This is a genomic window from Pseudomonas veronii, from assembly GCF_002028325.1.
GTDB lineage: Bacteria > Pseudomonadota > Gammaproteobacteria > Pseudomonadales > Pseudomonadaceae > Aquipseudomonas > Aquipseudomonas veronii.
Genome location: NZ_CP018420.1, coordinates 1,491,934 through 1,937,854 on the forward strand (window position 1 = coordinate 1,491,934; position 445,921 = coordinate 1,937,854).

At 60.4% G+C, this 445,921-nt stretch carries 448 protein-coding genes, 2 tRNA genes, 6 pseudogenes and 1 riboswitch (2 of these 457 running past the window's edge); of the genes and pseudogenes, 231 read left to right on the forward strand and 225 right to left on the reverse strand.

The annotated features are described in order from the left end of the window. From PverR02_RS06760 to ispD, 5 genes are all read left to right on the forward strand, one after another. Positions 1-1,156, forward strand: the 3' portion of a protein-coding gene (locus PverR02_RS06760) for a CTP synthase (RefSeq protein ID WP_026139768.1). It extends 476 nt beyond the left edge of the window; 1,156 of the gene's 1,632 nt are visible here — the last part of the coding sequence; its start codon lies off the left edge, out of view; its stop codon occupies positions 1,154-1,156. 5 nt (positions 1,157-1,161) lie between these two features. After that, positions 1,162-2,007 (forward strand): 3-deoxy-8-phosphooctulonate synthase, encoded by an 846-nt coding sequence (kdsA, locus tag PverR02_RS06765; RefSeq protein WP_010563535.1) that lies wholly within the window; start codon positions 1,162-1,164, stop codon positions 2,005-2,007. 152 nt (positions 2,008-2,159) lie between these two features. Then, on the forward strand, positions 2,160-3,449 hold the full coding sequence (eno, locus tag PverR02_RS06770; RefSeq protein ID WP_017844757.1) for a phosphopyruvate hydratase: 1,290 nt from the start codon (positions 2,160-2,162) through the stop codon (positions 3,447-3,449). A gap of 171 nt (positions 3,450-3,620) precedes the next feature. Further along, entirely contained in the window at positions 3,621-3,899 is a 279-nt protein-coding gene (ftsB, locus tag PverR02_RS06775; protein ID WP_003172294.1) for a cell division protein FtsB, read from the forward strand. Then, positions 3,896-4,603, forward strand: coding sequence for a 2-C-methyl-D-erythritol 4-phosphate cytidylyltransferase (gene ispD / locus PverR02_RS06780; protein ID WP_017844759.1), 708 nt, complete (start codon positions 3,896-3,898; stop codon positions 4,601-4,603). Before ftsB ends, ispD begins: the two co-directional genes overlap by 4 nt. A 111-nt stretch (positions 4,604-4,714) precedes the next feature. Here ispD and PverR02_RS06785 read toward each other — a convergent pair whose 3' ends face one another. Further along, complete coding sequence (locus PverR02_RS06785; protein ID WP_079442990.1) at positions 4,715-5,617, reverse strand: LysR substrate-binding domain-containing protein; 903 nt, start codon at positions 5,615-5,617, stop codon at positions 4,715-4,717. A gap of 109 nt (positions 5,618-5,726) precedes the next feature. On the opposite strand from PverR02_RS06785, the gene PverR02_RS06790 reads away from it, so the two are divergent. The 8 genes from PverR02_RS06790 to rpoS all read left to right on the forward strand — a co-directional run bounded on the left by PverR02_RS06790 (position 5,727) and on the right by rpoS (position 12,846). Beyond that, positions 5,727-6,839, forward strand: a complete 1,113-nt coding sequence (locus tag PverR02_RS06790; RefSeq protein WP_017844761.1) for an S-(hydroxymethyl)glutathione dehydrogenase/class III alcohol dehydrogenase — start codon at positions 5,727-5,729, stop codon at positions 6,837-6,839. Positions 6,840-6,847: 8 nt separating this feature from the next. Then, positions 6,848-7,693, forward strand: coding sequence for an S-formylglutathione hydrolase (gene fghA / locus PverR02_RS06795; protein ID WP_017844762.1), 846 nt, complete (start codon positions 6,848-6,850; stop codon positions 7,691-7,693). A 54-nt stretch (positions 7,694-7,747) separates the two neighbouring features. Beyond that, positions 7,748-8,221: a 2-C-methyl-D-erythritol 2,4-cyclodiphosphate synthase gene (gene ispF, locus PverR02_RS06800; protein WP_017844763.1), complete on the forward strand. Its 474-nt coding sequence runs from the start codon at positions 7,748-7,750 to the stop codon at positions 8,219-8,221. Beyond that, positions 8,218-9,276: a tRNA pseudouridine(13) synthase TruD gene (gene truD / locus PverR02_RS06805; RefSeq protein WP_017844764.1), complete on the forward strand. Its 1,059-nt coding sequence runs from the start codon at positions 8,218-8,220 to the stop codon at positions 9,274-9,276. The genes ispF and truD overlap by 4 nt, the downstream gene beginning before the upstream one ends. Continuing rightward, the gene (gene surE / locus PverR02_RS06810; RefSeq protein ID WP_017844765.1) at positions 9,264-10,013 is read left to right on the forward strand and encodes a 5'/3'-nucleotidase SurE; all 750 of its coding nucleotides are present in this window, start codon (positions 9,264-9,266) and stop codon (positions 10,011-10,013) included. Before truD ends, surE begins: the two co-directional genes overlap by 13 nt. Positions 10,014-10,054: 41 nt before the next feature. Beyond that, positions 10,055-10,690: a protein-L-isoaspartate(D-aspartate) O-methyltransferase gene (locus PverR02_RS06815; RefSeq protein WP_169850588.1), complete on the forward strand. Its 636-nt coding sequence runs from the start codon at positions 10,055-10,057 to the stop codon at positions 10,688-10,690. 209 nt (positions 10,691-10,899) lie between these two features. After that, on the forward strand, positions 10,900-11,736 hold the full coding sequence (locus PverR02_RS06820) for a peptidoglycan DD-metalloendopeptidase family protein (RefSeq protein WP_079442991.1): 837 nt from the start codon (positions 10,900-10,902) through the stop codon (positions 11,734-11,736). Positions 11,737-11,841: 105 nt separating this feature from the next. Then, positions 11,842-12,846, forward strand: coding sequence for an RNA polymerase sigma factor RpoS (gene rpoS / locus PverR02_RS06825; protein WP_017844767.1), 1,005 nt, complete (start codon positions 11,842-11,844; stop codon positions 12,844-12,846). Positions 12,847-13,036: 190 nt separating this feature from the next. On the opposite strand, the gene PverR02_RS06830 is transcribed toward rpoS, so the two are convergent. Continuing rightward, on the reverse strand, positions 13,037-13,246 hold the full coding sequence (locus PverR02_RS06830) for a cold-shock protein (protein WP_002554837.1): 210 nt from the start codon (positions 13,244-13,246) through the stop codon (positions 13,037-13,039). Between the two features lie 399 nt (positions 13,247-13,645). On the opposite strand from PverR02_RS06830, the gene dcd reads away from it, so the two are divergent. Then, positions 13,646-14,212 (forward strand): dCTP deaminase, encoded by a 567-nt coding sequence (gene dcd / locus PverR02_RS06835; protein ID WP_017844768.1) that lies wholly within the window; start codon positions 13,646-13,648, stop codon positions 14,210-14,212. 107 nt (positions 14,213-14,319) lie between these two features. After that, complete coding sequence (locus PverR02_RS06840; protein WP_017844769.1) at positions 14,320-14,526, forward strand: hypothetical protein; 207 nt, start codon at positions 14,320-14,322, stop codon at positions 14,524-14,526. A gap of 233 nt (positions 14,527-14,759) precedes the next feature. Here the strand turns inward: PverR02_RS06840 and PverR02_RS06845 are convergent, their stop codons facing one another. The 10 genes from PverR02_RS06845 to PverR02_RS06890 form a co-directional block, all read right to left on the reverse strand. Then, positions 14,760-15,524 carry an ABC transporter ATP-binding protein gene (locus PverR02_RS06845; RefSeq protein WP_079442992.1) on the reverse strand — a complete coding sequence of 255 codons (765 nt, stop codon included), beginning with the start codon at positions 15,522-15,524 and terminating at the stop codon, positions 14,760-14,762. A gap of 13 nt (positions 15,525-15,537) precedes the next feature. Beyond that, positions 15,538-16,656, reverse strand: a complete 1,119-nt coding sequence (locus PverR02_RS06850; protein WP_079442993.1) for a succinylglutamate desuccinylase/aspartoacylase family protein — start codon at positions 16,654-16,656, stop codon at positions 15,538-15,540. 9 nt (positions 16,657-16,665) lie between these two features. Continuing rightward, on the reverse strand, positions 16,666-17,376 hold the full coding sequence (locus PverR02_RS06855) for an ABC transporter permease (protein ID WP_017844772.1): 711 nt from the start codon (positions 17,374-17,376) through the stop codon (positions 16,666-16,668). Beyond that, complete coding sequence (locus PverR02_RS06860) at positions 17,373-18,101, reverse strand: ABC transporter permease (protein WP_079442994.1); 729 nt, start codon at positions 18,099-18,101, stop codon at positions 17,373-17,375. Before PverR02_RS06860 ends, PverR02_RS06855 begins: the two co-directional genes overlap by 4 nt. 57 nt (positions 18,102-18,158) lie before the next feature. Beyond that, positions 18,159-18,938, reverse strand: coding sequence for a transporter substrate-binding domain-containing protein (locus tag PverR02_RS06865; RefSeq protein WP_046384451.1), 780 nt, complete (start codon positions 18,936-18,938; stop codon positions 18,159-18,161). Positions 18,939-19,201: 263 nt separating this feature from the next. Beyond that, entirely contained in the window at positions 19,202-21,643 is a 2,442-nt protein-coding gene (locus PverR02_RS06870) for a penicillin acylase family protein (protein WP_079442995.1), read from the reverse strand. A gap of 102 nt (positions 21,644-21,745) precedes the next feature. Next, positions 21,746-21,940 (reverse strand): SEC-C metal-binding domain-containing protein, encoded by a 195-nt coding sequence (locus PverR02_RS06875; protein ID WP_079442996.1) that lies wholly within the window; start codon positions 21,938-21,940, stop codon positions 21,746-21,748. Beyond that, complete coding sequence (locus PverR02_RS06880) at positions 21,937-22,419, reverse strand: LEA type 2 family protein (protein WP_046384449.1); 483 nt, start codon at positions 22,417-22,419, stop codon at positions 21,937-21,939. The genes PverR02_RS06875 and PverR02_RS06880 overlap by 4 nt, the downstream gene beginning before the upstream one ends. Positions 22,420-22,440: 21 nt before the next feature. Beyond that, positions 22,441-22,911, reverse strand: coding sequence for a YchJ family protein (locus PverR02_RS06885; protein WP_017844777.1), 471 nt, complete (start codon positions 22,909-22,911; stop codon positions 22,441-22,443). 4 nt (positions 22,912-22,915) lie between these two features. Further along, positions 22,916-23,413: a DUF6231 family protein gene (locus PverR02_RS06890; RefSeq protein ID WP_017844778.1), complete on the reverse strand. Its 498-nt coding sequence runs from the start codon at positions 23,411-23,413 to the stop codon at positions 22,916-22,918. Between the two features lie 190 nt (positions 23,414-23,603). Here PverR02_RS06890 and PverR02_RS06895 point away from each other — a divergent pair, with 190 nt between their 5' ends. Together PverR02_RS06895 and PverR02_RS06900 are read left to right on the forward strand one after the other, a co-directional pair. Beyond that, entirely contained in the window at positions 23,604-24,299 is a 696-nt protein-coding gene (locus PverR02_RS06895) for an OmpA family protein (RefSeq protein ID WP_026139770.1), read from the forward strand. A 171-nt stretch (positions 24,300-24,470) separates the two neighbouring features. Beyond that, complete coding sequence (locus PverR02_RS06900) at positions 24,471-25,229, forward strand: hypothetical protein (RefSeq protein ID WP_046384447.1); 759 nt, start codon at positions 24,471-24,473, stop codon at positions 25,227-25,229. A gap of 102 nt (positions 25,230-25,331) precedes the next feature. Here the strand turns inward: PverR02_RS06900 and PverR02_RS06905 are convergent, their stop codons facing one another. Beyond that, positions 25,332-25,796: a CopD family protein gene (locus tag PverR02_RS06905; RefSeq protein WP_079442997.1), complete on the reverse strand. Its 465-nt coding sequence runs from the start codon at positions 25,794-25,796 to the stop codon at positions 25,332-25,334. 99 nt (positions 25,797-25,895) lie between these two features. On the opposite strand from PverR02_RS06905, the gene dinG reads away from it, so the two are divergent. The 5 genes from dinG (at position 25,896) to pdxH (ending at position 33,726) form a co-directional block, all read left to right on the forward strand. Further along, positions 25,896-28,040, forward strand: coding sequence for an ATP-dependent DNA helicase DinG (gene dinG / locus PverR02_RS06910; protein ID WP_079442998.1), 2,145 nt, complete (start codon positions 25,896-25,898; stop codon positions 28,038-28,040). A 98-nt stretch (positions 28,041-28,138) separates the two neighbouring features. Beyond that, positions 28,139-30,436, forward strand: a complete 2,298-nt coding sequence (locus PverR02_RS06915; protein WP_079442999.1) for a beta-galactosidase — start codon at positions 28,139-28,141, stop codon at positions 30,434-30,436. An 82-nt stretch (positions 30,437-30,518) separates the two neighbouring features. Continuing rightward, a complete protein-coding gene (locus PverR02_RS06920; protein ID WP_079443000.1) occupies positions 30,519-31,664 on the forward strand; it encodes a serine hydrolase domain-containing protein in 1,146 nt (381 codons plus the stop codon). Between the two features lie 142 nt (positions 31,665-31,806). Then, a complete protein-coding gene (locus PverR02_RS06925; protein WP_079443001.1) occupies positions 31,807-33,051 on the forward strand; it encodes an OmpA family protein in 1,245 nt (414 codons plus the stop codon). A 27-nt stretch (positions 33,052-33,078) separates the two neighbouring features. Further along, positions 33,079-33,726, forward strand: a complete 648-nt coding sequence (gene pdxH, locus PverR02_RS06930) for a pyridoxamine 5'-phosphate oxidase (protein WP_046384443.1) — start codon at positions 33,079-33,081, stop codon at positions 33,724-33,726. Between the two features lie 54 nt (positions 33,727-33,780). On the opposite strand, the gene PverR02_RS06935 is transcribed toward pdxH, so the two are convergent. Continuing rightward, positions 33,781-34,023 carry a hypothetical protein gene (locus tag PverR02_RS06935; RefSeq protein ID WP_017844787.1) on the reverse strand — a complete coding sequence of 81 codons (243 nt, stop codon included), beginning with the start codon at positions 34,021-34,023 and terminating at the stop codon, positions 33,781-33,783. A gap of 157 nt (positions 34,024-34,180) precedes the next feature. Here PverR02_RS06935 and PverR02_RS06940 point away from each other — a divergent pair, with 157 nt between their 5' ends. Beyond that, positions 34,181-34,645 carry an outer membrane lipoprotein gene (locus PverR02_RS06940; RefSeq protein WP_003189251.1) on the forward strand — a complete coding sequence of 155 codons (465 nt, stop codon included), beginning with the start codon at positions 34,181-34,183 and terminating at the stop codon, positions 34,643-34,645. A 76-nt stretch (positions 34,646-34,721) separates the two neighbouring features. Here the strand turns inward: PverR02_RS06940 and nhaA are convergent, their stop codons facing one another. After that, positions 34,722-35,897, reverse strand: coding sequence for a Na+/H+ antiporter NhaA (gene nhaA / locus PverR02_RS06945; protein ID WP_057004729.1), 1,176 nt, complete (start codon positions 35,895-35,897; stop codon positions 34,722-34,724). Between the two features lie 215 nt (positions 35,898-36,112). On the opposite strand from nhaA, the gene PverR02_RS06950 reads away from it, so the two are divergent. Continuing rightward, on the forward strand, positions 36,113-37,207 hold the full coding sequence (locus tag PverR02_RS06950; protein WP_079443002.1) for a PLP-dependent cysteine synthase family protein: 1,095 nt from the start codon (positions 36,113-36,115) through the stop codon (positions 37,205-37,207). A gap of 58 nt (positions 37,208-37,265) precedes the next feature. On the opposite strand, the gene PverR02_RS06955 is transcribed toward PverR02_RS06950, so the two are convergent. The 3 genes from PverR02_RS06955 to PverR02_RS06965 form a co-directional block, all read right to left on the reverse strand. Continuing rightward, entirely contained in the window at positions 37,266-38,879 is a 1,614-nt protein-coding gene (locus tag PverR02_RS06955) for an NAD(P)/FAD-dependent oxidoreductase (RefSeq protein ID WP_046384441.1), read from the reverse strand. Positions 38,880-38,985: 106 nt separating this feature from the next. Continuing rightward, a complete protein-coding gene (locus PverR02_RS06960) occupies positions 38,986-39,657 on the reverse strand; it encodes a COG3650 family protein (protein WP_017844791.1) in 672 nt (223 codons plus the stop codon). A 96-nt stretch (positions 39,658-39,753) separates the two neighbouring features. Next, positions 39,754-40,353 (reverse strand): short chain dehydrogenase, encoded by a 600-nt coding sequence (locus PverR02_RS06965; RefSeq protein ID WP_017844792.1) that lies wholly within the window; start codon positions 40,351-40,353, stop codon positions 39,754-39,756. A 104-nt stretch (positions 40,354-40,457) separates the two neighbouring features. Between PverR02_RS06965 and PverR02_RS06970 the strand changes: the two genes are divergently transcribed. Further along, positions 40,458-41,366 carry a LysR family transcriptional regulator gene (locus PverR02_RS06970; protein ID WP_079443003.1) on the forward strand — a complete coding sequence of 303 codons (909 nt, stop codon included), beginning with the start codon at positions 40,458-40,460 and terminating at the stop codon, positions 41,364-41,366. Here PverR02_RS06970 and PverR02_RS06975 read toward each other — a convergent pair. The 9 genes from PverR02_RS06975 to PverR02_RS07015 form a co-directional block, all read right to left on the reverse strand. Next, the gene (locus PverR02_RS06975) at positions 41,363-41,848 is read right to left on the reverse strand and encodes a DoxX family protein (protein ID WP_017844794.1); all 486 of its coding nucleotides are present in this window, start codon (positions 41,846-41,848) and stop codon (positions 41,363-41,365) included. The genes PverR02_RS06970 and PverR02_RS06975 overlap by 4 nt on opposite strands. Next, positions 41,845-42,621, reverse strand: a complete 777-nt coding sequence (locus PverR02_RS06980) for an HvfC/BufC N-terminal domain-containing protein (protein WP_079443004.1) — start codon at positions 42,619-42,621, stop codon at positions 41,845-41,847. The genes PverR02_RS06975 and PverR02_RS06980 overlap by 4 nt, the downstream gene beginning before the upstream one ends. Further along, the gene (bufB, locus tag PverR02_RS06985) at positions 42,618-43,496 is read right to left on the reverse strand and encodes an MNIO family bufferin maturase (RefSeq protein ID WP_046384437.1); all 879 of its coding nucleotides are present in this window, start codon (positions 43,494-43,496) and stop codon (positions 42,618-42,620) included. Before bufB ends, PverR02_RS06980 begins: the two co-directional genes overlap by 4 nt. 23 nt (positions 43,497-43,519) lie before the next feature. After that, a complete protein-coding gene (gene bufA1, locus PverR02_RS06990; protein WP_017844797.1) occupies positions 43,520-43,825 on the reverse strand; it encodes a BufA1 family periplasmic bufferin-type metallophore in 306 nt (101 codons plus the stop codon). Positions 43,826-44,051: 226 nt separating this feature from the next. Next, the gene (locus tag PverR02_RS06995; protein ID WP_017844798.1) at positions 44,052-44,753 is read right to left on the reverse strand and encodes an ABC transporter ATP-binding protein; all 702 of its coding nucleotides are present in this window, start codon (positions 44,751-44,753) and stop codon (positions 44,052-44,054) included. Position 44,754: 1 nt separating this feature from the next. Then, positions 44,755-45,522, reverse strand: a complete 768-nt coding sequence (livG, locus tag PverR02_RS07000) for a high-affinity branched-chain amino acid ABC transporter ATP-binding protein LivG (RefSeq protein ID WP_012722652.1) — start codon at positions 45,520-45,522, stop codon at positions 44,755-44,757. Beyond that, a complete protein-coding gene (locus tag PverR02_RS07005; protein ID WP_017844800.1) occupies positions 45,519-46,772 on the reverse strand; it encodes a high-affinity branched-chain amino acid ABC transporter permease LivM in 1,254 nt (417 codons plus the stop codon). Before PverR02_RS07005 ends, livG begins: the two co-directional genes overlap by 4 nt. Beyond that, a complete protein-coding gene (livH, locus tag PverR02_RS07010) occupies positions 46,769-47,692 on the reverse strand; it encodes a high-affinity branched-chain amino acid ABC transporter permease LivH (protein WP_003231100.1) in 924 nt (307 codons plus the stop codon). The genes PverR02_RS07005 and livH overlap by 4 nt, the downstream gene beginning before the upstream one ends. Positions 47,693-47,920: 228 nt before the next feature. Continuing rightward, a complete protein-coding gene (locus PverR02_RS07015; protein ID WP_017844801.1) occupies positions 47,921-49,048 on the reverse strand; it encodes a branched-chain amino acid ABC transporter substrate-binding protein in 1,128 nt (375 codons plus the stop codon). Positions 49,049-49,389: 341 nt separating this feature from the next. Between PverR02_RS07015 and PverR02_RS07020 the strand changes: the two genes are divergently transcribed. Beyond that, positions 49,390-49,692 (forward strand): DUF2288 domain-containing protein, encoded by a 303-nt coding sequence (locus PverR02_RS07020; protein ID WP_017844802.1) that lies wholly within the window; start codon positions 49,390-49,392, stop codon positions 49,690-49,692. Positions 49,693-49,913: 221 nt separating this feature from the next. Here PverR02_RS07020 and PverR02_RS07025 read toward each other — a convergent pair whose 3' ends face one another. The 3 genes from PverR02_RS07025 to PverR02_RS07035 all read right to left on the reverse strand — a co-directional run bounded on the left by PverR02_RS07025 (position 49,914) and on the right by PverR02_RS07035 (position 55,063). After that, positions 49,914-52,091, reverse strand: a complete 2,178-nt coding sequence (locus PverR02_RS07025) for a hypothetical protein (RefSeq protein WP_026139772.1) — start codon at positions 52,089-52,091, stop codon at positions 49,914-49,916. A gap of 205 nt (positions 52,092-52,296) precedes the next feature. Next, on the reverse strand, positions 52,297-54,561 hold the full coding sequence (locus PverR02_RS07030; protein WP_079443005.1) for a putative bifunctional diguanylate cyclase/phosphodiesterase: 2,265 nt from the start codon (positions 54,559-54,561) through the stop codon (positions 52,297-52,299). Between the two features lie 133 nt (positions 54,562-54,694). Further along, a complete protein-coding gene (locus tag PverR02_RS07035; protein ID WP_079443006.1) occupies positions 54,695-55,063 on the reverse strand; it encodes a YkgJ family cysteine cluster protein in 369 nt (122 codons plus the stop codon). 253 nt (positions 55,064-55,316) lie between these two features. On the opposite strand from PverR02_RS07035, the gene PverR02_RS07045 reads away from it, so the two are divergent. Beyond that, positions 55,317-56,669, forward strand: a complete 1,353-nt coding sequence (locus tag PverR02_RS07045; protein ID WP_017844805.1) for a spinster family MFS transporter — start codon at positions 55,317-55,319, stop codon at positions 56,667-56,669. A 167-nt stretch (positions 56,670-56,836) separates the two neighbouring features. On the opposite strand, the gene rapA is transcribed toward PverR02_RS07045, so the two are convergent. Continuing rightward, positions 56,837-59,683 carry an RNA polymerase-associated protein RapA gene (rapA, locus tag PverR02_RS07050; protein ID WP_057004737.1) on the reverse strand — a complete coding sequence of 949 codons (2,847 nt, stop codon included), beginning with the start codon at positions 59,681-59,683 and terminating at the stop codon, positions 56,837-56,839. Positions 59,684-59,901: 218 nt separating this feature from the next. Between rapA and PverR02_RS07055 the strand changes: the two genes are divergently transcribed. Then, positions 59,902-60,243 (forward strand): hypothetical protein, encoded by a 342-nt coding sequence (locus tag PverR02_RS07055; RefSeq protein ID WP_046384432.1) that lies wholly within the window; start codon positions 59,902-59,904, stop codon positions 60,241-60,243. Here PverR02_RS07055 and PverR02_RS07060 read toward each other — a convergent pair. From PverR02_RS07060 to PverR02_RS07070, 3 genes are all read right to left on the reverse strand, one after another. Then, positions 60,240-61,421 carry an aminotransferase class V-fold PLP-dependent enzyme gene (locus PverR02_RS07060; RefSeq protein ID WP_079443007.1) on the reverse strand — a complete coding sequence of 394 codons (1,182 nt, stop codon included), beginning with the start codon at positions 61,419-61,421 and terminating at the stop codon, positions 60,240-60,242. The genes PverR02_RS07055 and PverR02_RS07060 overlap by 4 nt on opposite strands. Beyond that, a complete protein-coding gene (locus PverR02_RS07065) occupies positions 61,418-61,693 on the reverse strand; it encodes a RidA family protein (RefSeq protein WP_079443008.1) in 276 nt (91 codons plus the stop codon). Before PverR02_RS07065 ends, PverR02_RS07060 begins: the two co-directional genes overlap by 4 nt. A gap of 89 nt (positions 61,694-61,782) precedes the next feature. Continuing rightward, the gene (locus tag PverR02_RS07070) at positions 61,783-62,655 is read right to left on the reverse strand and encodes a LysR substrate-binding domain-containing protein (RefSeq protein WP_046384429.1); all 873 of its coding nucleotides are present in this window, start codon (positions 62,653-62,655) and stop codon (positions 61,783-61,785) included. A 132-nt stretch (positions 62,656-62,787) separates the two neighbouring features. On the opposite strand from PverR02_RS07070, the gene PverR02_RS32255 reads away from it, so the two are divergent. Together PverR02_RS32255 and ccoM are read left to right on the forward strand one after the other, a co-directional pair. Then, complete coding sequence (locus PverR02_RS32255; protein WP_017844811.1) at positions 62,788-62,949, forward strand: hypothetical protein; 162 nt, start codon at positions 62,788-62,790, stop codon at positions 62,947-62,949. Between the two features lie 143 nt (positions 62,950-63,092). Further along, positions 63,093-63,209, forward strand: coding sequence for a cytochrome c oxidase subunit CcoM (gene ccoM, locus PverR02_RS32940; protein ID WP_017844812.1), 117 nt, complete (start codon positions 63,093-63,095; stop codon positions 63,207-63,209). A 176-nt stretch (positions 63,210-63,385) separates the two neighbouring features. Here ccoM and PverR02_RS07075 read toward each other — a convergent pair whose 3' ends face one another. Both PverR02_RS07075 and PverR02_RS07080 read right to left on the reverse strand, forming a co-directional pair. Next, on the reverse strand, positions 63,386-64,861 hold the full coding sequence (locus PverR02_RS07075; protein ID WP_017844813.1) for an inorganic phosphate transporter: 1,476 nt from the start codon (positions 64,859-64,861) through the stop codon (positions 63,386-63,388). A 333-nt stretch (positions 64,862-65,194) separates the two neighbouring features. Beyond that, the gene (locus tag PverR02_RS07080; RefSeq protein ID WP_003172389.1) at positions 65,195-65,395 is read right to left on the reverse strand and encodes a hypothetical protein; all 201 of its coding nucleotides are present in this window, start codon (positions 65,393-65,395) and stop codon (positions 65,195-65,197) included. A gap of 541 nt (positions 65,396-65,936) precedes the next feature. On the opposite strand from PverR02_RS07080, the gene pcaR reads away from it, so the two are divergent. The 11 genes from pcaR (at position 65,937) to pcaC (ending at position 76,626) form a co-directional block, all read left to right on the forward strand. After that, the gene (gene pcaR / locus PverR02_RS07085) at positions 65,937-66,779 is read left to right on the forward strand and encodes a pca regulon transcriptional regulator PcaR (protein WP_017844814.1); all 843 of its coding nucleotides are present in this window, start codon (positions 65,937-65,939) and stop codon (positions 66,777-66,779) included. A 144-nt stretch (positions 66,780-66,923) separates the two neighbouring features. Then, a complete protein-coding gene (locus tag PverR02_RS07090; RefSeq protein WP_079443009.1) occupies positions 66,924-68,264 on the forward strand; it encodes an MFS transporter in 1,341 nt (446 codons plus the stop codon). Positions 68,265-68,435: 171 nt separating this feature from the next. Then, positions 68,436-69,293 (forward strand): CoA transferase subunit A, encoded by an 858-nt coding sequence (locus PverR02_RS07095; protein ID WP_079443010.1) that lies wholly within the window; start codon positions 68,436-68,438, stop codon positions 69,291-69,293. Then, complete coding sequence (locus PverR02_RS07100) at positions 69,293-70,072, forward strand: CoA-transferase subunit beta (RefSeq protein WP_017844817.1); 780 nt, start codon at positions 69,293-69,295, stop codon at positions 70,070-70,072. Before PverR02_RS07095 ends, PverR02_RS07100 begins: the two co-directional genes overlap by 1 nt. After that, complete coding sequence (pcaF, locus tag PverR02_RS07105) at positions 70,069-71,274, forward strand: 3-oxoadipyl-CoA thiolase (protein WP_174630499.1); 1,206 nt, start codon at positions 70,069-70,071, stop codon at positions 71,272-71,274. The genes PverR02_RS07100 and pcaF overlap by 4 nt, the downstream gene beginning before the upstream one ends. Positions 71,275-71,291: 17 nt before the next feature. Continuing rightward, positions 71,292-71,996 (forward strand): protocatechuate 3,4-dioxygenase subunit beta, encoded by a 705-nt coding sequence (gene pcaH / locus PverR02_RS07110; protein WP_017844819.1) that lies wholly within the window; start codon positions 71,292-71,294, stop codon positions 71,994-71,996. A gap of 1 nt (position 71,997) precedes the next feature. Continuing rightward, a complete protein-coding gene (pcaG, locus tag PverR02_RS07115) occupies positions 71,998-72,564 on the forward strand; it encodes a protocatechuate 3,4-dioxygenase subunit alpha (protein ID WP_046384425.1) in 567 nt (188 codons plus the stop codon). A gap of 186 nt (positions 72,565-72,750) precedes the next feature. After that, entirely contained in the window at positions 72,751-74,046 is a 1,296-nt protein-coding gene (locus tag PverR02_RS07120; RefSeq protein WP_017844821.1) for an MFS family transporter, read from the forward strand. Positions 74,047-74,056: 10 nt separating this feature from the next. After that, positions 74,057-75,421, forward strand: coding sequence for a 3-carboxy-cis,cis-muconate cycloisomerase (locus PverR02_RS07125; protein WP_046384424.1), 1,365 nt, complete (start codon positions 74,057-74,059; stop codon positions 75,419-75,421). 10 nt (positions 75,422-75,431) lie between these two features. After that, positions 75,432-76,223 (forward strand): 3-oxoadipate enol-lactonase, encoded by a 792-nt coding sequence (pcaD, locus tag PverR02_RS07130; protein WP_046384423.1) that lies wholly within the window; start codon positions 75,432-75,434, stop codon positions 76,221-76,223. 10 nt (positions 76,224-76,233) lie between these two features. Continuing rightward, on the forward strand, positions 76,234-76,626 hold the full coding sequence (pcaC, locus tag PverR02_RS07135) for a 4-carboxymuconolactone decarboxylase (RefSeq protein ID WP_017844824.1): 393 nt from the start codon (positions 76,234-76,236) through the stop codon (positions 76,624-76,626). A gap of 88 nt (positions 76,627-76,714) precedes the next feature. Here the strand turns inward: pcaC and PverR02_RS07140 are convergent, their stop codons facing one another. The 7 genes from PverR02_RS07140 to PverR02_RS07170 all read right to left on the reverse strand — a co-directional run bounded on the left by PverR02_RS07140 (position 76,715) and on the right by PverR02_RS07170 (position 88,173). Continuing rightward, complete coding sequence (locus PverR02_RS07140) at positions 76,715-78,181, reverse strand: M91 family zinc metallopeptidase (RefSeq protein ID WP_079443012.1); 1,467 nt, start codon at positions 78,179-78,181, stop codon at positions 76,715-76,717. A 137-nt stretch (positions 78,182-78,318) separates the two neighbouring features. Beyond that, entirely contained in the window at positions 78,319-79,218 is a 900-nt protein-coding gene (locus PverR02_RS07145) for a polysaccharide deacetylase family protein (protein WP_079443013.1), read from the reverse strand. Positions 79,219-79,329: 111 nt separating this feature from the next. Continuing rightward, positions 79,330-80,802 (reverse strand): M91 family zinc metallopeptidase, encoded by a 1,473-nt coding sequence (locus PverR02_RS07150; protein ID WP_227778796.1) that lies wholly within the window; start codon positions 80,800-80,802, stop codon positions 79,330-79,332. Positions 80,803-80,962: 160 nt separating this feature from the next. Next, complete coding sequence (locus tag PverR02_RS07155; protein ID WP_079443014.1) at positions 80,963-82,213, reverse strand: OprD family porin; 1,251 nt, start codon at positions 82,211-82,213, stop codon at positions 80,963-80,965. Positions 82,214-82,405: 192 nt separating this feature from the next. Next, positions 82,406-83,863: an AdeC/AdeK/OprM family multidrug efflux complex outer membrane factor gene (adeC, locus tag PverR02_RS07160; RefSeq protein WP_057004745.1), complete on the reverse strand. Its 1,458-nt coding sequence runs from the start codon at positions 83,861-83,863 to the stop codon at positions 82,406-82,408. Next, complete coding sequence (locus PverR02_RS07165; RefSeq protein WP_079443015.1) at positions 83,860-87,021, reverse strand: efflux RND transporter permease subunit; 3,162 nt, start codon at positions 87,019-87,021, stop codon at positions 83,860-83,862. Before PverR02_RS07165 ends, adeC begins: the two co-directional genes overlap by 4 nt. A 3-nt stretch (positions 87,022-87,024) precedes the next feature. Continuing rightward, complete coding sequence (locus PverR02_RS07170) at positions 87,025-88,173, reverse strand: efflux RND transporter periplasmic adaptor subunit (RefSeq protein WP_017844834.1); 1,149 nt, start codon at positions 88,171-88,173, stop codon at positions 87,025-87,027. Between the two features lie 286 nt (positions 88,174-88,459). Between PverR02_RS07170 and PverR02_RS07175 the strand changes: the two genes are divergently transcribed. Further along, positions 88,460-89,092 carry a TetR family transcriptional regulator gene (locus PverR02_RS07175; protein WP_046384415.1) on the forward strand — a complete coding sequence of 211 codons (633 nt, stop codon included), beginning with the start codon at positions 88,460-88,462 and terminating at the stop codon, positions 89,090-89,092. A 296-nt stretch (positions 89,093-89,388) separates the two neighbouring features. On the opposite strand, the gene PverR02_RS07180 is transcribed toward PverR02_RS07175, so the two are convergent. The 3 genes from PverR02_RS07180 to PverR02_RS07190 are packed head-to-tail and all read right to left on the reverse strand — an operon-like array spanning position 89,389 to position 91,978. Beyond that, positions 89,389-90,444 carry an alkene reductase gene (locus PverR02_RS07180; protein WP_079443016.1) on the reverse strand — a complete coding sequence of 352 codons (1,056 nt, stop codon included), beginning with the start codon at positions 90,442-90,444 and terminating at the stop codon, positions 89,389-89,391. A 27-nt stretch (positions 90,445-90,471) separates the two neighbouring features. Next, the gene (locus PverR02_RS07185; protein ID WP_017844837.1) at positions 90,472-91,638 is read right to left on the reverse strand and encodes an MFS transporter; all 1,167 of its coding nucleotides are present in this window, start codon (positions 91,636-91,638) and stop codon (positions 90,472-90,474) included. A 13-nt stretch (positions 91,639-91,651) separates the two neighbouring features. Next, complete coding sequence (locus PverR02_RS07190) at positions 91,652-91,978, reverse strand: ArsR/SmtB family transcription factor (protein ID WP_017844838.1); 327 nt, start codon at positions 91,976-91,978, stop codon at positions 91,652-91,654. Between the two features lie 154 nt (positions 91,979-92,132). Here PverR02_RS07190 and PverR02_RS07195 point away from each other — a divergent pair, with 154 nt between their 5' ends. Next, complete coding sequence (locus PverR02_RS07195) at positions 92,133-92,717, forward strand: acyl carrier protein phosphodiesterase (protein ID WP_046384414.1); 585 nt, start codon at positions 92,133-92,135, stop codon at positions 92,715-92,717. A gap of 109 nt (positions 92,718-92,826) precedes the next feature. Here PverR02_RS07195 and PverR02_RS07200 read toward each other — a convergent pair whose 3' ends face one another. Then, positions 92,827-93,618, reverse strand: coding sequence for a lysophospholipid acyltransferase family protein (locus PverR02_RS07200; protein ID WP_057004749.1), 792 nt, complete (start codon positions 93,616-93,618; stop codon positions 92,827-92,829). Next, entirely contained in the window at positions 93,618-94,373 is a 756-nt protein-coding gene (olsB, locus tag PverR02_RS07205; protein ID WP_017844841.1) for an L-ornithine N(alpha)-acyltransferase, read from the reverse strand. The genes PverR02_RS07200 and olsB overlap by 1 nt, the downstream gene beginning before the upstream one ends. Positions 94,374-94,558: 185 nt before the next feature. Between olsB and PverR02_RS07210 the strand changes: the two genes are divergently transcribed. The 4 genes from PverR02_RS07210 to PverR02_RS07225 all read left to right on the forward strand — a co-directional run bounded on the left by PverR02_RS07210 (position 94,559) and on the right by PverR02_RS07225 (position 97,801). Beyond that, positions 94,559-95,641, forward strand: a complete 1,083-nt coding sequence (locus PverR02_RS07210) for a serine hydrolase domain-containing protein (RefSeq protein ID WP_046384412.1) — start codon at positions 94,559-94,561, stop codon at positions 95,639-95,641. Then, on the forward strand, positions 95,638-95,952 hold the full coding sequence (locus PverR02_RS07215) for a hypothetical protein (RefSeq protein ID WP_046384411.1): 315 nt from the start codon (positions 95,638-95,640) through the stop codon (positions 95,950-95,952). The genes PverR02_RS07210 and PverR02_RS07215 overlap by 4 nt, the downstream gene beginning before the upstream one ends. Before the next feature lie 99 nt (positions 95,953-96,051). Continuing rightward, the gene (locus tag PverR02_RS07220; RefSeq protein ID WP_017844844.1) at positions 96,052-96,642 is read left to right on the forward strand and encodes a YceI family protein; all 591 of its coding nucleotides are present in this window, start codon (positions 96,052-96,054) and stop codon (positions 96,640-96,642) included. 1 nt (position 96,643) lies between these two features. Beyond that, positions 96,644-97,801, forward strand: a complete 1,158-nt coding sequence (locus tag PverR02_RS07225; RefSeq protein ID WP_079443017.1) for a phospholipase D-like domain-containing protein — start codon at positions 96,644-96,646, stop codon at positions 97,799-97,801. Between the two features lie 208 nt (positions 97,802-98,009). Here the strand turns inward: PverR02_RS07225 and bglX are convergent, their stop codons facing one another. Next, positions 98,010-100,301 carry a beta-glucosidase BglX gene (gene bglX, locus PverR02_RS07230; RefSeq protein WP_046384409.1) on the reverse strand — a complete coding sequence of 764 codons (2,292 nt, stop codon included), beginning with the start codon at positions 100,299-100,301 and terminating at the stop codon, positions 98,010-98,012. A gap of 241 nt (positions 100,302-100,542) precedes the next feature. Here bglX and PverR02_RS07235 point away from each other — a divergent pair, with 241 nt between their 5' ends. The 4 genes from PverR02_RS07235 (at position 100,543) to PverR02_RS07250 (ending at position 103,975) form a co-directional block, all read left to right on the forward strand. Continuing rightward, positions 100,543-101,154: a LemA family protein gene (locus PverR02_RS07235; RefSeq protein ID WP_046384408.1), complete on the forward strand. Its 612-nt coding sequence runs from the start codon at positions 100,543-100,545 to the stop codon at positions 101,152-101,154. Positions 101,155-101,172: 18 nt separating this feature from the next. Continuing rightward, positions 101,173-101,904 (forward strand): TPM domain-containing protein, encoded by a 732-nt coding sequence (locus PverR02_RS07240; protein ID WP_079443018.1) that lies wholly within the window; start codon positions 101,173-101,175, stop codon positions 101,902-101,904. Positions 101,905-101,935: 31 nt separating this feature from the next. Continuing rightward, the gene (locus PverR02_RS07245) at positions 101,936-102,553 is read left to right on the forward strand and encodes a TPM domain-containing protein (RefSeq protein WP_079443019.1); all 618 of its coding nucleotides are present in this window, start codon (positions 101,936-101,938) and stop codon (positions 102,551-102,553) included. Positions 102,554-102,757: 204 nt separating this feature from the next. After that, positions 102,758-103,975, forward strand: a complete 1,218-nt coding sequence (locus tag PverR02_RS07250; RefSeq protein WP_046384405.1) for a class I SAM-dependent methyltransferase — start codon at positions 102,758-102,760, stop codon at positions 103,973-103,975. A 41-nt stretch (positions 103,976-104,016) separates the two neighbouring features. Here PverR02_RS07250 and PverR02_RS07255 read toward each other — a convergent pair whose 3' ends face one another. Beyond that, positions 104,017-104,916 carry a DMT family transporter gene (locus PverR02_RS07255; RefSeq protein WP_017844852.1) on the reverse strand — a complete coding sequence of 300 codons (900 nt, stop codon included), beginning with the start codon at positions 104,914-104,916 and terminating at the stop codon, positions 104,017-104,019. A 187-nt stretch (positions 104,917-105,103) separates the two neighbouring features. On the opposite strand from PverR02_RS07255, the gene PverR02_RS07260 reads away from it, so the two are divergent. After that, positions 105,104-105,685: a DJ-1/PfpI family protein gene (locus tag PverR02_RS07260; RefSeq protein ID WP_017844853.1), complete on the forward strand. Its 582-nt coding sequence runs from the start codon at positions 105,104-105,106 to the stop codon at positions 105,683-105,685. An 18-nt stretch (positions 105,686-105,703) separates the two neighbouring features. After that, positions 105,704-106,003 (forward strand): ribbon-helix-helix domain-containing protein, encoded by a 300-nt coding sequence (locus PverR02_RS07265; protein ID WP_017844854.1) that lies wholly within the window; start codon positions 105,704-105,706, stop codon positions 106,001-106,003. 7 nt (positions 106,004-106,010) lie between these two features. On the opposite strand, the gene PverR02_RS07270 is transcribed toward PverR02_RS07265, so the two are convergent. From PverR02_RS07270 to PverR02_RS07285, 4 genes are all read right to left on the reverse strand, one after another. Further along, the gene (locus PverR02_RS07270) at positions 106,011-108,569 is read right to left on the reverse strand and encodes a TonB-dependent receptor (protein ID WP_079443020.1); all 2,559 of its coding nucleotides are present in this window, start codon (positions 108,567-108,569) and stop codon (positions 106,011-106,013) included. A gap of 126 nt (positions 108,570-108,695) precedes the next feature. Continuing rightward, positions 108,696-109,664 carry a FecR family protein gene (locus tag PverR02_RS07275; RefSeq protein ID WP_046384403.1) on the reverse strand — a complete coding sequence of 323 codons (969 nt, stop codon included), beginning with the start codon at positions 109,662-109,664 and terminating at the stop codon, positions 108,696-108,698. Then, a complete protein-coding gene (locus tag PverR02_RS07280) occupies positions 109,661-110,200 on the reverse strand; it encodes an RNA polymerase sigma factor (RefSeq protein WP_017844857.1) in 540 nt (179 codons plus the stop codon). The genes PverR02_RS07275 and PverR02_RS07280 overlap by 4 nt, the downstream gene beginning before the upstream one ends. 110 nt (positions 110,201-110,310) lie before the next feature. Beyond that, positions 110,311-111,327, reverse strand: coding sequence for a DUF4917 family protein (locus PverR02_RS07285; protein ID WP_079443021.1), 1,017 nt, complete (start codon positions 111,325-111,327; stop codon positions 110,311-110,313). A 123-nt stretch (positions 111,328-111,450) separates the two neighbouring features. Between PverR02_RS07285 and yiaY the strand changes: the two genes are divergently transcribed. Beyond that, positions 111,451-112,599, forward strand: coding sequence for an L-threonine dehydrogenase (yiaY, locus tag PverR02_RS07290; protein WP_017844859.1), 1,149 nt, complete (start codon positions 111,451-111,453; stop codon positions 112,597-112,599). Here the strand turns inward: yiaY and PverR02_RS07295 are convergent. After that, entirely contained in the window at positions 112,566-113,753 is a 1,188-nt protein-coding gene (locus PverR02_RS07295) for an MFS transporter (RefSeq protein WP_079443022.1), read from the reverse strand. The two genes, yiaY and PverR02_RS07295, sit on opposite strands and share 34 nt — an antisense overlap. Before the next feature lie 142 nt (positions 113,754-113,895). Next, positions 113,896-115,122 (reverse strand): aminotransferase class I/II-fold pyridoxal phosphate-dependent enzyme, encoded by a 1,227-nt coding sequence (locus tag PverR02_RS07300; RefSeq protein WP_079443023.1) that lies wholly within the window; start codon positions 115,120-115,122, stop codon positions 113,896-113,898. A gap of 340 nt (positions 115,123-115,462) precedes the next feature. Here PverR02_RS07300 and PverR02_RS07305 point away from each other — a divergent pair, with 340 nt between their 5' ends. Next, on the forward strand, positions 115,463-116,140 hold the full coding sequence (locus PverR02_RS07305) for an NAD(P)H-binding protein (RefSeq protein WP_079443024.1): 678 nt from the start codon (positions 115,463-115,465) through the stop codon (positions 116,138-116,140). Here PverR02_RS07305 and PverR02_RS07310 read toward each other — a convergent pair whose 3' ends face one another. Next, the gene (locus PverR02_RS07310; RefSeq protein ID WP_079443025.1) at positions 116,141-116,629 is read right to left on the reverse strand and encodes a DMT family transporter; all 489 of its coding nucleotides are present in this window, start codon (positions 116,627-116,629) and stop codon (positions 116,141-116,143) included. A gap of 77 nt (positions 116,630-116,706) precedes the next feature. On the opposite strand from PverR02_RS07310, the gene PverR02_RS07315 reads away from it, so the two are divergent. From PverR02_RS07315 to PverR02_RS07330, 4 genes are all read left to right on the forward strand, one after another. Beyond that, complete coding sequence (locus tag PverR02_RS07315) at positions 116,707-117,624, forward strand: LysR family transcriptional regulator (protein WP_376740634.1); 918 nt, start codon at positions 116,707-116,709, stop codon at positions 117,622-117,624. A 13-nt stretch (positions 117,625-117,637) separates the two neighbouring features. Beyond that, the gene (fos, locus tag PverR02_RS07320; protein WP_046384397.1) at positions 117,638-118,048 is read left to right on the forward strand and encodes a fosfomycin resistance glutathione transferase; all 411 of its coding nucleotides are present in this window, start codon (positions 117,638-117,640) and stop codon (positions 118,046-118,048) included. Positions 118,049-118,102: 54 nt separating this feature from the next. After that, positions 118,103-118,744, forward strand: a complete 642-nt coding sequence (locus tag PverR02_RS07325) for a LysE family translocator (protein WP_046384396.1) — start codon at positions 118,103-118,105, stop codon at positions 118,742-118,744. A 116-nt stretch (positions 118,745-118,860) separates the two neighbouring features. Further along, positions 118,861-119,388, forward strand: coding sequence for a DUF4142 domain-containing protein (locus PverR02_RS07330; RefSeq protein ID WP_079443026.1), 528 nt, complete (start codon positions 118,861-118,863; stop codon positions 119,386-119,388). A 92-nt stretch (positions 119,389-119,480) separates the two neighbouring features. Here PverR02_RS07330 and PverR02_RS07335 read toward each other — a convergent pair whose 3' ends face one another. The 4 genes from PverR02_RS07335 to PverR02_RS07350 form a co-directional block, all read right to left on the reverse strand. Further along, complete coding sequence (locus PverR02_RS07335; protein ID WP_046490294.1) at positions 119,481-119,981, reverse strand: methylated-DNA--[protein]-cysteine S-methyltransferase; 501 nt, start codon at positions 119,979-119,981, stop codon at positions 119,481-119,483. Between the two features lie 128 nt (positions 119,982-120,109). Continuing rightward, positions 120,110-120,520, reverse strand: coding sequence for a type II toxin-antitoxin system HicB family antitoxin (locus PverR02_RS07340; RefSeq protein WP_079443027.1), 411 nt, complete (start codon positions 120,518-120,520; stop codon positions 120,110-120,112). A 22-nt stretch (positions 120,521-120,542) separates the two neighbouring features. Next, the gene (locus tag PverR02_RS07345) at positions 120,543-120,725 is read right to left on the reverse strand and encodes a type II toxin-antitoxin system HicA family toxin (protein WP_057004762.1); all 183 of its coding nucleotides are present in this window, start codon (positions 120,723-120,725) and stop codon (positions 120,543-120,545) included. A 148-nt stretch (positions 120,726-120,873) separates the two neighbouring features. Next, positions 120,874-121,776, reverse strand: coding sequence for a LysR family transcriptional regulator (locus tag PverR02_RS07350; protein ID WP_079443028.1), 903 nt, complete (start codon positions 121,774-121,776; stop codon positions 120,874-120,876). A gap of 95 nt (positions 121,777-121,871) precedes the next feature. On the opposite strand from PverR02_RS07350, the gene PverR02_RS07355 reads away from it, so the two are divergent. Both PverR02_RS07355 and PverR02_RS07360 read left to right on the forward strand, forming a co-directional pair. After that, positions 121,872-123,035 carry an MFS transporter gene (locus tag PverR02_RS07355; protein ID WP_057004763.1) on the forward strand — a complete coding sequence of 388 codons (1,164 nt, stop codon included), beginning with the start codon at positions 121,872-121,874 and terminating at the stop codon, positions 123,033-123,035. Next, positions 123,032-124,225 carry an MFS transporter gene (locus tag PverR02_RS07360; protein WP_079443029.1) on the forward strand — a complete coding sequence of 398 codons (1,194 nt, stop codon included), beginning with the start codon at positions 123,032-123,034 and terminating at the stop codon, positions 124,223-124,225. The genes PverR02_RS07355 and PverR02_RS07360 overlap by 4 nt, the downstream gene beginning before the upstream one ends. A gap of 81 nt (positions 124,226-124,306) precedes the next feature. On the opposite strand, the gene PverR02_RS07365 is transcribed toward PverR02_RS07360, so the two are convergent. The 23 genes and pseudogenes from PverR02_RS07365 to PverR02_RS07480 all read right to left on the reverse strand — a co-directional run bounded on the left by PverR02_RS07365 (position 124,307) and on the right by PverR02_RS07480 (position 143,667). Next, positions 124,307-124,675 carry a BrnA antitoxin family protein gene (locus tag PverR02_RS07365; protein WP_079443030.1) on the reverse strand — a complete coding sequence of 123 codons (369 nt, stop codon included), beginning with the start codon at positions 124,673-124,675 and terminating at the stop codon, positions 124,307-124,309. A 3-nt stretch (positions 124,676-124,678) separates the two neighbouring features. Continuing rightward, positions 124,679-124,961 (reverse strand): annotated as a pseudogene (locus PverR02_RS07370) (BrnT family toxin). Between the two features lie 222 nt (positions 124,962-125,183). After that, positions 125,184-125,489 carry a DUF6482 family protein gene (locus tag PverR02_RS07375; protein WP_017844869.1) on the reverse strand — a complete coding sequence of 102 codons (306 nt, stop codon included), beginning with the start codon at positions 125,487-125,489 and terminating at the stop codon, positions 125,184-125,186. Positions 125,490-125,512: 23 nt separating this feature from the next. Beyond that, on the reverse strand, positions 125,513-126,037 hold the full coding sequence (locus PverR02_RS07380) for a DUF3833 domain-containing protein (RefSeq protein ID WP_017844870.1): 525 nt from the start codon (positions 126,035-126,037) through the stop codon (positions 125,513-125,515). A gap of 349 nt (positions 126,038-126,386) precedes the next feature. Continuing rightward, positions 126,387-126,623: a thioredoxin family protein gene (locus PverR02_RS07385; RefSeq protein WP_017844871.1), complete on the reverse strand. Its 237-nt coding sequence runs from the start codon at positions 126,621-126,623 to the stop codon at positions 126,387-126,389. Between the two features lie 19 nt (positions 126,624-126,642). Continuing rightward, positions 126,643-127,680: a permease gene (locus tag PverR02_RS07390; RefSeq protein WP_079443032.1), complete on the reverse strand. Its 1,038-nt coding sequence runs from the start codon at positions 127,678-127,680 to the stop codon at positions 126,643-126,645. A 27-nt stretch (positions 127,681-127,707) separates the two neighbouring features. Then, a complete protein-coding gene (locus PverR02_RS07395) occupies positions 127,708-128,787 on the reverse strand; it encodes an ArsO family NAD(P)H-dependent flavin-containing monooxygenase (RefSeq protein ID WP_079443033.1) in 1,080 nt (359 codons plus the stop codon). 225 nt (positions 128,788-129,012) lie between these two features. Continuing rightward, the gene (gene arsC / locus PverR02_RS07400) at positions 129,013-129,435 is read right to left on the reverse strand and encodes an arsenate reductase (glutaredoxin) (protein WP_017844874.1); all 423 of its coding nucleotides are present in this window, start codon (positions 129,433-129,435) and stop codon (positions 129,013-129,015) included. A 20-nt stretch (positions 129,436-129,455) separates the two neighbouring features. After that, positions 129,456-130,169, reverse strand: a complete 714-nt coding sequence (gene arsH / locus PverR02_RS07405) for an arsenical resistance protein ArsH (protein ID WP_017844875.1) — start codon at positions 130,167-130,169, stop codon at positions 129,456-129,458. Positions 130,170-130,216: 47 nt separating this feature from the next. After that, on the reverse strand, positions 130,217-130,687 hold the full coding sequence (locus PverR02_RS07410) for an arsenate reductase ArsC (RefSeq protein WP_007247285.1): 471 nt from the start codon (positions 130,685-130,687) through the stop codon (positions 130,217-130,219). Between the two features lie 16 nt (positions 130,688-130,703). Continuing rightward, positions 130,704-131,987, reverse strand: coding sequence for an arsenic transporter (locus PverR02_RS07415; protein WP_017844876.1), 1,284 nt, complete (start codon positions 131,985-131,987; stop codon positions 130,704-130,706). A gap of 24 nt (positions 131,988-132,011) precedes the next feature. Then, positions 132,012-132,368 carry a metalloregulator ArsR/SmtB family transcription factor gene (locus PverR02_RS07420; RefSeq protein ID WP_017844877.1) on the reverse strand — a complete coding sequence of 119 codons (357 nt, stop codon included), beginning with the start codon at positions 132,366-132,368 and terminating at the stop codon, positions 132,012-132,014. Then, complete coding sequence (locus PverR02_RS07425; protein WP_079443034.1) at positions 132,365-132,787, reverse strand: arsenate reductase ArsC; 423 nt, start codon at positions 132,785-132,787, stop codon at positions 132,365-132,367. The genes PverR02_RS07420 and PverR02_RS07425 overlap by 4 nt, the downstream gene beginning before the upstream one ends. Before the next feature lie 540 nt (positions 132,788-133,327). Continuing rightward, positions 133,328-133,401 (reverse strand) — tRNA-Gly (locus PverR02_RS07435). A 238-nt stretch (positions 133,402-133,639) separates the two neighbouring features. Further along, the gene (locus tag PverR02_RS07440) at positions 133,640-134,524 is read right to left on the reverse strand and encodes an alpha/beta fold hydrolase (RefSeq protein WP_057004957.1); all 885 of its coding nucleotides are present in this window, start codon (positions 134,522-134,524) and stop codon (positions 133,640-133,642) included. 304 nt (positions 134,525-134,828) lie between these two features. Further along, complete coding sequence (locus PverR02_RS07445; RefSeq protein WP_017844881.1) at positions 134,829-135,521, reverse strand: pseudouridine synthase; 693 nt, start codon at positions 135,519-135,521, stop codon at positions 134,829-134,831. Beyond that, positions 135,521-135,733 (reverse strand): cysteine-rich CWC family protein, encoded by a 213-nt coding sequence (locus PverR02_RS07450; protein ID WP_017844882.1) that lies wholly within the window; start codon positions 135,731-135,733, stop codon positions 135,521-135,523. The genes PverR02_RS07445 and PverR02_RS07450 overlap by 1 nt, the downstream gene beginning before the upstream one ends. Before the next feature lie 59 nt (positions 135,734-135,792). Next, entirely contained in the window at positions 135,793-139,416 is a 3,624-nt protein-coding gene (uca, locus tag PverR02_RS07455; RefSeq protein ID WP_079443035.1) for an urea carboxylase, read from the reverse strand. Between the two features lie 233 nt (positions 139,417-139,649). Beyond that, positions 139,650-140,279 carry an urea amidolyase associated protein UAAP2 gene (locus PverR02_RS07460; RefSeq protein WP_046384385.1) on the reverse strand — a complete coding sequence of 210 codons (630 nt, stop codon included), beginning with the start codon at positions 140,277-140,279 and terminating at the stop codon, positions 139,650-139,652. Positions 140,280-140,288: 9 nt separating this feature from the next. Continuing rightward, positions 140,289-141,014 carry an urea amidolyase associated protein UAAP1 gene (locus PverR02_RS07465; protein ID WP_017844885.1) on the reverse strand — a complete coding sequence of 242 codons (726 nt, stop codon included), beginning with the start codon at positions 141,012-141,014 and terminating at the stop codon, positions 140,289-140,291. Continuing rightward, positions 141,011-141,775 (reverse strand): ABC transporter ATP-binding protein, encoded by a 765-nt coding sequence (locus tag PverR02_RS07470; RefSeq protein WP_017844886.1) that lies wholly within the window; start codon positions 141,773-141,775, stop codon positions 141,011-141,013. Before PverR02_RS07470 ends, PverR02_RS07465 begins: the two co-directional genes overlap by 4 nt. Next, complete coding sequence (locus tag PverR02_RS07475) at positions 141,772-142,587, reverse strand: ABC transporter permease (protein WP_079443036.1); 816 nt, start codon at positions 142,585-142,587, stop codon at positions 141,772-141,774. The genes PverR02_RS07470 and PverR02_RS07475 overlap by 4 nt, the downstream gene beginning before the upstream one ends. Before the next feature lie 12 nt (positions 142,588-142,599). After that, a complete protein-coding gene (locus PverR02_RS07480; protein ID WP_046384382.1) occupies positions 142,600-143,667 on the reverse strand; it encodes a putative urea ABC transporter substrate-binding protein in 1,068 nt (355 codons plus the stop codon). Positions 143,668-143,727: 60 nt separating this feature from the next. After that, positions 143,728-143,829, reverse strand: a riboswitch (guanidine-I (ykkC/yxkD leader). 313 nt (positions 143,830-144,142) lie between these two features. Between PverR02_RS07480 and PverR02_RS07485 the strand changes: the two genes are divergently transcribed. Beyond that, positions 144,143-144,490, forward strand: coding sequence for a hypothetical protein (locus PverR02_RS07485; RefSeq protein WP_079443037.1), 348 nt, complete (start codon positions 144,143-144,145; stop codon positions 144,488-144,490). A gap of 154 nt (positions 144,491-144,644) precedes the next feature. Further along, positions 144,645-145,079: a DUF3757 domain-containing protein gene (locus PverR02_RS07490; protein ID WP_079443038.1), complete on the forward strand. Its 435-nt coding sequence runs from the start codon at positions 144,645-144,647 to the stop codon at positions 145,077-145,079. A gap of 3 nt (positions 145,080-145,082) precedes the next feature. Here the strand turns inward: PverR02_RS07490 and PverR02_RS07495 are convergent, their stop codons facing one another. After that, entirely contained in the window at positions 145,083-146,195 is a 1,113-nt protein-coding gene (locus PverR02_RS07495; protein ID WP_017844891.1) for an enoyl-CoA hydratase/isomerase family protein, read from the reverse strand. 136 nt (positions 146,196-146,331) lie between these two features. On the opposite strand from PverR02_RS07495, the gene ung reads away from it, so the two are divergent. After that, positions 146,332-147,024 (forward strand): uracil-DNA glycosylase, encoded by a 693-nt coding sequence (ung, locus tag PverR02_RS07500; RefSeq protein ID WP_046384379.1) that lies wholly within the window; start codon positions 146,332-146,334, stop codon positions 147,022-147,024. Between the two features lie 16 nt (positions 147,025-147,040). On the opposite strand, the gene PverR02_RS07505 is transcribed toward ung, so the two are convergent. The 6 genes from PverR02_RS07505 to PverR02_RS07530 form a co-directional block, all read right to left on the reverse strand. Continuing rightward, positions 147,041-147,964, reverse strand: a complete 924-nt coding sequence (locus tag PverR02_RS07505) for a YncE family protein (protein ID WP_079443039.1) — start codon at positions 147,962-147,964, stop codon at positions 147,041-147,043. Between the two features lie 130 nt (positions 147,965-148,094). After that, positions 148,095-149,123, reverse strand: a complete 1,029-nt coding sequence (locus PverR02_RS07510) for an AbrB family transcriptional regulator (RefSeq protein ID WP_079443040.1) — start codon at positions 149,121-149,123, stop codon at positions 148,095-148,097. Further along, on the reverse strand, positions 149,116-150,630 hold the full coding sequence (locus PverR02_RS07515; RefSeq protein WP_017844900.1) for a tripartite tricarboxylate transporter permease: 1,515 nt from the start codon (positions 150,628-150,630) through the stop codon (positions 149,116-149,118). Before PverR02_RS07515 ends, PverR02_RS07510 begins: the two co-directional genes overlap by 8 nt. Position 150,631: 1 nt before the next feature. Continuing rightward, positions 150,632-151,090, reverse strand: a complete 459-nt coding sequence (locus PverR02_RS07520) for a tripartite tricarboxylate transporter TctB family protein (RefSeq protein WP_046384376.1) — start codon at positions 151,088-151,090, stop codon at positions 150,632-150,634. Between the two features lie 60 nt (positions 151,091-151,150). Beyond that, complete coding sequence (locus tag PverR02_RS07525; RefSeq protein WP_164887021.1) at positions 151,151-152,140, reverse strand: Bug family tripartite tricarboxylate transporter substrate binding protein; 990 nt, start codon at positions 152,138-152,140, stop codon at positions 151,151-151,153. A 41-nt stretch (positions 152,141-152,181) separates the two neighbouring features. Continuing rightward, positions 152,182-153,474 (reverse strand): OprD family porin, encoded by a 1,293-nt coding sequence (locus PverR02_RS07530; RefSeq protein WP_046384374.1) that lies wholly within the window; start codon positions 153,472-153,474, stop codon positions 152,182-152,184. Positions 153,475-153,708: 234 nt separating this feature from the next. Between PverR02_RS07530 and PverR02_RS07535 the strand changes: the two genes are divergently transcribed. Both PverR02_RS07535 and PverR02_RS07540 read left to right on the forward strand, forming a co-directional pair. Then, a complete protein-coding gene (locus tag PverR02_RS07535) occupies positions 153,709-154,380 on the forward strand; it encodes a response regulator (RefSeq protein ID WP_017844905.1) in 672 nt (223 codons plus the stop codon). After that, positions 154,373-155,758, forward strand: a complete 1,386-nt coding sequence (locus PverR02_RS07540) for a sensor histidine kinase (protein ID WP_017844906.1) — start codon at positions 154,373-154,375, stop codon at positions 155,756-155,758. The genes PverR02_RS07535 and PverR02_RS07540 overlap by 8 nt, the downstream gene beginning before the upstream one ends. Here PverR02_RS07540 and PverR02_RS07545 read toward each other — a convergent pair whose 3' ends face one another. Continuing rightward, positions 155,759-156,580 carry an HDOD domain-containing protein gene (locus PverR02_RS07545; protein WP_017844907.1) on the reverse strand — a complete coding sequence of 274 codons (822 nt, stop codon included), beginning with the start codon at positions 156,578-156,580 and terminating at the stop codon, positions 155,759-155,761. A gap of 36 nt (positions 156,581-156,616) precedes the next feature. Then, positions 156,617-157,558 carry a CAF17-like 4Fe-4S cluster assembly/insertion protein YgfZ gene (ygfZ, locus tag PverR02_RS07550; RefSeq protein ID WP_079443041.1) on the reverse strand — a complete coding sequence of 314 codons (942 nt, stop codon included), beginning with the start codon at positions 157,556-157,558 and terminating at the stop codon, positions 156,617-156,619. Between the two features lie 139 nt (positions 157,559-157,697). On the opposite strand from ygfZ, the gene PverR02_RS07555 reads away from it, so the two are divergent. Continuing rightward, positions 157,698-157,952, forward strand: coding sequence for an FAD assembly factor SdhE (locus PverR02_RS07555; RefSeq protein WP_057004969.1), 255 nt, complete (start codon positions 157,698-157,700; stop codon positions 157,950-157,952). Continuing rightward, complete coding sequence (locus tag PverR02_RS07560) at positions 157,936-158,385, forward strand: protein YgfX (protein ID WP_017844909.1); 450 nt, start codon at positions 157,936-157,938, stop codon at positions 158,383-158,385. Before PverR02_RS07555 ends, PverR02_RS07560 begins: the two co-directional genes overlap by 17 nt. Here the strand turns inward: PverR02_RS07560 and nadB are convergent. Further along, the gene (nadB, locus tag PverR02_RS07565; protein WP_017844910.1) at positions 158,354-159,970 is read right to left on the reverse strand and encodes an L-aspartate oxidase; all 1,617 of its coding nucleotides are present in this window, start codon (positions 159,968-159,970) and stop codon (positions 158,354-158,356) included. The two genes, PverR02_RS07560 and nadB, sit on opposite strands and share 32 nt — an antisense overlap. Positions 159,971-160,432: 462 nt before the next feature. On the opposite strand from nadB, the gene rpoE reads away from it, so the two are divergent. The 4 genes from rpoE (at position 160,433) to PverR02_RS07585 (ending at position 164,288) form a co-directional block, all read left to right on the forward strand. Continuing rightward, positions 160,433-161,014: an RNA polymerase sigma factor RpoE gene (gene rpoE / locus PverR02_RS07570; RefSeq protein ID WP_003172477.1), complete on the forward strand. Its 582-nt coding sequence runs from the start codon at positions 160,433-160,435 to the stop codon at positions 161,012-161,014. Between the two features lie 32 nt (positions 161,015-161,046). Further along, complete coding sequence (locus PverR02_RS07575) at positions 161,047-161,634, forward strand: sigma-E factor negative regulatory protein (RefSeq protein WP_046384370.1); 588 nt, start codon at positions 161,047-161,049, stop codon at positions 161,632-161,634. A 16-nt stretch (positions 161,635-161,650) separates the two neighbouring features. Next, a complete protein-coding gene (locus tag PverR02_RS07580; protein ID WP_046384369.1) occupies positions 161,651-162,613 on the forward strand; it encodes a MucB/RseB C-terminal domain-containing protein in 963 nt (320 codons plus the stop codon). A 235-nt stretch (positions 162,614-162,848) separates the two neighbouring features. After that, positions 162,849-164,288, forward strand: a complete 1,440-nt coding sequence (locus PverR02_RS07585) for a DegQ family serine endoprotease (protein ID WP_079443042.1) — start codon at positions 162,849-162,851, stop codon at positions 164,286-164,288. 65 nt (positions 164,289-164,353) lie between these two features. Here PverR02_RS07585 and PverR02_RS07590 read toward each other — a convergent pair whose 3' ends face one another. Next, complete coding sequence (locus PverR02_RS07590) at positions 164,354-165,787, reverse strand: M48 family metalloprotease (RefSeq protein WP_057004971.1); 1,434 nt, start codon at positions 165,785-165,787, stop codon at positions 164,354-164,356. A gap of 95 nt (positions 165,788-165,882) precedes the next feature. On the opposite strand from PverR02_RS07590, the gene PverR02_RS07595 reads away from it, so the two are divergent. Continuing rightward, complete coding sequence (locus PverR02_RS07595; protein ID WP_017844915.1) at positions 165,883-166,122, forward strand: sulfurtransferase TusA family protein; 240 nt, start codon at positions 165,883-165,885, stop codon at positions 166,120-166,122. Positions 166,123-166,154: 32 nt separating this feature from the next. Next, positions 166,155-167,225: an AI-2E family transporter gene (locus PverR02_RS07600; protein ID WP_079443043.1), complete on the forward strand. Its 1,071-nt coding sequence runs from the start codon at positions 166,155-166,157 to the stop codon at positions 167,223-167,225. Between the two features lie 38 nt (positions 167,226-167,263). Here the strand turns inward: PverR02_RS07600 and PverR02_RS07605 are convergent, their stop codons facing one another. Beyond that, on the reverse strand, positions 167,264-167,737 hold the full coding sequence (locus PverR02_RS07605; RefSeq protein ID WP_046384366.1) for a peroxiredoxin: 474 nt from the start codon (positions 167,735-167,737) through the stop codon (positions 167,264-167,266). A gap of 10 nt (positions 167,738-167,747) precedes the next feature. Then, positions 167,748-168,308: a glycine cleavage system protein R gene (locus PverR02_RS07610; protein WP_003172487.1), complete on the reverse strand. Its 561-nt coding sequence runs from the start codon at positions 168,306-168,308 to the stop codon at positions 167,748-167,750. Between the two features lie 273 nt (positions 168,309-168,581). On the opposite strand from PverR02_RS07610, the gene dapA reads away from it, so the two are divergent. The 5 genes from dapA (at position 168,582) to PverR02_RS07635 (ending at position 172,270) form a co-directional block, all read left to right on the forward strand. Next, a complete protein-coding gene (dapA, locus tag PverR02_RS07615) occupies positions 168,582-169,460 on the forward strand; it encodes a 4-hydroxy-tetrahydrodipicolinate synthase (RefSeq protein ID WP_017844918.1) in 879 nt (292 codons plus the stop codon). 17 nt (positions 169,461-169,477) lie between these two features. Next, the gene (gene bamC / locus PverR02_RS07620) at positions 169,478-170,593 is read left to right on the forward strand and encodes an outer membrane protein assembly factor BamC (RefSeq protein ID WP_046384365.1); all 1,116 of its coding nucleotides are present in this window, start codon (positions 169,478-169,480) and stop codon (positions 170,591-170,593) included. 4 nt (positions 170,594-170,597) lie between these two features. Continuing rightward, positions 170,598-171,356, forward strand: a complete 759-nt coding sequence (locus PverR02_RS07625) for an MBL fold metallo-hydrolase (protein ID WP_079443044.1) — start codon at positions 170,598-170,600, stop codon at positions 171,354-171,356. Positions 171,357-171,383: 27 nt separating this feature from the next. After that, positions 171,384-172,097, forward strand: a complete 714-nt coding sequence (gene purC / locus PverR02_RS07630) for a phosphoribosylaminoimidazolesuccinocarboxamide synthase (RefSeq protein WP_017844921.1) — start codon at positions 171,384-171,386, stop codon at positions 172,095-172,097. Between the two features lie 83 nt (positions 172,098-172,180). Next, positions 172,181-172,270 (forward strand) — tRNA-Ser (locus PverR02_RS07635). An 856-nt stretch (positions 172,271-173,126) separates the two neighbouring features. Here PverR02_RS07635 and PverR02_RS07640 read toward each other — a convergent pair. Next, positions 173,127-173,945 carry a DUF6236 family protein gene (locus PverR02_RS07640; RefSeq protein WP_152031989.1) on the reverse strand — a complete coding sequence of 273 codons (819 nt, stop codon included), beginning with the start codon at positions 173,943-173,945 and terminating at the stop codon, positions 173,127-173,129. A gap of 453 nt (positions 173,946-174,398) precedes the next feature. On the opposite strand from PverR02_RS07640, the gene PverR02_RS07645 reads away from it, so the two are divergent. The 3 genes from PverR02_RS07645 to PverR02_RS07655 all read left to right on the forward strand — a co-directional run bounded on the left by PverR02_RS07645 (position 174,399) and on the right by PverR02_RS07655 (position 175,451). Continuing rightward, positions 174,399-174,701: a type II toxin-antitoxin system HigB family toxin gene (locus PverR02_RS07645; protein ID WP_079443046.1), complete on the forward strand. Its 303-nt coding sequence runs from the start codon at positions 174,399-174,401 to the stop codon at positions 174,699-174,701. A 3-nt stretch (positions 174,702-174,704) separates the two neighbouring features. After that, positions 174,705-175,076, forward strand: a complete 372-nt coding sequence (locus PverR02_RS07650) for a helix-turn-helix domain-containing protein (protein WP_079443047.1) — start codon at positions 174,705-174,707, stop codon at positions 175,074-175,076. Between the two features lie 138 nt (positions 175,077-175,214). Beyond that, the gene (locus PverR02_RS07655) at positions 175,215-175,451 is read left to right on the forward strand and encodes a hypothetical protein (RefSeq protein WP_079443048.1); all 237 of its coding nucleotides are present in this window, start codon (positions 175,215-175,217) and stop codon (positions 175,449-175,451) included. A gap of 83 nt (positions 175,452-175,534) precedes the next feature. Here the strand turns inward: PverR02_RS07655 and PverR02_RS07660 are convergent, their stop codons facing one another. Beyond that, positions 175,535-176,395: a DUF6216 family protein gene (locus tag PverR02_RS07660; protein WP_079443049.1), complete on the reverse strand. Its 861-nt coding sequence runs from the start codon at positions 176,393-176,395 to the stop codon at positions 175,535-175,537. A 134-nt stretch (positions 176,396-176,529) separates the two neighbouring features. Between PverR02_RS07660 and PverR02_RS07665 the strand changes: the two genes are divergently transcribed. Beyond that, positions 176,530-176,823, forward strand: a complete 294-nt coding sequence (locus PverR02_RS07665) for a hypothetical protein (RefSeq protein ID WP_079443050.1) — start codon at positions 176,530-176,532, stop codon at positions 176,821-176,823. A 15-nt stretch (positions 176,824-176,838) separates the two neighbouring features. On the opposite strand, the pseudogene PverR02_RS07670 reads toward PverR02_RS07665, so the two are convergent. After that, positions 176,839-177,633, reverse strand: a pseudogene (locus tag PverR02_RS07670) (EAL domain-containing protein); the annotation flags it as partial. 298 nt (positions 177,634-177,931) lie between these two features. Between PverR02_RS07670 and PverR02_RS33030 the strand changes: the two are divergent. Continuing rightward, positions 177,932-178,273 (forward strand): helix-turn-helix domain-containing protein, encoded by a 342-nt coding sequence (locus PverR02_RS33030; protein ID WP_057004978.1) that lies wholly within the window; start codon positions 177,932-177,934, stop codon positions 178,271-178,273. 370 nt (positions 178,274-178,643) lie between these two features. Here PverR02_RS33030 and PverR02_RS07680 read toward each other — a convergent pair whose 3' ends face one another. Next, on the reverse strand, positions 178,644-179,582 hold the full coding sequence (locus tag PverR02_RS07680) for a LysR family transcriptional regulator (protein WP_079443052.1): 939 nt from the start codon (positions 179,580-179,582) through the stop codon (positions 178,644-178,646). A gap of 158 nt (positions 179,583-179,740) precedes the next feature. On the opposite strand from PverR02_RS07680, the gene PverR02_RS07685 reads away from it, so the two are divergent. The 5 genes and pseudogenes from PverR02_RS07685 to PverR02_RS33040 all read left to right on the forward strand — a co-directional run bounded on the left by PverR02_RS07685 (position 179,741) and on the right by PverR02_RS33040 (position 185,556). Then, positions 179,741-181,060: an MFS transporter gene (locus PverR02_RS07685; RefSeq protein WP_079443053.1), complete on the forward strand. Its 1,320-nt coding sequence runs from the start codon at positions 179,741-179,743 to the stop codon at positions 181,058-181,060. Between the two features lie 13 nt (positions 181,061-181,073). Next, entirely contained in the window at positions 181,074-182,303 is a 1,230-nt protein-coding gene (locus PverR02_RS07690; protein ID WP_079443054.1) for a Zn-dependent hydrolase, read from the forward strand. A gap of 87 nt (positions 182,304-182,390) precedes the next feature. Beyond that, on the forward strand, positions 182,391-183,416 hold the full coding sequence (locus PverR02_RS07695) for a histone deacetylase family protein (RefSeq protein WP_079443055.1): 1,026 nt from the start codon (positions 182,391-182,393) through the stop codon (positions 183,414-183,416). A 514-nt stretch (positions 183,417-183,930) separates the two neighbouring features. Continuing rightward, positions 183,931-184,698: pseudogene (locus tag PverR02_RS33035) on the forward strand (MCP four helix bundle domain-containing protein); the annotation flags it as partial. Continuing rightward, entirely contained in the window at positions 184,693-185,556 is an 864-nt protein-coding gene (locus PverR02_RS33040) for a methyl-accepting chemotaxis protein (RefSeq protein WP_370737569.1), read from the forward strand. The pseudogene PverR02_RS33035 and the gene PverR02_RS33040, both read left to right, overlap by 6 nt. 36 nt (positions 185,557-185,592) lie before the next feature. Here the strand turns inward: PverR02_RS33040 and PverR02_RS07705 are convergent, their stop codons facing one another. Beyond that, positions 185,593-185,802: a cold-shock protein gene (locus PverR02_RS07705; RefSeq protein WP_046384355.1), complete on the reverse strand. Its 210-nt coding sequence runs from the start codon at positions 185,800-185,802 to the stop codon at positions 185,593-185,595. 70 nt (positions 185,803-185,872) lie between these two features. Further along, on the reverse strand, positions 185,873-186,085 hold the full coding sequence (locus PverR02_RS07710; RefSeq protein WP_079443057.1) for a cold-shock protein: 213 nt from the start codon (positions 186,083-186,085) through the stop codon (positions 185,873-185,875). Between the two features lie 269 nt (positions 186,086-186,354). Here PverR02_RS07710 and PverR02_RS07715 point away from each other — a divergent pair, with 269 nt between their 5' ends. Continuing rightward, positions 186,355-187,257, forward strand: a complete 903-nt coding sequence (locus PverR02_RS07715) for a LysR family transcriptional regulator (protein WP_017848714.1) — start codon at positions 186,355-186,357, stop codon at positions 187,255-187,257. On the opposite strand, the gene PverR02_RS07720 is transcribed toward PverR02_RS07715, so the two are convergent. Then, entirely contained in the window at positions 187,249-188,007 is a 759-nt protein-coding gene (locus PverR02_RS07720; protein ID WP_079443058.1) for a substrate-binding domain-containing protein, read from the reverse strand. The two genes, PverR02_RS07715 and PverR02_RS07720, sit on opposite strands and share 9 nt — an antisense overlap. Further along, on the reverse strand, positions 188,004-189,311 hold the full coding sequence (gene tcuC / locus PverR02_RS07725) for an MFS transporter (protein WP_057004984.1): 1,308 nt from the start codon (positions 189,309-189,311) through the stop codon (positions 188,004-188,006). Before tcuC ends, PverR02_RS07720 begins: the two co-directional genes overlap by 4 nt. 198 nt (positions 189,312-189,509) lie before the next feature. Here tcuC and PverR02_RS32265 point away from each other — a divergent pair, with 198 nt between their 5' ends. The 7 genes from PverR02_RS32265 to PverR02_RS07755 all read left to right on the forward strand — a co-directional run bounded on the left by PverR02_RS32265 (position 189,510) and on the right by PverR02_RS07755 (position 196,028). Next, the gene (locus PverR02_RS32265) at positions 189,510-189,656 is read left to right on the forward strand and encodes a hypothetical protein (protein WP_017848717.1); all 147 of its coding nucleotides are present in this window, start codon (positions 189,510-189,512) and stop codon (positions 189,654-189,656) included. A 135-nt stretch (positions 189,657-189,791) separates the two neighbouring features. Further along, complete coding sequence (locus tag PverR02_RS07730; RefSeq protein WP_046384352.1) at positions 189,792-190,514, forward strand: GntR family transcriptional regulator; 723 nt, start codon at positions 189,792-189,794, stop codon at positions 190,512-190,514. Then, positions 190,511-191,299, forward strand: coding sequence for an SDR family oxidoreductase (locus PverR02_RS07735; RefSeq protein ID WP_026140238.1), 789 nt, complete (start codon positions 190,511-190,513; stop codon positions 191,297-191,299). Before PverR02_RS07730 ends, PverR02_RS07735 begins: the two co-directional genes overlap by 4 nt. Before the next feature lie 80 nt (positions 191,300-191,379). Further along, the gene (locus tag PverR02_RS07740) at positions 191,380-192,312 is read left to right on the forward strand and encodes a BKACE family enzyme (RefSeq protein ID WP_017848720.1); all 933 of its coding nucleotides are present in this window, start codon (positions 191,380-191,382) and stop codon (positions 192,310-192,312) included. Positions 192,313-192,377: 65 nt separating this feature from the next. Then, positions 192,378-193,256 (forward strand): SMP-30/gluconolactonase/LRE family protein, encoded by an 879-nt coding sequence (locus PverR02_RS07745; protein WP_079443059.1) that lies wholly within the window; start codon positions 192,378-192,380, stop codon positions 193,254-193,256. Between the two features lie 73 nt (positions 193,257-193,329). Beyond that, positions 193,330-194,652 carry an MFS transporter gene (locus tag PverR02_RS07750; protein WP_079443060.1) on the forward strand — a complete coding sequence of 441 codons (1,323 nt, stop codon included), beginning with the start codon at positions 193,330-193,332 and terminating at the stop codon, positions 194,650-194,652. Positions 194,653-194,708: 56 nt separating this feature from the next. Further along, entirely contained in the window at positions 194,709-196,028 is a 1,320-nt protein-coding gene (locus PverR02_RS07755; RefSeq protein ID WP_057004985.1) for an MFS transporter, read from the forward strand. Here the strand turns inward: PverR02_RS07755 and PverR02_RS07760 are convergent. Beyond that, on the reverse strand, positions 196,006-196,185 hold the full coding sequence (locus PverR02_RS07760) for a hypothetical protein (protein ID WP_017848724.1): 180 nt from the start codon (positions 196,183-196,185) through the stop codon (positions 196,006-196,008). The two genes, PverR02_RS07755 and PverR02_RS07760, sit on opposite strands and share 23 nt — an antisense overlap. 129 nt (positions 196,186-196,314) lie before the next feature. Between PverR02_RS07760 and PverR02_RS07765 the strand changes: the two genes are divergently transcribed. Both PverR02_RS07765 and PverR02_RS07770 read left to right on the forward strand, forming a co-directional pair. Beyond that, positions 196,315-197,238 (forward strand): LysR substrate-binding domain-containing protein, encoded by a 924-nt coding sequence (locus PverR02_RS07765; protein ID WP_046384347.1) that lies wholly within the window; start codon positions 196,315-196,317, stop codon positions 197,236-197,238. A gap of 55 nt (positions 197,239-197,293) precedes the next feature. Next, positions 197,294-197,656 carry a 5-carboxymethyl-2-hydroxymuconate Delta-isomerase gene (locus PverR02_RS07770; RefSeq protein WP_017848726.1) on the forward strand — a complete coding sequence of 121 codons (363 nt, stop codon included), beginning with the start codon at positions 197,294-197,296 and terminating at the stop codon, positions 197,654-197,656. A 35-nt stretch (positions 197,657-197,691) separates the two neighbouring features. Here PverR02_RS07770 and PverR02_RS07775 read toward each other — a convergent pair whose 3' ends face one another. From PverR02_RS07775 to PverR02_RS07790, 4 genes are all read right to left on the reverse strand, one after another. Next, complete coding sequence (locus PverR02_RS07775; RefSeq protein ID WP_079444991.1) at positions 197,692-198,627, reverse strand: LysR family transcriptional regulator; 936 nt, start codon at positions 198,625-198,627, stop codon at positions 197,692-197,694. Positions 198,628-198,764: 137 nt separating this feature from the next. Continuing rightward, on the reverse strand, positions 198,765-199,952 hold the full coding sequence (locus tag PverR02_RS07780) for a cyanate transporter (protein ID WP_079443061.1): 1,188 nt from the start codon (positions 199,950-199,952) through the stop codon (positions 198,765-198,767). 141 nt (positions 199,953-200,093) lie between these two features. Next, complete coding sequence (locus PverR02_RS07785; protein WP_079443062.1) at positions 200,094-201,536, reverse strand: aldehyde dehydrogenase family protein; 1,443 nt, start codon at positions 201,534-201,536, stop codon at positions 200,094-200,096. After that, positions 201,533-203,158, reverse strand: coding sequence for a 5-guanidino-2-oxopentanoate decarboxylase (locus tag PverR02_RS07790; protein ID WP_079443063.1), 1,626 nt, complete (start codon positions 203,156-203,158; stop codon positions 201,533-201,535). The genes PverR02_RS07785 and PverR02_RS07790 overlap by 4 nt, the downstream gene beginning before the upstream one ends. A 111-nt stretch (positions 203,159-203,269) precedes the next feature. On the opposite strand from PverR02_RS07790, the gene PverR02_RS07795 reads away from it, so the two are divergent. Further along, on the forward strand, positions 203,270-204,142 hold the full coding sequence (locus PverR02_RS07795) for a LysR substrate-binding domain-containing protein (protein ID WP_079443064.1): 873 nt from the start codon (positions 203,270-203,272) through the stop codon (positions 204,140-204,142). Positions 204,143-204,201: 59 nt separating this feature from the next. Here PverR02_RS07795 and PverR02_RS07800 read toward each other — a convergent pair whose 3' ends face one another. Continuing rightward, positions 204,202-204,816, reverse strand: a complete 615-nt coding sequence (locus PverR02_RS07800; protein ID WP_079443065.1) for an NAD(P)-dependent oxidoreductase — start codon at positions 204,814-204,816, stop codon at positions 204,202-204,204. A gap of 34 nt (positions 204,817-204,850) precedes the next feature. Continuing rightward, positions 204,851-205,717, reverse strand: a complete 867-nt coding sequence (locus tag PverR02_RS07805; protein WP_079443066.1) for an MBL fold metallo-hydrolase — start codon at positions 205,715-205,717, stop codon at positions 204,851-204,853. A gap of 105 nt (positions 205,718-205,822) precedes the next feature. Here PverR02_RS07805 and PverR02_RS07810 point away from each other — a divergent pair, with 105 nt between their 5' ends. Then, positions 205,823-206,728, forward strand: a complete 906-nt coding sequence (locus PverR02_RS07810) for a LysR family transcriptional regulator (protein WP_032804836.1) — start codon at positions 205,823-205,825, stop codon at positions 206,726-206,728. Between the two features lie 99 nt (positions 206,729-206,827). Continuing rightward, on the forward strand, positions 206,828-207,004 hold the full coding sequence (locus tag PverR02_RS32270; RefSeq protein WP_164887019.1) for a hypothetical protein: 177 nt from the start codon (positions 206,828-206,830) through the stop codon (positions 207,002-207,004). A gap of 25 nt (positions 207,005-207,029) precedes the next feature. Here PverR02_RS32270 and PverR02_RS07815 read toward each other — a convergent pair whose 3' ends face one another. After that, positions 207,030-207,917 carry a helix-turn-helix domain-containing protein gene (locus PverR02_RS07815; protein WP_046384341.1) on the reverse strand — a complete coding sequence of 296 codons (888 nt, stop codon included), beginning with the start codon at positions 207,915-207,917 and terminating at the stop codon, positions 207,030-207,032. 189 nt (positions 207,918-208,106) lie between these two features. On the opposite strand from PverR02_RS07815, the gene pobA reads away from it, so the two are divergent. Together pobA and PverR02_RS07825 are read left to right on the forward strand one after the other, a co-directional pair. Further along, positions 208,107-209,291 carry a 4-hydroxybenzoate 3-monooxygenase gene (pobA, locus tag PverR02_RS07820; protein WP_169850587.1) on the forward strand — a complete coding sequence of 395 codons (1,185 nt, stop codon included), beginning with the start codon at positions 208,107-208,109 and terminating at the stop codon, positions 209,289-209,291. A gap of 65 nt (positions 209,292-209,356) precedes the next feature. After that, on the forward strand, positions 209,357-210,874 hold the full coding sequence (locus PverR02_RS07825) for an MDR family MFS transporter (RefSeq protein ID WP_079443067.1): 1,518 nt from the start codon (positions 209,357-209,359) through the stop codon (positions 210,872-210,874). Positions 210,875-210,943: 69 nt separating this feature from the next. Here PverR02_RS07825 and PverR02_RS07830 read toward each other — a convergent pair whose 3' ends face one another. Then, on the reverse strand, positions 210,944-211,783 hold the full coding sequence (locus tag PverR02_RS07830; protein WP_046384339.1) for a cache domain-containing protein: 840 nt from the start codon (positions 211,781-211,783) through the stop codon (positions 210,944-210,946). A gap of 50 nt (positions 211,784-211,833) precedes the next feature. Continuing rightward, complete coding sequence (locus tag PverR02_RS07835) at positions 211,834-212,607, reverse strand: transporter substrate-binding domain-containing protein (RefSeq protein ID WP_079443068.1); 774 nt, start codon at positions 212,605-212,607, stop codon at positions 211,834-211,836. Between the two features lie 410 nt (positions 212,608-213,017). Between PverR02_RS07835 and PverR02_RS07840 the strand changes: the two genes are divergently transcribed. The 5 genes from PverR02_RS07840 (at position 213,018) to PverR02_RS07860 (ending at position 217,677) form a co-directional block, all read left to right on the forward strand. Then, positions 213,018-214,388: a glutamine synthetase family protein gene (locus PverR02_RS07840; RefSeq protein WP_046384337.1), complete on the forward strand. Its 1,371-nt coding sequence runs from the start codon at positions 213,018-213,020 to the stop codon at positions 214,386-214,388. A 101-nt stretch (positions 214,389-214,489) separates the two neighbouring features. Beyond that, positions 214,490-215,089, forward strand: coding sequence for a class I SAM-dependent methyltransferase (locus tag PverR02_RS07845; RefSeq protein ID WP_079443069.1), 600 nt, complete (start codon positions 214,490-214,492; stop codon positions 215,087-215,089). 122 nt (positions 215,090-215,211) lie between these two features. Further along, positions 215,212-216,345 (forward strand): ribonuclease D, encoded by a 1,134-nt coding sequence (gene rnd, locus PverR02_RS07850; RefSeq protein ID WP_046384335.1) that lies wholly within the window; start codon positions 215,212-215,214, stop codon positions 216,343-216,345. Then, on the forward strand, positions 216,342-216,635 hold the full coding sequence (locus PverR02_RS07855; protein WP_017848744.1) for a YcgL domain-containing protein: 294 nt from the start codon (positions 216,342-216,344) through the stop codon (positions 216,633-216,635). Before rnd ends, PverR02_RS07855 begins: the two co-directional genes overlap by 4 nt. A gap of 109 nt (positions 216,636-216,744) precedes the next feature. Continuing rightward, entirely contained in the window at positions 216,745-217,677 is a 933-nt protein-coding gene (locus tag PverR02_RS07860; protein ID WP_017848745.1) for a D-2-hydroxyacid dehydrogenase, read from the forward strand. Positions 217,678-217,728: 51 nt separating this feature from the next. Here PverR02_RS07860 and PverR02_RS07865 read toward each other — a convergent pair whose 3' ends face one another. Beyond that, positions 217,729-218,322: a nitroreductase family protein gene (locus PverR02_RS07865; RefSeq protein ID WP_017848746.1), complete on the reverse strand. Its 594-nt coding sequence runs from the start codon at positions 218,320-218,322 to the stop codon at positions 217,729-217,731. A gap of 153 nt (positions 218,323-218,475) precedes the next feature. On the opposite strand from PverR02_RS07865, the gene PverR02_RS07870 reads away from it, so the two are divergent. After that, positions 218,476-218,925, forward strand: a complete 450-nt coding sequence (locus tag PverR02_RS07870) for a YcgN family cysteine cluster protein (RefSeq protein ID WP_017848747.1) — start codon at positions 218,476-218,478, stop codon at positions 218,923-218,925. Between the two features lie 13 nt (positions 218,926-218,938). Then, positions 218,939-220,159, forward strand: a complete 1,221-nt coding sequence (locus tag PverR02_RS07875; protein WP_046384334.1) for a hypothetical protein — start codon at positions 218,939-218,941, stop codon at positions 220,157-220,159. Positions 220,160-220,224: 65 nt separating this feature from the next. Here the strand turns inward: PverR02_RS07875 and PverR02_RS07880 are convergent, their stop codons facing one another. The 4 genes from PverR02_RS07880 to PverR02_RS07895 all read right to left on the reverse strand — a co-directional run bounded on the left by PverR02_RS07880 (position 220,225) and on the right by PverR02_RS07895 (position 222,432). Beyond that, positions 220,225-220,575 (reverse strand): YgaP family membrane protein, encoded by a 351-nt coding sequence (locus PverR02_RS07880; RefSeq protein ID WP_017848749.1) that lies wholly within the window; start codon positions 220,573-220,575, stop codon positions 220,225-220,227. Between the two features lie 68 nt (positions 220,576-220,643). Beyond that, positions 220,644-221,111, reverse strand: coding sequence for an RNA methyltransferase (locus PverR02_RS07885; protein WP_017848750.1), 468 nt, complete (start codon positions 221,109-221,111; stop codon positions 220,644-220,646). 199 nt (positions 221,112-221,310) lie between these two features. Then, on the reverse strand, positions 221,311-221,685 hold the full coding sequence (locus PverR02_RS07890) for a YajD family HNH nuclease (protein WP_003210675.1): 375 nt from the start codon (positions 221,683-221,685) through the stop codon (positions 221,311-221,313). A gap of 60 nt (positions 221,686-221,745) precedes the next feature. Next, positions 221,746-222,432 (reverse strand): spermidine synthase, encoded by a 687-nt coding sequence (locus PverR02_RS07895; protein WP_017848751.1) that lies wholly within the window; start codon positions 222,430-222,432, stop codon positions 221,746-221,748. A gap of 78 nt (positions 222,433-222,510) precedes the next feature. Here PverR02_RS07895 and PverR02_RS07900 point away from each other — a divergent pair, with 78 nt between their 5' ends. Beyond that, positions 222,511-222,789, forward strand: coding sequence for a hypothetical protein (locus PverR02_RS07900; protein WP_017848752.1), 279 nt, complete (start codon positions 222,511-222,513; stop codon positions 222,787-222,789). 34 nt (positions 222,790-222,823) lie between these two features. Here PverR02_RS07900 and PverR02_RS07905 read toward each other — a convergent pair whose 3' ends face one another. Then, positions 222,824-224,878, reverse strand: a complete 2,055-nt coding sequence (locus PverR02_RS07905) for a S9 family peptidase (RefSeq protein ID WP_079443070.1) — start codon at positions 224,876-224,878, stop codon at positions 222,824-222,826. A gap of 21 nt (positions 224,879-224,899) precedes the next feature. Here PverR02_RS07905 and PverR02_RS07910 point away from each other — a divergent pair, with 21 nt between their 5' ends. The 4 genes from PverR02_RS07910 to PverR02_RS07925 all read left to right on the forward strand — a co-directional run bounded on the left by PverR02_RS07910 (position 224,900) and on the right by PverR02_RS07925 (position 227,752). After that, entirely contained in the window at positions 224,900-225,433 is a 534-nt protein-coding gene (locus PverR02_RS07910; protein ID WP_017848754.1) for a hypothetical protein, read from the forward strand. Positions 225,434-225,463: 30 nt separating this feature from the next. Then, positions 225,464-226,240, forward strand: a complete 777-nt coding sequence (locus PverR02_RS07915) for a class II glutamine amidotransferase (RefSeq protein WP_026140241.1) — start codon at positions 225,464-225,466, stop codon at positions 226,238-226,240. Between the two features lie 11 nt (positions 226,241-226,251). Next, complete coding sequence (locus tag PverR02_RS07920) at positions 226,252-226,794, forward strand: DUF2937 family protein (RefSeq protein WP_017848756.1); 543 nt, start codon at positions 226,252-226,254, stop codon at positions 226,792-226,794. A 217-nt stretch (positions 226,795-227,011) separates the two neighbouring features. After that, entirely contained in the window at positions 227,012-227,752 is a 741-nt protein-coding gene (locus tag PverR02_RS07925) for a 5-oxoprolinase subunit PxpA (RefSeq protein WP_079443071.1), read from the forward strand. Between the two features lie 25 nt (positions 227,753-227,777). Here the strand turns inward: PverR02_RS07925 and PverR02_RS07930 are convergent, their stop codons facing one another. Next, positions 227,778-228,956 carry a vWA domain-containing protein gene (locus PverR02_RS07930; protein WP_046384330.1) on the reverse strand — a complete coding sequence of 393 codons (1,179 nt, stop codon included), beginning with the start codon at positions 228,954-228,956 and terminating at the stop codon, positions 227,778-227,780. Positions 228,957-228,967: 11 nt separating this feature from the next. Next, positions 228,968-229,813: an AAA family ATPase gene (locus tag PverR02_RS07935; RefSeq protein ID WP_017848759.1), complete on the reverse strand. Its 846-nt coding sequence runs from the start codon at positions 229,811-229,813 to the stop codon at positions 228,968-228,970. Between the two features lie 256 nt (positions 229,814-230,069). On the opposite strand from PverR02_RS07935, the gene cysK reads away from it, so the two are divergent. Beyond that, positions 230,070-231,044, forward strand: a complete 975-nt coding sequence (gene cysK, locus PverR02_RS07940; protein ID WP_017848760.1) for a cysteine synthase A — start codon at positions 230,070-230,072, stop codon at positions 231,042-231,044. Positions 231,045-231,230: 186 nt separating this feature from the next. Further along, positions 231,231-232,169 (forward strand): aspartyl/asparaginyl beta-hydroxylase domain-containing protein, encoded by a 939-nt coding sequence (locus PverR02_RS07945; RefSeq protein WP_017848761.1) that lies wholly within the window; start codon positions 231,231-231,233, stop codon positions 232,167-232,169. A gap of 134 nt (positions 232,170-232,303) precedes the next feature. Here the strand turns inward: PverR02_RS07945 and acnA are convergent, their stop codons facing one another. Next, entirely contained in the window at positions 232,304-235,045 is a 2,742-nt protein-coding gene (acnA, locus tag PverR02_RS07950; protein ID WP_057004998.1) for an aconitate hydratase AcnA, read from the reverse strand. A gap of 195 nt (positions 235,046-235,240) precedes the next feature. On the opposite strand from acnA, the gene rlmM reads away from it, so the two are divergent. Further along, a complete protein-coding gene (rlmM, locus tag PverR02_RS07955; protein WP_079443072.1) occupies positions 235,241-236,317 on the forward strand; it encodes a 23S rRNA (cytidine(2498)-2'-O)-methyltransferase RlmM in 1,077 nt (358 codons plus the stop codon). A gap of 27 nt (positions 236,318-236,344) precedes the next feature. Then, entirely contained in the window at positions 236,345-236,596 is a 252-nt protein-coding gene (tusA, locus tag PverR02_RS07960; RefSeq protein WP_017848764.1) for a sulfurtransferase TusA, read from the forward strand. A gap of 116 nt (positions 236,597-236,712) precedes the next feature. On the opposite strand, the gene PverR02_RS07965 is transcribed toward tusA, so the two are convergent. Beyond that, the gene (locus tag PverR02_RS07965; protein WP_079443073.1) at positions 236,713-238,107 is read right to left on the reverse strand and encodes an MATE family efflux transporter; all 1,395 of its coding nucleotides are present in this window, start codon (positions 238,105-238,107) and stop codon (positions 236,713-236,715) included. A 180-nt stretch (positions 238,108-238,287) separates the two neighbouring features. Between PverR02_RS07965 and pdxB the strand changes: the two genes are divergently transcribed. Continuing rightward, on the forward strand, positions 238,288-239,430 hold the full coding sequence (pdxB, locus tag PverR02_RS07970) for a 4-phosphoerythronate dehydrogenase PdxB (protein ID WP_017848766.1): 1,143 nt from the start codon (positions 238,288-238,290) through the stop codon (positions 239,428-239,430). A 275-nt stretch (positions 239,431-239,705) separates the two neighbouring features. Here the strand turns inward: pdxB and PverR02_RS07975 are convergent, their stop codons facing one another. Together PverR02_RS07975 and PverR02_RS32275 are read right to left on the reverse strand one after the other, a co-directional pair. Next, entirely contained in the window at positions 239,706-240,731 is a 1,026-nt protein-coding gene (locus tag PverR02_RS07975; RefSeq protein ID WP_079443074.1) for an IS110 family RNA-guided transposase, read from the reverse strand. A 114-nt stretch (positions 240,732-240,845) separates the two neighbouring features. After that, positions 240,846-241,019, reverse strand: coding sequence for a PA1571 family protein (locus PverR02_RS32275; protein ID WP_017848767.1), 174 nt, complete (start codon positions 241,017-241,019; stop codon positions 240,846-240,848). A 245-nt stretch (positions 241,020-241,264) separates the two neighbouring features. On the opposite strand from PverR02_RS32275, the gene PverR02_RS07980 reads away from it, so the two are divergent. Beyond that, positions 241,265-243,049: an ABC transporter ATP-binding protein/permease gene (locus PverR02_RS07980; RefSeq protein ID WP_164887020.1), complete on the forward strand. Its 1,785-nt coding sequence runs from the start codon at positions 241,265-241,267 to the stop codon at positions 243,047-243,049. Positions 243,050-243,113: 64 nt separating this feature from the next. On the opposite strand, the gene PverR02_RS07985 is transcribed toward PverR02_RS07980, so the two are convergent. Next, complete coding sequence (locus tag PverR02_RS07985; protein ID WP_079443075.1) at positions 243,114-245,042, reverse strand: transglycosylase SLT domain-containing protein; 1,929 nt, start codon at positions 245,040-245,042, stop codon at positions 243,114-243,116. A gap of 213 nt (positions 245,043-245,255) precedes the next feature. Here PverR02_RS07985 and PverR02_RS07990 point away from each other — a divergent pair, with 213 nt between their 5' ends. After that, on the forward strand, positions 245,256-247,175 hold the full coding sequence (locus PverR02_RS07990; RefSeq protein WP_017848770.1) for an ATP-binding cassette domain-containing protein: 1,920 nt from the start codon (positions 245,256-245,258) through the stop codon (positions 247,173-247,175). 122 nt (positions 247,176-247,297) lie between these two features. Here PverR02_RS07990 and PverR02_RS07995 read toward each other — a convergent pair whose 3' ends face one another. Next, positions 247,298-247,735, reverse strand: a complete 438-nt coding sequence (locus tag PverR02_RS07995; protein WP_046384324.1) for a universal stress protein — start codon at positions 247,733-247,735, stop codon at positions 247,298-247,300. A 105-nt stretch (positions 247,736-247,840) separates the two neighbouring features. Between PverR02_RS07995 and PverR02_RS08000 the strand changes: the two genes are divergently transcribed. From PverR02_RS08000 to PverR02_RS08030, 7 genes are all read left to right on the forward strand, one after another. Then, a complete protein-coding gene (locus tag PverR02_RS08000) occupies positions 247,841-248,278 on the forward strand; it encodes a hypothetical protein (protein WP_017848772.1) in 438 nt (145 codons plus the stop codon). Between the two features lie 493 nt (positions 248,279-248,771). Next, the gene (fadB, locus tag PverR02_RS08005; RefSeq protein WP_017848773.1) at positions 248,772-250,919 is read left to right on the forward strand and encodes a fatty acid oxidation complex subunit alpha FadB; all 2,148 of its coding nucleotides are present in this window, start codon (positions 248,772-248,774) and stop codon (positions 250,917-250,919) included. A 29-nt stretch (positions 250,920-250,948) separates the two neighbouring features. Continuing rightward, entirely contained in the window at positions 250,949-252,124 is a 1,176-nt protein-coding gene (fadA, locus tag PverR02_RS08010; protein ID WP_026140242.1) for an acetyl-CoA C-acyltransferase FadA, read from the forward strand. Between the two features lie 97 nt (positions 252,125-252,221). Continuing rightward, positions 252,222-252,458 carry a DUF1653 domain-containing protein gene (locus PverR02_RS08015; RefSeq protein ID WP_010563748.1) on the forward strand — a complete coding sequence of 79 codons (237 nt, stop codon included), beginning with the start codon at positions 252,222-252,224 and terminating at the stop codon, positions 252,456-252,458. A 114-nt stretch (positions 252,459-252,572) separates the two neighbouring features. Further along, the gene (topA, locus tag PverR02_RS08020; RefSeq protein WP_079443076.1) at positions 252,573-255,194 is read left to right on the forward strand and encodes a type I DNA topoisomerase; all 2,622 of its coding nucleotides are present in this window, start codon (positions 252,573-252,575) and stop codon (positions 255,192-255,194) included. Positions 255,195-255,384: 190 nt separating this feature from the next. Next, positions 255,385-255,906: a DUF6586 family protein gene (locus PverR02_RS08025; protein ID WP_017848776.1), complete on the forward strand. Its 522-nt coding sequence runs from the start codon at positions 255,385-255,387 to the stop codon at positions 255,904-255,906. Between the two features lie 198 nt (positions 255,907-256,104). Continuing rightward, a complete protein-coding gene (locus PverR02_RS08030) occupies positions 256,105-256,338 on the forward strand; it encodes a hypothetical protein (RefSeq protein ID WP_017254451.1) in 234 nt (77 codons plus the stop codon). 116 nt (positions 256,339-256,454) lie between these two features. On the opposite strand, the gene sulA is transcribed toward PverR02_RS08030, so the two are convergent. Then, entirely contained in the window at positions 256,455-256,928 is a 474-nt protein-coding gene (sulA, locus tag PverR02_RS08035; protein ID WP_017848777.1) for an SOS-induced cell division inhibitor SulA, read from the reverse strand. Between the two features lie 10 nt (positions 256,929-256,938). Further along, positions 256,939-257,547, reverse strand: a complete 609-nt coding sequence (lexA, locus tag PverR02_RS08040; RefSeq protein WP_003172575.1) for a transcriptional repressor LexA — start codon at positions 257,545-257,547, stop codon at positions 256,939-256,941. A 263-nt stretch (positions 257,548-257,810) separates the two neighbouring features. Here lexA and PverR02_RS08045 point away from each other — a divergent pair, with 263 nt between their 5' ends. Together PverR02_RS08045 and nagZ are read left to right on the forward strand one after the other, a co-directional pair. Next, on the forward strand, positions 257,811-258,518 hold the full coding sequence (locus PverR02_RS08045; RefSeq protein ID WP_046384321.1) for a TetR/AcrR family transcriptional regulator: 708 nt from the start codon (positions 257,811-257,813) through the stop codon (positions 258,516-258,518). A gap of 143 nt (positions 258,519-258,661) precedes the next feature. Then, entirely contained in the window at positions 258,662-259,672 is a 1,011-nt protein-coding gene (gene nagZ / locus PverR02_RS08050; protein WP_046384320.1) for a beta-N-acetylhexosaminidase, read from the forward strand. 111 nt (positions 259,673-259,783) lie between these two features. Here the strand turns inward: nagZ and PverR02_RS08055 are convergent, their stop codons facing one another. The 3 genes from PverR02_RS08055 to mfd are packed head-to-tail and all read right to left on the reverse strand — an operon-like array spanning position 259,784 to position 266,514. Beyond that, entirely contained in the window at positions 259,784-262,477 is a 2,694-nt protein-coding gene (locus PverR02_RS08055; protein ID WP_046384319.1) for a DEAD/DEAH box helicase, read from the reverse strand. Positions 262,478-262,486: 9 nt separating this feature from the next. Next, on the reverse strand, positions 262,487-263,053 hold the full coding sequence (locus PverR02_RS08060; RefSeq protein ID WP_017848781.1) for a CsiV family protein: 567 nt from the start codon (positions 263,051-263,053) through the stop codon (positions 262,487-262,489). Positions 263,054-263,064: 11 nt separating this feature from the next. Further along, positions 263,065-266,514: a transcription-repair coupling factor gene (gene mfd, locus PverR02_RS08065; RefSeq protein WP_026140243.1), complete on the reverse strand. Its 3,450-nt coding sequence runs from the start codon at positions 266,512-266,514 to the stop codon at positions 263,065-263,067. 340 nt (positions 266,515-266,854) lie between these two features. Between mfd and PverR02_RS08070 the strand changes: the two genes are divergently transcribed. The 3 genes from PverR02_RS08070 (at position 266,855) to sthA (ending at position 271,199) form a co-directional block, all read left to right on the forward strand. Further along, on the forward strand, positions 266,855-268,318 hold the full coding sequence (locus PverR02_RS08070; protein ID WP_046384318.1) for a glyceraldehyde-3-phosphate dehydrogenase: 1,464 nt from the start codon (positions 266,855-266,857) through the stop codon (positions 268,316-268,318). A 287-nt stretch (positions 268,319-268,605) separates the two neighbouring features. Next, the gene (locus PverR02_RS08075; RefSeq protein ID WP_126586390.1) at positions 268,606-269,616 is read left to right on the forward strand and encodes an FAD:protein FMN transferase; all 1,011 of its coding nucleotides are present in this window, start codon (positions 268,606-268,608) and stop codon (positions 269,614-269,616) included. Between the two features lie 188 nt (positions 269,617-269,804). Further along, positions 269,805-271,199, forward strand: coding sequence for a Si-specific NAD(P)(+) transhydrogenase (gene sthA / locus PverR02_RS08080; protein ID WP_046384317.1), 1,395 nt, complete (start codon positions 269,805-269,807; stop codon positions 271,197-271,199). A gap of 42 nt (positions 271,200-271,241) precedes the next feature. Here sthA and PverR02_RS08085 read toward each other — a convergent pair whose 3' ends face one another. Both PverR02_RS08085 and PverR02_RS08090 read right to left on the reverse strand, forming a co-directional pair. Further along, positions 271,242-271,964, reverse strand: coding sequence for a glycerophosphodiester phosphodiesterase (locus tag PverR02_RS08085; protein ID WP_017848786.1), 723 nt, complete (start codon positions 271,962-271,964; stop codon positions 271,242-271,244). Between the two features lie 44 nt (positions 271,965-272,008). Next, the gene (locus PverR02_RS08090) at positions 272,009-272,593 is read right to left on the reverse strand and encodes a PilZ domain-containing protein (protein WP_046490432.1); all 585 of its coding nucleotides are present in this window, start codon (positions 272,591-272,593) and stop codon (positions 272,009-272,011) included. Positions 272,594-272,687: 94 nt separating this feature from the next. Between PverR02_RS08090 and PverR02_RS08095 the strand changes: the two genes are divergently transcribed. From PverR02_RS08095 to PverR02_RS08105, 3 genes are read left to right on the forward strand one after another with little or no spacing between them, the layout of a single operon-like run. Then, on the forward strand, positions 272,688-273,938 hold the full coding sequence (locus PverR02_RS08095) for a lipoprotein-releasing ABC transporter permease subunit (RefSeq protein WP_046490435.1): 1,251 nt from the start codon (positions 272,688-272,690) through the stop codon (positions 273,936-273,938). Positions 273,939-273,945: 7 nt separating this feature from the next. Continuing rightward, the gene (lolD, locus tag PverR02_RS08100; RefSeq protein WP_017477213.1) at positions 273,946-274,629 is read left to right on the forward strand and encodes a lipoprotein-releasing ABC transporter ATP-binding protein LolD; all 684 of its coding nucleotides are present in this window, start codon (positions 273,946-273,948) and stop codon (positions 274,627-274,629) included. A 60-nt stretch (positions 274,630-274,689) separates the two neighbouring features. After that, on the forward strand, positions 274,690-275,934 hold the full coding sequence (locus tag PverR02_RS08105) for a lipoprotein-releasing ABC transporter permease subunit (protein ID WP_046384315.1): 1,245 nt from the start codon (positions 274,690-274,692) through the stop codon (positions 275,932-275,934). 56 nt (positions 275,935-275,990) lie between these two features. Here the strand turns inward: PverR02_RS08105 and PverR02_RS08110 are convergent, their stop codons facing one another. Together PverR02_RS08110 and PverR02_RS08115 are read right to left on the reverse strand one after the other, a co-directional pair. Beyond that, positions 275,991-277,394, reverse strand: coding sequence for a heavy metal sensor histidine kinase (locus tag PverR02_RS08110; RefSeq protein ID WP_079444993.1), 1,404 nt, complete (start codon positions 277,392-277,394; stop codon positions 275,991-275,993). Beyond that, entirely contained in the window at positions 277,391-278,071 is a 681-nt protein-coding gene (locus PverR02_RS08115) for a heavy metal response regulator transcription factor (protein ID WP_046384314.1), read from the reverse strand. Before PverR02_RS08115 ends, PverR02_RS08110 begins: the two co-directional genes overlap by 4 nt. Positions 278,072-278,227: 156 nt before the next feature. Between PverR02_RS08115 and copI the strand changes: the two genes are divergently transcribed. From copI to PverR02_RS08130, 3 genes and pseudogenes are all read left to right on the forward strand, one after another. Continuing rightward, positions 278,228-278,767 carry a copper-resistant cuproprotein CopI gene (gene copI, locus PverR02_RS08120; RefSeq protein WP_057005004.1) on the forward strand — a complete coding sequence of 180 codons (540 nt, stop codon included), beginning with the start codon at positions 278,228-278,230 and terminating at the stop codon, positions 278,765-278,767. Between the two features lie 95 nt (positions 278,768-278,862). Continuing rightward, the gene (queF, locus tag PverR02_RS08125; protein WP_079443077.1) at positions 278,863-279,693 is read left to right on the forward strand and encodes an NADPH-dependent 7-cyano-7-deazaguanine reductase QueF; all 831 of its coding nucleotides are present in this window, start codon (positions 278,863-278,865) and stop codon (positions 279,691-279,693) included. Between the two features lie 82 nt (positions 279,694-279,775). Then, positions 279,776-280,030 (forward strand): annotated as a pseudogene (locus PverR02_RS08130) (NADPH-dependent 7-cyano-7-deazaguanine reductase QueF); the annotation flags it as partial. A 75-nt stretch (positions 280,031-280,105) separates the two neighbouring features. Here the strand turns inward: PverR02_RS08130 and PverR02_RS08135 are convergent. Next, complete coding sequence (locus PverR02_RS08135) at positions 280,106-280,372, reverse strand: DUF4404 family protein (protein WP_046384312.1); 267 nt, start codon at positions 280,370-280,372, stop codon at positions 280,106-280,108. Between the two features lie 110 nt (positions 280,373-280,482). Beyond that, positions 280,483-281,091, reverse strand: coding sequence for a phosphatase (locus PverR02_RS08140; RefSeq protein WP_079443078.1), 609 nt, complete (start codon positions 281,089-281,091; stop codon positions 280,483-280,485). A gap of 237 nt (positions 281,092-281,328) precedes the next feature. On the opposite strand from PverR02_RS08140, the gene PverR02_RS08145 reads away from it, so the two are divergent. Continuing rightward, complete coding sequence (locus PverR02_RS08145) at positions 281,329-281,967, forward strand: MlaA family lipoprotein (protein ID WP_370737570.1); 639 nt, start codon at positions 281,329-281,331, stop codon at positions 281,965-281,967. A 60-nt stretch (positions 281,968-282,027) separates the two neighbouring features. On the opposite strand, the gene PverR02_RS08150 is transcribed toward PverR02_RS08145, so the two are convergent. After that, positions 282,028-282,324 carry a PilZ domain-containing protein gene (locus PverR02_RS08150; RefSeq protein WP_046384310.1) on the reverse strand — a complete coding sequence of 99 codons (297 nt, stop codon included), beginning with the start codon at positions 282,322-282,324 and terminating at the stop codon, positions 282,028-282,030. Positions 282,325-282,601: 277 nt separating this feature from the next. Between PverR02_RS08150 and rssB the strand changes: the two genes are divergently transcribed. Beyond that, entirely contained in the window at positions 282,602-283,783 is a 1,182-nt protein-coding gene (gene rssB / locus PverR02_RS08155) for a two-component system response regulator RssB (RefSeq protein WP_017848892.1), read from the forward strand. After that, positions 283,783-284,265 (forward strand): anti-sigma factor antagonist RssC, encoded by a 483-nt coding sequence (gene rssC, locus PverR02_RS08160; RefSeq protein WP_017848891.1) that lies wholly within the window; start codon positions 283,783-283,785, stop codon positions 284,263-284,265. Before rssB ends, rssC begins: the two co-directional genes overlap by 1 nt. A 125-nt stretch (positions 284,266-284,390) precedes the next feature. Here the strand turns inward: rssC and tal are convergent, their stop codons facing one another. Further along, positions 284,391-285,317 carry a transaldolase gene (gene tal, locus PverR02_RS08165; RefSeq protein ID WP_017848890.1) on the reverse strand — a complete coding sequence of 309 codons (927 nt, stop codon included), beginning with the start codon at positions 285,315-285,317 and terminating at the stop codon, positions 284,391-284,393. Positions 285,318-285,525: 208 nt separating this feature from the next. Further along, positions 285,526-286,536: a tRNA dihydrouridine(20/20a) synthase DusA gene (gene dusA, locus PverR02_RS08170; RefSeq protein WP_079443079.1), complete on the reverse strand. Its 1,011-nt coding sequence runs from the start codon at positions 286,534-286,536 to the stop codon at positions 285,526-285,528. A 103-nt stretch (positions 286,537-286,639) separates the two neighbouring features. Between dusA and PverR02_RS08175 the strand changes: the two genes are divergently transcribed. Then, positions 286,640-287,791, forward strand: a complete 1,152-nt coding sequence (locus tag PverR02_RS08175) for a site-specific integrase (RefSeq protein WP_079443080.1) — start codon at positions 286,640-286,642, stop codon at positions 287,789-287,791. On the opposite strand, the gene PverR02_RS08180 is transcribed toward PverR02_RS08175, so the two are convergent. From PverR02_RS08180 to PverR02_RS08235, 12 genes are all read right to left on the reverse strand, one after another. Beyond that, positions 287,766-288,041, reverse strand: a complete 276-nt coding sequence (locus PverR02_RS08180) for a pyocin activator PrtN family protein (RefSeq protein WP_079443081.1) — start codon at positions 288,039-288,041, stop codon at positions 287,766-287,768. The two genes, PverR02_RS08175 and PverR02_RS08180, sit on opposite strands and share 26 nt — an antisense overlap. A gap of 11 nt (positions 288,042-288,052) precedes the next feature. Next, positions 288,053-288,304 carry a hypothetical protein gene (locus PverR02_RS08185; protein WP_079443082.1) on the reverse strand — a complete coding sequence of 84 codons (252 nt, stop codon included), beginning with the start codon at positions 288,302-288,304 and terminating at the stop codon, positions 288,053-288,055. Beyond that, positions 288,301-288,618 carry a hypothetical protein gene (locus PverR02_RS08190; protein WP_079443083.1) on the reverse strand — a complete coding sequence of 106 codons (318 nt, stop codon included), beginning with the start codon at positions 288,616-288,618 and terminating at the stop codon, positions 288,301-288,303. The genes PverR02_RS08185 and PverR02_RS08190 overlap by 4 nt, the downstream gene beginning before the upstream one ends. Positions 288,619-288,680: 62 nt before the next feature. After that, positions 288,681-288,890, reverse strand: coding sequence for a hypothetical protein (locus tag PverR02_RS08195; RefSeq protein ID WP_079443084.1), 210 nt, complete (start codon positions 288,888-288,890; stop codon positions 288,681-288,683). Then, complete coding sequence (locus PverR02_RS08200) at positions 288,890-289,153, reverse strand: hypothetical protein (RefSeq protein ID WP_079443085.1); 264 nt, start codon at positions 289,151-289,153, stop codon at positions 288,890-288,892. The genes PverR02_RS08195 and PverR02_RS08200 overlap by 1 nt, the downstream gene beginning before the upstream one ends. A 58-nt stretch (positions 289,154-289,211) precedes the next feature. Further along, the gene (locus PverR02_RS08205; RefSeq protein ID WP_079443086.1) at positions 289,212-289,523 is read right to left on the reverse strand and encodes a hypothetical protein; all 312 of its coding nucleotides are present in this window, start codon (positions 289,521-289,523) and stop codon (positions 289,212-289,214) included. 62 nt (positions 289,524-289,585) lie between these two features. Further along, positions 289,586-292,384 (reverse strand): toprim domain-containing protein, encoded by a 2,799-nt coding sequence (locus tag PverR02_RS08210; protein WP_174630503.1) that lies wholly within the window; start codon positions 292,382-292,384, stop codon positions 289,586-289,588. A gap of 11 nt (positions 292,385-292,395) precedes the next feature. Beyond that, positions 292,396-292,641, reverse strand: coding sequence for a hypothetical protein (locus tag PverR02_RS08215; protein WP_079443088.1), 246 nt, complete (start codon positions 292,639-292,641; stop codon positions 292,396-292,398). A 71-nt stretch (positions 292,642-292,712) separates the two neighbouring features. Further along, positions 292,713-293,087: a hypothetical protein gene (locus PverR02_RS08220; protein ID WP_079443089.1), complete on the reverse strand. Its 375-nt coding sequence runs from the start codon at positions 293,085-293,087 to the stop codon at positions 292,713-292,715. Then, entirely contained in the window at positions 293,084-293,377 is a 294-nt protein-coding gene (locus PverR02_RS08225; protein WP_079443090.1) for an ogr/Delta-like zinc finger family protein, read from the reverse strand. Before PverR02_RS08225 ends, PverR02_RS08220 begins: the two co-directional genes overlap by 4 nt. Beyond that, the gene (locus PverR02_RS08230) at positions 293,374-293,847 is read right to left on the reverse strand and encodes a YmfL family putative regulatory protein (protein ID WP_079443091.1); all 474 of its coding nucleotides are present in this window, start codon (positions 293,845-293,847) and stop codon (positions 293,374-293,376) included. The genes PverR02_RS08225 and PverR02_RS08230 overlap by 4 nt, the downstream gene beginning before the upstream one ends. A gap of 29 nt (positions 293,848-293,876) precedes the next feature. Next, the gene (locus PverR02_RS08235) at positions 293,877-294,089 is read right to left on the reverse strand and encodes a DNA-binding protein (protein WP_079443092.1); all 213 of its coding nucleotides are present in this window, start codon (positions 294,087-294,089) and stop codon (positions 293,877-293,879) included. 86 nt (positions 294,090-294,175) lie between these two features. Between PverR02_RS08235 and PverR02_RS08240 the strand changes: the two genes are divergently transcribed. From PverR02_RS08240 to PverR02_RS32190, 3 genes are all read left to right on the forward strand, one after another. Then, entirely contained in the window at positions 294,176-294,496 is a 321-nt protein-coding gene (locus PverR02_RS08240) for a helix-turn-helix domain-containing protein (protein WP_079444994.1), read from the forward strand. Positions 294,497-294,506: 10 nt separating this feature from the next. Further along, positions 294,507-294,854: a DUF2511 domain-containing protein gene (locus PverR02_RS08245; RefSeq protein ID WP_079443093.1), complete on the forward strand. Its 348-nt coding sequence runs from the start codon at positions 294,507-294,509 to the stop codon at positions 294,852-294,854. 131 nt (positions 294,855-294,985) lie between these two features. Beyond that, positions 294,986-295,147, forward strand: a complete 162-nt coding sequence (locus PverR02_RS32190; RefSeq protein WP_161493716.1) for a hypothetical protein — start codon at positions 294,986-294,988, stop codon at positions 295,145-295,147. Between the two features lie 49 nt (positions 295,148-295,196). Here PverR02_RS32190 and PverR02_RS08250 read toward each other — a convergent pair whose 3' ends face one another. From PverR02_RS08250 to PverR02_RS08370, 26 genes and pseudogenes are all read right to left on the reverse strand, one after another. Next, entirely contained in the window at positions 295,197-296,465 is a 1,269-nt protein-coding gene (locus PverR02_RS08250) for a phage late control D family protein (protein WP_079443094.1), read from the reverse strand. Beyond that, complete coding sequence (locus tag PverR02_RS08255; RefSeq protein WP_079443095.1) at positions 296,462-296,902, reverse strand: phage tail protein; 441 nt, start codon at positions 296,900-296,902, stop codon at positions 296,462-296,464. The genes PverR02_RS08250 and PverR02_RS08255 overlap by 4 nt, the downstream gene beginning before the upstream one ends. A gap of 5 nt (positions 296,903-296,907) precedes the next feature. After that, positions 296,908-299,889 (reverse strand): phage tail tape measure protein, encoded by a 2,982-nt coding sequence (locus tag PverR02_RS08260; protein ID WP_079443096.1) that lies wholly within the window; start codon positions 299,887-299,889, stop codon positions 296,908-296,910. Beyond that, positions 299,879-299,998 (reverse strand): GpE family phage tail protein, encoded by a 120-nt coding sequence (locus tag PverR02_RS08265; protein ID WP_078049802.1) that lies wholly within the window; start codon positions 299,996-299,998, stop codon positions 299,879-299,881. The genes PverR02_RS08260 and PverR02_RS08265 overlap by 11 nt, the downstream gene beginning before the upstream one ends. Positions 299,999-300,006: 8 nt before the next feature. Continuing rightward, positions 300,007-300,342: a phage tail assembly protein gene (locus tag PverR02_RS08270; protein ID WP_079443097.1), complete on the reverse strand. Its 336-nt coding sequence runs from the start codon at positions 300,340-300,342 to the stop codon at positions 300,007-300,009. A gap of 50 nt (positions 300,343-300,392) precedes the next feature. Continuing rightward, positions 300,393-300,908, reverse strand: a complete 516-nt coding sequence (locus tag PverR02_RS08275) for a phage major tail tube protein (RefSeq protein WP_079443098.1) — start codon at positions 300,906-300,908, stop codon at positions 300,393-300,395. 57 nt (positions 300,909-300,965) lie between these two features. Further along, complete coding sequence (locus PverR02_RS08280) at positions 300,966-302,141, reverse strand: phage tail sheath protein (protein WP_079443099.1); 1,176 nt, start codon at positions 302,139-302,141, stop codon at positions 300,966-300,968. 111 nt (positions 302,142-302,252) lie between these two features. Next, entirely contained in the window at positions 302,253-302,642 is a 390-nt protein-coding gene (locus PverR02_RS08285; protein ID WP_079443100.1) for a hypothetical protein, read from the reverse strand. A gap of 10 nt (positions 302,643-302,652) precedes the next feature. Then, complete coding sequence (locus PverR02_RS32505; protein WP_079443101.1) at positions 302,653-304,092, reverse strand: phage tail protein; 1,440 nt, start codon at positions 304,090-304,092, stop codon at positions 302,653-302,655. Then, complete coding sequence (locus PverR02_RS08295) at positions 304,089-304,706, reverse strand: phage tail protein I (protein ID WP_079443102.1); 618 nt, start codon at positions 304,704-304,706, stop codon at positions 304,089-304,091. Before PverR02_RS08295 ends, PverR02_RS32505 begins: the two co-directional genes overlap by 4 nt. After that, entirely contained in the window at positions 304,706-305,617 is a 912-nt protein-coding gene (locus PverR02_RS08300) for a baseplate J/gp47 family protein (RefSeq protein ID WP_079443103.1), read from the reverse strand. Before PverR02_RS08300 ends, PverR02_RS08295 begins: the two co-directional genes overlap by 1 nt. Then, the gene (locus tag PverR02_RS08305; protein WP_079443104.1) at positions 305,614-305,958 is read right to left on the reverse strand and encodes a GPW/gp25 family protein; all 345 of its coding nucleotides are present in this window, start codon (positions 305,956-305,958) and stop codon (positions 305,614-305,616) included. The genes PverR02_RS08300 and PverR02_RS08305 overlap by 4 nt, the downstream gene beginning before the upstream one ends. Then, positions 305,955-306,533, reverse strand: a complete 579-nt coding sequence (locus tag PverR02_RS08310) for a phage baseplate assembly protein V (RefSeq protein WP_079443105.1) — start codon at positions 306,531-306,533, stop codon at positions 305,955-305,957. Before PverR02_RS08310 ends, PverR02_RS08305 begins: the two co-directional genes overlap by 4 nt. 68 nt (positions 306,534-306,601) lie before the next feature. Next, on the reverse strand, positions 306,602-307,321 hold the full coding sequence (locus PverR02_RS08315; RefSeq protein WP_079443106.1) for a DUF4145 domain-containing protein: 720 nt from the start codon (positions 307,319-307,321) through the stop codon (positions 306,602-306,604). Between the two features lie 89 nt (positions 307,322-307,410). After that, positions 307,411-307,869 (reverse strand): phage virion morphogenesis protein, encoded by a 459-nt coding sequence (locus tag PverR02_RS08320; protein ID WP_079443107.1) that lies wholly within the window; start codon positions 307,867-307,869, stop codon positions 307,411-307,413. Continuing rightward, entirely contained in the window at positions 307,859-308,341 is a 483-nt protein-coding gene (locus tag PverR02_RS08325) for a phage tail protein (protein WP_079443108.1), read from the reverse strand. The genes PverR02_RS08320 and PverR02_RS08325 overlap by 11 nt, the downstream gene beginning before the upstream one ends. Then, positions 308,338-308,523 (reverse strand): annotated as a pseudogene (lysC, locus tag PverR02_RS32510) (Rz1-like lysis system protein LysC); the annotation flags it as partial. The pseudogene lysC and the gene PverR02_RS08325, both read right to left, overlap by 4 nt. Next, positions 308,441-308,881 (reverse strand): annotated as a pseudogene (lysB, locus tag PverR02_RS08330) (Rz-like lysis system protein LysB); the annotation flags it as partial. The pseudogenes lysC and lysB, both read right to left, overlap by 83 nt. Beyond that, a complete protein-coding gene (locus tag PverR02_RS08335; RefSeq protein ID WP_079443110.1) occupies positions 308,878-309,081 on the reverse strand; it encodes a hypothetical protein in 204 nt (67 codons plus the stop codon). The gene PverR02_RS08335 and the pseudogene lysB, both read right to left, overlap by 4 nt. Beyond that, positions 309,078-309,920, reverse strand: coding sequence for an N-acetylmuramidase domain-containing protein (locus PverR02_RS08340; protein WP_079443111.1), 843 nt, complete (start codon positions 309,918-309,920; stop codon positions 309,078-309,080). The genes PverR02_RS08335 and PverR02_RS08340 overlap by 4 nt, the downstream gene beginning before the upstream one ends. Then, positions 309,917-310,240 (reverse strand): phage holin, lambda family, encoded by a 324-nt coding sequence (locus PverR02_RS08345; protein ID WP_174630454.1) that lies wholly within the window; start codon positions 310,238-310,240, stop codon positions 309,917-309,919. The genes PverR02_RS08340 and PverR02_RS08345 overlap by 4 nt, the downstream gene beginning before the upstream one ends. A gap of 45 nt (positions 310,241-310,285) precedes the next feature. Further along, positions 310,286-310,498: a tail protein X gene (locus PverR02_RS08350; RefSeq protein ID WP_079443112.1), complete on the reverse strand. Its 213-nt coding sequence runs from the start codon at positions 310,496-310,498 to the stop codon at positions 310,286-310,288. Continuing rightward, complete coding sequence (locus tag PverR02_RS08355) at positions 310,498-310,959, reverse strand: head completion/stabilization protein (protein WP_079443113.1); 462 nt, start codon at positions 310,957-310,959, stop codon at positions 310,498-310,500. The genes PverR02_RS08350 and PverR02_RS08355 overlap by 1 nt, the downstream gene beginning before the upstream one ends. A 102-nt stretch (positions 310,960-311,061) precedes the next feature. Then, complete coding sequence (locus PverR02_RS08360; RefSeq protein WP_079443114.1) at positions 311,062-311,763, reverse strand: phage terminase small subunit; 702 nt, start codon at positions 311,761-311,763, stop codon at positions 311,062-311,064. A 3-nt stretch (positions 311,764-311,766) separates the two neighbouring features. Continuing rightward, a complete protein-coding gene (locus tag PverR02_RS08365) occupies positions 311,767-312,774 on the reverse strand; it encodes a phage major capsid protein, P2 family (protein WP_079443115.1) in 1,008 nt (335 codons plus the stop codon). 40 nt (positions 312,775-312,814) lie between these two features. Next, positions 312,815-313,645 (reverse strand): GPO family capsid scaffolding protein, encoded by an 831-nt coding sequence (locus PverR02_RS08370; RefSeq protein WP_079443116.1) that lies wholly within the window; start codon positions 313,643-313,645, stop codon positions 312,815-312,817. A 155-nt stretch (positions 313,646-313,800) separates the two neighbouring features. Here PverR02_RS08370 and PverR02_RS08375 point away from each other — a divergent pair, with 155 nt between their 5' ends. Both PverR02_RS08375 and PverR02_RS08380 read left to right on the forward strand, forming a co-directional pair. Beyond that, positions 313,801-315,558 (forward strand): terminase ATPase subunit family protein, encoded by a 1,758-nt coding sequence (locus tag PverR02_RS08375; RefSeq protein WP_079443117.1) that lies wholly within the window; start codon positions 313,801-313,803, stop codon positions 315,556-315,558. Beyond that, positions 315,558-316,601, forward strand: coding sequence for a phage portal protein (locus PverR02_RS08380; protein ID WP_079443118.1), 1,044 nt, complete (start codon positions 315,558-315,560; stop codon positions 316,599-316,601). Before PverR02_RS08375 ends, PverR02_RS08380 begins: the two co-directional genes overlap by 1 nt. Positions 316,602-316,651: 50 nt before the next feature. On the opposite strand, the gene PverR02_RS08385 is transcribed toward PverR02_RS08380, so the two are convergent. From PverR02_RS08385 to PverR02_RS08395, 3 genes are all read right to left on the reverse strand, one after another. Next, the gene (locus PverR02_RS08385) at positions 316,652-318,292 is read right to left on the reverse strand and encodes a hypothetical protein (RefSeq protein ID WP_079443119.1); all 1,641 of its coding nucleotides are present in this window, start codon (positions 318,290-318,292) and stop codon (positions 316,652-316,654) included. A gap of 333 nt (positions 318,293-318,625) precedes the next feature. Continuing rightward, positions 318,626-319,845, reverse strand: a protein-coding gene (locus PverR02_RS08390) for an IS3 family transposase (protein WP_227778763.1) whose coding sequence is annotated in 2 segments (ribosomal slippage) — positions 318,626-319,500 and positions 319,500-319,845 — 1,221 coding nt in all. Because the reading frame shifts where the segments join, the coding sequence is not laid out codon by codon here. A 67-nt stretch (positions 319,846-319,912) separates the two neighbouring features. Then, on the reverse strand, positions 319,913-320,740 hold the full coding sequence (locus tag PverR02_RS08395) for a phage antirepressor N-terminal domain-containing protein (RefSeq protein ID WP_079443120.1): 828 nt from the start codon (positions 320,738-320,740) through the stop codon (positions 319,913-319,915). Positions 320,741-321,925: 1,185 nt separating this feature from the next. Between PverR02_RS08395 and PverR02_RS08400 the strand changes: the two genes are divergently transcribed. After that, the gene (locus tag PverR02_RS08400; RefSeq protein WP_079443121.1) at positions 321,926-323,182 is read left to right on the forward strand and encodes a Shedu immune nuclease family protein; all 1,257 of its coding nucleotides are present in this window, start codon (positions 321,926-321,928) and stop codon (positions 323,180-323,182) included. Between the two features lie 436 nt (positions 323,183-323,618). Here the strand turns inward: PverR02_RS08400 and PverR02_RS08405 are convergent, their stop codons facing one another. The 5 genes from PverR02_RS08405 to PverR02_RS08420 all read right to left on the reverse strand — a co-directional run bounded on the left by PverR02_RS08405 (position 323,619) and on the right by PverR02_RS08420 (position 326,306). Next, a complete protein-coding gene (locus PverR02_RS08405) occupies positions 323,619-323,903 on the reverse strand; it encodes a type II toxin-antitoxin system RelE/ParE family toxin (protein ID WP_017848888.1) in 285 nt (94 codons plus the stop codon). Then, positions 323,893-324,135 (reverse strand): CopG family ribbon-helix-helix protein, encoded by a 243-nt coding sequence (locus PverR02_RS08410; protein WP_017848887.1) that lies wholly within the window; start codon positions 324,133-324,135, stop codon positions 323,893-323,895. Before PverR02_RS08410 ends, PverR02_RS08405 begins: the two co-directional genes overlap by 11 nt. Before the next feature lie 244 nt (positions 324,136-324,379). Next, entirely contained in the window at positions 324,380-325,120 is a 741-nt protein-coding gene (locus PverR02_RS31740) for a hypothetical protein (protein ID WP_152031991.1), read from the reverse strand. A gap of 39 nt (positions 325,121-325,159) precedes the next feature. Next, positions 325,160-325,792, reverse strand: coding sequence for an AbiV family abortive infection protein (locus tag PverR02_RS08415; RefSeq protein WP_079443122.1), 633 nt, complete (start codon positions 325,790-325,792; stop codon positions 325,160-325,162). Positions 325,793-325,967: 175 nt separating this feature from the next. After that, a complete protein-coding gene (locus tag PverR02_RS08420; protein WP_152031992.1) occupies positions 325,968-326,306 on the reverse strand; it encodes a hypothetical protein in 339 nt (112 codons plus the stop codon). Between the two features lie 591 nt (positions 326,307-326,897). Between PverR02_RS08420 and PverR02_RS08425 the strand changes: the two genes are divergently transcribed. The 3 genes from PverR02_RS08425 (at position 326,898) to mqo (ending at position 329,722) form a co-directional block, all read left to right on the forward strand. Continuing rightward, positions 326,898-327,263 (forward strand): DUF6124 family protein, encoded by a 366-nt coding sequence (locus PverR02_RS08425; RefSeq protein WP_079443124.1) that lies wholly within the window; start codon positions 326,898-326,900, stop codon positions 327,261-327,263. Between the two features lie 139 nt (positions 327,264-327,402). Beyond that, a complete protein-coding gene (locus PverR02_RS08430) occupies positions 327,403-327,624 on the forward strand; it encodes a hypothetical protein (protein WP_079443125.1) in 222 nt (73 codons plus the stop codon). Between the two features lie 451 nt (positions 327,625-328,075). Beyond that, entirely contained in the window at positions 328,076-329,722 is a 1,647-nt protein-coding gene (gene mqo, locus PverR02_RS08435) for a malate dehydrogenase (quinone) (protein ID WP_046384303.1), read from the forward strand. 84 nt (positions 329,723-329,806) lie between these two features. Here the strand turns inward: mqo and PverR02_RS08440 are convergent, their stop codons facing one another. Next, positions 329,807-330,478 carry an NADPH-dependent F420 reductase gene (locus tag PverR02_RS08440; protein WP_046384302.1) on the reverse strand — a complete coding sequence of 224 codons (672 nt, stop codon included), beginning with the start codon at positions 330,476-330,478 and terminating at the stop codon, positions 329,807-329,809. Positions 330,479-330,577: 99 nt separating this feature from the next. Here PverR02_RS08440 and PverR02_RS08445 point away from each other — a divergent pair, with 99 nt between their 5' ends. Then, positions 330,578-331,474 (forward strand): LysR family transcriptional regulator, encoded by an 897-nt coding sequence (locus PverR02_RS08445; RefSeq protein WP_079443126.1) that lies wholly within the window; start codon positions 330,578-330,580, stop codon positions 331,472-331,474. A gap of 176 nt (positions 331,475-331,650) precedes the next feature. Continuing rightward, entirely contained in the window at positions 331,651-331,980 is a 330-nt protein-coding gene (locus PverR02_RS08450) for a YXWGXW repeat-containing protein (protein ID WP_046384301.1), read from the forward strand. A 7-nt stretch (positions 331,981-331,987) separates the two neighbouring features. Here PverR02_RS08450 and PverR02_RS08455 read toward each other — a convergent pair whose 3' ends face one another. The 4 genes from PverR02_RS08455 to PverR02_RS08470 form a co-directional block, all read right to left on the reverse strand. After that, positions 331,988-332,383, reverse strand: a complete 396-nt coding sequence (locus PverR02_RS08455) for a PIN domain-containing protein (RefSeq protein WP_079443127.1) — start codon at positions 332,381-332,383, stop codon at positions 331,988-331,990. Continuing rightward, entirely contained in the window at positions 332,380-332,637 is a 258-nt protein-coding gene (locus tag PverR02_RS08460) for an AbrB/MazE/SpoVT family DNA-binding domain-containing protein (protein ID WP_026140263.1), read from the reverse strand. The genes PverR02_RS08455 and PverR02_RS08460 overlap by 4 nt, the downstream gene beginning before the upstream one ends. A 165-nt stretch (positions 332,638-332,802) precedes the next feature. Beyond that, on the reverse strand, positions 332,803-334,176 hold the full coding sequence (gene ppnN, locus PverR02_RS08465) for a nucleotide 5'-monophosphate nucleosidase PpnN (RefSeq protein ID WP_046384299.1): 1,374 nt from the start codon (positions 334,174-334,176) through the stop codon (positions 332,803-332,805). A 149-nt stretch (positions 334,177-334,325) separates the two neighbouring features. After that, positions 334,326-335,150 carry an aspartyl/asparaginyl beta-hydroxylase domain-containing protein gene (locus tag PverR02_RS08470; RefSeq protein ID WP_046384298.1) on the reverse strand — a complete coding sequence of 275 codons (825 nt, stop codon included), beginning with the start codon at positions 335,148-335,150 and terminating at the stop codon, positions 334,326-334,328. Between the two features lie 321 nt (positions 335,151-335,471). On the opposite strand from PverR02_RS08470, the gene fabV reads away from it, so the two are divergent. After that, entirely contained in the window at positions 335,472-336,665 is a 1,194-nt protein-coding gene (gene fabV / locus PverR02_RS08475) for an enoyl-ACP reductase FabV (protein WP_046384297.1), read from the forward strand. 176 nt (positions 336,666-336,841) lie between these two features. Continuing rightward, positions 336,842-337,465: an HAD family hydrolase gene (locus tag PverR02_RS08480; RefSeq protein ID WP_046384296.1), complete on the forward strand. Its 624-nt coding sequence runs from the start codon at positions 336,842-336,844 to the stop codon at positions 337,463-337,465. Here the strand turns inward: PverR02_RS08480 and PverR02_RS08485 are convergent. After that, positions 337,462-338,367, reverse strand: coding sequence for a LysR family transcriptional regulator (locus PverR02_RS08485; RefSeq protein ID WP_017848872.1), 906 nt, complete (start codon positions 338,365-338,367; stop codon positions 337,462-337,464). The two genes, PverR02_RS08480 and PverR02_RS08485, sit on opposite strands and share 4 nt — an antisense overlap. Positions 338,368-338,470: 103 nt before the next feature. Between PverR02_RS08485 and PverR02_RS08490 the strand changes: the two genes are divergently transcribed. Further along, complete coding sequence (locus PverR02_RS08490; RefSeq protein WP_079443128.1) at positions 338,471-339,640, forward strand: aspartate aminotransferase family protein; 1,170 nt, start codon at positions 338,471-338,473, stop codon at positions 339,638-339,640. A gap of 118 nt (positions 339,641-339,758) precedes the next feature. On the opposite strand, the gene punR is transcribed toward PverR02_RS08490, so the two are convergent. Beyond that, positions 339,759-340,673 (reverse strand): DNA-binding transcriptional activator PunR, encoded by a 915-nt coding sequence (gene punR, locus PverR02_RS08495; RefSeq protein WP_079443129.1) that lies wholly within the window; start codon positions 340,671-340,673, stop codon positions 339,759-339,761. Between the two features lie 122 nt (positions 340,674-340,795). Between punR and punC the strand changes: the two genes are divergently transcribed. After that, on the forward strand, positions 340,796-341,980 hold the full coding sequence (punC, locus tag PverR02_RS08500) for a purine nucleoside transporter PunC (RefSeq protein ID WP_079443130.1): 1,185 nt from the start codon (positions 340,796-340,798) through the stop codon (positions 341,978-341,980). A gap of 118 nt (positions 341,981-342,098) precedes the next feature. Here punC and PverR02_RS08505 read toward each other — a convergent pair whose 3' ends face one another. Beyond that, positions 342,099-342,932 (reverse strand): hypothetical protein, encoded by an 834-nt coding sequence (locus PverR02_RS08505; RefSeq protein ID WP_046384292.1) that lies wholly within the window; start codon positions 342,930-342,932, stop codon positions 342,099-342,101. 158 nt (positions 342,933-343,090) lie between these two features. Here PverR02_RS08505 and PverR02_RS08510 point away from each other — a divergent pair, with 158 nt between their 5' ends. Further along, complete coding sequence (locus PverR02_RS08510) at positions 343,091-344,593, forward strand: nucleobase:cation symporter-2 family protein (protein WP_046490485.1); 1,503 nt, start codon at positions 343,091-343,093, stop codon at positions 344,591-344,593. Between the two features lie 87 nt (positions 344,594-344,680). Here the strand turns inward: PverR02_RS08510 and PverR02_RS08515 are convergent, their stop codons facing one another. Then, a complete protein-coding gene (locus PverR02_RS08515) occupies positions 344,681-345,613 on the reverse strand; it encodes a proline iminopeptidase-family hydrolase (protein ID WP_079443131.1) in 933 nt (310 codons plus the stop codon). 94 nt (positions 345,614-345,707) lie between these two features. Next, positions 345,708-346,472, reverse strand: coding sequence for a LuxR family transcriptional regulator (locus PverR02_RS08520; protein WP_046384289.1), 765 nt, complete (start codon positions 346,470-346,472; stop codon positions 345,708-345,710). A 184-nt stretch (positions 346,473-346,656) separates the two neighbouring features. On the opposite strand from PverR02_RS08520, the gene PverR02_RS08525 reads away from it, so the two are divergent. The 6 genes from PverR02_RS08525 to PverR02_RS08550 are packed head-to-tail and all read left to right on the forward strand — an operon-like array spanning position 346,657 to position 352,832. Beyond that, a complete protein-coding gene (locus tag PverR02_RS08525) occupies positions 346,657-347,544 on the forward strand; it encodes a proline iminopeptidase-family hydrolase (RefSeq protein WP_017848864.1) in 888 nt (295 codons plus the stop codon). Between the two features lie 3 nt (positions 347,545-347,547). Continuing rightward, complete coding sequence (locus PverR02_RS08530) at positions 347,548-348,495, forward strand: ABC transporter permease (protein ID WP_057003761.1); 948 nt, start codon at positions 347,548-347,550, stop codon at positions 348,493-348,495. Next, positions 348,492-349,349, forward strand: a complete 858-nt coding sequence (locus PverR02_RS08535) for an ABC transporter permease (RefSeq protein WP_057003760.1) — start codon at positions 348,492-348,494, stop codon at positions 349,347-349,349. The genes PverR02_RS08530 and PverR02_RS08535 overlap by 4 nt, the downstream gene beginning before the upstream one ends. Then, entirely contained in the window at positions 349,346-350,302 is a 957-nt protein-coding gene (locus PverR02_RS08540; RefSeq protein WP_079443132.1) for an ABC transporter ATP-binding protein, read from the forward strand. Before PverR02_RS08535 ends, PverR02_RS08540 begins: the two co-directional genes overlap by 4 nt. Further along, positions 350,299-351,270, forward strand: a complete 972-nt coding sequence (locus PverR02_RS08545; RefSeq protein ID WP_079443133.1) for an ABC transporter ATP-binding protein — start codon at positions 350,299-350,301, stop codon at positions 351,268-351,270. Before PverR02_RS08540 ends, PverR02_RS08545 begins: the two co-directional genes overlap by 4 nt. A 47-nt stretch (positions 351,271-351,317) precedes the next feature. Next, a complete protein-coding gene (locus PverR02_RS08550; protein WP_017848859.1) occupies positions 351,318-352,832 on the forward strand; it encodes an ABC transporter substrate-binding protein in 1,515 nt (504 codons plus the stop codon). Positions 352,833-352,950: 118 nt separating this feature from the next. On the opposite strand, the gene PverR02_RS08555 is transcribed toward PverR02_RS08550, so the two are convergent. The 4 genes from PverR02_RS08555 to PverR02_RS08570 all read right to left on the reverse strand — a co-directional run bounded on the left by PverR02_RS08555 (position 352,951) and on the right by PverR02_RS08570 (position 356,562). Further along, a complete protein-coding gene (locus tag PverR02_RS08555) occupies positions 352,951-353,691 on the reverse strand; it encodes a YciK family oxidoreductase (RefSeq protein ID WP_079443134.1) in 741 nt (246 codons plus the stop codon). A 102-nt stretch (positions 353,692-353,793) separates the two neighbouring features. Further along, entirely contained in the window at positions 353,794-354,465 is a 672-nt protein-coding gene (gene mupP / locus PverR02_RS08560) for an N-acetylmuramic acid 6-phosphate phosphatase MupP (RefSeq protein ID WP_026140262.1), read from the reverse strand. Between the two features lie 4 nt (positions 354,466-354,469). Beyond that, complete coding sequence (ubiG, locus tag PverR02_RS08565; RefSeq protein WP_017848856.1) at positions 354,470-355,168, reverse strand: bifunctional 2-polyprenyl-6-hydroxyphenol methylase/3-demethylubiquinol 3-O-methyltransferase UbiG; 699 nt, start codon at positions 355,166-355,168, stop codon at positions 354,470-354,472. A gap of 62 nt (positions 355,169-355,230) precedes the next feature. After that, positions 355,231-356,562, reverse strand: coding sequence for a TRZ/ATZ family hydrolase (locus PverR02_RS08570; protein WP_046384283.1), 1,332 nt, complete (start codon positions 356,560-356,562; stop codon positions 355,231-355,233). Between the two features lie 109 nt (positions 356,563-356,671). Here PverR02_RS08570 and mtnA point away from each other — a divergent pair, with 109 nt between their 5' ends. The 34 genes from mtnA (at position 356,672) to PverR02_RS08740 (ending at position 395,952) form a co-directional block, all read left to right on the forward strand. Next, a complete protein-coding gene (gene mtnA, locus PverR02_RS08575) occupies positions 356,672-357,748 on the forward strand; it encodes an S-methyl-5-thioribose-1-phosphate isomerase (protein WP_057003757.1) in 1,077 nt (358 codons plus the stop codon). 423 nt (positions 357,749-358,171) lie between these two features. After that, complete coding sequence (gene gyrA / locus PverR02_RS08580) at positions 358,172-360,826, forward strand: DNA gyrase subunit A (RefSeq protein ID WP_017848853.1); 2,655 nt, start codon at positions 358,172-358,174, stop codon at positions 360,824-360,826. 237 nt (positions 360,827-361,063) lie between these two features. Next, the gene (gene serC / locus PverR02_RS08585) at positions 361,064-362,149 is read left to right on the forward strand and encodes a 3-phosphoserine/phosphohydroxythreonine transaminase (protein ID WP_046384280.1); all 1,086 of its coding nucleotides are present in this window, start codon (positions 361,064-361,066) and stop codon (positions 362,147-362,149) included. Next, positions 362,149-363,243 carry a prephenate dehydratase gene (gene pheA, locus PverR02_RS08590; protein WP_017848851.1) on the forward strand — a complete coding sequence of 365 codons (1,095 nt, stop codon included), beginning with the start codon at positions 362,149-362,151 and terminating at the stop codon, positions 363,241-363,243. Before serC ends, pheA begins: the two co-directional genes overlap by 1 nt. Before the next feature lie 9 nt (positions 363,244-363,252). Beyond that, the gene (gene hisC, locus PverR02_RS08595) at positions 363,253-364,365 is read left to right on the forward strand and encodes a histidinol-phosphate transaminase (protein ID WP_017848850.1); all 1,113 of its coding nucleotides are present in this window, start codon (positions 363,253-363,255) and stop codon (positions 364,363-364,365) included. Positions 364,366-364,393: 28 nt separating this feature from the next. Then, on the forward strand, positions 364,394-366,604 hold the full coding sequence (locus PverR02_RS08600) for a bifunctional prephenate dehydrogenase/3-phosphoshikimate 1-carboxyvinyltransferase (protein ID WP_265332178.1): 2,211 nt from the start codon (positions 364,394-364,396) through the stop codon (positions 366,602-366,604). Further along, positions 366,601-367,290, forward strand: coding sequence for a (d)CMP kinase (gene cmk / locus PverR02_RS08605; RefSeq protein ID WP_017848848.1), 690 nt, complete (start codon positions 366,601-366,603; stop codon positions 367,288-367,290). The genes PverR02_RS08600 and cmk overlap by 4 nt, the downstream gene beginning before the upstream one ends. A 119-nt stretch (positions 367,291-367,409) precedes the next feature. Beyond that, positions 367,410-369,104 carry a 30S ribosomal protein S1 gene (rpsA, locus tag PverR02_RS08610; RefSeq protein ID WP_003218806.1) on the forward strand — a complete coding sequence of 565 codons (1,695 nt, stop codon included), beginning with the start codon at positions 367,410-367,412 and terminating at the stop codon, positions 369,102-369,104. Positions 369,105-369,266: 162 nt separating this feature from the next. Next, complete coding sequence (locus PverR02_RS08615; protein WP_046384279.1) at positions 369,267-369,551, forward strand: hypothetical protein; 285 nt, start codon at positions 369,267-369,269, stop codon at positions 369,549-369,551. Between the two features lie 131 nt (positions 369,552-369,682). Next, complete coding sequence (gene ihfB, locus PverR02_RS08620; RefSeq protein ID WP_017848846.1) at positions 369,683-369,979, forward strand: integration host factor subunit beta; 297 nt, start codon at positions 369,683-369,685, stop codon at positions 369,977-369,979. 24 nt (positions 369,980-370,003) lie between these two features. Next, positions 370,004-370,246, forward strand: a complete 243-nt coding sequence (locus tag PverR02_RS08625; protein WP_046384278.1) for a LapA family protein — start codon at positions 370,004-370,006, stop codon at positions 370,244-370,246. 426 nt (positions 370,247-370,672) lie between these two features. Continuing rightward, entirely contained in the window at positions 370,673-372,040 is a 1,368-nt protein-coding gene (locus tag PverR02_RS08630; protein ID WP_079443136.1) for a Wzz/FepE/Etk N-terminal domain-containing protein, read from the forward strand. A gap of 715 nt (positions 372,041-372,755) precedes the next feature. Further along, positions 372,756-374,027, forward strand: a complete 1,272-nt coding sequence (locus PverR02_RS08635; RefSeq protein WP_046384277.1) for a flippase — start codon at positions 372,756-372,758, stop codon at positions 374,025-374,027. Further along, complete coding sequence (locus tag PverR02_RS08640) at positions 374,000-375,169, forward strand: O-antigen polymerase (protein ID WP_079443138.1); 1,170 nt, start codon at positions 374,000-374,002, stop codon at positions 375,167-375,169. Before PverR02_RS08635 ends, PverR02_RS08640 begins: the two co-directional genes overlap by 28 nt. Beyond that, positions 375,166-375,954, forward strand: a complete 789-nt coding sequence (locus tag PverR02_RS08645; protein ID WP_079443139.1) for a glycosyltransferase — start codon at positions 375,166-375,168, stop codon at positions 375,952-375,954. The genes PverR02_RS08640 and PverR02_RS08645 overlap by 4 nt, the downstream gene beginning before the upstream one ends. Beyond that, complete coding sequence (locus PverR02_RS08650; protein ID WP_079443140.1) at positions 375,951-376,853, forward strand: glycosyltransferase; 903 nt, start codon at positions 375,951-375,953, stop codon at positions 376,851-376,853. Before PverR02_RS08645 ends, PverR02_RS08650 begins: the two co-directional genes overlap by 4 nt. Before the next feature lie 122 nt (positions 376,854-376,975). Next, positions 376,976-377,572, forward strand: a complete 597-nt coding sequence (locus PverR02_RS08655; RefSeq protein WP_079443141.1) for a sugar transferase — start codon at positions 376,976-376,978, stop codon at positions 377,570-377,572. Between the two features lie 24 nt (positions 377,573-377,596). Further along, on the forward strand, positions 377,597-377,800 hold the full coding sequence (locus tag PverR02_RS08660) for an acyl carrier protein (RefSeq protein ID WP_046384273.1): 204 nt from the start codon (positions 377,597-377,599) through the stop codon (positions 377,798-377,800). A gap of 276 nt (positions 377,801-378,076) precedes the next feature. Next, positions 378,077-379,162 carry a ketoacyl-ACP synthase III gene (locus PverR02_RS08665; protein WP_079443142.1) on the forward strand — a complete coding sequence of 362 codons (1,086 nt, stop codon included), beginning with the start codon at positions 378,077-378,079 and terminating at the stop codon, positions 379,160-379,162. Further along, complete coding sequence (locus tag PverR02_RS08670; protein ID WP_079443143.1) at positions 379,159-379,920, forward strand: SDR family NAD(P)-dependent oxidoreductase; 762 nt, start codon at positions 379,159-379,161, stop codon at positions 379,918-379,920. Before PverR02_RS08665 ends, PverR02_RS08670 begins: the two co-directional genes overlap by 4 nt. Continuing rightward, on the forward strand, positions 379,917-380,582 hold the full coding sequence (locus tag PverR02_RS08675) for an acetyltransferase (protein ID WP_046384270.1): 666 nt from the start codon (positions 379,917-379,919) through the stop codon (positions 380,580-380,582). Before PverR02_RS08670 ends, PverR02_RS08675 begins: the two co-directional genes overlap by 4 nt. A gap of 5 nt (positions 380,583-380,587) precedes the next feature. Beyond that, a complete protein-coding gene (locus PverR02_RS08680) occupies positions 380,588-381,610 on the forward strand; it encodes a ketoacyl-ACP synthase III (RefSeq protein ID WP_046384269.1) in 1,023 nt (340 codons plus the stop codon). Positions 381,611-381,662: 52 nt separating this feature from the next. Further along, positions 381,663-382,838: a DegT/DnrJ/EryC1/StrS family aminotransferase gene (locus PverR02_RS08685; RefSeq protein ID WP_046384268.1), complete on the forward strand. Its 1,176-nt coding sequence runs from the start codon at positions 381,663-381,665 to the stop codon at positions 382,836-382,838. Between the two features lie 344 nt (positions 382,839-383,182). Further along, the gene (locus tag PverR02_RS08690; RefSeq protein ID WP_231590045.1) at positions 383,183-384,553 is read left to right on the forward strand and encodes a UbiA family prenyltransferase; all 1,371 of its coding nucleotides are present in this window, start codon (positions 383,183-383,185) and stop codon (positions 384,551-384,553) included. Next, positions 384,550-385,860 carry an FAD-binding oxidoreductase gene (locus PverR02_RS08695; RefSeq protein ID WP_046385337.1) on the forward strand — a complete coding sequence of 437 codons (1,311 nt, stop codon included), beginning with the start codon at positions 384,550-384,552 and terminating at the stop codon, positions 385,858-385,860. The genes PverR02_RS08690 and PverR02_RS08695 overlap by 4 nt, the downstream gene beginning before the upstream one ends. Next, positions 385,857-386,597, forward strand: a complete 741-nt coding sequence (locus PverR02_RS08700; protein ID WP_046384266.1) for an SDR family oxidoreductase — start codon at positions 385,857-385,859, stop codon at positions 386,595-386,597. The genes PverR02_RS08695 and PverR02_RS08700 overlap by 4 nt, the downstream gene beginning before the upstream one ends. A gap of 17 nt (positions 386,598-386,614) precedes the next feature. Then, entirely contained in the window at positions 386,615-388,993 is a 2,379-nt protein-coding gene (locus PverR02_RS31745) for a hypothetical protein (protein WP_152031993.1), read from the forward strand. Then, on the forward strand, positions 388,993-389,925 hold the full coding sequence (locus PverR02_RS08710; protein ID WP_046384264.1) for an NAD-dependent epimerase/dehydratase family protein: 933 nt from the start codon (positions 388,993-388,995) through the stop codon (positions 389,923-389,925). The genes PverR02_RS31745 and PverR02_RS08710 overlap by 1 nt, the downstream gene beginning before the upstream one ends. Positions 389,926-389,927: 2 nt before the next feature. Next, on the forward strand, positions 389,928-391,214 hold the full coding sequence (locus tag PverR02_RS08715; RefSeq protein ID WP_046384263.1) for an NAD(P)/FAD-dependent oxidoreductase: 1,287 nt from the start codon (positions 389,928-389,930) through the stop codon (positions 391,212-391,214). An 11-nt stretch (positions 391,215-391,225) separates the two neighbouring features. Next, positions 391,226-391,612 (forward strand): GtrA family protein, encoded by a 387-nt coding sequence (locus PverR02_RS08720; protein ID WP_174630458.1) that lies wholly within the window; start codon positions 391,226-391,228, stop codon positions 391,610-391,612. 211 nt (positions 391,613-391,823) lie between these two features. Beyond that, on the forward strand, positions 391,824-393,818 hold the full coding sequence (locus tag PverR02_RS08725; RefSeq protein ID WP_046384261.1) for a polysaccharide biosynthesis protein: 1,995 nt from the start codon (positions 391,824-391,826) through the stop codon (positions 393,816-393,818). A 114-nt stretch (positions 393,819-393,932) separates the two neighbouring features. After that, positions 393,933-394,265: a ComEA family DNA-binding protein gene (locus tag PverR02_RS08730; protein ID WP_079443144.1), complete on the forward strand. Its 333-nt coding sequence runs from the start codon at positions 393,933-393,935 to the stop codon at positions 394,263-394,265. Between the two features lie 178 nt (positions 394,266-394,443). Further along, complete coding sequence (locus tag PverR02_RS08735; RefSeq protein WP_079443145.1) at positions 394,444-395,088, forward strand: GntR family transcriptional regulator; 645 nt, start codon at positions 394,444-394,446, stop codon at positions 395,086-395,088. Positions 395,089-395,103: 15 nt separating this feature from the next. After that, positions 395,104-395,952, forward strand: coding sequence for an urea carboxylase-associated family protein (locus PverR02_RS08740; RefSeq protein WP_046384258.1), 849 nt, complete (start codon positions 395,104-395,106; stop codon positions 395,950-395,952). A gap of 57 nt (positions 395,953-396,009) precedes the next feature. Here PverR02_RS08740 and PverR02_RS08745 read toward each other — a convergent pair whose 3' ends face one another. After that, the gene (locus tag PverR02_RS08745) at positions 396,010-396,177 is read right to left on the reverse strand and encodes a DUF2897 family protein (RefSeq protein ID WP_079443146.1); all 168 of its coding nucleotides are present in this window, start codon (positions 396,175-396,177) and stop codon (positions 396,010-396,012) included. Positions 396,178-396,286: 109 nt separating this feature from the next. Beyond that, entirely contained in the window at positions 396,287-397,651 is a 1,365-nt protein-coding gene (gene eat, locus PverR02_RS08750; RefSeq protein ID WP_079443147.1) for an ethanolamine permease, read from the reverse strand. Between the two features lie 412 nt (positions 397,652-398,063). Here eat and kdpF point away from each other — a divergent pair, with 412 nt between their 5' ends. From kdpF to PverR02_RS08780, 6 genes are all read left to right on the forward strand, one after another. Continuing rightward, a complete protein-coding gene (kdpF, locus tag PverR02_RS08755) occupies positions 398,064-398,153 on the forward strand; it encodes a K(+)-transporting ATPase subunit F (RefSeq protein WP_003218754.1) in 90 nt (29 codons plus the stop codon). A gap of 9 nt (positions 398,154-398,162) precedes the next feature. Next, positions 398,163-399,863: a potassium-transporting ATPase subunit KdpA gene (gene kdpA / locus PverR02_RS08760; protein WP_079443148.1), complete on the forward strand. Its 1,701-nt coding sequence runs from the start codon at positions 398,163-398,165 to the stop codon at positions 399,861-399,863. A 19-nt stretch (positions 399,864-399,882) separates the two neighbouring features. Further along, the gene (gene kdpB, locus PverR02_RS08765; RefSeq protein WP_026140253.1) at positions 399,883-401,940 is read left to right on the forward strand and encodes a potassium-transporting ATPase subunit KdpB; all 2,058 of its coding nucleotides are present in this window, start codon (positions 399,883-399,885) and stop codon (positions 401,938-401,940) included. 67 nt (positions 401,941-402,007) lie between these two features. Continuing rightward, complete coding sequence (kdpC, locus tag PverR02_RS08770) at positions 402,008-402,553, forward strand: potassium-transporting ATPase subunit KdpC (RefSeq protein WP_026140252.1); 546 nt, start codon at positions 402,008-402,010, stop codon at positions 402,551-402,553. Between the two features lie 106 nt (positions 402,554-402,659). Continuing rightward, positions 402,660-405,311, forward strand: a complete 2,652-nt coding sequence (locus tag PverR02_RS08775) for a sensor histidine kinase (protein WP_079443149.1) — start codon at positions 402,660-402,662, stop codon at positions 405,309-405,311. A gap of 37 nt (positions 405,312-405,348) precedes the next feature. Further along, a complete protein-coding gene (locus PverR02_RS08780) occupies positions 405,349-406,038 on the forward strand; it encodes a response regulator (RefSeq protein WP_026140251.1) in 690 nt (229 codons plus the stop codon). 146 nt (positions 406,039-406,184) lie between these two features. Here PverR02_RS08780 and PverR02_RS08785 read toward each other — a convergent pair whose 3' ends face one another. Then, positions 406,185-407,222, reverse strand: a complete 1,038-nt coding sequence (locus tag PverR02_RS08785) for a patatin-like phospholipase family protein (RefSeq protein WP_017848819.1) — start codon at positions 407,220-407,222, stop codon at positions 406,185-406,187. Between the two features lie 217 nt (positions 407,223-407,439). On the opposite strand from PverR02_RS08785, the gene PverR02_RS08790 reads away from it, so the two are divergent. The 3 genes from PverR02_RS08790 to PverR02_RS08800 all read left to right on the forward strand — a co-directional run bounded on the left by PverR02_RS08790 (position 407,440) and on the right by PverR02_RS08800 (position 409,450). After that, on the forward strand, positions 407,440-407,718 hold the full coding sequence (locus tag PverR02_RS08790) for a hypothetical protein (protein WP_017848818.1): 279 nt from the start codon (positions 407,440-407,442) through the stop codon (positions 407,716-407,718). Positions 407,719-407,800: 82 nt separating this feature from the next. Beyond that, positions 407,801-408,562 (forward strand): CHAD domain-containing protein, encoded by a 762-nt coding sequence (locus tag PverR02_RS08795; protein ID WP_046384253.1) that lies wholly within the window; start codon positions 407,801-407,803, stop codon positions 408,560-408,562. A 90-nt stretch (positions 408,563-408,652) separates the two neighbouring features. After that, on the forward strand, positions 408,653-409,450 hold the full coding sequence (locus PverR02_RS08800) for an acyl-CoA thioesterase (protein ID WP_046384252.1): 798 nt from the start codon (positions 408,653-408,655) through the stop codon (positions 409,448-409,450). A gap of 3 nt (positions 409,451-409,453) precedes the next feature. Here PverR02_RS08800 and PverR02_RS08805 read toward each other — a convergent pair whose 3' ends face one another. From PverR02_RS08805 to PverR02_RS08815, 3 genes are all read right to left on the reverse strand, one after another. Beyond that, entirely contained in the window at positions 409,454-409,816 is a 363-nt protein-coding gene (locus PverR02_RS08805; RefSeq protein WP_017848815.1) for an Mpo1-like protein, read from the reverse strand. 109 nt (positions 409,817-409,925) lie between these two features. Next, positions 409,926-411,407, reverse strand: a complete 1,482-nt coding sequence (locus tag PverR02_RS08810) for a methyl-accepting chemotaxis protein (RefSeq protein ID WP_046483459.1) — start codon at positions 411,405-411,407, stop codon at positions 409,926-409,928. A 98-nt stretch (positions 411,408-411,505) separates the two neighbouring features. Continuing rightward, on the reverse strand, positions 411,506-412,312 hold the full coding sequence (locus PverR02_RS08815) for a TatD family hydrolase (protein WP_046483457.1): 807 nt from the start codon (positions 412,310-412,312) through the stop codon (positions 411,506-411,508). 236 nt (positions 412,313-412,548) lie between these two features. Here PverR02_RS08815 and PverR02_RS08820 point away from each other — a divergent pair, with 236 nt between their 5' ends. The 3 genes from PverR02_RS08820 to PverR02_RS08830 all read left to right on the forward strand — a co-directional run bounded on the left by PverR02_RS08820 (position 412,549) and on the right by PverR02_RS08830 (position 415,083). Next, entirely contained in the window at positions 412,549-413,976 is a 1,428-nt protein-coding gene (locus tag PverR02_RS08820; RefSeq protein ID WP_057003735.1) for an MltF family protein, read from the forward strand. Between the two features lie 103 nt (positions 413,977-414,079). Further along, positions 414,080-414,514 carry a DoxX family protein gene (locus tag PverR02_RS08825; protein ID WP_017848811.1) on the forward strand — a complete coding sequence of 145 codons (435 nt, stop codon included), beginning with the start codon at positions 414,080-414,082 and terminating at the stop codon, positions 414,512-414,514. A gap of 260 nt (positions 414,515-414,774) precedes the next feature. Beyond that, a complete protein-coding gene (locus tag PverR02_RS08830) occupies positions 414,775-415,083 on the forward strand; it encodes a hypothetical protein (RefSeq protein ID WP_017848810.1) in 309 nt (102 codons plus the stop codon). A 4-nt stretch (positions 415,084-415,087) separates the two neighbouring features. Here the strand turns inward: PverR02_RS08830 and PverR02_RS08835 are convergent, their stop codons facing one another. From PverR02_RS08835 to PverR02_RS08845, 3 genes are read right to left on the reverse strand one after another with little or no spacing between them, the layout of a single operon-like run. Then, positions 415,088-416,776, reverse strand: a complete 1,689-nt coding sequence (locus tag PverR02_RS08835) for a Gldg family protein (RefSeq protein WP_079443150.1) — start codon at positions 416,774-416,776, stop codon at positions 415,088-415,090. Between the two features lie 15 nt (positions 416,777-416,791). After that, entirely contained in the window at positions 416,792-417,517 is a 726-nt protein-coding gene (locus tag PverR02_RS08840; RefSeq protein WP_046384248.1) for an ABC-2 transporter permease, read from the reverse strand. Further along, on the reverse strand, positions 417,514-418,440 hold the full coding sequence (locus PverR02_RS08845; protein ID WP_079443151.1) for an ABC transporter ATP-binding protein: 927 nt from the start codon (positions 418,438-418,440) through the stop codon (positions 417,514-417,516). The genes PverR02_RS08840 and PverR02_RS08845 overlap by 4 nt, the downstream gene beginning before the upstream one ends. 257 nt (positions 418,441-418,697) lie before the next feature. Here PverR02_RS08845 and PverR02_RS08850 point away from each other — a divergent pair, with 257 nt between their 5' ends. Together PverR02_RS08850 and greB are read left to right on the forward strand one after the other, a co-directional pair. Then, positions 418,698-419,861 carry a hypothetical protein gene (locus PverR02_RS08850; RefSeq protein WP_057003732.1) on the forward strand — a complete coding sequence of 388 codons (1,164 nt, stop codon included), beginning with the start codon at positions 418,698-418,700 and terminating at the stop codon, positions 419,859-419,861. Between the two features lie 126 nt (positions 419,862-419,987). Further along, a complete protein-coding gene (gene greB / locus PverR02_RS08855) occupies positions 419,988-420,461 on the forward strand; it encodes a transcription elongation factor GreB (protein WP_026140354.1) in 474 nt (157 codons plus the stop codon). A gap of 43 nt (positions 420,462-420,504) precedes the next feature. Here greB and PverR02_RS08860 read toward each other — a convergent pair whose 3' ends face one another. Both PverR02_RS08860 and PverR02_RS08865 read right to left on the reverse strand, forming a co-directional pair. Next, positions 420,505-423,015 (reverse strand): ABC transporter permease, encoded by a 2,511-nt coding sequence (locus PverR02_RS08860; protein ID WP_046384245.1) that lies wholly within the window; start codon positions 423,013-423,015, stop codon positions 420,505-420,507. Beyond that, positions 423,015-423,698: an ABC transporter ATP-binding protein gene (locus tag PverR02_RS08865; protein WP_017849531.1), complete on the reverse strand. Its 684-nt coding sequence runs from the start codon at positions 423,696-423,698 to the stop codon at positions 423,015-423,017. Before PverR02_RS08865 ends, PverR02_RS08860 begins: the two co-directional genes overlap by 1 nt. A gap of 10 nt (positions 423,699-423,708) precedes the next feature. Here PverR02_RS08865 and PverR02_RS08870 point away from each other — a divergent pair, with 10 nt between their 5' ends. From PverR02_RS08870 to PverR02_RS08880, 3 genes are all read left to right on the forward strand, one after another. Then, positions 423,709-424,314, forward strand: coding sequence for an arylesterase (locus PverR02_RS08870; protein WP_026140353.1), 606 nt, complete (start codon positions 423,709-423,711; stop codon positions 424,312-424,314). 58 nt (positions 424,315-424,372) lie between these two features. After that, positions 424,373-424,666 carry a hypothetical protein gene (locus PverR02_RS08875; protein ID WP_017849529.1) on the forward strand — a complete coding sequence of 98 codons (294 nt, stop codon included), beginning with the start codon at positions 424,373-424,375 and terminating at the stop codon, positions 424,664-424,666. 86 nt (positions 424,667-424,752) lie between these two features. Next, the gene (locus PverR02_RS08880; protein ID WP_017849528.1) at positions 424,753-425,721 is read left to right on the forward strand and encodes a L,D-transpeptidase family protein; all 969 of its coding nucleotides are present in this window, start codon (positions 424,753-424,755) and stop codon (positions 425,719-425,721) included. A gap of 134 nt (positions 425,722-425,855) precedes the next feature. Here PverR02_RS08880 and oprI read toward each other — a convergent pair whose 3' ends face one another. Continuing rightward, positions 425,856-426,107 (reverse strand): outer membrane lipoprotei OprI, encoded by a 252-nt coding sequence (gene oprI, locus PverR02_RS08885; RefSeq protein WP_003172710.1) that lies wholly within the window; start codon positions 426,105-426,107, stop codon positions 425,856-425,858. A 612-nt stretch (positions 426,108-426,719) separates the two neighbouring features. On the opposite strand from oprI, the gene PverR02_RS08890 reads away from it, so the two are divergent. Continuing rightward, positions 426,720-427,001 carry a GNAT family N-acetyltransferase gene (locus tag PverR02_RS08890; protein ID WP_003189869.1) on the forward strand — a complete coding sequence of 94 codons (282 nt, stop codon included), beginning with the start codon at positions 426,720-426,722 and terminating at the stop codon, positions 426,999-427,001. Between the two features lie 70 nt (positions 427,002-427,071). Here the strand turns inward: PverR02_RS08890 and PverR02_RS08895 are convergent, their stop codons facing one another. Together PverR02_RS08895 and PverR02_RS08900 are read right to left on the reverse strand one after the other, a co-directional pair. After that, positions 427,072-428,148, reverse strand: a complete 1,077-nt coding sequence (locus tag PverR02_RS08895; protein WP_017849526.1) for a 3-deoxy-7-phosphoheptulonate synthase — start codon at positions 428,146-428,148, stop codon at positions 427,072-427,074. 131 nt (positions 428,149-428,279) lie between these two features. Next, positions 428,280-428,714, reverse strand: a complete 435-nt coding sequence (locus tag PverR02_RS08900; RefSeq protein WP_017849525.1) for a PilZ domain-containing protein — start codon at positions 428,712-428,714, stop codon at positions 428,280-428,282. Between PverR02_RS08900 and PverR02_RS08905 the strand changes: the two genes are divergently transcribed. From PverR02_RS08905 to cysB, 5 genes are all read left to right on the forward strand, one after another. Further along, positions 428,713-429,099 carry a YbbN family protein gene (locus PverR02_RS08905; RefSeq protein ID WP_017849524.1) on the forward strand — a complete coding sequence of 129 codons (387 nt, stop codon included), beginning with the start codon at positions 428,713-428,715 and terminating at the stop codon, positions 429,097-429,099. The two genes, PverR02_RS08900 and PverR02_RS08905, sit on opposite strands and share 2 nt — an antisense overlap. After that, on the forward strand, positions 429,096-430,049 hold the full coding sequence (locus tag PverR02_RS08910) for a putative 2-dehydropantoate 2-reductase (protein WP_046384244.1): 954 nt from the start codon (positions 429,096-429,098) through the stop codon (positions 430,047-430,049). The genes PverR02_RS08905 and PverR02_RS08910 overlap by 4 nt, the downstream gene beginning before the upstream one ends. 15 nt (positions 430,050-430,064) lie before the next feature. Further along, the gene (locus PverR02_RS08915; protein WP_046384243.1) at positions 430,065-430,982 is read left to right on the forward strand and encodes a 5'-nucleotidase; all 918 of its coding nucleotides are present in this window, start codon (positions 430,065-430,067) and stop codon (positions 430,980-430,982) included. Between the two features lie 70 nt (positions 430,983-431,052). After that, positions 431,053-431,553: a universal stress protein gene (locus tag PverR02_RS08920; protein WP_046384242.1), complete on the forward strand. Its 501-nt coding sequence runs from the start codon at positions 431,053-431,055 to the stop codon at positions 431,551-431,553. Positions 431,554-431,657: 104 nt separating this feature from the next. After that, on the forward strand, positions 431,658-432,632 hold the full coding sequence (cysB, locus tag PverR02_RS08925) for an HTH-type transcriptional regulator CysB (RefSeq protein WP_017849520.1): 975 nt from the start codon (positions 431,658-431,660) through the stop codon (positions 432,630-432,632). Between the two features lie 6 nt (positions 432,633-432,638). Here cysB and PverR02_RS08930 read toward each other — a convergent pair whose 3' ends face one another. Then, on the reverse strand, positions 432,639-433,127 hold the full coding sequence (locus PverR02_RS08930; protein ID WP_046384241.1) for a GreA/GreB family elongation factor: 489 nt from the start codon (positions 433,125-433,127) through the stop codon (positions 432,639-432,641). Positions 433,128-433,139: 12 nt separating this feature from the next. Next, positions 433,140-433,508 (reverse strand): alpha-amylase family protein, encoded by a 369-nt coding sequence (locus PverR02_RS08935; protein ID WP_017849518.1) that lies wholly within the window; start codon positions 433,506-433,508, stop codon positions 433,140-433,142. A gap of 132 nt (positions 433,509-433,640) precedes the next feature. Here PverR02_RS08935 and earP point away from each other — a divergent pair, with 132 nt between their 5' ends. Together earP and PverR02_RS08945 are read left to right on the forward strand one after the other, a co-directional pair. After that, positions 433,641-434,774: an elongation factor P maturation arginine rhamnosyltransferase EarP gene (gene earP, locus PverR02_RS08940; protein WP_079443152.1), complete on the forward strand. Its 1,134-nt coding sequence runs from the start codon at positions 433,641-433,643 to the stop codon at positions 434,772-434,774. 49 nt (positions 434,775-434,823) lie between these two features. After that, complete coding sequence (locus tag PverR02_RS08945) at positions 434,824-435,396, forward strand: elongation factor P (protein ID WP_079443153.1); 573 nt, start codon at positions 434,824-434,826, stop codon at positions 435,394-435,396. 151 nt (positions 435,397-435,547) lie between these two features. On the opposite strand, the gene PverR02_RS08950 is transcribed toward PverR02_RS08945, so the two are convergent. From PverR02_RS08950 to PverR02_RS08960, 3 genes are all read right to left on the reverse strand, one after another. Continuing rightward, positions 435,548-435,967 (reverse strand): organic hydroperoxide resistance protein, encoded by a 420-nt coding sequence (locus PverR02_RS08950; RefSeq protein ID WP_010211852.1) that lies wholly within the window; start codon positions 435,965-435,967, stop codon positions 435,548-435,550. A gap of 177 nt (positions 435,968-436,144) precedes the next feature. Continuing rightward, positions 436,145-436,597: a MarR family winged helix-turn-helix transcriptional regulator gene (locus tag PverR02_RS08955; protein WP_026140352.1), complete on the reverse strand. Its 453-nt coding sequence runs from the start codon at positions 436,595-436,597 to the stop codon at positions 436,145-436,147. Between the two features lie 80 nt (positions 436,598-436,677). After that, entirely contained in the window at positions 436,678-437,628 is a 951-nt protein-coding gene (locus PverR02_RS08960; RefSeq protein WP_046384239.1) for a LysR family transcriptional regulator, read from the reverse strand. A 108-nt stretch (positions 437,629-437,736) separates the two neighbouring features. Between PverR02_RS08960 and PverR02_RS08965 the strand changes: the two genes are divergently transcribed. Beyond that, positions 437,737-438,486: a sulfite exporter TauE/SafE family protein gene (locus tag PverR02_RS08965; RefSeq protein WP_046385336.1), complete on the forward strand. Its 750-nt coding sequence runs from the start codon at positions 437,737-437,739 to the stop codon at positions 438,484-438,486. Here the strand turns inward: PverR02_RS08965 and PverR02_RS08970 are convergent. Then, positions 438,476-439,357 (reverse strand): LysR family transcriptional regulator, encoded by an 882-nt coding sequence (locus tag PverR02_RS08970; RefSeq protein ID WP_032805034.1) that lies wholly within the window; start codon positions 439,355-439,357, stop codon positions 438,476-438,478. The two genes, PverR02_RS08965 and PverR02_RS08970, sit on opposite strands and share 11 nt — an antisense overlap. A gap of 70 nt (positions 439,358-439,427) precedes the next feature. On the opposite strand from PverR02_RS08970, the gene PverR02_RS08975 reads away from it, so the two are divergent. Both PverR02_RS08975 and PverR02_RS08980 read left to right on the forward strand, forming a co-directional pair. Then, positions 439,428-439,634, forward strand: coding sequence for a DUF1127 domain-containing protein (locus PverR02_RS08975; RefSeq protein WP_167379481.1), 207 nt, complete (start codon positions 439,428-439,430; stop codon positions 439,632-439,634). Positions 439,635-439,679: 45 nt separating this feature from the next. After that, positions 439,680-440,903 carry a winged helix-turn-helix domain-containing protein gene (locus PverR02_RS08980; protein ID WP_079443155.1) on the forward strand — a complete coding sequence of 408 codons (1,224 nt, stop codon included), beginning with the start codon at positions 439,680-439,682 and terminating at the stop codon, positions 440,901-440,903. 102 nt (positions 440,904-441,005) lie between these two features. Here the strand turns inward: PverR02_RS08980 and PverR02_RS08985 are convergent, their stop codons facing one another. Next, the gene (locus PverR02_RS08985; RefSeq protein WP_017849509.1) at positions 441,006-442,352 is read right to left on the reverse strand and encodes a class II 3-deoxy-7-phosphoheptulonate synthase; all 1,347 of its coding nucleotides are present in this window, start codon (positions 442,350-442,352) and stop codon (positions 441,006-441,008) included. Between the two features lie 125 nt (positions 442,353-442,477). Here PverR02_RS08985 and PverR02_RS08990 point away from each other — a divergent pair, with 125 nt between their 5' ends. Next, complete coding sequence (locus PverR02_RS08990; RefSeq protein ID WP_017849508.1) at positions 442,478-443,233, forward strand: spermidine synthase; 756 nt, start codon at positions 442,478-442,480, stop codon at positions 443,231-443,233. Positions 443,234-443,350: 117 nt separating this feature from the next. Here the strand turns inward: PverR02_RS08990 and PverR02_RS08995 are convergent, their stop codons facing one another. After that, on the reverse strand, positions 443,351-444,142 hold the full coding sequence (locus tag PverR02_RS08995; protein ID WP_017849507.1) for a crotonase/enoyl-CoA hydratase family protein: 792 nt from the start codon (positions 444,140-444,142) through the stop codon (positions 443,351-443,353). 423 nt (positions 444,143-444,565) lie between these two features. On the opposite strand from PverR02_RS08995, the gene PverR02_RS09000 reads away from it, so the two are divergent. Then, positions 444,566-445,921: the 5' portion of a DEAD/DEAH box helicase gene (locus PverR02_RS09000; RefSeq protein ID WP_017849506.1), read on the forward strand. Its footprint extends 318 nt past the window's final position; only the first 1,356 of its 1,674 coding nucleotides appear in the window; it begins with the start codon at positions 444,566-444,568; the stop codon falls past the right edge of the window.

Below are 445,921 nucleotides of genomic sequence, written 5' to 3' on the forward strand. Positions count from 1 at the left end.
GCGTTTCGAAGTCGGCGCCAAGCGCGCGATGCTGATGCACCTGACACTGGTGCCCTACATCGCCACCGCCGGCGAAACCAAAACCAAGCCAACCCAGCACTCGGTCAAGGAACTGCGTTCCATCGGCCTGCAGCCGGACGTGCTGGTGTGCCGTTCCGATCACCCGATCGATATTTCCTCGCGTCGCAAGATCGCGCAGTTCACCAACGTTGAAGAGCGTGCGGTGATTGCCCTGGAAGACGCCGACACCATCTACAAGATCCCGGGCATCCTGCATTCCCAGGGCCTGGACGATTTTGTGGTCGAGCGTTTCGGCCTGCAATGCGGCGGCGCGGATCTGTCCGAGTGGGAAGCCGTGGTCGACGCCAAGCTCAACCCTGAGCACGAAGTCACCATCGCCATGGTCGGCAAGTACATGGAGCTTTTGGACGCGTACAAGTCGCTGATCGAAGCGATGAGCCACGCCGGCATCAGCAACCGTACCAAGGTCAACCTGCGCTATATCGATTCCGAAGACATCGAGAACCAAGGCACCGCGCTGCTCGAAGGCGTCGACGCGATCCTCGTTCCAGGCGGTTTCGGCCTGCGTGGCGTGGAAGGCAAGATCACCGCCGTGCAGTACGCTCGTGAGCACAAGGTGCCGTACCTGGGGATCTGCCTGGGCATGCAAGTGGCCGTTATCGAGTTCGCTCGTAACGTGCTGGGCTGGAAAGACGCCAACTCCACCGAGTTCGATCATTCCAGCGGCCACCCGGTCGTAGGCCTGATCACCGAGTGGGAAGACGCCACCGGCGCCGTTGAAACCCGTACCGAATCGTCCGACCTGGGCGGCACCATGCGCCTCGGCGCGCAAGACTGTCTGCTGGAGCCGGGTTCGCTGGTCCACGACTGCTACGGCAAGGACGTGATCGTCGAGCGTCACCGTCACCGCTACGAAGTGAACAACAACCTGCTGCCGCAGATCAAAGCAGCCGGCCTGAAAGTCTCCGGTCGCTCCGGTGACGGCAAGCTGGTCGAAGTGGTCGAGGCGCCGGATCATCCATGGTTCGTGGCCTGCCAGTTCCACCCTGAGTTCACCTCGACGCCGCGCGACGGTCACCCGTTGTTCAGCGGTTTCGTTAAAGCAGCACTGACGCAACATCAGAAGAAGGCGTGAAGCTGATGGCCCAGAAGATCATTCGCGTAGGCGACATCGAGATTGCCAACGACAAGCCCATGGTGCTGTTCGGCGGCATGAACGTGCTGGAAAGCCGCGACATGGCGATGCAGGTCTGTGAAGAGTACGTCAAGGTTACCCAGAAACTGGGTATCCCTTATGTGTTCAAGGCCAGCTTCGACAAGGCCAACCGTTCGTCCGTGACCTCCTATCGCGGCCCGGGCCTTGAAGAAGGCATGCGGATCTTCCAGGACATCAAGCAAGCCTTCGGCGTGCCGATCATCACCGACGTCCACGAGCCTGAACAGGCTGCCGTGGTCGCCGAGGTGTGCGACATCATCCAGTTGCCGGCCTTCCTGTCGCGCCAGACCGACCTCGTGGTCGCCATGGCCAAGACCGGTGCGGTGATCAATATCAAGAAAGCCCAGTTCCTCGCGCCCCAGGAAATGAAGCACATCCTGAACAAGTGCGTGGAAGCGGGTAACGACCAGTTGATCCTCTGCGAGCGCGGTTCGAGCTTCGGCTACAACAACCTCGTGGTGGACATGCTCGGTTTCGGCATCATGAAACAGTTCGAATACCCGGTGTTCTTCGACGTGACCCACGCGCTGCAAATGCCGGGTGGCCGCGCCGACTCCGCTGGCGGGCGTCGTGCCCAGGTATTGGACCTGGCCAAGGCCGGCATCAGCCAGTCCCTGGCCGGCCTGTTCCTGGAAGCCCACCCGGACCCGGACAACGCCAAATGCGACGGTCCTTGCGCCCTGCGCCTGGACAAACTGGAGCCATTCCTGGCCCAGCTCAAGCAGTTGGACGAACTGGTCAAGAGTTTTCCGACGGTAGAGACCGCGTAAGCGCCAGTTCTCCGTGTAGGAGCCGAGCTTGCTCGCGATGAGGCCCGAGAGGGCACTATTACTGGCAAGTTTGTTCCAAATATTGCAATGTGCGCGACAAGTTAAATCGAGCGGTATAGAGCATTTTCGTCAACTTTGGAGTGTTTACAACAATGGCAAAAATCGTCGACATCAAAGGTCGTGAAGTTCTCGACTCCCGTGGCAACCCCACCGTCGAAGCCGACGTGCTTCTCGATAACGGCATCATCGGCAGCGCTTGCGCGCCGTCCGGTGCTTCCACAGGTTCCCGCGAAGCGCTGGAACTGCGTGATGGCGACAAGAGCCGTTACCTGGGCAAGGGTGTCCTCAAGGCGGTAGCCAACATCAACGGTCCGATTCGCGACCTGTTGCTGGGCAAAGACCCGCTGGACCAGAAAGCCCTGGACCACGCGATGATCAAACTCGACGGCACTGAAAACAAAGGCAGCCTGGGTGCCAACGCCATCCTCGCCGTGTCCCTGGCCGCCGCCAAGGCCGCCGCGCAGGACCAGGACCTGCCGCTGTACGCCCACATCGCCAACCTCAACGGCACTCCGGGTGTGTACTCGATGCCGGTGCCGATGATGAATATCATCAACGGCGGCGAGCACGCCGATAACAACGTCGACATCCAGGAATTCATGGTGCAGCCGGTTGGCGCCAAGACCTTCTCCGAAGGCCTGCGCATGGGCACCGAGATTTTCCATCACCTCAAGGCTGTGCTGAAGGCCCGTGGCCTGAGCACCGCCGTGGGTGACGAAGGTGGTTTCGCGCCGAACCTGGCGTCCAACGAAGATGCACTGAAAGTCATCTCCGAAGCCGTAGCCAACGCCGGCTACACCCTGGGCACCGACGTGACCCTGGCCCTGGACTGCGCTGCCAGCGAATTCTACGAAGACGGTAAGTACAACCTGTCCGGCGAAGGCCAGGTGTTCAACTCCGAAGGGTTTGCCGAGTACCTCAAGGGCCTGACCCAGCGCTACCCGATCATCTCGATCGAAGACGGCCTGGACGAGTCCGACTGGGACGGCTGGAAAATCCTCACCGACAAGATCGGCGAAAAAATCCAGCTGGTGGGCGACGACCTGTTCGTGACCAACACCAAGATCCTGAAAGAAGGCATCGACAAGAAGATCGCCAACTCGATCCTGATCAAGTTCAACCAGATCGGCACCCTGACCGAAACCCTGGAAGCCATCCAGATGGCCAAGGCCGCGGGCTACACCGCCGTGATCTCGCACCGCTCCGGCGAAACCGAAGACTCGACCATTGCCGACCTGGCCGTGGGCACGTCGGCGGGCCAGATCAAGACCGGCTCGCTGTGCCGTTCCGATCGCGTGTCCAAGTACAACCAATTGCTGCGTATCGAAGAGCAACTGGCGGGTAAAGCCAAGTACAACGGTCGCAGCGAGTTTCGCGGCTGATCAGTAAATGGTAAAAAGTCGGCAGATTGTGTCGGAAAAATCACGAGAGTGTGAAATTCGACGCTAATCTGATGACGATCAAGCACAAGCCTGGGTCTTCCAGGCTTCGTGCTATCCGTTGCTGCAAAAGTTTTGTATGGCGGTCTTTTTTCACTGGATACCCGATATTCGATGCGCAGTCCCAATTGGTTGTTCCTCGTCTTGCTCTTGTTGCTGGCTGGCCTGCAGTACCGCCTATGGGTGGGTAATGGCAGCTTTGCGCAGGTAAAAGACCTGACCCAGCAAATTGCCGACCAGCACGCCGAAAACGAACGCCTGCTGGAGCGCAATCGCGTTCTCGATGCCGAGGTGCTTGAGCTGAAAAAAGGCACGGAGACCGTCGAAGAGCGGGCTCGCCATGAGTTGGGCATGGTCAAGGAGGGCGAAACCCTCTACCAGTTGGCCCAATGAATCACCGTTTGCCGGCCTTCTGGGCCGTGATTCCTGCCGCGGGCATCGGTGCCCGTATGGCTGCGGACCGTCCCAAGCAGTACTTGCAACTGGGCGGGCGCACTATTCTCGAACACAGCCTTGGCTGTTTTCTCGACCACCCCTCGCTCAAGGGCCTGGTGGTCAGTCTTGCTGTTGATGACCCTTACTGGCCTCACCTCGCGTGTGCCGCTGACCCGCGTATCCAGCGGGCGGACGGTGGCTCGGAGCGTTCGGGCTCGGTACTCAATGCGTTGCTGCAGCTCAATGCCCTGGGCGCCAGCGATGATGATTGGGTCTTGGTGCATGATGCGGCGCGGCCTAACCTGAGTCGTGACGATCTCGACAAACTGCTCGCCGAACTCGCGGACGATCCGGTGGGCGGCCTGCTGGCTGTGCCGGCCCGCGATACCCTCAAGCGTGTAGACAAGCATGGTCGCGTCATCGAGACCGTTGACCGCAGCTTGATCTGGCAGGCCTACACGCCGCAGATGTTCCGCCTGGGTGCGCTGCACCGTGCACTGGCCGACAGCCTTGTGGCCGATGCGGTGATTACCGACGAAGCGTCGGCCATGGAATGGTCAGGCCAGGCGCCGCGCCTGATCGAAGGACGCTCGGACAATATCAAGGTGACCCGGCCCGAGGACCTGGAATGGCTGCGACTACGCTGGGCCAATCGGCTGTAGGAGCGAGCTTGCTCGCGAAAAACGTCAACGATAACGCGGACAATCTGGATTGAAGCGGCGCTCTCAAGTTTTTCGCGAGCAAGCTCGCTCCTACATAAACGATAAACGCCATCAATGCTCAGCACCGTACTCGGGCCGTTCGGCCAACCCTGCCTTTAAATAATCCACCAGCTTCCTGACCTTCGGCGACAAATGCCGCTGCTGCGGATACAACGCCCACACCGCCGTATTCGGCGGCTGATGCGCTTCCAGTAACGACACCAGCGCGCCACTGTGCAAATGCTCGAGCACGTAATAGTCCGGCAACTGACACAAACCCACCCCTTGCAACGCCGCGTCCAACACCGCTTGCCCACTGTTGCAGCGCCAGTTGCCCTGCACCCTTTGGGAAAATTCGCGCCCGTCCTGGGCCAGTTGCCAGATGTCCGAGCTGCCGATCAGGCAGTTGTGCCGAGTCAATTCCGACAAACTGTGCGGCCGCCCATACCGCGCCAGGTAGGACGGCGACGCGCACAAGTACATGCGGCGCGGCGCCAGGCGGCTGGCGACCATGCGCGAGTCTTGCAGGCGTCCCAGGCGAATCGCCAGGTCGAGGCCTTCGTGTACCAAGTCCAACTGACGATTGCTCAGTTCGATGTCCACCCGCAGTTGCGGGTAAAGCCCCATGAACCGCGTCACCAGCGGCACGATGAATCGTTCGCCATACGCCACGGCGCAGGTCATGCGCAGCATGCCCTTGGGCTCGCTGGCGAGGTCGCCGACGGCGCGCAGGGCCTCTTCGCGGCCATCCTGCAGGCGCTGGCAGTGTTGCAGAAAGGTCTGGCCGGCTTCGGTCAGGGTCACCTTGCGCGTACTGCGATACAGCAAGCGCGTTTGCAGCCGTTCTTCCAGGCGAGCCACTTGCCGGCTGATGTGCGACGAAGACACCCCAAGGCGTTCCGCCGCCGCGGTGAATTGGCTGCATTCAGCGACGGCGACGAACTCATCGATGCCTTCCCAGCGGTTTTCCAGCATGGCGATTATCCCTGTATAGCAATAAAGTTTTGCTTTTGCCTGGATTATTAATCAGCGGGGCATGTTTTACACTCGCCGTCTTAGTTTTTAACTCCCAGGAGAAACCCGGATGATCAAGTCCCGCGCCGCCGTAGCCTTCGAAGCCAAGAAGCCCCTCGAGATCGTAGAAGTGGATGTCGCCATGCCCAAGGCCGGCGAAGTGCTGTTGCGCGTGGTTGCGTCCGGCGTGTGCCATACCGACGCCTACACGTTGTCGGGTGCCGACCCGGAAGGCATCTTCCCGTCGATTCTCGGCCATGAAGGCGGTGCGGTGGTTGAGGCGATCGGCGAGGGCGTGACCTCGGTTGCAGTCGGCGACCATGTGATCCCGCTCTACACCCCGGAATGCGGCAAGTGCAAATTCTGCCTGTCGGGCAAGACCAACCTGTGCCAGGCGATTCGTGCCACCCAGGGCAAAGGCCTGATGCCCGACGGCACCACGCGGTTTTCCTACAAGGGTCAGCCGATTTTCCACTACATGGGCACCTCGACCTTTTCCGAGTACACCGTGCTGCCGGAAATTTCCGTGGCGAAGATTCCTAAAGACGCGCCGCTGGAAAAAGTCTGCCTGCTCGGCTGTGGCGTCACCACCGGCATCGGTGCGGTGATCAACACTGCCAAGGTCAAGCCCGGCGATACCGTCGCCATCTTCGGCTTGGGCGGTATCGGCCTGTCGGCGGTGATCGGCGCGGTAAAAGCCAAGGCCGGTCGCATCATCGCCATCGACATCAACCCGGCCAAGTTCGAAATCGCCAAGCAACTGGGCGCCACCGACTGCATCAACCCGAAAGACTACGATCGCCCGATCCAGGACGTGATTGTCGATTTGACTGACGGCGGCGTGGACTTTTCCTTCGAGTGCATCGGCAACGTGCAACTGATGCGCGCCGCCCTCGAGTGCTGCCACAAAGGCTGGGGCGAATCGGTGATCATCGGCGTTGCCGGTGCCGGCCAGGAAATTTCCACCCGTCCATTCCAACTGGTGACCGGCCGCGTCTGGCGCGGTTCGGCCTTTGGCGGCGTGCGTGGTCGCAGCGAGCTGCCCAGCTACGTGGAAATGGCCCAGAGCGGCGAGATCCCGTTGGACACCTTCATCACCCACACCATGGGCCTGGAAGACATCAACAAAGCGTTTGATCTGATGCATGAAGGCAAGAGCATTCGTACCGTCATTCACTTCTGAGGTCGGCCATGAGTCTGGAAAACCTGTCGTGCCAGAAGAGCTTCGGCGGCTGGCATAAACGCTACAAGCATCATTCCGAGGTGCTCGGTTGCGACATGACCTTCGCCGTCTACCTGCCGCCGCAAGCGGAGCAGGGCGGCAAGCTGCCGGTGGTGTACTGGCTGTCCGGGTTGACCTGCACCGATGAAAACTTCATGCAGAAAGCCGGCGCCCAGCGCATGGCGGCCGAACTGGGGCTGATCATTGTTGCGCCGGACACCAGCCCGCGTGGTCCTGGGGTGCCGGGCGATCCGGACAACGCCTGGGATTTCGGCCTGGGGGCCGGGTTCTATCTGAATGCCACCCAGGAACCCTGGGCCAAGCACTATCGGATGCATGACTACGTGGTGCAGGAATTGCCGGCGTTGGTTGAGGCGCATTTCCCGGCTTCGCAGAAGCGCGGTATCAGCGGCCACTCCATGGGCGGCCACGGTGCGCTGGTATGTGCATTGCGCAACCCCGGGCGTTACCTATCGGTGTCGGCGTTTTCGCCGATCAACAACCCGATGGATTGCCCATGGGGCCAGAAAGCCTTCTCCCGTTACCTGGGCGAAGAGCGCTCGAAGTGGCGCGAGTGGGACGCTTGCGTGCTGATCAGCGAAGCCGCGGAAAAGCTGCCGTTGCTGGTGGACCAGGGCGACCGCGACGACTTCCTCGCGGTGCAGCTCAAGCCCGAAGCCCTGCAGCAAGCGGCGAAAGCGGCCAACCATCCGCTCGAACTGCGCCTGCAACCGGGCTACGACCACAGCTACTTCTTTATCGCCAGCTTCATCGAAGATCATTTGCGACATCATGGCCGTGCTTTGCTCGGTTAATATGCGACAAAAGTAGGTAGAATCACGCCCTGAATTAAATCGGGGCGTTTTTTTATGCGTATTGGCCACGGCTACGATGTGCACCGTTTCGCTGAAGGCGATTTCATCACCCTGGGCGGCGTGCGGATCGCGCACCACCATGGGTTGCTGGCTCATTCCGACGGCGATGTCCTGCTGCACGCGTTGAGCGACGCCTTGCTCGGCGCCGCGGCGCTCGGCGATATCGGCAAGCACTTTCCGGACACCGACCCGACCTTCAAGGGCGCGGACAGCCGGGTATTGCTGCGCCATGTGGTCGGCCTGATCCACGCCAAAGGCTGGAAGGTCGGCAACGTCGATAACACCATCGTGGCCCAGGCGCCGAAAATGGCCCCCCACATCGAGTCGATGCGCGCGCTGATCGCGGCGGATCTGCACATTGAATTGGATCAAGTGAACGTGAAAGCCACCACCACCGAAAAGCTCGGGTTTACCGGTCGTGAAGAGGGCATTGCGGTACATTCCGTCGCTTTGTTGCTGCGCGCATGAACGACTTGCAACTGCTGGGCCCGCGGGCCTATGGCGAGGCCTTGGGCAGCGCCGTGCTGAAGGCTACCGCGGAAGATTTCCAGGTCGACGAAGTGCTCGATATCCCGCTGAGCGGTGAGGGTGAGCACCTGTGGCTGTGGGTGGAAAAGCGTGGCCTCAACACCGAAGAAGCCGCGCGCCGGATCGCCAAGGCCGCCGGCGTGCCGTTGCGCACCGTCAGCTATGCCGGGCTCAAGGATCGCCAGGCGTTGACCCGCCAGTGGTTCAGTGTGCAACTGCCGGGCAAGGCCGATCCGGACCTGAGCGGCGCGGAAAACGACACCCTCAAGATCCTCAAGACCGGCCGCCACAAGCGCAAGCTGCAACGCGGTGCTCATTCGGCCAACGGTTTTACCTTGCGCCTGACGCAACTGGCGGGGGATCACGCGGCCATCGATGCGCGCTTGCAACTGATCGCCCAGCACGGCATTCCCAATTATTTCGGCACCCAGCGCTTTGGCCACAACGGCGGCAATGTGGTGGATGCGCGTGAGTGGGCGGCCCGCAAGGCCTTGCCGGAGCAGCGCAACGTGCGTTCGCGGTTGCTGTCGACGGCGCGCAGTTACCTCTTCAACAAAGTGTTGGCGGCCCGTGTCGCGGACGGTTCCTGGCAGCGTGCGCAGGTCGGCGATCTGCTGGCCTTCACCGACAGCCGCAGTTTTTTCCCGGCGGGGGAGGCTGAATGCAGCGATCCGCGCCTGGCGATCCTCGATCTGCACCCCACCGGACCGCAGTGGGGCGAAGGCGATTCGCCAGCCAGCGGTGCAACCCATGCGCTGGAGCAGGCGGTTGCCGCCAGTGAGGCCGACCTGCGCGATTGGCTGGTGAATGCCGGCATGAGCCAGGAACGTCGCATTCTGCGACTGCCCATTGGCGGGTTGACGTGGCATTATCCCGGGCCTGACATTCTGCAATTGGAATTCGTCCTGCCGGCCGGATGCTTCGCCACTGTCTTGGTGCGCGAGCTTGTTGATCTGGTGCCGGTGGGGCAGACGGACAGCCCATGCGTATTCTGATATCAAATGACGACGGTGCCACCGCACCCGGCCTCGCCGCGCTTCATGCTGCGCTGGCGGATTACGCCGAGTGCGTGGTGGTTGCCCCCGACCAGGACAAGAGCGGCGCCAGCAGTTCGCTGACGCTCGACCGTCCGCTGCACGTACACGTTCTGGCCAATGGCTATATCAGCGTGAACGGCACCCCCACCGACTGCGTACACCTGGCGATCAACAGTTTGTTGGATCAGGAGCCGGACCTGGTGGTGTCGGGCATCAACCTCGGCGCCAACCTGGGGGATGACGTGCTGTATTCCGGCACGGTGGCTGCGGCCCTGGAAGGGCGTTTCCTGGGGCGGACCTCGTTCGCCTTTTCGTTGACCTCGCGTCAATTGGACAACCTGCCGACGGCCGCGCATTTCGCGCGCAAGCTGGTGGAGGCCCACGGTTCCCTCGATCTGCCGCCCCGGACGGTGCTTAACGTCAATATCCCCAACTTGCCCCTCGAGCATATTCGCGGTATCCAGCTCACGCGCCTGGGCCATCGCGCCCGCGCGGCGGCGCCGTTGAAGGTGGTCGACCCGCGTGGCAAGGAAGGTTATTGGATCGCCGCTGCGGGCGATGCCGAAGACGGTGGGCCGGGCACTGACTTTCATGCGGTGATGCAAGGCTATGTATCGATTACCCCGTTGCAGCTCGATCGCACCTTCAGTGATGCCTTCAGTAGTCTCGATGGCTGGCTGGAGGACTTGCGCTGATGGCTCGTGAACAAGACGACCTGTTGCGTCGCGGCATCGGGATGACCTCCCAGCGCACCCGCGAGCGTCTGATCCAGCGCCTGTACGAAGAAGGCCTGTCCAACGCCCAGGTACTGGAAGTGATCCGGCGCACGCCCCGGCACCTGTTTGTCGATGAGGCCCTGGCCCATCGCGCCTATGAAGACACGGCGTTGCCGATCGGGCATAACCAGACCATTTCCCAGCCGTATATGGTTGCGCGTATGAGCGAGCTGCTGCTGGCGGCGGGCCCGTTGGACAAGGTGCTGGAGATCGGCACCGGTTCCGGCTACCAGACTGCCGTGCTGTCGCAGTTGGTGGAGCGCGTGTTCTCGGTGGAGCGCATCAAGGTGCTGCAGGATCGCGCCAAGGAACGCCTGGTGGAACTGAACCTGCGCAACGTGGTGTTCCGCTGGGGCGATGGCTGGGAAGGCTGGCCGGCGCTGGCGCCGTATAACGGCATCATCGTCACCGCGGTCGCCACCGATGTACCGCAGGCGTTGCTCGATCAACTGGCCCCTGGCGGTCGGCTGGTGATCCCGGTGGGTTCCGGCGAAGTGCAACAATTGATGCTCATTATCCGTGAAGACGAAGGCTTTTCCCGGCATGTGCTCGGCGCCGTGCGTTTCGTGCCGTTGCTCAATGGCCCGCTGGCCTGATCATTTATTCGCGAGCAGTGAATTCTGTTGGCGGCGATGTGTCTTACGGCGGGGTCTATAGAGTCAACATGATCGGTCGTTGGTTTTAAACGCGATGAATCTTTCGTTTCAGTCGTGTGCCAGTAAAAAGCCAATGCCCAGTTATACTTACGACATATTTCAAGCCTGATACAGGCATTCATGTTCAGCCACCACAAAGGGAGCGGCGGGTGAGTCTCACAGGTCTTGCGCAGCGTATGAGTAAAACAAGCTTTCAGCGACTGGTGCTTGGCCTTGTCTTGAGTTCCTTATTGGCGGCTTGTTCGAGCACGCCTTCCGGGGGCGCGAGGGTGGTTGATCGCACGAATGCCGCGCCGCAGAAGCCGACCGTGACCACGGGGCAGTATGTGGTGCGCAAGGGCGATACGTTGTTTTCGATTGCCTTCCGCTATGGCTGGGACTACAAGGCGCTCGCCGCGCGCAACAATATTCCGGTGCCCTACACGATACATCCGGGTCAGACGATTCGCTTCGATGGACGCACCGGTTCAACACCGACATCAGTGGTGACAAACACCACATCTTCGCCCTCGTCCTCGAGCAGAACCACGATCATCACGCGGCCTGCAGGCAGCGCCGCGCCTGCGGTTGCGAGCAAACCGGCAGCCGCGCCGCTGCCGCCTGCGGGGCCTGCGCCGACCGGCTGGGGATGGCCGTCGAACGGCGTATTGATTGGAAAATTCTCTTCAAACGGTAGTTTGAATAAAGGCATTGATATCGCCGGGGATTTGGGACAGCCTGTTTTAGCTGCATCTGATGGGACAGTGGTGTACGCCGGGAGTGGTTTGCGGGGCTACGGCGAGCTGGTCATCATCAAACACAGCGATACCTACGTCAGTGCTTACGGCCACAACCGTAGGCTGTTGGTTCGGGAGGGGCAGCAGGTCAAAGTCGGACAGACAATTGCCGAAATGGGGTCAACTGGTACAGACCGGGTGAAACTGCACTTTGAGATTCGCCGCCAAGGGAAACCTGTAGATCCTCTGCAATTCCTACCCCGTCGTTGATGTGTTGCCAGCCTGTTCCCTCACGTAGAAGGAACAGGCTCCAGCGTTGCCAAGGATAAAGGCGTCGCTTGAGCTTGAGGTCGAACTCACCAAAGGACTATAACAATGGCTCTCAGTAAAGAAGCGCCGGAGTTTGACATCGACGATGAGGTTCTCCTTACGGAGACCGGCATCGCTATGGAATCGATGTCGAATGAGGGAATGGCTGTACCTTCAGTTCGCACCAAATCCAAGAACTCCACTGCGTTAAAGCAACATAAGTACATTGACTACACGCGGGCGCTCGATGCGACCCAGCTGTACCTCAATGAAATCGGCTTTTCCCCTCTGCTGACTCCCGAAGAAGAAGTCCATTTTGCGCGCTTGTCGCAAAAGGGCGATCCGGCTGGGCGCAAGCGCATGATTGAAAGCAACCTGCGTCTGGTGGTGAAAATCGCCCGACGCTACGTCAATCGCGGGCTGTCCCTGTTGGACCTGATCGAGGAGGGCAACCTGGGCTTGATCCGGGCGGTGGAGAAGTTCGACCCCGAACGCGGCTTCCGCTTCTCGACCTATGCCACCTGGTGGATTCGTCAGACCATCGAACGGGCGATCATGAATCAAACCCGCACGATCCGGTTGCCGATCCATGTGGTCAAGGAGCTCAACGTCTACCTGCGGGCGGCGCGTGAGCTGACACAAAAACTCGATCATGAACCCTCTCCCGAAGAAATCGCCAACCTGCTGGAAAAACCGGTGGGCGAGGTCAAGCGCATGCTCGGTCTTAACGAGCGCGTGTCTTCGGTCGACGTCTCACTGGGCCCGGATTCGGACAAAACCCTGCTGGACACCCTGACGGATGATCGCCCGACAGACCCTTGCGAGCTGTTGCAGGACGATGATCTTTCCCAAAGCATTGACCAGTGGTTGTCGGAGCTTACGGACAAGCAGCGCGAGGTGGTGATTCGCCGCTTCGGCCTGCGCGGTCATGAGAGCAGCACCCTGGAGGATGTAGGCCTGGAGATCGGCTTGACCCGTGAGCGGGTGCGGCAGATCCAGGTAGAAGGGCTCAAGCGCTTGCGTGAGATCCTGGAGAAGAACGGCTTGTCGAGCGAGTCGTTGTTTCAGTAACGACGCAGTCTGAATGTGGGAGGGGGCTTGCTCCCGATGGCAGTGGATCAGTCACTGGATGTATTGACTGACCCACTGCCATCGGGAGTAAGTCCCCTCCCATATTTTTTGCGCTCATGCATGCCCAAATCCCAGGCATAAAAAAACCCCGCTTTTAAGGGCGGGGTTCTTTCGACTGAGTCAGTACAAGTTAGATAACTTGAACTTCTTCAGCTTGCATGCCTTTCTGACCGCGGGTAGCGATGAAAGAAACCTGTTGGCCTTCTTTCAGGCTTTTGAAGCCGTCGGATTGGATAGCTTTGAAGTGAACGAACAGGTCGTCACCGGATTGTGGAGTGATGAAGCCGAAGCCTTTTTCATCGTTGAACCACTTAACGGTACCAGTTTGGCGATTAGACATGGTGTATCTCCTTGGACAAAGTTAACTGCGACTCAGGAAAAGCCCTGGCCGAGACTGAGTGCAAAGAGCAGGAAAAATTCTTGGAGATGGTTGGATCGAAATTCAACATATCGTGTAGAGATTCTCAGTGACACAAGCAGCACAGTGGCGCCACCTTAACCCTTTTTCCGGAACGTGCCAATGGTATTTCCGAAGGTTTCTCTAATTTCGTGACTGGCGGTGGTATTTACGTCCGTCGCGCACGCCGATTCGGGTCCCGGCCCCAATGGGCGCGGCTTGTACAAGGCGGGCATTGATCAACACATTCGTCAACAAAAGCCCCACGCCCTTTGAACCCCAACGCCTGCCCCGGTAAGATGCCCAACAGAATTTTTCCACCTCGCTATCAGGACACCCGCCATGAGCATCAAATCGGACAAGTGGATTCGCCGCATGGCGCAAGAGCACGGCATGATCGAACCGTTCGTTGAGCGCCAGATCCGTGGTGACGACGCCGATCGCGTGATTTCGTATGGTGTTTCCAGCTACGGCTACGACGTGCGTTGTGCCGATGAGTTCAAGGTGTTCACCAATATCAACTCGGCGATCGTCGATCCGAAGAACTTCGACGAAAAGAGCTTCGTCGACGTCAAGAGCGACGTGTGCATCATCCCGCCCAACTCCTTCGCCCTGGCGCGCACCGTGGAGTTCTTCCGTATTCCCCGCGACGTGCTGACCATCTGCCTGGGTAAAAGCACTTACGCGCGCTGCGGCATCATCGTCAACGTGACGCCACTTGAGCCTGAGTGGGAAGGTCACGTCACCCTGGAATTCTCCAACACCACCACCCTGCCAGCGAAGATCTACGCCAACGAAGGCGTGGCGCAGATGCTGTTCCTGCAGTCCGATGAGGCCTGTGAAGTGTCCTACAAGGACCGTGCTGGCAAGTACCAGGGCCAGCGCGGCGTCACCTTGCCACGCGCTTGATCGAAAGCTCCTACGCGTAAAGGGAATTAGTCTGCGGAAAGTGACTCTATTGGGTGTACTGCTTCGGTGCGTGCAATGCGCGCCGAGCCACGCTTGAGGAGTACCTTATGAAACTCGACCCGCGAATCAGCGCCGAACTCGCCCGGCTTGAACCCAACCAGATTGGTGTTCTGGCCTGGTCCCTGATGGCCGACCCTGCTTATGCGGGTGGTATCCCCGGTCAACCTGAGCCCGATTCCCCGTACCCTACCGAACCCGACGAACCTGGCGAACCGACCCTTCCGGACGAGCCGCCACCCGCGCCGATGGCCTGATGCCTGCAGATTGGAATGTGGTCAGTCCTTCCGCGGGCTGGCCATTTCTCCTGGCGGCCGATCACAAATATCCGCCGTGTTGCACTCAGTATCCCCAGCAAAGCCCCAAAACGCGGGCAGCGGGCTGCCTGCGCGCTTATCGTGGATTGCCGCGCTCAAGCGCATGGGCCGGCTGGGCGGGCTCTCAGAGCGCTTAGGCGGCGCAGGGGGCGCGTGGGAAGATCGGCGAAGGCTTACTTCAGATTGCCACTCAGGAACTGTTGCAGGCGCTCACTTTTCGGGTTGCCCAGCACATCCTCCGGCGTGCCTTGCTCTTCCACCAGGCCCTTGTGTAGGAACAGCACCTGGTTCGACACCTTGCGCGCAAAGCTCATCTCGTGGGTCACCATGATCATGGTGCGGCCTTCCTCGGCCAGGCCCTGGATCACCTTCAGCACTTCGCCCACCAGCTCCGGGTCGAGGGCCGAGGTGGGTTCGTCGAACAGCATCACTTCCGGTTCCATCGCCAGGGCGCGGGCGATGGCCACGCGTTGCTGCTGGCCGCCGGAGAGAAATGCCGGGTATTGATCGGCCACGCGGGCCGGCAGTCCGACTTTGTCCAGGTAGCGACGGGCACGGTCTTCGGCGTCTTTCTTACTGCAGCCCAGCACCCGGCGCGGGGCCATGGTGATGTTTTCCAGCACGCTCATGTGGCTCCACAGGTTGAAGTGCTGGAACACCATCGCCAGGCGTGTGCGCAGGCGCTGCAGCTCGGCATCGTCGGCCACGCGCATGCCGTGGCGGTCGCTGACCATGCGGATCGGCTTGTCATCCAGGGTCATCGCGCCGTCGTTGGGGGTTTCCAGAAAGTTGATGCAGCGCAGGAAGGTGCTCTTGCCCGAGCCGCTGGCGCCGATCAGGCTGATCACGTCACCGGTCTTGGCCTTGAGCGAGACGCCTTTGAGCACTTCATTGTCGCCATAGCTTTTATGCAGGCCTTCAACGGTCAGTTTGTACATGGGGCGTGCATCCTCAAGGCGAAAGTAGGTAGCCGCTGCGGTAGGCCTCTGAGCCTGCGACATGGCCGATGACCATCCCCGCAGTGGCCATGCGCCGTAGCGAACGGGCGTAAAGCAGGCCGGCGTTTTGACAATGCACAGGCGTTACGCGGTCAGTAATGGGGTCGATGATTTCGGCGATCAGTTGCCCGGCTTCGAGGTACTCGCCGGGCAAGGCACTGAACACCAGCAGGCCGCCGACCGGCGTCGCCACCGGTTCGACTCCCGCCAGCGGGGTGGCCGGGTAGGGCAGGGCGGGCAGCGGTGCCACGTCGCCGGCAATCGCGCCGAAGTGAATCAGGTAGTCGATGATCGCCTGGCAGTCGAGGCCGGCCAGGCCGTGGTTGACGTCACCCTGGCCGCGCAGCTCGACGGTTACCGAAAAGCTGCCCATGGGGATCGGGAAGCGCTCGCCGAAGCGTTGCTGCAATTGCCACCACACCAGGCTGAAGCACTCATCGAAAGATTGCCCGCCGGAATCGGTGGCCAGCAAGTTGGCCTCCGAGCCGATATAGCGCGCCAACGGCTCCACCTGTGGCCAGGCCTCGGGCGTGGTGTACAGGTGCGCCACGGCTTCGAAATCGCAATGCAGGTCGAGCACCATGTCGGCATCGCAAGCCAGGCGTTGCAGCACCAGGCGCTGGGACTGCAACTGCGTCGCGGCGGTTTGTGCGGCCAACGCGGTGGAGAGTGCCGTGCGGATCAATTCGACGTTGCGCTGGGGATCATCCCCGAGCAAATCCTCGACCCGATCGCCCACCTCTTCACTGAGGTCGACAAACAGGCGATTGAAGTTCTGCCCGCTTTCCAGCTCATAGCGGCCCAGCGGGATGTCCATCAACACTTGTTCGAGGCCCGCCGGGTTGGCGATCGGCACCAGCACGATCTCGCTGCGCAAGCGCCCGGCGGCGGCCAGTTGCGCCAGGCGCGCCTTGAGGTGCCAGGCCACCAGCATGCCCGGCAATTCATCGGCATGCAGTGACGACTGGATATAGACCTTGCGTTCGGCCAGCTCCGGGCCGAAGTGGAAACTGTGAATCTGCCGTGCCGTGCCAGGCACGGGCGCGATCAGTTCATGAACCTGATGACGCATGAAGGCTCCTTAGTGGCTCGGCCCGAGGAAGGCCAGCCAGCGGCGCTCCGCCAGACGAAACAGACCGACCAGGGCAAAGGTCACGGTCAGGTAGATCAGCGCAGCGATGCCGAACGATTGAAAGGTGAGGAACGTGGCCGAGTTGGCGTCCCGGGCCACTTTGAGAATGTCCGGGATCGTCGCGGTAAACGCCACTGTCGTCGAGTGCAGCATCAAAATCACTTCGTTGCTGTAGTACGGCAATGAACGGCGCAGGGCCGACGGCATGATGACATAGGCGTACAGCTTCCAGCCGCTGAGGCCGTAGGCTTTGGCCGCTTCGACTTCGCCGTGGGCCATGCTGCGGATCGCCCCGGCGAAAATCTCCGTGGTGTAGGCGCAGGTGTTGAGGGCAAAGGCCAGGACCGTGCAGTTCATCGCATCGCGAAAGAACGCATCCAGCACCGGTTGGGCGCGCACGGCGGCGATGCTGTAGATGCCGGTGTAACAGATCAGCAATTGGATATAGAGCGGCGTGCCGCGAAACAGGTAGGTGTAGAACTGCACCGGCCAGCGCACCAAGGGATTGCGCGACACCCGGGCGATGGACAGCGGAATCGACACCAGGAAGCCGATCACCAGCGAGGCGCTGAGCAACCACATGGTCATGGCCAGGCCGGTGATGTGCTGGCCATCGCTGTAAAGGAATGGGCGCCAGTATTCCTGCAAGAGTTCGATCATCGCACGGCCTCCCGCGAGCCTGCCGAATAGCGACGTTCAAGACGGCGCAGGACAAAGTTGGACGCACTGGTGATCAGCAGGTAGATCAATGCGGCGATCACTAGGAAGTAAAACAGCTGATAGGTGCTCTTGCCGGCGTCCTGCGCGGCCTTGACCAGATCCGCGAGGCCGATGATCGACACCAGTGCGGTGGCCTTGAGCATTACCATCCAGTTGTTGCCGATGCCCGGCAGGGCAAAGCGCATCATTTGCGGGAAGGTCACGTAGCGAAACCGCTGCCCGCGCTTGAGGCCGTAAGCCGTGGCGGCTTCCAGTTGACCACGGGGCACCGCGAGGATCGCGCCGCGAAAGGTTTCGGTGAAGTACGCACCGTAAATAAAGCCCAGGGTGATCACCCCGGCGCTGAATGGGTCGATTTCGATGTATTCCCATTCCATGAAGTCGGTAAGACCGGTCAGCCAGGTTTGCAGGCTGTAGAAAATCAGCAGCATCAGCACCAGGTCGGGCACGCCACGAATCAACGTGGTGTAGAGCTGGGCGGGAATGCGCAGGAACGGCAGGCTGGACAGTTTGGCGCTGGCGCCGAGCAGGCCCAGCAACACGCTGACGGCCAGGGACAGCACCGACAACTTGAGGGTCATCCAGGTGCCTTGCAGCAACAGCGGGCCGAAACCCTTCAAACTGAACGCGCTCAGCCCGAGGGTTTGCAACAGTTCTTCGAACATAAATCAGGACCTATGGCGATAAAACAGCGCCCCTCCCGGGAAGGGGCGCCCCAGGCATTATTTGCCGCTGTACAGGTTCAGATCGCCAAAGTGTTTCTTCTGGATGCTGGCGTAGGTGCCATCATCGTGTAACGCTTTGATACCTTTATCCAAAAGGGCCTTCAGCTCAGTGTTACCTTTTTTGATACCGACCGCGGTTTTCGACGGCAGCAATGGGTCGTCGATGGCCGCGCTGACTTCGTAACCGGCACCGGCCGGCGACTTCAGGAAGCCCAGTTCGGCTTGCAGCATGTCCTGCACGGAGGCGTCGAGACGGCCGGAGGTCAGGTCAGCGTAGACCTGGTCCTGGTTGGCATAAGCCTTGGTCGTCACGCCGGCCTTGTCCAGCACGGCCTTGGCGTAGGCTTCCTGGATGGTGCCTTGCTCGTAGCCCACGGTTTTGCCCTTGAGCGACTCAGGCGTGGAGTAGCCGGCGCCCTTCTTGAATACCAGCGAAGTCGGGCCGGAGAACAGTTCGTTGGAGAAGTCGATGGCCTTCATGCGGGCTTCGGTGACGGTCATGGACGAAATCACACCGTCGAATTTGTTGGCTTTGAGGCCTGGAATCATGCCGTCGAAGTCGCTTTCGACCCACTTGCACTTGACCTTCAGTTCGGCGCAGATCGCATTGCCCAGGTCGATGTCGAAGCCCACCAGGCTGCCGTCAGCGGCTTTGGACTCGAACGGCGCGTAGGAAGGATCGACACCAAAACGCAATTCCTTGTATTCCTTGGCCAAGGCGGAACCAGCGGCCATGCACAGAGCCAGTGCAGAAAGGGTCAGCAATGCTTTTTTCATTATGTAATCCCTGGAAACCAAGATAAGCGCTTGTGGCGCGTTTAGGACTGTTACTGAACGGTGTCAGACGGATCACAAGTAGCAATTTCTGCACCATAGTTCCGAATGCAGCTCCGAATGATCGTTTTAAAAGGTGGGAAGAGGGAGCTATGAGTATAGGAGGTGCCCGAAAATGGGCATGAAAAATAGGCTGCACTATTTTGGATCGAGCGCAGATTAAAAAATGTGGGAGCAGGCAAGCCTGCTCCCACCTGTTGGTACGGTTATTTGCCGGGCGTGAGGGTCAGCCTGGCTTTCCCATACACCTTGTCAAAGTTCTGCGGCTGCATCGGGAAGCTCAGGTATTGCGCCTTGAGCGACGGATCGATGCCATTGGCATAGTTCGGGCTGACCGGGTTGCCGGACTGGCCGATACCGCCCTGGCCCGTCATCGGTTCTGCCTGGCCGAAGTCGACAATCATGCGCAGTGCCGGCACTTGGGTGGTGTCGAAACTCTCCCCCCAGTTGTACGGCGCCGGGTTCAGGGTGTTGTGGTCGCCGCCGCTGGCCAGCGGGCCGCGGATCACCTGGCCATTGCGGTTCTTCCAGGTGGTGCTGTGCAGTTTGCCCCACTGCCAGGCCTTGTGATCGGTACCCAGTTGGCTGTCGCCGGCAGTGATCGCAGCGGCCAGGCTGCGGGCGAGGATCGTCGGCTTGTCTTCTTTCTGCGCGGTGCGGACATCGTCCCAGAACGGGCTGTCTTCACGGCCCAGCAGGTGGTCGGCCTGGGCGGCGTAGGACAGGCTCGCGTTGCTGACAAAGGCTTTCCAGCTGGCGCTGTTTTGCGGGCCGAGTTCGTCGAGGAAGATCTGTTTGCTGCTTTCCTGCAGGAACAGCTCATACATCGCTGCGTCGGCGGACGTCGGCGCCAGGCGGCCGTCAAACGCCATCAGACGATTCAGCGCTTCACGGGCCTTGGCCTGTTCGGCCGCGGGCAGCGCAGCGATCGCCTGTTTCAGCGGCTGCGCCATGCCCGGCGCCTGGAACATGTTCTTGAGCTTGGCGGCGAACGTGGTGGTCTGGTCGTATTGCATGGCGATCATGCTGCGGCTGTCGTGCTTGCCGGCATTGGCCAATTGCGCCAGGCGCTCGCTGCGCTCCGGAGCGTCCCAGGAGTTGGACAGTTGCATGCCATAACCGCGCGGCGCGGTACGTTGGTTGGCGGTGCCGATCCAGCCTTGGGCCGGGTCCTGGTCATAAGGGTGCAGCATCGCGTCGGCGTAACCGTCCCAGTCGAAGCGCGCATCCCAGCCCGGCGAGGGCAGCAGGCCTTCGCCTTCGCGGCGGTTGGGGAAGCGCCCGGTAACCTGCCAGCCGATGTTGCTGGCATCGGCGAACACCATGTTCAAGGCGATGGCGCGGATTTCCCGGGTCGCATCCGAGGCCTTGGCGGCGTTTTGCGCGCGGGACAGGTCGAAGAACGCATCAAGGCTCTTGTCGTCCTTGAAGTCCGCCGTTTGCAGGGCCAGGCCCAGCCCGCTGGTCAGCGCCTGGCTGCTGTTGAGCAGGGCACCGTGGCGGGTTTCGTACACCACCTCACGAATCGAGCGTTGGCCTTTGATGAAAAAGGTTTCGTTGCGCACAGCGGCCGGTAGCCATTTACCGTTGTTCTCGTAGTACAGCGCGCTGCCCTGGCGTTTGACCTTTTCCAGGAACAGGTCCTGGGTGTCGCCCTTGACCGTGCTCATGCTCCACGCCACTTTGCCGTTGAAGCCGGACAACAGGGTCGGCAGGCCGGCGATCGAGGCGCCGACGGCCTGGTATTTCGGTGCGCGGATCTGCACGTAGTTCCATGGCGACGGGGCTTGCGGCTGGGCCGCGAGGTCGTTGGCCAGCAGGCTCTTGCCGCTGCGGCTGCGTTGCGGGCCGATGGCCCAGTTGCTCGAAGTGGTCACCGCCAGTGAGTTGAGGCTGCTCAGTTGCTGGCTGACCGTGTCCAACCCGGCCAGGCCGGTGATCTGGCTCAGGTTCACGCCCTTGAGCTTGTCGGCTTCGGCCAGGGGGATCGGCTCGTCCGGCGCGCTTGGGGTGAGCCAGGCGAGTTTGTCGACACCGATCTTTTGCGCGAGCACCAGCGATGACAATTCTTCCTGCAGGTTGGCCGACTCGCTGAAATTCAACAGGCAGAACAACAGCGCCGAATCTTCCGGCTTCCAGTACTCGGGTTTGTAACCTGTCTGGGCCAGGTCCGGCGGCAGCTTGTCGCGGTAGCGGAACAGGTAGGCGTTGACGCCACGGGCATACACTTCAAAGAAGCGCTTGAGGCGCGGCGACGAGGCGTTGTAGAGCTCGCCGGCGCTTTTTTTCAGGTTGACCGCGCGCATGAAACGGTCGACATCCAGCACCTCGGGGCCGGACATTTCCGCCAGACGGCCCTGGGCCAGCAGGCGCAACGTGACCATCTGCGTGATGCGGTCGCTGGCATGCACATAGCCGAGGCTGAACAGTGCGTCGTGGAAGGTATTGCTTTCAATCAGCGGCATGCCCTGGGCATTGCGGCGTATCGAAACATTCTGCGCGAGGCCCTTGATCGGCTGGACGCCGGTAACGGGGGGCAGGGTGTCCTGGGTGCTCTGGAGCTGGCAACCGGCCAGGCTTAATGCACTGGCCACTGCCGCGGCAACGCCGAACCGGGGAAGAAAATGTGAAAGGGCTGGCGAGGCCATGGCAAAGCTCCTGCGGGGGGTAGCGTCAGTAAAGGCGCTACGTTAGTGAGCGCGGTGAAACGACGCAAGCAGGAGCTAAAGCTTATTTTCAGTAGCCAGGTTTCAAGCGCCGTGGCACTTCTTGAATTTCTTCTCGCTGCCGCACGGGCATGGATCGTTGCGGCCAACGTCTTTCAGGGCGTTGCGCACCGGCTCCTGGTGAGCGTGGCCGCAGTTCGGGCCGTGGACATGGCCGTGGTCGTGATCATGGTGATCGTGGTTGCAGTCAGGACCATGGACATGGGGTTGCTGAGTCATCGATGTCGCTCCGGAATAAAATCGCCGGGGATTATCTCGCCATTGTGGTCCACGCGCACGTCATTACCGATGAATAATCCGGTTTTCAGCTCGCCTTCCAGCCGATAAGGCACGGGCCGGTCGGGGTTTTTCAGCATCTGCACGACGTCACGGATCTGCGGCCAGAGGTTGGTGCGTACCGAGATCTTGAAAAAGGCGTGGCCACGCGGCGGCACGGTGAGCCATTCGTTGGATTCGCCTTCGGTCAGCAGCAAGCGACCCAGGGTGACCTTGTAGATCAGGCCGCGCACCGTGAGGTCGGCGTCGTCGCGGTTATCTACGCGGAAATACAGCTTGAACTTCTGTTCGAGCAACTTGGCCCGCACCACTTCGACCTTCACCAGGGCGACGTGGGGCGGTGGGGCGTCGTCCTCGAACCATGAGGCGCAGCCGCTCAAGCCAAGGGTCAACGCCAGCAACAAGCTGTAAGTGCGGAGCATGGCGCGATCCCTGTGAGGTGGTTAGAGGTAGCTGGAGCAACACTTCTTGAACTTCTGCCCACTCCCGCAGACGCATGCATCATTGCGTCCGGCCTTCACTTCCACGGTGGGGTCGATGAAGTACCAGTGTCCCTCATTCTGTACGAAAGAGGACTGTTCGCGGTGGCTGTGTTCGCCGGTGCTGTCATGCCAGCGCGCGGTAAACGTCACGAACGCATGTTCCGGCTGGCCGCCGAACACCTCGGAGCTTTCCACTTCCAGGCCGAGCCAGGTGCTCTGGGCGCTCCAGGTGGCGATGGCATCACGGTCCAGGCCGGCCTGCTGCGCAGGCAACGTGGTAGCCACCAGGTAGTCCACCAGGCCCAGTACGTAGGCGCTGTAGCGCGAGCGCATCAGCGCGGTGGCGCACGGCGCCGGGTGGCCGGCGTGATAATGGCCGCAGCACGCGTCCAGCAGGTTGCCGCTGCCACAGGGGCAAATGGATGTACTCATCGGGTTACCACCAATACTTTCCGAAGTTTTCCGGGTTGGCCCAGAAGCGGGCGTTGAGCCAGTCCGGCACCTGTTTATAGTCAAGCAGATCATAGGTAAACAGCGTCAGTACCTGCTCATCGCGCTGGAAGCGCTCGCCGGCCTGCAGGGCCAGGGAGAAGAAGTCAGTGTCTTTCCAGTCGCAGGCGCCCAGGTCGACCAGCACCGCAATGCGGCTGGCATTGAGGTTGCGGATGCCGCCCAGCAGGGTCAGGCCTTGTGGTTTTGACAGGTGCTCCAGGCAATCGACCACCAGCGCCAGGTCAAAACGCTGCGCCGCGAGGTCCGCCGGCAGCGCGCCAGGCGTCGCGACGGACACCTGGGTCTCAGGGTGCGCCTTTTGAAAGGCCTCCAGCGCCGGGAACTGGCTGGCACCCAACAGCAACAGGCGTTTGGGCTGGTGCAAATCGAGCAAGGCAGCCAGGGCTTGCTGGGGTGTACGGGAAGAAATACCAGCGGTCATCAGAGATCCTCACATCAGGACCCTAGAGACTAGCGCGGCTGAGCGTGCGGGCCTAGAGCGGGTGGTTGCGAAAAGTCCTTCAAGTACGCCCATCCTCAATGAATCCGGGGGTGTGGCGTACTGGCGCAGTTGAAAGGAGCGGTCTTTACTCCACCCATCGGCCCCTGCCGATCCCCTCAGGAGAAATCAAATGAGCATCATGCGGACAGCTCTACCCTTGGTTCTGCTCACCGGAGTATTGACAGGTTGTGCAGGTTTGCAAAAAACCGATTGGCCCACCTGCGCCGCCGTGGGCGGCGTGACCGGTGCGGCGATCGGTGCGACGGAAAGCTCAGCCTATGCCGGCTACGGCGCGTTGTTGATCGGCGGCATGGCCGGCGCCTATTGCTGGGTACACGGCGATGGTGACGAAGACGGCGACGGCGTGCCGGACAGCCGCGACAAGTGCCCCGGCACGCCGAAAGGCGTACAGGTCGATGCCAATGGTTGCCCACCTGCGCCACCCGCGGCGGTGGTTGAAGAGGTGGTTGTGGTCAAGGAAGAAACCATCGTGATTCGCGATGTCCACTTCCAGTTCGACTCGGCGAAGCTGACGGCGGCGGATAAAACCGCGCTCGACACCATCGCCACCCGCCTGAAACGCGAAGCCCCGAGCGCCCAGTTGCGGGTCAGCGGGCATACCGACAGCGTCGGCAAGGACGCCTACAACCAGACACTCTCGGAAAAACGCGCACATTCGGTGACGGACTACCTGATCGGCGCCGGTGTGCCTCGCAGTAACTTCGTGTCGGTGACCGGTGCGGGCGAAAGTCATCCGGTGGCTGACAACAAAACCGCTGAAGGCCGTGCCCTGAACCGCCGCGTAGAAATCCAGATCAACCGCTGACAGGCCTTGCCCCTGTGGGATTCCACAGGGGCATCGTTGGCGATCCTCGCTGAAACTGCCGCCTTCTCAAGTTTTTTGATCCTTCACTGGCAAATCGCCTGTAGAAGTCGTTACTGTGCGCCCAAAGAAAAATTTGAAATAACAAATTCCCCATCACTCAGGAGCCCCATGATGCGTAAGGTTTTTCTGTTGGCCCTGTTGGTCAGCCCCGTTGCCCTGGCCCAGAGCGTGAGTGTTGAAACCAACTCGTTGATGCGCTTGCCCAGCAGTACCAGCGTATTGCAGCTGGAACGCCTGGACGTCGCGGACTACGGCACGTTGCTCATCCCGGCCACGATCAGCCAGGTCTCGGTGGATGAGTTGCACCTGGGCCGCGAAGCACGCATCGCCATCGCTCCGGGGAGCACCGGGCTGCAATTGCAGGCGCGGCATGCGCAACTGGAACATGGCAGCCAGATCACCTCGCGTGGCGCTCCCGGTACCCACGAAAAACCAGCCAGGGCCGGACGTGACCTGACCTTGCGCATCAATGCCCTGACGGCGCAGGAACTGTCGGTGGATGCCCGTGGTGGCGCTGGCGCCCAAGGTTATGCCGGGCTGGACGGCGCCAACGGCGAAGACCCGGGTTGCACTTGGGGCTCCGCTGGGCGCGGCGCCAACGGTGATAACGGTGGCGACGGGTTGCCTGGCGCGGCGGGTGCGCAGGTGCGGGTCGAACTGCCGCAGGACTTCCCAAGCGACAAGATCAAGGTCTGGGTCGATGGCGGCGCGGGCGGTTTGGCGGGGACGGCGGGCAAGCCTGGGCGTGGTGGGCAATCCAAGGGTTGCCTGGTGTACCGCGCCGATGGTGGCGAGAAAGGCCGGCCAGGGGTGGAAGGGCAGCCGGGGCCGGCCGGGCCTGCGGGAACTGTGACCATTCAGCGACTTTGAGTCGTTCGATCTGACGCCATCGGGAGCACGCCCCCTCCCACATTTGGAATGCATTTCAAATGTGGGAGGGGGCGTGCTCCCGATGGCCGTTTAAGGCACGTCTCAGAACATCGGCCGCGCTGAAGCAATCGCGACCAGCACCAACCCAACGAGCAGGTTAATGCCCACCAGCTTGCGGATCTGCCCCAGCACCGCCGCCCCGGCCGGCCAGTTTTCAGCCGCCACCGCTGCGCGCAATTCGGGGAACTTCAACGCCTGGATGCGGATGAACAGCGCCGTCATCACCACATACAAGCCCATCATCACCTGCACGTAACGCGGTGCGGTTTCAAACCCGCTGAAGCGCAGTTGCAACAGGCCGACACCGCTGATCGGCAAAACCAGCACCGCCACCCAAACCCACACGAAAAAACGTTGAAACACATTCGCCCACAGCTTGAGCCGGGCAGGGCCCTCGAGGGCCGCCACAGCGGCCGGGCGCAGGATCATCCAGGCGAAAAACATGCCGCCGACCCAGATCAGGGCGGCCAATACATGCAGGGTGTAAACGAGGCTGAACACGGTCATTGCGGTACTCCGTTCTGCGCGGGATTAATTAGCGGGGTATGATAGCGGCCGATCCGAACCACTGAAAATTTATCCAGCGTTTTTTGCGCCCGACTATCCATGATCAGCACTGAACTCAAAACCACGATCCAGGGCGCCTATTCGCGTTTTCTCGAAGCCAAGAGCTTGAAACCGCGCTACGGCCAACGCCTGATGATCGCCGAAGTGGCCAAGGTCCTCGGGGATATCGACACCGACGACGAAGGCCGGCGCAGCGGTGACCCCGCGGTCGTGGCCGTCGAGGCCGGCACCGGTACCGGCAAGACCGTGGCCTACAGCCTGGCGGCGATTCCCACCGCCAAGGCCGCCGGCAAGCGCCTGGTGATCGCCACCGCCACCGTCGCCCTGCAGGAGCAGATCGTCTACAAAGACCTGCCCGACCTGATGCGCAACAGCGGCCTGAACTTCACCTTCGCCCTGGCCAAGGGCCGTGGCCGCTATATGTGCCTGTCCAAGCTCGACGTGCTGCTGCAGGAAGGCCACGCGCAAACCGCCACGGCCTCCTTGTTCGAAGAAGAAGGCTTCAAGATCGAAGTCGATGAAGTCAGCCAGAAGCTGTTTACCAGCATGATCGAAAAACTGGCCGGGAATAAATGGGACGGCGACCGCGACAGCTGGCCCACCGCCCTGGAAGACGCCGATTGGGCGCGCCTGACCACCGACCACAGCCAATGCACCAACCGTCATTGCCCCAACTTCGGCCAGTGCGCCTTCTATAAAGCGCGCGAAGGCATGGGTAAGGTCGACGTGATCGTCACCAACCACGACATGGTCCTCGCCGACCTGGCCCTGGGCGGCGGCGCCGTGCTGCCGGACCCGCGCGACACGCTCTACGTATTCGACGAAGGCCACCACCTGCCCGACAAGGCCATCGGCCACTTCGCCCATTACACGCGCCTGCGCTCCACCGCCGACTGGCTGGAGGCCACCGCCAAGAACCTCACCAAACTGCTGGCCCAGCACCCGCTGCCCGGCGACCTGGGCAAGCTGATCGAACAGGTGCCGGAACTGGCGCGGGAGATCAAGACCCAGCAGCAGTTCATGTTCAGCGCCTGCGAGCAGGTCGCCGACTTCAAGCCCGGCGAAGACGTCGAGGGCCGCGAGCGCCCGCGCCATCGCTTTGTCGGCGGGCTGATCCCCGAGCACATGCGTGAAATGGGCATCGAACTGAAGAAGGGTTTTTCGCGCCTGACCGACCTGTTCACCCGCCTGACCGACCTGCTCAAGGAAGGCATGGACGGCGAGGTCAACATCGGTATCGCCAGCAACCAGGCCGAGGAATGGTACCCACTGTTCGGCAGCCTGTTGTCCCGCGCCCAGGGCAACTGGGAGTTGTGGACGGCCTTCACCGTCGAAGACCCGGAAGACAACCCGCCCATGGCCCGTTGGCTGACCCTGTCGGAAAGCGGTGCGCTGTTCGATATCGAGGTCAACGCCAGCCCGATCCTTGCGGCGGAAATGCTGCGGCGCAACCTGTGGAACGTGGCGTATGGCTGTCTGGTCACCTCGGCCACGCTGACCGCCCTAGGCACCTTCGACCGCTTCCGTATGCGCGCCGGCCTGCCGAAAAAAGCCGTCACCGCCGTGGTGCCGAGCCCGTTCCATCACGCTAACGCCGGTGTGCTGCGCGTGCCAGACCTCAAGGCCGACCCTCGGGATGCGCCGGCCCACACCGCCGCGATCATCCGTGACTTGCCGGAGCTGGTCGAAGGTTCACGCGGCACCCTGGTGCTGTTCTCGTCGCGCAAACAGATGCAGGACGTGTTCGACGGCCTCGACCGTGACTGGCGCAAACAGGTGTTTATCCAGGGCAACCTGTCCAAGCAGGAAACCCTGAACAAGCACAAGGCGCGGGTCGATGGCGGCGATTCCAGCGTGCTGTTCGGCCTGGCGAGCTTTGCCGAAGGCGTGGACTTGCCCGGTGCCTACTGCGAACACGTGGTGATCGCCAAGATCCCGTTCTCGGTGCCGGATGACCCGGTCGAGGCCGCGTTGGCCGAGTGGATCGAGGCCCGTGGCGGCAACCCGTTCATGGAAATCTCGGTGCCGGATGCGTCCCTGAAGCTGGTGCAGGCCTGCGGGCGCTTGCTGCGGACCGAAGAAGACCGGGGCACCATCACCTTGCTGGACCGCCGTCTGGTCACGCAGCGCTATGGCAAGGCCATCCTGAATGCCTTGCCGCCGTTCCGGCGCGAAATTTCTTAAGCCACAGTGGGCGAAATCGCCCACTTCGTGGTCTATCTCACTGCCATCGCATTATGTCATCAGGCCATTTATCGGCCGTTTGGGAGAACCTTGCTCGTATGATTCGCACGCTGCCCGCCCTTTTTGCCCTGCTGTTCGCTGCGCCACTGCTGGCCGCGCCCGCCGGGCAACAAACGTTGTTCAACTTCGTCCGACCTGCCGATGTGGTCAAAGTGGCGACCCAGGACGCCAGCCTGCCGCAATACAACGCCGAACAAACCCCTGAAGGCGAGGTGCTGCGCCGCATCACCTTCAACCCGGCCGCCGAACCGAGCCTGGTGCTCAGCCCGCAGACCGGCGCCTGGGACTGGTCGCAATCCAGCGCCATCAGCCTGCGTATCCAGAGTGCCATGGACTGGGCGCTGACCCTGTACGTCAAGGTGCAGAGCAACGACGGCAAGACCCTGGTCAGCCGCATCGACCTGCCGGCCGGTCCGGCCCAGACCCTGCTGATCCCGCTGCAAGCCAACTCGCCATTGAGCCAGGGCATGAAGGCCGGCCCGCCGATGCCGATCAGCGTCGACGGCCAGCGCGTGTTACTGGCCAGCAGCGCCGGAGACATCGACCGCAGCCAGGTGGTGTCGGTGACCCTGTCGATGATCAAACCGAATGTCGCCCAGAGTATTCTGCTGGAGCGCTTTGGCGTGCAGGACAGCGAGCCGGTGCTGAAGGCGGCCTACAGCGAACTGGTGGATGCCTATGGCCAGTCCACCCGTGCGCGCTGGCCGGAAAAGGTCAGCAGCGACGAGCAACTCAAGGCCGCCGCCACCAAGGAGCAGCAACAGCTCAAGGCTTGGCTGGCCGAGCGGGATAAATCCTCCCTGGACCAGTACGGCGGTTGGAACAAAGGCCCGGCGTTCGACGCCAGCGGCTTTTTCCGCACCGAGAAGCGCGATGGTCGTTGGTATCTGGTGACGCCGGAGGGGCATCCGTTCTATTCCCTGGGCGTCAACACCGTGGCTTCGGATAACAACCAGACCTACGTGGCGGGCCGTGAATGGATGTTCGCGGCGCTGCCCAAGGCCGGGGAACCCTTTGACAAGTACTACGGCAGCGGCGACAACCGCACCGGTAACGGCGCCGGCGAAGGGCGTAGCTTTGGCGCCGGGCGTTGGTACGATTTCTACCGCGCCAACCTGCAGCGCACGTATGACACTGACGGTTTCGACCAGAAGCGCTGGGTCAGCCACACCCTCGACCGCCTGCAGGCCTGGGGTTTCAACACCGTCGGCAACTGGAGCGCTGCGCAACTGGCCAGCGCGGACCGCGTGCCGTACACCTTGCCGCTGTCGATCGTCGGCGATTACGCCAGCATCAGCACCGGCACCGACTGGTGGGGCGGCATGCCCGACCCGTTCGACCCGCGTTTCGCCATGGCCACCGAGCGCGCCGTGGCCATCGCTGCCCGCGATCATCGTGACGATCCTTGGCTGATCGGTTTTTTTGCCGATAACGAACTGGCCTGGGCCGGTCCCGGTGACGATGCAAAGTCCCGTTACGCCCTGGCCTACGGCACCCTGCGCATGACCACCGATGTACCGGCCAAGCGCGCGTTTCTCAAGCAACTGCGCGACAAATACCGCAACGAAGAAGGCCTGTCGAAAGCCTGGGGCATCCACCTGGCGGGCTGGGAACTGATGGAAGACCCGGGCTTCGAACCGCCGATGCCCAACCCTGAGCACCCGGAAATCGAAGCCGACTTCAAATACTTCCAGAAGACCTTCGCCGATACGTACTTCAAGACCATCTCTGATGCACTCAAATGGCACGCGCCCAACCAGTTGCTGCTGGGCGGGCGTTACGCGGTGAGTACGCCGGAGGCGGTGGCGTCCTGTGCGCAGTATTGCGACGTGTTGAGCTTCAACATGTACACGCTCAAACCCCAGGACGGCTATGACTTCGCCGCCTTGCGCGCGTTGGACAAGCCGGTGTTGATCACCGAATTCAACTTCGGCTCGGCGGACCGCGGCCCGTTCTGGGGCGGTGTGACCCAGTTGGCCAAGGAAGAAGATCGCGGCGCGGCGTATGCCAACTTCCTCAAGCAGGCCATGGCCGAGCCGTCGATTGTCGGCGTTCACTGGTTCCAGTACCTGGACCAGCCCGTGACCGGGCGTCTGCTGGACGGCGAAAACGGCCACTTCGGTCTGGTCGGCATTACCGATGTGCCGTTCCAGGGCTTTGTCGACAGCGTGCGTCGAAGCAACCTGGCGGCGGTCGACCAACTGGGCAAGGAAGCCGAAAAGGCCAAGGCGGCCCGCGCGGTTCGCGAGCATGAAGGCAGCAAGCCCGGGCATGACGGTAAAGGTGCGGGGCAGGGCGCCGGACACACCGGTGGGCATGCCGGAAATGGTCATTGATTGAGTGTTGACGGGTTCACAAATCCTACAAGGGCTGGAACAATGTCGGCCACTTTTTACAGCGTTTTCCGAGGGGGCTTAGGTGCAGGTTCAGGGGCATTACGAACTCCAGTTCGAAGCGGTACGTGAAGCGTTCGTCGCGTTGTTCGATGACCCGCAGGAACGTGGTGCGGCGCTGTGCATCCAGATCGGCGGGGAAGCCGTGGTCGACCTGTGGGCCGGCACCGCCGACAAGGATGGGGCACAGGCCTGGCACAGCGACACCATCGTCAACCTGTTCTCCTGCACCAAGACCTTCACCGCTGTTGCGGCCCTGCAATTGGTGGCCGAAGGCAAGCTGCAACTGGATGCGCCAGTGGCCAACTACTGGCCGGCATTTGCCGCGGCCGGTAAAGAAGCGATCACCTTGCGCCAGTTGCTCTGCCACCAGGCCGGGTTGCCGGCGATCCGCGAGATGCTGCCCACCGAAGCGCTGTACGACTGGTCGTTGATGGTCGACACCTTGGCCGCCGAAGCGCCGTGGTGGACGCCGGGCCAAGGCCACGGCTACGAAGCGATCACCTATGGCTGGCTGGTCGGGGAATTGCTGCGCCGTGCCGACGGGCGTGGGCCGGGCGAGTCTATCGTGGCGCGGGTTGCACGCCCGTTGGGGCTGGATTTTCATGTGGGCCTGGCGGACGAAGAATTTTATCGCGTGGCCCATGTAGCGCGCGGCAAAGGCAACATGGGCGATGAAGCCGCGCAACGTTTACTGCAAGTAATGATGCGTGAACCCACGGCCATGACGACGCGGGCATTTGCCAATCCGCCGTCTATTCTGACCAGCACTAATAAACCCGAATGGCGGCGTATGCAGCAGCCAGCGGCAAACGGTCACGGTAATGCGCGTAGCCTGGCGGGTTTTTATAGTGGTTTATTGGACGGTAGTTTGCTGGAAAGCGACATGCTCGAACAATTGACCCGTGAACACAGTATCGGGCCCGATAAAACCTTATTGACCCAAACCCGTTTCGGCCTGGGCTGCATGTTGGATCAACCGCAATTGCAGAACGCGACCTTCGGCCTTGGCCCGCGTGCATTTGGACATCCTGGTGCGGGCGGTTCGCTGGGGTTTGCCGACCCCGAACATGATGTAGCGTTCGGTTTTGTGACTAATACGCTGGGGCCCTACGTACTTATGGACCCACGTGCACAGAAGTTGGTCAGAATATTGGCCGGTTGTCTGTAAACCCCTTGCTGTTTCACGTTTTTTTGTTACAAATGCAAGTATAAGAAGACGCTGAGCAAAATATTGTAACTTTAATGTTCTGGACGCGTCTGTTTAACGGGTCATTCAGGCCCTCGGTTTTTTCTCATTTTGTGGATATCTCATGTTATCGAACAAGTCCTTGGCACTGGCGCTGTGCCTATCTATTACTGGCTGCGCACAAACACCACAAAATGATGCCGAAGGCGGGCATTGGTGGTCATTTGGATCTGACAAGGCTGCTACCAAGGACGCAGTGAGCCAAACCGACGCCAAGCCGGACGCCAAACCGGACGCCAAACCCGCCGCGGGCGCCAAACCTGCCGCACCGGTAGCGGCTGCTGCCAGCGCCAAGCCGGCTGTACCGGTAGCTGCCGCAGCTGGCGCCAAGCCTGCCGCACCGGTAGCCGCCGCTCCTGCGCCAGCCCCGGTGGCCAAAGCGGATACCGGCTCCAGCTGGTGGCCGTTCTCCTCCAAGAGCGCCGACGAAAAGGCAGCCGATGCCAAGGCTGACCTGAAGGCCGACCTCAAGGCCGCCACCCCGGCGCCAGCCGCTGCTCCTGCCGCCCCCGCCGTGGCCAAGACCGACTCCGAGACTCACTGGTGGTGGCCGTTCGAAAGCACGTCCAAGCCTAAGCCATTGGCCAAGGTCGACGTGACCAACGTGCCGATGCCCGACCCGAAAATCACCCAGGCCTGGCTGGACGACTATGAGCCGCGCCTGCGCGCCGCGATCAAGGACAGCAACCTGCAACTGGAACGTCGCGACAACGTACTGGTGGTGATTGCCCCGGTAGACGGTTCCTACAACCCGAAACGCCCGGCGATGTTGCTGCCGGTCACCCTGGGCCCGTTCACTCGCGTCGCCAAGGCTGTTGAAGCCGACCCGAAGACCGCCGTACTGGTCCTCGGTCACGTTGATGCCACCGGCGCGGCCCCGGCGAGCCAGGCGCTGACCAAAGAACGCGCGCAATCCATCGCATCGATTTTCAGCCTCAGCGGCCTCAAGCAGGACCGTCTGATGCTGCGTGGCATGGGCGACATGATGCCGCGTGCTGCCAACGACAGCACCCAAGGCCGTGCGCTGAACCGTCGCATGGAAATTATGTTTACTCAGCGTACAACTATGTTGGCCTTGCTGAGCAAGTACAACTCGGGCAAGACCCTGCCTGTGGCTGAAATGGTTGCCGTGCAGGACGTTCCCGCGCCGGCACCGGTCGCAAAAGCCCCGGCGAAAAAGGCTGGCGCGAAGAAATCCGCCGCCAAGCCAGCCGCGAAAAAGGCCCCGGCCAAGGCAGCTGCCAAGAAACCCGCAGCGGCCAAAGCCAAGGCCGCTGCACCGGCTGCGAACGACCAGGCAAAAAACTGATCCGCTGAACCAGAAGGATAAAGTCGCATGACCCAGGCATTGGCTGATATGCGCCGTGACTACACACGGGATGGTTTGAGCGAGGCCCAGGCCCCGAGCGAGCCGTTTGCCTTGTTCCATCAGTGGTTCGGCGATGCGGTGAAAACCGAGCAGCCGCCGGTGGAGGCCAATGCCATGACCCTTGCCACGGTCGACGAGGACGGTCGCCCGCACTGTCGCATCCTGCTGCTCAAGGGCCTGGATGCGCAGGGCTTTACCTTCTTCACCAACTATGAGAGCGCCAAGGGCGATCAGCTTGCGGCGCGGCCCTTCGCGGCCATGACCTTTTTCTGGCCGACCCTGGAGCGTCAGGTACGCATCGAGGGTCGGGTGGTCAAGGTCACGCCGGAAGAGTCGGATGCCTATTTCCAGGTGCGCCCCTTGGGCAGCCGCCTGGGTGCCTGGGCTTCCCCGCAGAGCAAGGTGATCCGTGACCGCGAAGAGTTGCACGACTTGCTCAAGGTCACCGAACAGCGGTTCAGCGACACTCAGCCGCACTGCCCCGAGCACTGGGGCGGTTATCGCTTGTTGCCCGAGCGCATCGAGTTCTGGCAAGGCCGCGCCAGCCGCCTGCATGACCGGCTGAACTACCGCTTGCACGGGGCCGACTGGACCCGTGAGCGCCTGGCGCCCTGATCGTCGTCTTGCGTCACCCTTTCTGACTGTTGCCCGTCACCCCGAAGCCTCTGTTCAAGAGGCCTCGGGCGTGTACTGCTGCGCCGCGTTTTTCAACCAGTCCGGCAGCTCGCGGCGGTTGATCTTCAGGGTTCGGGCTTTTTCCAGTTGTTGCAGCATGAAGGCCCGCTTGTGCAGGTCGTTGCCCGCCAGGGATAGCGCCAGGTCGCGGTCGATCCAGCGGCGGATGCGCAGGTATAACCAGCCATGGAAATACAAGCCGGCTACGGTCGTGACTATAATGATGAAATAATCCATGAGCGTCCTGTTTACGAGATGAGAGCTACCGTTTGTCGTCTGTTTTGGTGCTGGCACTCTGTACTAGGGCTGAATGAAAGCAATTTTCTGCGGAGCTTGCCGTGACAGGCGTCAAGCGGCCGCGTCTAATGAACACCTGTCCTTTGGAGTTGATGCTATGCGTAAGTCCGTTTTACTAGTTGCCTGCTTTACTACCCTGTCATTGTTGTTGGGTGGCTGCGCCTCGAGTCTGACCGGCGACTCATACTCCCGTGACGAAGCGCGTCGCGTGCAGACCGTTCGCATGGGGACCATTGAATCCCTGCGTCCGGTGAAAATCGAAGGCACCAAGACCCCAATCGGCGGTGCGGCCGGTGCCGTCATTGGCGGCGTGGGCGGCAGCGCCATCGGTGGCGGCCGTGGCAGTATCGTGACCGCCGTGATCGGCGCTGTCGCCGGCGGCCTGTTGGGTTCGGCCACCGAAGAAGGCCTGACCCGCACCCAGGGCGTGGAAATCACCGTTCGCGAAGACGACGGCAGCATGCGTGCCTACGTGCAGGCCGTGCAGGAAAATGAAATCTTCCGCATCGGTGATCGCGTTCGCATCATGACCGTTGATGGTACCAGCCGCGTGACTCGCTAAGCGTTAAGCCGCGAGCAAAGAAAAACCCCAGCCGGGTGACCGGCTGGGGTTTTTTGTGCGCGGTGTTTTGTGCGAGTCAGGCTTTCTTGCGACTCGCCATCGCCGTCACCGCATAACCGATACACGCCGCGAGTATCGACCCGGTCAGAATCCCCATTCGATCTTCCCCGGCAAATTCGCTGGCGCCCGGCACGAACGCCAGGGAGCCGACAAACAGACTCATGGTGAAGCCGATCCCACACAGGATCGCCACGCCGAACACCTGGCCCCAGCTGGCGCCGCTGGGCAGCGCGGCGAGGCCGGTCTTGATGGCGAGCCAGGTCAGGCCGAACACGCCGATGGTCTTGCCGATCAGCAGGCCGAGGGCGATGCCCAGCGGTACGTGGTGGGTGAAGCTCTCGAGGCTGACCCCGCTCAGGGACACGCCGGCGTTGGCGAACGCGAACAGCGGCAGGATGCCATAGGCCACCCATGGATGCAGGGCATGTTCGAGCGTCAACAGCGGCGAGGGTTCGGCGTTTTTGGTACGCATCGGGATGCAGAACGCCAGCGTCACGCCGGCCAAGGTGGCATGCACGCCGCTTTTCAGTACGCAGACCCACAGGATCAGGCCGATGATCAGGTACGGCCCGAGCTTGATCACGCCCAGGCGGTTCATGGCAATCAAGGCGATCAAGCAGGCGCCCGCGCCCGCCAGGGCGGCGCCGGACAGGTCGCTGGAATAGAACACGGCGATCACGATGATCGCGCCCAGGTCATCGATGATGGCCAGGGTCATCAGGAACAGTTTCAGCGACACCGGCACGCGCTTGCCGAGCAGCGCCAGGACGCCCAATGCGAAGGCGATATCGGTGGCCATGGGGATCGCCCAGCCGGAAAGCGCCGCCGGGTAATCCTTGTTGATTGCCCAGTAGATCAATGCCGGCACCACCATGCCGCCGATCGCCGCGGCGCCTGGCAGGACGACTTGCGAAGGCTTGGACAGGTGGCCGTCGAGCAGCTCGCGCTTGACCTCCAGGCCGATCAGCAGAAAGAACAGGGCCATCAGGCCATCGTTGATCCACAACAACGCGGGCTTGGCGATCTTCAGCGCGCCAATCTGCGCCACCACGGGCACGTCGAGGAACGCGCTGTAGAGGTGCGACAACGGTGAGTTGTTGACGATCAGCGCCAACGCGGCTGCGGCGATCAACAATAGACCGCTGGCGGCTTCCAGCTGGAAGAAACGGGTGAACGTGCTACGCAGAGCCAAGGGGTGCTCTCCAATCCAGATTCAATAGATGCGTACCCTAACCCGTACCGTTAGTTGTTAAAACAAAAGTTATATTCTTATTTGTTATAAGAAGGGGGCGCGCTCGGAGTTGGGGCGGAGCCTAGCAATTGTGTGTCCGATTGAGTCGTTACTGTATCTGTGTGTGGTGTAGGAAACATCCTAAGATTGAGACTGAAATCCTTAGAGATCCTCTCATGAGCGACCACCGTCCCTGGGCCCGCGAAGCCATTCGTATCATTGAAGCAGACTTCCAGCGCAGCGCCGACACCCACCTGATTCCTTTGGCGCTGCCCGGCTTGCCGGGTATCGAGTTGTACTTCAAGGATGAGTCCAGCCACCCCACCGGCAGCCTCAAACACCGGCTGGCGCGCTCGCTGTTCCTGTATGCGCTGTGCAATGGCTGGCTGAAGCCGGGAGCGCCGGTGATCGAAGCCTCCAGCGGTTCGACGGCGATCTCCGAAGCCTACTTCGCGCGCTTGCTCGGCCTGCCGTTTATCGCCGTGATGCCGGCCACCACCTCCCAGGAAAAGATCGCCCAGATCGGCTTCTATGGCGGCAAGAGCCATCTGGTACAAGATCCGACGCAGATCTACGCCGAATCCGAACGCCTGGCGCAGGAAAGCGGTGGTCACTTCATGGACCAGTTCACCTACGCCGAACGCGCCACCGACTGGCGGGCGAACAATAATATCGCCGAGTCGATCTTTCAGCAGATGCGCTTCGAGCGTCATCCGGAGCCGAGCTGGCTGATTTCCAGCCCCGGCACGGGCGGCACCACCGCGACCCTGGGACGCTATGTGCGTTATCGCCAGCATTGCACCCGCGTGTTGTGTGCCGATGCCGAGCGCTCGGTGTTCTTTGACTACTACCTGAGCGGCGATGCCGGCTTGCGCCTGGAGTGCGGCTCGCGGATTGAAGGCATTGGTCGACCGCGGGTCGAAGCGTCGTTTTTGCCCAAGGTCATCGATGCGATGGTCAAGGTGCCGGACGCGCTGTCGCTGGCGGCCATGCATTACCTGGCCGAGCGGTTGGGTCGGCGGGTCGGCGGCTCCAGCGGGACCAACCTGATCGGTGCCCTGATGGCGGCGCAGCAGATGACAGCGGCGGGGGAGTCGGGGTCGATCGTGGCGATCTTGTGTGACGGGGGCGAGCGGTATGCCACTACCTATTACGATCAGGCGTGGCTGGTGGGGCAGGGGTATGAACTGCAGGGCTTGATAGCCGCGGTGGCGGCCAGCGTCGAGCGCGGTGAGCCACTGCCCGACGACGTCCTGCGCGCGAATATCTGACACGCTACAAAAACCAATGTGGGAGCGGCCGCGCTCCCACCTTTGGACGGCGCTGTTTTCAGGCCTCGATACCCAACATATCCCGCGCCAACGCTTCGGCAATCCGAATGCCGTCGACGCCCGCCGACAGAATCCCACCGGCATAACCCGCGCCTTCGCCGGCCGGGAACAGGCCTTTGACGTTCAGGCTCTGCATCGATTCGTTACGGGTAATCCGCAACGGCGATGAGGTGCGTGTTTCGATCCCGGTCAAGACGGCATCGTGCAACGAGTAGCCCTTGATCTGCTTCTCGAACGCCGGCAAGGCTTCACGGATCGCTTCGATGGCGAAGTCCGGCAGTGCCAGGGCCAGATCGCCCATGGACACCCCAGGTTTGTAGGACGGTTCCACGCTGCCGATGGCCGTGGACGGCTTGCCGGCGATGAAATCGCCGACCAGTTGCGCCGGGGCTTCGTAATTGCTGCCGCCGAGGATGTAGGCGTGGGATTCCAGGCGCTCCTGCAGCTCGATGCCGGCCAGCGGACCGCCTGGGTAATCGACCTCAGGCGTGATGCCGACGACGATGCCGGAGTTGGCGTTGCGCTCGTTGCGCGAGTACTGGCTCATGCCGTTGGTCACCACGCGATGCGGCTCGGACGTCGCGGCCACCACGGTGCCGCCGGGGCACATGCAGAAGCTGTAGACCGAACGGCCATTCTTGGCGTGGTGTACCAGTTTGTAGTCGGCCGCGCCGAGTTTCGGATGCCCGGCGTATTTGCCCAGGCGCGCGGCGTCGATCAGCGACTGTGGGTGTTCGATACGGAAACCCACGGAAAACGGCTTGGCTTCCATGTACACGCCACGGCCGTGGAGCATGCGGAAGGTGTCGCGGGCGCTGTGGCCGAGGGCGAGGATTACGTGCTTGGAGAGGATCTGCTCGCCGCCGTCGATGACCACGCCGTTCAGTTGACCGTCTTCGATCAATACGTCGGTCACCCGTTGCTCGAAGCGCACTTCACCGCCCAGGGCGATGATTTGCTCGCGCATGTTTTCCACCACGCCGGTCAGGCGGAACGTACCGATGTGCGGCTTGCTGACGTAGAGGATTTCTTCCGGCGCGCCGGCCTTGACGAACTCGTGCAGCACTTTGCGCCCGTGGAATTTCGGGTCTTTGATCTGGCTGTAGAGCTTGCCATCGGAAAAGGTCCCGGCGCCGCCCTCACCGAACTGCACGTTGGACTCCGGGTTGAGCACGCTTTTGCGCCACAGGCCCCAGGTGTCCTTGGTGCGCTGGCGCACTTCCTTGCCGCGTTCGAGGATGATCGGCTTGAAGCCCATCTGCGCCAGCAGCAGCCCGGCGAAAATCCCGCACGGGCCAAAACCGACGACGATCGGACGTTCAACCAGATCCGCGGGCGCCTGGCCCACCACCTTGTAGCTGACGTCCGGCGCCGGGTTGATGTTGCGGTCGTCGGCAAACTTGAGCAGCAGGGCGGCTTCACCCTTCACGTTCACGTCGACGGTGTAGATGAAGCACAGCTCCGACGATTTCTTGCGGGCGTCGTAGCTGCGCTTGAACAGGGTGAAATCGAGCAGGTCATCACTGGCGATGCCCAGGCGCTGCACGATGGCGGGCCGCAGGTCTTCTTCGGGATGGTCGATGGGCAGCTTGAGTTCGGTGATTCGTAACATGACAGGATCCGGTGTGCGGCGTTTGGTGGGGCCGGCGGTTTTGCAAACCGGCGATTATAAGCCCCAACGGCAGGTTCCCGTCATGTTAAAACAGCGCGGGCCCGAATCAATCGTCGCGCGAACCGCCGAAAGCCGCGCAGCCACGCTGGACTTGACCGTTGACCCGCAACTCGGCGGTCATGTGTTGCAGGCTACCGCTGGCACTGTCGACACAGCGCTGCGGGGCCACCCACAGTTCGATGTGCTGGTTATTGGCTTCGGTCATCAGGTTGAAACGCCCGTCACCCAGTTGTTCCTCGACATAGGGAACCGGCAGCGGCGGCTGGCCTTCGCGCTCCAGCACCATGCCCTTGGCGGTGACGTTCAGCGCCCAGGCCGGCTTGTGGCCGTTGGCACGCAGGATCATGCGCTTGAAGTCGGGATCATCGCAGGCCGAGGTCGAGCGCTCGACGCGGTACAGCTGTTGCAGCTCCACTTCGCCCTGGGTGCCGGCGGCGACGCCGGAGAACTTGCCGCGCAGGTCGGCAAACAGTGCGCCTTGCTGGCCGGCCAGGGAAGCGGCTTCCTGCAGGATGCTGGTGCCGCCGGTGTCCTTGACCACGTAGTTGCGCTGGTCGTGGCACGGTTGGAACAACAGCTTGCCGGCGACTGCCGTGAGCTCGCCCTGCATGCGGGTCAGCCCGGCGGTGGACGGTTTGGCCGGCTCGCTTTCGAACAACTGGCAGGCGGTGAACAAGGGGAGCAAGGCAAACAGCATGAGGGTACGGGCGGCACGCATTATCGGGTCTCCTGACAAGTGCCGCCACGTTACGCAGGCTGGCGGTGCATCACAAGCCCACGCGCCAGCTTCAGGCATTTCTTACAGCTTTGGCGTTCAACCTACGATAAAGGTTTGGCCGGTCTGCAAGCCCTCGACGCTTTTCGCGTAGGCCAGCGCCACATCGGCGCCCGCAGCCGGTTTGTACCCGCGAAAGTACGGCGCATAGCTGCCCATGGCTTCCAGCAGCACTGTCGGGCTTACGGAATTGACGCGCAGGCCCCGTGGCAATTCGATTGCCGCGGCTTTCACAAATGCATCCAGTGCGCCATTGACCAGTGCCGCCGAGGCGCCGGTGCGAATCGGGTCGCGGTTGAGGATGCCGCTGGTAAAGGTGAACGAGGCGCCGTCGTTGGCGTACTCGCGGCCGATCAGCAGCAGGTTGACCTGGCCCATCAGTTTGTCGCGCAGGCCCAGTTCGAAATCGGTTTCGCTCATCTCACCCAGCGCGACGAAATTCACACTGCCTGCGGCGCAGACCAAGGCATCGAACCGGCCGGTCTGCTCGAACAACCGACGGATCGAGGCGCTGTCGCTGATATCCACCTGGAAGTCGCCGCTGCTGCGACCAATGCTGATCACCTCGTGACGCTGCGCCAGTTCCGCCTTGACCGCCGAGCCCACGGTGCCGCTGGCACCAATCAATAGGATTTTCATCGTGCTGTTTCTCCAGTGGGTAAGTGAGGGTTCAGTCTAGTGTGGCTTTTCAAGTGGATAAACGCGCTAATAGGCAACCTTTGGTTTTCAAATGGAAACAATCCATGAGCGAGATGGATGACCTGGCGGCGTTTGCCGTACTGATCGAGGCCGGCAGTTTCACCGTGGCGGCTGAACAACTGGGTTGCAGCAAAGGGCAACTGTCCAAGCGCATCAGCCAGCTGGAGACGGGGTACTCGGTGGTGTTGCTGCATCGCACCACGCGCAAGCTCAGCCTGACCGCGGCCGGCGCTGCGTTGTTGCCCCAGGCGCAGGCGTTGGTGGCGCAGGTCGAACGGGCACGTCAGGCGCTGGCGCGGCTCAAGGACGACTTGGCCGGGCCGGTGCGTATGACGGTTCCGGTGTCGTTGGGCGAAACCTTCTTCGACGGCTTGTTGCTGGAGTTTTCCGAGCACTACCCGCAGGTGCAGATCGAACTGGAGCTGAACAACAGCTACCGCGACCTGGCGCGGGATGGCTTCGACCTGGGGGTACGCTCGGGCGCCATCGAAAATCAGCGCCTGGTGGCCAAGCCGTTGTTGGCCTGGCACGAGATGACCTGTGCCAGCCCGGCCTACCTGGAGCAGCACGGCGAACCGCTGACCCCGGCCGATCTGGCGTCCCACACCTGCTTGCTGAACAGCCACTACAGCGGCCGCGAAGAGTGGCTGTACCACCAGCAGCACGAGCTGCTGCGCGTGCGGGTGAGCGGGACCTTCGCCTCCAATCACTACAACCTGTTGAAAAAGGCCGCCCTGGTGGGCGCTGGTATTGCGCGGCTGCCTTCCTACGTTTTACCGGCGGAACTGGCTGACGGCCGATTGCGCTGGCTGCTGCGGGATTATCAGACGCGGAGCCTGCCGATGTACCTGGTGCATCCCTATCAGGGCGGCTTGCCGCGACGCACCCAAGTGTTGGCCGACTACCTGGTGGACTGGTTCAAGCGCAGCGGCGAAGCCCTCGACCGACTCTAGCGATAGCGGCGGGCGATCAGGTGGTCGACGGAGAGGCGACCCGGGCCTTTGGCCACTAACAGCAGTAGGACGGCCAGCCAAGTGCCGTGGGTCGGGTAGGCATCGGGGTACACGAACAGTTGAATGGTCAGGGTCATGCCGATCAACGCCAGGGCCGAGAAGCGTGTGGCCAAGCCCAGCAGGATCAGCACCGGGAAAAAGTGTTCGGCAAATGCCGCCATGTGTGCGGCCACTTCCGGTGACAGCCAGGGCAGCTTGTATTCGCTGCGAAACAGCGGCAGCGTCGAGGCGGCGAGGCGCGGCTCGCCCAGTTGGAAGGTGCCGCTGATCAAGTCGATGGCAAAGCCTTCGACTTTGGTTTGCCCGGACTTCCAGAACACCGCCGCGATGGAGAAGCGTGCGAGAAAGGCGATCAAGCTGTAGGGGATTTTTTCGAAAAGCTGGATGGCCCGGTTGATCAGGCGCGTTGATCGAGGGTTCATGGCGATACCTTGTGTTCCAGAGACAGATAAGTGATGGCGGCTTGGTTGATCAGCAGCGCCAGGCATTGGTGCAGATCGAACTCGGCTGAGGCCTCGAGTGCGTGCGCGAGCGCCTTCTCCAGCACCGCGCCCTGGTTCAGGCTGTCGATAAACGCCACCGAGCCGCTGTCGATGGCGAACACCTTGACCTCCAGGCCCCGGCGCAACACGAGGGCGCCCTGGGCATGCCAGGGATTCAACGTGGCAATCGCGCCCTCGGTCTGGTGCGCCGCCCACACCGCGACGACGGCGTAGCGCGAGTCCAGCGTGGCCAGGGATGGGTGCAGTTGCAGGTGCAATGTGCCCAGCTCGGTGTGCGTTTGCAGTTGCTGCAGAACAGCCTGCGGTTCCAGCGCGAGGGCATCCGCCGCGTGATAGGCACGGACCCGCAAGCGTTCCAGGCGTGCTACATCCGCCAGGTAAGGCACGCTCGCGGCCGGTTCAAAGCCCTGGATAAAACCGGAAAATGTCGCGCCGTATTCGCTGATCAATGGGCTGCCGGGCGGGCATGCCTGTACGTAACAGCCGGCCATGGCGCGGAAAAACTCATCGCCCACCAGTTGCAACGTCACCGGGTAAGCAGTCGCCAGCGCGTTGATCAACGAGCCGTGGACATTGTTGCGATACACCGCAAAACGGCTGGCCGGGTCGGCGCCGTTGCTGCTGAACAGGCCGGCCGGGCAGGCTTGGTCCGGCGCCAGCAGGGCGGCGGCAAAGTCTTCGAGAAGGCTCATGGGCGGCCCCGCGACAAGTGCCGTTCGGCCTGCTGTGCCTCGGCCAGCAGCACGCTGAAGGCCGGTACCTGGTTATCCCTTTCGATCAGCGTGGCCACCGGGCCGGTACGCGCGAGCACGTGTTCGTACAACTGCCAGACGGCGTTATCGATGGGCGCGCCGTGATCATCGATCAGCAGGCGCTCGCCCAGGCTGTCGGTGTCTTCGGCAAAGCCTGCCAGATGAATCTCAGCCACGGCGTGCAAGGGCAGCGCGTCGATGTAGGTCAACGGATCGCGCTGATGATTGATGCACGACACATAGACGTTATTCACGTCCAGCAGCAGGCCGCAACCGGTGCGGCGGATGATTTCGCCGATGAAGTCCGTTTCGTCGAGCGTCGAGCGCTGGAACTGCAGGTAGGTCGACGGGTTCTCCAGCAGCATTGGCCGCTTGAGGGTGCTCTGAACCTGATCAACGTGTTCGCACACTCGATTGAGGGCGGCGACATCGTAGGCCAGGGGCAGCAAGTCGTTGAAAAACACCGGGCCGTGGGTCGACCAGGCCAGGTGCTCGGAAAAGGCCTGGGGTTGATAGCGCTCGATCAGTGTTGCCAGCCGTGCCAGGTGCTCACGGTTCAGCGGGTTTTCGCCGCCGATGGACAGGCCCACGCCGTGCAGCGACAGCGGGTACTGCGCGCGAATCAAACCCAGGTAGTGATGAAACGGGCCGCCGGCCACCATGTAGTTTTCGGCATGCACTTCAAAAAAACCGATATCGGGGCAGGTGTCGAGCACTTCGGTGAAGTGCTCGTTTTTCAGCCCCAGCCCGGCCCGCAGGGGGAGGCCGGGCACCTGAGCCGCTGAGGGCGTTTGCAGGAACGAAAGCGTCATCATCAGTACTCAGGCTGCGGGCTGCTTCAGGACTTGGCGGTAAAGGCCGCTTCCTGGCCGAAGCCAGTCGACGAGGTGGTGCTTGGGGTTTGGGTGCAGGTGCCGGCCGGGACCAGTTTCCAGGCGTTGGCCTGATCCTTGGTTTTGGAGGTGCCGGCGCAGGAAGTGCCAGCGCCAGCGGCGCAATCGTTCTTGCCGGCTTCGGCGACGCCGAAGCATTTCTGCATGTCGTCGGCCGCGTGGGCGCTGGTGCTCAAGGCGGACAGGCTCAGGGCGGAACTCAGGGCGAGGACGAGGGAAGCAGCGGACAGTGAACGGTGTTTAACGGTCATGGTGTATCTCCAGCAGTGGAATGAGTCGGCGGGCATGATTGCCTGCTTGTACCACTAGAGGCTGGACGCTGGAATTCGTTACAAGCCGTTTGAAAAAAATTTCAGGGATCACCCGAAACAAATGTGGGAGGGGGCTTGCCCCCGATGACGGTATATCAGTCACATATTCTGTGCCTGACATGGCGCCATCGGGGGCAAGCCCCCTCCCACATTTAGCAACCGGGTGTTAACCGCCGAGGTACGCCTCACGCACCTTCGGATCGGTCAGCAACTGTTCACCCGTGCCCTGCATCACCACCCGGCCGTTTTCCAGCACATAGGCACGGTCGGCGATTTTCAGCGCCTGGTTGGCGTTCTGTTCGACCAGGAACACCGTCACACCGTCCTTGCGCAGCTGTTCGATGATGTCGAAGATCTGCTGGATGATGATCGGCGCCAGGCCCAGGGAAGGTTCGTCGAGCAGCAACAGCTTGGGCTTGCTCATCAGCGCGCGACCGATGGCGAGCATTTGCTGCTCGCCGCCGGACATGGTGCCGCCGCGCTGGCTGAAGCGTTCCTTGAGCCTGGGGAACAGGTGCAGCACCTTGTCCATTTGCTCCTGGTAGTCGCCCTTGTCGGTGAAGAACCCGCCCATGGCCAGGTTCTCTTCGACGGTCAGGCGCGAAAACACCCGTCGGCCTTCCGGCACCACGGCAATGCTTTTACGCATGATGTGCGACGACTGCTGGCCCACCAGCTCTTCACCCATGTAGCGGATGCTGCCGCTGTGGGCCTGCGGCGAACCGCACAAGGTCATCAGCAAGGTCGACTTGCCGGCACCGTTGGCGCCGATCAGCGTGACGATCTCACCCTGGCGCACTTCGACGTTGACGCTGTGCAGGGCCTGGATCTTTCCGTAGAAAGTGGAAACGTTTTCGAATTGCAGCATTTTACGCTTCCCCCAGATAGGCTTTGATCACTTCAGGATTGTCGCGGATCTGCTCCGGCGTACCGTCGGCCAGGGGCGTGCCCTGGTTGATCACCACGATGTGGTCGGAAATGCTCATGACCAGTTTCATGTCGTGTTCGATCAACAGCACGGTGGCGTTGTTTTCCTCACGCAACACGCCGATCAGCGCCTTGAGGTCTTCGGTTTCCTTGGGGTTCAAGCCGGCGGCCGGTTCGTCGAGCATCAGGATCCGCGGGCGGGTCATCATGCAGCGGGCGATTTCCAGGCGACGTTGCTGCCCATAAGCCAGGGTGCCGGCGGGGCGGTTGGCGAACTCGGTGAGGTTGACCTTGTCCAGCCAATACTCCGCGTATTCCATGGCCTCGCGCTCGCTCTTGCGGAACGCCGGGGTCTTGAACAAGCCAGCGAAGAAGTTGGTGTTCAAGTGACGGTGCTGAGCGATCAGCAGGTTCTCGACCGCCGTCATGTCCTTGAACAACCGCACGTTCTGGAAGGTCCGCACCACGCCTTTGCGGGCGATCTCGTGACCGGCCAGGCCCTGGATCGGCTGGCCGTCGAGCAGGATGCTGCCACCGCTGGGCTTGTAGAAACCGGTGAGGCAGTTGAACACCGTGGTCTTGCCGGCGCCGTTGGGGCCGATCAGCGCAACCACTTGTTTTTCCTTCACGGTCAGGGCCACGCCATTGACCGCCAGCAAGCCGCCGAAGCGCATGCTCAAGTTTTCGACTTTCAGGATCTCGCGGCTCATTTGCGCAGCTCCATGTGTGGACGTTGCATGGGCAGCAGGCCTTGAGGACGCCAGATCATCATCAGCACCATCATGGCGCCGAACATCAACATGCGGTATTCGCTGAACTCACGCATCATTTCCGGCAGCAGGATCATCACGATCGCCGCGAGAATCACGCCCAACTGCGAGCCCATGCCACCCAGTACCACGATGGCGAGGATGATCGCCGACTCGATAAAGGTGAACGACTCCGGCGTCACCAGGCCTTGGCGAGCGGCGAAGAAGCTGCCGGCAAAACCGGCGAACGCGGCGCCCAGGGTGAACGCGGACAGCTTGATGATGGTCGGGTTCAGGCCCAAGGCCCGGCAGGCGATTTCATCTTCGCGCAGCGCTTCCCACGCACGGCCGATCGGCATGCGCAGCAGGCGGTTGATCACGAACAGTGCGGCCAGAGCCAGCAACAGCGCCACCAGGTACAGGAACACCACTTTGCTCACCGGGTTGTAGGCAATCCCGAAGTACTCGTGGAAGGTCTGCATGCCTTCGGCCGCGGAGCGCTCGAACGACAGCCCGAAGAACGTCGGCTTGGGAATGCTGCTGATGCCGTTGGGACCACCGGTGATGTCGGTCAGGTTACGCAGGAACAGTCGGATGATTTCCCCGAAGCCCAAGGTCACGATGGCCAGGTAGTCACCGCGCAGACGCAGCACCGGGAAGCCCAGCAGGAAGCCGAACGTCGCCGCCGCCATGCCGGCCAGGGGCAGGCAGATCCAGAAGCTCCAGCCCAGATAGTGCGAGAGCAGCGCATAGGTGTAGGCGCCCACGGCGTAGAAACCCACATAACCCAGGTCGAGCAGGCCGGCCAGACCGACCACGATGTTCAGGCCCAGGCCCAGCAACACGTAGATCAGGATCAGGGTGGCGATGTCGACCGCACCGCGCGAGCCGAAGAACGGCCAGATCAGTGCGGCCACGATCAGGCCGATGATGATGTAGCGCTGGGTGCGCGGCAGGGTCAGGAATTGGCTGACCTTGGGCGATACCAGCGGGCCACGGTTGCCCTTGAACAACGCGCCGACCTGCCGGGTGAACAGCACGCGCAGGAACATCAGCACCGAACACAGGGCAATGATGGTCAGGGTCACGGGACCGGTGCCATGCACTTCCAGGTTGATGCCGACAATGCTCAGCTTGAGGCCGAGTACCGGGAACGCCACGGCCCACACCAACAGGGCGCTGAAAAACGCCGATTTAAGATATCTGCTCATACTTTCTCAACCTCCGGACGGCCCAAAATGCCGGTCGGACGGAACAACAGCACCAGAACCAACAGGCCGAACGCCACGACGTCCTTGTACTGGTCGCCGAAGATATCGGCGCCAAACGCTTCGGCCACCCCCAGCACCAGCCCGCCGAGCATCGCGCCCGGAATGCTGCCGATGCCGCCCAATACCGCTGCGGTAAAGGCCTTGAGGCCGACCAGGAAACCGGCGTTGGGGTTGATCACGCCGTACTGCATGCTCAGCAACACGGCGGCGACGGCCGCCAGCGCGGCACCGATGACGAAGGTCAGGGCGATGATGTTGTTGGTGTTGATGCCCAGCAGGTTGGCCATCTTGATGTCTTCGGCGCAGGCCCGGCAGGCGCGCCCCAGACGGGAGCGGGAAATGAACAGGGTCAGGCCCAGCATGGCCACCAGGGTGACGACGAAGACCAGGATCTGCATGTACGAAATCAGCACTTCTTGTGCGCCGCCTGGGCCGAAGGAGAAGCTCCCCGGGATCAGGTTGGGAATGGACTTGTCCTTGGAGTCCTGGGACAGCAATACGGTGTTCTGCAGGAAAATCGACATGCCGATGGCGGAAATCAGCGGGATCAAACGGTTGCTGCCACGCAAGGGACGATAGGCAACCCGTTCGATACTGTAGCCATAGGCACTGGTTACGACGATCGACGCCAGGAACGCGGCGGTCATCAACAACGGCAGGGAGTGGATCCCCATCATGGCCAGCCCGGCAAGGGCAATGAAGGCCACGTAGGAACCAATCATGTAGACCTCGCCATGGGCGAAGTTGATCATTCCAATGATGCCGTAAACCATTGTGTAGCCAATGGCTATCAAGGCATAGGTGCTGCCAATGGTCAGGCCATTAACCAGCTGTTGGAAAAAATGATAGATCTCAGGCATTACAACGCTCCTAAAAACCCGATACGCATTTCACTGGTGGAGTCATGTTCCGGCCCTGCGCTGTGTTCTGTGAGCACATTTGCGCAAAGCGTTTGCCAGCGAACCGCTGGTGACGGTTTTAAGATTTTCAGGTGAGCCAGCGCCCGGATCGCGGGTGACAGGCCCATAAACCTCGTAAAACAAAGCCCACTGCTCTCACAGTGGGCTTGTTGACCAGTAACGCCTGGCTTACTGAGGGGAAACTTCGGTTTTCGGTTTGCCGAAGTGCCACTCGTAGACCACGAACTTGAAGTCCTTCAGGTCGCCCTTGGCGTCGAAGCTCAGATCGCCGGTAGGGGTCTTGAAGGTGCCCGCGTGGATGGCTTCGGCCACTTTGGCGGTGTCTTCGCTTTTCGCGGCTTTGATACCACCGGCGATGACTTCAATGGCCGAGTAGGCCGGGAACACGAACGGACCGGTTGGGTCCTGCTTGTTCTTGGCGAACTCTTCAACGATGGCTTTGTTGGCCGGGTCGGTGTCGAAGGATTTCGGCAGGGTCACCAGCAGGCCTTCGGAAGCGCCCTGGGCGATTTGCGAGATGGAGTCGTTGCCGACGCCTTCTGGGCCCATGAACTTGGCGTTCAGGCCTTTTTCCTTGGCTTGGCGCAGGATCAGGCCCAGCTCAGGGTGGTAGCCGCCGTAGTAGACGAAGTCGACGTTGGCTTGCTTGAGTTTCTGGATGATCGAGGAGAAGTCCTTGTCACCGGCGTTCAGGCCTTCGAAGACGGCAACCTTGGTGCCTTTCTTCTCGAGGGTCTGTTTAACGGCAGTGGCGATGCCTTCACCGTATTGTTGCTTGTCGTGCAGCACGGCAACGATCTTCGGTTTCACGTGGTCGGCGATGTAGTTGCCGGCCGCCGGGCCTTGGGCGCTGTCCAGGCCGATGGTGCGGAAAATCAGCTTGTAGCCACGGGCGGTGATTTCCGGGCTGGTGGCTGCCGGGGTAATCATGATCACGCCTTCGTCTTCATAAATGTCGGACGCGGGCTGAGTGGAGCTGGAGCACAGGTGACCGACCACGAACTTGACGCCGTCGTTGACCACTTTGTTGGCGACGGCCACGGCTTGCTTGGGATCGCAGGCGTCGTCGTATTCCTTGGCTTCGAGCATTTTGCCATCGACGCCGCCCTTGGCGTTGATGTCGGCGATCGCTTGCTTGGCACCCATGAACTGCATGTCGCCATATTGCGTGACAGGACCGGTTTTAGGCCCGGCGATGCCGATCTTGATGGTGTCGGCTGCGAACGAATGGCTGGCAACCCCGGCCAGGACCATAGCGGCAAACAGTTTGGAAATCTGCTTAGTAGCCTTATTCATAGTGCTCCACTCTTACTGTTGTCTTTTTTATAGTTCTAGCGGCCTTGTGAGCTGCAGAACCGGATCAGATATCTTGAATATCCCCCCGGCAGTGCCCTGGCAACTGTACCGGTACAGTGTAGAGCGCCGGTTGATCGCTTGAAAAGCTGGCTGCTGGGGGCAATACCCGGGCGTGTCGCTTAAATGAAAGAAAAAGACAGAATTGCGCCGGGACGCTGCCGCAGTGGCGGACAATCCGTGGCTTTCCTGACGCTTTCAATCGCTCACTCATTTGCAACTGGGTTTTTCTACGAGAGACACGACGTTATGATTGCGCCGATTTTTTCCCAAGGTGAATCCCCATGACGCAAGAACCTAGCACCCTCTATGCCAAGCTGCTCGGTGAAACCGCCGAAATCTCCTGGAAGGAGCTCGAACCGTTCTTTGCCAAGGGTGCCCTATTGTGGGTCGACGCCGGCCTGGATTTGATCGAGGCGGCCGAAGGCATGGCCGAGGATCAGCGCGATAAAGTCGCTGCCTGGCTGGCCTCGGGGAGCCTGGGCGAAGTGTCTGCGACGCGGGCATTGGACCTGCTGGAGCGTGATCCGAGCCTGTGGGCGGTGGTGGTTTCGCCGTGGATTCTGATCCAGGAAAGGGCAGCGTAAGAAAAGCCTGCACGAAAATGGTGCGCGGTTTGCGCCGCTGCAAGTGTGTAGCGGAGTAACCGCTGATGCGGTGATGGCATCTTGCCGTGGAGAAAGGTCACAGCTGAGGGTGACGTGCGCGTCACGGGAACAGTTTTGCCGACGGCGAAATGCCCGGGGAATTGTTTCTTGGTGTTAGCAGATCGCTGTGGCGAGGGAGCGTGCTCCCTCGCCACAGACAACTAGGCGGTTTTGCCGGTATGGTTGTTCAACGAAATAATCTTAGTCTTGCCGATCCGATGACGGTAAATCTCACGCAAGTACTTGATCGCCTTCTTCACGCAATCCCGTGACAGGCGAATGTCATTGATCGAGACAAACTTATCTTTGTCATTGATCAACTCACGGTACTTCTTCTCATACATCGGCTTGATCGCGTACCAGTTGGTGTCGAGGATCTTCGCCGGGTTTTCAAACTCATTGAGCAGTTCGTCGATACGCTCTTCGTCGAAATCCTCGTGGATGATGAAGTCCAGGATCGAGTTGTCCAGCGTGTCGTCGAAACGGTACGGGTTGCGCGCAAAGCAGCGTTTGATGAACGCCACGATCAGCGTCAGGAAATCATCCGACAGGCACGGGCTCTTGGCGATCAGGGTGGTCAACGACAGGTTGGCCGACGCGCCGATCACCAGGGCGTAGCGCTTGAGCGTGGTGTTGGGGAACAGGCTGTTGAGGTGGGTCTTGAGGCGGTTCAGGTCCATGTAGGACAGTTTGTAGTCCTTGGGCAGCGACACGATCGACACCACCGACGAGCAGTTCTTGAAGAAGTGCAGGTCGTGCAGCGCCGCCGCGTCATAGCCGGAGTTCTTGTACTGTTCCAGGGAGGCCTTGTAGCGCTTGGACTCGATCGGCAGCAGGCTGATGCCTTCGATGGCCTGGGTGACTTTGTTGAAGTGCGGCAGGTCGATGGAGCGGAAGAACAGGTCGTCGATGTTCAGGCGCTGCGGCTCTTTGTCGAACACCTTGAACTTGTCACCCGACGGCGCCGGGGTTTCCGGGACCACCGATTCGGCGTAGGCAATCGCCACCGGGCCGGCCAGGCTCATGAACAGGTCGTTGGCATCCAGGCGGATGGTTTCGCCGATGTCGATACCGGCGCGACGGAAGTAGTTCTGGTCGTAGTCGGTGGTGACCGCCTGGGCGGTAAGAATGTTGAAGATCTGTTGCGAGATATACTGGTTGGCGTGCTTTTCCATGGCATTGACATCAATGTTCTGGATATTGCCGTCATCGCTCTCTTCGGCGTAACGCATGATGTCGTTGGAGATCAGCATCATCGCGTTCCACGGGCGGATACGGCCCTTGACGCTGGCTTCGCTGCTGTCTTCATTGGCGAAGTTGTACGAGAAATCCCATTCTTCCGACAGATACTTGCAGAGCAGCCGCCCGGCGTTGATGTGCAGCGCCTCGGACATTTCGCTGCGGTGGTCGGAGATGTTCGGCAGCACGCAGATGCCGCTGGTGAAGATCGGTTCGAAGACGAAGGCGTGGCCGCTTTTGCTGTCGTGCTCGTCGGCCGGCTTGGTGTCGAACGTCTTGTTCATGTATGAATGCTGCTGGGCCAGGCCGAATTCCGACGCCATGCCCGAGCCGGTGCCGCCGCCGGCGCTGAAGATCGAGAAATACAGGCGCGACTGGTTGGCCTTGATGCCGCAGGAGTCGATCAGGTACGAATGGATCATCTTCCAGTCGGGGCTGGAAAAACGCTGGGTGTCTTTATTGAGGATGATCTTGGCCAGGTACTGGCCGAGGATCGGCGCGTTACCGGCGCCACCGGCATGGACTTCCGAGAGGTCCATGATTTTCATCTTGCTGTAATCGCGCAGGAAGCCGCTTTTTTCGCCCTTGCGCGAGAATCGGATGCGCCCGGCGATGTCTTTGTCCAGGTCGCCCAGCATCACCAGCGGCTCCACCAGGAACACTGGTTTGCTGGCCTTGCCGACGCCCAGGCGCAGGTTGTTGCGAATCCATTGGGCGGGGCTGTAGCCCTTGTCTGTCGACTTGTCTTCGGTACTGAATTCGTTCAGGTAGAACTTGCGTGCGTTATAGACCAGCTCGGCCACGTCCAGCGCAATGTTCGAACCGCAGCGGCCCAGGCCGATCAGGCACACCGAGGGGAATTCCTGTTCGCTGCGCGGCTCGCCATCGACTTCCTGATGGGGCAGGCGCGGGAACACCATGTCGCGCAGGCCGTCGAGGTTGTCGAGGATGCGGTCGGTATTGGTCTCGGTGAAGTACAGGTATTGCTGGGTCGCCAGTGGACGGGGGCTGCTCAATGACTTCGAACCTGAAGGTTTTTCCGCAGGAGCTGTCGGCAACACATCGGAGACCACGGTGGCAGAGTTATTTTTAGAAGTCATTGTGCGCCATGTACCTGGGCGGATGGCTGTGAAATGTTAAAAAGCCATCACTGAGTGGGAGTTCGCGACTTTACAGTGCGTCCGGGTCCGGGGCGATAGGTTTAACCCTAGCGTTTCAAGGGGAAATCCCGGCCCGACTCTGATGAATCGGCCGTTTACCGGCGTTCTTTAGATAATTGATGGCGAAATGCCAAAGATTTAGACGTCAGCGAATTGGCCTGATGATCGAGGCGGGACAGCTTCGGTCTGGTCGAAGCTCGTTTGGCGACAGCGCTTCCTTGGCCGCCGCCACGTTGACCGGCGGCAGGAGGGGGCGCCGATCGATGCCCTGGATCACGCTGATGACCTCGTCGACGGGCACTGCCGGGCTCAACAGGTAGCCCTGAACGAAGTCACAGCCATGTTTAAGCAGCAGCTCGAACTGGGCCTGGGTTTCCACGCCTTCGATTACCGCCTGCAAGTGCAGGGTGTGGGCCATGCCGACAATCGCCTCGACGATCTCGATGTCGGCGCTCGACTGGGAAATGTCCTGGATAAACGAGCGATTGATCTTCAGTGTGTTGAGCGGCAGGCGCTTGAGGTAGGCGAGGGAGGAGTAGCCGGTGCCGAAGTCATCGATCGCCAGCGACACGCCCAGCGCGCGGATCTGCCGCAGCTTCGCCAAAGTGCTGCTGATATTGCCCATCAGCGCGTTTTCGGTGACTTCAAGCTCCAGGCGGTTGGCCCCAATCCCACTGGATCGCAGGGCGTCTTCGATCTCATCGACCAGCTCGTCGCGGCCCAGGTTCAACGTCGAACAGTTCACGGCCATGGTCAATTCGCCGTAGCCCTTGTCGGACAGCAGGCTCAAGTCATGACAGGCCTGGCGCAATACCCAGTGGTCCAGTTCGGCGATCAATCCGTTGCTTTCGGCAATGCCGATAAAACGGTCGGGCGCGAGCAAGCCATGGTGCGGATGCTGCCAGCGCACCATGGCTTCCAGGCGGGTGATCCTGCCTCGCTTCATATCGAAGATCGGCTGATAGAACAACACCAGTTCGTTACGGGCGCGCAGGGCCATGCGCAGTTCCTCTTCCAGTTGCAGCTCCATGAACGCGCGGGTTTTCAGGTTGGAGCTGAAGAAGTTGAGGCTGTTACGCCCCGTATCCTTGGACTGGTACAGCGCCAGGTCGGCGGTCTTCAGCAATTCTTCGCAGGTCAGGCCGTCTTCGGGAAACAGGCTGATGCCGATGCTGGTGGTCATCACCATGCGGCGCCCGGCCAGTTCGATCGGGGTTTTCATTTTTTGCATGATGCGCTGGGCCAAATGCCGCGCTTCATCGCGGTGGTGGATGCTGATCAGGATGCAGAACTCATCGCCGCCAAAACGCGCGACCACGTCTTCATGGCTGCGCACCGAGCCCTTGATATGCCCGGCCAACACGGTGAGCAGCTGGTCGCCGGCGTCATGCCCGAGGCTGTCGTTGATACGCTTGAAATGGTCGATATCGAGGAAAATCGCCGCCATCATGCCGTTGCTTCGGGTTTTTTCTGCGATTTTCTCTGCGAAAATCAGATTGAAACCACGGCGATTGAGCAAGCTGGTCAAGGCGTCGTAATGCGCCACCTGTTGCAGCGAGGCGCGGGCCTGGTCCAGCTCGCCGAGCAGGGCGTTGACCCGGCGAAGGTCGCGCTCCTTGTGTTGTAACTTCTTGTCTGCGAGGGCGGCGCTGATGCTGCTGGCGATCACCAGCAGGGTGATGATCGCCACCGACAGCCCCAGTTGAATGGGGTGGTTGTCCTGCGGCAATAACAGATCAGCGCCTGCGGTCACTACCAGTTGCATGGCGGCCATGCCGGTGAAGTGCATGCTCAGAATCCCTGCACCCAGTACCAGGCTGGCGGCGTATTTGAGCAATTGGTGAAACACGCCCGCGCCTTTGCGCAGGGCGATCGACAGCCACAATGCCGCCAGGCTGGCGCCGATGGCGATGGCAACCGAGGCCATGAACAGTTGCGAGTCGAAGTACGCCTGGGCCTGGGAGCGCATGGCCGACATGCCGACGTAATGCATCAGCGCGATGCCCAGGCCCATCCACACCGCCGCCGCCAGGCACTGGCGCACCCGCGGGTGGGGATGACTGAGGGTTTGCATGGCGAACCACGCGGCGGCCAGAGCGATCAGCAGCGACACGAGCGTCATGATCCATTCGTAGTGAATGACGACCGGTGCTTCGAAAGCCAGCACGCTGATGTAGTGAGTCGACCAGATACCGCCTGCCAGGCAAACGGCACCCAGCCAGCGCCAGTGACGGCGGGCGGTGGGGTCCTCGACATGGCCGACGCGTTCGGCCATGTCCAATGTGCCGAACCCCGCCGCACACGCAACCAGGTAGGCGAGTAGCACCAGAAAGGGGTTATGACTGCAGTTGAGTAACAAGTGCCCATTCTCGGGGAGGTCAGAAAAAAAATGCAGACCCAGCAATTCCATTGCATGCCCCGTCATTACGTCACTGCTTCCGGCGGTGACCTATGAGGTCGAGTATAGAAGCCTCGCGGGTTTCGCCAGGACGAATGGTAGGTTGCTCGCTATGATTTCGGCATCTTGCCTATAGCGATTGATGCTAAGCGCTGATCGGCAGGTCCAGCTCGAAAGGCGGTGGCTCCAGCGGCGTCAGACCAAATGCTGCGCGCGCGGCATCGCAATCGGTGTTTTGCACACCGTGGCTCCAGGAGGCGTCGAACTCGCGGCACACGCTGGAGCGCTGCTCATAGATCGTGCAATGAGTGCCTTTGCCCACTTCGCCCTCAAGGCTGCAGCAGCGCGCGGGTTTCTGGTCGGTCCCGATCATCGCCACGCGTGTGGGGTTGATCTGCACCACCAGGTCATCGGGCACCGTGCCCCCCGACGAGGCGCACTCACCCCAGAAGAAAGACACACGGAAGTGTGAACAGCAGGCACCGCAATTCAGACACGGACTGGCTTCGGACATGGGCGTCTTCGATAAGGAAAGTAAGAGGGGTTGTGACAGGAAGGCTCGCCATTCTAATCGCGCCATGGCCGTTGGGAAGAGGAGGGCACACTTATATTTTTCGTAGGGAAAGTCCCGTAGTTTCGGGTGAAATCATGCTCTATCAGCGTTACGAATCATTACAGACAAGCGTCGCCGGCCTGACTATGTTGCAGATACCTGAGCAGGATGCATCGGGCATCGCAGCTCTCATAACAATAAAAGAGACGGACCCATGCAGAACTCGACCCAAGCGGCGAATGCCTGGCGCATTCTGTTCCTGCTGTTCCTCGCCAACCTGTTCAACTTCTTCGACCGCACCATTCCGGCGATCATCATCGAGCCGATCCGCATGGAATGGCACCTGAGCGACTTTCAGCTGGGCATCATCGGCACCGCCTTCACCATCGTCTATGCCATTGCCGGCCTGCCGCTCGGGCGCCTGGCCGATACCGGTTCGCGCAGCAAACTCATGGGGTGGGGCCTGTTCGCGTGGAGCGGGTTGACGGCGATCAACGGCATGGTCGGCAGTTTCTGGACGTTCCTGTTGGTGCGTATGGGCATCGGCATCGGCGAAGCCAGCTACGCGCCGGCGGCCAACTCGCTGATTGGCGACCTGTTCCCGGCCCACCGTCGTGCGCGGGCCATGGGCATTTTCATGCTGGGCCTGCCATTGGGCCTGTTACTGGCGTTCTTTACCATTGGCGCGATGGTCAAGGCGTTCGACAGCTGGCGCGCGCCGTTCTTTATCGCGGCCGTGCCGGGGCTGATCCTCGCGGTCTTCATGTTCTTTATCAAAGAACCCAAGCGCGGCGCGGCAGAAACCGTGCAAGTCTCCCAGGAACGCGTCGACCGCCCGATCCGCCGCGTGCTGGCGGTGCCGACCTTTCTCTGGTTGGTGCTGGCCGGGCTGTGCTTCAACTTCGCAACCTATGCGTGTAACTCGTTCCTGGTGCCGATGCTGCAGCGCTATTTCCTGATGCCGTTGCAGGACGCGGCGGTTGCCACCGGGGTGATCGTCGGGTTGACCGGGCTGGTCGGCCTGACGTTGGGCGGCTGGGTTGCCGACAAGATCCATCAACGGGTTGCCAATGGCCGCCTGTTGTTTGCCGCGTTCAGCCTGATCATTTCCACCGTCACCACCGCCTGGGCCTTGCACGCCGGGCGTATCGAGATCGGTGTGTTTGTCGCGCTGTTCAGTGTGGGTTGGTTGTTTGCCTACAACTTCTACACCTGTGTGTACACGGCGATCCAGGACGTGGTCGAGCCGCGCCTGCGGGCCACGGCGATGGCGCTGTTCTTTGCTGGCCTGTACTTGCTGGGTGGCGGCATGGGGCCGGTGGTGGTGGGGGGCTTGTCCGATCACTTTGCCCATTCGGCGATGTATGCCGCCGGGGCGGAGCAGATGACCGAGGCCTATAAAGCGGTGGGGTTGCATGACGCCATGTACTTGATTCCGGTGGCGCTGTTCTTGACCATGCTGTTTCTGTTTCAGGCGTCGCGCAGTTTTGTGCGGGATGCCAAGCGGATGAAAGACGGGCTGGTGGCGGTGGAGGTGGCGGTGCCGGCTGCTGCTGCGACGGCTTGAGATCGCGTTGACGCCATCGGGAGCAAGCTCCCTCCCGCACTTGAACTGCATTCCAAGTGTGGGAGGGGGCTTGCTCCCGATGAGGCCATGACTGGCGAAGACCTTCTTCAGTGAATAAAAAAGGCCCGCATTGCGCGGGCCTTCTTTTTAGCTGAGCAACGCAGCAATCAACCCGCCACCAACACCCGGATCGCTTCCAGGCGCAGCGCGGCCTTGTCGAGCATGGCCAGGCCTTGCTCGCGCTGTTGGCGCAGGGCAACCAGTTCGCTGTCGCGCACGGTCGGGTTGACCGCTTGCAACGCGGTCAGGCGCGCCAGTTCTTCGTCGGTGTCGGCTGCCAGGCGACGCTTGGCCTCGGCCACGCGCTCGGCATGGCGCGGGGTGATCTTCTCTTCGCCGGCGTTGATGCGTGGCGTCAGTTGGTCGCGCTGGGCCTGGACGAACTTGTTGGCACTGGCCCGTGGCACGCTTTCCAGCTGGTCGTTCAAGGTTTCGAACGACACGCGGCCGGACAGGTCGTTGCCGTTGGCGTCCAGCAGGCAGCGCAGGGCGGCCGGCGGCAGGTAGCGGCCCAGTTGCAGCGAGCGCGGGGCAACCACTTCGCTGACGTAGAGCAGCTCCAGCAACACGGTGCCGGGCTTGAGCGCCTTGTTCTTGATCAGCGCGACGGCGGTGTTGCCCATGGAACCGGACAGCACCAGGTCCATGCCGCCCTGCACCATCGGGTGTTCCCAGGTGATGAACTGCATGTCTTCACGCGACAGCGCCTGGTTACGGTCGTAGGTGATGGTCACCCCTTCGTCGTCGCCCAGGGGGAAGCTGGCGTCGAGCATTTTTTCGCTGGGCTTGAGGATCAGCGCGTTTTCCGAATGGTCTTCGCTGTCGATACCAAACGCATCGAACAGGGTTTCCATATAGATCGGCAGGGCGAACTGGTCGTCTTGCTCGAGGATGTCTTCCACCAGCGCATCGCCTTCACCCGCGCCGCCGGAGTTGAGCTCCAGCAGACGGTCTCGGCCGGTGTGCAGTTCCTGTTCCAGGCGCTCGCGCTCGGCACGGGCTTCGTCGATCAGGGCTTGCCACTCGCCGTCGTCGGCGTTTTCCAGCAGCGGCAGCAGGCGTGGGCCGAACTGATGCTGCAAGGCGTTGCCGGTCGGGCAGGTGTTGAGGAACGCATTCAGCGCTTCGTGGTACCACTGGAACAGGCGCTCTTGCGGGCTGGTTTCCAGGTACGGGACGTGCAGTTCGATCACATGTTTCTGGCCGATCCGGTCCAGACGGCCGATCCGCTGTTCCAGCAGGTCGGGGTGGGACGGCAGGTCGAACAGCACCAGGTGGTGGGAGAACTGGAAGTTGCGGCCTTCGCTGCCGATTTCCGAACAGATCAGCACCTGGGCGCCGAATTCTTCATCGGCGAAGTAGGCGGCGGCGCGGTCACGTTCGAGGATGTTCATGCCTTCGTGGAACACCGTGGCCGGGATGCCGGAGCGCACGCGCAGGGCGTCTTCGAGGTCCATCGCGGTTTCGGCGTGGGCGCAGATCACCAGGACCTTGGTGCGCTTGAGCATTTTCAGCTGGTCGATCAGCCATTCAACCCGTGGGTCGAAGCGCCACCAGCGATTGTCTTCCTCAATGTCCGGCTGCGACTGGAAGCTGACTTCCGGGTACAGCTCGGCGTGTTCGCCCAGCGGCAATTCGAGGTATTCGTCCGGGTTCGGCAGCGGGTAGGCGTGCAGCTTGCGCTCCGGGAAGCCCTGCACCGCGGCGCGGGTGTTGCGGAACAGTACGCGGCCGGTGCCGTGGCGGTCGAGCAGCTCGCGCACCAGGCGCGCGCTGGCTTCGGTGTCGCCATCGTTGACGGCGGTGAGCAGCGCTTCACCTTCGTTGCCGAGGAAACCCTGGATGGTGGTGTGCGCGGCCGGGGAGAGACGGCCCTTGTCCAGCAGTTCCTGCACCGCTTCGGCCACCGGGCGATAGTTCTCGCTTTCGGCGCGGAACGCTTGCAGGTCGTGGAAACGGTTCGGGTCCAGCAGGCGCAGGCGCGCGAAGTGGCTGTCCTGGCCCAGTTGTTCCGGGGTAGCGGTGAGCAGCAGCACGCCCGGGATGACCTCGGCAAGCTGTTCGACCAGTGAGTACTCGGCGCTGGCATTGTCTTCATGCCAGACCAGGTGATGGGCTTCGTCGACCACCATCAGGTCCCAGCCGGCGGCGAACAGTGCGTCCTGGGCCTTCTCGTCGTCCACCAGCCACTCCAGGGCCACCAGGGCCAGCTGGGTGTCTTCGAACGGGTTGGCGGCATCGCTTTCGATGAAGCGTTCTTCGTCGAACAGCGCCACTTGCAGGTTGAAGCGCCGGCGCATTTCCACCAGCCACTGGTGCTGCAGGTTTTCCGGAACCAGGATCAGCACGCGGTTGGCGCGCCCGGACAGCAGCTGGCGATGGATCACCAGGCCGGCTTCGATGGTCTTGCCCAGGCCCACTTCGTCGGCCAGCAATACCCGTGGCGCGATACGGTCGGCGACTTCACGGGCGATGTGCAACTGGTGGGCAATCGGTTGCGCACGCACGCCGCCCAGGCCCCACAGCGAAGATTGCAACTGGCGGCTGGTGTGTTCCAGGGTGTGATAGCGCAGCGAGAACCAGGCCAGCGGGTCGATCTGCCCGGCGAACAGACGGTCGCTGGCCAGGCGGAACTGGATGAAGTTCGACAGTTGGGTTTCCGGCAGGGTGACCTGCTCGTTCTGCCCATTGAGGCCGTGGTAGACCAGCAGGCCGTCGACGTCGTCGACTTCTTGCACGGTCATTTTCCAGCCTTCGAAATGGGTGATGCTGTCGCCCGGCGAGAACCTCACGCGGGTGAGGGGCGCATTCCGTAGCGCATACTGGCGCGTGTCGCCAGTGGCCGGATAGAGCACGGTCAGCAAGCGGCCGTCCTGTGCCAGAACGGTGCCTAAACCCAGCTCTGCTTCGCTGTCACTAATCCAGCGTTGCCCCGGTTGATACTGCTGCGCCATGCTGCCTGACTCCCGCCGTGAAAAAGCCGACTATCTTAACGGAACAAGGCCCTCATCCAAAGGACTCTGACAAAAACTACGCGGTTTGCGCCGTGCATCGAATGTTGAGTCGACAGATGGCGGGCACTTGTGAGTGTCGACTGGGTCACAGGTTGGCAAGCCTGCGCTCAAGTCCGCCCGCCGCCCGCCGACAGCCTGCTGACAGGAGAACAACTATTATGCTGCCACCTATGCTGCCCGTCAGCGTTGTGCCGGTCACGTCGCAACTCGACCCGGTGCGTCAAAAACCCGATATTCCGCCCGTGGTGCCCGTACAAGCGAGTTCCAACGAGAGCACGATCGACCTGAAAAATGGCGATGCCGAGCAGTCGACGTTTTTGCTGCGCGAGGAGCAACGTCGCCAGCAGGAGCAGCAGAAACGCCGGCGTGAAGCCGATGACGACCCGGAGGCGCACTTGGCGATCCCGGGCGACGAGCTCAACGCCGATAACACCGTGCCCGTGGCGCCGCTGATCGAAGACGCGCCGCGCCAAGGGTTGTGGGTGGACGTCGAGGTTTAATCGCGCAGTTCGCGCAAGGCCGCCATCAGCCGTTCAATGTCCTGATCGGTGTTGAGCGGGCTGACGGAGATTCGCGCAATGCTGGCCAGGCCTCGTGCCTGCATATCCAGTGGGGTATATGCCACATCGTTGGCGCCGATATTGATGCGCTTGAGCTCCAGGCGACGCTTGAGCTCGAAGGCGTCCCAGCCGGCGAGGTTGAAGGCGATCAAGCCTGATTGGCTGGTGCCCAAGTCATGCAGAGAGATTCCCGGAGTCTGACGCAACGTTTCGCGGATTCGCTCGCTGGTCTGCCGGACCCGGTCCCACACCCGTTCAATCCCCAGTTGATTGAGTTCCTGCAACGCATTGCCCAAACCTGCCAATAAGGCGTAGGACGTTTCGCTGGTTTCAAAGCGTCGGGCATCGTTGCGCAGGCCGAACCCCTGGGCGCTCCACGGCGCTGAAAACACATCGCGCTGCGCAGGGTTCAACCGCGCCAGAAAGTCCGGCCGCACGTACAGCAGCGCCGTGCCCCGCGGCCCGCGCAGGTGCTTGCGGCCCGCCGACTTGAGCACGTCGCAGTGCAGCGCCTGCACATCCACCGGCACCTGGCCGACCGCTTGGCCGGCATCGATGAAGTAGGGGATGCCATGCCGCCTGGCCACTTCACCAATCGCCTGGGCGGGGTTGATCAGGCCGCCATTGGCGGGGAGCCAGGTCAGGTCGATCAGTTTCACGCTTGCGTCGATCATCGCTTCCAGGGCTACCGGGCAGACTGCGCCGGTTTCATCGCAGGGGATCACCTCGATTCGCGCACCGGCCTGCACCGCCAGTTCCATGCTCGCCAGGTTGCCGCCCCATTCGTGGCGCCCCACCAGAATCCTGTCGCCCGGCTGCCACCGGCCCAGCGCCTGGAACGCCAGGCTCCAGGCGGTCGAGCCGCTGCCGGCAAAGGCAATCGACGCGGTGGGTGCATTGAGCAACTGGCCGGCGGCGCGGCGGGCTTTTTCCACCAGGATGGCGCCATGCTCGCAGGCCTCCATCGGGCCGTCGCACGCTTCGCGTTGCAGTTGCTCGATGATGGTGTCGAGGGTCGCCTGGCTCGGCAATGCAGCACCGGCCGTGTTGAAGTGTACGAGACCGGACCGGCAACCCGGCGTGGCCTCGCGCAGGCGCTGGACGTCGAGCGGGCTCATGGCTGCAGCTCGAACATGGCGTCGACTTCCACCGCCACGCCCCCCGGCAGGCTGGACACGCCGACAGCGGTGCGTACATGCCGGCCTTTGTCGCCGAGGGATTCGCCCAGGCGGCCGACATAGGCCGGTTTGCCGTCCAGCAATGGGATTTTCCCGGAGATAAACAACTGATTCCGGCTGATCACATGGTTGATGTAATTGGCAATCGGCTGGCTGGGCGTCGGCAGCGTGAGGCCGAGGGCCTGCACGCGTTGGCGGATGGAATCGCGCATGTTGAATCCTCTGGGTTGAGAGGTTTCAGCATGTTGATCAAGGTGATGGACGGCAAACGCATAGATATCATCCGACGTATCGAAATAACTCACGCGTCGGCGCAGGCAGCCTTCAACCACGCGCTGAAACATTCGGCCGCCGCGCTGGCGGGGCCTTGGGGCGCGATCAGCCAGTAGCCGATTTCGCTGCGATACGGCGGCCAGTCGAAGGCTTCTACCAGGCTGCCGTCCTGGAGCCGACGCTCGATCAAGCGGTGACGGCCCATGGCGATACCTTGGCCGGCCACGGCGGCTTCGACCACGATGTTGTAGTCATGCAGCACCACGCGCGGATGCGGGCTGAGGTCGACTTGATAATGGCCGGACCAATCCGTCCATTCGAACGGGCGGTGCGAGGTGGCCATCAGCAGTGCGCCGTTGTGCTGCCGGCTGGCCTTGAACGCCGGGCTGCACACGGGGGAGAGCACTTCCGGCATCAGCCGCGTGGCCTGCACGTCAGGCCAGTCGCCCTTGCCATAGCGGATGGCCAGGTCGACCTCGGCCGCCGCGACGTTCGCCAGTTGAATCGCTGGCACCAGCTCCACCTGGATCTGCGGGTAGCGTTGCAGAAAACCCGCCAGGCGCGGCGCCAGCCATAAGGTGGCAAAGGACGCGAGCAAGCCGATGCGCAACACCGTGACGCTGGACACCACCCGTTGGCTGCGGGTGGCAGCGGCGATCAGGTCGAGGGCAGGGCGGATTTGCTCGTAGTAGTGTTGGCCGTCTGCGGTCAGATCAATCGCGCGGGTGCGTCGGACAAATAGTGGTTTGCCCAGGTACTGTTCGAGCTTGTGTACCTGATGGCTGAGCGCACTCTGGGTCACTGACAACTCATGGGCCGCCTTGATAAAGCTCAAGTGCCGCGCCACGGCCTCGAAGGCGCGCAGGGCCAGCAACGGCGGAAGGTCCTTGTGCAGTGCCACCTGTGTGCGCCTCTTGGGTAAGGGGGAAGTGCCGATTTTGGGCGATGACCTGCATTTTGTCGCCCGCTGATTTGCTGTCGGGCAAGTGAGGCCGCATTATTAAGCGATCCCCGCCACGACGTAAGCCAAGCCATGAGTGATGACGACAAACTGATCGACCTGAACGCCGAACGCGCTAAACGGGTGCATGACCTCAACGATAAACGTCTGAATGAGGTTCGCCAGGCGTTTGAACAGGCGATGCCGCTCGGAAAAGTTAAGAAAAAACCGAAAAACAAACCGAAAAAGCGTTGAAACAGCCTGCATCTATTGATGCAGGTCAGTTATTTCCCTTCTTTACGCCCCGTCGTGGGCGACATTGATCCTCGTCAATTTCCCAACCCGCCTTCTCCTTTAACTTAGCCCTATCGCAACAAGGCAACAGCAGGAGGCCAGTCATGTTTTTCGATAATGTGGTATTTGCCGGAGTGCTGACAGTTGGCCTCATGGTGTTGTTCTTCGTAGGGTTTGGATTTTTTATCTGGAGAGACGCGAACAAGCGTAAAAAACCATAGGTTTTTCCAGGTTACATGAGCACGCAAGGCATTTTGGGCGACTTCGGTCGCCCTTTTTTTTGCCCGCGATTTAATCAACACCGCTCTCACTTCTGAACGGCGTTCGGCTTGAGATCGACCGCATAAAAAAAGGTGCGACCCTCGCGGATCGCACCTTTGTCATGGCCAGCGGGCTATCAGCTGCCCAGCGCCTTGGACGCCATCCAGAACAACCCGGCCGACAGGCCTACGGTCGCCGGCAGGGTCAATACCCAGGCCATCAGGATGGTCTTCACCGTGCCGCCTTGCAGGCCGCTCTTGTTGGCAACCATGGTGCCGGCAACACCGGACGACAACACGTGCGTTGTCGATACCGGCAGGCTGAAGATGTTGGCCAGAGCGATCATGCTGGCGGTGGTGATTTGCGCTGACATGCCTTGGGCATAAGTCATGCCCTGCTTGCCGATCTTCTCGCCGATGGTCAGTACCACGCGCTTCCAGCCGACCATGGTGCCCAGGCCCAGGGCGAGTGCGACCGCGATAATCACCCAGAACGGTGCGTATTCGGTGGTGGCGGTCAGGTCTTTGCGCAGCTTGTCGAGGTCGGATTTCTCACGGGCGTCCAGGCCTGGCAGCTTGCCGACTTTCTTCGCGGTGTCGTCCAGGCACAGCAGGTAGCGGCGTACCTCAATGCGCTGGTCGGACGTCAACGAATGGTAGTCGGAAACACCTTTCAAGGTGTCGAGCAGCGCGTTGATGGTCGGTTCAGTCTGCTGTGGGTTGCAGCGGAACTTGCCCGGCAGGTCGTCCTTCACGCTTTTGCCCAGAGCCAGGAATTCGCCCAGGGTTACTTGATTGCGCTGGTAGAACTGGTTCAGGTGCAGGGTGGCGTCGCGGGTACGCTCGATCTGGTAAGTGGTGCTGCCCAGGTCGAGAACGAACTGCGCCGGCACGATACCGATCAGCACCAGCATGATCAGGCCGATACCTTTTTGCCCATCGTTGGAGCCGTGGACGAAACTCACGGCCATGGCGGAAATCACCAGAACCAAGCGGTTCCAGAACGGCGGGCGCTTCTTCTCGTCGACCTTGCGGCGCTCGTCCGGAGTTTTATGCATCTTGGACAGCGGACGCCACCACTTCAGGCTGATCAGCAACAGGGCTGCGACCAGAAAGCCGGCCATGGGCGAGAACACCAGGGACGCACCGATATCGATCGCCTTCTGCCAGTTCACCCCGTCAGCCAGGGGAATGTCGTTGATCAGCGCATTCGCGAGGCCGACACCCAGGATCGAGCCGATCAGGGTGTGCGAGCTGGAGGCGGGAATACCGAAGTACCAGGTGCCCAGGTTCCAGGTGATCGCCGCGGCCAATAATGAGAAGACCATCGCCAGACCATGGCCGGTGTTCACATTGATCAGCAATTCCACCGGCAGCAAATGCACGATGGCGTAGGCGACACCGACACCGCCGAGCAATACGCCGAGGAAGTTGAACAACCCGGAGAAGAACACGGCCAGATGCGGCGGCATGGCTTTGGTATAGATGACTGTGGCCACCGCGTTAGCGGTGTCATGAAAGCCATTGATGAACTCGAAGGCGAGGACAAAGGCCAGGGCGAGCAGCAGGCTCACGAGAACCCAAGCATCCAGTCCGCTGAATAAATCGATCATGAAGGTTTTCTGACCCGGTCGTAAGGGGGCGCGATTATGCCAGAAAACCTCGGTAATCGATGCACTAGCTGCTCATCGGTAACAATCTTCATTGAAAAAAAGCCGGGCAGCAGCGCGCATCCCAGGGTTTTCGGGGGCTCGGCAAGTCTTTGATTTACAAAGCGCGGCGTCGTAGAGGTGGGGTTTTGTCACCTAAACGTCATCTCTGAAACATTTGTACGAAATTTCGTTGGTCGCAGCAGGACGCTGAATAATTGACCCGCGAGCGAGGTGCCCTCCGCCGGCGGTGAGCCGGCGGAGACAGCAGAACCCGTTGGACTCAAACCTCGATGCTTATGGCTCTTCGGCTTTGAGTTCCTGTTCAATCTTTTGGATCTCCTGGGCAAAGGCCTGATCGAGCAGACTCGCTCGTTTGCGCCATGGCTTGCGCTCTGGTTCAGGCTGAGCGGCGTAGGTGGTGACTTCCCCGCCGTATACGTCCTTGTAACGTTGCTCCTGGCGCTCAAGTTCCGCGCGCAGTTCATCTTTCGTCACAGTGTTACCTAATTTGAGTTGAGTTTAATTAACGTGCAGTGCTACACCCGAATATTGCCCTCGGCATGTTTTAAGTTGAGCAGGTGAACCCTTCAACTTTAGACGAATTGCCAGCGGTGACTTCCTTGAACCGGTATTTATAAACGGCAGCATAATCAACATACGATGCCGGGCGAGCTCCCATCCCGATATGGATATCGGGCTGACCTCTGCACAGGTTGCATTATAGCGGCGCATTTTAATAACACTATCATCATAAAGTTAAAAAGCGTCAACGTTGTGTGAGGCTTTTGTTACATGCACGCGTCAGTCTTGGTTGGGAAGTGGCCGACATAAATGCCGGCGTAAGCCCAATGCTGTCATGCAATCCGGTTTTTATGATCGCGCCAGCAAAATTGCGATAATCGCATGATCGTCCGATAATCGCCCAACGTTGCTGACCCAACCTTGTGCATCCCGGTCGGGGCGGCTTTCAATAGCGAGCAACCTTCGCGGTTGCCGATAAGCGCCAGCGGTTGAAAATAATAAAGAGGACCTTGAAATGAACGATCAATTGCGCAACTCCTTTGCGTCAGCGGCGCCGCCGATCGTGGCTTCACCGGCCAAACGCATCCAGGCATTCACCGGTGATCCGGACTTCATGACCTCCCTGGCCCGTGGCCTGGCCGTGGTGCAGGCGTTCCAGGAACGCAAGCGTCACTTGACCATCGCCCAAATCAGCCACCGTACCGAAATCCCCCGCGCCGCCGTGCGCCGTTGCCTGCACACCTTGATCAAGCTCGGCTACGCCACCACTGACGGGCGCACCTATTCGCTGTTGCCCAAGGTGCTGACCCTCGGGCATGCCTATCTGTCCTCGACGCCGCTGGCGGTCTCCGCTCAACCGTACCTGGACCGCATGAGCGAGCAGCTTCACGAAGCCTGCAACATGGCCACCCTGGAAGGTGACGACATCCTCTATATCGCCCGGTCGGCCACCACGCAGCGCCTGATTTCCGTGGACCTCTCGGTAGGCGGGCGTTTGCCGGCGTACTGCACTTCCATGGGCCGCATCCTGCTGGCGGCGCTGGACGATGCGTCGCTGCAGGACTACCTCGACCACGCCGACCTGCAAACCAAGACCAGCCGCACCCTTACCACGCCCGAAGCCTTGTTCGAGTGTCTGCAACACGTGCGCCAGCAGGGTTGGTGCATCGTCGATCAGGAGTTGGAACAAGGCCTGCGTTCCATTGCGGTGCCGGTGTATGACGCGTCCGGCCAGGTGCTGGCGGCGCTCAACGTGAGTACCCATGCCGGTCGTGTCAGCCGCAGCGAACTGGAGCAGCGCTTCCTGCCGAGCATGCTCAGCGCCAGCCGTGAGTTGAGTGCGCAACTGTTTGCCTAAGCTGTTCGGTGACCGCACAGATCCCGGTTCGATCAATTGACGTTGTTTCCCCTGGGTTATTACTGTGCGGCAGCGCTCTGAGCGCCGCCCAATAATAATGACGACCCCAGGTCGTTGGCCCGCCATCGGTGTGGAATAACAATAATGAATCAACCTTCTGTCGCTACCACCCTGGACGTGCAGTCCTTCATCAACGCCCAGCCACTGTCACGCTATCAGTGGCGTGTGGTGATCCTGTGTTTCCTGATTGTCTTTCTCGATGGCCTCGACACCGCCGCCATGGGCTTCATCGCGCCCGCGCTGTCCCAGGACTGGGGCATTGACCGCGCCAGCCTCGGCCCGGTGATGAGCGCCGCGCTGATCGGCATGGTATTCGGCGCCCTGGGTTCCGGCCCGCTGGCGGACCGTTTCGGGCGCAAAGTGGTATTGGTGAGTGCGGTGCTGGTGTTTGGCGCCTTCAGCCTGGCCTCGGCCTACAGCAGCAACGTCGATCAGTTGCTGGTGTTGCGCTTCCTCACCGGCCTGGGGTTGGGCGCCGGTATGCCGAATGCCACCACGCTGCTGTCCGAATACACCCCCGAACGCCATAAATCGCTGCTGGTGACCAGCATGTTCTGCGGTTTCAACCTGGGCATGGCCGGTGGCGGGTTTATCTCGGCCAAATTGATCCCGGCATTCGGCTGGCACAGCTTGCTGCTCATCGGCGGTATTTTGCCGTTGATCCTCGCGGTGGTGTTGTGGGGATGGCTGCCGGAATCGGCGCGCTACCTGGTGGTGCGCAACCGCGGCACCGACAAGGTGCGCAAAGCCTTGTCACCCATCGAGCCCGGCATCGTCGCCCAAGCCAGCGGTTTCAGCGTGCCCGAGCAAAAAACCGTGAAGGCGCGCAACGTATTCGCGGTGATCTTCTCCGGCACCTACAGCGCCGGCACCTTGTTGCTCTGGCTCACCTACTTCATGGGCCTGGTGATTGTGTACCTGCTGACCAGTTGGCTGCCCACGCTGATGCGCGACAGTGGCGCGACCATGGAACAGGCCGCGTTCATCGGTGCGCTATTCCAGTTTGGTGGCGTGTTGAGTGCGGTCGGGGTGGGCTGGGCGATGGACCGGTTCAACCCGCACAAGGTCATCGGCACGTTCTACCTGCTGGCCGGGGTATTTGCCTACGCGGTAGGGCAGAGCCTGGGCAATATCACCGTGTTGGCGACCTTGGTGCTGATCGCCGGGATGTGCGTCAACGGTGCGCAATCGGCGATGCCGTCCCTGGCCGCACGCTTCTACCCGACCCAGGGCCGCGCCACCGGCGTGTCATGGATGCTCGGTATCGGCCGCTTCGGCGCGATCCTCGGCGCGTGGATGGGCGCCACCTTGCTGGGCCTGGGCTGGAACTTCGAGCAGGTGCTCACCGCGCTGGTGATCCCCGCCGCATTGGCCACGGCCGCCGTGGTGATCAAAGGCATGGTCAGCCATGCCGACGCCACCTGAAGACACGCGCATTTCCTGTGGGTGCAAGAAAGATTAGCTAGACAACAATCGGTTCGATAATCGAACACTGTGTCGATTATCGGATTGTTTGGCTTTTTGCCCCGGCTTAATCTTCAAGCACTTCGGCGCCACCTTCGCGCCTTTTTCGATCCACACCGGGAGCCCGAACCCATGGCTGAAATTCTTGCGCTGCGTGACGCGGTGAAGCGATTTGTGAACGACGGCGATACTGTCGCACTGGAAGGCTTTACCCACCTGATCCCTACGGCAGCGGGTCATGAAATCATTCGTCAGGGCAAGAAAGGCCTGACGCTGGTACGTATGACGCCTGACCTGATCTACGACCAGTTGATCGGCGCCGGCTGCGCCCGCAAGTTGATTTTTTCCTGGGGCGGCAACCCTGGCGTGGGTTCCCTGCATCGCCTGCGTGATGCGGTCGAGAAACACTGGCCGCAACCCCTGGAGATTGAGGAACACAGCCACGCCGACCTGGCCAATGCCTACGTCGCCGGTGCTTCCGGCCTGCCGTTCGCGGTGTTGCGTGCCTACGCTGGTTCCGATCTGCCCAAGGTCAACCCGCTGATCAAGACCGTCACCTGCCCATTCACCGGCGAAGTGCTGGCGGCGGTGCCGTCGGTACGTCCGGACGTCAGCGTGATCCACGCGCAAAAGGCCGACCGCAAGGGCAATGTGCTGCTCTGGGGCATTCTTGGCGTACAGAAGGAAGCGGCGCTGGCCGCCAAGCGTTGCATCGTCACCGTCGAAGAAATCGTCGACGACCTCAACGCGCCAATGAACAGCTGCGTGCTGCCGACCTGGGCGCTGACGGCTGTGTGCCATGTGCCTGGTGGCGCGCATCCGTCCTATGCCCATGGCTATAACCAACGCGATAACCGTTTCTACCAGGCCTGGGACCCGATCGCTCGCGACCGTGGGACGTTTACCGCCTGGATTGACGAATACATCCACGGCACTGCCGATTTCAGTGAATTCCAGGCCAAGCTGGCCGCCGCGCAGGAGGCCAAGTAATGGCTTACTCGACCAATGAAATGATGACCGTCGCCGCTGCACGCCGCCTGAAGAATGATTCGGTGTGTTTTGTCGGCATCGGCCTGCCGTCCAAGGCGGCCAACCTGGCGCGCCTGACGTCCTCGCCGGATGTGGTGCTGATCTACGAGTCCGGCCCGATTGGCGCCAAGCCCAGCGTATTGCCGCTGTCCATTGGTGACGGCGAGTTGGCGGAAACTGCCGACACTGTCGTCCCCACCGGTGAGATCTTTCGCTACTGGCTGCAGGGCGGGCGCATCGACGTCGGTTTTCTCGGCGCGGCCCAGGTCGACCGTTTCGGCAATATCAACACCACCGTGGTCGGCGATTATCACCAGCCCAAAGTGCGCCTGCCGGGTGCCGGTGGCGCGCCGGAGATTGCCGGCTCGGCCAAGAGCGTGCTGATCATTCTCAAGCAGTCGGCGCGTTCGTTTGTCGACAAGCTGGACTTCATCACCTCCGTCGGCCACGGCGAGGGCGGCGATTCACGCAAGCGCCTGGGCCTGCCCGGCGCCGGTCCTGTCGGGATTATTACCGACCTGTGCATCATGGAGCCGGAAGAGGGCAGCCATGAGTTCGTGGTCACCGCGCTGCACCCCGGCGTGACCCGCGAGCAAGTGGTCGCGGCCACCGGCTGGGCGATTCGCTTTGCCGATCAGGTCAGCACCACCGCGGAACCGACGGCAGTCGAGCTGACCGCCCTACGTGATCTCGAAGCCCGCACAGCGGCCGCCCACGGCCAAGCACCCGGAGAAGCCTGATGCGCGACGTATTTATCTGCGATGCAATTCGTACCCCCATCGGCCGTTTCGGCGGTGGCCTGTCCACGGTGCGCGCCGACGACCTGGCGGCACTGCCGATCAAGGCGTTGATCGAACGCAACCCTAGCGTGGATTGGCACGCCGTCGATGAAGTGTTCCTCGGCTGCGCCAACCAGGCCGGTGAAGACAACCGCAACGTCGCGCGTATGGCGCTGTTGCTGGCGGGCCTGCCGTCGAGCATTCCCGGCGTGACCCTCAACCGTTTGTGCGCTTCGGGCATGGACGCGATCGGCACCGCCTTTCGTGCGATTGCCAGCGGTGAAATGGAATTGGCGATTGCCGGCGGCGTCGAGTCGATGTCCCGCGCGCCGTTCGTGATGGGCAAGGCTGACACGGCGTTTTCGCGCAACATGAAGCTCGAAGACACCACCATCGGCTGGCGCTTCATCAACCCGCTGATGAAGGCTCAGTATGGCGTGGATGCGATGCCGCAGACCGCCGATAACGTCGCCGACGACTACGATGTGTCCCGCGCCGACCAGGACGCCTTCGCCCTGCGCAGCCAGCAACGCACCGCCGCCGCCCAGGCCGCCGGGTTCTTCGCCGAAGAAATCGTGCCGGTGCGGGTCGCCCATAAAAAAGGCGAAACCGTGGTGGAACACGATGAGCATCCACGGGCCGACACCACCCTGGAAACCCTGGCCCGGCTCAAACCGGTCAACGGCCCGGACAAGACCGTCACCGCCGGCAATGCGTCGGGTGTGAACGACGGGGCGGCGGCGCTGATTCTTGCGTCTGCCGAGGCCGTGAAAAAACATGGCCTGACCGCCCGTGCCCGAGTGTTGGGCATGGCCAGCGCCGGTGTCGCGCCACGGGTGATGGGCATCGGCCCGGTGCCGGCGGTTCGCAAGCTGGTGGAACGCCTGGGCCTGGCCGTCACCGATTTCGATGTGATCGAACTCAACGAAGCCTTCGCCAGCCAGGGCCTGGCGGTGTTGCGTGAATTGGGCATCGCCGACGACGCACCCCAGGTCAACCCGAACGGCGGCGCCATCGCCCTCGGCCATCCTCTGGGCATGAGCGGTGCGCGACTGGTGCTGACGGCCCTGCATCAACTTGAAAAAACCGGCGGCCGCAAAGGTCTGGCGACCATGTGTGTTGGAGTGGGTCAGGGCCTGGCGCTGGCGATTGAACGCATCTAATAAGAGAGGACCGCTCCATGAGTGACAAGCCCGGTTACCGGCGCCCGCAAGCGGGCACTCAACCTGATTACCTGCACCCGGCCTACCAGTCGACGAACCTGCGTTCGCCGTCTCAGCCGTTGGTGTTCCTGCCCCATTCCCTGTCGGAAATCACCGGCCCGACCATCGGCGCCGAGCGCATCAACGAGAAGGACAACGACCTGACTGCGCAGCACGACGGCGAGCCGCAGGGCGAGCGCATCATCGTTCACGGGCGCGTACTCGATGAAAACGGTCTGCCGGTACCGGGCATCCTCGTGGAGATCTGGCAGGCCAACGCGGCCGGCCGCTACAACCACGCGCGCGATCTGCACGACGCGCCGCTCGACCCGAACTTCACCGGCACCGGGCGTACCGTCACCGACGCCGAGGGCTGGTACCAGTTCCAGACCATCAAGCCCGGCGCCTACCCGTGGGGCAACCACCACAATGCGTGGCGCCCGGCGCATATCCATTTTTCGCTGTTCGGCCCGAGCGTGCTGACGCGCCTGGTCACGCAGATGTATTTCCCCGGCGACCCGCTGCTCGAGTACGACCCGATCTACAACTGCGTACCGGACACCTCGGCCAAGCAACGCCTGATCGCCACGTTCGACCTGGAAAAAACCATTCCTTCCTATGCCCTCGGCTACCGCTGGGACATCGTCCTGCGCGGCCGCGACGCCACGCCGATGGAGAAATGAGATGAGCCTTTACGCGACCACGTCCCACACCGTCGGGCCGTATTACCACATCGGCCTGACCTGGCTGAACCGCGAAGCCCTGGCCAACGCCGCGACCCTTGGCGAACGCGTGGCGATCAGCGGGCAAGTGGTGGATGGCAACGGTGATGTCGTCAACGACGCCATGCTGGAAGTCTGGCAGGCCAATGCCGCCGGCAAGTACGACCACCCGGAGGACGACCAGGACAAAGCGCTGGACCCGAACTTCGAAGGCTTCGGCCGGGTGCCGGTGGATGCTGAAGGGCGCTTCCGCTTTACCACCGTCAAGCCGGGCAGCGTGCCGGGGCTGGCGGGCACGACCCAGGCGCCGCACCTGGTGGTGCTGGTATTTGCCCGTGGCCTGGTGAAACACTTGCTCACGCGGATTTATTTTGACGGTGAGGCGCTGAATGCGGATGACCCGTTGCTCGCGCGCGTGCCCACAGAGCGGCGCAGTACCTTGATTGCCAAGCGGGATGCGGACGGTGTGCATCAGTGGAATGTGGTGTTGCAGGGGACAGATAAGGAAACGGTGTTCTTTGATTACTGAGTTGGCTTGAGAACCTATCGGGGGCAAGCCCCCTCCCACCTTTGATGTGTGAATACATTCAAGTGTGGGAGGGGGCTTGCCCCCGATGAGGCCATTTCAGGCAACACCTATGTAAATGTCTACAAGCGGAACATGGCTGTTGCAAAGTGTGTCTAGGCTATAACCATTCCCACTGAGTGAAAAAAAATGACAACAACAACCAGTCACTACACCGGAGAAGAGCGCAGCAAACGGATTTTTGCGATTGTCGGGGCATCCTCCGGCAACCTCGTCGAATGGTTCGACTTCTACGTCTACGCCTTCTGCGCCATTTACTTCGCCCCGGCGTTTTTCCCCTCGGACGACCCCACGGTGCAACTGCTCAACACCGCCGGGGTGTTCGCCGCCGGGTTCTTGATGCGGCCCATCGGCGGCTGGCTGTTTGGCCGGGTGGCCGATAAGCACGGGCGCAAAAACTCGATGATGATCTCGGTGCTGATGATGTGCGCCGGTTCCCTGGTCATCGCCTTCCTACCCACCTACAAAGACATCGGCGCCTGGGCCCCGGCGTTACTGCTGGTGGCGCGGCTGTTCCAGGGCTTGTCGGTGGGCGGCGAATACGGCACCACCGCGACCTACATGAGTGAAGTCGCGCTCAAGGGCCAGCGTGGGTTCTTCGCCTCCTTCCAGTACGTGACCCTGATCGGCGGGCAACTGCTGGCGGTGTCGGTGGTGGTGGTCCTGCAACAGATCCTCAGCGAAGACGAACTGCGCGCCTGGGGCTGGCGGATTCCGTTCGTGATCGGCGCCATCGCGGCGGTGATCTCCCTGCTGCTGCGTCGCAGCCTGAAAGAAACCACCAGCAAGGAAATGCGCGAAGACAAGGACGCCGGCAGCATCGCCGCGTTGTTCCGTGACCATAAAGCGGCCTTTATCACCGTGCTCGGCTATACCGCCGGTGGCTCGCTGATTTTCTACACGTTCACCACCTACATGCAGAAGTACCTGGTGAACACCGCCGGGATGCACGCCAAGACCGCCAGCTACATCATGACCGGCGCGCTGTTCCTTTATATGTGCATGCAGCCGCTGTTCGGCATGCTGGCCGACAAGATCGGTCGCCGTAATTCGATGCTGTGGTTCGGCGCGCTGGGTACCTTGTTTACGGTGCCGATCCTGCTCAGCCTGAAAACCGTCAGCAGTCCGTTCCTGGCGTTTGTGCTGATCACGCTGGCGTTGGCCATTGTCAGTTTCTACACCTCCATCAGCGGCCTGGTGAAAGCGGAAATGTTCCCGCCCCAGGTGCGCGCCCTGGGTGTGGGCCTGGCTTATGCGGTGGCCAACGCAATCTTCGGCGGCTCGGCGGAATACGTGGCCTTGGGTTTGAAATCCTTGGGCATGGAGAACACCTTTTATTGGTACGTCACCGGCATGATGGCGGTGGCTTTCCTGTTCAGCCTGCGCCTGCCGAAACAGGCGGCGTACCTGCATCACGATTTATAAAGGAGGCGGTATGACGCTGCGCACGAGCAACCAACTGTTCGACGCTTACTTCAGCGCTGAGAGCATGGCCGAGGTGTTCTGCGACCAGGGGCGCCTGCAGGGCATGCTGGATTTCGAAGCCGCACTGGCACGGGCCGAGGCCCAGGTCGGGTTGATCCCGCAGGCGGCCGTCGCGCCGATTGCCCAGGCGTGCCTGGCGTCGCTGTATGACGTCGACGCCCTCGGTGTGGCGATTGCCTCAGCGGGCAATTCGGCGATTCCGCTGGTGAAGGCGCTGGGCAAGTGGGTGGCCGGTGAAGACCCGAGTGCCGAACGCTATGTGCATTTGGGCGCGACCAGCCAGGATGTGATGGACACTGGCCTGGTCCTGCAACTGCGGCGCGCGCTGGCGTTGATCGAAGCCGACCTGGCTCGCCTCGGCGATATTCTGGCAGCCCAGGCCCAGCGGTATGCGGCTGTACCGTTGGCCGGGCGGACGTGGTTGCAGCATGCCACGCCGGTCACCCTGGGCATGAAAATCGCCGGTTGGTTGGGCGCGGTGACCCGCAGCCGCCAGCGCTTGATCGAGCTGAAACCGCGCTTGCTGGTGCTGCAATTCGGCGGCGCCTCCGGCACGTTGGCTGCGCTTGGCGAACAGGCAATGCCCGTTGCCCAAGCGTTGGCGGCGCAGTTGCAACTGACGTTGCCCGAGCAACCCTGGCATACCCAGCGTGATCGCCTGGTGGAGTTCGCCAGCGTGTTGGGTCTGATCGCCGGCAGCCTTGGCAAGCTGGGCCGCGATATCAGCCTGCTGATGCAGACCGAGGCGGCGGAAGTATTCGAGCCGGCGGCGCCCGGCAAAGGCGGCTCGTCGACCATGCCGCACAAACGCAACCCGGTGGGCGCCGCCGTGCTGATCAGCGCTGCGACCCGCGTGCCCGGCCTGGTGGCGACACTGTTCAGCGCCATGCCCCAGGAACACGAACGCAGCCTGGGCCTGTGGCATGCCGAATGGGAAACCCTGCCGGAGATTTGCCGCTTGGTCTCTGGCGCATTGCAACAGGCGCTGCTGGTGAGCGCAGGGCTGGAAGTCGACCCCGAGCGCATGGCGCGCAACCTCGACCTGACCCAGGGCCTGGTGCTGGCCGAAGCCGTCAGCATCGTGCTCGCGCAGCGCCTGGGCCGCGACACCGCGCACCACCTGCTGGAGCAATGCTGCAAACGCGCGGTGGCCGAACAACGCCATCTGCGCGCCGTCCTCGCCGATGAGCCGCTCATTACCGCCGAGTTGTCGGCGACAGACCTGGACCGCCTGCTCGACCCGGCGCACTACCTGGGCCAGGCCCAAACCTGGGTCAGCCGCGCTGTAACCGAACACTTTGCACTGACTGCCTGAGGAGATTGCTGTGGCTTTTGTACAACTCGCCGAGGGCGAACTGCATTACCAACTGGATGGCCCCATCGATGCACCGGTGCTGGTGCTGTCCAATTCGCTGGGCACCGACCTGAATATGTGGGACACCCAGGTCCCGGCCTTTGCCGAGCACTTTCGCGTGCTGCGCTTCGATACCCGTGGCCACGGCCAATCCCTGGTGACCGAAGGCCCCTACAGCATCGAACAACTCGGCCGCGACGTGATTGCGCTGCTGGACGCGCTGGACATCCCGCGCGCGCATTTCTGCGGGCTGTCCATGGGCGGGCTGATCGGCCAATGGCTGGGGATTCACGCGGGGGATCGTTTGCAGCGCCTGGTGGTGTGCAACACTGCGGCCAAGATCGGTACATCAGACGTGTGGAACCCGCGTATCGAGATGGTCCTGCGCGACGGTGCGGCCGCGATGGTGGCGCTGCGCGACGCGTCGATTGCGCGCTGGTTCACCGCCGATTTCGCGGCGGCCAACCCGCAGCAGGCCAAGCGCATTACCGACATGCTCGCGGCCACCTCGCCCCAGGGCTACGCCGCCAATTGCGCAGCGGTGCGCGATGCAGACTTTAGCGAGCAACTGTCGGCGATCCACGTGCCGACCCTGGTGATCGCCGGCACTGAAGACGCTGTCACACCGCCCGCCGGCAGCCACTTTATCCAGCGCCAGGTACAGGGGGCCGAGTACGCCGAGTTCTACGCCGCCCACCTGTCCAACGTGCAAGCCGGTGCCGCGTTCAGCGACCGGGTCATTCAATTTCTGCTGGCCCGCTGAGGAGTCTTTTGTGGACGAGAAACAACGTTACGCCGACGGCCTGCAAGTGCGCCGCGAAGTGCTGGGCGACGCGCATGTCGACCGCAGCCTGAATGCCTTGACCGAGTTCAACAGCGAATTCCAGGACATGATCACCCGCCACGCCTGGGGCGATATCTGGACACGCCCCGGCCTGCCCAGGCACACCCGCAGTTTGATCACCATCGCCATGCTGATCGGCATGAACCGCGGCGAAGAACTCAAACTGCACCTGCGCGCCGCCGCCAGCAATGGCGTGACCCGTGCCGAGATCAAGGAAGTGCTGATGCAAAGCGCGATCTACTGCGGGATTCCGGCGGCGAATGCGACGTTTCATCTGGCCGAATCGGTGTGGGATGAATTGGGGGTCGAGTCGCGCGCTTAGTGCGACTCGGCACTGCACTCCTGGCGAGAGGCAACAGGTTGTCGAGGAGCGGTCGCTGACCGTCACGGGGCTGAGCGGTCAGGTCGACTCACAGGGAGCCGTAGCTTTTTCTCAGGGGCAGGCCCATTTCTTCTCGTAACGCGTTTTCGGTCAGTGGGTAAGGATTTGACGTGGTTGGCGCGGTTGCGGGGTCGTTGTCAAAGTCGAAGGGCGGACTGGCAGTTTCCAGGCCGACGACCTGGCGTTCATCATTGGGCTCCTGGGTGCGTGTGCCGTCCGGGCGGATAATTTCCGTATTGCCGAGAAATGTGCTGCCTGTGGCTGCGTTATAAGCGTGACCCAGTTCGTGGTACAGGGTCGTGGTGGTCGGCAGAAACACACGCGACTCGTCCGAGGCTTCTCTGGGGATGACCGGGTTATAGGTCACAAACGATTCTGTCGTGCCCGCGCCACGGACCCCATCGCGGATGATCGTGGGGTCCTGCCATTCTTCCAGGGGAACGCCCTCCGGCGGCACGACGATGTGAGTATCAGTGATATCTTGCATTATCGTGACTTTGGCTCCGCTGCGCTCTGCGGCGGCGTCCAGTTCATTCAACATGTGCTGGCTGTTGGGAGAGCCTCGGTAAAACTCCAGGTCATCCTCAACCCGTTGCTTGAATGCCGGGGAACCTTCGATATCAATCGCCTTGCGCCCTGCATTTTCGGGCAATGGCACGGTCTCGATAAACTTGAATCCGAATGGCAATCCCAGGTGATCGCTGCGTTTACCGTACACAACGTCGTCGCTTGAGTTGGAATAGACGCTGTCTTGACCTCTACCCGTGTAGATATGGCTTCGGCCATAAGCGTTTATCTGATCATCGCCTTTGCCGCCGTGCATGATGTTGTGGCCGCTTCCGCCGTGCATCAGGTCGTCATCGTTTCCCCCGTCCATGTAGCTGGTTTTGCTGTCAGGACCGTAACCCGCGTACATGCGGTCGTTGCCGTTCCCGCCGTACATGGTGTGATTGCCTGTGCCGCCCATCATGGTGTCATCGCCGTCGTCACCGCCAGCGTAACTGCTTGCGCTGCCCAGTTGGATGATGTCATTACCTGCGCCGCCGTAAACTTGGCTTTTACCACCTCCGGTCTGTATATGATCGTTACCTTCACCTCCATGGATTAGGGTGTAAGCCATCACATCAGGATCAATGCGAACGGTGTCGTCACCTTTGTTCGCCCTGATGGCTATCGCTGTCGCATCGCTGTTAGCAGCGGGCAGTAAATAACTTTTGCCATTTATCATGGCATTGAGTTGGCCGCGTTCGCCTTTGCTGATGTGAATGTCGTCCGCGCCATCGGCAGTATCGATTTTTAGAATCGTCACATTTTTTTTCCCGCTTTCCCCCTGATACGACGTGGTTGTCAGTGTGATATCGACATTTTTGTCACTGACAATCTTGCTGGTCTGGGGGGGAGGGCTGTTTACGAGTGCAGGGGCGCCTGGAGCTGGCGATCCGCCGGGGAGGGCATTAGGTTCGGGCGCTTTAGGCGCAACGGAAGAGGTTTGCATCGTCAATACTCTTTCTTGTGAGCGTCGGTGATTTACCGCCGATCAGTGGTGAAAAAGTTGGAGGGGTTCCCGCATGACGATAACTACTTCATTACAGCATGCATGAAAAAAGACAACGCACTGCCCGATAACGCACATCACTTGGAATCGGCGTCCCACACCCAATTCCACACCCCCGGCAGATGCACTTCTTCACTCGCTTGCTTCACGGTACGCGCCAATGCCGCCCGCTCCAGTGCTGCGTGATCGGTGTAGAACGGCTCGGCGGCGGTCTTCAGGCCGTCGATCCGGGCGCTGTCCATCAGGATCTGCAGGTACTCTTGCAGATGCCGCGCGGTGTAGCGGTTGATGTCGTGGAAGGTCACCACCACCGGTATCACGCCGTCGACTGTCGGCAATTCCCCCAAGGCGATGCGTTCGCGCACCACCGACAGCTGGCGGATCAGGTTCTCGCGGCGGCGCGGGCTGGCGTTGAAGCCCCAGATCTTGCCGTCGTTGGCGCTCAGGTCGGTCAACAACACCTTCATGCCGTGGCGCTGGTAGGCGGCGAAGGTGCGCCGGTCGTAGTTCCAGAAGGGCGGGCGCACCAGCGTCGGCGACACGCCGGTGATCGCGGCGATATCCGCAGCGCCCTGGCTGAGGGTGCGTTCAAGCTCAGTGTCGCTCAACCAGCGATGGTTGGTATGAAAGGCCGTGGCCGTGTGGAACGCCAGCACATGCCCGGCCGCGAACTCACGTTCCATGGTCTTGCGGCCCCGTGAACTGCCGCCGGAGCGCGAGGCTTCGGTCTGCAGAAAGAACACCGCCTTGATGCCCGGCAATACCGGGTTGTTTGCCAGGTCGGCCATCACCGAGCGGGTCGGGTTGTTGTACCCCGAGGCGCTGGGACCGTCATCAAACGTCAGCAGAAAACGGATCGGCGCCTGGGCCTGCAGGCGTTGTTCGGTCTGCGGCGTCAGCGCGATGGGCGCGCTGATGCAGCCGCTGAGGCTCAAGGCCAGGGCAAGCAAGGCGGATGCGATGGCGAAAGATTTCATGGGTGCGCAGGCTCGAATAAAACCCGCTGCTGGATGGGTCAGCAGCGGCAGGCGCGCACGATACCGCAAGATGCTCGACGTGGGGTTAAAGGCTGACAAACGCGATCTGGTTTAACCTACGTATTGCGCTCGCAGTGGCCTACCCATTTCCTCGTTCAAAGCGTTTTCAGTGAAGGGCTTGGGGTTGGTGGTGATGGCTGGCGTGGCAGGATCGTTGTCAAAATCAAAGGCGGCTGCGCTGCTCTCAAGGCCGACGGCCTGGCGTTCACTGTTAGGTACTTCGTGCGCCTGCCCCTCGAATACTTCCTGCGTGGAACCCGTGAAGGCGGTGCCGTTGGCGGCGTTATAGGCGTGAGCCATTTCGTGGTAGAGCCCGATGATGGGCGGGTGAGTCGTGCCCGCCGAGGGGTTCAGTTGGGACCGGTTGTATTCAATGCGCGCGCGGTCAGCCCGAGACCCGGGTACTCCGTCGACCATGAACCCCCACTTGGGATCGTCGCCGACTACCGGCGCACGTTCGTCCTGCAGCAGGGCCTGGAGTTCCTGGCTGCCGTAGATGTACCCGCTGCCGTTCTCCTGCCGATCTTCCACAATCGTTACCGGGGCGCCGTTGCGATCGGCAGCCGCGTCCATCTCTGCGAGCATCTGCTGGCCTTGGGGAGAGTGGCGTAACAGCGCCAAATCGTCTTCGACCCGTTGGATGAACGCGGCAGATCCCTTGATCGCAAACCCCTTGATTGGGCCGGGGTGGGCAGGCACGGCCGTCAATAGCGAGCCATTGAGGTGGTTGATCGAGTCGCCGGGCTGGGCGTAGATCCGGTCGCCCGGTCGATTGGCGATGACGGTGTCATAACCGTCGCCGGTGTAGAAGGTGCTTCGGTCGTGGCCGATCAAGCGATCGTGCCCGGTGCCGCCATGCAACACCGTGTGGCCGGAGCCGGCGTACAGCCGGTCATTGCCGTTGCCGCCATCCAGATAGCTGGCTTTTCGGCGCGATCCCGCGCCCGCATAGAGGCGGTCATTGCCGTTGTTGCCATAGAGCACGCTGTCGCCGCTGCCGCCCATGAGCAGGTCGTCACCGTCATTGCCCTCGGCGTAGCCAAGGCCGCTGCCAAGGCGCACGACGTCGTTACCGTTGCCGCCGACTACGCGGGTGTCGCCACCGCCGGCCTGGATTCGGTCATTGCCGTCCCCCGCTTCAATCACGATGGGCTGCATGACGTTGGCATCAATGTGTACGTGGTCATTGCCGCCGTGGGTCTTCAGGTACAGGGTCAGCGGTTTGCCATCGTTATCGTGGCTGGCAAAACGATACAACCGGCCATTGAGGCGAATGTTCAACTGATCGTCAGAAGCCTGGCTGATGTGGACCTGGTCCGCGTCGTTGCCGGTTTCCAGGAGCAGGCTGTTGTTCAGGCTGAAGGAATAGCCGCGCTCCCATATCGACTGTCCGCTGGCTTTTAGATTGCCGTCATTCAGGAACGGGTGCAGATAGGTCTGGATCGATGTGCCTGGGAGGAACTGCAAATGGGCAGGTTTGGCCAGCCCGTAGTGACCAGTGTCGAACGTTGCTACTGGGCGCACTGCAGGTAAGGGCGGTACGCCATCGAGGAGGCGTGGGAGAAGGCGGGTACTACCGTTGAAAACATCCATGTGTGGTCCTTGTTTAAGCACCAGGTATCAGCCCTGGCGCTTAACAGTGACCACCCGCAGCAAATCGTTCCCGCCAAGGTGTAATAGGGCTTTACAGCAGACTGATCGGGTAGCTGACGATCAAGCGGTTTTCATCGAACTCATTGTTGCTGAAGTCGCGGCGGATGCTGGAATTGCGCCAGCGCAACGTAAGGTTTTTCAGGGCGCCGCTCTGCAGCGTGTAGCCCAATTCGCTTTCGCGGCCCCACTCCTTGCCGTCGGTGATGGTGCCGGTATGCACGTTGCTGCCGCTGATATAGCGGTTCATCAAGGTCAGGCCCGGTACGCCGAGGGCGGCAAAGTTATAGTCGTGCCGCACTTGCCAGGATTTCTCCTGGGCGTTGTCGTAGCTGGAGTTGTAACTGTCGTTGGCCAGGGTGCCGCCGCTGGTGCCGTTGACGCGCATCCAGGCGCTGTTGCCGGTGAGTTTTTGCAGGCCGACGTAGAAGGTGTTGCCGCCGTACTTGGCCGAGAACAGGCCGGACCAGGTTTTGTTGTCCAGCTCGCCTGCGCGGGCGCTGCCGTCGTCCTTGCCGTAGAAGAACCCGAGGTTGGCGCCCAGGGTCCAGTCACCGAAGGGCTGGCTGTGGATCAGGTTGACGAACTGCTGGCTGTAGATGTCCTTGAGCTGGGCGTTCCACACGCCGATCTGCGTACGTTTGTCGTTGAAGGCGTATTCGCCGCCTTGGAAGTTGAAGCGGTCCGAGGTGAACGCGGTTTTGCCGACCATCGACATGTCCGACATGCTGCTGTCGTCCCGCGGGCTGTTGGCGCGGAACTGGCCGCCGTAGAGGGTCAGGCCGTCGATTTCCTTCGAGGTGATCTGCCCGCCGCGCAGGGTTTGCGGCAGGGAACGGCCGTCGTCGGCGCGCAGGATCGGCAGCGTCGGCATCCATTCGCCGACCTTCAGTTCGGTCTTCGAAATCCGCGCCTTGAACGCCACACCCAGGCGCCCGAAATCGTCGGCGGGGCGGCCGTCGTGGTCCAGCGGCAATAACTGTGAACCGCCAGTGCCGCGCCCGCCATCAAGCTTGAGCGAGTACAGCCCCAGTACATCCACGCCAAACCCCACGGTGCCCTGAGTGAAGCCGGACTTGGCGTCGAGGATGAAACTTTGCGTCCACTCCTGCGCGCCGCCCTGGGCTTTGGTCGGGTTGGTGAAGTTACGGTTGATGAAGAAATTGCGCAGGTTGAGGTTGGCGCTGGCGTCCTCCATAAAGCCGTGTTCTTCGGCTACGACGGGAAACGCGAGGCTGGCGACTGCGGTGGCCAGCAATAGCTGGCGAGGGTGAAAAGTGCTCATGGCATTGGACCTGTTGTTATTGGGGTTATGCAGGTGGCGGCCATGGTGCGGGGCAGTGCGGGGGTGGTTCAATCGGGGGAGGGCGGGTTTTGGGCGATGATCGAACGCAACTTGTCCGGGCGCGGTGGGTACCGCTCAGGTATAAAAAAACCGCTTCCGGTGAGGGAAGCGGTTTGGTTTACAGCGCGACTATCAGAACAACTTCATCTTTGGCGCTTCTTCTTTCAGCGGCTGGTTACTCGCCGCCTGTTCATTCCAGCCACCGCCGAGGGCCTTGTACAGGTTGACCTCGCTGGTCAACTGCGCGAGGCGGTCGGTGATCAGCGATTGCTGGGCACTGAACAGCTGGCGCTGGGCGTCGAGGAACGTCAGGTTGCTGTCGACACCAATGCGGTAGCGACGCTCGGCCAGGCGGTAGTAATCCTGGTTGGCGGCGACGAAACCACGCTGGGCCTCCAACTGCTCCTTGTAGGTCTCACGCGCGGCGAGGCCGTCGGAAACTTCCTGGAAGCCGGTCTGGATGGCCTTCTCATAGTTCGCCACGTTGATCTCTTTCTGGATCTTCGAGTAGTCCAGGCTGGCGCGCAGGCTGCCGGCGTTGAAGATCGGGATGTTGATCTGCGGGGCGAACGACCAGGTGCCCGAGCCGCCTTTGAACAGACCGCCCAGGTCCGGGCTCATGGTCCCGGCGTTGGCTGTCAGGCTGATGCTCGGGAAGAACGCCGCACGGGCGGCGCCGATGTTGGCGTTGGCTGCCTTGAGGTTGTACTCGGCCTGCAGGATGTCGGGGCGACGCTGCAACAGGTCCGATGGCAACCCGGTCGGCACTTCGCTGAGCAGGTTATCCGACAGCGGCTTGCTGACGAGATTCGCCGGCAGGCCGGTGCCGAGTAGCAGGGTCAGGCTGTTTTCGTCCTGGGCCACCTGGCGGGTATAGCGTGCCAGGGCCACCCGGGCGTTTTCCACCGAGGTGCGCGCTTGGCTCAGGTCGAGGGCCGAGGACACGCCGACTTCGTTGCTGCGCGAGGTCAGCTTGTAGCTTTGCTCGTATGCGCCCAGGGTTTCCTGGGTCAGCTTGAGCAATTCCTTGTCGGCCTGCCAGGTCAGGTAGGCGGTGGCCACACTGGCCACTAGGCTGATCTGGGTGCTGCGCCGCGCTTCTTCGGTTGCGAAGTATTTCTGCAGCGCTTCCTCGCTCAGGCTGCGGACACGGCCGAACAGGTCCAGCTCATAGGAGCTGATGCCCAGGGTGGCCGAGTACGAACTGCTGATGCCTGCTTTACCGGTTTGCGACGAGCGTGCCGGTACGCGCTGGCGGCTGCCGCTGCCAGTGGCCGATACGGCCGGGAACAGGTCGGCGCGCTGGATGTTGTACTGCGCCGCGTAGGCATCGATGTTCAAGGCCGCGACGCGCAGGTCGCGGTTGTTCACCAGTGCGGTCTGGATCAGCTGTTGCAGGGCAGGGTCATGGAAAAACTGCTTCCAGCCCTGTTCGGCGGCGGCCTGGTTCGGAGCCTGGGCCGACGAATACGCCGGGCCCTGCGGGAACTGCGCGGCCACCGGCGCCTCGGGGCGCTGATAGTCAGGTATCAGCGAGCAGCCACTGAGCACGAATGCCGTGACGGCTAAGGAAAGTAGCGACTTGCTCATTGGCCAGCCTCTTTAGGAGTTTGCTTGGGTTCAGTCTTTTTGCGTTCGCCCATGGCGGACACGGTTGCGAAGAACAGGGGCACCCAGAATATCGCCAGGACCGTGGCGGTGATCATACCGCCGATAACGCCGGTACCGATCGCATGCTGGCTGCCTGAGCCGGCGCCCGAGGAGATCGCCAGCGGCAATACGCCGAGGATGAACGCCATGGAGGTCATGATGATCGGTCGCAGACGCATGCGCGACGCTTCGATCGCCGACTCGACAATGCCTTTGCCTTGTTCGTGAAGCTCTTTGGCGAATTCCACGATCAGGATGGCGTTCTTCGCCGCCAGGCCTACCGTCACCAGCAAGCCCACCTGGAAGAACACGTCGTTGGACAAGCCACGCAGGCTGGTGGCGATCAACGCACCCACCACACCCAGCGGCACGACGAGTACCACCGCGATCGGGATCGACCAGCTTTCGTACAGCGCCGCGAGGCAGAGGAACACCACCAGCAGCGACAGGGCGTACAGCGCAGGCGCCTGGGAGCCGGACAGACGTTCTTCATACGACAGGCCCGTCCAGGCGTAGCCGACACCCGCCGGCAATTGCTTGGCGATGCGTTCGACTTCGGCCATGGCTTCACCGGTACTGTAGCCCGGTGCCGGGGTACCGAGGATTTCCATCGCCGCCACACCGTTATAGCGCGAGAGTTTCGGCGAACCGTAGATCCATTTGCCCGAAGCGATGGCCGACAACGGCACCATCTTCCCGGAGTCGCTGCGCACGAACCATTTGTTCAGGTCTTCAGGGGACATCCGGCTGGCGGCCTCACCCTGCACGTACACTTTCTTCACTCGACCACGGTCGATGAAGTCGTTGACGTAGCTGCCACCCAAGGCAATCGCCAGGGTCTGGTTGATGCTCGACAGCGTAATGCCCTGGGCACTGGCCTTCTCGTCGTCGACGGTGAGCTCGTACTGCGGCTCATCGTTCACGCCGTTGGGGCGCACACCGGCGAGGATCTTGCTCTGGGCGGCCATGCCCAGGAACTGGTTGCGCGCAGCCATCAACTTGTCATGGCCGACGCCGCCCTGGTCCTGCAGGAACACGTCGAAACCGGTCGCGTTACCCAACTCCAGTACAGACGGTGGCACGATGGCAAACACCATGGCGTCCTGGAATGTCTGCATGAAGTAACCTTGGGCGCGCTTGGCGATCTCGAACACCGAGGTGGACGCGTCACGCTCATCCCACGGTTTGAGCATCACGAATGCCAGGCCCGAGCTTTGACCACGCCCCGCGAAGTTGAAGCCGTTCACGGTAAAGACCGATTTCACGCCCTTGCCTTCGCCAGGTTCGCCTTCCTTGTCGTTGAGCAGGAAGATACGCATGTCGTCGATGACTTTCTGCGTGCGCTCGGCCGTTGAGCCGACCGGCGTCTGCACCTGGGCAAAGATCACGCCCTGGTCTTCGTCGGGCAGGAACGCTGCCGGGATCCGCATGAACAACCAGATCATGCCGGCAAAGATCAGCACGTAAACGAGGAACGCCGGAATCTTGTGCCTGATCATGTTCCCCACGCCGCGCTCGTAGCTCAGTACGCTACGGTCGAAGGTGCGGTTGAACCAGCCGAAGAAACCACGCTTGGGTTGGCCGTGCGTCTCGGGGTCGATCGGCTTGAGCATGGTGGCGCACAAGGCCGGGGTGAAGATCAGCGCAACCAGTACCGACAACGCCATGGCCGAAACGATGGTGATGGAGAACTGTTTGTAGATCACACCGGTGGAGCCGCCGAAGAATGCCATCGGCAACAGTACCGCCGACAGCACCAGGGCAATACCCACCAGGGCGCCCTGGATCTGGCCCATGGACTTGACCGTCGCCTCTTTCGGCGACAGGTGCTCCTCGGCCATCACCCGCTCGACGTTTTCCACCACGACGATGGCGTCGTCCACCAGCAAGCCGATGGCCAGGATCATGCCGAACATGGTCAGGGTGTTGATGGTGAAGCCGAACGCGGCCAGGATCCCGAAGGTGCCCAGCAATACCACCGGTACAGTCATGGTGGTGATGATCGTGGCGCGGAAGTTCTGCAGGAACAGGAACATCACCAGGAACACCAGCACGATCGCCTCGACCAGGGTGTGTACCACACCGGAAATCGATTCGGTCACCACTGGAGTGGTGTCATACGGCACCACCGCCTTCATGCCTGGCGGGAAGAACGGTTCCAGGGACGCGACCGTGGCACGGATGGCCTTGGCAGTGTCCAGGGCGTTGGCGCCGGAGGCCAGCTTGATCGCCATACCGGACGCCGGGTTGCCGTTGAACTGCGCGCTGATGCTGTAGGTCTGGCCGCCCAGCTCGATACGCGCGACGTCCTTCAAGCGAACCTGTGAACCGTCGGTGTTGACCTTCATCAGGATATTGCCGAACTGCTCAGTGGTCTGCAGGCGGGTCTTACCGATGATGGTCGCGTTCAATTGGGTGCCGGGCAGGGCAGGCAGGCCGCCCAATTGGCCGGTGGCCACTTGTACGTTCTGTGCCGAGATCGCGGTGCTGACGTCTACCGGGGTCAACTGATAGTTGTTCAGCTTGGCCGGATCGAGCCAGATACGCATGGCGTACTGCGAACCGAATACCTGGAAGTCACCTACACCCGCAGTACGGGAAATCGGGTCCTGGATGTTGGACACGATGTAGTTGGACAGGTCGTCCTTGGTCATGCTGCCGTCTTCCGACACCAGACCGATCACCATCAGGAAGTTCTTCACCGACTTGGTCACGCGGATACCCTGCTGCTGCACTTCTTGCGGCAGCAGCGGGGTCGCCAGGTTCAGTTTGTTCTGCACCTGGACCTGGGCGATGTCCGGGTTGGTACCCTGGTTGAACGTCACGGTGATGGTCATGCTGCCGTCGGAGTTACTGTCCGATGACACATAACGCAGGTTGTCGATACCGTTGAGCTGTTGTTCGATCACCTGCACCACGGTGTCCTGCACGGTTTGTGCGGATGCACCTGGGTAGGTCACCTGGATATCAATGGCGGTCGGCGCAATCGCCGGGTACTGGTTGATGGGCAACTTCAGGATCGACAGAGCCCCGACCAGCATGATCACCAGGGCAATCACCCAGGCGAAAATGGGACGGTCGATAAAAAATTTCGACATGGATTACTCCCCTTTGCCAGCAGCAGCGGCAGCAGGAGCGGCGGTACCGGCAGGCTGGGCGTTGTCGGCGTCCTTGACCTTGACCTGGACGCCCGGCTTGACGTACTGCAAGCCTTCGGTGATCACACGGTCACCGGCGTTCAAGCCTTTTTCCACCAGCCAGTAAGCGCCGGCGGTGCGGTTGGCGACCAGCACGCGCTGCTCAACTTTGTTGTCCGCGTTGACCACCAACGCCGTCGGGATACCCTTGAGGTCTCGGGTCACGCCTTGCTGCGGTGCCAGGATCGCCTTGCTGTTCACACCGGCTTGCAACTGGGCGTGTACGAACATGCCGGGCAGCAGGGTGTGGTCAGGGTTGGGGAACACGGCGCGCAGAGTGACCGAACCGGTGGTCTGGTCAACCGACACTTCGGAGAACTCCAGTTTGCCGTCCAGGCCATAGCTGCTGCCGTCTTCCAGGGTCAGCTTGACCTTGGCGGCATTGGCGCCGGCTTTCTCCAGCTGGCCGCTTTCCAGGTCGCGGCGCAGCTTCAGCATTTCAGCCGAAGACTGCGTGACGTCGACGTAGATCGGGTCCAGTTGTTGGATCACGGCCATGGCATCGGTCTGGCCATTGCTGACCAGCGCGCCTTCGGTGACCGAGGAACGCCCGATACGCCCGGAGATCGGCGCGAACACCTTGGTGTAGCGCACGTTGATTTGGGCGGTTTGAACGTTTGCTTCGGAAGTCATGCGGTTGGCGACGGCGGTGTCGTATTCCTGGCGGCTGACGGCCTGCTCGTCGACCAACTGCTTGTAGCGGTCGGCGATCGACTTGGTCTGGGACAGGCTGGCCTGTGCGCTTTTCAGGGTGGCGTCATAGACCGACGGATCGATCTGATAAAGCTGCTGGCCTTCTTTCACATCCCCGCCTTCCTTGAACAGGCGCTTGAGGATGATGCCATTGACCTGCGGACGGACTTCCGCGATGCGGTAGGCGGTGGTGCGGCCTGGCAGCTCGGACGTCAGGGTAAAGGCTTGCGGTTGAAGGGTGACCACGCCGACCAGAGGAGTTTGCGCGGGCGGAGCCGCCTCTTCCTTTTTGCATCCGCTGAGCAGCGATGCCAGGGCGACGGCAGTGACCAGAGCGGTAACAGCTGGCTTAAGTTGCATGAAGATCCTCGGGTCAGGCGCGCAGACTGCGCACAAGAAGGGTGGAAGGGTAAAAAACAAGCTGTGAGTAGATAAGTAGCTTGCTACGCAATATACTTACGTTCATGGTTGTTTGTAAACTCTTGACAGGCTTCGCGCGGTATTGACACAGCACCGCCCCGAGCCTCGATTTTAGTCCGTTCGGCGCCCATGACGGTGTCGTCCCACAATTATTCAGATGCTCGTTAGCGCCTATTAAAGCAGCGTTACCGATAGTCCCACATGTTTTGATTGAGGTTTTATTGCCATGGTCCGTCGCACCAAAGAGGAAGCTCAGGAAACGCGCAGCCAGATTCTCGACGCTGCTGAGCAGGCCTTTTATGAGCGGGGTGTAGCGCGGACCACACTGGCGGACATCGCCGCGCTGGCCGGGGTAACGCGAGGCGCCATCTATTGGCACTTCAGCAATAAGTCCGACCTGTTGCAGGCATTGCTCGAGACCCTGCACGAACCCCTGGACGAGCTGGCCAGGGCCAGTGAAAGCGAGGATGAAGTCGACCCGCTGGGGTGTATGCGCAAGCTGCTGATTCATCTGTTCCATCAAGTGGTCCTGGACCCGAAAACCCGGCGCATCAACGAAATCCTGATTCATAAGTGCGAGTTCACCGATGAGATGTGCGACATGCGCCGTCAACGCCAGACCCACAGCCTGGAGTGCAACCTGCGTATCAGCCTGACCTTGCGTAACGCGGTCCATCGCGGGCAACTCCCGGAAAACCTCGACACCACGCGCGCAGCGGTGTGCATTCATGCCTACATCAATGGCTTGTTGGGCCAATGGCTGCTGGTGCCGGACAGTTTTGAGCTGCACCAGGAGGCTGAGCGTTGGGTCGATGCAGGGCTGGACATGCTGCGCTTGAGCCCTAGCCTGCGCAATTAAGTCAAAATATGTAATTGCATCCAATTGTTTCAACAGTAAAGCCTAAGGGCGGGCAATCGTCCTGCTGACTTATTGGTGGGATGACTTTATATACGGGCTGGCGGGTGGTTGAAAGATAGCCGCCTAAGTATTTTGTAGCGTTTTTGTTGCAAGGCTGTGAAGGAATGTTTCTCCGGACCGCTGAGATCTAATGTGGGAGGGAGCAAGCCCTCTCCCACATTTGATCCGGGGTGTTTTCCCGATCGGCGAAAAAAAGCCCCGGTTCTTGCGAGCCGGGGCTTTTTCGTTTCAACGCATCATAGCGCCAGGGTCGGGTAGTCGATGTAACCGACCGGGCCCTTGGCATAGAAGGTTTCCGGGTGCGCCTGGTTCAGCGGCGCATCGGCTTTCAAGCGTGCCGGCAGGTCCGGGTTGGCAATGAACGGCACGCCAAAGGCCACCGCATCCGCCTTGCCCGAGGCCAGCCAGGCGTTGGCGCTGTCCTTGGTAAAGCGTTCGTTGGCGATGTACACGCCGCCGAAGGCTTCTTTCAATTGCGGGCCGAGGCTGTCAGCGCCTTCTTTTTCACGCGAGCAGATAAAGGCGATGCCGCGTTTGCCCAGTTCGCGGGCGACGTAGGTGAAGGTTTCGGCCAGGTTGTCGTCACCCATGTCGTGGGAGTCGGCGCGCGGTGCCAGGTGGACGCCCACGCGGCCGGCGCCCCAGACTTCGATGGCGGCGTCGGTCACTTCCAGCAGCAGGCGCGCGCGGTTTTCCAGGGAGCCGCCGTAGCTGTCGGTGCGATGGTTGGTGCTGCTTTGCAGGAACTGGTCGAGCAGGTAGCCGTTGGCGCCGTGGATTTCCACGCCGTCGAAACCGGCGGCCTTGGCGTTCTCGGCACCGGTGCGGTAGGCGTCGACGATGTCGGCGATTTCAGCGGTTTCCAGGGCGCGAGGCGTTGGGTAGTCGGCCAGCGGGCGGACCAGGCTGACGTGGCCTTTAGGCTGGATCGCACTCGGCGCCACCGGGGTTTCACCGTTCAGGTAAGAAGGGTGGGAGATCCGGCCGACGTGCCACAGTTGCAGGAAGATCTTGCCGCCCGCGGCATGTACGGCCTTGGTCACATTGGCCCAGCCACGTACCTGATCGTTGGACCAGATGCCCGGGGTGTCCGGGTAGCCCACGCCCATCGGCGTCACGGACGTGGCTTCGCTGAGGATCAGCCCGGCGGAGGCGCGTTGTACGTAGTACTCGGCCATCAGCGCATTGGGCACGCGACCGGCGTCGGCACGGCAGCGGGTCAGCGGCGCCATGATGATGCGGTTCGACAGTTCCAGGTCGCCCAGTGTGATCGGATCGAAAATAGTCGTCATGGGATAACACCCTTCTCTTTAAGTTGATCAGTTGGTCGCAGGGGCCAGGTCGGCATCGCCGCTCTGACGGAAAGTGATCAGGGTCACCAGCAGCGCGAGGATCGCCAGGGCCGCGGCGGCCAGGGGCACGCTGGTCAGGCCGAAACCGTGGGCAATCACGCTGCCGCCGACCCAGGCGCCGAGGGCATTGCCGATGTTGAAGGCGCCGATGTTCAAGGTGGACACCAGGTTCGGCGCGGCCTTGCCGAAGGTCACCACGTTGATCTGCAGCGCGGGCACGGCGGCAAACGAGGCGGTGGCCCAGAGGAACAAGGTGATTTCGGTCGGGATCACCGCGATGCTGGTCCAGGTCAGCGCGGTGGAGACCACCGCCATGCTGATGAACACGCCGATCAGGGTGGCGGCCAGGCGTTTGTCCGCCAGCTTGCCGCCGATGATGTTGCCCACGGTGAGGCCCAGGCCGATCAGCAGCAGGGTCCAGGTCACGCCCTTGGGCGATACGCCGGTGACGTCGCCGAGCAGCGGCGCGACATACGTGAAGAGGGTGAACATGGACGCGGCGAACAGCGCAGTCATGGTCAGCGACAACCAGATGCCGGCGCCCTTGAGGGCGGCCAGTTCGGCGCGCATGTCGAGTTTTTCTTCATCGCGCTTGGCCGGCAGGAAGCGGATCAGGCCGATCAACGCGATCACGCCGATCACGGTCACCGCCCAGAAGGTTGAGCGCCAGCCGGCTTCCTGGCCCAGCGCCGTACCCAAAGGCACGCCCAGTACGTTGGCCAGGGTCAGGCCGGTGAACATCAAGGCCACGGCGGACGCACGCTTGTTGGCCGGCACCAGGTTGGCGGCGACCACCGAACCGATCCCGAAGAACGCACCGTGGCACAACGCAGTGACCACGCGGGCAAACATCAGCACGTTGTAGTCGCTGGCCAGGGCGCAGAGCAGGTTGCCGATAATGAAAATGCCCATCAACGCGACCAGCGCGGCCTTGCGTGGCAGCCTGGCGGTGGCCAGCGCCATGAACGGCGCGCCGATGGCCACGCCGAGGGCGTAGCCGGTCACCAGCCAGCCGGCGCCGGGAATCGATACGCCCAAGTCCGCCGCCACATCGGGCAGCAAGCCCATGATGACGAACTCGGTGGTGCCGATGGCGAAGGCGCTCAGGGCGAGGATGAGGAGCGAGAGGGGCATGTGCGTGTCCTTGTTACAGTGGTGCGCGGATTTCAGAACTGAGCTCAGTGATGAGCGCAGTGAGGAAGGCTTGGATCGTTTCCTCGTTGCGTTTGAAAAAGTGCCACTGCCCGGCCTTCTGGCTGCTGATCAATCCCGCCCGTTGCAAGGTCGCCAGGTGCGCCGACACGGTCGACTGGGACAAGCCGCAGCGCTGGTCGATCTGCCCGGCGCAGATGCCGTATTCGTGGTTGTGCAGTTGCTCGGGGAATTGCACTTTCGGGTCTTTCAGCCAAGTGAGGATGTCTCGCCGTACTGGGTGCGCCAGGGCTTTTATTATTTCGTCGAGGTCGATGGACATGGCGGTTGCTCGGTGTCGTAAAGCGTTATATCGCGATGAGGCGAACTTTAAATCGGTATATCCCGATATTCAAATATGATTTCGGTCTTAGGCCAGACTGAATCGGTATATCGGGTTATAACGATGCGTTGACGGCAGTGATAGACTGCACACCATGAATTATCTCGCACATCTGCACCTGGGCGGCCAACTTCCTGCGCAACTGCTGGGCAGCCTCTATGGCGACTTCGTCAAAGGTCGCCTGCAAGGCCAGTTCAGCCCGCCGATCGAAGCGGCCATCCAGTTGCATCGCTCAATCGACCGTTTCACCGACAGCCATCCGCAGGTCGGCGAAGCGTTGTCGCGCTTTAGCCTGACGCGCCGGCGTTATGCCGGGATCGTCCTCGATGTGTTTTTCGATCACTGCCTGGCGCGGGATTGGGCGCTGTATGCCGAGCAGCCCCTGGAACACTTCACGTCCCAGGTGTACCGCGTGCTGGCGGCCGAACCGCAGTTGCCGGGGCGGCTGGCGCAGATTGCGCCGTACATGGCGGCGGATGATTGGCTGGGCTCATACCGCGAGTTCGCGGTGATGGAGCCGGTATTGCGGGGGATCTCGCGGCGCCTGACGCAGCCTGAGGAACTGGGCCATGCGATGCAGGAATTGCGCACGTTATACGAACCGTTGAGTGAAGACTTCCGGCTGTTTTATCCAGAGTTGCAAAAATTTGCCCAAGCCCAGCTGACCACTGAGATCTGAATGTGGGAGGGAGCTTGCTCCCGATGGCGGTGGTTCAGTCAGCACATGCATTGACTGACACACCGCCATCGGGGGCAAGCCCCCTCCCACATTGTTGACTGTGCTCGCTTCAGGCTGCGAATGCCGGCCGAACCGCAATCTGCTCTGCTTCCGGCAGCGGCCCGAACAACGCCTTCTGCACCGCCTGCTGCGCCTGGAACGCCAGCGCCGCGCGTTCCTGCCCGGCACAGGCAATCGGCGTGAGCACATGGATTTCCACATCGCCCTGGTCGTTGGCAAACAGGCGCATCAGGTGCGAGAGCAAATCGTCATCGCCAATGAACGGCGCCAGCGGGTCCACTTGCCCATCGCGCAGATACCGGATCGCCACCGGTTGCAGCGACACATCCGCCTCGATCGCACTGGCCAGCAAGCGCCCGTGAAAGGTGCGCAGGCTGCGCCCGTCGGTGGTGGTGCCTTCGGGGAACATCAGCAGCGGGTGTTGCTGCTCCAGGTGACGGGTCATCTGTTTGCGGATCAGTTGGCTGTCGCCTGAACCGCGGCGAATAAACAGGCTACCGGCCTTCGCCGCCAACCAGCCGGCCACCGGCCAGGTGCGGACTTCGGCCTTGGACAAGAACGACATCGGCGTGACCATGCCCAGCAGCGGGATGTCGGTCCAGGACACGTGATTGCTCACCCACAGCATCGGTGTCTGCGGCAATTCACCGTGTACCGTCACGCGAAAGGGCAGGGCGTTGGTCAGCCGCGACATAAAGAACCGCGACCAACGCTGACGGCGCACCATCGAGTTGGCCACCCCCAGGCGCTCGAACACACCGAACACACTGGCCATGCTCAAGCCCAGCGCCACCACCAACAGTACCCGGGCGATCCGCGCGTACACGCGCACGCGGCCCATCACATGGCCGCCTTGAAGTGGCGCGCATAGCGCGGGCACAGCTCATCGCGCTTGAGCAGAATGAACACGTCGGCCACCTGGAAATCTTCATCCCAGCACGGCTCGCCGCAGATCTTCGCGCCCAGGCGCATATACGCCTTGAGCAGCGGCGGCATTTCCGCGATGACGTTGGACGGCAGGTCCAGCGCCGGCAGCGGTTTTTTCGGCTCGGCGCGCAGGTGTTCGTTGCACAGGTAGCGTTCGCGCAGGCGCTGCATGATCGCGTGGGCCTGGATGCCGCCATCGTGCATCGGGATGCTCGCGCAACCCATCAGGTAGCTGTAGCAGCCCTCGTTGAGCACTTCGGCCAACTCGCCCCACAGCACTGCAATGGTGCCGCCGTTGCGGTAGGCCGGGTCGACGCAGGTGCGGCCGATTTCCAGGATCGGGCCCTGCAAGTGCAGCAGGCCATGCAGGCTGAATTCTTCTTCGCTGTAGAACCGGCCCAGGGTGCTGGCGGCCTGGTGATCGAGCAAACGGGTGGTGGCCACCAGTCGACCGCTGTTCAAATCCCGCACGCCGATGTGGCTGCAGTGAACATCATAGTCATCCATGTCCAGGCCCAGTTCCGCGCCTTTCAGCTTGGCGTTGAACTCGCCGCTGAACACGTTGAACCGCAGGGCCTGGGCTTCTTGCAAAGCCTGGGCGCCGATCAGGCGTTCGGCTTGCAGACGGCGTTCATTGCCGGTGTCGCTGATGCGGGCGATCTGAGTCATGGCGAATCTCCGAGTGCCAGCCACGTTCCGGCCGGTCGACTTGTTTGTCCAAACTCAGGCTATGTAGGCTCGGTGTCATCTCCATGAAGTTACGGTGACGCTTAGATGACAGGCACTTATGTCGCCAATCTGTCATCGGCCTCGGCTAGGCTCGCGGGCTTGAATGCCCCCTTGAGTTCGTGTCCATGGTCAGAGGCTTGTTGTGCGTTGCCCTGTTGTTAGCCACCGTCACCACCCGCGCCGAAACCTGGCCTGACAAAGACTGGGCCAAGGGCACGCCGATCGAAGGTCCCGCTGTCGATGCCCTGAATGCCTACGCGTTTCCCCGGCGTGACGACGCCACGCGCCAAGGCATCCGCACCGACGCGCTGCTGGTGATCCGCGATGGTGAAGTCATCTACGAGCGCTACGCCATGCCCACCACCGCGAGCACGCCGCACCTGACCTGGTCGGTCAGCAAAAGCCTGATGGCCACCGTGCTGGGCGTGGCCTACGGCGAAAGCCGCTTCAAACTGAGCGACCCCGCCGCACGTTTCTACCCGCCGATGAAACAGCATCCAAGCGTGACGATGGCCGACTTGCTGCACTGGGCCTCGGGCCTCGATTGGCAGGAAGATTACGAATATGCCCCGCTGAAATCCTCGGTCGTCGCGATGCTCTACACCCGCGGCCGCGCCGACATGGCGGAGTTCGTCGCCGGCATGCACACCGCCCGCGCGCCGGGCGAGGCCTTCCGTTATTCCAGCGGCGACAGCAACCTGCTCTCCGCCGCGCTCAAGGGCATGCTCGGCCATAAGGCCTACATGAGTTACCCGTGGGATGCGCTGTTCAAGCCGCTGGGCATTCATAACGCCACTTGGGAAACCGATGCCGATGAAACCTTCGTCGCCTCGTCCTACGCCTACCTCACTGCCCGCGACCTGGCGCGCGTCGGCCTGCTGATGGCGCGCGACGGTCGCTGGCGGGAGCAACAGTTGGTGCCGAAAGCCTGGGTCGATTTCAATCGGCAACCGTTCGATCACTACAAGGCCGGCCAGGACGAAGCCATGCCCGGCGGCCATTGGTGGCTCAACCGCGCCGTGCAGGGCGCCCCAAGACCCTGGCCCGACGCCCCCGCCGACACCTTTGCCGCCCTCGGCCACTGGGGCCAGGCGCTGTACGTCATGCCCGACGAACACCTGGTGATCGTGCGCTACGGCGATGACCGCGACGACAGCTACCGCCACAACGAACTGCTCAAACGCGTGCTGGCGGCGGTGCAGCCATGATCCGTCGTCGGCCGTTTACCAGTCTTTTCCTGCTGCTGTTGCTCACCGTGCTGGGCTGGGGCTGGCACGAGCGCGTCAACCTGCAAGCCTTCCCCGACATCATCGCGGCGTATACGGCCAAGGAGTACTGCTCGTGCCGGTATGTGCAGAATAATCCCGCCGAGTATTGCCGGGGGTATGTGAAGCAGTACGTGCCGATCAGTGCGTTCACCGATGACCCGGAGCGCAGTGAAGTCAGCGCCAGTGGATTGGGGCGTACCCATACGGCCAGATGGTTGGGCGAACATCAGGGCTGCCGCCTCAACCCCTGACACGTCATCTCCGAGGTGGGGGTGGCTTTGTCAGCTACATTGCGCCCGGCAGGCGGCACAGTTAAGGTTCGTTCAGGTTTTCCGCCCCACGAGTCTTTAATGTTCAACGCGTCTGTCATCAAACCCCTGGCCTTCGCCCTGCTGGCCGCCGCCGCCGTGCCTGCCCACGCGGACTGGTACCTGGACAACGAGTCCTCGCGGCTGTCGTTCGTCACCACCAAAAACACCGAGATTGCCGAGGTGCAGCGCTTCCTGGTGCTGCACGGCAAGGTCGACCGCAACGGTGCGGCGCAGGTGGAAGTGGAGTTGGAGTCGGTCAACAGCGGCATCCCGCTGCGCGATGAGCGCATGCGCAATCAACTGTTCGAGATCAAGACCTTCCCCGAAGCGCTGATCAGCACGCAGATCAACCTGCAACCGATCAACGACCTGGCCCCCGGCGCGCAGTTGGAGTTGCGCCTGCCATTGAGCGTCACGCTGCATGGCAAGACCCACACCTACAACGCCGAGCTGCTGGCCACGCGCCTGGATGATCGGCGTTTCCAGGTGGTGACCCTGGAACCGCTGGTGTTGCGCGCCGAGGATTTTGAGCTGGTGCCGGGTGTGACGGCGTTGCGCAACGCGGCTGGGCTGGCGTCGATCAGTTTGGCGGTGCCGGTGGGTGCGGTACTGATCTTTACGGCGCGCTGACATGAGCGGCGCAGTGTTCCCGTGGCGCAGCGCCAACCGTTTCGAGTTGTTGATCGACGGGCCGAGTTTTTTCCCGCAAATGCTGGTGGACATTGCCCGGGCAGAGCATCAGGTGGATCTGGAGTTATACCTGGTGGAAGCCGGCGCCTGCGCCGAAGTCTTGGTGCAGGCGCTGGCGCAGGCGGCTGAGCGGGGCGTGCGGGTGCGCTGCCTGTTCGATGATTACGGCAGCCTGGCGTTCGCCCTCAGGTTGCGTAAGCGCCTGACCGACGCCGGTGTGGAACTGCGCTTTTACAATCGCCTGGAATGGCGGCGCTGGATGGGCAACCTGTACCGCGACCACCGCAAATTATTGCTGGTCGATCAAGGCATCGCCATGGTCGGCGGTACCGGCGTCACCGATGAGTTCTGGACACCGGGGCAGGACAGCGCCGACTGGCATGAAGTGATGGTGCAGATCGACGGCCCGCTGGTGCTCGACTGGCAAGCGCTGTTCGACCGGCAATGGTTGGCCAACGACGATCGCCGCGCCTGGAAACCGGCCACCCATTTCGGCTTGCCGCACTTGCCCAAAGTACCGCCGACCGGGTCTGGTCTCGGCCGTGTGGCCTATGCCGACGCGCGCCAACACCGCGATATTCTGCACTCGCTGATCCGCGCGCTGAGCAGCGGCCACCGGCGCATCTGGTTGGCGACCCCGTATTTCCTGCCCACCTGGGGCGTGCGTCGGGCCTTGCGCCGGGCGGCGGGGCGCGGCGTGGACGTGCGCTTGCTGCTGACCGGCCCGCGTACCGATCACCCGTCCGTGCGCTACGCCGGGCACCGTTATTACCCGCGTTTGCTGCGCTCGGGCGTGCAGATCTTTGAATACCAGCCGTGCTTCCTGCACCTGAAGATGGTCTTGGTGGACGATTGGGTGAGCATCGGCTCGTGCAACTTCGACCACTGGAATTTGCGCTTCAACCTGGAAGCCAACCTCGAAGCGTTGGACCCTGCGCTGACGCTGGCCGTGGCCGGCAGTTTCGAACGGGATTTTGCCCAGAGCCAGGCGGTGAGCCTGGAGGCATGGAAGTCGCGGCCGTTGTGGCGGCGGGTGAAGCAGCGGGTGTGGGGGTGGATCGATCGGTTGGTGGTGAACCTGCTCAACCGACGCGGCTGACGCGCCCAACTCACCCAACGCGCTCAACTCGCTTAACTCGCTCAACGCGCTCAACGCGCCCAACGCGCTTAATTCGCTCAATTCACTTAACTGTAGGAGCGAGCTTGCTCGCGAAAAACCTGAGAACAACGCGTTCATTCAGCATGAGCGCGTCATCGTTAACGGTCTTCGCGAGCAAGCTCGCTCCTACAGAGGGCGGGGGCGGGCGTTAGAGCAGCTCGAAGGTCTGCTGCTGCACATCCTGGGAGTCCAAGCCGATCTGCACATTGAACTCACCCGGTTCCGCCGCGAACTTGAGCTGGCTGTTGTAGAACTTCAAGTCTTCTTCGGTAATGGTGAAGTGCAACGTGCGCTCTTCGCCGGCCTTGAGCATGACTTTCTGGAAGTTCTTCAGCTCCTTGATCGGGCGGATCATCGAGCCGGCCACGTCCTGGATATACAGCTGCACCACGGTTTCGCCGTCGACCTTACCGGTGTTTTTCACGGTGACGCTGGCGTCGAGCTTACCGCTCTTGTTCAGGGTGGTGGACGACAGCGCCATGTCCGACAGGCTGAACGTGGTGTAGCTCAAGCCATAGCCGAACGGGAACAGCGGCCCGGTGGTGTCATCGAAGTACTGCGAGGTGTAGTTACCCGGCTTGCCTGGGGTAAACGGCCGGCCGATGGTCAGGTGGTTGTAGTAGGTCGGAATCTGCCCCACCGAACGTGGGAACGTGATCGGCAGCTTGCCCGACGGGTTGTAGTCACCGAACAGCACGTCGGCGATGGCGTTGCCGCCTTCGGTGCCGGCGAACCAGGTTTCCAGGATCGCGTCGGCTTGCTGGTTTTCTTCGAGAATCGACAGCGGACGGCCGTTCATCAGCACCAGCACCAGTGGCTTGCCGGTGGCTTTGAGGGCCTTGATCAGGTCGCGCTGGCTTTGTGGGATGTTCAGGTCGGTGCGGCTGGACGATTCGTGGGACATGCCACGGGACTCGCCCACGGCAGCGACCACCACATCGGCATCCTTGGCGGCCTTGACCGCTTCGTCGATCATCACCTGGGCCGGGCGGGTGTCATCCACCACTTCCGGGGCATCGAAGTTGAGGAAGTTGAGGTAGTCGACCACGGCCTTGTCGTTGGTGATGTTGGCGCCACGGGCATAGATGATCTTGCCCTTTTCACCGATCACCGCGTTGAGGCCGTCGAGCAGGGTCACCGATTGTGCCGGCTTACCGGCGGCGGCCCAGCTGCCCATCATGTCGATGGGGGCCTTGGCCAGTGGGCCGACCAGGGCGATGGTCGCGGATTTTTTCAGCGGCAGGGTGTCGTTCTGGTTCTTCAGCAGGACCATGCTGCGGCGTGCTATGTCACGTGCATCGGCGCGGTGCAGACGGCTTTCGGCGTTGGTGTCGGCCGGGTCGTCCTCGGCCTTGCCGATGCGCAGGTACGGGTCTTTGAACAGGCCCATGTCGTACTTGGCGCCGAGCACTTCACGCACGGCGTTGTCGATGTCGCTCTGCTCGATCTCGCCGGACTTGAGCAGCCCCGGCAATTCCTTGCCATACAGCGAGTCGTTCATGCTCATGTCGATGCCGGCCTTGATCGCCAGCTTGGCGGCTTCACGCCCGTCCTTGGCCACGCCGTGCTTGATCAGCTCGAAGATCGCGCCGTGGTCGCTGACGGCCAGGCCCTTGAAGCCCCAGTCCTTGCGCAGCAGGTCGTTCATCAGCCAGGTGTTGGCGGTGGCGGGCACGCCGTTGATCGAGTTGAGCGCGACCATCACACCGCCGGCACCGGCCTTGATCGCCGCGTGGTACGGCGGCAGGTAGTCCTGGTACATCTTGACCGGGCTCATGTCGACCACGTTGTAGTCGCGACCGCCTTCCACCGCACCGTACAGGGCGAAGTGCTTGACGCTGGCCATGATGCTGTCGGCATTCGCCGCGCTGCTGCCCTGGAAGGCCTTGACCATCACTTCGGCGATGCGCGACACCAGGTAGGTGTCTTCACCGAAGCCTTCGGAGGTGCGGCCCCAGCGCGGGTCGCGGGAGATGTCGACCATCGGCGCAAAGGTGATGTCGAGGCTGTCGGCTGCGGCTTCCTGGGCGGCAATGCGCCCGGAGCGGCCGATGGCGTTCATGTCCCAGCTGGACGCCAGGGCCAGGCTGATCGGGAAAATCGTGCGGTGGCCGTGGATCACGTCGTAGGCGAAGAACATCGGGATCTTCAACCGGCTGCGCATGGCCGCGTCCTGCATCGGACGGTTTTCCGGGCGGGTGATGGAGTTGAAGGTGCCACCGATGCGGCCGGCGGCGATTTCCTTGCGGATCAGCTCGCGGGGCATTTCCGGGCCGATGCTGATCAGGCGCAATTGGCCGATCTTTTCATCGAGGGTCATCTGCTTGAGCAGGTCGCTGACGAAGGCGTCCTTGTCTTTAAGCGCAGCAGGCTTTGTTTCTGCCCAGACGGGGTGGGTGGCCAGAGTGGCAACAAGGCCGAGCAAACACAGCTTCTTCATGAATATCCTTTTTCGGCGCACTGCACAGCGGTTAGGCTGATCGGCCAAAATGTGGGGAGCGTCTATTGTTGTTCGGGTGTCGTTCAGAAAAATGCAGCACACTCTGAACTCTTTATCGCGCTGGGCATCTTTTTAGCTGATTGGCTCGATGCATTCCAGTAGTGGGGGCGGATTATGCCCCATGTGCGCGGTTTATAGGGCGAGTCGTCAAATTCCATCAAGGTTGGGCAGGAGAAACACCATGCAAGCAGCACAAGGTTACCGCTGGGGCTTGAAGGCCGCGGCTTTGCTATTGATCAGCACAGTGCTGAGCGGTTGTGGCATCAACACCATTCCGACCCTGGATGAACAGGCCAAGGCGGCCTGGGGCCAGGTGCAGAACCAGTATCAACGGCGTGCCGACCTGATCCCCAACCTGGTGGAAGTGGTCAAGGGTTACGCAACCCATGAACAAGACACCCTCACCGCGGTGATTGAAGCGCGGGCCAAGGCCACGTCGATCCAGGTCGATGCCAGCACCCTCGACAACCCGGAAAAACTCAAGCAGTTCCAGCAAGCCCAGGACGGTTTGAGCAGTGCGCTCAGCCGCTTGATGGTGGTGTCCGAGCGCTACCCGGACCTGAAGGCCAACCAGAACTTCCTGGCCCTGCAGTCGCAACTGGAAGGCACGGAAAACCGTATCGCCGTGGCGCGTCGCGACTTTATCCAGGCGGTGCAGGCGTACAACACCGAGATCCGCACGTTCCCGGGGCGCCTGTGGCACAGCGTGATGTACAGCGATCTGCCGATCCGCGCCACGTTTGAAGCCACCAGTGCCGATGCCGATAAAGCGCCGCAAGTGAAGTTCAAATAAAGCTGCATTGAGGTGTCGATGCGTTTATTACGGATAGGCCTGGCGCTGTGGCTGTTGGCCTGCGCGGGCGTGGCCCAGGCGGCGTTGACCTTCCCGGCGTTGACCGGGCGGGTGGTGGACACTGCGCAGATGATCGACCCGGCGGTGCGCGAGCAGTTGACCCAGCAATTGCAGGCGCTGGAGCAAAGCCGTGGCGACCAGATCGTGGTGGTCACCGTGCCTGACCTGCAGGGCGTGCCGATTGAAGACTACGGTTATCAGTTGGGGCGCCAGTGGGGCATCGGCCAGAAGGGCAAGGACAACGGTGCGTTGTTGATCGTCGCCCGCGATGAGCGCAAATTGCGCATCGAAGTCGGTTATGGCCTGGAAGGCACGCTGACCGATGCGCAGTCGTGGGTGATCATCAATCAGGTGATTGCGCCCAAGTTCAAGGCCGGCAAGTTCAGCCAGGGCATCAGCGACGGCGTCGCCGCGATGATCCAGGTGGTGGGCGGCGAGCCGCTGGCGGTGCCGGCCCATGTGGCGGATGCCAACTTCGCCAAGGATAATCCGGGGTTTTCCATCGGCTTGTTCGTCCTGCTGATCGGCGTGTTGTGGCTGTGCAATCGCCTGGGCCTGCCCGTGTGGGCGATCCTGTTGGCGATTCTCAGCAGCAGTGGCCGTGGCGGTGGGGGAGGCGGCGGCGGTGGCGGTGGTTTTCGCGGCGGCGGTGGCGGTTTCGGCGGTGGCGGGGCTTCGGGCGGCTGGTGATGACAATAACTAAAAACGAGCGTTTACAACCATGGCACTACTGACTGAACACGAACAACGCCAGGTCGCCGAAGCGATCGCCCGGGTCGAGCGACAGACCGACGCCGAGCTGGTGACCGTGCTGGCCGCGCGTGCCGACGATTACGCCTACATCCCGTTGCTGTGGGCCAGCCTGATCGCGTTGGTGGTGCCGGGGGTGGTGCATTACTTCTCGGGCTACCTGAGCATGTACACCTTGTTGTTGGCGCAGTGGGCGACATTCATCGTGCTGTGCCTGGTGTTTCGCCTGCCCAAGGTCACTACCCGCTTGATCCCCCGCTCGGTACGCCACTGGCGCGCGTCGAACCTGGCGCGGCGTCAGTTCCTCGAGCAGAACCTGCACCACACGCTGGGCGGCACCGGGGTGCTGATTTTTGTCAGCGAGGCCGAGCGCTATGTGGAGATCCTGGTGGATCACGGGATTTCCAAACGCCTGGATGACAGCAGTTGGGATGGTATCGTCAAGGCGTTTACCCAGCAGGTAAAACAGGGCCAGACATTGGCCGGGTTCATTGCCTGCATCGAAGCCAGCGGAGAGTTGCTCAAGGTGCATGTGCCGCTGACGCACGCGCGCAATGAATTGCCCAATCGCCTGATCGTGCTCGAATAACCCATGTGGGAGGGGGCTTGCCCCCGATGGCGGTGAGTCAGTCAACATCTTCATGGCTGACCCACTGCTATCGGGGGCAAGCCCCCTCCCACATTTGGATCTGCGGTGGAGCCCCCAATCTTACCGTTGATCAAATAACCCCGTGCCCTCAGCCCCCATCCCCCCTAAAATGCCCGGCATTCCCAGCCCGAGGCGTTTTTGTTCATGTCCGTCACCGCTCAACCTGCCCGCCCTGCGCCGGATCATCACGCCCAGTTCATCGAACTGCTCAGCGCAAGCCTTGCGCACAACGCCTTTATCAAACTGGTGCTGGCCAAGTACGTCGGTGAGGAAGCCGAGCTGCAACGGCTGATCATCAAGGCGGTGACGGTCAAGGAGCAGCCCTGCCTGTCCTTCGTCTACCGCTACAAAACCCGCGACATCACCAAGAACCTCCCGGTGGCCGACGGTGTGGCGGCGATTGCCGAGTTGTTGCCGACCTCGTTCAAGAACGCACACTTGCTCGCGCTGACCGACGAAGCCCAGCTGGAATACAGCAAGAAGAACAAAAGCTCGCTGTTCAAAAGCAAGCCGCAGCAATTGCGTGAGGCGCCGTCGGCCGAGCACAACCGCGAGAAGAACCGCTTCCTCGACCTGAGCCGGCCGTTCCTCGCCGACCTTGGCGTGACCGACGCCAAGCACGCGCTGATCCCGTCGATGTCGCGCAAGTGGAAGCAGATCAACAAGTTCATCGAAGTGTTCAGCCATGCGCTGATCGCGTCCCCGCTGAGGCTGGACCAACCGGTGCGCGTCGCTGATTTCGGCTCGGGCAAGGGCTACCTGACTTTCGCCATCCACGACTACCTGCGCAACACCCTCAATGTCGAGGCCGAGGTCACCGGTGTTGAACTGCGCGAAGACATGGTCAGCTTGTGCAACGCCGCCGCCGCCCGCCTCGAACACCCGGGGCTGGTGTTCACCTGCGGCGACGTGCGCAGCGTCGCGCCCAGCGAGCTGGACGTGATGATCGCCCTGCATGCCTGCGACATCGCCACCGATTATGCGATCCACACCGGTATCCGTTCCGGCGCGTCGATCATCATGTGCTCGCCGTGCTGCCACAAACAGATCCGCCTGCAGATCCAGAGCCCGGTGCTGTTGAAGCCGATGCTGCAATACGGTTTGCACCTGGGCCAGCAGGCGGAAATGGTCACCGACAGCCTGCGCGCCTTGTTCCTGGAGGCTTGCGGTTATGAGACCAAGGTGTTCGAGTTCATCTCCCTGGAACACACCAACAAGAACAAGATGATCCTTGCGGTGAAACGCGCCGAACCGGTGGACAACGCGCAGCTACTGGACAAGATTCAGGCGCTCAAGGAGTTCTATCACATCACCGAGCACTGCCTGGAAACCCTGTTGCGTACCGACGGTTACCTCGGCTGAACACGAAGCCAATGTGGGAGGGAGCAAGCCCCCTCCCACCGTTAAATCGCATTGGCCTTTGTAATTGGCGCGGGCTGCACCGCGGTCTTGCGCCCCAGCATCACCGTCACGATCACCCCGCAGGCGAACAGCCAGGTGATCGGCTCGATGTGTTCACCAAAGAACAACGCCGAAAACGCGATGGTGAAGAAGATCTGCAACAGCTGAATCTGGCTGACCCGCGCAATGCCGCCCATGGCCAACCCGGCGTACCACGCAAAGAACCCCAGGAACTGCGAGAACAGCGACACATAACCGAACGCCCACCAGGTGCCCATGGAAATCGCGCCTTGATGCTGCACCGCCAGGTAAGCCACCGGGCCGATCAACAGCGGCGTCGACAGCACCAGCGCCCAGCAGATCACCTGCCAGCCGCCCATCTCCTTGGCCAAGCGCCCACCTTCGGCATAACCCAGGCCGCCCACGGCAATCGCGCCGAGCATCAACAGGTCCCCCGCTTGAATACTGCCGGCACCGCTGATCAACGCATAACTCAGCACCAGCGCGCTACCCAAGGCGGCGCAGGCCCAGAAGGCTTTCGACGGCCGCTCATGGGACAGCCACGCGGCGTACAGCGCAACGCACAGCGGTTGCAGGCCATTGACCAGCGCGCCATGGGACGCCGGCAGCGTCTGCATGGCCCACGCCGACAACACCGGAAAGCCCAAGATCACCCCGGCAATCACCAGGCACAGGCCGCGCACCTGGCGCCAGCTCGGCCAGCGCTCGCGGCGCCACAGCAACAGCGCCGCCGCCGGGATCGCAGCGAACAACGCACGGCCCAGACCGTTGAGCAGCGGGTGGATTTCCTGCACCACGATACGCGTGAAGGGCAGGGTCAGGCTGAAGATGATGACGCCCAGCAGGCCGAGGGCCATGCCGGTGTTTTCGCGCGAGTTCATGGCGGGAACCGGAATCGAGTGGTCGGAAGTGGACGATCATCTAGCCACAACCTCCGCGAATCGGGGGTCTACAGCTGGGTGCGGATTGATCCGTACAGTTGTAGTAGCGGGGGATTACCCGGCCCGTCGGCACGCGCCTATCTTGACTACTCTTGTCTGCCCAACCGTTGAACTGGAGGAATGCCCCATGGCTGCGAAAAAGATCCTGATGCTGGTCGGCGATTATGTCGAAGACTATGAAGTGATGGTGCCCTTCCAGGCGCTGCTGATGGTCGGTCATATCGTCCACGCGGTGTGCCCCGACAAGTCGGCCGGCGAGACCGTGCGAACCGCGATCCATGACTTTGAAGGCGATCAGACCTATAGCGAAAAGCCCGGTCACCTGTTCGCCCTGAATGCGGATTTCGCCCAGGTCGAAGCCGCCGACTACGATGCGCTGCTGGTGCCCGGTGGTCGTGCGCCGGAATACCTGCGCCTGAATGAAAAAGTCCTGCGACTGGTGCGCGCCTTCGATCAAGCCGGCAAGCCGATTGCTGCGGTGTGCCATGGCGCGCAACTGCTGGCGGCGGCCGGTATCCTCGCCGGTCGCGAGTGCAGTGCCTACCCGGCCTGTGCCCCGGAAGTACGCCTGGCCGGCGGTTCGTTCATCGATATTCCAGTGACCCACAGCCACGTTCAAGGCAATCTGGTCACGGCGCCGGCCTGGCCGGCGCACCCAAGCTGGCTGGCCGGGTTCCTCGGCCTGCTGGGCACGACAATCACCTTGTAAGCAACGGAGGTCATCGCCATGTGCGAGCTGTACGTCAAGGCCGACCCGATTCTCTATGAGTCTCGCTCGCGCTCCCTGCGCATCTGCGGCGTCGTCACCACCGTGCGCCTGGAGAACCAGTTCTGGGACATCCTCAGCGAAATCGCCAGCGTGGATGGCATGACCACCAATCAACTGATCACCAAGCTGTACGAGGAAGTCATGGACTACCGCGGCGAGGTGGTCAACTTTGCCTCGTTTCTGCGCGTCAGCTGTACCCGCTACTTGAGCAAGCAGCGCACACCGACGGCCGAGTTGAGCCTGGTGCGCAACCGCTAGGCCGCTGTCAGAAGAACCGTGTCACGCTGATCTTCGCGTCGCGCCCCTTGGTGTAGGCACGGTCGCCGCTCAGCGCCGGACGGAAGTTGTTGTTGAACAGGTTGTCCACGGTGAAGTTCACCACGGTGCCTTTCAGGTAAGCCTGTTGCGGCGCCCATTTGGCGAACAGGCCCTGGGTGTTGTAGCGCTTGTTGCCGTACTGGTCGTAGAACAAGTCGCCGACGCCGGAGCCGGGGCCGCCGGAGTATTTATCGCTGGGCAGGCGATCGGTCGCGCCGATGAATTGCCCCATCCATCCCACCTGGGCATCCCAGGCCGGGATGTGGGTGCCCATGACCAGCACCCATTTGGTCGGCGGAATGTCGCGGGCCGACACATCCGGGCCCCATGGATTGGTGTAGGCGCCTTCGTGCTTGCCGGTGGCGTAGGCGAACGATACCGAGCCGAACAGGTAGGTGGAGTTATAGAACGATTCCAGCTCGAAACCCTTGATGGTCAGGCCGCCGATGTTGCGGTAGTTGGACCTCGGCCCCGGCGGGCACGCGGTGGCGATGGTGCCGCCGTTGATAGCCTGGTTCTGGCAGCCCACGCCCGTGGCCTTGAAGATTTCGTCTTCGACTTTGTTGTGGAACAGGGTGGTACGCAGTTGCAGGTTATCGTCCTGGGCGATCAGGTTGTCGAAGCGGGTGATGTTGCCCACGGTGATCGAGGTGATGCGCTCGGGGTCGAGGTCGACGCTGGTGGCGGTGCGGCTGCCCAGGCCCTGCACTTCGTACTGTTCGTCGATCACCGGGGCGCGCCAGGTCTGGCTCCAGTTGGCGAACAGGGCGACGTTCGGAGTGACGGTCCAGAACAGCGCGAGGCGCGGCGACCAGCCGGTGTAGGTGCGATCGCTGTAGTCGTGGCCGACGGCCGGGTCGGGGTTGCTGTAGTACGGCGCATCGTTGGCCTCGCCGCGGTTGCGCACATGGTCGTAGCGCAGCGATGGCGTGATGGTCACGTCGCCCAGGGTCAGCGCATCCTGGATGAAGAAGCTGTTGGTATCCACCTTGCCATGGGGCATGAAGCTCGGCTGGAAATGCCCATAGTTATAGCGCGGCGTGTTGTAGGTGGCGCCGGGCATCCACATCTCGGTTTCGCGGGTGTGCTTGCGGATTTGCCCGCCGACTGTCAGCGCGTGTTGCAACGGCCCGGTGTCGAACAGGCTGACGTTGCGGATGTCGAGATGCTTGTCGGTGTAGGCCGTGTCCATCTTGCGCCCGCCGGTGGCCAGCTGGAAAAACGCGGTGGCGTCGCGCTCGTCGGTCTGCTGGGTGTCGGACTGTGAATATTTGACGGTCAGGTCCACCAGCGGGTTGTCCAGGGGCTGGTATTCATACTTGCCCGACCAAGTGGTGTCGAGCGTGTCGCGGTTGGCCAGGAAACGTTTCAACGCGCCTTCGTAGCCGTAGCGGTCGATGTTGGCCTGGGTCGGTGGCGTCGGGTAGCTCGCGGCGGAAAACGGCGTCCACCGGTTGCTGCGGGCGCTCGAGTAAGACAGGCCGACACTGTGCTCATCGGTGAAGTGCGCGTTGACCTTGAACAGCTTGCCGTCCACGTCCTGGGCGGTGTTGGGCAGGCGCTGGGGGTTGATCGGGTACTGGTTGTTCTCGTTGGGCAACTTGGCGGCCACCTTCATGTCGCCGCCGTCGCGCTGGGTCAGGTAGGCCAGGGCGTCGAACCGGCCATCGTCGGTGCGGCCATACACGGCGCTGCTGTAGACCTGTTCGTGGTCGTTGCTGGAATAACCGTACTTGAGCATCGCGCCGCTGTTGCGGCCGTCCTTGAGCAGGTCCGGGGCATCCTTGGTGGTCATGTTCACCGTGCCGCCAAAGCCGCCGTTGCCGCTGAACGGTGAGTTGGGGCCTTTCTCCACTTCGATGCTCTTGATCAGCTCGGGCTCGATGAACACCGTGCCTTGCTGGTAGCGCTCGAAGCCGCTCTTGGTGGCGCCGTCGACGGTCAACGGGACGTCTTCGGCGTCACCGAAACCGCGGATGTTGATGGTCTGGCCGCCGGGTTTGAGCGAACCGCCCTGGCTGATCCCAGGCAACGTCTGCAGCAGGCTGGGGATGTTGTTGGCCTGGTAGCGGTCGATGTCCGCCTGGCTCAGGGTCGAGCGGCCGACGGTGCTGGAGTCGACTTGATTGCCGGTGCCGATCACGCTCAAGGCGTCCAGCTGGATCGCGCCGCTGCTGGTGGTCTTGCCCTCATCGGGGCGCACGACGTAGGTGCTGCCGACCTTGATCAGGGTGAACGCGCCATTGTTCAACAGGGTACGAATCGCCACTTCTGCGGTGAAGTCACCGTCGAGCGCCGGCGCCTGGACGTTCTTGAGCTGCTTTTCATCGAACAGCAGCTGGATTTTCGCCTGTTGCGCGACCTGGCTCAGGGACGTGGCCAACGCCTGGGCGGGCAGTTGCAGTGTGAACGACTGCGCATGGGCGCTGAGGCTGAAGGCCAGGCATGTCGCCATTAGGTTCGGTCGAAAAAGCAGGTGCGAAGCGTGGCAAGGCGCGCGAAACATGAAATCCCCCGGGGTGGCCAAACAGCCAAAAAGGTGTGCGGATCGAACACAATCAGGAGGAAGACGGGGCTGAGGAAAAAAACCACACATGCGAATGAAAAATATTCTCATGTGTCTGCTTCGGGGTTATTTTCGGGGTTCGATCCGGACAATGCCATCGGCCGAGGTCACGGTTTTCACCGGCAACAAGGCGGGCAGGGCGTTGAGCAAGGCATCCGGGTCATGCACATCCAGGTTGCCTGACACCTTCAGGTGCGCCACGGCGTGACTCACCTGCAGCGGGGGTTGGGGACGGTACAAACTCAACTCATCGATCAGGCTGGCCAGCTCGCGATTGCGGAACGACAAATGCCCGCTGCGCCAGTCGGCAACCTCCTCGGCGGTGAGGGTTTGTTGTTGCACGGTGCCCTTGGCGTAGTCGAAGCTGGCGCGTTGCTGGGCGCCGAGCAACGCGACCGGTTTGGTCGCATCCGGCGCGAACGCCACCTGGCCGTGGGCAACACTCACCACCAGTTGCTGCTGGCCGCGTCGCACATCGAAAGCGGTGCCCACCACGCGCACCGTCGCTTCGCCGGCTTGCACGTACAGCGGCCATTCCTTGTCGGCCGCCACTTCGATATACAGCTGGCCCTTGTCCAGGTGAACGATGCGTTGGTGGGCGCTGAAATCTACGCGCAGGCGGGTGTTGGCATTCACGTAGAGGCGGCTGCCATCGGGCAGGTTCAGGGTACGCATGCCCTTGGCGTGGGCTGCGACCTGGGTGTGATACAACTCGCGCGGCGCGCCGAGGGGCGTGGTCAGTACCGCGCAGAGCAGGGCGGCCGCCACGGCCAGGGCCGGGCGCCAGATCACGGCGGTGCGCTTGGGCAGCGCCACGGGCGTGTTCAGTTGCTGCAACTGGGCGAGGTCGGCCCACAGTTGTTCGAATTCGGCATAGGCTTGGGCATGGGCCGGCACCGCCTGCCAGGCGGCGAAGGCCTTGCGGTCGGCGCGTGCGGTGGCGTTGCGGTTGCGTGCAAACCAGCTGGCGGCTTGGGCATCGACGGCGTCGCTCGTTTCGATGTCCGGGGCGTCGATGTCGCTCAGGCGGTTCATGCTGGCTGCTCCGTGCCGGGGTCAGGTTGAAGGCGTCGCTTGCAATGCAGCAGGGCAAAAGCGATGTGCTTTTCCACCATGCTGGTCGAAATACCCATGCGCTCGGCGATCTGCGCCTGGCTCAAGCCTTCGAAGCGATGCAGCATAAGGGCTTCTCGCCTGCGCGGCGAGAGTTCGGCGAGGACTTCTTTCAACTGTTCCAGGCGTTGCAAGCGAAGCGCGGCGGCCATCGGCGGGTTGTGCTCGTCAATGACCGGCTCGGCATCCCTTTCAACCTGATCGGCGTGGACGGCCTGCCGTACCTTCTGTTTGCGCCAGTGATCGCGCAACAGGTTGCGCGCCATCTGGAACAGAAACGCCCGTGGCTGCTCGACCTTGGCCCGGTCGCGGTAGTCCAGCCATTGGGTGAAGACATCCTGGGTCATGTCCGCCGCGTCGCTGGCGTTGTCCGTGCGCTTGCGCAGGAAATACAGAATGTCTGCATAAAACCCGCGAAAGGCATCGTCCGACAGCGGGTCGGATTTGGGACGCGACATGGATATCCTTCTTGGCGAAGCACGACGTAGAAAAGTCGTGAATGATATCGAGAATTATTGTCGTTTGTCTCCAGGCAAATACACTGACCCTGCGCAAGCGGCTCAGGACCTCAGCGTTCGACCGGCACCGACAGCGCCGGATGCCCCAGCGCATGGCTGCGCGCGGCAAAGAATCTCAACGCCACGCCGCTGCCATCGAACAACTGCGAATACCGCCGCTTCTGCTGGCGGATAAACCCATCGCTGCGCCCCGATACCGCGATCGCCAGGGTCGTCACCCGGGCCTGGCGAATCGCATCCACCAAGTGTTTATCCTGCGCTCCCAGGTCGTGGCCGAAGATGCACAGCGCCCCTTCATGGCCGAGTAACTGCTCGTAGCAGAACGACAGATAATCCGAGCTGCGGATGGTCTTGAGCTTCTCTTCCACCTTGCCCTCGCTGACAAACAACGGCACATCGTCCAGGGTCTTGATCGTGTTGTTGATCGCAAAACTGCTGAGCAGGGTGCTGTCGGTGGTCGGCAATTTGCGTGCGGTGCCGTCGAGGTTGCGCACCAGGTGCAGGCCGCCGTGCAGGTAAAGGATGCGCGTGGCGTCGGTGCGGGTGTCGCGCAGGTCGAAGCTGGCGTCGGCGCTGCGGAACAGGTCGTCGATGCCGGGGGCGTGCAGGATCGCCCAGTAGTTGAGCAAGTCGTAGTTGCTGGTGAATACCGTGGAGTAGCTGGCCAGTTCCGCGTTGATCGTCGCCAATGTCGACGGCTGCACCAGGCGCCACGGGATGTGTACGGCGTGGATGGTGTTGATCAATGCTTCCTTGATCGCATAGTAGCGATTGCGCGGCGCCGCCGAACTGACCGCCAGGGCTTTGTTGACCCGGCTGGTGGTCTTCAGCGCGCTCAGGGCCTGCTCGAAACTGCGGGTCTGCAGGGCGTCGAACACGCTCAGCTCGGATTGGCTCAAGGGTTTTTCTTCAACGGTGCGTGCGTTTTCGAACAGCGAGTCGTAGGCAAAGTCTTCCCAAATCGCTCGGCTGGCGCCGTTGCCGATCAGAATTCCACTGAAGTCGATGGCGCTGCGCAGTGCGCTCCAGTCTTCAAGGTGGGCGTCAATATCCTGAAAATCCTTCATCGCGGCGGGTCTACTCGAAATCGGCGGGTCGGTGACTTTATCACGAGCGAGGGTTGATCCTGATCAAGGTGGGCCCTGTGATGAACGTTGATGCTGTCGGCATAACGCCTCTGAGGATTCGCCATGAGCAGTACCTTCTTCATCCCCGCCGTTAACATCATGGGCACTGACTGCCTTGACGACGCGATGGTCGCCATTCGCAACTACGGTTTTCGCAAGGCCCTGATCGTTACCGACGCCGGCCTGGCGAAGGCGGGCGTGGCCAGCATGATCGCCGAGAAACTGGCGATGCAGGACATCGATTCGGTGATCTACGACGGCGCCAAGCCCAACCCCAATGTGGACAACGTCGAGAAAGGCCTCGCGCTGTTGCAGCAGAGCGCCTGTGATTTCGTGGTGTCCCTGGGCGGCGGCTCGCCCCATGACTGCGCCAAGGGCATCGCACTGTGCGCGACCAATGGCGGGCATATCGGCGACTACGAAGGCGTCGATCAATCGAGCAAGCCGCAACTGCCGCTGGTGGCCATCAACACCACCGCCGGCACCGCCAGCGAGATGACCCGTTTCTGCATCATCACCGACGAAACCCGTCACGTGAAAATGGCCATCGTCGACCGCAACGTCACGCCGCTGTTGTCGGTCAACGACCCGTCGCTGATGGTCGGCATGCCCAAGGGCCTCACCGCCGCCACCGGCATGGACGCCCTGACCCACGCCATCGAAGCCTACGTATCCACCGCCGCCACGCCGATCACCGACGCCTGCGCGATCAAGGCCATCGAACTGATCAGCGCCAACCTGCGCCTAGCGGTACGCGACGGCACCGACAAGGCCGCGCGGGAAAACATGGCCTATGCGCAGTTCCTCGCCGGCATGGCGTTCAACAACGCCTCCCTGGGTTTCGTGCATGCCATGGCCCACCAACTGGGCGGCCTGTACGACTTGCCCCACGGCGTGTGCAACGCGGTATTGCTGCCCCATGTGCAGAGTTTCAACGCCAGCGTCAGTGCCAAGCGTTTGAGCGACGTCGGCCGTGCGCTGGGTGCGGACATCAACGGCAATTCGCCGGAAGAGGGCGCCCAAGCCGCCATCGCCGCCATCCGTACCCTGTCCCAGGACGTCGACATCCCCGCCGGCCTGCGCGAACTGGGCGCCAAGTTGCAGGACATTCCGCTGCTGGCCACCAACGCGTTGAAAGACGCCTGCGGCCTGACCAACCCACGCCGAGCTGATCAGCGTCAGATTGAGGAGATTTTCCGCAGCGCGTTCTGATCCGACCGGCAGCAGGCGACACACGCACATGCGCCGCCCGCCAAGGCCACGCACAACAGCGCCAACGGCCATGCCTGCTGACTCACTAGCAGGCTTGCCACACCACCGATCAATGCCGCTATCAACTGATGCATAAAGCCGCTCAACGCCATGGCGTAGGAGCCGCTGATTGGTGACTCATCATTGGCCACGGACAAACTGATGGGGTAACTCATTGATTGCCCCAGCACCGCCAGGCAATACGGTAACCACAGCAGCAATGCGAGCCCGCTGGCAAACACACTGCCAAGCAGCATGATCGCTGTGCCGAGCAACACTAACCCCACGCCCCAGCCCATCATCATCAAACGGCCCGTGTGCGCGACGAAGCGATTGACCATCAACGCTCCCGCCAGATACGCCCCGCTGATCGGCCAGCCCAGCCAGCCGTACTGCGCGGCACTCCAGTCGAAACGCCCCTGCAGAATCATCGGCGCACAGGTGTTGAACGCAATGATCACCGCATAACCCAACCCACCCGCTAATGCTGCATGCAGGAACGCGGGGTGTCGCAGAATCCGGGTGTAAATGCGCCAGGCTGACGCCGACGAATCGGCCTTCACCAATGTCGGAAAAATCACGCGTGGTAACACCAGCATCAATATGACGGCGCCGATCGCTAGGCTATAAAAGATCGCCTTCCAGCCAAATGCTGCCTGCAACAGCGAACCCAGGAATTGGCCGATGCCCAGGGCGATCACAAAGGTCATCCCCAACCACGACAAGCCTTTGGCCAACAGCGTGCCGCTGAAACTGTCCCGCACCAATACTCGCGCCATCACCGATATGCCGCCCGCGCCCAGGCCTTGAATCAGGCGCAGTGCCAGAAAAGACTCAACATTGAACGCCGACGCAATTGCGACACTCGCCGAGGCATACACCGCCAGCGCCACCAGCAACACCGGCTTTCTGCCAAAGCGTTCGCCCAGGCTGCCCCACAGCAACATCGGAAGTGCCATGCCCACCAGATATGCTGCCAAGGCCAGGGCGACCTGATCTTCGGCGGCCGGTAGAGACTGGGCGATGGCCGGGACTGCCGGCAGGTAGCTGCTGATGCCCACTTGGGAAAGGAATGCGGCGCTGCAGGCGAGGGCTAGGGGGGTGGTATTTTTCAATAAGTATTGTCCTTCACTCCAGGTTTCAAGGGGATTGTTATGCGTCTTATCTGATTATCGTGGTGTTCACAGGTGCCTGGTTTTTAGAGGGGTTAATAATCAATGCGAGTAAGTGAATGTTGTTTTTTAGCTGATGTGAGTGTTAATTATTGATTTCGTGCTTGTTCAGTAGAGTGGTGAGGTACGAGCAAAATAATATTATTGTCGCAGGGTCCATGTCTGCTCGAAGAGTGACGCGTATTGCAGCTTTTCCTCTTGGCACCACTGGGAAAAATACGGAGGATGTAAAAAAGCCTTTTTCCGCAAGATGAATGGTGAGGGTGTTTGCTTTTTCCGCTTTGCCACAGGTGATCAGCCGTATTGCAGCATCTGTACCGGATTGGTCGGTATGTATCAGGCTGTCAAATAATTTTATGTTGAGTAGGAGTTTCTCTTGAAGTGAACACAGTTCTTCCGTTTGATGTATTTTTATTGAGGCTAGTCCTGCACCTATAGCTGCCGAATTTAGGCTTTGAGACCAGTTGCTAGGGCCTCCGTATCGGTGCATCAGGCTCTTTTGTCTTTCGCTACCAAACATGATTAATCCCCCACTAGCACCAAAGGATTTACCTAGAGAGGCTACAATTAACGTCTGATCGTCTAGCGTTTGTATGCGCGGCCGGATGAAACCTCTTCCTCTCTCTCCGAATGCCGATAGCGCATGGGAGTCGTCCATGTAAAGAAATAGTCCGTAACGCGATTTCAAATAAAGTAACCCATCGATGTCCGCAATTCCGCCCATGCTATATATTCCATCGCATACATAGGCGACCTTTTTTCGTTTTTTACATAATTCCTCAATGAAGGAAAGATCATTGTGTGGCGCTGTTTTAACTTCGGTCTCATCAGCGCATGAGGCTTTGATATGGTTCATGGAATAGTGAGAATGCTTGTCGAAAACCATTGTTGGCGAACAGTTATTTGTAAGCACTCCGCTGGCGAGCAAGGGGAGTAGCCCCGAGCTGGCTGAACTGCACGATAAAGTACTCAAGCAGATGGAGTCGAAGAGAGTCGAAAGCTCCTGTTCGTACCGTTCCAGGATTTCAAGTTTGCATCGGTTTTTTGAGTTTGCAATTCGGAGGGTTTTAGCCTCCCTTATTCCGCAAATCGCTCCCTCTATTATGTCTTGATGATAATCAAGGCCGAGATATGAGGTTGTGCAGAAGTGATGGAATTCACGTCCGTGCTGGTCGGTCAGGTAGTTGTTGTTTTTGATGGTGACGTTGAGTTCGCATATTCTGCCTGTCTTTGCAAAGTGCCAATCTGTTTCAGCCAGCTCAATTAGTTTTTTGTAGTTTGAAAATTTGTTTGTGAATGATGTGTTTTCCATTTGCCTATTCGTCCTTGGGCGTTGGCGGAAAACAGTAGCGGGGAAACCATTGTGAAATAAGTCAGACATTTCCCGTGCTCGTAACTCAAAATGGAGTTATTTGTGTGAGTAAGGTCCTACTTTTTATGATGGCGAATAGATGTCTCGATAGACGCTTTCTAATCCGTGCCCTTTGCGTCAGAGGAGTATTAGAGTGTGGCGTTTTCGTGGGGGCATGCAATTTATTCAGGTTGTGCGTCACGCGATTAGGTAAGGTGTCAGCGTGCAAACGGATGTGCCGATAGCGTTCAAAAGACTTGTCTGTCGGCTAGGTAAATCTAGCGGGATGAAGGAGGATTTGATGAGAGTTCTGTTATTCGGTGCCACTGGCGTGATCGGTCAAGGCGTTCTGCGCGAGTGCCTGCTGGCCGCCGACGTGCAGGAAGTCGTCGCCGTCGGCCGCACGCCGTTGACCCTGGAGCACGCCAAACTGCATCAGGTGCTGCACGCGGACATGTTGGATTTGCAGGCTCTGGAGAACTTGCTGCAAGGTTTCGGTGCCTGCTTCTTTTGCCTCGGTGTTTCATCGGCAGGGATGAATGAAACCCGCTACACCCATCTTACCTATGATCTGACCCTGGTCGCTGCCAGCACCCTGGCGCGGCTCAATCCGCAAATGACGTTTATCTATGTGTCCGGCGCCGGCACCGACAGTTCCGAAACGAGCCAGTCGATGTGGGCGCGGGTCAAGGGCAAGACCGAAAATGCCTTGCTGCGCCTGCCGTTCAAGGCGGTGTATGTGTTCCGGCCAGGGCTGATTCAGCCGTTGCACGACGTGCGTTCGAAGACGCCTTTGTACGCGTTGTTCTATACGGTACTCGGGCCGTTGCTCTCGTTGGTGCGTCGGATAAAGCCAGGTTGGGTAGTCAGCACCGAGACCGTTGGCCGTGCGATGTTGGCGGCGGTGCGTCACGGCGCACCACAGCCGGTGGTGGAGCAAGCCGAGATCCATCGGCTGGCCTCTCTGAACAACCGCTGATCAGCTCGCCGTCGCGAGTGCGCGGGCGGGGGTGGCGCTGAACTGAATCAACGCGACGCCACCGATCAACAGCAACGCGCCCAGTGCCCGGGGCGTTGTCAGCGGGCGTTCCACCAGGCCGAACAGGCCGAAGTGATCGAGCAGCAGCGAGGCGAGAAGTTGCCCTGCCATGGCCAGCGCGATAAAGCCCGATGCGCCCAGCTTGGGCAGCAGCATCAACGCCAACGAGATAAAGCACACGCCAAATGCACCGCCGGCCCACATCCATAGCGGCGCCTTGCCGATAAACGCCAGGCTCGGCAACGGCAGGCGCAAGGCGATGATCACTGGCAGCAGCACGATGACGCTCACCAGCAACGACGCCAGCGTTGCCCACAACGGGTGACCGAGCCCGCGCCCGAGGTTGGCATTGATCGCGCTTTGAAACGGCACCACCGCCCCGGCGATCACCGCCAAAAGCAATAAACCTGCCCACTGCAACGTCGTCATGTTGAATCTCCCAGAGGTTTTGCTGGACTCTAGGCCATTCGTCGCGCAAATTTAAATTCCAAGTTTTTATGCAGGGCATGCAGCTGATGAATGATCTGCGCCGCATCGATCTCAACCTGTTGGTGATCCTCGACGCCTTGCTCAGCGAGCAGCACGTCACCCGCGCCGCTGCACGTTTGCACCTGAGCCAGCCGGCGGTCAGCCACGCCTTGGCGCGCCTGCGCGACATGCTTGGTGATCCGCTGCTGGTGCGTCACGGCGGCAGGTTGCTGCCGACTGCCCGCGCGCTGGAGTTGGCGATACCGTTGGCGCAGGCCTTGGCCCAGGTGCAGGCGCTGCTGGCACCGAATCGCTTTGATCCGGCCTCGGCCACGCGCAAGTTTCGCGTGGCGATGTCGGACTACAGCGCGGCGATTTTCCTGCCGGGGCTGGTGCGAACCTTGCGCCGTGAAGCGCCCGGCATCGATCTGCAGATCATCCAGGCCAGCCGCGAAGGCATGGTGGACGGCGTGCTCAGCGGCGATATCGACCTGGCTGCCGGGGTCTTCCCTGACATGCCTGCTGAATTGCGTACTACGCCGTTATTCGAAGAGCATTACACCTGCCTGGTCGACCGCGCCAGCCTGCCACCCAGCGGCACGCTCGACCTGCCCACCTACCTGTCGCGGCCCCATGTGCTCTTGGAAATGCGCGGCAGCGGCACCCCGGAAATCGAGCGGGCACTGAGTGTGATCCGTGAGCGGCGGCATGTGGCGATCAGCCTGCCGCATTGGGGCGTGGCGCCGCAGTTGATCGAGGGCACGGACCTGATCCTGACCGTCTCGTCGAGGGGCGTGCTCAACATCGACCGTGAGCAACTGTCGACGGTGCCGCCGCCGTTTCATATTCCGTCGTTCGCCTTTGAGCTGGCGTGGCATGCGCGGCGGGGTGGGGATTCGGGGTTGCAGTGGTTGAAGGCGCAGGTGCAGGGTGTATTGTCCGAAGGTTGCCACTAACAGGAACGACCCCATGCTCACCGGCCTCAACCACTTGACCCTGGCAGTCACCGATCTGCCGCGCAGCGTCAGCTTCTACCATGACCTGCTGCAACTTCGCCTCGACGCCACCTGGGACAACGGCGCCTACCTGTCATTGCCCGGCTTGTGGCTGTGCCTGTGCCTCGACCCACTGCGCCCGTCGGTGCCGGCGGCTGAATACACCCACTTTGCCTTCACGGTAGGCGCGAGCAACTTCGCCGCGCTGGTGCAACGCCTGCGTGCCGCCGGCGTAGCAGAGTGGCGCGACAACCGCAGCGAGGGCGCTTCGTTCTATTTTCTCGACCCCGATGGCCACAAGCTCGAAGCCCATGTCGGTGATCTGGCCTCGCGCCTGCAAGCCTGTCGCGCCAAGCCTTATGCCGGCATGCAGTTTTACCCGTAGCGCGGGAACGTGCAGAATCCTTCCACCTCTCAACCGTCAGTCAGAGTCACGCCCATGACCCCATCCTTGCTGCTCGCCGTCCTCGCTTCGGGTTTTATCTACGGTATTACGCCTGGCCCGGGGGTGTTGGCCGTGTTCGGTATCGGCGCGGCCCGGGGGCGTCGCGCCGGGGCCGGTTTTCTGTGCGGGCATTTGCTCGGCGATGTGCTGTGGTGCAGCACCGCGCTGATTGCGATCGTGGGGGCGCGGGAAGTCGGCAGCACTGCGTTCGATGTGCTGGGCGTGCTCAGTGGCGCGTACTTGTTCTGGCTGGGCTGGCGCGCGATCCGTACCCAGCGCCGCAGCAGTGAGGCACCTCAGGGCGCGGCGCGGCATCCGTTCTGGCACGGCATCCTGTTCGGCCTGACCAACCCCAAGGCCTACCCGGTGGCCGTCGCTACGTTTACCGCCTTGCTGTCCAGCCGTGCCGAGTTGCTGACCTGGGCGATGCTGCCATCGTTGATCTTGCTGAGCTTTATCGGTGGGCTGTTGGCCTACGCGATTCTGATCGGCGTGGTGGGCGCGCAGCGGGTACGCACGGTGTATCAGCGTCACGAAATCCTCATCACCAAGCTCTGTGGGGTGATGTTCATCGGCTTCGCCATCAATGCGCTGGCCCACGCGTTGCCGGGCCTGTTCGGCAGTAAACCGGCGTGAGGCGGCGACCGTTCGTCGCACTGGCAAGTTTTTTCTAAACCTTTGCGGCGGTTAAAATTCGAATTCAGAGCGGGGCGTATGTTCTCGCACCTATTTTTGCCCTGGAGGAACCCATCATGAGCCGCATGGCTATCCGGTTACGCACCGCCAGTTTCGCGATGCTGCTGGGCCTCGGCACCAGCAATGCTTTCGCCCAGTCGCCGGCTGAATTCATCGAGCAGGCTTCGGCCCAAGGCATGGCCGATATCGAAACCAGCCGCATGGCCCACGCCAAGACCTCGTCCCAGGAAATCAAGGACTACACCATCGAGGTGATCAACGAGCGCACCCTGGCCAACCAGCATCTGGCGGCCATCGCCAAGAAGCTCGACCTGCCCGTGGCGCCGCGCGAGAAGATCGTCGACAAAGCCGAAACCCTCATGCCCGAGCTCAAGGACGGTGATTCCTTCGATGCTGCCTACACCGCGCAACAGGTCAAGGAAAACGAAGACGCCATCGCGCTGTTCAAGCAGGAAGGTGCCGCGTCGGATGTCCCGGAAATAAAAGCGCTGGTGGATGAGACGCTGCCCAAGCTGGAAGAGCGTCTGCAAAAGGCCCGCGCCCTGGCATCTACCTACGGTAAAGGCCGTCAAGGCGACGGTTGAGGCTTGCACTCGATATGCAAAACGGCGGTTGGCGCCCATCCAACCGCCGTTTTTTTATGCCGGGTTCAAGTCGGTCCTGGTCGCCGGCGCACTCAGAACCGCAGTTCCGCCTGGCCTGTGCCTTCCAGTGCGAGCAGATACTGCTTGGCCGCAAGCCCGCCGGCAAACCCGGTCAAGCCGCCCGATGCGCCAATGACTCGATGGCACGGCGCAATGATCGAGATCGGATTACGCCCATTGGCCGCGCCCACGGCGCGCACGGCTTTCGGGTTGCCGATCTGCTGGGCGATCTGGCTGTAGCTGCGGGTTTCGCCGAAGGGGATGGTCAGCAGTGCCTGCCAGACTTGTTTCTGAAAGTCGGTGCCGGTGAAGTCCAGCTCCAGCTCGAACCGATGACGGGCACCGGCGAAGTATTCCTGCAACTGGCGCTCGGTTTCCAACAGCACGGGGTTGTCTTTCACTTCGCGCAATTCCCCCAGGCGTACACGGTTCGCGCGCTCTGTTTCCCATAGGATGGCGCTGAGTTTGCCATGGCGGGACACCAGGGTCAGTTCGCCGACGGGGGAGGGCATGAGTGTGTATTCGTAGGCCATCAACGGGCTCCTTGGAGAACGGACGTAAAAGGGTACAGCGCTACGGTAGTTCCATCGACCTGGAGGAAAACTACGTTTCTTGCGGTCAAATTCCGCCGGAACGAGTCTGTCGGCGCATTCAGATGCCGCTATCGATCCTGTTGCAGCACCTTGAGCGCTGCGGACGCGAGGAACCCCGAACGGCTTTTTTCCTCGGGATGGTGCAGTACGTATTCATCGATACGATTGAGCAAATAGCCTGGCAGGGTGATGTTGAGTTTCTGCGCCTTGCCCAGGTATTTGGTGACATCGATGTCCACCACTGCCCACATGCAACCGGCGTACTTGGGGTTGGCTGCATGCAGGGTGACTTTCTGCGCGCTGGGAATCGGCGCACCGTCTTCGGCGAGAATTTCGAAGTGGCCTTCAATCGCTTCACGGGCCATGGCCATGGCGTCGTCCAAGTCGTCACCGGCGGAGTAGCAACCAGGAATGTCCGGGACTTCCACGCCCCAGGCATGGTCTTCGTCACCAGTAGAAATTGCGATGGGGTACAGCACGTTCGTTGTCCTCCAAGGACAGTTAACTCAGCAGTGCCTGTTTCAACATGCTTTTGGCGGTCTTGTCCAACAAGTCCTTCTTCGGATGAGGAATTGTCACCAGCCCCGGTTTCGTCGGGTGCTTGAAGGGGTGATGGCTACCTCTGACGCGCACCAGATACCAGCCGTCGGCGACGATATGGCCTATTAAATATCGGCTATCCACAGCACCTCCTTGTGGTGTGTGTTGGTGGTGGCTATAACCACTGAAGATAAATTATCAACACTCTACCTACCAGCGGTCGGTGAGCGATAGTTCGGTGGGGGGGCGAATCAAGCGTATGAGCGCGCAGGACGGGCGTCGGTCAGAGGTATTACTGGGGTTTTCGCAGGAGTGACGCTTCTCCGATGACGGAGAGAAACGCATCAACCAATGCACTCGGTCTTTCAGTCGGGGTCAGCACCAACAACCGCGCACATGCATCCACCTCCACCAACGGCCTGTACGTCACGCCCTTGTTCATCAAGCTCTGCGTGCAGGCCGGCACCAAGGCCACCCCTTGCCCGGCGGCCACCAGGGCGATGATCGAGGTGATCTGGCGCCCCGTTGGCCCCGCGCGCAGGGGCACGCCATGCTGGCGATAAAGCTGCTCGACGGTCTGGTTCAGCCCTGACCCATAGTCCGCGGGAAACAGTATCACCGGGTACGCGCAGAGCTGCGCCAGGCTGACGGTTGCCTGCTCGGCCAGCGGGCTGTCGCTGGATACCGCCGCCACCAGCCGCTCTTCGCCCAGCGACAGCGCCTGCACGTAGTCGTTTTGCGGTAACAGCCGGCTCAAGCCGATATCCAGCCGCCCATCGGCGACCTGCGCGCCGAGGCTGCCGGAGGCGCATTCCACCAGGGTCAATTGCACATCCGGGAAGCGTTGCGCGAAAGCCTGGATCGCCTGGCTGAACAGATCCGACAGGGCGATTGAACTGACATACCCCAACGCCAATTGCCCGGCCGTTCCGGCCGCGAGTTTGCCGGCGATGACGTGGGCCAATTCGACCTGTTCCAGCACACCCCGGGCATAGGGCAAAAACGCCCGGCCCTGGGCGGTGAGGGCGACCGTGCGGCTGGTGCGATCGAACAGTTTGAAACCCAGCTCTGCCTCCAGCGCGGAAATCTGCCGGGTCAATGGCGGCTGGGCCAGGTGCAGACGCAGGGCGGCGCGGCCGAAATGCAATTCTTCGGCGACCATCAGAAAGTAACGCAGCTTGCGTAGGTCGAGCATCCTGATCCTTGGGTATCAATCGGTGCGAATTCGGTATTGGTTTAAGCCCCGCCCGCCATTCTATAAAGACCTTTCAAAATAAAACGAGAGGTTTCATGAACGCGCGCCTGCATTGTGCCCGCCTTGCCCTGTTCCTGTGTGGCTGCGCGGCGTTTCTCAACCTGTATGCGACCCAGAGCATCCTGCAGACGTTTGCCGCGCACTTTCAGATCAGCGCCAGGACGGCGGGCTGGAGCATCACCGTGACCACGCTGGCGGTGGCGATCAGTGCACCTTTCGTCAGCCGCCTGACCGCACGCCTGGAGCCGCGCAGCGTGATCAGCACGGCCGCGCTGCTGCTGGCGCTGCCGACGTTGATGACTGCCTATGCCGATAGCTTCGCCGAAGTGCTGATGTGGCGCTTTGTCGAAGGCATGTTGATTCCGGTGGTATTCGCCACCAGCGTGGCCTATATCGGCGAGCGCTGGCGTGGTGGGACGGTCACTGAAGTCACCAGCCTGTATGTCGCGGGCACCGTGTTGGGAGGGTTCGCGGGGCGGTTCGTCACCGGTGTGATGACCGAGTACGTGGGCTGGCGCGAAGCCTTTGAGCTGCTGGCCGTGTTGAGCCTGATGGTGGGCGGGTTTATCCAGTTTCTGCTGCCCGCCGGTCGGCCGCGAGCGATGCAGGTTGAAGCGTTTTCGTCGGGGCTGTTTCGCAAACCCTTGGTGGCGGCGTATGCCGTAGGTTTTTGCGTGCTGTTTTCCCAGGTTGCGGCGTTTACCTACGCAGGTTTGTACCTTGGCCTACCGCCTTTTAACTTGGGGCCTGCGGCCTTGGGAACGCTGTACATGGTGTTCTTGCTGGCCCTGGTTGTGATCCCCATCGCCGGGCGCCTGAGCAAAGCACGCCCACCCGCCGAACTGCTGAGTGTCGCGGCGGTGCTTGGCATCAGCGGCTCGGCGCTGACCCTGATGCCGTCGCTGTGGTGCATCGTGATCGGGCTGGCGCTCAGTTCTACCGGTGTGTTTCTGGCCCAGGCTGCCGCCAATGCGTTCATTGCCGGCAGCGCTCGCGACAACAAGGCGGGGGCCGTGGGGGTCTATCTCACCGCGTACTACCTGGGCGGCAGTTGCGGGGCCGTCGTCCCGGCGCTGATCTGGGAGCGCTGGGGCTGGGCCGGGTGTGTGGCGCTGATCATCGTGTTCCAACTGCTGACGTTGCTGATCGCCTTGACTGGCTGGAAGCCCCTTAAACCTCAATTGATCCGCACACCATGAACGACACCGTCGCTTTGCCTGCTGCTGAAACATCCACCCGCCGCCGCGCGCTCATCGCCGGCTGCAGCGCCCATGCCGTACACGATGGCCTCACCGATGTGATCTACGTTCTGCTGCCTATCTGGCAAGCTCAATTCGCCTTGTCCTACGTCCAGATCGGCCTGTTGCGCGGCGCCTATTCCGGGATGATGGCGGTGTTCCAACTGATGGCCAGCCGCGCCGCCACACGCTGGGGGCGTACTCCGATGCTGGTGGGCGGCACCGCGTTGGCGGGTGTCGCTTACCTGTTGGTCGGGCAAGCCAGCGGGTTGACCGTGCTGTTGTTGGCGCTGCTGCTTGGTGGCCTGGGCGCCAGCACCCAGCACCCGCTGGCATCCTCGATGATCACGGACGCGTATGAGGACGGTGGTGGCGTCAAGCAAGCGCTGGCCCACTACAACTTTTCCGGCGACATCGGCAAAACCCTGATTCCCGGCCTGGTTGGCCTGTTGCTCACGCTGATCAGTTGGCGGGCCAGCGCCACACTGTTGGGGCTGCTCGGCCTGGCGGCGGCGGGGTTGCTGTGGTGGCTGATCCCCGGTCAGCCACACGCAGCCGCATCCACAACCAAGCCCCAGCCTTGCACCGCAACCGGCTCCGCCGCCGGCCTGCGCGCATTGATCCTTACCGGCACTATCGACAGCGCCGTGCGAATGGGTTTTCTCACCTTCCTGCCGTTCCTGCTGCAAGCCAAAGGCGCGGGCACGGCCGGTATCGGCCTGGCGTTGACGCTGCTGTTCATCGGCGGTGCATTCGGCAAACTGTTCTGCGGCTATCTCGGCGTGCGTATCGGCATGATGAAAACCGTCTGGCTGACGGAAACCAGCACGGCGCTGCTGATCGTCGCCGCGCTGTATCTGCCGCTGGTTGGGCTGATGCTGATGTTGCCGGTGTTGGGGCTGGTGCTCAATGGCACCTCGTCGGTGCTGTACGGCGCCGTGCCGGACCTGGTCAGCCCCGGCAAACGGGAGCGGGCCTTTGCGCTGTTCTACACCGGCACCATTGGCGGCGGAGCGCTGGCGCCGGTGCTGATGGGGGGCGTAGGCGATGCGCTGGGCGTGTCGGTGGCGGTGATGGTGTTGGCGGGGATGTTGCTGGTGACGTTGCCGTTGGTGTGGGAGGTGCGAAGGAGTTTAAGAAACGAGGTTTAAGCGGGTTTGGCTTACGGCAGTCGGTGCTTGTTCGCCTTGCCTCTCGCTGTCTTTATTTGGAAGGGCGTAGGGCTTTATCTATCACAGCGAGGGTTTGTTTTTCTGTTTGCCGAGCTTAGGCGTACCCAACACGCGATTCAGCTCTCCTGCAACGGCGATCAATTGCTGTTCCAGCGCCTCCACTTCGGATTGACTGATTCCGCTGTTGATGACCTGAAGTGTCTTCAGCGGTTTTTTAGGCGTGGGCGCCAGATCATGAACATCCTGAGAAATAAGCGCTTGCCGAAGAATGTTGTTGATGACGGTCTGGTAACCCGTACCGGCATTTTCAGCCCTTTCGCGAGCCGCCTCGATCACTGAGTCGTCGAGCATGATGGTGATCCGGGTTTTGCCTTTACTGCTGGCGACAGCGCCGCGTTTAGTGTTGCTGAGGTCGTATTCGTCTTTCATGATTCAAGCCTCCAGATACTTCCGGTCGTTCATTTCTGGATGCGAGTCTTGCGCTGATAGGTCTCACAAAATACGGGTCCCGATAGGTATAGGCGACCACCAATATTCTTCCTTTCGCGTCCTTCCCGATGATGCACCAGCGATACTCGTCATGGTCATGGGTTTGCCATACCAGTGCTGATTCGTCATAAAACACCGGTTCCGTATCCGCCCGGCTCAAGCCGTTGTGCTTGCTTTTATTGAGTGTGTTTTTCGCGGCGTCATATTGAATTCTGAAGGTTTTAATTATGCATATTTTATATGTATATAAAAGCGGTTGTCGGGACCGCTGATCTTCAGATCTATGGGCGTTTGAATCTGTCCATCGACGTTGACTTGGAGTGTGGGGAGCAGAGAATTAGCGTGTAGGAGGTGTTACTGACAGAAGCGGCACAGGATCGCGTGCGGTAGGTTTCCCTTTCCAACCCACCCATACCAAGGGAAGGCCAGCCAAAGAATGAAATGCACCCTAGAAGGACTGGGCCAACGTAAACGGAATACGCAACGCACCGATGGGGCCTTCACGTGTACCGCACATTTCATCGTGGACGCAGTGCTGCACCAGCACACAAGGAAACGCCGGAACCCGTTGCAACAGGTCGCGCAAATGCGTGGTCGAGCCGATACGCATCGGTTTCGCATCCTCGTCCAGCAGCGTCATCGCCGTATGCTCGAGCCTGACGCGCGCGATGTAGAAACCGCCCTCCAGCGACAGCAACTCCAGCTCGCGTATCTCACCCTTTACGGCCAGTTCGGTCAGCATTTGCATGTTCATGATTCAGCCTCGCAGTGGGTCGTTCATTGGCGACGAAAGAACAGCGTGACCTGGCCCCATTCGACGCCAAACTTGGACATGCTCGACCGGTTGATCAACGTGTCTTCGTCCATCAAGTACATCCAGTCGTCAAAACTGACTTCGTAGACCGAGCCATCCACCGCCAGGTTGAGGCGGTAGCGCCAACGCAATGCGTTGCCGGCCACCTCGCCAATCGCCTCGCCGACCACATCCCCCGCGCGCCCGCGCCAGCGCCCGGGGCCATCCGGTGTCAACGTCCACACCCGCTGCTGGCGCGTGCCATCGCTGTAGAGAAAACGCTCGTCGAGAATCAACGCATCGCCCTCGCGTCGGCTGGCGATATCTACCTCAAAGCGCTTGGCCACTTCCCCCGAACGCTTCTGGAATATGCCCCAGGCCTTGACGGGTTTGCTGAAGAAACGCTCCAGGTCCAACTGCGGTTGCTGGTCGGCGTAGTGGTCGACCTCTACGTTGCCGCAGCTGCACAGGCTCAATACCAGAAGCAGTGAAACCAGTAGGCGTGCCATGGACCGGCTCCTTGATCGAGTGGGGCGGGGTGCTGAGGTTCAAGGACTGATAGTTGTACAAAAATATTGTTTTGTACATGTTTTGCGGTGTTTATTTTGAAGGCTTCCGAGGCTTTGAAGCGCCCGACTCTATATTTCACCCATAAAAACCGGCCACCAAGGACCGGTTTTTTACATCCCCCGTCAAAACCATCCTGACGCGAGACCAATATCTGAGTGGAGCGGGTGAAGGGAATCGAACCCTTAATGGACAAGGAGGTACGAAGGTTGTGTAGGTGTGTAGGTAGGCGAGCTGCGTTCTCAGCCAGCAGCGGTCACCCCACTGTGGCCTGAGGAGCCTCTAGTCCCTCTAAGCGCTGAGCCACTCTTCAACCTTGTCACGGGTCGGGATGCCCCCTGAGTGAACAACCTTTCCATCAATCACAACACTCGGGGTGGACATGACCCCGTAGCTGACGATCTGTTGCATGTCTTCGATTTTTTCCAGCTTTACGGGGATGCCTTTCGCACTCGCCACTTGTTCGATGATGGCGACTGTCGATTTGCATTTTGCACAACCGGTGCCCAGAACCTTGATGTCTTTCATAAAAACCTCGGTAGGTGGATTACAAAGCGAAGTTGAAGACGTAACCAACGATGAGAATGCCGACGGCGACGACCCCAATGAAGGTGGCTATCAGGCGAACTTTAAGCACCTTGCGCAAAATCACCATCTCCGGAAGAGATAGAGCGATGACACTCATCATGAAGGCCAGCACAGTGCCCAGTGCCGCGCCCTTTGCGAGTAGTGCCTGCACAATGGGGATGATGCCTGCCGCATTGGTATACATGGGGATGCCGATAAGAACCGCGAGCGGAACCGACCACCAGGCTTCCTTGCCCATGAAACTGGCCATGAAATCCTCTGGCACATACCCGTGAATGCCCGCGCCAATGGCAATACCGGCGAGGATGTAAGGCCAGACTTTTCCGACGATTTCACGCACGCTGCCAAACCCGGCACTTATCCGCTCATACAGGGGCATGCGGGTGTCCCCGGCAGTTGCCTGGATCCTCGGCATGTCACGAACCCAATCTTCCAGATAGGCCTCCATTTTCAGGCGGCCAATGACCCAGCCAGCCACAATCGCAATAAACAACCCTAGGCTGAGATACAGCAACGCAACTTTCCAGCCGAACAAGCCAAGCAGCAGTGTCAGCGCGACCTCATTCACCATGGGCGCAGAAATGAGGAAGGAGAACGTTACCCCCAGGGGCACGCCAGCTTGAACAAAACCTATAAAAAGAGGAACGGCTGAGCACGAGCAAAATGGGGTAAACACACCGAGCGAGGCCGCCATGACATTGGCCGTGCCCTCGCTTCGCCCTGCCAATATTGCGCGGGTGCGTTCAGGCGTGAAGTGGGAGTTGAGCATGCCCATCAAGAACACGATGCCAGTCAACAGCATCAACACTTTGGGCGTGTCGTAGAAAAAAAACTGTAAGGCGCCTCCAAGGTGGCTATTTCGATCAACCGGAAGCGCTGCGACCAAAACCTCTGAAACAGGTATCAGGGCTTCATACAATCCGAACCAGACAAGCGCTGCAACCGCTAAAAACAGGCGGGGATTGCGCTCCGGCCAGCGCACGATCATTTCATTCATGTCCTCTACTCCTGGGGTGTAGGCGCACTAGGCCACGGACGGCTCGTCAAGATAGGTCGCGATCTCATTGACTGTGCTGCGTGCTGTGCGTGTTACACCGATCAGTGTGGCGGAAGCCGAACCTGTCCACTCGCCATAGCCCACCAGCCATAGTCTTGGTTCCAGGATCGAGTGAGTGCCGTCGACCTCAACACGACCTTCAGTGTCGATCACCCCCAACGAATCAAGATGCTGAAGTGCGGGCCTGAATCCGGTACACCAGATCACCACGTCCACTGCAGATTCGGAGCCGTCGGCCCACATCACACCGTCGCGAGTGAAGCGTTCAAAAGGGCGTACAGACTTGAGAACTTCACGCTCACGGGCGTCTACAACTGGCGGCACCATGACAATGTCTCCCAACCCGCCGACGGGCTGATCAATGACACGCCCCTCCTGCTGAGCTTTCAAGCGCTGAGTGGCACGTTCGAATAGCACCCGCCCATCCACTTCATCAGGCAAAAACACCGGCTCGGTAGGAGTCACCCAAGTGGTCTCAGCGACCTTGGAGACTTCTGCCAAAATCTGCGCTCCTGAATTGCCACCACCCACCACCAAAACCTTCTTGCCAGCAAACGCTTGTGCATCGACATAGTTCGCGGAATGCAATTGCCGACCGGCGAATAACTCGGCATCAGGGTAGTGAGGGATATACGGATTGCTCCAAGTGCCGGTAGCGCTGATTACAATCTTGGCATCCCAATACTTGGCGTCAGAACGCACTCGTAAGCCAGACTCTATACGCTCTACAGAAACGGCCCGAACCGGGCGCTCAACCGGGAATTGATAGCGCTGCTCATATTGGCTGAGATAGTCGATCACATGATTTCGCGTTGGATACCCTTCCTGCGCAGGAGGCATCATCCAGCCTGGGATCGAACTCCAAGTGGACGGGGAGAATAAACGCAGCGAGTTCCAGCCATGCCGCCATGCACCACCGGGCTCTTCCTCGGCGTCGAGGATGACGAACGAAAGTTGAGTTCGGCGCAGGAAATACGCTACCGCCAAGGCTGACTGCCCCCCACCGATAATGACTACATCTCGTTGGTCGCTGGGCGAAGGAGCCATGGGAAAACCTTGAGTCGATGTTGGGCGGTAGACAGTATAGCGAACCAAGTTTGAACCCAACTGATCTAGCTCATATGTTGAGGATGCTAAAGCTGCCATTGGCCAGCCGGCAATTAGGCCTCATGCAAACGGTGAGCGCGGATTGGCCACCGCCAATGACCACTGCATCAAATTTCGAGTTTTGATTCACCAGCATCCCTCCAGGCCCATCTGCTTCACATTGGTTTAAACCCTGCGGCCATTCTCATCAATGACGACTTGTCCGTCTTCTTTGACGAAGCTGCCGCGCTGCTCTTGCGGCAGAAGGTCGAGGACTGCCTCTGAAGGACGACACAAGCGTGTACCCAAGGTCGTCACGACGATGGGGCGATTGATCAGAATGGGGTGAGCCATCATGGCATCGATGAGCTGGTCATCAGTAAGTGACGTATCACCGAGTCCCAGCTCCTCGTAGGGAGTGCCTTTGATACGAAGCAGGGCCCGCACCTCGATACCCATATCCTTGATCAACCTGACAAGCGTGGTGCGGTCAGGTGGGGTCTGTAGGTACTCGATAACAGTCGGCTCTTCTCCGCTGTTGCGGATCAGCTCCAAGGTGTTGCGAGAGGTGCCACATTGCGGGTTGTGGTAGATCGTTATCTGACTCATACAGTTTCCTCGCGGTGACGTTAAATGGAGCGCTGGTTGACGCGCTTGGACAGCTCTTCAGCGGACTCTTTACGCTCGGAGTAGCGATCAACCAAGTAGTCCTGGCGACCCCGCAACAGCAGCGTGAACTTCATTAGCTCTTCCATCACGTCCACCAGTCGGTCGTAGTACGAGGACGGCTTCATGCGGCCTACCTCGTCGAACTCGGTGAACGCCTTGGCCACCGAAGATTGGTTTGGGATGGTGAACATCCGCATCCATCGACCCAGTACGCGCAACTGATTGACCACGTTGAAAGATTGCGAGCCGCCGCAGACCTGCATCACAGCAAGGGTTTTGCCTTGCGTAGGTCGTACAGCGCCAATCGCCAGCGGAACCCAGTCAATTTGGGCTTTGAATACTGCACTCATCGAGCCGTGACGCTCAGGGGAGCACCACACCTGCCCCTCAGACCATTGCATCAGCTCGCGCAGCTCAGCGACCTTGGGATGTGTATCGGGAGCGTCATCCGGCAGCGGCAGACCCGATGGGTCAAAGATCTTGGTTTCAGCGCCAAACTCATTCAGCAGGCGTGCCGCCTCTTGTGTGACTAACCGGCTGAAAGAGCGCTCTCGCGTCGATCCGTACAAAAGCAGAATTCGAGGCTTATGGAGTGACGGTGTACGCGGCTCCAGTTGCTCCAACGACGGAATGTCGATCAGGTCGGTGTGTACGTTCGGCAATGTATCTTGCATATAAACTCCTACCACGGCGCCGGCTAGGACGCCGCCTCGGTTGATCTTTAAAGCGAACCGATGCGGTTCAGTTCAGCTTTCAGTTGGTCAGGGCTCATGGTCTTGAGCGGCAGTGCAAGAAACGCACTCACGCGTTCGTGAATTTTGGCCAGTGTGGCTTCAAACGCTGCGGTGATCTCGGCTTCCGACCCGCTAGCCTCAGACGGGTCGGCCAGCCCCCAATGCGCCTTCAAAGCTGGCCCAAAGAAGATTGGGCATGCTTCACCCGCTGCCCGGTCGCAGACAGTGATCACGATGTCTGGAGGCGAGCCTTCAAAAGCATCCGAAGCCTTGCTGCTCAAGCCCACCGTGGAAATACCCGCCGCCTCCAGCGTTTGCAATGCCCGTTGATTCACCCGGCCACTGGGAAAGCTTCCTGAGCTGACGGCTTCTACACCCTCGGGTGCCAAGTGGTTGAAAAGCGCCTCGGACAGAATGCTGCGGCAGCTGTTGTGGGTGCACATGAACAAGACTTTCATCAGATGATTCCTTGATTCAGAAACTGAGGCGCAGTGCCAGGGCGGACAATGTGGCGACGAGGATGGGCACGGTCAGCACGATCCCGGTCTTGAAGTAGTAACCCCAACTGATCGTTATGTTTTTCCGGGCCAGCACGTGCAGCCACAACAGAGTGGCCAAGCTCCCAATTGGGGTGATCTTCGGGCCCAGGTCGCAGCCGATGATATTGGCGTAAACCATCGCTTGCTGGACTACACCATCGACTTCGGCGGCATGAATGGATAAGGCGCCTACCAGAACGGTGGGCATGTTGTTCATGATCGATGACAGCAACGCTGTTAGCAGCCCTGTACCCAGGGATGCGCCCCAAACGCCATAACCGGCGAACACGTTCAGGATTTGCGCGATGTGGTCGGTCAGGCCGGCGTTCTTCAGGCCATAAACAACCAGGTACATACCCAAAGAAAAAATCACCACCTGCCATGGCGCCTCTTTGAGCACCTTGCTTGTGTTGATGGCGTGACCACGAGCCGCGATGACATAGAGAATGAATGCACAGACCGCTGCAATGGCGCTGATTGGTACCCCCAATGGCTCAATGACAAAGAAGCCGATCAGGAGTAGTGCCAGCACCCACCAGCCGGCTACAAAAGTGGCCCGGTCGTGGATTGCCTCGTCCGGATTGTCCAGTTGGTTGAGGTCATAGGTCTTTGGTAAATCTTTGCGGAAAAACCACAGCAGCATGGCTAATGTCGCCGCCACGCTGACGATGTTTACCGGCACCATGATCGAAGCATATTCGTTGAAGCCGATATCGAAGTAGTCGGCAGAAACGATGTTGACCAGGTTGGAAACCACCAGCGGTAAGCTCGCCGTATCGGCGATAAAACCGGCGGCCATGACGAATGCCAAAGTAGCCGCAGGAGAAAAACGCAACGCCAGCAACATCGCGATCACAATGGGTGTGAGGATCAATGCTGCTCCGTCATTGGCGAACAGGGCCGACACCGCTGCGCCCAGCAGGACGATAAATGCGAACAGCTTGCGGGTGCTCCCGCCTCCCCATCGGGCCACATGCAGCGCAGCCCATTTGAAAAAGCCTGCCTCATCAAGCAGCAAACTGATGATGATGACCGCAATGAAAGTCCCGGTAGCATTCCAGACGATGCGCCAGACCTCGGGTATGTCTGCAAGAGTAACGACGCCTGCCAGCAACGCCACGATGGCACCCAACGTGGCACTCCAACCAACTCCGAGCCCCTTGGGCTGCCAGATGACGAGTACGATGGTGGCGATAAATATCAATACGGCAATCAGCATTTCGTTAATCCGGTTGGGCGTGAATCAACTGCACACGGCCTGATTGATCGGACGGTCGTTCATAGCGCACAGGCGTTTAGTCTCGGTTTCCAGCCATTGCTGATTGGCGTCTACGACTTCTTTCAAAACCGCAGTTACCCACGCAGGCAAATCGGGATTCAGGCGGTAGTACACCCACTGACCCTGGCGACGATCCATCAGCAAGCCTGCTGAACGAAGCAGCGCCAAGTGACGAGAAATTTTGGGCTGATTCATCTCAAGAGCGGCTGTCAGCTCGCAGACACATAACTCGCCTTCACTCACGACGAGCATCGTAATTTTGGTTCGGGTGTCGTCTGCCAGGCACTTGAATAGCGTGATGGGGTTCATGGGGTCTGTCATAGATCCTCCAAGTGTTTGGTCTTAAGCAAAACGAAGAGCTTGATTCGCTCGTGGATGTCGTGGAGCGTGTGGCGAAATGCGCCGGGATCATCGCTATTTACTGGGTCAGGAAAGTCCCAGGCAATGACTTCACCTGCACTGGGCATTGGTAGGCACTCGCTTGCGGATTTATCACAAAGAGTGATTACGTAATCGAATCGATCAGCTTGAAACTCGCTGATGGACTTGCTGCGCAGGCCCGTTGCATCGACTCCAACTGCCTCCAATGCTTGAGTCGTGCGCGGATCAACCTCAGACGGTTCGGATCCTGCGCTGAAGGCCTCGAAGCGCGGGTCGGTGTGCCGCAGCAAAGCCTCTGCAAGCAGGGAGCGGGCTGAGTTGGCAACGCATACGAAAAGCACTTTGATCGCAGGGCTCATGGTTGAACTCGATGTATATGGAAAATCGAATATACGCTTTAGCGAATATTCGGTAAAGCGAATATGATGAATGCTGCTTCGGCTTGAGCCGTAACAGTCCATGTAAAGCGGCATAAAGGAGATAAAAGCATGGAGAGGAAGATGATGATCCAGTCCACGGAGATAGCCAGAGAGCAATGGCAACGCTTTCGCGCTGCGTTGGAATCTGCTGACCTTCCAGCAGACGATATTGATCTTCCAGGCCGAACCTTTTTTGAGTTCACACGATGGCTTTGGTCTGATGCGCGGCGTAGGTAATCTATGATTTCCTGCCTCATGCAGGTCTCACTGCCTAGCGCGTATTCACCGTGTCCGATAGTTGACCGTTTGGCGTGCGTTTTCAGAGTTTCTTTATTCACAACCTAATGTGATCGCGGATGGTCGTTCATTGGCACGGAGGGGAGGGGCTGTGCGATTGGAAAGTAGGCCGGGATGGAGGGAATGCTGATCAGGGATGAGGGGAGGGGCAATCCATATTTGCTGGGGCGTGGTGCTGTGTTGTGGAGCGGGTAGAGGGAATCGAACCCTCAACTAAAGCTTGGGAAGCTTTCGTTTTGCCACTAAACTATACCCGCATTACACATATTTCTTTGCTCACAAAACGGGGTGTCCTATTAGAACCCTCGTTATCAGCTTGGGAAGCTGGAGTAATGCCATTATACGACACCCGCTCAGAGCGGCTGACTTTGTACCAGATGTGCGCCGCGATTTGAAGTTTTTCTTTGAGAAATGTGCAGGTTGCGTGTGTTTGCGTAGGCAACGAGCCGACCGACTGTAGGAGCGGGCATGCTCGCTCCTACAGTCGGCTGTGTTTCAGAGCGCAAAGGCATGCTGCGCCTGGCCCTGGTGATAGCGCAATCGGCTGGTCTGCCGCGCGGGCTTCAGAAAGCCGACCACGGCGTCGCGGCTGTCGCGGCAGGCTGCTTTGTGCTCCATGTCCAGAAAATGCCCGGTCGCCTGGATCGTGCTGAAGCTGCTGTTTGGCACGTATTGCCCGAACTGCTGGGCATCCTCGGCGCTGGTGTATTCGTCCCATTCACCGTTCATGAACAGCACCGGCACGGTGATCTGGCGCGCGGCCTTGAGGTAGCACAGCCGGTCGCTGTTGAGTACGTGGCTGATGTGGAAGTGCATCTGCCCGTATTCATGCTCGGCCAGGCTGCTGACGTGGCGGTAGTTGAAGCGCTTGAACAGCGACGGCAGGTGTTTGCCGATGGTGCTGTTGACCAGGTGGCCGACGCGGTCGCGGTCGAGCTTGCCGAGGTAGTCGACGCCGCGTTCGAGATAATCGCGCATGGGCGCGTTGATCACCGGCGAGAACGAGCTGATCACCGCCTTTTCCACGCGGCGCGGGCGCTGGGCGAGGGCGACGAGGGTGGCGGCGCCGCCCCAGGAGAAGGACAACACGTGTTCGGCGGCGAAGTGGTCGATGAGTTCCAGGAGGATCTGGCCTTCGACTTCCTTCGTCAGCATCTGCTCGTGGCGGTTATGGATTTTGGAGCGACCGGCGTAGGGCTGGTCGTACAAAACCACATTGAACTGCGGGTACAGGCTTTTCACGGTTTGGGCGAAGGAGGCCGTGGTGGCCATGGAGCCGTTGACCAGGATGATGGTCTTTTCAGCCGCGTCCGCGCGATAGAACTCCGTGTAAACCCGATACTGACCCTGTATATCCAACACAGCGATTTCTGGCCTCATGTCGTAAGACTCCTGGCAAGCGGGTAGGGCGCGCAGATCACTCTGCACGAGCTTTGTGACAGGTAGGCATACGCCTTGAAGATGAGCGCCCATGTCGCGCCGATGACGGCTGGCCGACGGGTGTTACCAGGGCGGGTTGTTTGCCGGGAAGGCCCGTGGATCAAGCGCGGGCGCGGCAAGGTGTTTCTTGGAGGTTATAGGCGACTCGCCAGTCATCTTTTGGCTGACGTTTTGATTCAAGCAGTCGGTTCGGGATGTCGCAAGTCGCAGGGATGGGTTTTAGCCATCACCGGCCGAACGGTCGTCAGACCTGGCGGATTTCATCGGCGCTCAACGCTCGATACTCACCGGGCGCCAGCGCGTCATCCAACGCCAGCGGCCCCATGCGTTCCCGATGCAAGCGCAGCACCTTGTTGTCGAAGTGCCCGAACATGCGCTTCACCTGGTGATAGCGACCTTCGATGATGCTCAAGCGTGCCAGGCGAGGCGCCAACAGCTCCAGCTGGGCCGGTTGAGTCGTCAGGTCTTCAAACGCGAAATACACGCCCGCCGCGAAGGTGGCGGCGTATTCCGCGCCGATCGGTTGTTCGGTCTCCACCAGGTAGACCTTGGGCAGTTTGGTCGTCGGTTGCGTCAGGCGCCGCGACCACTGGCCGTCGTTGGTGATCAGCATCAGCCCGGTGGTGTTGAAGTCCAGGCGGCCGGCGATGTGCAGCTCGTCCTTGTCCGGTTCGTCCAGCCAATCCAGCACGGTCGGGTGCTGGGGATCGCAGGTGGCGCTGACGCAGCCCTGGGGTTTGTGCAGCATGAAATAGCGCGCCGGTTTACCCGCCTGCAGCACCTCATCGTCCACGCACACCCGGCTGAATTCGCGCACCTCGTGGTGAGGATCGCTGACGGGCACGCCATCGACGCTCACCCGCCGTTCCACCAACAGCAGGCGCACTTGCTGGCGATTGAAACGCGGCAGGTTGCTGAGGAATCGATCAACCCGCATTACAACGGCTCAGCCCCGCGCAACTGTGCATCGACCTGGGCACAGCGCGGGCACAGGCAGGCCTGGTTGCGTAATGCATCGGGCAGGGCTTCGAGCACCGCCGGGTCGATGGTGACGCTGTAGCACCAGCAGGCCTGGTCGGCGGTGCGCGGGTCGGCCAGGGTGCAGTCGTTGCGGGCGCCGCAGGCGGGGCAGAGGGTGGCTGTGGTCATCGTTCGGTTCAGGCTGGATCGGGCAGGGCGCCGAAGGTCCCTGCACGATACAGCGCCGCTCAGTCCCGTTCCAGCACCACGACCCGCTGGCCGGCGCCAATCGCGCTGCCGGGCTGCACGGTGATTTCCCGCACCACTGCGGCGAACGGCGCCGGCAGCGCAATCTCCATTTTCATCGACTCCAGCACCACCAGCACATCGCCGGCCGCAACGCGTTCGCCCACCGCCACCCGGACCTGCCACAGATTGCCCGCGATATGGCTGTCGATGCTGTGCTCGTTGGCCTTCAGCGGCGTGTCCTGCGCGAGCGGCGCTGGCGCTTCCTCGCTGTCGAAGTGCGCCTGGCCGCTGGCGATCCAGCGTTCGCGCTCGGCATTGAACGCCTGTTGCTGGTGCTCACGAAACGCATCGATACCGGTGGCTTCACGCGCCAGAAAATCCTGGTAGTCCGCCAGGTTCAACACGCTGTCCTCGATGTGCAACGCAAAGCGCCCCAGCGGAAAGTCCCGACGAATCTTTACCAGTTCTTCGGCACTCACCGGGTAGAAGCGGATCTGGTCGAAAAACCGCAGCAGCCACGGCTTGCCGTCGAAGGCCGCGACTTCGCGATAGCGGTTCCACATCTGCAACGTGCGCCCGACGAACTGATAACCGCCGGGGCCTTCCATGCCGTACACGCACAAATACGCGCCGCCGATGCCCACCGAGTTCTCGGCGGTCCAGGTGCGGGCCGGGTTGTATTTGGTGGTCACCAGGCGATGACGCGGGTCCAGCGGCGTGGCCACCGGGGCGCCGAGGTAGACATCGCCCAGGCCCATCACCAGATAGCTCGCTTCGAACACGGTGTGGCGCACCGCGTCGAGGTCGGCGAGGGCGTTGATGCGACGGATGAACTCCAGGTTGCTCGGGCACCACGGCGCGTCCTTGCGCACGGTGGTCATGTATTTGTCGATGGCCAACTGGCACGCCGGGTCATCCCAGGACAGCGGCAGGTGGACGATGCGCGAAGGCACTTGCAGGTTGGGCGTGGCGCACACGGCCGTCCATTCGCCGCTGATCAGCGCCAGCAGGTCGGCCAGGGGCAATTGTTCCGGCTGGTAGTGGACCTGCAGCGAGCGGATGCCCGGCGTCAGGTCGATCACGCCGTGCCGTGCGTGGGTTTCGAGGGCCTGCATCAGCGCGTGGGCGCGAAAGCGCAGCACCAGGTCGAGCTCGGGCGCGCCGATTTCCAGCAGCAGGTGGGTGTCGCCGGCCAATCGGGCAACCAGACGCGTATCTTCCTGGCCGATATCCAACACCACAGGCGACGCGGGCCAATGTGGGCGCGGGCTTGTTCGCGATGGCATCGCCTCGGTGTTGCTGTGAGCGCGCGTCGCCTGCATCGCGGGCAAGCCTGGCTCCGGCATTTGATCCCATTTCAGCGCGAGATCGCGGGCGGTCTCGAGGCTCACCGCTTCGAAGCGCAGTTTGTCGCCGGCCTTGAGTTGCCCGAGTTGCCACAGGTCGGCTTCGATCACCGTCACCGGGCACACGAACCCACCCAGGCTCGGCCCGTCCGGCCCGAGGATCACCGGCATGTCCCCGGTGAAATCCACCGCGCCGATCGCATAAGGGTTGTCGTGGATATTCGACGGATGCAGCCCGGCCTCGCCGCCATCGGTACGCGCCCACAACGGCTTGGGGCCGATCAACCGCACGCCGGTGCGGCTGGAGTTGAAATGCACTTCCCACTGTGTGGCGAAGAAGGTGTCGATGTACTCGGGCCGGAAGTATTCCGGCGCGCCGTGGGGGCCGTAAATCACCCGTAGCGTGCGGACCTGCGCCAGCGGTTGCGCGACCAGTTGCCGGCCTGCGGTGACGTCGACCAGCGGCAACAGATGCAGCACGTCGCCCGCGCGCAACGCGCGCCCGCCATGCCCGCCGAACTGGCCCAGGGTGAAGGTGCTTTGGCTGCCCAGGTAGTCCGGCACTTGCAGCCCACCGCGCAGGCACAGGTAACTGCGCGCGCCGGCCCCGGCGAGGGTGCCGAGGCTCAACAGCGATCCGGCTTCGATCCGCAGCGCGGTGTTCATCGGCACGGGGTGATCGTCCAGCAGCAGCGGAATCTCCGCCCCCGTCACCGCCACCACGGCGGCGCAGTTGAAGCGCAACAGCGGCCCGCTCATGGTGATCTCCAAGGCTGCCGCGCCTTCGCGATTGCCCAGCAGACGATTGCCCAGGCGCAGCGCGCGGCTGTCCATCGGCCCCGATGGCGGTACGCCCACGGCCCAATAACCGAGGCGTCCGGGATAGTCCTGCACGCTGGTTTGCGTGCCCGCGCTGAGCACTTCGAACGTGTGGGCAACGTAGACCAGATCTTCCAGGCAGCGCGTCCACGGATGGCCACCGGCAAAGGGCGCGGCCAGCAGGATCTGGCGCAGGTAATCGCGGTTGGTTTCCACGCCGTAGAGCTGGCTGTCGCTCAAGGCGCTATGCAAATCCAGGCGCGCCTGTTCGCGGGTGGGTGCCCAGGTGATGAGCTTGGCGATCATCGGGTCGAAGTACGGCGGGATCTCACAACCGGCTTCAACCCAAGTGTCGATGCGCAAGCCTTCGGCCTGCGGAAAATCCACGCAGGTCAACAGCCCCGGGCTCGGCTGGAAATCGCGGCCTGGATCTTCCGCATACAAGCGTGCCTGGATCGCGTGGCCCTGGGGCTTCAACGCCAACTCACTCAATGGCCGCATGTCTCCCGCCGCCAGTTGCACCATCCAGCGCACCAAGTCCACGCCCCACACCTGTTCGGTGACGCCGTGTTCCACCTGCAACCGCGTGTTCACTTCCAGGAAGTAGAAGCGACTGTCTGCGCTATCGAAGATGAATTCCACGGTGCCGGCGCTGCGGTAGTTGACCGCCTTGGCCAGGGTGATGGCGGCCGAGCACAGGGCCTCGGCCATGCCTTCGGGCAGGTTCGGCGCCGGGGTTTCTTCGAGGACTTTCTGGTTGCGCCGCTGCACCGAACAATCGCGCACGCCAAGGGCGATCACCTCGCCCGCGCCGTCGCCGAACACCTGCACCTCCAGGTGGCGAGCGTGCTCGATGTACTTCTCGATAAACACGCCGGCATCGCTGAAGTTGTTCTGGCCCAGGCGCTTGACGGCGTCGAAGCACTCGTTCAACTCCGCGGCGTGGCGGCATACGCGCATGCCGATGCCGCCGCCGCCGGCGGTGCTCTTGAGCATGACCGGGTAGCCCACGCGGTCGGCGGCGAGCATGGCGGCGTCGAGGTTGTCGAGCAGTTCGCTGCCTTCGAGCAAGGGGAGGTGGTGTTGCTTGGCCAGCGCCCGTGCGGTGTGCTTGAGGCCGAATACGCGCAGCTGTTGCGGGGTCGGCCCGATAAAGGCGATGCCAGCGTTTTCGCAGGCTTGCGCGAAGGCGGCGTTTTCCGAGAGAAAGCCGTAGCCGGGATGAATCGCCGTGGCGCCGCTGGCCTTGGCGATGGCGAGGATTTTGTCCACCGCCAGGTAGGTGCCGGCCGCGGCGCCTTCACCGAGGCTGTAGGCTTCGTCGGCGTGTTGGATGTGCAGGCTGGCCGCATCGGCTTCGGCGTACACGGCGACGCCCTTTACATGCAGCTCGCGCAAGGTGCGCAGGATGCGGCAGGCGATGGCGCCACGGTTGGCGATCAAGAGTTTTTCGAACATGGCAAAACCCTGCGGGCCGTCCCGCAAAGTGAAGGAGCACTACGGTCGTCCGCAGTGCATGTCGTGAGTGTGGGAGGGGGGGCTCCCGATGGTGGTGAGCCAGTGGGTGCGTGTTTGGCTGACTTGCCGCCATCGGGGGCAAGCCCCCTCCCACAGGGTTCAGCGGTTTTGAAGACACTGCCCGGCTCGGGCCTGGCAGAGTGCAAATAACCAACTGCGCAAGCGCTTGAGTGTCAGTTCCATACGAGTAACTCCGCAGGCGTCGGGTTGTAGGCGTTGCACGGGTTGTTCAATTGCGGGCAGTTGGAGATCAGCACGATCACGTCCATCTCGGCGCGCAGGTCGACGTACTTGCCGGGGGCGGAAATGCCGTCTTCGAAGGTCAACCCGCCGTCGGCCGTGACCGGCACATTCATGAAGAAATTGATGTTCGGGCCAATGTCGCGTTTGCCCAGGCGACCGTCATGGGCGCAGGCCCGCAGGTAGTTGTCGCGGCAGCTGTGCATGTAGCGTTTTTCCAGGGCGTAGCGCACGGTGTTGCTCTCTTGGGCGCAGGCGCCACCGAGGGTGTCGTGGCGCCCGCAGGTGTCTGCGACGAGGGTCAGCATCGGCTGGCCGAGGTTGGAATAGAGCACGCTGCCGGCGCCCAGGTACACGCTGTTCTGGCGGCGCAAGGTGCGTTGCACGTCGTAGCGCTCGCGCGGGTTTTTCACGCTGTAGAACAGCGTGTCGACCGCCTGGTTGCCCTCCAGGTCAAGGATGCGCAGGGTCTGGCCGGCCTTGACCTCCATCAGCCACGGCTCGCCGGCGGGAATGGTGGCGCGGTACACCGCCGTGTCGGGTTGTTTCAGTGCGATAGACATGGCAGCTCCTCAGGCGAACAGACGGTCGGTGTTGATAAAACCGCGCGCGTTTTCCGGGCGCGAGGTGCGGCAGTGTTCGGCGACGCTTGGGTCGGCGTTCATCCAGCTCAGTTTCAGCGGTTGCGGGGCGTAGTCGGGGTTGGGGTCCATCGGATGCTGCAGCGCGGTGAGCACCACCAGGGTATCCATCGGCGCGTAGAGTTCGATGTAGTCGCCCGCCTTGGAATTGCCCGGCACGAAGTGCAGGCCACCGTTGTCGTCCACGCTGACTTTGCTGAACAGGTTGAGGGTCATCAGCAGGTCTGACAGCCCCAGGCCCCACTTGCCCAATTCCACCAGCAGGTTGTCGGTGCCGTTGCGATAGAAACCGTTGCGCAGTTCCTGATAGCGCCCCTGGCCGTACTTCTCGGCCACCTCGGCCGCGCACAGCACGCCGCCGATGCTGTCACTCCAGCCGCAGGTGTCGGCGGTGATGGCGGCCAGCACGCGGCCCATGTCCGAGTACAGGCAATGGCCGCGGGTGAGCTTGGCGGTGTGTTGGCATTTGAGGCTGTCGGGCAGGTTCAGGCGTTCGGTTTTTTCGTTCGCGTTGAGCAGGGTCAGGCTGACGTTGGCGCCACCGCGCAGGTCGGTGAGGCGCAGCAGTTGACCGCGCTTGAGCACGAAGGAGCGGTGGCCGCCGCCGGGCAGTATTTCTTCGGCGAACGGCGGGAACAGTTGAGTCGAATCGGTCATTTGGAAGTCGCTCCAAGTTCGGCGGCGAGCGCCTTGCGCCGCTCGCCGTTCAAAGGGATGTCGTAGGTGATACGGGCGCCATAGGCGCCGGGGGCGTGGGGATCGACGCGGACCTTGTCGAACACCAGCAGGCGCGTGCCGAGGCTGAAACCTTCGCTGAGGTCGTGGGTGACCATGAACACCGTCAGCCGGGTTTCGCGCCACAGCTCCAGCAGCAACTGGTGCATGTCTTTGCGGATGCCGGGGTCGAGGGCGCCGAAGGGTTCGTCCAGCAGCAAGACGCGCGGTTTCATGATCAGGGCCTGGGCGATGGCCAGGCGTTGTTGCATGCCGCCGGAGAGTTGCGCCGGGTACTTGTCCAACGCGTGGCCGAGGCCGACTTTGTGCAGCAGCGCGGCGGCCTGTTCGCGCGCGGCTTTTTTGGCTTTGCCGAACAGCCGTCCGAGCAACGGCGCGCGCGGCAGCTCGAGGCCGAGGGCGACGTTGTCGAGCACGCTCAGGTGCGGGAACACCGAGTAGCGCTGGAACACCACGCCACGGCTGGCATCCGGTTCGCCGGCCAGCGGTTGGCCGTCGAGCAGGATGTGGCCCTTGCTCGCGGTTTCCTGGCCCAGCAGCAGGCGCAGAAACGTCGATTTGCCGCAGCCGGAGGTGCCGACCAGGGTGCAGAATTCGCCCTCGGCGACCTGCAGATTCAAACCCTCCAGCACCACCTGATCGCCGTAGCGCTGCCACACATTGTTGACGCTGATAAAGCTCATGCCCGCGCTCCTTCGTACCAGGGGAACGCGCGTCGGGTCAGGGCCTTGAGGCCCCAGTCCATCAGCCAGGCGAGCAGGGTGATCCACACCACGTAGGGCAGGATCACGTCCATCGCCAGGTAGCGGCGCACCAGGAAGATCCGGTAGCCCAGGCCGTCGGTGGAGGCGATGGCTTCGGCGGCGATCAGGAACAACCACGCCGAGCCCAGCATCAGCCGCAGCGAGATCAGCAGGCGCGGCAACAGTTGTGGCAACACCACGCGCAGCATCAGGGTCCAGGTCGACGCGCCGAGGGTCTGTGCCTTCACCAGCAGTTCCACAGGAATTTCGCGTGCGCGCTGTTCCAGGTCGCGGGCCAGGCACGGGGTGACGCCGATGACGATGAGCATCACCTTGGACAATTCCCCCAGGCCGAACACGATGAACAGGATCGGCAGGATCGCCAGCGGCGGCACCATCGACAGTACCGTCAGCAACGGCGACAACGGCGCGCCGAACAATGGCAACGTCCCGGCGGCGATGCCCAGGCACAGGCCGGCGAGGGCACTGATGCCCAGGCCGAGCGCGAGGCGGCGCAGGCTCGACGCGCTGTCCTGCCACAGCACGTATTCGCCGGTGCGGCTGTCTGCGCTCAATGCCAGGCGCTTGACCGCCTCGAACATTTGCCCGGCACTGGGCAGCAGTTTGTCGTTGGGGTTATCCGCCAGGCGCTCGGCCGAGCCCACGAAGTAGGCGAACAGCAGCAGGGCGAACGGCAGCAGCACCAACAACAGGCGGCTGGAGCGGTCCGGGTGACGGTTGATCAGGCGCATGGCCGGGTCCTCTTACAACGTGCCGTCGGCGGCCATCTGCACGTAGCGGGGGTCGAACTGCAGCTTGAGGTTGGCCTTGTCGCCGCTGGTCACGCCATTGGCGAAGCTCATGCCCACGGCGCTGGTGTCCTTGGCCCCTTCGCCGAGCAGGCCGTGTTCAAACGAGAACTCGGCGACCTTGCGCATGGTCGCTGGCAGCTGCGCGCTGGTGGCGAAGGCCAGGGCTTCCTTGGGCGTGGCGAACAGCTTGGTGGTGTCCAGTTGCGACTGGAACCCCTTGAGGTCGGTGCCCGAGGCCTTGGCCATGTGTTCCAGGGCTTCGCTGCTGGCGGCGCCTTTGGCGTTCATCAGGGCGACCACTTCGAACCAGGCGCCGGTGAGGGCTTTGCCCAGGGCCGGGTTGTCTTTGAGGGTCTGGGTGTTGACCACCATCATGTCCATGATTTCGCCGGGCACTTTGCTGGAGTCGAACACCTGGGTGACGCCGGGTTTGGCGTTGATCGCAGAGAGCATCGGGTTCCAGGTCGTCACCGCTTGCACCTGGTCGGTGTTGAAGGCAGCGGCGATGTCGGCGTCGGAGGTGTTGACCACTTTCAGGTCTTTTTCGGTGAGGTCGGCCGACTCCAGCGCGCGGGCCAGCAGGTAGTGCGACACCGACAGTTCCACCAGGTTGACGTTCATGCCCTTGAGGTCGGCGACGGTCTTGCCGCTGCCTTTGATCACCACGCCATCGTTGCCGTTGGAGAAGTCGCTGACCACCAGCGCGGTGCTGTCGACGCCACCGGCGGCGGGGATGGTCAGGGCGTCCATGTTGGTCATGGTGCAGCCGTCGAACTGGCCGGCGGTATACTGGTTGATGGACTCGACGTAGTCATTGAGTTGCACCACGTCGATGGTGATGCCGTACTTCTTGGCCCACTTGTCGAGGATGCCTTGGCTGCCGGCATACTCCCACGGCATCCAGCCGGCATAGATTGTCCAGCAAACGCTGAAGTGGTCTTTGACGGCGGCCTGGGTCTGGACGCTCAGCACAGCGGCAAAGGCGGCGGCGAGCAGGGCGGGTAAACGGATTGAGGGCATGGGGCTTCTCCAGTTGATCGAGGGCGAGCAGGAGCAACGCGGCACCGTGAACGGTGGCTTGTCTCCCGGGCTTTTATCCCGCCGTGTAACCTCAACTGGAGGTCGCCGACTCTCGGACCAGCCACTCGCGTTTCGCGAGCCGGAACCCTAGTCAGCCATTGCAAATTGTGGTGCCGCGAACCTGTGATGAATCCTGCACGCAAGAGGCTAAGCGAGAGTCATGCCAAGTAGGGCGCGGGCGTGTAGGTCGCGGGTTTGCGCGCAACGCCCGACGCTTGAGTGCGTGCGGCTGCGTTGCACTGGTGCGCCGTCGCACTGCAATGAGGCATTCGGTTCGTCTGAAACAGATGTTTCAGTCTGTGTCGAAATCGCACCAGTTTCGCTTTTTGATGTCAGATATTTCGTCATTCAGCAAAAGTTGAATGCCGCCCGCCAGCGTCGCTGGCGGTGCTCTTTCGCGGTCCAGGAGGCCGCCATGTATCGACGACTGCTTCTTATCGCTGTGCTCGGTCTGTCCCTTTCTGCGTGCGTGCCCTATTACGATGGAGGCCCAGGTTATTACCGTTCCGAGGTCTATACCGCGCCCGCGCCGGTGTATTACTACGGCGGCGGCCCGGCGTATCAATATCGGCGTGACTATTACCCGGCGCCGCGTTACTACGCGCCAGCGCCGCGTTATTACCAGCCGGTGCCACGTTATTACCAGCCGGCGCCCCGCATGGGTTACCGGGCTTATCCAAACCAGGGTTGGGGGGATCGCTGGGGCAATGGCGGGCACGGTCGCGGTGGCGATCGTGGCGCTGGTCGCGGCGGTCATCGTTGACCGCTCTTGAAGGCAAGCGGCGCAGGCAGCGCCGCTTTTTCGTAGCATTTAGCAGTACTGTCAGATTTAACAGCTATCGTTTGGGTTTCTAGTGCATTCAACTGGGAGCGGCCGTTGCGCCTCTTTGACCGCCCAGTGAGCGAAGGAACCCCCGATGATCAGACAATTGATGTGCGTTTTACTCTTCATGGTCGGCGGCGTTGCACACGTGCAAGCGAACCAAGGCTGCCCTTATCCCTCGGCAATCAAGTATGTCGATGGCTACTTCCAGGCGACGGTAGGAACACTCGTCTGGCAAAGCCCGAAGATCGGCTATCGGGACTTTGTCGACCAATTCATTGGCGCCATTTTTACCCCGGGCAAGGCACAGGATCGGGAAAACGGCTATGTAGACAAGTGCAGCTACCTGACCGGTGACGGTCAGAGAGTGGACTTGCGGTACGGCAAATCGGCAGAGGTGGAGACGATGTCGCTGACCGGTACTTTGCATTGGCACCTTGCCAGCGACCCCTTCGGCCTGCCGGTGTATATCTGCCAGGACAGTCAGCCGGACAATTGCGCATTCACGGTTAAAAAGCCAAAAAACTGACTGTCAAAAGTAGGAAAAATCCGCGAGCGGATGGCGGCCTTCCCAGGCTTTGTTGAAATGCGCCTGCACCACGGCCTGCGGAATGGCATTGATATCCGGCCAATGCCAATGAGGCTGCTGGTCTTTGTCGATCAACCGCGCGCGGACCCCTTCGCTGAATTCCGGGTGACGGCAGCAATTGAGGCTCAGGGTGTATTCCATCTGGAACACCTCGGCCAGCGACAGGTGGCGGGCGCGCTGGAGCTGTTCCCACACCAGGTGCGCGGTCAGCGGGCAGCCTTCGCTGAGGGTCTTGCCGGCGCGGCTGAGCAACGGGTCGGCGTGCTCGCGCAACGGGCTCAAGGCCCGCCAGGCACTGCGCACGTCACTGACATCCAGCCACTCATCGATCTGCGCCCGGCGTGGTAGCCATTGCGCTTCGGGTTGCTGGTCGATGGCTTCCTGGGCCAAGGCCTTGAGCAGGCTGTTGAGCTGCATCGCGGTCTGTTCCTGCCAGTTCAGTTGCAACAGGCCTTCGAGCAGTTCGTCTTGTTGGTCGTCGCGCATGAAGCGGTCGGCCAGGCCCAAATCGAGCGCGTCGCGGCCGTTGATGTGCGCGCCGGTCAGGCCAAGGAACAACCCCAGTTTGCCCGGCATGCGTGACAGGAACCAACTGGCGCCCACATCCGGGTACAGGCCGATACTGATCTCGGGCATGGCCAAGCGGCTGCTGGGGGTGACGATACGCACCGAGGCGCTTTGCAGCAGGCCCATGCCGCCGCCCAGCACATAGCCGTGACCCCAGCAGATCAACGGTTTGGGGTAGGTGTGCAGGCGATAGTCGAGGCGATATTCCGCGGCAAAAAACTGCGCGGCCAGCTCCGGCACGACGCCGGGTTGTTCGCGGCAGGCCATGGCCAGGCTGCGCACTTCGCCGCCGGCGCAAAATGCCTTGGGGCCCTTGCCGCGCAACAGCACGCAGACGATGTTCGGGTCTTTGGCCCAGGCGTCCAGGCGATCGCCCAGGGCCAGGATCATCGGCAGGGAGAGGGCGTTGAGGGCCTTTTCGGCGTCCAGGCTGGCGATGCCGATGCGCGCGCCGCCGCTGCCGGTCAGCTCTTCGAAGTGCAGGTTCATCGTGACCTCAATCGGGAAGGTGAAGGTTGAGTATGATCCCTTCATGGGAAAGTGCCGGTTGTGTGTCAGATCAATTGACAAGCGGGGTCGGCTTTCCTAGGGTTCGCCTCATTCTTTTTTACAAGACCAGTCAATCATGAGCGAAGGCGACCGTATCAAACTCGAACCCAGCTGGAAACACGCCCTGCGCGATGAGTTCGAGCAGCCCTACATGGCCCAGTTGCGTGAGTTCCTGCGCCAGGAACACGCGGCCGGCAAGGAGATCTACCCGCCTGGCCCGCTGATCTTCAACGCGCTCAATTCCACGCCGCTGGACAAGGTCAAGGTGGTGATCCTCGGCCAGGACCCCTACCACGGCCCCGGCCAGGCCCACGGCCTGTGCTTCTCGGTGCAACCGGGCGTGCCGGCGCCGCCGTCGCTGGTCAATATCTATAAAGAGCTCAAGCGCGACCTGAATATCGACATCCCCAACCACGGTTGCCTGCAAAGCTGGGCCGACCAGGGCGTATTGCTGCTCAACACCACCATGACCGTGGAACGCGCCAACGCCAACGCCCATGCGGGCAAGGGTTGGCAGTTTTTTACCGATCGGATCATCGAAGTCGTCAGCGAGCACCAGCCGCACCTGGTGTTCCTGCTGTGGGGCGCGCATGCACAGAGCAAGCAGAAGCTGATCGATGCGACCAAGCATCTGGTGCTGACGTCGGTCCACCCGTCGCCGTTGTCGGCATATCGCGGCTTTCTGGGCTGCGGGCATTTCAGCCGCACCAACAAGTTTCTTGAGCAGAATGGCGAGACGCCGATTGAGTGGCGGTTGCCGGCGCTATAAGCCCGACTGCGTCGTCTCACAACCTGACTTGCGACACCGTGGCGTTGCCAATATTCGCCACGTATGCGGTCCTACCGTTGGGCGCCACGACGATCCCGCGCGGTTTGTTGAAGCCTTGGATCGAGCCGGTTATCGCCTGAGTACGGGTATTGAGGACACTCACCCGGTCGCCGTCGGTTTCCGTGACGTAGGCGAATTCGAGCATCGTGTGAAACGCCACCTGATAGGGGCTCAGCAAACCGCCCAGTACGGTGCTGGCCTGTGTGGTGGAAGTGTCGCCGATATACAGTTCACCACGGTCACGGTAGGTGATGTAGACGCGTGCGTTGAAGCGAGCGTGGGCAATGGTGGTGGGTTCGCCGGCAACGGTAGGGGTTTGGGTAACGATTCTGTTGGTGCCCAGGTTGATGCTGGTCCATCCATCGAAATCCGAGGCAACGTGCGAGCGAGCGTTGCCGGGTGCTATTGCAATTTCCCGGGGCAAGCCCACTGCGGTGGCGGCAATGCGCTGATGGTTGGCGGTATTGATCACCACCACCTCCGAAGCGCGATGGTCAGCCACATACAGGCGCACACCAGTAGAGTTCAGCGCCATGCCATTGACGGTTGTGAACCCCTTGATGTGATCAATGACGGTATCGGTCGATGTGTCGATCACTCTGATCGGCGTATCGCCTGCCTGGCTATTATCGCTGACATAGAGGCGTTGCTCGGCGGGATGCATGGCGAGCCAAATCGGCGAGCCCACATCGATAATCGTGGTCAGAACGCTGAAGCTCGCCGTGTCGATGACCGTAATACCCTGGGGGAGGGTAGCGCTGGCAACATACAGGCGCGTGCCGTCTGTGTTGAGCACAAGCCGATTGGGGGAGCCCTGCACAGCCACCGTGTTGATGATGGCTGCGGGCTCGTCGATGATTAAAGGGGGAGGTGGCACCATGATCACAATCCTCAGGGGCGCTCTTGCGCACCATTGATTGAAGGCTTGGACGTGTGAATGCCGCTAGCTGTAAAGGTTGACAGTTCGGATGAGCGGTAGTGATCTATGAAGGATTCCTTCTTGAAGGTAATCAGGTTTGGCGGTTCCACTGCCTGAACAACGGCTCCGCCAGAAACAACACGAACAACAAGCGCATCACCTGCATTGCCGTCACCAACGGCACCGACAGTTGCAGGGTTTCCGCGGTCAAACTCATCTCGGCAATGCCGCCTGGCATCATGCCCAGGGTCAATGAGCGCAGGTCCAGTTGGGTCATCGCACTCAAGCCCACGGCGGCCAGCGTCGCCAGCACCATGGTCAAGGCGGTGCCGATCAAGGTGCGCGCCATGAACGACGGCGCACTGCGGAAGAACTGACGATTGAAGTGGCAGCCCAACCCGCTGCCGATCAGCCACTGGCCGATCTGGCTGCCGCCGTCGGGCAGGCCGATGTGCAGGTCCCACGCCACACTGGCGGTGGCACTGACCAACAGGGGCCCGAACAACCACGGGTTCGGCTGACGCAAGCGTTGCCAGCCCCAGGCCACCAGCGCACCGGCGGGAAACAGCAGCGCCAGCCAGGCCCAGCTCACCGGGGCGGGATGAAACTGCGGCGCGCCACCGTCCAGCACGTACTTGAAGATCGCCGGTACGCACAGCACCACCACCAACACCCGCAGGCTTTGCCCCGCCGCGACCCGGCTGAGCACCGCGCCATTGCGTGCGCCGAGGTTGACCATCTCGCCGGAACCGCCGGGCATGCTGGAGAAAAACGCGGTGGCGCGGTCTTCGCCGCTGCGGCGCATCAACCACACGCCGACCACGCTCGACAGGCTGGTGACCAGCGCGCCGAAGAAGATCAAACCGAAGTGGCTCATCACCTGTTCGATCACCAGCGGAGTGAAGTGCAGGCCGATGCCGATGCCCACCACCCATTGGCCGCCTTTGCGCCCGCCGGGAATCTCCGCCAACTGCCACGGCGTGAGGCAACGCACGAGGATGATCGCCAGTAGCGAACCGACCATATACGGCAACGGCCAGCCGACCAGGCTGGCCAGGTAACCGCCGGCCAGGCCGACCAGCGGTGTTCCCCACCAGTGTTTAAAGCTGGCCTCAGACATCGGCCACGGCACGACGCTGCAACGCACGTTTGCGGTAGATGCGCGCCAGCGGTAACAGCAGCATCACGGCGGTCAATACCCAGACACCGAAGGTGATCGGGCTGGACCACAGGATCTCCAGCGCACCGTTGGAGATCGACAGCGCGCGGCGCAGGTTCTGCTCCATCAGGCCGCCGAGGATAAAGCCCAGCAACACCGGCGACAGCGGGAAGTCGAGCTTGCGCAGGATGTAGCCGAAGATGCCGATACCGATCATCAGGAACAGATCGAACGTGGTGGCGTGAACCGCGTACACGCCGATCGCGGTGATGATCGCGATCACCGGCACCAGCGCCCAGTTCGGCACGGCGAGGATGCGCGTGAAGATGCGGATCATCGGGATGTTGAGGATCACCAGCATGATGTTGGCGATGAACAACGAGGCGATCAGGCCCCAGACGATATCCGGTTGCTGTTGGAACAACAGCGGGCCCGGCGTGATGTTGTACAGCGACAGGGCGCCGATCATCACCGCGGTGGTGCCCGAACCCGGCACGCCCAGGGTCAGCATCGGCACCAGCGCACCGCAGGCGGAGGCGCCGATGGCGGTTTCCGGTGCCGCCAGACCACGCATGTCACCCTGCCCGAATTTACCGCTGGCCCCGGCCAGGCGTTTCTCGGTCATGTAGGCCACGGCTGACGCCAACGTCGCGCCAGCGCCGGGCAATACGCCCATGATGAAACCGAGCAGGCCGCACCGGATGTTCACCGCAAATACCGACGAGGCTTCCTTCAGGTTAAACATCATCCGCCCGGTGGCTTTCACCGCTTCCTGGCCACGGTGGGTTTTTTCCAGCAGCAACAGGATCTCGCTGATGGAGAACAGGCCCAGCACCAACACCACGAACTGGATGCCGTCGGTCAGGTGGATGTTATCGCCGGTAAAGCGGTACACGCCGCTGTTGGCGTCGATGCCCACCGCCGACAGGAACAGGCCGATCAGCGCCGCGACGAAGGTCTTCAGCGGTTTATCGCCGGCCATGCCGCCGAGGCAGACAATCGCGAACACCATCAGTACGAAATATTCCGCCGGGCCGAAGGCAATCGCCCACTTGGCCAGCAGCGGGGCAAACAGCACCATGCCGCAGGTGGCGATAAACGCGCCGATGAACGAACTCCACGCCGACAATGACAACGCCACACCGGCCAGGCCTTTGCGGGCCATCGGGTAACCGTCGAGGGTGGTCATCACGGTGGAGGCTTCACCCGGGATGTTCAGCAGGATCGAGCTGATACGCCCACCGTATTCACAGCCCAGGTACACGGCCGCCAGCAGGATCAACGCCGACTCCGGCGGCAGGCCCAGGGCGAACGCGATGGGGATCAACAGCGCCACGCCGTTGATCGGGCCCAGGCCCGGCAGCAGGCCGACCACGGTGCCGATCAAGGTGCCGCACAGCGCGGTCACCAGGTTGTAGGGGGACAGTGCCACGCCGAAGCCCTGGCCCAAATAGCCGAAAGTATCCATATCAGTTCTCCAGAACGTCGAGCAGGCCGAGGGGCAGCGGAACATCCATGGCTTTATCGAACAGCAGATAAAGGCCGACGCTCATCAAGGTGATGATCACCGCACCGGGCAACCAGCGGCCGCCATACAGCCGTGCCATCGGAATGCCGATCAACATGCTGCTGAGAATGAAACCGAGGGATTCGAAGGTGGCGGCAAACACGATCAATAGCGCCACGCAGATGCCGATCTTGATCAGGGTGGCGCGGTCCAGCGCGGGTTCTTCCTCAGTGTGTTTGGTCGGCTGCGGGCGAAACAGCATGTAGATCAGCGCCAGGCTCATCAGCCCGAGCATCAGCAGCGGGTAGGCCCGAGGCCCCACGGGTTCGTAGGAAAACGACGCCTGGTAGGGCCAGGCCATCAAGGCCAGGCCCGCGCAGGCCAGCAGCAGCGCGGCGGCGAATATGCGTTGTAAGAGCATGTTGAACTCCTGGGCCACGCCCCTGGTTCAGCAGGGCGTGGCCGCGCGACAGAGGGGCGATTACTGGATCAGGCCGAACTCTTTGGCCAGCACTTTGTAGTCCGCTACCTGCTTCTTCACGTAGGTGTCCAGCTCCGGGCCGGTCATGGCGAACGGGAACAGCTCGCGCTGGTCACGCAGCTTGGCGAAGTCTTCGGAGGCCAGCAGTTTGTCGAAGGCGTCTTTCCACCAGGCGTAGTCGGCATCGCTGACTTTTGGCCCAAGGTAGAAACCGCGCACCACTGGCCAGACGATGTCGTAGCCTTGCTCTCTGGCGGTCGGAATATCCTTCATTTCCGGCTCGTCCAGGCGCGCTTCGGAGAACACCGCGAGCAAGCGCATGTCTCCACTCTGGATATGGGGCATGGAATCGGAGATGTCGGTACTGCCCACCTGGATGTGGTTGCCCATCAGCGCGGTGACAATTTCACCGCCACCTTCCAGCGCCACATAGCGCAGGTCGCGCGGGTTGATCCCGGCGGCCTTGGCGATCAGCGCGGTTTGCATCCAGTCCTGGCTACCCACGGTGCCGCCGGAACCGATGACCACTTTGCTCGGATCTTTCTTCAGCGCCTGCACCAGGTCGTCGAGATTTTTGTAAGGCGAATCGCTTTTCACCGCGATGGCGCCGTAGCTGGTGCCGACCGCTGCCAGCCAACGCACGGCGCTTTCATCGAAGCGCCCGAACTTGCCCTGGGCCAGGTTCAGCAGCGAACCGCTGGACCAGGCCACCAGGGTGCCGCCGTCTGCAGGGCGCTGTGCGACCACGGCGTTGTAGGCCACTGCGCCCACGCCACCAGGCATGTAGGTCACGCGCATCGGCTTGCTCAGCAGCTTCTGGTTGACCAGCGCGCTTTGCGCCAGTTTGCAGGTCAGGTCAAAACCACCGCCAGGGGAGGCCGGGGCGATGCATTCCGGGCGCTTGGGTTCGTCGGCGGCCAGCAGTTGGCCGGCGAACAGCATGCAGCCGGCGGCGAGGGCGAATTTACGCAATGAAAGGGTCATGGTTATCTCCATCGTTGTTGTTATGAGTGGCTATTACCAGGCACTGCTTACCAGAGCGCGACGCTGTAACTGACCAGCAGGCGTACTTCATCCGCATCACGGGCTGAATAGTTGGAACGATACGTCGCATTGCGCAGGCGCACGGCGACATCCTTGAACGTGCCGCTTTGCACCACGTACTTGATCTCGCTGTTGCGTTCCCACTCCTTGCCGGTCTCGCCGTTCTTGAGCTTGATATGGTCACCCGACAGGTAACGGCTCATGAAACTCAGGCCGGGAATCCCCAGCTTGGCGAAGTCATAGTCGTAGCGTGCCTGCCAGGAGCGTTCCTCAGCGCCGGCAAAGTCGTTGATCTGCACGAAGTTGACCAGGTACGGGTCGCTGCCATCCACATACGGAAACGCGCTGTCGCCGGACATGTGCTGGTAGCCGGCGCTGAGCTTATGGCCATTGAGGGCATAGCTGAACAGGCCGTTGAGGGAGGTGTTGTCGATCTTGCCGCCGCGGGCGGCGCCGGTGTCGTCGCTGATCGCCAGGCGCAGATCGGTGGCGAAGGTGCCGGGGCCCATCGGGCGCGCCGCCACCAGGCCGAGGAAGTGCTGGCGGTACACGTCGTCGAGTTGGGCGAAGTGATAGCTGCCGGTGATCTTGTCGGCGAACTTGTAGTCCACGCCGCCGAAATTGAAGTGCTTGCCGGTGGCGCCGCTGAGGAAACGGCTGTTCTTGTTGTTGAGGGCGATGTCCTCGTAGTTGGTGTCGTCGCGGTCCTTGGCCTTGTCGAGACGGCCACCGGTGAACACCAGGTTCTTGAACTCTTTCGAGGTGATCAGGCCGCCGTTGAAGGTTTGCGGCAGGATGCGGCCGTCGTTGGGCTTGAGGATCGGCAGTTCGGGGATCAGCGCGCCGACTTTCAGCTCGGTGGCGGAGATCTTCACTTTGCCGGTCAGGCCCAGCTTGGAATACTCGTTGGCGGCGCGGCCATCGTCGTGGGTGGGCAGCAGGCCGGTGCCGGTGCGGTCGGGGCTGGAGTCGAGCTTGACGCCGAGCATGCCCAGCGCATCCACGCCAAAGCCGACGGTGCCATCGGTGTAGCCCGATTGCAGGTTGAGCATGAAGCCCTGGGCCCATTCGTCGCGCTTGGATTGCTGGGCGCTGGTGCCGTCGCGAAAGTCGCGGTTGAAGTACATGTTGCGGGTTTCCAGGGTCGCGCTGCTGTCTTCGAAGAAGGCGGCTTGGGCAAGCGGCGAAAAGCCGGCAAGGGTGGCGGCGCTGGCAAGGGCGGTTTGGGTCAGGCGGGAAAAACGCACAGGCGTGCAAGCCTGGGGCTGTGTCGACAGCATCGTTGAGTACTCCGTTATTGTTCTTATTTGACGAAAACGCTTCGAGGCGTTTTTCGGGCGCTACGGATCAGGCAGCTCGGCGGGCACGGCCTACCGTGGCTGGATGCTAAAGGGTGAAGCTTTCACTAACCTTTCAGTTGCCTTTCAATGTTTTCGGGCTTCACAGCCCAGGCGGCGCCTGTAAACTGCCTCGCAGAGCGTGGCGCCGACCACCCCCGAATGAGGTAGAAATCCATGCGTGTCCTCCTGGTTGAAGACCATTTGCAACTGGCCGAAAGTGTCGCCCAGGCGCTCAAGAGCACGGGTCTGACCGTCGATGTGCTGCACGACGGAGTGGCCGCGGACCTGGCCTTGGGCAGTGAGGAATACGCCGCGGCGATCCTCGATGTGGGCTTGCCGCGCATGGACGGTTTCGAGGTGTTGGCGCGCTTGCGGGCGCGTGGGAAAAATCTGCCGGTGCTGATGCTGACGGCGCGCAGTGATGTGAAAGACCGTGTGCATGGCCTGAACCTGGGCGCTGACGATTACCTGGCCAAGCCGTTCGAGCTGACGGAACTGGAGGCGCGGGTCAAGGCGCTGTTGCGGCGCAGCGTGCTCGGCGGCGAGCGCCAGCAGGCGTGCGGCGTGCTGGTCTACGACCTCGATACCCGCCGCTTCACGGTCGGCGGCGAGCTGCTGACCCTCACGTCCCGCGAGCAAGCTGTGCTTGAAGCGCTGATCGCGCGCCCGGGCCGGGTGATGAGCAAGGAGCAACTGGCCGCCCAGGTGTTCGGCCTCGACGAAGAGGCCAGCCCGGATGCGATCGAAATCTACATACACCGCCTGCGCAAGAAACTCGACGGCCAGCCCATCGCCATCGTCACCTTCCGTGGCCTCGGCTACCTGCTGGAAGCGCGCGATGCATAAGCCCAGCAGTCTGCGCTGGCGGCTGCTGTGGAACCTCGCGCTGTTGCTGGTGCTGTTGATGGTCGCCAGCGGCATGAGCGCCTACTGGAACGGCCGCGAAGCCGCCGACACCGCCTATGACCGCACCTTGCTGGCCTCGGCACGCACGATTGCCGCCGGCCTGACCGAGGTCGACGGCAGCTTGAGCGCGAATGTGCCGTATGTGGCCCTGGACACCTTTGCCTACGACAGCGCCGGGCGGATTTATTACCAGGTCAATGACATCGACCAGAAGCTGATTTCCGGTTACGAAAACCTCCCCGGCCCGCCGCCTGGCACGCCGCGCACCGATGATTACCCGGCATTGGCACGGTTTTACAACGCTACGTACCAGGGCCAGGCCGTGCGCGTGGTGAGCCTGCTCAAGGCGGTTTCCGAACCGAACATGAACGGCATGGCGGAAATCCGCGTGGCCGAGACCGATGAAGCCCGCGTCAGCATGGCCCGCAGCCTGATGGCCGACACCTTGCTGCGCCTGGGCATGCTCGCCATCGGCGCGCTATTGCTGGTGTGGTTTGCCGTGAGCGCGGCGTTGCGCCCGCTGGAGCGCTTGCGCACGGCGGTGGAAGAGCGCCAGCCCGACGATCTGCGGCCGTTGCCGCTGGTCGAGGTGCAGCTCGAGTTCGGCCCGCTGGTGCGTTCCATCAACCATTTCACCGAACGCCTGCGGGGCCAGTTCGAGCGCCAGGCACAGTTTATCGCCGATGCGGCCCACGAACTGCGCACGCCGCTGGCCGCGCTCAAGGCGCGCCTGGAACTCGGCCTGCGCGCCGAAGACCCGGCCACCTGGCGCAGCACCCTGGAAACCGCCGCGCAAGGCACCGACCGCCTGACCCATCTGGCCAATCAATTGTTGTCCTTGGCGCGCATCGAAAACGGCGCACGGGCGATTGCCGAAGGCGGGGCACAATTGCTCGACCTCAGCCAACTGGCCCGCGAACTGGGCATGGCCATGGCGCCGTTGGCCCATGCGCGTGGGGTCGCGCTGGCGCTGGAGGCCGACGAGCCGGTGTGGCTGCGCGGCGAACCGACGCTGCTCAACGAGCTGTTGAGTAACCTGGTGGATAACGCCCTGGCGCATACGCCGCCTGGCGGCAATGTGATCCTGCGCGTGACGGCACCGGCGGTGCTGGAAGTGGAAGATGATGGCCCGGGCATCCCGCTGGACGAGCGCGACCGCGTGTTCGAACGCTTCTATCGCCGCAGTCAGCAGGGCCTGGGCTCCGGTCTGGGCCTGGCGATTGTCGGCGAAATCTGTCGCGCGCATCTGGCCCAGATCAGTCTGCATGATGGTGAACCGACGGGCTTGAAAGTGCGCGTCAGTTTTGTCGCCGGTTGATCAGTAGAACATCGACCGCGCTTCATCCAGTTCCGCACGCACGCTGTCGCTGTAAAGGTCCAGGCGCAGTTTCTTGACTGCCGGCAGGTTGGTGATCGGTACATCCGCCAGCGGATGCGCGGTGCCGCGATGGCAATACAGCACGGCGACTTGCACCAGGTCGATATAGTCGAGGCTGGCGGAGTCGCGTTCCAGGTCCAGGTATTGGCCCGGCAGCTTCACCAGCATCTCCGGGAAATCCCAGCCACGCAGGAGTTTGTCGCCGAGCATTGGGTGGCTTTTCTCGATCATGTGGTTGAGGCTGACCGGGTCAGAGAGCAACTCGTAATGGTCTTCGGCGTAGGTCAGGATCGGCAGCACACCGATCTGGTGCACCAGGCCTCCGAGCGCTGCCTGGTCCGGCTTGAGCTGGCTGTGGCTGCGGCACAGCGCGTAGCTGACGCCCGCCACTTCCAGGCTGCGGCGCCAGACGTCGCGCATTTTCTGTTCGATCACTTCGGAACGGGCGTGGAAGATCTGCTCCATCACCAGGCCGATCGCCAGGTTGCTGCTGTAGTTGGTGCCCAGCCGGGTGATGGCGGTGTGCAGGTCGGTGACTTCCTGCGTCGCCCGCAACAGCGGGCTGTTGACCACTTTGATCAAGCGCGCCGACAGCGCGGTGTCGCGACCGATCACTTTGCTCAAGTGGCTGATGCCGATTTCCGGGTCTTCGGCGGCCTGACGAATGCTCAGGGCCACTTCCGGTAATGTCGGCAGAACCAGGTCATCGTTGTCGATGGCCGCAATCAAAGCCTGTTGGACTTTTTCCGCCAGCTCGTTCATTCATGCTCTCTAAGGTGTTGCAAAGGGGTGCGACGATCAGTGCTGGATCTCTCGATCACGATCCAATTGGTAGGGCAGGTCAAGTAGTTGCAAACCGGGACCTTCGAGGGTGCCTAAATGCACATCACCACTCTCGGCTGCTTCGGCTTGCAGAACCGCCAGAAGTTCCACCATTTGGTCAGCTTTTGCCGCGATCACCACTTCGCCGATCGCGCTGTTGTGGCTGGGAGAAAACAGCGGCGTGCCGGGCTCGGGCAATTCAGCGGCATTCAGGCTCAGGCGGTACAGGCGACGCTTGAGTTTGCCCAGGTATTGCATGCGCGCGACGATTTCCTGGCCGGTGTAGCAGCCTTTCTTGAAACTGACGCCGCCCACGGCCTGCAGGTTGAGCATCTGCGGGATAAACAGCTCGCGGGTCTGCGGCATGACCTGGCCGATACCGGCGCGCACCTGGCCCAGCAGCCAGTCATTTAAGTCAGCCGTTTGCAACTGCGCGGCCAATTGGCTGCGCACAGCTTCGGCTTGCTCGGCGGGCGCCCAGAGTTCGACGCGACCAGGGGATACGCGGATGGCGATCAATTGTTCGCTGCGGACGACGCTGTCGGTCGCGGCCGGCAGTTCCAGGCCCAGGCTCGCCAGGGCCTGATCCGCGTTCGCCAGGCCGAAACGTGCCCAGGCGGCGCTTTCGTCGGTGAGTTTGGATTTGGAGAACACCGCGTATTTCTTCAGGTCGGCCAGTTGCGGTTCCAGCAGCTCGGTGGCCATGGCCAAGAGCACGCCATCACCTTGCAGCAGGATGCGAAAGCTCGACTGCATGCGCCCTTTTTGCGTGCAGCGCGCGCCGAGGCTGGCCTGGGTGTCGCTCAGGTAGTTGAGGTTGCAGGTGAGTTGGCCCTGCAGGAACTTGGCAGCGTCGGCGCCGCGGACGGCGAGAACGCCTTCGTGGGTCAGTGGGCAGAAGAAAGCAGAGTCGGCCATGGGTCATCGCAGGTCAAAAAGTCTAGGTGCATCATAGAGGGGCGCCCGACAAATGGATAGTTTCTGTAGGGGGCGACCAAAGCCGACTGTTCCGCTGCCTTGGGGCCTGTATACTTGCAATCTATTTGAGGAGCGTTCCATGGTCGAAGATGTAGAACTCAATCGCCTCTACTGGCACAGCCGTCGCGGCATGCTTGAGCTGGACGTGTTGCTGGTGCCATTCGTCAGAGAGGTTTACTCGACCCTTAACGAGGTGGATCGCAAGTGTTACGTGCGCCTGCTGGAATGCGAAGACCAGGACATGTTCGGCTGGTTCATGGAACGCGCTGAATCGGAAGACCCGGAGCTGCAGCGCATGGTTCGGATGATCCTGGATCGTGTCCAGCCCAAGTAATCCCGCCTTCGAATGCCGCTGGCAGGCCTCGCGGCTGTTGCTGGCGGCCTATCTCCTGGCCCAGTCGTCCGCACTGGGTGCGCTGCTGCTTGTCGATTTGCCTTATTCAAGCCTTGGCCTGTTGCTGTGCCTGGCTCACGCCGCCTGGGTTATCCCGCGCCATATCCGGCTGACTCACCGTTCGTCGATTCGCGGCCTGCGCCGTGACGAAAGCGGGTGGCAGTTGTGGAGCGAAGCGCGCGGCTGGCACCGCGTGCAACTGCGTCCCGACAGCCTGGCGTTGCCGTTGATCGTGGTGCTGCGCTATCGGGTGCAGGGCGAATGGGCGGTGCGGTCGATCTGTGTGCCCAAGGATTCGCAGGCCGCCGATGTACACCGGCGCCTGCGGGTTCGCCTGAAGTTCAGTCGGCGTAGGTGGTTGGCACCAGAATAGTATCGCGGGCCTCGGGCAGCATCTGCGGGTAGTCGAGGGTGTAATGCAGGCCCCGGCTTTCCTTGCGCTCCATGGCCGAGCGGATCATCAGCTCCGCCACTTGGGCCAGGTTGCGCAATTCGATCAGGTCGCGGCTGACTTTGTAGTTGCTGTAGAACTCGTCGATCTCATCCAGCAACAGTCGCACGCGGTGTTGTGCGCGTTGCAGGCGTTTGTTGGTCCGCACGATCCCTACGTAGTCCCACATGAAGCGTCGCAGTTCGTCCCAGTTGTGGGCGATGATCACGTCTTCGTCCGAATCGGTCACCTGGCTCGCGTCCCAGCGGGGCAGGGCGGCCGGGACGGGGATCTGCGGCAGTTGTTCAAGGATGTCCGCCGCCGCCGAACGCGCATAGACGAAACATTCGAGCAGCGAGTTGCTGGCCATGCGGTTGGCGCCGTGCAGGCCGGTGAAGCTGGTTTCGCCGATCGCGTACAGGCCGGGCACGTCGGTGCGCCCGTGTTGGTCGACCATCACGCCGCCGCAGGTGTAGTGCGCGGCCGGCACCACCGGGATCGGGCCTTTGGTGATGTCGATATTGAAGGCCAGGCAGCGCTCGTAGACCGTCGGGAAGTGAGTCTTGATAAACGCTTCGGGCTTGTGGCTGATGTCCAGGTAGACGCAGTCGATGCCCAGGCGCTTCATTTCATGGTCGATGGCGCGGGCGACGATATCGCGCGGGGCCAGTTCGGCGCGCGGGTCGAAGCGTTGCATGAAGCGCTCGCCATTCGGCAGTTTCAGGTGCGCGCCTTCGCCGCGCAGGGCTTCGGTGATCAGGAAGCTCTTGGCCAGCGGGTGATACAGGCAGGTGGGGTGGAACTGGTTGAATTCCAGGTTGGCCACCCGGCAGCCCGAGCGCCAGGCCATGGCGATGCCGTCGCCACAGGCACCGTCGGGGTTGCTGGTATAGAGGTAGACCTTGGCCGCGCCGCCCGAGGCGAGAATGGTGAAGCGCGCGCCGTAGGTGTCGACTTCGCCGCTGTTGCGGTTGAGTACATAGGCGCCGAGGCAGCGCTCGCCCGACAGGCCCAGGCGTTTCTCGGTGATCAGGTCGACGGCCACCCGTTGCTCAAGCAGTTCGATGTTCGGGCGTTGGCGGGCTTGTTCGAGCAGGGTCCTGAAGATCGCGGCCCCGGTGGCGTCGGCGGCGTGGATGATGCGGCGATGGCTGTGCCCGCCTTCGCGGGTCAGGTGGAACTCGAAGCCGCCGTCATCGCTGCCGGCGTGATCGTCACGGGTAAACGGCACGCCCTGGTCGATCAGCCATTGAATGGCTTCGCGGCTATGTTCGACGGTAAAGCGCACCGCATCTTCGTGGCACAGGCCGCCGCCGGCGTTGAGGGTGTCTTCGACGTGGGACTGCACCGTGTCGGTGTCGTCCAGCACGGCGGCAACACCGCCCTGGGCCCAGAATGTCGAGCCATTGGCCAGGTCGCCTTTGCTCAGCACCGCAATGCGCAGGTGGCTGGGGAGGGTCAGCGCAAGGCTCAGGCCGGCTGCGCCGCTGCCGATCACCAGGACATCGTGTTGAAACTGTTGGCTCATTTGAAGGATTCCGCAAAAAGCGATCCACAGGGGCTGGCGCAAACAGGACGCCTGGATCGGCGAATCAAAGGGTCACACGGGCTACTAGTATATAGAGGGGGGGAGCGGCACAATAGCCGCGCATTCGTGGCAATGTGAAATTACGGTGCACGGCCAAGGTAAATGGACCGGTTATTGAAGTGGGAACTTTTTGCATAAGCCCCGACTCAATAGCAGGTTGCCCGAAAGCTGGGAAAACGTTGAGTTTATTGGCCCGTCGGGAGCATTGGACGCGTCAGGAAACCGGCGACAAGATTATTCGCGCAGCCGGCATTGCCCGCGCTGCGTTTTTCGTGTGTGCCAAATCAGTGCATGCCGGAAACTTGCTTGGAGGGGAGAACTTTTGCGGAAAGTCCGAGTCTATGTTTGCAAGCCTGATCGTTCAGTTATGCAAGCCTCCTTCAAGTACAACGAGGAGTGTTCATGCTAACCCAGGAAGAGGATCAGCAGCTGGTCGAGCGCGTTCAACGCGGCGACAAGCGAGCTTTTGATCTGCTAGTGCTGAAATACCAGCACAAAATTCTCGGGTTGATCGTGCGGTTTGTGCACGACACCCATGAAGCGCAGGACGTTGCACAGGAAGCCTTTATCAAGGCATACCGTGCGCTGGGCAATTTCCGCGGTGACAGCGCGTTTTACACGTGGCTCTACCGCATCGCCATCAACACGGCGAAGAACTATCTGGTGTCTCGCGGACGCCGCCCACCAGATAGTGATGTCAGTTCGGAAGATGCAGAATTTTACGATGGTGATCACGGCCTCAAAGATCTCGAGTCGCCGGAGCGTGCATTGCTGCGCGACGAGATCGAAGGCACCGTTCATCGCACTATTCAGCAACTGCCAGAAGATTTACGGACGGCGTTAACTTTACGTGAATTCGATGGTCTGAGTTATGAAGACATTGCGAGCGTCATGCAGTGTCCGGTGGGGACTGTAAGGTCACGGATTTTCCGGGCCCGGGAAGCCATCGATAAAGCCTTGCAACCGTTGTTGCAGGAAAACTAAAGACAGCGGCGACAGCCAAGAGAGGAACCGCCATGAGTCGTGATGCCCTGCAGGAATCGCTGTCCGCAGTGATGGATAACGAAGCGGATGAACTGGAACTTCGTCGGGTGCTCAATGCATTCGGTGATGCCGAAACCCGTGATACCTGGTCTCGTTACCAAGTCGCTCGGGCGGTGATGCACAAGGATCTTCTAATCCCTCGTCTGGATATTGCTGCGGCCGTTTCTGCTGCACTGGCTGATGAAGCCGTTCCGGCAAAAGCTGCGCGGGGGCCATGGCGTAGCCTGGGTCGCCTGGCAGTGGCCGCTTCGGTGACTGTTGCCGTTCTGGCTGGTGTTCGCCTGTACAACCAGGACGAAATCGCCGGTGCCGAACTGGCCCAGCAGACTCAGCAACCGATCATGGCTGGCCCGCAAGTCAAGGGCCCCGCCGTACTGGCAGGCTACAAGGAAAGCTCCGACACTACCGGCCCGATGGCGAACGGTGTGCTTCAAGGGCAATCCGGCTGGCAGGATCAGCGTCTTCCAGGCTACCTGCGCCAACACGCACAGGAATCGGCCTTGAAAGGCACTGAAAGCGCTCTGCCTTATGCTCGCGCGGCAAGCCTGGAAAACCGTTGAACCGTTGAGGAGCACTATGCGCGCCATACCGCTCCTTACGCTTTTGCTCAGTGGTTGGTTTGCACTCCCCGCCCACGCCGATGATGCCCAAGACTGGTTGACTCGACTTGGGCGTGCTGAGCAACAGCAAAGCTTCCAAGGTACGTTTGTCTACGAGCGTAACGGCAACTTTTCTACCCACGACATCTGGCATCGTGTCCAGGACGGTCAGGTTCGCGAGCGGCTTTTGCAGCTCGACGGTTCGGCTCAGGAAGTCGTGCGGGTAGACGGTCGGACGCAATGCGTCAGCGGCACTCTTGTCGCCGGCCTCGGCAATTCGCGTGATGCCCCTTCACGTGCGCTTGATCCGCAAAAAATCGCGCAATTCTATGAACTGGCCGTCATCGGCAAATCTCGCGTGGCCGGTCGAAATGCGGTGATTGTGTCGATCACCCCGCGTGACCAATACCGCTATGGTTTTGAGTTGCACCTGGACCGCGAAACCGCGTTGCCCCTTAAATCCCTGCTGGTGAACGATCAGGGGCAGTTGCTGGAGCGTTTCCAGTTCACGCGATTGAACACCTCGGTCACGCCGGATGATCGCGACTTGCAACCCACTGGCGATTGCACGCCTATTGCAGTGGCCACGGCTAAAGCGCCCGAGGTGCAACCTGCCCAGGACTGGCATCTGGAATGGTTGCCGCCGGGTTTCCAGTTGACCAGCAGCAATGCGCGCAAAGACACCCAGACCAAAGCGACGGTCGACAGTCGGATGTATGAAGATGGGCTGGCGCGGTTTTCGGTATTTCTTGAGCCGATCGGCGAATCCGGCGTTACCGAAACCCGTACCCAGTTGGGCCCGACGGTGGCGGTGTCGCGTCGGCTGAATACGGTGGATGGCGAAATGATGGTCACGGTAGTGGGCGAAATCCCCATGGGCACCGCCGAGCGCATCGCGCTGTCGGTGCGCGGTGAAAAAAAACCAGCCGCCAAGCCGTGAATCGTTAATCTTATGTTCATCCTGGCCTTTCACCCTACGTCCATGCGAGGTTGGCTGCCGAGCGTCATGAAATGTCCGGTCCAGCATTTTCACTTGCAAAAATCTCTCATATTTTTTATAGGTCAGGGCTTGTCGGCGCTGACCATGTTTTGTTCGCGGAACGGAGATGTCGGTCACAGTTTCCGGCGTTTCCAGAACCCTGTCGCCCAACCCTGCTCGTCGTAACGGGAGCTGTATGTCGATACCACGCTTGAAGTCCTATTTATCCATAGTCGCCACATTGTTGGTGTTGGGTCAGGCCGTGCCCGCGCAAGCGGTCGAGCTGCCTGATTTCACCCAATTGGTCGAGCAGGCCTCGCCTGCCGTGGTGAACATCAGTACCACGCAAAAACTGCCCGAGCGCAAAGTCTCCGACCAGCAGATGCCGGACCTGGAAGGCCTGCCGCCGATGCTGCGCGAGTTCTTCGAGCGTGGCATGCCGCAACAACGCGCGCCCCGTGGCGGTGGCGGTGGCCAGCGTGAAGCGCAGTCCCTGGGCTCAGGCTTCATCATCTCGCCCGATGGCTACATCCTGACCAACAACCATGTGATTGCCGACGCTGACGAGATCCTCGTCCGTCTGGCTGACCGCAGCGAGTTGAAAGCCAAGCTGGTCGGCACTGACCCACGTTCCGACGTGGCGTTGCTGAAGATCGACGGCAAGGACCTGCCTGTGCTGAAACTGGGCAAGTCCCAGGACCTGAAGGCCGGGCAATGGGTCGTGGCGATCGGTTCGCCGTTTGGCTTTGACCACACCGTGACCCAAGGCATCGTCAGCGCCATCGGCCGCAGCCTGCCCAACGAAAACTACGTGCCGTTCATCCAGACCGACGTACCGATCAACCCGGGTAACTCCGGTGGCCCGCTGTTCAACCTGAACGGCGAGGTGGTCGGCATCAACTCGCAGATCTACACGCGCTCCGGTGGCTTCATGGGCGTGTCGTTCGCCATCCCGATCGACGTGGCCATGGACGTTTCCAACCAACTCAAAAGCGGCGGCAAAGTCAGCCGTGGCTGGTTGGGCGTGGTGATCCAGGAAGTGAACAAGGACCTGGCCGAGTCCTTCGGCCTCGACAAGCCGGCCGGTGCGCTGGTCGCTCAGATCCAGGACGACGGCCCGGCAGCCAAGGGCGGCCTGCAAGTCGGCGACGTGATTCTGAGCATGAACGGCCAGCCGATCGTCATGTCGGCAGACCTGCCGCATTTGGTGGGCGCGCTCAAGGCGGGCAGCAAAGCCAAGCTGGAAGTGATCCGTGAAGGCAAACGCCAGAACGTTGAACTGACCGTCGGCGCCATTCCGGAAGAAGGCGCGACCCTCGATGCCCTCGGTAGCGCCAAGCCGGGCGCCGAGCGCAGCAGCAATCGCCTGGGTATTGCCGTGGCCGAGCTGACGGACGAGCAGAAGACGGCCTTCGACCTGAAAAGCGGCGTGGTGATCAAGGAAGTGCAGGACGGTCCTGCCGCGTTGATCGGCCTGCAGCCAGGCGATGTGATCACTCACCTGAACAATCAGGCCATCGACAGCACCAAGCAGTTCACCGACATCGCCAAGGCGCTGCCGAAGAACCGTTCGGTCTCGATGCGCGTCCTGCGTCAGGGCCGTGCCAGCTTCATTACCTTCAAGCTGGCTGAGTAACACCGGCGCATCAAAAAGCCCCGCCTTCGTTTAACGAGGGCGGGGCTTTTTTGTGGGCGGTGGGTTTAGCCCATCATTCCTTTCACCAAGCGTTCCTGTTCGATCAGTTCACGCTGGCGTGCGTCGATACGTGACGACAGTGGGAAGTTGCTGCCGGCACGGCGCTTGGCGAAGTCCAGTTGTTGAATGGCTTGCTGGAAGTCGCCGACCAGGGCGAAGTACTCGGCGCGCGCCTGGTGCAGGCCGATGATATTGCCGGACAAACCGCGCGTTTCGGCGACCTGGTACCACACGTCCGGATCGTCCGGGCGCGACTTGAGCAAACCGTCCAGGGCCTTTTCCGCATCGGCGGTGCGGTTCTGTTTGAGTAAAAGGTCCACTCGCACCTGGTTCAGCGGATAGTTGCCGGGGTACTGGGTGAGCATCCGGTCAGTGCGTTGCTGGGCATCCGGCAAGCGGTTGTTGGTGATGTCCAGTTCGATCTGTGCCAGGTTGTAGGTAATGTCGTTGGGCGACTTGGCCAACAGCGGGGCCAGGTTTTCCCGGGCTTCCTTGAGCTTGGTTCCCTTGATTTGGGCGATGGCCAGACCATAGCGCGCCACGTCGCTTTTCGGGTTTTCGTCCAGTTGGGCCTGGAAGCGCTTGGCGGCGAGGCCTGGCGTGTCTTCGTATTTCAACTGCACCCGTGCGCGAATCAATTGATAACGCAGGCTGTCTTCGGTGCCGCCGAGCTTGGCCTGTTCGGCGCGGTTGCGGGTGTCGGCGATGCGCGATTCGGTCACCGGGTGAGTCAGCAGGAATTCCGGCGGCTTGGCGTCGAAGCGGTATTGACGCATCAGGCGCTCGAACATGGTCGGCATGGAGCGTGGGTCGTAACCGGCTTTCTCCAGGTTGAGGATGCCGATGCGGTCGGCCTCTTGTTCATTCTGGCGCGAGAAGCGCCGTTGTTCCTGGATCGCCGCGGCCTGGGTGCCGGCAATTGCAGCAATGCCGGCGTCGCCCGCACCGGCTGCGGCGGCAATGATGCCGCCGAGCATCGCGGCCATCATCGGGATCTGCATGCGCTGTTGCGCTTCGACGCCGCGGGCGAAGTGGCGCTGAGACAAGTGAGCCAATTCGTGGGCCAGCACCGAGGCGTATTCACCTTCGGTCTGGGCGTTGAGGAACAGCCCGCCGTTGACCCCGACGATACCGCCAGGCGCGGCAAAGGCGTTGAGCTGCGGGCTGTCGATCAGGATGAACTCCAGGCGGCGGTCATTGACCTGGCTGGTCTCCACCAGTTTGTACACGCTGGTTTCGACGTAATCCTTGAGCTGCGGATCGTTGAGCTGCGCGACCTGGCCGCGTAAGTAGGCAAGCCAGGCGCGGCCCAGTTGGTATTCCTGTTGTGGCGAGACAATGGCTGAGCTGGCGTCGCCAAGTGACGGCAGGTCGTCGGCAAAGGCCGGGGAGGCCAGCAGGCAGGCCAGCGTCAGCAGGGTGGGGCGCAAAAAAGTCATGCACAGAGCCTTTCGACAAAGAGCTTACTGTAGCCGGACACTGAGCGTCGGACCAGATATTCTAAGCAACCTGAACGCTTGCCCGGAGTAAAACCATGACCGACGCTGTAGCCTTTGATGCCGAACTCGATGCCAGCGGCCTCAATTGCCCGTTGCCTTTGCTCAAGGCCAAACTCGAACTCAATCGATTGGCCAGCGGCGCGGTGCTCAAAGTCATCGCCACGGATGCCGGTTCCCAGCGTGATTTCCGCACCTTTGCCAGGCTGGCCGGTCATACCCTGGTGCATGAAGAAGACGCCGCCGGTGTCTACCGTTATTGGTTGCGCAAGGCCTGAAGCGTCCGTTTCCCACCACCCGAGGTTGATTGATGTTCAAAGTGTTACGAGACTGGATTCAGCGCTACTTCTCCGACGAGGAAGCCGTGGTGCTGGCGGTCCTGCTGTTCCTGGCCTTTACCGCCGTCCTCACCCTGGGCGGCATGCTCGCCCCGGTGCTGGCGGGGATGGTGCTGGCCTACCTGATGCAGGGGTTGGTCACCACCCTGGAGCGTCTGCGCTTACCGGGCGCGGCGGCAGTGGGGCTGGTATTTGCTTTGTTCATGGGGCTGTTGCTGGTATTTATCGTGGTGGTCGTGCCACTGCTGTGGCACCAGTTGATCACCCTGTTCAATGAGTTGCCCGGCATGCTCGCCAAATGGCAGTCGCTATTGCTGCTGTTGCCGGAGCGCTACCCGCATCTGGTGTCGGATGAGCAGGTCTTGCAAGCCATCGAAGTGGCGCGCGGCGAGATCGGAAAGTTCGGGCAGTGGGCGGTGACCTTTTCCCTGTCCAGCCTGCCGTTGCTGGTCAACATCATGATCTACCTGGTGCTGGTGCCGATCCTGGTGTTTTTCTTCCTCAAGGACCGCGCGATGATCGGCCGCTGGGTAAGTGGCTATCTGCCGCGTGAGCGTGCGCTGATCACCCGGGTGGCCGAGGAGATGAACCGGCAGATCGCCAACTACATTCGCGGCAAGGTGATCGAGATCATCATCTGTGGCGGCGTGACCTACATCGCCTTTATTGCCCTGGACCTGAACTACGCGGCGCTGCTTGCATTGCTGGTGGGCATTTCAGTGGTGGTGCCGTATGTCGGCGCGGTGGTGGTGACGGTGCCGGTCACGTTGATCGCCTTGTTCCAGTGGGGCTGGAGCGACCAGTTTATCTACCTGATGGCGGTGTACGGCATCATCCAGACCCTGGACGGCAACGTACTGGTGCCGCTGCTGTTCTCGGAGGCGGTCAACCTGCATCCGGTGGCGATCATCTGCGCGGTATTGTTGTTCGGCGGGTTGTGGGGGGTCTGGGGCGTGTTCTTTGCGATCCCTCTGGCGACGCTGTTCAAGGCGGTGCTGGATGCATGGCCGCGGCAGGAACCGGTGGTGGCGCCCTTACTCTGAAGCGAGGGGAGGGCGCGTGCGCCCTCTCCCGATGATGCTCACGCGTTATGCAAAGCCTGGGCGGCCGCCAGCACGGCGTCCACATGCCCTGGCACTTTCACGCCACGCCATTCCTGGCGCAGCACGCCATCCTTGTCGATCAGGAAGGTGCTGCGATCCACGCCCAGGTATTCCTTGCCATACAGCTTCTTCAGCTTGATCACATCAAACAGCTGGCAAACCGCTTCGTCCTTGTCGCTGATCAGCTCGAACGGGAATTCCTGCTTGCCCTTGAAGTTCTCATGGGACTTCACGCTGTCGCGCGACACGCCAAACACTTCGGTGTTGGCTGCCTTGAACGCTGCGTACTGGTCACGGAAACCCTGGCCTTCGGTGGTGCAACCCGGGGTGCTGTCCTTCGGGTAGAAGTAGATCACCACTTGCTTGCCCTTGAGGGCTGCGAGGCTGAAGGTCTGGCCGCTGGTGGCCTGGGCTTCGAAATCGGCTACGGGTTTGTCGATGACTACCGCCATGGGGGCTTCCTTACATTGGGTTCTGTGGGCGCCACGGCTCGATCAAGGCGTCGAGGTTCAGGGCATCGGCGAAGTCGAGGAACTGGTCGCGCAGCCAACTGATCTGCACGCCGGCCGGCAAGGTCACGGTAAACGTGGCGTTGAGCATGGTGCCGCCGGTTTGCGGTGCCTGGTAGGTGTCGCAGGTGAGGTTTTCCAGCTCGACGTTATGGTCGATGAAGAACTGGCACAACTCGTTGACGATGTCCGAGCGGTAGGCCGAGCTGACATACGCCACGTAAGGCAGGGCCTGCGGGCGGTTTTCCAGCGCGGCGCTGCGTACCACATTGACGGTGAAGTCGTGCTTCTTGGCCAGGCCCGGCAGGCCGGTCTCCAGGCGTGCCAGGGCGTCCCAGGTGCCGGAAATCTGCAGCACCAGCGCACTGCACTCGCCATGGCGGGTGAGGCGGGAGGTGACGACGGCGCAGCGGTTTTCATGGCTGGCGCGGCACAGGACGTTGGTCAGCTCCATGGGGTTGGCGCCGAGGGCACTGATAACAAGGAATTGTTCGCGAACTGTGGGGGTGGACATGCAGCCTTCCTAAAACGATGAGCGGTCGATACGGTGAGGGCTGTATCGATCAAAGCATGAAGGGTAGCGAAAAGCGTCGCCAAGGGATAGGAGGTGGCGTTTTCATTGCGTGATCGGCGGGTTTTTACCCCGTCTCGACCCGCACTTTCGCGCAATGATGGCAATGCCCGTCGTTTAGTTGCGCCAGAACGCATCCTCAGGCGGTACTTCGCTTGTACAAGCATCTTGGCGCCAGTACCATTACGGCTCTCTTTTTCCGGCAGGAGCGGTTGCATGATTGCGGGCAGTATGGTGGCACTGGTCACACCCATGGATGCACAAGGTCGTCTCGACTGGGATAGCCTGGGCAAACTGGTGGACTTCCACCTGCAAGAGGGCACCAACGCCATTGTGGCGGTCGGCACCACAGGTGAGTCGGCCACTCTCGACGTGGAAGAACACATCCAGGTCATCGAGTTCGTGGTCAAGCGTGTCGCGGGCCGTATCGCCGTGATCGCCGGTACGGGCGCCAACTCGACGCGTGAAGCGATCGAGCTGACCAGGAACGCCAAGAAAGCCGGCGCCGACGCCTGCCTGCTGGTGACCCCGTACTACAACAAGCCGACCCAGGAAGGCCTGTACCAGCACTTCCGCACCATTGCCGAAGCGGTCGATATCCCGCAGATCCTCTATAACGTGCCAGGTCGCACCGCGTGCGACATGAAGGCCGAGACCGTGATCCGCCTGTCCACCGTGCCGAACATCATCGGCATCAAGGAAGCCACCGGCGACCTGCAGCGCGCCAAGGACATCCTGGCAGGCGTGAGCAGCGACTTCCTGGTGTATTCCGGCGACGATGCCACTGCTGTCGAGCTGATCCTGCTGGGCGGCAAGGGCAACATCTCGGTGACCGCCAACGTGGCCCCGCGTGCCATGAGCGACATGTGCGCCGCCGCCCTCGCCGGCGATGCCGTGACCGCGCGTGCGATTCACGAGAAGCTGATGCCGCTCAACAAGACACTGTTTATCGAATCCAACCCTATTCCCGTGAAATGGGCGCTGTTCGAGATGGGCATGATGCCGGACGGTATCCGTCTGCCGCTCACCCGCCTCAGCGAAGCCTGTCACGAACCGCTGCGACAGGCCCTGCGCCAGTCCGGCGTCCTGGTTTAATTGAGGAAGCACTACGCATGAAGCGATTGGCCGGACTTTCCGCACTTGCCTTGATTATCTCCAGCACCAGCGGCTGCGGTTGGATCTGGGGCCCGGAAGGCTACTTCCGTGACCGCGGCAGCGATTACCTGGAAGCACAAGCAACCAAACCGATGCAACTGCCGCCGGACGTCAACGTCGCCAAGCGCCTTGACCCGTTGCTGCCGATTCCACGCAATGTCGCCGACGACACTGCCAAGGGTGAGTACGTGGTGCCGCGTCCACAGCCGATCTCGGCCGTGGCGAATACCAGCGACTACAGCCTGCAGAAGAGCGGCGATTCGCGTTGGATCGTGGCACAGCGCCCACCTGCCGAAGTCTGGCCGGTGGCGGTGCAGTTCTTCCAGGACAATGGCTTTCGCATCGACGAGCAGCGCCCGCAGACCGGTGAGTTCACCACGGCGTGGCAGCAAGGCAGCGAGCTGTCCGCCAGCATGGCCAAGCGTTTGCAGTCCGGCGGTATCGCCGCTGACAGCGAAGCCCGTGTACGTGTACGCATCGAGCCTGGCGTGCAGCGCAATACCAGTGAAGTCTATGTGGTCAGCGCCGAGCGTCCTGCCGGCAGCACATCCAACGTCGAGTTCACCAACCGCTCGGTCAACACCGGCGTCGACGCCGCACTGGTCGACGAGATGCTGGCCAGCATGAGCCGTATTTCCGAGAAGGGCGGTTCGATCTCCCTGCTCGCCGCACGCGATTACGATACCCCGAGCCGCGTCAGCCTCACCGAAGACGGCAGCGGCAACGTGGTGCTGAACCTGGGTGAAGATCTGGACCGTGCCTGGGCCAGTGTCGGTCGCGCGTTGGAACAAGGCCCTTGGCGTGTTGAAGACATCAACCGCAGCCTGGGCCTGTACTACATCAACGTGGCGGAAAAAGCCGAGAAGAAAGACGCCGAGCCAGGTTTCTTCAGCAAATTGTTCGGCAGCGCGCCGACCAAGGAAGAGATCGAAACCCGCGCCGAGCGTTATCAGATTCGTTTGAGCAAGGTTGGCGACAGCGTGCAAGTCACCGTCGAGAAGAACATCAACACCGTTGCGCCAGCTGAAACAGCGCGCAAAGTGTTGGGCGTGATTCAGGACAACCTGGGCTGATCCGATGCGTTTTGCCGTTCTCGGCAGCGGTAGCCAAGGGAACGGCACGCTGGTCGCTCAAGACGACACGTATGTGCTGGTGGATTGTGGTTTCTCGTTAAGGGAAACCGAGCGGCGCCTGCTGCGCCTGGGGGTTCACCCCTCGCAGCTGAGCGCGATTCTGGTGACCCACGAACATGCCGACCATGTGCATGGCGTGGGTTTGCTGTCTCGGCGCTACAATCTTCCGGTGTACCTGAGTCGCGGCACCTTGCGCGGGATGCGCAAACCCATTGAACCCGCAGGCTTCCTGGCCGGTGGCGAGCAACTGCAGATCGGTGCCTTGTGCATCGATGTGATTGCCGTGGCGCATGACGCCCAGGAGCCGACGCAGTATGTATTCAGTGGCGGCGAGCGACGTTTCGGCGTACTCACCGACCTGGGTTCCTACTGCGCCAAGGTGCTGGACGGTTACCGGGATCTCGATGCATTGATGATCGAGTCCAACCACTGCCGAGACCTGTTGGCTCGCGGTCATTACCCGTACTTTCTCAAGCAACGGGTGGGCGGCGAACTCGGGCATTTGAACAACCACCAGGCGGCGTACCTGGTGTATGAGTTGGGCTGGCAAGACCTGCAACACCTGGTCCTGGCCCACCTGAGCAGCAAGAACAACCTGCCGCAGCTGGCCCGGCAATGTTTTGTCGATACCCTTGGGTGCGACCCGGACTGGCTGCAACTGGCCGATCAAGATTCAGGGCTCGACTGGCGACACATCGCCTAGCCCACCTCACTCAAAGCGGAGCCCATCATGGAAAAACGTGAAGAACTCTACCGCGGCAAAGCCAAGTCGGTGTACAAGACCGACGACGCCAACCGCCTGATCCTGCTGTTTCGCAACGACACTTCGGCGTTCGACGGCAAGCGCATCGAACAACTGGATCGCAAGGGCATGGTGAACAACAAGTTCAACGCCTTCATCATGCAGAAACTCGAAGCGGCCGGCATTCCGACCCAATTCGATAAACTGCTGAGCGACAACGAGTGCCTGGTCAAGAAGCTGGACATGATCCCGGTCGAATGCGTCGTGCGTAACTACGCCGCTGGCAGCCTGGTCAAGCGCCTGGGCGTGGAGGAGGGCCTCAAGCTCAACCCTTACACGTTCGAGCTGTTCCTGAAGGACGACGCCAAGGGCGACCCGTTCATCAACGAATCCCACGTCGTGGCGTTCGGCTGGGGCACCGCCGAGCAACTGGCGCGCATGAAGGAACTGTCCCTCAAGGTCAACGACGTGCTGAGCAAGCTGTTCGACGACGCCGGCCTCTTGCTGGTCGACTTCAAGCTTGAATTCGGCGTGTTCCACGACGGCTCCATCGTCCTGGGCGACGAATTCAGCCCGGACGGCTGCCGCCTGTGGGACAAGGACACCAAGAAGAAGATGGACAAGGACCGCTTCCGCCAAGGCCTCGGTGATGTGATCGAAGCCTACGAAGAAGTCGCCAAGCGCCTCGGCGTACCGCTGTAATCGACGCAAGCATCTGATAGCACGGAAAAAAATCGCTTCGGCGCTTTGCTTTCCAGAGACAGGCTGTTATGATGCGCGCCGTTGGAGAGATGCCAGAGTGGCCGAATGGGACGGATTCGAAATCCGTTGTACCTTCACCGGTACCTAGGGTTCGAATCCCTATCTCTCCGCCATTATTAAATACGACTAAGCCCCTGAAATGGTTGAACATTTCAGGGGCTTTTTCGTTGTTGGGGTTTGGTTTAGGGCAATTCTCAAGGCTCGCCCAGCAGCCTTCCATCACTCATAAGGATTTGGTGATGCGATACCCGCTACCGCACCTTGTTGCGCGGCTCTCCCGCCGCTGCCTACTCAAGCAATGTGGTGGTCTCCGTAGAAGGCGCAGCAGGCGTTATTCAGTACGCCGAAGCGCGCACGTACCTGCAGCTTTTGGATCGGGGTGAAAAAACCATGAACTCCCCCGAAAGCGAATATCACTTCGAGCTGAAAGATGCTTACTTTGTTCGAGTCCGTGTTGATGCTGCCAAACGCGCACCGATTCTCTTTCGAATGTCTTGCCAAAACTGGGGGGGGGGGCCCGTGGTACGCCGGGCTCAAGGGATCTACTCGTGGGAGCCGGTCCCGATCACATGGCACGCGAGGTGGAAGCCGCATTGGCCTGGTTGCAACATCAAGGTGAGTAGGGCCAGCGGTTAGCCAAATTGGCGAGCGGGAGCTATCCGTTGCTGAGCAGATGCGGCAGCTGGGACTGGAGCCATCGGCGGATAGGACTTATCGCAACTGGGCCCAGCGACTGCATGATCGAATGATTGCTGAGTTATCGAGACGCTCTGAGAGACGCGGTACTTGACCAGCTGTCAGCCGATAGTGCGTCAAAGCTTTATCACTGTGTCGTTGTGGAAGCACACTTGAAACGCCTACTTTGTAGGTTTTCTGTTAGAGAGTAAAAAGATCTCAGGTTGGTTGCTTGCATCTCCGTATAGGACGGATCCCCATCGCTATCGAGTTATAAAGGTTGGACGAGTGATGTCATATTTTGTTGAGGTTGACCAAATAAGAGAGCGCCTTTAGATCCTTCGGGATTTCAGTCGCTGTAAATAGTTTTGCAGGTTCAAGGCTAATGAAACCCAATGCTTCTTTGATGACCTGACTTTTGTCTCCTGTTAGTAAAGCACTGGCCAACGAAAAAGTGCTTTCGATGTTAAGGCTGATGTTGAAGCTGGAAGCAACTCTTCGTAGTAGGCCTTTCGTAGCTGAGGCATTGACGTTGGTTATGGATTTTTTGAGGTTTGCTATTGCTGTCACTAAAGCTCTCTCGGTGTCTGGCTGAGAAAGAATCAGTTGGTAGATGTCGTCTAGATGATTTCGAAATTCTAAAAGTTCATCTTCTCTCTTGTCTTTGTAGTTTAATATGTCATCGAAAGATGATTCTGGGCTTGGAATCGGTAGGCATTCATAAATTTTTATTTCGATCCCTGGGTTCTTCGTAAGCTGGTTCTCGCTCGGAGAGAGCTTGTGATTCGCCAGGCTCCACTGCCCAGGTTGGACACTATGGCGTATCTTCAGGGCATTTTCGATTAGGTTTAGTTTTGTGTGCTTTGGCTGAAATGTAGAGCCCTCGTCGTGCAGCGTGTGCTCTAAGATCCCAGCGCTCTCGAGAAATTTATCGTCAGGTGTTGATTTAAAACCTATTCTGGTAGTTTTTGGGATGTCAATTTTGTCAAAGTAAAGTAAGTATTTTTTAAAGGTGTCAGGGTGAATGGTTCCTAAGTAGCTAATATTTTTATGTGTGTCGAGATCTAGTGAGGGTGCTATAACTATCCCTCTCATGTTGTTTTCAATAGTCATGTTGTGTGTGCTTTATAAGTTGGGTCTGATTTTAATTTAAATTATCAGGGGTTGCTGATTGAGTCTAGTGAAGGCGTTTAAAAGTTCTAATTGATAACGTTTCGCACGCATCAAATTTCCCCGGCGATGAGCGAGAGTAAACCCAGGCTCTATAGCTACCACTGGCAAAATACTCGACTCGGCTGGCTCCGGGATCATCCACTTTGTGCTGAATGCTCTCGTCGCGGTCGCACCGGCGCCGCAGTGATCGTGGACCCTTTGATCCCCACCACGGCGACGTACATCTCTTCTGTGACCGCGACGGCTTCTCCAACGACCCGATCATGGCGGGTGTCTGACTGCAAAATTTTTTATGATTTCAGTTTGGCGTTTCTGAGTGTGGGGGAGTATCAGGACACGGCAAACAGATGAAACGCACTTGTGTGAGTCCCACCGTGGGACTAGGATCATTCTATGAGAATCATCGCGATCAGCCAGCTCAAGACTTTTTGGCAGAAGTATCCGGATTCAGAGCAATCCCTCCTTGCCTGGATTGACGAGGTCAAGAAAGCGAGCTGGCAGACGCCCGCAGACATCAAAGGCCAGTTTCGCCATGCGAGCGTTCTCAAGAGCCGCCGGGTCGTGTTCAACATCAAGGGCAATGACTACCGGCTAGTGGTCGCTGTGGCCTACCGCTACAGCGCTCTCTATATCAAATTTGTCGGCACACATAAGCAGTACGACGCCGTTGACGCAGATACTGTTGAAATGGAGTAACCCATGAACATTCGCCCCATTCATACCGAACAGGATTACCAAGAAGCGCTGAAGGCTGTCTCGCCGCTGTTCGATAATGAACCAGAGCCAGGGACTCCTGAAGGGGATTACCTAGAGGTAATGATTACGCTGATCGAAGCTTATGAAGCGAAACACTTCCCGGTTGACCTGCCCAGCCCGGTGGATGCCATACGTTTCAGGATGGAGCAGTCCGGTTTGTCAGCGACAGACCTTGTGCCTGCCATCGGGCGCAAGAATCGGGTTTATGAGGTTCTGAACGGGAAGCGAGCTCTTACGCTGCCGATGATTTGGAAACTGCATGAGATGTTTGGGATTCCGGCGGAGAGTTTGATTAAGCCGGTAAAAGCTCTGTAGTACTGAGCTAGTTTGATTTGCTGAAAAATCCGGGCTTCTGATAAGAGTGCCGGATTTTTTTGCCTGCCGTTCATGGCTGACCGACATCGGTGGCCGCAAGGGCTTCTTCAACAACCCGATCATGGCGGGCGTCTGGCCGTGAAACGCTGGAAACCCGGACGGCTGCGCGCCGCCTTGCAGCAGTGGCTCGGCGTGCCCATTGGCTTGGCTGAAAGGGCCTTCTGGCAAGAGTGGTTCAGCACCTCCAGCAGTGGCAACGCCGTGTCGGTCGATTCCGCCATGCGGCTGGACAGCATCTTCGGCGCTTCGCTGTCAGCGGAAGAGGCCGCAGCGAAGGTCTTCGCCAAACGTCCTATGAGCCTGCTCGTAGTCTAGAAAAGGCTTCGGGGTGTGATCAATCCAGCGAGGCGACTCTAACGGTGTAATGTAAGAGTCGCAAAGCTATTCAGCTGGATGGGTTATTTTTTGAAAATTTGTTTTTTGGGTGGATGAATTTTTTCGTGGAGTTTTTTTGCAACATCTGATCTGGATATTCGCACCAATATACAGAACACGGAGAAAATCGAAATTGCGACGATTGCCAGAAGAAGCCCTCGTTGCCCCTTGAGCCCATTGTTTACATGCTCACGGTATTTGTCCTCGCCAAAGAGCGAGCAGATGATGTTGATATTTTTTTCTGAGAATTCGTGATTGATAAATTTTTTAAGTGATTCCGGTGACTGGCACTCTTTCTCTGTTAGCGTTGGGTTGGATTTGAAAAAGCTGAATTTAGCATCGCCCTCGGATAGGTAAAATGACGGAGCTTCCGGAGCGTCTTTCAATGAAACCATCAGGTATTTTGCGTTCGTAAGTGGTACTGAAATGCTGATAATTACGAAGAAAAAGAAGAGTAGCGCAAAAAACGCACATTGAGCTTTTTTCGAAAACAGGGCCTCTTTAAATTTTAGGCTGTTAAAGTTTTTCCAGTCTATATATTTTCTTGCTCGTGCAACATCTCTATGGCAGAAGCCATTTTTCTTGATCCATTCCTCGGCGAGTTTGGTGTCAACCAAGTTCTGTGCGGGTATGTTGAACTCGAATCGGTAGTATTCAACTTCCCTGAGGTTTTTTCGTACTTGTTCGTAGTCTTCGGTTTCAAATTTTGTGGAGCCGCCGAAAAAGCGCCACATTAAGTCGCGTAGGAATATCAGTGAGCCTGAACGTGAATAAATGTACAAAGCTAACAAACAGATGGCGATACCGCTACCTAAGCTTGCCAGTGTTGCATAGTTTTCAAATGTCCAGTTTACGATGTTGTCGTTGAAGTTTTGCTGTGACACAGAGTCATCCTTGATTTAGTTCTGATGGAAGGTTTAATTGGCTTTTTAGCCATTAAGCAATAGGCATTTTTAACTCGTCCTTAAGTTTTGTGTCTGCGGCGATAGAGGTCTATACCCTACAGGGAGGATAACCCATGTCCGACACCACCCGCGACCAGTTCAAACAGGTTTCCTCCGGGCTGGAGTGTGCCTCCGGCACCTTCAGCAAACAGGCCGAGGAGACCATGAGCGAAGCGCGCAAGGCTGGCGGTTTATCCGAGCAAACCAAGGCCACCGCGCCTGAGGAATCCGTTGCCTGGATCTCTGGGCTGCAGTTGACCAGAAAATGCAAGGACGCTTCCAGGTTTAGCCACTTCGCACCGGGTTGGATATTAGAGAAACCTTGCGAAGGTCTGCACTTCAGTCAGCGCTCGACATTGAATTTTTGACATGCCACGAACCATTCAATTGTCTTTGAGCCAATTATCTATGTGCGAATGATGCATGGGCTGCGAAAAGTAATAACCTTGGACAAAAAAACAACCCAGGCTAATCAAGGATTCCAATTCCTCGCGAGTTTCCACGCCCTCGGCTATACATTCCAGTTGCATGTCACTGCTCAAAGCAACTAGAGACTTTACAATTTTGTAGCGGGTGGGGTTTTCGTCAATGCCAGTAATAAAGGTTCGATCTATTTTTATTTTAGTGAGCGCCAGCGAAAGTAGTTGGCTAAGGCTGGAGTATCCAGTGCCGAAATCGTCAAGGGCCACTCCGCAACCTAGCCGACAGAACCTGTCAATAGTATGTTGCACTTTAACAACATCCTGCATGATCGCTGTTTCGGTTATTTCCAGGTCCAGTCGCCTGGCGTCGAAATGGCTGGCCTTGATGATTTCGATTATTTGTCCGGCGATTTCGTCTGAAGCGCAGTCGTGCGCGGACAAGTTAAAAGAAAGGCAAATGTGGCGGGGCCAGTCAGAGGCAATCAGCAATGCCTTGCCGAGCAGGTGAGTGGTCAGGCGATTTATCAGGCCGATCCGCTCGGCAATCGGAATGAACTGGCCGGGAGGCACGTCACCTAGCTCTGGGCTGTTCCAGCGTGCCAATGCTTCGAACGCTACGGTGCGCCAGCTGCGCAAATCAATCACCGGCTGAAAAACCAGGCTGAATTCGTGCTCGATATCGACCTGGCGTAACGCCTGTTCGATCATGCCTTGTCGTGTCAGTTGTTGAAGGTGGGAAGGTGTGAGCATGAACGTTTACCCCCCAGTTACCCAACCATAGGCAATAGGAGCGGTGTTTTTTGACCTGTAACGACAAATAAATGCTGGGTGCTTCTCAAACGCGGGTACCTGCAGGCACCAAAAATCAATCGCATTTTCCGGCAGGCATAATTTTCGGCGTCCATGGGAAAATTCCTTAGCAATTCAACATCGTTCAGATAGTCAAAAAATGACTATACTGAAATTGGCTAGAAAATAATAGCAATCTAGCCTTTTTATGATCTTCCTGGGGAGGTGAATAGGTGTAAGCATTTGATTTTAAGTGATATTTCAGATGAAGCAAAGTGCCACTATACGTATAGGCAAGCGAATCAAGCACTTACGACTAGACAATAAATGGACACAGGCCGCCCTTGCCGAAGCACTGGGGTGTGAGTCGATGACAGTGAGTCGTTACGAGAGGGGCGAATACGCCCCTAGCATCGAGATGTTGGAGCGAATCGCTGACGTCCTGGGCGTAGGACTGGATGCTTTTTTCACGAGCCGGGATCACGCTGAACCAACCGCCGCGAACCTTCGCCACTGCCTATGCGACATTGCCTATCAAGCAGATGAAACGTCGCTGAAAGAAATTATTGGCGCGGCAAAAAGGATCTTGAAGAATCGAGAGCCATAGCAGTGCTCGGTTCAATTCACCTGATAGGTGGCGCAGGATACTGAGTAGAGTCAGGCGCGGTTCATTATTTTTTGAAGGTGGTTGTTTAAGCTTCATTAAGTATAGGAATGTATAATGTTATTTCTGTTCCTGCTGCTAGATGAGTGCATCAGAGATGTGTTCGTTGGTATTGATGAACTTTTTTAAAGTTCGGCCTGGCCGGTGTGACAGGTGTCATTAATCGGCGAAGCAAAAACGATTTTCTCAACGAGCTGAACTTTAGTTGACGAGGAAAGAGTCTACAAAGTTCGCCGAAGTCCAGGATGAACAAGCCAAGGCCCTATTGAGTTCGCCTGAGAGAACCGTCTGATAAATCGCTAAATACATTCGACTACCGCGCCAGACGAGTCAACAGACTGTCGATAAACACTGTTTCTGCGCGACTCATCTTCTGCTCCCGATGCCACAACACATGGATATCCACATCCGCAATCCCCTCGTCCGGCGGTAATCGCCAGAGCAGTCCGTTCTGCACATCCTCCGCCACCACATGAATCGGCAGGCAGCCCAGGCCAAACCCGGCGATGACCAGGCGGCGCACTTCTTCCAGGCTGGATGACGACGCCACGATCCGCCCGCTGAACCCCTGCTGATCGCGGAATATGGTCAACGGCGAGAGCATCCCGCCGATCTGGTCGCTGGTAAAACTGACGAAGTTTTCCGACTGCAAGTCCCCTTCGGCCAAGCCGCTGCGGCCGAACAGTGGGTGGTGTTTGCCGCAGAAAAAACCATAGCGCTGGTGCAGGAACAGATGTTGTTCCAGGCGCGGCTGTGGCCGGCGGTTGAGGCTCAGGCCCAGGGTGGCGGTTTTTTCCAGCAGGGCGGCGACGATGTCGGAGCTGCGCATTACCTCGACCTCCAGGTCGACCCGCGGGTGTTCGCGGTGAAAGTCGGCCAGGAACTCATCGAAGGTGTTGGAGTTGATGCGGCTGATCATCAGCAGGCGCACTTTGCCGATCACTTCATCGCCGGGTTTTTGCAGGGCGTTGCTCATCTGCGAGACCTGGCCGTACATCTCGCCAGCGATGGCGAAGATCTGTTCGCCGGCCTCGGTCAGTACGAAGCGCGGGCCACGGCGGGCGATGAGTTGGCAGTCGAGTTGTTCTTCCAGGCGTTTGAGGGCCTGGCTGATGGCCGGCTGAGTCAGGTGCAGGCGTGCGGCGGCGCGGCTGATGCTCAGTTCCTGGCCAATGACGCGGAAGGTGCGCAGCAGGTTCCAGTCCAGGCGGTCGTTGAGCAGCGGGTGAATATCGCGACGGGTTTCGGGCATGGCGCGGCTCAATAATAAGCAGGATTTATAATTGGAATAATAAATAGAAAATTGACTAATCATAGCCCCGCGACGATAAATCACCCTCAACAAGCGTCATCAGAGCGCATGCGTTCGACCTTTCTCCTGCCAAAAAAATAACCAAAGGAGCCCGCCCCATGAAGCCTTCCGCTTCGCCCCAGCCTCGCCGTGCTGCGGCCGCCGCTTTCATCGGCACCATGATCGAGTGGTACGATTTTTACATCTACGCCACCGCCGCCGCGTTGGTGTTCGGTCAGCTGTTTTTTCCTTCCGAAGATAAATTGTTCAGCACCATGGCCGCGTTCGGCACCTTTGCCGTGGGCTTTTTCGCGCGGCCGTTGGGCGGCATTGTGTTCGGGCATATCGGCGATCGCATCGGCCGCAAGAAGTCGCTGGTGATCACTCTGCTCATGATGGGCGTGGTCACGGTGTGCATCGGGTTGTTGCCGAGCTACGCGCAGATCGGCGTCGCGGCGCCGGTCCTGCTGGTGCTGTTGCGCATCGTGCAGGGCATCGCCGTCGGTGGCGAGTGGGGCGGGGCGGTGTTGATGGCCGGCGAGCACGCGCCAAAGGGCCGCCGCAATTTCTTTGCCTCCTTTGCCCAGTTGGGCAGCCCGGCGGGCTTGATTCTGTCGCTGCTGGCGTTCAGCGCGGTGACCCGTTTGCCCGAAGAAGACCTGCTCAGTTGGGGCTGGCGTCTGCCGTTCCTGGCCAGCGCCTTGCTGTTGATCGTTGGCCTGGCGATTCGCCTGGGGGTGAACGAGTCGCCTGAGTTCCTCGAAGACAAAGCCTTGGCCGAAAAGGCGCGGGCGCTCAAGCCGGACCAGGCCCCGGTGATCGAGGTGCTGAAGACCGCCTGGCGCCCGCTGCTGCTGTGCATCGGTGCCAACACCCTGGGCATCGCCGGCGTGTATTTCACCAACACTTTTATGATTGCCTACAGCACTCAGCAACTGGGCCTACCGCGCTCGTTGATTTTGGAGTGCCTGTTCGTCGTCGCCATCATCCAGTTCTGCGTACAGCCCCTGGCGGCTTGGGTCGCGGAGAAGGTCGGCGCCACGCGTTTCCTCTGCGCGATGACGGTGCTGGCGATGGCGTCGCCTTACCCGATGTTCGTACTGGTCAGCAGCGGTGAGGCGCCGTTGATCATCCTCGGCATCGCCCTGGCGGTGGTGTGCATGGCCTCGTTTTATGCGGTGATCGCGGGCTTTGTCAGCGGCCTGTTTGAAACCCGCGTGCGCTACACCGCGATTTCCCTGGCCTATCAGGTGTGCGGTGCGCTGGCCGGTGGCCTGACGCCGTTGATCGGCACCTGGCTGGCCCACGAATACCAAGGCCAATGGTGGCCGATGGCAGTGTTTTACAGCCTGATCGCGGCGGTCTCGCTGGTGAGCGTATTGGCCTTGTCGCGCCGCCACGCCACCGCCCACCGCCTGGAAATGGCCCCTGGTGTTTAATGGAGCGGGTGCAATGTTGAAGATTAAGGGTGAGCGTCTATGGGCCAGCCTGATGGCCATGGCCGAAGTCGGCGCGACCGCGCGCGGCGGCAGTTGCCGCCTGGCGTTGAGCGCTGAAGACCACGCCGGTCGCGAGCTGTTCAGCCACTGGTGCAAGGCCGCCGGGCTGAGCCTGAGCATGGACGCCATCGGCAACCTGTTCGCCCGGCGTGCCGGTACGGATAAGGACGCCGCGCCGGTGATGATCGGCAGTCACCTCGACACCCAGCCGGAAGGCGGCCGCTTTGACGGTGTCTACGGCGTGCTGGCCGGCCTGGAGGTGATGCGCAGCCTCGACGACCATGGCATCCAGACCCGCAAGCCGCTGGAAATCGCGGTATGGACGAACGAGGAGGGCGCCCGTTTCACCCCCGCCATGCTCGGCTCCGCCGTGTTCACCGGTACCTTGGCGCTGGACCAAGCCCTGGCCACCACCGATGCCGACGGCATCAGCGTGGCCGACGCCTTGCGCACAATCGGCTGCCACGGCGAGCGTGCCCTGGGCGGGGCGGTGGATGCGTATTTCGAAGCCCATATCGAGCAAGGCCCGATCCTTGAGGACCACGCCAAGAGCATCGGCGTGGTCAGCGGCGGCCAGGCGATTCGCTGGCTCGATGTGCGGGTCGAAGGGCTGGCCGCGCATGCTGGCACCACACCGATGCCGCTGCGCAAGGACGCGCTGTATGGCGCCGCGAAAATGATCCAGGCCCTGGAATGCCTCGCCATGGATTTCGCCCCCCAGGGCCTCACCACCGTCGGCGAGTTGAGCATTGCCAAGTCTTCGCGCAACACCATTCCCGGTTTGCTGACCTTCACCGTCGACCTGCGCCATCACCGCGACGCCGACATTGAGGCGATGGAGCAGCAGGTCAGGGCGCGCTTGCAGGCCATCGCGCAGAAGCGCGGCCTGAGCGTCACCATCAGCCCTCACTGGATCAGCCCAGCGACGCCGTTCGATGCCGAATGCGTGGCCTGCGTGCAAGCGGCGGTGGACGCCTTGGGTTACAGCCAGCAGCCCATCGTCAGCGGCGCCGGCCACGATGCCATCCACCTCGCACGCTATTGCCCGACGGCGATGATCTTCATCCCCTGCGTCGGCGGCCTCAGCCACAACGAAGCCGAAGACGTACTGCCCGAGGACGTGCGCCAGGGCGCCGATGTTTTACTCAACGCCGTGTTGAAACGTGCCGGCCAAGCCAACTGACCGCCTCATTCAGGACGACTGAAGACGACCTGCCGGGCCGCAGGCAAGCCAGCGCCCACCGGCAGCGTGTTCACTCAGGAGATTCCCATGCAAACGTTCTTCCACCCCGAACAACTCCTGCATCATCCGCGCAGCTACTACTCCCGTGGCCAGATGCGAACGCCGCAGGAAGTCCCCGAGCGCGCCCGCAATCTGCTGCGGGCCGCGCAAACCCTGGGGTTTGAGATTGTGTCACCCGAGGACCACGGCCTTGAGCCGCTGCTGGCGGTACACGCTGCGCCCTACCTGACATTCCTTCAGGAGGCTTACCCGCGCTGGAAGGAAATCCCGGAAGAGTGGGGCGACGAAGTCATGTCCAACATCTTCGTGCGTGAACCCAACGCCCTGCGCGGCATCCTCGCCCAAGCCGCACGCTACCTGGCGGATGGCAGTTGCCCGGTCGGCGAACGGACCTGGCGCTCGGCCTATTGGTCGGCCCAAAGCGCCGTTGCTGCCGCCAAGGCCGTCCTCGATGGCGCGCCCGCCGCCTACGCGCTGTGTCGCCCCCCCGGTCATCACGCACGCTTCGATGCGGCGGGCGGCTTCTGCTACATCAACAATGCCGCGGTGGCGGCGCAGGTGTTGCGCGAAGGCTTCCAGCGCGTCGCGGTGCTGGATACCGATATGCATCACGGCCAAGGCATTCAGGAGATTTTCTACGACCGCGACGACGTGCTCTACGTGTCGATCCACGGCGACCCGACCAACTTCTACCCGGCTGTCGCCGGTTTTGCCGACGAGCGCGGCAACGCGGCCGGCGAAGGTTTCAACCTCAACCTGCCGATCCCCCACGGTGCCAGCGAGGCGGTGTTCTTTGAACAGCTCGAACTGGCCCTCAAGGCGCTGAAGGACTTTTCTGCGGATGTGCTGGTGCTCTCCCTGGGCTTCGATATCTACGAACTGGACCCGCAAAGCAAAGTCGCGGTGACGCGGGACGGGTTTGCGCGCTTGGGTGAGCACATCCGCGGCCTGGGGTTGCCCTGTGTGATCGTGCAGGAGGGCGGGTATCACCTGGAGACGTTGGACAGCAATGCGCAGGCGTTCTTCAGCGGCCCGCAGGCTTGGGCGAAGTAACCGAGTATCGGTTTTGTGGAGGTGTGATATCTTTGTGCCATCATATGTCGTGACGATCACGGAGGATGGTATGAAGAAGCTGTTATTGGTCGGGGTTTTGGTGGTGTTGGCGTGTAGCCCGTTTTTTGCCGCGGCGTGTCCGAAGGGGACACATCCGGTCGGGGGCACGGGGTCGCACCACAAAGGTGGGACTTGTCAGTAGTCGATGGCTCGACAAGGCGTGTGAAGTCGCGGTTCGAGCGTCAACCCCGTGCGGGTGCGCTTGAGGGCGGTTAACCGATGCCCGCAGCGAAAAGCCTGCCGAACCGAGCGTTCTGCAGGCTTTTTCGTTTCAGATGGAGAGATCAGGTTCTTTCCCGTGTAGGGATTTTTCCGCATACGCAAATCTCCCTGTAATCCTGCATGACTGATCGCAGGCGCACGCGGGGAAATGGATGACGTCTCTAAAGTCCTGATCCTGGCGGCCGAAATGCTCTTGTATGACATCTGATCACTAATAAAAGAGCCTCGAAAAATGTCCTTACGTAGCCTGTCCATCGCCCGTCGCGCGGGCCTGGGTTTTGCCCTGATTGCTTTGCTGGTGGCCGTACTCGGTTTTTTTGCGCTCTCGAACATGGCCAGCATTCGTGAAAGTGCAGTCCAGGTCGAGCGTGGGCTGGTGCCTAAAATGCGTCTGGTCTCGGATATCCGCGAGATCATGTTGCGCATTCGGACCATCTCTTTGCGCATGGCGCTGGACCCGAACCCGGCAAGCGTCCCGCAATACCGCAGCCAGATGGACACGCGCAGCCAGGACCTGAGCAAAAAGCTGGCCGACCTCGACGCCGTGATCGACAGCCCCGAAGTGCGCGCGTTGTATGAGCAGTTCCAGGTCTCGCTGCGCCAGTACCAGCAAGGGCTGACCCGCTCGTTTGCGCTGGCCGACCAGCAACAGGGGGCTGAGCTCAACAAGTTGCTGTTGGTGGATATGAAAACCGTGGTCGATGGCTCCGGTGCTCAGCTCAACGCATTGGCCGACTACTACAACGCGCAGATCAACCAACAGGGGCAGGCGGCCGAGGCGCAGTATGGCCGTTCGCGCACGATGGTCTTCGGCTTTGTGCTCCTGGCCGCCTTGAGTACCGTGGCGCTGGCCTGGCTGCTGACACGCAGCATCGTCGGCCCGCTGAGCCATGCGGTGCGGGCCGCGGAAAACGTCGCCCGTGGCGACCTGACCGAAACGGTGGCGGTGACCGGCGACGACGAAGTGACCCGCTTGCTCGTGGCGCTGCAGAGTATGCAAGCCAGCCTGCGCGGCACCTTGCAGCTGATTCGCCAGTCGGCCGGGCAGTTGGCGTCGTCGGCTACCGACCTGAACGGCATCACCGATCAAAGCAGCCGCAGCCTGCAAAAGCAGACCGCGGAAATCGAGCTGGCCGCCACTGCCGTCAATGAGATGACTTCCGCAGCTGACGAGGTGGCGCGCAACGCGGTGTCCACCTCCGAGTCCACGCGGGTGTCCAATGAAACGGCGCGCGAAGGCCAGCATCGCGTGGGCGAAACGGTCAGCGCGATTCAAGCCCTGAGCAGCAACATCGGCGAGACCTCGACCCTGGTGCAACACCTCGCCGAGCAATCGCGGGATATCGGCAAGGTACTCGACGTGATTCGCTCCATCGCCGAGCAGACCAACCTGCTGGCCCTCAATGCCGCCATCGAAGCGGCGCGGGCCGGGGAGTCCGGACGCGGTTTTGCGGTCGTGGCCGACGAAGTGCGCGCCCTGGCGCACCGCACCCAGCAATCGACCCTGGAAATCGACCAGATGGTCAGCGCCATGCGCGCGGGTTCCGACCACGCACTGACCTCGATGCAGTCGAGCACCGCACGCGCCACCGACACCCTGGCGTTGGCGGAAGGCGCCGGCGGTGCCTTGAGCCAGATCACCGATTCCATCGACCAGATTCACCAGCGCAACCTGGTCATCGCCAGCGCCGCCGAGGAGCAGGCCCAGGTCGCCAAGGAAGTCGATCGCAACATCGTCAACATTCGCGACTTGTCGGCGCAATCGTCTTCCGGCGCCGGGCAGATCAACGGCGCGAGCCGGGAACTGGCGCAACTGGCGGTCGCACTGAACGAGGCGGTGGCACGCTTTCAGCTGTAGTGAAGTGCGCCGCGAGTGGCGGCGCGCAGGATGGCGCTAATTCAGCGTCGGTTCTTCCACGATCCTGATATTGACCGCTTGCCACTCGCCCCCCGGCCCCCGTTCCAATTCGTAGGTGACGGTTTGCCCTTCGCGCAGCACCTGACCACCCTGGGCGGTGCTGCTGCGAAAGAAAACGTCCTGTGCATCGTGGGCGGCAGTTTCGCTGCTGATGAAGATTGCAGTCTGTGGAGTCTTTCTGGACATGGCCGTTCTCCATTTTCAGTGCAATACATGGCCCAGGGTGGGCGGGGTGACGCGGTGAGTCGCGGGCTTATCAGCTGATCAATTGGACTTTGTCCGCCTGCATGCCTTTTTCCCCTTTTACCGTTTCGAAGCTGACTTTCTGCCCTTCTTTCAATGATTTGAATCCAGTGCCCTCAATCGCCCTGAAGTGTACGAACAGGTCGGGCCCGCTATCCGGAGTGATGAACCCATAGCCTTTTTCATCGTTGAACCACTTCACCGTGCCGTTCTGTCTGTCGCTCATTGTTCGTATCCTCTAAACCCTGATGTCCTACTGCGCACCGACGCAGTGCGACATGCTTAATAAAAGCCCCGCGCCAGCCCGTCGTCAACACTGCGCAAGACCAGCGGTACTGTCATTCCTGACAGGTTCGCAGGCCGTCGAAACGCGCCATACTGCGCAGTTTCATGCTGACAACCTGGCGTATCCGGGCGCCGGTCCTTACGCACATGGCGCCCCGTCACCTGCCATACGATAATGCCCTCCATCCCGATTCCCACTGGCTTCCTACCGTGATCATCAACTTCGACCTCAACGACCTCCAAGCCTTTCGCGCCGTAGTAGACAAGGGTAGTTTTCGCGGCGCCGCCGATGCCATCCGGATCTCGCAGCCGGCGCTCAGCCGACGCATCGAAAAGCTCGAAACCGCCCTCGACGTGAAGCTGTTCGAGCGCACCACGCGCCGCGTCAGCCTGACCATGGTCGGGCGCGCCTTCCTGCCGCAGGTCGAGCGTATCCTCGACGACCTCGACATCGCGCTGATGGGCATCAGCAACGTCGCCTCCACGCGGATGGGCGATGTGACCATCGCGTGTGTGCCGTCCACCGCGTATTACTTCATGCCTCACGTGATCTCGGCATTCCACAAGCTCTACCCCAAGATTCGCCTGCGGGTGCTGGATGCCAGTGCCGGCGAGGTGTGCAATGCGGTGGAAAGCGGCGAGGCGGATTTCGGCGTGAGTTTCAGCGGCAGCCTGGCCGATGAGGTGGAGTTCGAGTTGCTGTTTCAGGAGCGTTATGTGCTGGCCTGCCGCCGCGATCACCCGCTGGCCGAGCGCGCCAGCGTGAGCTGGGCCGAGGCCTACGAGCATGACTACATCACGGTGGACAAAACCTCGGGCAACCGTTTTCTGCTGGACCAGGCCCTGCGCGGCGTGCGGGTGAAAAAGCCGAGTATTTGCGAGACGCACCACGTGACCACCATGATCGGCTTGGTCGAGGCGGGGCTGGGTGTGGCGATGGTGCCGTCGATTGCCATGCCGGGCACTGAACACCCGATCCTGCTGAGTGTGCCGCTGGTGGAACCGCAGGTGATGCGCAATGTGGGCTTGATCAAGCGCCGCGGGCGGACGTTGCCGCCGGCGGCGCTGGAGTTGGAGCGGTTGGTGCGGGAGCTGCCGTTTCGGTCAGCGTGACACCGAGTCCAGGCCGGTGGATTGCACCACTGGTTGCGCCTCGGGCGAGGCCAGGTAGTGCAGCAGCGCCCTGGCCTGCGCCGGGTGTTCGGCGTTGACTGGAATACCCGCGGCGAAGCGCGTCACCGATTGCACGTCTTCAGGGATCTTGCCGACGTAAGTCACCCCCGGCACCGGTAACAGTTCCGCCACCTGCTGCAAGCCCACCTCGTAGTCACCCTTGGCGACCTGTTCGGCCACGGGGATGCGTTCGATCATGGTGCCCTTGGCCGGCATGCCGAGTTTCTTGAACAGTTCCTTCTCGACATACACGCCGCTGGCGCTGTCCGAATACGCCACGGACTTGGCCTTGAGCAACACCGTTTTGAGTTCGGCATCGGTGCCGATGGCCGGTTTGGCCGCGCCGGCTTTCACCACCAGGCCGATTCGCGAATCCGCCAGTTCCACGCGGGACGCTTTGTCGACCTTGCCCTGTTTGATCAGCTCATCCAGGGCGTAGCCGACCATGATCACCACATCCGCGTGTTCGCCACGGGCCAGGCGGTTGGGAATCGCTTCCGGCGCCTTGCCCATGGACGGGCCGAGGACGGTGTCGAGGGTGTCGCCGCTGCGCTGGGCGTATTGCGGGCCCAGCAGCGTGTAGGCAGCGGTGAAGCCACCGGAGGTCATCACCTTGAGTTGTTCGGCCTGGGCCGTCAGTGCCAGGGCACCGAGGGCCAGGGCCGTCAGGGTTTGCGACAGCGCTTTCATTGCGCCGCCTCTTGCATGACCTGCCCGCGGGTATTGGCGCGGTGATACAGCGCGAGGGTCGAGCACAGGGCGCACAGGGCGGCGAACATCAACCAGTAGGCCGGCGAGGCTTTGTCGTCGGTGACGTGAATGAACCAGGTGGAGATCGCCGGAGTGAAACCGCCGAAGACCGCAGTCGCCAGGCTATAGGCCAGGGAGAAGCCCGCCACGCGCACTTCCACCGGCATGATTTCGGTCAGCGCCGGGATCATCGCGCCGTTGTACATGCCGTACAGGAAGGAGAACCACAGCAGGGTTTCCAGCATATGCGCAAAGCTCGCAGCGTTTACCACGTAGGACAGCGCCGGATAAGCCGTGAGCACCGTCAGCGCGGTCATCGCGACCAGCACCGGTTTGCGCCCGAAGCGGTCGCTCAGGCTGCCGCCGATGGGCAGCCAGACAAAGTTCGAGATCGCCACCAACAGGGTCACCAGCAACGCATCGGACGTGGTCAGTTGCAGCACGGTCTTGCCGAAGGTCGGCGCATACACGGTGATCAGGTAGAACGCGGTGGTGGTCATGGCCACCATCAACATGCCGCCGATGACCACGGACCAGTTTTTCGCCAGGGTCGCCAGCACTTCACGCATGCTCGGGCGATGTTTGCGGTTGGCGAACTCTTCGGTTTCCTCAAGGTTGCGCCGCAGCACAAAGATGAACGGAATGATCACGCAACCGACGGCGAACGGAATGCGCCAGCCCCAGTCGGCCACGACCGACGGCTGCATCCACACGTTCAGGCCATAGCCCAGCGCGGCGGCGACCACGATGGAGATCTGTTGGCTGCCCGACTGCCAGCTGGTGTAGAAACCTTTGCGGCCGGGGGTGGCCATTTCAGCGAGGTACACCGACACCCCGCCCAGTTCCGCACCGGCCGAGAAGCCTTGTAGCAGACGGCCGAGCAACACCAGCGCCGGAGCCCACAGACCAATGGTGTGATAACCCGGCACCAGCACGATCAGCAGCGTACCGCTGGCCATGATCGACAGCGTCACGATCAACCCTTTGCGCCGCCCCACATCGTCGATGTAGGCACCCAGGATGACCGCACCCAACGGACGCATCAGGAAGCCCGCGCCGAACACGGCAAAGGTCATCATTAATGACGCAAACTCATTAGCGGCGGGGAAGAACGCGGCAGCGATGTAGGTGGCGTAGAAGCCGAACAGGAAGAAGTCGAACTGTTCGAGGAAGTTGCCCGAAGTAACGCGGAAAACCGCACCAATTTTCGAACGGGCAGAGTCGGGGCGGGTAGGGCTAGTCATGCTTTTGTGTCTCCAGCGTTCTTTTTAAAGTGCTTGTTTCGCTTAAGGCCAAGGATAGTGGCTGACACATTTAGAAATGATAAGTGAATATTTTTGATCTATTGATGCGTTTTGATTATCAGTGGTCAGTGCAGGCCCACGGTGGCGTCCTTGTTCTATGCTTGCAGGCGTAACCAATTCTTACGGTCGGGGGTGCCTATGACTGACGAACAGAAACAGCGGGACGAACGGGAGCAGGAGAGACGCAGGCGGCAATTGGAGGAAGAAAAGCCGCAGACCTGGAAGCATCCCGACGACGGCACGGAGCTTTCGGAGCGGGATCGGGAAATTCCGCTGAAACCCTGATGCGTGATCGGTGGGGGCGGGCATGCCCGCTCCCACATGTGCAACGGGCGTTTCTCGGGAATAGGCAAACTATTTGACATATTTGATTTGTGATCACATATTGGAGGCATAAGAACCACAACACAGGTTTGCCTCATGACAGATGGTCCGCTCCTCCTGCCCACCCTGCGCCAGGTGTCCCGCGATACCTTGCAAGACCAGGTCTACCGCCAGATCCGCGAAGCGTTGATGAGTGGCCGTTTCCAGCCTGGCCAGAAACTCACCATCCGTGGCCTGGCCGAAGCGCTCGGCTCCAGCCCGATGCCGGTGCGCGAAGCCCTGCAACGCCTCAGCGCCGAAAACGCCTTTGAAGTCACCGAAACCTCGCGTCTGCGGGTCCGCATGATGACGGTCGAGCGCCTGCGCGAAATCCGCGATGCGCGGGTTGCTCTGGAAGGCTTGCTGGCCGAGAAGGCGGTATTGCTCCTGAAAAAAACCGACCTCGACGAAATCACCGACCTGTGCCAGCAAATGCAGCACGCCGCCGACGAAGTCGATGTGTCGCGCTACCTGTGGACCAACTTCGCCTTCCACCGCCGGATTTACGCAGTGGCCCAGGCCGAACTGACCATGGCCGCCGTGGAGAATTTCTGGCTGCACATGGGGCCGTGCTTTGCCCTGGTCGCCCCCGATAAAGCTCACCTGCAACGCTCGATGGAGGCGCATACGCGCATCGTCGAAGCCCTGGCCGCCCGCGACGGCGCTGGCGCACGGGCGGCGGTGACCGATGACATCATGCAGGCCGCCGATTCCCTGGCGCGCCTGCTCGTCAAGAACGACCGTTCGCGGTCGTCTGCTTCAGGAGGTAAACGTGCATGAGTGTCCTACAGCGGCTACAGCCCTATCCTGGGTTACGTGTATTGATTTCCGGCGGGGCTGCCGGCATCGGTGAAGTGTTGGCTGCGGCGTACCTTGAAGCCGGTGCCCAGGTGCATGTGTGTGATGTCAGCGAACCGGCCCTGGCGGCGTTTCGCGACAAATACCCAGGCAGCGTCGCCACCCGCGCCGATGTCAGTGATGCCGCGCAGATCGCGGCGGTGTTCGAGGTGCAGCGCGAGCATTTCGGCGGCCTCGACGTGTTGGTCAACAATGCCGGCATCGCCGGCCCCACTGGCGGTATCGACGCGATCAGCGACGCCGAATGGCAAGCCACCATCAACATCAACCTGACCGCGCAATACCGTTTTGCCCACCATGCGGTGCCGATGCTCAAGCAATCGTCCCACGGCCATCTGTTGCATATCGCCTCGGTGGCCGGGCGTCTGGGCTACGCGTGGCGCACGCCGTATGCGGCGACGAAGTGGGCGATTGTCGGCCTGATGAAATCCCTGGCCTCGGAGTTGGGCGAGAGTGACATCCGCGTCAATGCCTTGCTGCCTGGCATCGTCGAAGGCCCGCGCATGGACGCGGTGATTCGCGCCCGTGCCGAGCAGGTCGGAGTACCCGAACCCGAGATGCGCCAGGAATACCTCAACAAAATTTCCCTCAAACGCATGGTCACCGCCGAAGACGTCGCGGCCATGGCGCTGTTCCTCTGTTCGCCCGCCGCCCGCAACGTGACCGGCCAGGCGATCAGTGTCGACGGTAACGTCGAGTACCTGTAGGACGCGGCGCCAGTCGCCAAGGAAGAACCTCGAGTTGTACCCAGGATTTTTTTCATAAGAATAAAAGTCGGAGAATCGTCATGTCCAAAAAACGTCCTGTGATCATTACCTGTGCCGTGACCGGTGCCATCCATACGCCGTCGATGTCGCCGCATTTGCCCATCACTGCCGAGGAAATTGCCGCCGCCGCCATCGGCGCCGCCGAAGCCGGCGCGGCGATTGTTCACCTGCATGCCCGTGACCCCAACGACGGCCGCCCCAGCCAGGACCCCGCGCTGTTCGCCGAATTCCTGCCGCAGATCAAGGCCGCCAGCGACGTGGTGATCAACATCACCACCGGCGGCGCGCCGACCATGGGCGTGGAAGAACGCCTACAGCCGGTGATGCAGTTCAAGCCGGAATTGGCCTCGCTGAACATGGGCTCGATGAACTTCGGCCTGTACGAAATGCTCAACCGCTTTACCGAGTTCAAGCACGACTGGGAGCGTCCATACCTGGAAGAGAGTGACGACCGGATCTTTCGCAACACCTTCCGCGACATTGCCCACATCCTCAATTCCTGCGCCGAGAACCGCACCCGTTTTGAGATCGAGTGCTACGACATCGGCCACCTCTACACCGCCGCGCACTTCCTGGAACGTGGCCTGCTCAAGCCGCCGCTGTTCATCCAATCGGTGTTCGGCCTGCGCGGTGGCATCGGCGGGCACCCGGAAGACCTGGCACACATGCGTCGTACCGCCGATCGCCTGTTTGGCGACGATTATGTGTGGTCGATCCTCGGTGCCGGGCGTGGGCAAATTCCGCTGGCGACCATGGGCCTGTCCATGGGCAGCCATGCCCGGGTCGGCCTGGAAGATTCGTTGTGGGACGGGCCGGGCAAATTGGCCGCTTCGAACGCCGATCAGGTACGGCGCATTCGCAGCGTGATCGAAGCCCTCGGCCATCGCGTCGCCACGCCGGATGAAGCGCGGGACATCCTCGGGCTCAAGGGGCGCGACCAGGTCAATTTCTAACCGACGACACGGCCGCGTGCTGGCGCGGCCCGAATCCCGCACAACAACAATAAGGGGATCACACCATGCGTATCGAAGTGCTTGTGGACGTCAAGACCACCCTGGGCGAAGGCCCGGTGTGGGACGTCGAACAACAGCGGCTGTATTGGATCGACAGCGCCGACGGCCGCATCCTGCGTTGCACCGACGATGGCCGCGAACTGCGTGCCTGGGACGTGGGCCAGAAAATCGGCTCCATGGCCCTGCGCCACAACGGCGCGGCGGCCATCGTCGCCCTGCAGAATGGCGTACACACTCTGGACCTGGCCAGTGGCGAACTGGCGCTGATCGAAGACCCGGAATCGCACCTGCCGAACAACCGTCTCAACGACGGCAAGGTCGACCGCCAGGGCCGCTTTGTCTTCGGTTCCATGGACACCCAGGAAGACCGCGCCAGCGCCAGACTCTACCGCCTGGACCCGGACCTGCGCCTGCACACCCTGGACGAAGGCATCATCGTCTCCAATGGCCCGTGCTGGAGCCCGTCCGGGGACACCTTGTACTTTTGCGACACCTGGTCGGGCGAGATCTGGGCCTATGACTACGACCTCGCCAGCGGCAATGTCAGCAACCGGCGCACCTTCGCCAAGGTCGACACCTCGGGTGGCGGCGCCGCGGACGGTTGCACCGTGGACGCCGAAGGTTGCCTGTGGCAGGCCCTGGTCTATGCCGGGAAGCTGGTGCGTTACACCCCCGATGGCCACGTCGACCGGGTCATCCAAATGCCGGTGAAGAAGGTCACCAGCCTGACCTTCGGCGGGCCGAACCTCGACACCCTGTTTGTGACCTCCATGGCCAAGCCGCCGCTGCCGCGTTTTCCGCACGACGGCCAGCAGCGCGGCGCGCTGTTCGCCATTACCGGGTTGGGCGTGCAAGGAATAGCCGAGCGACGGTTCGCCAGCTAGCGCGTGTGTTCGATCAGCAACATTCCTTCGCAACCTTGTGTCAGTGCGCGCCTTCGCGCGCCTGGAGAGGCCCATGGCTACTTTAAAAAAAGCGTCGCTGCGCAGCATTCACCGGCATTCCTGGGTGTCGCTGCTGGTTTGCTGGATGATCTGGATTCTCAACGCCTACGACCGTGAGATCGTGTTGCGCCTGGGGCCGACCATCTCCAAGCATTTCGATTTGTCCGCCGATCAGTGGGGCACCGTGGCCACGGTGATCATGCTCGCCCTGGCCCTGTTGGATATCCCGGGTTCGATGTGGAGCGACCGCTACGGCGGCGGCTGGAAGCGCGCGCGGTTCCAGGTGCCGTTGGTGCTGGGCTACACGGCGATCTCGTTTCTGTCCGGGTTCAAGGCGTTGAGCGGCAACCTCGCGACGTTTATCGCCCTGCGTGTCGGGGTCAACCTCGGCGCGGGCTGGGGCGAACCGGTGGGCGTGAGCAACACCGCCGAATGGTGGCCGGTGGAACGCCGCGGTTTTGCCCTCGGCGCGCACCACACCGGTTACCCGATCGGCGCGATGCTCAGCGGCATCGTCGCCAGCTTTGTGATCAGCACCTTCGGCGAGGACAACTGGCGCTACGTGTTCTTCTTCGCCTTCGTGGTGGCCTTGCCGCTGATGATCTTCTGGGCGCGGTATTCCACGGCCGAACGCATCACCGCGCTGTACGTCGACATCGCCGCCAAAGGCATGACGCCACCGGACAATGCCCCGGCCAGCCAGATCAAGGGCGACGCCTGGCGCACCTTTGTCGCCACCCTGCGCAACCGCAATATCGCGCTGACGGCGGGGAACACCCTGCTCACGCAGGTGGTGTACATGGGCGTGAATATCGTGTTGCCGGCCTACCTCTACAACATCGTCGGGCTGTCGCTGGCGCAGTCGGCGGGGATGAGCGTGGTGTTCACCCTGACCGGGATTCTCGGGCAACTGGTGTGGCCGTCGTTGTCGGACATCATCGGCCGCCGTACCACCCTGATCATCTGCGGGCTGTGGATGGCCGCCAGTGTCGGCGCGTTCTACTTCGCCAGCACCCTGACCCTGATCATCGTCGTGCAGTTGCTGTTCGGCATGGTCGCCAATGCGGTCTGGCCGATCTACTACGCGGTGGCCTGCGACTCGGCCGAGCCGTCGGCCACCTCCACGGCCAACGGCATCATCACCACCGCGATGTTCATCGGCGGCGGCCTGGCGCCGGTGTTGATGGGCAGCCTGATCGCGATGGGCGGCGGCTGGACCACGCTGCATGGCTACACCGTGTGCTTTTTCGTGATGGCCGGCTGCGCCCTGGGCGGCGCGCTGCTGCAACTGTTTTCCCATCGCCCGCAGGCGTTGGTTGTGCAACTCGAACCCTAGAACAACATTGATGCGCCCCCCAGCCGCGCTGGCGGGGCGCCAGGAGGAACTGCCCGATGACTACCGCCACCCAGGCCCGCGAACCGCAGGTGCTGAACAAATTGATGTTCGCCAAGTTGATGCCCTTGTTGATCATCGCCTACATCCTGAGCTTTCTGGACCGCACCAACATCGCCCTGGCCAAGCACCACCTGGACGTCGACCTGGGCATCTCCGCCGCGGCCTACGGGCTGGGCGCGGGCTTGTTCTTCCTCACGTATGCACTGTCGGAAATCCCCAGCAACCTGATCATGCACAAAGTCGGCGCGCGCTTCTGGATCGCGCGGATCATGGTGACCTGGGGCCTGATCTCGGCGGCCATGGCGTTTGTGCAGGGCGAGACCTCGTTCTACGTATTGCGCCTGCTGCTGGGCATCGCCGAAGCGGGCCTGTTTCCCGGGGTCATGCTCTATCTGACCTACTGGTTCAACCGCGAACAACGCGCACGGGCCACCGGCTATTTCCTGCTCGGCGTGTGCTTTGCCAACATCATCGGTGGCCCGGTGGGCGCAGCGTTGATGCGCCTGGACGGGCTGCTCGGCTGGCATGGCTGGCAGTGGATGTTCCTGCTCGAAGGCTTGCCGGCGGTGGCGTTCGCCTGGGTGGTGTGGCGCAAGTTGCCGGACCGCCCGAGCCAGGCGCCGTGGCTGACGGCGGCGGAAGCGCAGGGTATCGAACAGCGCATTGCCCAGGAAACCGAGGAAGGCGCCGGGGAGGGCGGCCACGCGTTGAAAAACTGGCTGACCCCGCAGATCCTGCTGGCGATCTTTGTGTATTTTTGCCATCAGATCACGGTCTACACGGTGATCTTTTTCCTGCCGAGCATCATCAGCAAATACGGTGAATTGAGCACCATGAGCGTGGGGTTGCTGACCTCGCTGCCCTGGATCGCCGCCGCCTTGGGCGCAGTGTGGCTGCCGCGTTTTGCGACCACACCCACCCGCGCGCGGCGCCTGTTGATCACCGGGTTGCTGACCATGGCGCTGGGGTTGGGCATCGCGTCGGTATCGGGGCCGGTGTTCAGCCTGCTGGGCTTTTGTCTGTCGGCAGTGATGTTTTTTGTGGTGCAGTCGATTGTGTTTCTCTACCCGGCCTCGCGTCTCAAGGGCGTCGCCTTGGCGGGCGGGCTGGGTTTCGTCAATGCCTGCGGGCTGTTGGGCGGGTTTGTCGGGCCGTCGGTGATGGGCATGATTGAGATGAGTACCGGCAACGCGATGAATGGCCTGAAGGTGATTGCCGTGGTGCTGGTGGTCGCGGCGTTGGCCGCGCTGCGTTTGCGCCAGGGCCAGGAACAGGCGCCGGCCCCTCGGGTCGTTATGAGACCAGCAACGAAATAGGATAACCCGACGCCAATACCAGGTACGCCACCACCGCCGCCAGGCACAGGCCGACGAATACCCGCAACAACGTGCGGGCGGTGGGGTGCGCGATAAACTGGATGACCCAGATGCAGAACCCGGCCAGGAGGAAGGCCGCGGCGAGAATAACCAGCACGATAGTGTTCCTGCGACCGTGAAGAGCTGAATATATAGTCGTAAAGCCGCCCAATGAACAGTGCGCGCATAGACGCAGCCCCTCGGGCTTTCTAAACTGCGGCTTGTCGTGGGGAAAGGGCAGGTGCCGATGAATCGCAATGAATTACGCAAGGCCGACATCAACCTGATGGTGGTCTTCGAGGCACTGATGCTCGAGCGCAATGTGACGCGGGTGGCGGAGAAATTGTTTCTCGGCCAGCCGACCATCAGTTCGGCGCTCAACCGGTTACGCACCTTGTTCAATGATCCGCTGTTCATTCGCGTCGGCCACCGCATGGAACCTACCGCGCGGGCCGAGGAAATCATCCGGCACCTGTCGCCGGCCCTGGACTCTCTTTCATCGGCCCTGAGCCTGACCCACGATTTCGACCCGTCCGTCAGCACCATGACCTTCCGGATCGGCCTGTCCGATGACGTCGAGTTCGGCCTGTTGCCGCCGTTGTTGCGCGCCTTGCGCCAGGAAGCGCCGATGGTGGTGTTCGTGGTGCAGCATGTGGATTACTGGCGGATTCCCGATCTGCTGGCATCCGGTGATATCACCGTCGGCATCACCCAGACCCGTGGCCTGCCGGCGAATGCCAAGCGCAAGTTGCTGCGCCATATCCACCCGCGCTTGCTGCGCGCCGACGCGTCTGACCGGCCGCTGACCCTCGATGAATATTGTGCGCGGCCCCATGTGCTGGTGTCCCATACCGCCAACGTATCCGGGTTTGCCGATGAGTGGCTGGCGGAAATCGGGCGCAAGCGCCATGTGGTGCTGTCGGTGCCGCAATACAGCGCGCTGCCGGCGCTGCTGGCCGGCACCGACCTGATCGCCAGCCTGCCGGACTACACCGCCGAAGCCATGACGCTGTCGGGCAATCTGTTTTGTGAGCCCTACCCATTCGAGACGCCGACCCTGGATCTGTCCATGGTCTGGCTCAGCCATGTGGACACCGATCCGGCCGAGCGCTGGGTGCGTTCGCGGCTGGAGGCGTTCATGAGCGACCGCGGGCTGGCGAAAAAGGTCTGATGCTTTTATCCGTGGTATATCTAGGAATCTTCCTATCGATACTTCGGAGACTCCCATGCCACACCTGCACCTGGAATACACCGCCAACCTGACGCAACTGGACACCGACAAGGCCCTGTTGCGTCTGAACCATGCATTGGTGGCCTCCGGTCAGTTTGGCGCCGAGCTGGATATCAAGAGCCGTTCACTCAAGGTCGAGAGTTTTCGCGTGGGTACCGGCATGAACCCGCGGGGTTTTGTCGCCGTGCGCCTGGCGTTGCTCAGTGGACGCTCGGCGCAGGTCAAGAAGCAGCTGTCGGAAAGCCTGCTGGCCGTGGTGCAGGAACTTGGGCCATGGCCGGAAGGTGTGCAGGTGCAACTGAGTGTCGAATTGCTGGATATCGATCGCGATTCCTACAGTAAGGTCGCGATCGGCTAAGCGCTTCCATCCACCACAACCGTCGATGCGTAAGGTCAGAGTAATCCCTGTTCAGCGCAGACTTTGACCACCTGCTCCCTGAACCAGGTATTGGCGCTGTCCTGTTCACTGGTTTCGTTCCACTGCATATCCAGGGTGAACCCCGGCAACCCGTGGGGCGCCTCGCAGTGGCCGAACACCGACGCCGGGGCCAGCAGTTTGTGGACGCGGCGGGGCAGGGTCACGATGAAGTCGGTGCCGGTGATCATCTTCAACGCCGCGCCATAGCTGTTGGCCCGTGCGACCACCTGGCGCTTGTGGGCCTGACGCGCCAGCCAGCCGTCGACCATGTTGGTGTCGGAGGTCCACGGCGTGGGAAACACGTGGCGCCGCTCGACGAACGACTGCAGGCTGAACGCCGCCTCGCGGGGCGCCGCACGCTTGTCGAAGACACACACCAGATCATCTTCCAGCAACATCTGGGTCTTGAAGTCTTTATGCGCGCGGTGAAAGTGCGGGCCAAAGCAAATCACCAGGTCGAGGCGGCCTTCGCGCAGGTCGTCGGCAGGGATCTCGGTTTCCAGCTTGCGCACATTGACGATCACCGGCAGGTTCGCGCGGTCGAAGTGTTTCAACAGGCGCGGCAGGATCAGTTGCTCGAAATACTCCGGGGCGCACACGTTGAAGGTCACGGCTTTCTGGCTGGGGTCAAAAGCTTGGCCACCGGCGTGGCACAGGTTGATGCTTTCGAGGATTTTCTGCACATGGCCGTACATGGTGCTGGCCTTGTACGTCGGACGCATACCCGCCCGCGTGTTGATGAACAGCTCATCCTCGAAGCTGGTGCGCAGCTTCTTCAGGCTGTAGCTCACGGTCGACTGGCTGACGAACAGCGTTTCTGACACCTCGGTAACGCTGCTCTGGTCGTAGACGGCGATAAACACCATCAAATCCTGCATATCGAGCTTTCTGAGCAAGTTACTGTTTAGCATCCATTCCATCCGGTAAGCCTTGGCACTGTGGCAGCGCGCGACAAGGGCAAAAGCTTAACGGAACGGGAGTGCCAATAGAAAGCTCTGTAGGGTGTTTCAGTGTTGTGCGTGGGACAAAAAGTGTTTGCAACACGACGTCAGCGGATGTGGTCTGCGTAATGCTTCGGATTGAAGCGCGTGACGATCAGCAGCATCACCCCGATCACCGCCGCCAGCGACCACCATGCCCATTCGAAACTGCCCAACTGATCGCGGATCATCCCGGCGATCAGCGGCGACAGGCCGGCAATCAGGTAACCGATGCCTTGCACGAACGCCGTCAGGCTACCGGCGCGGCGCGGGTGGTCGAGGTGGTCGAGGGACAGGATCAAACTCATCGGGAACAGGCCGCCGATGCCCAGGCCGAGCAGGCAGGGCCACAGCAGGCTCAGGTGTTGGGGCGCGAGGATCAGGCCGCAGAACCCGAGGATGATCAGCACCAGCAACACGGCCAACACTCCGCGTTTATCCCGGCGGCGGTTGGCGAGGGCGGGGGTGACCAGGCCCGAGATGACTTCCATCGCGGTGAGGAAACCCAGGAGCAAACCGGCATGCTGTTCGCTCCAGCCTTGTTCTACGTAGTACGGCGCCAGCCACGCCAGTACGCAGGTGTAGGAGGCTGTACCGAGGCCAAAAAAGATCGCCAGCAACCAGGCGCGGCCGTTGCCGAAAAATCCTTCCTGCTTGTCAGAACCTGCCTGGGGCAGAACCGGCAGCGCCGCACGCTGGGCGGACCAGCACACCAGGGCGAGCACGGCCAGCCCCGCCCAGATCGCCAGGCCGATGCGCCAGCTACCGGTCTGCACCAGCACGAACGGGGAGAACGACGCCGCCAGCGCCGCGCCGCCCATGATCGCCGTGACGTACAAGCCCATGAACAATGAAACGTCAGCGCTGAAGCGCGACTTGATCAGCGCCGGCATCACCGCCTGGATCATCGCGATGCCGACCCCCGCAGCGATGGCGCTGACGATCAACTCCAGCGCCGAATCGAGCAACAACCGCGACAGCGTCGCCACGCCGATCACCAGCAGCGACACCGCAATGCTGCGATGTTCACCGAAGCGCTTGGCCAGGCCCATGCCGAAAAACATCGCCAAGCCCATGGCCATGACCGGCAACATGGTCAGCAGCGCCGCGCTGCTGAAACTCAACGGCACCTCGCCGCGAATCGACGCTAACAACGGCCCTACGGCGGCCATCGACGGGCGCAGGTTAAGCGCGACCAGCACGACGCTGATCATCAGCCACACGGCGGTGGTGGGTTTTGCGTGAACGTTTTCCATGGGCCTGCCTTGAGTGAACAAGGGCGAATCAGGCCACGGGCGGGGGAGTGGGGCAAATGAGAAAGTCGCAGGGGCTATCTAAAAAATGCAGTTAACTGAAATACCGCACATTGGTCCACATTCCATCGGGAGGCTGCGTCGTCAGTTAGACCGGATTACATGCTTGATCTCCTGAAACGTCGTCAGCCCCCAAGGGCCCAGTTCGCGGCCGATGCTGCTTTGCTTGTAACCGCCCCACGCCGTTTGCGGGAAGATCACCTGCGGCGCGTTGATCCACACCATGCCGGCCTGCAAGGCATTGGCCACGCGTTCGGCGGCGTCGTCGTTGCGGCTGACCACGCTGGCCACCAGGCCGAAATCGCTGTCGTTGGCCAGGGCGATGGCCTCGGCCTCCGTGGTAAAGCGTCGTACACACAGCACCGGGCCGAAGATTTCTTGCCGCCACAACGCGCTGTCCAGCGGCACGTCGGTGAACAGCGTGGGGCGAATGAAATAACCCTTCGCCAAGTGCGCCGGGCGCTCACCGCCGCACAGCAAGCGGGCACCGTCCTGCACGCCGCGCTGGATATGCGCCAACACCCGTTGGTACTGGGCGCGGTTGATCAACGCGCCCATTTCCACGTCGTCGGCAAATGGGTCGGCGACGCGAATCCCTTCAGCCCGCGCAGTTAAACGCTGTAGGAATTCATCCGCGAGACTGTCCGCCACCAGCACACGACTGGTCGCTGAACACATCTGCCCGGCGTTGAAAAAGCCACCTCCACAGGCCAGCTCAAGCGCCAGGTCGAGGTCGGCATCTTCCAGCACCAGCAGCGAGGATTTGCCCCCCAGTTCCAGGCTCACGCCCTTGACGGTTTCGGCGGCGCGTTGCATTACCTGCACGCCCACCGCATTGCTGCCGGTGAAGGAAATCTTCGCCACGCGAGGGTCCGCCGCCAGCGGGGCGCCCACGGCCAAGCCGGTGCCGCAGACCAGGTTGAACACCCCCGCCGGGAAGCCGGCCGCGGCGATGATCTGCGCCAGTTGCAACTCCGCCAGCGGCGTCACTTCCGACGGTTTGAGCACCACGCAACAGCCGGCGGCCAGCGCCGGGGCGAGTTTCCAGGCGGTGGTGACCATGGGGAAATTCCACGGCACGATCAGCCCCACCACGCCGCAGGGTTCGCGGCGCAGGCGGGCGCTGAAGGCATCAGTGGGCAGCGCCACCGCGCGGTCTTGCTCGGCGTCCAGCGCCTCGGCGAGACCGGCGTAGTACTCGAAGGTGGCGATGACGTCGTCCACATCGATTCCCGCTTCGAACAACGGTTTGCCGCTGTTGCGCGACTGTACACGCATCAACGGCTCGCGCTGCTCGCTCACGCCTTGAGCCACTTTGCGCAGCAGGGCGCCGCGCTCGCGGCCGGTGCTCTGCGACCAGCCGACACACGCCGCGCTGGCGGCGTCGACCGCCTGGGTCACGGCGCGGGCATCGCCGACGCTGACCTGGGCGAGTATTTCCTCGGTGGCCGGGTTGATCACGTCCAACACGTCATGGCCCGCACGCCACGTACCATTGATATACACACCGTTTACGACCGCACTCATACCGCTACCTCCTGCATCCAACGTTCCTGGTCGATTTCAATCAGCGTCGGCCCCTGGCGATCCGCGGCGGCACGCAAGGCCACGCGCAGTGCGTCCAGGCCCTGGATGCGTTCGGCAGCGCAACCGAGGGCCGTGGCCACGCCGATGAAGTCCGGCGTGTAAATGTCGACGCCGACCGGTTCGATGGCCCGGTTGACCATGTACTTCTTGATCTCCTCGTAGCCCTGGTTATTCCACAGCAGCACGATGATCGGCGTGCGCGCCTCCACGGCGCTGGCCAGTTCCGGCAGGGTGAATTGCAGCCCGCCGTCGCCGATCAGGCACACCACCGGCTGGCCATCGCCACGCCCCAACCAGGCACCGATGGCCGCGGGCAGGGCGTAGCCCAGGGTGCCGTAGCCGGTGGACGCGTTGAACCAGCGGCGCGGGTGGTCAAGGTTCAGGGTCAGGTTGCCGCTGTACACCGGCTGCGTGGAGTCGCCCACCAGCACCGCGCCGGGCAGTTCCTCCAGCACGGTGTGGAGCATGCGGGTTTGCGCGCGGGTGGCGGCGTCCCAGGTCGGCGTCAATTCGGCCCACAGGCGGGCGACGCGCTGGGCGCCCCAGGCACTGTGGCGAGGCGCCAGCGGTTGGCGCTGGAGCTCGGCGAGCAAGGCGTCGGCGGCGATTTGCGCGTCAGCCACCAAGGCCAGCTCGGGCGGGTAATTGCGCACGGTCTGGTCGGGGTCGATATCGATGCGCAGCAGTGCGCCGGGAATCTCGAAACCGCCGGCGAAGGTCACGTCGTAGTCGGTCTCCGCCAGCTCTGTGCCGATCGCCAGCACCACATCGGCTTCGGCGACCAGGGCGCGGGTGGCGAGCAGGGACTGGGTCGAGCCGATCAGCAGCGGGTGGGCCGCGGGCAGCAGGCCTTTGGCGTTGATGGTCAGCGCCACGGGGGCGCCGAGGGTTTCGGCCAGGCGGGTCAACGCCGCGGCGGCCTCGATGGCGCCGCCGCCGGCCAGGATCAGCGGGCGTTGGGCGGCGGCGAGCCGTTGGCTCATCTGCGCGACCGCCGCCGGCGCCGCACCGGCACGCGCCACGCTGATGGGGGAGGTGCCGAGCAACGCATCGGCGTTTTCCACCAGCACATCCAGCGGGATTTCGATGTGTACCGGGCGCGGGCGCCCTGCCTGGAACAGCGCAAACGCTCGCGCCAGCACGCCGGGCAATTCTGCTGCCGACATCACGGTGTGGGAGAACGCCGCCACGCCGGCGACCAGCGCGCTTTGGTTCGGCAGCTCATGCAACTTGCCGCGCCCGCCGCCCAGCTGGCTGCGCGCCTGCACGCTGGAGATCACCAGCATCGGGATCGAGTCGGCATAGGCCTGGCCCATGGCCGTGGTGATGTTGGTCATGCCGGGGCCGGTGATGATCAAACACACGCCGGGCTTGCCGCTGGTGCGCGCATAGCCATCGGCCATAAAACCCGCGCCCTGTTCGTGGCGCGGGGTGACGTGGCGGATGTTCGAGCGCGCCAGGCCGCGATACAACTCCACGGTGTGGACGCCAGGAATACCAAACACCTGGTCCACGCCGTAGCTTTCCAGGAGCTTGACCAATACTTCGCCGCAGGTCGCCATACATGTCGCTCTCAGGTTGAGGTGAGGCGGTATTGGACCGGCTGGCCGGTAGCGGCAACAATCGATAAAAAGTCATACTAGCCATGTCCTCACGTCATGGCTGCTTGCCCTATGAAACGCCTCCCGCCGCTGCCCGCGCTGCACACGTTTTGGGTCACCGCCCAGTGCTGCAACTTCACCCACGCTGCCGCGCAGTTGCACATCACCCAAGGCGCGGTGAGCCGGCAGATCGCCGGGCTGGAAAGCCATTTGGGCTATGCCTTGTTCCAGCGCCAGGCGCGGGGCCTGAGCCTGACCGAAGAAGGTCGCGAGTGGTCGCTGCGGGTGCAGCAGGTCTTCGGCCTGATCGGTGACGCGCTGGAGCAGATCGGCCGCCGCCGCGACACCCTGCAGCTCAAGGCTTCCACCTGCGTGATGCGCTGGCTGCTGCCGCGCTTGATGCAATGGCAGCGGGAGCGCCCGGATGTGCCGGTGGAGCTGACCACGACCGTGGCCTACACCGTGGACTTTCGTCGCGAGCAATTCGATGCCGCGGTGATCTATGCGCCCAGCGCCGAACAGTCGGCCGAGGCTCGGCATCTGTTCGACGAACACCTCACCCCGGTGTGCGCGCCGGCCTTGCTGGGCGCGCTGAATACGCCAGCAGACCTGCAGCAACAGGTGCTGCTGCACCCCACGCGGGACGAGCGGGACTGGGCGTTATGGCTGAAAGCGGCGAAGACGCGCTTGAGCAATGTGAGCCAGGGCCATCATTTCGAGACGCTGGATCTGGCCATGACAGTGGCGTCCCAGGGTTCAGGCGTGGCGATTGGCGACAGCGCGTTGATTGGCGAGGACGTGAGCGCGGGGCGCTTGGTGACGCCGTTTGAATTGCGGGTGCCGACGGGGATGGGCTATTACCTGGTGTATCCGCCGGGGACAAAGCCGTCCGCCGGGCTTGACGCGTTGATGGAGTGGTTGGTCAACCAGGCGCAACAGGCGTAACGCTGAAGATCCACCTGTGGGAACCGGCAAGCCAGCTCCCACAGGTGGATCGTGTCGGCTCAGTAACCGACGGTGAAACGCTGGCGCGAATGCTTCGGTGTTTCCACTTCATCGATCATCGCGATGGCGAAGTCGGCGAAGCTGATCCAGCTGCGGCCTTCGCGGCTCACCAGCAAATCATCCTGGCCCAGGCGGAAGGTGCCGGTGCGCTCGGTTTCAACGAATTCGGCCGATGGCGACAGGAAGGTCCAATCCAGTTCCTGCTCCTGACGCAACGCCTCGAGGAACGTCGCGCCGGCACTGGCTTCAGCCTTGTACGCCTCTGGGAAACCCTCGCTGTCGATCACCCGAGTGCCGCCCGGCAGCAGCAGCGAACCCGCGCCGCCCACCACCAGCAGGCGTTTGACCCCGGCTTTTTTCACCGGGCCGATCACCGCGCTGGCGGGCAGGGTGGCGAAATGCGCCGCGCTGATCACCACATCGCCGCCGCTGATGGCCTGTTGCAAGGCCTCGGCATCCAGCGCATCGACCTGTTTGACGCTGACGCCAGGACGCACGGCGAGCTTGTCAGTGTTGCGCGCGATGGCGGTGACGCTGTGCCCGCGTCGCAGCGCTTCTTCCAGCAGTTGGCTACCGGCGCGGCCGGTGGCCCCAATGATTGCGATCTTGCTCATGACATTCTCCAGTACGGTTAAGGTTTGAAACGCTTCACCACTTCATTTCGCCCTTGGCGACTTTGGCGCTCAGTTCCAGCGAACTTTCGTCGGCGAGGGTCGGGTAACGCTTTTTCATCGCCGCGATCAGGGCGGCGGAGTCCTTGGCCTTGGCGGTTTCTTCGTCAAAGGCCTGGATGTAGTCGGCGGTAAAGGCCACGGATTGCAGCGACGGGTTGCCGAGGAAATGCCCCGGAACCACCGTGCGCGGCTGCAGTTCGGCGATGCGTTGCAGGGTGGCCAGCCAGTCTTTATGGGACTGCGCGCTCTGAGTATCGGCCATCCACAGGTGGATGTTGTCGGCGACGACCACACCGCCGACCACGGCCTTGATCGACGGCACCCATACAAAGCTGCGATCCGGCTGCGGGCCGTCGAGGCCGATCACTTCCAGCGGTTGCCCTTCAAGCGTCAGGCGGTGGCCGTCGAGCACCTGCGGCACGATGGTTTTGGCTGGCTTGTCGGCGCCCATTTTCGGGCCCCAGAACGCCAGTTTGCCGGCGACGGTGGCGTTGATGTGGTCGACCACCGCTTGCGGGGCCAGCACCTTGGCGTCGGGGAATGCGGCGGTCAGGGTGTCGAGGCCGAAGTAGTAGTCCGGGTCGCCGTGGCTGATGTAGATGGTCGTCAGGTGTTTGCCGCTGGCGCGGATCTTCTGCACCAGGTGTTCGGCCTGGCTTTTGCCGAACTGCGCGTCGACCAGGATCGCGTCTTTCGCGCCGCTGACCAGCACCGAACTGACCGGGAAGATCGCGGCCTCGCCGGGGTTGTACACGTCGAGGGTCAGCTCGGCAGCGGCCGCCTGGACGGCGAAGGCCAGGGCGGCGGTCGCCAGGGTCAGGCGCTTGAGGGTGGACAACATCGGGCAACTCCGGCAATCGGTAAGGGATGCACAGAGCTTAGTTGCACCAAACACCACAAAAAATGCGATGCTGGGACATAGTTTGTTTCTAAAATCGGGCAGATCATGGATCGTCTTCAAGCAATGCGCGTGTTTGTGACGGTGGTGGATCTGGGCAGCCAGTCCGCCGCCGCCGACCATCTGGACCTGTCGCGCCCGGTGGTCTCGCGCTACCTGGCCGAGCTGGAAGACTGGGTCGGCGCGCGCTTGCTGCATCGCACCACGCGCAAACTCAGCCTGACGGCTGCCGGCGGGGAAACCCTGCCACGTTGCCGGCAATTGCTGGAACTGTGCGGCGACATGCAGGCCGCCGTCAGCGAACCGGATGACGCGCCCCGTGGCCTGCTGCGCCTGAGTGTCAGCACCTCGTTCGGCCAGGCGCAGTTGGCCGAGGCCATCGCCGAATACGTCAGGCGCTACCCCTTGGTGACGGTCGACCTGCAGATGCTCGATCGCACGGTCAACCTGGTGGATGAGCGCATCGACCTGGCCATCCGCACCAGCAACGACCTGGACCCCAACCTGATCGCGCGGCGCCTGACGGTCTGTCGCTCGGTGGTGTGCGCGACCCCGGCCTACCTGCTTGAGCATCCGGCGCCGCAAAAGGTCGAAGACCTGGCGCGGCACAACTGCCTGACCCACTCGTACTTCGGCAAAAGCCTGTGGCATTTCGAGGAAGGCGGCGAACATGTTTCGGTGCCGGTCCACGGCAATATCACCGCCAACGAAGCCAGCACGCTGTTACGCGTGACGCTCGCCGGGGCGGGGGTGGCGATGTTGCCCAGTTATCAGGCCGGCGAGCACATCCGCCGTGGCGAACTGGTGCGCCTGTTGCCCGCGGCCGAACCGCGGCAGATGAACATCTACGCGGTGTACGCGTCGCGCAAACACATGCCGTCGGCGCTGCGTAGCCTCCTGGATTTCCTGGTGCTGAGGTTTCCGGAAACGCCGGAGTGGGACCGGGGCCTGTGACCCGACATACAGATGTTGAATGGCGTCCAATAATGGCAACTCGCCCTGGCTGACCTATGCTTTAAACAGCACCGAGTAGGTCCTTCAGAGGTCTGTGCCATGACCGTCAAAACCAGAAAGTACCTGAAAATTTTCATCCTTTGCGCCTTGGTCAGCGCGCTGTACGGCACCGCCGCCTATCGCGTCGAGCAGACCCGCATGCAGCCGAGCTTTGCGATCAGCTGCCATCAGGATCAATGCATTCCGCGCACCGGCAGTTTCAGCGCGTTGCGCTAATGGCCAACCAAGGACGATCCCGCGTTTAATCCTCGGGTGTTTCGGCCTTGAGTCGTTCGCGAAATGCCTTGGGCGAAAACCCGACCCGGCGGCGGAATAGCCGCGAGAAGTTGGTCGGGTCGGAAAAGCCCAATACCTCCGACATTTCATTGATGGTCATGCTGGTGTAGGTCAGCAGGCGCTTGGCTTCCAGCAATTGGCGGTCGTGCATGATCTGTAGCGCGGGTTGCCCACCCAATTCCCGACATGTGCCGTTCAGGTGTGAGACCGAGATACCCAGCTTGTGGGCCAGGTCTTCAATCTTCGGGTGTTCGCGATACTGCTGTTCGACCAATTGGGTAAAGCGCCGGAAATACTCGCGCCCACGCGGTGCCCGCGGGTGGCGGCGCTGGATGGCCTGGCGGCTGATCCACACCAGCAGCACGCTGACCAGAGCGTGCATCAGCATGTCCCGGGCCGGCTGCTCATCGGCGTATTCGTCCTGCAGGCGGGCGAACAGGTTGTTGAGATAGTCGCTGTCCTTGCCCGCCGGGTAACTGCCCAGCACCTGCAGGCCGTCCACCGTTGCGCCCAGCTGCGCTTGCAGGTGGCTGACCAGCGGTGCCGCCAGGGTCAGCACGTAGCCTTCGACATCTTCCGCAAACCGGAATCCGTGCACACACAGCGGCGGCAGCACCTGCAAGGTCGCTTCGTTGAGGGTGGTGCGCTGGCCTTCGATTTCCAGTTGCGCCTGACCTTGGTGGACGTACAGCAACTGGCACAGATCCGCGTGCCGGTGGGGCTGGATTTCCCACTGGTAGTCCCGGCTGCGTCGGGAAATCGTTTCGCAGTGCAACAAATCCGGCGTCGGCCATTGCTGGTTTTCCCCGTACAGCTTGAACACCGGAATCGCGGAACTGGCAGTTTTGGTCATAGTTTCAATCCGATACTCAGGCAAGTGGTTCGGTAATCGCCCCGATTGGCAAAAAGCGCAGGCTTTGGCGCAGTTTTCACCTTCTTATAGCGCCCACTCAAGTGAAAAATGTCAGCAACAAGACCAATGACAACTCTTTCACCTTATCCGTTCGGGTGAATTTTTCGGGCCATAAAAATAATGAAAACGCTGAAAACTCAAGTCGCCATCATCGGCGCCGGTCCTTCGGGACTGTTGCTCGGCCAACTGTTGCAGCAGGCCGGTATCCAAACCCTGATTCTAGAGCGCCAGAGCGCCGATTACGTGCTGGGGCGCATCCGTGCCGGGGTGTTGGAGCAAGGCATGGTCGACCTGTTGCGCGAGGCCGGCGTCAGCCAGCGCATGGACGCGGAAGGCCTGGTCCATGATGGCTTCGAACTGGCGCTTAATGGCCAACTGACTCACATCGACCTCAAGGCGCTCACCGGCGGTCAATCGGTGATGGTCTACGGCCAGACCGAAGTGACCCGCGACCTGATGGCCGCACGCGCCGCCACCGGTGGCGTCACCTTGTATAACGCGCGTGAGGTGCAACCCCACGGGCTCAAAACTGATCAACCCTGGCTGACGTTCGAACATGAAGGCGAAGCCTATCGCCTGGAGTGTGATTACGTGGCCGGTTGCGACGGTTTTCACGGTGTCGCCCGGCAATCGATCCCGGCCGAGTCGCTGAAGGTCTTCGAGCGGGTGTATCCCTTCGGCTGGCTGGGCATCCTGGCCGACACGCCGCCGGTCCATCCTGAACTGGTGTACGCCAAGCATGCGCGTGGGTTTGCCTTGTGCAGCATGCGTTCGCCGACGCGCAGCCGTTACTACCTGCAAGTACCCGTCGAGGAGTCGGTCGATGAGTGGTCGGACCAGCGTTTCTGGGCTGAACTGAAAACGCGCCTGCCAAGCCAGTTGGCCGAGCAGTTGGTGACCGGGCCGTCGATCGAAAAAAGCATCGCGCCGCTGCGCAGCTTCGTGGTCGAGCCGATGCAGTACGGGCGTTTGTTTCTGCTGGGGGATGCGGCGCACATCGTCCCACCCACCGGGGCCAAGGGCTTGAACCTGGCGGCGAGCGACGTGAGCACGCTGTTTCGCATCTTGCTCAAGGTCTACCGCGAGGGGCGCGTGGAGTTGCTGGAGAAGTATTCGGAAATCTGCCTGCGACGCGTGTGGAAGGCTGAGCGGTTTTCCTGGTGGATGACGTCGATGCTGCATCAGTTTCCCGAAGCGGACGGGTTCAGCCAGCGCATTGCCGAGAGCGAACTGGCGTACTTCATCCACTCGCACGCCGGTCGCACCACCATCGCGGAAAATTACGTCGGGCTTCCTTACGAAGCTATCGAATAGCCTGCTATCGTATCGAGCATGCCCGCAGGTCGCCTTTTCCTGCGGGCCTTGCTCGAAGGTTTACCGTGACTCAGCTCAATCAGCCTACTCCAGCCGTACCTGCCGTGCGCAGCATCCTCGTCTCGTTGATGATGGCGATCTTCCTCGGTGCCTTGGACCAGACCATTGTCGCCGTGTCCATGCCGGCCATTTCCGCGCAGTTCCACGACGTCAACCTGCTGGCCTGGGTGATCTCCGGCTATATGGTGGCGATGACAGTGGCGGTGCCGATCTACGGCAAGCTCGGCGACCTGTACGGGCGGCGGCCGATGATGCTGATCGGCATGGGCCTGTTCACCCTGGCGTCGCTGTTCTGTGGCATGGCGCAAAGCATGGAGCAACTGGTGCTGGCGCGGGTGCTCCAGGGCATCGGCGCCGGCGGGATGATTTCGGTGAGCCAGGCGATCATCGGCGACATCATCCCGCCGCGCGAGCGCGGGCGTTACCAGGGCTATTTCAGCGGCATGTACGCGGTGGCCAGCGTGGCCGGGCCGGTGCTGGGCGGTTATATGACCGAGTACCTGTCCTGGCGCTGGGTGTTTTTGATCAACCTGCCGTTGGGCGCCGGCGCCTGGTACGTGGCCCATCGCAGCCTGGTCGGGCTGCCGTTGCCGCAACGCAAGCCGATCATCGATTACCTCGGTACCGTGCTGCTGATCATCGGCTTGAGCGCCTTGCTGCTGGGCATCACCGAGATCGGCCAGGGCCATGATTGGCGCAATGACTCGGTGCTAGCGTTGCTGGCCTGCGCGCTGGTGGCGCTGAGCATATTTGTCTGGCATGAGCGGCGTGCGCGGGAACCGTTGTTGCCGATGCACCTGTTCGCCAACCGCAGCGCGGTGCTGTGCTGGTGTACGATGTTTTTCACCAGTTTCCAGGCGATTTCCCTGACGGTGCTGATGCCTTTGCGCTTTCAGACCGTGACCGGTTCCGGCGCCGACAGTGCCGCGCTGCACCTGCTGCCACTGGCGATGGGCTTGCCGATGGGCGCCTACTTTGCCGGGCGCATGACCTCGGTGACCGGGCGCTATAAACCACTGATCCTCAGCGGCGCCGTGTTGAGCCCCTTGGCGATTCTCGGCATGGCCTACAGTGCGCCGCAGGCGATGGGGCTGACGGCGATGTTCATGCTGTTGTGCGGCATCGCTGCCGGCATGCAGTTCCCGACCTCGCTGGTGGGCACGCAGAACTCGGTGGAACAGCACGATATCGGCGTTGCCACCAGCACCACCAACCTGTTCCGTTCCCTGGGCGGGGCGGTCGGGGTGGCGTGCATGTCGGCGTTGTTGCTGGCGCTGTTGCAGGACTTCAGCTTTGCCCACCTGGCCCGCGGCGCGCTGGTGGTCGAGGGCGGTTCCGGCAGCGTTTTGCTCGACGGCCTGAACGCCGCCCCAGGCCCGGCGCAGGATGCCCTGCGCGGAGAACTGGCGGTGACGTTCCGGCATTTGCTGATGGTCAGTGCGGCGGTGTCGTTGCTGGGGTTGGCGGCGGCGATTGCGATGCCCGATCGCATGCTGCGCGGCCGTGAAGACAAGGCCCGCTGACGGGCCGGCTGGACACCCAAATGTGCGAGCGGGCTGGCCCGCTCCCAGCGGTTTGACCGCCTGTGCAATTCAAGGGCTGTAATAACCGACCGCCACCATGAAATGCCCGGTTTTGCGCAAATAAGCATGCTTGTTCTCGACCTTGCCGGTCACCGGGTTTTTCCAACGGTACGTGTACTCACCCTGATCCTGCTCCGCCATCAACTTGAGGATCGGTGCGCCCACCGGCTTGCCGTCGGGGTCCTTGATCTTGCTGAAGTCGGTGTTGATCAGCCGCAGGTTGGTGCCATGGGCGACATAGCGCCGGGTATCGAGGTCGACCACGAACACGTAGAGATCGTCCTGCAGGAAACCGCCCTGCAATGAGTTGATCGCCTTCAGCGTGCCGGCTTCATCCTTGACCAGCGCCTTGACGGCCTGGTCCCGCAGCGCTCGCGCCTGTTCCGGCGTGGCCCGTGGCAGGTAATAGCCCACCGCGAGGATGCGTTCGCCGACACGTTGATAAAACACATGCTTGTGTTCGATCTTGCCGTCGTTCCAGTTCTGCCAGCGGTAGTCGGCCTGCTGGATGCCCTGGCCTTCCGGTGCCTTGAGCGCGTCCTTGAACGACTGGCGCAAATCCGCCCCGAGCACTTCGGACACATCGCGGCCGATCAAGGCGGAGGAGGGCCCGCCGCTGGCCAGCAACACGCCCTGGGTGTCGACCACGAACACATAGCGGTCATGGTCGACGAACTCGCCCTGGCGGCTGAAGGCGGCGAAGGCCTTGTCGCCATTGCTCTGGTAGTAGGCCAAGGCTTTCCCCAGCAGAGCCTTGGCCGCCTGGGCGTCCTCCTCCGGCAAGGTGGCGGCGTGTACCTGGCTGAAACCCAACAGCAGCAGCCAGCTGAATCGGAGCAGTCGCTTCATTATCCGTGCCTCGTTCTTATGGATGTGAGCACAGCTTAGACGGCTGCAGCTCAGGGCGCCGCCAGCCATTGATTGACGATGCCGTCGTACACCCCGGTGGCCACGCTCAGGTGCAACCACTGGTCGACGTAACTTTTCCAGGCCACATCGTCGCGGGGCAGCAGGAAGGCTTTCTCGCTGTATTGCATCTGCCGCTGCGGGTTGACCGCGCACAGCCCCGGCTTGAGTTTCTGCTGGAAGCGCGCCTCGCTGGCGTCGGTGATCATCACATCGGCCTTGCCCGCCAGCAGTTCGTCGAAGATGGTCACGTTGTCGTGCAGGCGTATCTGCGCCTGGCCCAGGTGTGCCCGGGCGAACACTTCGTTGGTGCCGCCCGCCGGCTCGATCACCCGCACCTGCGGCTGGTTGATCTGCTCGACGCTCTGGTAACGCTGCACATCGGCGCAGCGCACCAGCGGGATCTTGCCGTCGACGCCGAGGGACTGGCTGAAGAAGGCTTTTTTCTGGCGTTCCAGCGACACCGAAATACCGCCCACGGCGATGTCGCAGCGGTGCGCGAGGAAGTCCGGCATCAGGCTTTTCCAGGTGGTGGGCACCCAGGCGATCTTGGCGTTGAGGCTCTTGGCCAGGGACTCGGCCATGGCGATATCGATGCCTTCGTAGCGGCCATCGGCACGCAGGAAGGTGTAGGGCTTGTAGTCGCCGGTGGTGCAGACGGTGAGCGTGCCGCTGTCGAGCACGTTGTCCAGGCGCGAGGGGGGCGTGTCCGCGAAGGCGGGTGTCGCCAGACTCACCAATACACACAGGGCTAAAGGAGCTTTCATGCGGTCGAGTCCTTGGGCATGATCGGGCGGCCATTATTTCCAGCAAGATGGCGGGGTGGCAAGGACGGCGAATGTTTAGCCAACGTGCAACCAAACTCCGTCAACCCTGAATTGACGCCCCTGACCCGGCGTGTGACGCTGCCGGGCATCTCCCTCACGGTGATTCGCCCATGGACGGTTACCCCGACACTTACCCCGAGACACTGCCTGGCGTCGTCGCGCCGAGCGGTCCGGCGGATGTCGAGGCGTTGCCCTCCGCGCTGGCTTTCTGGGCCCTGTTCCACTGTCGACATGCGCGCCCACCAGATACCTCTCTCCTACGTTGATCTACCCGATGGATGACGCGCACCTGCGCGCATCCGCCCGGCGGCGCCTGTGCGCCTGCCTGACGCAAACGTATGAGAATTGCCATGAGTGTTTTTGCCAGCCTGCACGAAGCCCGCTCTTTCCTTGAGCAGAACCCGGACATCGAGATGTTCGAGCTGTTTATCCTCGACAACAATGGCGTGCCGCGCGGCAAGTTGCTGCATCGCGACGAACTGCTGGCGGTGTATGAAAGCGGCCGCCCGCTGCCCAGCACGATCCTTGGCCTGACCATCCATGGCGATGACGTGGAAAACTCCGGGCTGGTGTGGGAGGTGGGCGATATCGACTGCCGTGCGTACCCGATCAGCGGCAGTTTGCAGCGCATGCCATGGCGGCTGATTCCGACGGCGGCGGTGCAAGTCAGCATGCACCCCACCGAAGGCTTGCCCGCCACCGTGGCCGACCCCCGGCACGTGCTGGCCAGGGTGATCGACGGGCTCAAGGCCGATGGTTATTACCCGGTGATGGCGGCGGAACTGGAGTTCTACCTGCTCGACCAGAAACCCGACCACAACGGCCGCCCGCAACCGGCGCGCGACATGGACGGCGGCCGCCCGCGTGCGACCCAGGTCTATGGCCTGCGCGAGCTGGAGCAGATCGAGCCGTTTCTCGCCGACCTTTACAGCGCCTGCAAACTGCAAGGCATCCCGGCGCGCACGGCAATTTCCGAATACGCGCCGGGCCAGGTCGAAATCACCCTCGAACACCGCACCGATGCCCTGCAAGCGATGGACGAAGCGGTGCGCTACAAACGCCTGGTCAAAGGCGTGGCGCACAAGCACGGGATGACGGCGTGCTTCATGGCCAAACCGTTCGACGACCTGGCCGGCACCGGCATGCACATGCACGTCAGCCTGGCGGACGCCGAAGGCCATAACCTGTTCGCCAGCGAGGCCGCCGACGGCACGCCGCTGCTGCGCCAGGCGGTGGGCGGCATGCTCAGCACCTTGCTCGATTCGCTGCTGATGTTCTGCCCCAACGCCAACTCCTATCGCCGCTTCCAGACCAACAGCTATGCGCCGCTGGCCGCCACCTGGGGCGTCGACAACCGCACTGTCAGCCTGCGTGTGCCGGGTGGTCCGGCGCCGTCGCGGCACATCGAACACCGCCTCTGCGGCGCCGACGCCAACCCTTATCTGGCGGCGGCGGCGATCCTCGCCGGTATCCACCGCGGCATCCGCGAACGACTTGACCCCGGCGCTCCGGTGGAAGGCAACGGCTACGCCCAGGCCAACGCGTTGCTGCCCACCGATTGGCTCACCACCCTGCGCGCCCTGGAAGACTCCAGCTGGGCACGGGAGGCGTTCGGCAGTGAGTTTCTCGGCGTGTACCTGGCGGTGAAACGGGCTGAATATCGGCAGTTCATGGGCGAGGTGGGCGAGCAGGACTGGCGCTGGTATCTGCACTCGGCGTGAACGGATTGACGGTGGTGGTTTTTTCGACCTTTTTTTCACGTTGCACTGGTTAAGCTGCGAATCAAGGTCATTCACTACCGTTCCACTCACATGAGCCCGTGATGTTGTCACCACCACTTTCGTCCATCGAGATTGAATACGCCGAACGCTGTGACCGTGAGCACGCCAGGGTCTGCGGCGATACGCGCCCGCCTGGGCTGCGTCAGCGTCTGGCGGCGTGGCGTGACGGGCGGCTGGTGCGCAATGCCCTCAAGGTGGCCGGCGAGCCCGGTCTGATCCTCGACCTGGCCTGCGGTTCGGGGCGGTTCTGGCCGGTGTTGGCCGAACACGTCAACCGGGTCATCCTCGCCTCGGATAACTCCCAGGACATGCTCGACCATGCCCGCACCCATCACCCGGCGGCGCTGCTCAAGCGGGTCAAGACCTTTCAGGGCTCGGCGTTTTCCATCGGCTTGTCGGCGAACGCGGTAGATTGCATTTTCTGTCTGGAATTGTTTCGCCACGTGCCCAGCAGCGAAGGGCGCCAAGCGCTGCTGCAGGAGTTTCATCGGGTCAGCCGCGACACCGTGATCGTGTCGGTTGCCTCCCGGACGCCAGTGGAGGAGGAGTTCTGCCAGGCAGGGTTCCAGGTCCTGAATCACCAGGAGTTCATTCCTGGCTCCAGCGTATGGCGTGTCTACGTTCTACGTAAGATGGGATAACTCCAATCTGTCGGACTATTCTTTACACGCTGTCGGAGTTTTCATGATTGCGTGTGCACTGCGGATGCTCGCAAGTCCCTTCCGCGATATATACTGCGCGCCATTCTTCAAGGGAGAGCCGTGTGGCCATCGATATTCACTGGATCTGCGACAACGATAGCCTCGGCCAGCATTGCGCCGAATGGCAGCAGTTGCCATTCGTCGCCCTCGACACCGAATTCATGCGGGTCGACACCTTTTATCCCATTGCCGGGCTGATCCAGATCGGTGATGGCGTTCGCGCTTACCTGATCGACCCCCTGACCATCGACAACTGGCAACCACTGGCGGCGTTGCTGGAAAACCCGGCCGTGATCAAAGTGGTCCACGCCTGCAGTGAAGACCTGGAAGTGTTGCTGCGCCTGACCGGCAGCCTGCCGGTGCCGTTGTTCGACACCCAACTGGCCGCGGCTTACCTGAACCTCGGCTTCTCCATGGGCTATTCGCGCCTGGTGCAAGCCGTGCTCGATATCGACTTGCCCAAGGGCGAAACCCGCTCGGACTGGCTGCAGCGCCCGTTGTCCGAGACCCAGGTGAGCTACGCCGCCGAAGATGCGGTCCACTTGGCCGAGGTCTTCATTCGCCTGCGCCCGCGGCTGTCGGACGACAAATACGCCTGGGTCCTGGAAGACGGTGCCGAACTGGTGGCCAACCTGCGCCGCGAAGTCGACCCTTACGAGGTGTACCGCGAGGCCAAGCTGGCGTGGAAACTGTCCCGTGCCCAACTCGCCGTGCTGCGTGAACTGTGCGCCTGGCGCGAGCAGCAAGCGCGTGCCCGTGACCTGCCGCGCAATCGCATCATTCGTGAACACTCGCTGTGGCCCCTGGCCAAATCCCAGCCGGATAACCTCGCCGCCCTGGGCAAAATCGAAGACATGCACCCGCGCACCGTGCGTCAGGATGGCCAGTTTCTGCTGGACCTGATCAAGCGCGCCGGCAGCGTGTCCATGGACCAATGGCCGCCCGCCGTGGCTGAACCGCTGCCGGTGGATGCCGCTGCGCTGATCAAGCACCTGCGCGCCTTGGGCCAGGCGCAAGCCGAACGCCTGGAGATGGCGCCGGAACTGATGCTGCGCAAGAAAACCCTCGAAGCCCTGGTCAAAAGTGGCTACCCCGACGGGCCTTACCAATTGCCAGACTCGCTGCGTGGCTGGCGCCGCGAGTTGATGGGCCAGGCGCTGCTCGACAGCCTGGCCACTGCCGGAGAACAGCCTTGAAACGTATTTGCTCCATCTATCGCAGCTTGAAACGCAACGAAATGTATCTCTACGTGCTGAAAAGCGATGCCCTGGAGCGCGTGCCGGAACCCTTGATGGAAGCCTTCGGCAAGGCCCATCACGCCTTCGACATGGTGCTGACGCCCGAGCGCAAGCTGTCGCGCGAGGACATCGCAGTGGTCCTGGAAAACCTCGAAAAGCAGGGCTACCACCTGCAAATGCCACCGGCCGAGGACGAGTACATCGAACACTTGCCCGAAGAGCTGCTGCGCCGCAACGACCCGATGTGATCGCGGCGTGCCCTGCCCGGGGCGCATTCTTTTCCATGGAATCGTATTAATGGATGGTGGCCGTAAGGATGCGGGCGGCCGTCCGCATTGTTTTTGAAAGGTTTGAACCATGCGTGTTCTGATTGCTGAACAGGATCACCCGCTCTACGCCCGGTTGCTGAGCGAAGCGGCCCCGGACCTCGAGGTGTTGACCAGCGGCGACTCGGCCGAACTCTCGCGCCTGGCGGCCGATTGCCCGGTGTGGCTCGGCCAGCCGGACCTGCTCGCCACCCTGTTGCGCCAGGGGCACCAGCCGCAGTGGCTGCAATCGACCTGGGCCGGCATCACGCCGCTGCTGGCTGACGGCCTGCCCCGCGACTATCGCTTGACCCGTGCGGTGGGGATTTTTGGCCAGGTCATGGCGGAATTTATCCTCACCTACATGCTCGGCCATGAACGCGAAGTCTTGGCGCGCCTGGTCAGCCAGGTCGAGCGCAAGTGGGACAACCGCATGGGCCAGAGCCTGGCGGGGCGCACGGTGCTGATCGTCGGCTGCGGTGATATCGGCCAGCGCGTGGCGCAGTTCCTCGTGCCGTTTGGCGTCAAGCTGTACGGCATCGCCAGCCAGGCGCGCGAGCAGGCGCCGTTTGTCGAAGTGGCCGCGCTCGATCAACTCGGCCGGCTGGTGGGCGAAGCGGACTACGTGATCAACCTGTTGCCCAACACGCCGAACACCCACGACCTGTACGACGCGGCGCTGTTCAAGCAATTCAAGCCGAGCGGGTTGTTTATCAACGTCGGCCGCGGCGTTGCGGTGGTTGATGCGGATCTGGTCGAAGCGTTGAAAGAAGGGCACCTGGCTGGCGCGGTGATCGACGTGTGCCGCCAGGAACCGTTGCCGCAGCGCCACCCGTTCTGGACCGCCTGGGGCTTGCTGCTGACCGGGCACAGCTCGGCGCCGACCTCGCCGTCGATGATGGTGCAACTGTTTCTGGAAAACGTGCGCGCCTACCAGGCCAAGCAAGTGTTGCGCGGTGAAGTGGATTTCGAGCGCGGCTACTGACACCGCGTCGAACCACAGGTGGGGGCTGGCGAGCCAGCTCCCACGTCAGTCCTAGAGACTGAAATCGCCTTGCGAAACCAGCTCGCTCAACGGCTTGCGCGGGCTTGGGGTCTCACGGCCTTGCAGGTACTCGGGCAAGCTCGACTTGTCGCCCAGCTTGCCAATCGCGACCGCCGCATGCAGCGCATAACCCTCGGGAATCTTCAGCTCCTTGCGCGTCAGCGCCTGATCGAAGCCGGCCATGCCATGGCTGTGCCAGCCGCTGAGGCTGGCCTGCAGCGCGAGGTAGCCCCAGGCCGAACCGGTGTCGAAGGTGTGCCACAGCGCCGGGGTTTCTTCGCTGGCGCCGGGGGCGATGAAGTCGGTTTTCGAGGCGATGATCACCAGGGCCGACGCATGCTGCGCCCAGTTGCGGTTGAATTCGTTCAACAGGCCGAGGAAACGCTCCCAGTCCGGCGTGTCACGGCGCGCATAGAGAAAACGCCAGGGCTGCGAGTTGTAGGCCGATGGCGCCCAGCGCGCGGCTTCGAAAAAACTCAGCAGGGTTTCCTGCGGGATGCTCTCGCCGGTAAAGGCGCGGGGCGACCAGCGCTCAGTGAACTGGGGGTTGATCGGGTAATCGGCAGCGCGGGGGTTGGTGCTCATGGGCAGTTCCTGATCGTCAATTCGGCGCTCAAAGCTACTGCGCTCCCGCTAGACTGACAAGTCTTGCAACACCGCCAGTCGTAAGCGCTTGGCCCCAGTGGCCTTGGGCACTAGACTGGCGGCCTTTTCACCCACCGATACCGATGTAGAGCCATGGCCGCCAAAGTCGAACCTTTCTGGATACGCAAAACCCTTGAACACCTCGATCAGGAGGAGTGGGAGTCGTTGTGCGACGGCTGTGGCCTGTGCTGCCTGCAAAAGCTCGAGGATGAAGACGACAACAGCGTCTATTACACGCGCATCGCCTGCAAACTGCTCGACCTGAAAACCTGCCAGTGCACCGATTACCCCAACCGCCGCGCGTCGGTGCCCGACTGCATCCAGCTTACCCCGGGCCAGGCCGACCAGTTCAAGTGGTTGCCGCCCACCTGCGGTTACCGCCTGGTCAGCGAGCGCAAGGACTTGCCGCTGTGGCATCACCTGGTCTGCGGCGACCGTGACGCCGTGCATCACGAACGCATTTCCCAGTCCGGACGCATGCTCCGCGAAGGCAGCGTGCCCGAAGAAGACTGGGAGGATTACCTGATCTTCCGCGCTGGCTGAACAAGGAGCGAGTATGAAGGGCCTGACCCGGCTGGCGGCAAGCCTGGTGTTGCTGGCGCTGAGCACACCGGCGTGGTGCGCGAAGAAAGTCGACTTGGACTATCACGTCAAACTGCTGCCCCAGAGCGATCAGGCTGAGGTGCGCGTGAGTCTGTCCCAGGGTTCGGCGGTGCGCAGCCTGGATTTCGAGCTGGGGCGCGACGGTGACTACAGCGATTTCAAGGCCGATGGCCAATGGAAAGTCAGTGGCCATCGCGGCCTTTGGCAACCCAGCGCCGACAAGGCCAGCCTGACCTACCGTGTACGCCTCAGCCATGCGCGCAAGCCGGGTATCTATGAAACGCGCATGACGCCGGGTTGGGCGCTGTTTCGCGGGGAAGACCTGGTGCCGACCGCGCACCTCGACCAGCAGGACGGCGTCGAGCTGGTCTCGCGCCTGGTGTTCGAGCTGCCGACGGGCTGGAAAAGCGTCGAAACCGCCTGGCCGCGTATCGGCAAGCACACCTTCCGGATCAACAACGTCTCGCGCCTGTTCGACCGCCCCACCGGCTGGATGCTCGCCGGTAACCTCGGCAGCCGCCGTGTGCGCCTGGGCGAAACCGACGTCACCGTGGCCTCGCCCAAGGGCCAGGCCATGCGCCGTATGGATGTGCTGACGTTGCTGACTTTCGTCTGGCCGCAGGTGGAAGCCGCGTTCCCGCGTCACCCCGCCAAGCTATTGATTGTCGGCGCCAGCGACCCGATGCGCCGTGGCGCCTTCTCGGCGCGCGACTCGGTCTACCTCAACAGCCGCACGCCGCTGGTCAGTGAAAACGGCAGCAGCCCGTTGATCCGCGAAGTGGTGCATGCCATCGGCCGCTTCAGTGACCATGATGCCAGCGACTGGATCAGCGAAGGCCTGGCGGAGTATTACGCGATCGAGTTGCTGCGCCGTGGCGGCGGGATCACCGATGAGCGCTATGCGGCGATACAGGCGCGGTTGACCCGCGAAGGCAAGGACGTCACCAGCCTGCGTGGCGAGCACGTCAGCGGCGCAACCGTGGCGCGGGCAGTGGTGGTGATGCAGGAGCTGGATCGCGAGATCCGCGTGAAAACCCACAACAAGCGCTCGCTGGATGATCTCGCGCAAGTGGTGATGCGGGCGAACAGCGTCAGCACCCCAGAGTTTGTGCGACTGGCCCAGAGCATCATCGGCGAGTCGTCGGTGGTGCTGGACTCCAAGCTGTTGCGCTGACCCAGAATAAAGGTGGGAGCAAGCCGCCTCCCACATCTGGATCAGCAACAGACAGAAGACTTGGCTCAGCCGGTGGTTTTTGTGGCCTTTTCGGCCCCCGTTTGCGCCTTGGTCTTCAGGTTCTTCAACTCGTCACCGGCCCGCTCGATTTTCGTGCGCAGGCTGTTCATTTCCTGGCGACCTTGTTCCAGCTTGTCCTTGAGCGAACTGTGCCCGGTAAACCCACGCGTCAGCGCCACGCCGCCAATCGCCACCTGGAGCAGCCCGAAAATCCCGCCACGGCGCAGGCCTTTGCCGACCATGATCACGCCGCCGGCCACCGAGCCGATGCGCTCCCAACCGTGTACGTTCTGCGTGGGGCGGGCCTGGCGTGGGGTGGATTCAATGACAGGTCGCAGGGTTTTGCTGTCGCTCATGATCGGTCTCCAACAAGGGCTAGTGATACGCAACTGACTGTGTGCAGGCGCCGGATGTTCCCGGCAACTCAGTATTTGGGCCCCGAGCGGGTGTTATTGCCCTTGGCCAGGCGGTCGTAGAGCACCACGTTGACGGTGGCGGCGAGGTTCATGCAGCCGGTGGTCGGGATGTACACCACGTCTTCACACCAGTCGCGAATCTCTTTGTCGAGGGAGCCATCTTCGGGGCCGAAGATGTACAGCGCGCGGTCGGGGTGGGTGTATTCGGGCAGCGGGCGGGCGCCGTCCACCAGTTCGACGGCGACTGGGATGCAGCCCAGCGGCAGGATTTTTCTCAGGTCATCGATGCCGATCAGCGGAATGTCGTGGTGGACCTTCTTGGTGTCGGTGATGAAATCCCGGGCGCGCTCGTAGCGTTTGCCGGTGTAGAACACCGAGGCCACGCCGTAGCAACCGGCGGCGCGCATCACCGAACCGACGTTTTCGGGGGATTTGGGGTTATACAGACCGATGCAGCTGTAGCGTTTATTGCCCACGGGGAAGGGTGCCTTGGAGAAAAGCGGCGATTATACGGGGATTGGTCGGGCTGTGGTCGCTATCGAGCGCTGCGCCGCTGGCACTGCTGCCTTCGCGAGCAAGCCCGCTCCCACATTGGTCCGTGTCCATGCTCTGGAATGCGGTCAAGGGTAGGAGCGGGCTTGCCCGCGAAGAGGGCGGGGCAGCCCGCGCGCAACTTCAGTCGTCTTTCTTCATCAACCCTGCCAACGCCGCGAACGGGTTGTGCGTGGCCTTGGCGATCGTCGGGCTGCTGGTGGAGCCTTCGCCGAAGTACTGCTGGTCGGTGTAGCGCGAGTGCTCGTTGTCGTGGCAGTACAGGCACAGCAACTCCCAGTTGGACCCATCCTGGGGATTGTCGTCATGGTTGTGGTTGCGGTGGTGTACGGTCAGTTCGCTCAGGCGCTTGCCGGCGAATTCACGGGCGCAGCGGCCGCACACGTGGGGGTACATTTTCAGGGCTTTGTCGCGGTAGCCCATTTCCCGGTCGCGCTGGGCATCGGCGAGGATGCGGTCGAGCTTGGCGGTGTGGGAGGGCGGGTTGGTCGAGCTCATCATGGCTCCTGTCTTCGGGTGGGTCACGGATAGGGTTGATTCTAGCCAATCGCGGCGCAATTAGCCCTTGAGCTTTTCCGCAATCCAGATGGTGTGCCGCGTGCCCTTGTTGCCATGGGCGAACACTTGCACTTCCTCGGCCTTGAAACCGGCCTTGCGCAGCTTGTCGCTGAACAGCTTGTCGGCGCTGGCCGACCACACCGCAAGTACGCCCTTGGGGCGCAGGGCCTTGGCGCAGGCGGCCAGGCCACCGGCGGAGTAGAGCCAACTGTTGGCTTTTTGCGTAAGGCCTTCGGGGCCGTTGTCCACGTCGAGCATGATCGCATCAAAGCCCTGGGGCTCTGCTTGCAGCACCTTGGCCACGTCTTCCATGCGGACCACGGTGCGCGGGTCAAGCAGCGGGCGCCCGGCCTTTTCGCCCAAGGGGCCACGGTTCCATTCCACGACACCGGGCACCAGTTCTGCCACCACCACTTCGGCGGTCTTGCCCAGGTGCTTGAGGGCCGACGCGAGGGTGAAACCCATGCCCAGCCCGCCGATCAATACCCGCGAACCGGGGCGGCCGGCGACTTTGCGACAAGGGATTTCTGCCAGCGCGTCTTCGGAGCCGTGCATGCGCGTGTTCATCAACTGGCCGCCGTCGCCGCCCTGGATCTTGATGACAAAGTCCTCGCCGTATTCGAACAGGCACAAGGCACCGCCGTTGTCGGGGATCGGGGTGGTGTCCAGCAGAACGAAACGTTTCATGGAGATCTCATTGGGAAGGGCATTCTTGCGCGGTTGGGAGTAGCCTTACGACATTCCGGTCAGGCCATGGAGCCATCGATGAAGTGCAGCATTCTAACGGTCATTGTGTTGGGCGCGCTCACATTGGGTGTGGCGCAGGCTCAGGAGTTGCAAACCGTACCGGTTGCGCCGGCGCCAACCCCAGGCGCGCCGGGCACCCCCACCCCGACGCTGTATCCGCAAGTCACCCCGCCGGCGGTGCCCAAGACGAACGGCTCGCCGCCGCTGGTGCCTATCGTGTTACCTGCGCCACCGAAGGACCAGACGGTCCCCGGCGTGCCACCGAACGACAGCAAACCGAAGACACCCGGCGGTTAACCGCGTCGAGCGCTCCAGCGTTCAGCCAGGACCGCTAAACCAGCCCCAGCGCCTTGAACACAAATGCATATTCGAGCGCTACGTCACGTAATCCCTGGTAACGCCCGCTCATGCCGCCATGGCCGGCCCCCAGTTCGGTCTTGAGCAGCAGCAGGTTGTCGTCCGTCTTGGTGTCGCGCAGCTTGGCCACCCACTTGGCCGCTTCCCAGTACTGCACGCGGCTGTCGTTGTAGCCGGCGATCACCAGCAGGGCCGGGTAGGCCTGGGCGCGCACGTTCTCATACGGCGCATACGCCTTGATGCGCGCATAGACCTCGGGCTCCTGCGGGTTGCCCCACTCGTCGTACTCGGTGACGGTCAGCGGCAGGTCCGGGTCGAGCATGGTGTTGAGCACGTCGACGAACGGCACTTCGGCAATTGCCGCCTGGAACAGTTCTGGACGCTGGTTGAGCACCGCGCCGATCAACAGGCCACCGGCACTGCCGCCGCTGATCACCAGCTGTTTGGCGCAGGTCAAACCCTGTGCGATCAGGTGTTCGGCACAGGCGATAAAGTCGCTGAATGTGTTCTGCTTGTGTTCTTGTTTGCCATTGCGATACCAGGCTTCGCCCAGCTCGCCGCCGCCGCGCACATGCGCAATGGCAAACGCGACGCCACGGTCCAGCAGGCTCAGGCGCGCGTGGGAGAACCACGGATCGAGGCTCTGGCCGTAGGCGCCATAACCATAGAGGTACAGCGGCGTCGGTTTGCCAAGCTGGTCGCGCTTGACCACCAGGCTGATCGGCACCTGGGTGCCATCGGCGGAGGTTGCCCACAAACGCTGGCTGACGTAATCGTCGGCGTTGAAGACGCCGAGTACCGGGGTTTCCTTGAGCACCTGTTGCGCGCCGCTGGCCAGTTCCAGCTGGCGCACCTGGGCCGGACGGTTCAGGGCTTCGTAGCGCAGGCGGATCTTGTCGCTGGGGAATTCCAGGCTGTTTTGTACATAGAGGCTGTAGGCAGCGTCAGGCAATTCCACACGATAGGTCGGTAGACCCTGGGGATGCACTTCGATGACCGGCAGGCCGCCGATGCGCAGGCTCAAGGTCATGGCGCCGGCATTCAGGCTCACGCCGTCGAGCATCACCTCATCGCTGTGGGGGATCAGGTTTTTCCAGTCGGCCTGGGTCGGCACGCGGCCGGTGTCGGCGGCGACGAACAGGGCGTAGTTGATGCCGTCGCGGTTGCTGCGGATGAACCAGGTCCACGCACCGTCGAGCTGGCCGTGGTCGACGTCGTACTCGTGGTCTTCGACCCGTGGCGCCAGGCAGGTGAAGTCCAGGTGCGGCTGGTCGGCGTCCAGCGCCCAGATTTCACTGGTGGTCTTGCTGCCCAGGGCCACCAGCAACTGGCGCTCGGAGCTGGAACGGTAGCAGTGCAGGAAGAAACGCCCGTCGGTCTCGTGGAACACTTCCTGCGCGGCGGTGCCGTCCAGGCGATAGCGGTAGAGTTTGTGCGGACGATGGGTGTCGTCCAGTTCGCCGAAAAACAGGGTCAGGCTGTCATTGGCCCAGGTCATGCTGCCGTCGCAGTTATCGAACGCCAGTTCGCTGACTTTGTCGGTGGCCAATTCCTTCACGTACAGGGTGTAGATCTCTTCGCCATTGGTATCGAGGCTGTAGGCCAGGCGCTGATGGTCGGGGCTGATGCTGAACGCACCGAGGGAGAAAAAGCCGCCGTTGGCCAGCACGTTGGGGTCGAGCAACAGCTCCTCGCTGCTGTCATCCACCTGGTTGCTGTCGTCGGCCGGGCGCCGGCAGCGGTAGTGGCGGGCGTATTCGTCGCCGGCGGTGGTGCGCGTGTAATACAGGTACGGGCCCCAGGGGGAGGGCAGCGACAGGTCGGTTTCGAGGATACGGCCCTTGATCTCTTCGAACAGGGTTTCACGCAGCGCCTGTTGCCCGGCGAGTTGGGCTTCCTGCCAGGCGTTTTCGGCTTTCAGGTAATCCATCACTTCTGCGCTGTCACGCACTTGCAGCCAGGCGTAAGGGTCCTGGCCTGGGGCCTTGCGGGCAATCGGGGCGGCAGTGATGGGGGTCGATGGCGGCATGGATCACTCTCTGTCTGGCGGATGGTGGCAGGCATTGCAGCCGCGACACGCAAAAGCCGTTATCATAGCGGCCTGTTTGCCTACCTTGCCATGGACACCATGACCGAGAACGATTATCTGACCGCTTGGGGCCTTTACGCCTTCGCTGCTTTGGGCTGCCTGTTGGTGTGGTGGCGCATGACCCGCTGGATCTGGCGCTGGTTGCGCGAGCCACTGCAATTGCTGATGGCCGTGCTGCTGTTGAGCCCGACCATCGTCGACCCGGTCAAGACCCAGTTCGCGCCGGCCGTGGCGATTACTGCGCTGGACCTGGTGCTCAAGGTCGGCAATAACGCCTGGCGGGCCGTCTCCGACTTGTTCATGTACACGATGATCGCCTTTGGCGTGTACCTCGTGTTTGTGTTGATCCGCTGGCCCATCGAGCGCGCCGCCAATGCCCGCCGTGAGCGCAAGGCCGCCGCTGATGCCGCCTTGGCCGCCGAGCCCGAAGACGATGACGAGCCGTTCCGTCGCCCGGCGCCTGTGGGCGGTATGCGGGTCGAACCGCGCCTTTAACGTTGTCTGCCCTGCAGCGAGAGCCCTGGCATGTGTGAATTATTGGGCATGAGTGCCAACGTCCCCACCGATATCGTGTTCAGCTTTACCGGGCTGATGCAGCGCGGTGGGCGTACCGGCCCCCACCGCGACGGTTGGGGCATCGCGTTCTATGAAGGCCGTGGCCTGCGCCTGTTCCAGGACCCGGCCGCGAGCAGCGAATCGGAAGTTGCGCGGCTGGTGCAGCGTTATCCCATCAAAAGTGAAGTGGTGATTGGCCATATCCGCCAGGCCAACGTGGGCAAGGTGTGCCTGTCCAATACCCACCCGTTCGTGCGCGAGCTGTGGGGGCGTAACTGGTGCTTTGCGCACAACGGCCAATTGGCCGACTTCACCCCGCGCGCCACGTTTTACCGGCCGGTGGGCGACACCGACAGCGAAGCGGCGTTCTGCGACCTGCTCAACCGCGTCCGCGAGGCGTTCCCGGAGCCGGTGGAGATCGAACAGATGCTGCCGGACCTGATCGCCGCCTGCACCGAATACCGCAGCAAAGGCGTGTTCAACTGCCTGCTCAGCGACGGCGATTGGTTGTTCTGCTACTGCACGACCAAATTGGCCCAGATCACCCGGCGCGCTCCGTTCGGCCCGGCACGCTTGAAAGATGTCGACGTGATCGTCGATTTCCAGGCCGAAACCACGCCCAACGATGTGGTAACGGTGATCGCCACCGAACCCCTGACCGACAACGAAAACTGGACCCGCTACGAACCGGGCCAGTGGAGCCTGTGGCGGCGTGGTGAATGCGTCAGCCAGGGCATTACCGAGTAAGGAAGTCGACTATGTTGCTCAGCTATCTGCGGTTGGTGTTGTTTGCCATTGGCTTGTTGGTCGGTGTGCAAGTGCCGGGGTTCATCAATGACTACGCCAAGCGCGTCGAAGCCCACCTGATCGAGGCCCAGACCGGCCTGCGCGGCTTTGAATCCACCGCGCAACAGTTCTTCAACGGCGACTTGCAGGCCCTGGTCGCCCACTACCGCGCCAGCGACGACCCGGTGTTTCGCAGCGATGCCAACAGCCTCGGCACGTTGTTGGATCGTCAGTTGGCGCTGGACAAGCAATTCCAGGCCATGCAAGGCCCCTGGTACATTCGCGCATTGCAGGTAGCGGTCGCGGCCGACCCGGCGATCCGCCTGGAAACCTGGAACGGCTACAGCTACCAGATCCTGCTGACCCCCGAAGCCATGGGCTGGGGCCTGGGCGGGGCGATGTTGTTGTCGTTCGGCCTGGAGTGCCTGTTCCGCTTGATCGACTGGGTGGTGCTGGGCGGCAAGCGCCTGCGCCAGAGCCGGCCGATCGAAGAGCGTGATTTGAAAGGGCTGTAGAAAGGCCTGTAATGGTGGGAGGGGGCTTGCTCCCACCGTTTTAATCGCGTTCCTTCAACTTCATGGGGTCGACCTTTATGGGTTGGACGCCGTCCCGGACACACGCCAAAAATCGAGCCGTTTCACGATAAGTGTCGCTGGGACGGTGGGATAAGTTGCGAGTCTTGTGTAAAAGATCCCACACTACAAAAAAACAAAGCCTACAGGAGCACTCAGCGTGAGCCGTCTGCTATTGAATTGCGACATCGGCGAAAGCTATGGCAACTGGAACCTGGGTCTGGACGCTGAGGTCATGCCGTTCATTGATTGCGCCAACGTGGCCTGCGGCTTCCATGCCGGCGACCCGAGCGTCATGCGCAAGACCGTCGGCCTGGCGCTCAAGCATGGCGTGCTGGTCGGGGCGCACCCGGCATATCAGGACCTGCAGGGTTTCGGCCGCCGTTCCATGGCCTACACGCCCGAAGAAATCCAAGACCTGTTGCACTACCAGATCGGCGCGCTCGACGGCATTTGCCGCGCCCAGGGCGGACGGGTCAGCTACGTCAAACCCCATGGCGCGATGTACAACGACATGATGGCCAACCCCGCGCAGTTGCGTGCGGTGATCCAGGCCGTTGCCGCTTACGGCGAACTGCCGCTGATGCTGCTGGCCACCCGCGACAACTGCGCGGCCCAGGCGCTGGGCGACGAATACGGTGTGATCCTGTGGTTCGAGGCGTTCGCCGACCGTGCCTACGACAACAAGGGGCACCTGGTTTCCCGCCAATTGCCCGGCGCGGTACACCACGATACCGAAGCCATCATCCAGCAATCCCTGACCATTTCCCGTGGCGAACCCTTGACCGCCAGCGATGGCAGCCCCTTGGTCCTGCGGGCCAATACCTTGTGTGTGCATGGCGATAACGCCAGTTCGGTGGCCTCCGTGCAGCGCATTCGCGAAGCGTTGAAGTGCCAGTGACGCCACGCCTATGGGAGATATCGGGTTACTTGGAAAGGAACCGCATGCCTTCTTCCAGCCCGCGCAAGGTCAGCGGATACATCTGGTCTTCGACCAACTCCCGCACGATCCCGGTCGACGCCGTATAGCCCCAGGTGTCCTTCGGATACGGGTTTATCCAGATCAGCTTCTTGTACTTGGCCATGAAGCGCTGCATCCACACATACCCCGGCTCCTCGTTCCAATGCTCGACGCTGCCGCCGGCCTGGGTGATTTCATACGGCGCCATCGAGGCATCGCCGATAAAGATCACTTTGTAATCGGCGCCATATTTGTGCAGCAAGTCTTGGGTGGAGGTGCGCTCCGACGTGCGGCGCTGGTTGTTCTTCCACACCGACTCGTACACGAAGTTGTGGAAGTAGAAGTACTCCAGGTGCTTGAACTCGGTCTTGCACGCGGAGAACAGCTCTTCGCAGATCTTCACGTGGGCGTCCATCGAGCCGCCGATGTCGAACAGCAACAGCAGCTTGATGGTGTTGCGCCGTTCCGGGCGCATCTGGATATTCAGCAAGCCGGCATCGCGGGCGGTGTGGTCGATGGTGCCGTCGATGTCCAGCTCTTCCGCCGCACCCTGGCGCGCGAACTTGCGCAGGCGGCGCAGGGCGATCTTGATGTTGCGCGTGCCCAGTTCCACCTGATCGTCGAGGTTCTTGTACTCGCGCTGGTCCCAGACTTTCACCGCCTTGCCCTGGCGCTTGCCCGCATCGCCGACGCGGATGCCTTCCGGGTTGTAGCCGCCGGAGCCGAACGGGCTGGTGCCGCCGGTGCCGATCCACTTGTTGCCGCCGGCGTGACGCTCTTTCTGTTCTTCCAGGCGCTTCTTGAACTCTTCGATCAACTTGTCCAGGCCGCCGAGGGACTGGATCTGCGCGCGTTCTTCGTCGCTCAGCGAGCGTTCGAACTCCTTGCGCAGCCAGTCTTCGGGGATCAGCGCCTGCAGGTGGTCGTCGAGCTTTTCCAGACCGTTGAAATAGGCGCTGAAGGCGCGGTCGAACTTGTCGAAATGGCGTTCGTCCTTGACCAGGATCGCCCGGGCCAAGTAGTAGAACTCGTCCATGTCGGCGAAGATCACCCGCTGTTTCAGGGCGTTGATCAGGTCGAGCAGCTCGCGCACCGACACCGGCACCTTGGCTGCACGCATTTCATTGAACAGGTTGAGCAACATGGCAGGCGCCCTTATCGGTTACCGCGACGGCTCATGAACGCCAGGCGTTCGAGCAATTGCACGTCCTGCTCGTTCTTCACCAGCGCACCGGCCAGGGGCGGGATGGCCTTGGTCGGGTCGCGTTCGCGCAGTACCGCTTCGCCGATATTGTCGGCCATCAGCAGCTTGAGCCAGTCGACCAGTTCGGAGGTGGAAGGCTTTTTCTTCAGGCCCGGCACTTTGCGCACGTCGAAGAACACGTCCAGCGCTTCGCTGACCAGGTCTTTCTTGATGTCGGGGTAATGCACATCGACGATCTTTTGCAGGGTGGCGCGGTCGGGGAAGGCGATGTAATGGAAGAAGCAGCGGCGCAGGAACGCATCCGGCAGTTCTTTTTCATTGTTGGAGGTAATGATGATGATCGGGCGTTTCTTGGCCTTGATGGTCTCGTCGATTTCGTAGACGTAGAACTCCATCTTGTCGAGTTCTTGCAGCAGGTCGTTGGGGAATTCGATGTCGGCCTTGTCGATTTCGTCGATCAGCAGGATCACCCGTTCCTCGGCCTCGAAGGCTTCCCAGAGCTTGCCCTTCTTCAGGTAGTTGCGCACGTCATGCACCTTGTCCACGCCCAACTGCGAGTCGCGCAGGCGGCTGACCGCATCGTACTCGTACAGGCCCTGGTGGGCCTTGGTGGTGGACTTGATGTGCCAGGTGATCAGCTTGGCGCCGAAGGATTCGGCCAACTGCTCGGCGAGCATGGTCTTGCCGGTGCCCGGCTCGCCCTTGACCAGCAGCGGCCGCTCCAGGGTGATGGCCGCGTTGACGGCCAGTTTCAGGTCATCGGTGGCAACGTAGGCCTGGGTGCCTTCGAACTTCATCGGTCATTCCTCGAATTCATCAATGCCCGACTATACCGTGCGGCCCCGGCGACTGTGAACGCAGACGGGTTATTCAGTCTCTGAATGACCAGTCACGCGTGCGCTCAGTCGATCGAAGGCGTGGTCGTTCCCGGGGCCGATCTGCGGGCTTGTAGGAGATTGACTATTGCGATGTCTCCGACGTTCCTCTGACTGGACGCTTTGGAAGACGAGGCATACCCTTGGGGCTTTCTTCAAGCCGCCTCAAGGACCCGTCATGAGCCGCATTTTTGCAGACAACGCGCACTCCATCGGTAACACGCCTCTGGTTCAGATCAACCGCATCGCACCGCGTGGCGTGACCATCCTGGCCAAGATCGAAGGGCGTAACCCGGGTTATTCGGTGAAGTGTCGCATTGGCGCGAACATGATCTGGGACGCGGAAAGCACCGGCAAACTCAAGCCGGGCATGACCATTGTCGAACCGACCTCGGGCAACACCGGTATCGGCCTGGCGTTCGTCGCCGCGGCCCGTGGCTACAAACTGGTGCTGACCATGCCCGCGTCGATGAGCATCGAGCGCCGCAAAGTGCTCAAGGCCCTGGGCGCCGAGCTGGTACTGACCGAACCGGCCAAGGGCATGAAGGGCGCAATCGACAAAGCCGCGGAAATCCTCGCCAGCGACCCGGCCACCTACTACATGCCGGCGCAGTTCGAAAACCCGGCTAACCCGGCGATCCACGAAAAAACCACTGGCCCGGAAATCTGGAACGACACCGACGGCGCCGTCGACGTGTTGGTGGCGGGCGTGGGCACCGGCGGCACCATTACCGGGGTGTCGCGCTATATCAAGAACACTGCGGGCAAGCCGATTCTGTCGGTGGCCGTCGAGCCGATCGTCTCGCCGGTGATCACCCAGGCGCTGGCCGGTGAAGAGATCAAGCCGAGCCCGCACAAGATCCAGGGCATCGGCGCCGGGTTCGTGCCGAAGAACCTCGACCTGTCGATGGTCGACCGCGTGGAACTGGTGAGCGACGACGAATCCAAGGCCATGGCCCTGCGCCTGATGCGGGAAGAGGGGATTCTGTGCGGGATCTCCTGCGGCGCGGCGATGGCGGTCGCCGTGCGCCTGGCCGAGAAGCCGGAGATGCAGGGCAAGACCATCGTGGTGATCCTGCCGGACTCCGGCGAGCGCTACCTGTCGAGCATGCTGTTCAGTGATTTGTTTACCGATCAAGAAAACCAGGCTTGATGCAAATCAGCGTGAGAGCGGGGGCCTTATGCATAATTGGCCTACCCTCGCGCCGTTTTAAACGCTGATTGTTGGACTGCGCGGGTTTTTCCCGAGGTCCGGAGTGTTTATCATGGCCGGCTGCTACGCCTGGTTTCCCCTCGACGGGAGGTTGTTGGCCAGGCGCTTATTTCCAGGAGTTGCTGCATGACCTTTTCTTTGGCCGCCAAACTGTCGGTGTTGCTGGTGTTTATCGGCAGCACGCTGTACGTACACCTGCGCGGCAAGGCCCGTTTGCCGATGTTGCGCCAGTTCGTCAACCACTCGGCGCTGTTTGCCCCGTATAACGCCTTGATGTACCTGTTCTCGGCCGTGCCGTCCAAGCCGTACCTGGACCGCAGCAAGTTCCCGGAACTGGACGTGCTCAAGGACAACTGGGAAGTGATCCGCGAAGAGGCCATGCACCTGTTCGACGAGGGTTACATCCGCGCCGCCGAAAAGAATAACGACGCCGGCTTCGGCTCGTTCTTCAAGAAGGGCTGGAAGCGTTTCTACCTCAAGTGGTACGACAAACCGCTGCCGTCGGCCGAGGCCCTGTGCCCGAAAACCGTGGCCCTGGTCAGCAGCATCCCCAACGTCAAGGGCGCGATGTTCGCGCTGTTGCCGGGCGGCAGTCACCTCAACCCGCACCGCGACCCGTTTGCCGGTTCCCTGCGTTATCACCTGGGCCTGTCCACGCCGAACTCCGACGACTGCCGCATTTTCGTCGACGGCCAGGAATACGCCTGGCGCGACGGTGAAGACGTGATGTTCGACGAGACCTACGTACACTGGGTGAAGAACGAGACGGAAAAGACCCGCGTGATCCTGTTCTGTGACATCGAGCGCCCGCTGAGCAATCCCCTGATGACCCGCATCAACCGCTGGGTCAGCGCGCAACTGGGCCGCGCCACCGCGCCGCAGAATCTGGACGACGAACGCGTCGGCGGCATCAACCAGGCTTATGCCTGGAGCAAGTCGTTCAGCGACAAGATCAGCAGCGTGGTCAAGCAGTGGAAGCGCAAGCATCCCAAGGCCTACCGCATTGCGCGGCCGGTGCTGGCGGTTGTCGTCTTGGTACTGCTGTGGAAGTGGCTCTTCGGCTGACTTGAAGCTTTAAATGCGGTCAAAACTGTGGGAGGGGGCTTGCCCCCGATAGCGGTGTGTCAGTCATCAGATGTATCGACTGATCCACCGCTATCGGGGGCAAGCCCCCTCCCACATTTGGCCTCCAGCGACCTTTAGCTGGCGATTAACTGGCGCAGCACATAGTGCAGGATGCCGCCCGCTTTGAAGTATTCCACTTCATTGAGGGTGTCGATCCGGCACAGCACGTCGATCTTCTCGCTGCTGCCATCCTCGCGGGTAATCACCAGGGTCAGGTTCATGCGCGGCACGAGCTGCGCGTCGCTGAGGCCCAGGATGTCGATCTTCTCCTTGCCGGTGAGCTTGAGCGCCTTGCGGTTCTGGTCCAGCTTGAACTGCAACGGCAGCACGCCCATGCCCACCAGGTTGGAACGGTGAATGCGCTCGAAGCTCTCGGCGATCACTGCCTTGACCCCTAGCAGATTAGTACCCTTGGCCGCCCAGTCGCGGCTCGAGCCGGTGCCGTATTCCTGGCCGGCGACCACCACCAGCGGTGTGCCGGCGGCCTGGTACTTCATGGCGGCGTCGTAGATCGGCATTTTCTCGCCGGTGGGCACATACAGCGTGTTGCCGCCTTCCTCGCCGCCGAGCATTTCATTGCGGATACGGATATTGGCGAAGGTGCCGCGCATCATCACTTCATGGTTGCCGCGGCGTGAGCCGTAGGAGTTGAAGTCGCGCGGTTCCACGCCTTGTTCGCGCAGGTAATGGCCGGCGGGGCTGTCGGCCTTGATGTTGCCGGCGGGGGAGATGTGGTCGGTGGTCACCGAATCGCCCAGCAGGGCCAGGACGTTGGCGCCGTGGATGTCCTTGATCACTGGCAGCGGCCCGGCGATGTCGTCGAAGAACGGCGGATGCTGGATGTAGGTGGAGTCCTTCTGCCACACGTAGGTCGCGGCCTGCGGCACTTCGATGGCTTGCCACTGTGCGTCGCCGGCGAACACCTCGGCGTATTCCTTGTGGAACATGCCGGTGCTGACCTGGGCGACCGCGTCGGCAATCTCCTGGCTGCTTGGCCAGATGTCCTTGAGGTAGACCGGATTGCCGTGTTGATCGTTGCCCAACGGTTCGCGGCTGATATCGATGCGTACCGTACCGGCCAACGCATACGCCACCACCAGCGGCGGCGAGGCCAGCCAGTTGGTTTTCACCAGCGGGTGGACGCGGCCTTCGAAGTTGCGGTTGCCGGACAGCACCGACGCCACGGCCAGGTCTGCTTTCTGGATGGCTTTTTCAATCGGCTCGGGCAACGGGCCGGAGTTGCCGATGCAGGTGGTGCAGCCATAACCCACCAGGTCAAAACCGAGCTTGTCCAGGTATTGGGTGAGGCCGGCCGCCTTGTAGTAGTCGGTGACCACTTTGGAGCCGGGGGCCAGGGAGGTTTTTACCCAGGGTTTGCGGGTCAGGCCTTTTTCCACGGCCTTTTTCGCCACCAGCCCGGCGGCCATCATCACGCTGGGGTTGGAGGTGTTGGTGCAGGAGGTGATGGCGGCGATCACCACGGCGCCATTTTTCAGACGATAGGTCTGGCCGTCGTACTCGTAGTCGGTTTCGCCCACCAGATCGGCATTGCCCACGGCCACACCGCCGCCGCCTTCGCTTTCCAGGCGGCCTTCTTCCTTGTTGGTCGGTTTGAATTGCAGGTCGAGGAAGTCACTGAACGCCTGGCCTACATTCGGCAGCGACACGCGGTCCTGCGGGCGTTTCGGCCCGGCGAGGCTGGCTTCGACGCTGCCCATGTCCAGGGCCAGGCTGTCGGTGAACACCGGCTCCTGGCCGGCGTTGCGCCACAGGCCTTGGGCCTTGGTGTAGGCCTCGACCAGTTTGACGGTCTGCGCCGGGCGACCGGACAGGCGCAGGTAGTCCAGGGTCACCTCATCCACCGGGAAAAAGCCGCAGGTGGCGCCGTATTCCGGGGCCATGTTGGCGATGGTGGCGCGGTCTGCCAGGGGCAGGTCGGCCAGGCCGTCGCCGTAGAACTCGACGAATTTGCCGACCACGCCTTTCTTGCGCAGCATCTGGGTGACGGTCAGCACCAGGTCGGTGGCGGTGATGCCTTCTTTCAATTTGCCGGTGAGCTTGAAGCCGATCACTTCCGGAATCAGCATCGACACCGGCTGGCCGAGCATCGCCGCTTCCGCTTCGATCCCGCCCACGCCCCAGCCGAGCACGCCGAGACCGTTGATCATGGTGGTGTGGGAATCGGTGCCGACCAGGGTGTCGGGGAAGGCGTAGGTGCGGCCGTCTTCGTCCTTGGTCCACACGGTACGGCCGAGGTATTCGAGGTTGACCTGGTGACAGATGCCGGTGCCCGGCGGCACCACGCTGAAGTTGTCGAAGGCGCTCTGGCCCCAGCGCAGGAAGGCGTAGCGTTCGCCGTTGCGCTGCATTTCGATGTCGACGTTTTGCCCGAACGCGGCGGTGGTGCCGAACTTGTCGACCATCACCGAGTGGTCGATCACCAGGTCCACCGGCGACAGCGGGTTGATGCGCTGCGGGTCGCCACCGGCCTTGGCCACGGCGGCGCGCATGGCGGCCAGGTCGACCACGGCGGGCACCCCGGTAAAATCTTGCATCAGCACGCGGGCCGGGCGGTACTGGATCTCGCGGTCGGACTGGCGCTCTTTGAGCCAGGCGGCGATGGCCTTGAGGTCGGCGCCGGTGACGGTTTTGTTGTCTTCCCAGCGCAACAGGTTTTCCAGCAGCACCTTGAGGGACATCGGCAGCTTATCCAGGTCACCCAGGCGCTTGGCGGCTTCGGGCAAGCTGAAATAGTGATAAGTCTTGTCGTCGATTTGCAGGGTTTTAAGGGTTCTCAGGCTATCAAGGGATGACATTACATGACTCCTTATGGTCCGCACGGCTACGGACCTGACGGGACGAACAGAACTATCAAACTAGCCCTGTTTTCAGTAGCTGGCTAATTACTGGACTCTATGGACAGATCCAAGGTTCCGAAGTCAGTTATCATGCGCGCGTTTTCATGACAGACATTGCGATAGCGCAAGTCCGTTGGGTCGCCAGGAGAGTCGATGAACACCCTTTTTATGCACTGCCGCCCGGGTTTTGAAGGCGAGGTCTGTTCCGAGATCGCGGAACACGCCGCGCACCTGAACGTTTCCGGCTACGCCAAGGCCAAGACCGGCAGCGCCTGCGCCGAATTTGTCTGCACCGAGGAAGACGGCGCCCAGCGCCTGATGCACGGCCAGCGTTTTGCCGAGCTGATCTTCCCGCGGCAGTGGGCGCGCGGGGTGTTCATCGACCTGCCGGAAACCGACCGCATCAGCGTGATCCTCGCGCACCTGCGCGAATTCCCGGTGTGCGGCAGCCTGTGGCTGGAGATGGTCGACACCAACGACGGCAAGGAGCTGTCGAACTTCTGCAAGAAATTCGAAGTCCACCTGCGCAAAGCCCTGCTGAACGCCGGCAAGCTGGTGGACGACCCGAGCAAGCCGCGCCTGCTGCTGACCTTCAAGAGCGGCCGCGAAGTGTTCATGGGCCTGGCCGAGTCGAATAACTCGGCGATGTGGCCGATGGGCATCCCGCGCCTGAAATTCCCCCGCGATGCGCCCAGCCGCTCGACCCTGAAGCTGGAAGAGGCCTGGCACCACTTCATCCCCCGCGACCAGTGGGACGAGCGCCTGCACGGCGACATGAGCGGCGTCGACCTGGGCGCGGCTCCGGGCGGCTGGACCTGGCAACTGGTCAACCGGGGCATGCTGGTGACCGCCATCGACAACGGCCCCATGGCCGAAAGCCTGATGGACACCGGCCTGGTGCAACACTTGATGGCCGACGGCTTCACCTTCGTGCCCAAGCAGCCGGTGGACTGGATGGTGTGCGACATCGTCGAAAAACCGGCTCGCAACGCCGCCTTGCTGGAAACCTGGATCGGCGAAGGCTATTGCCGTGAAGCGGTGGTCAACCTGAAACTGCCGATGAAGCAGCGTTACGCCGAGGTCAAGCGTTTGCTCGAGCGCATCGAAGACGGCTTCAAGGCGCGCGGTATTCGTGTGGAAATCGGCTGTAAGCAGCTGTACCACGACCGCGAGGAGGTGACCTGCCACTTGCGTCGGCTGGTGGATGTGAAGAAAACCAAGGCCCGTTAAACTGAGCGCCTGCCGTAGGAGTAATCAATGAGCGATATGACCGACACTGCCGTCGACGGCACCCTCGACGCCACCGGGCTGAACTGCCCGGAGCCGGTGATGATGCTGCACCAGCACATCCGTGACCTGCCGCCTGGCGGCCTGCTCAAGGTGATCGCGACCGACCCGTCGACCCGCCGCGACATTCCCAAGTTCTGCGTGTTCCTCGACCACGAACTGGTGGCTCAGCAGGAACAGGCCGGTACGTACCTGTACTGGATCCGCAAGAAGCTCGACTAAGCCCCCGATTCCTGTAGGAGCGAGCTTGCTCGCGAAAACCCCGAGAGCGCCACGTCAAACCAGGCAAGCTGCGTTATCGCTGGCGACCTTCGCGAGCAAGCGCGGGTGTGTGCTGCTTAACCCCGCACCTTGTCCCGGCGAATGCGTCGGCGTGCGCTGCGCGCCAGGCGCACCAGCAACATCCCCGCCGCGCAGCTCAGGCCCACGATCAGCCCCTGCCACAAACCGCTGGGGCCGCTCGCCGCGCCCAGCCAGTCGGTCAGCCCCAGGGCGTAACCCACCGGCAAGCCCACGCCCCAGTAGGCGAACAGGGTCAGCACCATGGTCACGCGGGTGTCCTGATAGCCGCGCAGGGCACCGGCGGCGGTGACCTGGATCGAGTCGGAAAACTGGAACAGCGCGGAAAACACGATCAGCGTCGACGCCAGGTGGATCACCACCGGGTCCGGGGTGTAGATCGCCGCGATCTGCTCGCGGAACACCAGCATCAGGCTGCAGGACAGGCAGGCATACGCCAGCGCCGTGCCCATGCCGACCCCGGCAGCGAAGCGCGCTTCACGCGGCAGGCCACGGCCGAGGGCCTGGCCGACGCGCACGGTGACGGCCGTGCTCAGGGAGTAAGGGATCATGAACACCAGGGAACTGACGTTCAGGGCGATCTGATGGCCGGAGACCACCGTGGCGCCCAGGCTGCCGATCAGCAGGGCGATCACCGCGAAGATGCTCGATTCGGCAAAGATCGCGATGCCGATTGGCAGGCCGATGCCCAATACGCGCTTGATCACCGCCCATTGCGGCCAATCGAAACGCTTGAACAGTTCGCTGCTCTGGTACGCCGGCCCCCAGCGCGTCCAGCCCGCCAGGCCGAGCATCATCACCCACATCGCAATGCCCGTGGCCCAGCCGCAGCCCACGCCGCCCATGGCCGGCACGCCGAAATGGCCATAGATGAAGATGTAGTTCAGCGGGATATTCAGCGCCAACCCGCACAGGCCCATGACCATGCTCGGGCGTGTGCGGCCCAGGCCGTCGCTGAAACAACGCAACACGTAATACAGGGCAACGGCCGGCATGCCTGCGGCGATGCCGTGCAGGTAGCCCATGGAGGGTTTGATCAGGTCGGGTTCAACCTTCATCGCGTGCAGGATCGGTTCGGCGCCGAGCAGCAGCAGTGACGCGGTGATGCCGACCACCACCGCCAACCACAGGGATTGGCGCACCAGCGGCCCGATCTCGCTGTAGTGACCGGCGCCATAGCGCTGGGCGACTTTCGGCGTGGTGGCCAGCAAGGTGCCGGTCATCAGCAGGTACACCGGAATCCAGATCGAATTGCCCAGGCCCACCGCCGCCAGGTCCTGCGGGCTGACGCGCCCGGCCATCACCGCATCGACGAAGCTCATCGCGGTGGTTGCCAGTTGGCCGATCATGATCGGCACGGCGAGTGTCAGCAGCCCGCGCACTTCCCGGCTGATGCGGGCGGGACGGGTGAGGGTGGCGGTGGCGGTGTTCACGTGCAGATGTCCAAAGAAGAGCGCAGGACGGCGGATTCTACGCGTTGACGCAGCGGTCAGGAAAAAACCTGTGTTAGCTATTTGTAAGCGATCTTCCAGGCGCCGCAGCGTCCACCTTCGATCTGCGGTGGAACACCGATCGCATCCCTGTACACTGCTGTTCCGCCAAAGGAGCCTGCCATGCTGATTGTTGCCGACGAAAATATTCCGCTGCTCGATGCTTTCTTCCAAGGATTTGGCGAAATACGCCGGGTGCCCGGCCGTTCCATTGACCGCGCCACCGTCGAGCAGGCCGATGTGCTGCTGGTGCGCTCGGTGACCAACGTCAACCGGGCCTTGCTCGAAGGTTCCAAGGTGCGCTTTGTCGGCACCTGCACCATCGGCACCGATCATTTGGACCTCGACTATTTCCAGCGTGCCGGCATTCAATGGTCCAGCGCGCCCGGCTGCAATGCCCGTGGCGTGGTGGACTACGTGCTGGGCAGCTTGCAGACCCTGGCCGAGATCGAGGGCGCCGACCTCAACCAGCGGACTTACGGTGTCGTCGGCGCCGGTGAAGTGGGCGGGCGTTTGGTCAAGGTGCTCAAGGGCCTGGGCTGGAACGTGCTGGTCTGCGACCCGCCGCGGCAGATCGCCGAAGACGGTGACTACGTCAGCCTGGAGCAGATCATCGAGCAATGCGACGTGATCAGCCTGCACACGCCGTTGACCAAGTCCGGCAACGGCTCCACCTGGCACTTGTTCGACCGCGAGCGCCTCAATCGCCTCAAGCCTGGTGCCTGGCTGATCAACGCCAGCCGTGGCCCGGTGGTGGACAACGCCGCCCTGCGCGACGTGCTGCTTTCGCGTGAAGACCTGCAAGCGGTGCTGGATGTGTGGGAAGGCGAGCCCGAAGTGGATGTCGACCTGGCCGACCTCTGCGTGCTGGCCACCCCGCACATCGCCGGTTACAGCCTGGACGGCAAGCAGCGCGGCACGGCGCAGATCTACCAGGCGTTCTGCGCGCATCTGGGCCAGGCGCCGGCGATTGAACTGAGTGATTTGCTGCCGCCGCCGTGGCTGGCCGAGGTCCACTTGAATGCGTCTACCGACCCGGCCTGGGCGCTGGCGACGTTATGCCGCAGCGTGTACGACCCGCGTCGCGACGATGCGGATTTCCGTCGCAGCCTCGTGGGAACGGTGGACGAGCAACGCAAGGCGTTCGATCTGCTGCGCAAGCACTATCCGGAGCGCCGTGAGATCGATGGCTTGAAGGTGCGTATCCATGGGCAATCGGCGCTGTTGTCTGGCATCGTCGAGGCATTGGGCGCTGAGCTGCTGTAGGAACGAGGTCACAAAAAATCTATGGTCACCCCCATTTTTGCAATACTGATCAACGGGTGGTGTGGTTGGCTTGCTTAAATCTATCCGGCGTCTGTTTGGGGTATGCCCCAGCGCCACGATGAGAGTCGCGCCTGACGATCCTTAAAAACCGGTCGGCTTCTGAAGCCGATTTTTATGTCAGGATCTTCGCCAGGCCGGTGTGCCGTTCACATCATCTGTTGTTCAGCTATCGCAAAACCTGAAGGGTGAATCGTGGTACTGCAACAACTGCAGGGTCAGGCGTTCAAAGCGTCTGGCCCTGCTTCATATTGCGTATGGCGAGCGGCTATCGCCCAAGCGATACGCGCCAGTTTGTTAGCCAGGGCACAGGCCACGACATTTGAATGTCGTCGACTGAGCAAGGTTTTAACCCAGTCAGCCAGAGCGCCTTTCTGGTGATCCAGCCTCTGCATATAGACCCTGGAACACTGCACCAACAGTTGTCGCAGATGCTTGTCACCCCGCTTGCTGATCCCCAGCAGATTGGCCTTGCCGCCCGTGCTGTACTGCCTGGGCACTAAGCCAACGGAGGCGGCAAAGTCGCGACCGCATCGGTACTGTTTACCATCGCCCATCTCCACAGCCAGCAGGCTGGCGGTGATCGGGCCGACACACGGCATGCTCAGCAAACGACTGCCCAGATCATCGTTGGCCAGTTGGCCCGCCAGTTCTTTATCCAGCGCTTTGATTTGCTCATCCAGATAGACGAAGTGATCGTGCAGGCGCTGCAATAAGACCGTCAGACGAACGGGTAATTCGTGCTCGGCCAAAACGCTCGCCAAACGCTTCATGATGGCCAATCCCTTGGGCAGGCTGATTCCAAACTCCAACAGAAAACCGTGCATCTGATTAGCCGTTTTGGTGCGGTCATGCACCAATGATTCGCGCATCCGATGCAGCACAGACAGGGTTTGCTGGGATTCGGTTTTAGGCGTAACGAAGCGCATGGATGGGCGGGAAGCGGCTTCACAGATCGCCTCAGCGTCGACGAAGTCATTTTTGTTGCCCTTGACGAAGGGCTTAACGAACTGCGGGGAAATCAGCTTGGCCGTGTGTCCCATCGCCATCAGTTGGCGAGCGACAAAATGCGACCCTGCACAGGCCTCCATCACCACGACACAGCTCGGCACATTGCCGAAAAACTGCATCATCTGCGCCCGTGAGCATTTTTTGCGAAACACCTCGCGGCCCGACTTATCCTGGCCGTGCAGGTGGAAAGTATGTTTGCCGAGATCGATACCGATCAGTGCTGACTCGCTCATGATGATGGCCTCCGAAAACAAAACACCCCGTGAAAGCGTAGCCCTCACAGGGTGTTGGGGGTGACCATCTCATTAACCGGCCATCAAGGCCGGTTCTGAAAGAGCGTGGGCGCTTCAGCCTTGCTGGGCAGGCTTGACCAGTCGCTGTTCCAGCTCGCGGCACGCTTGCTGGATCATGTCTTCGGTAATCTGCACTTCGCGGCCTTGGGCGTCGATGACGGAGCAAGGCAGGTATTGCGGTTGGCGGATTACTTCAATCTTGGCATCGCTGCTGTTTTGCAAGGTCATGGCCTGTCTCCTCATCAGGTTGTGTACCAACTTTAACCCCCCCGCGTGACCGAGCTGTTACAACTCCTTGCAAGATCATCGCTTCGAATACTCAGTCCACCAGAAACCGTTACAAATTTCCAGCCGGGTGTTAGACCGATAACCTCTAGGGGGCAGAGTGGGCGGGCATAATTAACCCGACTCATTGTTATTTACTCAAGTTCCCCCAATGTTGTCTGTAGGTTCCGATCTCCCCTCATCAGGTGATGCCCCCCATGTTCTCAGTCCGACAACGCCGTGCAATTCGCCTGGCCAGCCGCTTCATTGCGCCCTATCGCTGGCAGGCGCTTGGCGCGCTGGTGGCGCTGATCGTCACCGCCGGCATCACCTTGTCCATGGGCCAGGGCATTCGCCTGTTGGTGGACCAGGGCTTCATGACCCAGTCGCCGCACTTGCTCAACCAATCCATCGGCCTGTTCATGATCCTGGTACTGGGCCTGGCCGTCGGCACGTTTGCGCGGTTTTACCTGGTGTCGTGGATCGGCGAGCGGGTGGTGGCCGACATTCGTCGGCAGGTGTTCAACCACCTGATCTACCTGCATCCTGGGTTTTATGAAAACAATCGCAGCTCGGAAATCCAGTCGCGGTTGACCACCGACACCACATTGTTGCAATCGGTAATCGGCTCCTCGCTGTCGCTGTTCCTGCGCAATGCGTTGATGGTCATCGGCGGCATCGTGCTGCTGTTTGTCACCAACCCCAAGCTCACCAGCATCGTGGTGGTGGCGCTGCCGCTGGTGCTGGCGCCGATCCTGATTTTCGGCCGCCGCGTGCGCAGCCTGTCGCGCTTGAGCCAGGACCGTATCGCCGACGTCGGCAGCTACGTGTCCGAGACGCTCGGCCAGATCAAGACCGTGCAGGCCTATAACCACCAGGCGCAGGACGAACAACGCTTTGCCGTGACCGTCGAGGACGCTTTCAGCACCGCACGTAAGCGCATCGCCCAGCGTGCCTGGCTGATTACCCTGGTGATCATGCTGGTGCTCGGCGCTGTCGGGGTGATGCTGTGGGTCGGCGGCATGGACGTGATCAGCGGGCGCATTTCCGGCGGCGAACTGGCCGCGTTCGTGTTCTACAGCCTGATCGTCGGCAGCGCCGTCGGCACCTTGAGCGAAGTGCTCGGCGAGTTGCAGCGCGCCGCGGGGGCGGCAGAGCGGATCGGCGAGTTGCTGCAGTCGCACAACGAGATCCAGGCGCCCGTCGCCGGCTGCGTGCAATTACCGCCACGCGTCAGCGGCCGCATGGAGCTGCAAGACCTGCGCTTTTCCTACCCGTCGCGGCCGGACACTTACGCCATCGACGGTTTGAACCTGACCATCAACCCCGGCGAAACCCTCGCGCTGGTAGGGCCGTCGGGCGCGGGCAAGTCGACGATTTTCGACCTGTTGCTGCGCTTCTATGATCCCCAGCACGGCCGCATCCTGCTCGAAGGCCAGCCGCTCACCGAACTCGACCCCCAGGACCTGCGCCGCCACTTTGCCCTGGTGTCCCAGAGCCCGGCGCTGTTCTTTGGCAGTGTCGAAGACAACATCCGCTACGGCAACCCGAGCGCCACTCGCGAGCAGGTCGAAGCCGCCGCGCGGATTGCCCATGCCCACGACTTCATCCTGCAAATGCCCGATGGCTACCAGACCCACCTCGGCGACGGCGGCATGGGCCTCTCCGGCGGCCAACGGCAACGCCTGGCGATCGCCCGCGCGTTGCTGGTAGATGCGCCGATCCTGCTGCTGGACGAAGCCACCAGCGCCCTCGACGCCCAGAGCGAACACCTGATCCAGCAGGCGCTGCCACAACTGATGCAGGGCCGCACCACGCTGGTCATCGCGCATCGGCTGGCGACGGTGAAGCATGCGGACCGGATCGCAGTGATGGACCAGGGCAAGCTGGTGGCGATCGGCACGCATCAGCAGTTGATCGCGAGCAACCCGCTGTATGCGCGGTTGGCGGCGTTGCAGTTCAGTGATGGCGTGGAGGAACAGGCTGCGCACTGAAATCACTGTGCATAAAAAATGCCCGCATCCTTCGATGCGGGCATTTTTGTGTGTGCGTCACGCTTTATTGATCGTCGAAATACCGCTCATGCCAGTCCACCAACGGCTGTGGCGAATTGAGCTTCTGCCCGTAGATCACCGAATAAGACAGCACGTTCTGCACGTACTGGCGGGTTTCGTCGAACGGGATGCTTTCCACCCACACGTCGAAACTCAGGTGATCGGCGCCGCGCAGCCACTGGCGCACGCGGCCCGGGCCGGCGTTGTAGGCGGCGGAAGCGAGGACGCGGTTGCCGTTGAACTGGCTGTGTACCTGGCTCAGGTAAGCGGCGCCGAGCTGGATGTTTTTATCCGGATCGAGCACCTGGGCCGGGGAGGCCAGCGGGATGCTGAACTTGCGCGCGGTGTCTTTGGCGGTGCCGGGCATCAGCTGCATCAGGCCGCTGGCGCCGACGCCGGAGCGGGCGTCGTCCATGAACGCGCTTTCCTGGCGGGTGATGGCGAACACCCAGCTCGAATGCAGGCCGCGCACCTTGGCTTCGCGCACCAGGGTGTCGCGGTGGGCCATTGGGAAGCGGATGTCGAGGTCATCCCAGTACTGCGCCTGGCTGATGGTACGGATCGCCGGGAAGTACCACTTCATGTCGTAGGCCAGCCTGGCCTGGGCGACCATTTCGTCGCGGTTGAAGTGACGGCTGACGTGGTACCACTCGCGGCGGCCATCGACTACCTGGCCCCGCGCATAGAACTCCAGGGCGCGGCGCACGCCGGGGGTGTTGCGCACTTTGTTGATCAGCGCCTGGCTCATCAACAGCGGCTTGTTCATCAGTTGGTACGGCGCTTTGGAGCGGTCGGCGGCGAGGAAACCGTAGAAATCGCGCTCCCGCGACAGGTTTTTGTACAGCACCAGGGCTTGCGGGTTTTTCGGCTCGGCCAGCTCCAGGCTGCGGGCCTGCCAGTAGCGCCAGCGGTTGGTGGTGGCCAAGTCCTGCGGGAGTTTGCGCGTGAGTTGGTAGGCGTCTTCCCAACGGGCCAGGCGCAACAGCAGGCGCAGGCGCCATTCGGACACGGTGTTGTCGCGCAGTTCCGGGTCGTACTTGGTCATCACCTCAAGGGCGCGTGGGTCAAAGCGCTTGGCCAGGGTCAGGCCGATCTCGCGGGCAATCGCCACTTTTTCGTCACGGGAGAAGTGCATGCTGCTGGCATAGCCGTCGAGCATGGCCATGGCCTTGTCCGGGTCCTGGCGCGCCAGGCGGCGCAGGCCCAGGCCCACGGCGTCAGACATGGCCTCGGTGGCCGGCAGGAAGCGCGATGGGTCGCTGAGCATCTCCGGCTTTTGCGCCACGTCCACCATCAGGCGGCCTTGGGCGCCGAGGGTCGGCAGGCTTTTCACCAGGCTGTTGGCCAGCGCGTAGTTGCGGGCTTCGGCGGCGAGCTTGGCGCGGTCCCAGATTTTCTGTTCGGTGAGTTGGCCATCTGCGGCCCACTGCGCGAACGTGGCATCACAGGCGGACGGTTGCGATTTACCGGTCAGCCAGAGTTTTTCGGTGGTTTTGTAGCCTTCGGCTTTCAGATTGTGCGTGAGCTGGAACTGGCCATGCAGGCAATCGAGCTCGACGAAATTGAGCTTGGGGTCGTAGTACTTTTCAAAGGTCTGCCAGTCGCCACGCTCGGCCAGCCAGCGCAACCAACGCAGTTTCATCCAGTTGGCCTGGGGCAGGTCGCCGTTTTTGGCGAGGAATTGTTCGATTTCCTCGTTGCTCGCGGTCTTCAGGCGTGCGGTCAGCTCGTCGTAGGCCAGGTACGGCGTCAGCGGGTAGTCGGCCAAGGCCTGGCTGTATTGCATGTAGGGCCCGGTATCGCCGTTGGCCAGGGCGCGTTTGGCTTCATCGTAATATTGACGTTGGGTGGTTATGTCCACGGCCAGGGCGGGTTGAGCGGCAGTGGCGGTAAGAAGCAGACAAGATAAAAAGTTGAAAAGGCGACTGCGCATGAGACGTCCGTGCAGAGAAATCACGACTAGCGCCGGCACCGCCGACACTCATTGCCTCTAGCTTAGCCTTTTGCCAGCGGCCGGTGAAAGCTTTGCCGACCTGTTCGTTCAAGTTCGCCGGAATTGTCTTACAGAACCCACCCGTAGCGAAAATGCCGGCCGCATCCCACCCCCAACTCAGGTAGAATGCGCGCCCAGTTTTTGGAGAAGCGTATGACCCTGCTCAAATTCAGCGATGTGTCCCTTGCTTTCGGCGCTATGCCGTTGTTGGACAAGGTGTCCTGGCAGATCGCCCGTGGTGAGCGGGTGTGCATCATCGGCCGCAACGGCACCGGCAAGTCCAGCATGATGAAGCTGGTAAAAGGCGACCAGAAGCCCGATGACGGCTCTGTATGGCGCGCCCCGGGCCTCAAGATTGGCGAATTGCCGCAGGAACTGCCGGTGGCCGACGGACGGACAGTGTTCGACGTGGTCGCCGAAGGCCTGGACGGCGTCGGTGAGTTGCTTGCGCAATACCATCACCTGGCGCAGAACTGCGTCACCGAGGAAGACCTGGACAAGCTGATGCACGTCCAGCAAGACCTCGAAGCCCGTGACGGCTGGCGCCTGCAGCAACTGGTGGACAGCACCCTGAGCCGCCTGCAACTGCCGGCCGACAAGACCCTCGCCGAATTGTCCGGCGGCTGGCGTCGCCGCGTCCTGCTGGCCCAGGCCCTGGTGTCCGAGCCGGACCTGCTGCTGCTCGACGAACCGACCAACCACCTGGACATCGGCGCGATCGCCTGGCTCGAAGAAGCCCTCAAGGATTTCCAGGGCGCCGTGTTGTTCATCACGCACGACCGGTCCTTCCTGCAGAACCTGGCGACCCGCATCCTCGAGCTGGACCGTGGTGGCCTGATCGACTGGAACGGCGACTACGCCAGCTTCCTGGTCCACAAAGAAGCCACCCTGGCCGCCGAAGAAACCGCCAACGCCTTGTTCGACAAGCGCCTGGCCCAGGAAGAAGTGTGGATCCGCCAGGGCATCAAGGCGCGCCGCACCCGTAACGAAGGCCGTGTACGCGCACTCAAGGCCCTGCGCGTTGAACGCAGTGAGCGTCGCGAGCGCACCGGCAAGGCCAATATCATGCTGGAAACCGCCGACAAGTCGGGCAAGCAGGTGATGGTGTTGGAGAACGTCAGCTTCCATCACCCGGACGGTCCGTTCCTGATCAAGGACTTCTCCATGGTCCTGCAGCGCGGCGACCGTATCGGCCTGCTCGGCGCCAACGGCACCGGCAAGACCACGTTGCTCAAGCTGATGCTCAACGGCCTGCAACCGACCAGCGGTAAAGTGGAAGAGGGCACGCGCATCGACGTGGCCTACTTCGACCAGTTGCGTCACCAGTTGGACCTGGAAAAAACCGTGATCGACAACGTCGCCGAAGGCCGCGACTTTATCGATATCGACGGCCAGAGCCGCCATGTGCTGAGCTACCTGGGCGACTTCCTGTTCAGCCCGCAGCGCGCGCGCACGCCGGTCAAGGCCTTGTCCGGTGGTGAGCGTGCGCGCTTGCTGCTGGCCAAGCTGTTCAGCAAGCCGGCCAACCTGCTGGTCCTCGACGAACCGACCAACGACCTCGACGTGGAAACCCTCGAGCTGCTGGAAGAGGTCCTGCTGACCTTCAACGGCACTGTGCTGATGGTCAGCCACGACCGGGCATTCCTCGACAACGTGGTCACCAGCACCCTGGTCTTCGAAGGTGAAGGCAAGGTGCGCGAGTACGTCGGTGGTTACCAGGACTGGCTGCGCCAGGGCGGCTCGCCGCGCCTGCTGGGCGTGACCGAGAGCAAGTCCGGCAAGGCCGACTTGACCTCTGCCGTCGTCGCCCCCGTGGCCGCCGCTGCACCGGCGCCGGAAGCCGCGCCTGCCGCGAAGAAGAAACTCAGCTACAAGCTGCAGCGTGAGCTGGAAGCCCTGCCGGGTGAAATCGACGCCAAGGAGCAGCAGATCGCTGCGGTCGAAGCGCAAATGGCTGACGCGGGTTTCTACCTGCGTCCGGCGGCGGAAACCGCCGAGGTCATCGCGTCCCTGGAAACCTTGAACCAGGAGCTGGAAGTGCTGGTTGAACGTTGGGCCGAGTTGGACGCCTGATTGATTCCAGTGCATTAAAAAACCCGGTGTTCATTTCAATGAGCACCGGGTTTTTTATATGAGCTGCAGTCCAATATAAGGGAGGGAGCAAGCTCCCTCCCTTATTTGGGTCTCGATCGGTCTTACGCGTTCTTTTTCAGCTTCACCGCCAGCACATCGCACGGTGCGCCGTGCAGGACGTCATTGGCGGTGGAGCCCAGCAGCAAGGCCAGGCCGTGACGGCCATGGCTGCCGACCACGATCAGGTCGCAGCCCTGTTCCTTGGCCAGGTGATGGATTTCCTGGCGTGGCTGACCATAGGTCAGGTGGCTCTGACCTTTTTTCAGGTTCGGGTACTTGGTGATCAGGCGCTCAAGGCGTTCCTTGGCTTGATCGAATTGCTGCTGTTGCAGTTGTGACAGGTCCATCGGCACGTCGCCGCCAAAGGCCATGGCCATCGGTTCGACGATATGCACCAGGGACAGCTTGGCAGTGGTGCCAGCCAGATCCACGGCGCGTTTGATCACTGGATCGCACTCTTCGGTCAGGTCTACGGCGACCAGAATATGTTCGTATGACATGGGGCGTTCCTCCAGGGGACTGCAATAAGTTCAGTATGGCTGCTTTCAAGCGGATGGGGTTGCGTCAGGTCAAATCCGCTTATCTAAAAAATCGGGAGTACACATATGACGGTCTGGATAGTGGTGTCAATCCTTGCGGTGGTTTTGAGCCCCCTGGCATGGCTGCGCCCGTCGCGCCATCAGAGTGGGCGCATGGCCCTGCGCATGGAGGCGCGCCGCATGGGCCTGGCGATGCAACTGGCGCCCCAGGCGTGGCCGCACTGGCTCAAGCAGGAGCCGCCGAGCCCGTGCGCGCAATACCACCGGCCACGGCGCGGCAAGGTCCCTGCACTATGGAGTTATTGGCAGCTGGAGCCTGGCGTGTGGGTCAACCAGTGGCAGGAAGCCTGCGTGGACGAGCAATTGCTGGCGCATTTTGCGACGCTGCCGGCCAACGTCTACAAAGTCGAGGCAGACCGGCAAATGATCGCGTTGTGCTGGGGCGAGAAGGGTGAGGTGAGCGACCTGCAGGCCATTGATACGTTGCTCAAGGCCCTGGCCTGAACGTCGGGCAATAAAAAGCCCGACATCATCATCGGGCGGGGTTGGCCAGGCAGGCCGGTAAAGCTGTGTGTTTCACGCCGGGTATTCACCCAGGCGTTTTGACTATTCTGTAATGGCTGCCGCAAGCCTAGCCGGATATCCGGATCTGTACAGTCTTTTCCTACGCTGTGTTCATTATTGATTTGGTGAATAGTTGGATATTGGCGAAGCGTGGGCCAAGGGTTGGGGTTCTGAAATGACTGGAAAGTCGCGTTTTTCCTAGCGCTTTCGAGCGATTGACAATTGCCCGGAATTGGATGAAGGTGGCGTACCCAAATCAAACGGGCGTATGAATTGAGCGTTTGTCTGTCAGACGTCTCATACAGAATCCCGACTATCGCATTGGCGGGTGTGCCTGGCGCATTGGGGTGAGCATTGACGAAATCATCAATGTCCAACCAGAGGCCAGCGTCCGATGTGTACTGTTCAGCTTCCATATCGTGGAGATCAGTTGATGATTTACGAAGGTAAAGCCATCACGGTTAAGGCTCTTGAAAGTGGCATCGTCGAACTGAAATTCGACCTCAAGGGTGAGTCCGTCAACAAGTTCAACCGTCTAACCCTGAACGAACTGCGTCAGGCCGTAGACGCCATCAAAGCAGATGCTTCGGTCAAGGGCGTGATCGTCTCCAGCGGCAAGGACGTGTTTATCGTCGGCGCCGACATCACCGAATTCGTCGAGAGCTTCAAGCTGCCCGATGCCGAGCTGGTGGCTGGCAACCTCGAAGCCAACAAGATTTTCAGCGATTTCGAAGACCTCAACGTGCCGACCGTTGCCGCGATCAACGGCATCGCGCTGGGCGGCGGCCTGGAAATGTGCCTGGCCGCGGATTTTCGCGTCATGTCGGCCACTGCGAAAATCGGCCTGCCGGAAGTCAAGCTGGGCATCTACCCAGGTTTCGGCGGCACCGTGCGCCTGCCGCGCATCATCGGGGCCGACAACGCCATCGAGTGGATCGCCGCCGGCAAGGAAAACAAAGCGGAAGACGCGCTGAAAGTCGGTGCCGTCGATGCCGTGGTTGCCCCGGACAAACTGGCCGAAGCCGCGCTGAACCTGATCAAGGGCGCCATCAGCGGCGAATTTGATTACAAGGCCAAGCGTCAGCCGAAGCTGGAAAAACTCAAGCTCAACGCCATCGAACAAATGATGGCGTTCGAAACCGCCAAAGGTTTCGTGGCTGGCCAGGCCGGCCCGAACTACCCGGCGCCGGTTGAAGCGATCAAGACCATCCAGAAAGCCGCGAACTTCGGTCGCGACAAAGCCCTGGAAGTGGAAGCGGCAGGTTTCGTCAAACTGGCCAAGACCTCCGCTGCCCGGAGCCTGATCGGCCTGTTCCTGAACGATCAGGAACTGAAGAAAAAGGCCAAGGCCTACGATGAAGTCGCCAAGGATGTGAAACAGGCCGCCGTACTCGGTGCCGGCATCATGGGCGGCGGTATCGCCTATCAGTCGGCGTCCAAAGGCACGCCGATCCTGATGAAAGACATCAACGAACACGGCATCGAGCAAGGCCTGGCGGAAGCGGCCAAGCTGCTGGTGGGTCGGGTTGATAAAGGTCGCATGACCGCGGCGAAAATGGCTGAAGTGCTCAACGGCATTCGTCCTACGCTGTCCTACGGCGATTTCGGCCACGTCGACCTGGTGGTCGAAGCGGTTGTCGAAAACCCGAAGGTCAAGCAAGCGGTACTGGCGGAAGTGGAAGCCCAGGTCAAAGACGACACCATCCTGGCGTCCAACACCTCGACCATTTCCATCACGCTGCTGGCCAAGGCCCTCAAGCGTCCGGAAAACTTCGTCGGCATGCACTTCTTCAACCCGGTGCACATGATGCCGCTGGTGGAAGTGATCCGTGGTGAGAAGTCCAGCGAGCTGGCCGTCGCCACCACCGTTGCCTACGCCAAGAAAATGGGCAAGAACCCGATCGTGGTCAACGACTGCCCGGGCTTTTTGGTCAACCGCGTGCTGTTCCCGTACTTCGGCGGTTTCGCCAAGCTGGTCAGCGCCGGTGTGGACTTTGTGCGTATCGACAAGGTCATGGAAAAATTCGGCTGGCCGATGGGCCCGGCGTACCTGATGGACGTGGTCGGCATCGACACCGGCCACCACGGTCGCGACGTGATGGCTGAAGGCTTCCCAGACCGCATGAAAGACGACCGCCGCTCGGCGATCGACGCGCTCTACGAGGCCAAGCGCCTGGGCCAGAAGAACGGCAAGGGCTTCTACGCCTACGAGACCGACAAGAAGGGCAAGCAGAAGAAGGTTGCCGATCCGTCGGTCCACGAAGTGCTCGCGCCGGTCATCTATGAACAGCGTGAGGTGTCCGACGAGGACATCATCAACTGGATGATGATCGCCCTCTGCCTGGAAACCGTGCGTTGCCTGGAAGACGGCATCGTCGAAACCGCCGCCGAAGCCGACATGGGCCTGGTGTACGGTATTGGTTTCCCTCCATTCCGTGGCGGTGCACTGCGTTACATCGACTCGATCGGTGTGGCCGAGTTCGTTGCCCTGGCTGATCAATACGCTGATTTGGGCCCGCTGTACCACCCGACCGCGAAGCTGCGTGAGATGGCCAAGAACGGCCAGAGCTTCTTCGGTTAAGCGTCCCATACACTTGAGCGAGAATATTAATGAGCTTGAATCCAAGAGACGTCGTGATTGTCGACTTCGGTCGCACGCCGATGGGCCGCTCCAAGGGCGGCATGCACCGCAACACCCGCGCCGAAGACATGTCGGCGCACCTGATCAGCAAATTGCTGGAGCGTAACGTCAAGGTCGACCCGAACGAAGTCGAAGACGTGATCTGGGGCTGTGTCAACCAGACCCTGGAGCAGGGCTGGAACATCGCCCGCATGGCCTCCTTGCTGACCCAGATCCCGCACACCGCGGCCGCCCAGACGGTCAGCCGCCTGTGTGGTTCGTCGATGAGCGCATTGCACACGGCCGCCCAGGCGATCATGACCGGCAACGGTGATGTATTCGTGGTCGGTGGCGTGGAGCACATGGGCCACGTCAGCATGATGCACGGTGTCGATCCCAACCCGCACATGTCACTGCACGCGGCAAAAGCCTCGGGCATGATGGGCCTCACCGCGGAAATGCTCGGCAAGATGCACGGCATTACCCGCGAAGCCCAGGATGCGTTCGGCCTGCGTTCCCACCAACTCGCCCACAAGGCGACCGTGGAAGGCAAGTTCAAGGATGAAATCATCCCGATGAACGGCTACGACGAGAACGGTTTCCTGAAACTGTTCGACTACGACGAAACCATTCGTCCGGATACCACCCTGGAAAGCCTGGCCGCCTTGAAACCGGCGTTCAATCCAAAGGGCGGCACCGTGACAGCCGGCACTTCGTCGCAAATCACCGACGGCGCCTCGTGCATGATCGTGATGTCGGCGCAGCGTGCCAAGGACCTGGGTATCCAGCCGATGGCGGTGATTCGTTCGATGGCCGTAGCGGGTGTGGACCCGGCGATCATGGGCTATGGTCCGGTACCGGCGACACAAAAAGCCTTGAAGCGCGCGGGCCTGACCGTCGCCGATATCGACTTCTTCGAGCTCAACGAAGCCTTCGCCGCACAGGCCCTGCCGGTGCTGAAAGATTTGAAAGTACTCGACAAGATGAACGAGAAGGTTAACCTGCACGGCGGCGCGATCGCCCTGGGCCACCCGTTCGGTTGCTCCGGCGCGCGAATCTCCGGCACTTTGCTCAATGTGATGAAGCAAAATGGCGGCAACCTCGGGGTTGCAACCATGTGCATTGGTCTCGGCCAAGGCATTTCCACCGTCTTCGAACGCCTTTAAGCGTTGGGTTGACGGAAGCCGGGGCCCAGTGCCCCGGTTTTTGTTTTTCGGTAGTTTTATTATTTTTTTTTAACAAATTTTGTAAGGTGGCCAGAGCATGAAAGTCGAACCAGGGCTCTACCAACATTATAAAGGTCCGCAGTACCGCGTTTTTAATGTGGCGCGGCACTCCGAGACCGAAGAAGAAGTGGTGTTCTACCAAGCACTGTATGGCGATTACGGCTTTTGGGTGCGCCCGTTGAGCATGTTCCTCGAGTCCGTCGAAGTTGACGGCGAACAGGTCCCACGCTTTGCTTTGGTGCAGGCCGAACCCAGTCTTTTTTCAGGGCAATAACGGCAGGCTGCGCAGAATGCTGCGCTTGACCTCACCCGGTTGCCACTATATATAGCGTTGCCGCGTCAGGCGCCAACTGCCTTTCACTTCTCGAATTCAGGAATTTTCCGATCCATGGGCAAATCGCTGGTCATTGTGGAATCCCCGGCTAAGGCCAAGACCATCAACAAGTACTTGGGCAACGAGTACGTGGTGAAGTCGAGTATCGGCCATATCCGAGACCTGCCCACCAGCGGTTCGGCTAGCGCCAGCAAGGAGCCTGCCGCCAAGCGCGGCAAGGCGGCTGCGGGCGAAGGTCCGGTGCTCACGCCTAAAGAGAAAGCGCGCAAGCAGCTGGTCTCGCGCATGGGTGTGGACCCGGAACATGGCTGGAAGGCCAAGTACGAAATCCTTCCGGGCAAGGAAAAGGTCATCGAAGAGCTGCGCCGGCTCGCCAAAGATGCCGACACCATCTATCTCGCAACGGACTTGGACCGCGAAGGGGAAGCCATTGCCTGGCACCTGCGGGAAGCCATCGGCGGTGATGACAGCCGCTACAAGCGTGTGGTGTTCAACGAAATCACCAAGAAAGCCATCCAGGAAGCCTTCTCCAAGCCGGGCGAACTGGATATCGACCGCGTCAACGCCCAGCAGGCCCGTCGTTTCCTCGACCGTGTCGTGGGTTACATGGTCTCGCCACTGCTGTGGGCCAAGATTGCCCGTGGCCTGTCCGCCGGCCGTGTGCAATCGGTAGCGGTCAAGCTGGTGGTAGAGCGTGAGCGCGAGATTCGTGCGTTCAACCCTGAAGAATACTGGGAAGTCCACGCCGACCTCGGCACCGCCAAGGGCGCCAACGTGCGCTTTGAAGTGGCCCGTGAAAAAGGCGAGGCCTTCAAGCCGCTGAACGAAACCCAGGCCATGGCTGCGCTGGAGAAGCTCAAGTCTTCCAGCTACAGCATCGTCAAGCGCGAAGACAAACCGACCAGCAGCAAGCCGTCGGCGCCGTTCATCACGTCCACCCTGCAACAGGCCGCCAGTAACCGCCTGGGCTTTGGCGTGAAGAAAACCATGATGATGGCCCAGCGTCTGTACGAAGCCGGCTACATCACCTATATGCGTACCGACTCCACCAACCTGTCGCAAGACGCGGTGGCGATGGCGCGCACTTATATTGAAAGCGAGTTCGGCAAGAAGTACCTGCCGGAGAAGCCGAACGTCTACAGCAGCAAAGAAGGCGCCCAGGAAGCTCACGAAGCGATTCGTCCTTCCGACGCCAACACCGAGCCGAGCAAGCTGAGCGGCATGGAACGTGACGCTGAGCGCCTCTATGAGCTGATCTGGCGCCAGTTCCTGGCCTGCCAGATGCTGCCGGCGCAATACCTGTCCACCACCGTCAGCGTGGGCGCAGGCGACTTCGAGCTGCGTGCCAAGGGCCGTATCCTCAAGTTCGACGGCTACACCCGCGTGATGCCGCAAATCGCCAAGCCAGGCGACGACGACGTACTGCCGGACATGGCCCAGGGCGACACGTTGAAGCTGATCAAGCTCGACCCGTCCCAGCACTTCACCAAGCCGCCGGCGCGTTATTCGGAAGCCAGCCTGGTGAAAGAGATGGAGAAACGCGGTATCGGTCGTCCTTCGACCTATGCGGCGATCATCTCCACGATCCAGGACCGTGGCTACGTGGCGCTGCACAACCGGCGTTTCTATTCGGAAAAAATGGGCGACATCGTCACCGAGCGTCTGTCCGAGAGTTTCTCCAACCTGATGGACTACGGCTTCACCGCCGGCATGGAAGAGAACCTCGATGACGTGGCCCAGGGCGAGCGCGACTGGAAGAGCGTGCTCGACGAGTTCTACGGCGACTTCAAGAAAAAACTCGAAGTGGCCGAAAGCCCGGACAGCGGCATGCGTGCCAACCAGCCGGTGATGACCGACATCCCGTGCCTGACCTGCGGCCGGCCGATGCAGATTCGTACCGCGTCCACCGGCGTGTTCCTCGGTTGCTCGGGCTACAGCCTGCCGCCGAAAGAGCGCTGCAAGGCCACCGTCAACCTGGTGCCGGGCGATGAAATCGCCGCCGACGACGAGGGTGAATCCGAATCGCTGGTGCTGCGTGGCAAGCACCGTTGCCCGATCTGCAGCACGGCGATGGATGCCTACCTGTTGGACGAGAAGCACAAGTTGCACATCTGCGGTAACAACCCGGATTGCGACGGCTACGAGATCGAAGAGGGCAGCTACCGCATCAAGGGCTACGAAGGCCCGAGCCTGGAATGCGACAAGTGCGGCAGCGAGATGCAACTCAAGACCGGCCGTTTCGGCAAGTTCTTCGGTTGCACCAACCCGACGTGCAAGAACACCCGCAAACTGCTGAAAAGCGGTGACGCGGCGCCGCCGAAGATGGACCCGGTGAAGATGCCCGAACTCAAGTGCGAGAAGGTCAACGACACCTATATCCTGCGTGATGGCGCTTCGGGGCTGTTCCTGGCTGCCAGCCAGTTCCCGAAAAACCGCGAGACCCGTGCGCCGCTGGTGCTCGAGATCGTGCCGCACAAGGATGAGATCGATCCGAAGTACCACTTCCTGTGCGAAGCGCCGAAGAAGGACCCGGACGGTCGCCCGGCCGTGATCCGCTACAGCCGCAAGACCAAGGAACAGTACGTGCAGTCCGAAGTGGACGGTAAGCCGACCGGTTGGAAGGCGTTCTACGACGGCGGCAAGTGGAAGGTCGAGGACAAGCGCCAGGGCGCTTGATCGGTTAATCTGATAACGCTAAAAGCCGTCTGCATAGACGGCTTTTGCTTGCTGTAGGAGCGAGCTTGCTCGCGAAGGTCGCTAACGATTACACGAAAAACCTGATGCCCTACGACGCCCCCAGGTTTTTCGCGAGCAAGCTCGCTCCTACATACCAGCATTACGCCTATTCGTTGTGGAGATTGCCGTCATGGCCAACGAACTCTATACCCGTACCAACCAGAAAATTTACTTCGCGGGTTTGTCCCTGGAAGCCCTTGGCCGTGCCGAGGAAGGGAAGGAGATGAACGCCATCGCGCTGGTCCAGGCGGGGCGTGAGGCGGCCCTGTTCCACCTGTACGGCGCCTTGCTGGGGCTGTGTCATGAAATCGCCGGGTTCTACCGTTTGCCCCAGGCCGGTTCGCCGCGTGCGGAAATGATCATGAATCGCGAAGTGCTGGACGCCATGGCGATCCCTGAACTCGCCGAATTGGTGGAAATGGCGCAAAGCCCCGACAGTTGGGTGGCACGCCTGCTCAAAGCGCATGCCGATATGTTCCAGCCGCCACGTGTTCCCCATGTGCCCAAGGGCGATGTGACACAGCCGTTGATCGTGGCGCTGTCGCTGGAAGAGGATGAACCGAAGCCGTTGAGCCGCGAAGAGCTCGAAGGTTGGCGCCAGGAGCTGAAAAACATGGCGCTGCGGTTTCGCGAAGGTTTGAACGAGTGCTGAGACACGCTCGTTGAGCCGGTGATCATTGCGAGCTGACAGCCAAGGCACCTGCGCAGATGGGTGCCAATCAAAATTGTGGCAGTGGGCTTGCTTTCACTAAGCACCATTCATCCAGCCGTAAAGAAACCTCGCCAGATCCACTGCGAGGCCCGGCAGATGACTGATATAATCCCGGCCTTTCGTGGAGAACAGACTTTTATGCCAACGTCCTTTCTGGAAATTGTTGAATTGCCTGACGGCCGAATCGAGCTGCGCCGGGCTGAGGACGAGGGTTCTCTGGTTATCTTGGACTTTTCCGAAGACGCCAAGGCGTTCCTGCAAGGCCAGCACGTGGAAGTGGCAAAAGCCATGTTGAGCGTTGGCGTACAGATGGCAGGCCGCCTGGCGGAAGGCGAACCGGAGAAAGAAGACGGTCCACGGGTTCTGCACTGAGTGTGGCGTGGGAGCTTGCTCCCGCTGGGGCGCTAAGCGGCCCTGAACATGCGATTGCTGCACAGTCCAATGGGAGCAAGCTCCCTTGCCACAGGGCTAGCCTGCGGCACCTCGAATTACCCCAAACGAATATTCAAGCTCTGCGCATCGCCGGTACGCGCAGCGCTGATCAACTGTTGCTTGGCGTTGGCATTCAGCGGGTTCAACCAGCTCACCACTGTATGGCTGCGGCCCAGGCGCAGGGCTTCGCAGGTCAACTGCTGGGCACTTTGCGCGCCGCGTGGTTGCAGCAACAGGATGCGTTCGCGGTTGAGACCGGCGTCCCGCAGCCAAGCCTGGGTCAGGCTGGCGGGTGGGGCGATCAGCGTCAACCAGCGTGCATCCTGTTCCTCGCTCAGTTCGCGCAGGATCGGCGCCAGCAGGCTCAGGCAGCTCCCGGCCGCACCGCGCAACGACAGTTCACTGAACGCCTCAGGCTCGGCGCACCAGGGCGCCTCGACCGTTTCCTTGAGGATGGGCGCAAGGGGTTGGGCCATGAAGGCCTCGAACAGCGACAGTTGTGTGTGTTGTGGGGTGTGCACGAGCTGCATGATGCCTCCTTTAGCGGCGAATGACGCCGACGCTCAGGCCTTCGATCACCAGGTCCTGGTCTTTCAGGTTGACTTCGATCGGGGCGAACTCAGGGTTCTCGGCCAGGAGCCAGACCTTGCTGCCTTCGCGCTTGAAGCGTTTGACGGTGACTTCATCGCCGATGCGGGCGACGACGATCTGGCCGTTACGGGCTTCACGAGTGGTGTGGACGGCCAGCAGGTCACCGTCGAAAATGCCCACGTCCTTCATGCTCATGCCATGCACCCGCAACAGGTAATCGGCGCGAGGGTGGAAGAAGGTCGGGTTGATGTTGCAGGATTCCTCGACGTGCTGTTGCGCCAGGATCGGCGCGCCGGCAGCGACGCGGCCGATGATCGGCAGGGTCGATTCGTCGGCCTTGGCTTCGAAACCGGGGATGCGAATGCCCCGCGAAGCGCCCGGGGTCATCTCGATCGCGCCTTTGCGAGCGAGGGCCTTGAGGTGTTCTTCGGCGGCGTTGGGGGATTTGAACCCCAGCTCCAGCGCAATTTCCGCGCGCGTCGGCGGGTAGCCGTTGTCGTCGAGGCAGCGCTTGATAAAAGCCAGAATCTCAGCTTGGCGTGGCGTCAGTTTTAGCATGTTGATCGCTCTGTCTTTTTATACAGTGACTGGGATTATATACAGTGGACTGCGCTTGGCAATCATCCTTTTTTGCGCGTCCGCTGGACGGTCATTCGTCAGCCCTCCTACAACGCAAAGACAGCGCTGCCTACAGAGTTGAAAGGATGTGATTAAATAGCGTTCAAATAGATGACTGCCTGGCCGGAAAGCGAACCCACAGGCTTGACAAGACACAAGCTGAAACGTATGTTTCAAACAAGTGTTTGTCAGGCGGAGTAGCCATGGCCCAGTCGGAAACCGTTGAACGCATTCTCGATGCTGCCGAGCAATTGTTCGCGGAAAAAGGATTTGCTGAAACCTCATTGCGGCTGATCACCAGCAAGGCCGGGGTCAACCTCGCCGCCGTGAACTACCATTTCGGCTCGAAAAAAGCCCTGATCCAGGCGGTGTTCTCGCGTTTCCTGGGGCCGTTCTGCGCCAGTCTCGACCGTGAGCTCGAACGCCGCCAGGCCAAGGCCGACCATAAGCCAAGCCTGGAAGAACTGCTGGAAATCCTCGTTGAGCAAGCGCTGGTGGTGCAGCCACGCAGCGGCAACGACCTGTCGATCTTCATGCGCCTGTTGGGCCTGGCGTTCAGCCAGAGCCAGGGCCACCTGCGCCGCTACCTGGAAGACATGTACGGCAAGGTGTTCCGCCGCTATATGTTGCTGGTCAACGAAGCGGCCCCGCGCATCCCGCCGATCGAATTGTTCTGGCGCGTACACTTCATGCTTGGCGCTGCGGCATTCAGCATGTCCGGGATCAAGGCCTTGCGGGCGATTGCCGAGACCGACTTTGGCGTCAACACCTCCATCGAGCAGGTGATGCGCCTGATGGTGCCGTTCCTCGCTGCCGGCATGCGCGCCGAAACCGGCGTGACCGACCAGACCATGGCTGCCGCGCAATTGCGTCCGCGCAGCAAATCGACGCCAATCCCCGCGAAGGTTTGACCGCCCCGGGTGTGCGCGGCCGCCAGCATCCGCTAAGCTAGCCGCCCATGCCGAATTCAGCTATTTACTCGCAACCCATTGTTCTTGCCGCGCCCGCCGCGCCGCGAGGGCAATGGGTTGTGTGCGTTATTTAAGGAAGGTTTATGACTGCTGCCCTGCAAGGTTCTTTGATGGTCGACGTTGCCGGTACCTGGCTGACGGCCGAGGATCGCCACCTGTTGCGCCAGCCTGAGGTGGGCGGCCTGATCATTTTTGCGCGCAATATCGAGCATCCGCGCCAGGTGCGGGAATTGAGTGCGGCGATTCGTGCCGTGCGCCCGGACCTGCTGCTGGCGGTCGACCAGGAGGGCGGTCGCGTGCAGCGCCTGCGCCAGGGTTTTGTGCGCCTGCCGGCCATGCGCGCGCTGGCGGATCACCCTAACGCCGAATACCTCGCCGAACAGTGTGGCTGGATCATGGCCACTGAAGTCCTGGCCGTCGGCCTGGACCTGAGCTTCGCCCCCGTGCTGGACCTGGACTACCAGCGCAGCGCCGTGGTCGGCAGCCGTTCCTTCGAGGGCAACCCCGAGCGCGCCGCGGTGCTTGCCGGGGCGTTTATCCGCGGCATGAACAGCGCCGGCATGGCCGCCACCGGCAAGCACTTCCCGGGGCACGGGTGGGCTGAGGCCGATTCCCACGTTGCGATTCCCAATGACGAACGCAGCCTGGAACAGATTCGCGCCAATGACCTGGTACCTTTCGCACGCCTGAGCCGGCAATTGGCTGCGGTGATGCCAGCCCACGTCATTTACCCGCAAGTCGACGCCCAGCCGGCCGGTTTCTCGCGCCGCTGGTTGCAGGACATCCTGCGCGGCGAATTGCAATTTGACGGGGTGATTTTCAGCGACGACCTGTCCATGGCTGGCGCCCACGTGGTTGGGGATGCGGCCAGCCGAATTGAAGCCGCACTGACGGCGGGGTGCGACATGGGCCTGGTGTGCAACGATCGGGCGGCTGCCGAATTGGCGCTGAGCGCGGCCCAGCGGATGAAGGTCACGCCATCGGCGCGGATCGCACGGATGCGTGGGCAGGCGGTTGCGTCGACGGAGTATAAGCAAGACCCGCGTTGGCTGGTGGCGCTCGGCGCGTTGCGGGATGCGCAGTTGATCGATTGAAACGGCGGCGCGCCTATCGCGGGCAAGCCCGCTCCTACACTTGATTGCGTACATTCTGTCGAAGTGCGGTCGAATGTGGCGGCGCGCTGGCCCGTGAGGGCGATCTAACCGTCAGCGTTTTTCTTGTTTGTTGGGCAGCGGCGCAAACAGCGCCTCGATCTCTTCGTTGCCCAACTGCCAATCCCCGGTGGTCCGCCCGTCCAGCACGCCCGCTGCAAGGTCGGACTTTTCCTTCTGCAGGTGCTGGATTTTCTCCTCCACCGTGCCCCGTGCAATCATCTTGTAGACGAACACCGGTTTCTCCTGGCCGATGCGATACGCACGGTCGGTGGCCTGGTTTTCCGTGGCCGGGTTCCACCACGGGTCATAGTGGATCACAGTGTCGGCTTCGGTCAGGTTGAGTCCTACGCCACCTGCCTTCAGGCTGATCAGAAAGATCTGCAGCTTGCCGCTCTGGAAGTCTTTCACCGGCGTGCGCCGATCGCGGGTCTGGCCGGTCAGCAGCGCGTAGGCGACGCCGCGTTTTTTCAGCTCGAGTTCAATCAGGCTCAGCATCGAGGTGAACTGGGAGAACAACAGAATCCGGCGCCCTTCGGCAAACAGCTCTTCGAGCATTTCCATCAAGCTGTCGAGCTTGCCCGAGCTGCTGCCGCGCGTTGGCAGGGTGGCGTCGTTGACCAGGCGCAAATCGCAGCACACCTGGCGCAGCTTGAGCAGCGCTTCAAGAATGATGATCTGGCTGCGCGCCACGCCTTTGCGGGTGATCTCATCGCGGACTTTTTTGTCCATGGCCAGACGCATGGTTTCGTACACGTCGCGCTGGGCTTCATTGAGCTCGACCCAGTGGATGATCTCGGTTTTCGGCGGTAATTCCGTCGCCACCTGTTCCTTGGTGCGACGCAGCAGGAACGGTTTGATCCGACCGTTCAGGTGCTGCAATCGCACATCGCTGGCGCGTTTTTCAATCGGCACGCGGTAGTCGCGGTTGAAGCTTTTCACGTCGCCCAACCAGCCCGGCAACAGGAAGTGGAACAGCGACCACAGCTCGCCCAGGTGGTTTTCCAGCGGGGTGCCGCTCAGGCACAGGCGCTGCCGTGCGTTCAGCTCACGCGCCGCCTGGGCCGCCTTGCTCGAAGGGTTCTTGATGTACTGCGCTTCGTCGAGGATCAGCACATGCAAGGGCAGGGCGGCGAGTTGCTCGATGTCTTTGGGCAGCAACGCATACGTGGTCAGCAGCAGGTCGTAGTCCTGCAGGTTTGCGAAGTGCTTTTTGCGGGTGGCGCCATACAGCGCCAGGACCTTGAGTTGCGGCGTGAAGTGCGCGGCCTCGTCGAGCCAGTTGGGGATCAGGCTGGTGGGCATCACCACCATGCACGGGCGGTCCAGGCGCCCGGCGATCTTCTCGCTGAGAATATGCGCCAAGGTCTGTAAGGTTTTGCCCAGGCCCATGTCGTCCGCAAGAATGCCGCCCACCTCCAGCTGGCGCAGTGACTGCATCCAGCTCAAGCCCTCCAGCTGATAGGGGCGCAAGGTCGCGTTCAAGCCTTCGGGCGCGACGCAGGTGAAATCCTTGATGTCGCGCAGGCGCTGGGCGAAGGTGCGGATCTTCTCGCCGCCTTCCCATTGCAGCGGCAGGTCTTCCAGCGGGTTGAGGCGGATCGCGTCGGCCTTGGCCAGGCGCAGCGTGGTGGTGCCGGGTTCCTGCAGGTAGAACTCGCCGAGGGTGGCCAGGACGGGTTTCAGACGGCCGTAGGGCAGCGCCACTTGCAGCGGGCCGTGGCCACCGTTGGGCAGGCCGGGGATGTTGACCAGGATCAGTTCGTCATCGCGGCGGCGTGCGAGTTTTTCCGGGTTGAGGATTTCGGTGTGCGAACGCATCAGGTTGAGCAGGATCGGCAGCAGGCTCAGGCGTTCGCCGTTGACGATGATCCCCAGTTCCAGGTCGAACCAGTCGCGCTCCGGCCCTTCGTCGACGGTGGCATACCAGTCGTCCACCGGGCTCAGGTCGAAGCCGAAGTCGTCGTCGATCTGCAACTCCCAACCTTCGGCCCGCAGTGTCGGCGATGCGTTGAGGGTGAAGTTCAGCCAGGCGCTGTCATTGATCATCTCGAACAGTTCGCCGGCACTTTCCGGCAACGCTTTGCTCTGGCGCGTGGCGATCTTGAAACCGAGCAGGCGCAGTTGTTCGCGATAGCGCTGTTCCAGCTCGGGGTGCCGCTTGATCCGCAGGCTCTGGGTTTCCTGGCGGACGATGATGTCGGCGTTCTTTTGCCCGCTGACGTAGTTGCCCAGATAGTTGAACGACAGCGCCGCACGGTGCTGGATATAGCGCTGCATCTTGCCGTTGCGCGGCTCGAACGCGCTGAACGCGACACTGGCCAGCCACAGGCGCGGCACGGGCAGCACGTCGTCCATCACCACCTGCGGCAGCACCACGCGGTTGTCCAGCACGGCCTGGAGTTTTTCCAGCAGTTCGGCGTCCTGGGCCGCCGCCGGGTAGGCCAGGGTTTCCTGGACCTTGAGCAGCACCGCCGCGATGTGTTTGCAGTTGGTGTGTACCGGGCAGGTGCAGCGGCTGTCCACCAGGATCAGCGTGCCCTTGGCCGATTCGCGCAACGAGATGGTCTGCCGGTAGACGTTGCTGCCCGAGCCTTCGCAACTGGCGATGATGGTGCTGTCGCCCGACTCGACGATGCGTACCCGGTTCTCCAAGGCATAGCGCCGCCCGCGCTCCAGGCTTTGTTCTTTGAAGCGATTGGCCCACGAAGGGGCCAGGGGCTTGGTGAGCGGCGACGTCAGGGGCATGGTGCTGGATCAGTCCTGAAAGTCGACGGGCGGTGCGCTGGGCTGTTTGGCGGTCAACGAAGTGATCTTGATCAGCAGCGCCAGGTGGCCGCCATCCAGGTAGTTGAGCTGGTTGTTCTTGGTCCGCACGTCTTTCTGCGCCAGATGCTCGCTGGCGATGACGCTGCCGTTGCCGTCGAACTGGTTGATCCAGAAGTCCGCGTCGATATCGGTAAAGCGCCCCAGTTGCAGGCTCAGCACACCCTCGAGGGGAAACTGACCGAACTGCTCCCGGCCGTCGGTGATCGCGATTTTTACCGGCTGCTCACCGAGGTTCTGTTCCCAGGCCTTGTGCGCCAGCACCGTGTAGTTGGCGTCTGCGCGGAGTTTGTCGACGATCGTGCCCAGGCGCGCCGGGCTGCTTCTGTCGCCCAGGCGCTCGGCGCCGGCATCCCAGTCTTCCGGCGCGGCGCGGCTGTTGATCACCGGCTCCGCGTTCTGGCGCACCAGGACCATTTCCACTTGGTACAGGCTGTCGGCAAACGCCGAAGGTGCGAGTACCACTAATAACAAGCTCAGAATGCGAAACACGCGCATTGGGGCGTCCTTCAAACAGATTTCGGGATGAGGCGCTCAAACAGCGCCTCCAAGGTATTGAAGCGTTCTTCGGCACGTTCCATCGGCACCATGAACTTGAACAGCGTAGCCCCTTCGAACTTGTACCGGTTGGGCTGGCCCTGGATCAGCTTGATCAGCACCAACGGGTCCACCGGCGTCTGCGCTTCGAACTCGATGCGCCCGCCCTGCGGCCCGGCATCGACCTTCTTGATCCCCAGTTGCTCGGCCTGCAATTTGAGCAGGGTCAGACGCACCAGGTTCTTGGTCGGTTCCGGCAACAGGCCGAAGCGATCGATCATCTCCACCTGCAGGTCCTTGAGACCTTCTTCGTCGGTGGCCGAGGCGATGCGCTTGTACAGGATCAATCGCGCGTGGACATCCGGCAGGTAGTCTTCGGGAATCAATGCCGGCAAGCGCAGGTTGATCTCCGGACCGCCGCCCAGGGGTTGGTCGAGGTTCGGTTGCTCGCCCTTGCGGATGGCTTTCACCGCGCGTTCGAGCATCTCCATATATAAGGTGAAGCCCACGGCCTGGATCTGCCCGCTCTGGCCGTCGCCGAGCAGTTCGCCGGCGCCACGGATTTCCAGGTCGTTGGTGGCCAGCACAAAGCCGGCGCCCAGGTCCTGGGTGTTGGCGATGGCTTCCAGGCGTTTTTCCGCATCGCCGGTGATTTGCTGGCGCGGTGGCGTCAGCAGGTACGCGTAGGCCTGGTGGTGACTGCGTCCGACGCGACCGCGCAGTTGATGCAGTTGTGCCAGGCCGAACTTGTCGGCGCGCTCGATGATGATGGTGTTGGCGCTCGGCACGTCGATGCCGGTCTCGATGATGGTCGAGGCGATCAGCACGTTGAAGCGCTTGTGGTAGAAGTCGCTCATCACCTGTTCGAGGTCGCGCTCGCGCATTTGCCCGTGGCCGATGGCGATGCGTGCTTCCGGCACCAGTGCGGCGAGGTCGGCGGCGCATTTCTCGATGGTTTTCACATCGTTGTGCAGGTAATACACCTGCCCGCCGCGCAGCAATTCGCGCAGCAGCGCTTCCTTGACCGTGCTGTTGTTCTGCTCCATCACGAAGGTGCGTACCGACAGGCGCCGCGCCGGTGGCGTGGCGATGATCGACAGGTCGCGCATGCCCGACACCGCCATGTTCAGCGTGCGCGGAATCGGCGTGGCGGTGAGGGTCAGAATGTCGACTTCGCTGCGCAGGGCCTTGAGCTGTTCTTTCTGACGCACCCCGAAGCGGTGTTCTTCGTCGATGATCACCAGGCCCAGGTTCTTGATCTTCACATCGTCCGACAGCAGCTTGTGGGTGCCGATCACGATGTCGATCTTGCCCTCCGCCAGGTCGGCGACGGCGGCGTTCACTTCCTTGGCGGATTTGAAACGGCTCATCACTTCCACGGTCACCGGCCAGTCGGCAAAGCGGTCGCGAAAGCTGTTGTAGTGCTGCTGGGCGAGCAGGGTAGTCGGCACCAGGATCGCCACTTGCTTGCCGCCATGCACCGCGATGAAGGCGGCGCGCATCGCCACTTCGGTCTTGCCGAAGCCCACGTCGCCGCACACCAGGCGGTCCATCGGCTTGGGCGCGAGCATGTCGGCGCGCACGGCTTCGATGGTGGTTTGCTGGTCCGGGGTTTCTTCGAAGGCGAAGCCGGCGCTGAAGGTGGCGTAGTCGGCTTTCGGGTCGGCGAACGCATAACCCTCGCGGGCGGCGCGACGGGCATAGATGTCGAGCAGCTCGGCGGCGACGTCGCGCACCTGTTCGGCGGCCTTGCGCTTGGCTTTCTGCCAGGTCTCGGAACCCAGGCGGTGCAACGGCGCCAGAGCGTCGTCGCTGCCGGTATAGCGGGCGATCAGGTGCAGGTTGGCCACCGGCACATACAGCTTGGCGCCTTCGGCGTATTCCATGGTGAGGAATTCGGCGGCCTGGTTGTCGATTTCCAGCGTTTGCAGGCCCAGGTAGCGGCCGACGCCGTGGTCGATATGCACCACCGGCGCGCCTTCGCGCAGTTCGGTGAGGTTTTTGATCACCGCGTCGTTGTTGGCGTCGGCGCGTTTTTCGCGGCGACGGCGCTGCATCACCCGTTGCCCGAACAGTGGGCTTTCGGCGATCAGCGCCAGGGCCGGATCGTCCAGCAACAGGCCTTCATCCAGCGGCGCAATGGTGATCGCCAGGCGCTCTTTGCCGGCGACGAAGTCCGGCCAGCTGTCGACGGTTTTCGGGCGCAGCTTCAGGCGTTCCAGCAGCTCCAGCAGCACTTCGCGGCGCCCGGCCGATTCGGCGGTAAACAGCACGCGCCCGGCGAAATCGCCGAGGAAGTTGGACAGCGCTTCGAGCGGCTGGCTGGCCTTGGCTTCAATCGCCAGGTTCGGCAGGTTTTGCGCGGGGAAGCGCGTGCGGCCGCTGCCTGCGTCCACATCCTCTTGGCTGGCGACCACGCGCGGCCAGTTTTTCAGGCGGGCGAAGCAGTCTTCCACCGGCAGGAACAGTTCAGCCGGCGGTAATAAAGGACGGGACGGATCGACGCGACGCTCTTCATAGCGGTTGCGCACGTCGCTCCAGAAGTTTTCCGCCGCCTGCTCGATGCCCGGCAGCGAGAACACCTGGGTGTCCTGGGGCAGGTAGTCGAACAGGGTGGAGGTTTCGTCGAAGAACAGCGGCAGGTAGTACTCGATACCGGCGGGGGTAATCCCGCTGCTCAAGTCCTGGAAGATCGGGCAGCGGCGGAAGTCGACGTCGAAGCGTTCGCGAAAGCGCGCCTTGAAGCGCGTCACCGCGTCTTTCTGCAGTGGGAATTCCCGTGCCGGCAGCAGTTTGATCGACTCGACTTTGTCGATGGAGCGCTGGTTTTCCGGATCGAAGGTGCGCAGGGTCTCGATTTCGTCATCGAACAGGTCGATGCGGTACGGCAACTTGCTGCCCATCGGGAACAGGTCGATCAGCGCTCCGCGCACCGCGAATTCGCCGTGCTCGTACACCGTGTCGACGCAGCGGTAGCCGCTGGCTTCCAGGCGTGTACGCATTTGCTCCACGTCGAGCTTCTGGCCGATATCCAGCACCAGGCTGCTGCCCAGCAGGAACTTGGTCGGCGCCAGGCGGTGCAGCGCCGTGGTGATCGGCACCACCAGCACGCCGTGGACCAGTTCCGGCAGGCGGTACAGGCTGGCGATGCGCTGGGAAATGATGTCCTGGTGCGGCGAGAACAGGTCGTAGGGCAGGGTTTCCCAGTCGGGAAAATGCAGCACCGGTAAATCGGGGGCGAAGAAGCTCAGCTCCTGCTCCAGCCGTTCGGCGCTTTGGCTGTCGGCGGTAAGCAGCAGGGTAAAGCGCTTGGCTGCGCTGGCAGCCTCGGCGATGGCCAGGCTCAGGGCGGCACCGGGCAAATTGCCCCAGTGCTGTTTACCTGCCGCGGCAGGGAGTTGCGGTAGACGCAGAACGGGCACGGAAGGTTGAGCTCCAAGCGTTGCGACAAAGTCGGTAATTGTAACGGCCCGAGGTGCCGCCTGTCAGTTGCTGACTGAGCCTATTACGGTTTGCGGGAAATGTGGTGGCTAAGACAAACAATGGCGCGTTTTGACTCAATATGTAGTGCCAAAATGCATATAGTTTTCGGAGGGTTACGGACAAGTCGTGCTGCCCGCTCCACTAGTGGCCTTCTGGAACCCGCGTATTTACTGGGCTGCAGCGAGGTGGGTTTTTTGGGTAAGCGCTTTTTGTTGTAGGACGCGCATTGCTCCGGGGGCGGCCGGGCGGCATAATGTAGCCCCTTTTTTCAGCCCCTACATGTGGAAGGTTCCCGTGACTCAGAAGCCCGACCAGTGTCTTGGTGAATGGATCGACCGTGAAGCACTCGCTGAAGCGATGATCCCGCTTATCGGTCAGCTGTACCGCAATAACAATGTGGTGAGCTCGATCTATGGCCGCAGTCTGATCAACCAGTCAGTCATCGCGATTCTCAAGGCGCATCGCTTTGCTCGCCATCGTTCGACCAACGACAGCGAACTCTCCGTCCACGAAACATTCCCTCTGCTCAAAGCCATGAGCGAGCTCAAGCTCGGCGCGGCTTCGGTAGACCTGGGCAAGTTGGCCGCCAAGTTCCGCGCTGAAGCCAACGGCCGCTCCGTCGAGCAGTTCGTGCGTGAAGAAATGGCCGACGTGGTCGGCAAGCAGAACGCCTCCGCCCGTAAAGGCACTGACGTTGTGCTCTACGGCTTCGGTCGCATCGGCCGCCTGCTGGCACGCATCCTGATCGGTAAAACCGGTGGCGGCGACGGCCTGCGCCTGCGCGCCATCGTGGTACGCAAGGGCGCCGAGAACGACCTGGCCAAGCGCGCGAGCCTCTTGCGTCGCGACTCGGTACACGGTCCGTTCAACGGCACCATCGTCATCGACGAAGAAAACAACACCATCACCGCCAACGGTAACCTGATCCAGGTGATCTACGCGAAGAACCCGACCGAGGTGGATTACACCCAGTACGGCATCAAGGACGCCCTGCTGGTGGATAACACCGGCGTATGGCGCGACGCCGAAGGCCTGGGCCAGCACCTGACCTGCCCGGGCGTTGCCCGCGTTGTCCTGACCGCGCCTGGCAAAGGCAAGCTGAAGAACATCGTTCACGGCATCAACCACACGGAAATCACCGCTGACGACAAGATCGTGTCCGCCGCTTCCTGCACCACCAACGCCATCGTGCCGGTGCTGAAGGCAGTCAATGACAAGTTCGGCATCATCAACGGCCACGTCGAAACCGTTCACTCGTACACCAACGACCAGAACCTGATCGACAACTTCCACAAGGGCAATCGCCGTGGTCGCAGCGCCGCGCTGAACATGGTGATCACCGAGACCGGTGCCGCCACCGCTGCCGCCAAGGCCCTGCCTGAGCTGGCCGGCAAGCTGACCGGTAACGCGATCCGCGTGCCGACGCCTAACGTGTCGATGGCCATTCTCAACCTGAACCTTGAGAAAGCCGCTACCCGCGACGAGATGAACGAGTACCTGCGCTACATGGCGCTGCACTCCGATCTGCATAAGCAAATCGACTTCGTCAACTCCCAGGAAGTGGTCTCCACCGACTTCGTTGGCTCGCGCCACGCCGGTGTGGTGGACGCGGAAGCGACCATTACCCAGGACAACCGTGTTGTGCTGTACGTGTGGTACGACAACGAGTTCGGCTACAGCTGCCAGGTCGTTCGTGTGATGGAAGACATGGCTGGGGTCAACCCGCCTGCATTCCCGCGCTAAGCGTTCAGGTTGAATGAAAAAGCCCCGACTGGTTCGGGGCTTTTTTCTGCCTGTGGGTTTCGGCTGTGTGGGAGGCATCGCGCGCAAGCCCGCGCCTACAGGGGCATGCATTTTTTCAGGCGATACGCCGTCAACTGTGGCCGGCCAAGGTGAGACGATCCGCCTCATTGGTGAGCGCCGGGAGTGCGAACATCAGCCATAAACAGATAACGGCATGCCGCATAATGGGCGGTCCTGCCAGGGTGTGTGCCTGCGGGTTAATTCACTTTTCGACGGCGATCAGGTTTATGGGCAATCTGCGACAGATAGCGATGGTGTGCGGTTTTGCGGCGCTGGCCGGCTGTGGCGGCGATACGCTGGAGCAGTTTGGGGGGCCGACCATGGGCAGCACCTATTCGATCCAGTATGTCAGAAGCTCGACGGCACCTACGCCGAAAGAGCTGCAGCGCCAGGTGGAAAAAATCCTGGGGGATGTCGACCGACAGCTGTCGACCTACCGCAGCGACTCGGATATCGAGCGTTTCAACAATCTGCCGGCCAATAGCTGTCAGCCGATGCCTGCGCCGGTGCTGCAACTGGTGCGTACCGGCGAGCAACTGTCCCAGGCCAGCGCGGGTGCGTTCGACCTGACGGTGGAACCGCTGCTGAACCTGTGGGGGTTCGGGCCCCAGGCCCGGCAACTCAAGGTGCCGGACGCCGCGACGCTGGCCGAGGTGCGTCAGCGGGTCGGTCACCAGCATCTGCGCATCGACGGCGAGCAACTGTGCAAGGACGCCGCCGTCGAGGTCGACTTCAACAGCATTGCTGCCGGTTACGCGGTGGATCGTATCGCCGAGCTGTTGAGCGGCTTGGGTATCCATCACTACCTCGCCGAAGCCACCGGCGAACTCAAGGCTGCCGGCCACAAACCGGATGGTTCGCCCTGGCGCGTCGCGCTGGAAGAGCCTCGCGATGACCAGCAGGTCGCCGAAAAAATCATCCGCGTAGACGGCTTTGGTGTGTCCACATCGGGTGACTATCGTAATTATTTCCAGCAGGGTGGTCGGCGTTATTCCCACACCCTGGATGCGCGGACCGGCGCGCCGATTACCCATCAACTGGCATCGGTGACAGTGTTGCACCCGTCGGCGCTGATGGCCGATGGGTTGTCGACGTTGCTGTTGATCCTTGGGCCGGAGCAAGGCTGGGATTACGCCGAACAGCACCAGATCGCCGCGTTTTTTGTGCAGCGCGAGGGGGATGTTTTTGTCACGCGCAGTAATCAGGCGTTCGAACAGATGACCGCTGTGAAACCGTAATCGACGCTGTGTAGTAAAGGCAAAACTGGCCTACGACGCGACCAAGGGTTAATGTGCGCGGCGTTGAGCCTTATATAGACTGTGCCCCGGTTCACACACTTGAGCCAAATTGTCCTTCATGACCGCTGGCCGCGGCATGATTTAGCCAGGCGTCAAACCGCGCGCCTGGCCTGTTCTGAGGAGTACGCATGGCTGTCTACAACTACGACGTGGTAGTACTGGGTTCCGGCCCGGCTGGAGAAGGTGCGGCGATGAACGCCGCGAAGGCAGGGCGCAAGGTGGCAATGGTCGATAGCCGTCGCCAGGTCGGCGGAAACTGCACCCACCTGGGTACCATCCCGTCCAAGGCCTTGCGTCACTCAGTGCGCCAGATCATGCAGTTCAATACCAATCCGATGTTCCGGGCCATTGGCGAGCCGCGTTGGTTTTCGTTCCCGGACGTGCTCAAAAGCGCGGAAAAAGTCATCGCCAAGCAGGTGGCGTCGCGGACCGGCTACTACGCCCGTAACCGTGTCGACCTGTTCTTCGGCACCGGCAGCTTCGCCGACGAGCAAACCGTCGAAGTGGTCTGCTCCAACGGTGTGGTCGAGAAGCTGGTGGCCAAGCACATCATCATCGCTACCGGGTCGCGCCCGTATCGCCCGGTGGATATCGATTTCCTCCACCCGCGTATCTACGATAGCGACACCATCCTCAGCCTGGGCCATACCCCGCGCAAACTGATCATCTATGGCGCCGGCGTGATCGGCTGCGAATACGCCTCGATCTTCAGCGGCCTGGGGGTGCTGGTAGAGCTGGTGGACAACCGTGACCAGTTGCTGAGCTTCCTCGACTCGGAAATTTCCCAGGCGTTGAGTTATCACTTCAGCAACAACAACATCACCGTGCGCCACAACGAAGAGTACGAGCGCGTCGAAGGCCTGGACAACGGTGTGATCCTGCACCTCAAGTCCGGCAAGAAGATCAAGGCCGACGCCTTGCTGTGGTGCAACGGTCGTACCGGCAACACCGACAAGCTGGGCATGGAAAATGTCGGGGTCAAGGTCAACAACCGTGGCCAGATCGAAGTGGACGAGAACTATCGCACCTGCGTGTCGAATATCTACGGTGCCGGCGACGTGATCGGCTGGCCAAGCCTGGCCAGCGCCGCCCATGACCAGGGCCGTTCGGCGGCCGGCAGCATTGTCGACAATGGCAGCTGGCGCTATGTGAACGACGTGCCGACCGGGATCTACACGATTCCGGAGATCAGCTCGATCGGTAAGAACGAACACGAACTGACCAAGGCCAAGGTGCCTTACGAAGTGGGCAAGGCGTTCTTCAAGAGCATGGCGCGTGCGCAGATCGCCGGCGAGCCGCAAGGCATGCTGAAGATTCTGTTCCACCGTGAAACCCTGGAAGTCCTCGGCGTGCATTGCTTCGGCTACCAGGCTTCGGAGATCGTCCACATCGGCCAGGCCATCATGAACCAGCCGGGCGAGCAAAATACCCTCAAGTATTTCGTCAACACCACGTTCAACTACCCAACCATGGCGGAAGCCTATCGGGTCGCGGCCTACGACGGCCTCAACCGGCTTTTTTGAGCGGCTCCGGCCGGTGGCCTGAGCCGGCCGGGGAGACCGATTTCAGTAATTCTCGAGCGTGGCAGTGGCCAAACCGGGAAAGTCTGTAATCAGGCTATCTACGCCGAAGTCGGCGAGCCTGCGCATCAGCGCAGGTTCGTTGACTGTCCACACCGACACGTGCAATCCCTGGCGCTGGGCTTTTTCCAGACGCTCGGGGGTACACAACGTCCAGTTCAACGCCAGAAACTCACAGCCATAGTTTTGCGCGACCTTCAGCGGGTCGAGCCAGGCGTATTCGGCCACCAGCCCGCGCGACAGGTCCGGGGTGAGTTCCACCGCCGCTTTCAACACTTCCCGTGAGCTTGAGGTCACTGTGACCTTGTCCATGAGGCCGAAACGCACGGCCATTTCCCGGATCGCCAGCACGGTGGTCGCGGCGCGGGTGCGCGAGGCGCTTTTGACTTCCAGTTGCCAGTGATCGAAGTCGCACTTTTCAAACAGTTCTTCCAGGCGCGGGATCGGGCAGGGGTTGATCCAGCCGGGGCCGCCTTTGCGGGCGTCCATCTTCACCAGGTCTGCCGCCGAATACTCGACGACTTTGCCGCGCCGGTCGGCGGTGCGCTTGAGGGTCGGGTCGTGGATGACCATCAGTTCGCCGTCCATGGACAGGTGCAAATCCAATTCGCAACGGCGTACACCGTGCTTGAGGCACTGCTGGAAGCTGGTCAGGGTGTTTTCTGGTGCTTCGCCTTTGGCACCGCGGTGGCCGTAGATCAGGGTCACAGTTGCTCCTTTGCGCCAGGTCGTCTGGCGGGGTGAATACGAATTCAGGTGTCTTTGGCGTCGCTCTGTTCCCGCGCCAGGCGCCGTTGCTGCGCCTGTTTCTGCAGGATGTAGCGCGCCAGCAGTTGGCGTTGGGCGTCGGTCATCGATTCGAATTCCGTGCCAATGGCAAAAGCGCCGCCCTTGGCATCGCAATGGGTGACCCGCGCCCGTAACAGCAGGCCCAGCGCCTGGGGCATCAGCACCAGCTTGACCGCCAGGTGGGCGTCGAGTGCCAGGGGCGTCGGGTGCTGGAAGTCGATGCCGCCTTCGGAAATGATCACCGGCTGCGGTGCGCCGACTTCATCCAGCAGGCCGCGCGCCATGATCTGGCTGAGCAGATCCAGGCGTTTGTTCTGGATTCGGAGGAGGGCGGCCAGGCTGCGATCTTTCTCGCTGAGCTGGCGCAACAGGTGTTGGGCTTCGAATTCGCTCAGGTGCAGTTCACTGAGTAGATTGAATAGCGGCGAATCATCCAGCAACACTTCCTTGCTCGCCGCTTCGGGGGCGGACAGGCTTTTGATTTGAAGTGCGATCATGTCGTCGATACGGTAGTATTCGCGGCGTTCTTCTTCATCTAATGTCGACATGGCGAACCCAAAGTAGCGGTAATGGTCTGAGTGTAAAGCTGCTTACCAGACCCCGCCACCGGGACGTCTTCTTTTCCTCCGAACAAGCCCCGACATGTTCAGACCTCTCTTCGTATTTATTGGCACGCGTTATACCCGTGCAAAGCGTCGCAATCATTTTGTGTCGTTCATTTCCTTGACCTCGATGATCGGTCTCGCCCTTGGCGTGGTCGTGATGATCGTGGTGTTGTCGGTGATGAACGGCTTCGATCATGAGATGCGTACCCGCGTGCTGGGCATGGTGCCCCACGCGACCATCGAGTCGGGTGAACCGATCAGCGACTGGCAAAGCCTGGCCGACAAGGTCAAGCAGAACCCCAAGGTCGTGGCCGTGGCGCCGTTCACCCAGATGCAAGGGTTGCTGACCCATGACGGCAAGGTGCAGAAAATCCTGCTCAATGCCATCGACCCGGTCCAGGAGCGCAAGGTCTCGATCATCGACAAGTTCATGCTGCAGGGCAAACTCGACGACCTGGCGCCCGGCAGCTTCGGTATCGTCATCGGCGACAAGGCCGCGGCCAAGCTCGGCGTGGGCATCGGCGACAAGCTGACCTTCGTCGCCCCGGAAGTCACCGTGACCCCGGCCGGCATGTTCCCGCGCATGAAGCGCTTTACCGTGGTCGGCACCTTCCACGTCGGCGCTGGCGAGATCGACGGCTACCTCGGCCTGACCAACCTCACCGACCTGGCGCGTCTGCATCGCTGGAAGCCGGACCAGGTGCAGGGCCTGCGCCTGAAGTTCAACGATTTGTTCGACGCCCCGCGCGGCGCCTGGGAAATCGCCCAGCACCTGGGTGAAAACCAGTACTACGCCCGCGACTGGACCCGTACCCACGGCAACCTGTACCAGGCCATCCGCATGGAAAAAGCCATGATCGGCCTGCTGTTGCTGCTGATCGTCGCCGTCGCGGCCTTCAACATCATCTCCACCCTGGTGATGGTGGTGAACGACAAGAAGGGCGACATCGCCATCCTGCGCACCCTGGGCGCCACGCCGGGGCAGATCATGGCGATCTTCATGGTGCAGGGCACGGTGATCGGCGTGGTCGGCACCTTGATCGGCACCGCGCTGGGCATTCTGGCTGCGCTCAACGTCAGCGCTGCCATCGCCGGCCTCGAAACCCTGATCGGCCACAAGTTTCTCAATGCCGACGTCTACTTCATCGATTACTTGCCGTCCCAGGTTCAGGCCCAGGACGTGCTGATGGTGGGCGGCGCTGCGTTGGTCCTGAGTTTCCTTGCCACCCTGTATCCAGCCTGGCGCGCGGCACGTACCCAGCCAGCACAGGCCTTACGTTATGAGTGAATCGGGCATGAGTGAAAAAGCAATCCTGAGCTGCCGCAACCTGGGCAAGTCCTACGAGGAAGGTCCGGAATCGGTGGTGGTGTTGTCCAACCTGCAACTTGAGCTGCACCCCGGCGAGCGCGTGGCGATCGTCGGCAGTTCCGGTTCCGGCAAAAGTACCTTGCTCAACCTGTTGGGCGGCCTCGATACGCCGTCCCAGGGCAGCGTGTGGCTGGCCGGCGAAGAACTCTCGGCCCTCGGCGAAAAGGCCCGCGGCCAACTGCGCAACCGTTCGTTGGGTTTCGTGTACCAGTTCCACCACCTGTTGCCGGAGTTCACCGCCCTGGAAAACGTGTGCATGCCGCTGCTGATCGGCAAGACCGCGATCCCAGAGGCGCGCCAGCGTGCCAAGGCTTTGCTGGAGCGCGTTGGCCTCGGCCATCGCCTGGAGCACAAACCGGCCGAATTGTCCGGCGGTGAGCGCCAGCGTGTGGCGATTGCCCGCGCCCTGGTGAACAACCCGGGCCTGGTGATGCTCGACGAGCCGACCGGCAACCTCGATTCCCACACCGCCCAGGGCATCAAGGACTTGATGCTCGAACTGAGCACCCAGATGCGTACCGCGTTCCTGGTGGTGACCCATGACATGAGCATGGCCCGGCAGATGGACCGCGTACTGCACCTGCAGGAAGGTCATCTGGTCGCCATCTGACCTGTTTCAAGCCCGGTGCATGACGCCGGGTTTTTTCATTTTTTCAGGCGGTGCAAGCGAATGTTCAGACCGTTATCGATTTTCATCGGCACGCGCTATACCCGCGCCAAGCGCCGCAACCGTTTTGTTTCGTTTATCTCGATGACCTCGATGATCGGCCTCGCCCTGGGCGTGCTGGCGATGATCGTGGTGTTGTCGGTGATGAATGGCTTTCAACGCGAAATGAGCTCGCGCATCCTCGGCATGGTGCCTCACGCCACCATCGTCGGCGTGAACCCGATCGACAACTGGCAGCCGGTGGCCGCGGCGGCGATGAAGAATCCCGAAGTGACTGCCGCAGTACCGTTCACGCAGATGGACGGTATGTTCTCCTACAAGGGCGCGATGCAGCCGATCGAGATCAGCGGCGTCGACCCGGCCCAGGAAGGCAAGGTGTCGATCGTGGCCCAGCATATCGTCCAGGGCAAACTGGAAGACTTGAAACCCGGCGAGTTCGGCGTGGTGGTCGGTGAAATCACCGCGCGGCGCTTTCGCCTGAACGTGGGCGACAAGCTGACCCTGATCGTCCCGGAAATCAGCAGCGCGCCGGGTGGCATCACCCCGCGCATGCAGCGATTGAACGTGGTCGGTATCTTCAAGGTCGGCGCCGAGCTGGACGGTTCGATGGCGTTGATCCATATGGCCGACGCCGCAGAAATTCAGCATTGGCAGCCGAACCAGGTGCAGAGCGTGCGCCTGGCGGTGAAGGACTTGTACGCGGCGCCCAAGGTCTCGGCGGACATCGCCGCCAGCCTCGGTGCGGCCTACAAGGCGGATGACTGGACCCACACCCAGGGCAGCCTGTTCAGCGCGATGAAGATGGAAAAAACCATGATCGGCCTGCTGTTGCTGATGATCGTCGCGGTGGCGGCGTTCAACATCATTGCCACGTTGATCATGGTGGTGAACGACAAGGGCGCGGACATCGCGATCCTGCGGACCATCGGCGCCACGCCACGGCAGATCATGGCGATCTTCATGGTGCAGGGCACGGTGATCGGTATCATCGGCACCCTGATCGGCGGTGTGCTGGGCGTGATTGCGGCGCTCAACGTCAGTGAGCTGGTGGGTTGGCTGGAGCGCGTGAGCGGGCAGCATATCTTCAGTTCGGACGTGTACTTCGTCAGCAACCTGCCCTCGCAATTGCAGGGTGGGGATGTGCTGCTGATCTGCTCGGCCGGGTTTGTGTTGAGCTTTTTGGCCACGGTTTACCCGGCGTATCGGGCGGCGAAGATCGAGCCGGCGCATGCCCTCAGGTATTCGTAGGATTTAAGACCGCTATCGGGAGCAAGCCCCTCCCACATTTTGAATGTATTCACAGATCAAAATGTGGGAGGGAGCTTGCTCCCGATAGCGCCGGCACAGCTTGCATCACCCCCCCCTGGCAACTCGATCACAAACCGCGTCCACCCCGGCTCAGACTCGCAATAAATCCGCCCGCCATGCGCTCGCACAATCGACTGGGTAATCGCCAGCCCCAGCCCTGCGTGTTCACTGCTGCCTTCATGCCGCGCCGGGTCCGCCCGGTAGAAGCGGTCGAACAACCGCGGTAACACCTCCGCCGGAATGCCTTCGCCGCTGTTCTCCACTGTCAGCGTCACGCCTTGTGCGCCCTGCGCCAGATGCACCCGCACTTCGCCGCCCGCGGGCGTAAAGCGCAGCGCGTTATCCAGCAGGTTCGACAATGCCCGGCGCAACATGCCGCGATCGCCGGTTGTGTGAGCCATACCCTCGCGCACCAGGCTGACGTGCGCGTCTTCCGCCAGCAAGACGAAGAACTCCAGCAGTGCGTCCACTTCGTCCGCGAGCTTCAACGGTTCGCGCGTGGGCGCCAACAGCCCGTGATCGGCCTTGGCCAGGTACAACATGTCGTTCACCAACTGCGCCATCCACTGCAACTCTTCCAGATTGCTGTGCAGCGCCTCGCGGTAATCCTCCAGCGGGCGCGGCTGGGTGAGGATGACTTGGGTGTGGGTCAACAAGTTCGACAGGGGCGTGCGCAGTTCGTGGGCGATATCGGCGGAGAACGCCGAGAGGCGCTGGAACGCGTCGTCCAGTCGGCCCAGCATGGCGTTGAAGGCCTGGGCCAGTTCCGCCAGTTCCACCGGCATGCCCTGCTCGGGCAAACGCTGGGTCAGGGAGTGGGCCGACACGCTGGCGGCCACTTCGCCCATGCGCCGCAACGGTCGCAGCCCGCTGCGCGCCGCCCAGGCGCCTAGCAGCGCGGTGGCCAGGGCCGAGAGGCTGACTGTGAGCCAGATCAAATGCTGCATGCGTTGCAGGAAGTGCTGATGGTGGGTGATGTCGAGCATCAGGCTCAGTTGCGGCGAGTCGGGTTGGCCCGGCCTTAGCGGCGCGTTGTACACGCGGTAGTCGATGCCGGCGTTTTGCAGGCTGTGCAGGCCGGGCGACTCGGGCAGGGCAATGGCCGGCGCGCCGTCAAACCAGCGCTGGCCGGCGGCGGTGATGCGTACTGTGAGGTCGGGCTGACGATTGAGCTCGGCGCGCAGTTGCGCTTCGCGCTGGGCGAATAGCTGCGGTGAGTCGACGCCCTGCAAGGTGCTGCGCAGCGCCACCAGTTTGCTTTCGAGCAGTTGCTGGTCCAGCTCGACAAAATGCGCCTCGCTGGCCCGGTTGAACAGCACGCCGGCGAGCAACGAGACCACCGCGGTGCAGGCCGCAAACAACAGGGCCAGGCGGCTGGCCAGGGACAGTCGCTTGATCAACTGCATCGTTCCTCCAGCACATAACCCATGCCGCGCACGGTGTGGATGAGTTTATTGGGGAAGTTGTCGTCGATTTTCAGGCGTAGGCGGCGGATCGCCACTTCGATGATGTTGGTGTCGCTGTCAAAGTTCATGTCCCACACCTGGGACGCGATCAGCGACTTGGGCAATACTTCGCCCTGGCGCCGCAGCAGCAGTTCGAGCAGGGCGAACTCCTTGGCGGTGAGGTCGATGCGCTGGCCGTCGCGCTCGACGCGGCGACGGATCAGGTCCAGGCGCAGGTCGGCCAGTTGCAGGGTGGTTTCCTGCGGTGCGCTGCTGCCACGGCGCAACAGGCTACGCACCCGCGCAAGCAGTTCGGAGAAGGCGAACGGCTTGACCAGATAATCGTCGGCGCCCAGTTCCAGGCCGTGTACGCGGTCTTCCACTGCGTCGCGGGCGGTGAGAAACAGCACCGGGACGTCGAGGCCGGCGCTGCGCACGGCCTGTAGGATCTGCCAACCATTGCGACCGGGCAGCATCACATCGAGGATCAGCAGGTCGTAATCGCCGGTCAGCGCCAAGTGCTGGCCGCTGGTGCCGTCGGCCACCAGCTCGGTGGTAAAACCGGCTTCGGTCAGGCCTTGGCGCAGGTAATGGCCGGTTTTGGGTTGGTCTTCGACGATCAGCAGTTTCATGGGCAGCTCTTGGCGGCGGGTCACGTCAGGCTTTATACCGTGGTGGCCAGGGGAGGGGCGCAACCTGACAAAGTTGTAATCTAGCAGTCAGCTGGCTGGCAGCGCTGCAATCTTAGAGTGGTCCTCAGACTGATCCCACACCTTTGGAGAATTGAGATGGCATTGCGTACCCCCTTGTTGTTGGCGGGCTGCCTGTTGGCGTTGAGTGTCGGAGCAATGGCCGGCACGGCCCACACCTATGCGTTCGGCCAGCCGGCATCTGCCGATAAGGCCACGCGCACCGTGGAAGTGGTGCTGCAGGATATGTCCTTTTCGCCCAAGTCCCTGGACGTAAAGGCCGGTGAGACCGTGCGCTTTGTGCTGGTCAACAAAGGCCAGTTGCTCCATGAGTTCAATCTGGGCGATGCGGCCATGCATGCGGAGCATCAGAAGCAAATGATGCAGATGCAGGCCAGCGGCATGCTGAACGCCACCGGCATGGGCAAGATGGACCACGGCGCCATGGAGCACGGCGATATGGGCAATATGGGCAATATGGGCGGGATGAAGCACGATGACCCCAACAGTGTTCTGGTCGGACCGGGTAAAACCGCTGAGTTGACCTGGACCTTCAGCAAAGCCACCGGGTTGGAGTTTGCCTGCAATATTCCCGGGCACTACCAGGCGGGCATGGTCGGCAAGATCAACGTCGATTGAGCCGCTGCGGCGATTGACGGTGTCGATGCGGCGGTTGTTAGAGGCGGGGGCAAAGGCTGGTAGACTGGTGGGGTTAATTTAGCCAGGTTTCCGCCATGCATCCCGCAGCCGAACATTCGCCGCTGGGCAAGTCCAGTGAATACATCTCCACCTACACCCCTTCGTTGCTGTTCCCGATTCCGCGCGCCGCGAAATGGGCCGAGCTGGGCCTGAGCGCCGAGACCCTGCCGTACACGGGCGTGGATTTCTGGAACTGCTTCGAACTGTCCTGGCTGCTGCCGTCGGGCAAGCCGGTGGTGGCCATCGGTGAATTCAGCATTGCGGCCGACTCGCCGAATATCATCGAGTCCAAGTCCTTCAAGCTGTACCTCAACTCGCTGAACCAGACCGTGTTTGCCGATACGCAAAGTCTAGAGGCGACGTTGCGCACCGACCTCAGCGCTGCTGCCGGCAAGCCGGTGGGCGTGCGCGTGCGCAGCCTGGCCGAGGTTGAAGCCGAAGGCGTGGTGGCGTTGCCGGGAGTGTGCATCGATCACCTGGATATCAGCGTCAGCAACTACGAACATCCGCGTCCGGAACTGCTGCGTTGCGATGACTCGCGCATTGTCGAGGAGAGCGTGTACAGCCACCTGCTCAAATCCAACTGCCCGGTCACCAGCCAGCCCGACTGGGGCAGCGTGGCCGTGCAATACCGCGGCGCACAGCTGGATCACGCCAGCCTGTTGGAGTATCTGGTGAGCTTTCGCCAGCACTCGGACTTCCATGAGCAGTGCGTGGAGCGGATCTTCCTGGACCTGCAGCGCCTGCTGAAGCCGGAGAAGTTGACGGTATATGCGCGGTATGTGCGGCGGGGTGGGTTGGATATCAACCCGTATCGCAGTACTGAGGCGGTGCCGTTCCAGAACCTGCGCCTGGCGCGCCAGTAACCTTTACACAAACCAAAATGTGGGAGGGGGCTTGCCCCCGATAGCGGAGTGTCAGTCACAGTCTCTGTGCCTGACCCACTGCTATCGGGGGCAAGCCCCCTCCCACATCGCACAGCTGGATCACGCCAGCCTGTTGGAGTATCTGGTGAGCTTTCGCCAGCACTCGGACTTCCATGAGCAGTGCGTGGAGCGGATCTTCCTGGACTTGCAGCGCCTGCTGAAGCCGGAGAAGTTGACGGTATATGCGCGGTATGTGCGGCGGGGTGGGTTGGATATCAACCCGTATCGCAGTACTGAGGCGGTGCCGTTCCAGAACCTGCGCCTGGCGCGCCAGTAACCTTTACACAAACCCAATGTGGGAGGGGGCTTGCCCCCTCCCACATTTTGGTTCTGTGCTTGGTTTGGGCTCGGGTTAAATGCCGATGTTGCCCAGGGTGATCACGATATTGCGCAGCGTCCCGGCAATGCCCGGGTGGTCCAACTCGAAACCTTCTACCGCCCGGTTCACTTCGTCGGCGATGCTGGGCGGCTGGGTGGCCGGTTCCAGTTCAAGTTGTACTTCAAACTTGGCCAGCAAGGCTTCCAGCGCTTCACGTTTTTCGGCTGGCAGCGGTGGTTCCTGGTCCAGTTGCTCGCGCAGGATGTTGACCTGTTCTTGCAGTTTTTCGCGGGCAGGCATGGTGTTGTTCCTTTTATCGATAGGCACTGGCATAGACCACGGCACGCCGAGAAAGGTCTACGAGAGGAGCTGTAGATTAATCTACCGGCGCCGTCTGTGCATGATCTCAATCAGGGCTTTTCGCCTTTGAGCTGGCGCAGGCTGATGTCTGCCAGGCAGGTGCCGAGCTCGCCGAGGTGATCGATCACCGAATGCACCCCCAGCCCATACAGCGCCACGGTGGCCTTGCCGCGTTTGTATTCGCGTTGTTGGTCGGTCAGTGCCTGCCATTGCTCGGGCGCCAGGCCGCACAGCGAACCGCAGGACGCCAGGCCGATAGTCCACAGCCCGGCATTCAGGCCCGATTGCAGCAGGCGCGGCTCGCCGCTGACCAGCACGCAGCCTTCCAGGCGTTCGATGTTCAATTCCATCAAGGCTTGCCAGCATGCATGAGGGGCGGGCCAGCGGATGGGAGAGGACGATGCGGCCTTGAGCCAATCGGGCAGCGCAGCGGCCAGCGGGGTCGTCACCGAGGGCGGCAGTTCATCCAGCCAGGCGCAGGGCACGCCTTGTTCCTTGAGGCTGCGCAGGACCTTCAGTGCACCTGGCGTGGCTTCGGCGTGCGGGGAGGGTGAATCGGTGCGCGCCTGGGAACCGAAATCGACCAGGCAGCCACTCAGGCCAAACAACACGGCGGTCAAGGTGGGGGCAGTGGCGACGGCAATCTCGGCGTGAGGCATTTCGACATCCCTGAAATAGCTACGACGCTATCGGAGTGGCGTGACAAGTCCGTGACAGTTTGTAGGAATTTTGTACATTCTCCGTATGTCGTTTCCTGGCAGCTGCCTAAAAGGACACTTCCGTCATATACTGGCGCCTTATTCAGGGCATAGCGCCCATGACAGACTATTCAAGGAGCAAAAGCTATGCGCTGGAGCCACTACTTCGCTCAGTTTTCGGTGTGTGCCGTTATCCTGATGGCCCCTTTCGCCGCACAGGCCGCGTCGGAAGATGATCCATGGGAAAGCATCAACCGCCCGATCTTCACCTTCAACGACACCGTTGATACCTACGCCCTCAAACCATTGGCCCAAGGCTATCAGTTTGTGACCCCGCAATTCGTGCAGGACGGCGTGCACAACTTCTTCCGCAATATCGGCGATGTCGGCAACCTGGCCAACAACGTGCTGCAACTCAAGCCACACGCGGCCGGCGTGGATACTGCCCGCCTGTTGATGAACACCACCTTCGGCGTGCTGGGCTTTATCGACGTCGGCACCAAAATGGGGCTGCAACGCAGCGATGAAGACTTCGGCCAAACCCTCGGTTACTGGGGCGTCGGCAGCGGTCCTTACGTGATGCTGCCGCTGCTGGGCCCAAGCACCCTGCGCGACGCGCCGTCCAAATACGTGGACAGCTACACCCAACCGTACCGCTACATGAACGACATCGGCTGGCGCAACAGCACCTTCGGCCTGAACATCGTCGACACCCGTGCCAGCCTGCTCGACAGCGAGAAGTTGATCACCGGCGACAAGTACACCTTCATCCGCAACGCCTACCTGCAGAACCGCGAGTTCAAGGTCAAGGACGGCAAGGTTGTCGACGACTTCTAGGTCGAGACCTCTTGAAACGAAAAAAGGCGACCATGTGGTCGCCTTTTTTGTGCGCGGGTATTAGCGCATTTTCAGGATCTTCAGCCCCAGATGCTGGCCGTCGCCCTCGTTCCTCGCCCATACCACCTGGGTGTCCGCTTCCAGGCCCGCGAGGGCCGCGTGCTCCGACTCGATCCGCACGGTCAGCAGATCGCCCACCGTGAACTGGCGAGGTGCCTGCACCTGCATGCCGGAGCTGGAGAGGTCCACGCAAACCCCGTCAATTTCTTGCCCGGCATGGATCAAAGAGACATTGGCATCCACTCGCATGCGGATGAAATCGCGCTTTTCAGCGTAGTCGCGCTCGTGTTCGCTCACAGCTTCCATCCTTACTTTGTGTTGTGGTGATGGCTGTTCTTATAACTCCCGGTGATTTGCGATGTAAAGACGTTCGGCGACCATCGGCATGAGCTTGAAACCCCTGTCGGATGGGAGTACCGTCTGCGCCTTAGAAGGGCACCTCTGCTTTACCTTTGTGCGTGGGCAAAAAGCCTATGCTTTGTAGGACAGAGAGGCTAGAAAGCGAATCCAGTAGCGTGAGCCCGGCCATTGCCGAGCCGCCTACGCCAACCTAATTCTGGCGCCGTTTGCCCACATGCCAAAAACCAGTGCCACGCTGCTGATAATCGATGACGACGAAGTAGTGCGCGCAAGCCTTGCGGCCTATTTGGAAGACAGTGGCTTCAGCGTCCTGCAGGCCAGCAATGGCCAACAGGGTCTCCAGGTATTCGAGCGCGACAAGCCCGACCTCGTGATCTGCGATCTGCGCATGCCCCAGATGGGCGGCCTCGAACTGATTCGCCAGGTGACCGAGCTTGCTCCGCAGACGCCGGTGATCGTCGTGTCCGGTGCCGGGGTGATGAACGACGCCGTCGAGGCCCTGCGCCTGGGCGCCGCCGACTACCTGATCAAGCCCCTGGAAGACCTGGCGGTGCTGGAGCACTCGGTGCGCCGTGCCTTGGATCGCGCACGCCTGCTGGTGGAAAACCAGCGCTACCGCGAAAAGCTCGAAACCGCCAACCGCGAACTCGAAGCCAGCCTGAACCTGCTCCAGGAAGACCAGAACGCCGGTCGCCAGGTGCAGATGAACATGCTGCCGGTCAGCCCGTGGACCATCGATGAGTTCAAGTTTGCGCACCAGATCATCCCGTCGCTGTACCTGTCGGGTGATTTTGTCGACTATTTCCGCGTAGATGAGCGGCGGGTGGCGTTTTATCTGGCCGACGTGTCCGGCCACGGCGCGTCCTCGGCATTTGTCACCGTGTTGTTGAAGTTCATGACCACACGGCTGCTGTTCGAATCCAAGCGCAATGGCACCTTGCCGGAGTTCACCCCCTCCGAGGTGCTGGGCCACATCAACCGAGGCCTGATCAGCTGCAAGCTGGGCAAGCACGTGACGATGGTGGGCGGCGTGATTGATGAAGAAACCGGTCTTTTGACCTACAGCATCGGCGGTCACCTGCCGATGCCGGTTTTATACACTCCTGACAGTGTGCGCTACCTGGAAGGGCGTGGTCTGCCCGTCGGCTTGTTCAATGAAGCCACCTACGAAGACCACATCCTGGAGCTGCCGCCGACCTTCAGCCTGACGCTGATGTCCGATGGCATCCTCGACCTTCTTCCAGAGCCTACACTCAAAGAGAAAGAAGCCGCCTTGCCCCAACGGGTCAAGTCGGCGGGCGGCAGCCTGGATGGCCTGCGGCAGGTTTTTGGATTGGCCACGCTAGGGGAGATGCCGGATGATATCGCCCTATTGGTGTTGAGCAGGAATCTTTGATGAGTACCGGAAGAATCCAATTCGCCGAGCAAGACGGGACGTTTGTCCTGAAGTTTGTCGGTGAAGTGCGCCTGACCTTGTGTTCGGCGCTGGATGCAACGATTGAGCGGATCTTCACAGCGCTGAATTTCTCGGCGATCGTGATCGATCTGACCGAAACCCGCAGCATCGATAGCACCACGCTTGGGCTGTTGGCCAAGTTGTCCATTCTGTCTCGGCAGAAGGTCGGCCTGTTGCCCACTGTCGTCACCACCCACGAAGACATCACCCGTCTGTTGCAGTCCATGGGCTTCGATCAAGTGTTCAACATCGTTGACCGCCCGATCCCCTGCCCGGAATGCCTGACCGACCTGCCGTCCCAGGACCAATCCGAGGAAATCGTGCGGATCAAGGTGCTGGAAGCGCACAAAATCCTGATGGGCTTGAACGAGTCCAACCGCGAAGCCTTCCACGACCTCGTCAACGCCCTCGAACGCCACTGACACTCCCCGGGTGTGGGAGGGAGCTTGCTCCCGATTGCGCCAGACCTGTCAGTACATGCCTAACGGATTGACGCAAAAAAAGGGCGGAACCCTCACAGGTCCCGCCCTTTTTGCTGCCGCCGCTGTTACAGCTTGGCAGCCAGCAACGCCTCCAGCTTCTCCTGGTCGCGGGCAAACTGACGAATCCCCTCGGCCAGCTTCTCGGTCGCCATCGCATCCTCGTTGGACTCCCAACGGAACTGCGCTTCAGTCAGATGCACCCGCGCTTCACCGGCATGGCCTGGCGACAACTTGCGCTCCAGCTTGCCGGTATCGGCCGCCAGTTTCTCCAGCAGGTCCGGGCTGATGGTCAGGCGATCACAACCGGCCAGCTCTTCGATCTGGCTCAGGTTGCGGAAACTCGCCCCCATCACCACGGTCTTGTAGCCATTGGCCTTGTAGTAGTTGTAGATGCGCGTCACCGACTGCACGCCCGGATCGTCGGCGCCGGTGTAGTCGTTGCCGTTGGCTTTCTTGTACCAGTCGTAGATACGGCCCACGAACGGCGAAATCAGGAACACGCCCGCTTCGGCACAGGCCACGGCCTGGGCGAAGGAGAACAGCAGCGTCAGGTTGGTCTGGATGCCTTCTTTTTCCAGCTTCTCCGCCGCGCGGATACCTTCCCAGGTGGACGCGATCTTGATCAGCACGCGATCACGGCCAACCCCGGCTTTTTCGTACAGGTCGATCAGACGGTGCGCGCGCTTGAGTACGGCGTCAGTGTCGAACGACAAGCGCGCATCCACCTCGGTGGAGATACGGCCGGGCACCACTTTCAGGATCTCTTGACCCACCGCCACCGCAAAACGGTCGCTGGCCAGGCCGACATCACCGTTGCAGTCCTTCACGCACTCATCCAGCAACTTGGCATAGCCCGGGATCGACGCGGCCTTGAGCAGCAGGGAAGGGTTGGTGGTGGCATCTTGCGGCTTGAGATTGGCGAGGGCCGCAAAATCGCCGGTATCGGCGACGACGGTGGTGAACTGTTTGAGTTGTTCCAGCTTGGAAGTCATGAGCGTGCTCTGTCCTATGGGTCTGATGACATTACCCGAGCGCTGGCAGGCGCTCAAGGGCGCAAATGCGTTCGATCGTTTGCGAGGGCAACAACCTGAAAACAGCCGTTTGAATGACTGGCCTTGCTGGTAAATAGGAGGGCAAAATCGCCCGCAGGTTCAACCCGACAGCCCGATGAACACTGCGATCAACCTGTGGGCGCCGGTTTCACCGGCCCTCCAACAACTCCGCCGCCTGATCCAGCAACGCCAGCGGGTCACTCGCTTTATGAATATCCACCGACAACAACTGCCGGAACTTGCGCGCCCCAGGGAAACCCGTGCCCAACCCCAGCACATGCCGCGTAATGTGATGCATCGAGCCACCGCTTGCCAAATGCTCCGCGATATAAGGCCGCAACTGCGCCAACGCCTCTGCCCGACTGATCACCGGCCGCGTGCTGCCAAACAACTGCTGATCCACCTCCGCCAGTAAATACGGATTGTGATAAGCCTCCCGGCCCAGCATCACCCCGTCAAACGTCTGCAAATGCTCATGGCACTGCTCCAGCGTCTTGATCCCGCCGTTGAGAATAATCTCCAACTCGGCAAAATCGCGCTTCAACTGCGCCGCCACGTCATAACGCAACGGCGGAATGTCGCGATTCTCCTTCGGCGACAACCCCTCCAGAATCGCAATCCGCGCATGCACGGTAAAACTGGTACACCCCGCGTCCTTCACCTGCCCGACGAAATCGCACAATTGCGCATAACTGTCCCGCCCATTGATCCCGATACGGTGCTTCACCGTCACCGGAATCGACACCGCATCGCGCATCGCCTTCACACAATCGGCCACCAACGCCGGATGGCCCATCAGACACGCGCCGATCATATTGTTCTGCACCCGATCGCTGGGGCAGCCGACGTTCAGGTTCACTTCATCGTAACCGGCAGCCTCGGCCATACGGGCACAAGCGGCCAGATCGGCGGGGACGCTACCGCCCAACTGGAGGGCGAGAGGATGCTCGGCGTCGTTGTGGCGCAGGAAGCGCTCGTGATCGCCGTGGAGGATCGCGCCGGTGGTGACCATCTCGGTGTAGAGCAGGGCGTGTTTGGAGAGCAGGCGCAGGAAGAACCGGCAGTGGCGGTCGGTCCAGTCCATCATGGGTGCAACGCTAAAGCGCCGAGGCAGTGCGGGGCTTGATTCTGCTGGGCTAAAGCTCTGTTTTTGAATCATTTTACTCAACGTGTATTCGGCAGGTTTTAGGGCGTTTTCAGGCCTTTTTTAAGGCTCGGTGGTACGATGTACCACCCAAAAACTGACGCGTACCACTTTCGATATGGCGACTATCAGGGCAAGAAAACTGGCGGATGGGACTGTGAGCTACACGGCTCAGATCCGCATCAAGCGCGACGGAGTGCAAGTCTACCAAGAGAGCCAGACCTTCGCCCGAAAACAGGCCGCCCAGGCCTGGGCGCGTAAGCGCGAGTCGGAGCTGGATGAGCCTGGTGCGATCGAGCGGGCAAACCGTAAGGACGTCACCGTCAAAGAAATGATCGAGCAGTATCTGTTGGAAGTGGAGAAGGCCCGTCCGCTGGGCAAAACCAAGAAGGCCACGCTCGAAGCCATCGGCAAGATGGACATCGGTAAGCTGAACGATACAGACATCAATACCCAACGCCTGGTCGACTTCGCCCTTTGGCGCATGAGCAAGGAGGGCGGCGGGGTCCAGCCCCAGACCGCCGGAAACGACCTGGCGCACCTCGGCGCTGTTCTGGCGATTGCTAAAGACGCATGGGGTTACCAAGTCGATCCACTCGCGATGAGCGGTGCCCGACGAGTGCTACGGAAACTCGGCTACAACCTCAAAAGCCGCGAGCGTGACCGCCGGCCGACGTTGGACGAGCTGGGAATGGTGCTGACGCACTACCAAGCCATGCAGGCGAGGCGCCCGAGCGTCACGAATATGCTGAAGGTAGTGGGTTTTGCCCTGTTCTCCACGCGACGGCTGGATGAAATAACCCGTATCCGCTGGGTGGACGTCGACGAGCCCGGCCAGCGGGTACTGGTACGCGACATGAAGAACCCCGGGCAGAAGATCGGCAACGACGTTTGGTGCTATCTGCCGGACGAGGCGTGGCAGATCCTCCAAACAATGCCGAAGGCCGGCGAAGACATATTCCCCTACAGCCCTGAATCCATCTCCACGTCCTGGGCGAAAGCCTGCAAGTTTTTGAACATCGCGGACCTGCACTTTCACGACCTTCGACATGAAGGCGTCAGCCGCCTGTTTGAGATGGACTGGGACATTCCGCGTGTGGCTAGTGTTTCCGGCCACCGGGATTGGAATTCGATGCGTCGATACACCCACCTGCGCGGCAAGGGTGATCGCTATGTGGGCTGGGAATGGCACGAGAAAATCCTGAGGGCGCCCGTCCAACTGGGCGCCGCATCACAGAAGTGGCTTAAAAGGCGTGTTTTAACCCGTTGAGCTGGTTGTGCTCTTTAACCGCGGCGGCGCGCTGTCGATCTAGATATGCGGCCAGGTCAGTGAGATGGACGCCCTTGGCCGACTTCTGGCTCGGCTCCAGGCGTGTGATGGGGATCTTGATCTGACCACTCATCACCTTGCGCTGGAACATTTCCGGCGTCAGGTGCGTGAAGTAATCCCGGCAAACCTGCTCCAGCGAAATGATTGCCAGGCCGTCGTATTGGGCCATCAAGATAAAGGCTGTGTTCATGATGGACCCCCTCACATCCGAAACGATTGGTGAATGAACACCGGCTGAGCCTTATGTTCTGCGGGTTTCGCCATGGCGCCCTGGATTTCGCAAACGAACTGATGCCGCTTTTGGTTGGGCGCAGTCAGCGCCTCGGTCAAGCTAGGCACGACGTCGGTGCATTGCTCGTAGGCGTGGGGGCCGCTCCAGCTATCAGCCTTCACCACCTGGCAATCCGTTCGTGACGCATCCGCGCACAGGTACAGCAGCAGGAATACGGTCATGACTCGTCTCCCGGAAACCCTGGAAAGTCATCGTTGGCGTCGAGTTCTGCGTAAGCGAACACCCTCCAATGGATACCGCGACGAAGGTAGTGGCCGAGCATCCAATGGATGACAGCGGCTTGCTCATCTTCACTACGCTCCCCAATACAGTGCCCTTGCTGCCGCAGTAGCTGGGCTGTACTGGCTAATTTGGTGTGAGGAATACCAAGGATGTAGCGCAGGTCAGCGGTCAGTTCCAATGGTGCCGATACTGGTGTCACTGGCTCAAAAGAGTAAAAAGTGCGGGTGTCGCTCGAACTTTGATTTGAATGCATGGTGCTTCTCCTTTCAGGCAGTGGGGGAGTTGCAGCTCCCCGTGTCTGGCCTGTGTTGGGTATCAGTGCGCGTATCGACGCGGTTTGTTCTGTTTGGCCGCTTCACGCTCGGCCATGAATGCAGCCCATTCCGCCGATTTGCTCTGCTGACGGATGCGGCTACAGGCGCCGTGCTTCCGGGTGGAGCGTGCCTTGCCGCAGATGTCGCAGCGGCTGGGCAAGTCCAACCGGTGGCTCGCCATAGCGGGGCGGGTTCGGATTCTTGGGTCCATCAGTTCCCTCCCATGAGCATGCGCGTCAGTGCATTGGGCTGGCCGTCTGGAGTCAGCTTGTCGAGTGGTTGTGTGACACTGCGGCCGTTCCCGGCGCGCAGAGTTGCAACATTGCCGTCGATGGCGACGATCACGCCTGTACGAGCGCTCAAACGATATTCCCGACCGCCGCCGCTCATTGCGACGTAGCTGACCGTGTCGCCGATAGCCAGCTGGGTTGTGGTAGCCTCTACTGCGCCGCCTTGGGGTTGATTCACTTGCATGGTGCTTCTCCTTTGGGTGGTCGGTGTCGAGGGGTTGCAGCCCCTCGACACCACCTTCTTAACGGCTTTCGCCGGTTGGGTTTTGCTTCCGCACCAGGTGCAGCAGCAGATTCTCAAACTCAACAACCTCATCAGTTGCTGACTGCCATTCCAGAACTGCCTGGATCTGTTCCCGGCTGCACTCCAGCACCAGGATTTCTTTATCGCTTACCGCACGAACCTCCAGGATCGCGATCAATCCGGCGGAGTCATAGGCATCGGCGTGAACAATCTTCCCGGACTCGTTGAACCAGTCCTTCAGCTCCTTCAGATGCCGAAGGCGGTTGGTTTCCCCCTTTTCGCCGTCACCGGTTATGACTTGTACGTGCATGGTGCTTCTCCTTTGGGTGGTGGCCGGCGTTGCAGCGCCTGGCGGGTGTTGCTGTTGATTGGTCAGGCCTGGAAGTGCCAGCACTTCACGATGGGTTGTTTGGTGATGACTGCGTTGCTGGTCTTGGCCTGGTGAGCCCGTACCGCGCTGTCAGTGGCTTTGTTGATGTCGAGCAGCTTCCGGGAGCGGGAGTCTTTCAGGCGCTCGCGCAACTCGCTGACGTCGGCGATCTTCTGGCGATGCTCGGCCGCGCACTTCACAAAGTCGTTGAGGTTGATGGCGATGATGTTGTCTTTCTTGCTGTGGTTGACCACTGGGCCGTCGGCGTCGAGACCTTCGAGGTACTCGTACACTTCCCAGAATTCAGCCACTACCGGGTGGTCGGAGCTGATCGAAGACTGGCGCTCGATCGCCATGCGAATAATCTGCGTGCGGGTGTGGCTGATCTGCGGTTCAGTTAGAGGTACCACCACGCACAGGCAGTCGAGCAGGGCGAGCAACTGGGCGTGGTTCTTATTGATCCGCTCCACGCGGATGTAACCGCGCAGCTTGTTGCCACAGTGGTGACAATCGCTTTGCTCGTCGTGAAACGGGGTCTCGCAGGCGAAGCAATGCGAATGCAGATTGCGCAATTTCGCCTCGTAGCCAGGGATGCGCTGGGCGAACAGGTCCATCACTTCCAGCTCTTTGCGAACTGCCTGTAGAACAAAGTTGCTGAGTGTCGAGCCTTCCAGGGCGTTCAGACGGTCTGCCGCCGCGCGGCTCTCAGGCGTCACGTTCGGGCGCACAAAATGCAGTTTCACGATCCGGGTCATGATTGCTTCAGACGCCACGACAGGGGCGTTCTGGCTAATAGCGATCGTGCCGCGAAATGGGGGCTCGTAGGTCTCGTTGCCGGCGGTTTTAACGCCCTTGGTCGCCAGCGTGCCGCCGCCATAGTAATCCTTGAGTTCGTCCCACTCAAAGGTCTTGGCGTGGGCCTTGTCGTCGCCACTGCGGTCAGATTCCAGCAGCACGATGGGCATGCCGGAGACCTGGCCCATCAAGCGGCTGCGGCCGGCCTTGGTGGATTTGGATGGGTCGAACCCTTCGTAACCGTCCCGGCCCGCCAGTTTCCAGAGCAGGGTGAGCAAGGTGGTCTTGCCGGCGCCGGCTTCGCCCGTGGCTTCAAGAAACGGAAACGACTGGTACCGAGCGCGGATCTGTTCGGCGAACAGTGAGCCAAACCAGAAAGTCAGTGCGACGATGCCCTGAGCGCCGAAGCACTGCCACAGAAGTCCTAACCACTGCTGATCGTATTTTTTGCCATCCTTCTCCAGATCGATCTTCACGCCCTTTTGCAGGGTCTTGAGTTTCAGCTTGCCCATCTCAAAAAACTCCTCTTCGTTGATGTGGATGACCTGGCCCTCGCGGACGGCGACGTCGTTGAACACGTAGCAGTGGTATTCCTTGCTGTAGCCCACGTAGTCGATGGTCTGAACGGTCTTGATACCGAAAAGCTGGTCTTTCATGAGTTTGTCCAACTGTTGCCCACTGCCGGTGAACACGGCCCCAGCGCCCATGCCGAGAAGTCTTTTTTTGAATTCGCTGGCGGCGGCGACCTGGCCGCCGGTGAAGGTGTTTTTCACGGAGCCACCGTCGTGCGGGAAGTCGACGCGGAAGAAGTACCAAGACTCGTCGGTGATCTCGTTGCGTTGGAAATAGAGGGCCTTGGGGTAGCAGTTGGCGATTTCGACGACGCAGCCGGCCACGTTCAGCGCTTTCTCCCGGAGCTGCTTTTCGTTCAACACCTGGGTTTCTTGGCCATCGCTTTTATCCAGTGCTTGTTTGGCGCTGTTGTATTTCGCGATATCCAATTTCCACCAGTACAGGCGGGAGTCGAAACAGAAATGGAATTCCTCCCGCTCCCGCCACTGGTACATGAGCATTGCCTTGTCGCTGGCACTCTCAGCAATGAGCAGGGCGCCCTGGTGACGAGCTTCTTTCAGGTCTTTGTCGATGCGCTCGGCACGGGCTTTTTCGTCGTCGATAAACGCCCATCGCTGATGCAGATCGTTCCAGTCAACCTTGCGCGCATCTGGCTGCGATACCTGGGCGGCGTCGCAGGTGAAGCCGAGTTCGCGGGCACGTTTCACCCAGCTGCGTGTGTATTTGTGAGCGCCTGGCTCGTTGTCCAAGGCCCAAACCAACTTGGGTGTTTTACCGCCGCGTGCGGTGGCGAGTGCCTTCAGCGACTCTTCTGGAAACGCGTTTGACGACAGGGCGGCAACAGCAGATATACCGTTCTGAACGAGCGCGATGGCATCGAAAATGCCTTCAACAATCCACAGCTCGTCTACCTCCAGCAGGTCCAGGCACTGCGGGCACCACCAATGCCCCCTGTAGCTCTTGAGAGGCTGGAAGCGGGCCTTCTTCTTGCCGAAGCGGGAAGGCTGGTCAATCAAGCGCTCCCAGTACCCACCATGCTCCAGGGGAAAGCGGACGGTTGCTGAGCCGATGTTCAGGTCGCGATCGAAGTAGCTCTCCTGGGTGTACCAGCCCTCAATCAGCTCGACGCGAAAACCTCGGGCAAACGACAGGTACGCCTTGGCACTGGCAGCAGGCTGATCACTGGTGGCCGGCGCACGCTTGCTCCAGTCGTCGAACAGGTCCGGGTACAGCTCCTTGGTCGGAGCCATGTACCGGCATTTTTCCTCGCGGCCACAGCGTATGAACCAAGGTTCGTCGTGGCGGGAAAACAGGCGTTTCTGATTGCACTGCGGGCAGGTGCCCTTGCGCATGTAGTGCGTGCCGACCATGTGCTGCAGGCCGTAATCAGATTCCAGACGCTGAAGTACATCAGCGCGGATCTGTTGCTCCATGGGCTTGCGATTCACTGCGCATGCTCCGCAACAGCCACGACGAGCTGCTTTTTCAGCTCGCTGCGCGTCTTGCAGATGCCGGCCAGGTAGGGCAAGTCCTCAAGCACCTTCGGTGCCCGCTGACCGCTCGGCACATTCCGGTAGCGATCGGAGTACCAAATATCAGCCATGGTGACTTCGTACTGAGTGGTCAACCACAGCAAGTATTGCTGCGCCTGCTGTTCGTCCAGCTCCAGTTTTATGGTGATTTTGCTCATTTCGGCCACCAGTAAGTTGCAAATTTCCCCTACCCACGCGGCGCGGGCATCAATCAGGGATGGGGTTCGGATTAGTGCGGGAGGTTGCGAGTCAGCAGCAGGCGTGTGGGGAGCAAACGTGCTGAAACGGGGTGTCGCTGTTGGGTGCAGTTATCGAGCAGCCAGATGACAGGCCGGTACGCGCCGCTGTTGGGATGAACGCCCAGCCAGGCAATACGCTTGCAGGTCATGCTCTCGAATTCGGCGACGGCCAACTCAGCGATGCGCTGCACCAGGTGCTGGGGGACTTCAAGAGACAGCGTCAGGTACCGGGCGCAGTTCTCGAGCAGTTGGCTGTCACCAGCCAGATGCTCACAACGGTGGCGGTAGAAGTAGGCCACTGCCGCTTGTTGCATCGCCGCGCGGTAGTCGCTGGTGGGGTTGGTAGTCAGGGCGATGGTTTTCATACGGTTGTGACCTCCATTTCCAACTGGTCCAACAGATCGGGTTGATCGTTGGCTGTTTTCATTGCCTGGCGACGAATGACCACGTCCGCAATCGGCAGCTTTACAGCTGGGTTGGGCATGCCGCTGGGGCTGAGTTCGTGGGTCATTTGAAATTCAGAACGCACCGACCAGCCGCATGCTTCGTTGGTGCATTGCATGTAGGCGATGCGCAAAAAAATGTGCTGGCCTTCGCTGGTACGGATACGCATGCGGCCGTGGCAATGGGGGCAGACAAGTTTGTAGGTGCTCACTGTACGGTCCCCTTGCTGTGCAGCTGGATCGTGGCAAGTACTTCTGAGTGGCGGGCAGACATATAGCGGTTATGGGCTGCGATGATTGCCTCGGCTTCATCTGGCTCAATCACTCCATCGTCCAGCGCCTTGGCGATGATCTGGTCGACGACGCCCCGCTTGGCAGCCGCATTGACGGAGCGGCTGTAGAGGTCGACGTTGTCCAGCTTCTCTGGCTTGGCCAGGGGAACGAACATGCCGCCATACAGCGCCGCGATGTACTCCGGCAGGTGCGTAGTTCCTGCGTCCTGTTCCAGGCAGTGGATTTGCTCGTCCGTCAAAGGCCGGCTGCCGGCGTTTTCGTAGATGTGGTTATCGAACTTTTTGAGTTCGTAACCGAGGCGAGCTGCTGCGCATTCACGACCACCTTTGTAGTCGTTGATCACAGCGCTCATTACTTGCCGCTTGGTCGCTAGAACTGGGCGTTTCATCTTCTGGTTTCCCCTTGGAGCCAGAGGCCCTAGTTTGTGATCACGCCGTCTTTAATTCCGAGCAGCACGGCCGCCCGGTGAGCTTCACCGCGCAGACACTTTTTCTGTCCGTTCAAAACCGCGTAGACCGTCGATGGGTTGAATTCATTTTTTTGGGCCCAGTCTTTGGCCGTGATCCCGAGACGTGCGAGACGATCACGGGCCTCTTGGCATGCTTGCTCGATGGGGGATGCGTTCGGCATAGTCTCGTTTCGTGTGGTTTCGTGTGATGACAGGGGAAGAGTATTCAACGAGCGTTGAATAGTCAACTCAATAAGGGGTCGTTTTGTTGAATATTGGTGAAAGGCTGAGGGAAGAGCGCGTCCGCTTAGGTTTCAATCAATCGGATTTCGCCGCGATCGCGGGCGTGGCAAAGACCTCTCAGTTCAACTACGAAAAAGGCGATCGAAGCCCAGACGCGGACTACCTCGCCGCTGTGGCGGCCGAAGGTGTGGATATCCTTTACGTGGTTATTGGTCAACGGCTGCCAGTTGCAGAACCAACCCTGTCTGCTGATGAAATCGAGATGCTCGAACATGTGCGGTCGCTCGACGACGACGACAAAGGTGCGGTGAAAAGGCTCCTGCGGGCGTTCAATCAAAAAAAATAGGGAAGTGAGAATGAACCAAGGAATCAAGGTTTTGGCGCTGATGGCTGCTCTGGCTTTTTCTGCTACTGCAATAGCGGGGGCGAAGGTGCATACAGTCTCAAGTGATGAATTTGGCGACGTCTGGCCGTTCACTGTTGAAAGTGTCGATCTGATGTGCGAAGGCCCTTCGCCTAAGGCCTTGGCAAAGACCTCAGACGGAACTGTCTATGCGCTAAATGGGAGTGCCCGAAGCCAGGCCAAAAGTCGCGGCTGGGCGGACGGACAAGACATTACGAAGCCAAACCCCTCTATGCCAGCCATAAAGATGGACTACAGCAACTTTGTACAAATTGCGCAGGATTTATGCTCTAAGCCCTGATCCATTTTCTGAGAACTCTTACGTAGGCTGGTGGCACACCTATACGCGCTGAAAATTCCTCGCCCCTCCGGGTGCTTTGGTTGGCACCTAGGTTGGTGCCGGGCATCCGGATGTGTTGAAGGGAGTAACACATGTCCGCGAGTAACGAGGTGCAAGCCAAGCAGTCGGAGAGCGTTGAGTTTGAGAGTTTGAATCAACGCGAGAGATTGGTTTTGCAGATGTTCAGGCAACTTGATCAGCAGCAGCAAAAGGACATTCTGCGGTTTTTCGATGTGCTGTTAAACGCGAAGTGACGGAGGAGCCCGGCAATGCCGGGTTTTGTTTTTTGGGGCGGGTGAATCTTTATGTGCCTACGGTCTGCATTTTTTTCCACTCCCGATCCACCGCCCGCTTGGCCGTCTTCTCGCTCGCGTATAGCCACCGCAACCGTCTCGGTTTCGACTGATCCCCCGCCGTAATCGTCTTTTCCTTCCCAGTTTTATGGTCCCGGTAGTACGCGATGATCCCCGTGTAATCCCCTTTGTTCTCTTCTGCCAGGTCTTCAACATTGTCCTCCGGCAGCTTGCTCTCCAACTCCAAGCTGACCGTGTACCCGCCGTCCGCACTTAGGCTGTGCTGCACGTTGCCGCCATACCAGATGATCTCGTCGATTTCCGCTTTCACGCCCTGGAGCGTGTACGTCAGCTCGGGGATCAGATCCGGTCGCCCCATAGCCAGGCTGTAACTGAGTGTGGCACTGCCGCGTTGCAGGCGTCGGAACTCAGACCGGGCAGCGCGCAGGGCTGACTGCTGGTCGCTGTAGGTATGGCGCAGGTCTTTGAGGTTGTCACCGCCACCGGCAATGGCTTCCTGTTTTTTTGCGCTGTTCACGTCGTAGTAGTACGCGCGCACGCCGTCGTAGCTGTCGCGGTCGGCCTGCAGGTATCGGTGCTGGTCACCATCGGCGCGGGTGAGTGTTATGTGTGGCAGATCCAGGCCGCTGGCGGTCTTGCCTCCGCCGGCCGGTAGGCACAGCAGGCACCCGGCTTTGACGCTGGCCACCGCGTCGAATTCTTCGCCCAGGCGGCTGATAAGGTTGGCGTCGGATTCGTTGGCCTGGTCGAGCTGCAGGATGGGCAAGCCGTCGAGCGCGCCGGCAATGGTGGCGCTGAGGCCGTTGCCGATGGCGATATCGCCCAGGACTTTGCCGAGGGTGGTGTTGCTCCAGCTGCGCTCGCGTTTAGTTTTCAGGCCCTTGCGCAGGTCTGCCGATCGAGCGCGGATACTCAGCACATCCGGCGCGCCGCTGTGTTCGGTTTCGTCGACGGTATAGGTGCCTTTGTCCACCAGGCCGGTATCGCTCCAGCCCAGCCACAACCGCAACACCGCGCCCTTTGGCGGGATCGACAGCAGGCCGTCATGGTCACTGAGGGTGATGCTGAGTTGATCCGCCTCGACGCCGCGGTTATCGGTCAGCTCCAGGCTCATCAGGCGCGGGCTGACCAGTTGCGCGATGTCCATGCCGTCGACGGTGAGCCTGAAGGCCGGCACGGGATAGGCCGCGTCACGGACATACTGCTCGGCGGTGCTGCGCACGTAGCCGGTGACTTTGGAAATGACCGATTCGATCACAGCAGGCCTCGCAGGATGTTGGCACCGACGCTGGTAGCCGTGCCGAGCAGGTCGATGCGGTCGTCGTCGGTACGCTTCAGGCTCAGGGTGAACTCGATGCGCCGTGGGGTGCCGTCGCTGAAAAAGATGGTCTTGGTCTCGCTCATGCTTTCGATCACCCACAGGCCGTAGATCCGGCCACTGCCTTCGACCATGGGCCATGCCTTGCCGGTGTTTGCCATCAGGCGCAGTGTGTCGAGGCTGAGGGCGCTGCCGGCCAGCTCCGGGAGGATGATGCCGGGGAGGGTGATAGCGTCTTCGCCACGGCCGACGAATTGCCGCGCAGGAGCGGCGCCGATGCGGTTGTTGCTGGCGTGGCGCCAATCGGTTTGGCGTTGCAGCTCCTGGTAGGCAACGGTTCTGAGGCTGAACACGAACATGCCGAGGGCCATCATCATGGTGGTTATTCCAGGTCCGAAAGTTTGCTGCGCTGACGCGCTTTCTTTTCGTTTTCGATGCGGGCCAGCATGGCGCGCACGGTCTTTTCCAGGCTTTTCAGGTCTGTGCCAGGCCCGGCGGTGATGGAGAATTCGTAGGTGTCGTGGCTGTCGTAAACGGCTGCGGCGGGCGCACTGCTGATGGGTGGCGTGTTATCCACGGCAAACGCCGGCATGGCGGTGGCGCCCAGGGCCAAGGTGCCGGCGGCGGTCAGCTGTTTGCTCATGCTGGTCAGCGCGTTCAGAGGGCCTTTCTGCCCACCTTCCAGGCCTTGGGTGAGGCCCGCCATGGTGAACCCACCCAGCTCCGCGAACACCCGTGACGGGCTGTGGATGCCGAGCTTTTCCTTGAACCAACCGATGCTGGCGTCGCCGATCGAGCTGATGGTGTCTTTGACGGCGCCGAGACCGGCTGTCAGCCCATTGACCAGACCATTCACGATCATGCTGCCGAACTCGGTGAATTTCCCAGGCAGTTCCAGGCCGAAGAAGTTCATAACCCCGGAAAATGCCTGGTAGAACAAGCCAAGCGGGCTGAAGTTAGTGATCAACTGAAGAATGCCAGAGAGGCCCTGGTCAAAGCTGGTCTTGATGTTTGCCCATAGGTTGACGGCACCAGTGGCGATTGAGCTGATGCTCTGCAGCAGCGTCATGATCATGTTGCCGAAGGCTGCGCCGAACCGCTGCCCCATCGATTGGGCCGCGCCGCCGACGTCGTCGACCGGTTTCAACAGGTCACTGAACCAACCAATCAGACCGCTGATGCCGGCGGAGATCATGTCGAACAGTGGTTTTACGATGCTGCCAAGCAGCCGCAACGCAGTCCCCACAACAGGTATGGAATAGGCGGCTTTCGCCAGACTGCTCAACAGCCCGCCAAATTTACTGAATCCACTGAGTACGGGTTGCAGGGCTGCGGTAAGCCCTTGCCAGAAGCCGAGGAAGAAACCTTTTATCGGCTTCCAGTATTTGTAAACAAGGAAACCCGCAGCGATGAGGGCTGCAATTGCTGCCATCAACCATCCAATAGGTGTTGCGAGTATCGCAGTGCCGATTGTGCTGACAGCACCACCCAGTGTGGTAGCGAACAGACGGGCACCCTGGGCCAACATAGGGAACACGTTACGAGCCAACCCGGTCAGCGTGGGGAGCAACCGGCCGAGCATTTTGGTGATGCCGCCACCCTGGAGACCGAATATGGTCATGCCGTAGCGCAGCACGGCGAACGGTCCCAGCATGCTCGCCATGGTCAACGCCAGGCCACCGAACACGAATGCCAGCGCACCGATCGCGGCCACGACCTTGACCAGGCCGCCGGCCAATTTCGGATTCTCCCGGGCCCACGCTCCGATGCTGTTTGCGATCTCGCCCAGGGTTTTGATCAGGTCCTTTAGCTCCGGCGCAACGGCCGCGCCGAACTCTGCCATGGCGTTGGTGAAGCTGCCTTCAGCGGCTTCCATGATGTTGGTCAGGGTGTTGAGCTGTTCGTTGACGCGGGTACGCAGATCGGCCTGAGTTTTCAGCTTCTGTTGGACCTCCTGGTATCCGGCCAGCCCCTTGTTCATCATGGTGTTCAACGTGGTCAGGGTTTCAGCGTCATCCCCGAACAGCTTCTTAATGATGGCGTTGCGGTCGACGTCGTTGAAGGCCTTGAGCTTTTCAACCTGGGCATACAGGTTCTCCAGGCCGGCAAAGTTTCCCTTGTCGTCGGTGAACTTGAAGGACACGCCAGTATTGCCACCGGCCGCGATCTTGTTGGCGCTATTGACGTGGTCCCCGTCCAGCCCTGCCTGGAAGATTTTGCGGAAGGCGTTGCCGGCGGAGCCGCCCTCCATACCGGCCTGGTCCATCATGATCAGCAGCGGCGCCAGTTCCTTGGCTGCATCGATCCCTGACTTTTTGATGACGTCCATCACCGGGGCGATTTTGCTGAAGCCCTGGAGCATGTTGCCTGGGTCAACACCGGCATAGAACCCGCGCTGGATGGTGTCCATCAGGCCCATCATGTCTTTTTCAGTGGTGCGCGTAGCGTCCTGCATCTTGGCGGCAAACTCCGCCGCCTCAGTGGCCTCCATCTTCAGTTGAACGCCCAGGTACGCGGCCGCCTCACCTGTGCCGCCGAGGATGCTTTGCGCGCTCAGGCCCTGACGCCGAAGCATGGTCATCATGTTCTGGAAGTCCGCCGTGGTGCCTGGCAAGCGGTCGCCCAGCTTGGTGGCCAGGTCGGTGATCTTCTGGAAGTCCTCCGAGACCTTGCCGGTGTCGTCCATCATCGACACCTTGAGCTGTGTGGCGGAATCCTCATTGGGCGCGAAGGCTTTGACTGCGGCGGCAATCGGTCGGGTTGCAGCGTAGCCCACGCCCAGCCCTGCGGCGCCGTTCACCGCGAGGTTGCCGGCGGCGCGCTGGGACTTCTCCATCTGGCTACGAGCCAACGCCGCGCGCTTGTGCTGGGCGCTCAGCTCGGCCATGCGCTTGCCTTGCGTGCTGATGCTGGCGTTGGTGGCGTTGATTTGCTCGCGCAGCTGGCGCTCATGGGTGCCGAGATTTTTAGTGCTGATGCCGGCGTCGTAGAGCTTCGATCGCAGCCCTTGCAACTGCACGTTCTGTTGCTGGTGCTGCTGCTTGAGTCGGGTGGCCTCGCGCACTGCTGCCTGGAAGCTGCGGGTCATTGCCCTGGTCGGTGCATCCGTGGCGGCGAGTTCCTGACTCAGGGATTTGACGCGATCGCGTGCAGCGGTGAGTGACGCGCCGGTTTGTTCAGCAGCTGCCCGCTGAGCCCGCCAGGCGCTGACGTCCTTCTGCTGGGAGGTGAGTTCTTTCAGGCGGTCGCGAGCGGCCTTAAGGGCGCGTGCTGTCTCAATGCCCCCCTCGCTGATGTGCTTCAGCGGGCGAGTGGCCTTGTCGATGGTACTGAGCAGCACCTGTAGTCGCAGATCATTTGCCATCGGTCGAACTCCGCACCCTGGCGCGCTCGCGCCATTCCATCAGCTCTTGCAGGCCCAACTGATCCATATCAGCCGGTGCCCAGTGAAAAACCACCGCCAGGTCGGCCATGGCGTCGTCTACGCAACGAGGGATGCGTCCGTCTTCATCGATTTCTGTAGCAAAAAACCGCACACCTTGGTGCCGAGTGCGAACAGATCGGCAGGGTCCATCGACGTGACTTCGACGGCAGTGAGTGTCGGGTTACTGATGCGCGGCACGACTTTCACCAGGCTGTTGACGTCGATTTGCAGCAGTTCGGCCAGGCTCACACCGCGCAGCTCGCCCGCGTTGGGTTTGCGCAGGGTGATGCTGTTGATGGTGGTGGTGCCACGGCGGATCGGCGTGTCGAGGATGACGGTGTTGTCGTCGGCCAGTGGTTTGACGTCGGCTTGTTCTGTGGATACGGGTTTCATGGGCAAAGCTCCTAGTGATGAGGGATGTGGTTATCGATCGAGGTCGAGGATCAAAGGCCGATGGCGGAGCGCTGTTTCTCCAGCATGTCGACGCCGCCGACCTTCTCGATGAAGTTGAGCAGGTCGATTTCGATGATGTCTTCGTTGTCGACGGTCAGCTTGTAGTAGGTGCAGGTGGTGGTGATGGAATGCTCGGTGTCCTCACCTGGGGTGGCGTCACCCATTTCGATGGTTTCGTGACGGCCGCGCACGGTGACTTCCACCGCACTGACTTCCCCGGTGTCATCCTGTTCGTAAGCCCCTGCGAAACGCAGCGCTACCCCCGACGCATTTACAGTGCCGAACTGCTTGAGCACGATCAGATCGAGACCGCCGAGCTTCCACTCCAGCTGGATGCCATCGTCGGAGAAGCCCAGATCCGCCTTGACCGGTCCATTCATACCGGCGGCGCGATAGGCTTCCATCTTGCGGGCCAGGGCGGGCAGGGTGACGGTCTTGGCTTTGCCTCTGTAGCTGCCGCCGTCGTTGAACAGCATCATGTTTTTCAGTTTGTGTGGCAGGGCCATGGCGGTGTTCTCCGGGGTTATGGCACGGGGTTAACTCCCCTTGCGGGGAGGCCCGGTTTAAGCGTTTACAGCGGCTGCGAACTGCATCAGGTAGCGGTCGGTGATGCGCTGGCGCAGGGTGAGGTCCTCCAGGGGCGGCACAGGCGTGTAGTCGTAATCGATCGTCAGCTTGCCGGCCTTGAGGGTGTCTTTGTCGTTGATATCTTCCGGGTACCAGCAGCTCCCTCCGATCAGATAGCCCTGGGCAACCAGCTCGCGGAACTTGGCGTTGATACCTTCGATGATGTCCCGCACCAGGGACGCATGCATTGGCTTGTCCATGGCCCACATTTGGGCCTCAGCCATCGTGTCGGCAAGGATCTGAGCGGTGCGGGTGTAGTTTTCGAAGGCAAACAACGGATCGTCGCTGCAGGTGCGGCTACCCCAGAAACGAAAGCCGCCCTCGTTGATCAGGGTGGTGACCTCGTTGCTGTTGAGGTAGTTGGCGTCGGTGGCCGGGTTTTGCAGATCCCAGAACACGTCGGCGCTGATACCGGTCACGCCGTTGACGGCGACGTTGGAGAGGGTCTTGTGCCACCCGGTCTCCTGATCGATCTTCGCCCGCAGGCCCAGGGCGCGAGCCGTGGCATAAGCGGTAACGGTCTTGCTGGTGACGGTGTCCCAGTTCAGGAAGTCCGGCCAGATCAACATCAGTTCACGGGCACCGAAGTTTTCGCGGTAGGCGACCACCTCTTCCTTGGTTTTGCAGTTCCAGGCGCTCACGTAGCCGAAGGCTCGCAGGTCCTGAAGAATCGAAACGAGGGCGGTGGCTACCGGCTGGCTGTCGTAACCAGGCACACCGATGATGCGCGGCGTCATGCCCACCCGTGCCTTGGCAGCCAGCAGGGCTTTCATGCCGGTGTATTTGCCGTCGGCGGTGGTGGTGCCGATCAGCGCGCTGGTGGTAGCGGCTTCGTCTGCACCTTCCTTGACCCGCACGACGATGGTGTAGGGCTTGGTCTGGTCCGCGATGGCTTGCAGGCTGCTGGCCAGGGTGCCTTTGACACCGGCTTTGGCGATGGCGCTTTGCACGCTGGTCAGCAGTACCGGGGTGTCGAGCGGGAATACGAGCGGGTCCGCATCTTCTGCCGTGCAAACCAGGCCGATGACTGCGGTGGGGATGGTACGAATGGGGCGGGTGCCGTCGTTGAGTTCGATGACCCGCACGCCGTGGAGATAGTCTGAACCGGCCATGGGTGGTTGCCTGCGCTGTGATGGAATGACAGTGCACAGGCTGCCGCGCGCGCGCCGATTGGGCGAGCGCGTGGAGTTGTAGGGCTTGGCTATACAGGGCGAGAGAGAAAGTTATTGAGCGAACTGGTCTTCAGGCCACGGATATCGCGTTTGGATTTCGTTGAAGCGAGCAATGCCGGCGTCCCGCACCGCCTCCCAGCCTGCCTCGCCCATGACCTGCATGCGGCTGGCTTCGGCGAAGTAGCGGTCAGATCCAACAACAGGCTCAGCATAAGCCGCAAGCCGCAGACGCTCGACGTCTTCACGAGTCTGGGGAGCTGAGGGTAACAATTGCTTAGTGATCTTTCCGTCAGCATCAATCGACCAGATGCCGTCGTTTTCGCGGATGAGCCTTAACCATAACGCCTCATCAACTTCGACAGCACCTTTCGGGATTTCATGCATGCCCTTAATCAGGCGTTGATTAAGCGTTCCATCGGGATGAAATGTTGCGTAATTCATTGTTTTTTCCTCAAGTGCCAACCGCGATAAAACTCAAACCCGCCGAGCCTGTGACGCCGGTGTTGTAGGTCGTAAAACGATCGGCATACACGGCGCCCGAAGCACCGCCTATGCCATCACTCAGGCGAACGCTGTAGTCACCCGAGGCGTTGTTGTTGTACGCACCAACGACTACAGCGCCGACATCCGTTGGAAATGGGATGGGGAAGTACGTGGTGTTGATTGCTGAACCGGTGAGAGAAACCCCCACGTTCCATTGAACAATCCAGCCTTTGAGCCAGGTCGGAAACACGATATAGCCAACCCGGCCGATCAGAATCCTAAAGCCCCATCGTTGTTTCTTCGGCGTCACGATGGTGATGTCGTCGTCGCCGGCGTTGACTACGTTCTGCGGCGCAATACGTGCAAGACCCATGGCGCTCTCGGTAGCCTGAATAACTTTCGCGGCAATAGCCTGAAAGACACGCAGAGCATTCATGGGTTTGTTGGTATCTGCCCCTGTTTCGGCTTCGACCTGGCTGGCGAATGAAACACCGTACCCGGCAAGCGTGTTGGGCGTACCCGTCAAGGCCGAAAACTTGAGTCCGGTCAGGCCCGAGCCGACACCGGTGATCGGGCCGGTGATATCGACCCCGCTGGAGGTGACACGAATACCATTGCCACTCGCCCAGGGCGTAGAGCCGAGCCCCATGAACATCGAGGTGATGGCGTTGTAACTTCCGGTAAAACCAAGCCCGCCTTTCTCGCCACCGTTGCTCCCAGCGATGAGGCCGCTTGCCCAGGACGGGGACCCTACAGGCTGAATGTAGATCGCCTTTGCCTCGGCCATGTTGATGGAATCAAACAATGTTCCACCAATGAGGCCCATATCTTGGAACGTCGAAGGGTTATCACCACCAACGACGATGCCGCGCTTGTTGATGTTTACCCGCGTGTACCTGCCCTCTGGCCGGGTTTCAGGCAGCACGTTGAGAAACCACGCATCCACATATTCTCGTGTTGCCAGGACAACCGATGGATCAATTTTCAGCTCAATGTTCGACGTGTTGCTGACGATCAGGTTGATCCGAATGACTTGGGTGCGACCAGAACCCTGGGTAAGCAGGGGTTTGAATGTCGGTGCGCAGTTGGCAATGGCGACCAGATCGCCGGCTGCGTCATAAAGGCCGATCTCACGAATCCACCAGCCACCGATGCTTTCGGGGATGATCTGCTCGGCGATGATGATGCTCGCGTTCTTCGGGTCGACCTTCACCTGGTTGAGTGGTGCGCGCCGACGCTCGTTGATCAGTTTCGTTTGCGTGCGGCTGGGAATTGGCTCGGTACCGTTGGCATCCCCGACACCCATCTGGGCGAAAGTCCACGGCACGCCGAGCGCGTCCGCGTTGGCTTGCTTGGCCTCTCCGACGGCGGTGAGGATCGCGAAGAACTGGCTGTTTTGGTCGGTCATGGGTAAATGTCCATTGTGTCAATGTGATGTTCGCGGCCACCGACGGCAAGGTAGCCGCTTACATCGATGTCGCGCTGAGTCGGTGGGTAAACACTGAGTTCGTCGCCTTCGTAAACGCTGACCCCGATAAACACTGTGCCGGTGGTTTCGAGGCTGATGGCCAGGCCCGTCAGGTGGCGGGTGACCGGTCTGGCGTCATCGATGAGCCAGGTCAGCTCCTGATACATCTCTTCGGTGATACCGGTTTCCAGCACGCCCACCTTGATGGCGAACGTCCCTGGCACGCCCAAGGGTGTGGTCTGCCACCACTCCAGCACCTCAATCAGGTAGCCCAGCGGCTCGACGACGCGGCGCAGTGCACCGATGGTGCCCTTGCGCGAGTGGATGTAGTGGGATGAACGAATGGCGGTCCGTTTCGCGGCTTCCGTCCACTTGCTGTCCCAGCGGTCGACTGAAAAGGCCCATGCCAGGTACGGCAAAAGATCGACGGGGCAGGTGTCCGGGTTGCAGAGCTGTCGCAAGGGGATCGGTACGCGCTGGATCTGCGCGAGAGCCTGAGCCGCCTGGCGCTCCAGCGGCGTGGCGTTGGCCGGTAACAGATGCTGCTCAGCCATCACTCCGCGCCTCGAGTCAATCTGACGTCGGTGCAGAAAGGGGCTTGAGCCTTAGTCGCGACGATGTCTACCCAGCCTTCCAGCTCGACCTTTCGCACACCCTCGACATGCAGCGCGGCGTGCAGGGCCGATTCCGAGACCTCCATCCCCAGGCGGCGTCGCTGATGGACGTATGCCAGCAGGCGTTGCTCGGCAGCGGCCATCACCGGTTCCGACTCTGGCCCGCTCGACAGCAGGTAGAGCTTGGCCTCGACCGGATACTTTAGGATTTCGGCGCCCTGGACAATCAGGCGGTCGGCCACCGGCCGGCGGTCTTCATCGCTCAGGTAAGCATTGACGATGGCAAGCAGCTCGGGCGGCGCCGTGCCGTCGCCCAACAGGGATTGGACTGTCACCACGGCAACCGCAGGAGAGGGGCTTTCGGCCGTGGCGTCGCCCACGCGACCATCCGCAGCTCTGGCGTGGAAGATGTAACTGTTGCGTGGGCCGGCTGTGCTCAGACCCTCCCAGGCCATCTGCGCACGCTCGCGCAGGCTGTCGTCGCCTTCCATCAGCTTCGGGACGGGCGGCACCGCGTTGGCTTTGCCTTCCTGAATGACCAGGCGCTTGACGTTGAAGTTGGCCGCCAGCTGTTCCAAGTCAGTGTTGCGCGCGGTGGCAAGCAGATTGGCAAGCGATGCCTCGTTGACTCGCTGGCGCCACACGGTTTCGCGGTAGGCGTTTTCCTGCAGCAGCTTGGTCAATGGTTCCGATTCAATCTCCAAGCGTGTGGCGATTTGGGCCTGCTCTTCGGGCGGCCAGAGGCTGATCATATGAGCTTTGCGCTCAGCCAGGATCTTTTCGAAGTCGACCTGCTCGACGATCTGCGGCGCGGGCAGCTGGCTAAGGTCGATGGCGACGAAACTGTTCATACACTGCCTCCCAACTGCAGCGGCACGCTGAGGCTCAGCGGTTCATTGGTGTCCACCACAGTGCCCTCCAGATCGATCAGGGCCTGGCCTTGCATATTCGCTCCCACGAACTGCACGCGACTCAGGCTGATCCGGGTTTCCCAGCGCATCACTGCCATGACTGCGGCGGCGTATACGCGCAGGCGTGTGACGTCGTTGAACGGGTGGTCCACCAGCTCGGGCAACAGGCTGCCGTATTCGCGGCGCTCGACGCGTGTGCCGATGCGAGTGGTGAGAATGTCGGTGATCGACTGACTGATGTGCTCGCGCTCGCTGATGGCGCCGCCGGTATGTCGATTCATGATGGGATCGGCACTCCGGACTGGTCGCCGCCGGACTTGACGCCGGTGTGCGGGTGGTTGACTAGGCTGACCCCGGCGGCGACCACGTCAACCGAGACGTTAACCCGGCCAGTGACGGTTTGATTCCCGGTTTGGATGTAGTCGCCCCGATGCGTGATGTCGCCTATCAGGTTGATGCCGCCGGTGCTAATCAGGTTGGTAGTGCCGCCGTCGACCAACGTGGCGTTAAGGTGGTGGGCCACGCTGTCGTACTCGATCACCGTGCCGTCGGCGTAGGTGCGGCGGTGCAGGCCGGCGCGGTTGCCATTGGCGGGGATGTGGTCGCTGGGTAGACCGGTGATGACGACGCCATTGGCGAGCTGGCCGGATGGGCTGAACAGGATGACCTGTTCGTCGACGGTGGGCGGGTCCCATTCACGGTCTGCCCCGGCACGTAGGGCGAGCCATGGAAGCCAGGCGGTGGTCAGTGTCCCGGTTTTTACCTGCACGCGTGGGGGCTCCATCTGCACGGCGGCGATGACGCCGAAGCGGATGAGATTTTCGAGCATGCGGGAGAGGGCGGCTAAGTCGTTCATGGCGCCGATGGTGGCGCCACGCGCGTGGGAGTGCAGCTTAGGCGGGTTGTAACAGCGACATGTACAACTTAACCGTTGGGCTTAGCCGGCTTTTTAGGGCGCGGATGTCGAGCAGGAATACCTTCAGTCAAACTGAGTGCTGCCTTACCGGTAACAACGACTCGATATATGAACTGCTCAAGTGTTGTGATCAGAATCGCAAACGCTTTCTGGTCAGGTGACCAGCCACGGTGAGCAGCTGCGCTCCCTGCATCGGTGACAACGGAAAGCGTGTGGGCTTCTGTCTCACCGATATATCCTTGCTCCTGTAACTCTTTAACTTTCTTTTCCAGAGAAAGACCTGGATCTATTTGTAGAATTTCTGTAGTTCGATCTAACGCTGTTCTTAGGCCAACAGATGCAAGTATAAAAGAGCCAACCTCATAAGCCTGATAGACCTCATCCAATATCGTATGGAGCTGCGGGTCTATCTGCCCAATACCCCAAACCCAGTCTGGTTTCTGGCTTTTCTTCTCCGGTGCTGGGTACGTTTCAATTTTTCGAGGATTAAAAATAATTTCCTTTCTGGTAACCGGGTGATAGCCACACTGCCAGTTTTCCGAGTTCCAGCTACTTTTGTGATAGAAAACAGTTGTACAGCCTGCGCACTGAGCAAGTTTGTGATCGTCTTGGCCATTTAGAGAGTGCTCTCCATCTGTCCAGTCCCAGACATCTTCAAAAGCCCCGAGAATGTTGCATGTTCTTTCTCCATCGCATCTAGGGCAGTGTGCAAGAAATGTACTTGTCATACGGAGAGCTCCTTTCTGACCGGTTAAGGTTTAGTTCGGCACTGAACTAAACCTTTTGGGCTGTTTTTACACCCGATCGGCAAATGAGTCTACGCAGTCAAATGAGAAAGCAAGCTATCCCGAATCAAATCTAGGTCTGATTCCGTAAAACCGAGCACTTCGCGTTGCTCATATCGCACGTCAGGAGCACTACGCTCTGCTCGGTCCTTTAAACCATACTGGTGAACTCTGGCAATCCGTGCAATGCGCCCGGTGAAGCCCACCGACACGGCATTGCTATCCCCTCGGGCCTTCAGATACGACGCGGTCCGCAGCTTCTTGAACATCGCCAGCTTTCGCTTAACCCGCCCCTGCTTCCCCCGAAGGTTCCGCTGCTTGCGCGGTGCAAATTTGCTCCCGTCGGGGTTTTCCTGGGCCATGACCCGTTTCTGCTGATTGCGGCGCAGCTCTTGCCCAATGCTCCGGGCAAGTTTGCTGCGCTTCCCTGGCTCAAGCCGATCCAGTAGCACCGCCGCCCAGGTCTCCAGCGCTTCCAGGTTATTTGCCATCAGGCACCCTCCATTCGCTGGTGTTGCCCTGGGCCCCGGGCTTCCAGTTCGGGTCGAGGTAGCCCGCCACGTACTGTGGTTCGTTCGGGTGCTTCACGGTGGTGTTGCCCTGGTCATCTTTTCCGACCACCACCCGCTCTGTCAGCGGCAGGGTCAGACTGAGGTCCACCTTGTTTTTGTCGAGGATGTCGGCCTCGAACTGGATGCCGGTTTTGACCTTGTCGAGGCTCTCCAGCAGCTCGGATTGGTTGACGCTCAGCCAACCAAGGATCGGCAAGATCACGCTGTCGGGGTGGCCGGCGAACTCGGTGAGGATGATCTGCAGGTCAAAGCTGTATTCAAACGATAGGGTGTGCGCGGCCGTGCAACGGACCTTGCCGTTGTCGATGAAGATCAGAAGGCGGTCGGGGTTGTGCTTGAACTCGGCAACGGTAGCTAAAAGGTGCGCGCGCAGGCTTTCTGGCTTGTTCATGGGTTGCCCTGCTGGTGTTTGTAGACCATGTCGACCTGAGCCGCGCAGTCGGCCCAGGCGGTTTCGGCGCGGTCTTCGTCGGTCAGTAGATCACCGTTGTTGAGGGGGCTGGTCGCCAGCAGGTGGCACGGCACCACGGCCGGACAGCCAGTCACGATAAGCGGCGGCGCCAGTGATGGCGGGGCGCTCGCGCAGCCGGCGAGCAGCGTCAGGCAAAGGCTGAGCAGCCCAGTTGCGTAGTTCGTCGTTTTCACGTTTCAGCTCCTCTATTGTTCGCTCGCGTTTCGCCAGGCTCTGGTGCAGTTGATCCTGCTGAGCGCGTAGGGTGCTCTGTGCGTCGCGTTCCTGTTTCAGGGTGGCAGTGAGGGTGTTAGCGGTCCGCAGGTTGCGGTCGGCGTCTTCGCGGGCGGTCTTGGCCGTAGCGTTTGCCAGCTCGGCTTGGCTTTCGGCGACGTCGATGCGCTGTTGCTGGCCCCAGATCAGCAGCGTCAGGGCGCCGAGCAGGGCGATGCCGTACAGGGCCTGGCGCAAGGTACTCACGCGCGGTACCAGCCGAGTTTGTTCATAGCCGCGGAGTCGAGCTGCTTGATGGGGCCGCGCACGATCACGGCCCTCGCGCCATTCATCAACTGGATGGCCTCAGCCAACAGCTGCATGTCGTCCTGTTCGGTCGACTCCGGCACCACCAGCAGGTCACCGTCCTGCACCCGAAGTTTTTGCAACGCTTCGAAGTCGATCATGCCGCCACCCCTTGTCCGCAATCGCAGCCGGCGTGCCGCTCGTAGGCGCGCTGGAGCTTGGTGTCGTAGAGATTCCGCAGATAGTCCGGTCCGTTGTAGAGCTTGGCGAATTCGGCCCATTTGCGGGCTTTCAGGGTCTTGTGTAGCGCTGGGTCGGTCTCGATAAAACGAGTGAAGGCGTCGAACTGCTGTGATTCGTCGGCACTCATCGCTGCCACGAAAGCCTGCACGCTGGCATAGCCGAGGCGCTTCCAGTGAAAGCCCATGATCTGAAATGCGCCCCAGGAAGCCGACTCCAGCGCGGCGGTGTCGTCGATCAAGCGGGCCATGGCCAGGCGCTGGTGTTCGGCGGTACCGCCGATGTATCCGCCGGGCTTTGGGTTGACCAGGGCAGGGTTGGCTGTGGCGAGGTGGTCGGCATGACGTTTGAGTTCGGCCGTGTCGTCGCCTGAGTTTCGGGCCGTGGCGAGCTGGCGGTACATGATGTGTCGTTCGAACAGGATCACCGGCTTGCCGTTATCGAGAAAGCCCTTTCCCTTGGATTCCACTTCGTTGACCGCGTAGATGGCCGCAAGCGGTACGCCGAGGCGTTCGGCAGCGGTCACCAGATCGTGGTTGCGTAACAGAGCGGCGCAGTCGCCACCGGCCAGGCTGGTCTGGGTCTTGGTGCCGGCGATGCCATCGGCTACCAGGCCGACTTTGACCTGATAGGCGCGGACAGCGGCTTCGGTGGTGTCGCCGTAATCACCGTCCGGCACGAGGTTGGCGCCGTGCCGGTTGAGGTTCTTTTGCAGGATCAGCACCGCTTGCGAGCGGTCGCCGTGGCGAAGAGTGGTCATAGCTGCTCCACCTTACGGTTGAAAAATCTCTTGGCCGCCGCGCGGGTACCTTCAACGCCGAGCAGACCGATGACCCCACCGAAAAACGGCGCGGTGGATGTCGGAATGCCAAGCAGGGCCAGGCCATGGCTCGCGGCCAGGGCCAGCGTGCCGCACAGCGGGGCCTCGATCAGCATGCGCCGGAGGGTGCCGCCGCCGTACATGATCCGCAGGGCCGCGATGATCAAGGCGAGGACTCCGGCGTACAGAGTCGGCCAGTTCTGTTCGAGCCAGGCGGCGAGCCAGGCCCAGGTGTCAGGACGTTCAGGCATGCGCTTCATTCCGTTGTCCAAGGTTGGTGGGTTCAAGGGCTTGGTGCTGCAGTGTCAGTCCCATAGGTTCACCATCTGCCGCTGGGGCGCGCTGGTTTGGGCTTCGGGCATGTTGACGACAAGGCCTTGCGGCAAGATGGGGCCGTGGTCGGCCAGGCCGGGGTTGGCTTCAAACACGGCCTCGGTGACGCCAGCGGTTCGGCCGTAGTGCCGCCAGCAGAGTGCGTCGACGGTGTCGTTCTGATTGGCGCGGACGGCGACGGGCATCAGATCAGCTCCACGGTGGTGCGCGTGCGGCCGAGGAAGTCGCGCACCGCCCAGCGCAGGTCGCGGCGGTAGTCGTCGATGTTCGGGGTGAGTGCTTCCGCTTTGTCGCTGCCGGTGTTTGTGGCGCTGTAGTCGCGGTAGCGCTCGCAAACTTCGGCACCGGTTCCGGCCTCGATCGCGCGGCGGTAGAGGTGGACCTTTACCGACACGTCCTTGATGCGATCACCCGGCACCTCGGCCAGGGTGGTGTAGCCTGCGGCTTGTTGCGCGGCTCGCCATTCGCTCAGTTCGTTGTTCAAGTTGATTGCGGCGGCGATCACTGCGGTTTCCAGGCGGGCCGGGGTGACGCTGCCGTCGATGCGCAGGGTGGCGCGCAAGCCGTCCAGATCAATCGACGGCCAGAACGGGTCGGTGTTGATATGGCCGCTGTCGACGGTGCCGCTGGCTACAAATGCACTCATGACTGCACTCGAAAATAGGTCGCCGGTGGTCGGGGCTTCACGTTCAGGAGGAGCGGCCTGGCCGATCCGCCCCGAGCCGGCGGGGTGCGTGGGGACGCTCGGTTAGCTGCTGGGGGCAGCCTGTTTTTTCAGGAGACGCTCGGCGCCGTCCAAATCCTTCTTGCCGCCGCAGCCGTCGTGTAGCTCGATGGCGCGTTTGAGTAGATCGATACCGGCTTGAATCTGTCCGGGCTGGCCTGGCTCTTCGGCGGTGATGCCATGCAAGGTCGCGCGGCCCGTTGCCAGGAATAGCTTGGCGCGGGCCTGATCGGGCATGTCTTCGGCCTCGGTCAGCTCGACGGTGCGGTGCAAGATGCCCAGGTCGAAACTGCCGTTGGCCTTCTGGGCTTTCAGCGCGGCGGTGGCAATTTCCTCCGCCACCAGGCAACCGGTGGTGCGCTCAAAACGGTCAGGCATGATCAGCTTGTGCTTGAGCACGTAGTCCGCAATATCCAGGGCGCCGCTGTAGTCCTCGACGTCAATGCGCCAGACCATGACGGTGGTCATGACGTCGTCTTGGGCGCCGTTGCCGGCTTCAAGTACACCCTCGACATACGGGATGTGCTCGGGCAGCAGTTGCAGCTTGAGCGCGGCCTTGCCTTCGTTGGACTGGATGGCTTTCAAGCGCAACCGGTCCTGCAGCAGCTGATTCAGCTGATGCTCGTAGGCGGTGGCACCGGCCATAGACTGCTGCGGCGCCGTTTTGGCCGCTTCCATTGCCGCGCGAGCGCGGCGTTGGTGGGCTTGGGCGATGCTGAGTGCCATGGGTTAACCCTCGACCGGAGTGATGTTTTCCAGCAGGCATCCGAGGCCGTATTCCTCAACCACATAGGCCTCGTTCGACGATTCGAAGTTGGAGACGCGGTTCCACTCCGGCTCCTCCTTGAGGTAGCGGCGACGGGCGCCGATCTGCCAGTACACCGACAGGTTGGCGAAGGTGGTGATGAGGATCGTGCCTTCAGGAATGTATGGCACCTCGTACAGCGGCAGGCCACCGACGCGGCGTTGCGAGATGATCAGGTCACTTGCCAGGGTGTTGGTCGCGTCCTGGTCCTTGTTGACCAGGGCCAAGAACTTGTCGTGGACCAGCTCGCGGCCGGTCATCACCACCAGGCCAGGGTTGCGGCGATACCAAGGGTCGAGCAATTGGATGGCGTCGTAGACCAGGGCGTCGATGTTTTTGAAGTCGCCGGTTTTGCCGATGGTGATCTTGCCGGCGACGGCACCTTCCTTCAGCACGCGGTCGGGTGCGTGGGTGCGGTACTGCTGGAGCCAGCCGATGTTGACGTCTTCCAACAGCGGGTGCGCCGTGCGGTCGGTTTGCTCTGCGGCTGAAACGCCATAGAAACCAATCTGGATGCGGTCGAGCGCCTGGCGTTGAGCAATGGCGCTGGACAGGCGGGTTTGGAAGTCCGGGAACTTGGCCCAGGCGTCGAGCTGTTTGTAGCTGACGAAGGTGTCGAAGTCGGTTTGTTCGGCCTTGTACTTGTCGCTCGACAGAGCGCCAATGCTGCGCGGTTCACGTTTTTTGACGTTGGTGTTGGTACGGCTGGCAACGGTGCCGCCCACGCCCAGGCCGACCTTTTCGCCTTCCTGTTCATCGACGCCGATTACGTTGACCTTGGTCAGGAACTCGCTCGACTCCTGAATCTTGGTTTCCAGGCGCTGCTGGATGGTTGGGTCGACGCTGAATGTGGCGGTGGCCGATTCAACGCCGTTGAGCAGTGCGACCTGGCTGAGGTAGCCGGTGAAGAGTTTTCGAGTGTCGTTACGCATGGGTGTCTCCGATAGTGGGCTGGGCGGTGTAGGCCGCAGGTCAGAACTCAGCCAGGGCTTGTTTGCCGCCGCCGGTTACCGGTGGGCGCTGGGTTTGGGAATGGTCTTGGGTTTTGCCGAGGGTGGTTTTCAGATCGACCAAGTCTTTGCTGAGCTGCTCAACCTTGGTATTCAGCTCGCCGGAGAATTTCTTCTCCGCGGCCAGTTGGTCGGGCAGGTCTTTGACGTGGTCGGCAATCGCTTCCACGGCCTGGCCCATCTGAGCGAATTCGGCATCGTCCTTCGCTTGTTTGCCGCCCAAGAGCGCCTGCACTTTGCTGAAAAGCTGGGCGCCGAGGCTTGGCTTGTCTTCGATCTCCTCAAACTGCAGCTCGGTTTCCACCGCCTCGGTGAACATCGACGTCGCGGAATAATGGCGGTCTTTGAATGGGCTGGATTCGGGCTTCTGCGCAGAGAAGGACAGTACGTCGGTACCCAGGCTGGCCGGGGAGTCGGTCACCGCCAGGCCGACGATGTAGGCCTCGCCGGTGTCCGAGAAGCTGTCGTCGATTTCGATCGAGGTATAAATCTTCTGCTTGGCCTTGTTCATGGCGATCAGATCGGGCGTCGGTTCGACCTGGGCGAACAGGGCCAGCTTTTTCGCACCGTTGATTTCCACTTCTTCGGTCTTGACCGCGAGCACGTCGCCATAGGCTTTGAACGGGCTGTCGGGCAGCAGGCTGCGGAAATGCTCCAGCCAGATACGGGCGCCATAGGTGGACGGGTTGAAGTTCTTCGCAGCCTGTTCCAGCCAGCTGCGTTTGATGGTCCGCTTGTCGGAGGTAACGCCCTCGACGGCGACGCGGAACCAATTGCTGCGAAATTTCTTCATGCCGGGAATCCTCAATGCGTTGGGCGCTAAGTGCGTTGCAATGAGGGGCATGGTCGTGACGCGCGCGAGTTGCGGCAACGGGGCGGGATTGTAGAGAGCGGGACTACAAGGGGCGGAGCTACTGACTCGCAAGCGCGGGCGGCAGCATCGCGGCCATGACTACGACTGAACTGCTCCCAATCGATCCCCGACGACAATCCAAGTTTCTGTATTGGATGGGTTGGCGCATCTGCGAGATTGCCGAGGCTACGGGCGAAAAGGAAAAAACGCTACACAGCTGGAAGGCCCGCGACGAGTGGGACCGGGCGGATAATGTCGAGCGAATCGGCGGGGCGCTGGAAGCGCGGCTGGTGCAACTGATCCTCAAGGAAGGCAAAAGCGGCGGTGATTTCAAAGAGATCGACCTGCTGCACCGGCAGTTGGAGCGCCAGGCCAGAATCCAGCGTTTTCAAAGCGGCGGTACCGAAACCGAACTCAACCCCAACCTTGCCAAGCGCAACGAGGGGCCGAAGAAGAAAACGCCGAAAAATGACATCAGCGAAGACCAGATCGAGCTGCTGCGCGAAGCGTTTATCGACGGGTGCTTCGACTACCAGAAAGACTGGCACCGGGCGGGCAATCAGCGCACCCGCGTCATCCTCAAGAGCCGGCAGATCGGTGCCACTTACTATTTTGCCCGCGAGGCGTTCATTGATGCGCTGGAGACCGGGCGTAATCAGATCTTCCTGTCGGCGTCGAAGAACCAGGCTTATCTGTTTCGCGGGTACATCCAGGCGTTTGCCCGCGAGGTCATCGGCGTCGAGCTGACCGGTGATCCCATCGTCTTGCCGAACGGCGCCGAACTGTTCTTCCTCGGGACCAATGCGCGCACCGCCCAGGGCTACCACGGCAATTTCTACTTCGACGAGTTCTTCTGGACGTTCAAGTTTGAGGAACTGAACAAGGTCGCGTCGGGCATGGCGATGCACAAGAAGTGGCGCAAAACCTACTTCTCCACGCCCTCGACCATGGCTCACGAAGCCTACACATTCTGGACTGGCGAGCGCTTCAACAAGGGCAAGCCAGCGGCGCAGCACACCAAGGTCGACGTTTCCCATGGTGCGCTCCAGCAAGGGCGGTTTTGCGAGGACCGGTTGTGGCGCCAGATCGTCACCATCCTCGACGCGGAGCAGGGCGGCTGCGACCTGTTCGACATTGAAGAACTGCGCCGCGAGTACAGCCCCGAGGCGTTCGCCAACCTGCTGATGTGTGAGTTCGTCGACGACGGCGCGAGCATATTTCCGCTGACGGTGCTGCAACCCTGCATGGTCGACAGCTGGGTCGAGTGGGCCGAGGACTACAAGCCATTTGCCATGCGGCCTTTTGGCGACCGCCAGGTGTGGGTGGGTTATGACCCTGCGGAAACCGGCGACTGCTCGGGCATGGTGGTGGTCGCGCCGCCGCTGGTACCGGGGGGCAAGTTCCGGGTGCTGGAGCGGCATCAGTTTCGCGGCATGGACTTCGCGGCGCAGGCCAGCTTCATCAAAGCTGTATGCGACCGCTACTGGGTGACGTACATCGGGATCGATGTCACCGGCCTGGGCAGCGGCGTGGCGCAGCTGGTGCGTCAATTTTTCCCCAACGTCACCACGTTCAGCTACTCGCCCGAGGTTAAGACCCGCCTGGTGCTGAAGGCCTACGACGTGATCCACCGCGGCCGGCTGGAGTTTGACGCCGGCTGGACCGACATGGCGCAGTCGCTGATGGCGATCCGCAAAACCATCACCGCAGGCGGTCGCCAATTCACCTACACCGCCGGCCGCAACGACAACACCGGCCACGCCGACCTGGCGTGGGCGCTCTTTCACGCATTGCACAACGAACCGCTGGAAGGGCAGACCACTGCCAATACCGGGCGGATGGAGATTTTTTGATGTCGAACCGCCGCAGAAATACCAAGCAGTTGGCCCAGACGCCCGTCGTGGCGACGCAGGAATTTATACCGCGCAGTGACACCAAGATGGAGGCGTTCAGTTTTGGCGACCCGTCACCGGTGCTGAGCGGCCGGGAGGTGTTCGATTATCTGGAGTGCTGGTTTAACGGGCGGTGGTACGAGCCGCCGCTGTCGCTGGACGGTCTGGCGCGGTCGGTCGGGTCCAGTGTGCATCTGCATTCGGGGCTGATGTTCAAACGCAACCTGTTGAGCAAGACGTTTATCCCGCACCGGTTGTTGTCGCGCGCGGCGTTCGAACAGTTCGCCCTGGACTTCCTGTGCCTGGGCAACGGCTATCTGGAAGGGCGGCGCTCGATGCTCGGCCCGGTGCGCGAGCTGGTGCCGCCGCTGGCGAAGTACATGCGCTCGGGCAAGGATGGTCGGCAGTTCATGGTGCAGGGCTGGAAGGAAGAGCACGAATTTGAGCCGGGCACCGTTTTCCACCTGCGGGAGGCGGATCTGCACCAGGAAGTGTACGGTCTGCCTGAGTGGATAAGCGCCTTGCAGTCGGCATTGCTGAACGAGTCGGCCACGCTCTTTCGACGCAAGTATTACGAGAACGGCAGTCATGCCGGCTTCATCCTCTACATGACCGACGCCGCGCAGAACGAGGCGGATGTCGACTCCCTGCGCAAAGCGCTCAAGGATTCCAAGGGACCTGGCAACTTCCGCAACCTGTTCGTGTACTCGCCGAACGGCAAAAAGGACGGGTTGCAGATCATCCCGGTCAGCGAAGTGACGGCCAAGGACGAATTCAACTCCATCAAAAACCAGACCCGCGACGATGTGCTGGCCAGCTTGCGCATTCCGCCGCAGTTGATGGGCATCGTGCCGCAGAACGCGGGTGGGTTTGGGTCGATCAGGGAGGCTGCCCAGATCTATGCGGCCAATGAGCTGGAGCCGATTCAGGCGCGTATGGCGCAGGTGAATGACTGGTTAGGTGAGGCGGTTGTAAGTTTCAAACCTTACTCATTGGAATTCTGAGTTGACGTAAAGCGTGAAGCACTATGGCTGCACGCTTTAAGCGCGCACTATTATTTTTTGGTATTGAATAAGATGCCTACACCTGTATTGTTTATATTTGCGTTCTCTCTTTGGATTGTCTGAAATTTTTCTTTTATGTCTTTAGCACTGGGAATGAGCCCAGTTAAGTTTGCTGCTGCTGCAATAGCTCCGCATGTGGGGGTTCCGGTGATGGCCGCTGCAATTTCAATTCCTCCGAAAACTATGAATGAACCAATGTCTAGACCAGCAAATTTCCATTTTTTTGCTCGGAGTTGGCCGATCTTTTTTTCATGCTCGCGGAACGCCCCTTGCAGATTTTCTAAAACTCTATCGCCTGTTCTAAAGAAGTTGTCGGGGCGAGTGTCTATGATTTCAGATAATCCAGACCCTAAAATGTTGCGTATTTCATCAAGCGCGTCTGTTTTTCGAATTTGTATCAGTGCGTCAATGGGAACGCTGCCCAGCCAAGATATTTCGTTTTTTACAGTGCTTTGCAAGGCTCTAGATATGTGAAGGTTTTTCAAACCCCCATCATCGAAACTTTTAGCATTTTCGCCAAGCATAAAATTGAACCAGGCCCAGCTTGTTTCGGCTCTTATTACTGGAGTTCCACCAAGACTCGTACTTCTTTGAAATGAGTTGTTCGCCTGTGAAAAGCGAGTGATCATATTCATGAATATAGCTTCGCCAGGGGCGTTAAAGCCTAACCTTTTTCCTTGTTCTTCTATATATCGTTGGATGTGAGTAGAAAAGTCTCCGTCCCATTCTGTTGAGAACAGCATTTTTTTCGGTTCTTTAACAAGTTCTGCAATAGCTTGAACGTCTTTGAAACTTCTTAAATATTCTAGCATTTCTCTCGTGTCGGAATAGTTTGTGCCAAACATACTATTGCCGTAAGAGAGAGTGTCTTGCTCAGCGCAGAGGTTGACGTATTGTTCATAATTTTTGTCAAGTCGGTGTCGGTCGGGAAGTATAGCTATTATCGGTTTTTCAACTTCCGCTAGAGCAAGGTCTTTATATTGTAGTACTTGAAGTGCGAGGCGTATTATTTCTTGCAGTCGTTCCTGTTTGGGCATGAACTCAAGAAGCGAAGAGATTTTAAGGAACGGGTCTGGCAGTATAGTGGTGTCGAAGTAAATTCCAGTGGAGCTTGCAAGATTTGATCCGCCGTCAGGGAAAAGCTCACCTGTGAAAATTGCTTTTGAGTCAGCGCAGTCCTCTATATGTATCCAGGTAGGTTCTGCAATATTTTCCCAGAATTTTACGATTTCAGCTGTGAACTCATTTATTAGTTCGATGTTATCGTCTACGCGTTTTGCATCCGATGCGAACCAAGCGGCAAATTTATAAGGAGCCGCGCCAGCCTTATTCATTAGGTCGAATAATTCCCCGAAGTGAGCGTCTACACGGTTGAAGTAGGCGTTCTGTATCTCCTTTAATGAGATAAGTTCCTTCCATTCCTCTCGATCTTCTATATGTGCCACGGCCCCAAGAGCTCCTCTCACTATGGCATCTATTGAGTCAGGATCTACCATTCCGTCAGCCAATATTCTTATTTTCTCAAAACTTGCTTTAACTTCTTCGATTAAATGATCGGCAACATGAATTTTTCCTTCTTCCAGTTTTTTTTTGAAAAGCATAACTTTTCTATGAAGTTCCTTTCGGTCCATTTTTTTGCTCCTGCATTAAGCTGATCTATATGGCGTATAGGCACAAGAGTATCGCCTGATAGCAACATTTTCCTTTAATTTCTGTGTTGGTCGGGCATAAACGTAGCGCGCCAATTTGGTGCGATCGCGCCGCGCTTGTTTACATTAGCCCCTGGCGCGCGCCGTCATCCCCCCACCTCGCCTGTGGTCTAAATAGGTCGTTTTTTCTGCATTCCTGTAAGAGACTCAACGAAGCTTAGTCCCTAAATTTGGTCCATGCCCAGACTGCTTGAATTAGCTTTCGATATCGGGAAGAGTGGACTTGCCCCTATCAAACCGGACACCAACTCCCTGTTAAATTGATGCTGCTGCCAAGCGCCTAAACTCTCTTGGTGACCGATATTTCAGCGCGCTGTGCGGATGCTGCTCGTTGTAATGCTCGAAGGCAATCGTCAGATTGCGCAGCGCCGTTTCTCGATCCGGTTTGGGCATATGCGCAACGTAATCACGCTTGATCGTCTTCACGAAGCTCTCTGCCATACCGTTGCTCTGGGGGCTTCGCACCGGTGTAGTTACCGGCTGTAAGCCGATCTGGCGAGCAAACAGACGCGTCTGCTCGGCGATATAAGCCGAGCCGTTATCGCTCAGCCACTGCACCGGCGTGCTTGGCAGTTGATCGCCAAAACGCTTCTCCACGCTTTCCAACATCAAGTCTCGGATGTCATCACCGCTGTAGCCTGTTGGGCTGGCGACCCAGCCGATGGCTTCTCGGTCACAGCAGTCCAGAGCAAAAGTTACACTCAACTTCGCACCATCGTCACAGCGGAACTCGAAGCCGTCCGAGCACCAACGAGTGTCGCTGGTTTGAACGGCGATGCGGCCTTCATGCCGGCGTTGCACGCCAGGTTGCTTGATGCGTCGTTCCAGCAACAGATTGTGGTCGCGCATGACGCGATAGACCCGCTTTACGTTGATCGGTGGCCGCGACCGGGTTTCACGTTCGCGGCGTAACAAGCCCCAAACGCGGCGGTAGCCATAGCTTGGTAGCTCGCTGACTTGCTGCTTGATCTCAGCGACCAATTCCGTATCGTTCACGAGCCGACGTCGCCGTACTTTGGGCGATACCGATTGCTTGATTCGAACCGTTAGTTGCGAGCGCGACACACCGAGACATTTGCTGACCAGTTTCACTGGTCGTCCCCCGGCAACAAGGGTGAGTGCGCAATCCATTTTCGCGACCGGGCAATCTCCACGGCCTCTTTTAGGACTTCGGCTTCCATCGTCTTCTTGCCCAGCATCCGCTGCAATTCGCGGATCTGCTTGAGCGCATCGGTCAGTTCCGACGCCGGTACAACGGCTTCGCCAGCACTGACCGCCGACAGACTTCCGTCCTGGTACAGCTTGCGCCACAGGAACAGCTGATTGGCGTTGATGCCGTTGCGTCGGGCCACCACGGACACGCTTTGTCCCGGCTCAAGACTCTCGCGAACCATGGCCAGCTTCTGGTCGGTGCTCCAGCGGCGTCGGCGTTCCTGGCCGAGCAGCTCACCACCCTTATCGTTGCTGTTAGTCATAAACATACCCGTTTGCCTATCCCTTATCGTAAGGGGGAAACGGTGTCCTGTCTTTCATGGGGCTCGTTCAAAGAGCTTCAAACACCCAGCATTTTACTGTGTTGCGCTCGATGGCGCTGTGGACCGCGTGATTATGGTTAATATAACGCGGAGCTGAACTGCTCTTCATCGCCTTGGTCAGGGCAGCATCCAGGTTGACGTTGATGCCATGTGCTTTGAAATGCTTCGCAAGCTCTTCAAGGCGAAACGCAAGCAGTGTTGATTTTATTGCGTGGTTGTACCGCACTCCCTTGCCATCCAAATCCCTCAGTGCGGCCCAGAAGTCGGCAAGAAGATCTGCCTCCAATGGCTCCGCGATGCCTATGCTGTTCACGTCAGGGACGCTGAGGCCCAGTTTTGCTGAAAGCAGGGTGATCTCTTCCTGAACGGTGGCGCGTATCACGCGGTTGCGGGTGCGCTGGAGCTCTTTGAGGAGAGCGATGCGATGCCGGGAGAGGGCTATCTGCTGATTAGTGTTGGGCGATGCAGTGTGATGAGTGTTGCTCCTCTTGCTCCAGTAGTCCCATAAGGCATCGTCGCACTCTTCCTGGTAACGGATGATCTTGTCACGCAGTTCGCTCTTCACCTTGTTTGGGCTGATTGAATACAGCCAAGACGGGAGCTTGCGAAGGGGGAGGCAGGTCATCTCCCGCATTTTTCCATCCTCGGCAACTATGGTGATTTCCACCACAGTTGAACTGTACTTCTCCGTAACTTTCGCGTGTTGGCTTTTCCAGTCAAGCCCCATGTTGATGACGATTGGTTTCATCGCCACGAGCGGCTCATTGTCTTTGCCGACCATGACAACGGTGTCCTCGTAGAACGGGACAGGAATGAGTTGCTGCGCGGTTTGCATGGGGAGACTCCCTGCCGATATCGAGGATGCCCGATAGTAGCGGCGTCCGTTGGTGATTCACAACGTCCCCCTACCTACTAGCATTTCACGGCTTCTTGCTCTGCTGGCCGGAGATGCTTCCGATTCAAACATAGTAGCTATGGCTTGCGAGAGTGCGCTATTTGGGTGCGCCTTGACGCAGTCAGGTTTGTCCAGACTTGGCGCGCGCCGTCGTCCCCCCACCTCGCCTGCGGGCTAAATGTGTCGTATTTTCTTCAGTCCCTGCACCTGTTGCGGCGCTGGCCTGGCGTGGCTTGCTCTGCCATTTGTCCGGGCACAAAACCCTGCAAAACCCTGCGGTAGTGGGTTGTTTTCAAGTGCGTAGCTCATGGTCAGTCTGAGGAGATTTTGAGAGATGGCTCGGGAAAAAGGTTAGTTTTTAAAAATGGGATGCGAGCATAGCTGGAGGCCCTATAAATACTGGGGCTCGGGGCTAACTTTGAGGGGTTAGTTACGGTTAGTTTTCGGGTTAGTAACTTTTATGTTGTTGATTTATATGAATATTTTTTAAAGGTTTTCTAACATCTGTAGAGGTTAGTAAATAACCCCTTGCTTACCAAAACCTAACCCCTGTCAGCCGTCGCGACACCGCGAAATACAAGGCCTACAGGTCTATCAGAAAAAAACTAACCTTCCTAACCTCTTTCCCGTGGCTGAACATGAAAACACAAAATGTGCTTGGTGCTGGCCATCAAATGAAGCTGCGCGCAGATCCACGCACTCATCACTCCCGTCATCCTTACGCAGATGCACTCTTTGCCAGCGCTTCCGCCTTAATTGCCGGGTAGCCTGGTGTACGGCTGGACTCCCGCGAGCTATACGACCCTGGCATGCAGCTCACTGATCAACCGGTCCTTCGCAGTCAGCTTTGTGTTGCTCGATGATTCGATGTGACTCACCTCGCGCCGAGCATCGACAAGCTCGCCCTCGATGTGTCGGAGCTTTGCCCGGAGCTGATCACGCTCATAGGCCGCATCCGATTGCATCTGCAGAGGGATGAAGGCGCGATCCTGTCCGATGCCATCCGGAGTAGGCGTATAGGCCTATTACTCGACATCGCCGGGACTAACGGGCGGAGAAGTTTTGGCTATTCCAAAAACGAATAAGCGGGAATATTCTAATCATACAAACTAAGGAGCTACCCGCATGCTTTTTGAAAAGTTTATAAATGAGACAAGGGACTGGTGGGACACTTACTTAAAGCGTGTTGCGAAGGCTTCGGCGGACGGGGAACTAAGCATTCAATCGTCTGAGTTAGATACGGATTTCGATCCGAGCAGTCACAAAATTCTTTATCCTAATATGCTAATTGTGACCAATTGCTCAGGTTTTTATGTTGCAGAGTTGGTTGGTGCTGTCGAAAAATATTCTGGGCTTATAGTAAAAAGACATCGTGAAACCTCGATATATAGATATTTTAGCCAGTTTGATGGTTCTGAGCCCGATCCACTTTTCACATTTCAAGGCGCTGGGCACGGGCTTTCTACACTGTGCTTGGCACAGGGCGCAGACATAGAGTCGATGAGTGCAAGGTTTCCCCATTTGGATCTGTACAAGTCAAAGCTTGTAAGGCAGGGAGGGCATGGTAGTCCATTGTCATTCGGAGAGAGCTTTACGTCTTTGGGAATCGATAATTGCATTCTCTTGAATTCTCATAATAATTTAAAAAGATGTAAGGGTATTTTGTATCTTGGAGTTGTTAAGAGCTCAATAAACAAGGCGGAATTGGAGAGTCTCTATGGTGGCTCTTATTCAGATAAAAGAGTGGTTGCTGTTCATTCAGTTGGGGCTAAGGATGAACGGGTGGTTATTGGTGGTCAGTTACAAAGCATGGTTCTTTTTCCTAGTTTGCATGAAACGACTATCGGAGAGTTTCTCAAGCTGCATCCGGATATAATTAAGGCGGTCTTTAAAAGTCCAAAGGTGTTTTATGAGCCTTATTTGACTTGGGAGGAGCATGACGGGACATGCGAGGATGTAGCAATTAATCCGGATCTTTTGGTTCAGCGCGATGATGGTTTTTTTGATATCTACGACCTTAAAACGGCGCTGCTTGATAAGTCAAAAATAACCAAGGCGTCGCGCAGTCGTAGGAGGTTTATTGATTACGTTGTAGAGGGGATCTCTCAGCTGGCAAACTACAGGGAGTATTTTAGTTATCCCAAAAATGCGGCATTGGCCAAAGAGAAGTATGGGGTAGAAGTTAACAACCCTAAGTTAGTGCTGGTGGTTGGTAGTTGGGAGAATGTTGACCCCGTCGAGGTGGAGCAAGCGTGTAGGCAGTATGGGGAATTAGTTCAGATTATTGATTATGATACGATTTGTCAGATGTTTATAGGGTTGAAAGGCTCGATAGCTGATTCTCAAGAGTCAATTGAGGAGGAGGTCGTTTTGGTGAGCTGAGTATTTTATGATATTTGCATTCCGTCCCGATGGTCCAAACACGGTATTGAATTCAGATTTCTTTAGTTCTCTCTGACTCACACTGAAAGCTCCGTCGCCTGAGCCAGGCGCCGGAGTTTTTTTTCGCGTGATAAATGATTTTTATCAGTGCTACCAGGATTGGAGCGACGGTCGATGGGGGCGAGATTTGCTGACACCGGCAAGTTATGGGGGATTGACGGTACGAAAGTGGTACTCGCGAAAAACATAATCTCTGAAGGCCTTTGTTTACAAGGATCTCAGGATTAGATGTTTCAATCCATCATGGGTGCGACGGAGAAGCGGCGGGAGAAGGGGGTGGTTTGTAGGGGCATGGGGGATCTGAGTTTGCGGGGCGAATGGGGCGTAGTTTATCAGGGATGGATCTTGGGTGTGCTGGAGGTGTGTTCCGCGGCATTCACCACTTCGAACGGGGACGTTGCCGTGTGTGGAATACGCCGAGGATCTGCAGACGATCACCGCGTATGCGATAGGGGATCAGATAAGACCAATTGGGGACTGCCCATTCGCGCGTGTTTGTGACCCGACCTTCACGGCCCATAGAGGGAAACTGCGCCAGTTTGTCGACGCTGGCGAAAATGGCATCGGAGAAGTCGTCAGCTGCTTTTGGGTTTTCGAGAGCTATATAGTTTGCTTCGTCTTCCAGATTTTTGAGTGCTTTTTCAAGCCACTCAACCCGCATTCCGGCTCCAGCGCCTGGCGCGCATGGCTGCTACCTGGTCATCGGTGGCAAATTTGCCCTGGTCGGCTTCTTTCACCGCCAGCTCGATTTGAGCGGTTAGCGTTTTTTCGTGCTCGATGTAGTCGCGGAGGACGTCCATCGCCAGGTAGGTCGCAGTCTGGCCGTTGGTTTTGGCCAGGTCGGCGAGAGAGTTGGACAGGTCTTCCGGCAGGTTTAGGGATATCCCGGTCATGACAGCCTCGAAGGTGGAAGGTTATGGAGCATCTTACACCGTGGAACGCTGGGTTGAATCAGCAGGTCGTCGTGAGGTGTGGCTGGGCTTTTACTCTGTCAGCTCGAAGCCGGGTGCCGGGTATCGTAGTCTGACTTCGATATCGGCAAAATAATTAGCAGGTGACGAGGCGGCTTTTTGCTGTCTGGTGATTAGCTTTTTTTCAGCGATGTTATAAATAAATCTGTCCCCTTTTCGCCCCTGGTTAAAGCTCAGGAGGGAGGAGTACTCCTCCGCGTTCTAGGTTGTCAATATCATATAGTAATTCGGCGATAAACTGAGCGGGGATATAGTTTATCACGCCGCTTACTCCAGAACCTGCAATCACCATTCCAGAGAATTCCATCTGACCATCAGCGTATCTAACAACCGGCGAACCACTATATCCTCGAAGACATTTATTGTCCGTTGTGGTTATTCTTAATGATTCGAGATCTGCTATCTGAGGAGTTATCCGCTTACCAAAAAGCACTCCTAACGATGCGGAGAACTGCTTTTCGTTATAATCATATGATCTATGGCTGTCAGGATAGCCCAAGACGCAGTAGCTCTTGTCTTCTTCACTCGCATTGTCATCAATTGTGTACCCTATATCTATCCAGTTTAAGCCATTATCACTTAGTAAGCCTACATCCTCAGGGTAGATTCGCATAACTAATAAATCTTGCGATGGTTCGAAGTCGTCTCTCATAATTGCTTCACGGTCAAATCTGATCTCTAAACCCGATGTGCGTAAAAAAACTCTGATGTGTTGAGGGTTTGTATTTTGATTTACCCATATGTGCTTCGCAGAAATTAAATAAATATGCCCCCGCCATTCGGCGGTAAATGCAGTCCCAACACCCCAGTAAGGATACTCTTTATGACCCGAATAGATAACTAATGGATGTATTAATCCAAGCAGGGATTCAAATAAATTGTTTGCGACAGAAGGTGATTTTTTCATGCGTTGAGTCTTGTAGTATGTTGGCTTGAGTTTTTGGGTTTAGCCCTTGTCGATGATTGGTTTGATCGCTTTTGCCAGTTCTTCGAGAAGCTCTGTCATGCTTTCAATATTGATGTCCCCAGGCTCAATTCGTGGTATTGAAATAGGTTTTCTCTCCGATAGCTTTCCCATTAGTTTGTTTGAGTTTTTTTGGTAGGTCAGTGCATCGGTGGCTAAAGCTATATTTCTACTAGCTTGTTCCGAGGAGAACTGCTCTGTCGGGGTGCTCACGACTTCATCCTTAAGTCCTACGTAAAGTGATGTGTTCTTTCTATTGTTTCTGTGCTCAGTGAGTATGCTACTTGATTGGAGTAACTCAATGCCGTGGTTTGTCGCTCCTAGTGCGGCAATTATGACAGACGTCTGCACATGTTCGGCTGTTAGCTTCGCCTTGTGATCTCTTAGACGCGCCATAAGTTTTTTTTCATCAACGGGATGCCCTGCGAGCTTCTTCACGCCAGCAGAGTGTAGCATCAAACATTTAGAAAGCTCTTCTCGAGCGATATGAGATAAAGTAAAAGCTCTCGCGTAAAAGCCATTTTGAAATAAAATCGCGGCCTCCTCAATTAATGATTCCGCATTGGTTAATAATGCATGGATGTAATCATCAATGTGTTTTAAGGATAGAGGCATTAATTCACCATGCAATTTTTTTGTGTCGGAGGAAGCAATTTTTTAGTTGTTTTGTTCTTATGGTTTAGCATGTTAATTTTTGCGGGCTAGTAGGCGGGGCTGGTTAGTAAATAGGCAAGAAGGTCGGTCATTTTTTTGAGTGCTATGAACCGACCTGCTTATATTTGTTAGCAGATTATTCGGCCTGAATACGATCCCATTCCCGCTTATACTGCTCAGTTTCGTTGATGCAGTTCTCACACAAGAGGGCGCCGTAATAACCTTCACTCTCAAGAGCAGTTATTAACTCATCACCTTCTAGGATGACTTGGCACTCATTGTGGTGATCACCAGGGTCAGTTACACCGTCGCAAGCGTTTGTTAGATACGCTCTTACAACCCCCTTCTGAGGCTCGGTAAGGGTATCGAAGCCTTTGTCGATGGCAAGCTTGGCAATTCCACCAACCTTCGGGTCTTCGTTGTCAAAACGGCCGTTTTTCAGCAACTGCGCTAGCACCTTAGTTTCTTCGCTCATCATCCCCTCCACGGGTCATGGTCCTTATGAATCTCTACCATAACACAGCTCTGAAATGCGAAATCGGGCCCACTCTTGTCCGACTGCGCGCTTTTGGATGACTTTGTATCGCATCATTTAGATTGCTTGACGCAAGCGTGAGCTACAGCCGCATAGCAGCAAGCTGGTAGGAGGTGATTGCTTAGAAATTGCTACAAGCGAAACGCTGAGGTGTCTTTTATCCACGTAACGCTAGGGGCAGAGGACGCTCTACATCCAACCCATCATCGGCGCGACAGAGAAACGGCGGGAAAGTGGACCTGTCTGTAGGGACATTGGCAATCTGAATCAACGAGGCGAATGGCGCAGTTTATCGGGGATGTTTCTTAGGTGTCGGGGAGGTGTATACCGTGCTCTTCACCACTTCGAACGGGGCGTTGGCATGTGTGGAATATGCCGGGAGTGTCGGTGAAATATCCCGCATTCTTCTCGACTTGCTCCTCAAACCTCCCGCCGCTAACCTCCTCAAGCCGCTGCCAATCCAGTGGCCGGAGGTGGAAGTCCGTATCGCTAAAGGCGTTTTAACTCCCGTCACTATTTGGAGCTTCGCCCATGCACAGCAACACGCCCAGTCTCTCTATTGATCGCGACCCTTCGCCCGTCGATACCAAGCTTCACGCCACAGCTCAATGTGCCATTGCTCGTGACTTGCCTCAATCCACCGACAATGCGCCTGACGAACACCCAACCCACAACCTATTCCTCGTCAGCCCCGACATAGACACCGAAACCCTCCTGGCCAACGCTTCCGAAAACCTTGCGTCCGCCAGCGAAATGGCCGCTACCGTGGCTTTCAACCTCGACGAGTCACAGCGCTCCATTGTCTTGGGCATTCAGCAACTGATCGACCTGAGCGCTCTACTCGTTGATCGGGCCCATGACCAAGTCGCTCGTGTCATCAGCCCGGCTACAGCCTGACAATCGACCTCTGCCGCCTTAGCCCAAGGCGGCAACCTGAACCCATTCTGTCTTCTGGCGAAGTTTCATCATTCCCTGTGCCGTTGAGGCCTACGATTATCTCTATGGGAAACCCCCGAACCCACAGGGAACTGAAAAAATGATCTCGAACCTTGTCAAAGTCGTGATGATCGCCGGCGCGTTGCTGTTGAGCGCTTGTTCGTCGGATTTGTCGGGCGTGAGTCGCGACCCTTGTTTTGCAGGGGGATGCCAGGCGTTTGGTGACCACAGCCCCAACAAGGCCGCCAAGATGAATTTTGGCGGCAGTGGGCTGGGTAGTAGTTATGGTGAGTATGGTTCTGGGTTGTTGCAGGATGACTAATGGGGCAGTGGGGCAGTCAGGGATGTGTTGATTGAACCGCCGCTATCAAATAGCCATGCCTGTGACTTCACGTCGCGTCTGTCAGGCTTGACACTCACCCCGATCAGTCTTGCCAAAACGCCTATTTTAGAGCTGTCAATTAGCCAAACAGCGCATGATCGCCGGTTGGCGTGATATTCTGCGCGCCATCTTGGTCTAGTCTTTCTCCGGAACGTACGCCCGTATACGTCCCGGCGGCTGGCTGTCGCCCAGGTAGCTGAAGCCAATAATGATAAGAAGTCAGCGCAGAAGGGACATAAAAGTGAGGTCGATACGTCGGCCTTGTGTGCCCACCCTGCGGTCTTTGAGTGAATGTGCAAACCCGGCGCTGCGTTGCCTGACGCCGCGTGATCGAGGGTTGCCCGGGCTCAGGGGCAGTGGGGCGGATGGCGTTTTATCATAGGTGCTACTGATGTTTAAGAAAGTAAACACGGCCCTGCTGGGGCTGGCTTTGTCGATGGGGATCACGTCCGTTCATGCGGAAGAGGCAAAGAAAGTCGATGTGCTGCTGATCGGTGGCGGCATCATGAGTGCGACCCTGGGTGTCTGGCTCAACGAGCTGGAGCCGGGCTGGTCGATGGAAATGGTCGAGCGCCTCGACGGCGTCGCCGAAGAAAGCTCCAACGGCTGGAACAACGCCGGTACCGGTCACTCGGCCCTCGCCGAGTTGAACTACACCCCGGAAGACAAGAACGGCAACGTTGAGATCCCGAAAGCGGTCGAAATCAACGAAGCGTTCCAGATCTCCCGCCAGTTCTGGTCCTGGCAGGTCCAGCAGGGCGTGCTGAAGAACCCGCGTTCGTTCATCAACTCCACTCCGCACATGAGCTTTGTGTGGGGCGATGACAACATCAAGTTCCTGAAAAAGCGTTACGAAGCCTTGCAAGCGAGCCCACTGTTCGCTGGCATGCAGTATTCCGAAGACCCGGCGCAGATCGCCAAGTGGGTTCCGCTGATGATGGAAGGGCGTGACCCGAACCAGAAAATCGCGGCCACCTGGAGCCCGCTGGGTACGGACATGAACTTCGGCGAGATCACCCGCCAGTTCGTCGCTCACCTGCAAACCACGCCTAAGTTCGACCTGAAACTGTCGAGCGAAGTGCAGGACATCACCAAGAACGCCGACGGTTCGTGGCGTGTCAGCTACAAAAACCTGAAAGATGGCAGCAAGACCGAAACCGACGCCAAGTTCGTGTTCATCGGTGCCGGCGGCGGTGCCCTGCACCTGCTGCAAAAGTCGGGCATTCCTGAAGCCAAGGAATACGCGGGCTTCCCGGTGGGTGGTTCGTTCCTGGTGACCGATAACCCAACCATCGCCGAGCAGCACCTGGCCAAGGCCTACGGTAAAGCTTCGGTGGGCGCGCCGCCGATGTCGGTGCCGCACCTGGACACCCGCGTGCTGGATGGCAAGCGCGTGATTCTGTTTGGCCCGTTCGCGACCTTCTCGACCAAGTTCCTGAAAGAAGGCTCGTACCTGGACCTGCTGACCAGCACCACTACCCACAACATCTGGCCGATGACCAAAGTCGGTATTCGCGAATACCCGCTGGTCGAGTACCTCGCCGGGCAACTGATGCTGTCGGATGACGACCGCTTCAAGGCACTGCAAGAGTACTTCCCGAACGCCAAGCAGTCCGACTGGCGCCTGTGGCAAGCCGGCCAGCGTGTGCAGATCATCAAGCGTGACGAAGAGCAGGGCGGCGTGCTGAAACTCGGCACCGAAGTGGTCAGCTCCGCCGACAACACCATCGCCGGCCTGTTGGGTGCATCGCCAGGCGCGTCGACCGCGGCTCCGATCATGCTGACCGTGCTGCAGAAAGTGTTCAAGGACAAGGTCGCGACTCCGGCCTGGCAGGAAAAACTGCATCAGATCGTGCCAAGCTACGGCACCAAGCTGAACGACAGTCCTGAGGCTGTTGCCAAGGAATGGGCCTACACCGCCGGTATCCTGCAACTGACTCCACCACCTGCGATTCCGCAGATGACCGCTCCCAAGGCCACCGAGGCTGCCAAGCCTGCGGCTGAGCCGAGCAAGCCGGCGTCTGATCTGGCGCTGTAAGACCAGGCCCTGAGACTGGGGCCGATCGGTCAAAAAAAGCCCGCTGAGCCGATGACGCTCAGCGGGCTTTTTGTGGGCGCGTGTTTATGCGCGGGGGTGGGTGCGCTCCACCGCAGGCAGTTCAACCGTTCGTTCGGCTGCCGCCAGCGCCGCCGTCAAGCCGGCTCGGTCCAGCACAACGCAATAGGCCGGTTTGGCCCGCTCGAAGCGCCAGCTTTCATCCAGCCCACCGGCATCCACGGCGTCGAAACCGAGTTCGTCGAGTAACTCGATCACTTGCGCTTTCGCCGCGGCGTCATCCGCCGCCACCGGCAGTGCGCGGCGGTCGGGTGCGCCGTGAGGGCGGGCGTCCCGCGTCAGGTCCGGTGCAAAGATTGCGTTGAATACCTTCACCACATGGGAATGCGGCAAATGCTCGGCGAGCAGCCGGCTGGTGGTGGTTTCAAAACGGTCCAACTCAGGGATATGCCCATCGCGCTCGGGGTAGTAATTGTTGGCGTCCATCACTGTTTTGCCTTCCAGCCACTGCGCGGGCACGCTGCGGTAATGTTCCAGGGGGATCGCCACGAGGACCACGTCGCCAAATCTGGCTGCGTCTTGCGCGCTGCCCACTTTAACGCCCCAGATGCCGCTGAGTACGCTGCTCATGGACTGCGGGCCGCGGGAGTTGCTCAACATCACTTCGTGACCGGCCGCCAGCGCCAGTTGGGCCACCGCGCGTCCGATGAAACCTGCTCCAATCACGCCAATCTTCATGGCCTTGCTCCTGCAAAGTAGGGGAGCGGTTATGATGATTAACAATCGCTGGGTGATAAACGAGCGTATTGGCGTGAGTGTCGTTACTGGGAGTTGGGAATGATGGACCGTCTTTCGAGCATGAATGCCTTTGTGGTCGCCGCCGAGTTGGGCTCGTATGCGCGAGCCGCCGAGCGTTTGAATATGTCGGCGCAGATGGTGGCCAAGCATGTCACGGCGCTGGAGCAGCGCCTGGGTGCGCGCTTGCTCAATCGCACCACGCGCCGACAAAGCCTGACGGAGTTGGGTAGCGCGTACTACGAGCGTTGCAAGCATATCCTGACGGAGGCTGAGGCCGCCGATTCCCTGGCGCAGATCATGAATGACACCCCACGCGGCACGCTGAAAATCACCGCCCCGGTGACCTTCGGCTCCTACAGCCTGATGCCCTTGGTGACCGCGTTTTTGCGTGACAACCCCGATGTGAACATCGACCTGCACCTCACTGATCGTTTTGTCGACCTGGTGGAGGAAGGCTACGAAGCCGCCTTCCGCATTGGCCCCCCGGCGATCACGGGGCTGACCGCCAGGCCCCTGGCGCCGTACCGCCTGGTGGTCTGCGCGGCGCCGGCCTACCTGGCGGCACGAGGCACACCGCAGTGGCCGGCGGACCTTCAACAGCATGAATGCCTGGGCTACGCCTTCTGGTCACGCCCGGCGGATCGCGAATGGGTGTTCTACCAGGGCTCGGTCCCGCACACCGTGCAGGTTGCCAGCCGTTTGCAGATCAACGAAAGCAGGGCCTTGATGTCGGCCGCGCTGGATGGGTTTGGCATTGTGCTCGGCCCGGAAGATTTTCTGCGCTCGGCCCTGGCCAGGGGCGAGTTGGTGCGAGTGCTGCCGGACTTTGACGCGCCGAGCCGGCCCATGCATTTGGTCTACACCGCCAACCGCCAGCGTACCGCCAAGTTGCGGCGTTTTGTCGAGGCTGTGCTGGAGCGCTTTGGCCCGATTTGAGCGTTCAAATCGCGACCCGGCCTTCTGTCTGTTCCTCGGGATGCACTGTCGGCAGGTTCAGCAACCCGACAGACACCACCTGTTAAAAAGTACCCAGGCCTTGCAGGAGCGCGGCTGGAACAAGGGGGGATTTTTTACTGAGGCAGGTGTGGGGCGTTAGCGCCCGAGGGGTTTGTATGTTGCTACGTTATGCAGCATTGGCGGCCATGGTCGTCGCGGCGTCCGGGTGTGTGCAAGAGCGTGTCGTGCATGAGCGTCGACCGGTAGAACGTGAGTATGTGGAAGTGGTCGCGCCACAACCGCCGCCGATGCAAGTGATCGAAGTCGAGCCGGCGGTGCGCGAAGGTTATGTATGGTCACGCGGGTACTGGCGTTGGGAAGGCGGGCGTTATGTGGCGGTACACGGCCATTGGGAGCCGGTGCGCGAGGGCTACCGTTATGTGCATCCGCATTGGGTGCAACGAAATGATGGTTACCACTGGCAGCATGGTGGCTGGGTTCGCTGAACCCCGCTCAGGCCAGTCGCTTCATGCCCGCAGCCTTGGCCGCATCGAGGTCAAAGGTGGCGGTGTACTCGCAGCCGGCTGCGTGGGCGCAGCGCGCTATCAGACAGTCGGCGAAATCGGCTTTGTTCGCCGAAAACCGCCGGAGCGCCTGCCAGATGATCTCGGCATGCTCGACGATCAATTCACGGGTTCGCAGCAGCGCTTCCAGCACCGCCACCACATCGCTCTTGGCTGATTGGTAGCAACTTTGTAACACCCATACCAACTCCACCACCGACACCAGGCTGACAAAGCCTGGCGACAGGGTGGTGAGGGATTCGATCAGCTCGGATGCCTTGGCGGATTGGACCGGATCATCCTGGGTGACATAGCGCACCAGCACATTGGTATCCAGGCCGATCATCGGGCTTTCGCTCCCTGTGCCGCAATCGCGCGGTTCATGTCCTCGATGGAAATGGCCTGGGCAGGCTTGCGGATCAGCCCCTTGAGGTCGTGAACGGTTTTGCTCGCGGCAATAATGGAAAATTTGCCGTCTTCCATTTCGACGAATTCAACCCGGTCTCCCGTTTCCAGGCCCAGGGCTGTCCTGACCTGGACGGGGATGGTGATTTGTCCTTTTGAAGTCAGCGTGGCGGTCGCCATATTGAAGGTCTCCATCGTGATGCTCCTTACCTTAGGGTAAGGCGTCTGGGAGAACAAGATCCGTTGGTCCATAGGTCGCTCCTCGGTGTGGGTCAGTCGGGCTTCGTAAAAACGATAGCCCGACGTCTCCCGCCGACAAGCCTGAACACAAGGTTAAAGCGCTACAGCATGTGTGCTGACTTATTGCACCACGCGGTAGCACGGCACATATGCCGCGCCACCCGGCAACTTCATGCGGTGCTGGGCGACGAACGCCTGCAGCAGTTCATCCAGCGGCTTCATGATGGCTGGGTCGCCATGGATCTGGTAAGGGCCGTTCTGCTCGATCAGGCGAATGCCCTTGTCCTTGACGTTGCCCGCCACAATCCCCGAGAACGCGCGACGCAGGTTGGCTGCCAGTTCATGGGGTGGCAGCGCGTGGTTCAGTTGCAGGCTGGCCATGTTTTCGTGGGTCGGGTCGAACGGGCGCTGGAAGCCTTCGTCGATCTTCAACAGCCAGTTGAAGTGGAACGCATCGTTACGCTCGCGGCGGAACTGCTTGACGGCCTTGAGCCCGGCGGTCATCTGGCGGGCCACTTCGGCCGGATCGTCGATGATGATCTGGTAGTGCGCCTGCGCGGCCTCGCCGAGGGTGGCGCCGACGAATGCGTGCAACTGTTGCAGGTACGGTGCGGCGTGCTTTGGCCCGGTGAGGATGACCGGGAACGGCAGGCCGCGGTTGTCCGGGTGCATCAGGATGCCCAGCAGGTAGAGGAACTCTTCCGCCGTGCCGGCGCCGCCCGGGAAGATGATGATGCCGTGGCCGACGCGCACGAAGGCTTCCAGGCGCTTCTCGATGTCCGGCAGGATCACCAGCTCATTGACGATCGGGTTCGGTGCTTCCGCAGCGATGATGCCCGGCTCGGTCAGGCCCAGGTAGCGCCCGCCGTTGATGCGTTGCTTGGCGTGGGAAATGGTCGCGCCCTTCATCGGCCCTTTCATCACGCCGGGGCCGCAACCGGTGCAGACGTCGAGGCTGCGCAGGCCCAGTTCGTGGCCGACTTTCTTGGTGTATTTGTATTCTTCGGTGTTGATCGAGTGCCCGCCCCAGCACACCACGATCTTCGGCTCGACACCCGGGCGCAGCGTGCGTGCGTTGCGCAACAGGTGGAACACGTAGTCGGTGATGCCCTGGGAGTTGCTCAGGTCGATGCGCTGGCTGTCCAGTTCGTTCTCGGTGTAGACGATGTCGCGCAGGGCGCTGAACAGCATTTCGCGGGTACTGGCGATCATTTCGCCATCGACGAAGGCGTCGGCCGGGGCGTTCAGCAGTTCCAGGCGCACGCCGCGATCCTGCTGGTGGATACGCACTTCAAAGTCTTTATAGGCGTCGAGGATGGTCTTGGCGTTGTCGATGTGCGCGCCGGTGTTGAGGATGGCCAGGGCGCACTGGCGGAACAGGGTATAGATGCTGCCGGAGCCGGCTTCGCTCAGTTGCTGGACTTCACGCTGGGAGAGTGTTTCGAGGCTGCCCTTGGGGCTGACGGAGGCATTGATGACTTGACGTTGGGGCATTCTGATTCCTTGAAAGCACAGCCACCGCGCCCGTCATGGGGGCGATGGCTTGAGAAGAATGGGCGCCGGATACGGTCGCACGAGACGGTTATTTTCGCTGGCCCGCAGGCGCTACGCAAATACTGTCCAGCCCCATCATGCCGCAGAACCTACTGGATCAGCTTCCAGTTTTTGTAGAAAACCCGACGCAGCGTGAACACCAGGCCGGCAAACCCTGTGATCACGGCATTGAGGACGGCGGGCAACGCGGTCGGCCGCACGATATCAATGAACAGGCAGTAGCGCTTGGCATCGTTCTTGTTGAAGGACGCATGCATCAGCGTGTCATCGAAGATAAACAGTGGGTCGTCGTGCCAGTAATGCTTGTGTTTGCCCACCTGGATGTACACGCCCTCATGGTGAGGCGCCGGCGCCATGTTATAGAGCACCCGGAACATCATGCGCAGGGGGCCGAAGTGGAAGGAGGTCGAACGGTTTTCGTTGAACACCGACACGCCGATGGTCTTCACGAACGGCAATTTCTTGCGCAGTTCCGGGATGTCCAGGGTGGTTTCGATCGGCCGGCCGTACCATTGGAAAAACAGCATGCCGCGTTTCTTCTCGGCCATGCGTTCGTCCAGGTAGCCGATGATTTCATCCTTGTGGGCCATGGCGTCGTCGATCACCTGTTGCAGGTCTTCACGCCAGGCGGGCGGCAGGTCGCGCATCGTGTAGACGTGGCGGTTGCGGCTGCTCAGCAGGTCGAACAGGGTGTTGAACGGTGCCAGCAGCCAGGTATTGCGGCCGCTGCCGATGAAATATTTCTTGAAGGTGTCGCGGTCATACAGGCCGTTACGCAGGAAATCATAGATACCGCAGACCAGCACGAGGCCGAGGAACACCACGGTGGTCAGGGGAAAGAGGTAGATAATCAGCAGGACGCCGAATGCCCAGGCGAACGACACGGCTTTTTTGCGTAACGCAGATTTACTCATGAAACTCAGCTCCAGCTGGACTCCATTCGACAGGTCCAGATGCGTGGCTGCGAGTGGTGGGGTTGCGAAACATATCGAAACAATCTCGTCATGATAAGACGTTCTCAGGACGATGGGCGTTTTTAAATATTGCGAAATTGTGAAGAACTGACACAGTTTTTAACCCGCGGCGCGGCTTGCGCGGCGAGTTTGGGATTGGATTTTGTAAACAGAAGATTTGCGACTATCGTGACGCTTCGGTTTTTTGGACGTCATAGACCGGTACGATTACGTTGAATGGCCACCATTGGCCTTCGGCACCTTGGAAGAGGCAGAAATTTTATGATCATCAAACCGCGGGTTCGTGGCTTTATCTGTGTGACCGCTCACCCTGTTGGCTGTGAAGCGAACGTCAAGGAACAGATCGACTACGTCACCCAACACGGCGTCATCGAAGGCGGCCCGAAAAAGGTGCTGGTCCTCGGTGCTTCCACCGGTTACGGTCTGGCCGCGCGCATCAGTGCTGCGTTTGGCTGCGGCGCCGATACCCTGGGCGTGTTTTTTGAGAAAGAAGGCGAAGAAGGCAAGCTGAGCTCCGCCGGCTGGTACAACAGCGCCGCGTTCGAGAAGTTTGCCGTCGAAAAAGGCCTGTACGCCAAGAGCATCAACGGCGACGCGTTCTCTGACGAGATCAAGCGCCTGACCATCGAGACCATCAAGAAAGACCTGGGCAAGATCGACCTGGTGGTCTACAGCCTGGCCGCGCCACGCCGCACCGACCCGCAGGGCGTGGTGCACAACTCCACGCTCAAGCCGATCGGCAAGGCCGTGACCCTGCGCGGGATCAACACCGACAAGGGCGTTGTCGTCGACACCACCCTTGAGCCGGCCACCCAGGAAGAAATCGACGGCACCGTGAAAGTCATGGGCGGCGAAGACTGGCAGCTGTGGATCGACGCCCTGCGTGAAGCGGACGTGCTGGCTGAAGGCGCCAAGACCACGGCGTTCACCTACCTCGGCGAGAAGCTGACCCAGGATATCTACTGGAACGGCTCCATCGGCGAAGCCAAGAAGGACCTGGACAAGAAAGTCCTGACCCTGCGCGACAACCTGGCCGCACTGAAGGGCGACGCCCGCGTGTCGGTGCTCAAGGCTGTGGTCACCCAGGCCAGCTCGGCGATCCCGATCATGCCGCTGTACCTGTCGTTGCTGTTCAAAGTGATGAAAGAGCAGGGCACTCACGAAGGTTGCATCGAGCAGGTCTATGGCCTGTTCAAGGACAGCCTGTACGGCCGCGAGCCGAAGCTCGACGCCGACGGCCGCCTGCGTGCCGACCTGGCCGAGCTGCAACCGAAAGTCCAGGACGCCGTGGCTGCGCTGTGGAATCAGGTCACCGACGACAACGTCAACGAGATCAGCGATTTTGCCGGCTACAAGGCTGAGTTCCTGCGCTTGTTCGGCTTTGAGATCGACGGCGTGGACTACGAGGCTGATGTGAATCCGACCGTGAAGATCAACGGTCTGGTCCAAGCCTAAACACGCTCGAAAAACATGTGGGAGCGGGCTTGCCCGCGATTGCAGTGGGTCAGCCGAAACCTCCGGCACTGACAAACCGCCATCGCGAGCAAGCCCGCTCCCACATTCGTTGTGTGTAAAGCCATCGCGATCTGCCAGACTCCATCCGCTATCAACTCACGCTAACGGAGGATCTGATGACGATTCGTGCAGTCGTTTTTGATTTTGGCGGTGTCCTGTTCGATTGGAGCCCGCAGCACCTGTACCGCCAGCTGATCGCCGATGAAGAGGAGCGGCAATGGTTCCTCGACAACATCTGCACCCAGGCCTGGAACACCGAGCAAGACGCCGGTCGCACCCTGGCCGAGGCGACGCGCAGCCTGGTCGCGCAATATCCCCAGCACGAAACCTTGATCACGGCCTACTACGACCGCTGGCATGAAATGCTGCGCGGGCCGTTGCCCGAGGGCGTGGCCATTCTCAAGGCGCTGCATCAGGCCGACGTGCCGCTGTTCGGGCTCACCAATTGGTCGGCCGAGACGTTCCCCTATGCGCGGGCCAACTACCCGTTCCTGCAGTGTTTTCGCGATATCGTGGTCTCCGGCGAGTTGAAGGTGATCAAGCCCGATGCCGCGATCTATCACGCCAGCCTCGGCCAGGTGCGTGCTCATCTGCCGGATATCCAGCCTGCCGAAGTGGTGTTCATCGATGATGTCGCGGGCAATATCGACGCGGCTATCGCGCTGGGCTGGCAAGGCATTCACCACGTTTGCGCCGAGCGCACCGCTGAGCGTCTGCGTGAATTGGGCGTGGGCTTTTAGCGCGCCCATTTCTCCAGGGCAAAATCCACGAACGCCCGCAGTTTAGGCAGGCGGTAACGATCTTGGCCGTACAGCAAATGCATGGGGCGGCGGGGCAGTTGATAGGCGGTCAGCAAGGCCACCAGCTTCCCGCTCTGCAGGTCGGGCTGCACCAGGGCATCGGGCAGCATGACGATGCCCATGCCTTGCACTGCCGCCTGGCGCAGGGCTTGCGAGCTGTTGATGGTCAGCGAGCCGGACACCGGAATCTCCACTTCGCCGTCCGCGTCGCTCATGCGCCACAGTTTGTCGGCGTTACGCCAATCGTCGCCGGATGGGTAGGCGAAGGCCAGGCAGTCGTGTTGTTGCAGATCCTCGGGCGTTTGCGGCGTGCCGCGTCGCGCCAGGTAATCCGGCGCGGCGCACAGGGTGATGGTGTAGTCCTGCAGGGGCCGGGCGATCAGGCTTGAGGGTTCCAGCTCGCCCAGGCGGATGGCCACGTCGAAGCCGCTGTCGACCAGGTCCATGCGTTGATTGCTGAGCACCACGTACAGCTTGATCAGCGGGTAACGTTGGGAAAATTCGCTCAAGGCCGGCGCCAGGCGTTCGGTGCCGAAGGCGGGCGGGGCGGTGATGCGCAGGGTGCCCTTGGGCACGTCGCTGTGGGCCTGTTCGGCCAATTGCTCGGAGTCGGCCACCAGCCCCAGCACTTCCAGGCAGCGCTGGTAATACTGCCCGCCGAATTCCGTGAGGCTTTGCTTGCGCGTGGTGCGCTTGAGCAGGCTGACCCCCAGGCGTTGCTCCAGGGCGCGCAAATGGTTGCCGACCATGGTGGTCGACATCCCACTGGCATGGGCCGCGGCGGTCATGCTGCCGGTCTCGACCACTTTCACATACACCGACATCGCCTGGAACAGATCCATTATCAAGTCCTGGTTTAAAGTCATTGCAGAAAAGCACAGTTTATCCAGCTTGGGTGGCTAACGATACTGGACCCATCCCAACCCAGCACTGGAGCTTGCCACCATGACCGCCGCTTGCCTGATGACCACTTACCAACCCTTGGCCTTGAGCTTTGCGCGTGGCCTGGGCACGCGCCTGTGGGACCAGCAGGGGCGCGAATACCTGGACGCCGTGGCAGGCGTGGCCGTGACCAACGTCGGACACTCCCATCCGAAACTGGTGACAGCCATCAGCGAACAAGCCGGGCTGCTGTTGCACACCTCCAACCTCTACAGCATCGATTGGCAACAACGCTTGGCCCAGCGTCTGACCCAACTGTCGGGCCTCGATCGTGCGTTTTTCAACAACTCCGGCGCCGAAGCCAACGAGACCGCGCTAAAACTGGCGCGGCTGCACGGCTGGAAAAAAGGCATCGAGGCGCCGTTGGTGGTGGTGATGGAAAACGCCTTCCACGGCCGCACGCTGGGCACCATGGCGGCCAGCGACGGGCCTTCGGTACGCTTGGGGTTCCAGCGCTTGCCGGGGGATTTTCTCAAAGTCGGCTTCGGCGACCTGGCGGCGCTGGAGGCGATCACGCAAACGTTCGGCACGCGCATCGCAGCGGTCTTGCTGGAACCGATCCAGGGCGAAAGCGGGGTGCAAGTGGCGCCGCCGGGTTACCTGAAAGCCCTGCGCGCTCACTGCACGCGCCACGGCTGGCTGATGATGCTCGATGAAATCCAGACCGGCATCGGCCGCACCGGTGCCTGGTTTGCCTTCCAACACGAGGGCATCGTGCCGGACGTGATGACCCTGGCCAAAGGCCTCGGCAACGGCGTGCCCATCGGTGCCTGCCTGGCCAGGAACGTGGCGGCCGACTTGTTCACTCCGGGCAGCCACGGCAGCACGTTCGGCGGTAACCCATTGGCCTGCCGGGTGGGTTACACCGTGCTGGAGATCATTGAAGAACAAGGCCTGCTGCAGAATGCCGCGCAACAGGGCGAGCGCTTGTTGGCCCGCTTACGGGTGGAGTTGGATGAGCACCCGCAGGTCTTGGCGATTCGCGGCAAGGGCTTGATGATCGGCATCGAGCTGGCAGACCCGTGTCGCGAGCTGGCCCTGCGCGCCGCCGAGGAACATGGGTTGTTGATCAACGTGACGCGGGGCAAGGTGATTCGCCTGCTGCCGCCGCTGACCCTGGAGGCCAAGGAGGTCGAGATGATCGTGCGGGCCATCACCCGCTTGCTGGATTGAAATGAGATCCCCTGTGGGAGGGTGCTTGCCCCCGATGGCGGTGTATCAGTCGAGCAATCTGCAACTGACACACCGCCATCGGGGGCAAGCCCCCTCCTACAGGGGATTCCGGTGATCTTCAGTGGTCACTCCCATTCAACCACTCTTGGTTCATCGTCTCGCTATCCCCCAGGTAGTCCAGCAACCAACTCATCGCCGGGGACAGTTTGTTCTGTGCCCAGGCCACGCATGACGGGCTGGCCGGGAACGGCCGGCGCAGTTGCAGCGCGACCAGCTCACCGCGTTCGATCCACGGCAACACCTGATGGGCCGGCGCCATGCCGACGCACAGGCCGTCGCGCAGGCAGTCAATGGCCGAGGCCCAGTTCGGTACCACCAGCCGGCGCTGGTTATCCAGGGTCCAGGTATCGCGCTTGGGCAGGTTGCGCGAGGTATCGGTCATGCACAGGGACGCGAACGGGCGCAGTTGATCGTCACTGAGCAAACCATCCAACGCCGCCAGCGGGTGTTTCGCGCTGACCACGCACAACCAGTTCAACAGGCCCATATCGCGAAACGTAAAGTGACTCGCCACCGGCACCGCGCTGGTGGCGCCGATCACGATGTCGGTGCGCTCATCGGCGAGGGCGTCCCACACGCCGTTGTACACCTCGTACTCCAGCAGCAATTCCACGTCAGGGAACTGCCGATAGAAATCCAGCACCAACTGCCGGCAGCGCTGGGGTTTGACGATGGAGTCCACCGCGACCTTCAACTGGCCGCTCCAGCCATTGGCCACTTGCTGGCACAGGCGCCGTGTACCTAGCATGGTTTTCATCACGCCGCGGGCTTCGTCTATAAATAGACGGCCGGCCGCGGTGAGCTCGACGTCGCGATGGCGCCGCACGAACAAGGGCACGGCCAGCCACTCTTCCAACTGACGCACCGTGTAGCTGATGGCCGACGGCACGCGGTGCAATTCCTGGGCGGCGGCGCTGAAGCTGCCATGGCGTGCGACGGCATCGACCACATCCAGGGAGTATTCGGACCACATGGCGGTTGCCTTCAAATTAATTGATAGAAGTGTCCAATTATTATCGCTTCACAGAGAGGCTGCCAGCTTCATAATGGGCAGCAGTCAGCAAATAGTTTGATGGCAGGTTCAACAAGGCTTCAATGAAAAATTCTTTTGGTTTCACCTGGTACCTGGCGGGGCTGAGCATGCTCGGTTATCTCGCCATGGACATGTACTTGCCGGCGTTCGGTGCCATGGGCGAGCAATTACACATCGGCGCGGGCGCGGTGGGCGCCAGCTTGAGTATTTTCCTCGCGGGCTTTGCCGTGGGGCAGTTGTTGTGGGGGCCGTTGTCTGACCGACTGGGGCGCAAACCGATCCTGCTCACGGGCCTGAGCCTGTTCGTGCTGGGTTGCGTCGGCATGTTCTGGGTCGAGACCGCCACGCAACTGCTGGCACTGCGTTTTATCCAGGCGATTGGCGTGTGTTCCGCCGCCGTGAGTTGGCAGGCACTGGTGATTGACCGCTACCCGGCCGACAAGGCTCACCGCGTGTTCGCCAGCATCATGCCGCTGATGTCGTTGTCGCCGGCCCTGGCGCCGCTGTTGGGGGCCATGGTGCTGAATCACTTTGGCTGGCAGGCGATTTTCGCGGTGTTGCTGGGCGTGTCGCTGCTGTTGCTGCTGCCGACTCTGTTCCTGCGCACGGCGCCGAAACGGCTGGCGGAGGCGGGCGAACCGACGCGCCTCGGTTATGGACAATTGCTCGGCTCGCGCGTGTTCACCGGCAACGTCATGATCTTTGCTGCCTGCTCCGCCAGTTTCTTCGCCTGGTTGACCGCCTCGCCGTTCATCCTCGGCGATATGGGCTACAGCCCGAATGACATCGGCCTGAGTTATGTGCTGCCGACCCTCGCGTTCCTGATCGGAGGCTACAGCTGCCGCAGCGCGTTGCAGCGATTCCAGGGCAAGACGCTGTTGCCCTGGCTGCTGGTGTCTTACTGCATCAGCATGCTGGCGTTGTACCTGGTCGCCACCTTGAGCGTGCCGACCCTGACCACCTTGCTGATTCCGTTCTGCCTGATGGCGCTGGTCAACGGCGCCAGTTATCCCATCGTGGTGGCGAATGCGCTGATGCCGTTTGCGGAAAATTCCGGCAAGGCAGCGGCGCTGCAAAACACCCTGCAACTGGGCCTGTGTTTTCTCAGCAGCCTGTTGGTGTCGTCGATGCTCGAACAGCCGCTGCTGATCACCGTGATCGTGATGCTGGCGACCGCGCCGCTGGCGGTGCTGGGTTACTGGTTGGCGCGGCCGAAAACCGATGATTCGCAATTGGCGAATGCTTGATCTGACAGGTGGGTGCTGGATTGCCTGCGCTGCATCAGGTTTACCGAGCCGATGCGATCGCAGGCAAGCCAACCCCCACACGTGATTACGGTTTCTTCAGGGGCTTGAGCGGTAAATCCTAGAACGTCACTTCCATATTCAGCGTGGGTGTCGACGTGCGACTGCCCCGACCGCCGTCCACACCGAACTTGTTATGCCAGTACTCGTAGCCCACTCCGAGGTACAGGTTCGGCGTTACGCGCTTGCCGGGTCGCACCGCGACCATCAGCGCGCTACGCATCAGCGTTTCCGCTGCGGTATCGCGGCCGTGGAAGTCCTCGCCCTTGTTGCCGACATGGTTGATAAACCCCTGGAACTTGGCCGCGTGGCTGCCGATCTCGAACGGACGCATCCACGTCAGGTTGAGCATGTAGGTGTCGTCGAAGGTATGGTCCGACTCTTTCGCGCCGGGAATCCCGCTGTGATTGCGTTCTTTGTAATACATCAGGCTCAGGTCCAATACGCCGACGGTGTTGAACTTCAAGGTCGGGCCGAGCACCAGCGCGCGTTTTTTCGCCGAGGCAAAGTTGTTGTTGCGGTTGGCATCGAAGCCCAGGGTCAGGGCGTAGTCCTTGATCAACCCGGTGCCCAGCGGCGTATCGAAAACGCGGGAGGCATACAACTGGTGTCGGTATACCGCATACACCTCACTGCCGCCGTGGTCGGTGCCCTTGCGCGGGTCGCGGCTGTCGGACAAAAACACATCGAGGTTCAGAAAGTTGCTGCCGTACTGGTAGCCACTGGCGTGGGTGACGCTGTAGATGCGCTTGCTGAATGCGTCGGGGTTGTTCGGGTTGGTGAATTGCTGGCCGTAGCGAAATCCTACGCTGTTGTTCATCCATTCCAGCGCGACAGCCTCCCCGCCGCCGAGGAGGGTCAATGCAACGGTTGCGCCCTGTAATGCCTTTTTCATTGTTTTAGGTCCTATGGCGTTCTGGCTCATGACGGCCGGATTGTTTTTGTAACGCCGGTGGAGGGTATCTTGTTCGAAGGATTGTATACAACTCTATGGACATCTAGTCTCGGTATTGCATACAGTGGCGCCACAACAAAAACAGAGAACCCCTCACCATGACTATCCCGAAGGCGTCATCGCAACGACCCGAAGATGAGAATCTCGGCGTCGCCGCCAACATGGCTTACGGCCTGCAGCATGTGCTCACCATGTACGGCGGCATCGTTGCCGTACCGTTGATCGTCGGCCAGGCGGCCGGGTTGTCGCCGGCGGATATCGGCCTGTTGATCGCCGCGTCGCTGTTTGCCGGCGGCCTGGCCACGTTGTTGCAAACCCTTGGCCTGCCGTTCTTTGGTTGTCAGTTGCCGCTGGTGCAGGGCGTGTCGTTTGCCGGCGTGGCGACGATGGTGGCGATTGTCGGCAGTGATGGCGCCGGTGGGGTGCCGGCGATTCTCGGGGCGGTGATGGCTGCGTCGTTTATCGGGCTGCTGATCACGCCGGTGTTCTCGCGGATCACCCAGTTTTTCCCGCCGTTGGTGACCGGCATTGTGATCACCACCATCGGCCTGACGCTGATGCCGGTGGCCGCACGCTGGGCCATGGGCGGCAACAGCCGCGCGGCGGATTTCGGCAGCATGGCGAACGTCGGCCTGGCCGCGTTGACCCTGTTGCTGGTGTTGTTGCTGAGCAAGATCGGCAGCGCGACGATCTCGCGGTTATCGATCCTGCTGGCGATGGTGATCGGCACCGTGATTGCGGTGTTCCTGGGCATGGCGGACTTTTCCGGCGTGACCCAGGGGCCGATGTTCGGCTTCCCCACACCGTTCCATTTCGGCATGCCGACCTTCCATGTGGCCGCGATCATTTCCATGTGCATTGTGGTGATGGTGACGCTGGTGGAGACTTCGGCGGACATCCTGGCCGTGGGCGAGATCATCGACACCAAAGTCGACTCCAAACGCCTGGGCAATGGCTTGCGTGCCGACATGCTGTCGAGCCTGTTCGCGCCGATCTTTGGTTCGTTTACCCAGAGCGCGTTCGCCCAGAACGTCGGCCTGGTGGCGGTCACCGGGGTGAAAAGTCGTTTTGTGGTCGCGACGGGCGGGTTGTTCCTGGTCGTCCTCGGCCTGCTGCCGTTCATGGGGCGGGTGATTGCGGCAGTGCCGACCTCGGTGTTGGGTGGTGCCGGGATCGTGTTGTTCGGCACCGTGGCAGCCAGCGGTATTCGCACACTGTCCAAGGTGGATTACCGCAACAACATGAACCTGATCATCGTGGCCACGTCCATCGGTTTCGGCATGATCCCGATTGCCGCGCCGAGCTTCTACGATCATTTTCCCAGCTGGTTCGCGACCATTTTCCATTCGGGCATCAGTTCGTCGGCGATCATGGCGATCTTGCTGAACCTGGCGTTCAACCACTTCACCGCCGGCAATTCGGACCAGCAGTCGGTGTTTGTGGCCGGGACTGAGCGCAGCCTGTGTTTCCAGGATGTGGCCGTCTTGCGCGAAGGCGATTACTTCAGGGGCGGCAAGCTGTTCGATGCCGAAGGCAAGGAGATTCCAGTGGTGGCCGAGGTGCCGAGAAAAACCGCGAAGGCCGAGACCAGCGAGGTTTGAAACGGTGGCTGCGGGTTTGCTCGCGATGGCGGTCAGGCGCTGACTGAACCACCACCATCATGAGCAGGCCCGCTGCCACATTGCTCGTCAGCTTGCTTTGAGGGTCTTGTGCGGCACTGAACACGCCTCATCCAAAAACTTCACCACTGTCCCCATGCACGCCTGGCGCTCTTCGACATGGGGCATGTGGCTGGAGTCTTCAAACAGCGCCCAGCGCACATCCGCGATTTCATCCAGGAACGGCTTGACCACCAGCGGCGTGGCTTCGTCATGCCGGCCGGAGATCACCAAGGTCGGCACCTTGATTGCCGACAGACGGCCAATCACGTTCCAGTCCTTCAAACTGCCGATCACATGGAACTCGGTCGGGCCGCTCATGGCGTGGTACACGGTCGGGTCTGCATCGACCTGGGCGAACGTGCGCGCAACCTCGTCCGGCCATGGGTTGACCCGGCAGACGTGCTGGTCGTAGAAAATCCGCGAGGCGGCGAGGTATTCCGGGTCCTGGTAGGTGCCGGCGGCTTCATGCTTGAGCAGGGTTTCATGCACGCCTTCGGGCAGCAACTGACGCAGACGGTTGGCTTCGCTGACCCAGGTACGCATGCAGGTGGGCGAGTTGGCCGGGATAAACGCACGCAGGCCCTTGGGTTGCAGAATCGCGTGTTCGCTGCCGAGCATGCCGCCCCAGGATTGCCCGAGAATCGCGTAGTCCTGGCTGATTTGCAGGTGGTCCAGCAGGTTGTTCAGTTCGTCGAGGAACAGGCTGACAGTCCAGAAGGACGGGGCTTTGTCGGGCAAGTGCGTGGAGCGGCCGTTGCCCAGTTGGTCGTAGTGGATGACGGCGTGACCACTGGCGGCGACGTCCTTGAAGGCATCGACGTAATCATGGGTGCAGCCGGGACCGCCGTGGATGATCACCAGCGGTGTACGGCCCGAGGCCAGGTCGCCGGTGACGCGATACCAGGTCTGATAGGGGCCGAAGGGCGCAAACCCTTCGCGGACTTTTTCGATGAATTCCATTTCGTATCCTGCTTTGAAAAAAAAGTATCAGGGACACGATAATCGGCACGCGACGTTTAGGTAACTAGCAAAACAGCTAGGTTTTGCCGAAGGGTCAATCTTCCAGCAAACGGTAATGAGTGGCGCGCACCACGGCCTGTACGCGATTTTTCGCCCCCAGTTTGTGCATTGCCGAGGCAAGATGCAGGGTGACGACCGCCAGCGAGCGGCTCAGTTGCGTGGCGATTTCGGCGGCGGTCAGGCCGTCGGCGGCCCATTTCAGGCACTCGCGCTCGCGTTTGGTCAGACGGATATGCGGGTAGGTGCGTAGTTCATTGCTGAACAACGGGTAGGCCGCTTCCTGCAGCGCATGGGAAATCAGGCCGAAATCCGACAAGCTCTGTTGCGCGTCCTCCAGCACCGTATGCGCCTTGCCGGTGCGCAAGCCGGTCAACGATGCGAAGCCGCCCCGGGGCAGATGAATCGGCACGCTGACGCCACAGGTCAGTTGCTGGTCATGCAGGTAAGACGAGACGGGGGCGTGGCACGGGTCGATGATCTTCTGCAGCGCCGTCTGCGCCTTGGCCTCGTAGGACCAGACAAACGGCGACACCGTATTCAAGGCCAGGTGCTGCACCGGATCGATCTGGTAGAACCCTTCGCCGCACCACAAGGCATGCCAATCGGAAGGTGTGTTGCGCAGTTGCAGCACCGAAGGTGTGATCAACGTGCCGTTGAGGTCGATGGGCACCGGTGAGTAGTCATACACCAGCGCATCGAAACCCAACTGTTGGGCTAGGATAAACGCATTGTCCATCTGCTCGTCCAGGCTCCTGCCCGGCATGAGACGGTGATTGAAGGCAGTTAGCTTGGCCAGCATCCGTTCTGCTCCCGAATTCATATGAATCTCGACTTGCTGCAAGTAGAATGCCACGCCCCGGCGAAGGACTGCCAGGCCAAACCTATAAGAAATACTAGGTTATGGATGCACGGCATCCTCGGTAGCTTATGGCCTCATAAGCGGCCGCAACCCGCCAGGCCGATACCACACAAGGAACGTATGCATGTGGCGTGAAATAGCCCCCGACCAGCAGTACACCGTGCAAGTCGATGGCCATGACCTCGCGGTCTACAGCTTTGGCGAAGGCGATGAGGTGCTGTTGTGCCTCAACGGCGGGCCGGGGCTACCGTGTGACTATTTGCGCGACGCCCATGGCTGGCTCAAAGAGCATGACCTGCGAGTGGTTGCATTCGACCAGCTTGGCACCGGTGCTTCAGCCAGACCGACCGATGTTTCCCTGTGGGAAATCGGCCGTTATGTCGAAGAAGTCGAAACCGTGCGCCAAACCCTGGGCCTGGGCCGTGTGCATTTGCTCGGGCATTCCTGGGGCGGCTGGCTGGGCATCGAATACGCCATCCATTACCCCGATGCGCTGAAAAGCCTGATCCTGGAAAACACCGTCGGCGACATTCCGCACCTCTCCCAGGAACTCGAACGCCTGCGCGGCGCTCTCGGCAGTGAAACCGTGGCGATGATGCAGCGCCATGAAGCCATGGGGACGCTGGATCATCCGCAGTACCAGGCCGCGATCACCTTGCTCAATTATCGCCATGTGTGCCGCCTGGACGAATGGCCGGCGCCGCTCCGGCGCTCCCTCGACGACTGGAACATGGGCCCCTACGCAACCATGCAGGGCCCCAACGAATTTCTGTATATCGGCAACCTCAAGGACTGGAACCGCATCGCCGAGATGGCCGATTTCAACATGCCGATGCTGATCACCACCGGCCAGCACGACGAGCTCACCCCGGCCTGCGCCCTGCGCATGAAACTGGCCGCCCGGCACGCCGAATTGCATGTGTTCCGCAACAGCAGCCATATGCCATTTTACGAAGAGCCCCAGGCGTACTTCCCGGTACTGCTGGACTTCCTCGCTCGTCACCGAGGCTGACGGATGAACCTGGCGCGCTACCGCTTCGTGCTGACCCGGCCGCTGCAATTGCTGCCGGTGCTGTTCGGCATCAGTCTGATCACCTTCGTGCTGGTGCGCGCGATTCCCGGTGACCCGGCGCGCGCGCTGCTCGGCTCGCGCAGCACGCCGGATGCGTTGCTGAAGATCCGCGCACAGTTCGGGCTCGACCAGCCGCTGTGGCTGCAATATTTTTACTTCTTGAAAAACCTGCTCAAGGGCGACCTCGGCCAATCGCTGTTGTACAAGGTCGATGCGTTGAAGCTGATCGTCACCCGTATCGAGCCGACCCTGGTGCTGGTGCTCGGCAGTGTGCTGCTGGCGCTGCTGATCGCAGTGCCGCTGGCCACCGTCGCGGCGCGTCGCAAAGGCGGCTGGGCGGACAACCTGATCCGCGTGTTCACCACCGTCGGCCTGGGGATGCCGGCATTTTGGCTGGGGTTGATGCTGATCCTGCTGCTTAGCGTGCAATGGGGCCTGTTTCCGGTGTCTGGCTACGGTCGCACCTGGCTGGACAAGGCGCACCATATGGTCCTGCCGTGCCTGACCATCGCCCTGGCCCTGTCGGCGGTGCTGGTGCGCAACCTGCGGGCGAGCATGTTGATGGAGTTGCAGGCGGACCATGTTACCGCTGCCCGGGCGCGCGGGTTGTCGGAAGCGGCGGTGTTTCGCCGGCATGTACTGCCCAATTCCCTGGTGCCGACGGTCAACCTGCTGGCGGTGAATATCGGTTGGCTGATCAGCGGCACGGTAGTTATCGAAAGCCTGTTCGCCATTCCCGGCATCGGCCAGTTACTGGTGCGCGGCATCTTTACCCGCGACTACATGGTGGTGCAGGGCGTGGCCATGGTGCTGGCCTGTGCGACGGTGGTGGTCAACTTCGTCGCGGATGTGGTGACCGTCGCCCTCGACCCACGGGTGAAGATGCAATGAGCACTCGTCCACTGATCGCGCCATGGCGCTTGCGCCTGCGCTTTGGCTTGCGCGACGGGCGGCTGACCGCCGCGTGGGGTTTGCTGATTCTGCTGGCGTGGCTGGGCCTGGCGTTGTTTGCGCCGTGGCTCGCGCCGTTCGACCCGATCGCGCAGAACACCGATCTCAGCTTGCTCGGGCCGAGCCTGGGCCATCCCTTCGGTACGGATAATTATGGCCGCGATATTCTCTCGCGGGTGATCTGGGGCGCACGCATCGACCTGCAATTGGCGATTGTCGGGGTGATCTTCCCGTTCATGATCGGTACCTTTATCGGCGCGGTCTCCGGCTATATCGGCGGGCGTTTCGACAGCGTCTGCATGCGCGTCATCGACGTGATCCTGGCGTTCCCGTTCCTGGTGTTGATGCTGGCAATCATGGCCATCCTCGGTCCGGGTTTGAAGAGTTTCTATATCGCCATGGCGCTGGTGGGCTGGGTGTCGTATGCGCGGTTGATCCGCTCGCAGATCCTGGTGCTCAAGGAAAGTGACTTCGCCCTGGCGGCCAAAAGCCTCGGCTTTGGCCATGGGCGCATTCTGTTCCGGCACTTGCTGCCGAATGCGATGTTTGGCTCGATTGTGTTTTCCATGTCTGACGCGGTACTGGTACTGCTCAACGGCGCAGCGGTGAGTTACCTGGGCCTGGGCGTGCAACCGCCGACCGCCGAGTGGGGAACGATGGTCGCCGAAGGGCAGGCCTTCATTACCACCGCCTGGTGGATCTGCACCTTTCCGGGGCTGGCCATCGTGACCCTGGCCATGGGCTTCAGCCTGCTGGCCGATGGCGTGGCGCAAGTGTTGGGAGAGCGCCCATGAGCCTGCTGCAAGTGCGCGACCTGAGCGTGATCGCCAACAATGCCGGGCGCGACGTGACCCTGGTCGACCGCGTCTCCTTCGACCTGGCCGAAGGCGAGATCCTCGGCCTGGTGGGCGAAAGCGGCTCGGGCAAGACCATGGCCTGTCGCGGGCTGATCCGCCTGTTGCCGTCGCCCAACCTGCGCGTGCAGGGCGGCGCGGTGCGCCTGGCCGGCCAGGACTTGCTGCCACTGGACGACGCAGGCATGCGCGCAATCCGTGGCGGGCAATTGGGCATGATCTTCCAGAACCCCAGCAGTCACCTCGACCCGCTGATGCGTATCGGCGAACAGATCGCCGAGGGCATCCGTCTGCATCAAGGCGCGTCGAAAAAAGACGCGCGCCGGCAAGCCATCGAAGTGTTGCGCCAAGTGGGCATTCCCGATCCCCAGGCGCGGGTCGACAACTACCCTCACGAGTTTTCCGGCGGCATGCGCCAGCGCGCCATGATCGCCGTGGCATTGGGCTGCAACCCGACAGTGCTGATTGCCGACGAACCCACCACGGCCCTCGATGTGACCGTGCAGGCGCAAATCCTGCGGCTGTTGCTGGAGCTGCGCGACCAGCGTGGCTTGTCGATCATCATGATCACCCACGACCTCGGCGTGGTGGCGCAAACCTGCGACACCATCGCGGTGATGTACGCCGGGCGCCTGTGCGAGCACGCCAGTAAATACGAGCTGCTCGCCCATCCCCGACACCCGTACACCGCGGGGCTGATCGATTGCCAGCCGGCCCACAGCAGCGGCCACGCCTTGCTGCGCACCATTGCTGGCCAGCCGCCGTTGCTCGATGCGTTGCCCGTCGGGTGCCGCTTCCACCCGCGTTGCCCGCAAGTCGGCAGCCTGTGTCGCGAACGCTTGCCGGAAGGTGCGCGGGTGGCCTGTCACTATCCGTTGGGAGATCGCCCATGAGCCTGTTGCAGATCAAGGACCTGGAGGTACGGTTTGCCGCGTCCGGCAGCGGGATGTTCGGCCTGCACAAACAGTGGGTGAGGGCGGTCAACGGTGTGTCGCTGAACCTGGCGGCGGGCGAGACCCTGGGCCTGGTGGGCGAATCCGGCAGCGGCAAAAGTACCCTCGGCCGGGCGATTCTGCACCTCAACCCGATCAGCGCCGGGCAGGTGCTGTTCGACGGCATCGACATGGCCCACGGCAGCGCCGTCGACATCGCCCGCCTGCGCCATGAAACCGCGATGATCTTCCAAGACCCGTATGCCGCGCTGAACCCACGCCACACCATCGGCGAAACCCTTGCCGAAGTGTTGCGGGTGCAGCGCAAAGTCGCGCCGCAGCAGATCGCGCGGCGTGTCGACGAATTACTCGAGCTGGTCGGCCTGCGCCCTGAATTGGCCGCTCGCAAGCCCGGCTCCCTCAGCGGCGGCCAGTGCCAGCGAGTCGGCATCGCCCGGGCGCTGGCGGTGGAGCCGCGCCTGATCGTTGCCGATGAATGCGTGGCGGCACTGGATGTTTCGATTCAGGGGCAGATCATCAACCTGTTGCTGGAGCTGCAACAGCGCATGAACCTGGCGATCCTGTTCATCGCCCATGACCTGGCCATCGTGCGCCGCCTGTGCGACCGCGTGGCGGTGATGTACCTGGGTCAGATCGTCGAGGAGGGGCCGGTGGAAGCGGTCTTCACTTCACCGCGTCACCCGTATACGGCGGCGTTGATCCAGGCGATTCCCGAGATCGATCCGCATCGGCCGTTGCCCACGGAACCCTTGCCCGGCGAGCCGCCGAGCCCGCTGAATTTGCCTACAGGCTGTGCTTTTCACCCGCGTTGCCGGTATGCCCAGGCCATGTGTTCCGTGGTGTTGCCGCCGACCCATTTCCTGCACGAGCATCGGTACAGTTGCGTGCTTGAAGAACCTTTGCTTTGACCCCTGCCATTCTTGAACAACCGCCGTTATAAACAAGGAGTTATGACATGCAATCGCGCCACTTGAAGTTGCTCGCCGCCGCCACATTGACCGCCTGGTCGCTGACCGCCGGTCTTGCCCAGGCTGCCGGTGTTCTCACCATCGGTTGCCGGGAAGACAGCACCACGTTCGATCCGATCAAAAGCGCGCAAAACCGCGACACCTGGGTCTTTGCCAACGTCTACGACACCCTGGTGCGCGTGGACAACCTGGGCACCAAGATGGAGCCGGGGCTGGCTGAAAGCTGGGAGATTTCCAAGGACGGCCTGACGTACACGTTCAAGCTGCGTGCGGCGAAGTTCTCGGATGGCTCGCCGATCACCGCAGAAGATGCGGCGTTCAGCCTGTTGCGCATCCGCGACAACAAGGCCTCGCTGTGGAGCGACCCATTCAGCCTGATCGACACGGCCAAGGCCGCCGGCCCGCAAACCCTGGTGGTGACGCTGAAGACCCCGGCGGTTGCCTTCCTCTCGCAACTGGCGTCGCCGACGGTGTCGATCCTGTCGGAAAAGGCCATGAGCAAAATGGGCGAAGACGCCTACGCGGAAAACCCGGTGACCTCCGGCGCGTTTACCGTGGGCGAATGGCGCAAGGGCGATCGGGTGATCCTGAAGAAAAACCCGAACTTCTGGCAGGCCGGGAACGTCAGCCTGGATGGCGTGGAGTGGGTCTCGGTGACCGACGACAACACGCGCATGCGTATGGTGCAGAACAACGAGCTGGACACGGCGATCTTCGTACCGTTCTCCCGGGTTGAAGAACTGAAGAAAGACAAAAACGTGGTGATCCATTCCGACCCGTCCACCCGCGAAGATCACCTGCTGATCAACCACGAGCACGGCCTGCTGGCCAAGCCGGAAGTACGCCAGGCGCTGGACATGGCCATCGACAAACAATCGCTGGTGAAGACGGCCACTTACGGTCAAGGCACCGTGGCTTATTCCTACATCCCCAAAGGTTCGTTGTACCACTACGCCAACAACCTGCAGCGCCCGTATGACCCGACCGCGGCGAAGAAACTGCTGGCCGACGCCGGCGCCAAGGACTTGAAGCTGAACTACGTGGTCAACGCCGGCAACGAAGCCGACGAGCAGATCGCGGTGATCATCAAGGACCAGTTGGCCAAGGTCGGCGTGACGGCCAACCTGCAGAAAGTCGACCCGACCCAAAGCTGGCAGATGCTGGTGGACGGTGAGTACGATATTTCGGTGATGTACTGGACCAACGACATCCTCGACCCGGACCAGAAGACCACCTTCGTGCTGGGCCACGACACCAACCAGAACTACATGACCCGTTACAGGAACGACAAGGTCAAGGAACTGGTCGCCGCCGCACGCATCGAGGCCGACCCGGCCAAGCGTGAGCAGATGTATGTCGACCTGCAGAAACTGGCGAAACAGGATGTGAACTGGATCGACCTGTATTACAGCCCGTACATCAACATCTCACGCAAGAATGTGAGCAACTTCCTGCAAAACCCACTGGGTCGCTTCACCCTCGAGGAAGTCGTGAAAAACTAAAGAACACCGCTAAATAAATGTGGGAGGGGGCTTGCCCCCGATAGCAGGGTGTCAGTCACTGCATCTGTGACTGACCCACCGCTATCGGGGGCAAGCCCCCTCCCACAGGTGTCGGCCGTTACTGCGCGTCGAACGCTTGCCCGTTGATCCCGCTGCTGTCCGGCCCCATCAGGTACAGGTACACCGGCATGATGTCTTCCGGCGCCGGGTTGTCGGCCGGGTTTTCCCCCGGGTACGCCTGGGCCCGCATGCTGGTGCGTGTGGCGCCGGGGTTGATGCTGTTGGCCCGTACTGGCGCAACGGTGTCGAGCTCGTCGGCCAGGGTTTGCATCAGGCCTTCGGTGGCGAATTTCGATACGCCATAGGCACCCCAATACGCCCGGCCCTTGCGCCCGACGCTGCTGGAAGTGAACACCACCGAGGCGTCCTGGGACAGCTTGAGCAGCGGCAACAGCGTGCTGGTCAGCATGAACATCGCGTTGACGTTGATGTGCATCACCCGCATGAAGTTCTCACCGGACAACTGCTCGATCGGCGTGCGTGGGCCGATGATCGAGGCGTTGTGCAGCAGGCCGTCGAGGTGGCCGAATTCCTTTTCGATCATCGCCGCCAGCTCATCGTATTGATGGGGCAGGGCGGTCTCCAGGTTGAACGGGATCACCACCGGTTGCGGGTGGTCGGCGGCTTCGATCTCGTCGTACACCTGGGCCAGGTTGGCTTCGGTCTTGCCCAGCAACAGCACGGTCGCGCCATGGGCGGCATAGGTTTTCGCCGCCGCCGCGCCAATCCCGCGACCGGCACCGGTCACCAGGATGACGCGGCCTTTGAGCAGTTCGGGACGTGCAGAGTAATCAAACATAAATAGCCTCGACAAAATTCACTAGGTGACCAACACCGAGCTGGAAAACACTGAAGATTCCCTGTGGGAGGGGCTTCATAGGTCAGCAAGACCGGTAGACCATCAGCAACTGCACAGCGCGTTATCCAGCACCTTGCGCAATTCCAGCGGGTGATCCACCACCACATCCGCGCCCCAGTGGCGCGGGTTGTCGTCCGGGTGGATGTAGCCATAGGTGACCGCCGCCGTGCGGGTGCCGGCGTCGCGGCCGGACTCGATGTCGCGCAGGTCATCGCCGACGAACAGCACGCTGGCCGGGTCCAGGTTGAGCATCTGGCACGCCAGGATCAGCGGCTCCGGGTGCGGCTTGCTGTTCGTCACGTGGTCTGGGCAGATCAGCAGCGCCGAGCGCTCGGCCAGGCCCAGTTGCTGCATGATCGGCTCGGCAAACCGCAACGGTTTGTTGGTGACCACGCCCCAGATCAGCTTGGATTTTTCGATGTCTGCCAGCAGCTCGGCCATCCCGTCGAACAACGCGCTGTGGATCGCGCAGCCCTTGAGGTAGCGCTCGAGGAACTCCAGGCGCAGTTCTTCAAAGCCCGGGGATTCCGGGTCCATCGAGAAGGTCACGGCGACCATCGCCCGCGCGCCGCCGGAGATTTCATCGCGGATATGCTGGTCGTTGATCGGCGCCAGGTCACGGTCGGCGCGCATGGCCTGGCAGATGGCGATAAAGTCCGGCGCGGTGTCCAGCAGGGTACCGTCCATATCGAAGAGAACCGCTCGCAACTTCACAGGCTTACTCCTCGCGCAGGGTCTGGATCATGTAGTTGACGTCGACGTCGCTGGCCAGCTTGTAGTGCTTGGTCAGCGGGTTGTAGGTCAGGCCGATGATGTCCTTGACGCTCAGCCCGGCCTGACGGCTCCAGGCGCCCAGCTCGGAAGGGCGGATGAATTTCTTGAAGTCGTGGGTGCCGCGCGGCAGCAGCTTCATGATGTATTCGGCGCCGATGATCGCGAACAGGTAGGCCTTGGGGTTGCGGTTGATCGTGGAGAAGAACACCTGGCCGCCGGGCTTGACCATGCGGAAGCAGGCGCGGATCACCGAGGAGGGGTCCGGCACGTGTTCGAGCATTTCCAGGCAGGTGATCACGTCGAACTGCTCGGGCATTTCCTCGGCCAGGGCTTCGGCGGTGATCTGGCGGTATTCGACGTTCACCCCGGATTCCAGCTGATGCAACTGGGCCACGGCCAACGGCGCTTCGCCCATGTCGATCCCCAGCACCGTAGCGCCGCGCTGGGCCATGGCTTCGCTGAGGATGCCGCCGCCGCAACCGACGTCCAGCACCTTCTTGCCGGCCAGGTTGATGCGTTCGTCAATCCAGTTGACCCGCAGCGGGTTGATGTCGTGCAGGGGTTTGAACTCGCTTTCGCGGTCCCACCAGCGGTGGGCCAGGGCTTCGAATTTGGCGATTTCGGCGTGGTCGACATTGCTCATGGTGGTTCCTCTAAATCGGATAAATCGGTTTGTCGGCCCTGAACACGGGTTCAGGACCGGCGTTATTCGCGGTGCCCGCTGATGCGCTGGCCCCAGGCAATGGCCATGGCGGTCAACTGTGGTTCATCCATGCGGGTCAACTGCCGGTTGTCGAGCAACTGCTTGCCGGCGACCCAAAGGTGTTTCACGCTATCGCGTCCGGTGGCATATATAAGCTGTGAGACCGGATCGTAGATCGGTTGTTGCGCCAGCCCCGAAAGATCAAAGGCGACGATATCTGCCGCCTTGCCGACCTCCAGCGAGCCAATCTCGCCCTCCAGGCCCATGGCGCGGGCGCCGTTGAGGGTCGCCATGCGCAAGGCACGGTGGGCATCCAGGGCGGTCACCGAACCGGAGACGGCCTTGGCCAGCATCGCGGCGGTACGGGTTTCGCCCAGCAGGTCGAGGTCATTGTTGCTGGCGGCGCCGTCGGTACCGATGGCCACATTGACGCCAGCCTGCCACAGACGCTCCACCGGGCAGAAGCCGCTGGCCAGTTTCAGGTTCGATTCCGGGCAATGGATGACGCTGGTGTTGCTTTCTACCAGCAAAGCCAGGTCGTCCTCGCTGATTTGGGTCATGTGAACGGCCTGAAAGCGCGGGCCCAGCAGGCCAAGCCGGCCGAGGCGCGCCAATGGGCGTTCGCCGGTCTGCTCGACAGACTGTTGTACCTCGAACGCGCTCTCGTGCACATGCATATGGATCGCCGCGTCCAGCTCCTCGGCGATCACCCGGATCTTTTCCAGGTTGGCGTCGCTCACGGTGTAGGGCGCGTGCGGGCCGAAGGTGATCTTGATGCGCGGGTGATGCTTGAGGTCGCCGAACAACTCGATGCCCTGGCGAATCGCCTCGTCGGCGCTGCTGGCGCCGGGAATCGGGAAGTCGAGGATCGGAATCGCGATCTGCGCGCGCATCCCGCTGTTGTGGACGCAATCACTGGCGACCTTGGGAAAGAAGTACATGTCCGAGAAGCAAGTAATTCCACCCTTGAGCTGTTCGGCGATGGCCAGGTCGGTGCCGTCGCGCACGAAGGCTTCATCGACCCACTTGGTCTCGGCGGGCCAGATGTGTTTTTCCAGCCAGGTCATCAGCGGCAGGTCATCGGCCAGGCCGCGAAACAGGGTCATCGCCGCGTGGCCGTGGGCGTTGATCAGGCCGGGGCTGAGCAGCATGCCCGGCAGCTCGCGCACTTCACTGGCGGAAAGTTTCAGCGCCGCGGCCCGCGGGCCGATAAAGGCAATGCGCCCATCGCGGATGCCCAGGCCATGCTCCTTGAGCACCACGCCGGCGGGTTCGACAGGTACCAGCCACGTCGGCAGTAGCAATAAGTCGAGCGGGGCGGCAGTGGAGGTCATCGCAGGCTTCTTCCCGGGCAGCAATAAAAGAAGGGCGAAGTATACCCGAGCGTCCTGGCTGGCGGATCGCTATAATCGGCGGCTTTTGTTCATGAGTGCGGGGTGAGGGATGCGCGATCGACTGTTGGCTGCGGAGAAAGTGAAGGCCATCGATTGGCGCGATGGCGCACTGCACCTGCTCGACCAGCGTGTTTTGCCGTCCCGGGAAAGCTGGGTGACCTGCTCCACGGTCGATGAAGTGGCCGCGGCCATACGCTCGATGGTCGTGCGCGGCGCAGCGGCCATCGGCATCAGTGCCGCCTACGGCCTGGTACTCGCCGCCCGCGAACGGATCGCCGAGGGCGATGACTGGCAGGCTGGATGGGAAGAAGATTACGCACTTTTGGCCGATACTCGCCCGACCGGTGCAAACCTGCTCTGGGCCCTCAAACGCATGCGCGACCGCCTGGACCGTCTCAAACAGCACGCCGACCCGCTGGCGGTGCTGGAGGCCGAGGCCATCGCGATCCATGAGAGCGACCGCGAAGCCAACGTCGTCATGGCCCAGTTGGGCGTCGAGCGGATTCGCAAGCACCAGGGCAACGCCCAGGCGATCCTGACCCATGGCAACGCAGGCGCCCTGGCCACAGGAGGCGTCGGCACGGCCCTCGGGGTGATCCGCGCGGCCTTCCTGGAGGGGCTGGTCGAGCAGGTCTATGTCAACGAAACCCGGCCATGGTTGCAAGGTTCGCGGCTGACGGCGTGGGAATTGGCTGGCGAGGGGCTGCCCGTCACGGTCAATGCCGACTCGGCGGGCGCGCATATCCTCAAGACCAAAGGCGTGACGTGGGTGATCGTCGGTGCCGACTGCATTGCGGCCAACGGTGATGTGATCGGCAAGATCGGCACTTATCAATTGGCGGTCTGCGCCATGCACCATGGCGTGCGTTTCATGGTGGTGGCGCCGAGTTCGACCCTGGACCTGATGATGGCCTCCGGCGATGACGTGGCCCTGGAAGAGCGCGCTGCGGGCGAGTTGCTGGACGTCGCCGGGCAGCGCTTCGCTGCGGATGTGAATGCCTTCAATCCGGTGTTTGATGTGACCCCGGCCGACTTGATCGACGTGATCGTGACCGAAAAGGGTGTTGTTGAACGGCCTGACACGGCCAAGCTCGCCAAGTTGATGTGCCGTAAACGCCTGCATTGAGGGCTTTGGTGGTTGTTAGATTGCCATCGGGAGCAAGCTCCCTCCCACATTTGACGGTGTTCACAATTTGAGTGTGGTAGGGGGCTTGCTCCCGATTGGCCTTGAAAGGCTATGGTTTCTTCGGATCTGCCGCGCAAAAACAGCACCACCCCGGCTCTAAGCCCCTCTCGTCGTCCTCAAGCCTGTCATCCGTCAACTTACTATGCTCCATGCCCATCAGGGGGATAGGTGCGTGGCGGCGATTGTGATAACATCCGGCGGTTTCCAGGGTCGCCCCGAGGGGCTGCCTTTAACGTGCAGATCCGTGTCATAACTCGTTGATTTGTCGTAAGTCGTTGCCAGGCACCATGCCGGCAGCGGCGAGCTTCGTTCGTCCCATATGGATGTGACGAGGTTTCACCCGAAAAAGGAATCAGGCTTCTCATGGGCGAACTGGCCAAAGAAATCCTCCCGGTCAATATCGAAGACGAGCTGAAACAGTCCTACCTCGACTACGCGATGAGCGTAATTGTCGGTCGGGCACTGCCTGATGCGCGCGATGGCTTGAAGCCCGTGCACCGGCGTGTGCTGTTCGCGATGAGCGAGCTGGGTAACGACTGGAACAAGCCGTACAAGAAATCTGCCCGTGTTGTCGGTGACGTGATCGGTAAGTATCACCCTCACGGCGACACTGCGGTGTACGACACCATCGTTCGGATGGCCCAGCCGTTTTCCCTGCGCTACCTGCTGGTAGACGGCCAGGGCAACTTCGGTTCGGTCGACGGCGACAACGCCGCGGCCATGCGATACACCGAAGTCCGCATGACCAAGCTGGCGCACGAGCTGCTGGCCGACCTGCACAAAGAAACCGTGGACTGGGTGCCGAACTACGACGGCACCGAGATGATCCCGGCGGTCATGCCAACCCGTATTCCCAACCTGCTGGTCAACGGCTCCAGCGGTATCGCCGTGGGCATGGCCACCAACATCCCGCCGCACAACCTCGGTGAAGTCATCGACGGTTGCCTGGCCCTCATCGACAACCCCGAGCTGACCGTCGATGAGCTGATGCAATACATCCCGGGCCCGGACTTCCCGACCGCCGCGATCATCAACGGTCGCGCCGGCATCATCGAAGCCTATCGCACCGGCCGTGGCCGCATTTACATGCGCGCCCGCTCGATCATCGAAGACATCGACAAGGTCGGTGGCCGCCAGCAGATCGTCATCACCGAGCTGCCTTACCAGTTGAACAAGGCGCGTCTGATCGAGAAGATCGCCGAGCTGGTCAAGGAGAAGAAGCTCGAAGGCATCACCGAGCTGCGCGACGAGTCCGACAAGGACGGTATGCGCGTCGTGATCGAGCTGCGTCGTGGCGAAGTGCCTGAGGTGATCCTCAACAACCTCTACGCCCAGACCCAGCTGCAAAGCGTGTTCGGTATCAACGTCGTGGCCCTGATCGACGGTCGCCCGCGCATCCTGAATCTCAAGGATCTGCTGGAAGCCTTCGTCCGTCACCGTCGCGAAGTCGTGACCCGCCGCACCGTGTTCGAACTGCGCAAGGCCCGTGAGCGCGGCCACATCCTGGAAGGCCAGGCGGTTGCGCTGTCGAACATCGACCCGGTCATCGCCCTGATCAAGGCTTCGCCGACCCCGTCGGAAGCCAAGGAAGCGCTGATCAAGATGCCGTGGGAATCCAGCGCCGTGGTGGCGATGGTTGAACGCGCCGGCGCCGATTCCTGCCGTCCCGAGACCCTCGACCCGCAATACGGTCTGCGCGACGGCAAGTATTTCCTGTCGCCGGAACAGGCCCAGGCCATCCTCGAACTGCGCCTGCACCGCCTGACCGGTCTGGAGCACGAGAAGCTGCTGGCCGAGTACCAGGAGATCCTCAACCAGATCGGCGAGCTGATCCGCATCCTCAACAGCGCCGTGCGCCTGATGGAAGTGATCCGCGAAGAACTGGAAGTGATTCGCGCCGAATACGGCGACGTGCGCCGCACCGAAATCCTCGATGCGCGTCTCGACCTGACCCTGGGTGACATGATCCCGGAAGAAGAGCGCGTCGTGACCATCTCCCACGGTGGCTATGCCAAGACCCAGCCATTGGCTGCGTACCAGGCCCAGCGTCGTGGCGGTAAAGGCAAATCGGCTACCGGCGTCAAGGATGAGGACTACATCGCTCACCTGCTGGTCGCCAACAGCCACACCACGCTGCTGCTGTTCTCCAGCAAGGGCAAGGTGTACTGGCTGAAAACCTACGAAATCCCGGAAGCCTCCCGTGCCGCCCGTGGGCGTCCGCTGGTCAACCTGCTGCCGCTGGACAGTGATGAGTACATCACCACCATGCTGCCGGTCGATGAATACACCGAAGGTCACTTCATCTTCATGGCCACCGCCAAGGGCACCGTGAAGAAGACCCCGCTGGAATCCTTCAGCCGTCAACGCAGCGTGGGCCTGATCGCCCTGGAGCTGGATGAAGGCGACGTGTTGATCTCCGCAGCCATCACCGATGGCGAGCGTGAAGTCATGCTGTTCTCCGATGGCGGCAAAGTGACGCGCTTCAAAGAATCCGACGTGCGTGCCATGGGCCGTACCGCCCGCGGTGTGCGCGGGATGCGTCTGCCGGAAGGGCAGAAGCTGATTTCCATGTTGATCCCTGAAGAAGGCAGCCAGATTCTCACCGCTTCGGCGCGTGGTTATGGCAAGCGCACCGCCATCAGCGAGTTCCCGGAGTACAAGCGTGGCGGCCAGGGCGTTATCGCCATGGTCAGCAACGACCGCAACGGCCGTCTGGTCGGCGCGGTACAGGTACTCGATGGCGAGGAGATCATGTTGATTTCCGACCAGGGCACCCTGGTGCGTACCCGTGTCGCTGAAGTATCGAGCCTGGGCCGTAACACCCAGGGCGTGACGCTGATCAAGCTGGCCAACGACGAAACGCTGGTTGGCTTGGAACGCGTCCAGGAACCGTCGGAAGTCGAAGGCGAAGAGCTGGAAGGCGAGGCATTTGACGGCGAGGTGATCGCAACCGGCGATGACAGCGTCGACGAGCCGACCCTCGACGCTGCCGCAGACGAAGAAGAACCGCAGGAATAAGCGGACAAACAGGGGGGCGGATGAAGATTCGCCCCTTGTTGTTTGTCACCTTTGAAATATCAATGCTCCCCCTGTAGGAGCGGGCTTGCCCGCGAAAATCGTCAACGATAACGCGTGCATCCTGGATAAACGCGGTGATCTTGCGTTTTTCGCGGGCAAGCCCGCTCCTACAGGCAGCGTTAGCAGTTAATATTCGATTTATTGCACCACCCCCACCAGATCAGAGTGAGATTGGATGTGAGCAAGAGAGCCTATAACTTCTGTGCCGGTCCCGCGGCGCTTCCTGAAGCAGTCCTGCAGCGCGCGCAGGGTGAACTCCTCGATTGGCATGGAAAAGGCCTCTCTGTGATGGAAATGAGCCATCGCAGTGATGAGTTCGTGTCCATCGCCACCAAGGCCGAGCAGGACCTGCGCGACTTGCTGGACATTCCCTCCGACTACAAGGTGCTGTTCCTGCAGGGCGGCGCGAGCCAGCAGTTCGCCCAGGTGCCGCTGAACCTGCTGCCCGAAGACGGCACGGCCGATTACATCGACACCGGTATCTGGTCGCAGAAAGCCATCGAAGAAGCTGCGCGCTACGGCAACGTCAACGTCGCCGGTACCTCCAAGCCTTACGATTACTTCGCGATTCCAGGTCAGAACGAGTGGAAGCTGTCGAAGGACGCGGCCTACGTACACTACGTGGCCAACGAAACCATCGGCGGCCTGGAATTCGACTGGGTGCCGCAAGTGGGTGACGTGCCGCTGGTGTGCGACATGTCTTCGGACATTCTCTCGCGGCCGATCGATGTGTCCAAGTACGGCATGATCTACGCCGGCGCGCAGAAGAACATCGGCCCGAGCGGCATCCTGGTCAACATCGTCCGTGAAGACCTGCTCGGTCGCGCCCGCTCGCTGTGCCCGACCATGCTCAACTACAAGGTCGCGGCCGACAACGGCTCGATGTACAACACGCCGCCAGCGTTTGCCTGGTACCTCTCGGGCCTGGTGTTCGAGTGGCTCAAAGAGCAGGGCGGCGTTGCCGCCATGGGCAAGCTCAACGAAGTGAAGAAGCGCACCCTGTACGACTTCATCGACGCCAGCGGTTTGTACAGCAACCCGATCAACCTGACCGACCGCTCGTGGATGAACGTACCGTTCCGCCTGGCCGACGACCGTCTGGACAAGCCGTTCCTGGCCGGTGCCGAGGCGCGCGGCCTGCTGAACCTCAAGGGTCACCGTTCGGTGGGCGGCATGCGCGCCTCCATCTACAACGCTGTCGATATCAATGCCATCAACGCGTTGGTGGCCTACATGGCAGAGTTCGAAAAGGAACACGGCTAATGTCTGAGCAAGAACTCAAGGCCCTGCGTGTACGCATTGACAGCCTGGACGAGAAAGTCCTAGAGCTGATCAGCGAGCGCGCGCGCTGTGCCCAGGAAGTGGCGCGGGTGAAGATGGCGTCCCTGGCGGAAGGCGAAGTGCCGGTGTTCTACCGCCCGGAGCGTGAAGCCCAGGTGCTCAAGCGCGTGATGGAGCGCAACAAGGGGCCGTTGGGTAACGAAGAGATGGCGCGGTTGTTCCGTGAAATCATGTCTTCCTGCCTGGCGCTCGAGCAGCCGCTGAAAGTGGCTTACCTCGGCCCGGAAGGCACCTTCACCCAGGCGGCGGCGATGAAGCACTTCGGCCACGCGGTGATCAGCAAGCCTATGGCAGCGATCGACGAAGTGTTCCGTGAAGTGGCGGCCGGCGCGGTGAATTTTGGCGTGGTGCCGGTGGAAAACTCCACCGAAGGCGCGGTCAACCACACCCTGGACAGCTTCCTTGAGCACGACATGGTGATCTGCGGCGAAGTCGAGCTGCGCATCCACCACCATTTGCTGGTGGGTGAAAACACCAAGACCGACAGCATCAGCCGCATCTACTCCCACGCCCAGTCCCTGGCCCAGTGCCGCAAGTGGCTGGATGCCCATTACCCGAATGTCGAGCGCGTGGCGGTGTCCAGCAACGCCGAAGCGGCCAAGCGGGTCAAGGGCGAGTGGAATTCGGCAGCGATTGCTGGCGATATGGCGGCGGGCCTGTACGGCCTGACGCGCCTGGCCGAAAAAATCGAAGACCGCCCGGACAACTCCACGCGCTTCTTGATGATCGGCAGCCAGGAAGTGCCGCCGACTGGCGACGACAAGACCTCGATCATCGTCTCCATGAGCAACAAGCCCGGCGCGCTGCATGAACTGCTGGTGCCGTTCCATGACAACGGGATTGACCTGACGCGCATCGAGACTCGTCCTTCGCGCAGCGGTAAATGGACCTACGTGTTTTTTATCGACTTCATCGGCCATCACCGTGATCCGCTGGTCAAAAGCGTGCTCGAGAAAATCAGTCAGGAAGCCGTGGCACTCAAGGTGCTGGGCTCTTACCCGAAAGCGGTTTTGTGAGGCGTTAACATGAGTGGCAACTTCCTCGCCCTGGCGCAGCCGGGCGTGCAACAACTGTCGCCTTACGTTCCAGGCAAGCCTGTGGACGAGCTGGCGCGTGAGTTGAACCTGGACCCGGCGAAGATCGTCAAGCTGGCCAGTAACGAGAACCCTCTGGGTCCAAGCCCCAAGGTGCTGGCGGCGATTCGTGAAGAGCTGGCCGAGCTGACCCGTTATCCGGATGGCAACGGTTTTGCCCTCAAGTCCCTGCTGGCGCAGAAGTGCGGGGTCGAGCTGAATCAGGTGACCCTGGGCAACGGCTCCAACGACATTCTTGAACTGGTCGGTCGTGCCTATCTGGCGCCCGGCCTGAACGCCGTGTTCAGCGAGCATGCGTTTGCGGTCTACCCGATCGTCACCCAGGCCGTCGGTGCCGATGCGCGGGTGATTCCTGCCAAGGACTGGGGTCACGACCTGCCGGCCATGCTGGCGGCGATCGATGCACAGACCCGCGTCGTGTTTATCGCCAACCCGAACAACCCGACCGGCACCTGGTTCGATGCACAGGCACTGAACGACTTCCTACAGGATGTGCCGGAACATGTGCTGGTGGTGCTGGACGAGGCCTACATCGAGTACGCCGAAGGCAGCGACCTGCCCGACGGCCTGGATTTCCTCGCGGCCTACCCGAACCTGCTGGTCTCGCGCACGTTCTCCAAGGCTTATGGCCTGGCGTCGCTGCGCGTCGGCTACGGCCTGTCGACGGCGGTGGTGGCCGATGTGCTCAACCGTGTGCGTCAGCCGTTCAACGTCAACAGCCTCGCCCTGGCGGCGGCCTGCGCAGCGTTGCAGGATGCCGAGTACCTGGAAGAAGGGCGTCGCATCAACGAAAGCGGCATGCTGCAGTTGCAGGCAGGCTTTCGTGAGCTGGGCCTGGGCTGGATTCCGTCCAAGGGCAACTTCATCTGCGTCGATCTCGGCCAAGTGGCGGCCCCGGTGTTCCAGGGCTTGCTGCGCGAAGGCGTGATCGTGCGTCCGGTGGCCAACTACGGCATGCCGAACCACCTGCGCATCACCGTCGGTCTGCCGGCTGAGAACAGCCGCTTCCTGGAGGCGCTGGCCAAGGTTCTGGCCCGTGGTTGATGTCACTGCATTGCAACCTGCTGTGCCTATGATCGGTCGCCTGGTGGTGGTCGGTCTGGGGTTGATCGGTGGTTCCTTCGCCAAGGGCCTGCGCGAGAGCGGGTTGTGTGGCGAAGTGGTCGGCGTGGACCTGGACCCGCAATCGTGCAAGTTGGCGGTTGAGCTGGGTGTCGTCGATCGCTGTGAAACCGACCTGGCGCGCGCATGCCGGGGCGCCGATGTGATCCAGCTCGCCGTGCCGATCCTGGCCATGGAGAAGTTGCTGGCGGTGCTGGCCGGCATGGACCTCGGCCAGGCGATCCTCACCGACGTCGGCAGTGCCAAGGGCAATGTGGTGCGGGCGGCGCAGCAGGCGTTTGGCGAGATGCCCGCGCGTTTTGTGCCGGGCCATCCGATTGCCGGTTCCGAGCAGAGCGGGGTGGAAGCGTCCAATGCGCAGTTGTTCCGTCGGCATAAAGTGATTCTGACGCCGCTGGCACAAACCGACCCGGCGGCCTTGGCCGTGGTCGACCGTCTGTGGCGCGAGCTGGGCGCAGATGTCGAGCATATGCAGGTCGAGCGCCACGACGAAGTGCTGGCGGCGACCAGTCATCTGCCCCATCTGCTGGCGTTCGGATTGGTGGATTCGTTGGCCAAACGCAACGAAAACCTCGAGATTTTCCGCTATGCCGCCGGTGGCTTTCGCGATTTCACGCGGATCGCCGGCAGCGACCCGGTGATGTGGCACGACATCTTCCTCGCCAACCGCGAGGCCGTGTTGCGCACCCTGGACACCTTCCGCAGCGACCTTGACGCCTTGCGCGACGCGGTCGATGCCGGGGATGGCCACCAATTATTGGGCGTGTTTACCCGTGCGCGGGTGGCGCGTGAACATTTCAGCAAGATCCTGGCACGCCGGGCCTACATGGAAACCGCAGTGAACGCCGACGACCTGACTTTCCTCGCCAACCCGGGCGGCCGCTTGAGCGGGCGTATCCGGGTGCCGGGCGACAAGTCGATCTCCCATCGGTCGATCATGCTCGGTTCGTTGGCCGAGGGCGTGACCGAAGTCGAAGGTTTCCTTGAGGGTGAAGATGCCCTGGCGACCTTGCAGGCGTTTCGCGACATGGGCGTGGTGATCGAGGGGCCGCACCACGGGCGCGTGACCATTCATGGTGTCGGGCTTCATGGTTTGAAGCCGGCGCCGGGGCCGATTTATCTCGGTAACTCCGGCACCTCCATGCGCCTGTTGTCCGGCTTGCTCGCCGCGCAGGCCTTCGACAGCGTGCTGACCGGTGATGCTTCGTTGTCCAAGCGCCCGGTGAACCGCGTGGCCGAGCCGCTGCGGAAGATGGGCGCGGTGATCGAAACCGGGCCGGAAGGGCGCCCACCGCTGACCATCCGTGGTGGCCAGAAGTTGAAAGGCCTGACGTATGTGCTGCCGATGGCCAGTGCGCAGGTCAAATCCTGTCTGCTGCTGGCGGGCCTGTATGCCGAGGGCAAGACGTCCGTCACCGAGCCGGCACCGACCCGCGACCATACCGAGCGCATGCTGCGCGGTTTCGGTTATCCGGTAGAGGTCGTGGGTGCAACGGCGACGGTCGAGTCGGGCCATGCGCTGGTCGCCACCCATATCGAAGTGCCGGGGGATATTTCCTCGTCGGCATTTTTCCTGGTGGCGGCGTCAATCGCGGAAGGTTCCGAGTTGTTGCTGGAGCATGTCGGCATCAATCCGACGCGCACCGGGGTGATCGATATCCTGCGGCTGATGGGCGCGGATATCCGCCTGGAAAACCCGCGCGAAGTGGGCGGCGAACCGGTGGCCGACCTGCGGGTGCGGGCGGCCGCGTTGAAAGGGATCGAGATCCCCGAAGCGCTGGTGCCGTTGGCAATCGATGAATTTCCTGTGCTGTTTGTGGCTGCTGCCTGCGCTGAAGGGCGAACCGTCCTGCGCGGTGCTCAAGAATTGCGGGTCAAGGAGTCCGACCGTATCCAGGTCATGGCCGACGGTCTGCTCGCCCTTGGCGTGAAGTGTGAACCCACCCCCGATGGGATTATCATTGACGGTGGCCTGATGGGCGGTGGTGAAGTGCATGCCCATGGCGATCACCGGATCGCCATGGCGTTCAGCGTGGCTTCGCTGCGGGCAACGGCGCCGATTCGTATTCGTGACTGCGCCAATGTTGCTACGTCTTTTCCGAACTTTCTTACACTGTGTGCCCAAGTCGGCATCCGTGTTGCCCAAGAGGCTCAATTGTGAATATCAAAGCACCGGTGATTACCATCGACGGGCCAAGCGGCTCGGGCAAAGGCACGATCGCCGGCATCCTGGCCAAGCGCCTGGGCTGGTGCCTGCTGGATTCCGGCGCGCTGTACCGCCTGCTGGCATTTGCCGCCCGCAACCACGGCGTCGACCTCACCAACGAAGAATCCCTGAAGCTGCTGGCGGCGCACCTTGATGTGCAGTTCGTCGCTGCGACGGAAGGTCATCCCCAGCGCATCATCCTGGAAGGGGACGATGTGACCGATGACCTGCGTAACGAACAAGTCGGTTCCTGGGCCTCCCAGGTTGCCGCGCTGCCGGCCGTGCGTGATGCGCTGCTGCAGCGCCAGCGGGCGTTTCAGGAGCCGCCGGGCCTGGTAGCCGATGGCCGCGACATGGGCACGGTGGTATTTCCCGAGGCGCCGCTGAAGATTTTCCTGACCGCCAGTGCCGAGGAGCGGGCGCGTCGCCGCTACTTGCAGTTGAAGGGCAAAGTGGATGGTGTTAGTCTGTCGAGTCTGCTAGATGAGATCCGTGCACGCGACGAGCGTGATACCCAGCGCGCAGTAGCCCCGCTCAAACCGGCGGCTGATGCCATACAGCTGGATTCCACGGAGTTGTCCATCGAGCAGGTGCTGGAACGCATCTTGAGTGAAATCGCTATTCGCGATATCGCCGGGTGACCAAGAAGTCTGCAGGGGACCAGTCATAGTCCTGCGGTGCTTCTTTTAATTGAAACTAACCCACACCGTCTGGGGCGTGGAGATGGGCGTATTCTTCGCCCTTATCAACAGGAATTAAAATGAGCGAAAGCTTTGCGGAACTCTTTGAAGAAAGCCTAAAAACCCTGAACCTTCAGGCAGGCTCCATCATCACCGGTGTTATCGTTGATATCGATTACCAAGCTCGCTGGGTAACCGTTCACGCTGGTCTGAAGTCTGAAGCACTCATCCCGCTTGAGCAGTTCTACAACGACGCTGGCGATCTGACTATCAATGTCGGTGACGAAGTTCACGTTGCTCTGGACTCGGTTGAAGACGGTTTCGGTGAAACCAAGCTGTCCCGTGAAAAAGCCAAGCGCGCTGAATGCTGGATTGTTCTCGAAGCAGCCTTCGCAGCTGAAGAAGTGGTCAAGGGCGTTATCAACGGTAAGGTTAAAGGCGGCTTCACTGTCGACGTTAACGGCATCCGTGCGTTCCTGCCAGGTTCTTTGGTCGACGTCCGTCCAGTGCGCGACACCACGCACCTGGAAGGCAAGGAACTCGAATTCAAGGTCATCAAGCTCGATCAGAAACGCAACAACGTTGTCGTTTCCCGTCGCAGCGTCCTGGAAGCAGAGAACTCCGCCGAGCGTGAAGCTCTGCTGGAATCCCTGCAGGAAGGCCAACAAGTCAAAGGTATCGTCAAGAACCTCACCGATTACGGCGCATTCGTCGATCTGGGTGGCGTCGATGGCCTGCTGCACATTACCGACATGGCTTGGAAGCGTATCAAGCATCCTTCCGAAATCGTCAACGTTGGCGACGAGATCGATGTCAAGGTTCTGAAATACGATCGCGAACGCAACCGTGTTTCCCTGGGCCTGAAGCAACTGGGTGAAGATCCATGGGTCGCTATCAAAGCCCGTTACCCAGAAAGCACCCGCGTGACCGCGCGTGTTACCAACCTGACTGACTACGGCTGCTTCGCTGAGCTGGAAGAAGGCGTTGAAGGCCTGGTACACGTTTCCGAAATGGACTGGACCAACAAAAACATCCACCCTTCGAAAGTCGTACAAGTCGGCGACGAAGTGGAAGTTATGGTTCTGGACATCGACGAAGAGCGTCGTCGTATCTCCCTGGGCATCAAGCAGTGCAAATCTAACCCATGGGAAGATTTCTCTGGCCAGTTCAACAAGGGCGATAAAATCTCCGGCACCATCAAGTCGATCACCGATTTCGGTATCTTCATTGGTCTGGACGGCGGCATCGACGGCCTGGTTCACCTGTCCGACATCTCCTGGAACGAAGTGGGCGAAGAAGCTGTTCGTCGCTTCAAGAAGGGCGACGAGCTGGACACCGTTATCCTGTCGGTTGACCCAGAGCGCGAGCGCATCTCCCTGGGCATCAAGCAACTGGAAAGCGATCCGTTCTCCGAGTACGTTCAAGAGAACGACAAAGGCGCAATCGTTAAAGGCATCGTGAAAGAAGTTGACGCTAAAGGCGCCATCATCACCCTGGCCGACGATATCGAAGCGACTCTGAAAGCCTCCGAAATCAGCCGTGACCGCGTTGAAGATGCGCGCAACGTTCTGAAAGAAGGCGAAGAAGTAGAAGCCAAGATCATCAGCGTTGACCGCAAGAGCCGCGTAATCCAGCTCTCCATCAAGTCGAAAGACGATGCTGAAGAGAAAGAAGCCATCCAGAGCCTGCGCGACAAGCCAGCTACCTCTGAGCCTTCTGCTGGTCCTACCACTCTGGGCGACCTGCTGCGTGCACAAATGGAAAAACAGAACTGAGTTCTGTCAGACCATAGAAAAAGGGCGACTTCGGTCGCCCTTTTTTGTGCCTGAAATTTGTTGAATCAACAACTTAGAGCCACGTAGAGCTGATCGGTGTCAGAACTGATTATAGTCTTTGGATAAGCTATTCCCGTGTTGCTGATTCAGTAAGGATTTTCAATGAACAGGCTCATCTTAGTGTTCGCAATGGCCATGCTTGCAGGTTGCGCCGCCACCAATGCCAAGACTTACGCACGGCATGGCGTCAGTGGCATCGAGATCGACTGCTCAGGCTTGGGCTCCAACTGGGAGAAGTGTGAGAAGCGCGCGGCTCGAGAGTGCAAGATGCAGGGATACAAGGTCATCACAAGGTCCAGTGATGCCAAGGACGAGGAAGGGGATTACTTGTTCGGCTGGAACCCGGCAGGCGCCGTTACCCGCACGATGCTGGTGATCTGCAACTGAGCGCGTAAGCGCTTGATAGTGAAGTCGATCTGGCGTGTAGATAAGTTATTGGATGGGCTGTTCAAATTCATCAAGTCATGCTAAAACCTTTGAAGCGCTTTTCCTAGCTGCTTGAAAAAGAAGGGAAAAATATGACGAAGTCGGAGTTGATCGAACGAATTGTCACCCATCAAGGGCTGCTCTCATCCAAGGATGTGGAGCTGGCCATCAAGACCATGCTTGAACAAATGTCCCAATGCCTGGCTACGGGCGATCGTATTGAGATCCGAGGGTTTGGTAGCTTCTCGCTACACTACCGCGCCCCGCGCGTAGGCCGTAACCCTAAGACCGGGCAATCCGTCAGCCTGGACGGCAAGTTCGTGCCTCACTTCAAGCCGGGCAAGGAATTGCGTGATCGAGTGAACGAAGACGAAGAAGAAAACGTCTGAGTGTCTTTAGGGTAGGAGAAGATTATGCGTGGGATTAAGCGCGCCGTGGTGTTACTGACAGTGCTGGTGGTCGCACTGGTGGTTATAGCGTTTGTGCTCGAAAACCAGCAGGGCGTGTCTCTCTCGTTCCTTGGCCTGGCGACCGGGCAGATGCCAGTGTCGGTGTTCGTGACCGTGGCGTTGATTGTCGGCATGCTGATAGGGCCGTTGTTAGGCATATTGGTGCGGAGTCGGCGTCATAAGTCGACTCCTGCAGGGCGTGCCTAGGGAGCTCTCTCACGTTCCACAAAAATCGCATGCATGCTGAGACAACCGCTCGTCAGAAAACTGCCCTAAAATAGCCCGTCAATTTCAGCGCCGCCTTGTAATGATGCGGCCGCCCTCAAGTAAAAAATCCGCGGATTCATTGGGTTTCAGCTCGTAGATTCGGAAAATCCTTTCTGTTTTCACTCTCCTTGGACGTGCTGCATCAGGGCTACCCCTATACCTGTAGGAAAAGCCTACCGCTCATGTCAAGACTTGTAATATGTCAGAGAGATGGCAAAATGAAATCTGTTCTCGATAACAGGCATTTTGTGCGCTCGAAATTTGGCAGAGACGCTGGGTTTTGACGGTCATCTAATTAGAATAAAAAAGACACAATTTTGTCTGCATAACGAGCCCGCAGTTTCTTTTTGAAGGCAGGTTTTTGTTGTGAGTAGTAGTTTTCGCGCGCCCGCTGTAACAACCTCCGCCGAAATCGATCTTTTAGAGATCTCCAAGTTTGTCTGGCAGCAAAAAAAACTTTTGCTGCTGGTTGCTCTTGGGGGGGGACTGATCGCGGCCTCATACGCTTTTCTTGCTACTCCCGAATATAAGATCAGTACGGTGTTGCGCCCTGCAGCGGTCAATGAGTTGGATGCGCTGAATCGCTCAGAGATATATCAGCTTCCTCCATCTGAGGCGCTTATAGAAGTGGGTTCGGCCCTAGACTCTTACGATGTTCGCCTGGCATTTTTCAGGGAGAATCAAAGGTTATTCGAAAAATTCGTTGAGCCGGGGCGGACGTTGGAACAATCTTTTGAAGAGTTCAATCGAAACTCGATCCGTTTGATTCTTCCGGAAGCAGAAAAAAAGAATACGCTTAGGGCCTATGTAAAACTTGAAATGACATATCCCAAAGATATTGATGGCGTCGCTATCCTTAACGGTTTCGTTGACTATGCCATCAATGTGAAACGTATGCAGATATCGTTGGACTTGAATACCATTATCAAAAATAGAATAAGCGAGCTGAAAGGAAAGTTTGAATCGGCGCGGTCGAACTACAGTGTCGAGAAAGAGGCTAGAATAGCGTCGTTGCGCGAAGCAGATTCAGTGAGACACGCTCAACTGCAGGACGAATTGAAGGCGCTTCGCTCGCAATTGAGGAATTTGCGCAACGATCGTATCGCTCAACTGAGCGAATCTATCAGCATTGCTAAATCCTTGGGCATCCACAAGCCGACTACGCCATCCTCACTCGGCGAGCAGATGAATACGAATGCTGCCAGTGTTATGCGAACGGAGATAAGCAATCAGCAAGTCCCGCTGTATTTTATGGGGACGGAGGCGCTTAAAGCTGAGCTTGCAGCGCTGCATCTGCGTAGAACGGATGACTTCACCGATTCTCGTATTGCACAGATTGCCAAGGAGCTTCAGATGCTGGCGTTCAATCGAGAGGTTGAAGTGCTGAGTGCGCGTAAAAATGAAGATGTTTTTCTTGCCGATGTTCAGCCTTTGCGGGCAGAGATTGCGCGCTTGAGCAACTTGAGTATTGATGTGGCCAGTTTGAAGTTAGCGAGTATCGACCAGCAGGCCCTAGAGCCCTTGAAGCCTTCTAGCCCGAATCGCTTGTTTGTGGTGATGTTTGGTGTTCTTGCTGGGCTGATCCTTGCGGTCGGTATCGTTCTCGTCAAGTATGCTTTTCTTGTGAGCGCTATTGGCGTAAAGGCTGATGTCGTCAAACCGCCGTCCCAAGGGCGTACTCCAGGGGATGCTCTGATGGGGCTGCAACAAAGTTCAAACAAGATGCTCCAATAGTCAGCGTGCTGGAATTTTCACGGCTCACATCTATTGATGTTGGTATGAGTTGAGTGCTTTCGTGTGCGGATATTCAAGCAGGCAGTCGTTTGGCCCGCGTGATGCTTGAACAATCTGTCTTGGTTTGACGTCTGAAGAGATCCTTGCTAGTGAATGGAGCGGAGGCTCACCTCGAATAACCACGCTAGCCCATTCAAAAAACGTGAATTTTCGGCCTGTTCCTTGGCATTTCGTACTACTATTGTTTCCCGCTTTCCGTAAGGAGTAATCCAGACATTTCGGATGCTTTAGAGGTATGGAGGTCATTCAGTCAGGGCGTCATCCTTGCTGGCGGGGGGGGGGGGGCGCCTGCATTTCTCCACGTTTTTTTGGGGGGGCTTGCAGGCGGATTTTGGTACGCCGAGGGCTTTATCCTTCGTGTGGTTTGCTGTTGGCCGGCGTTCTGCACATAGCAACTGAGGATGCTATGGCTCCTTTTTCAGGTGTTTATTGGTGGTGGTCATGTTGAATGGGTGGGCACGAACAGCAAGGTTGCTCCGCTACCTGGAGACTGTTAATCGATATAGTAAAACATCGAGGTGGGTATTGGTTTACATCTACTGTAAGGGTACCTTTAGTGGGCGCTTTGATGTGTCCGCTTATTAAGCGGTTCGTGAATGTGTCGTTATATATGAAACAGTAGTTGCTGGTGCTTTAGCTGTTCGGGATGAAAAGAATGAAGCTGGAACTAAATGTTAGAAATGACACAATATACAATTTGCTCGGGAACATTGTTCCGATTCTGGCGGCGCTGCTTTTTATACCGTATCTGACGCGAGAATTAGGCGCTGAGCGTTTCGGTTTTATGACTATCATGTGGGCGCTGATTGGTTATTTTGGGATTTTTGATTTAGGCGTTTCCAGAGCGCTTACTTATTTTGCGACACGCTCCAATGATCCAGTTAGTCCCGATCCCTTGGCCCCGGCAGTCAAAGCGGGTATGCAAGTTGTTGGCATTGCCGGTTTGATCGGAATGCTGTTGGTTATGGCTGTTTCAGATGTAACAGTAAGGAAGTTGCTCGGTAGCAACTTGGACATGTATTACGAAGCGCTTTGGGCACTGTGGATTACAGCGCTGATCATCCCACTTACGGCCATGGGGAACGGACTGAGGGGCGTGCTTGAGGGGTTGGGCAGCTTTAGAGACGTTGCAGTCATAAAAAGCGTGACGGGGTCTGTATTTTTTATCGCCCCAGCCTGTCTTGCTTTTTACAACATTCATTCCTTATATGCGATAGCTGTGTCATTTTTTATCGTCCGACTAGTGACCTCATTTTGGTGTTGGTACGCCGTTCAGCAAAGCCGGCAATACAAATCATCCCGAGCGGAGGCAGTTTTTCCTGCGCATAGGAAAGCGCTACTTTCATATGGCGCCTGGGCGCTGCTGTCCTCAATTATCAGTCCGTTGATGATGTATGGTGATAGATTCATTATTTCCACTGTGTTGGGCGCTCAAATGGTTGGGATGTACGCTGTCCTCCAAGAGATGATGGGGCGCACTGTTCTATTTTCGGCTTCGTTTGCATCGGCACTACTGCCACGGTTTGCCAAAGAAAATGGCGAAACGCTAAAAAGTAATTATCGTCGTTATAATACACTGTTAATTGTCGCGATGGCGGTATTTTATATTGTGTTCTGGGTCTGCTCTAAGTTTATGGCTGAGCTTTGGCTTGGGCGCAGTCTAGAGGAATATAAAAATATTTTCGCGCTGTTTTCGTTTGCGTTGTTTATGAACTCTATTGCGCAGTTGCCTTTTTTCTTCTTGCATTCCAAAGGTATGCCGGAAGTGCCCGCTAAGTTTCACCTTCTAGAGTTTACGTTGTACGTGCCCGCTTGTATTTGGGCAACCCTGAGTTATGGGGTTGAGGGGGCCGCAGTAGTATGGGTCTTTAGGGTCTTAATTGATTGGGTGCTGTTGCAATGGGCCGTAAGAAAAATACTTGGCTAGTCACGTTTTCACCATTGAGTGTGTTACTGCTAGTGTGGGGCTTTCAGTGGGTTTACTACGAAGTTATAGGTACTTCAGTGTTTAACCCAATTCTATCGGCCACCTGGTGGGCGGTCTCTTTGGCTTTGGCTGGCTATGCGCTCGGCTCAGTGATGGTCGTAGTGTTTACGCGCAACGCGTTGCGGCGGCCGGATTTTAGGTTAGAAAGAAGTTTTTTTTATTTTAAATCATTGTGTTTTATTTTGGCGATGTGGGTTGTACTCGATAATTTGGTAATCCCCGTGGCGGCCGGACATAGTGTTTCTGAACTACGAAATCAAGCTATAGACGAATGGACGGAGGGGGGGGTTGCACCAAGAGTCTTGGCTGTCCTGATGAATGGCTTGGCCTGCTCGGTGCTTTTCGTAATCTCTATAAATTACGAAGTGAAGAATAAGTTCAGTTTTTTTTGGGTGTTGGTTTACTTTTTACTTTGCATAGCTTGTTTTTCTCGTACTTTATTGCTTATCGGTATGGCGATCATCTTGCTCAGGGTTCTTTTGCAGGGTAAGAATCCGCTTCGTGTTATATTTATTTCGTTGATTGGTTTTATAGTTTTGTTTCTGGCCCTTGCGTGGTTGATGAAAGATCACCTGCCTGGGGAAGACTCAGTGGTTGATGTGCTTGTTCGGCATGTTGAAGTGTACTTTTTTGGTGGAGTGTCAGGGCTTAATTATTACGTGAAATATGATAGTCCGCACTACGATACGTTGTTGACGATGCCGCGATTTATTCAGGGGCTTTTTTCAATGCATATGGAGATGCCGCCGTCTTATTTTGATTTTGTAGAGACCCCCGGAACACTCAATGTGTTTACATCTATATTTCCGCCTTATCATGATTTTGGAGGGATAGGTGTTTTTATTTTTTTTGGAATTTACGGCCTTCTATCCACCGCTGCTTGCGTGCTCTTTGTCCGAACAGGAAAATTTCTATGGCAAGTGATTGCAGGGTTCACTGTTTATGCAACGGCCATGTCGATTTTTGATGATCAGTTTTTGAGAGGGTTACCGGTCTTTTTGATTTTGGCATTTTTTGCCTGGTTGCTGGATTTGATTCGTGGGCGAATGGGGCGCGTTGTTCAAGTGGAATATCAACAATGAGTGTTTCTGCAGAATCAGAAGTTAAGCGGCAAGACAGCGTGTTCGGAGCCTTGAGTGTCTCTGTTTGTATGGCGACCTATAATGGGGAGTTGTACTTACGCGAACAACTGGATTCGATATTGTTAGAGTTGCGTGAAGGCGATGAGCTTGTAGTGGTTGATGATTGCTCTAAGGACACAACGTGCGAAATACTACTTTCCTATATGGGTAGAGATAAGCGCGTAAAGGTGTTTTTTAATCAGCGCAACCTGGGTGTCATTAAATCCTTTGAGTCCGCGCTTTCCAAAGCGGGCAATGAAATTATCTTTCTTTCGGATCAAGACGACGTATGGTTGTCAGGTCGTGTGTCTTCTTCCCTTGCGATATTCGCGAGCTACGAGCAGGTATCCACAGTCGTAGTAAATGCGGAGGTTCTTGCATTTACGGATCGAACCGGTACTAGCTTTTATCCGCAGGGCTACACGCCGAGCTTTAGCTTGTTTTCCCAGCTTTATAAGAACGAATTTATTGGTTGTTGTATGGGGGTTCGCCGAAGAGTGCTGAGGTTGGCGCTACCGTTCGCCCACCGAATTTCGATGCATGACTGGTGGCTGGGTTGCTGTGCCCTGATGAATGGGGAGGTCCACTTTTTGAACGAAAACAAAATCTATTACCGTCGGCATTCTTCTAATGCATCTCCCTCTAAGCGTCGCAAGTTAGCAGCTGTTCTCCGCTCGCGAATTTTAGATATGTTTTGTTTTTTATCATTGTTGCTGCGCTGGGTGAAAAGGAGGGGGGGTAAATGAGTGCCAAAGTAATTATCTTGATGGCGACTTACAATGGTGAGGCGTTTTTGGCGCAGCAGCTTCAATCTATTCTGTTCCAGACTCATGGAAATTGGCATCTGTTTGTGCGAGATGACGGTTCGACTGATGCGACGGAGTCGATAATTCGGTCGTTTCAGGAGCAACATTCGAACATATCCATTTTGGATAACCAGGGAGTAGGTACAGGCTCTGCGGCGGGTAATTTTTTTGAGCTAATTCAGCAGTGCCCACTCTCGGAGTTCGATTATGTAGCTTTAGCTGATCAGGATGACGTGTGGTCTCCTGACAAGCTTGAGGCTGCGATCAGGCTTATCGAGAAGGAGGGGGCAGGCGCCTATTCCTCCAATCTGGTCTCATACGATAACCGCCGGAAGCGCTCCCGGTTCATGAATAAGGGGCAATCGCAAAAAAAGTTTGATTATTTGTTTCAAGGTGCATCGGCAGGATGCACATATGTCTTGACTCGTGCCGCGTTTGAGCGGGTCAAGCAGGTGACATCTGGGATTCAGTCCTATAAAGGCCGGTCTCATGATTGGCTAATTTATGCTATCTGCCGGGTTAGTCATATTCGATGGGCGTTTGATCAAAATGCCTATATTTTCTATCGGCAGCATGCCTCCAATGTTTATGGTGCTATGAGTGCTTTTGCCGGCCTAAAAAGTAAGCTCGGATTGATCCGCAATGGCTGGTATCGTGACAATATCCTTTGGATAGCTGAAAAATCCGGCGCGGAAGCATCGGCAAAAGACGTTGTGAGTCTGATCAAAAGCGGTTCGATCATGAGCCGAGTGCGTCTGGCGCTTAAGGCGGGTGAGCTCCGTCGGGAGAAAAATGCCTGTCGCTTGATGGTAGTCCTGTTGCTTACGTTCGTATTTTGATAGCGCAGAGACAGAAGCGCGTATCAGCGGTGAGCTGTAGAAATTGGTTGTGCAGGGCTCAGGGTGTAGCCTTGCTGACCTTTTCTTGAATTGTGTAATGATGAAATTGTCCGGGTGTTGTTATGAAGCGTTTGTTTGACATTTTTGCCTCTGCCATTGGCTTGATCCTGTTGTCGCCCGTTATCTTGATCGTTGCTTTTCTGATCCGCAGAAAACTTGGTTCGCCGGTGCTCTTCCGTCAGGTGCGGCCGGGCATCCATGGTAAGCCGTTTGATATGATAAAATTTCGGACCATGCGTGATGCCATCGATGATCAGGGAAATCCACTGCCAGACGCGGAACGAATGACCCCGTTTGGGAGTTTCCTGCGGTCCAGCAGTCTTGATGAACTCCCCGAGTTGTGGAACGTCTTTAAGGGGGATATGAGCCTGGTGGGGCCTCGTCCGCTCCTCATGCAATATTTACCGCTGTACAGTGCAGAACAATATCGTCGTCATGAGGTCAAACCCGGTGTTACAGGTTGGGCTCAAGTCAATGGGCGGAACAGCCTTGAGTGGGATGAGAAGTTTAAGCTGGATATTTGGTATGTTGATAACCGTTCGTTTATCTTGGATTTAAGAATTCTGTTGGCGACGGTGAAGAAAGTTCTGATCCGCGACGGCATCTCACAGGAAAATAACGCGACGATGGAAGCTTTTAAAGGGTCGCAAGACAAGTAATTTACCCACACCGGAGATTAGATAATGGCTGATAAAATTTTGCGTTTGATTGAAGAGGCGATGGAGGTGGAAGAGGGTTCCATTGCTCTTGGCCAGACGCTCGACTGGGATTCTATTGCAGTCGTAACATTCATGGCGCTGGTTGATGAGCACCTTGATAAGAGAGTGTCGGCGGACCTGTTGAATAAGTGTGTGACAGTCGACGATGTCGTCAAGTTAGTCGCTTGATGTCGATTCTTTCAGAGCAGCATATATAGAATCACACTATTGCCCTGTTAGATCATCTATCGGGGCAATTTTATTTTATAGTCAGTAAGTTTTTTATTATGTGGCATACTCAATAGTCAAGTGATTTTTTGGCGTTCTGAGCTGTTCGATAGTTGCGTTGCGCCGCCGCTTTCAGGGTCGGGGCGCACCGGATAGTCTTCCCGCAGGCACGGCATGCGCAAGGAACTGTTGAAATTTTGTATAATGCTTTTTTCGGGCGCAGTGGAGATTCAATAAATGCTTAAAGCCGATAGCAACGTTCGCCTAGTGAGGGACGTGAGTGTGAAAGGAGTCGCCTGCGCTGTGCCACCAACGGTTAGCGAGGTGTCTGATCTTTGCGAAAAGTTCGGACAGGAGAGTGTCAACAAGATAATGACCAGCACAGGCGTAGAGCGTCGTCATGTGGTGACTGATGAGTGCTCCTCTGATCTGTGTGTTGCGGCTGCTGAGCGACTGATCAGCGATATGCAGGTGGACAGAGCTTCAATTGATACGCTGATATTTGTTTCCCAGACTCATGACTACACGCTGCCCGCCACAGCCTGTGTTCTGCAGCAACGTCTGGGGTTGCCGTTAACGACGGCGGCGTTCGATATTGCCATGGGCTGCTCGGGTTATGTCTATGGCCTCTGGATGGCAGCCTCATTGCTTTCGGGAGGTGGCAGCAAGCGGGCATTGCTATTGGTGGGCGATACCATAAGTAAAATTACTTCTGAAGATGATCGCTCTGTAGCCGCATTGTTCGGAGATGCAGGCTCGGCCACATTGTTGGATTATGAGCCTGGCGCGCCAGCCATTCCTTTTGTGCTGGGCACTGACGGACGTGGCGCACCAAACCTGATTGTCCCTGGCGGTGCGTTCCGTGATCGCTCAGGTACTACCAGTGATGTCCAAGACCCCGAAGTGCGTTCCGCTTTCGATCTGTATATGAACGGGGCGGAAATTTTTGCATTCACGCTGGCCCGGGTTCCCGCGCTTGTAGCCGTTCTGCATGAAAACGTTGAGCGTGGTGCTGATGGGGTGGATAAGTACGTATTCCATCAAGCGAATAAATTTATGCTTGAGCATCTGGTCAAGCGCATGAAGCTGGATAAAGCTAAAGTCGTGCTCGATGTCAAGAACGTCGGTAACACCAGTTGCACGTCTATTCCTCTCGCGCTGGTAATTGATCAACGCGATCACTCGCTGCCTGTCAGCGGGCAGTACATGCTGGCGGGCTTTGGGGTTGGATATTCCTGGGCAGGGTGTATTGCGAATTTTGATGGCGTCCATATTAGTCCGTTGGTAGTGATGCAAGACGTAAAAATGGGAGCCGTGCAGTGAGTTCGTTTAATCCATTCTCTCTAGACGCTAAACATATTTTAGTCACGGGTGCCTCCTCTGGGATTGGTCGAGAGGTTGCTATCTGGTTAAGTCGACAAGGCGCTGTATTGACACTCGTAGCTCGCGATGAGGAACGGCTTGCTGCAACCGCTCAGGCATTGGAAGGCAAGGGCCATCAAACGGCGGTCATAGATTTCTTGGGCGACGAGGATGTTTCGCGCTGGATGAAAGAGCTGGTCCGCAGTTCCTGCCCCTTTGATGGGTTGGTGCATGCCGCCGGTGTCCAGATGCCGATGCCAATCCGGGCAACGAGCCTTAATCATTGGGAAAAAATTATGTCGACGAACGTGTCGTCAGGTTTCTCTTTGATCAAGGCGTTTCGGCAGAAAGGCGTTTGCCAGCCGGATTCAAGTATCGTGTTGATTTCTTCAGTAATGGCCAGGGCAGGAGAGCCAGCACTTTTGGGATATTGCGCAAGCAAAGGCGCCGTCGAATCAATGGCCCGTGCTGCGGCGCTCGAACTTGCCAGAGAGGGCATACGCGTCAACTGTGTGGCGCCAGGCGTCGTTCAGACAGAAATGGTGGAGAGTTTGCAGAACCTTGTCGGGGAGGACTCGATGCAAGCGATTAGGGAAAAACACCCGCTTGGTATTGGTAATCCTTCCGATGTTGCTTATGCCGTAAATTATTTACTGTCGCCCGCAGCCCGATGGGTGACAGGCACTTCGCTGGTCGTAGATGGCGGGTACCTGGCATGATTGTGCAGAAGAATATCGTTATTTTGGGCGCGGGTGGATTTGGCAGAGAGGTGCATGCCTGGTTGCTGGATTGGATCGCGCGGGGGGACGGCCAGCAAACCCAAACTCATTGCTGGAAAGTTGCAGGGTTTATCGACGACAACGCTTCGGCGATGGATGCGTTTGCCAATATGCCACCGGTGATTTCATCGATTGAAGATTTCGTCTCAGTACCGAACACGTTCGTTGTCTGTGCGATTGCGAATCCGAAAATTAAGAAAAAGGTGGTTGGGCGGATGCTCGATAAGGGCGCTCAATTTCTGAGTATGGTTCACCCGACCGTAGTGATGGGCACCAATGTGCGTCTGGGGCTAGGCACTGTCGTGTGTCCGTTGTCAATGCTATCGACGGATATCAGCGTTGGGGAATTTGTGACGATCAACGCGACCTGTACGGTTGGTCACGATGCAAAAATCTCCCGTTTTTGCACTTTGAGCGGGCATTGCGATGTGACGGGTGGCGTCGTGCTGGAGGAAGGTGTCTTCATGGGTTCTCATGCGGCGGTCGTCCCCAATGTCACCGTCGGAGAGTATGCAGTGATAGGCGCCAGCAGCCTTGTTGTACGTAAAGTTCAGCCGGGTACCACAGTCTTTGGCGTCCCTGCAAAACGCATTTCTAGGTAGTCCATATGACCAAGTACGCGAGAGTTACAGCGATTGAGTATGTTTTGCCCTCTCAAACGCTGTCGAATGAAGACCTTTCACGGGATTATCCTGAGTGGGACGTTGCAAAGATTTTCGGCAAGACAGGGATCAATGAGCGTCATATCGTTGCGGCTGAAGAAACAGCTTCTGATTTGGCGTTTAGTGCCTGTGAGAAACTGCTATCCAGCGTAGACGTCCCGCGTTCATCTATCGACTTTATTATCTTATGCACCCAAAGCCCGGATTATTTCCTTCCTGCGACCGCGTGTATCCTGCAGGATCGCTTGGGGTTGACTACCCAGTGTGGTGCTTTCGATTACAACCAAGGCTGCTCTGGTTTCATTTACGGCCTTGGGTTGGCAAAAGGGCTGATCGAGTCAGGCCAGGCGAGTAACGTGTTGCTGGTGACTGCTGAGACCTACAGCCGTTACATCAATCCTGGTGATAAAAGCGTTCGGACGTTGTTTGGCGATGCAGCCGCCGCCACCCTTATACAGGCCAGTGATTCCGCCAATGGTCCATTTTTGGATCGGTTTCGCTACGGCACGGATGGAGCCGGGGCAAAAAACCTGATTGTGCCGATCGGTGGAGCTCGCTGCCCTGCTGAGCTCAATCCAGCCCCGGTGTTTCGTACGGATGAAAGTGGTAACGTACGTACCGACGCTAATTTATATATGAACGGCCCGGCGATATTCGAGTTTTCGATGACCCGGGTGCCGGAGTTGTTTGCCACGATCTTCGATGAAGAATTGAAAGTTGAAAACGTAGATTTTTTCGCTTTTCACCAAGCTAACAAGTTTATGCTTGATGCACTTCGCCGGCGTCTGAAGTTGCCCCAAGAAAAATTTATTGCCGAGTTTGAACATTGCGGTAATACCGTTTCGTCGACTATTCCAATTGCGTTGAAGGAATGCTTGAGTAAAGGCACGCTTGCTGAGGGGCGTACAATTGCCGCTGTAGGATTCGGGGTCGGTTACTCATGGGCAGGCTGCATTATAAAATGGTAATTTTTCCATCGGCGCTCATCGCCGCTCAAGTCAATCTCTGAGGGTCTTTGCTTTGCTGAACACTCCTTTCGCGCCTTGGCCCTGCTTTTCCGACGAGGAAGCTAACGCAGTTCGAGACGTAATTCTCTCCAATAAAGTCAACTATTGGACCGGTAAAGAGTGCCGTGAATTTGAAAAAGAATTTGCTGTGTTTGCCGGCACCGAGTTTGCCATTGCATTAGCGAATGGGACGGTGGCTCTCGACCTTGCGTTACAGGCACTGGGAATAGGTGAGGGCGACGAGGTTATTGTCACATCTCGCACTTTTCTTGCTTCCGTCTCATCTATTGTCAATGCTGGCGCGGTGCCGATTTTTGCAGATGTAGACCGTGATTCGCAGAACATCACGGCACGCACCATTGCTGCCGTTATTACGCCAAAAACCCGCGCAATACTGTGTGTGCATCTGGCTGGGTGGCCGTGTGATATGGACCCGATCATGGCTCTGGCTGGCGAACATGATTTGAGGGTCATTGAAGACTGCGCACAAGCCCACGGTGCACACTACAAGGGGCGCCCGTTAGGTTCCATCGGGGACATCGGAGCATGGTCCTTTTGTCAGGACAAGATTATGACGACCGGCGGGGAGGGGGGGATGGTTACCACCAACAGTCGCGATTTATGGGCTGATATGTGGGCCTACAAAGACCACGGCAAGAGTTGGGAAGCTGTGTATGAGCGCCAGCATCCACCAGGTTTCCGTTGGCTGCATGAAAGCTTCGGGACTAACTGGCGCATGCTTGAAGTTCAAGGCGTGATTGGTCGTATCCAATTGCGACGCATGGCGGCTTGGCATGCTGCGCGCTTGATCAATGCGCAGCGCATCTGGGAAGTGGCGTCAGAGCTCCCGGGTTTGCGGGTGCCTAAAATCCCCGAAGGTTCGGTGCATGCGGCTTACAAATGCTACGTCTTTGTGGAGGCCCGGCAACTGAAAACCGAGTGGCATAGAGACAGAATCATGGCGCGGATCAATGAATTGGGTGTGCCTTGCTTTTCTGGGTCTTGCTCGGAGGTTTATCTTGAAAAAGCTTTCGATAACACAAATCTGCGGCCTGCTCATCCTCTACCGACAGCAAAAGAGCTGGGCGAAAGCAGTTTGATGTTCATGGTTCATCCGACGCTCTCTGCAGCCGAAATCGAAAAGACTTGTCAGATTCTTTCTGAAGTGATGGCTGAAGCTTCACGTTGAATCTAAATGTAACGCTCCTTCAGGGGCGTTGCATACGAACCTCCATGGCTGTATGGAGCTTGTTCGACATTGGTTGCCTGGGGGGCCGTGGGGTGAGGTTTCAGGCGAATTTCGCGGTTGAAAGCTGCCCTATTGTTAGGACATACCCTGCCCATCGTGTTAGTTTTCGCGCACACGGAAACCAGACGGTTTCTATTTCATATAGCTGCTGTGCAGTAATTTGCTGCCGTGGGCTCACTTTTTAGAGTCGACATGTTTTGGCTAGTACTCAGGAAAGAGTTATCGTGATCGCACCCATTCCCCCCCTTGTCGTTGATCTCGACGGAACCTTACTGCGTTCGGATATGTTGATGGAAACCGGCATGGCGTTTATGCGCAGTCAACCGGCCAATTTCATCCGTCCCTTGAAGTGGTTGCTTCAGGGAAAAACGTCGCTCAAGCAAGGTCTGGCGCAGAACTCCGAAATAGATGTCAGCCTCTTGCCTTACGACCCTGCCGTTATAGAGTTAATTGAAGTCGAGCGCCAGACTGGACGAACGATCATCCTGGCGACTGCAACACATCATTCGTTGGCCGATCAAATAGCCGGGCACCTGAAGCTGTTTGACCGGGTACTGGCGACGGACGCCAACCGTAATCTGTCAGCCGAACGCAAGCGTGACCTGCTCGTTGAGCTTTACGGCGAGGGCGGATTCGATTACGTCGGCAACTCACTGGATGATCTTTCGGTGTGGGCGGCTTCACGTAAAGCCTATGTGGTAAATCCTGAAGCTGGGGTAGAACTGCGCGCCAAGGCCTTCGGAAACGTCGAGCAGGTTATTGTTTCAAACTCTTCCAATTACAAAGACTGGCTCAAGGCTTTGCGCCTTCATCAATGGATGAAAAACGCACTTATCTTCGTACCGTTGCTGGCGGCACACCAATTCACCAACCTGACACTCGTATGGCAAGGTATTTTAGCATTTCTATTTTTTGGGCTCTGCGCTTCCAGCGTCTATCTGCTGAATGACTTACTCGATTTAGCAGATGATCGCCACCATCATTCCAAGCGACGTAGGCCGTTTGCTTCAGGTAAGTTATCCATAAAGTCCGGATTGCTTTTATTTCCTCTATTGTTGGTGATCGCATTTGGCGGATCCGTTTTGTTACTGCCCTGGGAGTTTGGTGCTACGCTCGTGGGTTATTATGTGCTCACCTTACTGTATTCCTTATTGCTGAAACGGTGCATGGCAGTGGATGTCATTGCCTTGGCTGCGCTTTATACAATAAGAATTATCGCAGGCGCGGCAGCCTTCGAGCTAGCGTTGACATTTTGGGTATTGGCTTTTTCGATGTTCATGTTTTTAAGCCTTGCACTAGTCAAACGTTACGCTGAACTCCACGATGCGCGAATTAAAGGGATAACGGAAAAAACCCGTGGGCGTGGTTATTACCCGGCTGACCTTGAGATGATCTCTTCGCTGGGGGCTTCTTCTGGCTATTTGGCCGTGATGGTATTGGCACTCTATATCCATGATCAGGAAACGGCAGCACTTTATGCCCACCCGCAGGTGATCTGGTTGGCATGTCCATTACTGCTTTTCTGGGTGACCCGTGTGTGGATGCTGACTCACCGAGGGCAGATGCACGATGATCCTGTGGTATTTGCCATTCGTGATCGCGTGAGCTTAGTTGTGGGGGCGTTGTTTGGGCTGGTATTTTGGGTGGCCGCGTGAGCGAATCATTATACTCGTGGGGCCGTTACCCGGATAAACCGCAGCGAGGGCATGCCGCAAGTTGGCGTGACGGTTTACCGGAGTTACTCGCGCAAGTGAGTAAATCGCATACGAGCACTCTGCCTTATGGCAATGGGCGTAGTTACGGAGATAGCTGCCTTTCAACTAGCAACCACGTCTTGCAAATGCGTTCACTGGATCGGTTTATCAAGGTCGATTGGCAATTAGGCACTGTCTGCGCCGAAGCCGGGGTAACGTTGGCGGAAATCCTTGCGTTGGCAATTCCGCAAGGTTGGTTCCTGTCTGTTACACCTGGAACGCAATTCGCGACCCTTGGCGGTGCTATTGCTAATGACGTTCATGGGAAGAACCATCATCTGCGCGGCACCTTTGGCCGACATGTTCTTGGTTTCGGGCTTTTACGCGACCGTGAAGTATGGGCATGCAGTGCCACCGAGAATGCTCACCTATACGGTGCGACCATCGGAGGGCTGGGACTTACAGGTGTGATTACATGGGCCTGCATACAACTTATCCCCATCTGCGCTAGCCAGATCAACAGCACGATGGTGAGATTTGACAATTTGGCGGAGTTCTTTTCGCTATCGGCGGAGTTGGACCACCGGCATGAATACAGTGTTGCCTGGATCGATTGCCTTGCCAAAGGCGAGAGTATCGGGCGCGGTGTGTTTATTGTGGGAGACCATGCCGGGTATGGCGCATTGGACGTTGATAAGCGCAATAAGCTAAATGTGCCCCTGATCCCCCCGTTGTCTTTAATTAATAACCTTTCGTTGCGTGCATTCAATCACACCTACTGGCACGCCCATCCAAGTCAACGCAAACAGGTGCGCAGCGGCTACGAGCCATTCTTTTACCCTTTGGATCGCATCCTGCATTGGAATCGAGTGTACGGTCCTCGCGGCTTTCAACAATATCAGTGCGTGATTCCAGATAGTGCTGCCGAAGTGGCGATGCGTGAGATCCTGGGGGTTATCGCCGACGCTGGGCAAGGATCGTTTCTGGCTGTTCTCAAACGTTGCGGTGACATTGAGTCACCCGGTTTATTGTCGTTCCCGTTGCCGGGAGCCTCGCTGGCGCTGGACTTTCCTCAAAAGCAGGGTTTGGTCCCGTTATTTCTGCGTTTGGATCGTATTGTCCACGAGGCGGGAGGACGATTATATCCGGCCAAGGATGCACATATGAGCGGCGCGGACTTTCGTCGTGCCTACCCCGCTTGGGAACAGTTGGAAGCGTTGCGAGATCCATCATTGAATTCCCATTTTTGGAAACGGGTTACCGAATGAAACGAGTATTGATTATCGGCGCGACCTCGGCGATTGCCTCCGCCTGCGCACGCATATGGGTAGAAGAAGGTAGTCAGTTTTTCTTGGTAGGGCGCAACGCCGAAAAGTTAGAGCAATGCGCCGCAGACCTCACAGTGAGAGGTGCCACTGCCGTTAATGTGCATTGCATGGACGCGACTGACTTCGCTGCACACGGTGTAATGCTTGAAAGCTGCACCGCAATGATGCGACAAATTGATATTGCGCTGATCGCCCACGGAACGCTGCCAGATCAAAAAGCGTGTGAGCAGGACGTCGGCACCGCGCTGGCAGAGCTGGCTAACAACGGCACTTCAGTGATCGCTTTACTCACCCTCCTTGCCAATCAATTTGAAACCCAGCGGTGCGGCACGTTGGCCGTCATTTCGTCTGTTGCTGGGGATCGTGGCAGGCCGTCCAACTATCTTTACGGTACGGCTAAGGCTGCTGTTTCCACATTCTGCGAAGGGTTGCGCGCGCGGATGTTCAAAGTGGGCGTGCATGTTATTACTATAAAGCCTGGGTTTGTTGATACGCCGATGACTCAGGGGTTGGCACTGCCAACGGCATTAGTTGCTAAACCAGAGCAGGTAGCGAAGCTAATCGTAGAAGGTATAAATAAGAAGAAAAATACGATATACGTCCCGGGTTTTTGGCGCTTTATCATGATGATTATAAGATCAATTCCTGTAGTTATATTCAAAAGAATAAATATTTAATTGTAATGAGGTGGAAAGTGCGTACGAGTAAGGAAACGCGTCTCCCGATAGTTTTTTTCGATGGAGGAAAATGGTTGGGAATAACATGTGTGTTTTTATTGTTGTTGGTTTTGTTGTGCGTATTTGTACCTTTTAGTCCAGTCATGCCGTCTGTTGGCCTTGACCCATCATGGGTGCTTGGCATGAATCAGGCTGTTTCGCAGGGCCTACGTATTGGCACTGACGTGATTTTTACCTTCGGACCTTATGCGTCTATTTACACCAGAGCCTATCATCCAGCAACAGATGTTATGATGCTGGCCGGTAGTGTGCTCCTGTCTATCTCTTGTTGGTTAAGTATAATTTTTTTAGTTAAGGGCCGGCCTGGCTTGCTGCTGTCGCTGTGCGTGGCTCTACTCTTCGCAGCTTACTCACGTGATGCGTTGCTTTTGTTTGTACCGTTCCTAGCTGCGCTAGTGTCTTATAAGATTATAAATAATCGAGCGGTGGGCTTCCCGTTATTACCAAGAACGTTATTTGTTTTTGTAGTAGCGTTTGCGGCGTTGGGGTTGATTCCTGTTATTAAGGGGAGTGTGTTAATACTTAGCGTGGCAATGGTTCTCGCCTGTTTAGGGATATTTATTTTTTGTCGGGAAGGTAGATTGGCGCTGTTGTCTGTAGTGACTCCAGTTGTGTCAATTATCGTTTTCTGGGTCGCATCAGGACAAACTATCAGTGATCTTCCCAGTTATTTTATTAATATGGTTCCTATTGCTTCAGGTTATACGGAGGCTATGGCTATTCCTGGGGAAAGCTATGAGGTGATTGTATATATAGTTGCGGCTTTATTGGTGGTTTTTGCAAGTTTTTTCGATCGTAAAAAAGTATCGTTTTCGATAATAGATTTGTTTTTGCCTGGCGTTTTCTTTCTATTTTTATTTGTTTCTTTCAAAGCTGGATTTGTACGGCACGATGCACATGCTGTAGCGGCAGCTATAGCCATACTTTTGGGAGGGATTTCTCTGTTAGCTTTTTACAAAGGAAAGCTTACAGCGGTCGCGTTAATCTTCTCTCTATTCACCGCAGGGTTAGTGTTTAATCGTCATGTTGGACTGAGTCTGCCTACAGTAAGTAATTTGTTGAATGTGACGCTGGTATCTGCGGCAGTTGGAATTGAGAGGCGCATCTCGGATAAAACCTGGCCTAAAGCGGATTTCGAGAATCATATCGCGTATTATAAAAGTGTGACTGATTTACCCCTCTTGAAGGGGCGCAGTGATATCTATTCGTTCAATCAGGCACCTTTGATATTCTCTGGAAATACTTGGGCACCACGTCCTATTTTTCAGGGGTACTCAGCTTATACCCGGAGCCTTGCGGAAAAAAATATTCAACATTTACTTGGGGAGGATGCTCCAGATAATATCTTTTTCAGGGTAGAGCCTATCGATGGACGACTGCCGTCGATGGATGATGGCGCAAGCTGGCCTACACTTTTGACTGGGTATCATCCTGTTAGACGCCTTCCGGGATACCTACAGTTGGAAAGGAATGGTGCAGATAAGTATGCTGTTATCAGTGCTCGTGGAGAGCCTGTTGCGCACCAACTAGATGAAGTTATTGTTATTCCATTAACTAATAAGGTCTTGGTGGCAAAAATTGATGTAAAGCCTACCGTGCTTGGCCGCCTGGCTAACATTTTATTCAAGCCGGCAGAGTTGCGTATTGCTATAGTCTTGAACTCTGGAGAAGAACGGACTTATAGGGTTGTATCCGGGATGCTGAAATCAGGGGTAGTGATTTCTCCATTGGTTGAAGATACTTTTGATTTTAGTCTGCTGTACGGAGATGCTGATTTTTCGACTGGTAAAAGAGTTAAGTCAATTAAAGTTTATCAGGCGCACTCTTCGGATTTTTCTTGGCAATCTAAGTATTCTCTTCAATTTGATGAGTTGGAGGTGGCAAGGAAAATAGATCCTGTTAAATTTTTTGGATTTGATCCGGTTGATAATGATGCTGGCAAGTTGTCGCTTGTTAACGCTCAGAAGTGTGATGGCTCAATTGATATGATTAATGGGGTAAATCCTCTACCTGAAATACAATTGCATCGCCTAATGAGTGTTTCCGGCTGGCTTGCATCCTCTGTAAGCGAAGGGGTCCCGTCTGAGGCTGTTTATATTATGTTGAGCGATAAAACGGGGAAGAATACGTTTGTGAAAGCTAAGGTTAAATCTCGTATTGATGTGGCAAATGCATTTAAACAGCCGAATCTAGAATACGCAGGTTATTCTGTTGAATTCGATACGGAAGCTTTGCAAGGTGTATATAGTTTGCGGCTGGCGATGAAGCGAAATGGGCGTGTTGAAGTTTGCCCAGAGTATCTGATTTCCGCAACGATCAACGATCAGGTGAACTAATGAAAAAGATAATTCTTCCCGGTGGCGCCGGCTTAGTTGGACAGAATCTTGTCGCGAGGCTGAAAGCCAAGGGCTATAGCAACATCATAGTCCTAGACAAGCACAGGCAAAATATCGAAATACTCAAGCAGGTTCAACCTGACGTCGTTGTGGAATTTGCCGATCTGGCAGAGCCTGGTGACTGGCAGAGGCATTTCGTGGGGGCTGATGTGGTGGTCATGTTGCAGGCGCAAATCGGCGGGTTGGATTATCAAGAGTTTGTACGCAATAATGTTGATGCCACCGCACTGATTCTAGATGTGATTAAACGCAATGACATTCCGAACCTGATACATATTAGCTCCTCGGTTGTTGAGTCGGTAGCGGACGACTTTTACACACGAACCAAAAAAGATCAGGAAAAAATGGTTCTCGATAGTGGTGTTCCTTGCCCCATTCTGCGACCTACTTTGATGTTTGGCTGGTTTGATCGTAAACACCTCGGCTGGTTGTCGCGGTTTATGAAAAAAGTGCCTGTTTTTCCAATACCTGGGCATGGGCGTTATATGAGGCAGCCTTTGTATGTCGGCGATTTTAGTAAAGTCATTATCAGTTGCATCGAGAAGAATATCCGAGAAGGTATTTACAATATCTCAGGGCACGAGAAAATCGATTATATCGATATGATTCGTGTCATTAAAAAGGCGACGAACTCGAGCACCCCGATTGTGCGTATTCCATACACATTATTCTATGGGCTCATTTGGACGTGGTCTCTGTTTGACAAGAACCCACCGTTCACGACCCAACAATTAGCCGCTTTGAGCGCCAAGGATGAGTTTGAGGTGATTGACTGGCCGGGGATTTTCGACGTGCCCTACACCCCGTTTGCTGAAGCGGTGGATGAGACATTTAACGATCCAACGTACGGCAAAGTGGTTTTGGAGTTTTAAGCATGGGACAACGAATTGCAGTATTGGGCGCAGGGCCAATGGGGCTTGCCGTCGCCTACCAGTTGGCGCGTGACGGGCATACCCCGGTCATCTTCGAGGCCGATGATCGTGTGGGTGGTATGACTGCGGCTTTCGATTTCTCAGGTTTGAGTATTGAGCGTTACTACCATTTCCATTGTATTTCGGATCATGCGTTTCTCACCATGCTGGATGAGTTGAGCTTATCGGATCAAATGCGCTGGGTTGAAACTAAGATGGGCTATTGGTTCCAGAATCGCCTTCAACCTTGGGGTAATCCTATTGCGTTGTTGAAGTTCAAGGGGTTGAGTCTGATCGCTAAGTTTCGTTATGGTTTGCACGCTTTTCTTTGCACAAAACGAAACGATTGGAAACCGCTGGACGGTGTTGAAGCAACGGGCTGGATTCGACGTTGGGTTGGAGCAGAGGCCTGGGAGGTATTGTGGCGCCGCTTGTTCGATTACAAATTTTACGACTACACCGATAATCTTTCTGCCGCCTGGATCTGGAGCCGAATTCGTCGTATCGGACGTTCGCGCTACAGCCTATTTCGTGAAAAACTAGGTTATCTGGAGGGGGGGTCGGAAACTTTACTGCAGGCGATTAAGCGGGATATTGAGGCCAATGGTGGTGAAGTGCGGCTAAAGTCGCCAGTTACTAAAGTTCTGATAGACGAAGGCAGGGTCCAAGGCATTGAGTTGAATGGGCAAGTCGAGTACTTCGACAAGGTGATCAGTACCATTCCTTTACCCTATGTGCCACAGGTTATACCTGATTTGCCCGCTGATATTCTTCAGCGCTTTAATAGTTTAAAAAATGTGGCCGTAGTGTGTGTGATTGTAAAATTACGCAAGCCACTTAGTGAGAATTTTTGGTTGAATACCAATGATCCTGACATGGATATTCCTGGGTTGGTGGAATATAGCAACTTGCGTCCGTTGGATCAGCATATAGTTTATGTGCCGTTTTATGTACCGTCTGAGCACCCGAAATTTGCAGAGCCGGACCAAGTGTTTATTGAAAAAGTTAAGCGTTATCTAGAGAAGATCAACCCACTGCTGACTGATGACGACTTTCTGGAGTTGCGTGCTAGTCGTTATCGTTATGCTCAGCCAATTTGTGATCCGGGCTACCTGGATCGTCTTCCTCCGGTATCTCTTCCCGTTGAGGGGCTATGGGTTGCGGACACGTCCTATTATTACCCGGAAGACCGTGGCATATCGGAAAGTATTGATTTTGGCCGGAAAATGGCGCGGGATGCAGTTCAGTGATTCATCAGTTCATGTCTCGTCAGTTTTTGGTCTTCCTGCTCACCGGCGGAACAGCAGCAGCGGTCAATTTTGGGTCGAGGATTGTCTATAATCACTGGATAGGGTTTTCCAGTGCCGTTATCCTAGCGTACCTCACCGGTATGATCACCGCGTTTGTACTTGCCAAACTGCTTGTTTTCAAAGATGGCAAGCAATCGCTGCATCGTTCGGTAATTTTTTTCGTGTTGGTAAATGTTGTTGCCGTCTTCCAGACTTGGATGATTAGCATGGTGTTGGCTTTCTATATACTCCCTGGCCTAGGTATTCACCGTTTCGTGGCAGAGATTGCTCATGGCGTAGGTGTAATTGTTCCGGTGTTTACCAGTTATCTAGGCCACAAACGCTGGTCGTTTCGCTGAAAGCAGGTGTACTTGGGAGCTCAGTCACGGTACTGGGGCTGTCGCCCTCGCCCTCGCCTCCGTTGCCGATGGTAAGGGTCAAGGCCTTTATTGAAGCTTCGAGGGCGCTCCCGCTGTATGATTCATCGACTGACGAAATCAGCTTGTGGTTTTACGCTGAGGATTTAGGTGTCTGTCATCAAAAATTGAGCTGGAAGGAAAGTTGGGAACTATGGGTACATTACGGACAAATCTGCTTCGCCTCCCTCGCCGGCAGAAGCGCATTCTACAGGTCACCGCTGACACGCTGCTGGTGTGGCTTGCATTGTGGATGGCATTTGTGGTCCGGCTCGGTATCGACGAGTTGATCAATCCCGTAGTACAGCACTCATGGTTGTTTTTAAGTGCCCCGATAGTCTCGATTCCCCTCTTTATTCGATTTGGTATGTATCGTGCGGTGATGCGCTACTTTGGCAACGACGCCTTGATTGCGATTATCAAGGCCGTGAGCCTGTCTGCGTTGATCCTCGGCGTCGTGGTTTATTGGTACAGCAACCATGAAAGCGTCGTACCCCGTTCCATCATATTCAACTATTGGTGGTTGAGTTTGATCATGATCGGTGGATTACGCCTTGCAATGCGTCAGTACTTTCTGGGTGACTGGTTCACTGCCGTTCAGCATGTTCCCTTTACGAGCAGAGATGATGGATTATTGAAAGTTGCCATCTATGGTGCGGGGGCAGCAGGTAATCAATTGGTTGCAGCATTGCGGATGGGCAGAGTGATGCGCCCAGTAGCTTTTATTGATGACGACAGTGATATTGCAGGCAGGGTGATCTCTGGGTTGCAAGTATACAAGCCCAAGCACCTACAACAGATGCTTGAATCGACAGGTGCGCAAGAAATTCTCCTCGCCATTCCGTCTTCCAACCGTGCTCGTCGTCGCGAAATTCTCGGTCTTCTTGAAGACTTTCCACTCCATGTGCGAAGTGTTCCTGGCTTTATGGACCTTGCCAGTGGCCGAGTAAAGGTCGATGATATCCAAGAAGTCGATATAGCAGACTTACTTGGTCGCGACCCAGTTCCTGCCAATGGCGAGCTGCTTGAACATTGCATCAAGAGTCAAACTGTTCTGGTAACCGGTGCAGGAGGGTCTATTGGCTCTGAGTTGTGCCGACAGATTCTGGACCTGCGCCCCACCACACTTTTACTCTTTGAACACAGTGAGTTTAATCTATACAGTATTTTGTCTGAGTTAGAGCAACGGATTGTGCGGGAGTCATTGCCTGTTCGCATTTTACCAATACTAGGGTCTGTGCGTAATCAGCCCAAACTTTTAGATGTTATGAAAACTTGGCATGTAGACACCGTATATCATGCGGCGGCCTATAAACATGTGCCGATGGTCGAACACAATATTGCCGAAGGCGTGCTGAATAACGTGATTGGCACCCTCAACACCGCTCAGGCCGCGCTTCAAGCGGGTGTTAGCAACTTCGTACTTATTTCAACTGACAAAGCTGTACGCCCTACCAATGTCATGGGTAGTACTAAGCGTCTTGCTGAACTGACATTACAAGCGCTCAGCCGAGAGTTGGCCCCTGTGCTGTTTGGCGACAAGTCGAATATTTCTCACGTTAACAAAACGCGATTCACGATGGTTCGTTTCGGGAATGTGCTAGGCTCCTCGGGCTCTGTTATTCCGCTATTCTATAAGCAGATCAAGTATGGTGGACCACTTACGGTCACTCATCCGAAGATTACGCGCTACTTCATGACCATTCCCGAAGCTGCCCAGTTGGTTATCCAGGCTGGATCTATGGGGCTTGGTGGTGACGTGTTCGTTCTGGATATGGGCGAGCCTGTAAGGATCGTTGAATTAGCCGAGAAGATGATTCATCTGTCAGGCCTGAGCGTTCGCTCTGATAAAAATCCCCATGGTGATATTGCTATCGAGTTTTCGGGGTTGCGCCCAGGGGAAAAACTTTATGAAGAGCTGCTGATCGGGGATAACGTGGTTGCAACTCAGCATCCGATGATTATGAGTGCTAATGAGGACCATCTTTCGTGGGACGTACTCAAGGATAAGCTGACAGAGCTTCTTGCGGCCGTGGAGCAGGACGACTACACCCGCGTCCGCCAACTCTTGCGCGAAACTGTAAGTGGCTACTCCCCAGAAGGCGAAATCGTCGACTGGATCTACCAGCAACGTCGCCTGGAACCATGAGTTAACACTCTGTAACCCACCCACTTTTGACACCCTCCGACCATCGCCTAAGTTAGAAAAGCAGCTTCGGAAAAGCTGCTTTTTCTACCTCACCGATGTCATGGAGCCTCACCAATGCAAAACACCTACCTTACCTCCCTAATCTTCGCCGTCCTCACCACACTCTCCGCCGCCACTACCGCCGCCCCATCAATCAAACCCGAGCCCCCAACCCCGATCGCCGTCCAGATAGTGCAGGCTGAGCAATCCTCCAAGGTCAACCTCAACGCCGCCGACGCCGAAACCCTGCGTCGTGACCTTTTTGGCATCGGTGCCGCCAAGGCCAATGCAATCATCGCCTATCGCGAGAGCAACGGTCCGTTCATGGCGGTGGATGAGTTGTTGGAAGTAAAGGGTATCGGCAAGGCGTTGCTGGAGAAGAATCGTGGCAGGTTAGAGATCAAGTAAGCATCGAGGGGCCGGTCAGTGACCGGCCTTTTTTCATCCGGGATGTGCGCTTACAAACCGTCGCGCACGATTTCGACGATGCGTGTTTACCACGCTGAATTTTTTTACATCGCGCAGGCGTTGGCATGAAAAGTGATTACTCACACAGGGAGGATTGTTCAACAATCGTGAGGTAACGATGACACTCAGCTTGTCCTTAGCCGACCAGATCGCCCTGGAACTGCGTGCCGACATCATTGGTGGCCGACTGTTGCCGGGAATGGCATTGGTCGAAGCCGAGCTGGTCAAGGCCTATAACGCGTCGCGCAATACTATTCGTGAGGCGTTGCACCGTTTGGAGCGGGAAGGGTTGACGCGCTATGTGCGCAACAAGGGCGTGGTGGTTCGTCGGTTGGAGCGCGAAGAGGTGCATGATTTATTTGTCGTCCGCCGCACGCTCGAATTGCAGGCCATTGCCCAGAGCGGTGCGTTCACCCAGGATCAATCCGAGCGTATGCAAAACGCCATCGAGGCCACCGCCCTTGCCCGGGAGCGTGAGGACTGGCGTGCGGTTGCGACCCACAGCCTGTTGGTGCATCAGCAGATTGTCGGGCTGATGCGCAGCCCGTTGTTCGACGAGTTTTTCGCCCAGGTGATTGCGCAGTTGCGTCTGGTGTTCTGCGCCGCGCCCGATGAGCAGCGTTTCCAGTCGCCCTGGCTGGAACGGGACCTTGAGATCCACACGTTATTAGCCAATAACAACAAGCTGGCGGCCGGGGAGGCGATGAGTGTGTACCTGGATGATTCAGAACGGCAGTCGTTGGCCCTGTTTACTTTCCCTTGATCGAGGAACCGCAGCATGTACAAAGACTATCCAGCCGCTTACCAGGTCAGCAAAGGTTCGGCGTTGCAGGTCGACACCGCGTTTTACGAGCGTATCCGTGAGCGCAAGGATCAACGCACCTTGGTCGAACAGTTCGAGGTGCCGATTCGCACGGGCAGGGCGTGGAAGGTGCCGGCCGGGCATGTGTTCCGTGTGACTACGCCGGTGGGGCCACAGGTGGGCGACTTCAATGTGTGGAACGCCAACGACCCGCGCGAACGCCTGTGGGCCGCGCGCACGCGTCAGTTGCAGGGCGCGCATGTCAGCACCCATGACCGGTTGTGGTCGAACCTGCCGTTCCTGCGGCCGCTGGTGACCATCACCGATGACAGCCTGGCCAGCTACGGCATCGATGAGCACGGCGGGCGCCTGCATGATTTGCTCGGTACGCGCTGCGATCCGTATGTGAACCGCATGCTCACTGGTGAAGATTTCCATCATCACTGTCACTCGAACCTGACCCGTGCGGTGTTGCCTCACGGTCTGACGGAATTTGACGTGCATGACGTGCTGAACATCTTCCAATGCACCGGCCTCAATCACGACGACATGTATTTCATGAAAGCCTGTCCGGCGCAGAAGGGCGATTACCTGGAGTTTTTTGCCGAGATTGATTTGTTGTGTGCGCTGTCGACCTGCCCGGGCGGGGATCTGTCGCTGCCGATGTGGGGCCCGGATGCGCAGGACCCGCTGACGGTGTGTCGTCCGCTGGGGGTTGAGATTTATCGACTGGAAGCCGAGTTGCTGAACGGCTGGAGTCAGCCGGAGCGTGCTGCTTATAAAGGGCAGCACGGTTTGCAGATTGCCAAGGCGGAATGGGAGTAGGGCTGAAGAGGGGCTGCTTCGCCGCCCGACGGGAGCAAGCGCCCTCGCCACATGGGATCAGCGGTCCTGCCCATCCTTGGCATCCGCCTGCGCATTGCGCTCGGCCACGCGTTTGCGTTGTTCGTCGGTGAGTTCCACTTTGTTGGCGCTGTCACGCAGCATCAGCAGCCCGCCGACGATCGACCCGATCGCAACCACCATAATCAACCATGCATACCACGGCATAACGCTCTCCTTGAGGCAGATTGCCGTGGGAGGTTTTCCCACGGTAATAACTGCTTTGAGTTACAGGCTTTCTGAGTAGTTCAGTGTAGGCCTGTTCCGCCTCAAAACCTTAGAGCCCGGTCAACATTGCATCTGCCGGTGCAGCGGCGCGGTCGTGCGCGGTCATCTGGAAGTAGATGAAGCCGACCACCATGAAGCCGAGGAAGATCATGCCGATCAGCGCGTTGAACCAGGCCATGGCCACCAGGCACACCACCGCCAGCACCAGCGCGATGCCCGGCACGATCGGGTAGCCCGGAGCGCGGAAGGTGCGTTCCAGCAGCGGTTCGGTCTTACGCAGTTTGAACAGGCTGAGCATGCTCATGATGTACATCACGATGGCGCCGAATACGGCCATGGTGATCATTGCTGCAGTCAGGGTCATGCCGCCCAGGTTGATCAAACCGTCGCTGTAGATGGCGGCAATACCGACCACGCCGCCAGCGATGATTGCCCGGTGCGGTGTATGAAAACGCGACAGCTTGGCCAGGAACGGCGGCAGGTAGCCGGCCCGAGCCAGGGCGAAGAATTGGCGCGAGTAGCCAAGGATGATGCCGTGGAAGCTCGCCACCAAACCGAACAGGCCGATCCACACCAGCATGTGCAGCCAGCCGGAGCTTTCGCCTACTACGGTTTTCATCGCCTGGGGCAGCGGGTCGTTGATGTTCGACAAGGTGCGCCAGTCGCCCACGCCGCCGGCGAAGAACATCACGCCCATGGCCAGGATCACCAGGGTCAGGATGCCGCTGATGTAGGCTTTCGGAATGGTGCGCTTGGGATCTTTCGCTTCCTCGGCCGCCATGGCCGCGCCTTCGATGGCGAGGAAGAACCAGATCGCGAAGGGGATCGCCGCGAACATTCCGGCAATCGCCGGGGCCCCGAAGGTGTCGGAGCCGGCCCAGCCATTAAGGGCGAAGTTGCTGAAGCTGAACGCGGGGGCGACCACGCCCATGAACACCAGCAGTTCGGCGACGGCGAGTACGCACACCACCAGTTCGAAGGTGGCGGCGAGTTTCACGCCGAGGATGTTCAGGCCCATGAACACGATGTAGGCGCCGACAGCGGCGTGTTTCGGATCGAGTGCGGGAAACTGCACATTCAGATACGCACCGATGGCCAAGGCGATGGCGGGCGGGGCGAACACGAATTCGATCAGGGTCGCCAGGCCGGCAATCAGGCCGCCTTTTTCCCCAAACGCGCGGCGGCTGTAGGCAAAGGGCCCACCTGCGTGGGGAATGGCGGTGGTCAGTTCGGTGAAACTGAAGATAAAGCAGGTGTACATCGCGGCGACCATCAACGAGGTCACCAGGAAGCCCAAGGTCCCGGCCACGCCCCAGCCATAGCTCCAGCCGAAGTATTCCCCGGAAATCACCAGCCCGACTGCGATGCCCCACAAATGCAGGGTGCCCAAGGTGGGTTTGAGTTGTGTGTTCATCGTATTGCGCTCCCTGAACCGGTTGGAATGATTCAAGGTGTTGCAGCGGCCATGCCAGCCTGAGAATCATTGTCGTAAAGCTGCGCTACTGTCGTTTGGGGGATGGTTTGGCGTTTGAATTTTCCTGTTGCTGCACCAGATAAGTGCGGCGGTGACTGTGCCGGTGCTATCGGGAGCAAGCTCCCTCCCACAGGTTGATCGGCGCTCGGCATGACAACTCGGTCAAGTGTGGGAGGGCGCTTGCCCCCGATAGCACCCGCCCAGGCGCCGAAACCCCCGGTGTAAACCCCGCATAAACCCACTCTTTACGCCATCTTTACGCCCCACCCAGCCCCTCGCTCTCGTTCCTTTACACCACTCCTGCCGACAATTGCCCCACACGCGGCACTCGCCGCAAAACGGAGAGACTTCCATGAGCGTTCTGGACGGGGTGTCACTGCTATTGGCCGTGGCGCTGTTCATTTATCTGCTGGTTGCGCTGTTACGCGCGGATCGGAACTAGGAGCAGGCTATGCACAGTTATGACTATTGGCTGATCATCGCCTTCTTCGCCGTGGTACTGGTGCCGGCCCCGTTCCTGGGGCGGTTCTATTACAACGTGATGGAAGGCCGGCGCACTTGGCTCACGCCGCTGCTCGGGCCCGTGGAGCGCGCGTGCTATCGCCTCTCGGGCGTGGACGCGCAACAGGAACAGAGCTGGCAGAAATACATGTTGGCGTTGCTGGCGTTCAACCTCGCCGGGTTTGTGTTGCTGTTCTCGATCCTGTTGTTCCAGGACTACCTCCCACTGAACCCGCAGAAATTGCCGGGCCAGGAATGGACCCTGGCCTTCAACACCGCGGTCAGCTTCATGACCAACACCAACTGGCAGTCCTACAGCGGTGAAGCGTCCCTCAGCTACCTCAGCCAGATGGCCGGCCTCACCGTGCAGAACTTCGTCAGTGCGGCCACCGGCTTGGCAGTCCTGGTCGCGCTGTGCCGTGGGATCGGTCGCAAATCCACCCAGACCCTGGGCAACTTCTGGGTCGACATGACCTGCGCCACGCTCTACGGCCTGTTGCCGTTGTGCCTGGTGATGGCGTTGTTCCTGGTGTGGCAGGGCGTGCCGCAAACCTTCGCGCATTATGTTGATGCCGTGACCCTGCAGGGTGTCGACCAGGTGATCCCTTTGGGCCCGGCGGCCAGCCAGATTGCGATCAAGCAACTGGGCACCAACGGCGGCGGTTTCTTTGGCGTGAACTCGGCGCATCCGTTTGAAAACCCGACGGCCTGGGCCAACCTGTTCGAGTTGTCGGCGATCATCCTGATCCCGGTGGCGCTGGTGTTTACCTTCGGCCATTACGTGAAGGATCTGCGTCAGAGCCGGGCGATCCTCGCTTGCATGCTGGCCCTGTTCCTGATCGGCGGTGCAACCTCGCTGTGGGCCGAGTACCAGCCCAATCCGACCCTGAACAACCCGGCGGTTGAGCAGACCGCGCCGCTGGAAGGTAAAGAAGCGCGCTTCGGCACCACTGGCACCGTGTTGTGGTCGGTGACCACAACCGCGGCGTCCAACGGTTCGGTCAACGGCATGCACGACAGCCTCAGCCCCCTCAGCGGGATGGTGGCACTGGTCAACATGATGGTCGGCGAAGTGATCTTCGGCGGCGTCGGCGCCGGTATGTACGGCATGTTGCTCAACGTGTTGATCGCGGTGTTCCTCGCCGGCCTGATGATCGGCCGCACTCCGGAATACCTGGGCAAGAAGCTGCAGGCCAAGGAAGTGCAATTGCTGGTCGTGACCCTGATGGTGATGCCGATCGGCGTGCTGGTGCTCGGTGCCCTCGCTTCCAGTCTGCCCGGCCCGGCCGGTGCGATCAGCAACCCTGGCCCCCACGGGTTCAGCCAGTTGCTTTATGCCTACACCTCGGCCAGTGCCAACAACGGTTCGGCGTTCGGCGGCTTCAGTGCCAACACGCCGTTCCACAACTTGATGCTGGGCCTGGGCATGTTGATCGGTCGCTTCGGCTACATCCTCCCGGTACTGGCCCTGGCCGGCAGCCTGGCGATGAAGAAGACCGCACCGATTGGCCAGAACAGCTTCCCCACCCATGGTCCGCTGTTCGTGACCCTGTTGACCGTGACTATTTTGCTGGTGGGCGGCCTGACCTTCCTGCCGACACTGGCACTGGGCCCTATTGCTGAACACCTGAGCATGGCTGCTTTTAAATGAAGAGCCGAGGGATATGAAAATGAACATGCCTGCAAAAAACGCGAGCCCGGTCAAAACCCACGAACCCGCCAAAACCGCGATCTCCGCGCTGTGGCGCCCGGCGCTGGTCCAGGCGTTCGTCAAGCTCGACCCACGGCAACTGCAACGCTCGCCGGTGATGCTGGTGGTCGAACTGACCGCCATCCTCACCACCGTGCTGTGCCTGGTGCCCGACACCGCCGTGCCGACCTTCGTCGCCGCGCAAATCGCCGTGTGGCTGTGGTTCACCGTGCTGTTCGCCAACTTCGCCGAAGCCTTGGCCGAAGGGCGTGGCAAGGCCCGCGCCGACAGCCTCAAGGCCGGCAGCGAAGGCCTCAGCGCTCGGCGCAAGGAGGCCGATGGCAGCTTCAAGGTCGTGCCCGCCACCAGCCTGCGCAAAGGTGATGTGGTGCGCGTCGCCGCCGGGGAAATGATCCCCGGCGACGGCGAGGTCATCGAAGGCATCGCCGCGGTCAACGAAGCGGCGATCACGGGCGAATCCGCGCCGGTGATCCGCGAATCCGGCGGCGATCGCTCGGCCGTCACCGGCAACACGCGCCTGGTCTCGGACTGGCTGCTGATCCGCATCACCGCCAACCCCGGCGAGTCCACGCTGGACCGCATGATCGCGCTGGTGGAAGGCGCCAAACGCCAGAAAACCCCCAACGAAGTGGCGCTGGATATCCTGCTGATCGGCCTGACCCTGATCTTCCTGCTGGTGGTCGTGACCCTGCAGCCGTTCGCCCACTTCGCCAATGGCAGCTTGCCTTTGGTGTTCCTGGTCGCCCTGCTGGTGACGCTGATTCCTACCACCATCGGTGGCTTGCTCTCGGCCATCGGTATCGCCGGCATGGACCGCCTGGTGCGCCTCAACGTGATCGCCAAGTCCGGTCGCGCCGTGGAAGCGGCGGGGGACGTGCATGTGTTGTTGCTGGACAAGACCGGCACCATCACCTTTGGTAACCGTCGCTGCGCGGCAGTGGTGGCGGCGCCAGGCGTGAGCGGCCGGGAACTGGCCGAGGGCGCGCTGCTGGCGTCCCTGGCGGATGACACGGCAGAAGGTAAATCCATCGTTGAATACCTGCGGGCCCTGCACCCACAGGCCGAGCCGTCCCTGGCGGAACTGACTGCTGTGCCGTTCACCGCCGAAACCCGTTTGTCCGGCGTCGACTATCAGGGCCGCGTATTCCGCAAAGGCGCCGTGGACTCGCTGCTGGCGTTTATCGGTCAGCCTCGCGGCGACCTGCAACCGGCCCTGTCGCGGGAAGTCGACAAGATCGCCCAGAGCGGCGGCACGCCGTTGCTGGTGTGCGCCGATGGCAAGTTGCTCGGTGCGATTCATCTGAAGGACGTGGTCAAGCCCGGCATCCGCGAACGGTTTGCCGAGCTGCGCAAGCTGGGGATCCGCACCGTGATGGTCACCGGCGACAACCCGCTGACAGCGGCCGCGATTGCTGCGGAAGCCGGCGTGGACGACGTGTTGGCCGAAGCCACCCCGGAGAAAAAACTCGCACGGATCCGCCACGAACAGAACGACGGCCGACTGGTGGCGATGTGCGGCGACGGCGCCAACGACGCCCCGGCGCTGGCCCAGGCGGACGTCGGCATGGCGATGAACGACGGCACCCAGGCTGCCCGCGAAGCGGCCAACATGGTCGACCTCGACAGCGACCCGACCAAGCTGCTGGACGTGGTGCAGATCGGCAAGGAATTGCTGGTGACCCGCGGCGCGCTGACCACCTTTTCCATCGCCAACGACGTGGCCAAGTACTTCGCGATCCTGCCGGCGCTGTTCGCCTCGATCTACCCGCAACTGGGCGTGCTCAACGTGATGCACCTGCAGAGCCCGCAGAGCGCGATCCTCTCGGCCATCGTGTTCAACGCGCTGATCATCGTCGTGCTGATTCCCCTGGCGCTGCGCGGTGTGCGGGTGCAGGCGGCGAGTGCGGCGGCGTTGCTGCGGCGCAACCTGTTGATCTACGGCCTGGGCGGGATTGTGGTGCCGTTCGTGGGCATCAAGGCGATCGACATGTTGCTGACCGCGCTGCACCTGGTTTGACCCGATGCCTGTGGGCACCGGCAAAGCGGTGGCCACAGGTTGCACTGACCGAATCGAGGAATTTGAAATGTCCAACATTATCCGTCCGGCCTTGAGCCTGCTGGTCCTCATGACCCTGATCACCGGCGTCGCCTACCCGTTGGTGGTGACCGGCGTCGCCCAGGTTGCCTTCCCGGACCAGGCCAACGGCAGCCTGGTGCGCGACGCCAGCGGCAAGGTGCGCGGCTCCAGCCTGATCGCTCAGGACTTTACCGGCGACAGCTGGTTCCACCCGCGTCCTTCGGCAGGCGCGTTCGCGACCGTGTCCAGCAGCGCGAGCAACCTGGGGCCAAGCAACCCGGCACTGGCCACGCGCGTGTTCGATGACGCGAATAAACAGTTCGTGCCCGCGCAAGGGCCGGTGCCGTTAGCCTCGCTGACTACCTCCGGCAGCGGTCTTGATCCACACTTGCCTCCGCAGGCGATTGCCTATCAACTGGCGCGGGTAGCCGCCGCGCGGAATGTGCCGGTGGCCACCCTGCAACGCTTGCTGGATGAACACATCGAAAGCCCACTGGTGGGCCCGCCGGTGGTGAATGTGCTGGCGCTGAACATGGCCCTGGAAAAATTGTAAACAGGAGCGCCGCTATCGCGGGCAATGCATTCCAAATGTGAGAGAGGGCTTGCCCGCGATATCGCCCTGAAAGACACCCTATAAACCCCTGAAGGAACCCCCGCGCATGAGCGACTCCGGCCGCGCCGATGCCCTGTTAGCCGATCTGCCCCGGGACGGCCGTGGCCGGCTCAAAGTCTTCCTTGGCGCCGCGCCGGGTGTGGGCAAGACCTACGCCATGCTCCAGGCCGCCCACACACAGTTGCGCCAGGGCGTCAGGTTGCTCGCTGGCGTGGTCGAAACCCACGGCCGCGCTGAGACCGAAGCGTTGCTCAGCGGCCTGCCGCAGCAACCGTTGCTGCGCAGTGAATACCGGGGCGTGATGCTCGAGGAAATGGACCTGGACGGCCTGCTCGCCGCCAAGCCGCAACTGGTGCTGGTGGACGAACTGGCCCACAGCAACGCGCCCGGCAGCCGCCATGAAAAGCGCTGGCAGGATATTCAGGAACTGCTCGCCGCCGGCATCAACGTGTTCACCACGGTCAACGTCCAGCACCTGGAAAGCCTCAACGATCAGGTGCGTGGCATTACCGGCGTGCAGGTGCGCGAAACCCTGCCCGATTGGGTCTTGCAGGAGGCCGATGAGCTGCTGCTGATCGACCTGCCGTCCCGCGAGTTACTGGAGCGCCTGCGCGACGGCAAGGTGTATGTGCCAGAACAGGCCCGTGCGGCCATCGACGCGTTTTTCACCCAGACCAACCTGATGGCCCTGCGCGAGCTGGCGATGCAAACCGCCGCCGCTCACGTCGACGACGACCTGGCCCAGGGTTACCGCCAACTCGGCCAGGCCGCGCCGGCCGTGCGTGGGCGCTTGCTGGTCGGCGTCGACGGCGATGCGCAAGCCGAACGCCTGGTGCGCCATGCCAGCCGCGTGGCCCAGCGTCGCCATCTGCCTTGGACCCTGGTGCATATCGATAACGGCCGCGCACGCGATGAACAAGCACGCCTGCGTCTGCAAAATGCCCAGCAACTGGCCGAACGCCTCGGCGGTGACGTGGTGCTGCTGCGTGCGGGTGAGGTGACCAAGACGTTGATCCAGCATGCCGCCGAGCGCCGCGCCAGCCTGGTGCTGGTCGGGCAGTCGCGGATGAACTGGCGACGTCGGCTGTTCGGCGGTGGCGTGGCCGAGCGCCTGATGCGCAATGCGCGCGGTCTGGAAATCAATATCCTCGACAGCGACGACGTACCTGCACCGCCGCGTCTGCCGGATGTGCGCGGGCTGGTGTGGTTCGACTATGCGCTGGCGGTGGTCGCGACGGTGATCGCGGCGGCCCTGGCCTGGGCGGTCGCCAGTGTGTTGCCGTTGCCGAATATCTCGCTGGTGTTTCTCGCGGCGGTATTGCTGGTGGCGGTGCGCAGCAGCCTGGGGCCGTCCCTGATGTGCGCGGCGCTGTCGTTCCTGACGTATGACTTCCTGTTTATTCCGCCTAAATTCTCCTTCGCCATCCAGCGTGAAGAAGACGTGCTGACTCTGTTGTTCTTCCTGCTGATGGCGGCGCTGACCGGCAACCTCGCGGCGCGCCAGCGCCGGCAGTTGCAGGCGTTGCGCGATACCCAGGAAGAAACCAGCGAGCTGCTCGACCTGTCGCGCAAACTCACCGCCGCCACCGACCGCCAGGCGGTGATCAGCGCGGCGGCGCATCACCTGGAAGGCTGGAGCGACCTGGATCTGTGCCTGGTCAACCGCGACGGCCAGGGCGGCTGGAAAGTCGAGACCGGCGGGCCGCTGACCTTCACCGAAGCCGAACGCGCCGCCGCCGACTGGGCCTGGCAGCATGATCAGCCGGCGGGCAAGGGCACCGGCACGTTGCCGTTCGGGGGCTGGTGGTGGTGGCCGCTGTCGAGCGAAGAGGGCCCGCTGGGGTTGCTCGGTGTCAGTGCAAAACCCGGTATGGAACTGAGCGGCCAGCGGCGTCGCTTGCTGATCGCCTTGAGCCAGCCGCTGGCCCAGGCGTTGGCCCGCGCGCAATTGGCGCAGGAGCTGGAATCCGCGCGCCTGCACGGCGAGACCGAGCAACTGCGCAGTGCCTTGCTCGCCTCGGTGTCCCACGATTTGCGCACGCCGTTGACGTCCATGCGTGGCAGTATCGACAGCCTGCTGGCACTCGGCGAAGCCATCCCGCTGGAGGATCGCCGCGAGTTGCTCGAAGGCACCCGCGATGAAGCCGAGCGCCTCGACCGCTATATCCAGAACCTGTTGGACATGACCCGCCTGGGCCACGGCGCGTTGAAGCTGGCGCGCGATTGGGTCTCGCCCGGTGATATCGTCGGCAGCGCCCTCGGCCGTTTGCGCGCGGTGCTGGCGCCGTTGCAGGTGAGGATCGATGTGCCGTCTGAACTGCCGTTGCTGTATGTGCATGCCGCGTTGATCGAGCAGGCGCTGGTCAACGTGCTGGAAAACGCCGCTCGATTCTCGCCGGCCCAGGGCCATTTGCACGTCAGCGCCGGGGTGTCGGATAACCAGCTATTCTTCGCCGTGGCGGACGAGGGCCCCGGGATTCCCGAAGACGAGCGCGCGAAGATTTTCGATATGTTCTACACCGCTGCCCGTGGCGATCGCGGCGGCCAGGGCACCGGTCTGGGCCTGGCGATCTGCCAGGGCATGGTCGGCGCCCATGGCGGGCACATCAGCGTCGCCGATGGGATTGGCGGGCGGGGCACTTGCATCACGCTGTTCCTGCCGCTGCCGACACAGCCTGGCCTGGAACGCGAGGCGTGAGCTACTCTCTTTTTTCGATGGATTTTGATTGGACACCATGAGCCAGACCGCGACGATTTTGGTCATTGACGACGAACCGCAGATCCGCAAATTCCTGCGCATCAGCCTGGCCTCCCAGGGCTACAAAGTGATCGAGGCCGGCACTGGCAACGAAGGCCTGGCCCAGGCCGCCTTGAGCAAGCCGGATTTGCTGGTACTCGACCTCGGCTTGCCGGACATGGACGGCCAGCAGGTGCTGCGCGAGTTTCGTGAGTGGTCGACGGTGCCGGTGCTGGTGTTGTCGGTGCGCGCCAGCGAAGTGCAAAAGGTCGAGGCGCTGGATGGGGGCGCGAACGATTACGTCACCAAACCCTTTGGCATCCAGGAATTTCTGGCCCGCGTGCGCGCCTTGTTGCGCCAGGCCCCAGCGGGTGAAGCCCAGGAAGCGGCGTTGTGTTTTGGCCCGCTGACGGTGGATCTGGCCTTCCGCCGCGTATTGCTGGACGGTGCCGAAGTGGCGCTGACCCGCAAGGAATACGCGGTGCTGGCGCAACTGGCGCGGCATCCGGGGCGGGTGATTACCCAGCAACAACTGCTCAAGGACATCTGGGGGCCGACCCATACCGAGGACAGCCACTACCTGCGCATCGTGGTGGGCCACCTGCGCCAGAAGCTGGCGGATGATCCGACTCAGCCGCGGTTTATCGTGACCGAGGCGGGGGTGGGGTATCGGTTGTTGGGGGCTTAGGCCTGGTGGGTTTTCGTTGGCTGTCAGGGCCTCATCGGGGGCAAGCCCCCTCCCACAGGTTGAAGGCGTTCACAAATCAAAATGTGGGAGGGGCGGTGCGACGATTCGACTTGCCCCCGATAGGGCCCCCAGCCACACCGCCAATCTCAGTGCTGCTCACTCTCATACCGATCCAACGTATCACTGGCGATCTCGCGCCCCAGGGCGATCAGTTCCGGCGCCTTGTAGAACTCGAAAAACCGGCACACCCGCTTCGGCACGTTGATCAGCACATCCGGCGGGTAGCCGGCGATCTTGTATTGCGCCAGCGATGTCTGCATCACCTCGAAGCTCTGGTTGATCAGGTCCAGCAATGATGCCGGGCCGACGTTGTCGATGATGAACGATCCGGTCGCCGACTTCGGCGCCCCGGCTTTTTCCGGGGCGGCGGCGGGCTGCTGGGATTCCGGTTCGGCCGACTCCAGCCACGGGTTGATCTCGGCCGCTTGGGCCTGCAAGGCTTCCTGTTCGAGCTTCATCAACTGCTCGGCCTGCTTGCGGCGAAACGGCAAGTGCGAACCCAGCGACTTCGCCAGGCTGTTGAAGCGGCTCTTGAATGCCGGCGGCCGCTGGATCACCGGCAAGTGGTAGTGTTTCTGGTTGGTCGCGTTGAGGTTGACGGCAATGATCAAGTCGCAATGGCTCGACACCACCGGTACGATCGGCAGCGGGTTGAGCAGGCCGCCGTCCACCAGCATGCGGTTGCCCTGCATCACCGGGGTGAACAGGCTCGGAATCGCCGCCGATGCGCGCATGGCCTGATGCAGGCAGCCTTCCTGGAACCAGATTTCCTGCTGGTTGGTGAGGTCGGTGGCCACGGCGGTGTAGGGGATGCGCAGCTCTTCGATATTGATCTCGCCGACGATCTTGCGGATCTGCCCGAAGACCTTCTCGCCGCGAATCGCTCCCAGGCGGAAGCTCACATCGACCAGGCGCAGTACGTCGAGGTAATCCAGGCTTTCGATCCAGTTGCGATACTCGTCGAGTTTGCCGGCAGCATAGATTCCGCCGACCACCGCGCCCATGGAGCAGCCGGCGATACAGGCGATGTCGTAGCCGCGCCGTTCGATTTCCTCGATCACACCGATATGGGCATAGCCCCTGGCCCCACCGGAGCCCAGCACCAAGGCAACACGCTTCTTCATGGTCGATGTCCTTCGTTAAGCAGGCGCCCACAATGCACCTAATACGGGGGCGGCTTCAATCTTCGCGCCACCGCGCAATATTTTTCCAGAATAGCGGCTAGGCTCGGGTATGCTCTGGCAATAGGCGCTTTTGATTTCGGGTGGCGGACAAGGCACTTTTCTTTGTAGGCAACGTCTACACGGTACGACCGTTTTTCTTTATTTTGAGGTGTCATCGATGAAAGCCTGGATGTGTGTGCCTGTGATCATGTTGGCCCTGGCCGGTTGCGCCGGGAAAACTGCCTATCGCGACAGCTGCGGCAGCCAATTGGACGCCGCGTGGAAAGAGCTGGACCTGGCCAAGGCCGAAGGCTTTGCCGGCACCGTGAGTTACTCCAAGGCCTTGTCCCTGCTGACCGGCGCCAAGACCCAGCAGCAATTCGAAGCGTTCGAAGGCTGCGCCAACAAGGCCGAGAAGGCGCGTTTCTATATTCGTGAGTCGCGCGCCGGCCGCTGATTCGTCGCAGCTGTCGAGTGCAACCAGGCTGCGTCAGCGGTTTGAGTGATGCAGGGATTATTCGTCGTCAGTGGAGGAAAACATGTCAGCCTTGGTAGATCAGTTAGTCGCTCAGGTCATCGGCCTGGAAGTAGGGTTACTGAGCTGCCAGGCTCGGCTCGCCGCCGTCACCGACGATGAAGCCCTGCATGATTTACGCACCACCGTGCGGCGCCTGCGTAGCCTGTTGCGACCCTTGCGCGGCTTGCCGGGGGTCGAACAACTCGAACTGGCCGCCAGTACCGTCGGCCAATTGACCACCCCGTTGCGCGATCGTGAAGTGCTGGCCGCGCATCTGCACCAGCACGGTCACCATGCCGCCGCCGACCGTCGTCTGCGCCTGCAACCCGAGGCCTATCGCCACGTCGCCCAGGGCCCGGAGCTGGCGCACCTGCTGCAGATCCTCGATGCATTCCCGCGGTTTATCCGTGCCTCGCAACACCAGAAACTGCTCAGGGGCCTGCGCACGCGTATCGAGAAACGCCTGACCAAGCAATGGCACAACCTCGATGACGCCCTGCAGGACCCCAGCCACGATCGCCACCGTCTGCGTTTGTTGATCAAGCGCGTGCGCTACGCCGCCGAAGCCTACCCCGAGCTGGACAAGCTGCCGGTCAAGGCCGTGTTGCGCCTCAAGCAAGCCCAAGGCGCCCTGGGCGATTGGCATGATTGCTGGCAGTGGCTGCTCCAGGCTGAGCATCAAGCCGATCTGCAGCCCTGTGTGACGATTTGGCGTCGCACCATGGCCCAGGCCGAAGGCGAGGCGGATCGGGTGCTGGACAAACTCTGCGCGGATTGTTTCTGAGCCGGTCCGGTTTTTGGCCGGAATAGGCGCTGTACCTGGTGGGTGCGCTGGTTAAGATCGCTGCTCCGGTCTTTTTGATGTGAGGTCGCCATGCGCTTCAGTGATTTGCTCGACGCCGCCCGTAACCACCCGCTTGAGGTCACCATCCCCGCCGAATGGGCGCAGGGTCGCGCGACCTTTGGTGGCCTGGTGGCCGCTTTGCAATATGAAGCGCTACGCGCCCAGGTCCCTGCCGACCGGCCGTTACGCTCGTTGGCAATCACTTTTGTCGGCCCGGTCGCCGCGGATGTGCCCGCCAGTTATCACGTCGAAGTGCTGCGCGAAGGCAAGGCGGTCAGCCAATTGCTTGGCCGGGTGGTGCAGAACGGTGAAGTGGCGACGCTGGTCCAGGCCAGTTTTGGCGCGTCCCGTGAGTCGCAAGTCGTGGTGCCGAGCGAGCCGCCGCCGACCTTCAAACATTGGGATGAATGCCAGGAGCTGCCGTATATCCAGGGCGTCACCCCGGAATTCATGCGGCACCTGGCGATGCGCTGGAGTGTCGGCGGCCTGCCGTTTACCGGCAATACCTCCCGCGACATGGGCGGTTGGGTGCGCTTGCGCGGCGATGTGAAAGAAGAGCCGCTGACCGAGTCGCACATCCTCGCCCTGGTGGATGCCTGGCCGCCGGCGTTGCTGCCGCACCTGCGCAAGCCCGCGCCGGGCAGTACCCTGACCTGGACCATCGAGTTTATCCAGCCGCTGCAAGACCTCACCACACTTGACTGGTGCCAGTACTACGTCAACATCGAACACGCCCGTGACGGCTACGGCCATGCCGCTGCGGCGCTGTGGAGCCCGAGCGGCGAGTTGATCGCCATCAGCCGCCAGACCGTGGTGGTCTTCGCCTGACCTTCAGTGCCGGTGGCGCTGACGCCAGGCGCGCCACCAGCCACCGCTGAGCACAAAGCGCGGGAAGCTCACGAACTGCTCGACCAACAGGCGTTGGACCGCGTCTTTGCGGTCGCTGAACGGTTCACCGGCCTGGGCTTCCAGGCTGTGGCCATGCCGCTGCAAGGCAAGGCCGGCGAGGATGCCGACAACGCCCACGGCCAAACTGGCCAGGCTCAGGCTGAACACCCCGGAAACGACCAACAGAAACCCGATGATAAACAGCGGCACCGCGATCATGTGCAACGCCAGGTTGGTCGGGTGCTGGTGGTTTTGCGGGTACTGACGCCATTGCCAGGCGGGGAGATTGGGATGACGTTTGCCCATGATGATGAATCCTCTGTCCGTTGAAATAACTTGAACAGAGTTTAGGTCGGGTCGGCTGGCGCGGCGAATCAAGGCTGGCTATGGGGGCCATAGCCTCGCCTTGTATTGCTTATAGCTTCAACTGGCCAATCGCCTTGCTCAACTCCCCGGCCAATGTGGCGAGCTGATTGCTGGTGGTGGCCGAATCAACGGTCTGCTGCACGGTGTTCTCGGTCACATCACGAATACTCACCACGGCGCGGTTCATCTCTTCGGCGACATGGCTCTGCTGTTCGGCGGCGACGGCGATCTGGGTGTTGCTTTCGCGCATCTGCGCCACGGCGCCGGTGATTTCGGCCAGTGCCGCGCCGGCTTCCTGGGCCTGTTGCACGCAGTCATCGGCCTTGAACGAGCTTTCTTGCATGAAGTCCACCGCATCGCGGGTGCCGGCTTGCAGCGCCGAGACCATGAGCGTGATTTCGTCGGTGGAGGTTTGCACGCGTTTGGCCAGGTTGCGCACTTCGTCGGCGACCACGGCGAAACCGCGGCCCATCTCCCCAGCGCGGGCGGCTTCGATGGCGGCGTTGAGCGCGAGCAGGTTGGTCTGTTCGGCGATGCTGTGGATCACGCTGACCACGCCGTTGATTTTCTGGCTGTCTTCGGCGAGTTTCTGGATCATCTCGGCGGTCTGTTGCACGCCGCTGGACAGCCCGGCGATTGAGCGCTGCACCCGATCTACCACTTCGCGGCCGCTGCCGGCGAGGGTGTCGGCGGTCTGGGACAGGTCGCGGGTGGCGCCGGCGTGTTGGGCAATGTGGTGGACGGTGGCCGTCATCTCGTTGATGGCGGTGGCGGCCTGGTCGGTTTCGCTTTGCTGGCCGAGCATGCCGTGCTGCACCTCGTTCATGCTGCTGGCCAGACGCGCCGCGCCCTCATCCAGTTGCTTGGCGGTGCTGGCCACGGTGTTGACCACTCGCTGGTAGCCGGCTTGCATGGCATTGAACGCGCTGGCCATCTGCCCGACTTCATCTTTGCAGGCCAGCGGGACGCGCGCCGACAAGTCGCCGGTTTTCTCGACGTGCAGCATCACGTCCTTGAGGGTGTTGAGCTGGCTGAGCAGGAAGCGGATCAGCAACTGCGAGGCGCAGAGCATCGCCAGCATCAGGATCAGCACCGCCACCGCGTAGTTGGCGAAGCGCTCACTGAACACCTGGCTCAGGCTTGGCGCGTAAGCGAGCACGGCGACCTGTTGCCCGTCGGCGCGGGCGACCACTTCAGCGCCCATCAACGGGTTTTCGCCGAACAAGGGCAGGTGATTGAGTTCGACCCAGCCGCTGGCACTGCTCAAGTCTGACAGATCTTGATCAGCCAACTGTGGGACTTGGCCACGGGCAAACGTCAGCCACGCCTCGCCCTTGGGCAGCGCCTTGTCGGCCGGCCAGGCGCTGAGCACGCGCGCCTGGGCTTGTGCCGAGGCCTGGGACGCCTGGCTGCGCGACTGCTGTTCGAGATGCACAGCGTATAGCACCAACAGCAGCGTGGTGATAAAGGCGACCGCGTTGACGGCCCAGAATTTGTATTTCAGCGAGATATTGCTAAGCCAGGCACCCATAGAAGGTTTTTCTCTGATAGCGGAAACAGCATTGGCAAGGTGCCATTATTGTGCCGCTACTGAAAAAATACCACTTTGATATGGGTCAATACGCCACATCAAACCACAGCGGGTAGGCCAAAAAAAATACGCGCGCAGGCGGTGCTGTGCTGGGCCAGGTCTTCCAGGCTTTCGTTGCGGTGCAGGGCGACTTCGCGCAGCACCTCCGGCAGGTAGGCCGGTTCGTTGCGGCCGTTTTTCGGTTTGGGCCGCAGGGTGCGCGGCAGCAGGTAAGGCGCGTCGCTTTCCAGCATCAGGCGGCCCCGAGGAATTTCTCTGACCAGCGGATGCAGGTGCGTCCCACGGCGTTCGTCGCAGATCCAGCCGGTGATGCCGATGTGCAAGTCGAGGTCGAGGTAGCTGAACAGCGCCTGCTGCTCGCCCGTGAAACAATGCACCACGGCGGCGGACAAGTGATCGCGGTAATCCTTGAGGATCTCCAGCAGGCGCTGGTTGGCGTCGCGTTCGTGGAGAAACACCGGCAATTTCAGCTCGACGGCCAGGGCCAGGTGTTCTTCGAGGACTTTTTCCTGCTGCGGGCGCGGTGAGAAGTCGCGGTTGAAATCCAGCCCGCATTCGCCCACCGCGCGCACGCGGCTGTCGTTGAGCAAACCACGTAGGCGTTGGGCGCTGTCGCCGTTCCAGTCGCTGGCGGAGTGGGGGTGGATGCCGGCGGTGCAGAACAGTCGCTGGCCGCTTTCATCCAGCTTTTCGCACAATTGCAGGGCCTGTTCGCTGCCGTCGACACTGGTGCCGGTGAGCACCAATTGTTGCACGCCGGCGGCATATGCACGCTCGAGAACGGCCTGGTGCTTCTCGTCGAAACTTGGGTTTGTCAGGTTGACGCCGATATCAATGAGTTGCATGGTGCTATCTCCGCCTGCGGCCGGAAAGCATATCAGAGCTGTAGATTTATAAGAAAAACCTAGAACTACAACGAGTTATAGCTGTCTTTGAACGTCGCAAGTGACATTGTGGTGGGTCTATCGCCTACCCTGGTGCCGCCGTTGCGTGCCTTGTCAGCGCATAAAGCGCTCTGTTTCTGACCTCCAGCTCCTCGTTTTTCGCGAAGGTGCTGGCCAGTATTCTTTCCGGAGAGCGGATGATCCGACCCTCGGCGTTGCTTATGTTGTGCCTGACGTTATCGCTGCCCATGGCGGCGGTCGCGCGGCTGGACGGGCCGCTGGAAGTGACCAAACCGAGCAAGGTGCGCGACCTGGCCGAGATTCGCTCCAGTCGTACCCTGCGCGTACTGGTCAACCAGAGCCGCAACAGTTCCGGCGAAATCCAGGGCCAGGCCATTGGTGTCGAATACCATCGCCTGCGTGCGTTCGAGCAGTACCTCAACGACCAAGCCCGCGATGGCCAGGAAATCAATCTGAAGATCATCCCCAAGGCCAAGGACCAACTGCTTGGCGCGCTGGCGCGGGGTGAAGGCGATCTGGTAGCCCCCGGGGAATTGCTGGAAGTGAAGGCCACGCACAAGATCAGTGCGAGCGACCCGATTGCCAGCGGCGTGCCGTTATGGCTGGTGGGGGTCAAGGGCGAGCGCCGGTTCACCCGGCTGGAGCAGTTGTCCGGGCGCACATTGGCGCTGACCACCGGCAGCGCGGCGGCGGATGCGATCAACCAGGTCAACCAGAAACTGGCCCTGCACAAGCAGCCGCCGATCAAGGTGGAGTGGGTCGACCCGAGCCTGGCGGTGGAGGACGTGCTGGAGATGGTCCAGGCCGGCATCTTTCACCTGACCATCGTCGAGAAGCCCATCGCCGAACGCTGGTCGAAGATCCTGCCCAAGCTGCGCTTCGACAAGCAGGTGGTGATCAATGAGCCGGGCGAAGAGTATTGGTTCGTGCGGCAGGACGCCGCGATGCTGCGGGCGAGTATTGATCGCTTCCTCAAGACCTACCGCACGCCGTCCGACCAGGACGTGGCGTTTCAGCGCATTTATCGACGCCTTTACCAAGTGCGCAACCCGCTGGCCCGCATCGACCGCCAGCGCCTGGAGAAACTGCGTCCGATCCTGCAAAAACATGCGCGCGAGCAAGGCATGGATTGGTTGAACCTCGCCGCGCTGGCCTTCAAGGAGTCCGCCCTCGACCCAAGCGCGCGCAGCAGCGGTGGCCCCACCGGCCTGATGCAGATCACGCCTTCGGCGGCGCAGCGGGTGGGCGTGAACAATATCGAAAATCTCGACAGCAACGTGCAGGCGGGTGCACGTTATCTGTCGATGATCCGCCGCAAGTTTTTCGCCAGCCCCAAGCTCAACGAGCGTGAGCGCATGGCGTTCGTGCTGGCGGCCTACAACATGGGGCCGGAACGCGTGCAAGGCATGCGTACCGAAGCCAAGCGGCGTGGGTTGAACCCCAATCAGTGGTTCTTCCAGGTGGAGCGCATCGCCATGGAGCAGGTGGGGATGAGCGGCGTGAGCTATGTGAATAGCGTCAACAAGTACTACCTGGCGTTTGATCGGGAGCGGGACTCCCTGGAGCCGTCGGCGTTGGAGCCGAAAATCGCTTCGCGCAAGTGATCGATTTTATAGATATTAATCAGGCATTTTTTCGGCTTTTATCATTTCCTAAACTGATTAATATAGCGGCCAACCAACCCCTACTCTGAAAAGGATTATCCCCATGAGCCCACTGATCAAAAGCATCCTGTCCACCCGCGCCGGCTATGGCTTGACCATTCTGCGCATTGTCGTCGGCATCATCTTCGCTGCCCACGGTTCGCAAAAACTCTTTGGCTGGTTTGGCGGCTACGGCCTGGCGGGCACCGCGCAGTGGATGGAAAGCATCGGCCTGGCGCCGGGCACCCTGATGGCCTTGTTGTCGGGCGGTACCGAGTTCTTCGCCGGCCTGGCCTTGATCATCGGCCTGCTGGCACGCCCTGCGGCCTTGGGCCTGACGATCCTGTCGCTGGTGGCGATCTTCTCGGTGCATATCCATAACGGTCTGTTCATGGCGAACAATGGTTATGAGTTCGCCCTGGCCTTGCTCGGCGGCTCCCTGGCCGTCCTGTTCGAAGGTGCCGGCAAACTGTCCGCCGACCGCGCCATCACCCACTGATCGGTCTGTAACCGCTGGAGAAGGCCCGCCATGTGCGGGCCTTTTCGTTGCGCGGGATTCTTGACACCGCCCCATCGGCTTCTCTAGGATGTTGGTTATGCGCCGATTTAAACAGCTAATTGCGGGGCGCCACTGGGACTCGATGCAGCCCGACAGAAGCCAGTTCTCATTGCAGACGCCGGCTTCGAAATACCGCTAAAGCGCTGGTTCGGTGTTGCCTCTCACCTGCCCGCAGACTTTTGAGGCAGAGACACGACACGATGAATGCACCACGCCCCCTCATACGCCTGGCTCCGATCACTGCGGAGCTGACTCAACGCAATCCGAGAATTCTTCTGGGCGGCAAGCACCAGCCGACGCTGTTGCGTTACCTGGACGGCTGGCCGCGTCGGGGCGGGCGGCCCTCGGCGTTCCTGATCCAATTTGTCGAAGATGGCGATTCCCTGGCACGCTTTGCCAGCAACAGCTTTGACCTCGCGGTGATCCAGGCGCCCAGCGCCAGTGACGCGGCTGAGGTGATCCGCCAACTGACGCGCATTGCCCGGCAAGGCTTGATCGCGCGGCGCTGAGCCCTCAATAAAACGCCGACGGTGGCACCGGCCAGCGACGACGCCGCCGTCGAAACAGCCCCCAGGCAATCAGGCACAGCAGTGCCGGCAACGGCACAATCACCAGCAGTTTTACGTTGCGTTCCAGGCGCTGCACCGGCGCGTAAAGCGTGTTTTTCAGCGTATGCAGTTCCATCGGTAGACGCAGGCGTTCCTTGTTGAGCGCTTGCAACTGGGTACTGGTATCGACCGACTCCGTGCCCAGGGCCGTGACGTCGGGGTTAAGGCGCTGCCATTCCTTTTCCGTTCGTGCCAGGCGCCGTTCCAGCTCGGCAGCCTGATCCCGATAGGCGCGTTCGGCAGCCTCGCGCCGCTTCGCCAGCAGCTTCAATGAATGGCCGGCCACCGCGCGCGGGCGAATATCCGCCAGGGCCTGCGGCGCGGCGAGGTTATCCAGTGCGTTCATGACAAACAGTTTGTTGGCATTTCGCGCGGATTCGCCGGGAGGCTCGCTCAACATATCCGTATCTGCAACCACGACCACATGGATCTGCGCCGCCTTCTGCAACCCCGGCGGCCGCCCGCCAAATCCGTCGGCAAACGCCGAATAGGCTGGCCCTTCGAGGCGGGCAGCGATCACGTGAGGCTCGCCACGCGTGGGTAACGCACTGCCCACGGCGTCTGAATCGATCAGTAACGACTGTCTGGAACTGCGCAACAGCGGCGTGAAGATGGCGCGGCTTTTATCCAGGGAGAACAGGGCGCCGCTATTCGACACGGTCACTGTGCCCAGCTTCCAGGTGCTGACATCGCGGGTATTCATTGCTTGGCGTGGCAGGGTGAATATGGCCGGTTGATGTTCCGACGGGGCATAGGTGGGGTCGACCAGCACTTTGTTGCTCGGCATGCTGACCCCCCAGCCGGCGAGCAACGCGTCTAGCCGGGTGGCGGAGGACGTTGTCTTTGAGCCGCCTTTGTCGAGGGGGTCGATAAACATCAGCAGTTTGCCGCCGCCCAGGACGAACTGGTCGATCGCATACAGTGTTTTTTCCGGCAGCCCGCGTGGATGTACGAGCATCAGGGTTTTAATCCGCGAGGGCACATGATCGGCCGTCGGCTCCAGCTCCAGGAGGTCGAAATGTCGGTGCAATTCCAGTACCAGCGGCTCGATGGATGCGCCGGCCGGTAACCCTGATAACAGCCCGACGATCGCAGGCTCGGGGTGCAGCAACTGGGTGATCAAGTGGCTGATTTCATACTCCAGCAGCGGCTCGTTCTCCGGGTTGAACGACTCGATGCGTTGGGCGGTTTGCCCCTCCCGAGCGCCGATAAGACCGAAGAACCCCGGTTGATCGCGCAGGCCATACAGTCCTGCTTTGTAGGCATCCTCTGAAAAGGGCGTGGGATCGATAATGTGCAGATTGATCTTGCCGTTTGCTGCGTGTTCGAACGCCCTGAGTTGTTCTTCAACGCGTTTGGCATAGTGTTTCAGGATGTTTTTTTTGGCCGGTATGCTTGAGTTGAAATAATAGAAGTCCAGTGGACTTTCCAGTGTGGTGAGTAAGTGCAATGCTGCGGGTGACAATGTATTGGTCTGTTGTTGGGAAAAGTCCTGGCGTAAATCAGGAAGTTTGACTACCCATACCAGGTTGAATGCGAGGAACAGCAGCAGTATGACGCTAAGTGTCATGCCGGTGCGCAATGGATATCGCATCGAGAGTGTTCCTTCTCAGCTGTTCTTGTAGTTGAGGATAACGGTTGTCGCAGCAAGAAAAGCAATGATCATGCTGATGAAATACGCGCCGTCCTGAAAGGTAAGTGTCCCGTGATCAATCAGGCCAAAACGCAGGAGTGGGCTGAGAGATGTCAAACTGTCGATGATCCAGATGGGGGCTTGACGCTCCAGTGCATCCAATATCGAAGACACGCCGCTGGCCAATAACAACAGGCTCAGCGTCAATATGAAAATGGCCAGGCGCTGGCGGGTCAGTGCGCAAATAAAAACACCCACTGAGAGATAGCTTCCGCTCAATAACCAACTGGCCAGGAATTGGGATGCGATGACCCGGTTGTCCGCACTGCCCAACAAGTTGACCACCGTCACGATGGGGAATGTCAGTAATAATGCCAGGCCCGCCACGACCCAGGCGGCGAGGAACTTCCCAATAACCAGTTCGGCGGGCCGCACAGGCAGTGTTTTCATGAAATCGCCAAAGCCTGTCTCATTCTCGTCCGCCCAAAGTTGAGTCGACAGTGCAGGGATCAGTAACAGGTACAACCAAGGGTGCCATTGAAAAAAGCCCTGCAAATCGCTGCTGCTGCGCTCCAGCAATTGGCTGGTGTGCAACCCCAGCAAGGTCGACAGCAACAGGAACAGCGCAACGCTCAGGTAGGTGGCAGGTGCCGATAGATAGCTGGCAAGCTGGCGTTTGAAAACAGATGGCAGCAGGTTCAATGGGAGGCCTCCTGGCTCAGGTGGTGAACGACATCGTTCAGGCGGCCTGGCTCCAGATTCAGTGAGTGTATTTCCCAGCGTCGGTTGGCAATCAATGCGCAGATGGCGGGGTAGATGGAGTGTCCCGGCATGGCGAGAACGGTTACCGTGCCCGGGCCGTGCCGGTCTTCTTCGATACCTGCCACGCCGGGCAGTACGGCAAGTGCCAGTAAATCCAGGGCTGACTCCGCCGCCAGGGTGACCGCGCGAAAGTGCCGGGAACTGCGCTGCAGCTCGGCCATCGGGGTGTCCGCCAACAGGCGCCCGCCGCCAATGACCAGGGCGCGGGTGCAGACGCCGGCCAGTGCTTCGCAATCGCGTGAGGCAACGATGATCGTCATCTCGTCGGCCAACGACTGGATAAGCCTGCTGATCTTGCCTTGCTGATGGGGCGCCAACCCTTCGCTGGGTTCGTCCAGTAACAGCACGTCGGGGTCGTGCAGCAGGGCCTGGGCAAACGCGACTTTGCGTTTCAGGCCAGGGGGAAGGGTGTTGATCGGGTAATCGAGGACTGGCCAGAGTTCGAGTCGGCTGGCCGCGTGATCCACCCGCCTGCGTCGCTCCGCGCCTTGGAATCCCCGAACGGTGGCGATGAAACTGAGCAGGTTCTTGACCGACAGGGTCGGGTGACTGACACCGGATTCGGGTTGATAGCCTATTGCCTTGCGTGCGTGATAGCCGTGCGTGTGTGTATCCAGCCCCAGAATCCGCACTTGCCCCGAGGAGGGTTGGATGGCGCCGGCGATCATTTTTAAAAGTGTCGTTTTACCTGCCCCCTCCAATCCAAATACACCAAGGCACTCTTGGCGTTTGGCAGAAAATGAGACATCGCTGATTACACTCTTTTTGTTCAAGTATTTTGTGAGGTTGCTTATCTCGATCATTATGCTTTTCTGTTCGGTTGGTGAGGCAAGAAGAATGAAGAGGCAAGCGCCTTTGTTGAGTGATATAGGGCTCGGGTTTAAAAATGGTACGTTCAATGTACAGCGCTTGGAAATGCTGAAGTATCTTAATAAGAGAAGTCCTACGTTCAGTCTGTTACTTCGCTGAAACAATCGTTGAGTGATAAATGCATGTTGATGGTCGGATGTTTATCTGATGTTTATATACGCTTTGCTTGTTGTCATGAGGCCTGATTACTATGATGCTTCTACGTACCCTAGTTCTTGAACGCTCTGGTGAGGATGCGCCGGTCAACGGTGCTCTGCTCTGTGGTTTTGCTGTTCCCCAGATCGCGTCGAACTTTCTTGTGTACAGCCTGGATGAAGAAATAGAGCCGGGTAGTTCCCGGGTATATGTCGCAGCATTGCGTAGGAAAGTTGAACGCTACTTCTTGGGTGGGGTGGATGCCCAAGAGGATCTGCAAGTTGCGATGCGGGTGTTTAAACAAATACTGACCCTGGCCGCGTCCGGTACCAAGTCGGGTAGCGTCGGCGACGGCCAGATTCCCTATCACTTTGTCGACTTGAAAGGCTGCAAGTTGCCGCCCGCCAGGCCCGAAGATCATCATTCAATGAACATCAAGAAAGCCTTGGTGATGAAGGTGATTACCTTGGGCACATCGGCCCCTGCGTCAGAGGCGATTGAAAGTCCCACGCTGATTGTCCCTTCCATTCGTTTTTCTTCCAAATTGGTCTCGGCTCCCAAAGTCACCAAGGCGCCTGAAAAGGTCTTGCCCGTGGTGATCGAGGGGCTGGCTGAACCTCAGCGGCAGGTGCCCGCGGTCGTGGCGCCAACTGCTGCGCCGGTCGTCGCGGTTGCACCCAGTGCGCCGCCGGCATCCAACGAACAGGCAGAACACAATTCACTGTTCGAGGTGGACAGCACCTTGACCAACCTCGCGCGTGTCGCCCAGGAACTGACCCAGCAAAAACTCGCGATGCAAAAGCGCGAAGAAGCGCTCGAACAGCGCCAGGTTGAACTGCAGCGAGGGCTGGCGGAGCTTGAGCAAAAGCGCCAGGAACTGACCCGTCGCATGGTGCAGGAGGAGGGCGCCGTGCAGTTGCAGGCGCAGGCGTTGGAGGGGCGTGAAGCGCAGTTGGCAAATGCCGTGGTCATGCAGCAGCAAGGGCAGCGTCAAATGGATGAGCGCACCCGCGTCCTCGAAGAGCGGGCCATTCAAGTCGAGGCGCAAGAGCTGCGGGCGCGTCAGAAAGGCGAGACGTTGGCGGCGCTGCTCGTGCAGTTACCAGGGTTGCGCCAGAATGTGCATGCCATTCTCTTTGAACTCGACCAGGCGTTGGACGGCCTGGCCAGGAATGAGCTGGTTCAAGCCAGCAGCGAGCCTGGCGCAATCCAGCTGTGATGCGAGGCGTCAGAGGGTCTGGCTACTTTCCCCGGTTCATTTATCATCACCCTCTGTTCGTCGACGCCGGGGCCTGCATGCCGCGGCGTATTGGAATCAATGGACATTGCCTGGGGATGCACACGTTTGAGTACCAAGCTGATTACCAAAGAAGGTCATGAGGCGCTGAAGAAGGAGTTGGATTACCTGTGGCGCGAAAAGCGTCCGGACACCACGCGCAAGGTGACTTGGGCTGCTTCCCTGGGGGATCGCAGCGAGAACGCGGACTACCAGTACAACAAGAAGCTGCTGCGTGAGATTGACCGACGGGTGCGCTACCTGCGCAAGCGTCTGGAAGACATGCGCGTGGTGGAGTACATGCCCGAACAGGAAGGGCGGGTATTTTTTGGTGCCTGGGTCGATATCGAAAATGAGCAGGGCGAAACCAAGCGTTTTCGCATCGTCGGCTATGACGAGATCTACGAACGCATGGACTACATCTCCATCGATTCGCCGATGGCGCGGGCGCTGCTGCGCAAGCAAGTCGACGATGAGGCCATCGTGCAGACGCCGAACGGCGAGGTGTGCTGGTGGATCACCGCTATCGAGTATGTGAAATAGACAATGGTGGCCCGCGGTCTGTGACGCGCGGGCCATTGTCGTCTCAGCCTTCGCGCAATACCGCCAATGGCGTGGCATTTAGCGCGCGGCGCGTCCCGAACACCCCGGCAGCGCCGATCAGCACGCCACCGATCACCGGCAGCAACAGCAACCACGGGTGTGGGTGCCAGGCCAGGTCGAAGGCATAGCGGTACAGCACCCAGGTCACCAGTTCGGTGCCCAGCGCCGCGAGCAAACCGCTGACGGCGCCGAGCAAGCCGAACTCGATGCGTCGGGCCTTCACCAGCAGCTTGCGCTCGGCGCCCAACGCACGCAGCAGCGCACCTTGGCGAATGCGCTCGTCCAGGGTGGCCTGCAGGCCGGAGAACAGCACCGCCATCCCTGCCGCCAGCACGAACAGCAGCACATACTCCACGGCCAGCGTTACTTGGGCGAGGATGCTGCGCAGCTGTTCCAGCAGGGCCTCGACTTGCAGGATCGTGACCGCCGGGAAGGCCCGGGACAGGTCGACGATCTGCCGGTCATGGCCGGGGGCTAGATAGAAGCTGGTCAGGTAGGTGGCCGGCAGGTCTTTCAAGGTGCCAGGCTGGAAAATCATGAAGAAGTTGGGCTGGAAGTTATCCCAATTGATGGTGCGCAGGCTGGTGACCCGCGCTTCACGGGTTTCGCCCGCCACGGTGAACACCAGGTGGTCGTCGAGCTTGAGTTTCAGGCTTTCGGCAACCTTGGCTTCCACCGACACACCCGGTATTTCATCGCCCGGTTGCTGTGACCACCAGGTACCCGCAGTCAGGGCATTGCCCGGCGGCAGGTCGGCGGCCCAGGTCAGGCTCAGGTCGCGCTGGATCGCGCGGTCGCCGCTGGAGTCCTTGCTGACGATCGCCTGCACGGGCTCGCCGTTGACGCTGATCAGCCGGCCGGGCACCACCGGATACAGCGGCGCCGATTGTGCCTGCAGTTCGAGCAGGCGAGCGCCAAAGGCGTCTTTGTCGGCGGGCAGGATGTTCAGCGCGAAGTAGTTGGGGGCGTCCTTGGGCAGCTGGTTTTGCCAGGTGTCGAGCAATTCGCCGCGCAGCAGGGCGATCAAGCCCATGGACAGCAGGATCAAGCCGAACGCCAGCGACTGGCCTGCCGCCGCCAACGGATAGCGCAGCAACTGGCCCAGGCCCAGGCGCCACGGCAGGGACGCCCGGGCCAGCAGGCGGCGCAGGCTCTGCAACAGCAGCAGGAGCAGGCCACCGAGGATCAACGCCGCTACCACGCCCCCGCCGAGCAGGGCGAAGGTCAGCACCAGGTCGAGGCTCAGGCGCCACATGATCAGGCCCAGGGCAAGCAGCGCCGCGCCGTAGACCATCCAGGTGCTGGACGGGATGGGCAGCAGGTCGCGCCGCAACACGCGCAGCGGTGGGACGCGGCCCAGTGCCGCCAACGGTGGCAGGGCGAAACCGGCGAGGGCCACCAGCCCGGTGCCGATCCCGGCAATGGCCGGCAGCAGCCCGCCGGGTGGTACGTCCGCCGGCAGCAGGTCGTGGAGGAAATAGAACAGGCCAAATTGCGCCAGCCAGCCCAGCAGGGCGCCGGCCAGGCTCGCCAACAGGCCGAGTACGCTCAGTTGCAGGCTGAACAACAGCATGGTTTCACGCCGCGATAAACCCAGGCAGCGCAACAACGCGCTGGCATCAAAACGTCGGCTGGCGAAACGGTTGGCGGACAACGCCACGGCCACACCGGCCAGCAACACCGCCACCAGGCTGGCCATGTTCAGGTAGCGCTCGGCCTTGCCCAGGGCGCCGCCGATCTGCTGGTTGCCATCCCGCGAGTCCTGCAGGCGCTGGTTGGCCGCGAGGCCCGGCTCGATCAGGTCACGATAGGTTTGCAGTGCCGTACTTGAGGGGGCTGCGCGCCACAGCTCGCGGTAACTGACGCGGCTGCCGGGCTGGACGACGCCAGTGGCGCCCAGGTCGGCCAGGTTGATCATCACCCGTGGCGTGAGGCTGTAGAAATTGCCGGCGCGGTCCGGTTCATAGGTCAGCACACGCGCCAGGCGCAGGGACTTCATGCCCACGTCGATGCTGTCACCGACTTTCAGGTCGAGTGCGGTGAGCAGCCGTGCCTCCACCCAGGCTTCGCCGGGTTTCGGGCCGCCGCCCGCGGTTTCGTCAGCGAATGGCGCGGCTGCGCTCTTCAGTTCGCCGCGCAGCGGGTACTGCTCGTTGACCGCCTTGATGCTGGACAGCTGGATGCCGTTATCGGTGGCGATAACGCTGGAAAACTCGACGACGCGTGCGTGATCCAGGCCCAGTTCGATCCCGGACCTGATTTGCTCGGGGCGCGCGGGTGAGCTGCCCTCGAGCACCAGGTCGGCGCCGAGGAACTCGGTGGCGCGCAACAGCATGGCGCCATTAAGGCGTGCGCCGAAGTAGCCGATGGCGGTGCTGGAGGCCACGGCCACCAGCAGGGCGAAGAACAACACGCGCAATTCGCCGGCGCGGGCATCGCGCAGCAATTGGCGCAGGGCAAGGCTGAACAGGCGCAACAGCGGCAAGCGTGCCATCAAGGCTCCAGGGGCGCGACCAGCAGGCCGGCTTCAAGGCGGATCAGGCGTCGGCAACGGTGCGCCAGGCGCTCGTCGTGAGTGACCAGGACCAGGGTCGTGCCGCTTTCTTTATTCAGTTCGAACAGCAGGTCGCTGATGCGCTCGCCGGTATGGCTGTCGAGGTTGCCGGTGGGTTCGTCGGCAAACAGCACGTCCGGTTCGGCGGCAAAGGCGCGGGCGATCGCCACCCGTTGCTGCTCACCCCCGGAGAGTTGGCGTGGCGAGTGGGTCAGGCGTTGGCCCAGGCCGACCCGTTCGAGCAGGTACCTGGCGCGCTCGCGGGCGTCTTTGCGGCCGTCCAGCTCCAGCGGCAGCATGACGTTTTCCAGCGCGTTGAGGCTGTCGAGCAGTTGGAATGACTGGAAGACGAAGCCCACATGCTCGGCGCGGATGCGCGCGCGCTGGTCTTCGTCGAGGCTGCTCAGGGCTTGGCCGGCGAGGATGACTTCGCCGCTGCTGGGCAGGTCGAGGCCGGCCAGCAGACCGAGGAGGGTGGACTTGCCGGAGCCGGAGGCACCGACGATAGCCAGGCTATCGCCCTTGTTCAGTTCCAGGCTCAGTTCGTGCAGGATAGTCAGTTCACCTTCCGCGCTGGGAACCACTTTGCTAAGGTTTCGCGCGATGAGAATGCTTGCGCCCATGGAGAATCCGATGCGAATGTGGTTTTTGAGTGCTGGCCTGGCCTTGATGTGCATGGCCCAGAACGCAGCGGCGGGTACAGTCCTGATCGTTGGCGATAGTATCAGTGCCGGTTTCGGACTGGATACCAGCAAAGGGTGGGTAGCCTTGTTGGGACAGCGGCTCAAACACGAAGGTTTCGACGATAAAGTGGTCAACGCGTCCATCAGCGGCGACACCAGCGCCGGAGGCCTCGCGCGGCTGCCGGCGGCGCTTGCGGAGCATAAGCCCAACCTGGTGATTATCGAGCTGGGCGGCAATGACGGCCTGCGTGGACAGCCGCCCGCGCAATTGAAACAAAATCTTGCGTCGATGATCGAGCAGTCCCAGGCGGTCGGCGCCAAGGTCCTGCTGCTGGGCATGCAGTTGCCGCCTAACTACGGTCCGAAATACACCACGGCATTTGCCGGGGTCTACGCGGCCCTGGCCAAGGAGAAGAGCGTGCCGTTGGTGCCGTTTTTCCTCGACGGCGTGGGCGGTCATCCCGAGCTGATGCAGGCCGATCAACTGCACCCGGCGGTCGGCGCCCAGGGTAAGTTGCTGGAAAATGTCTGGCCGACGCTAAAACCGCTGTTATGACGCTTTTCTACCGGCAGGCTTTCGGCTAAGGTGGCGCCCCCCCGATTTGGAGCCCTCGATGTCGCGTCCTGCCTGGTCCCTGTTTAATTACCAACTGATCGAGCCGGACGAGCAGCTGGATCTGTTCGCCTGCCAGGAAGTCCGGGTGCATCTGGTCACGCGTCAATTGGAGCTGGGCGGCACGATCGATCGCACGCTCTGCGGCACGTTGTTGCCGGCTCAGCCACGCTGGTCGGCGGTGGATCGCTCGATTTTCCAGGATCAGCGCCTGTGCCCCCTGTGCCGTGCCATCTTGGAGTCGCAAAAGCGTGGCACGCCGCCGATCTGGCCGGAGCTGCGCTTCGAGTGGTGAGGGGCGCTACGAGCTTGCAGCTTGAAGCCCGCATCGCGTATACAATCGCTTTTTACCTACACGTTGTTCTGCGAAGGATTTTCCGGATGTTGTCGCGCCTTTCCGCCGTCACCTGCTGCCTGTCTCTTGCCGCCCTGTGTGCGGCGGGTTCCGCGGCGGCCTTGCAGTTGCCCTTGCCACCCCCGGGCGAAGACATCGTCGGCCAGGTTCAAGTGATCAAGGCCAAGTACGAAGATACGTTTGCCGACCTGGGCACCACCTACGACCTGGGCTACTCGGAGATGGTCGCCGCCAACCCGGGCGTCGATGCCTGGTTGCCGGGGGCGGGCACCGAGATCGTCCTGCCGACGCGGTTCATCCTGCCGCCGGGCCCCCGCGAAGGCATCGTGATCAACCTTGCCGAATACCGGCTCTACTATTTCCCCAAGGGCCAGAACGTCGTCTACACCTTCCCGCTGGGGATTGGTCGTGAAGGCTGGGGCTCGCCGATCGCCCATACCAGCATTGTCGCGAAAACGCCGAACCCGACCTGGACGCCACCCGCTTCGATCAAGGCCGAGCACGCCGCCAACGGCGATCCGTTGCCCAACGTGGTACCGGCCGGCCCGGACAACCCGCTGGGGCCGTTCAAGTTCACCCTGGGCACGCCGGGCTACCTGATCCACGGCTCCAACATGAAGTTCGGTATCGGCACGCGTACCAGCCACGGCTGCTTCCGCATGTTCAACAATAACGTGCTGGAAATGGCCGGCATGGTACCGGTGGGTACTCCGGTGCGTATCATCAACGATGCCTACAAGTTCGGCAGCAGTGGCGGCAAGGTCTACCTCGAAGCGCATACGCCGCTGAACGACGATGGCACGCCGTCGGTGGTCGACAAGCACACCGCGGTGATCAACGCGCTGCTCAAGCGTGAAGACCTGGCCAATCACCTGCGGGTGAACTGGGATCAGGTGCGCGACGTGGTCGCGGCGGAAGATGGCCTGCCGACTGAAATCGGTGTGCCGGCTGCGGCGTCGATGGTCTCGAACGCGCCGCTCGATCCGTTGCAATAAGCTGGTTCGATCAATCGCCCGCCACGGCCTTGGGCTGCGGCGGGCTTTTTATTGCCCGTGATCCGGGACCGAATCGCAGGCAATAAAAAGCCGGTCCAAGAATGGACCGGCTTGGTAACAACCCCGAAGGACTATTACTTGCGGCTAGCTTTTTCAAGCATGCGCAGAGCGCGCTCGTTAGCTTCGTCAGCAGTCTGTTGTGCTTTTTGAGCAGCAGCCAGAGCTTCATCAGCTTTACGGTAGGCTTCGTCTGCACGAGCCTGGGAGCGAGCTGCTGCGTCTTCAGTTGCAGTCAGACGAGCTTCGGTTTCTTTGGAGACGCTGCTGCAACCGGTAGCCAGAACTGCGGCCAGAGCCAGAGCAGAGAATTTCAGAACGTTGTTCATCGTGTTCCCCTTCAAGGACTTTCTATAAGATAGCTACTATCTCAGAGTGAGCTAATAGCCGGCGTACATACTACTCATTACTTGTAGTAAGTAAACTGACGTAGCGCAAGAAGCAAAAAAAAATTTCTGTGCTGAATCTATTTTGGCTAATCTTTTGGGAAATTGTATAAAAAGCGTTCAATTTTTAGCAGTCTGCTGAAGAATGGATGCGCCCTGAAAGGGCCGGCCAGCATGTGTCAAGCCTTGTAAGTAGATGAAAATTTATATACTGAAGCTAACACTTTTGTACAGGTTGACTTTGCCAAACCCTGTATCTTTTGCGCATGTAGAGGTGACTTTAACAGCGCCTGTTCGTCTCAAGCTTCAACTGCCGGCAATGTTCAGGCTTTCGGTCACCGATTGATCGAGGCCCTTTCTATATCCGCCAGCCCCAGGGATGACGAGTGCGTCTTGAGCAATTTCAGGATTGCCGCCTACTATTCTCTACGTGCTGGTTGTGAGCGCTCACGGTTTTCTCGTTGTCGAAACCGGCACGGGGTGGCGTAGATGTTCCTTCGCCGGAAAAACATCGGTAAGGTAGGGGTCAGAATCCAAGACCCGCGAGGAGTAGTGATGAGCGAGGCGTTGTCCATCCACCATGACCAGGCTGGTCATCAGTTCGAGACCAATGTGGACGGTCATCGTGCCTACCTGACCTATATGGACCTCGGGAAGCAGACCTTGGACATCTATCGGACCTTCGTGCCCAACGCACTGCGAGGTCGCGGTATCGCGGCTGCATTGACCGAGGAAGCCTTGAAGTTCGCCGAAGAGGCCGGCTACACGGTGATCCCGTCGTGCTCTTACGTCGAGCGCTACATGGAGCGCCACCAGCGCCATGCGGCCAAGCTGTAAGGCATGAACTGCAACATGAAAAACGCCGGGCTTAGCCCGGCGTTTTTGTGTGCGCTGATCAGGATCAGACTCAGCTGCGCTTGCGCAGGGGCAACACGTCCTTGAGCTTGGCGTGCATGCTGCGCAGGGTGTTCTCGGTGGTCGCCCAGTCGATGCAGGCATCGGTGATCGACACGCCGTACTGCAAGTCGGCCAGGTCTTTGGGGATAGCCTGGCAGCCCCAGTTCAGGTGGCTTTCGACCATCAGGCCGATGATCGACTGGTTGCCTTCCAGGATCTGGTTGGCGACGTTTTCCATCACCAGCGGTTGCAGGGCCGGGTCCTTGTTGGAGTTGGCGTGGCTGCAATCGACCATGATGTTCGGCTTGATCTTGGCCTTGTTCAGCGCCTGTTCGCACAGGGCAACGCTGACCGAATCATAGTTGGGCTTGCCGTTGCCGCCGCGCAATACCACGTGACCGTAGGCGTTGCCTTTGGTGGTGACGATGGAGACGCCGCCTTCCTGGTTGATACCCAGGAAGCGATGAGGGCTGGAGACCGACTGCAGCGCGTTGATCGCCACGGTCAGGCCGCCGTCGGTGCCGTTCTTGAAGCCCACGGCCGAAGACAGGCCGGACGCCATTTCGCGGTGGGTTTGCGATTCGGTGGTGCGCGCGCCGATGGCCGACCAGCTGATCAGGTCCTGCAGGTACTGCGGGGAGATCGGGTCGAGGGCTTCGGTGGCGGTGGGCAGGCCCATTTCGGCCAGGTCCAGCAGCAACTTGCGACCGATGTGCAAGCCGTCCTGGATCTTGAACGAGTCGTCCAGGTACGGGTCGTTGATCAGGCCCTTCCAGCCGACGGTGGTACGCGGTTTCTCGAAATAGACGCGCATGACCAGATACAAGGTGTCGGACACTTCTTCGGCCAGCGCCTTGAGGCGCTCGGCGTATTCGTGGGCCGCCTTGAGGTCGTGGATCGAGCATGGCCCGATTACCACGAAGAGGCGGTGGTCGGTGCCGTCGAGAATGTCACGAATGACTTCGCGACCCTTGGTGACGGTCTGCAGGGCAGCGTCGCTCAGGGGGATTTCGCGCTTGAGCTGATCGGGCGTGATCAGGGTCTCGTTGGATTCGACGTTCAGGTCGTTGATCGGTAAATCAGCCATCGTGTTACTCGTCAGGGTCACGGGTGCCGGCCGCCAGCCATCCCCGTGCGGCGGAGCACAGCATGATTTGAATGCAGGGGGGAGGAACCTTAGCGCGTAACACGGGCCCGCGACAATGGGCAAAGCCCGCTTTAATCCAGTGCCGGCGCTACAAACGCCTCATGGGAGAATTCACCGGCATGCCGCGCCACCCACTCGCGGGCCATGGTTTCGAACTGCTCGGGCGTCGACTCGGCGTCTTCGTGCTGGCGGCAGTAGCGCTCTATCCGGCATGCTTGCTCACCCATGCGTGCGCCGAACAACGCATGTTCATCGGTAAACGAGATGCCGACGCGATAGCCGTCTTCTACCTTGCGGCACCATGCCACATAGCCCGGGTAGCGGGCCCCGGCGCCCAGGGACGGGATATGCAGGTCAACCGCTGTACCCTGGCGCCAGGCACGCGGGCAATTGCAGGCGATGCCGCCCAGGCCGATAGTGTGCAGGCGTTGGCGGGGAATGGGGGGAGAGGGACGTTGGATCAACAGGGCAGCGACATCATCAGGATGAGGTAAAAAACGACCCATGTACACGGACTCCGAGCACCGTCCAGTCGACGGCGGTGGCAGCAGTATAGTGAAGGAGCAGGCATTGACCGACCTGGATATTGACCAGCAACTGCTGGGATTACCAGGCATTTCGCTCGTGCTGTTTACCAGCGTGGGCTGTTCCGGTTGCCGTTGGGCGCATCAGCAGCTACCGGGCTGGCAGTTGCCGGTGGATCGGTTGTGCTGGGTGGATGCCGGGCACAACGGCGGCGCGGTGGAACGTTATCAGGTCTTTCATTTGCCGGCGCTGTTCGTGGTGTGCGAGGGTCAATTCTTCGGGCAGATACAGACACGTCTTACACCTTCCGAGCTTACCGACGCTATTCATCAAGCGCTTACCCGCACTCCAGAGGATTTGCCATGACCGCATTGTCGCCACGCATTGGCATTATCGGCACCGGCGCCATCGGTGGTTTCTACGGCCTGATGCTGGCGCGCGCCGGCTTCGATGTGCATTTCCTGCTGCGCAGCGAATACGCAGCGGTCAGTGAGCGTGGCCTGCGCCTCAACAGCAGCGTGCATGGCACCTTGCACCTGAACCCCGTGCAGGCCTACGCCCACGCCGCCGACATGCCGCCGTGCGACTGGCTGCTGGTAGGCACCAAATCCACGGGCAATGTCGACCTGGCCCCGACCATCGCCCAGGTCGCGGCGCCCGACGCCAAGGTGGTGTTGCTGCAAAATGGCCTCGACGTCGAAGACAGCCTGCGCGAACACTTGCCGGCGTCCCTGCATCTGCTCGGTGGGCTGTGCTATATCGGCGTACACCGTTCCGCCCCCGGCGTCGTCGAGCATCAGGCGTTGGGCCGGGTCAACCTGGGTTATCACAGCGGCACCGCCGCCAACGACGAAGCGCGCCAGAAGGCGATTGTCGAAGCAGGCGCCGCGTTGTTTCATCAGGCCGGCATCGAGTCCCAGGCCATGGCCAACGTACACCTGGCGCGCTGGCACAAGCTGGTGTGGAACGTGCCTTATAACGGTCTCTCCGTGCTGTTGGGCTGTGGCACCACGGCGATGATGGCGGACGAGTCCAGCCGCGAACTGATCCAGGCGCTGATGGCCGAAGTGGTGAAGGGCGCTCACGCCTGCGGTCATGAGATTCCGGCCAGCTATGCCGAGCAGATGTTTACTATGACCGAAAGCATGGACGACTACCTGCCCAGCATGTACCACGACCATATCCATAAACGCCCGCTGGAACTGGCGGCGATCTACGCTCGCCCACTCGCCGCCGCCAAGGCCGCCGGCTGCGAGCTGCCGCGCATGCAGGCGTTGTATCAGGCCTTGAGTTTTATTGATCGGCATAACCGCTGATTGGGGGGAACCACCATGGCAAACGGATTGGGCGACAAACTGGTGCTGGCGATTTCATCGCGGGCCCTGTTCGACTTGAGCGATAGCCACAAGGTCTACCTGGCCCAAGGCGTGGAGGCCTACCGCAAATACCAGATCGAGCACGAAGAAGAAACGCTCGAGCCGGGCGATGCCTTCCCGCTGGTCAAAAAGCTGCTGAGCCTCAACGCCAGCCTGGGCCGGGCCCGGGTCGAGGTGGTGCTGGTGTCGCGCAACAGTGCCGACACCGGCCTGCGCGTGTTCAATTCGATCCAGCATTACGGGTTGGACATTTCCCGCGCCGCTTTCGTAGGAGGGCGTAGTCCATATCCTTATTTGGCTGCGTTTGGTTGCCATCTGTTTCTTTCGACCCATGCTGACGATGTGCGCAGTGCGCTCGATGCCGGGTTCGCCGCGGCGACGATTCTGTCGGGCGGCGCGCGCCGTGCATCGAGCGAGGAACTGCGGATCGCATTCGATGGCGATGCGGTGTTGTTTTCCGACGAGTCGGAGCGCGTTTACCAACAGGGCGGGCTGGAAGCGTTCCAGGCCAGCGAGCGCGAATCGGCGCGCCAGCCGTTGCATGGCGGCCCCTTCAAGGGCTTCCTCGCGGCGCTGAACCTGTTGCAGCGTGAGTTTCCGGACGCGGCCTGCCCGATCCGCACTGCCCTGGTCACCGCCCGGTCGGCGCCGTCCCACGAGCGGGTGATCCGTACCCTGCGCGAGTGGGATATCCGCCTGGACGAGTCGTTGTTCCTCGGCGGCCTGGAGAAATCCGCGTTCCTGGAGGCGTTCGCCGCCGACGTTTTTTTCGACGACCAGGCCGGCCATTGCGAGAAAGCCAGGGAGGTGGTGGCCACCGGGCATGTGCCCCATGGCATCAGTAATGAGGTGAAGGTTCAGACGCCGAGCTAAGTCAGTCTAATTCCCCAAGGCGCTGCTAAGCTCATTCAATCTCCGCCATCCTGGCAGTCCAGGAGGTTTTATGATCCGTTCGATGCTGTATGCCACGGACCTTGGTCTGTATGCGCCTTATGTGATGCAACATGCGCTGGCGCTGGCGCGAACGTTCAAGGCTGAGCTGTCGGTGATTCATGTGGTCGAACCCATCGGGCTGTTCGCCGAATCGGTGTTGCAAAGCTACCTTGATGAAAAGGCCCTGAACGAATGGCAGAGCCAGGGCCTGAGCACAGTGATGGCGACGATCGAGCAGCGGGTCCTTGAGAGTTTTCGCGAGGAGCTGGGGGACGGCGCGCAAGACTTGCAACTGATCCACTCGGTGCGGGTGATCCAGGGTGACCCGTGCGAGGTGATTCTCGACCAGTTGCGTAAACTTTCCGTGGATTTGTTGATCGTAGGCAGTCATAGCCACGCAACGGCCGCGGCCACACCCCTTGGGCGCACTGCCGCGCGGGTGTTGCAGCTGTCTCCGGTGCCGGTTTACCTGGTGCCATCGTTACAACGTCGACGCAGTGATGACGTGTGAGGGGGAGTGATAGATAAAAAGTTCTAGATTTATCCGTCTAACCTTTAATATAGTTATATATCGTCGCTGATACCCGTGGCGTCTATCTGCTTTGAGGGATACATATGAAGCTTCAACAACTGCGCTACATCTGGGAAGTGGCGCACCACGATCTCAACGTTTCCGCTACCGCTCAAAGCCTGTACACCTCGCAACCGGGTATCAGCAAACAGATCCGCCTGCTCGAAGACGAGCTGGGTGTCGAAGTGTTCGCCCGCAGCGGCAAGCACCTGACCCGCGTCACCCCGGCCGGTGAGCGCATCATCACCACCGCCGGCGAGATCCTGCGTAAAGTCGAAAGCATCAAGCAGATCGCCCAGGAATTCTCCAACGAGAAGAAGGGCACCCTGTCGATCGCGACCACCCACACCCAGGCACGGTATGCGTTGCCGCCGGTGATCCGCGATTTCATCAAGCAATACCCGGACGTGGCCCTGCACATGCACCAGGGGTCGCCGATGCAGATCGCTGAAATGGCCGCCGACGGCACCGTCGATTTCGCGATTGCAACGGAGGCCCTGGAGTTGTTCGGCGACTTGGTGATGATGCCGTGCTATCGCTGGAACCGTTGTGTGGTGGTGCCGCAAGGCCACCCGCTGGCCAAGCTGCCGAAGCTGACCCTGGAAGCCCTGGCGGAATACCCGATCGTGACTTATGTGTTCGGCTTTACCGGCCGCTCCAAGCTCGACGAAGCCTTCAGCCACCGCGGCCTCACGCCGAAAGTGGTGTTCACCGCCGCCGACGCCGACGTGATCAAGACTTACGTTCGCCTGGGCCTGGGCGTGGGGATCGTCGCCAAGATGGCGGTCGACACCCAGCTCGATAAAGACCTGGTCGTGCTCGACGCCAGCGAGTTGTTCGAGTCCAGCGTGACCAAGATCGGTTTCCGTCGTGGCACGTTCCTGCGTGGTTTCATGTGCGACTTCATCGAGAAATTCGCCCCGCACCTGACGCGCGAAGTCATGGCCAAGGCGATCCAGTGCCACAACAAGCAGGAACTGGAAGAGTTGTTCGACGGCGTAGAACTGCCCGTCCACTGAGTGGTTTCAGCGGGCCTCGGTCACCGTAAAGTGTTGCCGGGCGCCCGCCACCAGGATTTCCACCTCATCGCCTTCGAACTTGCCCAGCAGGCTGTGGCCCAGGGGCGAGCGCGGGGTGATGACGGTGACCGGTTGCCCCACCACATCGACTTTCAAACCCGCAGCATCCGGCGCCAGGAACAACCATTGCTGGCGACCGTTTTCGTCCTCCAGGCCCACTAGCGCGCCGACTTCTATGCCCCGTTGCTCATCGTATGCACGCAGCTGCAGTTGCAGGTTCTGGCACAGTGCCAGCGACTGCTTGATTTCTTCCACCCGCTTGGCCTGCCCGGCCGCCAGGTAAGACGCTTCCAGGCCGAGGGTGTCGTATTTGTTTTCGGCGATGTTTTCTTCGTGGGTCGCGGTTTCGTAGGCGGTCTGCGCGGCGCGCTGGGCGATGTCGAGGTCGACGCTGAGTTTTTCCAGGATCAACTGGAGGACGGCGTGTTTATTCATGGTTGGGCTTGATCATTCGCAAAATTGCAGGACATTCGCCTTGCTCTTTTCATTGGGCGCGTTCTGGTCCTGTTGCAGCCAGAACTGGCATTTGGGGTTGGACAGGTTGCGCGCATTGTTGCGCGCCTGATCCAGGCTCTGCCGTTGTTCCTGCTTGCGCAGGTTCTCTTGATACTGCTCGAACAGGCGGTTCGGCGGTTCCACCGCGACCGGCGCGGGCTTGCCGAGTTGCTCGACGGCCTGGGCGACCGGCGCCAGGCTCTGCGGGAACAGATAGCGCGACGCCAGCCAGGTGGTCAGCGCAATCGCGATAAACCCCAGCCACACGCCCAGGGCGATAGCGAGACAAAGCTTGAACAACGACAGCGGACGGTCAGACATGGCGGCCTCCTGGCAGGCATTTACGGCGTGGCGGCGATTGTCGCACAGCCACCGTGCAGAATAATCGCGATCAAGCCTTCTGCATCGGGGCATTTATGCGGACAATCGAGCCTTTGAGCGTGGGAGCCCGGAATGAAAGCCCGCTGGGATATTTTTTGCAGCGTCGTCGACAACTACGGCGACATTGGCGTGACTTGGCGTCTGGCCCGGCAATTGGTGGTGGAGCACGCCTGTGACGTGCGCTTATGGGTCGATGACCTGCGGGCCTTCGAACGCATGTGTCCGGAGATTGATGTACGGCTGGAGCAGCAATGGCAAGAGGGCGTCGACGTGCGCCATTGGCCGGCGCAGTGGTCGGCCACGCCATCGGCGGATGTGGTGATCGCCGCGTTTGCCTGCCAGTTGCCGCCTGACTACATGGATGCGATGGCCGCGCGCGAGCACGCGCCGTTGTGGATGAACCTGGACTACCTGAGTGCCGAGGACTGGGTGGTGGGGTGCCATCGTCTGCCGTCGGTGAAGTTCAAGGGGGTGCAGAAGTACTTCTTCTTTCCCGGCTTCCGGCCCGGCACCGGTGGCCTGTTGCGTGAGGCGGGGTTGCTGCAACAGCGTCAGGCGTTTCAGCAGGATGCTGGCGCGCAGAAATATTTCCTGCAAAGCCTGGGCGTATTTCCCGCAACCGGTGCGCGGCTGATGTCGCTGTTTGCCTACGAAAATGCCGCGCTTGCCGGTTGGCTGGACGTGTTGGCGACGGACGGGCGCGCCACTCATCTGCTGGTGCCGGAAGGGCGCATCCTCGGCGATGTGCAGCGCTGGCTCGGCGTGGACCGGCTGGCGGCGGGCGATACTCATCAGCGCGACGCCCTGACCGTGCAGGTGCTGCCGTTCGTGCGCCAGGAGCAATATGACCGCCTGCTGTGGTGTTGCGAGTTCAACGCCGTGCGCGGCGAAGACTCGTTCGTGCGGGCCCAATGGGCCGGGCGCCCGTTGCTGTGGCACATCTATCGCCAGGACGAAGACATCCACCTGGACAAGCTCGACGCCTTTCTGGAGCTGTACACCGCAGCCCTCTCGCCGGCGGCAAAAGTCGCGGTGGTAGCGCTTTGGCAGGCCTGGAACACCGAGGGTGATATGGCCCTGCCGTGGAAAAAGCTGCTGGAACACTGGCCGGAAGTGGCTGCACACGCCGAAACATGGTGTCTGGAACAGGCCTTGCAGGCGGATCTTGCGACGGCGCTGGTACAGTTTTATGAAAGTTGGATATGATACGCCACCTTGATTTTTGTAAACCCCATCCAAATTTCGGATATACGCAATGAAAACTGGTAAAGAACTGAAACCCGGTATGGTAATCCGTATCGACAACGATCCTTGGTTGGTTCAGAAAGCTGAGTTCACCAAGTCGGGCCGTAACAGCGCGATCATGAAGACCAAGCTGAAAAACCTGCTGACTGGTTACAAGACCGAAACCGTTTACAGCGCTGATGACAAGCTGGACGACGTGATCCTCGACCGTAAAGAAGCGACCCTGTCTTTCATCAGCGGTGACTCTTACACGTTCATGGACACCACCGACTACACCATGTACGAGCTGAACGCTGAAGATATCGAAGCCGTTCTGCCGTTCGTGGAAGAAGGTATGGACGACGTCTGCGAAGCCATCTTCTTCGAAGACCGCCTGGTTTCCGTAGAGCTGCCGACCACTATCGTGCGTAAGGTTGCCTACACCGAAGGTTCCGCTCGCGGCGACACTTCGGGCAAAGTCATGAAGCCTGCCAAGCTGGCTAACGGTACCGAACTGCAAGTGGCCGATTTCATCGAAATCGACGACATGATCGAGATCGACACCCGTGAAGGCGGTTCGTACAAAGGTCGCGCCAAGAAGTAATTCTGGCCCCACCGGTACGAAAAAAGCCCGACCTTGAGTCGGGCTTTTTTGTGGGCGTTTACCTGTCACTTCAAGTATTGCCTCAGCTCATCCGATGCTTGCCGCAACACCGGCACGTGGCTGGCGGCGTGTCGTTGGCGAGCCGCGCGGGTTAGACGGTGACGTGCAGACGCACATCGACGTTGCCGCGGGTGGCGTTGGAGTACGGGCAGACTTGGTGGGCAGCGTCGACCAGGCTTTGCGCGTCGTCCTGGGCCAGGCCCGGCAGGCTGATGTGCAGGTCGATATCCAGACCGAAGCCACCCGGGATCTGACCGATGCCGACATGGGCAGTGATCGACGCATCATCCGGAATTTTGCGTTTGGTCTGGCTGGCGACGAATTTCAGTGCGCCGATAAAGCAGGCCGAGTAGCCGGCGGCGAACAATTGTTCCGGGTTGGTGGCCTGACCGCCGGCACCGCCGAGTTCCTTGGGGGTGGAGAGTTTGACGTCGAGGATGTTGTCGTTGGACACGGCACGACCATCACGGCCGCCGGTGGCGGTGGCTACTGCGGTATAGAGCGTTTGCATGGTGTTGCCCTCTTGGTGTTTTGCGCTAAATGTTTGCGCGCTAAGTAGTTGGTGAGATGAATGTATAGCGCTAATGTTTAGTGCGCAAGATAAATTTCAGGATTTTTTCGTAAGGGCACCTCAAAACCACCTGTGGGAGGGGATTGCCCCCTCCGCAGGTATTGGGCTTGGGTGTGTTTAGACCGCGCCTTGCAGATTGCCCCGCAACGCAATCAAATCAGCTTGCAGCTTGCGCAGTTGCTCCAGCTCCAGGCCGCTGGCGCCGAGGATGCACTGAGGAATCCCCTTGGCCTTGTCTTGCAAGGCACGGCCGGCGTCGGTCAGTTCCACCACCACCACTCGCTCGTCTTCGCGACTGCGCGTGCGGCTGAGCAGGCCCTCGGCTTCCAGGCGCTTGAGCAGGGGGGTCAGGGAGCCGGGATCGGTCAGCAGGCGGCTGCTGATTTCGCCGACAGTCAAGCCATCTTCTTCCCACAGCACCATCATGGCCAGGTACTGCGGATAGGTCAGGCCGAGGGCTTGCAGCAGCGGCTTGTAGACCTTGGTCATCAGCAATGAAGTGGAGTGCAGGGCGAAGCACAGCTGGTTATCCAGCAACAGGGATTGGCAAGGATCGGGATTTTTGCTCATGGTGCTGCCTCAAAAAAAGCGTATCTGGGCTGGAATCTAGCGGGCAAATCTTTAATGCGCCAGGTAATTCTGTCCGGGGGTCAGACCAATCCGCTTTGCAGCGCCAGGTCCCAGGGCGGCACTGGGCTGAAGCGCGATTTCAGGTATTCGAGCAACAAGCGGCTACGTGCGTTCGGCTGTTGTTCCAGGCGCAGCGCATAGATGCCGGTGGTCTCCGGGCTGGGCAGGCCGTTTTCGCAAAACAGAGGCAAGAGTTCGCCGCGGACCAGGTATTCACTCGCCAGCCAGGTGGGCAGGTGCGCGATACCCAGGCCGGCCAGGGCACCGGAGAGCAGGGCTTCGGCGTTGTTGGCGCTCATGCGGATGCGTTGCGGGCGATAGGTGGCGCGACGCCCGTCCAGTTCGAAGCGCCAGGCGAAGATCGGCGCCAGGCCATCCCAGTCCAGGCCGTCGTGTTCGCTGAGGTCTCGCGGATGGGTCGGCGTGCCACGGTTTTTCAGGTAGGCCGGGCTGGCACAGGCAATTCGCACGATGCTGGCCAGCGGCGTGGCGATCAGCCGGGTGTCGACGATATGCCCGGCACGCAGCACCAGATCGACCTTGCCCAGGTGCGCGCCCTGCATGTCCACGAAGCTGTCGATCAAATGCAGGTGTACATCTAGCCCCGGGTAGACGTTCAGGAAGTCGGCGATCACCGGCGCCAGATGCCGTCGACCGAACGCCGCCGGTGCGTCCACGCGAATCAAGCCTTCCGGCGCATGGCTCAAGGACACCGCTTCCGCCCGTGCCAATTGCAACTCGGTGACGATGCGCCGCGCGCGTTCGGCGAACGCCAGGCCGGCCGGTGTCGGCAGCACCGCGTGGGTGCTGCGCTGGAACAAGCGGCTGCCCACCGAGCTTTCCAGGCTGTCGATACGCCGGGCCACGGCGGAGGGCGTCAGCGGATGGCGACGCGCGGCGGCGGAAAAACTGCCGGTTTCCAGCACATCGAGAAACAGGCTGAGTTGGTCGGTGAGGATATGCGGGTTCATCGGTCGACGCTTATGCGGGATTGGCACAGCCATTGTGCGTTGCTGTGCGTATCCGCGCCAGAGCGGACTGCGTAGCATGCAAGGCTTGGGATTGTGGAGTAATGCGTGGTGTTGGATTTAGCGATGTACTTGGTTATGGGCGCGGCATTGGGCACGGTGGGCGGCCTGTTCGGCATTGGCGGCGGGTTGATTGCCATCCCGGTGCTCGGCGTGCTGTTCGGCCTCGATCAGCAGATCGCCCAAGGCACCGCGCTGGTGATGGTGGTGCCCAACGTGATGCTCGCGCTGTGGCGTTATCACCAGCGTAATCGCATTGAACTGCGCCACGCGCTGCCGCTGGGGGTGATGGGCTTCAGCTTTGCCTGGCTCGGCTCGATCTGGGCCGTGGGCCTGGACGCCGGCGCGATGCGTGTCGGCTTTATCGCATTTCTGCTGGCGCTGTCGGCCTACAACCTGCTGCGCATGTTCACCCGCAATGCGCCGCCGACGGCACAGATGCGCCATGCCTGGCCGTGGCTCGGGGTGTTGGGCGCGGTCTCCGGCTCTATGGGCGGTTTGTTCGGTGTCGGTGGTGCGGTGGTCGCCACGCCAGTGCTGACCAGTGTGTTCGGCACCACCCAGGTGGTGGCCCAAGGCTTGTCCCTGGCCTTGGCGCTGCCCAGCACCGGGGTGACTCTTGTCACTTACGCCTGGCACCACGAAGTGGACTGGATGATCGGCATCCCCCTGGCGGTCGGTGGCCTGCTCAGCATCAGTTGGGGTGTAAAAGTCGCCCACGCTCTGCCGGAGCGCCTGTTGCGCGGTTTGTTCTGCGGTTTCCTGGTGGTGTGCGCCGTGATGCTGATGTTTAAGGTTTGAAGCCGTCGATGATGTACTCCGCCAGGCATTCGGTGATAGGTGACGTCATCAGCGGGTTGCGTAACAAGCGCAGATTCATCGACGGCAAGGGTGGGAAACCCTCGTCACTGCCGAGCACGCGCAGGTCATCCGTCACCAGGCTTTCCATGCTGACCATCACTGCCAGGCCGGCGCTGACCACGGCCTGGATCGCCGCCCCGTTGGTGCTGTTGTAGGCCAGGCGATAATTGCGCCCGACGGTATCCAGTGAGGTGCGCGCCCACTGGGTGTAAAGGCAATCGGCGCCGGACATCGCCAGTGGCAGGGCGTCGTGCTCGTCCACGCAGAAACACGGCGCCGCGGCCCACACCACGCGCTCGGTGCGCAATAGCTCGCCGATATCATTGCCGGGCTCGCGGCTGATCACCGTCAACGCCAGATCCCGCCGTTGCATCAGCACGGTGGATGCCTCGCAGTGCATCTCGATCTGGATCAACGGGTAGGCCTTGGAAAACTGTTTGAGAATCCCCGGCAGGAAGCGCATCACATAGTCGTCCGGGGTGCCGATGCGTACCAGCCCGACCATATGCGGTTCTCGCAGGGTGTTGAACACCTCGCTGTGCAGTTTCAGGATGCGCCGCGCATACCCCAGCAGCACCTGGCCCTCCGGCGTCAGCCGCACTTGGCGGCCGTCGCGCTCGAACAGTTTGCGCTGCAGCACGTCTTCTTCCAGGCGCTTCATCTGCATGCTGACCGCCGATTGGGTGCGGTTGACCTGCTCGCCGGCACGGGTAAACCCACCCTGGTCGGCGATGGCGACGAAGGTGCGCAGCACGTCGGTGTCGATGCTTGGGTAGGCGGCCAATTGATCAATTCCTGAGATGTATTTCATAAGAAACATTCGTTGGGTTGATCATAGCTGCCGGCACACACTCGCGTCATCCCCAAGGGAGGGCGAGAAGATGAAAGGTCAAACAGGTTGTGCAGGATGGACGAAGCGGCCGCTTTCCGGGCTGTTCCAAGCGATTGCGCGGTGGCAGGTATTGCGGCACGAGCGTCGGTTAGTGGCCACGCTGAGCGATGCGGCGCTCAAGGATATCGGGCTGAGCCGCGCTGACGTGGAGCACGAAACCCATCGGCATTTCTGGGAAGACCCACTGCGAAAATGACCGAGGATGCAGTAGGGTGGTCGGCACGTTCATACGGAGATGCCCATGCCCGCCGACCTGTCGTTTTCCCTCAAGCAAGCGCGCCGCATGGCACTGGCCGCCCAGGGCTTTTCCGGGCGCCAGGCGCCTGCATTGATCAAGGCCGCACACCTCAACCGCTTGATCGACCGCCTGGGTGTGCTGCAGATCGATTCGGTCAATGCCGTGGTGCGCTCCCATTACCTGCCGTTGTTTTCCCGCCTGGGTCAGTACGCCCCGTCACTGCTTGAGCAGGCGGCCTGGAGCCAGGGCCGACAGCGTTCGTTGTTCGAGTATTGGGGGCATGAGGCCTCGTTGTTGCCGATGGCGCTGTACCCCTTGATGCGCTGGCGCATGGAGCGGGCAAAACAAGGGCAGGGGATCTACGCGCAGATGGCGCGTTTTGGTCGCGAGCAGCAGGCCATCATCCAGCGCGTGTTGAACACTGTCGAACAACAGGGCGCCTTGGGTGCAGGCAGTCTGTCGACCCGCGCCGAGCGCGCCGGCCCGTGGTGGGACTGGAGCGATGAAAAGCACGCGCTGGAATGGCTGTTCGCCGCTGGCCTGGTCACGGTTGCCGGTCGGCGCGGGTTCGAGCGGCTCTACGATTTGCCCGAGCGCGTCATTCCCGGCGACCGGCTGCACCAGGCCCCGTTGAGCGAGGCCGAGGCTCAGCGCGGTTTGCTGCTGCACAGTGCGACTGCGCTGGGTGTGGGCAGCGAAAAAGATCTGCGCGATTATTTCCGCCTGGACCCCGCCGACACTCGCAGCCGTTTGGCCGAGCTGGTCGAAGACGGCCAATTGCTGATGTGCCGCGTGCAGGGCTGGAAGCAGCCGGCCTACTGCCTGCCGGAGCCGAAAGTACCGCGCAAGGTGCCGGCCAGCGCACTGTTGTCGCCGTTCGATTCGCTGATCTGGGAGCGCAGCCGCACCGAGCGGCTGTTCGATTTCCGTTATCGGCTGGAGATTTACACGCCGCAGGACAAGCGGGTGTACGGCTACTACGTGCTGCCGTTTCTGCACAACGAGCGGATCGCCGCGCGCGTCGACCTGCGTGCCGAACGCGCCCACGGCCGCCTGGCCGTGCATGCGGTGCATGAAGAAGAGCCGGGGCTGGACGAGGAGGGGATGTGTGCGCTGGCGCTGAACTTGCGGCAAATGGCCGATTGGCTAGGGCTCGAACAGGTGCAGCTCAATTGCCCACGGCCGAGTGCCGACCGATTAAGGGCGGCGATGCTCACATCACGGTAGGCCCGAGCTTGCTCGCGAGAAACGTTAACGATGACGCGGGAAACCGACACCCCGCGGCATTCTCAGGTTTTTCGCGAACAAGCTCGCGCCTACCGAATGGGGTCACCGTTTTACTTGCTTCAACGTCTCTGCGATCAGGAACGCCAGCTCCAGCGACTGATCGGCATTCATCCGTGGGTCGCAGTGGGTGTGGTAGCGGTCCGACAAGCCATCTTCGGTGATCGGCCGCGCGCCGCCGATGCATTCGGTGACGTTCTGCCCGGTCATCTCGATATGAATCCCGCCGGCATAGGTGCCTTCGGCCTCGTGTACCTGGAAGAATTCCTTCACCTCGCCGAGGATCTGCGCAAAGTCGCGGGTCTTGTAGCCGCTGCTGGCCTTGATCGTGTTGCCGTGCATCGGGTCGGAGCTCCACAGCACCTGTTTGCCCTCACGCTGCACGGCGCGAAGCAGCGCCGGCAGGTGGTCGCCGACCTTGTTGGCGCCCATGCGCGCGATCAGGTTCAAGCGGCCGGGGTCGTTGTCCGGGTTGAGGATGTCGATCAGGCGGATCAGGTCATCCGGGTTCATGCTCGGGCCGACCTTGACCCCGATCGGGTTGTGTACCCCGCGCAGGAACTCGACGTGGGCGCCGTCCAACTGACGGGTGCGATCGCCGATCCACAGCATGTGGGCCGAGCAGTCGTAGTAGTCGTTGGTCAGGCTGTCGCGGCGCACGAAGGCTTGTTCGTAGTTGAGCAGCAGCGCTTCGTGGGCGGTGAAGAAGCTGGTTTCGCGCAGTTGCGGCGAGCTGTCCATGCCGCAGGCGCGCATGAAGGCCAGGGTTTCGTCGATACGGTTCGCCAACTGGCTGTACTTCTCGGCCAGTGCGGAGTTGGCGATGAAGTCCAGGTTCCACTTGTGTACCTGGTGCAGGTCGGCAAACCCGCCCTGGGCGAACGCGCGCAGCAGGTTAAGGGTGGCGGTGGACTGGTGGTAGGACTGCAGCAGGCGGTCGGGGTCCGGCACACGGCTTTTTTCGTCGAAGCCGATGCCGTTGACGATATCGCCACGGTAGGCCGGCAAGGTGACGCCATCGATGGTTTCATCGTTGGACGAGCGCGGCTTGGCGAACTGGCCGGCCATGCGCCCGACTTTCACCACCGGGCAGCCGGCGGCGAAGGTCATCACGATAGCCATCTGCAGCAGCACCTTGAAGGTGTCGCGGATTTTTGCGGCGGAGAACTCGGCAAAACTCTCGGCGCAGTCGCCGCCTTGCAGCAGGAAGGCGCGACCCTGGGTCACCTCGGCAAACTGGCGGCGCAACTCGCGGGCCTCCCCGGCAAATACCAGCGGCGGGTAGCTGGCCAGGCTCTGCTCCACCTGTAACAGGTGTGCAGCGTCCGGGTACTGGGGTTGTTGCTGGATCGGCAGGGCGCGCCAGCTGTCGGGGCTCCAGGGTTGGCTCATCGTGGACTCGATAGGGTGATTGACGGTCGGGCGCCAATGTTATCAGCAATTAGTGCGTGACCTGTTGCCGCCGGTTGGCCGACAATCGCGCCTTTGCCCTGGGGTGAACCCGTTAGGAGTTGTAGATGAGCGAGGAGCGTGTCGAGCGCCTGCTGGCCGAGGTCCATGATGACTTCGGCATGATCCGCGTGCTCGAAGTGGCCGATTACCGTTTTCTCGAGTTTGGCGACGCCATCGAGCAAAGCTGCGTGTTCACCGCCGACCCGAGCTGGCTGGAGTACGACTACACCCGTGCGATGCTGATCGGTGCGTTGTGCCACGAGCAGCCGGAAAGCGCGTTGTTCCTCGGCCTGGGCGCCGGCACGCTGACCCAGGCGTGCCTCAAGTTCCTGCCGCTGGAGGATGTCGAAGCCATCGAGCTGCGCCCCGAGGTGCCGCGCTTGGCCATTGAGTTCCTGGGGCTGGACGACGATCCGCGCCTGTACATCCGCATTGGCGACGCCCTGGAACTGCTCGAAACCGCCGAAACGGCCGACTTGATCTTCGTCGACCTGTACACCGATGTCGGCCCCGGCGTCGGGCACCTGGCCTGGACCTTCCTGGAAAACTGCCAGAAGAAACTCAACCCGGGCGGTTGGCTGGTGATCAACCAGTGGGCCACCGACGACGGCAAGCCGTTGGGTGCGGCCCTGCTGCGCGGGTTGTATCACCGGCATTATTGGGAGCTGCCGGTGAAGGAGGGCAATGTGATCCTGCTGGTGCCTTCGGAGCTGGATCAGGCGCTGGACGCTGCGGCGCTGTCGGCCCGCGCCGAAGCGCTGGCACCGCGATTGGGCTATTCGTTGCAGCCATTGATCAAGGCGATTCGGCCGGCAACCTAGTTGTCTGAACGGGCGTCATCGCGGGCAAGCCCACTCCCACATTTGACCGAGCACATCCTGAAGGAATGCGGTCGATGTGGGCGCGGGCTTGCTCGCGATGACTGCGGCACGGCCAACTCAAATTCCCCTGAATACCCCCGGGCGCTTCTCGAGCATGGCGCGCACGCCTTCCTTGGCGTCTTCGCTGTTGAACAATTGCGCGACCAGCGGCGGTAACGCGGCGGCCGCGACAGCTTCGCCCTCCAAGCGCGCCAGGCGGGCCGACATCAACGTGGCTTGCACGCCGAGGGGTGCCTGGCGCGCGATGCGGCTGGCCAGTTCGATGGCGCGCGGCAGCAGGTCTTCGCTGGCCATCACTTCCTGCACCAACCCCAGGCGCAGGGCTTCGTGGGCATCGAACTCATCGCCGGTGAGCAGCCAGCGCATGGCGTTGCCCCAGCCTGCTATTTGATGAAAGCGCAACGTCGCACCACCAAATGGAAAGATCCCACGTTGTACTTCCATCTGCGCGAAGCGAGTGTTGCTCGCGCAGAGATTGATATCCGCCGCCAGCATCAACTCGATGCCAAGGGTCAGGCAGTAGCCCTGAGCGGCGACGATCACCGGTTTGCCGACCCGAGGGCCGGCGAACACGCCCCAGGGATCGCAGCCCCCCGGTGGCGGTTGCCAGCCTCCGGCCATCACTGCGCTGACGTTGGCCAGGTCCAGCCCGGCGGTGAAGTGGTCGCCGTGGGCGAACACCACGGCCACCCGCGCATCGTCGTTTCGATCAAATTCGCCATAGGCCAGGCTCAGTGCGTTGAGCAGATCCAGGTCAAAGGCATTGCGCTTGGCGACCCGATCCAGGCCCAACAACAGGACATGACCCAGGAGTTCACGGCTGACGAGGCTGCTGCTGGCTTGATTCATCGGGTGTGCCCTCGGGCGCAGTAAGGGGTTTCGGACCAAAGGGGCCGAGTGTGCGGATGAACCGTTTAAGCGTTTCAGCCAACAGGGCCGGGCACTTGAAAAATAGACCCTGGAGCCCATCTGCGCAAAGGCGGTGACGCAGTGCGGTTTATCGGTGCTTTGCGATAAAAAAAGCTCCCTTTTTCAGCTATTTCCGGTATAGTGCGCGCCGGCCTTTAACCGGGCCGCGTTTAGGTAGCGCAATTCCCCGAAGTCAGCTTCGGCTGCACGTCCGCACAGCGGACTCTTCCTTGACGAATCTTTTTCATTCATTCGTTTTCGCAAATCCCCGCCGACAAAGCAGCCAGGGCGACTCTTGAGTCTCAACACGGCATGCGCAGCTTTGGAGCATGGGTCTTTGCGGATGCACTTAGAGGCAGACCCATGACCCAGGAAACCGGCGGCTTCGCCGCTTTTAATCTTAACCCGAACATTCTTGCTGCCGTCATTGCGACTGGCTACGAAGAACCTTCGGCGATTCAGCAGCAATCGATCCCGATCATCATGGCCGGCCACGACATGATTGGCCAGGCGCAAACCGGTACCGGTAAAACCGCCGCGTTCGCCCTGCCTATCCTGCACTGCATCGATCCTGCCAAGCGCGAACCGCAAGCCCTGATCCTGGCGCCAACTCGTGAGTTGGCGCTGCAAGTAGCAACCGCTTTTGAAACCTACGCCAAGCAAATGCCAGGCGTAACCGTTGTGGCCGTCTACGGCGGCGCGCCGATGGGCCCGCAACTCAAGGCTATCCGTAATGGCGCACAGATCGTTGTCGCCACTCCGGGTCGTCTGTGCGACCACCTGCGTCGTGACGAGAAAGTCCTGTCGACCGTGAACCACCTGGTTCTGGACGAAGCTGACGAAATGTTGAAGCTGGGCTTCATGGATGACCTGGAAGTCATCTTCAAGGCACTGCCACCGACCCGTCAGACCGTGCTGTTCTCGGCCACCCTGCCGCAGTCGATCCGTGCCATTGCCGAACGCCACCTGCGCGATCCGCAACACGTGAAGATCCAGACCAAGACTCAGACCGTTACCGCGATCGAACAGGCTCACCTGTTGGTTCACGCTGACCAGAAGACCTCGGCTGTATTGAGCCTGCTGGAAGTCGAAGACTTCGACGCGCTGATCATGTTCGTGCGTACCAAGCAAGCGACCCTGGACCTGGCCAGTGCCCTCGAAGCCAAAGGCTACAAAGCCGCTGCGCTGAACGGTGACATCGCCCAGAACCAACGTGAGCGCGTGATCGACTCCCTCAAGGATGGCCGTCTGGACATCGTTGTAGCGACCGACGTAGCTGCTCGTGGCCTCGACGTTCCACGTATCACCCACGTGTTCAACGTTGACATGCCTTACGATCCAGAGTCCTACGTTCACCGTATCGGCCGTACCGGCCGTGCGGGTCGCGAAGGTCGCGCACTGCTGCTGGTGACGCCGCGTGAGCGCCGCATGCTGCAAGTGATCGAGCGTGTCACCGGGCAGAAGGTTGCTGAAGTCCGCCTGCCGGATGCCCAGGCCGTTCTCGATGCGCGCATCAAGAAACTGACCAACAGTCTGTCGCCACTGGTGGCTGACGCTGAATCGACCCACGGCGACCTGCTGGACCGCCTGACCGCCGATATCGGTTGCACCCCGCGTGCCCTGGCTGCAGCCCTGCTGCGCAAAGCCACCAACGCTCAGGCCCTGACCCTGGCAGCCATCGAGAAAGAACGCCCACTGGTACCGAACAACGCGCCACGC

Bases quoted from the DNA above. Each gene is read 5' to 3' on its own strand.
- kdsA (WP_010563535.1), top strand. From the start codon at position 1,162: ATGGCCCAGAAGATCATTCGCGTAGGCGACATCGAGATTGCCAACGAC.
- eno (WP_017844757.1), top strand. From the start codon at position 2,160: ATGGCAAAAATCGTCGACATCAAAGGTCGTGAAGTTCTCGACTCCCGT.
- ftsB (WP_003172294.1), top strand. From the start codon at position 3,621: ATGCGCAGTCCCAATTGGTTGTTCCTCGTCTTGCTCTTGTTGCTGGCT.
- ispD (WP_017844759.1), top strand. From the start codon at position 3,896: ATGAATCACCGTTTGCCGGCCTTCTGGGCCGTGATTCCTGCCGCGGGC.
- PverR02_RS06785 (WP_079442990.1), bottom strand. From the start codon at position 5,617: ATGCTGGAAAACCGCTGGGAAGGCATCGATGAGTTCGTCGCCGTCGCT.
- PverR02_RS06790 (WP_017844761.1), top strand. From the start codon at position 5,727: ATGATCAAGTCCCGCGCCGCCGTAGCCTTCGAAGCCAAGAAGCCCCTC.
- fghA (WP_017844762.1), top strand. From the start codon at position 6,848: ATGAGTCTGGAAAACCTGTCGTGCCAGAAGAGCTTCGGCGGCTGGCAT.
- ispF (WP_017844763.1), top strand. From the start codon at position 7,748: ATGCGTATTGGCCACGGCTACGATGTGCACCGTTTCGCTGAAGGCGAT.
- truD (WP_017844764.1), top strand. From the start codon at position 8,218: ATGAACGACTTGCAACTGCTGGGCCCGCGGGCCTATGGCGAGGCCTTG.
- surE (WP_017844765.1), top strand. From the start codon at position 9,264: ATGCGTATTCTGATATCAAATGACGACGGTGCCACCGCACCCGGCCTC.
- PverR02_RS06815 (WP_169850588.1), top strand. From the start codon at position 10,055: ATGACCTCCCAGCGCACCCGCGAGCGTCTGATCCAGCGCCTGTACGAA.
- rpoS (WP_017844767.1), top strand. From the start codon at position 11,842: ATGGCTCTCAGTAAAGAAGCGCCGGAGTTTGACATCGACGATGAGGTT.
- PverR02_RS06830 (WP_002554837.1), bottom strand. From the start codon at position 13,246: ATGTCTAATCGCCAAACTGGTACCGTTAAGTGGTTCAACGATGAAAAA.
- dcd (WP_017844768.1), top strand. From the start codon at position 13,646: ATGAGCATCAAATCGGACAAGTGGATTCGCCGCATGGCGCAAGAGCAC.
- PverR02_RS06840 (WP_017844769.1), top strand. From the start codon at position 14,320: ATGAAACTCGACCCGCGAATCAGCGCCGAACTCGCCCGGCTTGAACCC.
- PverR02_RS06845 (WP_079442992.1), bottom strand. From the start codon at position 15,524: ATGTACAAACTGACCGTTGAAGGCCTGCATAAAAGCTATGGCGACAAT.
- PverR02_RS06850 (WP_079442993.1), bottom strand. From the start codon at position 16,656: ATGCGTCATCAGGTTCATGAACTGATCGCGCCCGTGCCTGGCACGGCA.
- PverR02_RS06855 (WP_017844772.1), bottom strand. From the start codon at position 17,376: ATGATCGAACTCTTGCAGGAATACTGGCGCCCATTCCTTTACAGCGAT.
- PverR02_RS06860 (WP_079442994.1), bottom strand. From the start codon at position 18,101: ATGTTCGAAGAACTGTTGCAAACCCTCGGGCTGAGCGCGTTCAGTTTG.
- PverR02_RS06865 (WP_046384451.1), bottom strand. From the start codon at position 18,938: ATGAAAAAAGCATTGCTGACCCTTTCTGCACTGGCTCTGTGCATGGCC.
- PverR02_RS06870 (WP_079442995.1), bottom strand. From the start codon at position 21,643: ATGGCCTCGCCAGCCCTTTCACATTTTCTTCCCCGGTTCGGCGTTGCC.
- PverR02_RS06875 (WP_079442996.1), bottom strand. From the start codon at position 21,940: ATGACTCAGCAACCCCATGTCCATGGTCCTGACTGCAACCACGATCAC.
- PverR02_RS06880 (WP_046384449.1), bottom strand. From the start codon at position 22,419: ATGCTCCGCACTTACAGCTTGTTGCTGGCGTTGACCCTTGGCTTGAGC.
- PverR02_RS06885 (WP_017844777.1), bottom strand. From the start codon at position 22,911: ATGAGTACATCCATTTGCCCCTGTGGCAGCGGCAACCTGCTGGACGCG.
- PverR02_RS06890 (WP_017844778.1), bottom strand. From the start codon at position 23,413: ATGACCGCTGGTATTTCTTCCCGTACACCCCAGCAAGCCCTGGCTGCC.
- PverR02_RS06895 (WP_026139770.1), top strand. From the start codon at position 23,604: ATGAGCATCATGCGGACAGCTCTACCCTTGGTTCTGCTCACCGGAGTA.
- PverR02_RS06900 (WP_046384447.1), top strand. From the start codon at position 24,471: ATGCGTAAGGTTTTTCTGTTGGCCCTGTTGGTCAGCCCCGTTGCCCTG.
- PverR02_RS06905 (WP_079442997.1), bottom strand. From the start codon at position 25,796: ATGACCGTGTTCAGCCTCGTTTACACCCTGCATGTATTGGCCGCCCTG.
- dinG (WP_079442998.1), top strand. From the start codon at position 25,896: ATGATCAGCACTGAACTCAAAACCACGATCCAGGGCGCCTATTCGCGT.
- PverR02_RS06915 (WP_079442999.1), top strand. From the start codon at position 28,139: ATGATTCGCACGCTGCCCGCCCTTTTTGCCCTGCTGTTCGCTGCGCCA.
- PverR02_RS06925 (WP_079443001.1), top strand. From the start codon at position 31,807: ATGTTATCGAACAAGTCCTTGGCACTGGCGCTGTGCCTATCTATTACT.
- pdxH (WP_046384443.1), top strand. From the start codon at position 33,079: ATGACCCAGGCATTGGCTGATATGCGCCGTGACTACACACGGGATGGT.
- PverR02_RS06935 (WP_017844787.1), bottom strand. From the start codon at position 34,023: ATGGATTATTTCATCATTATAGTCACGACCGTAGCCGGCTTGTATTTC.
- PverR02_RS06940 (WP_003189251.1), top strand. From the start codon at position 34,181: ATGCGTAAGTCCGTTTTACTAGTTGCCTGCTTTACTACCCTGTCATTG.
- PverR02_RS06950 (WP_079443002.1), top strand. From the start codon at position 36,113: ATGAGCGACCACCGTCCCTGGGCCCGCGAAGCCATTCGTATCATTGAA.
- PverR02_RS06955 (WP_046384441.1), bottom strand. From the start codon at position 38,879: ATGTTACGAATCACCGAACTCAAGCTGCCCATCGACCATCCCGAAGAA.
- PverR02_RS06960 (WP_017844791.1), bottom strand. From the start codon at position 39,657: ATGCGTGCCGCCCGTACCCTCATGCTGTTTGCCTTGCTCCCCTTGTTC.
- PverR02_RS06965 (WP_017844792.1), bottom strand. From the start codon at position 40,353: ATGAAAATCCTATTGATTGGTGCCAGCGGCACCGTGGGCTCGGCGGTC.
- PverR02_RS06970 (WP_079443003.1), top strand. From the start codon at position 40,458: ATGAGCGAGATGGATGACCTGGCGGCGTTTGCCGTACTGATCGAGGCC.
- PverR02_RS06975 (WP_017844794.1), bottom strand. From the start codon at position 41,848: ATGAACCCTCGATCAACGCGCCTGATCAACCGGGCCATCCAGCTTTTC.
- PverR02_RS06980 (WP_079443004.1), bottom strand. From the start codon at position 42,621: ATGAGCCTTCTCGAAGACTTTGCCGCCGCCCTGCTGGCGCCGGACCAA.
- bufB (WP_046384437.1), bottom strand. From the start codon at position 43,496: ATGATGACGCTTTCGTTCCTGCAAACGCCCTCAGCGGCTCAGGTGCCC.
- bufA1 (WP_017844797.1), bottom strand. From the start codon at position 43,825: ATGACCGTTAAACACCGTTCACTGTCCGCTGCTTCCCTCGTCCTCGCC.
- PverR02_RS06995 (WP_017844798.1), bottom strand. From the start codon at position 44,753: ATGCTGCAATTCGAAAACGTTTCCACTTTCTACGGAAAGATCCAGGCC.
- livG (WP_012722652.1), bottom strand. From the start codon at position 45,522: ATGAGCCGCGAGATCCTGAAAGTCGAAAACTTGAGCATGCGCTTCGGC.
- PverR02_RS07005 (WP_017844800.1), bottom strand. From the start codon at position 46,772: ATGAGCAGATATCTTAAATCGGCGTTTTTCAGCGCCCTGTTGGTGTGG.
- livH (WP_003231100.1), bottom strand. From the start codon at position 47,692: ATGCCTGAGATCTATCATTTTTTCCAACAGCTGGTTAATGGCCTGACC.
- PverR02_RS07015 (WP_017844801.1), bottom strand. From the start codon at position 49,048: ATGAATAAGGCTACTAAGCAGATTTCCAAACTGTTTGCCGCTATGGTC.
- PverR02_RS07020 (WP_017844802.1), top strand. From the start codon at position 49,390: ATGACGCAAGAACCTAGCACCCTCTATGCCAAGCTGCTCGGTGAAACC.
- PverR02_RS07025 (WP_026139772.1), bottom strand. From the start codon at position 52,091: ATGACTTCTAAAAATAACTCTGCCACCGTGGTCTCCGATGTGTTGCCG.
- PverR02_RS07030 (WP_079443005.1), bottom strand. From the start codon at position 54,561: ATGGAATTGCTGGGTCTGCATTTTTTTTCTGACCTCCCCGAGAATGGG.
- PverR02_RS07035 (WP_079443006.1), bottom strand. From the start codon at position 55,063: ATGTCCGAAGCCAGTCCGTGTCTGAATTGCGGTGCCTGCTGTTCACAC.
- PverR02_RS07045 (WP_017844805.1), top strand. From the start codon at position 55,317: ATGCAGAACTCGACCCAAGCGGCGAATGCCTGGCGCATTCTGTTCCTG.
- rapA (WP_057004737.1), bottom strand. From the start codon at position 59,683: ATGGCGCAGCAGTATCAACCGGGGCAACGCTGGATTAGTGACAGCGAA.
- PverR02_RS07055 (WP_046384432.1), top strand. From the start codon at position 59,902: ATGCTGCCACCTATGCTGCCCGTCAGCGTTGTGCCGGTCACGTCGCAA.
- PverR02_RS07060 (WP_079443007.1), bottom strand. From the start codon at position 61,421: ATGAGCCCGCTCGACGTCCAGCGCCTGCGCGAGGCCACGCCGGGTTGC.
- PverR02_RS07065 (WP_079443008.1), bottom strand. From the start codon at position 61,693: ATGCGCGATTCCATCCGCCAACGCGTGCAGGCCCTCGGCCTCACGCTG.
- PverR02_RS32255 (WP_017844811.1), top strand. From the start codon at position 62,788: ATGAGTGATGACGACAAACTGATCGACCTGAACGCCGAACGCGCTAAA.
- ccoM (WP_017844812.1), top strand. From the start codon at position 63,093: ATGTTTTTCGATAATGTGGTATTTGCCGGAGTGCTGACAGTTGGCCTC.
- PverR02_RS07075 (WP_017844813.1), bottom strand. From the start codon at position 64,861: ATGATCGATTTATTCAGCGGACTGGATGCTTGGGTTCTCGTGAGCCTG.
- pcaR (WP_017844814.1), top strand. From the start codon at position 65,937: ATGAACGATCAATTGCGCAACTCCTTTGCGTCAGCGGCGCCGCCGATC.
- PverR02_RS07090 (WP_079443009.1), top strand. From the start codon at position 66,924: ATGAATCAACCTTCTGTCGCTACCACCCTGGACGTGCAGTCCTTCATC.
- PverR02_RS07095 (WP_079443010.1), top strand. From the start codon at position 68,436: ATGGCTGAAATTCTTGCGCTGCGTGACGCGGTGAAGCGATTTGTGAAC.
- PverR02_RS07100 (WP_017844817.1), top strand. From the start codon at position 69,293: ATGGCTTACTCGACCAATGAAATGATGACCGTCGCCGCTGCACGCCGC.
- pcaH (WP_017844819.1), top strand. From the start codon at position 71,292: ATGAGTGACAAGCCCGGTTACCGGCGCCCGCAAGCGGGCACTCAACCT.
- pcaG (WP_046384425.1), top strand. From the start codon at position 71,998: ATGAGCCTTTACGCGACCACGTCCCACACCGTCGGGCCGTATTACCAC.
- PverR02_RS07120 (WP_017844821.1), top strand. From the start codon at position 72,751: ATGACAACAACAACCAGTCACTACACCGGAGAAGAGCGCAGCAAACGG.
- PverR02_RS07125 (WP_046384424.1), top strand. From the start codon at position 74,057: ATGACGCTGCGCACGAGCAACCAACTGTTCGACGCTTACTTCAGCGCT.
- PverR02_RS07140 (WP_079443012.1), bottom strand. From the start codon at position 78,181: ATGCAAACCTCTTCCGTTGCGCCTAAAGCGCCCGAACCTAATGCCCTC.
- PverR02_RS07145 (WP_079443013.1), bottom strand. From the start codon at position 79,218: ATGAAATCTTTCGCCATCGCATCCGCCTTGCTTGCCCTGGCCTTGAGC.
- PverR02_RS07155 (WP_079443014.1), bottom strand. From the start codon at position 82,213: ATGAGCACTTTTCACCCTCGCCAGCTATTGCTGGCCACCGCAGTCGCC.
- adeC (WP_057004745.1), bottom strand. From the start codon at position 83,863: ATGAGCAAGTCGCTACTTTCCTTAGCCGTCACGGCATTCGTGCTCAGT.
- PverR02_RS07165 (WP_079443015.1), bottom strand. From the start codon at position 87,021: ATGTCGAAATTTTTTATCGACCGTCCCATTTTCGCCTGGGTGATTGCC.
- PverR02_RS07170 (WP_017844834.1), bottom strand. From the start codon at position 88,173: ATGCAACTTAAGCCAGCTGTTACCGCTCTGGTCACTGCCGTCGCCCTG.
- PverR02_RS07175 (WP_046384415.1), top strand. From the start codon at position 88,460: ATGGTCCGTCGCACCAAAGAGGAAGCTCAGGAAACGCGCAGCCAGATT.
- PverR02_RS07180 (WP_079443016.1), bottom strand. From the start codon at position 90,444: ATGACGACTATTTTCGATCCGATCACACTGGGCGACCTGGAACTGTCG.
- PverR02_RS07185 (WP_017844837.1), bottom strand. From the start codon at position 91,638: ATGCCCCTCTCGCTCCTCATCCTCGCCCTGAGCGCCTTCGCCATCGGC.
- PverR02_RS07190 (WP_017844838.1), bottom strand. From the start codon at position 91,978: ATGTCCATCGACCTCGACGAAATAATAAAAGCCCTGGCGCACCCAGTA.
- PverR02_RS07195 (WP_046384414.1), top strand. From the start codon at position 92,133: ATGAATTATCTCGCACATCTGCACCTGGGCGGCCAACTTCCTGCGCAA.
- PverR02_RS07200 (WP_057004749.1), bottom strand. From the start codon at position 93,618: ATGGGCCGCGTGCGCGTGTACGCGCGGATCGCCCGGGTACTGTTGGTG.
- olsB (WP_017844841.1), bottom strand. From the start codon at position 94,373: ATGACTCAGATCGCCCGCATCAGCGACACCGGCAATGAACGCCGTCTG.
- PverR02_RS07210 (WP_046384412.1), top strand. From the start codon at position 94,559: ATGGTCAGAGGCTTGTTGTGCGTTGCCCTGTTGTTAGCCACCGTCACC.
- PverR02_RS07215 (WP_046384411.1), top strand. From the start codon at position 95,638: ATGATCCGTCGTCGGCCGTTTACCAGTCTTTTCCTGCTGCTGTTGCTC.
- PverR02_RS07220 (WP_017844844.1), top strand. From the start codon at position 96,052: ATGTTCAACGCGTCTGTCATCAAACCCCTGGCCTTCGCCCTGCTGGCC.
- PverR02_RS07225 (WP_079443017.1), top strand. From the start codon at position 96,644: ATGAGCGGCGCAGTGTTCCCGTGGCGCAGCGCCAACCGTTTCGAGTTG.
- bglX (WP_046384409.1), bottom strand. From the start codon at position 100,301: ATGAAGAAGCTGTGTTTGCTCGGCCTTGTTGCCACTCTGGCCACCCAC.
- PverR02_RS07235 (WP_046384408.1), top strand. From the start codon at position 100,543: ATGCAAGCAGCACAAGGTTACCGCTGGGGCTTGAAGGCCGCGGCTTTG.
- PverR02_RS07240 (WP_079443018.1), top strand. From the start codon at position 101,173: ATGCGTTTATTACGGATAGGCCTGGCGCTGTGGCTGTTGGCCTGCGCG.
- PverR02_RS07245 (WP_079443019.1), top strand. From the start codon at position 101,936: ATGGCACTACTGACTGAACACGAACAACGCCAGGTCGCCGAAGCGATC.
- PverR02_RS07250 (WP_046384405.1), top strand. From the start codon at position 102,758: ATGTCCGTCACCGCTCAACCTGCCCGCCCTGCGCCGGATCATCACGCC.
- PverR02_RS07255 (WP_017844852.1), bottom strand. From the start codon at position 104,916: ATGAACTCGCGCGAAAACACCGGCATGGCCCTCGGCCTGCTGGGCGTC.
- PverR02_RS07260 (WP_017844853.1), top strand. From the start codon at position 105,104: ATGGCTGCGAAAAAGATCCTGATGCTGGTCGGCGATTATGTCGAAGAC.
- PverR02_RS07265 (WP_017844854.1), top strand. From the start codon at position 105,704: ATGTGCGAGCTGTACGTCAAGGCCGACCCGATTCTCTATGAGTCTCGC.
- PverR02_RS07270 (WP_079443020.1), bottom strand. From the start codon at position 108,569: ATGTTTCGCGCGCCTTGCCACGCTTCGCACCTGCTTTTTCGACCGAAC.
- PverR02_RS07275 (WP_046384403.1), bottom strand. From the start codon at position 109,664: ATGAACCGCCTGAGCGACATCGACGCCCCGGACATCGAAACGAGCGAC.
- PverR02_RS07280 (WP_017844857.1), bottom strand. From the start codon at position 110,200: ATGTCGCGTCCCAAATCCGACCCGCTGTCGGACGATGCCTTTCGCGGG.
- PverR02_RS07285 (WP_079443021.1), bottom strand. From the start codon at position 111,327: ATGAAGGATTTTCAGGATATTGACGCCCACCTTGAAGACTGGAGCGCA.
- yiaY (WP_017844859.1), top strand. From the start codon at position 111,451: ATGAGCAGTACCTTCTTCATCCCCGCCGTTAACATCATGGGCACTGAC.
- PverR02_RS07300 (WP_079443023.1), bottom strand. From the start codon at position 115,122: ATGGAAAACACATCATTCACAAACAAATTTTCAAACTACAAAAAACTA.
- PverR02_RS07305 (WP_079443024.1), top strand. From the start codon at position 115,463: ATGAGAGTTCTGTTATTCGGTGCCACTGGCGTGATCGGTCAAGGCGTT.
- PverR02_RS07310 (WP_079443025.1), bottom strand. From the start codon at position 116,629: ATGACGACGTTGCAGTGGGCAGGTTTATTGCTTTTGGCGGTGATCGCC.
- PverR02_RS07315 (WP_376740634.1), top strand. From the start codon at position 116,707: ATGCAGCTGATGAATGATCTGCGCCGCATCGATCTCAACCTGTTGGTG.
- fos (WP_046384397.1), top strand. From the start codon at position 117,638: ATGCTCACCGGCCTCAACCACTTGACCCTGGCAGTCACCGATCTGCCG.
- PverR02_RS07325 (WP_046384396.1), top strand. From the start codon at position 118,103: ATGACCCCATCCTTGCTGCTCGCCGTCCTCGCTTCGGGTTTTATCTAC.
- PverR02_RS07330 (WP_079443026.1), top strand. From the start codon at position 118,861: ATGAGCCGCATGGCTATCCGGTTACGCACCGCCAGTTTCGCGATGCTG.
- PverR02_RS07335 (WP_046490294.1), bottom strand. From the start codon at position 119,981: ATGGCCTACGAATACACACTCATGCCCTCCCCCGTCGGCGAACTGACC.
- PverR02_RS07350 (WP_079443028.1), bottom strand. From the start codon at position 121,776: ATGCTCGACCTACGCAAGCTGCGTTACTTTCTGATGGTCGCCGAAGAA.
- PverR02_RS07355 (WP_057004763.1), top strand. From the start codon at position 121,872: ATGAACGCGCGCCTGCATTGTGCCCGCCTTGCCCTGTTCCTGTGTGGC.
- PverR02_RS07360 (WP_079443029.1), top strand. From the start codon at position 123,032: ATGAACGACACCGTCGCTTTGCCTGCTGCTGAAACATCCACCCGCCGC.
- PverR02_RS07365 (WP_079443030.1), bottom strand. From the start codon at position 124,675: ATGAAAGACGAATACGACCTCAGCAACACTAAACGCGGCGCTGTCGCC.
- PverR02_RS07375 (WP_017844869.1), bottom strand. From the start codon at position 125,489: ATGAACATGCAAATGCTGACCGAACTGGCCGTAAAGGGTGAGATACGC.
- PverR02_RS07380 (WP_017844870.1), bottom strand. From the start codon at position 126,037: ATGGCACGCCTACTGGTTTCACTGCTTCTGGTATTGAGCCTGTGCAGC.
- PverR02_RS07385 (WP_017844871.1), bottom strand. From the start codon at position 126,623: ATGAAAGACATCAAGGTTCTGGGCACCGGTTGTGCAAAATGCAAATCG.
- PverR02_RS07390 (WP_079443032.1), bottom strand. From the start codon at position 127,680: ATGAATGAAATGATCGTGCGCTGGCCGGAGCGCAATCCCCGCCTGTTT.
- PverR02_RS07395 (WP_079443033.1), bottom strand. From the start codon at position 128,787: ATGGCTCCTTCGCCCAGCGACCAACGAGATGTAGTCATTATCGGTGGG.
- arsC (WP_017844874.1), bottom strand. From the start codon at position 129,435: ATGAGTCAGATAACGATCTACCACAACCCGCAATGTGGCACCTCTCGC.
- arsH (WP_017844875.1), bottom strand. From the start codon at position 130,169: ATGCAAGATACATTGCCGAACGTACACACCGACCTGATCGACATTCCG.
- PverR02_RS07410 (WP_007247285.1), bottom strand. From the start codon at position 130,687: ATGAAAGTCTTGTTCATGTGCACCCACAACAGCTGCCGCAGCATTCTG.
- PverR02_RS07415 (WP_017844876.1), bottom strand. From the start codon at position 131,987: ATGCTGATTGCCGTATTGATATTTATCGCCACCATCGTACTCGTCATC.
- PverR02_RS07420 (WP_017844877.1), bottom strand. From the start codon at position 132,368: ATGACAGACCCCATGAACCCCATCACGCTATTCAAGTGCCTGGCAGAC.
- PverR02_RS07425 (WP_079443034.1), bottom strand. From the start codon at position 132,787: ATGAGCCCTGCGATCAAAGTGCTTTTCGTATGCGTTGCCAACTCAGCC.
- PverR02_RS07440 (WP_057004957.1), bottom strand. From the start codon at position 134,524: ATGAGGCCAGAAATCGCTGTGTTGGATATACAGGGTCAGTATCGGGTT.
- PverR02_RS07445 (WP_017844881.1), bottom strand. From the start codon at position 135,521: ATGCGGGTTGATCGATTCCTCAGCAACCTGCCGCGTTTCAATCGCCAG.
- PverR02_RS07450 (WP_017844882.1), bottom strand. From the start codon at position 135,733: ATGACCACAGCCACCCTCTGCCCCGCCTGCGGCGCCCGCAACGACTGC.
- uca (WP_079443035.1), bottom strand. From the start codon at position 139,416: ATGTTCGAAAAACTCTTGATCGCCAACCGTGGCGCCATCGCCTGCCGC.
- PverR02_RS07460 (WP_046384385.1), bottom strand. From the start codon at position 140,279: ATGTCTATCGCACTGAAACAACCCGACACGGCGGTGTACCGCGCCACC.
- PverR02_RS07465 (WP_017844885.1), bottom strand. From the start codon at position 141,014: ATGACCGATTCGACTCAACTGTTCCCGCCGTTCGCCGAAGAAATACTG.
- PverR02_RS07470 (WP_017844886.1), bottom strand. From the start codon at position 141,775: ATGAGCTTTATCAGCGTCAACAATGTGTGGCAGCGCTACGGCGATCAG.
- PverR02_RS07475 (WP_079443036.1), bottom strand. From the start codon at position 142,587: ATGCGCCTGATCAACCGTCACCCGGACCGCTCCAGCCGCCTGTTGTTG.
- PverR02_RS07480 (WP_046384382.1), bottom strand. From the start codon at position 143,667: ATGCCCTCAATCCGTTTACCCGCCCTGCTCGCCGCCGCCTTTGCCGCT.
- PverR02_RS07485 (WP_079443037.1), top strand. From the start codon at position 144,143: ATGTATCGACGACTGCTTCTTATCGCTGTGCTCGGTCTGTCCCTTTCT.
- PverR02_RS07490 (WP_079443038.1), top strand. From the start codon at position 144,645: ATGATCAGACAATTGATGTGCGTTTTACTCTTCATGGTCGGCGGCGTT.
- PverR02_RS07495 (WP_017844891.1), bottom strand. From the start codon at position 146,195: ATGAACCTGCACTTCGAAGAGCTGACCGGCAGCGGCGGCGCGCGCATC.
- ung (WP_046384379.1), top strand. From the start codon at position 146,332: ATGAGCGAAGGCGACCGTATCAAACTCGAACCCAGCTGGAAACACGCC.
- PverR02_RS07505 (WP_079443039.1), bottom strand. From the start codon at position 147,964: ATGGTGCCACCTCCCCCTTTAATCATCGACGAGCCCGCAGCCATCATC.
- PverR02_RS07510 (WP_079443040.1), bottom strand. From the start codon at position 149,123: ATGTCTGAGGCCAGCTTTAAACACTGGTGGGGAACACCGCTGGTCGGC.
- PverR02_RS07515 (WP_017844900.1), bottom strand. From the start codon at position 150,630: ATGGATACTTTCGGCTATTTGGGCCAGGGCTTCGGCGTGGCACTGTCC.
- PverR02_RS07520 (WP_046384376.1), bottom strand. From the start codon at position 151,090: ATGCTCTTACAACGCATATTCGCCGCCGCGCTGCTGCTGGCCTGCGCG.
- PverR02_RS07530 (WP_046384374.1), bottom strand. From the start codon at position 153,474: ATGCTGTCGACACAGCCCCAGGCTTGCACGCCTGTGCGTTTTTCCCGC.
- PverR02_RS07535 (WP_017844905.1), top strand. From the start codon at position 153,709: ATGCGTGTCCTCCTGGTTGAAGACCATTTGCAACTGGCCGAAAGTGTC.
- PverR02_RS07540 (WP_017844906.1), top strand. From the start codon at position 154,373: ATGCATAAGCCCAGCAGTCTGCGCTGGCGGCTGCTGTGGAACCTCGCG.
- PverR02_RS07545 (WP_017844907.1), bottom strand. From the start codon at position 156,580: ATGAACGAGCTGGCGGAAAAAGTCCAACAGGCTTTGATTGCGGCCATC.
- ygfZ (WP_079443041.1), bottom strand. From the start codon at position 157,558: ATGGCCGACTCTGCTTTCTTCTGCCCACTGACCCACGAAGGCGTTCTC.
- PverR02_RS07555 (WP_057004969.1), top strand. From the start codon at position 157,698: ATGGTCGAAGATGTAGAACTCAATCGCCTCTACTGGCACAGCCGTCGC.
- nadB (WP_017844910.1), bottom strand. From the start codon at position 159,970: ATGAGCCAACAGTTTCAACACGATGTCCTGGTGATCGGCAGCGGCGCA.
- rpoE (WP_003172477.1), top strand. From the start codon at position 160,433: ATGCTAACCCAGGAAGAGGATCAGCAGCTGGTCGAGCGCGTTCAACGC.
- PverR02_RS07575 (WP_046384370.1), top strand. From the start codon at position 161,047: ATGAGTCGTGATGCCCTGCAGGAATCGCTGTCCGCAGTGATGGATAAC.
- PverR02_RS07580 (WP_046384369.1), top strand. From the start codon at position 161,651: ATGCGCGCCATACCGCTCCTTACGCTTTTGCTCAGTGGTTGGTTTGCA.
- PverR02_RS07585 (WP_079443042.1), top strand. From the start codon at position 162,849: ATGTCGATACCACGCTTGAAGTCCTATTTATCCATAGTCGCCACATTG.
- PverR02_RS07590 (WP_057004971.1), bottom strand. From the start codon at position 165,787: ATGACTTTTTTGCGCCCCACCCTGCTGACGCTGGCCTGCCTGCTGGCC.
- PverR02_RS07595 (WP_017844915.1), top strand. From the start codon at position 165,883: ATGACCGACGCTGTAGCCTTTGATGCCGAACTCGATGCCAGCGGCCTC.
- PverR02_RS07600 (WP_079443043.1), top strand. From the start codon at position 166,155: ATGTTCAAAGTGTTACGAGACTGGATTCAGCGCTACTTCTCCGACGAG.
- PverR02_RS07605 (WP_046384366.1), bottom strand. From the start codon at position 167,737: ATGGCGGTAGTCATCGACAAACCCGTAGCCGATTTCGAAGCCCAGGCC.
- PverR02_RS07610 (WP_003172487.1), bottom strand. From the start codon at position 168,308: ATGTCCACCCCCACAGTTCGCGAACAATTCCTTGTTATCAGTGCCCTC.
- dapA (WP_017844918.1), top strand. From the start codon at position 168,582: ATGATTGCGGGCAGTATGGTGGCACTGGTCACACCCATGGATGCACAA.
- bamC (WP_046384365.1), top strand. From the start codon at position 169,478: ATGAAGCGATTGGCCGGACTTTCCGCACTTGCCTTGATTATCTCCAGC.
- PverR02_RS07625 (WP_079443044.1), top strand. From the start codon at position 170,598: ATGCGTTTTGCCGTTCTCGGCAGCGGTAGCCAAGGGAACGGCACGCTG.
- purC (WP_017844921.1), top strand. From the start codon at position 171,384: ATGGAAAAACGTGAAGAACTCTACCGCGGCAAAGCCAAGTCGGTGTAC.
- PverR02_RS07640 (WP_152031989.1), bottom strand. From the start codon at position 173,945: ATGACTATTGAAAACAACATGAGAGGGATAGTTATAGCACCCTCACTA.
- PverR02_RS07645 (WP_079443046.1), top strand. From the start codon at position 174,399: ATGAGAATCATCGCGATCAGCCAGCTCAAGACTTTTTGGCAGAAGTAT.
- PverR02_RS07650 (WP_079443047.1), top strand. From the start codon at position 174,705: ATGAACATTCGCCCCATTCATACCGAACAGGATTACCAAGAAGCGCTG.
- PverR02_RS07665 (WP_079443050.1), top strand. From the start codon at position 176,530: ATGTCCGACACCACCCGCGACCAGTTCAAACAGGTTTCCTCCGGGCTG.
- PverR02_RS33030 (WP_057004978.1), top strand. From the start codon at position 177,932: ATGAAGCAAAGTGCCACTATACGTATAGGCAAGCGAATCAAGCACTTA.
- PverR02_RS07680 (WP_079443052.1), bottom strand. From the start codon at position 179,582: ATGCCCGAAACCCGTCGCGATATTCACCCGCTGCTCAACGACCGCCTG.
- PverR02_RS07685 (WP_079443053.1), top strand. From the start codon at position 179,741: ATGAAGCCTTCCGCTTCGCCCCAGCCTCGCCGTGCTGCGGCCGCCGCT.
- PverR02_RS07690 (WP_079443054.1), top strand. From the start codon at position 181,074: ATGTTGAAGATTAAGGGTGAGCGTCTATGGGCCAGCCTGATGGCCATG.
- PverR02_RS07695 (WP_079443055.1), top strand. From the start codon at position 182,391: ATGCAAACGTTCTTCCACCCCGAACAACTCCTGCATCATCCGCGCAGC.
- PverR02_RS33040 (WP_370737569.1), top strand. From the start codon at position 184,693: ATGCAAGCCAGCCTGCGCGGCACCTTGCAGCTGATTCGCCAGTCGGCC.
- PverR02_RS07705 (WP_046384355.1), bottom strand. From the start codon at position 185,802: ATGTCCAGAAAGACTCCACAGACTGCAATCTTCATCAGCAGCGAAACT.
- PverR02_RS07710 (WP_079443057.1), bottom strand. From the start codon at position 186,085: ATGAGCGACAGACAGAACGGCACGGTGAAGTGGTTCAACGATGAAAAA.
- PverR02_RS07720 (WP_079443058.1), bottom strand. From the start codon at position 188,007: ATGAAAGCGCTGTCGCAAACCCTGACGGCCCTGGCCCTCGGTGCCCTG.
- tcuC (WP_057004984.1), bottom strand. From the start codon at position 189,311: ATGACTAGCCCTACCCGCCCCGACTCTGCCCGTTCGAAAATTGGTGCG.
- PverR02_RS32265 (WP_017848717.1), top strand. From the start codon at position 189,510: ATGACTGACGAACAGAAACAGCGGGACGAACGGGAGCAGGAGAGACGC.
- PverR02_RS07730 (WP_046384352.1), top strand. From the start codon at position 189,792: ATGACAGATGGTCCGCTCCTCCTGCCCACCCTGCGCCAGGTGTCCCGC.
- PverR02_RS07735 (WP_026140238.1), top strand. From the start codon at position 190,511: ATGAGTGTCCTACAGCGGCTACAGCCCTATCCTGGGTTACGTGTATTG.
- PverR02_RS07740 (WP_017848720.1), top strand. From the start codon at position 191,380: ATGTCCAAAAAACGTCCTGTGATCATTACCTGTGCCGTGACCGGTGCC.
- PverR02_RS07745 (WP_079443059.1), top strand. From the start codon at position 192,378: ATGCGTATCGAAGTGCTTGTGGACGTCAAGACCACCCTGGGCGAAGGC.
- PverR02_RS07750 (WP_079443060.1), top strand. From the start codon at position 193,330: ATGGCTACTTTAAAAAAAGCGTCGCTGCGCAGCATTCACCGGCATTCC.
- PverR02_RS07755 (WP_057004985.1), top strand. From the start codon at position 194,709: ATGACTACCGCCACCCAGGCCCGCGAACCGCAGGTGCTGAACAAATTG.
- PverR02_RS07765 (WP_046384347.1), top strand. From the start codon at position 196,315: ATGAATCGCAATGAATTACGCAAGGCCGACATCAACCTGATGGTGGTC.
- PverR02_RS07770 (WP_017848726.1), top strand. From the start codon at position 197,294: ATGCCACACCTGCACCTGGAATACACCGCCAACCTGACGCAACTGGAC.
- PverR02_RS07775 (WP_079444991.1), bottom strand. From the start codon at position 198,627: ATGCTAAACAGTAACTTGCTCAGAAAGCTCGATATGCAGGATTTGATG.
- PverR02_RS07780 (WP_079443061.1), bottom strand. From the start codon at position 199,952: ATGGAAAACGTTCACGCAAAACCCACCACCGCCGTGTGGCTGATGATC.
- PverR02_RS07785 (WP_079443062.1), bottom strand. From the start codon at position 201,536: ATGAGTGCGGTCGTAAACGGTGTGTATATCAATGGTACGTGGCGTGCG.
- PverR02_RS07790 (WP_079443063.1), bottom strand. From the start codon at position 203,158: ATGGCGACCTGCGGCGAAGTATTGGTCAAGCTCCTGGAAAGCTACGGC.
- PverR02_RS07795 (WP_079443064.1), top strand. From the start codon at position 203,270: ATGAAACGCCTCCCGCCGCTGCCCGCGCTGCACACGTTTTGGGTCACC.
- PverR02_RS07800 (WP_079443065.1), bottom strand. From the start codon at position 204,816: ATGAGCAAGATCGCAATCATTGGGGCCACCGGCCGCGCCGGTAGCCAA.
- PverR02_RS07805 (WP_079443066.1), bottom strand. From the start codon at position 205,717: ATGTTGTCCACCCTCAAGCGCCTGACCCTGGCGACCGCCGCCCTGGCC.
- PverR02_RS07810 (WP_032804836.1), top strand. From the start codon at position 205,823: ATGGATCGTCTTCAAGCAATGCGCGTGTTTGTGACGGTGGTGGATCTG.
- PverR02_RS32270 (WP_164887019.1), top strand. From the start codon at position 206,828: ATGACCGTCAAAACCAGAAAGTACCTGAAAATTTTCATCCTTTGCGCC.
- PverR02_RS07815 (WP_046384341.1), bottom strand. From the start codon at position 207,917: ATGACCAAAACTGCCAGTTCCGCGATTCCGGTGTTCAAGCTGTACGGG.
- PverR02_RS07830 (WP_046384339.1), bottom strand. From the start codon at position 211,783: ATGAAGCGACTGCTCCGATTCAGCTGGCTGCTGCTGTTGGGTTTCAGC.
- PverR02_RS07835 (WP_079443068.1), bottom strand. From the start codon at position 212,607: ATGAAAGCTCCTTTAGCCCTGTGTGTATTGGTGAGTCTGGCGACACCC.
- PverR02_RS07840 (WP_046384337.1), top strand. From the start codon at position 213,018: ATGAGTGTTTTTGCCAGCCTGCACGAAGCCCGCTCTTTCCTTGAGCAG.
- PverR02_RS07845 (WP_079443069.1), top strand. From the start codon at position 214,490: ATGTTGTCACCACCACTTTCGTCCATCGAGATTGAATACGCCGAACGC.
- PverR02_RS07860 (WP_017848745.1), top strand. From the start codon at position 216,745: ATGCGTGTTCTGATTGCTGAACAGGATCACCCGCTCTACGCCCGGTTG.
- PverR02_RS07865 (WP_017848746.1), bottom strand. From the start codon at position 218,322: ATGAGCACCAACCCCCGCGCTGCCGATTACCCGATCAACCCCCAGTTC.
- PverR02_RS07870 (WP_017848747.1), top strand. From the start codon at position 218,476: ATGGCCGCCAAAGTCGAACCTTTCTGGATACGCAAAACCCTTGAACAC.
- PverR02_RS07875 (WP_046384334.1), top strand. From the start codon at position 218,939: ATGAAGGGCCTGACCCGGCTGGCGGCAAGCCTGGTGTTGCTGGCGCTG.
- PverR02_RS07880 (WP_017848749.1), bottom strand. From the start codon at position 220,575: ATGAGCGACAGCAAAACCCTGCGACCTGTCATTGAATCCACCCCACGC.
- PverR02_RS07890 (WP_003210675.1), bottom strand. From the start codon at position 221,685: ATGAGCTCGACCAACCCGCCCTCCCACACCGCCAAGCTCGACCGCATC.
- PverR02_RS07895 (WP_017848751.1), bottom strand. From the start codon at position 222,432: ATGAAACGTTTCGTTCTGCTGGACACCACCCCGATCCCCGACAACGGC.
- PverR02_RS07900 (WP_017848752.1), top strand. From the start codon at position 222,511: ATGAAGTGCAGCATTCTAACGGTCATTGTGTTGGGCGCGCTCACATTG.
- PverR02_RS07905 (WP_079443070.1), bottom strand. From the start codon at position 224,878: ATGCCGCCATCGACCCCCATCACTGCCGCCCCGATTGCCCGCAAGGCC.
- PverR02_RS07910 (WP_017848754.1), top strand. From the start codon at position 224,900: ATGGTGGCAGGCATTGCAGCCGCGACACGCAAAAGCCGTTATCATAGC.
- PverR02_RS07915 (WP_026140241.1), top strand. From the start codon at position 225,464: ATGTGTGAATTATTGGGCATGAGTGCCAACGTCCCCACCGATATCGTG.
- PverR02_RS07920 (WP_017848756.1), top strand. From the start codon at position 226,252: ATGTTGCTCAGCTATCTGCGGTTGGTGTTGTTTGCCATTGGCTTGTTG.
- PverR02_RS07930 (WP_046384330.1), bottom strand. From the start codon at position 228,956: ATGTTGCTCAACCTGTTCAATGAAATGCGTGCAGCCAAGGTGCCGGTG.
- PverR02_RS07935 (WP_017848759.1), bottom strand. From the start codon at position 229,813: ATGAAGTTCGAAGGCACCCAGGCCTACGTTGCCACCGATGACCTGAAA.
- cysK (WP_017848760.1), top strand. From the start codon at position 230,070: ATGAGCCGCATTTTTGCAGACAACGCGCACTCCATCGGTAACACGCCT.
- PverR02_RS07945 (WP_017848761.1), top strand. From the start codon at position 231,231: ATGACCTTTTCTTTGGCCGCCAAACTGTCGGTGTTGCTGGTGTTTATC.
- acnA (WP_057004998.1), bottom strand. From the start codon at position 235,045: ATGTCATCCCTTGATAGCCTGAGAACCCTTAAAACCCTGCAAATCGAC.
- rlmM (WP_079443072.1), top strand. From the start codon at position 235,241: ATGAACACCCTTTTTATGCACTGCCGCCCGGGTTTTGAAGGCGAGGTC.
- tusA (WP_017848764.1), top strand. From the start codon at position 236,345: ATGAGCGATATGACCGACACTGCCGTCGACGGCACCCTCGACGCCACC.
- pdxB (WP_017848766.1), top strand. From the start codon at position 238,288: ATGCTGATTGTTGCCGACGAAAATATTCCGCTGCTCGATGCTTTCTTC.
- PverR02_RS07975 (WP_079443074.1), bottom strand. From the start codon at position 240,731: ATGAGCGAGTCAGCACTGATCGGTATCGATCTCGGCAAACATACTTTC.
- PverR02_RS32275 (WP_017848767.1), bottom strand. From the start codon at position 241,019: ATGACCTTGCAAAACAGCAGCGATGCCAAGATTGAAGTAATCCGCCAA.
- PverR02_RS07980 (WP_164887020.1), top strand. From the start codon at position 241,265: ATGCCCCCCATGTTCTCAGTCCGACAACGCCGTGCAATTCGCCTGGCC.
- PverR02_RS07985 (WP_079443075.1), bottom strand. From the start codon at position 245,042: ATGCGCAGTCGCCTTTTCAACTTTTTATCTTGTCTGCTTCTTACCGCC.
- PverR02_RS07990 (WP_017848770.1), top strand. From the start codon at position 245,256: ATGACCCTGCTCAAATTCAGCGATGTGTCCCTTGCTTTCGGCGCTATG.
- PverR02_RS07995 (WP_046384324.1), bottom strand. From the start codon at position 247,735: ATGTCATACGAACATATTCTGGTCGCCGTAGACCTGACCGAAGAGTGC.
- PverR02_RS08000 (WP_017848772.1), top strand. From the start codon at position 247,841: ATGACGGTCTGGATAGTGGTGTCAATCCTTGCGGTGGTTTTGAGCCCC.
- fadB (WP_017848773.1), top strand. From the start codon at position 248,772: ATGATTTACGAAGGTAAAGCCATCACGGTTAAGGCTCTTGAAAGTGGC.
- fadA (WP_026140242.1), top strand. From the start codon at position 250,949: ATGAGCTTGAATCCAAGAGACGTCGTGATTGTCGACTTCGGTCGCACG.
- PverR02_RS08015 (WP_010563748.1), top strand. From the start codon at position 252,222: ATGAAAGTCGAACCAGGGCTCTACCAACATTATAAAGGTCCGCAGTAC.
- topA (WP_079443076.1), top strand. From the start codon at position 252,573: ATGGGCAAATCGCTGGTCATTGTGGAATCCCCGGCTAAGGCCAAGACC.
- PverR02_RS08025 (WP_017848776.1), top strand. From the start codon at position 255,385: ATGGCCAACGAACTCTATACCCGTACCAACCAGAAAATTTACTTCGCG.
- PverR02_RS08030 (WP_017254451.1), top strand. From the start codon at position 256,105: ATGCCAACGTCCTTTCTGGAAATTGTTGAATTGCCTGACGGCCGAATC.
- sulA (WP_017848777.1), bottom strand. From the start codon at position 256,928: ATGCAGCTCGTGCACACCCCACAACACACACAACTGTCGCTGTTCGAG.
- lexA (WP_003172575.1), bottom strand. From the start codon at position 257,547: ATGCTAAAACTGACGCCACGCCAAGCTGAGATTCTGGCTTTTATCAAG.
- PverR02_RS08045 (WP_046384321.1), top strand. From the start codon at position 257,811: ATGGCCCAGTCGGAAACCGTTGAACGCATTCTCGATGCTGCCGAGCAA.
- nagZ (WP_046384320.1), top strand. From the start codon at position 258,662: ATGACTGCTGCCCTGCAAGGTTCTTTGATGGTCGACGTTGCCGGTACC.
- PverR02_RS08055 (WP_046384319.1), bottom strand. From the start codon at position 262,477: ATGCCCCTGACGTCGCCGCTCACCAAGCCCCTGGCCCCTTCGTGGGCC.
- PverR02_RS08060 (WP_017848781.1), bottom strand. From the start codon at position 263,053: ATGCGCGTGTTTCGCATTCTGAGCTTGTTATTAGTGGTACTCGCACCT.
- PverR02_RS08070 (WP_046384318.1), top strand. From the start codon at position 266,855: ATGTGGAAGGTTCCCGTGACTCAGAAGCCCGACCAGTGTCTTGGTGAA.
- PverR02_RS08075 (WP_126586390.1), top strand. From the start codon at position 268,606: ATGGGCAATCTGCGACAGATAGCGATGGTGTGCGGTTTTGCGGCGCTG.
- sthA (WP_046384317.1), top strand. From the start codon at position 269,805: ATGGCTGTCTACAACTACGACGTGGTAGTACTGGGTTCCGGCCCGGCT.
- PverR02_RS08090 (WP_046490432.1), bottom strand. From the start codon at position 272,593: ATGTCGACATTAGATGAAGAAGAACGCCGCGAATACTACCGTATCGAC.
- PverR02_RS08095 (WP_046490435.1), top strand. From the start codon at position 272,688: ATGTTCAGACCTCTCTTCGTATTTATTGGCACGCGTTATACCCGTGCA.
- lolD (WP_017477213.1), top strand. From the start codon at position 273,946: ATGAGTGAAAAAGCAATCCTGAGCTGCCGCAACCTGGGCAAGTCCTAC.
- PverR02_RS08105 (WP_046384315.1), top strand. From the start codon at position 274,690: ATGTTCAGACCGTTATCGATTTTCATCGGCACGCGCTATACCCGCGCC.
- PverR02_RS08115 (WP_046384314.1), bottom strand. From the start codon at position 278,071: ATGAAACTGCTGATCGTCGAAGACCAACCCAAAACCGGCCATTACCTG.
- copI (WP_057005004.1), top strand. From the start codon at position 278,228: ATGGCATTGCGTACCCCCTTGTTGTTGGCGGGCTGCCTGTTGGCGTTG.
- queF (WP_079443077.1), top strand. From the start codon at position 278,863: ATGCATCCCGCAGCCGAACATTCGCCGCTGGGCAAGTCCAGTGAATAC.
- PverR02_RS08135 (WP_046384312.1), bottom strand. From the start codon at position 280,372: ATGCCTGCCCGCGAAAAACTGCAAGAACAGGTCAACATCCTGCGCGAG.
- PverR02_RS08140 (WP_079443078.1), bottom strand. From the start codon at position 281,091: ATGCCTCACGCCGAGATTGCCGTCGCCACTGCCCCCACCTTGACCGCC.
- PverR02_RS08145 (WP_370737570.1), top strand. From the start codon at position 281,329: ATGGCCCCTTTCGCCGCACAGGCCGCGTCGGAAGATGATCCATGGGAA.
- rssB (WP_017848892.1), top strand. From the start codon at position 282,602: ATGCCAAAAACCAGTGCCACGCTGCTGATAATCGATGACGACGAAGTA.
- rssC (WP_017848891.1), top strand. From the start codon at position 283,783: ATGAGTACCGGAAGAATCCAATTCGCCGAGCAAGACGGGACGTTTGTC.
- tal (WP_017848890.1), bottom strand. From the start codon at position 285,317: ATGACTTCCAAGCTGGAACAACTCAAACAGTTCACCACCGTCGTCGCC.
- dusA (WP_079443079.1), bottom strand. From the start codon at position 286,536: ATGATTCAAAAACAGAGCTTTAGCCCAGCAGAATCAAGCCCCGCACTG.
- PverR02_RS08175 (WP_079443080.1), top strand. From the start codon at position 286,640: ATGGCGACTATCAGGGCAAGAAAACTGGCGGATGGGACTGTGAGCTAC.
- PverR02_RS08180 (WP_079443081.1), bottom strand. From the start codon at position 288,041: ATGAACACAGCCTTTATCTTGATGGCCCAATACGACGGCCTGGCAATC.
- PverR02_RS08185 (WP_079443082.1), bottom strand. From the start codon at position 288,304: ATGACCGTATTCCTGCTGCTGTACCTGTGCGCGGATGCGTCACGAACG.
- PverR02_RS08190 (WP_079443083.1), bottom strand. From the start codon at position 288,618: ATGCATTCAAATCAAAGTTCGAGCGACACCCGCACTTTTTACTCTTTT.
- PverR02_RS08195 (WP_079443084.1), bottom strand. From the start codon at position 288,890: ATGGACCCAAGAATCCGAACCCGCCCCGCTATGGCGAGCCACCGGTTG.
- PverR02_RS08200 (WP_079443085.1), bottom strand. From the start codon at position 289,153: ATGCAAGTGAATCAACCCCAAGGCGGCGCAGTAGAGGCTACCACAACC.
- PverR02_RS08205 (WP_079443086.1), bottom strand. From the start codon at position 289,523: ATGCACGTACAAGTCATAACCGGTGACGGCGAAAAGGGGGAAACCAAC.
- PverR02_RS08210 (WP_174630503.1), bottom strand. From the start codon at position 292,384: ATGGAGCAACAGATCCGCGCTGATGTACTTCAGCGTCTGGAATCTGAT.
- PverR02_RS08215 (WP_079443088.1), bottom strand. From the start codon at position 292,641: ATGAGCAAAATCACCATAAAACTGGAGCTGGACGAACAGCAGGCGCAG.
- PverR02_RS08220 (WP_079443089.1), bottom strand. From the start codon at position 293,087: ATGAAAACCATCGCCCTGACTACCAACCCCACCAGCGACTACCGCGCG.
- PverR02_RS08230 (WP_079443091.1), bottom strand. From the start codon at position 293,847: ATGAAACGCCCAGTTCTAGCGACCAAGCGGCAAGTAATGAGCGCTGTG.
- PverR02_RS08235 (WP_079443092.1), bottom strand. From the start codon at position 294,089: ATGCCGAACGCATCCCCCATCGAGCAAGCATGCCAAGAGGCCCGTGAT.
- PverR02_RS08245 (WP_079443093.1), top strand. From the start codon at position 294,507: ATGAACCAAGGAATCAAGGTTTTGGCGCTGATGGCTGCTCTGGCTTTT.
- PverR02_RS32190 (WP_161493716.1), top strand. From the start codon at position 294,986: ATGTCCGCGAGTAACGAGGTGCAAGCCAAGCAGTCGGAGAGCGTTGAG.
- PverR02_RS08255 (WP_079443095.1), bottom strand. From the start codon at position 296,902: ATGATGATGGCCCTCGGCATGTTCGTGTTCAGCCTCAGAACCGTTGCC.
- PverR02_RS08260 (WP_079443096.1), bottom strand. From the start codon at position 299,889: ATGGCAAATGATCTGCGACTACAGGTGCTGCTCAGTACCATCGACAAG.
- PverR02_RS08265 (WP_078049802.1), bottom strand. From the start codon at position 299,998: ATGGCCGACCTGGCGGTGGTTTTTCACTGGGCACCGGCTGATATGGAT.
- PverR02_RS08270 (WP_079443097.1), bottom strand. From the start codon at position 300,342: ATGAAACCCGTATCCACAGAACAAGCCGACGTCAAACCACTGGCCGAC.
- PverR02_RS08275 (WP_079443098.1), bottom strand. From the start codon at position 300,908: ATGGCCCTGCCACACAAACTGAAAAACATGATGCTGTTCAACGACGGC.
- PverR02_RS08280 (WP_079443099.1), bottom strand. From the start codon at position 302,141: ATGGCCGGTTCAGACTATCTCCACGGCGTGCGGGTCATCGAACTCAAC.
- PverR02_RS08285 (WP_079443100.1), bottom strand. From the start codon at position 302,642: ATGAATTACGCAACATTTCATCCCGATGGAACGCTTAATCAACGCCTG.
- PverR02_RS32505 (WP_079443101.1), bottom strand. From the start codon at position 304,092: ATGACCGACCAAAACAGCCAGTTCTTCGCGATCCTCACCGCCGTCGGA.
- PverR02_RS08295 (WP_079443102.1), bottom strand. From the start codon at position 304,706: ATGGCTGAGCAGCATCTGTTACCGGCCAACGCCACGCCGCTGGAGCGC.
- PverR02_RS08300 (WP_079443103.1), bottom strand. From the start codon at position 305,617: ATGAACAGTTTCGTCGCCATCGACCTTAGCCAGCTGCCCGCGCCGCAG.
- PverR02_RS08305 (WP_079443104.1), bottom strand. From the start codon at position 305,958: ATGAATCGACATACCGGCGGCGCCATCAGCGAGCGCGAGCACATCAGT.
- PverR02_RS08310 (WP_079443105.1), bottom strand. From the start codon at position 306,533: ATGAACGACTTAGCCGCCCTCTCCCGCATGCTCGAAAATCTCATCCGC.
- PverR02_RS08315 (WP_079443106.1), bottom strand. From the start codon at position 307,321: ATGACAAGTACATTTCTTGCACACTGCCCTAGATGCGATGGAGAAAGA.
- PverR02_RS08320 (WP_079443107.1), bottom strand. From the start codon at position 307,869: ATGGCAAATAACCTGGAAGCGCTGGAGACCTGGGCGGCGGTGCTACTG.
- PverR02_RS08325 (WP_079443108.1), bottom strand. From the start codon at position 308,341: ATGAACAAGCCAGAAAGCCTGCGCGCGCACCTTTTAGCTACCGTTGCC.
- PverR02_RS08335 (WP_079443110.1), bottom strand. From the start codon at position 309,081: ATGATCGACTTCGAAGCGTTGCAAAAACTTCGGGTGCAGGACGGTGAC.
- PverR02_RS08340 (WP_079443111.1), bottom strand. From the start codon at position 309,920: ATGACCACTCTTCGCCACGGCGACCGCTCGCAAGCGGTGCTGATCCTG.
- PverR02_RS08345 (WP_174630454.1), bottom strand. From the start codon at position 310,240: ATGAAGCGCATGCCTGAACGTCCTGACACCTGGGCCTGGCTCGCCGCC.
- PverR02_RS08350 (WP_079443112.1), bottom strand. From the start codon at position 310,498: ATGCCCGTCGCCGTCCGCGCCAATCAGAACGACACCGTCGACGCACTC.
- PverR02_RS08355 (WP_079443113.1), bottom strand. From the start codon at position 310,959: ATGAGTGCATTTGTAGCCAGCGGCACCGTCGACAGCGGCCATATCAAC.
- PverR02_RS08360 (WP_079443114.1), bottom strand. From the start codon at position 311,763: ATGGCACTCAGCATCGCCCAAGCCCACCAACGCCGCGCTCGCGCGGCA.
- PverR02_RS08365 (WP_079443115.1), bottom strand. From the start codon at position 312,774: ATGCGTAACGACACTCGAAAACTCTTCACCGGCTACCTCAGCCAGGTC.
- PverR02_RS08370 (WP_079443116.1), bottom strand. From the start codon at position 313,645: ATGAAGAAATTTCGCAGCAATTGGTTCCGCGTCGCCGTCGAGGGCGTT.
- PverR02_RS08375 (WP_079443117.1), top strand. From the start codon at position 313,801: ATGACTACGACTGAACTGCTCCCAATCGATCCCCGACGACAATCCAAG.
- PverR02_RS08380 (WP_079443118.1), top strand. From the start codon at position 315,558: ATGTCGAACCGCCGCAGAAATACCAAGCAGTTGGCCCAGACGCCCGTC.
- PverR02_RS08385 (WP_079443119.1), bottom strand. From the start codon at position 318,292: ATGGACCGAAAGGAACTTCATAGAAAAGTTATGCTTTTCAAAAAAAAA.
- PverR02_RS08395 (WP_079443120.1), bottom strand. From the start codon at position 320,740: ATGCAAACCGCGCAGCAACTCATTCCTGTCCCGTTCTACGAGGACACC.
- PverR02_RS08400 (WP_079443121.1), top strand. From the start codon at position 321,926: ATGCTTTTTGAAAAGTTTATAAATGAGACAAGGGACTGGTGGGACACT.
- PverR02_RS08405 (WP_017848888.1), bottom strand. From the start codon at position 323,903: ATGCGGGTTGAGTGGCTTGAAAAAGCACTCAAAAATCTGGAAGACGAA.
- PverR02_RS08410 (WP_017848887.1), bottom strand. From the start codon at position 324,135: ATGACCGGGATATCCCTAAACCTGCCGGAAGACCTGTCCAACTCTCTC.
- PverR02_RS31740 (WP_152031991.1), bottom strand. From the start codon at position 325,120: ATGAAAAAATCACCTTCTGTCGCAAACAATTTATTTGAATCCCTGCTT.
- PverR02_RS08415 (WP_079443122.1), bottom strand. From the start codon at position 325,792: ATGCCTCTATCCTTAAAACACATTGATGATTACATCCATGCATTATTA.
- PverR02_RS08420 (WP_152031992.1), bottom strand. From the start codon at position 326,306: ATGAGCGAAGAAACTAAGGTGCTAGCGCAGTTGCTGAAAAACGGCCGT.
- PverR02_RS08425 (WP_079443124.1), top strand. From the start codon at position 326,898: ATGCACAGCAACACGCCCAGTCTCTCTATTGATCGCGACCCTTCGCCC.
- PverR02_RS08430 (WP_079443125.1), top strand. From the start codon at position 327,403: ATGATCTCGAACCTTGTCAAAGTCGTGATGATCGCCGGCGCGTTGCTG.
- mqo (WP_046384303.1), top strand. From the start codon at position 328,076: ATGTTTAAGAAAGTAAACACGGCCCTGCTGGGGCTGGCTTTGTCGATG.
- PverR02_RS08440 (WP_046384302.1), bottom strand. From the start codon at position 330,478: ATGAAGATTGGCGTGATTGGAGCAGGTTTCATCGGACGCGCGGTGGCC.
- PverR02_RS08445 (WP_079443126.1), top strand. From the start codon at position 330,578: ATGATGGACCGTCTTTCGAGCATGAATGCCTTTGTGGTCGCCGCCGAG.
- PverR02_RS08450 (WP_046384301.1), top strand. From the start codon at position 331,651: ATGTTGCTACGTTATGCAGCATTGGCGGCCATGGTCGTCGCGGCGTCC.
- PverR02_RS08455 (WP_079443127.1), bottom strand. From the start codon at position 332,383: ATGATCGGCCTGGATACCAATGTGCTGGTGCGCTATGTCACCCAGGAT.
- PverR02_RS08460 (WP_026140263.1), bottom strand. From the start codon at position 332,637: ATGGAGACCTTCAATATGGCGACCGCCACGCTGACTTCAAAAGGACAA.
- ppnN (WP_046384299.1), bottom strand. From the start codon at position 334,176: ATGCCCCAACGTCAAGTCATCAATGCCTCCGTCAGCCCCAAGGGCAGC.
- PverR02_RS08470 (WP_046384298.1), bottom strand. From the start codon at position 335,150: ATGAGTAAATCTGCGTTACGCAAAAAAGCCGTGTCGTTCGCCTGGGCA.
- fabV (WP_046384297.1), top strand. From the start codon at position 335,472: ATGATCATCAAACCGCGGGTTCGTGGCTTTATCTGTGTGACCGCTCAC.
- PverR02_RS08480 (WP_046384296.1), top strand. From the start codon at position 336,842: ATGACGATTCGTGCAGTCGTTTTTGATTTTGGCGGTGTCCTGTTCGAT.
- PverR02_RS08485 (WP_017848872.1), bottom strand. From the start codon at position 338,367: ATGGATCTGTTCCAGGCGATGTCGGTGTATGTGAAAGTGGTCGAGACC.
- PverR02_RS08490 (WP_079443128.1), top strand. From the start codon at position 338,471: ATGACCGCCGCTTGCCTGATGACCACTTACCAACCCTTGGCCTTGAGC.
- punR (WP_079443129.1), bottom strand. From the start codon at position 340,673: ATGTGGTCCGAATACTCCCTGGATGTGGTCGATGCCGTCGCACGCCAT.
- punC (WP_079443130.1), top strand. From the start codon at position 340,796: ATGAAAAATTCTTTTGGTTTCACCTGGTACCTGGCGGGGCTGAGCATG.
- PverR02_RS08505 (WP_046384292.1), bottom strand. From the start codon at position 342,932: ATGAAAAAGGCATTACAGGGCGCAACCGTTGCATTGACCCTCCTCGGC.
- PverR02_RS08510 (WP_046490485.1), top strand. From the start codon at position 343,091: ATGACTATCCCGAAGGCGTCATCGCAACGACCCGAAGATGAGAATCTC.
- PverR02_RS08515 (WP_079443131.1), bottom strand. From the start codon at position 345,613: ATGGAATTCATCGAAAAAGTCCGCGAAGGGTTTGCGCCCTTCGGCCCC.
- PverR02_RS08520 (WP_046384289.1), bottom strand. From the start codon at position 346,472: ATGCTGGCCAAGCTAACTGCCTTCAATCACCGTCTCATGCCGGGCAGG.
- PverR02_RS08525 (WP_017848864.1), top strand. From the start codon at position 346,657: ATGTGGCGTGAAATAGCCCCCGACCAGCAGTACACCGTGCAAGTCGAT.
- PverR02_RS08530 (WP_057003761.1), top strand. From the start codon at position 347,548: ATGAACCTGGCGCGCTACCGCTTCGTGCTGACCCGGCCGCTGCAATTG.
- PverR02_RS08535 (WP_057003760.1), top strand. From the start codon at position 348,492: ATGAGCACTCGTCCACTGATCGCGCCATGGCGCTTGCGCCTGCGCTTT.
- PverR02_RS08540 (WP_079443132.1), top strand. From the start codon at position 349,346: ATGAGCCTGCTGCAAGTGCGCGACCTGAGCGTGATCGCCAACAATGCC.
- PverR02_RS08545 (WP_079443133.1), top strand. From the start codon at position 350,299: ATGAGCCTGTTGCAGATCAAGGACCTGGAGGTACGGTTTGCCGCGTCC.
- PverR02_RS08550 (WP_017848859.1), top strand. From the start codon at position 351,318: ATGCAATCGCGCCACTTGAAGTTGCTCGCCGCCGCCACATTGACCGCC.
- PverR02_RS08555 (WP_079443134.1), bottom strand. From the start codon at position 353,691: ATGTTTGATTACTCTGCACGTCCCGAACTGCTCAAAGGCCGCGTCATC.
- ubiG (WP_017848856.1), bottom strand. From the start codon at position 355,168: ATGAGCAATGTCGACCACGCCGAAATCGCCAAATTCGAAGCCCTGGCC.
- PverR02_RS08570 (WP_046384283.1), bottom strand. From the start codon at position 356,562: ATGACCTCCACTGCCGCCCCGCTCGACTTATTGCTACTGCCGACGTGG.
- mtnA (WP_057003757.1), top strand. From the start codon at position 356,672: ATGCGCGATCGACTGTTGGCTGCGGAGAAAGTGAAGGCCATCGATTGG.
- gyrA (WP_017848853.1), top strand. From the start codon at position 358,172: ATGGGCGAACTGGCCAAAGAAATCCTCCCGGTCAATATCGAAGACGAG.
- pheA (WP_017848851.1), top strand. From the start codon at position 362,149: ATGTCTGAGCAAGAACTCAAGGCCCTGCGTGTACGCATTGACAGCCTG.
- hisC (WP_017848850.1), top strand. From the start codon at position 363,253: ATGAGTGGCAACTTCCTCGCCCTGGCGCAGCCGGGCGTGCAACAACTG.
- PverR02_RS08600 (WP_265332178.1), top strand. From the start codon at position 364,394: ATGATCGGTCGCCTGGTGGTGGTCGGTCTGGGGTTGATCGGTGGTTCC.
- rpsA (WP_003218806.1), top strand. From the start codon at position 367,410: ATGAGCGAAAGCTTTGCGGAACTCTTTGAAGAAAGCCTAAAAACCCTG.
- PverR02_RS08615 (WP_046384279.1), top strand. From the start codon at position 369,267: ATGAACAGGCTCATCTTAGTGTTCGCAATGGCCATGCTTGCAGGTTGC.
- ihfB (WP_017848846.1), top strand. From the start codon at position 369,683: ATGACGAAGTCGGAGTTGATCGAACGAATTGTCACCCATCAAGGGCTG.
- PverR02_RS08625 (WP_046384278.1), top strand. From the start codon at position 370,004: ATGCGTGGGATTAAGCGCGCCGTGGTGTTACTGACAGTGCTGGTGGTC.
- PverR02_RS08635 (WP_046384277.1), top strand. From the start codon at position 372,756: ATGAAGCTGGAACTAAATGTTAGAAATGACACAATATACAATTTGCTC.
- PverR02_RS08640 (WP_079443138.1), top strand. From the start codon at position 374,000: ATGGGCCGTAAGAAAAATACTTGGCTAGTCACGTTTTCACCATTGAGT.
- PverR02_RS08645 (WP_079443139.1), top strand. From the start codon at position 375,166: ATGAGTGTTTCTGCAGAATCAGAAGTTAAGCGGCAAGACAGCGTGTTC.
- PverR02_RS08650 (WP_079443140.1), top strand. From the start codon at position 375,951: ATGAGTGCCAAAGTAATTATCTTGATGGCGACTTACAATGGTGAGGCG.
- PverR02_RS08655 (WP_079443141.1), top strand. From the start codon at position 376,976: ATGAAGCGTTTGTTTGACATTTTTGCCTCTGCCATTGGCTTGATCCTG.
- PverR02_RS08660 (WP_046384273.1), top strand. From the start codon at position 377,597: ATGGCTGATAAAATTTTGCGTTTGATTGAAGAGGCGATGGAGGTGGAA.
- PverR02_RS08665 (WP_079443142.1), top strand. From the start codon at position 378,077: ATGCTTAAAGCCGATAGCAACGTTCGCCTAGTGAGGGACGTGAGTGTG.
- PverR02_RS08675 (WP_046384270.1), top strand. From the start codon at position 379,917: ATGATTGTGCAGAAGAATATCGTTATTTTGGGCGCGGGTGGATTTGGC.
- PverR02_RS08680 (WP_046384269.1), top strand. From the start codon at position 380,588: ATGACCAAGTACGCGAGAGTTACAGCGATTGAGTATGTTTTGCCCTCT.
- PverR02_RS08690 (WP_231590045.1), top strand. From the start codon at position 383,183: ATGTTGATGGAAACCGGCATGGCGTTTATGCGCAGTCAACCGGCCAAT.
- PverR02_RS08700 (WP_046384266.1), top strand. From the start codon at position 385,857: ATGAAACGAGTATTGATTATCGGCGCGACCTCGGCGATTGCCTCCGCC.
- PverR02_RS08710 (WP_046384264.1), top strand. From the start codon at position 388,993: ATGAAAAAGATAATTCTTCCCGGTGGCGCCGGCTTAGTTGGACAGAAT.
- PverR02_RS08715 (WP_046384263.1), top strand. From the start codon at position 389,928: ATGGGACAACGAATTGCAGTATTGGGCGCAGGGCCAATGGGGCTTGCC.
- PverR02_RS08720 (WP_174630458.1), top strand. From the start codon at position 391,226: ATGTCTCGTCAGTTTTTGGTCTTCCTGCTCACCGGCGGAACAGCAGCA.
- PverR02_RS08725 (WP_046384261.1), top strand. From the start codon at position 391,824: ATGGGTACATTACGGACAAATCTGCTTCGCCTCCCTCGCCGGCAGAAG.
- PverR02_RS08730 (WP_079443144.1), top strand. From the start codon at position 393,933: ATGCAAAACACCTACCTTACCTCCCTAATCTTCGCCGTCCTCACCACA.
- PverR02_RS08735 (WP_079443145.1), top strand. From the start codon at position 394,444: ATGACACTCAGCTTGTCCTTAGCCGACCAGATCGCCCTGGAACTGCGT.
- PverR02_RS08740 (WP_046384258.1), top strand. From the start codon at position 395,104: ATGTACAAAGACTATCCAGCCGCTTACCAGGTCAGCAAAGGTTCGGCG.
- PverR02_RS08745 (WP_079443146.1), bottom strand. From the start codon at position 396,177: ATGCCGTGGTATGCATGGTTGATTATGGTGGTTGCGATCGGGTCGATC.
- eat (WP_079443147.1), bottom strand. From the start codon at position 397,651: ATGAACACACAACTCAAACCCACCTTGGGCACCCTGCATTTGTGGGGC.
- kdpF (WP_003218754.1), top strand. From the start codon at position 398,064: ATGAGCGTTCTGGACGGGGTGTCACTGCTATTGGCCGTGGCGCTGTTC.
- kdpA (WP_079443148.1), top strand. From the start codon at position 398,163: ATGCACAGTTATGACTATTGGCTGATCATCGCCTTCTTCGCCGTGGTA.
- kdpB (WP_026140253.1), top strand. From the start codon at position 399,883: ATGAACATGCCTGCAAAAAACGCGAGCCCGGTCAAAACCCACGAACCC.
- kdpC (WP_026140252.1), top strand. From the start codon at position 402,008: ATGTCCAACATTATCCGTCCGGCCTTGAGCCTGCTGGTCCTCATGACC.
- PverR02_RS08775 (WP_079443149.1), top strand. From the start codon at position 402,660: ATGAGCGACTCCGGCCGCGCCGATGCCCTGTTAGCCGATCTGCCCCGG.
- PverR02_RS08780 (WP_026140251.1), top strand. From the start codon at position 405,349: ATGAGCCAGACCGCGACGATTTTGGTCATTGACGACGAACCGCAGATC.
- PverR02_RS08785 (WP_017848819.1), bottom strand. From the start codon at position 407,222: ATGAAGAAGCGTGTTGCCTTGGTGCTGGGCTCCGGTGGGGCCAGGGGC.
- PverR02_RS08790 (WP_017848818.1), top strand. From the start codon at position 407,440: ATGAAAGCCTGGATGTGTGTGCCTGTGATCATGTTGGCCCTGGCCGGT.
- PverR02_RS08795 (WP_046384253.1), top strand. From the start codon at position 407,801: ATGTCAGCCTTGGTAGATCAGTTAGTCGCTCAGGTCATCGGCCTGGAA.
- PverR02_RS08800 (WP_046384252.1), top strand. From the start codon at position 408,653: ATGCGCTTCAGTGATTTGCTCGACGCCGCCCGTAACCACCCGCTTGAG.
- PverR02_RS08805 (WP_017848815.1), bottom strand. From the start codon at position 409,816: ATGGGCAAACGTCATCCCAATCTCCCCGCCTGGCAATGGCGTCAGTAC.
- PverR02_RS08810 (WP_046483459.1), bottom strand. From the start codon at position 411,407: ATGGGTGCCTGGCTTAGCAATATCTCGCTGAAATACAAATTCTGGGCC.
- PverR02_RS08815 (WP_046483457.1), bottom strand. From the start codon at position 412,312: ATGCAACTCATTGATATCGGCGTCAACCTGACAAACCCAAGTTTCGAC.
- PverR02_RS08820 (WP_057003735.1), top strand. From the start codon at position 412,549: ATGATCCGACCCTCGGCGTTGCTTATGTTGTGCCTGACGTTATCGCTG.
- PverR02_RS08825 (WP_017848811.1), top strand. From the start codon at position 414,080: ATGAGCCCACTGATCAAAAGCATCCTGTCCACCCGCGCCGGCTATGGC.
- PverR02_RS08830 (WP_017848810.1), top strand. From the start codon at position 414,775: ATGAATGCACCACGCCCCCTCATACGCCTGGCTCCGATCACTGCGGAG.
- PverR02_RS08835 (WP_079443150.1), bottom strand. From the start codon at position 416,776: ATGCGATATCCATTGCGCACCGGCATGACACTTAGCGTCATACTGCTG.
- PverR02_RS08845 (WP_079443151.1), bottom strand. From the start codon at position 418,440: ATGATCGAGATAAGCAACCTCACAAAATACTTGAACAAAAAGAGTGTA.
- PverR02_RS08850 (WP_057003732.1), top strand. From the start codon at position 418,698: ATGATGCTTCTACGTACCCTAGTTCTTGAACGCTCTGGTGAGGATGCG.
- PverR02_RS08860 (WP_046384245.1), bottom strand. From the start codon at position 423,015: ATGGCACGCTTGCCGCTGTTGCGCCTGTTCAGCCTTGCCCTGCGCCAA.
- PverR02_RS08865 (WP_017849531.1), bottom strand. From the start codon at position 423,698: ATGGGCGCAAGCATTCTCATCGCGCGAAACCTTAGCAAAGTGGTTCCC.
- PverR02_RS08870 (WP_026140353.1), top strand. From the start codon at position 423,709: ATGCGAATGTGGTTTTTGAGTGCTGGCCTGGCCTTGATGTGCATGGCC.
- PverR02_RS08875 (WP_017849529.1), top strand. From the start codon at position 424,373: ATGTCGCGTCCTGCCTGGTCCCTGTTTAATTACCAACTGATCGAGCCG.
- PverR02_RS08880 (WP_017849528.1), top strand. From the start codon at position 424,753: ATGTTGTCGCGCCTTTCCGCCGTCACCTGCTGCCTGTCTCTTGCCGCC.
- oprI (WP_003172710.1), bottom strand. From the start codon at position 426,107: ATGAACAACGTTCTGAAATTCTCTGCTCTGGCTCTGGCCGCAGTTCTG.
- PverR02_RS08890 (WP_003189869.1), top strand. From the start codon at position 426,720: ATGAGCGAGGCGTTGTCCATCCACCATGACCAGGCTGGTCATCAGTTC.
- PverR02_RS08895 (WP_017849526.1), bottom strand. From the start codon at position 428,148: ATGGCTGATTTACCGATCAACGACCTGAACGTCGAATCCAACGAGACC.
- PverR02_RS08905 (WP_017849524.1), top strand. From the start codon at position 428,713: ATGTACACGGACTCCGAGCACCGTCCAGTCGACGGCGGTGGCAGCAGT.
- PverR02_RS08900 (WP_017849525.1), bottom strand. From the start codon at position 428,714: ATGGGTCGTTTTTTACCTCATCCTGATGATGTCGCTGCCCTGTTGATC.
- PverR02_RS08910 (WP_046384244.1), top strand. From the start codon at position 429,096: ATGACCGCATTGTCGCCACGCATTGGCATTATCGGCACCGGCGCCATC.
- PverR02_RS08915 (WP_046384243.1), top strand. From the start codon at position 430,065: ATGGCAAACGGATTGGGCGACAAACTGGTGCTGGCGATTTCATCGCGG.
- PverR02_RS08920 (WP_046384242.1), top strand. From the start codon at position 431,053: ATGATCCGTTCGATGCTGTATGCCACGGACCTTGGTCTGTATGCGCCT.
- cysB (WP_017849520.1), top strand. From the start codon at position 431,658: ATGAAGCTTCAACAACTGCGCTACATCTGGGAAGTGGCGCACCACGAT.
- PverR02_RS08930 (WP_046384241.1), bottom strand. From the start codon at position 433,127: ATGAATAAACACGCCGTCCTCCAGTTGATCCTGGAAAAACTCAGCGTC.
- PverR02_RS08935 (WP_017849518.1), bottom strand. From the start codon at position 433,508: ATGTCTGACCGTCCGCTGTCGTTGTTCAAGCTTTGTCTCGCTATCGCC.
- earP (WP_079443152.1), top strand. From the start codon at position 433,641: ATGAAAGCCCGCTGGGATATTTTTTGCAGCGTCGTCGACAACTACGGC.
- PverR02_RS08945 (WP_079443153.1), top strand. From the start codon at position 434,824: ATGAAAACTGGTAAAGAACTGAAACCCGGTATGGTAATCCGTATCGAC.
- PverR02_RS08950 (WP_010211852.1), bottom strand. From the start codon at position 435,967: ATGCAAACGCTCTATACCGCAGTAGCCACCGCCACCGGCGGCCGTGAT.
- PverR02_RS08955 (WP_026140352.1), bottom strand. From the start codon at position 436,597: ATGAGCAAAAATCCCGATCCTTGCCAATCCCTGTTGCTGGATAACCAG.
- PverR02_RS08960 (WP_046384239.1), bottom strand. From the start codon at position 437,628: ATGAACCCGCATATCCTCACCGACCAACTCAGCCTGTTTCTCGATGTG.
- PverR02_RS08970 (WP_032805034.1), bottom strand. From the start codon at position 439,357: ATGAAATACATCTCAGGAATTGATCAATTGGCCGCCTACCCAAGCATC.
- PverR02_RS08975 (WP_167379481.1), top strand. From the start codon at position 439,428: ATGAAAGGTCAAACAGGTTGTGCAGGATGGACGAAGCGGCCGCTTTCC.
- PverR02_RS08980 (WP_079443155.1), top strand. From the start codon at position 439,680: ATGCCCGCCGACCTGTCGTTTTCCCTCAAGCAAGCGCGCCGCATGGCA.
- PverR02_RS08985 (WP_017849509.1), bottom strand. From the start codon at position 442,352: ATGAGCCAACCCTGGAGCCCCGACAGCTGGCGCGCCCTGCCGATCCAG.
- PverR02_RS08990 (WP_017849508.1), top strand. From the start codon at position 442,478: ATGAGCGAGGAGCGTGTCGAGCGCCTGCTGGCCGAGGTCCATGATGAC.
- PverR02_RS08995 (WP_017849507.1), bottom strand. From the start codon at position 444,142: ATGAATCAAGCCAGCAGCAGCCTCGTCAGCCGTGAACTCCTGGGTCAT.